This window comes from Mesorhizobium sp. CCNWLY176 (assembly GCF_037153935.1).
Classification (GTDB): Bacteria; Pseudomonadota; Alphaproteobacteria; order Rhizobiales; family Rhizobiaceae; genus Mesorhizobium_M; species Mesorhizobium_M zhangyense.
In genome coordinates this window covers 218,713-658,669 of sequence record NZ_JBBBDZ010000001.1, presented here as the reverse complement: position 1 = coordinate 658,669, position 439,957 = coordinate 218,713, and the positions used below count along the sequence as shown (strand labels likewise).

The following is a 439,957-nucleotide window of genomic DNA, read 5'->3' as shown; positions in this document are numbered from 1 at the left end:
CCACATGGCGCAATCGGACACAAGGTCCCGATCTCGTTGATTAATCCCGATGGCGCCACCAGCCCGCCATCGGGATATAGCCGGGAAACTCCACCTTCCGGCGGTCCAAAGAATGGTATCGGATCAAAACGGCCGAGGCTCTAATCGCCGCTGGATGAAAGTTCAGTGGCAGGTCAGTATGGTCATTGATCTCTACGGAACCACTCCGGTATTCCTGTTGGCCGCAGTCATATTAATGGCCCTAGGCTTTATCCTCCTGTGGTTCATGCCTGCGGAATTGAAAACGGATAATCGGTGTAAGCCGCGCTGACTGTGACGATACTGCCTCACATTCTTGGCTCGATCTGATAGTGCAGACCAACGACCTCAACCGGTGTGGAGTCATGCTGAGATGCGACTTGCGGTCGGTTCAAGCTAGCCGGCATGCCTCATCTGGGCGAGCAGTTTCTTTCGAAAGACCTCCGCTGGCGTTCGGTAGCCGAGGCATTTGCGCGGCGTCGCATTCAGCCGATTGCAGATCTCGATCAGGTCGGCATCGGTTACAGATAATGGATCGACCTCTCTCGAAAGCCATTTCCGCACCCGGCCGTTGGTGTTTTCGACGGTGCCTTTCTGCCAGGGAGACTGCGGGTCGCAGAACCACGTTTGGGTGCCTATGCTTGCCTGAAGGTACGGCCAGTCGGTGAACTCCGTGCCACGGTCGAATGTGATCGAACGGCGGGCGAGGTGGGGGAGAGCCTGCAGCGCCTGTATGACGCCATCCATCACGGGCCGGGACTGGCGATCATTGTTGCGCAGGAAGATGGCGAAGCGACTGACCCGTTCGACCAGCGATGTGACGTTGGCCTTGCCAAACTTCTTGCGGAACTGAATTAGGTCGCATTCCCAGTGTCCGAACTGCTTACGGTCGGCAACGACGTCCGGGCGGTGCAGGATGTTCAGTTCCGGGCTGAAGCGCCGGCCATGTCTGCGCCTTGCATGCCGGGGGCGGCGCCTGGCCCGATGCTCCGGCAGATGCTGCCACAGCTTGATGGCTTGGCCATCGGCCGAATATGCAAACTTGTAGATCGTCTCGTGGCTGACCGATATCGGATGACGCTCCAGGCGCATACGACCGGCGATCTGCTGTGGTGACCAGCCGTGCATGATCCGGTCGACAACGGACTGCCGGACGTGTGAGAAACGCGCCAGCTTGCGCAGCTTGGCGCGGCGCTCGCAAGCCATGCCGTGGGCCGTCACGCAATAGTAGCCTTTGAGATCCGGAACGACCTTGTCGACGAACATATTGCGCTTGATCTCGCGAAAGATCGTCGAGCGATGCCGTCCAAGCTTTTCTGCGATGATCTCGATGCTCAGGCCGGCCATCCGCCAGCGAGCAATCTTACGACGTTCATCCAGGCCGATATGGGAGTAGGTGCGTCTCATTGCATCTTCCTTGCGTATGATAACTCATTGGTATCATTCGCAAGTCGCGCTTCATCCTTGAACCCACCCGGCTACAGGCAGAAGTCAGATAATAAACATTATGGAACTAAATATGAGTGGTGCAGCGGGTACGCGCCAGACTTAAGGGCGGAACTCTGCTGAGATAGGTCAGTTATGAGAACAGAACCCACGGGCCGCGTGGTGTGATCAATCGCTTCGTACCTGTCGCTTGCTCCACTGGAGGGCAGCGCGTTGAAAATACGCGCTAAACAATTCCAGTCATTCGTAGCACTCCTTCAAACCTGACGTTCGCTACGGATGCTGGCGACCTTGAGCCGACTGTCGGCCGCCCGGATTCGCTTAGTCTCAGATATGAACGAGGCAGGCGTGGGCAGCAAGCCTTTGGGGCTCGACCTTGGGCGAGGTAGGATTTGCCAGCTCTTCCCAGCACATAGGTTATCTCTGTTCGGCCCGCGCCGCGTGCAACGTTGCGCCGCGATGTTGACGATGAGTTGGCCTTCGACGCAAACCTTGTTTGTGCGCCCTTCTCCGGAGCCCAGTGCCGTGCATACGGCACGCCCTAGTTCGACTTGCCGAGAGCTTTCAGGATAAAGCGAATCTGCTCGCGCAGGGTTGCTTCGGTGTCTTCGTCGTGTTGAACGCAGTGTTCGATCAGAATCGGATGGAAGAACGGCATGAACGCGGTCTTGACCGCACGCGCCGCTTCTGCCGGATCTCCGACCTTGAGTTCGCCCGCGTCGATGCCTTCGCGGATGATCGCCTCGAAGATCGTCACCATCCACTCGATATGCGTCTTGATGATCGTCCGGTTCTTCTGCAAGGCGGCGACGATCATGTCGTGCATGTGCCTTTCCTTGATCAGTTTCGTCTTGTTGTGCCGGTGAATAGCGGTCAGGAGCCAGTCGATTTTCTGCGAGGCTGTTGCGTTCGTGCGAGCGATCGCAGAGGCAATGTCAGCGACCTCATTCACGATCCGCTCGCAGATGGACTCGTTAATAGCATCCCTGGAGGGGAAGAAGCGGTAGACGTTCGCCGGGCTCATGCCTAGCTCGGAGGCGATGTCGGCCACCGACGTCTTATGGTAGCCGATCCGGCGAAAGTGCTCCTCCGCCACCTCCAGGATGCGTGCGCGTGTCTCGTCGGGATCAGTCGGCGTTCGGACCGGACGATTCATGATGTCTCCAGAACTGATGATTTGGATCTGCCGGGCTTGCCTTGAACGATCATCTGCAAGCGGTGAACCGTCTTCTCCGACAAAAAGCCCCTTATTCGGCTGCCATTGCTGCTCGCGGTTCCGGCTCCTCGGTCGAGACTTCATGGGTCTGATCCGCAGTCGGCTTGATCCGGAACCACGCGGCATAGAGCGCGGGAAGGAAGAGCAGGATCAGCACCGTGCCGACCGCCGTGCCGCCGATCAGCGTGTAGGCCATCGATCCCCAGAAGACGGAGTGCGTGAGGGGGATGAAGGCGAGCACTGCGGCAAGTGCGGTCAGGATCACTGGTCGCGTGCGTTGCACCGTGGCCTCGATGACGGCGTGGTAGGGGTCGAGACCGCCGGCACGGTTCTCCTTGATCTGTTCGGTCAGGATCAGCGTGTTGCGCATCAGGATGCCGGCCAGCCCGATCAAGCCCAGGATAGCGTTGAATCCGAAGGGCTGGTTGAAGGCGAGCAATGTCGGCACGGCACCGACAAGCCCAAGCGGCGCCGTCAGCAGCACCATGGCCATCATTGAGAAGGATCGAACCTGGAGCATGACGACGATCAGCGTGACGGCGATCATGAGCGGGAAGACCTTGCCCAAGGCCGCGTTGGCCTTGCCCGCCTCCTCGATCGAACCGCCGAGCTCGATGCGATAGCCGGCCGGAAGCGAGGCGATCAGAGGCTGGAGGGCCGTCATGACCTGCTTGGAGACCTCGGGAGGTTGGGTCGCCTCATTGATGTCCGAGCGGATCGTGACGACGGGTGTACGGTCGCGGCGCTTCAGGATCGGCTCCTCCAGACGGATTTCGGAATGACCGATCTGATCGAGCGGGATTTGGCGGCCGTCACGGCTCATCAGCGAGAAATCCGCCAGGCGCGTCGGATCCAGCCGCTCAGCTCCGGCGCTGCGCGCCACGATGGGAACATTGCGGATGTCCTCGCGAACCTGTGTGACGGGGACGCCGGTGAGGAGGAATTGGAGCTGCTGGCCTACCTCCGCCGAAGACAGTCCGAGGAGACTCAGCCGATCCTGATCCGGGACGAAACGAAGCACGGGGGTGCGACTACCCCAATCGCGATTGGCCTGCCGCACGTCCGGGACGCCCCGCATGATTTCGAGGGCTTTTTCAGAAATGTTGTAGAGTTGCGCGGGATCAGGTCCCAAGATCCGGAATTCAACCGGGAACGGCGTGTAAGGGCCGAATACGAGCTGGGTGACGCGGACATAGGCCTCGGGTGCAAGCCCCTGTGCGATCGCCTCCCGGAGCCGGTGCTTCAGCACCTCGCGCGCCTCGGCGTCAGGGGTCAGCACGACGATCTTGGCGAAGGCCGGGTCGGGCAGCTCCGGCGCCATCGCGAAGAAGAAGCGCGGAGCTCCCTGACCTACATAGCTCGTGACAAGCTTGGCCTCGGGCTGGCTGTCCAGCCAATGTTCGAGCTTCTCAACGGCAGCGGTCGTAGTCTCAATGCTGGTGCCTTCCGGCAGGCGAATTTCCACCAGCACTTCTGGCCGGTCTGATGTTGGGAAGAACTGCTGTTTCACGGCGCCCATGCCGACGCCTGAGAGTACGAAAGCGATGCCCACGACAGCACAAGTGACGAACTTGTGACGCACAGCAAAGGCGATGAGTCGCCGCAGACGCTGATAGTTCGGCGTGCCGTAGATCGCGTGATGACCACCCGGTATCGGTTTGATCGCGGGTAGCATCTTGACACCGAGATAGGGTGTGAAAACCACCGCGACGATCCAGGAGACGATCAGGGCGAACCCCACGACCCAGAAGATGTTGCCGGCGTATTCACCGGCCGTCGAGCGCGCAAAACCCACCGGCAGGAAGCCGGCGATCGTTATGAGCGTGCCCGACAGCATGGGTGCTGCGGTGTGGCTCCACGCATAGGCCGCTGCCTTGATGCGGTCCATGCCCTCTTCCATCTTCACCACCATCACCTCTATGGCAATGATGGCGTCGTCCACCAGAAGACCGAGCGCCAGGATGAGGGCGCCCAGCGTGATCCGGTCGAAGAACCGGCCGGTCTCCAGCATGATGAGGAACACGACGGCAAGCGTCAGGGGGACGGCAGCCGCCACGACGATGCCGACGCGCCAGCCCATGCTGATCAGGCTGATCAGCAGCACGACGCCGAGCGCCATCGCAAACTTCAACATGAACTCGTCAACCGCCGAGGTGATGTTGACAGCCTGATCAGACACCTTGTCGAGCGTCATGCCGAGCGGCAGTGTTTGTGCGATCGCGGCAGTCTTGTCCTCCAGTGCCTTGCCGAGCGCGCGACCATCCCAGCCCGCCTGCATAACAGCCGCGAGCATGATGGTCGGCTCGCCCTGACGCCGGATGAGGTATGTCGGAGGGTCTTCGTAGCCGCGGCGGACTTCGGCGATATCGGAGAGCTTCAGCGTGCGCCCAGCAGCGACAATCGGCGTGTCGGCGATCGCCTGAACGCTGTCATAAGCGCCATCGACCCTAATGAAGACCCGCGGGCCCTGGGTGTCGATCGAACCCGCCGGCGTGACGGTGTTCTGCCGCTGCAAGGCGGCGACGATGTCTTGTGCCGACACGCCGAGAGTTGCCAGTTTGGCATAAGAGAACTCGACAAAAATCTGTTCGGGACGCTCACCGAGGATATTGATCTTCTTGACGCCGGGCACATGCAGGAGGTCTTGACGGATCACCTCGGCCTGCCTCGCCAGTTCACGCATCGGCATGCCCCCGGCCTTGAGTGCATAGAGGGCGAAGCTCACATCCGAATATTCGTCGTTGACGAAGGGGCCGTAGACGCCGGACGGCAGGTTGCGGGCTTCATCCCCGAGCTTCTTGCGGGCCTGATAGAATTCCTCCTGCACGAGGCCTGGCGGCGTGCTGTCCTTCAGCGTGACCGTCATAAACGCATAACCCGGCCGCGTGGTCGTCTCGACCCGATCGTACCAGGTCAGTTCCTGAAGGCGCTTTTCCAGCGGTTCGGCGACAAGGTCCTGCATCTCGCGTGCCGTCGCACCCGGCCAAGCCGTCGTGACCGTCAGGGTCTTGATGGTGAAGTTGGGATCCTCCGCCCGCCCGAGCATGACGAATGCGTAGGCCCCGGCTGCCACCAGCAGGAGGATGAAGAACAAGGTGACGGCGCGTTCACGAACGGCAATCGCGGAAAGATTGAAGCTCATCAGTTGCTCCTGCTTTCAGAAGCAGTCCTGACTCTAGCGCCCTCCTGCAGGAGATGAGCGCCGAGCGAAACAATGGGATCCCCGGAGTTCAGTCCGGAGACAACAGCGGTTTCGCTGGTTACACGCACAAGCTTTATCGGCTTAAATTTCACCGTCGAAGTGGCGCTATCCAAGATCCAGACGCCAGTCTTCTGGCCGTCGTCCAGCACGGCTGCGAGGGGGACTTCCACCTCAGGCTGGCTCGCCTGATTGACCAATCGAATGGTGACCGTCGCGCCAAGGGGTGCGCCCGCGGCCTCACCCTCGAGAACATAACGTGCCTCATACGTACGGGTCTGGGCATCGGCAGAGTCCGACAACTGCCGCAGATGTGCCGTATAACGATGCTCATCGCCACCATACACACTGGCCTCGGCCACCGAGCCAATTGACGGCCTGATCGTTTCGGGGAGCGCGACCACCGCTTCGCGGGGCCCGGCCTTGGCGATCCGGACCACTGGCTGGCCTGCGGAGACGACCTGCCCCGGCTCACCGAGCGTTTCGACCACTGTTCCATCCGCGTCTGCCAACAGGACTGCGTAGGCTGCCTCGTTCTCGGCGACCCGTGCCTCGGCCTCGGCGGCGGCGAGTTGCGCCTGGGCCGTATCGACCGCGGCCTTCGCCTGCTCGTAACGCTGTCGGGGGACCCATCCATCTTTGAGCAAACTGGCGTACCGCCGTTCATCCGGTTCCGTCTGAACGACCATTGCACGTGCTACGGCAACGGCGTTGCGCTTCGCCGTAAGCGAGAGGCGAAGGTCGGTATCGTCGATCCGCATCAACGGCTGACCGGCTTTGACCTGCTGACCGACATTTACAAGCCGTTCCACGATCTTTCCCGGTACGCGAAAGCCGAGATTGCTCTGCACCCTCGCGCCAATGATACCGGTGAATGCGCGGTCGGATCCGGTCACCCGCGCGGCTGTCGCCAATCTTACGATCGGCGGTTCCTGTCTCGGGTCACTCACGGCCGCCGCTTTCCGCGTGGGAATGGCAAGTATGGCGAATGCCGCCACCCCCAATCCCAGGATCAGGACACTCCCCAGCACAATAGCGGGTCTCTTTTTCACGCTCGTCGCCTCATCTCAAAATAGATTTCGTTCCGCCGCGGCACAGTCCTGAGCCCGGAACACGCGGCCAAGTGCGGTCTGCACGTCGGGTCAGTTCGTTGGCGCGTCGGCTCGCAGATGCTCGGTCGAGACCGTCACCTTCTCGCCGGACCTTGAGAACGCGTATAGCGAGTCCTGATAGCCCGGCATGGAAAAGGCCACGGAGTCGCCGTCGGCGAGACCCATGACGACGCGCTGCGGATAGCCCCCGTTCTTCGGTGCGGCGGTGGCGGTAACCTCCAGCAGGTCGCCGTTTACCGGGACGTAGTAGACGACCATGTCGAGGTTTCCTTCATGCAAGCTGCCGGCCTCGATCGGGCGGTCGATGGTCGCTTCCTCGGCAAACGCCGGGGTCGCAAGAAACAGTGTGGTCAGGAGCGTTGCGCTCAGGGTTCTGCGGGTCATCTCGTATCTCCTTTTTTAGATTACGTTCGAACTCTATATATGACATAGATTACGAATGCAATCTAAAATTTTGAAATATGACGATGCGTGCGTGACTCGCGTTCAGGCCGCTGAAACCGCAAAACCGTGAATCGCTGGTGCCGAAATACGAATTTGCCGAGCCGAGGCACGGGCGACCCGCCAGCCAGCGATGGCTACGGATAGCGCACCCGCGGTCAACGTGGTGGTCGGACGGCGTTTCTGCTAGCTGACAATTTGTTCGGCGACGGCTTCTTCGAGGCCTGCTGCCGCTTGGGCGGCAAGACCGCGGGCTGCTGCTTGAGAATCTTGAAATTCCTCGAGCGCATGGACCCTGCCCCACCGCAAGGTGAAAACGTGGAGACCACGATTGACGTACGAAGTGCCGTTCAGCAGCGTTCCGGCGCCGTCCCACTCGGCAAACACGGTGGTATGCCACGGCCAGCCCTTCACCCAGATGTGGTTGACCGTGATCTGGAGATTGGGCAGCACGCGGCCGAGGCGCTCAAACCAGCGCCGCGCGGCTTCTTTGTCGTGGCGCTCACCACCAAGCGCGTGGACGCCGGAAACGCGGTGACGGACATGCGGAACGAGTGCTTTCACCGCCGCATCCACGCGATGATTGTTGATGTCGTCGAAGCTCTGGCGGATCGATTTCTCGACAAAATAGCTATATATCATTTCTCTCTCCTCCAAACTTGTTCGATGGCGTGATCGAGAGCACCGTGTGGCGCTCCGTTCGAGTGTTTTTTTGGCGTTGCTCGCCGCCGTTGGGAAACCCTGGCGTATGCCTCACCCGGTGAAACCCGTGGTTTCTGTCTGGCAGTCGGAGCCCAGTTCACCACGTCGGATCAGAACGCTGGGTGGCAACAAGCACCGTTGCTGAAAGCGATGCGCGAGGGTTCTGCGGATCATCTCGTATCTCTTCTTGATAGATTGCGTTCGAACTCTATATCTGATAGATGTCGAGCGCAAGCTAATTAAGGAGATTGATGATGCGCGTAAGTCGCAGCCAGGCAGCGGAAAACCGCGAAACCGTTATCAACGTGGCAAGCCGCCTTTTTCGGGAGCATGGATTTGACGGCATCGGCGTGAAGGACCTGATGGAGGGTGCCGGGCTAACCCAAGGCGCATTTTACAAGCAGTTCGCATCCAAGGACGATTTGACGGTGCAGGCCTCCCGGCGGGCGTTGGAGAGCGCCATCCTGCGATGGTCCGCCACTGCCGAAGCCAATCCGCAGGACCCGCTTGGCGCAGTGGTCGCGTTCTACCTCAGTATGGACCATCGTGGGGAAAGGATGGACGGCTGCCCGGTTGTTGCGCTCGGCTCGGATGCTGCCAGACAGGGCGCCGACGTGAAGGCTTCATTCGAAGCCGGGATCCGGGAATACCTCGAGCTGCTCGGGAGCTGGATTGGCGAGGCCGACGGCGAGGAACCCGGTGGCAAGGCCATGGCCATTCTCTCGACGATGGTCGGTGCGGTGCTTCTTTCGCGCGTCGTCAAAGACGATCGGCTGTCGAAGCGGTTCCTGCAAGCGGCCGCCGAGAGCGTGCTGACGGGGGCTCCTGCTGGCGATGCAACGCTAGCTCCGCGCCAACCCTGATGTCCGAGCTTTCAATTGCAAGCCCCGCGCCGCCCGAGCGCCGCCTGACCGGCGAAACCTTATTCCTGCTCGCGGGTCTGGCAGCGCTCGGCGCGCTCGCCACCAACATCATCCTCCCTGCCTTTCCGCGGATTGGCACCGACCTCGGCGTTTCTTCGCAGGAACTTGGCCTGACATTGAGTAGCTTCTTCGTAGCGTTTGCGTTCGGGCAGCTTCTCGTCGGCCCACTTTCCGACCGCTTCGGCCGCAAATGGCTGGTACTGGGCGGCCTTGCAGTCTTTGCCGCAGGCAGCGTCCTTTGTGCCTTCGCCGACAGCTTGTCCTTCCTGGTCCTCGGCCGTGTCATCCAGGCGCTCGGGGCTTGCGCCGCCTCTGTCCTGTCGCGCGCCATCGCACGTGACCTGTTCGATGGCGAGGCGCTCGCACGGGCTCTGGCGCTGACAATGATTGCCGGGGCGGCTGCGCCGGGGTTTTCGCCTCTGCTCGGAAGTGCGCTTGACGGCCTGTTCGGCTGGCGGATCACCTTCCTTATCGTTGCGGTATTTGGCGCTGTAATCGCGCTGCATTATTCCAGGCGCGTCGGCGAAACGCATCCGGCGGACCGCAGAACCCCCCTGGCGCTTTCATCGGTGGCATCCACCTATGGCCGCTTGGCCGCCGATCCTCGCTTTTTGCTGCCCGCGCTTGCGGTGAGCCTCGTCATCGGCGGGCTTTACAGTTTCTTTGCGGCTGCCCCCGGCGTGCTGATGAGCGAACTGGGCCTTACCGCCTTCGAACTTGGACTATCCTTCGCAACGACGGTTCTGATCGTCGTCGCGGCGGGATTTCTCGCGCCGCGGCTGGCTCATCGCTGGGGTCAGCGCATTATCGGCATGGCCGGCATCTTCATCGCTCTCGCTGGCAGCCTCTTCATGTTCGCGTTCGCCGCAGAACCTACCTTCGTGACCTTCACCATTGCCATCGCGCTGTATTTGCTCGGCATGGGATTGATCAATCCGCTCGGCACTGCGATCGCGCTCCATCCTTTTGGACAGCAAGCCGGGCTGGCATCCGCGTTGCTCGGTTTTCTTCAGATGGGCTGTGCGACCATCGGCGCGTCGTTAGCAAGCGTTCTGCCTCTTCAGCCGTCTGCTTCCCTTGCGGTCGTCCTGACTACGGCTTCGGCACTTGCCCTTCTTGTCTTTCTCCCTGTCGCAATGCGCCACCCCAAAGCGGAGGCAGTAGTGTGAAAGATATCAGCGCGGCGCGCCGTATCGGCAGAAGTGGAGCAAGCGGCGGCGATCGCAACCGAGTGTCCACAGAATCACGCCGCTTGCGGGCGGGGCTGGTTACGTACTCAAATTGATAGGATAATGATGCGACGGATTGTTGTTACGGGCATGGGAGCGGTGACGCCCCTCGCCGCTGATGTTGAAGCGTCCTGGACGCGTCTCCTGGCCGGCCGTTCGGGTATCCGCAGGCTTCCGGACGACGTCGTGGGAGATCTGCCGGCGAAGATCGGCGGCATAGTTCCCTCGCTGGAGCAAGACTCGGAAGCCGGCTTCGATCCGGATGCCGTTCTGCCGCGGAAGGACCAGCGTAAGGTGGACCGGTTTATTCTCTTTGCGCTGGCGGCGGCAGAAGAGGCGCTCACGCAGGCGAACTGGAAGCCGGCCTCGGAAGCGGATCGTTTGCGGACGGCCACGATCATAGCCTCGGGCATCGGAGGCTTCCCCGCCATCACCGAGGCGGTGCGCACGGTCGATCAGCGCGGAGCCAGGCGTCTTTCGCCGTTCACGGTGCCATCCTTCCTGGTGAATCTCGCGGCCGGCCACATCTCGATCCGCCATGGCTTCAAGGGGCCGCTAGGCGCGCCGGTGACTGCGTGCGCGGCTGGCATCCAGGCGATCGGCGATGCGGCTCGTCTCATCCGTGCCAATGAAGCCGATATCGCTGTGTGCGGCGGCACCGAAGCATGCATGAATATCGTCAGTCTCGGTGGCTTTGCCGCTGCCCGGTCCCTTTCCACCGGCTTCAACTGGGCGCCGGCTCAAGCTTCGCGTCCCTTCGATGCGGCGCGAGACGGTTTCGTCATGGGCGAAGGAGCCGGCATGCTGATCATCGAGGAATTGAGCCATGCGCTGGCGCGCGGCGCAACGCCGCTAGCCGAGCTCGTCGGCTACGGGACGACCGCGGATGCTTATCACGTCACCTCCGGTCCCGAGGACGGCAACGGCGCGCGGCGAGCCATGGAGATCGCGATTGCCCAGGCAGGAATTTCGCCGCGCGAGGTTCGCCACCTCAATGCGCACGCGACCTCCACGCCGGTCGGCGACCTGGGGGAGATCGAAGCGATCAAGAGCGTATTCGGGCGCGATTTTGCAATAGCTGTCAGCGCAACGAAATCGGCCACCGGCCACCTGCTCGGCGCTGCCGGCGGGCTTGGCGCCATCTTCGCGATCCTCGCGCTCCGGGACCAGGTGGCGCCGCCTACGCTCAATCTGAACGCCCCCGATCCGGCCGGCGACGGGATCGACTTCATCGCAAAAGAAGCCCGGCCGATGGCGATGGACTACGCGATCTCTAATGGCTTCGGCTTCGGAGGAGTCAACGCCAGCGTGCTGTTCAGACGCTGGACGGACAAGTTGGCGGCGTGATCATTGGGGAGCCCGGCGACCGAACCCTTGCCTCTGATATCTCCTGTTTTCCAAATCCACCGGCCCTACGGTCGGCGCGTTCGTGCTGCCGTGACGCGATGTCAGTGTAGCCGCAGGCCGTGCTTTTCCAGTAGTTCCCAACCAGAAATAGTCAGTTCTCCAGGCCTTCGAGAAGCGTGAGGAGGGCGGCGTCCAGCGGATCGGGCCCCACCTTTTCAATCAGGAGCAAGCTCTCGATGGTCAGCATGGTGGCGCCATGCATTTGTGCCCAACAGGTTGCCGCCTGGCCCCGCACGTCACGCTTGCGCAGCACTCCCGCAGTCTGGCCCCGCACCAGTAATTCGGTTATTACGCCAAACACAGCGAGCGCTCTTTCGCTCAAATGCACGTCCACTGCCTTACCGGCCTCCGCGCTGAACATGAGCCGGTAGAGGCCCGGATTTGCCGTTCCAAATCGGACATAGGCCCGCCCGACGGCGAAAAATTCGTCCCGCAAGGAATTCGACTTTTTTGGCTTCACCGTCGTCAGCGCCTTATGCAGGCTGTCAAATCCCAGCAGCGCCATTTCGGCAAGCAGGGCGGCCTTATCAGGAAAGTGCTTGTAGGGAGCGGCATGGCTGACGCCGGCGCGGCGGGCAACCTCCCTTAAGGTGAACTGCCAGCCCTTATCCTCGTGCAGCATTGCCATGGCGGTTTCGATGATCGTGCGCCTCAGGTCGCCATGGTGATAGGGGCGGCTGGTCGGGTTCGGCATCTTTCCTCACGAAGTTGTCATTGAAAACATATGTTGACATTGCCTACTTCTGGACTTATGTCAATGCCCATAAGTTATCACTGTCAACATTGGAGCCTGTTATGAACACCGTTGCAAATGAAGTCGGAGCCCATCCAGTCCCTAACCATCAGCGCGTGCAATCGGCGCATCATGCCATCGCAGACCAGCCGAGATCGACAGCGTCCAAACGGAGCCTGGCGATGATCCACCTCATCGGTGGAGTGGTCACATTCGGCCTGGCCGCGTCTCCGGCGCATGCAGGCGAACTGTCAGCCATGGCGGGGGAGAGTATTCACATCGGCGGTTTGCATGGCGTCTTCTACTACATCGACGAAAATGACGGTTATCGTGTGGTCGCTACGATTGCGGAAGGAGAGGCCGGAGTGCCGGTACGCTTCGCGGCCACTCTCGCCGAAGGGCAGTCGGCTACGATATCCGTGCCGGGAAAATTCGGCGGGCCTGGCCAGAGCTTTGAGATGTCGCGCTCGGGCGACAAGCTTGTCGTCACCAGGGCGGGATCGGTGTCCAACCAGCCGAGTGGGGCCATTGGCGAGTAATGGCCTCATCGGGTTGCAGGGCGTGCGCTACATCTCCCTTTGCGCGCCCGAAGGCGGCAATCCAACATAAAGAAAGAAGTGATTTCCATGAACAAGACCAATTCAGGTGTCGCTCTGGTGACGGGAGCATCCTCCGGCATAGGGCGCGCAACGGCCAAGGCCCTACAGAAGGCTGGCTTTCGCGTGTTCGGAACCAGCCGTCGTGGATCCGCAGAAAGCTCTGACGGCATTACCATGCTGGCCTGCGACGTCACCGATGACGCGTCCGTGGCGAAACTCGTCGATGACGTGCTGGCCGAGGCCGGGCGCATTGACCTGCTTGTCAACAATGCCGGCATCGGCCTGTTCGGCGGCGCAGAGGAGTCCTCGACGGCCCAGGCCAAGTCGTTGTTCGACGTGAACGTCTTCGGCGTTTTCCGCATGACCAATGCGGTCCTCCCGACGATGCGCCGACAGGGAACGGGCCGAATCGTCAATTTGAGCTCGGTGCAGGGGTTCATCCCGGCTCCCTATTTCGCGCTCTATGCGTCGACCAAACATGCCGTTGAAGGCTATTCTGAATCGCTCGATCACGAGCTGCGCCCCTTCGGAATTCGCGTTGTCTTGGTCGAGCCCGCCTACACCCGCACGTCATTCGAAGATAATCTTGCCAGGCCGGATCAGTTGCTTGGTATCTATGACGCTGCACGCGCTGACATGACCGTAACCGTGCGGAAAGCGATGGAAAAAGGCGATGCACCCGAAGTGGTAGCCGAGACGGTTTTGAAAGCAGCAACCGATCCTGCGCCGAAGAGGCGGTATGCGGCGGGCAAAATGGCGCGCCAGGTCAGTTTCCTGCGCCGTTTCGTGCCCGAGTCCGCATTCGACAAAAGCCTGCGAAAGCAGAACGGGCTGCCGGTGTGACCAACACGGTTCCGTTCGACGGGCGCAGAGGACCGTAGCGATCTCTTACAACGCTGATGCCCACCCATGCGAAACTCGGTAATCGCGGTCGCGATCATGTCGGCCCGCTTGGCCGTGTCTGGAAGACACGCGGCTCATGGTCCGGGATTAAAGCCAGTTGGTTGTTTCTGCGCCTTGTGAGCAGATACGTGTACGCCGGGCCCGTTCAGCCCATTACCGGACTGCCGATCGCCTGCCTGATCTGACGAACGTCGCGCGCCGGCGGTGCACCGAACTGCCTGAGATATTCGCGGCTGAATTGCGAGGCGCTCTCATAACCGACCGCGAAGGCCACATCGGATGCCCTATGGTCTCCAGCAAGCAACAAATGCCGCGCCTCCTGCAGCCGGAGCTGTTTGTGATACTGCACCGGGCTTAGACCGGTTATCGCCAGAAAATGGCGATGCAGGCTGGCTCGGCTCATGCCGCTCACATCGCAGAGCGCCTCGATGCGTAAGTGCGTGTTGTGATTGTCTCTGATCCACGTCACCGCGCGCCGGATACGGCTCAGCGCACCCTCGGGTTGGGCGATCTGGCGCAACAGGCGGCCCTGCGGACCCTGCAGGAGACGATAAAGCAATTCACTCATCACCGGCGCCAGCCGCGGCCTCGGCCGTAACATGGCGCTGCATCTTGCTAAACGCGGAGTCCACATCATCGGCACCTACCGCAGCGGCGCGACGGAAGCCGAGGCCCTGCGCCAAGAGATCGAGGCGCTGGGCGGCAAGGCCGCCATGCTGGCGCTCGACGTTACCGATACGGCGAGCTTCCCGACATTTGCCGCGAAGGTCGCCGAAACACTGAAGAACACTTTCGACCGCGAGCGGTTCGATTTTCTCGTCAATAATGCCGGCAACGGACTTTTTGCCAACTTCGCTGAGGCGACCGAAGAGCAATTCGAATCGTTGGTCACGACGCACCTGCGCGGACCGGTCTTCCTAACCCAAAAGCTGTTGCCCCTCATCACGGACGGCGGGCGTATTCTGAACGTGTCGTCCGGCTTCGTGCGCTTCACGCTGCCCGGCTACAGCCTCTATGCGGCGATGAAGGCTGCAGTCGAGGTACTGACCCGGTACATGGCAGTCGAGCTTGGTGCGCGCCGTATCCGGGTGAACGCAATCGCGCCCGGCGCCATCGCGACCGACTTCGGCGGCGGCGCTGTGCGCGACAATGATGGTGTTAACGCCTATGTGGCGCAGGGCATTGCCCTCGGTCGTGTCGGGCTGCCGGACGATGTCGGCGGCGCTGTGGCCGCCATCTTGTCCGATGACATGGGTTGGGCGAACGGCACGACCTTCGACATCTCGGGCGGGCAACTGCTGTAGCACCGCCCCGACATCCCTGTTCCTTGCCCACCTCAAGAGATCATCATGCCCGAAACCAGCCTCACGCTCATCAGCCATCCACTTTGCCCGTTCGTTCAACGGGCAGCGATCATCCTTCTGGAAAAGGGCGTGCCGTTCGACAGGGTCGACGTACGGCAACGCGCGACTCGGGGATCTGCTCCGATACACACGCAATCCCTCTGTAGGTGCCCTGCTACGACCTGCCACCCGGCACGACCACGACGTCGGCAGCCTCCTTTACCGCCAATTCAGCCATAGCAAGTGCCGCATCGCGGGTCCTGGCGGCGGCGACGAAACGGCCATTGTGGCAGAAGCTCGCGCCCTCCACACCACATGCCGCCTCCAGATCGCTATTGCTCAGCCCAGCCCAGGCCGCAGGAAGATCGGCCCTCGCCTCAAACCCGTCGTCCCCCCGGCGGATCGTGGTCAGGCACCAATCCTTGTCGCGCGGGTGGACCACGAACAGCAGATGATCGGCGCCTGCTTTCGTGATGGCAGGCCGAAACGGCATGCCCATGGGAAGCTCGAGAACACGCCCCTGCCCCGCAGCGGCAATGGCTCGAGACACAACAGCTTCGGCCCGCAATTTTGCGGCACTGCGGGCGATGCTGGCCTCGACGAAACTGCGGGCGATCGACAGGGAAGCATGGAACGCGCGGTCTTCGGCCGCAGGATCAGTCTCGTCGAAATCCGGCTTCAAGGTTTCCAGCAGAGTTGGCAGCGTGAGCCCCGCCAGCGGCCCCGAGGGGCTGAGCGCACCATTGTCCACCAGATCGATTGGGAGCACAAAACTCGCATCGAACGAGGCGTGGACCGCTTCAATATCGGCTTCGGGAAGTTTCGAGGAGGCAAGATAATCACGGCCGTAATGCTTCCAGATCAATCCGAACGAGCTGTAGGGTTGGCCATCCTCGCGCAACGGTGCGCCGCGCTGATGGTGATCGTAGATCTGTGCTGCCGCGTCATAAAGGCCACCCACATCGTAGATGATGCGGTCCGAGCCAGCCGTGATCCATTCCGGCGCTCTGCTGCGGATCAGACGCGCCTGCGGAAAAAGCCGTGTCAGGATGACGCTGGACAGGAGCTCATCAGCATGGAAGCCACCGGAATGGGTGACGAGGAAATCTGGGATCATGCCGGGATGTGCCTTATGTTCGCGGAAAAATCCGCTTGCGGTTGGCCCCCTGATAGCTATTGCCAGATATCAGTTCAACCCGCATCCGCACATCGGGTGCGTCGGGATCCACGGGCAGCACGGCTGCGGAGGTTGTCGGTAACTTCACTTCCGGCGAATTATCCGCGAAGCTAGCGGTTCGTATCGCGGCGAGACCACGCCTCAGGAGATGGCCAGGATCTCAACCTCTCGGTCGCCCACGCTCACGACATCTCCAATAGCCTTGCCTATGAGAAGCCTCGCTAGGGGAGACACGTAGGAGATTGATCCGGCCTTTGGATCTGCTTCGTCCTCCCCCACGATGCGATATTTCTGCAGCCGCCCGTCCTCTCGACGGAAGCTCACAGTGCTGCCGAAGGCAACCTTCTCCGTCGAGGTCGGGGCAGGTACTAGTTGGGCTGTGCGAACGCGCTCGGCGAAGTAGCGCAGATCGCGCAACGGGATCGCCGCTTGCCGGCGCCGTTCATTGACATCTTCGATTTTACTGGCAGCCTCGTAGGCCTGCCGGGCTTGGTTGAGCTGCAAATCCAGAGCCTGCAGCCCCGCCTCCGTGACAAGGTTTAGTTCTGCGGAAATCGCACGAGCCGGCAGCATGGTTTCCGAAGCGGTTTCGGCACTGTCTTCTTTGATGAAAGCGACGCTCAATTTCAAAATCCCTTGGACGCAGTCAGAATTGTCCCGCATGGATGGGGCCAATACAGCAGTTTAGCCCCCCGGCAGGCGACTAGCATCCACGTCAACGGAGCGTCCATTGACGCTGGCGACATGGTCCGCAACCGTACGCCGTAACACGGCGTACATGTCCTGCTCGTTGCCTTCCCAAGGCTCTGCGGCATCGGCCAAAGGAACGCGGAAAGCGCGCTCATTCTCGATAGGCGAATACACATAACCCATACGCGCCTGAAGCAGGCATATGCCTACGACAGGGATGTCCGATACGTCAGGCGGCAGGACGCTCATCTGGAAATGGCCTTCCCCGCTATAGACCTCTTCGATCGACTGATGAGTTTCCTCACCCCATTTCAAATTCGGGAATTTGTAGGTGTACACACCGGTACTACCGAGATAGCGATGTTTTTGGGCAGTGGCTCCGAGGACGATCGGGAACCCACCAATATGCGGCCCGAGATCCTTGCTGGTCAGCATCCGGTCCATAAAGCAAGATCGTAGATCGCTTGCGAAGAGAGGTCCGTCGGCAACTGTCCTAGCCTTATCGATCAAGTCCCGAAATGGCTCGTCATCCCCAATCGCGCAAATGTCAGGCACATCCAAGGCCACGCCATTTCTTATACGCAAGAGGCTGGCCTCTGAGGCATGGCTTGCCACAAGATAGTCGGTCCCCCACCGGCCGAGGATTGCTTCAAAAGTTCGACAATTCCGGCCAGATCGCTATCGGCTGCCAATCGCCGAGCTTTCCGAATTTTCACCCCGGCAGGACCGGCAAGACCAGCAAACGCAACCGAAATACGGTTTCCTAGAGCTGCCAGCTTCAGTTGCCCTGGCATGTTATCAGGGCCTAGTTCCCCTGGATTGTCTATTTTTGTGTCGCTTAGCAGAAGGATTTCAGAGTCGCGGCGCTGCGCAATGATAATGGTCATGAGAATTCAGACGGCTCCGGAACGCGACAATAGTTTGAGCTCTTTGCAGTTGGGATACTCAGGAGGAATGACTTCGAGCTGTTCGCGCCGGCCCTAGCGCATTTGTGCGATCCATCGCAATACACCGAGCGCGGCTTGATAGGTGCGTTCGTCGCGGCAATAAATCAGTGGCGGACGCCCGTCGAGCTTGCCATCGACCGGTTGTCTGACCACCCGCGCTGCGCTGTCTCCGAAGAGCTTCCTGGCCTCCCCGTCGAGCTTTGATCGCCACTCGGTGGCCACGCGGTCCGTTCGGCGCGCCTGTGCGAAGTTTCTCAGGGCCTCTTCTGCCAACCCCTAACCTGTGATGTTTGCCTCGGCAAGATCGAGCGGGAGAATGCCGCCCTGTTCGGCAACCGGAGTTCGCAGGAAGTCGGGTAGATCCTGCTCATTCAAAGTCTGTTCCGAAAGCCTGATCATCGATTGCCGACGATCGTCTGCTTTATCCGCTTCCCGTTTCTCTTTGGCCTTCGCCTCGTTCGACAATGCCTCCTCGATCGCGCCTTCTGCAGGGAGGCCGTATAAGCCGCGGGGTGATGCGCTGGTTCGCAGGAGCAAGACGTCGAGGAGTTTCTCGAGGTCGTTGTCGATCGCATTATCGGCTACGAAGGTTTCTTTTCGTGCCATTCCGCTCTTTGTGTCGATCACCTGCCACCAGGATTCGACCGTCATGGACCCGCGAGCTTTTTCTGGAATGTTATCCAGTATTCGCGAGACAAGGCTTGAAATCTTGTCCGCCCTCTCGCGTTTGCTCCGCTCGGCAGCTTCCCAGCCGCGCCATCGATCTGCCAGGCTGGACGTCAACGCAAAGGAGAGATGTTGCTGTTCTGTGAGGCCCGCCTTGGTCAAAGCTTGGAGGAACCGGTGCACTGCTTCCCAGGGCGTGAGGAACTCCGGGTCGAGATTGCGCGCTGCATCAGCAAGCACTTTGGTGAGCTTAACAAAGTCGCTTTGGATATATCCCTCTTCAACAAGGCGGGAGACGATATGGTCAGTAGCAAGGAAGCGTTGGTGATGGAGCCTTGGCCGCAGAATTGTGGCAAGGACAACTGATCGCCAAGTCTCTGGGCGGACCGTGAAGCAGCCTGTACCGCCGATCTCGACTCCAAGGTGCTGGCGCAAGCCGAGGTAGCGTAGGGCGGGAAGATCCTTGATGCGCAGCTTCTGCTCGCCGGCGCTCCGGCGAGTTCGATCATATGCTTCCATTTTGCGCCGTGCGGCGGACGCCAATCGTCTGGCACAAGCTTCTGCGTCGCGTTGTTCACGGAGACGAAGGTCGTCTATCGCGCGTTCGATCCTGACATTGAACAGCCACTTTCGCGGCGCCGCCGACAGAACAGCTTGGCGCACTGCGTCGGGTGTCGCGTTCCTCGGCACTGAGGACATGTCAATCTCGACGGCCGCTGTTCCCAGCCTGCGCAGGCGCCCAATCTTTTCCTCTCCACACGGGTGGGTCACGGCGATCTCCACGAAGAGTTCCAGCGCACCAACCTGGAGGAGGAGATCCGGTATCACTTCGATGTGCTCGCGGTGTTCGAGCGTCGCACGATCGACTGCGATCTCGCGTTCTTCAGCAATCAGGAGTTCATATGTACCATGCGCAGCGAATTGGCGGGGAATCGTTAGCCGCAATTCGTTTCGTATTATCTCCTTGCAGAGAAGATGAAGCGCCGTCTCGGCCCCCCCCCCGCCGCAGGCAGGGCCCTGGTGAGCGAAATGCGCCGCTTTGAGATCATCTTTGAGGTTTGCTATGAGAGTTGCCTTGCAGTGGGGACAGATCAGCCCGCAGGCAAGGCCGCGACGAGCCACCGAAATATGGACCAGCCTCTCGTTTTCCCGATCCAAGCCGTAGACGAGGCGCGCACTATCGCTGCCGAACTTTTGGCGGACCTCAGGGTCATCGTGGCCGAGATGAATAGACATTGAGCCGGAACTCCCTCCGTGCCGGATCCAGTACATTGGCTGTTCGCGGCGCCGCTGGGGTCAAAACAATCCCTCCGCCTATGCAAGTTCGCTATAGAGCGGCACGGTCGGGGCGTGTGCGTCGATCACCTTGACGACAGTGGCGGCGAGGGGGAGATTTCTCTTCTCAGCCTCCCACGCTTGACGAAATCGTTGGACGGTTTCGGCGGCGGTATCGAGGACGAGCTTTTCCGATAGCAACGCCTTGGCCGCCATATGCCGAAGCTCATCAGCGTCGAGCTCGGCCATCTTCTTTGTTCGCGAGAAATTGAGGGCGGCCGTATCCTCGCCCTCCATATAAGGAACGGTCGACACTAGGTCGTAGGCTGGCGAGAGCGCAGCCGTTCGTCGGTCCGGATAGATCAGCGACCAGTTCTTGAGGTGCATATCGCCATTGCCAATCAGCGCACTGAACACGAGGCGCCGGATAAACTCGGCGGCGCCGGCATCTCCAGCCTCTGTGCCGATGACGCGTGCGATGTTTGCGTAGCTCGCGCGCTTGTATTTGTTGTCCGGAAAGACGCCGAAAACCTGCGCAAAGTCCTCGGTGTGGACAGGGCCGTCGACGGTTCGGTCGAAGCGGCTGACAGCAAGCGCCTGTCCCTTTAACTCGCCGATGCCGTCTGGAATGCCGGCGATCGCATCCAGATCGATCAGGTTGATGATCGGCACCTCCATGCCGATCATCCCGGCGATCATCATCATCGAAAACTCGTTTTCTGGAACGCCGGCGAACTGCTGAGACGGCAGCTTCACGATCCAGGAACCACCAACTCCTTCGGCGGGAATGGTCAGGCCCCCGCCCTTGCCGGCGTTCTGGAACGCAGAGAACTTGAGTTGCACACCAGCGAGCGAAAAGCGCAGCGCATTAGGTTTGGCATTCTCCGGTAAATCCTCGTCGGCGCGACGTGGAAGGGCGTCACCGGCCGCGGGATGAATAGACAGCGCTCCCGGCAGATCTAGGCCAAGCACCCATAGCAGGAAGAATTCGCGTTGCTGGTTGACCCCGGCCCGCTCGGCGAGATAACGCCGCAGCCCTCCCTCGGGTAGCAGGTTCGAGAAAAATGGTGGCACAACCCGCTGTGTCGGGCGAATTTTGGTAATGAGGCCACCCAGATCGTCTTTGAACGAAAGGCTGAGGGTCGGCCGATCCGGGTTTTCGACATAGTCTTCGTTGAAGGCAAATATCGTCCGGTCGCCCTGCAAATGGGTTAGCGTGCCGATGGGCTCACCGTAGAGTCGCACATCGAGAACCGAGACGTCAGGCATCGTCGTCACCTTCGTCGAGCGAGTAGGCAGCCCGTGGTTCGGCTGAACCGCCATGGGCGATCGAATTGCGTAAACGCTGCAGGTTCTGCGCGATGTCACGGACTATGGGTGCCGCTTGGTCGCTCGCCTGATAGCGCTCTAGCCGAGCGATCAGTTCGCGCACGAGCTGCATCTCTTGATCGTTGAGATTCACCCGCCGCAGGAAACGCAGCGTATCCTCGACGCGGTCGAGGTCGGCCGAGCTTCCGTAGAGTTCCTTCATCTTCTTGACCAGCCGTTCAGCGCGGGCGAAGCGTTTGTCGTTGGGCTGACCCGCATGAATATGCATGTTGGGCGTTGCCTGCGCCTTGACCAGGCCTAGGACCGCGGGCACCAGTTTCTTCGGCACGAGCATGAGCTCGAGATCGAGCGCGCGGGTTATGTCGATGAAACTTGATAGCCCAGGCTCCATCTTACCGCTCTCAATTTGGGAAATATGGCTCTGCGTCAGCCCGGCTCGCTTACTGAGGGCGCGCTGACTAACGCCTGAGGCCTCGCGGACCTCGCGTGTTTGCGCGATCAGCCTTTCGCTCTGGTACGCCATGATACATAGTCCTAGATCAAATGGTCCCAACGATCAGGATAATGTATCTACCTTGACATGCCACCGCCGTCAACGACGTTGATTTAGGATAGTGATCATCAAACGTCCTCCGATATAGGATCATGCATCACTCAACATTTCCTCGTTCGCAATGAGTGACACTCTTCGGACGGGTGGACGCATCGCCGCCAAGCCGACAAGTCAGTTGCGATCCTCGATAGAGCGCCGCTACCGTTTGAAACGCGGCATAGTTCCAGAGCAAATCGTTTATGGTTTTTTGTGGCTGCCGGTCGTGTCATCCAGGAAGGCCTCCTGCCACATCTCGATACGCGACCGGAATTGGGCTTCGACTTGGATCTCCACCGAGCGCCTCCCCGTAGTCATAGGACGCCCCAACCTCGATAACGTCCCCTCCCCGTCATCTCCCGCACTCCAAGGTCAACCACAAGATTGAGCGCCCCGCGCGGAGTTACCTTTGCTGCCTTCGCGATCATTGCCGCGGAAACGACTGGACGAGACAGGACAAGCTCAAGAACATCAGGAAGGCTACTCGATGACCGACGATACCTCAGGCGACGCTCCATCTGATCCTTCGCTTGGCCGAGCCGATCGAGCTCTTTCATCCCGGCGTCGGCGGCGCTCGACAGTGCGTCAAGAAACGCGATGAGTCTGGTGGTGTGCACAGGCGAACGCCGCGGTTCTGTCGCAAACTGAATCGCAACTTGTTTCCAGCATGAGAGCTCGTCGATTATCCGGGAGTTCTCGATGTTCAAGGGGCGTCATTTCGATCGATCAGTGATCCTGCTGTGCGTACGCTGGTGCCTGACTTACAATCTGAGCCTACGCGATCTGGAGGAGATGATGGCCGAACGCGGCCTGAACGTCGATCATTCGACCGTGCACCGCTGGGTCGTTCACTTCTCGCCTCAGCTTCTGGAGCGCTTCAACCGGCACAAGCGGAGCGTCGGTAGCAAGTGGCATATGGACGAAACCTACATCGAGGTACGCGGTCAGTGGACGTATCTTTACCGTGCCATCGACGGTGTCGGCGACACGGTCGAGTTCTTGTTCAGCGAAAATCGTGACCTGCTGGCAGCCAAACGCTTTTTCCGGAAGGCATTCGCGCGCCACGGCCGACCGGAGCGCATCGTCATCGACGGCAGCCAGACCAATCATGAGGCGATCATTTCTTGCGATGCCGAAAACCGTCTGCGGGATCGATCGCGACGTTCACTAAAGCCGATCCGCATTCGACGGAGCAGGTATCTCAACAATCGGATCGAACAGGATCACAGGCGCATCAAGCGCCGAGATCATTCTCTCGGGCATCGAGATGGTGCACATGATGCGCAAACGACAGGCGAGGTTTGCCCGCAATCCACGTCCGTCAATCGCCGAGCAATTCGACATCCTCACCGCCTGACCCTGCGGACATAGCTCCTCTCGTGACCACCAGCAGGATTTGCGACAGAACCGTCGAAGGCTGGCGCTTTTCCTGATATCGGGGCACCGGCGATGGTGGTCACGGCAAAATGTAGGCGGCGGCTGTTCGGCCGGCTTTCGATTGATGTCAGGATTGAGATTCTTGGTCGGCAGCATGCGTGGCAAGCGCGATAGAAATGGTTCTCATTGCCTACTCCTTTGGTTCACGACGCCGTTCAAATTTGCGGCGTCAACCAATTGGATGCTGGATTTCGGCAAAGGTTCCCTTCTCGCTTGAAGATTTCCGGTGCCTAGTGTTCGGTTTTCCGACGAATGTTGTGATGTTGGTAAGTTGCGGCCTATCTTTGCAGAATTTGCCAATCCGACGCTGACGAAAGTGACGTCGCCGAAGCGGTATGGCTGGCCGCAAACGACACCCCGAACCGGCAGCGCTATCCGGCAGGTTCGGACGCCGTTGCCTTGCGCAGGTCGCCGAGCCGCCACTGGATCAGGAAACGTCAGGGCTGGAAGCGGACGAGCGAGAAGATGAACGGGCCGGCCAGGATCACGGCGACGGCGGCGAGAAAGAGAAGCTGCCAGACGTAGATGTTTAACCGTCGCCACAAGGGCTGCGCCTCGATGTAGCGCCACCATTCTTCCCGTTCGTCATTGCCGCAAGGCACCCTTCGTCACCTTTCGGTTGCGACGGAAACGAAGATTTCCAAGGGGGTGGATTTGGGTGGGACAAAAACAGGCAAAAACTCCAATAAAATCAGAGGCTGAAGTTGGTGCCTCAATTCTGACAGCCTAGCGTTGTCGGTTGCGGTAGAGGGACATTGCCGAGATTCGGGCTGAAGTGATGGAAGGTTACAATGGGAAGAGTTTACACTGATTACTCGTTCGATTCCGTGAATGGCTATCTCACTATAAATACAGATGTTAGCGATTACTACGATGACAGTTATGTTGAGGCATATTGGGAAGACAACAGTTACTTTCACGAAAGCTTCTACGATTCCACTTCATTCTCATTTGAATTCGATGTTTGGGATGGAGGTGTATTTGCGCACGACATCTCCGTCGAGAACGATTTCACTGGTGAAATTGAGACATACTCCGAAGACTACCACGTATACGTGTATGCCTCAGCAGGACAGTCGATCAATGGCAGCGGCATCCGGGACATCGCGTTTGGAAGTGATTTCAACGACGTGATTTCGCTCGGCGCGGCAAATGACGACGCCTTCGGAGGTGCCGGCAACGATTACATCGACGGCGGCAGCGGTGCCGACGTTATGCAGGGCCAAACCGGCAACGACATTTATATCGTCTCGTCCACGAGCGACCGGACGATCGAGTATGCTGGCCAGGGCACGGACATCGTCCGAGCCTTCACGCATTGGACACTGAGTGCGAATATCGAGCGGCTGGAGTTGCAGGGAACTGCTAACCTTGTCGGAACAGGCAACAGCCTGAACAACACGATCGTCGGCAACAGCGGTGCAAACACGCTACGGGGTGCAGCGGGCCACGATTACTTGACCGGTGGTGTCGGAGCCGACACCGCGTATGGCGGGACAGGCAATGACACATATGTCGTCACCTCCACCAGCGACCGAACCATCGAACTCGCCGGTGAAGGTTCGGACGTGGTCAGATCCTCTGTCAATTGGACATTGGCCGCGAATACTGAACGTCTCGAGCTGCAGGGCACGACAAATCTGGTCGGAAATGGCAACAGTTCGAACAACGCGCTCATCGGCAACGGCGGAACCAACGTCCTACGCGGCGCTGCTGGTAACGACTATATCGTCGGCGGTGCGGGTAAGGACACATTGGTAGGTGGATCTGGCAACGACACCTTCTTTTTCAACGCTGCTTTCAGTGTAAACAACATCGACAAAATCACGGATTACAATCCGGCACAGGACACGCTCCAGGTCGAAAATGCAATTTTCACCGGCCTGGCGGCAGGTTGGCTGGCGGCAGCGGCATTCCACATTGGCAACGCTGCGCATGATGCCAACGATCGCATCATCTACAACAGTTCGAACGGAGACCTGCTCTTTGACCGAGACGGCACTGGGAGTGCGGCTGCGATGAAGTTTGCGACTCTCTCACCAGGACTTGCGGTGTCGGCCGGAGACTTTTTCGTCGTCTGATCTTATTGGCGAGGCTTATAGACGCACACTTCTGACGCCGGCTTTCCAGGTCAGCTTTGCGTGGCCTGGGCATCGCGACCGCAGGCGACCATTTTGCCGTTGGCGCGTGCTTTCGCTGGACGTGGATGCTGGCCCGGAAGCTAACGTCAATAATGGAACAGGCAATGCCCTCGACAACGTGTTGGAGGGGAATTCCGGGAACAACATCCTTGATGGCAAGGCCGGCAACGACACATATGTTGTGTCGACGGTGATCGAACAATCGAACTTTCCGGTGAAGGCACCGACACGGTGCGTTCCGAAGTCTACTGGATTATTGCAGCCAATGTCGAGCGGCTGGAGCTTCTTGGCCCGGCCGATCTCACCGGCAACGGCAACACGCTCAACAACACGCTTGTCGGCAATGACGGCAAGAACATCCTGCGTGGCGGGGCCTGCAACGACACGCTGAACGGCGGCAATACTCGCCTTACGCACATCATGGGAAGACCGGCTGTTGCCGGTCATGGAGGTGATGATTGGCGTCGACGCGCACGTCGAGGACGGAACGCGATCTTTCCTCGACGGTTTCGATCTGGTCCCCATTGATCGCATAGTTGCAGAGGGAGCGGTAGCAATCCGGAGGAAGCATCGCATCAAACTGCCTGATGCGATTATTTGGGCATCCGCTGAGACGAATTCGATGGTGCTGGTCACCCGAAACTCGAAGGACTTCCCGGAAGCCTCTCCGAGTGTGCGTATCCCTTACAAGTTGTAGCCCGGTGGGTTCAAGGATGAAGTGCGATTTGCGATGGATGCACAAAAGCGTGGGTGGCAAATTCAGGCGTAAGCAGATTCGCCAGACGCTACGGAGTGTTGAGATACGGCGTCGAAAACGATTCTCTGACACAATCCTCCTCCATCCCGGTTTTGCAGGGTCACGGCGCCGCCGTAGCGCTCGATGATTTCCTTGGCGATGGCAAGGCCGAGGCCGGCGCCCGGCACGGACTGCCTGCGTCCGGGATCAACCCGAAAGAATGGCTCGAACGCCTTGTCCAGCAATTCCGGCGGAATGCCTGGCCCCCGGTCGGTCAGGCCTAGCATTGCTTTCCCGTTCGAGGCGGTAAGCGCAACGCTGCAGCCGGCTCCATGGGTGGCAGCGTTGATCATAAGGTTGCGGATAGCGCGCCGCAGGCCAAGAGCGCCGGCCCGCACCGAAACCGCCTCAAGGCGTTCGACCGTGACGTGATGTCCGAGCGTTTCCATTTCAGCAACAATGTCACGGACCAGTTTCTCAAGCTGGACGGTTTCGACATCGTCCTGATCGACTTCCTCGCGCACCAGCCGGATAGCGCTGTCGGCAATACGGTCGAGTTCATCGAGATCGTTGAGCCATTTTTCGCGTTCATCTTCGTCGAGGAATTCAACGCGCAGGCGCATCCGCGTCATGGGCGTGCGCAGGTCGTGACCGGCGGCAGCGACCAGCCGCATACGGCTTTCCATAGCTGTCTTCAGTCTGGCAGAGAGCTGATTGAGTGCGCGTGCCGTTGCTCTGACCTCGCCTGAGCCATCCTCCGGCAGTGGGGCGAGAACGCCATCCGGTCCGATCTTGGCGACAGCCGCCTCCAGCATCTCCAATGGCCGGGTCAGCACGGCGGTGAAATAGAGGGATACGGCGGTCGCCCCCAATACGATCAAGGTGATCCAGCCCGCGAGCACGATCCAGCCACGTTGAGGGGGCGAGAAATCGGGAATGTTGACGAGCATCCAGCGGTCGTCGGGCAGCCTGACGGAAGCCACCATGCGACGCTTGCCGACGACACGCGTCACGACAGCCGGAAGCTCCAGGCCGTCATTATGCAGGATCTCGTTGAGCACACGGGTATGCTTTGGATCTTCAATGCCGCCGGCGGGATGATCCGAGAGATCGATCTGGACCCGCTTGAGGCCCGGCAACTCGCCAGGAACAAGTTGCACCAGAAGCCGTATCTGGCGGGCGACAGGTTCCATGATCACTTCAGGACGTGGCCCGCCCATGACACTGATGGCAGCAGCCGTCGCCAGGCCGACAACACCGACGATGGATGCGACGAGAAGCAGGATGAGCCGCCGGCGCAGCGAGGTCATAGCGGCTGCTCCGACGTTTCCACGCGGGCGGTGATTTGGTATCCACCATTGCGCACGGTCTTGAACAAGGGCGCATCTGCGGTTTCGCCAAGCTTGCGGCGCAACCTGCTCATCAGCACATCGACGGAACGATCGAGCGGATCGCGCTCGCGACCCTGGGTCAGGTCGAGCAACTGGTCCCGCGACAGCAGACGGCCCGGCCGCTCCAGAAACACCAGCAGCAGATCGAATTCTGCACCGGTAAGGTCCACGGTCGCGCCTTGCGCGTCACTCACCTTGCGGGTGTCCGGCTCCAGTGTGTGGTTGGCAAACCGGTAGATGAGCGCACTCGGCGCAACGGCTTCGTCCGATCCCGAGCGACGCAGTACCGCCCGGATGCGGGCGGTCAGTTCGCGCGGGTTGAAGGGCTTGCCGAGATAGTCATCGGCGCCGAGCTCCAACCCGATGATGCGATCCACATCCTCCTTGAGCGCGGTCAGCAGAATGACGGGGATATGTGGCTTGCGGTCACGCAGGCCACGGCAGATATCGAGCCCCGAACCGTCGGGCAGCATGACGTCGAGAACGATCAGGTCGAACTGGCCGGCGCCGAGCTTCTGTTCGCATTCGCGCCGGTCTGCCGCCGTCGAGACGCGAAAACCCTGACCATCGAGATAGCGCCCGAGAAGCGTCCGGATCTCGCGATCATCATCAACGACAAGGATGTGAGGTAGTGACTGCATGATATGCCCAGCGCCGTTTGGTGTTTCAGTGCTGATTATAGGAGAGCAGACGGCGAGAGGGACGAAAATTTGCAACTAAGTGTTTCCGGCCGGGATGCGGAAACCTTCGGAAACAAATCTCCCCTTTGCAGAAATCTTCGGCAACACGCCGACGCATAATGGAAAAAACTACTTCCTATCCTCCTGTCATCCGAAGCACGCAGGAAAGGATTACATCATGCGAAACACGCTTTTTGCACTCGGTCTCTTCTCGGTCGCGGTCATTCACCCTGCATTGGCGCAGCAGGCCGATTTTGGGCAGACACCTGACGGTGACTTGCCGGTCGTTGCGCTTCAAGGTGGCCCGGACAATTCTCCCATGCATCCGCCTGCTCCAGGGCGGCCGATGAGGCATGGGCCGGACGATGCCGACGGTTGGCGCGGCCCGGGAAATGCTCATTTCGGCCCCATGCGTATGGGACCACCGCGTGAGTTCATGCTGGCGACAAGGCTTTCGGCAATCGAGACCCGTATAGGCATCCGAGCAGAACAGCTTGATGCGTGGCGTGATTACACCAGCGCGCTGCAAGCTGTTTTGGCTCCGCCGCGCCCCGGCGATTTCGTTCGCGGCCCCCAATCGGGAGCGGACGTCCGGAAGGATCCCTTCGCCCGTGACGAAAGGCTGGCCGACGAAATCGGCAAGCGTGCCGCCGCAGCCGAAAAGCTCAAGGCAGCAATCGCGACGCTGCGCACCACATTGATGCCTGAACAGCTCGAACAGCTTGCCTCGGCGAACCGCATGGACCGGCCGCATGGTCCGCGTGGCGGTTTTCCCGAGGGAGCAGCAGGTCGACCGGATGATGGCGGGCGCTCCCCAAGCCCAGTCCCGCCCATCGACGGTCAGCCCTGACCTGCTGCACCGGCCGGCTCGCGGGGCCGTTGGCGGGCCGGCCGGTTTCAAATGAATGGAACAATTTCAGCTCCACAATCGGCCATATGAGAGAGGAAACTTCCCATGTGGGAAATGTTCTTGACGCTGCGACTGCTTATGGCGGTCGCGCCGGGCTCGCCTCGTCGTGGTACCGCCAAGACAATCCAGCCCGTGCAGGCCTTTACCGGCGCAACAAGACTGGCCTTCGGCGCGTGGCGACTTTCACTCGACATATCCGATCATCAACAGCTCCATCCGGCGGACGGCGACAAGATCCATGACCATAAGATCATCGCATAAAAGATATCTGGCGCTGGCCGCTGTCGTCCTTGCAGTCGCAATCGTCGCCCTTATCAAGGCTTACGGCCGTGGCAATGCCGATGTGACCGAGGCCGCAGCGCCTGTTACAGCGCAGGCCGCATCTCTGACCGTCGCGGTTGAAACGGTGAGCAGGGACAAGATCGCCTCGTCCATAACCGCCACCGGCACCGTACAGGCCTGGCAGGAAAGCATCGTCGGCTCACCGGCCAGCGGCCTGCAATTGGTGGAAGTTCCGGTCAGCGAAGGCGACCGGGTCACCGAGGACCAAGTCGTTGCGAAACTGGACGATGCCCTGCTCAAGGCTCAACTTGCCGAGCAAGAAGCTGCTGTTCAGCAGGCACATGCGACGCTGGAAGCGGCCGAGAACGCCGCGGCGCGTGGGCAGAAGCTGCTTGCCAGCAAAGCGATCAGCGCCGAGACCGCAGAGGAACGCGCCACCACCGTCAAGACGGCCACCGCCCAACTCGCACAGGCGCAAGCCGCAGCCAACCGTATTGCCGTCTCTCTCGCGCAAACGGAAATCCGCGCGCCTTTTGACGGCGCGGTTTCTACGAGGCCGGCGGTCGTCGGCTCCATTGTCCAGTCCGGCACGGAATTGATGAGGATCATACGCGACGGCAAGGCCGAGATCGCGGTCCAGGTTCCCGACAAGGACCTGTCCCGGATAGCGGTGAACAATGAAGCGACCATAACGGACGCCTCGGGAAATACCCTGTCGGGCAAGGTTTCGTCCATTGCCGAGAAGATCGACGCAACCACACGGTTGGGTCTCGTCTATGTCTCGCCCGAAGACAATTCCGGCCTCAAGTCCGGCATGTTCGCCCGCGTATCGATCACCACCTCTTCCACCGATAGCCTGAATGTTGCTGAAAGCGCCCTGATCTGGCGTGACGGCAAGCCGAACGTCTTCATCGTTGGTGAAGACGGCAAGGTGACCGCACTAAGCATCGAGACCGGAAACCACCGGGATGGCCGTGTGGCTGTAACCAACGGTTTGGCCGGCGGAGAAAGCGTCGTCGTCTCGGGTGCGGGTTTCCTCAACGACGGCAATCTTGTACGCGTCGCTGTCATTGACGGTGAACAGACTGCATCCAACACCGGAACAGCCCAATGAACGCCATCTCTTCCTGGTCGATCCGCAATCCGGTGCCGACCATCGTCCTGTTCCTGTCGCTGACGATCGCCGGGCTCTATGGTTTCATGCAGCTTCGCACAAACAATATGCCCGACATCGACCTGCCGACCGTCACCGTGACAGTGTCGCAGTCTGGAGCGGCGCCGAGCGAGATGGAGGTGCAGGTCGCGCGCGTCATCGAGAATACGGTGGCGAGCCTCGAAGGCGTGGACGATGTCTCGACCTCGATCAGCGAGGGCTCCTCCACGACGACCATCCAGTTCACCCTCGACACAGATCCCGAGACGGCCACCAACGACGTTCGCAACGCCGTTTCGACCGTGCAGTCCAGCCTCCCGGCGGGCGCGACGGAGCCGGTCGTGTCGAAGGTCAACGCCAGCGGCAGTTCGGTGCTGACCTTCGTGGTCGATGCCCCCGCAATGTCGCCCGACGCGCTGAGCTGGTATGTCGACAACGATGTCGCCAAGGTATTGCTCGGTGTCGACGGCGTCTCCAAGATCACGCGTTCCGGCGGCGTCGACCGTGTCATCCGCGTCGAACTCGATCCCGACCGGTTGGCCGCCCTCGGCATCAGCGCCGGCGATGTCAGCCAGACACTGGCCTCAATCAACGTCAATCAGCCGGGCGGCCGCACCAGCATCGGCAGCCAGGAGCAGTCGGTGCGCACCCTGGGCAGCGTCTCGACTGTCGAGGCACTGGCCGACACCCGCATTCCGCTCACTACGGGCGGCAACGTCCGGCTGGCCGATCTCGGCAAGGTGACCGACAGCTGGGAGAAACCACGCCAGGCAGCCTATCTCGACGGCAAGGAGGTCGTCGCCTTCAATATCTACCGGTCTGTCGGTTCGAGCGAGGTCGATGTGGTCAAGGCCGCGCGCGCTTCGATCGCCGAGATAGGCAGCACGAACCCGTCCGTGAAATTCACCGAGGTCACATCCTCCTCCGATTTCGTGCTGGAAAGCTACGATGCCGCGTTTGAGGCATTATGGCTCGGCGCGCTGCTGGCGGTGGGCGTGGTCTGGCTGTTCCTGCGCGATATCCGCGCGACGCTGGTTTCAGCCGTCGCCATGCCGCTGTCACTGATCCCGACTTTCGCCGTCATGGCGCTGTTCGACATTTCGCTCAACAACATCACGCTGCTCGCACTTTCGCTGGTGGTCGGCATTCTGGTCGACGATGCCATCGTCGAGATCGAAAACATCGTCCGCCACATGCGAGAGACCGGTCAGAGCGCCTATCAGGCAGCACTTGAGGCCGCCGACGAGATCGGTCTTGCGGTGGTGGCAACCACGGCCACCATCGTTGCCGTATTCCTGCCTGTGGCCTTCATGCCCGGCATCCCCGGCAAGATATTCTTCAGCTTCGCGGTTGCGGTTTGCGTTTCGGTGCTGTTTTCCCTGCTCGTCGCGCGCACGCTGACGCCGCTGATGGGCGCCTATCTGGTGCGCGCCGGTGGCCATAGCGAAGACGATACGCCAGCCTGGGTGCCGACCTATATCTGGCTTCTGCGTGCAGCGCTCAGCCATCGCTGGATCACACTTATCGCCGGCGTCGCCTTCTTCGTCGGGTCTATGTCGCTGGCGACGCAACTGCCGACGGAATTCATGGCGGCGACCGATCGTGGCCGTTCGATGATTTCGGTCGAATTGCAGCCGGGATCTACGATCGAGCAGACCATTGCCGTGGTGAAGGAGATCACCACGCGCCTTGAGAGCGATCCGGTAATCGAAAGCATCTTCGCCACCGTCGGCACTGCTGCCCAGTCCGGTGGTGGACCGAACCGCGGCTCGTCCTCGGCGGAGGTACGCAGCGCCAATGTGACCGTCAATCTGAAGCCGCGGGACGAACGGAGCGTTTCCCAGCAGCAATTCGAAGCGGAAGCCTCGCCTAAGCTCAACGATATTCCCGGCGCGCGGATACAGTTCAGTGCCGACGGCTCTTCGGGCGCCAAGGTGTCGATCACGCTGGTCGGTGACAATGGCGACGTGCTGCAGAAGACCAGCGATACGCTGATCGAGCAGATGAAGTCGGTCCCCGGCCTGATGAACCCGACCTCGACAGCTGCCGCGACCAAGCCCGAGCTGATCGTTCGGCCCGACGACGCCCGCGCCGCCGAACTCGGCATCACGGCGACCGAGATTGCGCAGACCGTGAAGATCGCCACGATCGGCGATACCGACACAAGCTTGCCGAAATTCAATCTCGGCGACCGGCAGGTCTCGATCGTGGTCACCTTGCCGGACGGCGCGATAGACGATCCCGCCAAACTTGCCATGTTGCCGCTGACCGGCACGAAAGGCACCGTGCCGCTAGGCTCGGTGGCCGACATCAGCTTCGACGCCGGCCCCAACGGCATCACGCGGGTGGACCGCAGCCGCAGTGCCACTATCGAAGCCGACCTCTCCGGCATCACGCTCGGCGAAGCCACATCCGCCATCCGCGCACTGCCGGTGATACAGAGCCTGCCCGATGGCGTTCACGAACTGGCGCGAGGCGACGCGGCCCGCATGCAGGAATTGTTCACCGGCTTTGCCACGGCGATCATTGCCGGCATCCTGCTGATGTATCTGACGCTGGTGCTGCTTTTCCGCAGTTTCGTGCAGCCGGTAACAATCCTTGTTGCCCTGCCGTTGTCGGTTGGCGGCGCGCTCGGCTTCCTGCTGATCGCCGGCAAGGCACTCGGCCTGTCGGCCCTCATCGGTCTGCTGATGCTGATGGGCATTGCCGCCAAGAACTCGATCCTGCTCGTCGAATACGCGCTGATCGCCGAGAAGGAACGCGGCATGAGTCGCATCGAAGCGCTGCTCGATGCGGCCAGAAAGCGCGCACGGCCGATCGTCATGACGTCGATCGCTATGGGCGCCGGAATGCTACCGATCGCGCTCGGCATCGGCGCCGATGCCGAGACGCGCGCGCCGATGGCTATCGCGGTCGTTGGCGGATTGCTGTCCTCTACCGTGCTCAGCCTCGTCTACGTTCCGGTGGTCTACACCTTAATGGACGATATTCAGCGCTTCCTAGGCCGACATCTTGGCAAGCTGCTGGTGGAGAAACCCAATGGCGAGACCGTTGAGGGACACGGCTAAAAGGACAACGGTCGGCGCGATCCCCTGCCCTGCTGGTGTACCCTCAGGAAAGCAGCATCCTTGCCGCCGTGATCGCCAGGAAGAAGGCGAAGGCAAGCTTCAGGTAGCGCGGGTTTAGCGCATGGGCGAGGCGCGCGCCCAGCGGAGCAAACAGAAAGCTGACCGGTGCGATGATGGCGACCGCCGGCAGGCTGACATAGCCGAGGCTGAGCGGCGGGCGCCCTGCAATCTCGAGACCGGCCCAGATGAAGCCCGCGACACCCGGAAGAGCAATCAGCAATCCAAGCGCCGATGACGTGCCGACGGCGCGGTGGACCGGAAAGGAAAAGCTGGAGAGTGTCGGCACGGAGAGCGTGCCGCCGCCGATGCCCATCAGCGATGAGATAAACCCGATGACGGTAGCGATCGCCCGGTTGATCCAGCCGCTCCTGGGAAGATGATCCGAGATCACCAGGGTCTTCGGGATCGCCATGTTGATGGCGACCAATATGCCGACGACGCCGAAGACGAAGCGCAGCCCGGAACCGGGAATATACTTCGACATGATGCCGCCTATCAGCGCGCCGATGAAGATGGTCGGCCCCCAGAGCTTCAGCAGCGATCTGTCGACATTGCCGCGCTTGTTGTGCGCCCGCATCGAAGAGATCGAAGTCGGAATGATGACGGCCAACGATGTGCCGACCGCAAGGTGACTGATGACGGCCGGGGAAAACCCGAAAAGCGTCAGGCCCCAAAACAGCACCGGCACAATCACAATGCCACCACCGACGCCGAGCAGTCCGGCCAATATGCCCGAAATCACGCCGGTTGCGGCAAGGCCGGCAATCAGCGCAGCAATGGTCTGGCCGTCGAGCAGCGACGGATCGAGTCCTGTTCCCAAAATGATGTTCCCTAGGCTAGCCGACCGATCTGGACCCTGAAGGCAATAAGCAGATGCCGGGAGATTGGCAACTGCAGTGATGGATTAAGCAGTTCATGCAGAACATGAACTGCGTGGGCGCGTGATCGCAAAAATCGCAATCGACTTCCCGAAACGATTCAGCGCCGCCAACGTGGGAAGACGCCCAGCCTGACGCTAGTGCCGTATCATGCCGGCATCGACGTTCAGCGTCTGGCCGGTGATCCAGCGCGCATCGTCGGAAGCCAGGAACGCCACGACATCGGCGATGTGCTCCGGCTGGCCCTTGCCCTTCATGGCCTGAAGCATCTCGACAAAGCCAAAGGCCTCGTTATGCGGGCTGGCCTTGACGCCGTCGCTCTCGATCAGGCCCGGTGTCACCGCATTGGCAGTGATGTTGTATTTGCCGAGCTCTGTTGCGAGCGCCCGGGTGAAGCCGATGACGCCACCCTTGGCAGCGACATAGGCGGCCATGTTCGGCGTGCCGGCAAAGAAGGTGTTGGACGAGATGCTGATCACCCTGCCCGCCTTCTCCACGGCGCGCATCTGGTCGGTGGCGGCCCGCGTGACGATGAAGGTGCCGGTCAGATTGACGTCGATGATCTTGCGCCAGTGATCGAGGTCGACATCGTCCCAGGCAACGAAGGGAACGATACTCGCATTGTTGACAAGGATATCGACGCCGCCGAGCTTTTCGATCTCGGCAAACAGCGCTTTCACCGACGCCGGATCCGACACGTCGGCAGCGACCGCCTTCGCCTTTCCGCCGATCGCGGCAGCTGCCGTGTTGGCGCCTTCGCCATTGATATCGCTGACGACAACTGTGGCGCCATCGGCGGCCAGCCGCGTCGCGATGGCCTTGCCGATACCTTGCGCGGCTCCGGTAACCAGAGCGATCTTTCCTGCGAGCCGTTCAGTCATCGACATGTCCCCTTTGGTCTTTTGTTTGTGGAATTCATTTCAGGCATCAGCATCGATCACGGCGAGTGCTGCCTCGACGCCTTTGCCGACCTGAAGCTTCTGGCCGGCTGCGTTCATGGCACCGCCCAAAGCAGTAAGTGCTGCAATCGCATAGATTGGCTGAGCTGTCGGCCCCATATGGCCGATGCGCGTCAGCTTGCCGAGCGTCTCGCCCCGGCCCGAAGAAAACACCACGCCGTAGCGTTCGCGCGCGGCTTGCCGCAGCGCCTTTTCATCGACGCCTTCCGGCGTGCGGATGGCGGTCGTGGTCGGCGAAGCGATCTTTTCATTCGCAGCCCAGATCGACAGGCCCATAGCCTTCGCACCCGCGCGTGTCGCTTTGGCGGTTAAAGCATGACGCGCCCACACCGCTTCCGGCCCCTCGTTGAGATAAAGATCGAGCGCGACGTCCAGGCCATTCATCTCGGCAACGGAAGGCGTAAACGGAAACGGCTTTTCCTTCGACCAGGCATGCTCCCAATCGAGAATGCTCAGAACCGAGGCCCGAGGCGCCGCCCCATTGGCTTTCATCCTTTCCCAGGCCCGGTCGCTCACGCTCATCAGCGTCAGTCCGGGAGGCGCGCCGAGGCATTTGTTGGGGCCGGTCACATAGATGTCGGCCTTGCAATCCTCAGGATGCGTTTTCATGCCGCCGAAGGACGACACCGCATCGACGATCAGATAGCCGCCATGTGCCGCGACGATCGCTCCGATCTCGTCGATCGGGTTGATCGTGCCCGATGGCGTATCGTGATGGCAGACCGAGACGATGGTGATCTCGGGATGCGCCTTCAGCATGTCCGCGACCGACTGCGGATCGATCGCCTCATTGTAAGGCACCTCGATCTCCAGCAGGTTCGGCGAATAGCGCTTGGCCCAATAGCCGAACCCCTTGCCATAGACGCCGGACGCCAGATTGAGCACCACATCGTCCTTGGAGATGAGCGATGCGGCGGCAGCCTCCAGCCCCATCACCGGCTCGCCATGCAGCACGACCGGCTTGTTCGACAGACGCATGGCCTTCTGCGCCTTGCCTATGACCTTTTCGTAGAAGAGCTGGAACGCCGGATCGTAGTCGTAAAGCACCGTGCGCCCGAGCCCCCGCAGCACGTCGGGATAGGCGTTGACGGGACCGGCGGTGAGTGTGATCACCGGTTCTGCGTGGTCGGGATATCGCATGATCTGCCTCCGAAATGCCGGCCGTCAGCCGTAGAACTGCGTGCCGGTCCTGTAGGTTTTGAAGTTTTCCATGTCGTGGGAGTACATCAGTTCGGCCTCGTTCTCCTCGGCCAGCTTCTGCACCCGGCGCATCGAGCTCACGCCCGCCACCGGGTCGATATGGAAGGCTGCCTGACACAGTGTCTCAAGGCTTTTTTGTGTGTAGGCAGCGTCGATCGTGAAAAGGATTGGCTTGCGCTTGGGGAAATTGACCATCAGGCTGTAATGGCCGATGGAATGGCCGGGCGTGGAGATCAGCCTGACGCCCTTGGCGAGTTCGATATCGCCGTCGATCCCCTCGAAGGTCGAGTTCGCACGCGTGGTGCCGTCGAGCAGTTGCGCCGTTGCGCCGCGCGCTTCAGCGGCCTCTGCCGAGAAGCTGAGATCCGAATAGCCGAGATGCTCGAAGGGTTGCGGATTGCAGGCCTGCGGCACTTCGGTTTTGTGGCAGATCTTCTTGGCGTGCGGGAAATATTTGTTGCCGCCGCAATGGTCGAAATGGAAATGCGAATTGACGACGACATCAATGTCTTTCGGCTCCAGGCCCAGAAGCGCCAGCGCGCCGGGTATCGTCTGGTTCTTGCTCTGGATCGGCTTTTCGAAAGGCAGCACCTTCATGACATGGTCGTAGTCATAGCCGGTGTCGATCAGGAAACGGCCTTCGGCATGCTCGATCAGGATCGAATAGACGGGAAAGCGCACCTCGCCGCCAGGACCACGGTTCCAGAACACATGATAGCCATCGAGAACGAGCGAGCCGCCGTCGAGCAGATAGACCTTTGTGTCCGACATCTTTACCTCCTGTTGTCGCGGCTCCCCATTTGCCGCCTTGATTATTCTTCCAGCGTCAGCGGGCGCCGCGCTCATATGGAATGCCCAATGCTGCCGGCAGGCTGGCACGACGGCCGAACAGAACGAGCATGATCATCACCGCCAGGAACGGCAGCATCTGGATGACATCGGTCGGGATGTTGATGCCGGCGACCTGCATGGCCGTGGTCAGCGACAGGCAGACGCCGAACAGGAGCGCGCCAAACAGCACCCAGACCGGCCGGCCCCGCGCTAGCATCGCCAGCACGATACCGAGGAAGCCGGCGCCATTGGTGATGAACGGGATGAAGATGCCAGCCCCGACATTGGCGAGATAGGCACCGCCGAGACCGGCCAGCGCGCCGGTCGTCAGGACTGCGATCGTGCGGGTCCGCACGACATCGATACCGGCCACGTCGAGCGCTGCGGGCTTGTCGCCGGCGGCCTGAAGATTGAGGCCAAGCTGCGTGCGGCGATAGATGTAGCCCATCACGAAAACCAGCGCGATGGCCATATAGACGATCAGGTGCTGACGAAAAAGCGCAGGCCCCAGAATGGGGATATCCGCGAGAAATGGGATCACGGTCCTGTCCGCCGCCGGCAGGCGCGGATAGCTGCGCGAAAACTGGAAATGATGAAGCAGCGCTGTCAGCCCCTCGAGCCCGAGCGTCAGGCCGATGCCGATGACGATCTGGTTGAGACCCAGCCGTACACATAGCAGTGCCATGAGAAGCGCCACCACCATGCCGCCCAGCGCGCCGGTGAGAAAGCCGAGCCACAACGACCCCGAATAGAACGCACCGACGAAACCGAGATAGGCGCCGAAGATCATCATGCCTTCGATGCCGATATTGAGCACGCCGGCCTTTTCCGACATCTGCTCGCCCAGCCCGGCAAGAAGCAGCGGGATGGCGGCGGTGACGGCGCCGAACAGGAGTGCGCCGAGGAAGACTTCGCTGAACAGGCCCGTCATGACGTCACGTCTTTCGCGACTGGTTGTAGCGGTGGTCGATATATTCGGCGAGCGCCAGCATGATCAGAACGATGGAGACAAGCACGAGCGTGAAGTGATGCGGCACGCCGAGCCGCCGCGCGGCACTCTCGCCGCCAATCGACAGAACAGACAGCATGAACACGAAGCCGATTGCCGCGATGCCGTTCATGCGGGCGAGGAAAACGACCGGAATGACCGCCATCGCATAGGCCGGATTCCAGTCGGCCCTCACATTGCCCTGAACGCCGATGATATCGACGGCACCGGCCAGACCTGCCAACCCTGCCGAGATCGCGAACACCGCAATTGTGAGCTTCGGCACGCCGAGGCCGGCATGGACGGCGGCGCGCGGATTGGCACCGACGATCTGCAATTTCAGGCCGAATGCGGTACGCGTCATGACGAAATGCACTATGAGGATGGCGGCCAGACCAAGCAGGAGCCCGCTGGTAATCGTCGTATCAAACAGGCGCGGCAGGCGATCCTCGACCGGCAAAGTCCGTGTCTGCGGCACAGTGGTTGAAGGGTCGAGGAAAACGAGCTTCACCAGGACATTGGCGAGCGACGTGCCGAGAAATGTCATCATCAGCGTGGTGATGATCTCGTTGACGCCCTGATAGGCGCGCAGCAAGGCCGGCACGAGTGACCACAGCATGGCAATTGCGGTTGCCAGCAGGAAGGCGCAGAACAGGGCCAGCCATGCCGGCAGCACCTGAACGAGCAGCGGCCCGCTGGCAGCGGCAGTGACCGCGCCAAGCAGGAACTGGCCGTCGCCGCCGAGATTCCACATGCCGGCGCGAAACGCGACGATGAGGCCGGCTGCGAGGAAGAGCAGAGGCGCCATGCGCGTCAGCGTCTGCTGGACGCCGAGCGGCGACAGCAGCCCGCGTTCGAGAACAAAACCATAATAGGTCAATGGGTTGACGCCGACGGCCAGCAGGATGCAACCGGCTATTATCAGAGCGGCCAGGATAGGACCGAGCGTCATGATAATGCGGCGCTGGATATCGCGCCGTGCAGGCGTGCCATTCGATGTATCGAGAGCGGTCGCACTCATGGCCTGTGTCTCCGCGCTCATGCCGCCAGCCCGATCATCAGACGGCCAACCCGTGTGCGGGCGTCACCCGTGTTTTCGACCGTACCGACCAACCGGCCGCTCGAAATCACGGCAATCCGGTCGCACATGCTCAGCAGTTCCTCGAGGTCTGTGGAGATGAGAAGGACAGCCAGACCCCGCGCCGCGATTTCCCGAATGCGCTGGCGTGTTGCCAAGGTGTTGGCGAGATCGAGCCCATAGGTCGGCTTGTTGAAGATAACGGCCTTGGCGCCTTCGGCCAGTTCGCGCGCCAGCAGCACCTTCTGGATGTTGCCGCCGGACAGGCGGCCCACCGGTGTCTTCAGGCTCGGCGTGCGCACATCGTATTCGCGAACCAGTTCGCCCGCGCGTTTGTCGATCTCGGCGCGCTGCTCGATGCCCGAGCGCCAGAAGGGAGCAGCGCCCACCTGTTTCAGGAAGAAATTGATCGACACGGGGAATGACCCCACGGTGCCCTCGCCCAGCCTGTCGTCGGTCAAATAGCGCAGCCCGCTCTCACGGCGTTCGCCGACGCTCAACCCGTCGAGCCGTTTTCCTTCCAAAGCAATCGTACCGCCAGAGGTCGGAAGCTGCCCGGCCAAGGCCTCGGCGAGTTGCTTCTGGCCGTTGCCGTCGATGCCGGCAATGCCGAGCAGTTCGCCCGGGCGAATGTCGAAGGATATCGCAGAGAGGCCCGGCGTATTTGCAGTTGCGGGCACTTCGATGTCGCGCACCTCCAGCAGAGGTGCCGCGCTTGCAGGCAGCACACGCGGTGCCTTTTCCTCCGCTTCGGGGTCATCCTTGCGCTTGCCGAACATCAGCTCGACGATTTCCGAGATGATCTCGTCCTCGCCGAGCGCGCGAAAACGTTCCGGCGGAATCTCGCCGACCTTGCGGCCAAGCTTCAGAACCGAAATGCGGTCGCCAAAGGCCGCCGCCTCCTTGAGCTTGTGAGTGATGAAAACAATAGCCAGGCCCTGTTCGACAAGACGGCGCATCAGCGCGCCCAGTTCGTCGATGCCTTTCGGCGTCAGCATGGAAGTCGATTCATCGAGGATCAGCAGCCGGCTGTTGCGCACCAGCGCGCGCAGGATTTCGACCTGCTGCTGCTCGCCCAGCGAAAGCTCGGATATCCTGGCATGGAGATTGATCGTGATGCCCAGCGTGCGGCTGATCTCGGTAACGCGCGCTTCCAGCTCCTCGGTCTTGGGGCGTTGCCACCACGACCCGCCAAGCAGAAGATTTTCCGCCACCGTCAGCGTCGGCACCAGCATCATGTGCTGGAAGACCGTGCCGATGCCGAGCGAAAGCGCATGGCGCGGCGACGTGATCGGCGTTGGGGTGCCATCGACCAGAATACGCCCTTCGTCCGGCTGCTGAAGGCCTGACAGCATGCCGATCAAGGTTGATTTGCCGGCGCCGTTTTCGCCCAGCAACACGTGAACTTCGCCGGGCCGGATCGCCAGGTCGACGCTGTCATTGGCGACGATACCGGGGAACCGCTTTGTTACCCGATCGAGCACGACGATGTCCGGCGTTGCCGCCGGTGATATTGAAACATTGGTCATGATACGCCCAGCGTCAGAGCATGAAATCAAACTGGAGGGGCAGCACATTGGGCCCCTCCAGCCTATGGCGCTCGTGGCTATTCGCTCACATTCGTCATCAGGGCACGCACGGCCGTCGCTTCGAACACCGGCTCGACCTTGATCTTGCCGGAGATGACATCCTCGCGCAGCGCCTGGACTTCGGTCCAGACATTGTCCGGGATCGCCGCCGTCTTGAGCAGCTTGACGGAATCATCCTTCAGGCCGATCGAGTAGCTCTTGGTGCCGAAGGTATCGGCCTTCAGGTCGTTGATCATCGCCGTGTAGACGGGCGTGATGTTCCAGACCACCGAAGAGAGCAGGAAGCCCTTGTCGATGGGCGTCTTATCGCCGATCACATCGATGAAATAGACCTTGCCGCCATCGGCAGCCTTGGTCGTTTCGACCGCCTGCAGCATGCCGAAGCTGGAGCCGTTGCCCTGACCGAAGATGATGTCGGCACCAGACGCGATCACGCTTTCGGTGACGCGCTTGCCGCCGGCAGCGTCGCTATAGGCGGCGGGTCCGATAACGGCATAGGTGACCTTCACATCCGGGTTCTCGGCCTTGACGCCCTGAGCGAACCCTGCCGACTGCGAGTTCCATGACGGCGGCTCGCCGGAAACGACGATGCCGACGGCCTTGGAGCGCGTCATCTTGGCGGCAAGACGGCCGGCAAGATAGGCGCCTTCATGGCCGCTCAGCGTGTAGTCCGCGACGAGGCCCTTCTTGAGCGCCGACGGCGTGTCGACGATCGCCACCGGAACCTTGAGCTCGTTGGCGATTTCAGGCGCCGACGTGTTGTAGCCGCTGGCATGGGCGATCAGCAGGCTTGCGCCCTCTTCCGCCAGTTCGCGAAGCGTCGGGCGAACGTCGCCATAGCCGAGACCCTGGGCGACCACGACCTCGACACCAGTCGCGGCAGCCGCTGCCTTGGCGGCATCGACGCCCTGCTGGTTCCAGCCGTAGTCGGTGCCTTCTTCAGGCGTCAGGATGGCAATTGATTTCACATCTGCGGCAATAGCTCCGCTCAACATGAAACCAGTCAATAGAATTACACTTACACTGCTCTTCAGTACGCGTAACATTTTACCCTCCGTTGGTTTATACTTTCCAATCACATCAACAATTATTCTTATTATTGTTGCGCATAAGCGATATATACTTATAACTCTCCTTGTTGATGGAGAGAGACAAGATTCATGTTGAAAGTTTTTCTGCCCCTGATGCTGACGCTGGCCACTTCGGCCCAGGCGACCGAGTTGCGGCACATCACCGTCAGAACAGGCACGGACGGGCTCTCGCCAGTTTCCTTGACTGTCGCCAATGCTGGCAAGGAACCCCTCGCCTGCAACGCCGACATCGCCCATTGGTATTCTGTCGAACTCACAGCCGTCGCACCCGGCAAAGCCGCCCAAATCGAACTCTGGTTCGACCCCAAGAGCGGGACATATGCGGCGCTCAACGACAAGCGCGAGAACCTGCCGGTCGAGCGCCTGTGGTGCGGGATCGAAGGCCGTGCATATGCGACACGCTCACAGATCGCGCTCGACCATGGCGCGGCACCCGCTGCCCTGCAGCTGACCTGCTCGGACAAAACCGGACGCCTGGTCTGCGAGTGAGCGGTGGCGCGTTTCATTTCGCCACCTTCGCATCCACCAGCGTCTTGAGGCGCTGATACTCTTCCTTCACGGCCGGATTGGCATCGACAAGCGTTCCGGCGAGCGTATGGAATTCGCCTTCCATCTTCGCCTGGTCTTCGTCGGACAGCTTGTTGATCACGCCGCCATTGTCGGCCCAGACCTGATAGGTCTTCTGGACATTGTCGACACCCCATTGAAACACCGAAGTCTCGGCGGCGCGGCCCGCATCGACGATAGCCTTCTTGACCTCGTCGGTCTGCGACTGGAACCAGTCCTCGTTGACGACGGTGACGGAGACGATCTCGGCAAAGCGCAGATCGGTGATGTTCTTGCCGACATCGTAATATTTGAACGCCGTCAGGATCGGCATGCCGACCAGCATGCCGTCGAGGCCGCCAGCTTCGAGCTGCGGGATGACTTCGGTCAATGCCAGCGGCAGCGGCGTGGCGCCGACCAGTTCCATCGGCTTGATCTGCATTGGCGACGCAAACGTCCGGATCTTCAGGCCCTTCAGCCCATCGAGAGTAGTAACCGGCTTCATCGTGAAAACGACGGTGGGGCTGTTGTAGATCGCGCCGATGACCCGAAGACCCTTGTCGAGGAACATTTCTTCGAGACGCGCGCGGTACTCGGGGTCATGAATTGCGTTGTCGACATCCTGCGGCGTCTTGAACAGGCCCGGAACATCGAAAGCCTGGAAGCGCGGATCGACATTGGTCATGAAGGAGGTCGGTGTGGTGAATGCTTCGATGGTGCCGAGCAGCACGCCCTCGGCCATGCGCGGGATCGCGCCGAGCTGGCTTGCCGGGTAGATTTCGGTCTTTACCGCATCGCCGACGCGGGTTTTCAATTCCTCGGCGAAAACCTTCTGCCATTCATGCTGGACGTCATTGATCGTCGCCGATGCCAGCTTCATCGTGCTTTGTGCGGCAGCCGGCTGGGATGCCATTGCCAGTGGCAGCATGACCAAAGCCGTGGAAAAAGCGGCGGCCTTGAGAAGTTTCGAAAGCATCACGTTCCCCATTTTCTTTTTTAAAGCGACTGGCCGAGCATCAAGGAAAGCGCCGGCACATAGGTGATGATCAGAAGTGCAGCGACCTGCACGGCAACGAAAGGCAGAACTCCCTTGTAGAGCGAGTGAGCAGGCAACCCGGTGACGGACTGGGCGACGAAGATGTTCAGACCGAAGGGCGGCGTGAACATGCCTATCGCCAGATTGACGGTCATGATGATGCCGAAATGGATCGGGTCGATGCCCAGCGAAATCGCAATCGGTACCAGCAGCGGCGCGAACACCAGGATGGCGGAAGTCGGGTCGAGGAAGCAGCCGATGATCAGCAGCACGACATTGACCGCCAGCAAGAAAGTCATCGCGTTCATGTCGAGCGCCTGAATCCAGGCGACGATCGCCTGCGGCACACCCTGTGTCGTCAGCACCCACGTCACGACACCAGCGGTGGCAACGATGATGAGAATCTGCGCCGACAGCATCGCCGAGTTTCCGGCAGCGCGGATGATATCGGCCCAGTTCATGGTGCGATAGACGAAGCGTGCGACGACGATGGCATAGAGACAGGCAAAGCCACCGGCTTCAGTCGGCGAAAACCAGCCATTGTAGATACCGCCGAGGACGAAGACGGGCATCAGAAGCGCTGCAATCGCGTTCTTCGTCGCGAGCCAGGCTTCCCTGGGATCGAATCGCCCGACTACGGGGATTCTCAGAACGATGGCGACGACTATGACGAATATGCACATCATCAGCGCCATCAGCAGCCCGGGGATAACACCCGCCATGAACAGCCGCGGTATCGATTGCTCGGCGGCAAGGCCGTAGAGGATCATGGCGATGCTGGGTGGTATGACGATGTCGATCGCGCCACTGGATGCGAGCAGTCCGGCAGAGCGTTCCTTGCCGTAACCCGAGCTTACCAGCTTGGGATAAAGCGTCTTGCTGAGGGCTGCGACCGCCGCGACACTGGAGCCGGAAATGGCGCCGATGACAGTCGAGGCGCCGACCGTGGAAACCGCAAGGCTACCGGGCAGACGTCCGACCAGTGCCAGCACCCAGGTGATCAGCCGCGAGGCGATGCCGCTCGTTCCCATCAATTCGCCTGCAAAGACGAAGAAGGGGATCGCAAGCAGCGCGTAGTTGTCGAACCCACCGAACAGAACCTGATGCAAGGCAACCGGCGGCGTCGGCAGCACGAAGAAAAAAGTGACTGCAACGGCTGCGAGAAAGACCAGGAATACCGGCGTGCCGAGCGCCAATAGAAGAACCGGAAGGATGGCCAGGGAAGCGGTCATGCGCCCGGCTCCTCATGCGAATCGTTGCGCACAAATGCATTGAGATCGCGCGCGAGCATGATCGCCGCAGTCACCGTCAGCCCGGCAAAACCGACAAGCAGCGCGGCATGCGGGATGGTCATGGGAATGCCGAGTCCCATGCTCGTGGTTCCGAGCCGTCCGATCTTCGTGACGAAACCGTAGGAGGCATAGGTCGCATAAGCGCAGGCCAATACGCCGGCAAGGTCATGGATGATGTGCAGCAGATGCCTGAAGCGGCCCTTCGCATAGGACGGCAGGAGATTGACGCTGATGTGGTCGCGGTTCGCCAGCGACAGGATCGCGCCGGCCATCACCACCCAGATGATGGTGTAGACCATCAGCTCGTCGGTGCCGGTCATCGAGAAGCCGAACAAATAACGCCCTGTCGCGTTGACGACATTGATGCCGACGACAATCAAAAGGGCAACACCCAGAATCCAGTGAAGGGCCTTGCCTGTGCGTTCCGCAACCTGCGGCAGGCTCTCCCCCAATCTGCTACGGCCTTGTGTCTCCCTCACAGCCGATTGCATCGATCACTCCCGGCCTTCGAGGATGCGCCGCACGGCGACCAGTTTTTTCGCTCTTTCGCCCTGCAACGCCGTGATTTTCTCAGGCGTGTAGGAGAACATGCCCTCGCCCGACTTGATGCCGAGCTTGGAGGCGCTGGTTCTTTCCAGGACGATCGGCGCGACATCGTCGCGGTTGGAAAGATCGGCGTTGAGGAAAGACGAAACTGATTTGTAGATATCGAGGCCCGCCATATCGAGCAGCGCCATTGGCCCGATCACCGCAATTTTGTAGCCGATACCCCAGGAAACGCAGGTGTCGAGATCTTCCGGCTCGATAACACCACGCTCAACCAGGTCGACCGCCTCGCGCAACAGCGCATAGAGCACGCGGTTCTCGACGAAGCCGGGAACGTCCTTCTTCACCACCACCGGAAGGAGGCCGATTGAACGTATCAGATCGCGGATGGTCGCGACCGTTTCGGGAGCGGTCTTCTCGCCGCCGATCACTTCGATCATCGGCACGATATGCGGCGGGTTCGACCAATGCATGCCGACCATGCGCTCAGGATGCGAGATATGCGCCTGGAGCTTGGTGATCGGAATACCTGATGTGTCGGACGCGACAATCACCGAAGGCCCGATCAGCGGATCGATAGCGCGATAGGTCTCGGCCTTGATATCGATGTTTTCCGGCACGTTCTCGATGACGAGATCTGCACTTTCTACGGCCTCGGCAATGCTGCGCACGAAGCGCACCGCACCGGCACCTTCGGCAGGTGCCTGTATGTCGAGACGGTCGAGAACGCCTCCGGCAATATCGAACATGCCGCGGGCACGCTCGATGGCGGCTTCCGAAATATCATACGCCGCAACCTCCAGCCCACCACGCGAAAGTCGCGCGGCGATGCCGGGGCCCATCGTTCCCAATCCGATGAGGGCGACGCGCTTGATCATCATGCAGCCTTCGTCGACTGTGCCGCACCCGTAGCGACGAGGAACGCAGGACGCTTGGCGATGGCAGCAACCCAGCGCTCGAGGTTCGGCAATGAGGGCCGCTCAATCTTGAAGTCGACGCAGCGCTTGAGGATCGGCGCGCAGGCGATATCGGCGAGGGTCAGCTTGTCGAGCGCCAGGAAATCCTTGCCATCAAGATGACCGTCGACAATCTTGAGCTGGGCGACAAGGTCGCGAACCTGCTCCTTGTACTCGGCCGTCTGCTCTTCCGGCGGAAGCTTCGCGCCTTTGAACGCCGCGAGATAGCCCGGATTGACCGCGGCCAGCAGGAAGTCCATCCAGCGTTCGACTTCGGTCTTTTCGGCAGGCGCAGCACCAGTCAGATGCTCGCCGCCGAAAGCCGCGAGGTAGCGCAGGATCGTGTTCGATTCCCAGATCACCGCATCGCCATCGACCAGCGTCGGCACCTTCGATGTCGGATTGAGCGATTTGTATTCGGCGGTCTGGGTGTTCTCGAACTGCCGGCCATAGTCCTCGCGCTTGTAGCGCGCGCCGAGCTCTTCCAGCATGAAGAGCACTTTTTGAACGTTGCCCGAAGTCTGGCGGCCTAGAAGCTTATACATATCCTGCGTCTCCTCGATGGTTTGTCTGGCTTACGCCTTGCCCGCCGCGAGCGGTTTGTAGACGATGGCGTCCATTTCGATCTTGGTGTTGATGACGGCTCTTGCCTCGACAGTCGTACGGGCGAGCACGGCGTCGCCGATGCCTTCGAGGAAGGCCCTGTTGTAGCGGCCGAAGTCGCGCGTATCCTCGAGATAGGTTGTGATCCGCACGACATCCGAAAGCGTTGCGCCCTCATGCGCGATCACCCGCTCGATCGTCTTCAGCGTCGCCAGCGTCTCTTCCTCGATCGTGCCCGAGATCATGTTGTTGTTCTCGTCCTTCGGCACCTGACCGGAAACGAATATGTAGTCGCCGGCGCGCACCGCCGGATGAAACGGCAGGTTCGGGTTTTTCTTGCCGATGGCGTAGTGGGTGGCGGATTTTCTCGTGCTGTCGGACATGGCCGAACTCCTAGAGAACGCTTGTTTCGATGATGTCGACGCCACGGATGCGGTCGATGAGATAGACGATGCCGCGATCGTCTATCGTCACGTCGTTGGACGAAGCGCGATCCGCGCCCGCAGGTGCATCCGGCATGAAATGCCCGACCTCCTTCGGCGCGAACGGGTCGGCGATATCGACCAGCCGCAGCCCCTGCGCAAACCAAGCAAACGGGATGATGGAGCCCGTGAAGCGTTCCGAGGGCTGGTGGCAACCCGTCATCGGCGGCTGCGGTGCGCCGTCCGGATCGAGGCCGGGAACCTGGAAGGTCGAAATCGGCAGCGGGTTGGTCTCGTCGGTTATGTCGTAGATCCAGCTGAAGGACGGCGGCGAGGGTCGCAGCTTCGCCACGTCCTCATCCGCCACCACCATGATGTTGCGGCCCTTCAACGGCTGCGGGATGGGCAGGCAGGTATGGGTCGGGTGCGGAAAGCTCGGGCTCGAATTCACATGGCTAATAAGCGTCGGGCGGCTCATATCCGAGATATCGAGAATGAACATGCCGTGATGCCAGTAGCTGACATAGAGCCGGTCGCCCATGCGGATCGGATGATGGCAGCGCGGCGTAACATAGTCGTGCCACGGATATTCTTCACCGCCGCCGGTCCATTGTCCCGGTATCCACCAGCGCCCGACCTCGACCGGGTTCACCGGGTCGATCAGATCGAGGATCATCACGATATTGCCGACATAGCCTTCGGCGGTCGGCGAGATATAGGCATAGCGGCCGTCATAATCGTAACGGTGGACGCCCTTGCCGCCGGTGATCCATTTGGAGATCAGCTTCGGCTGTTCCGGCTTGGTCGTATCGTAGATCGCCAAACCACCACCGAAATCGGCCGGTCCTTCACTGCCGAAGCGCTCGTGATTGATGATCATCAAGCCGTCCTTGGCGCGCACCTTGTGCGAATGCCAGCCCGGCGGTACATCGACGGTTGCGATCTTCTTCGGATTGCGCGGATCGGAAATGTCGACCAGCGTCGTGCCGCTCGGCGGCCGCATGTGGCCGATGTAAAGGATGTTGCCGTCGACCCAGACCTGGCCGCCGCCGGGGCAATCCACATGGCCGATATGCTTTGTGTTGAACGCGGATACCAAATGCGTACGCCTTCTTGCTGGTGCGTCACTTAAGTGCCGGCGCGGCAGGACCGCGCGCGGCTATGCTTACGGGATCAAACGAGGCGCAGCAGATCGCCGGCCTGGTTGCGACCCCAACGCTTGTAGAGAAGCAGCGCCTTCTGGGTCGGAGCATCCGTTGCACCGAAGAAGATCACCGGTTCGGTCGAGGAACCGTTGACGTGCTCCACCCACGAACCGCCGGGGATGGCGATCGTATCGAACTGGTTCCAGTCGTAGCGCTTGCCGTCGATGATCGAATGGCCGTTGCCGCGGAACGGCGACAGAAGCAGGCTGGCCGTCTCGCGCTGCGGCAGCGTCTTTTCGCCGGGACGAAGCATCTGGACGTAGAAGTTGATCGTGTGAAAGACAGGGCCTCCGGTCGTCGGATCGACATAGTCGATCACGATGCCTTCATGCGGATCGCCATCCCAATCCTTGTGGGCGTCGAGGATGGCTTCCATCTTTTCCCAGCGGTAGACATACATTGGTGAAGACAGTCCGCCGCCGCGCTTGTGGTCGACGAAGCGCGGCATCAAGCCGCCTTCACCATAGATGCGCTGGGAATAATCGCTCGGGAAGCGCGCGGTCTGTACCTTCTTCTCGACTTCATTACCGTCCACCATCTCGGTGTATTTGTGATCGAAATGAACGGCATGCAGCGTTTCGACAAGCGGCAGGTCCAGAATGGAAAGATTGACCGCCTGCTCACCGCCAACCGTGCCGTGATTGTGCCAGGCATCGTTCGGGGTCAGAACCATGTCGCCAGGGCCGAATACTACGTCCTCGCCTTCGACGCCGGTGAAGTTACCCTTGCCGGTGAGGCCGAAGCGGATGGCGCTCGGCGAATGCTTGTGCGGCGGCATGATCTCGTCTGGATCGTTCAGGCGGTAGGCCGTGTACATGGTGCTAACCGAGGCGCGCTTGGGCGCAAGGCCTGGATTGACGAGGATCAAAGAGCGGCGCTCGCTGTCGTCCATGGTGACGAGTTCGGCGGCGCGCTGCAGCAGCGGTTCGATATCCGTGTAGGACCAGACGAACGGAACGGCCTTCGACGTCGCCATGAGTTGCTTGATCTCGTCATGATCGACACCTTCGCTGGTCGCCCAGAAGGGGAACATGTTCTTCGAGTAGAGGTCGTCGTAAAGGCCTTTGAGGGCGGCCTTCTTGTTGGTGATGGTATCGTTTGCTGGTTGCGCCACGGACATTTCAGACACCTCGGAACTGGAGGACAGATCGTTTAACCAACTCAACCGTATTAGGATTGGTTTTCGTCCACAATCCCTTATTTAGCAATTTTTGGATTTTTTGGTTGAGCCAGACTTTAGTCAGAAAGTCGCCCAAATTACATGCACGGCGATCAAAAATTTAGCCATTTGTACCAATACTTGGTGTTTTTTCGAGAAAATGCGTGAATCAACGCGTACGCATCGGGGCGCCCCGATGTGTCAACCAAAAACTCCTAAAATTTCAACCAAAAGCATTTTTTGGTTGAAAACCGATTGTCAACCGCTAGGCGGCGACACTCTGCTCGACCCGTTGTCGGATCAAATCCGACGCCTTTTCGGCGATCATGATGACCGCCGCATTGATGTTGCCGCAAACGAGATCCGGCATGACCGATGCATCGACCACGCGCAGCCCGCCGACGCCGCGAACGCGCAATTCCGGATCGACGACCGACTGTCGGTCGACGCCCATGCGGCAGGTGCCGGCGGGGTGATGGACGGTGATCGACGTCTTGCGAATGTGTTCGTCGATCTCGTCATCGCTCTGGCAGTTGGGCCCGGGAAAGAACTCCGCTTCGATGTACGGCTTCATGGAGGGCTGAGCCGCGAGGTCGCGCGCGACACGAAAACCGGCGCGCAACGATTCCCAATCACGCGGCGAAGACAGGAAATTCTGGTAGATCAGAGGCGCGGCCAACGGGTCAGCCGAAGCGAGCTTGACGCTGCCACGGCTTTCCGGCTGCACGGCCACGATGCGCGTCGCGAAACCATCGGCAAAAGGCGCTTTGAACGGCGGCATGTAAGGCCAGGCCGCAAGCGGTGCCGCGGTGAAAAGCAACTGCACGTCGGGCAAGGGCCGGCTGGCGTCGCTTTTCAGGAAAGCGACCACCCCGCCTGGCACATCTCCGGAAAAGCCGCGTCCCGTCAGATAGGTTTTCACGAAATCAAGGCCGATCCTGTCGGCGCGCATCATCTTGAGGAACGGACCCGGCTCCTTGCGGCGATACATCAGGATGACGGAGACATGATCCTGCAGATTCTTGCCAACTCCCGGCAGGTCGACCTTGGTTTCGATGCCGAATGAGGAAAGCTCCTCACCGCCGCCAATACCAGATAGCATAAGGAGTTGCGGCGTGTTGATGACGCCACCGGCCAGCAAAACCTCGCGTCGCGCAAAGGCCTGGAAAGGCGCGCCGTCACGGCTATAGGCAATGCCTGCCGCCCTGCCGTCCTTCAGCAGGATTTTCGTCGCCATCGCCTTGGTCAGCACGGTGACATTGCCCCGGCGCATGGCCGGGCGCAGATAGGCCGAAGCCGTCGAGCAACGGCGGCCGTTCTCGATCGTCATCTGCAGGCGGCCGAAACCCTCCTGGGTAGCGCCATTGTAATCGTCGGTCTGGGGATAGCCCGCTTCGCGGCTGGCCGTTGCGAAAGCTTCGATCAAACCGTCCTTGTAGCGGCAGAACTGGGTGCTTAGCGGACCGTCACCGCCGCGGTAGTCGTCCGCGCCGCGCTCCCAGCTTTCCTGTTTCTTGAAGTAGGGCAGAACCCGTTCATAGGACCAGTCGAGCAGGCCATTCGCAGCCCAGCGATCATAGTCGCCGCGATTGCCGCGCACATAGGCCATGGCATTTGTGGATGAAGAACCGCCAATGACCTTGCCGCGCGCGCATTCGACCTTGCGGCCGCCGACATTGGCTTCGGGTTCGCAGAAATACATCCAGTCATGCCGGCGCTCGGTAAGGATCTTGCCCCAGCCGAGCGGGATATGGATCATCGGATCGCGATCCCAGTCCCCCGCCTCCAGCAGCAAGACAGAAACCGACGGATCTTCGCTCAGGCGGTTGGCCAGCACGCAACCTGCCGACCCCGCTCCCACGATGACATAGTCATAGGTCTCGCCTGCTTGCATGCTTGTTCCCCGGGATGATTGATCGCCCTCTTAGCGGGGCTCGTCGGCCATTTCCCGACCACCTCAGTCAACCACTGCTCAACTGAGGTTGTCAACCACAAGATATCCAGCTAATTTGGTTGAATTGGTTGAACATGGGTTTCCTTCATGTGCCGCGTTATATTATAACTGAAGCACCTCTTCGCTGGCGGTCGTCCGCACAAACGGATTCAGGAGATTTTGTTTTGACTGCATTCAAGCCAACCATCGTCCCGTCCGAGGTCGACGACGTCATCTCGGCCATTCGGCAGATTCAGGAAGAAAGCGGCAAACTGCCTTCGGAGCGCGATCTCGCCGACCTCCTGAACGTCAAGCGCCACCAGCTACGCAAGGCGCTCGATGCCATGCGGCGTGCCGGCGACCTGGGACCAGTGCGCGCCAGAAGAGCGCCGACCGCAATGCCGAAATATGGCGAGGAGCTGGTCAGGGTGACCAATCCGATCGAGGTCCTGGAGTTGCGCCTGATCATGGAGCCCGGGCTGGCGCGTCTGGCATCGCTGCGCGCTTCCGCTTTCGAGATCGCGCGCATCATGGAAGCGGCCACCACGCCGGAGAATGCTTCGTCCGGCCAGATCGACCTGGCGTTCCACCTTGCGATCGTCGGGGCCGCGCGAAATCATCTGGCCAGCGAATTCTACAAGATGCTCAGGCAGGTTGGCGTCGACGCCCGCATGAAGATCGCCCGCACCGCCGAGCCCACCTGCCCCAAGCGTATCGCCCAGCGCGATGCCGAACACCGGTTGATTGCCGAGGCGATCTCCCAGCGCGACCCGGAAGCGGCGGAGGCCGCCATGCGCGCGCATCTGCTTTCCGTGCAGAAACAGATCACCGAACGTTCGAACGCCGGCGCTTTCGCCGCCTGACCTCATCTCAAACCTGAAATAGCGATCCGGCTTCGCGCGGAAGGGGAACTCGTGGCTCGACATTTCGATGTTTTGGTTATCGGCGCCGGTTCGGCTGGCTCGGTGATCGCCAGCCGGCTGAGCGAAGACGAAACCTGCAATGTCGGCCTGATCGAGGCAGGCCAGATGCCTTCCGATCCCGATATTGCCGATCCGCTGAAGTGGACGATACTACAAGGCCGTGACTATGACTGGGCCTATCGCACTGTTCCGCAGCCATATACCGCGAACCGAATTCACGAATGGCCGAGAGGACGGATCGTCGGCGGGTCGAGCTGTCTCCATGCCATGGCCTATGTGCGGGGACACCCCGCCGATTTTGACGCGTGGAAGGAGGCCGGCGGCGAGCGCTGGTCCTATCAAGGCTTGCTCCCCGGTTTCATGTGCAGCGAAGCTTTTATCACGTTCGACGCACCGACACGCGGTCGCTCGGGTCCGCTCGATGTCCAACTGCCCGACGAAGAAGTCAGCCCCGTCGTTCGTGCCTATATAGCGGCAGGCAATTCGCTTGGTATCCCCACGCTTACCGACCACAACAGCGGCGAACTGATCGGCACGACGCCCAATTCCCTCAACATCCGCAACGGTCGTCGGCTCAGCGTCGCAGACGCCTATCTGACAGCCGATGTCCTTGCCCGCAAAAATCTGACACTGCTCACCGGCTATGAGGTCGAGCATCTGGTCATAGAAAGCGACCAGGCGGCGGCGGTCATCTGCGTCATCGATGGCGTGACGGAAAGAATATCGGCGGATCGGATCGTGGTTTGTGCTGGCGCAGTCTCAACGCCGCTCATCCTGATGCGATCGGGCATCGGTGACCCCGCAGTTCTGAAACAGGCGGGCATCGAATGCATTAGCGAACGAAGGGAAATCGGAGCCAACCTGCAAGATCATCTCCTGGCGCTTGGCAATGTCTATCGCTCGAAGAAACCCGTTCCACCTTCACGCCTTCAGCATTCGGAATCGCTGATGTATCTGAACAGCGAGAACCTCTCTGGTTCAACAGGCGTGCCGGACATCGTTCTCGGCTGCGTCGTAGCACCTTCAGCGGCAGAGGGCCTGAACGCGCCCGCTTACGGCACCGCATATACAATCCTGTGTGGGGTAACCCATCCGACAAGCCGTGGCCACATTCTGCCCGGTGGACCAAACCGTACCGACCGTCCAATCATCGATCCGCATTATCTCGAGACGGAACATGACCGCCTCACCTTCCGTAAAGCACTGAAGATCGCGCGCGAGGTCGGCAGTCAGCCTGCTCTCGACGAATGGCGCGACACAGAAGTGCTCCCCGGTCTGGTCGTGCGATCGGATGCCGAACTCGACGCCTTCATCGCCAGAGCCGCCTCCACCCATCATCATCCCGCCGGCACCTGCCGAATGGGCATGGATCAGCATGCCGTCGTGAATCCTGATCTTCGGCTGAACGGCATCGACAACGTATACATTGTCGATGCCTCCGTCATACCGGCAATCCCGAGCGGGCCCATCAATGCGGCCGTGGTTGCGATTGCAGAGACGTGGGCGGCACTCGATCTAGCCTGACCCAAAGCGAGAGACCCGAAGATGCAAGACTCTGGTTGCTCGAGCAGCTGAAAAACTCTGCCGTTCCTTGCCAGAACGACAGAGCCTCCCTGCTTTCACGCAAGAAAACCGGCGGATTCCCGCACCTCGATCACAGTTGGCCGATCCGCTGCAAGGGCTGCGGTCACAGCCTGTTCCAGCGCCTCGATGGACTGCGGAGACGCTGTGCGGCAGCCATAGGCTTCGGCCAGCTTGATGAAATCGGGGTTATGCTGGTTGACGCCGATCGTCGGGATCTTGCGTGAAATCATGCCGTCCCGGATTTGTGCGAGGCTGTCATTGTTCCACAGGATGATTGCCATCGGCAGCTTCTGCTCGACCGCAGTGCCAAGCTCCTGCAGTGTGAACTGGAAACCGCCGTCACCCACGACGACCATGACCGGCCGCTCGGGGGCTGCGATCTTGCCGCCGATCCCTGCCGGCAACGCATAGCCGAGCGTGCCGTAGCCGGCCGGGAATATCCACTGGCGCGGACCAGCGCAGGGATAGAAGGCATATCCGGTGTAAGCGAGCTGCGTCATATCGGAATAGACAACGCCATCGTCCGGCATGGCGCGCCGAAGCGCGTCCAGCACTTTCACATGCTTGCGCTCCAGTGGCGTCAAGGCTTCGCGTTCCGCCGCGCGTATGCGCGCAACCTGATTGTGACTTTCCTTGCTTGGTATGCTCGCGGGCAGCGCGGCAAGAATATCGGCAAGCGCCAGAGCTGCATCCGCCTCGATAGCGACCGCCGCATCGTAATCGCGAACCAGCACCTCGGGGTCTATATCGATGCGGATCATCTTGCCGTTCATCGGCAGCGGGCCGTCGAGCCAGATGTCGGGTTCGGCAAGCTCCGTACCGATGCAAAGGACGACGTCGGCCTCGGCGATCATTGCCTGTGTGGCCGGGCGATCGAGCGTCGCCTCCAGCGCGAGCGGATGGGAGTCTGCGATGACACCTTTGCCGGCGATGGTCGGAACCACCGCCGCGCCCAGTCTCTCGGCCAATGCGACGAGCTGGGACGAAGCCCGGACACTGCCGCCGCCGGCTATGATCACGGGACGCTTTGCTTCCGCAAGAAGTTTGGTGGCATCCGCAATTCCGGCGCTGGCCGGCGCGCGGCTGCCTCGCGCGGCGCGGCGCGTGACCGGCTTGTCGTCAATCGCAGTCAACACGTCGAGCGGGATCGAGATGTGAACGGGACGCGAGCGACCGGACTCGAACAGCGCAAAAGCTCGAGCCACATATTCGCGAACCTGATCCGGGCTGGTGGCAATCGCAGAGAAAGCCGTCAGCGGCGCAGTCACCTGCGATTGGTCGGTAATTTCGTGCAGCCGACCGCGGCCCATGCCAAGATCCTTGGTGGCTGCCACGCTCGAAATCATCAGCATTGGAATGCTGTCGGAATAGGCCTGGCCGAGAGGCGTCGCGGCGTTGGTGACGCCAGGGCCGGAGATCAGCAGGCAGACGCCTGGCTTGCCCGACATGCGGGCATAACCGTCAGCCATGAAGCCCGCGCCCTGTTCGTGACGCACGCCGATATGGCGCATGCCGGCGTCGTCCATGCCACGATAGGCTTCGAGCGTATGGACGCCGGGCATGCCGAAAAGCGTGTCGACACCGTAGGCACGCAGCAACTGCATGAGCCGGCTGCCGCAGGAGATTTTGTCTGTCATTTCAGGTGCTTCCTTGCATTACTTCAGCGGGCGGCGTCCATCAAACCCGACATGATTGAACCGAATTCATCAGCGACGACGAGCAATGATGCGCCCAATTCCGCAGCATGAGTCCGCTCGGCACGCGTCCAGGCCGGCATGATCCACGGCTTACCGGCAGCTTTCGCCGCCGCAGCGATGCGCCGGATATCGGCCTTGTCCTCGTCGGTGTTACGGTATGCGCCACGACCACTGTCGAGCGACAGATCGCTCGGGCCCACGAAGACGCCGTCGACTGTCGGCAGCGCCAGAATGGCTTCGATATCGCGAAGGGCAGCTGCCGATTCCACCATCGGATAACAGCGGGTGTTTGCGTTCTCGCGCTCGTAATAGTCCGGCGAGACGACATTGTAGCGTGCCGGCCGCGTGCCCGAGAAACTGCGGTTTCCCAGCGGCGGGTACTTCGCTGACAGGGTCACGCGGCGTGCATGTTCGAGATCGCCGATATGCGGAATGATGACGCTGTCGCAGCCCATATCCAGCGCCTGCTGGATCGGGATCGCTTCCGGCCCGAGCACCTTGGCGTGCATCTTCATGCCCAGCGCCTTGCCGAGCGCGACGATGCGGTCCGTCGCCTCGAGGTCGAACAGCCCGTGTTCGATATCCATCACGATATGCCGGTAACCGATATCGTGAGCAATCTCCAGCATCGCCTGATGCGGGGTCGAAAGCCAGACCATGAAGTTTTCTATTGTATCAGCCATGGGAAATCTGGTCCTGCTTGTTACGCTCAGCGATCATTGCGGCGACATCGACGAGATCCTGAAGCCGTTCGCCAGCCTCGATGCGCTTGATCCAGCCGCCCTCGTCCTCCTGGTCCGCAAGTGCGACATCGGTCATGCCCGCCACCTGATCGGGCGGCAGCACGAGCACGCCGCAATCGTCGGCAAGCACGGCGTCACCGGGGTTGACCGCAACACCCCCGCAAGCGACCGGAATGTTGAAACCGCCGCCGAAATTCAGGAGCTTAGTGGTGATAGGCGACACACCCCGTGCCCATGTCGGCACGCCGGCGGCGCGGATGGCTGCCGGGTCGGTGATCATACCATCGACGATGACGCCGGCCAGCCCGCGCACCTTCGCGACGGCCGCCATGAAGCCGCCCCACGGGGCATGGCGCTTGTCGCCGCAGCGGTCGATGACCAGCACGTCGCCGGGCCTCACGCGATCCATCGCATAATAGAGCAGCGTCGAGTCCGGACCGGCGATGGAGACGGTTACGGCAGTGCCGGCTATCCGCACGCCATCGATCAGCGGCCGTATGTCAGTGCGCATGAAGCGGTCATGCAGATAGTGGCCGACGGTCGCGGCCTCGACCTTTGCGAAGCGCGCCAGAAGTGCGGGATCGAGCTGATCGCAAACGTCGCCGATGCGGTAGGAGGTTATGCTCATTTTTTGTCCTGATCTGATAGAAGATGGATGGCTGAAGAAGGGCAGAACAAGCTGACCTTCTCGCCGATGCGCAGCACGCTGTCGGCCCGGCTGTTGCGGACCCTCACCGTCATTGCCTCGCCCGTTTGAAGACGAATATTGTAGAGGCGGTCCGTACCGACATAGACGGCGCTTTCCACCTTGCCGGCAAAGGCTGCATCGTCGGCGCTATCGCGCATGAAGGTCAGTGCTTCCGGACGCATGGCGATCGTGCAGTCCTTGCCTGCCGGCAGCTCAGCGTTGGTTTTCAGTTTCAAGCGCGTGTCGGCGGCCAGGACTTCGACGACACCATCCTGCCGCTCCAGAACTGTCGCAGACAGCATGTTCATGTCGCCGATGAAGCCAGCAGTGAAGCGATCGGTAGGGCGCTCGTAGATGCCGACGGGGTCGTCAATCTGCCGAACCACGCCTGTGCTCATCACGGCGATGCGGTCCGACATCGTCAGCGCTTCTTCCTGATCGTGCGTGACGAAGATGAAGGTGATGCCGAGCCTGCGCTGCATCTCCTTGACCTCGATCTGCATCTCGCGCCGAAGCTTGAGATCAAGAGCGCCGAAGGGCTCATCCAGCAGGAGAACGGAGGGCTCGTTGACCAGTGCCCGCGCCAACGCGATACGCTGCTGCTGGCCGCCGGAAAGTTCCGATGGTTTCCTGCCGGCGGCGTGGCGCATGCGCACCAGATCCAGCGCTGCCGCGACCCGGTCGCCGCGTTCGCTGCGCGGCACCCGTTTCACGGCGAGCCCGAAGGCAACATTGTCTTCAACAGACAGGTGCGGAAACAGTGCGTAGCTCTGAAAGACCGTATTGGTGTTTCGCATATGCGCCGGCAGCCCCGAAACGTCGTGGCCTTCCAGCAGGATTTTCCCCGCAGTCGGGCTTTCAAATCCTGCGATCATCCGCAGCGTCGTGGTCTTGCCGCAACCCGAGGGGCCGAGAAAGGTGAAGAACTCGCCTGAAGCTATTTTCAGGCTGAGATGATCGACGGCATAGGCGGGAGGCGTGGCCGAGGTGTCGAACACCTTGCAGACGTCGACCAGTTCCACGGCTGGGCGCCCGGTTTTGTCCGGTTCGCTCTTTTTGTCGTTAGGCATTGGGAATGTTGTCCCCGATGGCGGGTCAAAGTAAATCCGTGACAGACCAGCTAGTGGCCGACCTGTCACGGAGCAAATTCAAGAGCTTACTGGGCAGTCTTCACCTTCGTCCAGCCGTCCTGGTAGAGCTTCATCGCATCGCCGACATCGAGGATGAAATCGACCTTCTTCAGCTTGTCCGCTGGCGGATAGATGGCCTGGTTTTCAGCGACTTCCTTCGGCAGCAGCGCCTTGGCGGCATCGACGACGGTGGCGGACTTACTGAGGTTCGCGGCCTTGGCGGCCACCTCGGGCTTCATGATGTAGTCGATGAATTTGTATGCGGCATCGACATTCTTGGCGTTCTTCGGAATCGCGAAGCCATCGATCCACATCGAACCGCCTTCCTCGGGAATGACGTAGTGGACCTTAGGATTCTCATCGAGAATCTGGGTGACGTTGGAATTCCATGCCTGCACGATGCAGGCCTCACCGGAGGCGACGAGTTCACCGAAGTTGCTGCTGTTGTATCCGCCGAGAATCTTCTTCTGCTCGATCAGCGACTGGGTCGCCTTCTCGATCTCCTCGGGATTGGCGGTGCCGGCATGCAGACCGTTGACCTGCAGGCCGGCGATATAGGCCGCCAGCATGTTGTCGAGCATATAGACGCGGCCCTCATATTGCGGGTCCCACATCGCCTTCCAACTGGTTATCGGCTGCTTGACGCAATCCTCGTTATAGGCAAGCCCGGTGGTGCCCCAGATATAAGGCACGCTGAACTTCTGGCCGGGATCGTATGAGACGTCCTTGAAGGCAGCACCCAGATTGGAGAGGTTCGGCAGCTTGGCATGGTCGAGTTCCGTCAGCAGACCCTGCTTGACCAGGACCTGCACCGTGTACTGGCTGGGTTCAACGAGATCGTAGCCGGAAGCGCCCGCCGACAGCTTCGCCATCATCGTCTCGTTGGAATCGTAGGTGTCCATCGTGACGTTGATGCCGGTTTCCTTGGCAAAGTCGTCGACGATCTCCTGAGGCAATTCGCTTGCCCAGGCATAGATATGAAGCTCTTCGGCCGATGCGGTAAGCGCAGTTCCGGCAAGAAGCAGGCTCGTCGTTGCAAGAAGCATTCCGTATTTCAGCATTGCAGTTCCCCTTTTCTTATTAAGGTTTCTTCATTGTCCGGTGCCCCGGACGGTCTTCAGGTAGCGTCCCATCACCAGCAGGATGGCCAGCACGTTGACGCCGATAAGCATCGTTCCGAGCGCATTGATCTTCGGCGTGAGCCCGGTCTTCAGCATTGCGTAGATCTGGATCGGCAGCGGCGTCGTGCCGACTCCGGAAACGAAGGTCGACATCACGAAGTTGTCGAAAGAGATGATCGCGGAAAGAAGCGTTGCCGACAGGATCGCCGGCAAAAGCAGGGGCAGCGTCACGCGCATGAATATCTGTCCGCCATGCGCTCCCAGATCTGCCGCGGCTTCATCGAGCCGTGGGTCGAGCGTTGCGGCTGCCGCGCGCACGATCAGGAATGTGAACGGTACGGAGACAAGTACATGGCCGGCCACCAGCGTGAGATATCCAAGCGCGAGGCCCGACCACACCGTCGCCACCAGCATCCCGACCGCCAGCACGATTTCGGGAAGCACCAGCGGTGCGATCAGAAGCGTGGAGAACAGGTTCTTGGCCGGAAACGGGCGCTTGATTACGGCAAGTGCTGCACTCGTTCCTATCGCCGTACTGATGATCGCCGAAAGTACGGCAACGATGGCGCTGACCTGAAGGCCGCGCTGCAGACCCCGGTCGTTCAGGGCTTGCACATACCAGTCCATCGAGAAGCCAGTCCAGACGACGGTCGAGCGGCCGGCATTGAAGGAATAGATGACGAGCACGACGAGCGGCGCAAACAGGAAGACGTAGCCAAGGATGGTGACGATCGGAACGTAGAGGCCGGCAATACGGGAAAGCTTCACGCGTGCGCCTCCTCGAGACGGCGCAGCATGCGCATGTAGAAGACGATGATGACGGACGACAGCACGAGCATGACGACGGAGACCGCAGCCCCCAGCGGGATGTTTCGGAAATCCAGGAAGAGCTGAACAATGAGGTTGCCGAGGATGATGCTCTTGCCACCGCCGAGCAGCACGGGGATAGCGTAGACGCCCATGGCTGGCACGAACACGAACAGCATCGCTGCCATCACGCCCGGAAGCGACAGCGGGAACGTCACGCGCCAGAAGGCCTCGACCGGCCCCGCGCCGAGATCGTCGGCGGCTTCCAGCAGGCGCCTGTTGATGCCGGAGAGCGCGGCGTAGATCGGCAGTACGGTCGTCGGCAGGAAGGCATAGAGCATGCCGACCATGACGGCGGGATAGGTGCCGATCATCCTGATCGGCTCATCGATGATCCCAGCACCGGTGAGCGCGCCGTTGATCGTGCCGTTGCGGCCCATCAGGACCATCCAGCTCGACATGCGGATCATGAAGTCGATCCAAAACGGAATGAGCAGCAGGGCAAGCAGCAATCCCGAATGCTTGCCGGCGCGGAAGGCTATGAAATAGGCGATGGGATAACCGATGAGAACGCAGACTGCCGTCGACATTGCTGCGATCTTCAAAGAGTTGACGAAGATCGGCAGATAGGCCGGCTGGAACAATTCGACGTAGCTTTCCAGCGTGAAGCCGGTCACCACTCCGCCATAGGAATCGCGCCCGGCAAAGCTGTAGGCAATTACCACCAGAAGCGGAATGGCCAGCAGAAGGATAGCCATCACCAGAGACGGAGCCAGCAGCAAAAGCGTAATCACATTCTGCCGCCGGTTCCTCATCTCACAGGCCCGCCGTTTTGGAGGAAGGCACGCCCGCCGGCCGAACCATTTGCACGACGCTTACCGTCAGATGATCACGCATCGCGATCTCGGCGCGATCGGGATCGCGCGCCGCGAGCGCATCGCGTATCGCCTCGAAATTCTCAAGTTCGTCGAAAATGAGAGTGACCGGCACACGCGCGACGTAAAGACTGCGCACTGAAAGCGCGTAGAGCCTGTTCAGGGACTGGGCCAGGTATGGATTGCCGCTCGCTCGGGCGACCAGCCGATGCATCCGCTCATCGACGCCGAGATGCCATTCGATCTCCATGCGACGCTCGGCTATGCCTGCACGCGCCTCTTCCATCAACGCATCGAATTCCGAGAGCTGAGCATCGTCGATCCGCATCGCAGCCATGCGGGCCGCCAGCGCTTCGGAATGAAGACGGAATTCATTGAGATGGAAAAAATCGGCCGCTGAGGTCGAAGAAACGAAGTAGCCACGCTGGGGCACGGCAAGCAGCAAATCTTCCTGCGCAAGCCGCTGCAACGCTTCGCGCAGCGGCGTTCGGCCCACCCCGAGCATTTCCATGCATTGACGTTCGTCAATCGCCGCACCGGGCATCAGCTCAGCCTTGATGATGGCGGCTCTGAGGCCGTCATAGGCGGTATCGCTTTGCCGTCTCTTCGGTTCGCCAAGGGGCATTTCACGCTCATATACGAGAAATATATTTTTAATATTTATCGTCCGGATGCGTGAGTCAAGCGTCAATCCATCGCAGAAACGAAAGATGTCAAATGGCTATGAGCCGGGCTGGGACGGCAATCGACCCAGCCCGGCACTGATGCATATCGGTGAAGAGTTCACATACAGCGGCTTCGTTTTGCAGCATGACGGCCGACAGCCCTGCCGAGCGGGCAAGAGTGTTCGATCGCTTGAGAAAATCGAACACTTTCGTTTGCGAGCCTTCTAAGTTCGGAAAGTTCGCGCCTGTGTTTTCAGATCGTCGCCGGAAGGTTGGACGCGGCCGTTGCCTATCAGCCGCCGCGTCGGAATTCGCTATTTCTGGTCCACGCTTTCCAGGAAACGGGCGAAGATAGGATCGAATTTTTCCTGCGCATCCCAGAACGGCGCGTGGCCGGAATTGTCGATCAGATGGGTCTCGTTTTCCCACAGATTGGCGTATTTGACCTTGGAAACGAAGTCTGTGTTCACGAACGGTTCGTCTATGCCGTTGACGACGGCCAGCGGCACGGTCGCGGTCGCAGCAATAACGCTTTGGTCCTTGCCGGTTCCGGCCGAGAACTTCTCGAACATCAGGCGCCGCGCCCTGCCGTCAGTGCGCGCAACTGTGTCGAGCATGAAGGGCTCGAACGGCTCGCCGCAGGTGCTGTGCGCATAGTTCTCGACGTCCTCGTCCGTAAAGTCCTGCTTGGCGGCGAGGCCCATATGCGGGCTCGGCTTGAACCCGTCGCCGACCTCTGCGGGCGAAACCGGCGGCGTGCCGGTGATCATCAGGCCAAGCATGCCGGGAAAACGGTCGATCATTTCCAGCCCGATATGCCCGCCGAGCGACCAGCCGAAGACGATCGCCTTCTCCACGCCGAGCAGTCCCAGCACTTCGGTCATCGCGTCGGCATAGCCTTCCATGCTGTAGCTGCGATCAGGGTCAATAGCATCGCCGGATTGGCCGTGACCGGGCAGATCGGGCGCGATCATCCGATAGCGCTCGCCAAGGGGTCCTTCCATCTGATTGCGGAAGACCGCGCTCGAGCTGGAGTTACCGTGAATGAAAAGCACAGGCGTTCCGGTGCCGGAAGTCTCGCGGACATTGATAGGGCCGTGGCTGGTTTCGATCGTCTTCGTCGTCAAAGTCATTTCATTCCCCTGATTCTCGCGCTGCGAAAAATGGCAGTTGCACAAAGGACTGTGACTTCTGCCTGTGCGCCAATGAAAATCGCTTTCCGCAGCATTTCCTGATGAAATTATCTTTTCAAAGAAGATCGCATATGCATAAATTGTCAATCAACAAACGCCGGCGAGCCGGAACAAGAAACAGGGGTTGGCAGTATGAATTCGAGTTTCGTGACGAGTAAGCGCCTCCGTGGCGCATTGATGGCGACGGCTTTGACCGCCCTTGCGATGTCGCCTGTTCCGGCATTCGCCGACGTCGTCAAGATCGGTCTTTTGGCGCCGCTCACCGGCCCCGCAGCGGCTGACGGGCAGGAATATCAGCGCGGCGCCCAGATGGCGATCGACGAGATGAATGCTGCCGGCGGCGTCGGCGGCCATACGTTCGAACTCGTCACCGGCGACGTGAAGGACATGTCGTCCGGCAACGTCACCAGCGCGGTAGAGCGCCTCATCGGCGACCCGGATGTGCATTTCATGCTGACCGGCTATGCCAGCCTGACCAATTTCGAGATCGACAACATGGCCGAGGCGGAGATGCCCTACATGCTGGCCGCGACCTCGCAGCAGACCAGGGACATCATCGCGCCCGAGCCCGACAAGTATAATTGCTGCTGGTCGTGGACGCCGTCCTTCGACGCCTACAACACCGACGTCACATCCTTTGTCGAAAAGCTGGCTGCCGACGGCAAGGTCACGCTGCCGAACAAGAAGGTCGCTATCGTCTCCTCCGACAACGCCTACTCGAAGACCATCTCTGAAGGCATGAAGAAGACGTTCACCGAAAAGGGCTGGACCATCACCGTCGACGAAATCGTGCCATTCGGCGAAGTCACCGACTGGCGCTCGATCCTCGCCAAGGTGCGCGCCGACGTTCCGGATGTGGTCATCAACACCGACTACCTGCCCGGCAATTCGGCTTCCTTCCTCAACCAGTTCCTCGAACAGCCGACGAAGAGCCTGGTCTTCCTGCAATACGCCCCGAGCGTGCCGGAATTCATCCAGCTGACGAAGGAAAAGTCGAACGGCGTCATCTACAACCTGCTTGGTGGTCCGCTGGTTTCGCCGAAAAATCCGCGCGCCGAGGAAGTCGGCAACAAGTTCAAGGAAAAATATGGCGTGGAAAGCGGCACTTACGGCGTTGCGCTCTACGAGATCATGAACGTCTATTTTGACGCGCTGAAGAAGGTCGGCGATCCGAGCGATCACGCCGCAATCATGAAAGCGCTGGGCGAGACCGACAAGCAGACGGTTGCCGGCCGCCTCAAGTTCGATCCTGCAACCCATCTCGCCATGCAGGGCGAAGACTACATTCCGATCACCTTCTTCCAGATCTGGGATGGTGAACGCACGCTGATCTCGCCGGAGAAATACGCGACCGGCGAATTCAAGCTCCAGCCCTGGATGCAGTAGGGCATGGCCCTTCTCGAAGTCGAGGACGTATCGAAGGCCTTCGGTTCGCTGAAGGCCGTCGATGGCGTTTCTTTCAAGGTCGAGGCCGGTGAGATCTTTGGCGTCGCCGGCCCCAACGGCAGCGGCAAGAGCACGCTGTTCAACGTCATCACCGGCATCCCGTTCGGGCCTGATCGCGGACGCGTAAAACTCGGCGGCGTCGAGATACAGGGCAAGTCGGGCAACGAGATCGCTCGGCTCGGCCTTGCCCGTACCTTCCAGCGTGAAACGAGCTTCGATGGGCTGACGGTCTTCGAAAACGCGCTGATGGGCGCAGGCTATGGCAAGCCCGGCCGGGCTGAAAGCGAGGTGCGTGAGCGCGCTGCCGAAGCGCTTGAATTCGTCGGCCTCACCTCGGTGGGTTTTGGCCGCCTTGCCGGCGAACTCTCCGTCTTCGACCGCAAATGCCTGATGCTGGCGACGGCGATTGCCATGGAGCCGCGCGTGCTTCTGCTCGACGAGCCGGCCTCCAGCCTGACCAAGCCCGAAATCGAAACCTCGATCGGCCTGATCCGCCGCACCGCCGAGCGCGGCATCACAATCGTGCTGATCGAGCATGTGCTGACCTTCCTGATGAGCCTGTCGCAGCATCTGATGGTTTTGAATCAGGGTCGCGTCCTGGCTGCCGGCGAGCCGAAAACGGTGATCGCCGATGAACGCGTCGTGGAAGCCTATCTCGGAACGCGGAGGCCGGCGGCGTGAGCGTCATACTGACTGTCGAGGGCCTGACCGCCGGTTATGGCCGCGTCACCGTTTTGCACGACCTGTCCATGGAGGCCGGGCGCTTCGGCAATGTCGGCCTGTTCGGGCCGAACGGGCACGGCAAGTCCACGCTGCTGCGCACCGTCTCCGGCCTGCTGAAGGCGAAGAGCGGCAGCATCACCTTCGATGGCGAGGACATCACGCGCGAAAGCCCGCGCGCCATTGTCGGGCGCGGGCTTATCCATGTTCCGCAAGGCAATCGCCTGTTCCCCGATCTCAGCATCGCCGACTGCATGTCGCTCGGCGCCTTCTCGCCCCGCGCCCGGCCGCATGAGGCCGAGAACCGCGAGAAGGTGGTGAAGATCTTTCCGAAACTCGCCGAGCGCTGGCGCCAGCGCGTGCGCACTCTTTCCGGCGGCGAGCGCCAGATGGTGTCGATCGCCACGGCTCTGATGAGCCACCCGCGCCTGCTGATCCTCGACGAGCCGACGCTCGGCCTCGCCCCCAAGATCAAGGACGAGCTCTGCGCCTCGGTGCAGGAAATTTCCAAGGGCGGCGTGCCGCTGATCGTGGTCGAGCAGGACATCGAGTTCCTGCTCGAGCTCTGCCCGCAACTCTATCTCGTCAATCACGGCACCGTCGAAACCGAGATCAAGCCCGGCCAATCGATCGAGCATAGCGAGATCATGTCGATGTATTTCGGACATTAGGATTATTTGAGATGGGCGCATTCGCGGAAATCATGTTCGGCGGCCTGTTCCAGGGCTCGCTCTACGCCATGATGGCGGTGGGGCTGGCACTGGTCTGGACGACGATCGGCGTGTTCAACTTCGCCCACGGCGTCTTCATGATGCTCGGCGCCTATGTTGCCTGGCAGTTCGTGTCGCTCGGCCTGCCGATCGCGGTTGCGCTGCCGGTGGCGGTCGTCGTCATGGCTGGCGTCGGCTGGATCCTTCAGGCCAGCGTCGTGCGGCCGCTGATCGGCCGGCCAAACATCGTTCTCGTCGTCGTCATCACGACACTCGCCGCCGGCTCGTTGATCGAAAACGGCGTGCTGACACTGTGGGGCCCGCGCTCCAAGCAGCTTCCCAGCCTGCTCGAAGGCAACACGGTAATCGGCGGCGTCGGCGTGTCTCTGCACCAGATCGCCATCATCATCATCACGCCACTCATCCTGGCAGCACTCTGGGCCTTTCTTAACCACACGCGGCTTGGGCTTGCCTTGCGCGCGGTTGCCCAGAACGAGGATGCCAGCCAGCTTGTCGGGCTCAACGTCACAGCACTTTATGGCCTGGCCTTCGCCATCGCAGCTTCGCTTGCCGGTCTCGCCGGCATCTTCATGGGCGGCTATCGGTTCATGACGCCGGTGATGGGCAGTGACCCGCTTCTGAAGGCGCTGATCGTCGTCGTCTTCGGCGGCATTTCCAGCATTTCAGGGCCAATCTTCGCTGCCTATCTGATCGGCTTTTTCGAGGCCGCCTGCAGCTATTATTTCGGCCTCTACTGGACGCCGGCGCTGCTGTTTGCCGTGCTTATCCTGACGCTGATGGTGCGTCCCGAAGGCATCTTCGCCAATCAGTCGAGGGGCCTCGCATGACCAGCTTGCCGTCTCCCGTCATCGGCGCGCCGGGCCGCCCTTCCTGGAAAAGCGAGGCGGTCGGCGTTGCGCTCGCCTTCCTGCTGATGGCGCTTCTGCCGCTGGTTTTCGGCGACACCTACACGCGCCACATACTGATCATGGTGTTCATCTACGCCATCGTCGCGTCTAACTGGGACCTCAGCCTTGGCTATGGCGGTGTCTTCAATTTCGGCCACCTCGCGCTGTTCGGCATTGGCGTTTACGCCTATGGCTTGCTGACCAAGGCGGCAGGTGTCGACCCCTGGGTATCGCTGGTCGCCAGCGGGGTCGTCGCGACGGTTGCCGCCGTGCTCGTCACCATTCCGATCCTGCGGCTCAAGGGCATCTACATCATCCTCGTCACCTTCGGCTTCGCGCAACTGGTCATGCAGGTCATCCTCAGCCAGTCGGACGTCACCGGCGGCACGCAGGGCATGGTGCGCATTCCCGGCCTCTATCTGTTCGATCACAACATGATCCGCGACGGGAAGATCGGCTATTTCTACATAGCGTTGGCGCTGCTCTTCCTCAGCACCGTGTTCCTGCGCGTCATCGTTCGTTCGCGCACCGGCGCAAGCATCGTGGCGCTGCGCGACAACGAGGAATACGCCATCAGCCGCGGCATCTCGCTGGCGCGCCAGCGCATCATCACACTGGCAGCGAGCGCCTTCTTCACCGGCATAGCCGGCGCCTTCTATGCCGCCTATCAACGCAATGCCTCGATCGATGTCTTCGGCATGAGCCTTGCGACGATCATTCTGTCGATGGTTCTGCTTGGCGGCACCAGCACGATCTACGGCGCGATCGTCGCATCCTTCGTGCTGACGATCTTTTCGGAAGCCATGGCCGATTTCGGCCCATGGCGACCGATTATTACGGCAGTGCTGATCATCGTCGTGATGCTCGCCTATCCGAGCGGCCTGTCAGGGATGATCCGCTCGATCTGGAACGCATTGGCTGGCCGACTGAAGCGGCCCGATGCTGCGCTTGCCGGCAAGACGGAAGAGCGGACCGCAGCCTAGCGATCATCGCCCTGCCGGTGACCGGCAGGGCGGAATTAGGAAGCGCCTCAGCGCACGCCGCACCAGTCGATGACGGACGCCGCAATGACCTTCGTGGTCTCGACCAGCGACTCGATGTCGACATATTCATCTACACCGTGAAAACCGTCGCCCGACGGGCCGAAGATCACGCCATCAACGCCGGCGCCCGCATAATGCGCGGCGTCACAGACGGCGACGAACCCCTTGATTTCGGGAGCTTTTCCGAGGCTGGTCTTGTGCGAGACGAGCGACTTAACCAGCGGGTGGTCGACGGAAGTGTTCATCGGCGGGAAATGCAATCCGCCGAGTTCCCACTGGATCGTCGGCGGATGGTCTCGTAGCCAGGCGTCGGTCTGGGCGAAGTGATGCACGAAGGCTTCGAAGTCGCGGCGATATTGCGCTGAATTCTCGTTCGGCAGGAACTTCATGTCGAGATCGATGACGGCCACGTCGGGGATGATTGCCGGATTGCTCATCACCATCGGCAAGCCGTTCTCGCCCAGACCCGCGCCGCCATGGACGACGCCGATGTTGATCGTGTTCATGCCGACCGGTAGCAGCGGATGCGACTGTGCCCGCGTCCGGTCGAGTTCGTAAAGCCGAAGGGCGGCAATGAAACGGCTGGCGATCTCTATGGCGTTGACGCCCGGCTCCAGCCGGCCGGCTTCGTGTCGTTGCGGATAAATCTCATTGTAGCGCCAGGCCGAATGTGCGGCGCGTCCGCGAATGGTCACGCGCGCCCATTCAAGCCCGCCTTCGGCCGGCAGCACATCGCCCCAGGTCGGCTCGGCCACCAGCACTGCCTTGGCGAGCTTGCCGCGCTTGACGGCGTCCATAGCGCCAAAGCCGCCGGACTCTTCATCGACCACTGAGTGGATCGCCAGCCGCCCGACAAGATCGATGCCGGCCTTGCGAATGGCGCGTGAAGCGGCAATGCAGGCAGCGACGCCACTCTTCATGTCGATAGCGCCACGGCCATAAATCCGGCCGTTCTTGATCTCGCCGCCAAACGGATCGATCGACCAGTCCTTGCGCGCGCCGACCGGCACCACGTCGATATGACCGCACAGGATCAGGCTGCGGACTTCATCTCCGGCCTTTTCACCAACCAGATTTGGCCGTCCGGGAAGCGCGTCCCATTGCTCGGTGGCAAAACCCTCTTCCTTCAGCACCGGCTCCAGCATCGCCTGCAAATCGGCTTCGCGGTTAATCGTCGCCCCAGTCTCGAATTTAGGATTGACGGTCGGTATCTGAACCATCTTCTGCGTCAGTTCGACAACCCAGTCCCGGTCTGCCTCGATAGCGGATGTTACTGCGGCGATTGCCGCGGCATTTTCAGACATTTCCTGCTTCTCCATTCCAGAGCCGCTGGTGTGCTGCGGCCAAACCTTCTGAAAAAATTGTGGCGGCTCGAAGCGGCCGTTGGCTATGACGAGGTCTTGCCGCCTTTCGGCTCGAGCGTGTCCAACGTGACGGTGTTCTTCGCGCGTATTTGCTCGATCTCCTCGATACGCTTGCGCGCACCGGGGCCATGTTCGGGAAGCGCCTGCGCGACCACGGCTTCCATCTGCGCGACCGCGGTCGCCAGCGTGTCGAAAGGGGAATCGGCATCGATCGCCGCCGCCATGGAAAGTTCCGCGAACTCCGCGATCGGCGACAGCCACGTATCGGTGAAGAGCAGGATCGGCACACCCCGTTCGGAGGCTTGCCGGGCGAAACTGACGACGTCGGACTGGTACCGCCGATAGTCGAAAACGATGAGAAGATCGCGTTTGCCAAGGTCGATCAGAAGGTCGAAATCCACCGGTGTCAGCGAGCCTACATCGCGAATGCCGGAGCGGAACTGCACGAGATAGCCGGTGAACATCGAGGCTATATGCCGGCTAAAGCGCCCGCCGACCAGCACCACCTGCCCCTTGGTTTCCCAGATCAGCTTTGCGGCGCGGCTGTAGGTCTGCGACGGCACCGACGTTCTGGTGTTCTCCATGCTGTTCGAAACGGAATGGAAATAAGCCATCGCCGCGCTGGTGTCGGAACCGCCGGGGCGTTTTGCCTCCATCATCAGCAACGGCGAGTGAAGCCGTGCCTCGACTTCGGCCAGAAGCTTGGTCTGGAAGTCGGCGAAGCCGTCATAGCCGAGCTTGATCATCAGGCGCATGACGGTGGGATCGCTGACCCCTGCCCGGCGCGCCAGCCGCGTCGCCGTGCCCAGGCCCGACATCGGATAGTCAGCCAACAATGCCTGGATGATCTTGGCCTCGGCCGAGGTCAACGCGATGTTGGTATTGGCCAGGTTCTCGCGGATCGACATCGGTTCGCTTTGCCTCCTCCTTTAATGGCAAAATACTTACAAGAATGAACTCTGATGTCAAATTTGAAAATCAGATTACAGAATCGCCTGCGTGCGTGGCATTCCGTTTACCGGACATGGCGAGGAAGCGCGGGGGCGGCCGAACGAATGAACCTCAGGAGACACGCCTGAGGAAGGATGGCGACAGCTCGGCCAGGTCACGGACACCGAGCAGAGCCATGTCACGATCGATCTCGTCAACCAGCAGATTGGCGGCGTGTATGACGCCGGCTTCCCCGAAGACTGCGGCTGCATAAAGGAAGGGCCGGCCGACAAAAACGAAACGGGCTCCGAGCGCGAGTGCCTTCAGAACGTCGGTTCCACGCCGAACGCCGCTGTCGAGCATTACAGGCATCTCGCCGGACCGTTCCACGATCTCGGCAAGCATTCTCAGCGGAGATATCGCGCCGTCGAGCTGGCGGCCGCCATGGTTCGATACGATAATACCGTCGACGCCTGCCTCGCGCGCCAGATGCGCATCTTCCGGTGACAAAATCCCTTTCAGTACGAGCCTGCCTTTCCAGCGTGCTCGTATCCTGTCGACATGCTCCCAACCGAGTTGGTCGCGCTTGCCGAGCGCCCGCACCAGATTGCGCGACAGGATCGGCGGCCCACGGCCGGCGTCCATATTCTCGAAATGTGGCATGCCGTGACGTAGCAACGTGCGAAGCGCAGTTCCAACAAGCCAGCGCGGATGGGTGAGGCCCTGCCACGCCAGTCCCAGGGAGGGCTGCAACGGAGCGTTGAAGCCGTTGCGGACGTTGTTCTCCCGATTTGCAGCAACCGGCACATCGACGGTCAGGACAAAGGTCTCGAACCCCGCTGCAGCGACCCGGTCGACCATAGCGTCGATGCGATCGGCCTCGCCCGGCAGATAGGCCTGAAACCAGCGGCTGCCCCCTTCCCTTGCAACTCGTTCAAGCTTGGTCAGTGAAGTAGCACTCAGGATGGAAGGTATCCTCATCGTGCCGGCAGTGCGCGCCAAGGCCACATCCCCGTCAAAGGCCGCGAGAGCACTCAGGCCCATCGGGGAAATGCCGAAAGGATGCGCGTAAGAGACATCGAACAATGAAGTCGCCTGCGAGCGGTTACCGACATTCCGCAGGATGCGCGGCACGAAACTATCATCGGCGAAGGCCTTGCGGTTATCCAGAAACGACGCGCCGGTTTCGCTGGCGCCGGACACATAGCCGAAGACCGGCCGAGGCAGATACCGGCGTGCGGCCGCTTCAAAATCGTCCAGGGCCAGCATCTGACGCATGGCGGCGGGAACATGCTTGGCGGCACGCTTTTCCACTGTAACGATGGCAGATGAAGCAACGGCTCGATCGGTCTGCACGGTGCTTCTCCTATCTCCACAGCGATAAGCGTCCGTGGGCATCACCACCGAAAAGTCCGCCGCGCGGCTCGAATAGTTCAGGCGGCACTTATAAGCACGGTGCTTTCCGGCGACCAGTGCAGCACCACGTCGTTGCCTTCTTCGATTTTTGTGGCGCCGCTGTTCTGGACGTGAACCTTGATGACCTCACCCATGCGATCGACGAAATAGGTGCTGCTGTTGCCGGCAAAAATGCGCTTGGACACCCGGCCTCTGAGCATGTTGCCTTCCGCCGCCAACGGCGATGCCGTGGCCGTGGCGATTTTGATCCGTTCAGGCCGCACAGCACAGCTCGCCTTGCCGCCTGTGGCATTGGCCACGCCACCGGACGCGACGATCGCGGTGCCGTCCGACAGGCGAATGCCGTCACCGGTGGCGTCGCCGCGCAGGATATTGGCGTCGCCGAGGAATGTCGCTGAGAACTCGCTTTTCGGGCTGTTGTAGATGTCTTCAGGCGGGCCCTCTTCTACCAGCCGGCCATCGCGCAGGATGCCGATCCGGTCACTCATCGTCAGTGCTTCTTCCTGATCATGGGTGACGAAAATAGTGGTGATGCCGATTTCGCGCTGGATACGCTTCAGTTCCACCTGCATATCCACCCGCAGCGCCTTGTCGAGTGCGGAAAGCGGCTCGTCGAGCAACAGCACGCGCGGCTTGGTGACGATAGCCCGGGCGAGTGCGACGCGCTGGCGCTGGCCGCCGGACAGTTGGTGCGGCCGGCGTTCACCGAGCTTGCCCAACTGCACAAGATCGAGAGCCTGCCGCACTTCCCTCGCAATGCTCGCTTTGGATTCGCCACGAACCGAAAGACCGAAGGCGACGTTGTCGGCAACGCTCATATTCGGAAACAGCGCATAGTTCTGGAAGACCATGCCAATGCGGCGTTTCTCGACGGGAACGCGCTCGACACCCTCCCTGCCAATAATGATCCGGCCGCTGTCGGGGAAATCGAACCCAGCGATCAACCGCAGCAAAGTAGTCTTTCCACTGCCCGAGGGGCCGAGCAGCGCATAGAACCCTCCGTCCGGAAAGGCGATCGAGACGTCGTCGAGTGCCTTGTGCGCGCCGAAGCTGCGGGAGACACTTTCGACCTGAACATCGGCCATTACTTTTCCCCTCCGAACCTGAAGAAGCGTGCAGTGATGAGCATCAGTCCCATCGAGACGGCTATGATGATAGTGGAGACCGCGTTGATTTCCGGGGTGAAGCCTTTGCGGATCGCGGCGTAGATCTCGACCGGAAGTGTCGCCTGGCCCGGAGTGGACAGGAAATACGATACGACGAACTGGTCGAAAGACACTGCGAAGGCAAACAGCGCACCTGCGATCACACCCGGCATGATCCACGGCAGCGTGACGCGCATTGTCACCTGCCATTGGTTGGCTCCGAGCGAACGGGCCGCTTCCTCCAGCTCAGGCGCGAAGGTCTGCAGGCGTGCGGAAACGACGACGATCACATACGGCAAAGCCAGCGCCACATGGCCAAGCAGAATGGCATGCAGCCCGCGCCCTATGCCGATGCCAAAGAAGAAGATCAGCATCGCCGTGCCCGTTATCAGCCACGGGATGGCAATTGGAGGAAACAACAGCGCCTGGAGGAATTTCTTGCCGCGAAACTCATATCGGAACAACGCAAGGGAGGCTGCCGTACCAAGCAGTGTCGAAATGACGGTCGTGATCACCGCAATCTCAAGGCTGTTCCATGTTGCCGCGAGCAATTGTGTATTGCGCGACAGATCCTCATACCATTTCGTCGTCCATTCGAACGGCAGCTGATAGAACGGCGAGGCATTGAACGACATCAGCCCCATGATGACGATCGGCAAATAGAGGAAGGCCAGCAGCAGACCGATATAGAAGCGCCCAAGCCCTTCGAGGATGCGGGTTGCCGACATCATGTAGCTCTCCTGAGAACCGGCGATGCTGCAGCCAGGATGACCAGAACGACAGCTAGCAGGATGAAGGAAAGGGCTGCTCCCAAAGGCCAGTTGAAGACGGCGACGAATTGATCTTCGATGACCGTGCCATAGAACGTTCCGGTGCGGCCACCAAGGATGCGGGGCTCCATGAACGAACCGACGACGGGAACGAATATGAGCACGGCACCGGCAATAAGACCCGGCATTGCAAGCGGGATGATCAACCGGCGCAACACCTGGAGCCGTGAGGCCCCAAGTGAACGGGCCGCCTCGATCAGCGAGTCGTCGATCGCCTGCAGCGTCAGGTAGCAGGTCAGCACCATGTAGGGCACATAGGAATGGACCAGCCCGATTATGACCGCCGGATAAGAGTACATGAGATCGACGCTGATCTTGAACGGCAGTATCGCGTTCAGCACCACGTCAAGAATACCGCCTTCCCTCAGCACCATCGCCCATGAGAAGATGCGCACCAGCCCATTGCTCCAGAACGGCAGGATGACGAGCAGGAATATTGCCTCACGGCTCCTGCCCTTCAGCACCTTGGCGAGCACGTAAGCTGCGGGAAATCCGATCAGCGCGCACCACAGCGTCACCTCCAACCCCAGCCGCAATGAGGACCAAAGCAGTGTCACATAGAGCCCGCTGGAAAAGAACGCGGCATAGTTTCGGATCGTGAACGACCAGTCCTTCCCCGACAGCGGCAGGTCGGTCATGAAGGAGAAGAAGGCCATGGCCGAAAGCGGCAGGAAGATCGCCAGCGTAAGCCAGAGATAGGCTGGCGCCAGAAGCGGCAGCGCAGGCCTTATTCCGCTTAGCGGTCCAGCCGCGATGTTTCCTGCCATGACCTTCCTCCCTGGACGGGGCGTTACTTCACGTTGACCTTAAGTTCCTGCCACAGCGCCAGATATTTCTCGCGCTGCTCATCCGTGATCGGCGCCTGGAACTGTATGCGCTTGGCGACTTCGGGATCGCCCATCACCTTGCGGTTGAAGGACTCTTCGGGAAGTGCAGCTACTGCCTTTTCATTCGCCGAAACCGGCGCGCCCACCTTGGTTACCCACTCGACGTAAAACTTCGGATCAATCATGTAGTTGATGAAGGCTTCGGCCCCCGCAACATTCTTGGAGCCTACCGGAATGGAAAAAGCGTCCAGCCACGCCACAGAACCTTCCTGCGGGATGACCAGCGAGACGGGCAGCTTGAACTGCGTCTTGGCGCGGTCGGCCGAACCGCTCCAGTAAGTGCCGACATCAATCTGGTTCGAGGCAACCATCTGGTTCCAGTCGTTCTCGGAGCTCCAGAATGTCCTGATCTGCGGCATAAGCGATGTCAGCTTCGCCTTGACCGCATCCATATCCTTGATGTCGTTTATGTTCTGTCCGGTGGCGATGGCTCCGAACTGGATCGCCTCTACGGCGTCGTCACGGATAACGACACGCCCCTTGCGGGCTTCGTCCCACATCACAGAAATGCTGGCCGGCGGGGTGTCGAACGACTTGTCGTTTATGGCGAGAGCCGTCAGTCCCCAGACCCATGGCACGCCGTAGGCCTTGCCGTCGTGATTGAGCATCGGCGAACTCGCCTTGTCAGGGCTGATGTCGGCGGCATTCGGAATCTTGGACAGGTCGATCGGCTGGATCAGCTTCTCCGACATGGCCTGGTCATTGAAGGCCGCGTTGATCATGACGACGTCGTAGAGCCCGGGATTGGTCCTGAGCTTGGTCAGCATCTCCTGTTCGGAGTTGAAGAAATCATTGACGACCTTGTTGCCCGTGGCTTTCTCGAAAGCTTCGACGGCCCAAGGCTCGTCGGCGCCGTACCCCTTCCAGTTCAGCACGTGCACTTCATCCGCCTGGGCGGCAAACACGAGTATCGAAGCAAAGACGGTCGTTGCCGTCAGGGTTGCGATCAATCTGGTCATGCGGATGTTCCTCTCTGTTGACGTTGTCAGTCGTTGATCTTTTCTGCTTCCCGCTCAGGTGCTTCTGAGGCCCTCTCAGCGAGGAAGCCTTGAATTTCGGAATGGGTCGGCGCCGATGAACCACCGTGCCGGGTGACGGATATCGCAGCAGCGGCATTGGCGTAGCGAACGGCATCGAACGGCGGCACGGCCCGCGCCAGAGCGCTGACGAACGCGCCGATATGCGTATCGCCTGCGCCATTGGTGTCGATGGCATTTACCGCGAAACCGGGAACGTCTTGGGACGTGCCGTCGCGCAGACGTAGAAACGCTCCTGCCGAGCCGGATCGGATAACAACGCCTGCTGCATCCGGGCAGAAGTCGCTCAACAGGCGCTCGGCATTCGTCGCGATCTCTGCTGACCCCGCAATCGCGGTTGCTTCAGTCGTATTGCAGCTCAGCCATGTCGTACGGGACAGGATGCGCGAGAGGATCGCGATAGGAATTTCGGAAACAACCGGCGTCGGATCGAAGACAAAGGGGATCGTTACCGGCAGCGCCGCGATCCAGTCGGCAAGGGCTTCACGACTGCCGGGATAGCTCAGCGTGTAGCCGGAACCGAACACCCAGTCATCGCCCTTGAGCGCGATGGGCTTCATCGCATTTGCATCCAGCCGTCCCTCCGCTCCCGGCCATGAGACGAAAGTGCGCTCGGCATCGTTGGTGATGATCACCACGCAGTTGCCCGTATCCAGTTCGGCCGCGCGCGGTGCCAGCGTCTCGATGCCCTCCGCCGCAAACGCCGCACGCAGGTAATCGCCGTTGGGGCCAGTGCCGTGCTGTCCGGCGAAGACGACGTTCATGCCTGTCCGGGCGGCAGCCACCATCATGTTGAAGCCGCCACCGGCGACGCGGGCATAGCTTGACGCAACCTTCTCCGCGCCGGGCAGCGGAAGCGTGTCAATGCGATAGACATAATCGACCACCGCACTCCCGGCGTGAACGAGGCGGGTCATTCGGCCACGTCCTTTCCGCGCGAAATCCGTCCGCGTGCTGCCACCAGATCAGTTGCGAGCGAGCGCACCTCATCGAGGTCGATGCCTTTCAACCCGGCAATGTGATTTGCAGGCAGCCGCGCCATGCCTGCGTGCGCCCCGGCCATGCCAGCGGCAATCGCGCCGATTGTATCGGTATCGCCACCGAGATTGGCGCTGATCACTGCGGCTTGCCACGGGTCGCCCTGAGCGACTTCCAGAACGGCAAAAGCGGCCGGCACCGATTCTTGTGAGGCAACACTGGTGCCGACAAGATCGACGATCATCCGGATCGCCTCGGCCTGGGCTTTGCCGCGAACCAGATCGCAAGCCCATTCGATCCGCGCCGCGATGTCGGCTCCGACGATCCAATGACCTTGCCGGGCGCCGAGACGCGCCGCCGTTACGGCTCTTGCGCACGCATCGCGCCAGTCCCCGCCTTCGACACCGTTGCTGACAGCCGCCGCTACGGCCGCGGCAGAGGCAATGGCAATCGAGGTGTTGTGGGTTGCCCGGCAGGTTTCGGCGACCTTGGCGACGAGTGCCTCGACCGGCTGCGTCGGCATCAGGATGCCGACGGGCGCGATGCGCATGGCCGCACCATTCGTGTCGCCGCTGCGACCCGCTTCCTCCGGCGGCTCGCCATTGTTGATCGCATCGATCGCACGTTTGGTCGAGGGTCCGAGTAGGTCGTAGCTGCCGCGCGCCTTGACGTCCTTCTCCCAGTCGACCAGCGCGTTCACCCAGCGCCTGTGATCGAACTCACCTCCGGATTCGAGCAGGATGCGGCCAAGCAGAAGTGTCTGTTCCGTATCGTCGGTAATGGTGCCGGCAGGCAGGCCCTTCGACACCGGATGGTTCTCTGAAGGAGAGACAAAGCCATCGACGAAACCGTACGATGCCGCGATCTGGGACGTCGACAAAAGCTGCGTCGGCATGCCAAGCGCGTCGCCGAGTGCGCCCCCTATAAGGGCGCTCATCGCCCGGTCCAGTTCTTGCGCCATTCCCCTCCCCGGCATGGCTCAGAACTCCAGATGCAGCGCGAAGTGTGCGGGGTTGAGCAGGCTGGTTACATATTCGATCAGCCGCCCGTCGCTGGCACGCGTCAAACGGCGTGTGCGCAGGAAGGGCGTACCAGTGGGGCAATTCAGAATGGCTGCGTCCTGCGCACTCAGCATTTCGATATCGGCCCACTCCTCGCCATGGTCCGGCACCAACCCCGCACCCCGAAGCGTTTCGTGCAGCGAGCCCTCCCGCAAGCCCTTCAAGGGCACTTCCTCAAGTTCGGGAGACAGCGGTAGCCGGCTGCGTTCGATGGAGATAGCATGGCCATCACTCGCGCTGGTGCGGACACGGTCCACCGCTATGAAAGCCGGACTTTCAACTCCAAGCATTGCAGCAAGCCCGGGATCTTCCATGACCTCCAGCCGCAATGTGCGCGTGGTAACATTTGCGCCGGCATTGGCGAGCGCACGCGACCAGCCGATGGCATCATCCACCGTCTTGCCGTCGAAGGTCACGAAGGAGCCGATGCCGACCTTGGTGGTTATCAGTCCGCGATTTGAAAGCTCTTCCAGGCCCTTGCGTACGGTATTGCGGCTAACGGAAAATCGCTGAACGAGTTCGTTTTCACTTTGAAGCCGGTCGCCAAAGCCAAGCAGGCCGGAGCGGATTTCCTTCTCCAGAACCGTGGCGATCTGCTCTGGCTTGCCTGCTCCAGGCGCCAGACTACTGGCCGGCTTCATCATGTCATACCTGTTCAGTATACCTGTCTAATCCTGTTCAATAGCCGTGATGGTTACGTGAGTCAACAATGCATGCTGCACGCGGGTTGAAGCCCGGCGGAACGCGGATGCATACGCATCCTGGTGACCTACTTTGCGTGTGAGGACCGTCTAGCCTCGGATGGCCCTGCCGGCGGCCTGGAGGAGTTCGAAAGCCTCGAACCGCCTTGCATGCCAGTCAGCCAATGCCGGCTCGGGATGATACAACTCACCGAGTTCCGACATCGCCGACATTGCCGCAAGGGTGTCCTGGTAGTGGCCGGCGGCAACAGCTCCAAGGATGGCCGATCCCAGCAACACCGGCTCCTGCGACGTCGAAGCCGCGACAACCATCCCGGTCGTGTCGGCAAGCAACTGACGAACCAACGGGCTTTGCCCGGCGCCACCGCTGACGACGATGGTGTCGATCGGCACGTTCTTCTCATGCAGGGCCCGCACGATCTGGCGCGCGCCATATCCAAGCCCGCAAACACCGGCCAGATAGAGGCCGAGCAGGCTGTCGAAGTCGAGTTCCATGCCGAGCCCGGCAATCAGCCCGCGTGCATCCGGGTCCGCGAACGGCGCGCGGTTACCGAGGAATTCGGGAACGACATGCACATCGCCGATGAGCTTCGGCGCCTCCGCCGCGCCACCGAGCCTTTCGGCTTCCAGCGACAGCCAGCTGCTGAGGCTTTGCCCCTTTTCGCGGGCGGTTCCTGCTGCCTGCTCGGCGGCCGGGTGCATGCGGACCAGATGATCGATGGCAGCACCGGCAGCCGATTGTCCGCCCTCGTTGAGCCAAAGGCCCGGGACCATGGCTGAAAAATACGGCCCCCACACACCTTGCACGAAGGCCGGTTTTGCCGTCGTCGACATGGTGCAGGCCGACGTGCCGAACACATAGGCCATGCGCGAATTCACACTGCCGACGCCGCCGCGCGCACCGACGGTTCCGATGCCGCCGGCATGGGCATCGATCAGGCCGGTTGCGACAGGCGTTCCCACTGTCAATCCAAGGTCCGCCGCCGCTCTTGCGGTCAGACCGCTGCCTAGCGGCGTTCCACCGGGAAAGACCTCCGTGCCGATGCGCCGGAAAGATTCATCGGCAAGCGCTCCCAGCCCGATCGTCCTGAAATAGCTCTCGTCCCAGCGGTTTTCATGCGCGAGATAGGTCCATTTGCACGCCACCGTGCAGACGGAGCGGGCGAGGCTGTCCGTGCACCGCCAGGTCAGGAAGTCGGTGAGGTCCATGAATTGCCATGCCCCGGCGAAGGTTTTGGGCATGTTCTCGGCAAGCCAGAGAAGCTTGGGCGTCTCCATCTCCGGTGAGATGGAACCGCCGACATAGCGCAGCACATTGTGACCCGTCTGGTTGATCCGGCGGGCCTGTTCCGTGGCGCGATGGTCCATCCACACGATGATGTTGCGCTCAGGGTCGCCCGAGTTGCTGACGGGCAGCGGTTGGCCATTCTCGCCGATCACCACGAGCGAACACGTGGCGTCGAAGCCGATGCCCGCGACCGAGGAAGGAACGACCCCGGATTGCGTGACCGCCTCCCGGACACTGGTGCAAACTGCCCGCCAGATGTCGTTGCTCGACTGCTCGACGATGTCGCTGGCCTCGCGCCACACGGCAATGTCGGTCTTGACGGATGCCAGCAGGACGCCCGTCTGGTCGAAGACGCCGGCGCGGGCGCTGCCGGTGCCGACATCGATGCCGAGATAGTGGTTTGGCATGGCTATTCAGTCACTCCGCAATATGTTTCCAGCACCGCTTCTGACGGCGCCGCGCATCCAGTGCCGATGGGATAGGTCCTCAGAGATCGTTGCTCTGCGGCAGGATGACGAGATCCCGGATCGTCACGTTGCGAGGCCTGGTGAGCATGAACAGCACGGCCGCCGCCACCTCCACCGGCTCGATCAGGTCGCCGGCCGCCAGCGCCTTTTCGAGCTTCTCCTTGGGCCAGTCGCTGATCAGTGCGGTCACGACGGGGCCGGGAGCGATGGCGCCGACGCGCAGCCCATGTTTGGCAACCTGGCGCCGGACGGTGTGGACGAAAGCCTGCACGGCGTGTTTCGAAGCGGTGTAGATCGGCTCCCAGACGACCGGTACGACACCCGCAACCGAACTGGTGACGATGATGTCGCCGGTCTTGCGCTCGACCATATGTGGCAGAACCGCGTGGATGGAGCGGAACACGGCGTTGATGTTGAGGTTCAGCATGCGGTCCCAGGCGTCGGGATCGCCGTCGACCACGTCGCCGCCGATGTAGGAGCCGGCATTGGCGTGGAAGATGTCCAGTTTGCCGGCCTTCTCCAGAATCTGCGGCATCATGGTGGCCACGCTGGCGGGATCGATCAGGTCGATGACCACCGGGATCGCCTTGGGGCCGAGTTCGGAGCAAAGCTTCTTCAGCGCCTCCTCGGCACGGTCGACAAGCACGACGCTGGCGCCTGCCGCGAGAAGGCTTCTGGCGCATTCGAGGCCGATGCCCGACGCGGCACCCGTGATCGCCGCGACCTTGTCGGATAGATCCTGATCCATTTTCTGCCTTTTCCTGTCGATTGATTAAGCGCGGCCGTGGGAGACACGCGAACGGCGCGCGAGCGAGTCGACGATGACTGCGATGGCCAATACGGCGCCGGTGATCATGTAGCGAAGCGACGATGACAGATCGAGCAGCGTCAGCCCGCTGGCAATCGACTGGATGACGATGATGCCCAGCAACGCCGAATAGGCGCTGCCCCGGCCGCCGAACAGGCTGGTGCCGCCGATCACTGCCGCAGCGATCGCATTGAGATTGACGTCGCCTGTGCCGGCCTGCTGGCTTGCAGATGCAAGGCGTGAGGCGGCAAGGATGCCGCCGGCGGCGGCGAGCACTGAGCACATGACGAAGGCGCTGGTGTAGGTAAGCCGCACATTGATGCCGGCGCGGCGCGCTGCCTCGCGGTTGCCGCCGACGGCGTTCATCGAGCGGCCCCATTTGGTCCTCGTCAGCAAGTAGTTCATCGTCACGACCAGCCCGACGAAGAGGCCGAACATCCAGGGAATGCCACGATCCTGATTGAGGTAGAAGACAATCAGTTCCAGCACGACGGTGATGAGGATCGCGCGAAGGAGCAGGCTGCCGAGCGATTGCGAGGACAGGCCGGCTTCCTTGCGGCGAGCCGCCGTGCGGAAGCCCGTAATAAACGTCACGATGCCGGCGATGGCTGCCAGCGCGTAGGCGATGGCATGCGGCATGACCAGCGTCTGGCCGAAATTCACAACAGGTGAGCCGTAGGGCAGGTTGATCGAGCCGGTCGAGCCGAGGATATAGAGTTGCAGGCCAAGTATGGCGAGCAGTCCCGCCAGCGTCGAGACGAAGCTCGGCATTCCAAAGCGGTTGAAAAGCATGGCATAGAGCGAGCCGATCGCCGCGCCGACGGCCAGTGCTGCGAGAATGGCGAGCCATACCGGCCAACCCTGGTTGACCCAGAGCACCCCGACCATGGCGGAAGCGAAACCGCTGACCGAGCCGACGGACAGGTCGATCTCGCCGACCATCAGGATGCAGACGATTCCGAGTGCGATGACGCCCACCGTCGAGCAGTCGAAGAGCAGGTTGACGAGGTTGTTGCTCGACAGGAAGATCGGATTGAGGCTCTGGAACACCGTCCAGATGATCACCAGCCCAACGATGACAGGCAGCGATCCAAGATCGCCCGACTGGACGCGGTCGAGAAAAGATCGGATCGCGCCCCCAAAGCCGGCCGCGTGTTTCACCCGCTCGTCGCTGCGGTCAAGCAGTGGTACGGCCGGAGCACCGTTTTCGATATCTTTGGTCATGGCTGCGTCTCCTGCCCTTGTTCGCGTTGGGCCTGGCGTCGTTCGGCGCGGCGGGAAACGGAATTGTTCGACGCGCCGGTAATGGCGCTGACCAGATCCTGGTTGGATGCGTCGGGATAGAAAATGCCGTTGTTGCGTCCCAGCCGCAGCACGACGATGCGGTCGGCCACGGCGCGCACGTCTTCCATGTTGTGGCTGATCATGACCACGCCGAGCCCGCGGTCGCGCACCCGCTCGATCAGGTCCAGCACCTCGGCGGTCTGCGCTACACCAAGTGCGGCTGTCGGTTCGTCGAGAAGGATAAGCTTAGGGTCGAGCAGCAGCGACCGCGCGATGGCCACGGTCTGGCGCTGGCCGCCGGAAAGTGAGGCCACCGGCTCGCGCACGCTGGGGATGCGGGCCGAAAGCTCGTTGAGCAGCGTCCAGGCCTTGATTTCCATGGACACCTCGTCGAGCCGTAGCGGATTGAGCTCCTTGCCGAGGAAGATGTTGGCGACCACGTCGAGGTTCTCGCACAGGGCCAGATCCTGGAAGACGGTGGCGATTCCGAGCTTCAGCGCAGCGCTCGGGTCAGGAAGTGTCACCTCCTTGCCGCGAAACGCGATCGTTCCAGAGCTGGGCTGATGCACGCCGGCGAGCACCTTGACCAAGGTGGACTTGCCGGCGCCGTTGTCGCCGACAAGCGCGACGACCTCGCCCGCGTGAACGTCAAGATCGATGTCGGTCAGGGCCGACACAGCACCGAAATTCTTGGAAATACCGCGCAGGCTGAGCACCAGTTCGCTCGTAGAGGTTCCGTCAGATGGGTCCGTCATGCGGGCAAGCCTTTTTGAGTGAACCGGGCGTCTGGCCGCCTTGGGCGGCCAGACGATGGCAGAAAGGAACGATCAGTTTCCGATGCCGAGCTTCTTACAACCCTCGGCGTAGCGGCCCGAGCAAAGCTCTTCGGCGGTCGCGATCTTCTTGTCGACGATCTCGGCCTTCAGGTTTTCAGCGGTGACCACCGCCGGAACGAAAAGCTGGGACGGGGTATCGTACAACGTCGTTTCGGCCTTGGGCGTCTCGCCGGCAAGCAGCTGCACGGCGATGTTTGCCGCCGCCGCCGCCACGATCTCACTCGGCTTGGAAATGGTGTTGTACTGGTCGCCCGCGATGATGAGCTGCAATGCCGCAAGCGTCGCATCATTGCCGGTCACCGGCGGCACCGGGTCGACGCCGGCCGCCTTGAAGGCTGCGACGGCACCGCCGCCGGTGCCGTCATTGGCGGCAACCACGCCGAGAATCTTCTTGCCGAAGCGGGTGATCTGGCCGCCGGCCCATTGCTGCGCCTTCGGCGGCGCCCATTCCGGCGTGTCGTACTCTGCCAGGATCGGATAGCCGCTATTGTCCAGCCCGGCGTGAATGCCCTTCTTGATAAGGCCGGCTGCAGCATCGGTAGGCGAGCCGTTGATCTGGAGCACGCCGCCGTCACCTGCCTCGATGTTCTTGGATTTCAGGTGAGCCACCAGCGATTCCGCGATGGCCTTGCCGATCCCTTCATTGTCGAAGGAGACGTAGAAGTCGGCAGGCGTGGATGGAATGGGCCGGTCATAGGCGATGACCTTGATGCCCTGGCTCTGGGCCGCCTTGACGAGCGAGGCTGCCGCCGTCGAGTCGACCGGGTCGAGAACGATCACCTTCGCGCCCTGCGAGATCACCGAGTTGAACTGCTGCTGCTGCCGCGAGGCATCGGCATCGGCGTTCTGGTACAGGACCTTGCAGGTGGAACACAGCTTGGTCATCTCGGCGACGAAGCCGGGATGGTCGTGCTGCTCGTAACGCGTTGATGCCTGGTCGGGCATCAGGAACGCAACCGTGGCGTCAGAAACCTTCGCGTTTTGTGCAACGGCGGCTGACCCGCTCAACAACGCCAATGCCAGCGCAGCCAAGCCAGCGGACTTCCATGAATATGTCGTCATTTGATCTCCTCCATTCGAGATATTGTTGTAATGCTGCCTCAGACTCGCGTGTCGCCTGCCGGCTATTGCAATTCCTCGGCCTTGCCGCGGATTTGCGGCGGCAGATTCAAGACAAAAGGTTCCTCTTCGCAGACCGCATAATGCGTGTCCGCGTTCCATTGTCGGCCTGCGATGTTCCTCCCCTATCCTCCGTTCTATGCGGCTTTGGCCGCGTTGATATTGTCTGCCAATAACCGTCTGAACCGGGATGGCGGCATGCCCTTCTCCGCCAGGAATTGCCGGTTGAAATTCGAGAGATTGTTGAACCCGACGCCGAAACAAATGTCGGTGATCGATGCCTGCTCGTCGCTCATCAGAAGCTGACAGGCCAGGTTGATGCGCAACCGCTTGACATATTGCACCAGCGACATGCCGGTATGACGGCGGAAGGCTCGCGAGAACGCGCTGGTCGATTGTCCGGCAATCGCCGCAAGATCTGCCTCGCCGAACGGCCGGGTGAGGTTCTCACGGATATAGGCCAGGGCCTTGTTGGTACCGGCGGACATATAGCCCGATGGATCAGGCAGATAGCTGGCGCTGGCAAGCACCTGCGCTCCCTGCGCGCGACTGAGCAAACCAGCGATCATCATGAACAGTTCGATGCGCCGCACCCCTTGGGCTTGCATCATCTCATCCATCATCGGCGACAATTGTCTGCTGGTTTCGCTGCTGAACAGCACCCCGCGCCGGGAGGATTCCAGAACTGGGCCCACGCCTGCGAGTTCAGGCAGAACCTTCATGGCATCAGCGATGAAACTCTCGCTGAACTGGATGATGCGTCCGCGCAGCGGGATGCTGGAGCCTTTGGGAATATCGCTCACCCAATTGTGCGGCAGATTGGGGCCGGTGAGAACCAGATTGCCAGGCTCGAACTCACCTATGAAATCGCCGACGAAATAGCGACCGCTGGTGGAGACGACCTGGTGGATTTCATATTCCGGATGAAAGTGCCAGCGCACCGTATGATACGGATAGCCGTGGGACCACGCCTTGAAGGATTCACCTCGTCGAATCTGGACGACTTCCAGGTCCGGTTCCATGTCGTTTCCTCCGGGCGAACGCGGCCATTGCCGCAATACGCCCCTGCTCCCGGTCGGCCGAATTCGATCCGGCTCTGCACTTGGAGGTAACGGTAGCCCTTCGCCACATCGAGCGCCACCACGTTTCAAAGAAGACTATGATACTTTTTTGACCGTGTAAGCGCCTAGATCTGCGGTATTCGAAATGCGTTCAGCGCTGCCGGAGATGGAACGTAGTGTTTTCCCCGCTTATCGGCGGGCCTTCCAGGCCTCGAACTTCGCCACGGCTTCACTGGTAGTCGGCGGATAAAGGCCGAGAATGGTATGTCCGGCCAAGACCTGCTCCTGGACGAAATCCTCAAACATCGTCATGCGAACCGCCTCGTCGGCAATCTCGTCTGCAAGATGGGCCGGAATAACCACCACGCCTTCTCCATCGCCAACGATGATATCGCCGGGATAGATCGGCACGTCGCCGCAACCGATCGGATTGTTGATATCGAGTGCGTGATGAAGCGTTAGGTTGGTCGGTGCCGAGGGCCGGTTGTGATAGGCGGGCATTTGAAGCTGCGCTATTTCAGGCGAGTCGCGAAAGCCGCCGTCCGTCACCACGCCGGCCACGCCGCGCATCATCATGCGCGAGACGAGTATGCCCCCGGCTGAGGCGGCGCGCGCGTCCTTGCGGCTGTCGATCACCATGACGGCACCGGGTGGACATTCCTCCACGGCCTTGCGTTGGGGATGCTCGCGATCTTCAAAAACCTGAATGCCATCAAGGTCTTCGCGCGCCGGGATGTAGCGAAGCGTGAAGGCCTCGCCGACCATGTTGGGCAGACCCGGATTGAGCGGTCGCACATCCTGAATGAACTGGTTGCGGAAATTGCGCTTGAACAGAGCCGTCGTCAGCGTCGCGGTGCTGACGCCCTTCAACTTCTCGCGTGTGGCTTCGCTAAGCATTCGGGTCTCCTGTGGAACTGGTTTGGGAAGATTCAAGCTGAGAGGCAGCGATCCGCATCGATCCCGAGAGACTCTCTCCAGCTTCGAGCACGGTCAGATCGCCGAACCGGGCAAAGGCCGGTGTGTTGCAGACATTCGGAACATGGCTGACCGGCTCGATGCAGACCACCGCGCGATCGTCCGGCGCAAAGACCTGCAGATTGCCGAGGCAACCAGATGCCGACAGCGTGATCCTGACGGCCATTTCGGGCAAATCCAGCACAGCCGTTCTGGGCGACCAGTTTGCAAAATGCGCGTCCAGCCAGCCCAACGAACCAAGCGCTACCGGCACGGAGAAGTCGCATATCCCAGCTGAATCGCAGGCAGCTTCCGGCAGCCCACGCGCGCTGCGCGTAAAGCTCGTGTCGGCGTGAAAGCTCAGCCTCGCCTTCGGCGTCCGCGTGAACCACGGGTGGTAGCCGAGTCCGAACGGAAGCCTTTTCGCACTGCGATTGGTGATGACCAGCGAAAAGCCCACGCCCTCGGTATCGATCTCGACAGTCTGCGTCAGGTCGTAGTCATAGCCCGAAGCGGCATCGCGGCATTCGTCGCGCGTCGACAGGCGGGAGGCCGTTCTTTCCGTAAACGTCCACTTACGGTCTCGAGACAAGCCGTGAATTGCATTGTTTTCGGCGGGTCGGTTGAGCGGAAAGCGGATGGTGCGCCCGTCGAAAGAGAACGAACCGTCTGCGATGCGGTTCGCGAAGGGGGCCATGACGAAGCAGCCGGCCTTGAACGGAACGCCGTCTGCAACTGAAGGCACGAGCAGAGCATGGGAACGTCCGTCCGGTGCGGTCCAGTCGAGTGAAAGCAGCGAGGAGCCGAGCGCGACATCCATGGCGAGGGCATAGTCGCCGTACCGCAGCAGGACCGGATCGAGGTCGACGGAACTCATGGCGTATCCCGTGAGAAACCCTGCGCGCAAAACACGCCGCCCTGATAACGCTCGGTGATCGCATCGTCGGTTCGAATGGAGGCGATTTTTTCGGCGAAATCCTCGGCATTGTCCTGCGGTGCATAGCCGATGCGTTCGCGGTCGTCGGCTTCCCACCAAGAGCACGTGTTGGCAGACGCTCCCCAGACGATGGCATGACCCGTCACGGGAGCATCGACGGCAGAGCAGACGAAACGAAAGAGATCGTCGTGGGAAAGCCAGGTCGAGAGGTTGCGCGCCTCGACCGGCTCCGGAAGGCATGAACCGATGCGGATATGCACGCTTTCCACGCCATGCTTGTCGAAAAACATCCTGCCGAGGAGTTCGCCATAGGCCTTCGACAGGCCGTAATAGCCGTCGGGCCGATAAGGCATGTCGGTGTCCAGCATCGTTCCGCGTTCATAAAAGCCGATCGTGTGGTTGGAGCTGGCGAAGACGACGCGCGCCTTCTGCCGACGCGCGGCTTCGAACAGATTGGTGATGCCGACGATGTTGGCGGCCAGAATCTCGTCGAACGGCTTTTCCAAGCTGACACCGCCGAAATGCAGGACACAGCCGATCCCGTCCATGATACCGGCGACGGCTTGGGCATCGGACAGGTCAGCCTGCACGAAAGTAGCGCCCTGCGGCACCGGATCCGGGAACGGTACGATGTCGGAAAGGCGCAAGGCATAGCCGGCAGCGGCCAGCCGCGGGGCCAGCATGCGGCCGAGCGCACCGGAAGCGCCGGTCAGCAGGACGTTCTTCTGCGCATTGTCTGTCATTTCAGACGCCTTTCATGCGGAACACCGGCGTGCCGGCAACCGCAGAGCGGGCCGCGAACACACTGCCAGATTGGGGAAACCGGTCCAACAATTGCGGGTCGACCGCGCGATGGGAGGTGATGGCCAGCATCCTTAGGTCCGGGCCGCAGAAGCATGGCATGGTCGGGGCCGGAACGGGCACCGCATGGCGCTCGACGATGTTTCCGTCACGGTCGAAGCGGTTAAGCATGCCGGCGGAAACGCCGGCGCTCCAGTAGCAGCCCTCCGCATCGCAGGCACCGCCATCGGGCCGGCCCGTTGCCTCGTCGAGATCGGCAAAGCGCTGCCGCTTGCCGAGCGCGCCGGTGCCGGGGTCGAAATCGTAGCGGTCGATGGAAGGGCCGCGGGAGTCGGAATGATAAAGTGTGCAGCCATCGGGCGACCAGGCAAGCCCGTTGGAGACCTTGAACCCCTCCGCCATGACCGCATGGTTGCCTTCGGCATCGATCCTATAGAGGCGGCCCACCGCTTCCTTTTGCGGTCGGTCGTCCATGCTGCCGACCCAGAAACAGCCGTCCGGTCCGACCTTGCCGTCGTTGAGCCGGTTGGTTTCTGGCTCGGGGCCGGGTGCGCAAAGCACTTCCCGGTTGCCGGTTTCGGGATCGAAAAGGATCACCTCTCGCGCCAGCGCAATCACCAGCCTGCCGCTTTCGCAAAGGCCGAGCGAGGCGACTTCGGCCTCGAAATGCCATTGCCGCGACACGCCCTTTTCCAGGTCGATTTCATAGACCATGCGGTCGAGAATATCACAGCAGAACAGCATGCCGCGCCGGTCGTCCCAGACCGGGCTTTCCGTCAGCGAACCGCGGATGTCGGCGATACATTCGAATTGCATCAGGCTTGCTTCGCGTCCGTCTTGCGACGGATCACGTCCTTGTGCTTGAGCACGAATTCGCTTAGTTCCAGCCCCAGTCCGGCGCCCGCGAAGGGATAGATCAGGCCGTTTTCGATACGCGGCATGACGGTGACGAGATCGCGATACCAGGAGGTGTAGTAGGCGCGAACCGATTCCTGGAACACGGCGTTCGGCACGTTCAGCGAGAGGTGGATGGAGGCGGCGAAGACCACCGGCCCGGTGCAATCGTGCGGGGCGACCGGCCGCTGAAAGGTCTCGGCCAGCGTGGCGATCTTCTTGGCTTCGCTCAATCCGCCGCACCAGGAAATATCGAGCATGACATAGTCGACCGCCTGCTGCCGCAGCACCTCGAGGTACTGCGAGCGCGTGGCCAGCGTCTCACTGGCACAGACCGGCACGCCGGAGCGCTCGGCAAATGTCGCCAACGCTGCCGGGTCCTGCATCTTCATCGGGTCTTCCAGCCAGAAGGGGCGGAACTGCTTCAGCTCGCGGGCTATCGCCAGCGCCGACGGCAGGTCCCACATCGAGTGCATCTCGACCATCACCTCCATCCTGTCGCCGACGGCGTCGCGGATCTGGCGGAAGGCGTTGAGCCCCTTGTCGAGATCGCTGCGGTGGATGAAGTTGCCGCCGCTCGCCACCGCATAGGGATCGAGCGGCCAGATCTTCATCGAGGTAATGCCTTCCGAAAGCAGGCTTTCGGCCAGCGCTCCGGCATCCTTGTGAAAGGCGATCTGGTCTTCGTATGGCCCCTCGGTGACGTCGTTGTCGCCGACGTAGCGGCGTGCGCCCTGCTTGTTGTAGGTGTAGCCGGCGCAGGTGTTGTAGGTGCGGATCGACTGCCGCGACAGGCCGCCCAGAAGCTGGTGGATCGGCTGGTTGGTGACCTTGCCGAAGATATCCCACAGCGCGATGTCTATTGCCGACGCCGCCCGTATCTCCACGCCCGAGGAGCGGAACCCGACATAGGGTTCGGTCAGCAGCTTGGAGATGCGGTCGATCTCCAGCGGATTGGCGCCGACGAGCAGGTTGGCGACGTCGGAATGCAGATAGGCGGCAACGGCATTGGTGCCGCGAAAGGTCTCGCCGAGGCCGGTGATGCCTTCGTCGGTGTGAACCAGCACCCACAATATATTGTTCAGGTGTGGAAGCTGGACGGTTTCGATCGCTGTGATTTTCATGTCGGTATGCCTGCGAAAGGAATACCCGGCGCCATGCGCCGGGCTTTGTTCAATGCGATATCTGCTTGGGCCGAGCGACGATCTGCGTCGGGTTGACGAAGCGTAGCGCCACGAGCAGCCAGACCAGCGTGGTCACCATGTAGATCACCGCCATGGCGTCGATCGACTGAACGGCGCGCACGCCGGCTGCGAAGACGGAATAGTAGAGCGCGACCACCAGCGTCTGGCTCGTCGGGCCAGCCGTCAGGAAGGTCAGCTCGAACATCGCCACGGTGCGCACCAGCACCAGAAGCAGCGAGGCGAGAATGCCGGGCAGAAGCATCGGCAACAGCACATGAATGAACAGCCGGAAAGTTCCTGCGCCGAAGACGCGCGCGGCGGCCTCCACCTTGGGGTCGATCTGCTCGATGAAGGGGATCATCACCAGGATGACGAACGGCACGGTGGGCACGAGATTGGCCAGCACAACGCCCCAGAAGGTGCCGCCGACGCCGAATTTGTAGAGCACGGTGGCAAGCGGAATGCCGAAGGTGATGGGCGGCACCAGAAGCGGCAGCAGGAAGATGAACATCACCAGCCTCTTGCCCGGAAAATTGCGCCGCGCGATGGCGTAGGCCGCCGTGACGCCCAGCAGTCCCGACAGGATCACCACCATGAAGACGATCTGGAACGTCACCAGAAGGACGTGGCTGAGCTGAAACTCTTGCCAGGCGGCCAGATACCAGCGCGTGGTGAAGGCCTCGGGCAGCCATGTGCCCAGCCAGCGCGTGCCGACCGACGACAGGATGACGGTGGCGATCATCGCCAGGACGTTGATGACGAAGAAGCCGACCACTGCCCAGACGGCAGTGATCCAAAGCTTCGCGCCAAGGGATGTATCGCGGATCATCAGCCCTACCCTTTTCCGCCGGCGGTCGAACCGCGATAGAACATGTTTCGGATCGCTAGAACGCCAAGCACCACAAGAAGCTGGACGGCGGCCATGATCATGGCGATGGAGGAGGCCATCGAGTCGTCATACTGCTCGAAGGCTGCCTGTGCGGCTGCGATTGAGATCACGCGCGTCGGGCCGGAAGGCGCACCCAGCAGCACCGCCGAGGGAAAGACGGCAAACGCCTGCACGAAAGTCAGGCAGAAGGCGACCGCCAGCCCCGGCACCAGAAGCGGCAGCATGACATGCCGGAAACGCTGCCAGCTGCTTGCACCATGGGTAGCGGCTGCCTGTTCCAGAGCCGGATCGATGCCGGTGATGTAGGACAGCGTCAGCAGGAAGGTGAACGGGAACACCGTGATGACTAGCGAGACGAAGACGCCCCAGTAATTGTTGGTGAGCTTCAGCGGGCTGTCGACCATGCCGATGAACATCAGCGTCCGGCTGAACCAGCCCTGCGGACCGAGGTAGTTGAGCAACCCTTCGGCCACCAGAACGGTGCCGAGCGTCACCGGCAACACGAGGATGGTGGTGAGCAACCTTTGCCGCTGCAAAAGCCTGACACGCAGCGCGATCGGTATGGCGAAGATCAGGCTTATTATCGACACCGGCACGGCGAGCCGCAGCGTGGCGGCGATGGTGTTGTAGAGGAACGGATCGGAGAAGAATTTTTTGTAGTTGGCGAGCGCGCCACCGCCTTCCAGCGGCTGGAACGACAGTACGAGCCCATAGAGGAAGGGATAGACAAACACCCCCAGGACGAACAGCAGGGCCGGCAGCAGCATGAGCGTGACACCGTCGATGCCATGCAAGGCAAGGCGCTGCCGGAGCGAATTTTTGTGGCGGTCGGGGTCGGTCATGGCCGTCTCACGCCGCAAAGACCAGCGCGCGGTCGGCGTTCACCGAAAGCGAAATGCGGCTGCCGATCTCGGTCAATGTCGGCGAATGGAAAATGAGTTCGAGACCGTCCGCCGTGCGCGCCGTGCCAACGAATTCGCGGCCGCGATATTCGATGGTCTCGACGGTGGCGGCCAATGTCTGCGGGCCGGCTTTCGCAGCCGCGATGTCATCGCCGCGCGCCATCAGGATCGCATCGTCGCCCGGTTTCACGTCCTCGCTCGCCATGCCGGCGATCGTCGAACCGGCGACCGAAAGCGTGACGCGGTCGCCTGTGCGGCCCGTTACCTTTCCCGGCATATGGTTGCGGAAGCCCATGAACTCAGCAACGTCGATATGGGCCGGCTTTTCATAAAGCTCGTGCGGCACGCCGACCTGACGGATGCTGCCTTCGCGCAGCACGACCACCCGGTCGGCCAGCGAAAGCGCTTCATCCTGATCGTGCGTTACATAGATGGTGGTTGCACCCAGCTGATTGTGGATGCGCCGGATTTCGGTACGCATTTCCAGCCGCAGCTTGGCGTCGAGATTGGACAGCGGCTCATCCATGAGCACCAGTGGCGGCTCGATGACGATGGCGCGCGCGATGGCGACGCGCTGCTGCTGGCCGCCCGAAAGCTGACCGGGAAGCTTGTGCCCCTGCCCCTGCAGCCGGACCAGCGCCAGAGCGTTCTCCACCTTCTGCGCGATCTCGGCCTTGGGAACGTTGCGCATCCTCAAGCCAAAGCCGACATTCTGGTTGACCGTCATATGCGGAAACAGCGCATAGTTCTGGAACACCATGCCGAAGCCGCGATCCTCGGGCTTGAGCTGGTCGATGCGCTTTTCGTCGATGTAGATGCCGCCATCAGTCGTGGCGAGCAGGCCGGCAATGCAGTTCAACGCGGTCGACTTGCCGCAGCCCGAAGGCCCAAGGAGCGCGATGAACTCGCCCTTGCGAATGGAGAGCGAGACGTCGTGCAGCGCATTGAACGCGCCAAAAGTCCGGCTCATCCTGTCCAGGCGAAGCTCTTTGAAAGGGTGTGATGCAAGCTGCATGATGGTTATCCCGTCGGACGGCCCGCGCGAGCGGACCGCCTATCGATGCTGTTTATCGGTCGGGTGGGGAAAGCGCCGTCAGCCTGCGGCAACTTCCTCGTCCCAACGACGGAAGGCGGCCACGAGTGCTGCCGGTTCGAGCGGCAGTTCGATCGGATTGTTGGCGATCCAGTCCGCATATTCGGGACGTCCGTATTCGGCAATAACGTCCTGGCTTTCCTTCGGCGCCATCTCGAGCGTCACATCCTTCACCGCCGGGCCGGGATAGAAATAGCCCTTGTCATAGGTGTAGGCCTGCTGCTCGGGCTGCAGCGCGAACTTGATCAGGTCGAGCATGACCGCGATCTTTTCGTCGGACACGCCCTTGGGAATGCTAAGGTAGTGAGCATCGCAGACCCAGTGGAAGCCTTTCAGCATGCCGACCTTGGCCTCCTTCGGCACCACGCCGAGCGCGCGGGGATTGATGTCCCATCCCGTCGTGGTGACGGTCATGTCGCGGGTGCCTTCGCCGAATTCCTTCATCAGCGCACCGGTGCCTGCCGGGTAGTATTCGATGTTCTTGTGCATTTCCTTCAGATAGGCCCAGGTCTTTTCCCAGCCATTCGTCGGGTCCGTGGGGTCCTTGTCGCCAAGCAGATAAGGCAGGCCCATCAGGAAGGTGCGTCCCGGGCCGGAATTGGCCGGGCGCGCATAGATGAATTTCTGAGGGTTCTCCTTGGTCCAGGCCAGGAGTTCTTCAGCCGTGGTCGGAGCCGTCTTCACCTTTTCCGGCATATAGGAGATCAGTGGGCCGGACGGATAGTAGGTGACGGTAACGCCCCTGCCCTTCGACAGGCCCTGCATGCGATAGGCCGGCTCCTGATAGATTTCCTTGAAATCGGGAAGGCCGGTATCGGTCATCGAGCCGATGTCGACCCAGATGTCGTCGGCAAGCCCGGCTGAAAGCGCGTCCGGGCCGATGATGACCATGTCGATGTCGACGCGGTTGGCACGCTGCTGCGCCTTGATCTTGCCCGGCAGTTCCGGCGACGGCGCCTTGTTGAAGATGATGGTCGACACCAGTTCGGGATGCTTGGCCAGGTAATTGTCGAAGATCGGCTGGGTCAGCGCCAGATTGCCGGCGGCATCGATGATGTTGAGGGTGACGGGAGACGACGGCAGCTTGAGGCCCTGCGCAAAAGCGCCTTTGCCCAATACGGACATGCCGGCAACGGTGGCGGCGCCACCGAGAAAATGACGCCGTGAGATCGGGAATTTCATGTGTTCCTCCACAGTTTCGTTGTTCAAAATCCGACGAAAGTCCTCCCTTCCGCCGGCTCTCCTCCTGGTACTTATGCTTCAGGATGCCTTCCGCTCCTCCCAGCCGGCAAGGATCGCCGTGAGATGCGATCGATCGGCAGGATCGAGAGCGACAAGCCCCGGCAGGCGTACCTGACCGACCGGGAAATTCCGGATTTGCAGCGCTTCCTTCACCACCGTGACGTTGGCGCCATTGTTGTATTTGGTCCTGAGCTTCTCGAATTCGGCGATGGTGGCCACGAGCGCCCGCGCCATCGGATAATCGCCCGCCTCGAGCGCGCGCCAGATGGCCAGTGAACGATAGGGATCGACATTGACCAGACCCGAGGTGAAGCCACGGCCGCCGAGCGCATAAAAAGGTGCTGCCCATCCTTCGGCCAATCCACAAATCCAGATCGCCTCAGTGCCCTCGGTCGCGCGCACGCACTCGGAGAACAGCTGGGTGTTTCCGGACGCGAACTTGACGCCGGCGATGTTCTCATGCGTCGCCATGCGGACGAGGTCGGCAAGCGGGATGGCGTCAGAGCGCACATAGGCGACGACCGGCAGATCGATGGCCTCGGCAATCGAGATGAAGTAATTCGCCTGCGCGTGGGGGGCTGCGAAGGGGTCGAGCGGATGGTGAACCATCACGCCATCGGCTCCCGCCTTCTTGGCCAGCGATGCGGTGGCGATGGCCTCACGAATGGAGCGGCCCGCTGCAGCAGTCACAGCTGCCTTTCCATCCACTGCCTGGATGGCAGTGGCCTGAAGCCGCACCACTTCATCGAAGGTCAGGCTGTAGAACTCGCCCGTGTTGCCGCCCGAGACGATGTTGTGAATGCCGGCAGCCGCAATGTTGGCGACGATGCGGCTCGTCAGCGCCTGATCGATCTCACCGGCTGTGTCGTAGGCCGTCACATGAACGCCGGAGATGCCCTGCAGCGCCCGACGGTATTCACTTAGGTTCATTTGCGTTTCTCCGCAGGGGTATAGCTGAAGACAGTGATCAGATGCTTCTCGCCGGCGAGCATGACGTGTTCGCGCATGAGGCGTTCGGCTTCGTCTTCATTGCGTTCGGCGATGGCCAGCATGATCGCCTCATGCTCGGCAAAGGAGCGCACCCGCTCGGTCTCGTCAGCCAGCACGGTCACGCGCGCGGCGTGATCATACATGCGCTGGCCGTTCTGCAACCGGCGCAGATATTCGCAGCTCGACGCATCGTGGATGGTGTCGTGGAAATACTCGTTCAACTCGATCAGGCGGGCGATATCGGCCTCCTGCAGGGCTGCGCGCATCTGCTCGATATGCGTCTTCATCAAGGCGATCTGTGCGTCCGTCGCGTGCCTTGCGGCCTGCTGCGCCATCACGCTTTCGAGGGCAGCGCGGGCAAGCATCATTTCCTCGGCCTGGCGTGCATTGAAGGTGACGTAGCTGCCGCGGCGGGCCTCGGTACGGACCAGCCCCTCTGTCTCGAGCTGGCGCAGCGCCTCCTTCAGCGGCGTTGTGCTGATGCCCAGCTCGGCAGCGAGCTGGCGCTCGTTGAGCTTTTCGTCGGTGCGGAAACGCCCGGATATGATCGCCTCGCGCAGCGTATCGTGAACGTGATCACGCAGGCTTTTCAGATGGATAGGCTCGAGCCGCCTTACGATGCTCACGCTTTTTGCCTCCCCGCTGGCCCCGAAAACGACTTGACTTCTATCAGTTGAAATTTGATATATCAAGCTGTGAAATATCAGATTTCAGGGAGGAAATCATGACGGGCAGGCGTGACCCAAAGACGCTGCGCAGCTATCGCTGGCTGGGCGTCGACGATCTGCGAGCCTTTGGCCACAGGTCGCGCATGCGCCAGATGGGTTTCGATGCCCAGGACTGGGACCAGAAGCCGGTCATCGCGATCATCAACACATGGTCGGAGATAAACCCGTGCCATTCGCACTTCCCCGAACGGGTGAAATGGATCCGCAAGGGCATCGAACAGGCGGGCGGCCTTCCCATCGAGTTGCCGGCGCTCAGCCTGTCGGAGCCCTTCGTCAAGCCGACCACCATGCTCTACCGCAACCTCCTCGCCATGGAGTGCGAGGAACTGATCCGCAGCCATCCCATCGACGGCGTCGTGCTGCTCGGCGGCTGCGACAAGACCACGCCGGCCCTGATCATGGGCGGCGTCTCTGCCGGCCTGCCGATGATCTATGTTCCGGCCGGGCCGATGCTGCGCGGAAACTGGCGCGGGCAGACGCTGGGTTCCGGTTCCGACACCTGGAAATACTGGGACGACCGGCGCGCCGGCGTCATCACCGATCGCGACTGGGCCGAGATCGAGAACGGCATCGCGCGTTCGCCCGGTCATTGCATGACCATGGGCACGGCGAGCACGATGACCGCGTTTGCCGAGGCGCTGGGTCTCTCGCTTCCGGGCGCAAGCTCCATTCCCGCCGCCGACGCCAACCATGCCCGTATGGCATCGCAATCGGGGCGGCGCATCGTCGAGATGGTCTGGGAAGACGTCACGCCGGACAAGATCATGACGAAGGCGGCTTTCGAGAATGCACTGATGGTGCAGATGGCGATCGGCGGCTCCACCAACGCCATCGTCCACGCGCTTGCCATGGCGCGCCGCGCCAATGTCGACATGACGCTCGACGACATCGACGCGATCTCGCGCAAGGTTCCGGTCATCGCCAATATCCGGCCGTCCGGAAAAACCTACCTGATGGAGGATTTCTACTATGCCGGCGGGATCATGGGTGTCTACAGCCGCCTGAGCGGCGTGCTGCACCCGGAGCCGGTGAATGTCGGCGGCGAAACCATGGGTGAGATCGCAGCGCGCGGCGGCGTCTATGAGGACGACGTCATCCGGCCGCTCGACAATCCCGTCTACAAGGAAGGCGCCACCGTCGTGCTGCGCGGCAACCTGGCCCCCGATGGCTGCGTCATGAAGCCGGCGGCATCGGAGCAGCGGTTCCTGAAGCATACGGGCCGTGCCCTTGTCTTCGACAGCTACCCGGAAATGAAGAAGGAGATCGAGCGCGACGACCTCGACGTGACCGTCGACGACATCATCATTCTGCGCAATGCCGGCCCGCAGGGCGGACCCGGCATGCCCGAATGGGGCATGCTGCCGATCCCGAAGAAGCTGGTGAAGCAGGGCGTGCGTGACATGCTGCGCATCTCGGATGCCCGCATGTCGGGAACCAGCTACGGCGCCTGCATCCTCCACGTCGCGCCGGAAGCCTATATCGGCGGGCCGCTGGCGCTCGTGCGAACCGGCGACACGATCAGCATCGACGTCTCCGAAAGAACCATCCACCTGAATGTGTCGGATGACGAACTGGCCTCACGCCGTGCAGAGTGGAAAGCTCCGCCGCCGCGCTATGAACGTGGCTTCGGCTGGCTTTCCGCCGGGCATATCACCCAGGCAGACAAGGGCTGCGATTTCGATTTCCTCGAAACGCAATTCGGCAAAGCCGTGCCGGAACCCGATATCTATTGAAGCAGGCGGAACAGTGCGGTGTCGAGCTTGCGCTCGGACGGTGTTCGTTCCGCTCCTGGTTGAGAACAATCTGTGCAGGGACGCCTGAGCGACCCGCACTTCCGAGCAAGATGCGACAGGCAAAGAAAAACCCGGGGCAAAATACCCCGGGTCGAGAAAATGCGTCTTGGGAGCACTATCTATTGGGTCTTGGAAACGCCCCATGCGCGGGGACGGTCGAGCGGCCAGGATTCGTAGCCTGTGGTCTTGGTGGAAACGGCCTCAATGACAGGGAAGTAATAGAGACCCAGCATCGGCACCTCTTCGGCCATCAGGTTCTGCAGATCCTTCAGCACGGCTTTGCGCGCATCGAAATCGGCTGTGTCGACCGCCTTGAGGTAGAGTTCCAGCGCCTTCGGATCGCCGAATTGATAGTTTGGTGTCTCGGCCTTGTCGCCGGTGAACATGCCGTAGATCACCATCGGATCGGGACGCGACGAGTAGCCGAAGGACTGCATCTGGAATTTGCCGGCAAAGAAGTTGTCGAGCTGAGCCGCCCAATCAAGCACTTCGAGTTCGACATTGATACCGGCGGCAGTCAGCATCGCCTGGATGACGACGGCGTTGTCATACATGCCGATGTAACGCTTGTTGGTCTGAAGCTTGATCGGCTCACCTTTGTAACCTGCCTCCTCGAGCAGTTGCCTGGTCTTTTCGAGATCATAGGCAGGCCAGCTGTCGACGAAGGACTGATCGAAATAGGCGCTCGATTGCGGCACGCCGGACGGGTTGAATTCCGACATTCCGGCAGTCTGCGCCGTGGCGATCTGCTTGAAGTCCAGCGCATGGGCGATGGCCTGACGCATCTTCACATTGGACAGCAGCGGATCGTTGGTCTGGATCAGCATTGCCGTCAGCGACAGACCCGGCGATGAAAGGATAGTGGCGCCGTTGGCCTTGAGGTCTTCCATGCGCGACGGTTGGATGGTCGAGACGACATCGACCTGACCGGCAAAAAGGGCAGTCTCAGCTGCCGTCTTGTCAGGGATGATCATGAAACGCGCCTCGTCGACGAACGCCGTGCGGTCGCCACTCTGGCCGTCCCGCTTGCCTTTGCTTGGCACATAGCCATCAAAACGGGCGAGCGAGATATATTGCTCGTTCTTCCATTCCTTGAGCTGGAACGGGCCGCTGCCGATTGCCGAACCAGCGACCCACTTGCCGTCAGCCCCGACATTTTTCGGGCTGGCGATCCAGATGTTGCAGATCGGGTCGGCGAGACGCACCAGGAACAGGGTGCTCGGCGCGTCTAGAGTCATGACCAGCGTTCCGTCGTCCGGCGCTTCGACGCTCGCGACTTTCAGGCCGCGCGAACCATCGAAGGTCGGGATGCAGAGCCAGGGTGCGTCGGTGCCTTCCTTTGAGGCCATGCGGCGTTCCCAGAGCCACTTGAAGTCGCTGGCAACGACCTTGTCGCCATTGTGATAGGTCACACCCTGCTTCAACTTGAACGTATAGGTCCTGCCGTCTGCCGACACCTCCCAGCTATCCGCAAGCGCGGGACCGGCGGTCAGGTCGTTCTTGAAGGCAACCAGCGGATCGTAGATGTGGTAAAGGACCGAGTCCGTATTGTTGTCGGTTTTGCTTGCGTCCAGGCTGCGGATGTCGGCGCCGAGCACGATGTTGAGCGTGCCGCCCTTCTGTGGGGCCTGTGCATAGGCAGCCCCACAGGCAAGCATTGCTGCGCCCAGCAGGGCTGATAACAGTCTTGATCTCATCGTTTTTTCTCCGAGTGTTCCTTCCGCATTTCTCTTTGTGATGGAGCGTGCGGAGTTCGCCCAAATTTGTTTCTCCCGGTGGTCTTTGCTTTTAGCCGCGGAGCTGAAGAGCCCGTGCCGGGTTATGTCGCCGATATTGTTTTCATCATTGCTATGACGCACTGATCGAGTTTGTCATCGATGGGGGTGGTCTCCGAGGACTGTCGAACGATGACCGTTTCCGACGTCCGGTCGATCCAGACGCACTGCCCAAAGATACCCATGCCTGCGAGTGCGCCCGTGCCGGTTTCATACCAATAGGCGTGGTAGCTCCCGCAGGGATAAAGCAGTCGCTGGTCGCCCTGCGACCAGACCTTGCGATCACCGCCCGCCCACAGTTTCTCGACAAAGGCTGCCGGCACGATGCCCTTTCCGCCCTCGCGCACGAGATCGCCAAGCCGCGCAAGGTCTCGCGCTGTGACCGAGATGCCGCCTGACGAGCGTGGATTGCCGGCGCGATCGACGGTGATGAACGCGTCCGTATGCGCGCCCATTGGCTGCCACAGCGCATTGCTCAGAAACTCGGCATAGCGCTGGCCTGAAGCAGCTTCCACGACAAGACCCGCCATGTCCGCATTGGGCGAACGGTAGGCGTGCTTCGTTCCATGTGGATGCGACGCGCGCGGCAAGGAGCACATGAGCTGGCGAAGCGTCGGCGTCGGATCGTCGGCGCGTTCCGGGTTCCACAGCATGGCGCGACGATAGCGATCGAAATCGCCGTTCTTGTCGAGATATATTTCCTCGAAATCGATAGCGACCGTCATGTTGAACAGGTCATGCACGGTCAGATCGTCATAAGCTGAACCAGCGGCATCAGGGATGTACTTCGTAACGAGATCGTCGAAGGAGAGCTTTCCTTCGGCTTCGAGTATGCCTGCCAGCAGCCCGGTGAAGGATTTGGAGATCGAAAAGACGATATGAGGCCGCAAAGGGTCTGTGTGCGGCGCGTGCCACTCGGCGATGACTTCGCCGCCACGCATGATAACCAGGGAGTCGCTGTTGCTGTCGCTCAGGAAATCGTGAAGAGCGAGCTCCGTTCCGTCGACATTTGTCACTTTCACATCGGCGAACTTGCCCAGCGGTAGCGTGGCTGCCTCTTCCAGACGTGCGCTTCTTATCTGAGCCGAAGGGACAAATTCCGCCACGCTCTGGAAAGTCCAGGTCGAATAGGGCCTTTCACGCCAGTTGGTCAGGTTGATGTCGGAACGCTTGAAGCCGCTGGCACTCATATGTGTCTCATATCCTTCATCGCCGGAACAACAATCCTCCAATGGTTATATTGCGATCGCAGATCGCGCAATATCAAAGCTGCTTATGTAGCCGATTTTTACCATAGCGCTTGTACTGGAACGATAATTCCGACAAAAATCGAAAGACAAGGCTTTCAAAACTGCCTGATTTGATATCAGATAAAGCCACTTATTTACGCAGACAATCATTCGAGGAACGAACAAATGCTCGACCAGCCGCTGAACCCGCGCGACCCGTCGAACCCTGGCGCGCCGATCATTCCGCGCGACACCTGGGATAATCCGCCTCACCATCGCTGGACCTTCCAGCACATTCGGGAAATGACCGCGACCGCACAGATATGGCGAGGCCCCGGACCGGTGCGCGCACTGCCCGCTGCGACACAGGATCTCGGCGCGATCACCTTCGACATCGGCGGCGAAAAGCGCAGCGTCGCACAGTTCCTCGACGGCTCCTTCACCGACGGCTTCCTCGTCCTGCATAGGGGGAAGATCATCGCGGAGGAGTATCGGAATGGCATGAAGCCGCATGGCCAGCACCTCGCTATGTCGGTCACCAAATCCATTACCGGCATCGTGACGGGCATTCTTGCAGGCCGCGGCGTGATCGATGTGAACGCGCCGCTCACTGAATATCTGCCCGAGCTTGCAGCCACTGGCTACAAGGGCGCGACGGTCCAGCACATCCTCGACATGACGAGCGGTGTCGTCTTCGACGAATCCTATACGACACCCGGCTCGCATATGCAGAAGATAGGTCAGGCCTGCGGCTGGGCCGTCTATGAACGGACGGACTGGCCGCGCACCATGTGGCACCTCATCCTGTCGCTTGACGAAAAGGAACGAGAGCACGGTGCGCTGTTCAAATACCGGTCCATTGAAACGGACATCCTCGGCTTCGTCCTGGAACGTGCCACGGCGACTTCGCTCGCCGAACTCATCAGCCGCGAACTCTGGTCACCGATGGGTGCGGCGGAAGACGCCTATATCACCGTCGATGACGGTGGCGCAGCACTTGCCGACGGTGGGCTTTGCGCAACGCTGCGTGACTATGGCCGTTTCGCGCAGTTGCTGCTTGACGGCGGTGCGCGCGACGGGAGGCAGATTGTGCCGGCGGCCTGGATCGAGGCGACACGCAACGGCAACGGCGATCTCTATCAGGGCATCTATCGCACGGTTCTTCCGGGCGGGGCCTATTCCAACAAATTCTGGATCGAGGACACCAAGCGTCGTGCCATGTGGGCGCGTGGCGTCTTCGGGCAGTCGATCTATATCGATCCGGATTCGGATTTCGCAGTGGTGAAGCTCTCCACCTGGCCGGAGCATTCCAGCCCGGATCGTTCGCTGGAATTGTTGGCAGCGATGCGCGCCATCCGCAGCGCGCTCGGAGCGGACTGAGACGAAAGGTGCCGGAGACATCTCCGGCACCTTTGATCTTTCAAAGCGCGATTTCAGCCTGCGCGGCGCAGATCTGCCTCGGCGCTGTCCAGCGCTTTGGCCAGGCGATCACAGGCCATGTCGACATGCTCCCGTGTCCAGATCAGCGGCGGTGCCATGATGATGGTGTCGCCGACAGAGCGCACCATGAAGCCGTTTGCTATGGACAGATCGCGAATCTTGTCGCCGGACGCGCCGCCGGCAAAGCGCTCGCGCGTACCCCTGTCCTTGACGATTTCGATCGCACCCATCAGGCCGATCGCGCGGGTCTCGCCGATCAGATCATGCGTGCCGATACGCTCGGCAAGTGCTGCGGCGAAATAGGGACCGGTGTCGTTCTTCACCCGGTCGATCAGGCCTTCACGGTCTATGATTTCGAGGTTCTTGAGTGCGACAGCGCATGCGACTGGGTGTCCGGAATAGGTGTAGCCGTGGTAAAATTCTCCACCCTTGTCGACCAGGGTCGAGGCGATGCGGTCGCCCACCAGAAGCGCTGACAAAGGTTGATAGCCCGAGGTCAGCGCCTTTGCGGTCGTGATGGTGTCGGCCTTGATCCCATAGGTTTCGGAGGCGAACCAGGCACCGGTGCGGCCATAGCCGGTGATGACCTCGTCGATCATCAGAAGCACATCGTATTTGTCGCAGATTCGCTGAATTTCTGGCCAGTAGCTTGCCGGCGGAATCTTCACACCCCCTGCCCCGAGAATTGGCTCGCCGATGAAGGCCGCGACATTCTCCGCACCCGCATCGAGGATTGCCTGCTCGACGGCACGCGCAGCCCTGAGCCCGAAATCGTGATCGCTTTCGCCCGGTAAGGCCAGTTCGAAGGAATATGGCGGCATGACATGAACGATGTCGGGCACCGCGCCATAGAGCTGGCTGTGCATGCCATCCATGCCGCCCAGCGATGCACCGGCAATGGACGAGCCGTGATAGGCCGATTTGCGCGAGATCACGATGCGCTTCGTCGGCTTTCCTTCCAGTGCCCAATAGTGCCGCACCAGCCGCAGCGCCGTGTCGTTGGCCTCCGAACCGGACGATCCGTAAAAGACCTGATTGACATTGGCGGGAGCGAGTTCGGCGAGCTTCGCCGCAAGCAGCACAGGCGTCGGCGTGGTGCAACGGAAGAACGAGTTGTAGAAGGGTAGTTCCTTCATCTGGTCGTAGGCAGCCTTGGCGAGTTCCTCGCGGCCATATCCGACATTGACGCACCACAGGCCTGCCATTCCATCGAGGATCTGCGTGCCTTCGCTGTCATAGATGAATGGCCCTTCGGCCCGCGTAATCATGCGCGCACCTGCGCCACGGAGTTCCTTGTGGTCTGTGAAGGGATGGAGGTGATGCGCGGAATCGATCGCCTGAAGCTGTGCCCGGGAGAAATTCTGATAGGTCATTTTGCTTGTCCTTGTGCGTGAAACAGATGGAGTCTCAGGCAGGCCAAACAGGCGGCGAGTAGCCGATACGGGCGCAAAGCTGCAGAAGCTCAGCGCGACGCGTGCGCGACGATGGGGTGACCGCGCATAGCACGATCCCGCAGAAATTTGCGATTGCCGGCGGCCTAAGCACGGACCTTCCCGTGCCGCCAGTAGCCCATCATGGTCAGATGCCGACGGTCGATACGCTTCTCCTTGATGAAGAGCGTTCGGATGCGGCTGACAGCGGCGGTTTCGCCGGCAATCCAGCCGTAGAAAGCATTGTCGATAGTTTCGGCACGATCCCAGAGGATATCGTGATCGACATCGACTGCTTCGAGCTCCATCGCACCTGCACCAAGCACGGATGCCGGTATCTCGGCGGCTTCCGCCGCCGCAACCATCTGCGCGCCGAAAGCGTGATCGTGCTGCCCGCGTGGTAGCCACGTCAAACGCAGCCCGTCCCATCGCGGCAGATCGATCACATCGGCTTCACTCGGCACCTCGATGAAGGCCTGTGTCGCGGGCTTGGCTTTCCAGCCGGCAATCTCTTCCAGGATTCCGGCGGCGGCCGGCAACGCGGTCTCGTCTGCAATCAGCAGAAGCTGCGAGAGCCCTGCAGGCGGCTCCCAGTCGAAGCCTCCGATCACGCCATCGAAACGCCGGTTCGGCGCGGAGATCTGGATGCGATCGCCCGGCTCGGCATACATGGCCCAGCGCGAGGCCGGGCCGTTGTCGCCATGCATGACGAAATCGACGACCAGTTCCCGTGCGTCGGCGTCGAGCGAGCGGATCGTATAGGTCCGCATCGGCGCGCGCTCGGCAGGTGGGATGGATTTGTAGATTTCGTACCAGTCAGGACGATTGGGAATTGCGGGCGGCGTCCCGTCATCCATGGGAAAGAACAACTTAATGCGCTGGTCCGGCGCGCGCGTCGTCATGTCGGCGATGTGCTCGCCGTCGAAAGTCAGCCTCGCCATATGCGGCGTCAACATCTGTTTGGAGACAAGAAAAGCCTCGAATATCCGATAGGGACGCTCGCTCATGCCGCGACTCCCGTTCGCCCGAGATCGGCGGCGATGCGATGGATTTCCGCCACCCGTTCTTCGTTGGAGGCGGCGATTCCGCCATCTGCATTCCAGAGGCTGTTTTCAAAACCGACGCGAACCTTGCCGCCAGCCCGGAGTGCGGCTTCGAGACATGCGGTCTCGCCACGGCCGAATGCGCAGACCATCCAGTCCGGCGCTTCGGACAGGTCCGCCGCCGCCGCAAGAAATGGCGCGAGGTCATCCGGCGTGCTCTCCTGGTTCACCGAATAGCGCCCGAGCACATAGATCACCGATGGTGCGCCCACCGGAACAACGCCACGCGCGATCAGATCGCCGAGCCGCCCGACGTCGGCGTCGTCGTAGAGGATGTGCTGAACGTCGATGCCTTCGCACGCGCACCAGGCGTAGAACGCCTCTGCCGCCGCCTCGTCGGCCTGGGCTGGGCAGAGTTCGCGCAACGCAACCGAGATTGCTTTCGGTCTGAGTGTTCGCACCAATTGCATCTGCTCGGGCGCCGAATAAAGCCCGACCGCTTCCGTTGAGATCTGCACCGCCATGTCCGGCACTTTCTCGGCGAGGCGCTTGAGAAGTGCTGCGTAAAGCCCGGCGTCGAGTATATGGCCGCCATCGGCGCCACGCACATGGGCGTGGATCGCGCCGGCTCCGGCGCGGCGGCAGGCCAATGCAGTCTGCGCTATTTCGTCGATCGTCATCGGCAGGGCGGGATGATCAGCTTTGGTGCGGCGGGCGCCGTTCGGCGCGACCATGATGAGTGGAAGAGCCATGGATCACCCATCCTCCCGGCTGTCGTCGGCGAGCGCTTTCAACACGGCGATCATCAGTCGGTCGCGACGCGACTTGAGTTTGTCGATGGAACGTCCATCCGCCTCATCCGCGACACCTTCGATGAGCTTTGCGCGGGTCGCCGCATCCAGCCTTGGCGTGCCCAGCGTTGCCCAGCGCGCTTCCTGCGCCGGCCCGAGATGGTTCAGATAGGCTTCGATGCCGCCGTCCCCGCCGCCAAGATGGTAAAGCATATGCGGCCCGTCGATCGCCCAGCGCAGGCCCGGCCCGAAGCGTATCGCGCGGTCGACATCCTCGACAGAGGCGATACCTTCCGCGACGATGTGCACGGCTTCGCGCCAGAGCGCGGCACTCATGCGGTTGGCGAGATGTCCCACGGCCTCCTTCGTGACCCGAACCGGTGCCTTGCCGATCCGCTCGAAGAAGCGATAGGCCGCATCCTGAGCCGCGATGTCGGTGCACTCTCCACGCACGATCTCGACAAGTGGCACCAGATGCGGCGGGTTGAACGGGTGTGCGACGACGATGCGCTGCGGATGCGAACAGCTGGCCTGCAATTCGCTGGCCGGAAAGGATGAGGTGCTTGACCCGATCACCACATCGGAAGGAGCGACGGCGTCGATTTCGCCCAGCAGTGCCTGCTTCAGCTCGATCTTCTCGGGCGCATTCTCCTGAACATAATCCGCGCCGGCAACAGCCTCGCCAAGTGTCGGGAAATAAGCCAGCGCGCCAGCGCCGACCTTGGATCCTCCACCGAGCAGTTCGAGATCGGCAAGTGCCTCACGGACGATCTTGCGCAGCCGCGCTTCGCCATCGGGAAGCGGATCATAGGCTCTGACTGCCAGCCCCCGGCTCAGGAAATATGCCGCCCATGCGCCGCCGATCAGGCCGCAGCCGATAATAGCGACGGTCCGGATTTCTTCGCTGCGATAGGCAATCGGCGCTGTGCTCATTCGTTCAGATCAGCCCTTCACTGCGGAGTTCCTGCGTCACATCTTCGATCGCATTGCGTAAGCCCGTGGCGATGAGCGCGATCTCTTCCTCGGTGACGATGAAGGGTGGCGACAGAGCGATGATGTCGGAGTTCGGTAGGCCACGCACCAGAACGCCATGCCGCCGGGCGGCCGTCGCAACGCGACCCGCGATCTTGGCCGTAGCCGGCAGCTTGGCTTTGGTGTCTCGGTCGGCAACGAGTTCTACGCCCATCATCAGGCCGGCGCTGCGGATTTCGCCGACAATCGCACAGCCGCCGATCGCGGCATCGAAGGCAGCACGGAAATCGCCCGCGATCGCGGCAACATGCTCGACCAGGCCCTCCCGTTCGATGATTTCAAGATTGGCGAGTGCGGCAGCCGCGCAGGTCGGGTGACCCGAATAGGTGAAGCCGTGAGCAAAGACGCGCCCGTCCTTCGATGCCTCCTCGAAGACCGACCAGATTTGATCGCCGACAAACACTGCCGACAATGGCAGGTAGCCGCTGGTCAGCCCCTTGGCGGTCAGGATCAGGTCAGGTTTCATGCCGCAGGCTTCCGAGGCGAACCATGTGCCGGTGCGCCCATAGCCGGTGATCACCTCGTCGGCGACGAGCCGCACGTCGTACAGGTTGAGAACTTTCTGGATTTCCTGGAAATAACCGCGCGGCGGCGGCAGCACGCCACCCGTTCCCATGACCGGTTCGGCCACGAAACCAGCGACCGTGTCTGCGCCTTCGGCGCGGATCATCTGGTCCAGTTCGTTGGCGAGATAGGCCGAATAGGCTTCCTCGGTGTGACATTGGCGCAATGGGGCATCGCGATAGAGATCAGGCCGCGAAACATGCCGTGCGAAATCGAGAGGAATGCCGAAATTCTGATGCACCATCGGAATGCCGGATAAACTGCCCGAGGCGACGGATACGCCGTGATAGGCGTAGTCGCGCGAGATGATCTTGCGCTTTTCCGGTTTGCCCCGGCAGATGTTGTAGTACCAGAGCATCTTGACGGCCGTGTCGTTGGCATCGGACCCGGACGAGCCATAGAACACCCGCCGCATGGATTTCGGCGCCAGCGAAAGCAGCTTCTCCGACAGGCGGATGCTCGGCTCATTGCTGATGCCGTTGAAGGAATGGAAATATGGCAGCTTCTGCGACTGCGCGGCGATCGCGTCGCTGATTTCGCGGCGGCCGTAGCCGACATTCACGCACCACAGACCGGCCGCGGCATCGATGAATTCCTTGCCGCTCGCGTCAATGATGCGCGAGCCCTTCGCCTCGACCATGACCAGTGCGCCATTCGCCTGCTGATCGGCGATCGCGGTGAACGGGTGGAAGAATGAGCCGCGGTCGGAAGAGACCAGAGCTGCGTTGTCGAATTCCTGCCCGACATGTTCATTCATGCGCTCAGCGCCTCCCTGATCGTAAAACCCTGCTGCGTGATCATTTTGTCATTTCGATATTGCGATCGCAGATCGCATAATGTATTTCAGAAAAATGCCTTTTCTGCCAACAAGAAATTTGATTTCCAACGATAAATTTTTTCGGCAGGCCGAGGCAGAGGGATATAAACTGCAGTTTTGACAAGCAGTCGTAGGGTAATGCCTGCGCCACGCCTGGGCTAGCTACCACTAATGGGAGAAACAATTGGGATCGACCCAACCAATAGATGACGCACTGGCGTGGCTTGCGAAGCATCCCGAGATCGACAGCCTTCGGGTTGCCGTCTGCGATCTGAACGGCGTGCTGCGGGGCAAGCGCATCGCTTCCGATCAGGCCCGCAAAGCGCTCGAGGGCGGGATGCGCATGCCTTACTCCCTTGTCGGCCTCGATATCTGGGGCGAGGACATCGAGGGCAATGCGCTCGTCTTCAGCAATGGCGATGCTGACGCGATCTGCCACTGGACCGGCAGGGACATTCTCCCGATCGACTGGACGTCGCATCCGACCGCGCTGGTGCCGCTTTCTCTGGCACATGACGATGGTTCGCCCTTCCTCGGCGATCCACGCCAGGCGCTGGCCGCGATCCTTAAGCGCTATGCCGGGCATGGGCTGACGCCGGTCGTGGCGACGGAGCTCGAATTCTACCTCTTCGATCCAACGTCGAATAAGCCGGTCGGTCCGGTTTCTCCCGTGACGGGCAAGCGGCTGGATTCTGATGCAGCTCTCTCCATCGACGAGATCGACGCTTTCGAATCTTTCATCCACGACGTCTACGCCTCGTGCCGGGCGCAGGGTATTCCCGTCGATACCGCTATTGCCGAGAATGGCGTCGGTCAGTTCGAGATCAATCTCAACCACCTGCCGGATGCCTTGCGGGCCGCTGACGACGCGGTCCTGTTCAAGCGCACCGTCAAGGGCATCGCCCGCAAGCATGGCTTTGCCGCTAGCTTCATGGCCAAGCCTTATGGCGACCGTGCCGGCAACGGACTGCATGTCCATTTCAGCCTGCTCGACCGCGACGGCAACAACATCTTCAACGACGGAACCGACAAGGGGTCGGATGCAATGCGCCACGCGGTCGGCGGGCTGCTCTCCGGCATGGCCGAGAGCACACTGATCTTTGCGCCGCACTTCAATTCCTACCGCCGGCTGCGGCCGAACTCCTATGCGCCAACGGTGGTCGCCTGGGGCTATGAGAACCGCATGGTGGCAATCCGTATTCCGGGCGGCCCGAACAAGGCGCGCCGCATCGAGCATCGCGTCGCCGGCGCCGATGCCAATCCATACCTCGTGCTGGCCACGGTGCTGGGGGCGGCTCTGATCGGCATCGAGCGCAGGCTGGAACCCGGCGAACCGATCGTCAGCGATGTCGGCTCTCACAGCCTGCCCAACCTGCCGCCGGACTGGGTATCCGGCATCAACGCCTTCGAGGCCGGCCCGCTGATGGCCGAACTCTTCTCGGCCGATCTGCGAGACGCTTTCGTCGCTTGCAAACGTCAGGAACTCAACACTTTTGCCAAAGAAGTGAGCGACTTCGAAATCGAAACCTATCTCGAAAGCGTGTAGCCGTGCGGCCCGTCGATCCTGAGTTATCGCTGCTTTGACGGCTCATTCATGCAGCAGGCCGGCATTTCAAAGCATCAGACGAGGCCTTCCGTGTCGTCTGCCAGGAAATGAGGACTGCGCTGGCTCAGCTACGCTGCAGCGGATGCGTCGTGAAAACGGGCCTTGCCGAGAAGATGGGCTGCCCCCTCGCGCAAATCACGCACGATTGCATCGCGGGCACGCGCGGCATCCTTGGCCTCAAGCGCTGCCAGAGCATCCTCGTGATAGTCTATCTCAAGGATGCCCAAAAGCGCCCCTTCGAACACACCGGCGTAGCTGCGGAGGAACGGCCCGACCTGCATCCACAAGGTTTCGATCAGAAAGATCATCTGATCGTTGCCACAGTGGCGGTAGATGGAGAATTTGAACTCGTAGTTGCTGCGCAGATAAAGCCCGATATCGCCTGCTCGTGCCGCATCGGTAAGGTCACTGGAGTTGCGCCTGACGGTTCGCAGATTGTTGCCGTTTATCAGGCCTGCGGCCGCCTCCGTTGCCGCACCTTCAAGCACGATACGCGCCTCCATCAACTGGCGGAAGCGCTCTGCGGTCATGAGCGGCACTTCCATGCTGCCATTGGGCAACGCACTCAGTGCGCGCAGCGACTGCAGCCGCGACAGCGCACTGCGCACCGGCATGTCGCTGGTTCCGAGTTCGGCGGCTAGCTTGCGCGACGTCAGCTTTTGACCCGGCGCGAAATGCCCCGACATCAACGCCTTGACGAGTTCGAGGTAAACTCTTTCATGCAGCGGCACAGCGTCGATGGAAGAGAGGCCAAAGCCAGGTTTATCGGTCATAACCAGTCCCGTCATGCCGCCGGCTGTGCGGCCGCGCCATCGAATTTTCTGTCCAGCAGCATCGCCGCATCAAGCAGGCGGCGCGTATAGGGATGCTGCGGACGATCGAATATGTCGTCGCGATTGCCCACCTCGACGATCTTGCCGTTTTCCATCACCGCCACGCGGTCCGACACCTGCTCGACGGCGCCAAGATCATGCGACACAAACAGGCAGGCAAAGCCATAGCGTTCCTGCAGCGTGCGGATCAGTTCGAGGATCTGCTTCTGCACCGTCATGTCGAGCGCCGAAACTGGTTCATCTGCAACCACGAAGGCCGGTCGCCGAATGATGGCGCGGGCTATGGCAACACGCTGGCGCTGGCCGCCGGAAAGCTGGTGCGGCAGCCGCCGCAGGAATTCAGGGCCGAGCCCAACCTCTGAAAACACCTCGCGCACGCGCCTGTCGCGTTCGGCCTTCGAGATCGACGGGTCGAGCTTCAGCGGTTCGCCGACGATATCTTCCACCCGCTGGCGTGGATCGAGCGAGGAATAGGGATCCTGGAAGATGATCTGGATGTCGGCGCGATGGACCTTCGCCGTTTCGCTGCGTCCGAATTCAAGCGGCTTGCCGCGGAAACTGATCGAGCCGGAAGTCGTTTGCACCAGACCGACGATTGCACGGCCGAGCGTCGTCTTGCCCGAGCCCGATGCACCGACAAGAGCCACAGTCTCGCCGCGACCGACAACCAGGTCGACCGTATCGACCGCGCGCTTTGGCTGGCTGGTCCGGAAGAGATGGCTGCGGCCGGGGTAATCGATGACGATATCGCGCATTTCGAGCAGCGGCTCCGCACGCGTCGAATTGCGCGCACCCCCCGCCTGCCGCTTCGGCAGCGCATCGACGAGGCGCTTGGTGTAGTCGTGCTTCGGAGCGGTGAGTACGTCGTTGCTGAGCCCCTGTTCCACCGCCTTTCCCTTGTGCATCACCACGACATCGCGCGCATAATGCGAGACCATGCCGAGATCATGGCTGATCAGAAGGACCGCCGTCCCATTCTCTTGCGTCAGCTCCATCATCAGGTCGAGCACATCGCGCTGAACCAGCGTGTCCAGCGCCGTCGTTGGCTCGTCGGCGATCAGCAGTTCCGGTTTCAGCAGCATGACCGAGGCCAGCATGATGCGCTGGCGCATGCCGCCGGAGAATTCATGCGGATAGGCGGAAAGGCAACGGGCCGGATCCTTGATCTGGATTCGCTCCAGCATGGCCAGCGAGCGGTCGCGTATCTCGCTCTTGCCGAGCTTCTGGTGAAGCGTCAGCCCTTCGGCCATCTGCTCGCCGATCGTCATGGACGGGTTGAGCGAGACCATCGGCTCCTGGAAAACCATGCCGATGCGCGCGCCGCGAATACCACGCATCGCTTTTGGCGGCAGGCCGACCAGCTCGGTATTGTTGAAGCGGATGCTGCTGCCCGGCGCAACGATCAGCGGCGTCGGCAGCAGGCCGAGCACGGCACGCGCCGCCATGGTCTTGCCGGAGCCGGATTCGCCGACCAGCGCCAGCATCCCGCCGGAATTGATTGTGAAGTTCAGCCCGTCGACGATCTTCGGGCCAACCGGTCCGATCGTGACGGTCAGGTCCTTGGCCGTGACGACTGGTGCTGTGCTGCTCGTGCCTTTGGTCATGTGCTCAGCCCTGCATCTTCGGGTCGAACCAGTCGCGGATCGCATCGCCCAGCATGTTGATCCCCAGTAATGTGACCGAGATGCACAGGCCCGGCAGGATGATCAGATGTGGCGCCTGGGTGATGAAAGGCCGGCCAGTCGCCAGCATGTTGCCCCAGGTCGGCGCCGGTGGGGGAACACCGAGACCGAGAAAGGAGAGCGCACTCTCTGACAGGATCACCCAACCGAACATGGTTGTCGCCAGCACCGTCATCGGGGCGATGCAGTTGGGCAGGACGTGGCGCAGCATCGTTATCAGTTCGCTGTTGCCCATCACCCGCGATGCCTCGATATATTCGCGTTCGCGGATCGACATCACGCTGGCACGCGCGACGCGCACCACGGCGGGTGTATAGGCCAGCCCAAGTGCAACCACGATAGCGTCGCGGCTGGCGCCGGCGATTGCCATGATGCCGAGCGCCAGAAGCAGGCCAGGGAAGGCCAGCAGCGCATCGTTGAAGGTCATGATGATGCGGTCGGTCCAGCCGCGCAGAAAGCCTGCGAGCACCCCGAAGAAGAGCCCGAACACCATGGCGAAGGCGACAGTGGCGAACGAGATCCAGACGCTGGTGCGTGCGCCGTGAATGAGTCTGCTCAGTATATCGCGGCCGAATTCGTCGGTGCCGAGCCAATGGGTCGCGCTCAACCCCTTCATGCGCGACAGGAGGTCGAGCGCCAATGGGTCGTATGGTGCGATCTGGGGGCCCAGCACGGCCAGCACGACTAAGCTGATGACAATAGCGCCGCCAATGGTTGCATTGGCGCTGCGTCGCGGCAGAGCAAGGGAAAGGACACTCATTGCGTGATCCTGGGGTCGAAGAGCGGATAGAGCAGGTCCACGACCAGATTGACCAGAACGTAGATGACCGCGACGAAGAGGATGCAGCCCTGTACGACCGGATAGTCGCGCGCATAGATCGCGTCCACCAGCAGCCGTCCGAGACCAGGGATCGTGAAGACAGTCTCGATGACGGCGATGCCACCGAGCAGGCTGCCGAGGATCAGGCCGATCAGCGTCCAGGTCGGCGCGAATGCGTTCTTGAAGGCGTGCCGCCACATTACCGCCGATTCCGACAAGCCCTTGGCTCGCGCATGGGTGATATATTCGAGCCTTGCTACCTCGATCGTGCTTGCCCGCGCCATGCGCACGATCGAGCCAATCTCGACCAGCACCAGCGTCAGCACCGGCATGGCGATAAATGACAATGCCTTCAGGAAATCATCATCAAAGGAGACGAAGCCGACTATCGGGAACCAGTTGAGCTTCAGGCCCAGGAACAGCAGGATCATCAGGCCGAGCCAGAAACTCGGGATCGACAGGAGCAGGGTCGACAGTGCCACGACGCTGAGGTCGGTCAGGCTGTTTTGCCGCCAGGCCGCGAACATGCCCGCCGGCACGGCAATCATCGCCGCTATTCCCACGGCCACGACCACGATTGTCGCCGAGACCGAAAATCGCTCCAGCATCAGCGGCAGCACCTGCTGTGCCGAGGTGATGGAGCTGCCGAAGTCGCCGCGAAAAATATTGCCGAGCCAGAGGAAGTATTGCGTGACGATCGGCTGGTCGAGCCCCATGCGGTGTCGCAGCGCCTCGACCTGGTCCGGGCGGGCGAGGTCGCCCAGCATGAGCTTGGCCGGATCGCCAGGAATCAGCCGCACCATGACGAAAACCGCAATGGTGACGATGATCAGTGTCGGTATCGCGGAAGCCAGTCGGCCGAGCAGGAACTTTCTCATCGCCGTCCCGCCTCACTTTGCGAACTGGCTGGTGACTCGCGATGAGCGTTTGGACAAAAGGGCTGATGTAAATGCCGTTGCCTTGCGGTCACGCGCGATGTTCCCCTTCGTCGCGATTATGATTTTCCTATTTATTATAGTGCGATCGACGATCGCGCAATTGTAAATATCGACAGGGCGTTTTTATCTCTATCAACTTGAAATCAATAAGGGTTCTTTCTCGCCATCCCACGAGAAACTCAAATCCAGATAAAGTAAGTTGCTTCCATGGTTGCTGTTTTTTTAGGCATGAAAGCCTAAGCGGCAAGCGTAACAGACCAATGCCGCCCTACGTGCGAGACGCTCACAGCCTGCCATCGATTGCAGCATCAAGAATCGTGCGGAGGTTTTTCGGGTCGAGCGGAATCGGATTGCCGCCGGCCGATGGATCGACCGCGCCCATTTCGCAGACTCGCTCACGGTCGATATTCGCCAGACCCATTTCAGGCAACGTGGCCGGTAGGCCTATCGTCTGGCGAAGCTTGCATATCCATTCGATCACGGCTTCGGCATCGTGTTTCGGCAGATCGAGGAAGCGTGCCAGAACGGTAAGCTTGTCTTCGATTGCCGGTATGTTGAAGCGGACCACATAAGGCATCAGCACCGCATTCAGAAGGCCGTGATGTGCATCGTGAAGCGCTCCCAGTGGATGAGCGAGCGCATGGATCGCGCCGAGCCCTTTCTGCAGGGCAACACAGCCCATACCGGACGCGGCGAGCATCTGGGATCTGGCCTCCAGATCGGAGCCGTCGGCAACAGCCCGGGGCAGCCACTGCTTGACGAGACGGAGTGCGTTGAGGGAAATGCCTTCCGCCATCGGATGATAGGTCGGGGCGCAATAGGCTTCGAGCGCATGCGACAGCGCATCCATGCCGGTCGCGGCTGTAATGTGCGCAGGAAGGCCCGCGGTCAAAGCCGGGTCCATGACGACCACCTCAGGCATCATGTGCGGATGGAAGACAATGACCTTGCGGGCTTCATCTTCGTTGGTGATGACGGAGGAGCGTCCGAGCTCGGAGCCGGTACCGGCGGTGGTCGGAATGGCAATGACGGGCAACAGCGCAGAGGTGTCGACGCGTGTCCAGTTATCGCCAACATCCTCGAAATCCCACATCGGGCGCGACTGCGTTGCCATCAATGCGATGGCCTTGGCTGCATCGAGGCCACTGCCGCCACCGATTGCGACCACCAGATCGTGACGGCCTGCCTTCAGCGCCTTGACGCCATCCATCACGTTTGTTCCGGTCGGGTTCGGCTTGACCCCGTGGAACAGTTCCGGCTCTATGCCCCCTGCCCGCAACGCCTCAAGCGCGCGCCGCACCGGCGGCAGATCCTTGAGGCCGCTGTCGGTAATCACGATGGGCCGGCTTGCACCCAGCTCTCGCACGATGGAAGCAAGCTCGCCAATTCGATCGACGCCGAAACGGACCGATGTCGGGAAACTCCAGTTGGCGGTGATAGTCTGCGCATTCGGCGTCATAGATGCATGTCCTTCATTCACGATATGATGGCCGTTCAGGCCACTTCCAGATAGCGCCGCAACTCCCATTCGCTGACATGCCGGCGATATTCCGCATCCTCGAAGCGGCGGCCGGCGACATGGCTATCAACGAAGATATCCCCGAAGATCGCGCGTGCAGCCGCGCTGGCGTCGAGCCGGTCAGCGGCGCGGCCGAGATCGGTCGGGAAGGTGAAAAGCGGGTCATGGCGGGCTGCGTAGAAATTCTCCGCGCTGCCTTGCGGAGGTTCAATGCCGTTTCGGATGCCGTACAGGCCGGCGCCAAGACACATCGCCAGCGAAAGGTAGGGATTGGTGTCCGCAGACGGCACCCGGAATTCCAGGCGCGTCGCTTCAGGCGTGTCATTGATGACCCGGACTGCTGCGGTGCGATTCTGGACGCCCCAGGTCGCGGCGGTCGGCGCCCAGGCTCCGGGAACCATGCGCTTGTAGGCGTTGACGGTATGGCTGCAAAGGGCGAGCAGTTCCGGCATCAGCGTGACAAGACCGCCGAGAAAATGACGCGCCGTCCGGCTAATGCCATCCGGTTCCGATGACGCCGCAAAGGCTGGAGCACCATCGCGGTCCGACAGCGAAATATGAAAATGCCCCGACTGACCCGAAAGGTCGGGCGAAAGTTTTGACATGAAGGCCGCGGTCAACCCATTGCGCAGGAAAAAAGCCCTGGCGAAGTTCTTGAACAACAGCGCGTCATCCGCAGCCTTGATGTCTTTGGCATGTGTCAGCGGCGCTTCGAAACAACCGGGTCCGAGTTCAGTGTGCAAGGCATCGATGCCGACCCCAATCGTGGCCATCGTATCTTTCAGGCCGTTGAGCAGATCGCCATGCAGGGCAGCGGTCTGAAGGGAATAGGTGCGATTTCCCTGCGCGAAGTGGGTCAGGTCGCGATAGTTCTTGGCGCGCAGCGTCTCCGGTGTTTCTGCGAAGACGAAAAACTCGAATTCGAAAGCGGAGTGAACGCTGTAGCCAAGCTGCGCTGCCTCATCCAGCAGGCGCAGGCACAGATTGCGCGCCGAGCGTTGGCCGAACTCGCCCGAGAAGTCGGCAAGGCAAAGTGCGGTGTCCGGCGAGAAGGGATAGCGGCGGAGCGTGTCCGCATGAATATCCGCCGGCCGATCGATATAGGCGCCATCCTGGAAGGTTTTCTCGGCGATATCCCAGAAATACAGGACCTCGCAGAAAGGATAGCCGTGTTTGGCCAGCTTGACCGCCTTTTCGGCTGAAACCAGCTTGTCGCGGAAGCCGCCGTCGGGATCGACCATGCCGATATGAACCGACTTCGCATCAAGCTTGCGAAGCCCTACCTCCAGCCGTGCTGCGGCTTCAGTCTTGTCTTGCATAGGTATCCAGCCTCCGGATTTTGTCAGAGGCTAGGCTTCGCGTTATAGGAAACGAATATCCCTTTCGGGATAGACGCGCGAATAAAGTGGCGCGGCACATGATCGGGGCAGTCTCATTTGCGGTATGGTTTTGAACAATGGAACCGGAGCCTGGCACGTGCAATTGCAGGCGTTCGATCGCCGGATTTCCTGTCCTCGCTCGAAGCAGCCCTGGCAACCCTTATCGAGTTCGACATATTGATGGTCTTTGCCTATTCGGGCCCGGCAAAGCCCGCGTCTCTCTACCACAACATGACACGGGAACGGGCTGCGACGGTGATCGCCGATTATTCCAAGGGACCCTATCTGCTCGACCCCTTCTACAACGCCACCGTCAATCTGAAGGACACCGGCGTAAGGCGGCTTCGTGATCTCGCACCCGATCAGTTCTACAGTTCGGAATATTTCAAGCAGCACTATGTCCGCACGCGCATCCGCGACGAGATCGGTTTCTTCGTTCGGCCGAGAGCCGACATGAGCGTGGTTGTCAGCATCACACGGTCGATCGAGGAGCCGCTGTTTTCAGCGACGGAACTGCGGACGATACGCGCGGCCGAGGCGGTCATATCCACGCTTGTCGAAAGCCACTGGAAGGACGCCGGCGACAGGGAGGCATCGGGCAATGAGCGTCACCACCCCGATCCGATAAATGCAGCGCTGGATCAGATGGCCCGCAACGTCCTGACCGCACGTGAAATCGAGATAACGTCGCTGATATTGCGCGGCCATTCCAGCGCATCCATCGCAGCACTTCTCAAGATCGTCGAGGGCACCGTCAAGATACACCGCAAGAACATCTACCAGAAGCTGTCGATATCGAGCCAGTCAGCACTCTTCTCGCTGTTCATCAGCCATTTGCAGAAATACTGATTTCGGCAAGCGCTCCGGGAGCCGGCACCGATATGTCTGTGCCGGCGATACATCGCCATCCGGTCAAGCCTGTATAAAGCGCTCAAGCACCTTGTTGAAGGTGTCCGGCGCCTCGAGGAAGGGGAAATGCGCCCCGCCCTCATGTTCCTCGAAGATGACAAGCTCTGAATTCTTCATCTGGGCGTGAATCCACTCCTGCGACCGTGGATCTACGTGGCTGACCCGGCCGCCGATGATGAGAGTGGGCTGGTCGATCCGGGCGAAGATTTCGCTCCAGTCGATCGTGCAATGATTGACGAACAGGGCCGCGACATCCTTGGGAGCGACGCGGAGATTTTCAGCCAGAAGCCATGCCTTCAGGTCTTGCGGGATGTTTTTCGTGACCATGGAGTCGAGGAATGCGCCTCGTGCCGCATGACCATTGGAGCCGATGATTTCGGCCGCTATCGACAGCATCGTAGCGCCGTCGAAAAGCGCGCCTGCGTTGATCACCTCCTGGTCCGACATGCCCGGCTGACGCATGACGGACGCCGGTTCGTCCACGAAAATCAACCTGTTCAAGCGCCCCGTGCCGAAGAGATCGATGTATGCCCACAGGACCGAAGTGCCCATCGACCACCCCAGCATATCAGCCCGCTTGATGTTTTCGCGGTCCATCAGTTCCGCGACATCGGCAGCCAGACGATAAATCCTGTAGCCTTGGCCGGCATCAGGCGAGGCTCCATGCCCGCGGAAGTCCATGGCGATGACGCGCCTGTTCTTGCTGAAATGCTCGATCTGATGACGGAACATCGCCGCTGATTGTGACCAGCCATGCAGAAGGATCAATACATTGCCCGATCCCTCATCCGTGTAAGAAAGCGTCGTCCCGTCCGTCGTCTTGAATGTCTTATTCATTGCGCTTCTCCTCCACTTGTAAAATTACAGTTTCGAGATGGTGTCCGACGAGGGAAGCACGACAACCCTCGCCTCAGTCTTCGACGATCAGCAATTCAAAGGTAACGCAGACGGTATTTGCGCCACGGGCAATCTCACCCTCGAAGATGTTTCCGTCGATGTCGACGATGGCGATATCCAGCCTGCTTACAGGCTTGCCTTCAACGTTTTGCAGCGTCCCATTGCGGATGAAGAGCTCGGAGGCGATGGAGGCCATATGCTGACCATCGACAAAATCGCAGCCGACGAGGCTGCCGATGCCGTGGAGCGTTGCTCTTTCGATACCGTGCTCGGCTGCCGTGCGCTCGATTGCGGCGTTGATCTCCTCGTTCGGCTGAACGCGGCACAGCACGGCACGCTGCCCGGCACCGGCTTGCGCTGGTGCAAGCCCGACCGGTGTGAAGAGTTTGAAATTGGTTTCAGAATCTTCAAGCTGGTCCAGAATCGCGCCCGAGATCGCCCAGACATCGGCCTCCACCGGCTCCGCGAACTGCGCGTCATGCGGCATCAGATGGCCGGCGCCACGAAAGCCGTCGGCGTGCCGCCATATGCCATGGCAATGGAGAAACGGCTCGCCGTCGCGGCGACCGAAAGTCAGCACCAGCTCTTCAATCTCGGCTCGGCCAGCGGGGGAATGCGTGTCGCTATACCAGGCGGCATGGGTGCCATCGTTGGAGAGGGCTGGCATGACATAGACGAGCGGCAGAAATGCCCCGCGCTTGATGTGCACCACCGCGCTTTCGTAGCCGCGATCGCGCAGCGCCTCCTCGACAGCCGCCAGGACACTGACGCCCGACCGCAAGATCAGGCGCATTTTCTCCGCCCGGCAGGGAAGCGAGATCACACGTGGATCGAGTGCGGCTCCCGGATGCTTGATCGTACGCATGATCAGCCTTTCAAAGCCAGGCCGGCATGCACGAAGCCACCATCGACGGCCAGCACCTGTCCGTTGATGTAGCTTGCCTCGTCGGAAACGAGGAAGGCGACAGCGGAGGCGATTTCCCGAGAGGTGCCGTAACGCTGTTGCGGTATGCGCTTGTGCCATTGGGCGCGGACGTCGTCGGTGTGAACCGCGCGCGACATTGGCGTGTCGACCGCACCCGGTGCGACGGCGTTGACGCGGATGTTGTCGGGGCCAAGTTCGGTGGACAGGATATGCGTCAGCAGATTGACCCCGCCTTTCGAGGAGCCATAGGCGCTCCTTCCCTTGTTGCCGATCATGCCGGAGACAGAGGAGATGTTGACGATCGCGCCGGGCGTTTTCGTTGCCAGCCAGTGTCGGGCAGCGGCGCGGGCGACGATGAACGTGCCCGTCAGATTGACGTCGATGATACGGCGAAATTCCTCGACGCTGGTCTCGACTGCCGGCTTGTCCATGCCGATACCCGCCGAATTGACGACGGCAGCAAGTGCACCGGCTCGCGCAGCCTTGGCAATGGCTGCCTCGACTTCGGCCTCGTCGGTGACGCTGCAGGCAATGCCGTGCGAAGTATCGATGGACAGCGTCTTGCAGGCTTCCGCCAGCGCCTCTGCGTTGCGGTCGAGAAGGAATACGGCCCAGCCGCGTTCCTGCAAAAGGCTCGCGATCTCAAAGCCTATCCCCGATGCACCGCCTGTTATGACGGCGCATTTGTTTTCGTCGGTCAAAACCATGTCTCCTATGCGCTCAGTTTCTGGCCGGTCCCGTCGATCTCGCCGCGGCGCTCGAGCTCTTCCCGGATGAGTTTCTTGGCGATCTTGCCGTAGGCCGATTTCGGCATTTCCTCCCAGAACAGGATTTTCTTGGGGAGCTTGTAGCGGGAGACCTTGCCGTCCAGCCAGGACCGCAGTTCCGCGCCGTCCAATCGTGCGTCGGGCTGCAGGACGCATATGGCGATGCCGACCTCGCCCCAGACAGGGTCCGGTACGCCGACGATCGCCACCTCGCTGACGGCGGGATGCATGAGGAGCTTTTCCTCGATCTCGCGTGGATAGACGTTGGAGCCGCCGGATATGTACATGTCGGAGGCACGGCCGGTGATGTAGAGGAAGCCCTGCTCGTCGACATGGCCGAGATCGCCGGTGCGGAACCAGCCGTCGCGGAACGACTTCGCATTGGCCTCGGCGTTCTGATAATAGCCGGCGAACACGGCGGGGCCGATCACACAGATCTCGCCGGTCTCTCCTGGTGCGATCTCGTCGCCCGCGTCATCCTGGATTTGAACCTGCATGCCGGTGCGCTCGAAACCGCAGGTGCCGATCCGCGCCTGCGGGCCATCCTCGAGGCTGTGGAGGATCGGCGGCAGAACGGTGATGGCGCCCGTCACCTCGCCCAGCCCGAAATACTGCACCATGACGGCGCCGAGCTTTTGCAAGGCCTTTATCTGGTCGGCCCGGTACATCGGCGCGCCGGCGTAAATGACGTAGCGCAGCGAGGAATGATCGTAGTCGTCGACCGACGGGTCTTCGATCAGCATTTTGACGATGGTCGGCACGGTGAAGAGGTTGGTCACCTTCCACTCTTCGACCAACGACCAGAATCTGCCGATCTCCAGCTTGTCGGACGGCATCAGTATGGTGGTCACACCATGCGCGACCTGGCAAAGCTGGTGAACGCCGGCGCCATGCGACAGCGGCGCGACGACGATCGAGCGATCTCGTTGGGTCGTGCCCGGAAAGAGGTCGCCGTGATGGTTGTTGATGACGAAAGCCATCTGGCCATGGGTCAGAACCGCAGCCTTCGGTCGGCCGGTGGTGCCGGAGGTGAAGAAGTACCAGCAGGGATCGTCGCGGTCGACGGCTTCCGGCTTGAAGACCTTGCCGAGATTGCGCGCGACGGTCGCGTCGTAGTCCTCGCCGATTTCCGATGCGCCAATCGAGATGAACTTGCGAGGTCCCGCACTCAGTGCGCTGCATTCGCGGGCGTGATCAGCGAAGGGAGCCTGGCAGATCATCAGCGTCGCGCCGCTCGCCTCGGCGAGATAGGCAACCTCGCCCGGCGTCTGGCGGAAATTCGTCGGAACCCAGACCGCGCCAACGCGGAAGGTCGCGAACATGGATTCGAACATCTCATTGCAGTTCGCCGACTGCACGAGAATACGATCGCCTTTTTTGACGCCGAACTCGTTCGCCAGCGCATACGCCATGGCGTTGACCCGGGCTTCCATCTCGCTCCAGCGCCATTGTTTCTCGCCCCAAACCAGAGCGAACTCTTCGGGATACCGCCGCGCCGCTTGCGTGAGAAAGTTCGACAGGTTCATCACCCGCGTGGAACAGGGTGCCACGCCGCCCTTGGGACTGGCGGCATTGCTCATTTCGCGCGCTCCATGATGGAGACGTAGTTGGCGACGGCAGCGCCGCCCATGTTGAAGACGCCCGCAAGATTGGCGCCTTGTATCTGCATGTCGCCGGCCTCTCCGGTGAGCTGCATGGCTGAGATGACATGCATCGACACGCCTGTCGCACCGATCGGGTGGCCCTTGGATTTCAACCCACCGGAAGGATTGACGGGAAGTTTCCCGGTTTTCGTTGCCGTGCCGTCGCGCACGACCTTGTAGCCCTCGCCGGGTTTGGCAAGCCCCATCGCCTCATATTCGATCATCTCGGCCACGGTGAAGCAGTCATGGGTTTCGACGAAGGAGAGGTCGTCCAGCGTCACGCCGGCTTCCGCAAGCGCGGCGCTCCAGGCGCGGCGCGGACCGTCGAACGCGACCATGTCGCGGCGGCTGAGGGCAAACACGTCGTTGACGTGCTGGCGCGCGCGGAAGGCGATCGCCCGCTGCAGGCTGGCTGCGGTTTCGGCATCGGCAAGCACCAGTGCGGCTGCACCATCCGACACGAGCGAGCAGTCGGTGCGGCGCAGGGGTGCTGCAACCAGCGGGTTCTTCTCCGAAACCGTGTTGCAGAAATCGAAACCGAAATCCTTGCGCATATGGGCGTAGGGATTTGCCACGCCGTTGGCATGGTTCTTGGCGGCGATCATCGCCAGTTCTTCGGAACGGTCGCCATAGCGCTGGAAATAATGCTGGGCGATGCGGCCGAAAATGCCGGCGAAGCCGCCTTCGACATCGGCCTCTTCCCTGCGGTAGCTGCCGCCGAGCAGGATGTCGCCAACCTGAGCGGTGGGAACAGCAGTCATCTTCTCGGCACCGACGACCAGCGCGATGCGGCCGCGCCCGGATTCGATGAAATCCATTGCCGTGTAGATCGCGGCCGAACCGGTCGCGCAGGCGTTTTCGAGACGCACCGAAGGCGTCTGCGCCAGGTCGCTGCTGCCCATGCTGACCAGCGCGCCCTGGAATTCCTGCTTGGAAAAGCCGCCATTCATGACACCGACGAAAATGCCATCGACGTCCTTTGCCTCCACGCCGGCATGCTCGAGTGCCGGCATGGCCACGGCTGCCATCAACTGCTCGGTGTCTTCATATTCGGTCTTGCCGAACTGCGAGTGGGCCCAGCCCACGATCTGTGCTTTTGTCATCTGGACGATCTCCTGCTGCTTGGCCCCAGAATTGCTGCTTCGCGGGCCTTACCTTTTTCGGCAAACATATCGACGAGCTTGGCCTCGACCTTGGCCGCCTCTTCGCGAAGGATTTTTGCGAGTTCGACCTGCCGGGCTTCCTGCATGCGGCTGTCGATCGCGGCGATGCTGAGCGCGCCGGCGAGCTTGCCATCCGCGAAACGTATGACGATGCCCAGGCCCCAGGAGCTGGCGTAGATCAGGCCGGGATTGACGGAGTAGCCGCGCTCACGGGTAGCAGCCACCTCTCTGCGCAATTGCTCAGGCTGAAGCAGCGGAAACTTTTCCTGCAGCACCGCAGCGTTCTGTTCCAGAACCACTTCGATCTCATCGTCCGGCAGCGCCGACAGCATGGCGAGCGAACCCGCGCCGACGCCAAGCGGATGCTCGAACCCCGCCTGAAGCGCATGGGTGCGGATGGGGAAGGTGCCTTCCTCACGGTAAAGACAAACGGAATAGGTGTCGCGGCGAACCGAGAGAAAGCTCGAATCTTCGGTCTTGCGCGAGATGCGGATCAGGCTTTCCATCGAAAGCTGCAGCAGGCCGTAGCGGCGCGAGGCGAGCGAACCGAGCACATAGGCTTCCTCGCCGATATAGTACCGGCGTTCGACGGGATCCTGCTCGACCAGTCCCGCGCGGATCAGCGCGAGCAGCAGGCGCCGGGTCGTCGGCTTGTTGAAGCCGCTCTGCTCGACGATCTCGCTGAGCGGCATTCCCCGTTCGGCCTGGCGGCCGACAAGCGACAGCAGCTTGAGTGCGCGATCGACACTCTGCGCGCCTGTCAGATCCTTGTCAGGTTCCGCCGCCACGGTCATGCTCAGCGCGGTCCCATCACTGTGCGGCTCTGGCCGCCATCGACCGGCAGGCAGACGCCGGTGACGAACTTGGCTTCGTCGGAAGCCAGAAACAGCGCGGCATAGGCGATATCCCAGGCGTCGCCCATCTTGCCGCCGGGGATGGCCGCGTTGCGCGCTGCCACCATCTCTTCGGTCGAGGCATATTGGGACGATATCTGCTTGTAGATCAAAGGCGTGTCGATCATGCCGGGCATGACGCAATTCGCGCGGATGCCCTGCCGAGCATATTGCATGGCGATCGCAACGGTCGCCTGGTTCACCGCAGCCTTGGTCGCGTAATAGGCAAAATAGGGATAGCCGGTCCAGCGGATGCCGGCGAGCGACGAGATGTTGACGATCGCGCCGCTGCCTGCCTTGAGCATATGCGGGATGACGGATTTGGAAGTGCGATAGACCGATCCGATGTTGAGATCGATGGATTGCTGGAACTGCGCCTCATCGAGCTCGACCGGCCCGCCCATATGCGTGACGCCGACATTGTTGTGCAGGACCCCGATCGGGCCGAAGGCGTCAACCGTCTTGCCGACCGCGGCATTGATCGAGTCCAGCTTGGTGACGTCCGCCGAGACGGCAATGGCCTCGCCACCTTCCTCGGTGATGATATGCGCGGTTTCTTCGGCGGCTTCCGCGCTGAGATCGATGCAGGCGACCTTGGCGCCCTCGCGTGCATAGAGGACAGCGGCAGCCTTGCCGTTTCCCCAGCCGGGGCCGGACGATCCGGCGCCGAAGACGATTGCGGTTTTGCCCTTAAGACGTTCTGGCACTTTCACCTCGGATGCATTCGGAAGGCCGCCGGTTCGCGACGGCCTTCATTCGGATTTGCGAACCTTGAAGCCGCGTGGCCTCAGGTCAGGCTGGTGCCGACGGCCTTTTCAAGAATGCCCCAGGCCTCGTCACCGAACTTGCCCTTCCATTCATTGTAGAAGCCCGCCTGCTTCAGCACTTCGCGGAAAGCTGCCTTGTCCGGATCGGTAAAGGTCATGCCATCCTTGGTCAGCTGTTCGCGGACGGTGTCGTTCAGCTTCACAGTGTCTGCCCGCTGCGCGATGGCCGATTCATTGAGGTGCTTTGCGGTAATCGCGCGAATATCCTCGGGCAGCGCCTCCCACGCGCGCTTGTTGGCAAGCGGCCAGAAGCCGTCCCACATGTGGTTGGTCATGGCGCAATGCTTCTGCACTTCGTAGAGCTTGGCGGTCGATGCGATTGCCAGCGGATTTTCCTGGCCATCGACGATGCCAGTGCTCAGGGCCGTATAGACTTCGGCAAAGTTGATCGTGGTCGGAGCCGAGCCGAAGGCGGTGAACATCGACTGCCACAGCGGGCTCGGCGGGACACGGATCTTGAAGCCCTTCAGGTCTTCCGGCGAAGCGATCGGCTTTTCCGAGCTGGTGATCTGGCGGAAGCCGTTGTCCCAGATCTTTTCCATGGGCACGAGGCCCTTCTTCTCGATTTCGCCGCGCGCATAAGCGCCAAGCTCGCCGTCCATTGCCTTCCACACCGCATCGTAATCCGGGAACGCAAAGCCGATCCCGCTGATGGCGGCGTTGGGCACCAGCGTCGACAGGATCAACGGCGACAGCGTGAAGAACTCGGTCGCGCCGCTGCGCAGCTGCGACAGCGTTTCGGTGTCGTTGCCGAGCTGGCTGCTCGGGAAGATGTTGATCTGGAGACGGCCGCCCGTCTCCTCGAGAATCCTGTCGGCGGCTTCCTTCAGGCGAATGTTCAGCGGGTGCGTGGTCTGCAAATTGTTCGCAAACTTGTAGGTGAAATCCGCAGCATGGGCTTTCGTCCGGATCGTCGCGCCGAGCGCAAGCGCTCCGGTGCCAAGCAACATTGTACGACGGCTGATATTCATTGTTCCAAGTCTCCTCCAGGTTATTTTGAACAAGCGGTTTTGGTTGGGCTAAAGAAGCGCGGTCGAGAACCACGGCACGGCGGCGATAGCCAGCAGGCCGAGGACCATGGCGCCGATATAGGGCCAGATGGCGCCCATCGCCTCGTCGGGCGACACGTTGCCGATCTTGCAGGCAATGTAGAAGCCGACGCCGATCGGCGGCGCCATCAGGCCGATATTCATCGCCGTGACGATGACCATCGAATAGTGGATGTCGTTGATGCCCATGGCGTGCGCGATGGGAAACATGATCGGCGCCAGCAGCACGATGGCCGGCAGGCCTTCGAGCACGCAGCCGAGCAGCATGAAGAGCACGATGGACACCAGCATGAAGGTGAACCACCCACCGGGCAATCCGCTCAGCATGTCGCGAAGCTGGAAGGCAAAACCCGTCTGCGTCAGCGCCCAAGCCATGGCTGCCGCCGTGCCGAGGATGAGCAGGATGGCGCCACTCATCGCCGCGGTCTCGACCAGCATGCGATAAATCCGGGGCAGGCCGATGCCGCCATAGAGCACCACGCCAATGATGAAGGCGTAAAGGACGGCGATGGTGGAAACTTCCGTTGCCGTGGCAGCACCGCTGGCAACCGCGCTGCGGATGATGAAAGGCAGGACGAGCGCTGGCGCTGCGATCAGGGCGGTCTTGCCGATCAGCTTGAGCGAAGGGCGCCGGAAGCCATCGACGTTTTCGCGCGATGCCTTGATGCGGGCGAGAATGGCCAGTGCAATGAGCAGCACCATGGCGATCGCGAAGCCGCTGGTGAAAAGCGATGCGATCGATACGCCGGCAACCGAGCCCAGCACGATCAGGACGATGCTCGGCGGAACCGTGTCCGCCATCGCGGCACCCGTTGCCAGAAGCGCGATCATCTCCTTGGGCTTGTGGCCACGGCGCTTCATTTCCGGGAACAGTGCCGGTGCAACAGTGGCCATGTCGGACACTTTGGAACCGGAGATGCCCGATACCAGAAACAGCGATCCCAGCAGCACGTAGGACATGCCCGCCTTCACGTGCCCCAGCATTGAAGCCAGAAAATCGACGATCGCCTTGCCCATGCCGGTGGCGTCGAGAATGCAGCCGAGCAACACGAAAACCGGGACGGAAAGCAGGATAAGGCTCGACATACCTTCGTCCATGCGGCTGACCACGACCACCAGCGGCATCGTGGTGGTGAAGCCGAGGAAAAGCAGCGTCGCGATGCCGAAGCAGAACGCGATCGGCACACCGAGTGCGAGGCATATCGCGGTGGCGCCGACAAGAAAGATCAGGATATTGGCATTGCCGAACGATTTCAGGACAGGCGTCAGGAACCAGAGCGCAGCCAGGACCACTAGGACGATTGCTGCCGCGACAATGAAATCGCGCAGCTTTGCCGTCTTGAACAATTGGGTGACGACAAGGCCAAGCATCAGGACCATGCCGATCGCGATGGCTGAAACGCGGTAGCCGACGGGAATGTTCAGAGCGGACGACGTGATGTCCATTTCGCCCACTGCATATTCATAGGCCGCCGGCAATACAACGAGCAGGAAAGCGCCCATCAGGATGAGGCCGAATGTTTCGGCGAATTCCCGCTTTCGCTCGCCAAGCGTATTCAGAAAAACCGTCAGGCGCAGATGTTCGCTGCGGTCAATCGCGATCGCCGTCCCGAGCATCGCCAGCCAGAGAAATGCGATTGAAGACGCCTCGTCGATCCATACGATCGGCCTGGAAAAGATGTAGCGCGACACCACGCCGGCAAGCAGCATGCCGATGATCGACAGAAGCAATATTGCCGATATGACCTCGACAGGCCGCATCCAGCTCGAACCTGGCTTCGCCTCGAGCGTCTCGGCCGGAACCACGAATTCATGGGCCTCGTCGGTGGCAAGGGTCATGCGCTATCCTCCCATTTTCGGTCGGCTCATCGTTTGACATTGGCTTTGGGTGCCAGGCTTCCAGAACCTACGGGCCCCTGCTGCCTTGGCCCGAAACAGCCGCCGATCCACAAGGATCATCCGGCCTGCCATCGCTCAAACGTGAGTTCCTCCGAAACTCCTCCAAAATCACCACGAAATATCCTGGCCCTCCAGCCGAAGCGAATTCCGCAGCGTCCTTCACCTACAGGTAACTCTCGAAATCCTGCAGGTTTCTAGCTCCATAATATGGAACTGTTTTAACAACTTCCTATTCTGTTACACAGCTATGCATCGTTATCAACAAAAAATTCGCACACAACGATCCATATCATGGACCTAACGTATTTCAAGTCCTGAACAACGTCCCTACAAAACCGATTTTCTTAGATCAGGCGAGCGCCATCGATCTCCAAACGCCTGAATGGAGTTCGTGCAGGATGTCAGGACAATTGCGGGAATCAATTTGGGCAGTGGCCACCCCAGAGCGGCCGTCTGCCCGGATTCTGTCGTCGTAGGTTTAACCCCGGAGCGCTAGGCGGTCTTCAATTTGCCAAGTTCGGCAAGCAACGCGCAGCCGGTCCTGATACCATCGATAAAGCGCTCGATCTCGAGGTTCTCATTGGGCGCGTGGTTCGCTTCGTCGGCATTGGCGTAGGGAACTACGAAGGCGGGCAATCCGAGAATCTTGGTGAAGACATAGTCAGGCAGACTGCCGCCGACCGTCGGGTAGAGAAGCGGCTCGACGCCGCGCGCGGCGACAACCGCCCTGCGGATAGGCTCGGCGAAGGGAGAGTCCATCGATGTCTTCGACGGCAGCATGCCGTTCAGCGGCACGAATTCGACATCAGGTGCATGGCGCGCGACGTGAGCGGCGACCTTTTCGAACACATAGGCAGGCGTCAGCGGCTCGACGAGGCGAATGTCGCATTTGACGAAGGCCTCACACGGCAGCACCGTTTTCATGCCCGGCCCGCCATAACCGCCGTGGAAGCCATTCACCGTAAGCGTGGGATGGAACATGAGCCGGTCGAAATAGCCACGGTCTTTGGGCGCATCGAGTTCGGCCAGGCCCAGGTCGGCCTTGATCGCATCGAGGTCGAGCGGGAGCTTCGCCACCGCATCGCGTTCGCGATTGGTGGCGGGTATGACCGGCTCGGTCAGCCCTTCGATGGTGATCTCGCCCTCCGGGTTCTTCATGGTCGCGAGGAGATGGACGAGTTTCCAGATCGCGTTGGGAACCACGCCGCCGAAATTGCCGGAATGCACGTCGCGGCTGGCCGTCCGTGACCGCAGCTCGAAACCGGCAACGCCGCGCACGCCGAAGGTAACGACCGGCAGGCCGGATTCATGCAGTGGCCCGTCCGAGGTCACGACGAGGTCGGCCTTCAGCCTATCGGCGTGTTCGCGCACGAACTCGGCGATGTGCGGACTGCCAATCTCCTCCTCGCCTTCGAGCAGGAAGATGATGTTGCAGGGCAGTTCGCCATGGACCCTGAGATGCGACTCGATCGCCAGCAGTTGCGCGAAATGCTGCCCCTTGTTGTCGCCGACGCCACGGGCATAGATGCGCCCGTTGCGAATGGTCGGCTCGAAGGGCGGGCTCTCCCACAGTTCGAGCGGGTCCGGCGGCTGCACGTCATAATGGCCGTAGAGAAGAACGGTCGGCTTGTCGGGCGAGACATCGCGTCGGCCGAGCACCATCGGATGGTTCTTCGTCGGCACGGTCTCGGCATCCATGCCGAGCCCCTTCAGCATCTCCACCAGCATGGCCGCGACTTCGCCGATACCCTGATTGTGGGCGCTGATGCTGGGATGGCGGACATAGTCCATCAGCCGGGCGATGAAGGCATCGCGGTTTTCCTCGACATGCGCGAAAATCGGGGCGAGGTCGTTTTGGCCAGCGCTCATTGGGCCACTCCTTCGTGGCGGGTGAGGATGATGGCGCCGGATTCATGCACGCTGCCGCGCCAGCCGGGCGGCACGAGCGTCGTGGTGTCGAGCTGGGTCAGGATCGCGGGACCTTCGAACACAACGCCGCTTCCGAGCCCGGCACGATCGACAAGCGGCACATCCAGTGTCTCGTCAGCGAAATGCACCGGCGTGCTGTCATAGGGTTCGAAGGCGCTGGACGCCTCGAGCCGGATGCTCGGCGGCTGTGCGGTCATGCCTGTGGCCTCGACGCGAAGCGTGACCAGTTCGATCGACGCATCGAGCGTGAAGCCGTAAAGCGCCTGATGCTCGGCGGCGAAGGCCTGCTCCACCGCTTCCCGGGTACCCGCCCAGGCAATGGCGATCTCGCCACCCTGCCCGTGATAACGCAGCAGCGCGACGCGGGCCTTGCGGCGCTTCTGCTCGGCAACGCCTTCTACGACGAGCCACGCTTCGGCTTGCGCTTCGAGTTCGGCGAAAATCGCATCGGCTGCCTCAACGTCGATAGCACCCGCTTTGGGAAGCGTGCGGCTGAACTCAGCCTTCAGGTCCGCCGCAAGCAAACCATCCGCGCACAGCACGCCCGGCGCAGGCGGGATCATGATGCTCGATATGCCAAGGAGATCGGCCAGTGCGCAGCCGTGAAGCGGGCCTGCCCCCCCGAATGGCACGAGCGTGAACTGGCGCGGATCGTGCCCACGCTCCACCGAAACGACGCGCACGGCGCCGACCATGTGATTGTCCACGATCGCCAGCACCCCGCGCGCCGCAGCCTCGAGAGAGAGCCCAAGCGGTGCTGCCACGCGATCTTTGATGACCCGGCGCGCCGCGCCGACGTCGAGACCCATGCGCCCGCCGAGAAGCTTTGACGGCAGATGGCCGAGAACGACATGCGCGTCGGTGACGGTCGCCTCGCGGCCGCCATGCCCGTAAGCGGCAGGCCCTGGACGGGCGCCCGCGCTGCGCGGCCCGACCGTCAGCGTCGCCTCTTCGACGTTGGCGATGGAACCGCCGCCCGCGCCGATGGTGACCATGTCCACCATCGGCAGCGGCAACGGCCATTCGCCGACCTTGCCATGCTGCGTCAGGCCGATCTTGCCGTCCTTGATGAGGCAGATATCGGCGCTGGTGCCGCCGATGTCGACGGTGATGAGATCGTGAATGCCGCAGGCCGCCGCGATCGCGCGAGCGCCAACGACGCCCGCGGCAGGTCCTGAAAGCGCAGTCAGCGCAGGCGCTTGCCGGATCGCCGCCGCACCGGCAACCCCGCCATTCGATTGCATCAAAAGAAGCGGGGCGGTGACTTTCTCAGCTTCGAGACGCTGTTCGAGGCGACCCACATAGGTGGTCACGCCGGGCATCACCGTGGCGTTCAGCACCGTGGTCAGCGTGCGCTCATATTCGCGCACCACCGGCAGCACGTCGGTCGAGATGGTGACCGCGATGCCGGGAAGTGCCTCGCGGAGAATTTCAGCTACGCGCCGCTCGTGGGCGGGATTGGCGAAGGCATGCAAGAGGCAGATGCCGACAGCTTCGATATCCATCTGCCGGATCGCCTCGGCTGCCCTGAAGACGCTTTCCTCGTCCAGCGGCGAAAGCACAGCCCCGCCGGCTGCCACACGCTCGTCGACCTCGACGATGCGGGATGCGGGCACCGGACGTGCCGGCTTGACCCAGGTGTAGAGATTGGCCTTGCGCGGAATGTCCTGCCGGCCGATTTCCAGCACGTGGCGAAAACCCCGCGTCGTCACCAGCGCAGCGCGCGCACCCTTGCCCTCCAGGATCATGTTGGTGGCGACGGTCGTGCCGTGCAGCACCTGTCCCAGCGCCGATGCCGGTGCGCCGGCATCGGCGAGCGCGAGCTTGATCCCGGCAAGGAACGCTTCGGAAGGATCGGAGGGCACACTCGGCGTCTTGGCGCGCCAGACCTGCCCGCTGGCACGGTCGAGCAGCGAGATGTCGGTGAAGGTCCCGCCGATATCGACGGCGATCGAGAGAGCGGAATCAAGCGAGGACATCGACATACTCCTGACGATGGAAACGGCGGACGGACGGCCGCGCGGCGCGCGCCCTGGCGGTGGCGGCTTCGTCGAGACGGTTTCCGGCGAGCACGACACCATAGAGGCGCTCGGCAGCTTCGCGGCTGACATAGCCGCCAAGTACGTCCTCAACGACGGCTTCCGGCGAACGGTCGAAGGGATGGCCATGGCCGCCACCTCCTCCGGTTTCGATCCGCAGGATATCGCCGCGCACGAGGCGGTTGCCGTCCGACAGCGGCGCCAGCAGGCGTTCGCGCTCGGTGCCGGGATTGACCACGGCGCGGCCGGTGCCGCCGGACATGCCGCCGTCGATGCCCCATGGCGGGTTCTTCACGCTGTCGATGCGCACGGCAAGGATCGCGTCCTCGGCCATGACTTCGTATTCGCGGATGATCCCGCAGCCGCCGCGGAAACGGCCGGCTCCACCGGAATCCTCGACAACGCCATAGTGCCTCAGGCGAACCGGATAACCGACTTCGAGGAACTCGACCGGATAGTTCTCCTGCGCCACGAAATAGACCGCGTCGATGCCGTCGGAATCCGGCCGCGCGCCATAGCCGACACCGATACCGTCGGCGAGCAGGAAGCGCTCGAGATCGCCAGCCTCGTTGCGGAAATTGCCGCGCATGATGCTGATGACATAGGCGGAATTGGCCGCCGGCGCGCCGCCGCCGGCAACATTGACCAGACCGTTCATGGCCGAGATGACGCGCATCGTGGTCAGGCCGCGCATGCCGAGCGGCGCGGGAAAACGCGGCGCCAGGAATGAGCCCTCGCGCAGGCGCACTTCATCGATGGCGTTGGGGCCGCCGGCATTGCAGACCTGCCCCGGGTCGCCGCCGAGATAATAAAGCCCCAACGCCATGCCGGGCACGCCCGGATTCATCAGATAGTTTACCGGTCCCGGCGCCTGGTCGTCGCTTTCCGTGGCGTCGAAAATGAAGCGATCCTCGCTATCTTCGCCCGCCTCGCGCGTCAGCGCGAAGCGCATCTTGAACGGGCCGTTGCCGTGACCGTCGCCGTCGATCGCGTCGGTGAAGCGGTGGGTGCCGTAGTCGAAGGTTTCGGCCAGCTTGGAGCGGACGAGACGGCGTGTGCGGGCTAGCAGTTGCGAGAAGGCGTCGGAGACGACTTCCGCGCTGAACCTGTCCAGGATTTCGCCGACACGCTTCACGCCGAGATCGACGCTTGCCATCAGCGCGCGCATGTCGCCATTGCTCTGCGCGGGAAAGCGCGAATTGCGATGGAAGATCGCGAGCGTCGCCTCATTGGTCTTGCCCTCGTCGACCAGCTTGGTGACGGGAATGATGATGCCTTCCTGGAAGATTTCGGTGGCGTCCGGGCTGATCGAACCCGGCCGGATGCCGCCGATGTCGGCAAAATGCGCCCAGCTCATGACGAAGGCGCAGCGCTTGCCGTCCTTGAAGACGGGCGCCAGCAGTACCTGGTCGTTGGAATGCGAAACCGCGCCGCGCGAGCCGTAGCAGTCATTGTACCAGTAGAGATCGCCAGGCTTCATCGTGTCGGCGGGAAAGCTTTCGAAGACCGGGCTCGTCATGTCGCCGAAGATCGGCACCATCGAGCCGACTGCCATCACACCGTTCTCGTCAAAGAGCGCGGTATAAAAATCCTTCTTCTCGCGGATGAACGCCGAAATGGCCGTGCGCTCCAGAAGCGCCTCCATCTCCGATTGCGCCGCAGCGATCGCGCCTCTGATGATTTCCAGCGAAACCGGATCGCAGAGCGGCTCTTCGGCGGCTCCCGAAGGAGGAGCGTTGGTGATGGATTGAAGCATGGATTCTCTCTTGAAAATACTCATTTGCGGTCTTGGGCTAGATGGTGACGACGACGTTGCCGATGCTGCCGCGCTCGACATGCTCATGCGCGCTGGCGATATCGGCGAGCGCGTAAGCTCCAGCGATGGCGACCGAAAGCCGGCCGGCTGCCGCCAATTCGGCCAACATGGTCTCGCCGGACCGGCGCGCCTCGGCCGGGATGCAGAAGCCCTGTATGAACCGCAGGTTCGCACCCTTGTTGGCGAAGGCGTAGTAGGGAAGAACCGGCTCGGGATCGCTGCTGGAAGAATAGGAGGCGATGGTGCCGTTGAGCTTCAGCATGGCGATGTCGCTCTTATGGTTGGCGCCGAAATCGACTTCGACGATGCGATCGACGCCGGTGCCACCAGTCAATTCCAGCACACGCGCAACGACATCCTCGGCCTTGCGGTCGATCGTAGCAAAAGCGCCGGCCGTACTCGCATGGGCAGCCGCCGCTGCGTTGCCGACCGTGCCGATGACACGCGCGCCGCCGGCGACGGCGAGTTGCACGGCGAAATGGCCGACAGCACCTGCCGCGCCATTGACCAGGATCGTCTGTTCCTCGACCGGACCGTCCGAGAAGATCGCCCGGTGCGCGGTCATCGCCGGCACACCCAGGCAAGCGCCCGCTTCAAAGGACAGCGCATCGTCAAGCCTGACGGCCTGTCCGGCGGGGATGGCGACCAGTTCGGCAGCCGTCCCAAAAGCGCGGCCGGCAGTGCCGTAGCCGCCTTGCGCATTGTAGAGCCATACGCGTTCACTGATGCGCGATCGGGCAACGCCTTCGCCGACCTCGACGATCTCGCCCGCACCATCGGTGTGAGGTACGACGAGCGGGTGCTCCATCATCATGCCGCGCCAGCCCGCCCGCCGCTTGACGTCGGCAGGATTGATACCGGAGGCGCGAACCCGCACCAGAACCTCACCGGCGGCGGGGTGTGGATAGGGTTGGTCACCGGTTGCGAGAACGTCTCGCGCGGGTCCGGTACGGGTATAGAAGGCGGCAAGCATTGTGTTCGTCCTTGGGCCTCAGGCTGAGCGCCCGTTCAAAAGAGATGGCAGGCGACCTTGCGCGTTCCTATCTGCCGCAATTGCGGCACCTCGCTGGCGCAGCGATCGAAGGCGCGCGGACAGCGATCGCGGAAGACGCAGCCGGACGGCGGATTGCGCGGGTCGGGCGCGCCCCGGCCGATCGGCAGCGGATCGTGGCTCTGGTCGGGATGCGGCACCGGCACGGCGGCAACGAGCGCCTTGGCGTAGGGGTGAAGCGGCTCATGCACGATGTCCTCGGTCGGGCCATCTTCCATGATGCGTCCGAGATACATGACGATGGTGCGCTCGCAGACATAGCGGACCAGCGCCAGATCGTGGCTGATATAGATAGCCGTCAGCCCGAGCCGGTCGCGCACGTCGCGGAAGACGTTGAGCACGCCGGCGCGCACCGACACATCGAGCATCGATACCGGTTCGTCGGCCACCACGAAATCCGGCTGGAGGATCAACGCGCGCGCCATGACGACGCGCTGCAACTGTCCGCCCGACAGCTGGTGCGGATAACGGTCGAGGAATTGCGCCGGCTGCGGCAGCCGCACCAGCTCCAGCGCCGCGATGATCCGCGCCTCACGTTCGCCGGCGGGAATGCCGGCATTCTCCAGCGGCTCGGCCAGCGTGGCGCGAATGGTGAAGCGCGGGTTCACCGCATCGAACGGGTTCTGGAAGATGAGCTGGGCCTTGGCCCGGTAGCACTTCAGCGCGGCTCCCCTGAGGCCCGAGATGGGCTCGCCGGCAAAAACGATCTCGCCGCCGGTCGCATCTTCCAGTTTCATCAGCAGCCGCCCTATCGAGCTCTTGCCGCAACCGGACTCGCCGAGCAGCCCGACGCTCTCGCCGCGGTGTATGTCGAAGGAAACGCCATCGACCGCCTTGACCACGGAGGAACGGCCGCGCAATGCCGACAGCGCACCGCCAACACGGTAGTGGAGCTCGGCGCTGCGCAGCGAAACCAGCGGTTCGTTCGAATATGTCACGGCGGACCTCATGCGTGTGCCAGCCATGTTTCGGTCCGGGCAGCGATTTCGCGCAGGACTGGTGCCTCACTGGCGCGATGGCAGGCGACGCGATGGTCCGGCACAATCTCCGCCAATGGCGGCGATTCTGTCGAGCATACCTCGATCGAAAACGGACAACGCGGTGCGAAACGGCAGCCGGGCGGCGGCTCGGCAAGATTTGGCGGCGCGCCGTCGATGGGGGTCAGCGTGCCCGAGGCAGCACCCGCCAGATCGGGGAAGGCGTTGCGCAGGCCCATCGTATAGGGATGGGCGGGCCGTGTGAGCACACCCGCCATCGGGCCGGCCTCGGCGACGCGCCCTGCATACATGACGACGGTGCGGTCGCAGATATAGGCGACGACGGAAATGTCGTGCGTGACCAGGATGACCGAGATGCCGAGCATCGTCTGCAATTCGCGCAGCTGGTCGAGGATCTGCCGCTGCACGATCACGTCGAGTGCTGTGACTGGCTCATCGGCAATCACCAGCTTGGGGTTGAGCGCCAGTGCCAGCGCTATCGCCACGCGCTGACGCATACCGCCGGAAAACTGATGCGGATAATCGCGCAGCCGCCCTTTTTCGATGCCGACCATTTCAAACAAGGACTCGCAGCGCATGCGCGCTTCGCGTGCACTCAGACCGCCGCGGCGGCGGAGCACTTCGTTGAGTTGGTATTCGACGGTGTAGACCGGATCGAGCGAGTTCATCGCACTTTGCGGGATGAAAGCGATATCGCGCCAGCGCAGAGCGTTCATCTGCCGCTCGGGGATGGCAGCGATATCTTTGCCGTCGAAAAGGATCTGGCCGCCGGTGATCCTCGCATTGTCGGCGATCACCCGCGTCAGGGCACGCGCCACGGTGGTCTTGCCGCAGCCGGATTCGCCCACAAGCCCGACGATGGAACCACGCGGAACGTCGAAGCTTGCGCCGTCGACGGCATCGATATGGCCGTTGCCGACCCTGTAGCTGACCTTGAGGTCGCGCACGGAAAGCAGGTTGGCAGTCATCGACCCAACTTCGGAAAAAGGAGGTTTTCATAACCCCGCGTGATGAAGAACCCGGCGGAGACGACGAGGATGATGCAGATGCCCGGCGGCACGAACCAGTAGTAGGCCTGCTTGGCGAGAGCCTGGCTGGCGAAGGCATCCTGCAGCATATAGCCCCAGCTTATCGACTGCGGATCGCCAAAGCCGAGAAAGGAGATCGACGCCTCGGTCAGGATCGCCCAGCCGATCGCGATCGATCCATAGAGGAAAGACAGCGGCAGGATGTTGGGTGCGATATGGCGCAGGATGATCTTGAGATCAGACGATCCGCACACACGCGCCGCATCAACATAGCCGCGCGAGCGCAGTGTCAGCACCTGGCTTCGGATCACGCGTCCCGTGTCGCGCCAGAGCACCAGCGCCATCGCCAGCACCACGTTCCAGATCGAGGGCTCCAGAAACGCCGCCAGCACAATGACGAACGGCAAAAAGGGAATGCCGAAGGCAATATCCGCCAGCCGCATCAGCACCGCATCGACCCAGCCGCCGAAATAACCCGAGACCAGCCCGACGACCGAGCCGATCAAAGCGACCATGAAAGCCGCCGTGATGCCGATGATGAGTGCCGAGCGCGTGCCATAGACGATCTGCGAGAAGATATCGCGGCCGAGGCTCGTCGTGCCGAGAATAAAGCCCTGCTCGCCGGGACGCAGGTCGGAGGCAAGCTCATATTCGGGCGTGTAGAGTATCTCCGTCGGGTCGTATGGTGCGATCGCGTCGGCAAAGATCGCGGTCAGGAGGAAGGTCGCGTAGACGGCCAGACCGAAGACGGCAAAGGGGTCGCTGAGCGGCAGCTTGAGACTGCGAAACATGCGGCCGACGAGGCCGGGTTTCTGAAGTGCGAGATCATGCATGGCTGATCCTCGGGTCAAGCAGGGCGTAAAGCATATCGGCGATGAGGTTCATCAAGATCACGACGACGGCGATCATCAGGAACGCACCCTGGGCGAGCGGGTAGTCTGAAGCCGAGACGGCATTGACCAGTTCACGGCCCAGCCCCGGCCAGGAAAAAATCGACTCTACAACGACATTGCCCTGCAGCTGATAGCCGACCGCAATCGCGAATGAGGTCATGACCGGCAAGAGCGCATTGCGCGCGGCATGGCGCACAACCACGGTCCAGTTGGACAGGCCCTTGATGCGTGCCATGGTGACGAAGTCCTCCTTCATCACATCGAGCATGTTGGAGCGCATCAGCAGCAGCGGAAGGCCCTGGCTGTATATCGCCAGCGTCAGCGCTGGCAGTGCAAGGTAGCTCAGGAAATCGCGCGAGGTGTAAAGCGCCCAGAGGCTGTCATAATCGGCGCCGGCCGGCCGCGTGCCGCCCGCCGGAAACCAACCGAGCCAGAAGGAAAAGACCGCGAGCAACACCATGCCCAGCCAGAATTCAGGCATGGCGCGCGTCATCAACACCAGCGGTATGGCCGCGTTTTCCACCGCGCTTCCGCGCCGCCAAGCAAGATAGGCTCCGGCAAGGATGCCAAACGCATAGGCAACGAAGAGCGACGAGAAAGTGAGAATGAGCGTGTTGGGCAGCAGCGCAAAAATGCGCTCGGCAACCGGCTCGCGGTAGCGAAAACTCTGGCCCAGCTCTCCCTGCAGGAGATTGCCGAGATAGATGAAATACTGTTCCCACAAAGGCTTATCCAGTCCGAACTGGGCCATCAGCGCCTGCTGCTGCTCGACGGTGAAAGTCGGGTCGATATAGGCCGCCATGGGGTTGCCCGGCATCAGGCGGAACATCAGGAAAAGTATCGTGACGACCGCCCACAGCACCAGGGCAAGCTGAAGCGTTCGGCTGGCCACCGCCTTCAGATGGGACATGAATTCATATTCCTTGACCTGACATGAAACGGGATGAACTGCATTCCATGTCAGGTTCTTCAAATGAGTCCGGGAAGGGCGGCGCGGCGCATATCCGGCGCGCCGCTCTGCAACCTATTTCGCCAGCGTTTCCTTGGTGTCGCCGGGATAGTGCAGCTTTCCGCCATCAAGCGTGTAGCCTGCTTCCTCGAGCATCCCGGCTGCAACATCGTGGCCGGTCTTAAGTTCGGCCAATGTCTTGGGATCGTACCAGAATTCGAGCGATGGCGAGATGACCGAGTTTGACGGCACGGCAAAGCCGCGATAGGCGGCATTGACGATCAGCCGGCGATCGACGGCAGCCGACAGGGCACGGCGGAACGCCACATCGTTGAACGGGGGACGGCGTTCGTTGAAGGCGACATAGCGGAAGCCCATCTCGACGGTCGACACGACCTCGAGGTCGCCATCCTGCTTGGCCGCATCAATCAGGACTTTAGGATCACCCGAGAACTCGCCGAGAAAGTTAAGTTCGCCAGAACGCAGCATGCCGAGGGCTGCCTCGACATTCGGCACGATGCGCAGGATCCAACGGTCGGCCTTGGGCGCATTGAAATGCTCCTTGTTGGCGCTGAGCACGATCTCCTCATTGGTCAGCCAACGTTCGAACTTGTACGGGCCGGAACCGATCGGCGTCTTTTCCTGATAGCTTTCGGCGTTCGCCTCCTTGGTCTTCAGGTCCTCGATGATCGGCTCCCAAACATGCTTGGGTATGAGGTTGACCTTGGCAAGGCTGGAGGTGACGAAGGATGCGGCCGGTTTCTTGAGCGTGAAGGTGATGACCTGCCCATCGATCGCGATGCTTTCGATGTTGCTGCCGAACGGCGCATACATCGGCGCCTCACCACTGACGATCGCCTCGAATGAGAATTTCACGTCCTCGGGCGTGACCGGCTTGCCGTCATGCCACTTCATGCCTTCGCGCAGCTTGACCGCGACGGTCTTGTCGCCCTTCCATTCGTAGCTTTCGGCTGCCCATGCCTTCGGCAGGCCATCCGGCCCGACGCGAATGAGCCGGTCATAGACCAGTTCGAACACCCAGCTGTCGACACCGCCGGAGATATAGAGCGGGTTGATGGCCTTAACATTGTCGCTCGAGTTGAGGACGATGTCCTTCTTTTCGCCCAGAGGTTCAAGCGCCATGAAGGTCCAGGTGTTGCGGATGCCGATGCCGCTCTGGTCGACGATGGACTCCGGCTTCCACACGGTCTTGTCGAAGGCAAAGGTCTGCTTGGGGTGGACCAGCATCATGTTGGGCTGGTCGCGGGCAAGCAGTTCCTGCGCCTCGAACACCATCGCCTTGCGCTTTTCCGGATCGATCTCACCGCGCTGCGCCTCGGCCACCGCATCATACTCCGGGTTCTGGTAGCCGATGAAGTTGTAGCCCTTCTCTGCCGTCGAGGAATGGAACAGGTTGTAGATGATCTCATCGGGATCAGAACGCTCCGGACGGCCAACCATCTGCCAGGCGGTCGAGTCCCAGTCCGCGCGCTGGTACCAGACGACATCCGACATCTGCTCCCACGGCATGACCCGGACGTTTACAGTGAGACCAAGCTTGCGCCATTCCTGGGCAATGAGCTGGATTGACTGGAATTCCTGCGGCTGGGATGCCTGCGGACGGCTTAATATTTCAATGGTTCGGATGGGATCACCGGCCATCGCCGGCGAAGCGGCGGCGGCAAGCGCCAGAAACGCAGTCGCCATGACCGCCCTACAGGTGGATTTCATGCTTATTCTCCTCTGGAGTGGTTTCTTGTTTTCTAGTTGGCGCCCGGCTCACGCCACGCGCATTGCCTCGAAAGACTGGCCAGCCAGCATTTTCGCAGGTGTGGGGAAAGCGGTTTTCGAATGGGAAAGCCCCATCGAAACCAGCATCTCAGCTTGTTTGAGCGCGGCCTTGCCGGCATTGACGGCAGGCGCCCCGACGGCTGCCGAAATCTCATCCGCAAGATCGAGAAAGGACATCGTCATGCAGCCGAAAAGAAAAGCGTCCGCGCGGTCCTGCTTCACGCACAGCTCAGCTACCGCGATGAGGCGTGCTTTCGTCTTCTCCGGATCCTTCATCAGCTCCAGCACGGGAATCCCGGTGGCGCGGACGGAGGCTAGCTTGTCACGGACGCCGGCCTTGTAGGCGAGCAGTTCCTGCCCGGCGATCAGACTGTCGAAAACGGTCAGGACGGAGAATTTGTGCCCAAGGCTCGCCGCGAGAAGGAGCGAGCTCTCGCACGGCCCAACGACGGGCATCGTCACGAGTTCGCGCGCCGCCTCAAGGCCCGGATCGCCGAAGCAACCGATGATGGCGGCGTCGAAGCCTTCCCGTTCGCACTTCATGATGAGGTCGATGGTTGCCGGAACGCAGAGCGCTTCCTCGTAGGCCGACTCGATCGATGCAGGTCCGTTTGGCACATCGACGACAGAGACCTCGGTTCCAGTGAAAGCCCAGGAGTTCAGCAGCGCCTCGCGCCTTCGCATCTCCTTGAGGCCCATCGGACCTTTCGACATCGGACCAGGAACCACATAAGCGATGCGCATTGACGACCCCTCATTGTTTTATTAGATGAAACACTGTTTCCGTTTCTAAATTGAGTAAATCACAAATCTGCAATATTGCAACAGCCGAACAGACAACGATAATCAACCAGGAGGATCGCCATCGATGAATGACACCAGTACCAACGACTACAAGATCGCGGCAGTCGACCGGGCGCTGCTCGTTCTGGAAGCGCTGGCCGACAAGCCGGGCCAGGGGGTCACCTCCTTGTCGAAGTCGCTGGGATTGACCAAATCGATCGTTTTTCGCCTCCTGCAGACGCTGGAAGACCGCGGCTTCGTCTTTCGTGACCCCGAACATGCCGTCTATTCTCTCGGCTATCGCATAGGTGTTCTCGGCGAGCGGGTAGGCCGCGATGGCAGCCTGCTCTTTGCCGCACGCCCGGTTATGGACACGCTGCGGGACCGCACATCCGAGAACGTCAACCTGGTCGTGCGCGAGGGGCTGCGCTCGCTTGTCCTGGCCACACGCGCCGGCCATCATTCGATAAGGCTCTTCGCCCAGGCCGGTCGGAACGGGCCTCTGCATGCCGGGGGCGGATCGCTCTGCCTGCTCGCCTATTGTGACGAATCCGTTATCAACGCGGTGCTTGCCAATCCGCTCGAAGCCTTCACACCCTATACGATCACCGACCCCGAAAAACTGCTCCAGACCCTGAACCGCATTCGCGCCAATGGCCACAACATTGCAACGAACGATCTCGACGACGGTGCCTTTTCGGTGGCAGCACCAATCGTCGGCGCGAATGGCGAAGTGATCGCGGCGATCTCAGTGGCCGGCGCGATGGTGCGCTTTGATGAGGAACGACGCGGGACCTATATCCGGGCGGCCATGGATGCAGCCGCTGAAATATCTTCCAAGCTGTCGCTGCATCGCACTGAAACAGCGGCACTGCCCGCCGCTTCCTGAAGGCAGCATCGAAGCTACCCCTCGCCTTCATTTTCGGCTGAAAAATCCGCGCAATCGATGGGTCACGGCTCTGCCGTACCCAGCGGCGTCGCGCACCTGCGAGCACGATCTCTGATCATGCCTCCAGAGCCTTGACGGCTGCCTCTGCTGCTTCGATGCGATGGCGGCTTGCGAGGCGCAATCTCCTCTGTTAGCTTTCAATTTCGTTATGAAACAGTGTTTCATTCAGGAAAACACAATGGGAGCCAGCCGATGAACAAACTCGAAACCGAAATTCTCGCAGCCGTCTCGCTCGACGAGCCCTGGGCTCTCGTCGAAAGCTTCTCGACCTTCAAGCGCGAACACCCGACTGATGTGAACCGCGGCATGGACGAGGTGGTGTCGCGTCTCAGGAAGCACGGCGTCGAAGTTACGGTTCACGAGCCGAGCCTTTATCTCAGCCTGCCCGGACTGGCCCGCGTCGAAGCGGGCGGCAAGACGTTCCGCGCCAAGCCGCCGGCATACAGCCTCGATGCCCGCAACGGCCTAGAGGGCCAGATCGTCTATGTCGGCGCGCGTCACAACGCGATGATCACCGACATGTTCGAGCAGAAGGTGGAGTCGACCCAGGAGCTGGCCGACCTCGTTCGCGGCAAGATCGTGATGTCCGAAGGCTTCGCCAGCCCCGGCCTGATCTCGCAATATGAAGAACTCGGCGCCATCGGCGTCATCGGCATCAATCCCGGCATCGACGTTCACTGGGGCATCTGCACCACGGTCTGGGGCACGCCCGATCTGGACGATCTGCCACGCAAGCCCAATATCCCGGCGGTGGCCGTCAACAAGCCCACAGGCGAAGCGCTGATCGAGATCGCCAATGCCGGCGGCAAGGTCACGATCTTCACCGAGATGGAAGAAGGCTGGTTCACCTCCAAGCTGCCGGAAGTCTTCATCAAGGGCACGGAAGAGCCAGAAAAATACGTCTTCCTGCACGGGCATCTGGACAGCTGGGATGTCGGCGTCGGCGACAACGCGACAGGTGACGCGACGATGCTGGAGATCGCGCGCGTGCTCTGGGAAAACCGCGGCAGCCTGAAGCGCTCCGTGCGCATCTGCTGGTGGCCGGGCCACTCGACGGGCCGCTATGCCGGCTCGACCTGGTTCTCGGACGCCTTTGCGCTCGATCTGGAAGAAAACGCGGTCTCGCAGGTCAATTGCGACAGCCCCGGCTGCCGCTGGGCAAGCGAGTTCATCAATCTGTGCCGGATGAGCGAAACCGAGGATTTCCTCGCCGACGTCATTCAGGAAGTGGCTGGCAAGGTTATCGAAGGCGAACGCCCGCACCGCGCCGGTGACTATTCCTTCAACAACATCGGCATCTCGAGCTACCTGATGCTGTCGTCGACCATGCCGGACGTCCTGCGCGAAGAGAAGGGCTACTACACAGTCGGCGGTTGCGGCGGCAACATCGCCTGGCACACGGAGAACGACATCCTCGAAATCGCCGACAAGGATATTCTTCTGCGCGATATCAAGGTCTATCTTCTGGCCGTGCTGCGCAACGCCAACGCGGAGTATCTGCCCTTCGACTGGCGGGCGACAGCGCGTGAATTCGCAGCCACCGTTGCCGGGTATCAGGCCAAGGCCGGCGACCGGTTCGACCTGTCGGCGTCCCGCAAGGCTGTTGCCGAACTGTCCGAGGCACTCGAAGCCTTCTACGCCCGCGTCGCAGACAAGAGCATCGAACCGAAAGCGGCCAATACCGTCATTCAGGACCTTGCGCGCATCCTCGTGCCGATCAACTTCACGCGTGTAAACCGCTTCCGCCACGACCCGGCACTGACGATCCCGCCGCTGCCTTCCATCGCAGCCGCTGCCGATCTCGACAGCCATGACGAGGTGACGCTCGGCTTCGCCAAGACCCAGCTGGTGCGCGGCCAGAACCGCCTGATATCGGCCTTGCGACAGGCACGCCGCCACATCGAACTCGTGGCAGGTTGATATGCCAGTGGCCCGCCCGAATTGCCGGGCGGGCCACTGATCTCTTCAGAATGATTTCTATCTATCGCCCTTTAAAAACGGGCGACTGCTTAGCCCGAAACGACGAGACGCCTGTTCGATAATCTTCAGTCTGGCCCGCCTCGCCTTGAAGCTGCGCTTCCAGATCGAGCTGCTGGTCAAATGTTTGAACCGCCGACTGCAGGAAGGCCTTCTTCATCAACGCGAAGCTGCGGGTCGGCTGGCTGGCCAGATGCGCGCTGAGTTTTCGTGCTTCCACATGCAGAAGATCGTCATCGACCGCTTTCCAGATCATGCCCCATTCGGCGGCAAGCTCGGCATAGATCGGCTCGGCCAGGAAAGCCAGCGCCCGCGCCCGCGCGTCGCCAATCAGTCGCGGCAAGGTCCAGGTTCCGCCCGAATCGGGAACAAGGCCGATCTTCGAGAACGACTGAATGAAGCGAGCAGACCGCGCAGCGATAACGATATCGCAGGCAAGCGCGATGTTCGCTCCAGCTCCGGCGGCCACGCCGTTAACTGCCGCCAGCACCGGCTTTTCAAGCTCCCGGATTATCCGCACCAGCGGATTGTAGTTTTTCTTGAGACTTTCGGAGAGATCGGGCGCGACGCCTTCCTCGAAGACACGCTCGGAAAGATCCTGCCCTGCCGAGAAGGCGCGCCCTGCCCCGGTCAGCATGACCGCGCGGCATTCCGGATCCTCGCCTGCCTTCGTCAGTGCAGCAAGCAGTCGCCGATGCATCTCGCCATTGAACGAATTGAGCTTGTCTGGCCGATTGAGCGTAATGACGACAACGCCCGCGTCCTGCTCAACCAGAATCGGATCCCGTTCTGTCGTTGCCATCACCGCTCCTCATTTCCGGCGAACGCCAAGATGACAATCAGTCCTGCCGCTCGACATGGGCGCGTATGGCGTTGCTGTCCGCGTCGAGCCAGCCGTGTTTTGCGGCGGCGGCCACCATCTCGTCAAATCGGGTACGCCATTGCTCATTCGCCATGGTGCCGGCCAGCGCCGGAACCATGCCCATCCCAACCAAGGCATTGTCGTCATCGACAAAGGTCAAGCCGTCGATGTAGGGCCGCGTTGTGCCGAAAGCGCCTTTCAGCAGAACCTTGAACTTGCGGAAATCTTCCGCTTCCGTCAGGCGCAATCCGCCCCCACTGGAATATTCGACGATCATTCAGCTGCCCCCTGAAGTTCCTCTTCCGCGATTTCGCTAGCGTCTCCGGCATTGCCGAAAGACGTCCAGCCACCGTCGACATAGAGGATCGAGCCATTGATGTAGGACGCTTCGTCCGAGGCCAGGAAATAGGCGGCCTCGGCGATATCTTCCGGCCGGCCCATATCGCCGAGAGGAATGCGCCGGCGGATTGCTTTCGTGTCGATCTTGCCGGCGGCTTCGAGTGCCGCAACCCCGGGCGTGCGAATATAGCCCGGCGCGATCGTCGCGGTGCGAATGCCGGCAGGGCCAAGCTCGGCTGCCATGCACCGTGTCAGTATGTCGATTGCCGCCTTCGACGCGCCATAGGCGTGGCGTGGCGCAAAGGGCAGGAAGGTGTTGATCGAACCGAGATTGAGGATGACGCCGCCGGCATCTCCCATCAGCCGCACCGCCTCGCGCGCGCACAAAAAGGCGCCCGTGACGTTCACATCCAGCACCTTTTCGAGATCAGCCGACATCTGGTCGAGGGCAGGCAGAAAGCCATCGGCAATTGCGGCATTGTTGACCAGTATGTCGAGCCTGCCGAACCGCTGCTTTATTGTAGCGAACAGGTCCAGAACCGCCTCTTCGGAGGCGATGTCGAGAGCATGGGAAAGATGCTTCGGCCCAAGAGAACGAGCAACACGTGCTGCACCTTCGGCATCCTTGTCGGCAATGACAATGGTGTCGCCCGAGACCGCGAACCTTCGCGCCAATGCCTCGCCTATGCCCTTGGCACCGCCCGTCACCAGCACGACGCGCTCACGCCGTTCAACCGCGGGCTTCGCAAGTTCGGTCTCGGGCGTGCCGCTGACGGGAGGATGCGCGTCGCCAGGCTGATTGAAGGATAGCCAGCCGCCGTCGACCGACAGGATCGAGCCGGTCACATAGCGCGCAGCCGGTGATGCAAGAAAACGAGCGGCGGAAGCAATCTCGTCCGGGCGCGCCATGCGCCCCATCGGCACGCGGCGACGAACGAGATCCAGGTTGGTCTTGCCGGTTCGCTCCAGTTCAGCAACCATCGGCGTGCGCACATAGCCCGGCGCCACCGCTGAGACCCGGATGCCGCGCCCGGCCCATTCGCAGGCCAGCGACCGTGTCACCGAAATCAGGCCCGCCTTGGAGGCTGCATAGGCGTTGCGCTTGGGATTGCCGAGCACGCCGGCAAGCGAAGCTATGTTGACGATAACCCCACCGCCGGTCATACGCCTTGCGGCCTCTCGCGCCAGCACGAAGGGTCCGAGAAGATTGATGCGCAGCGCCTTGCGGAATGATGTCACATCGGTGTCCACAGTCGCGGCCATGGTCGGCCCGAGTGCTGCATTGTTGACCAATGCGTCTATTCTGCCGAAGCGGGCTTCGATCTCCGCGAAAAGCGCGATGATCTCCGCTTCCGACGAGACGTCGCAGTGAAAGCCGGCATGCCTTGCATCAAGCGCGTTTGCGAGATCGGCTACATTCGTTCCAGCAAGATCGACCGCCGCGATCGTGTCGCCGTCACGGTGAAATGCGTCGAGCAGCGCCTTGCCGATACCGCCGGCAGCACCTGTGATGACTACGACGCGCCCTGAATTCTCCATCGATTTACTCCTTCCGGAAATCTGCTTGGCCTTGGCTTCAGGACGTCAAGTGAGCCGGCTCAACCAACTGTTGCGAGGCGGCGGAACGAACCGTCACGGTAGAGAAGTGCATCCTGGTCCAACGACGTTACCGCCAGCACGCGGCCGATATAAATATGGTGCGTACCGGACAGGATACGGTCCTCCACGCGGCAATCGAAGCTCGCAACGGCACCGTCGAGTACCGGCGCGCCGGTAATCATGCTCAACCATTTTCCCTCGCGAAAGCGCTCTTCCGAGCCCAGCTTTGAAGTCGAGAACAGCCGGGCAATGCCATGCTGCTCCTCGGTAAGGAAATTGATGGCAAAGCTGCCGCTGTCGGCAATGATCTTTTCAGCTGTGGCGCTGCGGTTGACACAAACCAACATCGTCGGCGGCTCGGCCGACACAGAACAGACGGCGGTCGCCGTCAGGCCGTTGCGCAGCTTGCCCGAACGCGCCGTGATAACCGCAACAGACGAGACGACCTGCCGCATGACGGTCTTGAATTCCGCATCGCTGACAATCCCGTTCTCTCTCATGTCGGCCACCTCCGCGGATGCCTCAATCGTGTGGGGCATGGCGCTGGACATCCGTGACTGCGAAAGTTCCGGCGCGTGAGCGTTGTGAGCGGCCATGATTTTCGGTCTCCATATCGGCGCTGTCGTTTTGTGCACCGGTTGTGGAGATCATTGTGATGCAACGCTTTCCTCGTTCAACCCCTTCACTTGTGTGAAGGAGAGTTTCACATTCATGAAGCATTGGAACGACCGAGAAGCTCGTAGATCGGGTCGGCGGGGAACTTCGCACCGACAGGCTGCCGGACTCCGAAACGGGCCTCCTCGGAGCCTTCCGGCACCGGCTGCTCTTCGACCCAATCATAGGCGACGACACGTTGCTTGACGCGCCACTCCCCATCACGCTTCTCGAACAGATCGGCGTAACGGCCAGCAAGCAGGAACTGGCGTGTGACGCCATCTCGCCCCGCACCACGCTGAAGTGCATTGAAGTAAGTCTCCACCACGGCGGATGCTTCGTCCTTGAACTCGATCAGGATGTTACTGACCTGATGGATGTTGCGCGGATTGGTCTTGAAGGCTTCCAGCACCCATTGGAAGAAGCCCTCCACAGGCCCCGAATAGGCGCCGTGCCGATCGGTCGCATCCGGCCAGTAGGAACTGCGCAGCGACGCCTCGTCGGCACGATCGATGCCGCGGCAATAGCGATAGATACAGTCGCGGATGGCCTCGCGGTCGAGGAGTTCGGTCAGCCTTTTGTCTTCGTTCGCCATCGTCTTTCCCTAATCTTTCCGCAACACCAGAAGCGCATCGAGCAGCGCCACGCCCTTGCCTTCCGGCAGCACCAGTACCGGATTGAGATCGATGCTTTCAATCATGTCGGCATTCGCCGCTGCGAAACGCGACAGCGTGGAAAGCATCTCGGCCAGCGCATCAATATCGGCGGGCGGCGCACCGCGCACGCCTTCCAGCATGGCAAAACCGCGGATCTCTCGGATCATGCGGTGTGCCTCGGTCCTGTCGAACGGCGCGACGCGGAAGGTAACGTCCTTCAGCACTTCGACGAAGACACCGCCGAGCCCGAACATCACCATAGGGCCGAAGACGGGATCGCGGACAACGCCGGCAATGGTCTCGACGCCGCCGGTGATCATCGGTGACACGATCAATCCTTCGATCAATGCGTCCGGGCGTTTTTCACGAACCCGGTCGAGAATCGTCCGGGCCGCGTGCCGTGCCTCGTCCTCATCCTTCACGCCGACGATGACGCCGCCAATCTCTGTCTTGTGGGCGATGTCGGGCGAGGAAATTTTCAGCACAACCGGAAAACCGATCGTAGCGGCGGCGGCACCGGCATCCTCATCCGGCCGTACCAGCGCCTCCCTGGGAAAGGCGATGCCCGCCTTCGCCAACACCGACTTTGCGCCATATTCGCTAAAGGTATCACCATCCAGCGAAAGGCGCGGTGCCTCTTCAAGGGTTTCGGTTGCACGCTTCACCGCATCGAAGCTTTTGCGGAAATGGGCCAGCGCACCGAGCGCGTTGACCAGCGCGGAACCATCCTCGAAGACCAGAAACCCTTTTTCCTCGTAGGAGCGGACGATCTCGGACGACGCCGACATGGTGAGCGAGAGGATGCGGCCTCCCTGCCCGGCCGTTGCGCCCTCCAGGGCCTGGCGCAGGGAAACGGCGAAGGTCGGGCTAGCCGGTCCGCTGCCGAAAATACCGGCGAACATGTCGTAGCCGCCCTTTTCCAGCATGGCGCGGATATAGCTCGTCATCAGCGGCAGGTCGGTCAGCGCCTGCGCGGTCGCATCGACCGGATTGCGCGGCGAGGCATAAGGCAGCATCGCCTTCAGCTCTTCCTGCGCCGCATCGGGCATGGGCGAGACGTCAAGCCCTGCAAGTGCGGCATCGTCCGCCATCTGGATGCCGAAGCCGCCGGAAAGCGTGAAGATGCCGAGCCTGTCTCCAGCCGGATAGATGCCGCGCGAACAGGCGTAAGCCACGTCAAGCTGCTCGGCCGTCGTGCGCGCACGATAGACGCCATATTGGCGGAAGACGGCATCGAAGACGGCATCGGAGCCGGCAAGGGCAGCCGTATGCGAACTCACCGCATGCGCGCCGACCTCAGAGCGACCGACCTTCATGAAGACGATCGCCTTTTCCTTCGCCCGCGCGGTGTCCAGCGCTTCGAGGAAGACGTCGCGGTTGCGAATGCCCTCGGCATAGGCGATCACGACATTGGTATCGGGTTGGCCGACCACCCATTGCAGCGCTTCGGCAACGTCGATGTCGCACTCATTGCCGGTGGTGATCCAGTGGCTAATGCCAAGACCGCGCTGGCGCGCAAGATGAGCGATGTGGGAGCCATAGGCGCCGCTCTGCGAGATGATGGCAACCGGGCCCGGCTTGACGAATTCGGTGTCGAGGATCGCAGAGAACGTACCGTAATAGCCGGTAGCCGCATTGAACACGCCAAGACAATTTGGACCGAGCACGCGCATGCCGCTTTCGCGCGCGATGCCGGCAATCTCGTCCTGCATGGCGCGGCCTTCATCGCCGGTTTCGGCAAAGCCCGCCGAAAAGATGATTGCCGCCTTCACGTGACGCTCGGCGCATTCTCTGAGCGCCTGGATTGTGCCACTGGACGGAACGGCAAGGATCGCCACATCCGGCGTTTCCGGCAGAACTCCGACGGAGGCGTAGGACTTGAAACCCTGCACCGTCTCACGGTTGGGGTTGACCGGATAGACCGCGCCCTTGAACCCTGCTTCGCGCAGATAGCGCAACGGTCGCCCGCCGATGCGCGCGACGTTTTCGGAGGCGCCGATGAGCGCGATGGAGCGCGGCGCAAGAAGCGGGGAAAGAGAGCTGTTACGATGAAGCATCATTGTACTTTCGTGTCCGGTCGAGCAGCGGCTTCGCCGAAGCGCGCTTCGGGAAGACCCGAAACGCCAAGGCCTTCGATGGCGAAAAGATATCCCCCGTCCGGATGGCGCGAGATGGCACGGCCGGAACCGGAATCCTTGATCGATGTCACATAGAGCGTCGACATGTCGGCACCTCCGAACGCCACGGATGAAGGCATGTCGGTCGGCGCATCGATCAAGCGGTCAAGCTCGCCTTGCGGCGTGAAACGGGCGATCTTGCCGACCTGTACGAGCGCCACCCACAGGCAGCCGTCGGCATCGACTGTGGCGCCGTCCGGGCCGGAATTGTAGGGTTCGGTATCAACGAGGATACGCGCCTCGCTGACGGCGTCATCGCCGGCGTCGTAGCGATAGGCGCGGATGGCGCGATCCAGGCTGTCGGCGAAATACATCGTTTCGCCGTCTGGGCTAAAGCAGAGCGTGTTTGAAATGCGGATGCCATTGGCAAGAATGGCATTGGAGCCATCGGCCCCGACACGGAAAAGCTGCCCCAGCGGGTCGGCATGAACGCCCATGCTGCCGCATAGAAATCGGCCTTGACGATCTGTCTTGCCGTCATTGAAGCGGATACGCGGATCGGCCGGTTCCGGCTTGAATACCGGCACCACTTCACCGGTGGTCAGGTCGAGCAAATAGATGCCGTCAGTGAGCCCCGCGACCAATGTGTCCCCTTTGCCCAACGCAATGGAGCCCACCATGGATGGGAGGGTCCATTCGTCAAAGGCGCCTGTCGACGGATCGTAGCTGCGGACAAGCCGCGAAACACCGTCCACCCAATAGAGGCGCTGGCGCTGCCAATCCCAGACCGGGCTTTCGCCAAGCTGATCGGGCCTTGTCGATATTCGGCTCACACGCAGCGACATCGATTGTCCTTGAGGGCGGCTTTAGGTTGGCGTGACGCCAAGTGGTGCGGCGGAATGGATATCTCCGCCGCATCCTTGGGATGGGTTACTGCGACTTCAGGAGATCACAGGAGCTTTCCGAAACCGGCCGCCACGCATCTTCGGCGGCAACGGTCTCGGTGATCTCATAGTAGTCATAAGGATATTTCGACTCGTCCGGCGACTTGATGCGGACGGCATAGAGCGGCCGCATTACCTGCCCGTCGGCCCGGATCTTCACATCCTTCATCTCGAAATCATTGACCGGGATTTCCTTCATCTTGGCCATCACGGCGACGCCCTCGTCGGTGCCTGCCGCTGCAATCGCCTTGAGGTAGTGGTTGACCGCACTGTAGGTTGCAGCCTGCGCCTCATTGGGGATGCGGTCGTTGTAGACTGCCTGAAAACGCTTGGCGAAACCGCGGGTCTCGTCAGTACGATCCCAGTAGAATGGTGTCGTCAGCCGCACGTTCTGCAGGATCTGCAATCCGATGCCGTGGGTCTGGTTGATGAACAGGCCGAGCGGCGCAAGCTTCTGGCCGCCTTCCGACAGGCCGAACTCCTGCGCCTGCTTCATGGCATTGGCAAAGTCGGCACCCGAGTTGGCGAAAGCGACGACCTTCGCGCCGCTCGCCTGCGCCTGCAACAGATAGGACGAGAAGTCGGTCGAGTTCAGCGGATGCAGGACAGAGCCGAGAACCTTGCCGCCGCCCTGCTCGATGAACTTCGTCGTATCAGCCTGCCAGGCTTTGCCGAAGGTGTAATCGACGGTCAGGAAATACCAGGTGTCGAGGCCTTGCCCGAGAAGCGACTTCACAGTCGCCTTGGGAAGCGCATAAGTATCCTGGACCCATTGCGTTGCCATTGGTGAGCAGGCGCTGTCGGTCAAAGCCGATGCGGCGGTAGCGACGAGCATATAGGGTTTCTTGCGTTCCTTCATGATGTCCTGGATGGCGAGCGCGATGGACGAGGCAGAGCCGCCAAAGATGGCGTCGACACCCTCTTCATCGACCCATTTAAGTGCCGCAGCGACACCGACATCGGGCTTGTTCTGGTCGTCGGCAACGACGATCTCGATCTTCTTGCCGTTGACCGTACCGCCGGCATCCTCGATCGCCAGGCGCGCGGCAGCCACGGCACCCGGACCGGCATTGTCGGCATACGGCCCCGACTGGTCGTTCATGATGCCGATTTTGATGACGTCGCCGGAAATGCCGTCCGCATGCGCTGTCACTGCGGCGAACATCGTCGTTGCCGCAAGAAACGCTGCATAGGCTGTACGCTTTGTCGATATGACCATGTCTATTCTCCTCCCATTTTTAGCTCCGATGATCCTCCGCGGACCCTCTTCACGGAGCCATTCCTCCCGAATGGCATTCGCGCCGGCTGCAGTTACGAAAATGCGTAGGTGATGCCTCCATCGACGAAGAGCATGTCGCCGGTGACGAAGCTGGACTCCTCGCTGGCGAGGAACACGGCGGCGTTGGCTATGTCCTTGGGCTGGCCGAGCCGGCCGATCGGGACGCGGGCACGCCGACGCTCCCAGGCTTCTTCGCTAACGACCAAATTAGCGCCATCCGTTGGCGTCGGGCCAGGCGCGATGGCGTTGACGCGAATGTTGCGCGGCCCGAATTCCGCAGCCCCCGACCGGGTGACGCCGAGCACGCCGGCCTTGACGCCGCTGTACATGATGCCGTGGTTCATCGCGAGGACCGCGGAGGGCGAAGCAATGTTGACGATCGCACCACCCCCGGCCTCGGTCATGCCGTCTAGCACGGCCTGATAACCCCAGATCACGCCCTTGAAACCGACGTCAATCATGCGGCCGATCATCTCTTCCGTCTGATCTTGAAGAGGGCCGTAGCGATTCCACATCGCATTGTTAACAAGGATCGTCACCGGGCCGAAATGATCCCGCAGTTTGGCGACTGCATCGAAAACCTCGGCGCGCTTGGCGGCATTGCCGACGAGGCCGACGGCTCGTCCGCCGGTCTCGTTGATGGCATTTGCGGCCTCTTCGGCGATTTCCGCCTTCAGGTCGAATATGCCGACAGATGCGCCCTCCCGGGCAAAAGCCTCGGAGATGGCGCGGCCAATGCCGCGCCCTCCACCGGTCACGAGCGCGACGCGCCCTTCAAGTCTTCGCATTGTAATCCTCCCGACAACAATCGCTCAGCCGACCTTCGCCGCCTTGGCGAAGGTGGCACGCGACGCCATGGGGATGGCACCGCCACGGGTCGGGTCGGCGTAGACGCCGCCGGCCGTCGCGTAGTCCTTGCCGGCGCGACGCTCCAGCACGATGCCGATCGATTCGACGTTGGGGATCTCTTCTTCGGTGAGTTCGGCCATGCGCGGCTTGCGGGCAAGGGCTGCCTCGACGAAGGGAGCCAGTTCCTCTTCCTTCTTCTTGACGCGCTCGTCCTCGCGCTCCTTCAACTCAGGCATCACTTCGCTGGCGAAAAGCTCCATCGCCTCGCAGATATGCTCGTGCTTGTTCATGCCGGATTGCTGAATGAATATCATCTGGTCGACACCGACGTCCGCGTAGGTTTTCAGATGCTCGCGCACGCTTTTCGGCGTGCCGATGCTGCCGGAACCCGGCGTCTCCTTCATGTCATCCTTGATCGTCTGGAACCGCCTCCAGAGATCGGTGCGACCCGGACGATGCTCGCCGTAAACGGCGTAGTGGGCGATCGAATAGCCAAAGAAACGGAACCCATCGAGGCCGCGTCGCACTGCTTCGTCATGGTTTTCATGAACCATCATGCCGTTCAGCGTGGCGAAATTGGCGTTCACCGTATGGCCGATCGGCACGCATTCGTCGGACTTGATGATGGCGTAATATTCGTCGCGCCATGCCTTGGCCTGCGAGGCTTCGACGAAGCCGAACACCAGCGCGCCGACGCCATTGCGGGCGGCACGCAGGATGCTCTCGCGGCGCGAGCAGGCCATCCAGATCGGTGGATGCAGCTTCTGAACCGGCTTCGGCACGATGTTGCGGACCGGCATGGAGAAGAACTGCCCCTCGTAACCGGGATAGGGGTTCATCGTCATCATGTTGGCCGTCTGCTCGACGCCTTCGCGCCACATCGCGGTCTTCTGTTCGGGCTCGATGCCAAAGCCGTGCATCTCGATCAGCGAACCGGATTCGCCCGTGCCCCATTCGAGGCGGCCACCCGACAGGATATCGAGCGTCGCCAGACGCTCGGCGACCCGTGCGGGATGATTGTAGTTCGGCGAGGACAGACAAATGCCGTGGCCAATGCGTATGTTCTTGGTCCGCTGCGTCACCGCGCCGAGGAAAACCTCCGGCGCCGATGAGTGCGAGTATTCCTCGAGGAAATGGTGCTCGACTTCCCACATATGGTCAAAGCCGAGACGGTCGGCCAGTTCGATCTGATCGAGCGCATCGTTGAACAACTTCTGCTCGCTGCCCTCTTTCCAGGGACGCGGCAACTGATGTTCGTAAAAGACTCCAAGCTTCATGAATTTCCTCCTGCAACGCCGGTAGCCGACTAAAGCTCCGCGTCTTCTTTGCCGTGCTTGAGAACCACATCGGCCTTGACTGGAGGCACCATGTCATGCGCAGTTGGAGCGCGCCAAATACATTTCGTACGTGCTGTACAGTTTCACATCCGTGAATAATGGCGATGCTCTGGGAGGAGCTTAGATGCAGTTGTCACAGGTCAAGTCGGCGACGCGCGCCGTCGAAATTCTTGAATTTTTCAAAAGGGTTAGGCAGCCGCGTGCGATGTCCGAGATTGCGCTGTCGCTAGGCTATCCGCAGTCAAGCACGACCGTTCTTCTCAAGACACTGATCGCACTCGGCTACCTGAATTTCGACCGCCGCGAACGGCTCTACTTTCCGACACCGAAAGTGACTTCCCTAGGCGACTGGATCCCCCGCGCACTGTTCGGCACGAGCCGCATTCTGGAGACCATGCACGATGTTCATGCCGCGACCGGCGAGACGGTTTCGATCGGCACCAAGAACGACGTCTATCTGCAATATGTCCAGATCATCCAGTCGGTCCACGCACTGCGTTTTCATGTCGACGAGGGCACGCTGCGTCCCCTCACCCAATCGGCGCTCGGCTGGCTTCTGATGTCGACCATGCCCGACGACAAGATCGACAACATTGTCCGGCGCGCCAATATCGCGACCGAAAAGAACTCGGAACGCGTCAAGATTCCCGAAATGATGGAACACATCCGCCAGATCCGCGGCAAAGGTTATTGTTCGGCCGAGGGCGTTCCCTTCCTGGGCGGTGGAACCATCTGCATTCTGTTGCCCGTCACTATTCAGAACCAACCGGTTGTGCTGGGACTTGGAGGTGCCGCCGAGCGCATCCGCCAAAACCATGATCGCTACCTAACCGTCCTCCAGCGAGCCGTGAAAGCGGTGAAACCTGATAATCCATTCGACCAGCCGATCGACATCGAGTTCTGAGATAAAGCTTGTCGCCCAAAAGTGCGTAGCGGTTTTGGGATAACGACATGCGGTAGAACAAGACTAAAGCTGCCGCACGGCGTGACAGCTTTAGTCGGTTTCGCCCTCATCCTGCCGGCTGAGGGCGAACTTCTAGCGCGACTGCTCGACTACCGGCTTTGCGGTGACCAGTGCTGCCGACGGTTTTTTCCCGCGCCGCGCAAGATATTTCATGAGAGCGCCAATCTCGCCGACAAAGCCACGCCTGAAGAAGACGATGACTACCAGCAGGATGACGCCCTGTCCGATCAATGCCCATTCGCCAAACCCGGCCAGATGATCGTTCATCAGGATGATGATTGCAGCGCCGAACATCGGACCTGTGAGTGTTCCCAACCCGCCGAGCAGCGTCATGAGAATGACCTCGCCGGAAACCGGCCACGACAGGTCGGTCAAGGTCGCGAACTGGAAAACCGTCGCCTTCATCGCCCCGGCGAGACCAGCCATGGTGGCCGACAGGGTGAAGGCGACGAGCTTGAATTTTTCCGGATCGAAGCCGAGCGATTCCACACGCGCCTCGTTGTCGCGGATAGCCTTCAGTACCTCGCCGAAGGGCGAGTGCACGATCCTGTAGAAGGCAAAGACCGCGACTGCTGAAAGTGCCAGGATAACATAGTAGAAGCTGAAGCTGTCGCGCACTTCGACGAGTCCGAAAAGCGGATTGCGCGGAATGCCCTGCATGCCGTTTTCGCCGCCGGTGAACTCCATCTGCAGCAGGACGAAATAGACGAGCTGCGAGAAGGCGAGCGTGATCATCGCAAACTGGATGCCCTGCCGGCGGATCGAAAGCTGGCCGATGACCAGACCGAGCAGGCCGGCTGCCAGCGCGCCACACAGTATGGCGACCTCCACCGAGATACTGGTTGTCTTGAGTATCTGCCCGGTGATGTAGGCCGCCCCGCCGAAGAACATGGCATGACCGAAACAGAGCAGCCCCGTATAACCAAGGAGCAGGTTGAACGAACAGGCGAAGATGACGAAACAAAGGATCGTCATCAAAAGAACCGGATAGACGAAGAATGGTGCAGCGATCGCAAGCGCCGCCGCAACAAGAATGATGATCAGCTTCGGGTTCATCGCGCGCCCTCACTGCGGCCGGAGAAGATGCCTGAGGGCCGCATGAACAGCGCGACGATCATGAACAGAAAGATCACCACGCTGGCAGCCTCGGGATAGAGAACCTTGGTCAGCCCTTCGACGATGCCCAGCATGTAGCCGGTGGCCATGGCGCCGACGATCGAGCCCATGCCGCCGATGACGACGACGGCGAAGACGACGATCATCACATTCGATCCCATCGAAGGCGACACCTGGTAGATCGGCGCAGCAAGTACGCCGCTAAGTGCCGCAAGGCCAACGCCGAAGCCGTAGGTCAGCGTCACCATCTTGGGGACGTTGATGCCGAAAGCCTCGACGATGTTCGGGTTTTCGTTGGCCGCCCGCAGATAGGCGCCGAGCTTGGTGTGTTCGATCAGCAACCAGGTTCCGATGCAGGTGACGAGTGAGAACACCACCACCCAAACGCGGTAGTAAGGCAGGAACATGAAACCGAGATTCATGCCGCCAGGCATGGGATTGTCATAGGGAATACCTGTAGAGCCATAGCGCTGGCGTATCAGGCCTTCAACGATCAGCGATACGGCATAGGTGGCAAGCAGGCCGTAGAGATGATCGAGGTTCTGCAACCTCCTGAGCAGCAGCCGTTCCATCAGCATGCCGAGAAGCGCCACTGCGATCGGCGCGATGACCAGCGCGCCCCAATAGGGCACGCCGAGAAAGGTCAGCAGCAGCCAGGCGACGAAGGCACCAAGCATGTATTGCGCGCCATGGGCGAAGTTCACGACATTCATCAGCCCGAAGATGATCGCCAGGCCCATGCTGAGCATGGCGTAGAAGGAACCGTTGATGAGCCCGAGCAGTATCTGGCCAAAGAGAAGCTGCGATGTGATGTTCTCGAACATAATGCCTCACACGCCCAGATAGGATTGAACACGGTCCATGCCGCTTTCGAGATCGGCGGCGGTCAGCACGTCGGCCACCTTGCCGTTCTCGACGACGACGTGACGATCCGCGACTTTTTTGGCGAAGCGCAGATTCTGTTCGACAAGCACGATGGTGAAACCCTGCTGCTTGAGACGCAGGATGAGTTCGCCGATCTCTTTCACGACCACTGGCGCCAGCCCCTCGCTCGGTTCGTCGAGCAGCAGCAGGCGCGAGCCCGTGCGAAGGATGCGCGCGATCGCAAGCATCTGCTGCTCGCCGCCGGAAAGTTTCGTGCCCTGGCTTGCCGCTCGCGCCTGGAGATTGGGGAACGCCTTGAAGAGCCCTTCGTTCGACATACCGCCCGATCGCAGCACCGGCGGCAGCAGAAGGTTCTCGCGCACCGAGAGCGAGGCGAAGATAGCCCTCTCCTCCGGACAATAGGCGATGCCCTTGCGCGCGATTTCATAGGTTCGCTTGCCGATTAATTCCTCTGCGCCAAGCCGAATGGACCCGGTGCGCTTGCGCACCACGCCCATGATGGAGCGCAGCGTGGTGGTCTTGCCGGCGCCGTTGCGGCCGATCAAGGTCAGTACCTCGCCCTCACGGACATCGAACGACATGCCGTGCAGAACGCGGGACTCGGCATACCAGGCACTGAGGTTCTCGATGGACAGCATCGCCGACGCCAGCCGGCTGTCTTCCGCCGCGACGACACGACTATTCATCGATGCCTCCCATATAGGCCGAGATCACCGCCGGATTGCCCGACACCTCGGCGTAAGAGCCCTCGGCGAGAGTCTGGCCGTGCTGCAACACGGTGATGCGATCGCAAAGGTTGGAGACGACCGAGAGATTATGCTCGACCAACAGCACCGTGCGCCCCACGGCTGCGGCTTTGATCAGCCTGGTGATAGGCTCGATGTCCTCATGGCCCATGCCGGCCGTCGGCTCGTCCAGCAGCAACACGATCGGTTCGAGCGCCAGCGTGGTGGCGATCTCCAGCGCGCGCTTCTTGCCGTAGGAAAGTTCCGCAGCAGCGACGTTGCGGCTGTCGGCCAATCCGACCTGTTCGAGCAGTTCTTGAGCACGTTTGTTCAACGGCGCAACGGCGGTGAGCGACCGCCAGAAGTGATAGGCCGCACCAAAGCGCGACTGCAACGCGACACGCACATTTTCCAGCGCGGTCAGGTTCGGAAAAGTCGCCGAAATCTGAAAGGACCGCACCAGCCCGCGCCGCGCCACCTGCGAGGAACGCAGCGCAGAAATGTCATCGCCATCGAACAGGATGCGCCCGCTGCTCGGCGACAGCGTCTTGGTCAGAAGATTGAAGCACGTCGTCTTGCCTGCGCCGTTCGGCCCGATCAGCGCGTGGATGGAGCCCCGCCGCACCGACAGGTTCACATCCTTCACCGCGGCAAAACCGGCAAAGAACTTCGTCAACCCCTCGGCAACCAGGACGTTGTCCGACTGCTCAAAGTTTGCAACGTCGGGCGCTCTTATCGCCTCGGCGTGTATGGACATCCAACTCCTCCCCTTCGGACGCAACCCCTCACTCCCGGTGATTGCGTCTTGCGACCTTTGCCCTTGTCAGCCCGGCAATTCCAGCACCGCTTTCGCCAGAATATTCTTCTGGATCTCGTTCGATCCGCCGAAGATGGCCGGCGCGCGCGAATCCAGGAACAGGTTCATGGCATCGACCTGACCGTTTCCGGCATCGAGATCGTCGGCGAAACGCGCTTCCTCTCCCGCCACCAGAAGCATCTCCTCGGTGATGCGCTGATAGAGCTCCGTGGTGAAGATCTTCAGCATGGAGACGTCAGCCCCAAGTTCGCCGCCGGAACGCAGCACCTTGGCGAAGCGCTCGAAGCTCGAACCGAGATCGTAGAGGTCCAACCGAAGCTTCGCATAGCGCGAGACGAATGCCGGATCGTCGAAGGCGCCGCGCGCTTCCGCCAGCCGCTCCAGCCGGCCCAGCGCATATTCCGGGCGTGTCGGCGCGCCGAGAAAGATGCGCTCGTGGCCGAGCACCGATTTGGCGACCGTCCAGCCTTCATTGACCTTGCCGACAAGGTTCTTCGCCGGCACTCGAACATTGTCGAAAAACACTTCGCAGAAATCCGCCTCGCCGCGCAGATTGGTTATCGGCCGCACGCGCACGCCGGGCGACGTCAGGTCGGCCAGCAGAACGGTGATGCCCCTCTGCGGCTTGGCTTCCTTGTCGGTACGCACCAGGACGAAAATCCAGTTGGCGCAATGGGCAAGCGTCGTCCAGATTTTCTGACCGTTGATGACGAATTCGTCGCCGTCGAGCACGGCTTGCGTCCGCAGGCTTGCCAGATCCGAGCCTGCGTTTGGTTCCGAATAGCCCTGGCACCAGACATGCTCGCCCGAGAGGATGCGCGGCAGGTAATGCGCCTTCTGCTCCTGCGTGCCGTATTGAATGAGCAGCGGGCCGACGAGACCGATGCCGTGATCCGGAATGCGCGGACAGCCGAGCCGACCCCATTCCTCGACATAGATCATGTGCTTGGCCGGGCTGAGCCCCATGCCGCCATGCTCCTGCGGCCATGTCGGCGCCAGCCAGCCCTTGGCCGCCAGCGCGTGATACCACTCTGCCACCTCGTCGAAGAGCGGACGCTGCTTGCGCATGTAGCGCAGATGCGGCGGGCAGTTCTCGTCGACCCAGCTGCGGAAGACTTTTCGGAATTCCTCGTCGGGTAGCTCGTTCCAGTCAGCCGCCATCACAGGCTATCCTTGAAGACCGGCTCGCGCTTTTCGAGGAAGGCGCGCATGGCTTCCTTGGAATCTTCGTGCTGGGTCATCTCGACAGTCAGGTTCTGCTCGAAACGATAGCCGTCCTTCAGGCTCATCGTCTCGACAGTGTTGATGGCGCGCTTGGCGAGCCTGAGTGCCGCCGGGCTCTTCCTGGCGATCTCATTGGCGATCTTCATCGCCTCGTCCATCAGCTGCTCGAGTGGCACGCAGGCCTCGATGATGCCGCGCCGATAAAGTTCAGCCGCCGGCACGCGGTAGCCGGAAAGCACCATGCGCCGCGTAAGCGAATGCGGGATGAGCCGCATCGTGTGGCGCACGCCGCCCATCAGGCCGATATCGATTTCCGGCAGGCCGAAGACGGCGTTGTCGGAAGCAAGAATGATATCCGAGCAGATAGCGAGCCCCATGCCGGCGCCAAGCGCGGGTCCGTTGACCGCAGCAATCACCGGCTTGTTCGATTCCATAATGCAGAAGCCGACTTCGCGGGTACGGCGCAGATGCCGATAGGTGTCGCCGGGAACAGCCCCAACCTTGCCGCGCGACTTGATGTCGGCCCCGGCCGAAAAGATCTTACCGCGGCCGGTGAGCACGATGACACGGACGGTCGGCGTTTCATTCAGTTCATCAAAGACCGAGATGAATTCCTCGACGAACTCCCGCGACTGGGCATTCACCGGCGGCGCGTCCATCGTCACGATGGCGACGTGATCCTTGATTTCGGTCTTGATCAGATTGTTTTCCATGTATTCCTCCCAGTCGCTCAGGCTGCGCGCTCGAGCTCGACGAATTGCAGCCGCAGCGCTTCGGACTGGCCAAGCGTGGCATTGAGATTGATGGCGCGCTTCAGGTAGAGGCCGATGTCGCACTCGTCGGTGAAGCCCATCGCGCCATGAAGATGCAGAGTCCGGCGGCAGATCGAAACGGCGGCGTCGCCGGCCCGCGCCTTGGCTGCAAGCACGGCGAGCCGCGCGGCTCGAACATCGCCGGCATCGAGTGTTTCCACCGCGTTGACGACGGCAGCGCAGGCAAATTCCGCATCAGACCACATGTCGACCAGCCGGTGCTGGATCGCCTGGAAACTGGCGATCGGCTTGCCGAACTGCACGCGGTCCTTGGTGTAGCCGATGGTGATTTCCAGCGCGCGCGAGGCGATGCCCGCAAGTTCGGCTGCCAGTGCAAGGCGCGCGTGAAGGATGGGAGATTCGAGCAATGCATCGGCACTTTCGGCGCGTGCAAGCACCAGGCTTTCCGGCACCTCGCATCCAGCAAAAGTCAGGCTCGCAATCATCGCGCCGTCGATACCCGGCCGCTCGTTAATGGTCACGCCGGCGCTTGCCGCCGGCACGCTGAGCAACAGACAGCCTTCGGAACAATCCGCCACGACCAGAAAATCCGTCGCCGAACGCGCGGCATCGACGAAATGCTTTTCGCCGGTCAGCGCAAAACCGCCCGCTGTCGCCGTGGCGACAACCGGCCTCGCATGGCTTGATTTCGATGGGTTCTGCCATGCAGGCACTGCGATGACGCTGCTGTCGGCAATGCCGGCGCAAAGCCGTGTGCGCTCTTCGGATACGGAAACATTGGCGAGGAGAGCGCCTGAGAACACCGCCGCCATAGCTACGGGTTCGGCAATCAGCGCCCGGCCGAGCGCTTCGCTGAGCACAGCCTGCTCGCGCATGCCGAGCCCTGCCCCACCGAGACCCTCGGGCAATAGCAACCCGGTCCAGCCGGCCTCGGCCATCGCCTTCCACGCTTGCTTGTCGAGATCGCCAGCACTTGCCCGCTTGTCACGGAGCGACTTGGTGCCGGAATGCTGTGCAGTGAAACCTGCAGCACTTTCGCGCAGCATCGCCAGCATGCCGTCCGGATCGTCAAACATTGCCTGCGGCATCATTCCTCCCTTGATGCAGAGCCGTGACGCTAGGCGATCCCGCCAAGGCACACAATCTCTGCATAACCGTGCTGTTGATATTCACAGATGTGAAGTCTGCTTCACGCTGGCAGCGCGTGATCCCTGAACTGCTCGCGCAGTTTCGTCTTCTGCAGCTTGCCGGTGGCGGTATGCGGCAGTTCCTCGACAAAGGTCACATCGTCCGGCAGCCACCATTTGGCGACCCGCGTGGACAGGAAGTCCAGCAGCTCCTGCCGCGACGGATCGGTGCCCGGCTTCTTCACCACGATCAGCAGCGGCCGCTCCTGCCATTTGGGGTGCGGCAGGCCAATGACCGCCGCTTCCTGAACGGAGGGATGCGCGACCGCGACATTTTCGAGATCGATCGAGCTGATCCACTCGCCGCCCGATTTGATGACATCTTTGGAGCGGTCGGTGATCTGGATGTAACCGTCGGCGTCGATCATCGCCACATCGCCTGTCGCGAACCAGCCATCCGCATCGAGAACATCGCCGCCTTCGCCCCTGAAGTAGCCGGAACTGACCCACGGTCCGCGCACCATCAGGTCGCCGGCGATAGATCCGTCATGGGGCAGCGATTTTCCATCCTCGCCGGCGATCCTGAGTTCGACACCATAGATCGCCCTGCCCTGCTTGGCCTGGATCGTCACCTGCTCGTCAAGCGGCAGGTTGCGATGCTTGGGCAGGAGATTACCGATGGAGCCAAGCGGGCTTGTCTCGCTCATGCCCCAAGCATGGATGACGAAAGCACCGAATTTTTCGTGGAATTTTTCGATGATGGCGCGTGGTGCCGCCGACCCGCCGACGACCACGCGCTCCAGCTTGATCTGCGAAAGATCGAGATCAGGATTCTCGTCAATATGCTTGAAGAAGCCCAGCCAGACCGTCGGTACGCCGAGTGAAAAATTGCACTCTTCGCGCACGGCAAGCTCATAGATGCTTTTGCCATCGAGCCATGGCCCCGGCAGCACCAGCTTGGCGCCGCACATCGCCGCCGCATAGGGAATGCCCCACGCATTCACATGGAACAACGGCACCACCAATAGCACGCTGTCTGCACTCGAAAGCTTCAGCCCGTCACTGGAACAGGCCGTGAAGGAGTGCAGCACCGTGGAACGATGGCTATAGAGGACGCCTTTCGGATTACCGGTGGTGCCGGATGTATAGCACAGCGACGAAGCAGTTCTTTCGTCGAACAGCGGCCATTCGAAATCTTCATCTTCCGCTTCGACCAACGTCTCGTAGCAAAGGCAATCGCCAACATTGCCCGGCACATGCGCTGCGTCGGTCATGGCCACGAATTTTTCGACGCTCGCCAGCTTTGGCTGCAACTTCGCCACCAGATCGGCGAATGTGATGTCGAAGAACAGCACGCTGCCTTCGGCGTGATTGACGATGTAGTCGATCTGCTCGGGGAAAAGCCTGGGGTTCACCGTATGCAGCACGGCGCCGAGACCGGAGACGGCGAAGTAAAGCTCCATATGGCGATGCGTGTTCCACGCCAGCGTCGCGACGCGGTCGCCCGGCTTCACGCCAAGCCGCACCAGCGCCTTGGCAAGCTTGGCAGCGCGCGACCTGATACCGGCATAGTTGGTGCGGTGTTCCGGCCCCTCGCAGGTCTTGCTGACGATTTCGACACCTGCGTGATAGCGCGCCGCATGCTCGACAAGGGTCGAGATCAGCAGTGGGCGGTCCTGCATCAAACCGAGCATAGGCATCTCCTCCAGCGCAACCGCGCTTGCCCGGTCTCCTCCGGCAGCGGTGCTCTGTAGAGTTCTCGACCGCCGGGCCTCCTGTCAAACAAAACGCAATTGCGAAGGGAAGTTTCACATCCATGAAACTGGCAGGCATTACCTAAGCTCTTGAAAGCTTCCCACGACCCTCAGAGGAGCGATGATGGTTCGGCAATCCTCACGATCGATTTGCCGGTGTTCTCTCCACCGAGCAGACCCAGAAATGCCGGAACGATATTGTCGAAACCTTCGGACAGATGTTCGCGGCTGACGACCAGGCCTTCATCTAGCCATTTCGTCATTTCGCCTTCGAAGTCGGGGAAGTTGGGTGCGATGTCATAGACGATGAACCCGCGGATCGTTATCCGGCGAACCAGTATCCAGCGCATCAGTTCGGCCAATGCGCGAGGGTCTCCAGCCTTCTGGCCGTCATATTGCGAGATCAGCCCGCACAGTGGCACGCGCGCGAAGTTGTTGACCAGCGGCAGGACTGCTTCCGTCACCGGCCCGCCGACATTGTCGAAATAGATATCGACGCCTTTCGGGCACGCATCCTTCAGCGCGCTTGCAAAATCCGGCGCGCGATAATTCACGCAGGCGTCGAATTTCAGCTCTTCGGTCACGAAGCGGCACTTTTCCTGCGAACCAGCGATACCGACCACGCGGCAACCTTTTACCTTTCCGATCTGGCCGACAAGCCCGCCGACCGCACCGGCGGCGGCAGACACGACCAGCGTCTCGCCCGGCTTCGGCTTGCCGATTTGCAGCAGGCCGGCATAGGCGGTCTCTCCGGTCATGCCGAGCGGTCCGAGATAGGCGGTCGGGTGAGGTGTGCGAAGCGGGATCAGCTTGGCCGCCTTCGCCGGCACGGCGGCGAAATCCTGCCAGCCGCCGGAAACCGCAACCAGATCGCCTTTTGAGAACCCGTGTGCGCGGGCCTCAATCACCTCGGCCACGCTTCGGCCCGGGATCGTCTCGCCGATCTGCAGAGGCGGCGTATAGCTCTCTCGATCATGCATCTTCAGCCGCAGATAAGGATCCACCGAGAGCCATAGATTGCGGCACAGGATTTCGCCCGCTTCGGGCACGGGCATCGGCGCTTCGCGCATGATGAATGTCTCGGCCGCCGGTCGTCCTTCCGGCCTCGCCGCAAAGGCGATTTGTCGGTTCGCTATCAATGCATCCTCCCGCTAAGCGACATAAACGCAATCTGCAGTCGCCATCTTCGGACAATTTGATCGAGCTGCAGAGAACGGTCAAAGCGATAAGCTGTCGTCGGCCCTGTTTCACGCTTGTGAAACTCTTCGGAACCTCTGGGCATGATCTTCGGCAATTCACATCCGTGAAACTGATGCTGCCTCCCTTCAGGAGGATTGCGGGGTGGCCTCGTTCACCCATTATGCCGAACTCTGAAAGTTGCCGAAAAAGGGCCGGGAAACGCATCATGAGCCAATTGTTCGGCGAGGGCAGAATTGGCGGTCTTCAGGTTGAAAACCGCATCGTCGTCTCACCGATGTGCCAATACAGTGCCGTCGAAGGCACGGCGCAACCGTGGCATCTGATCCACATCGGCAATCTCATGATGTCGGGGGCAGGCCTGGTCATCATGGAGGCGACAGCAGTCGAGGATATCGGCCGCGGCACGCTCGGCTGCCTGGGAATCTGCAGCGACGAGAACGAGAGGGCCCTGGCAGAACTCGTCGTGACGGCAAAGAAACTGTCGACCGCCAAGCTGGGCCTTCAGCTAACCCATGCCGGCCGCAAGGCGGCAACAAGAACGATCCCGGATCGCTGGCGCGGCGAACCGCTTCCGCTGGACGAAGGCGCCTGGAAGCCGGTTGCCCCATCGGCCATCTGCTTTGACAAGCACTGGCAAGTGCCCGAAGAACTCGATGAAGAGGGAATCCTGCGCATCATCGACGCCTTTGCCTGCTCCGCGCAACGCGCCGATCGCGCCGGCTTCGATCTTATCGAGATCCACGGCGCACATGGATATCTGATCCACAACTTCCTTTCGCCACTCTCCAACAGACGTTCCGACAAATGGGGCGGCTCGCTTGAAAACCGCATGCGCTTTGCGCTGGAAATCGTCGGCGCTGTGCGCAGCGTCTGGCCAAAGGAGAAGGCATTCGGCTTCCGCGTCAACAGCACCGACTGGCATCCCGAGGGCTTCAGTCTCGATGATGCAGTCATCTTTGCGCAAGCGCTGGAGCAGGCCGGTCTGGACTATGTCGTCATGTCTGCCGGCAATATCGCACCCGGCATATCCATCCCTCCCGCGACGCCCGGCCATCAGGTACCGTTCGCCACTTCGATCAAGGAGAATACCGGCCTGACAGCAATGGCTGTCGGCATGATCGGGCGCTTTGAACAGGCCGAAGCCATCATCGCCAATGACGAGGCCGATTTTGTCGCCCTGGCCCGGCCGATGCTGGACAATCCGCGATGGGGCATCCATGCCGCCGCCGCACTCGGCGCCGACATAGCCTATCCGCCGCAATATATGCGCGCACGGCCCAACAACTGGCTTGGTTTCACCTATGTCCATCCGGAAGCCAAGCCGCCGGCATCCACGTTACAACTCGACCGGCCACCCAGTGTCGCATGGGACAGGCCGAGGGACGCTTAGATAGGCGATTGAAATCTGACGGGCACGCCATATGGCGCGCCCGTCGACAAGATTTTGAGTTTTCGATGCCTCAAACAAACAGGAAATCGCTGAGCGAAAGCGTAGAGACGTGCGTGGTGTCGCTGGCTAGGGTCACGATAAGCTCGGCGTCATAATTGTTGCCCGTCCCGTCGCGATCAAACCAGAGCCGCCCATTGTCCGTTTCGAACAGGAACTGCGGACCGGTTCCCGAAGCCTGCGGATCGGCACCTACCACGAACCCGGGATTGCCGCTGGCAGCCATCCCGAAGTCCGAGCGGTCAATGACGAGCTTGTCCTGGCCGCGCGTAAAATCGACGATCTGGTCACCTGTTCCGAAACCATCGGTGTGGAAGACAAACTGATCCTTGCCGGCGCCGCCCTGAAGCAGGTCACCGCCCGCTCCACCTTCCAGAACATCGTCGCCCGCACCGCCGAAAAGGAAATCGTCGCTGTCGCCGCCGAAGAACTTCTCATTGGCGGACGTCCCGCGAATGTCGTCGTCCAGCGCGCTGCCATAGACGATCTCAATTCCCGTGACCGTCAGGCCTTTGGCCATGCCGGCATTGTTGGCGTTGTTGGCCAGATCCAGGATGACCGACTTCTCCGACGAGAAACCGAACTTCAGCGTGTCCGAACCCGAGCCGCCGTCAAAGACGTCGACACCGTTGCCGTTGGTGCGGATAAGGATGTCATTGCCCGCATCGCCGTAGAGCTTGTCGTTGCCCGCGCCATCCTCGAGGCTGTCGTTACCGGCTCCACCGCGCAGCGTATCATTGCCATTGTTGCCCACGAGCACGTCGTTGAGTGCGCTGGCCGTAACCGTGTCATTGCCGCTGGTTCCGTAGAATTCGAGGCTTTCAGCGGCCGTGAACTTGGTTACCGAATTGACCGCGACGGTCCCGTTCGAGAAGGTGAAGCTTACACCGGTGGCCTGATTGGAAAGATCGACGTAAACGCGGTCGCTGCCCGTGCCACCGTCGGCGAAATCGCCATGGTTGATGCGCAGCTTGTCGTCTCCGGCGCCGCCGTAAAGCTTGTCTGCCCCCGTGTCGAACTGAGTGTTGTAGGTCGCATGGAGTACGTCGTTTCCGTCACCGCCCTCGAGCCGGTCGGCACCTGATCCGCCATATAGACTGTCGTTACCGGCAAGTCCTTTCAGCGTATCGTTGCCCGCCCCACCATGGAACGTGTCATTGAGCGCTCCGCCGGTGAGATTGTCGGCACCTGAGCCGGACCACATCTGGACCGCCTCTATGTTCTTCAACGTCACGTCGCCGTTTGTCAGCGTCGCATTGGGCGAAAGGACGAAGGTCAGGTTTTTGGTCGCTTGCGATCGGCTGACCGAAGCGATGTCCGTACCCGTACCACCATCGACAGTGAACTTTCCAGCGGTGCTGCCGCCGGCATAGTTGATCCTGACGGCATCATTGCCCGTGCCCAACAGGATCGTGTTAGCGCCGGTGCCTGCGCTTATGTCGATCGAGACACTGTCGTTGCCGTTGCCGGTATTGATAGAGTTGGCGCCACCGCTGTCATAGACCACATCGTTGCCGTCCCCACCGTTGATGGTATCGTTGCCGGCACCGCCATCAAGGGTATCATTGCCAGCACCGCCGATCAGCTTGTCGTTGCCGCCATAGCCATAGAATTTGACCGAAAGGGCAGATCCGGCAGTCAGGGTGTCGCTGCCCGATCCGGCGTGGATCGTGTAGTGCTCGGCATCCGTGACGACGGTGCCATCGCTGAGTTTTCCTGTGTTCCCGGTGATCGAGAAGGTCAACGCGCCTGCAACGTCCTTGCGGAGGATCGTGACCGAATCGATGCCCGCGCCGGCGCGGACGGTGTCCTTGCCCCCATTGCCCACTGAGATCGTGTCGTTACCGTCGCCACCGCTTACAGTGTCGATGCCGGTGCCGGCGTCGAGAGTGTCGTTGCCTTTGCCGCCCGAGAGCGTGTCGTTGCCGCCCCAACTCGTCATCGTGTCGTTGCCGTCCCAGCCTGTCCACCTGTCGGCGCTGGTGGAACCCGCGCCACTGTCCAGCTGGTAGGATTCGATGCCAATGAAGGTGGACCCGTCCGAGAGCGTGTTGGTGACGGTAGGGGCCTTGGCGGTGAAGGCGCCGGCCAGCTTGTTGATCACCAGCACGTCCGCGCCGGTGCCGCCATCGATCGTATCCTTGCCCTCGCCGATCACGATACTGATGATGTCGTTTCCAGCACCAGCCTTGATGGTGTCGATGCCTGCATTGCCGGCGAGGATGTCATTGCCGTTGCCGCCATCGATTGTATCGTTTCCAGCGTCGCCCTGTATGATGTCGTTGCCTTCTCCGCTGGTCAGAGCGTCGTTGCCGTCGCCACCCATCAGGAGATCGTCACCATAATCGCCGTAGATCTTATCGTTGCCGGCGTCGCCCATGAGTATGTCGCCGCCGTAACCGCCCTTGAGCGTGTCCTGACCTAGACCGCCCATGATGTAGTCAACACCATTGCCGCCATCGACGATATCGTCGCCCTCACCGCCGGTGAGGAAGTCGTTGCCGATGCCGCCATTGAGGGTATCGTTGCCGGCGCCACCATCGAGGGTGTCGTTCCAGCGACCACCGGTGAGAGTGTCGCCGAAATCGCTGCCCGTTATCTGGTATTGCTCGACATTGACGACGCTGATGCCTCCCAACAAGGTCGACTGCGCGATCGGATCTTTCGCAGTGAAGGTGACCCCCGCTGCCTGGCTTGCGTAGTTGATCATCAACGTATCGAAGCCGAGACCGCCATTGACTATGTCACCGTTGCCATTCGCCAGGTCGAAGACCATGATCCTGTCATCACCGGTACCGGCATTGATCCTGTCGGCTCCCGCGCCACCATCGATCATGTCGCTGCCGGAATTGCCGTTGAGCACGTCGGCGCCGTCATCCCCGGAGATGTAATCGTCCTGGAACCCGCCCGACACTGTGTCATTTCCCGAGGACGCCAGAATGGTGTCATCGCTCAAGCCGCCGGTGATAACATCCGCATCGCCGGTCCCGAATAGTGTATCGGCCGCATCTGTTCCTGGTATATTTGCCATCGTCAGTTACCTCCTTGATGACGCAGAAGTGCGTAGCCGCCTCGCATATGCGAGGCAGTCTGGTTCAACTCGTTTTCGTGCCAGCTAAACCGCCGTCCTGATCTGGACGCGGTTGCGGCCCCCTCGATCAAAGGACACCCAGCCCTGCCGCAGCCTGGAACATCCCTCGAAAGGCTGAATGGCTCTTAGCCCTCAGCCTGATAATTTCTTTCGGCTTGCACCGCGCCATTCGGTGCCTATGGCGCCACATGACCCGATTGAAAGCCATCACGAAATCACATCGTAGCTTTCGCGATATTTCGTATTTCTTCGATTCTCCGCCTGAATCCGCAACAGGAATGCCATTTAGTGACTGATACGAAGCTTGTGAAATTCAATAATCGTATGGTTTCCATCCACGGAACAAATACAGTTCTCTCAACGCAAATACAGTTCGCCCTGCACAAATACAGTGCGTCGACAGACCCTTCCTCCGCGGTTCAGCCTTGCGAACCAATTAGCCAAGCATCTCGTAAGCTTCCGACGAAGGACGGGTTTGTCTTCTGGCCTACTCAAATACCACTGGGATTGTCGCGCAATTGCCACAATTGTTCGTAGCTTCGATAAACGACTGCCCTTCAGGCAGTTTGCATTAGGGCGGGCGCCAATGCAGCAGTGATCCTGTTACTTCTTCTTCTGCGCATCATTTCTTTCGCTGTTTTGGCAGTTTTTTCCTTCACCATTCGAGGAAAAACGATCATTTGTCTTGAGGGGGCACGTGAATGAACTTCAATGGATTCGACCTGAATCTGCTCAGGGTTTTCGACGCGCTGATGCGCGAACGCAGCGTCACGCGCGCTGGCGACCAGATCGGATTGAGCCAGCCGGCTGTGAGCGCCGCACTCAAGCGGCTGCGCGAGATTCTGGACGATCAGCTCTTCATTCGCCGCGGCAATGACATGATACCCACCCCCCGCGCGCTGGAACTCGGTTCATCCGTTCGCGAGGCGCTGGGCACGATCGAGTTCGCCTTGCGCAAGCGAAAGCAGTTCGATCCGGCGACCATCCAGCGGCGGTTCACGCTTCTCGGCTCGGACGTATTCTCCTTGATGATGATGCCCGCGCTTTCCAGCCGCTTCGCGGATGAAGCGCCGGGCGTTTCGCTCCAGCTTGTCGACAATGCCTGGGGCGGCATCGAGCGGCTGCTTCAGGAAGATGCGGTCGACATTGCGATCGATGCCGAATTCGAGGCTCCAGACTGGACATCCAGTGCACACTTGCTGCACGCGCCCTACGTCGTCGTGGCCTCATCTCACCATCCGCGGATTGCAGGTGCTGGGATCGCGCCGCGCGAAATGCTCCCCCTCGATCTGTTTTGCCAGCTTCATCATGCGGTGAGATCGCTCGACGGCAAGGTGAAATGCATAGTGGACCCCGCACTCGCCAAGGTCGGGCGCAGGCGGCATGTGGCGCTTGTTTTGCCGCATACGCTAGGGGTTGCGCTGGCGACCGCCCGTTCGCACCACGTGGCCACGGTCCCGCTCCAGTTCGCGGAGCTGGTGGCTGCCAACCTCGGATTGCAGATCTATGAATCGCCTGTGCCGCTTCCGGCAAGCGACATCAAGATGTTCTGGCACGCCCGACACGACGGCGACACCGGCCACCAATGGTTGCGCCAGCAAATCGTGCAGGTTCGTGACGAATTTGAACAAAAAATGCGCCATAGATTCGATACCGTCAGACAGCGGCGCATTGCCTGATTCAGATCGTGGCCCAGCCCGAAACTTCTGTCACGCTGCTACTTCGGAAGGGGCTTCAATCCATCATTGTTATCGGGAACGGTCGAAGGGGCATCGTCCTTCGCCAGGATGCCGGCGACTTGCGCGAAATTCAGAAAATCGTTTCGGGCTTGTTCAGCCGTCGCCTCATCGACCTTGGCTGCGAAGCACGAGCTCATGGCGGTCTGGTAGACCGGGCCAAGCCGCCCGGTCTCCCAATTCTGAAGAAATGTCAGGGCATCGTCGACATCGTAGATTTCCGAAACATGCGCGGTGGGGTCGGCCTTGATCCGTACCGGAACTGTGAACTGCAGCTTATCCATCTGCATTCTCCCTTGGTCCGACTAGTGTTTCACTGCCGGCTCCAGGAATATCTGCTCCGGCGTACGGCCCATTTCAAGAAGATCGAGCTGGCGATTGTCGACATCGTAATATTCCCCGTCGACCAGGACGCGCGTCGTCACCTGTCCGCCAGCGAACTTCTTGGCGACAATAACAACTTTATGGCGATCAAGGACACGCTTGACGGCGTGTCGGGACGCCAGATGCCTGCCAGTATCAAACCGCTGCTTCGGCATGGTCTCAGCCCGGATGTTATCCTTGTGCGATGTAAACGCAGAACACGAGAGGAGGTTGCCTGCGACTACAAAAAACGAGCACTGCGCAGAGCGCCCGCTTGTTCGATAAATGTGCAGGGCCGTCGCCCAAATGATCGAGCAGCGTCAGTTCAACCCGAACGATTGTTCGCCGGAGAATTCCATGCGCTCAGTCGGCGGAAGCTGGAGAGCATTCAGGATGGCTGTGCGGCTCTCGCGGACCAGCACCTCACCGTGGGTATGCACCAATAAGGTGTAGTCGCCATGATCCTTGAGCGAAACGAGATGTTTGGCTTCGAAGGCAATCTTTTCGCCGTCGCCGCCGGTGAGTTGTATCCACATGATGAACTCCGATCGGCGGCCAATGTGCGCCCTCAGTTCCAGCGCCACAACTACCTCTTTCGACGGAGCCCACGCCTGCTAGGCAGGAGCTGAGTTTCGTAAAAAAGCTCCAGATCCGCCTGCTTTGGCGAGAAGATCGGCTCCATTGAAGGTGATGTGGAAAACCCGCCCGTCGAACAGGCTCTTGAGAATGTTCGACGGCTCGCGGGTCGCCTCGCGGATATCCGAGGACAGAGCCTTATCCATCGTCGCAAGGTCCGGATAACGGGTCGCCAGCACGAGCGCATAGGCTGGCGCTCCGTCATCGGCAGCTGCCGGCCGCAGAACGCTGACGTCCTCGGCACCCGGAAACTGTCGCCATAGAGGGATCAGCGTATCTTCGACAAGACTTTCGAACGCGGCTTCACTGCCGGGACGAACCACCCCCTCGAAGAATGCCGTGCGGACGATCAATTGATCATCCCCATCTGCCGCGGCAGCCAGAGGGAGATTTCCGGGACCAGCGACAGCACGATCAGAGACACAGCCAGTACCGCCATGTATTTCATCATCGGACGTGCAACGTTGTGCATCTTGGTTCCGGTCATGGCGTTGGTGACGAACAGGCCGACACCGATCGGCGGCGCGAACAGGCCGAAGCCCATGGCCACGACCATGACGACGCCGAACTGCAGCGGATCGATGCCGAACTGCACGGCGATGGGCGTGAGCAGCGGCCCGAACAGGATCATCGCCGGCGCGCCTTCCAGCACCATGCCGAAGAAGATCATGATGCCGACGCAGATGAGCATCAGGCTGATCGCCCCATAGTTATGGCCGAAGTCGACCATGACGGTGGAGATCTGGTCGGGAATACGTTCGATCGTCAGCGCATAGGAGAGGCTCGACGCGGCAGCGACGATGAAGAGAATACTGCCGGTCATGGCGGCTGCCCGCATGAAAAGGCCGACGACCGCCCGCCACGACAATTCGCGGAAGAAAACCGCACCGATGACGAAGGCGTAGACGACGGCGAAAGCCGAAATCTCGGTCGACGTCGCGATACCCGTGGCAACCCCGCGCCCGATCATGATGATCATGGCCAGCGTCAGGCCGGCGCCGCCGATCAGCGGCAGGAGCGGACGGCGCGGCGTGTCGACGAACACCTTCTCCAAGTCGACCTTCTTGCCGTAGATGATCGCCATGACGACGAGCGCCGCCGCCATCAGGATCGAAGGCACAATGCCTGCCATGAAAAGGCCGGCGATCGAAATATTCGAGACGAAGCCGAATATGATCAGGTTGACGCAGGGCGGAATGGCCTCTGCCATCACCGCGGTGCAGGCGAGCAGCCCGGCGGTTTCGTTCTCGTCGCTCTCGGTCTTGCGCACCGCCGGCATGATGACGCCGCCGACGGCCGCGATGTCGGCGAATTTCGAACCCGAGACACCTGAAAACAGTGCTGTCGCCATGATGACGATGACGTTCAGCCCGCCGCGAAGATGCCCGAAGCAGCGCAGCAGCAGTTCGATCAACCGGGAGGACATGCCGTTGATCTCCATCGCAAGGCCTGCGAGCACAAAGAACGGAATAGCCAGAAGCACGAAATGATCGGCCCCGGACGTGACCTGCTGGGCCCAGACATAGATCGGCAGCGACGGATCGAGCATGAAATAGATCAGCGCCCCAAATGCCAGAGCAAATGCGATCGGCGTTCCGAGCACGATGCCGAAAACCGCGCCGACCGAAAGCATCGCCAGCGGCGACAGGCCATCCTCCAGATTCTCGTTGAGATAATAGGCGACCACAGCCACAGCCAGGCAGCTTGCCAGCGCAGAGAATGCCAACGGCGCCGGAGAGCGCAGCGCATGCAGGATCGAAAGCAGCGCCATGCAGAAGGTGCCGATGAAGACCGGCGCCAGGAACCACCAGCGCGGCAGGCCGGTGGACGTCGTCTGGCCCTGCGTGTCCAAAAGAAGCGTGTAGACGCCATAGCAGAGCGCGACCGAAATCAGCACGGTCAGCCACGAACCGATCGATTCGAGAAAGGGCTGCCACCGCTTCGGAAACAGCGCCACGATGATATCGATGCCGATATGGTTGGAGCGGCCGATGGCCGAGGCCGCTCCAAGAAAGATCATGGTCGACATCAGGCCACTTGCCACTTCCTCCGCCCAGTCGAACGGCTCGTGGAAGAAGTAGCGCGCGACGACCGACGCGAAGACGATGGCGACGTCAATCGCCAGGATTGCACCACCCGCATACTCGATCAGAGCAAGTAGTCTCTCGGTGAATTTTTCCGACGAGAAAGCCGGATTCTCCGAAACCGGTATGGCGGAAGACACAAGTTTCATGACGTCACCTCAGGTCCTGCGTCTGCTCAGAGCGACGTCGAAAGCTGCATGATCTGATTGAACATGGGCTCCGTCGACGGGTACTGCTTGAGGAACGACGGATAAAGCTCCGTTTCCATGCGCTTGTGCAGGTCGGCCATTTCGGCCGCCGGCACTTCGGTGTATTCGAGCCCCTCGCCCTTCAGCCTGTCCATCGCCTCGGCCTCTACCTTCGGAACCTCCGCGCGGATGGCCTGCGTTGCAACGGCCGCGGCTTCCAGGAAGTCCTTTTTCAGGTCGTCAGGAATCTTGGACATGCCGAGCTTGCCGATATAGGCCAGAAGCGGCGTGTAGATGTGGCGCGTCAGGAAGCCATATTTCACCACCTCGTCCCACTTGTAGGCGAGAACCGTGCCCGGATCATGCTCCATGCCGTCGACCACGCCGGTCTGGGCTGCCGTGTAGCACTCGTTGATCGGGATCGGGGTCGGGGTGGCGCCGATGATGTTGAAGGTCTCGATGAAGGTCTTGGTCGGCAACACGCGCAACTTCACGCCATGCAATTCCTCGATCGAGGTGATCTTCTTCTTGGTGTAGATGCTGCGCGAGCCGGCCTGAAAGCCCCAGCCCAGAATACTCACGCCGGTGCGCTCCTGCAGAAGCTTGTCATAGGCGTCGCCGACGCCGGCATCCAGCGCCTTGGCGCAGTGGTCGTAGCTGCGGAACAGGAAGCCCAGGTCGAGCATACCGAATTCCGGCACCAGATTGGCCCAGATCGACGTGCCGGTGATGATCATGTCGACCGAACCGGCACGAACCTGGTTCACCACATCGGCTTCCTTGCCGAGCTGGGCGTTGGGGAAATATTCGAGCACGATCTTGTCGCCAACCCGGCGTGCGAGTTCGTCCTGGAACGGCTTGAACCAGAGGTAATGCGAGCCGAAACGCTCCGGCGGGGCTGAAGACGAAACGCGAAGCTTGATCGCGCGCGCTGCAATTGCCGGTGTCGACAGGGCGCCTGCAGCGAAGGCCGCGGCCGTGCCCTTCACAAAGGTGCGGCGTGAAATGGATTGGATGGCAGACATGGTTCCTCCCGTTCGTCTGAATGTGTTTGCGGTTCGGTGAATTCTCAATTTTCCGGGCTTCCGCCCGATCGGAGTTCCGGAATGATCTTGCCCGGATTCAGAATGTCCTTTGGATCAAGCGCCTTCTTGATCGCGCGCATCACCTCGACGCCACGCCCATGCTCGAGCTGCATATACTTCATCTTGCCGGTGCCCACCCCGTGCTCACCCGTGCAGGTACCGCCAAGCGCGATGGCACGCTTCACCAAGCGGCTGTTCAGCGCCTCGGCCTCGGCCAGTTCATCGGGGTTGTTCGGGTCGATCACCAGACCGAGATGAAAGTTTCCGTCGCCGACATGCCCCACGGTGGAAATGAAAAACGATGCGGAGGCGATATCCTTTTGAGTCTCGGCAATACAGGGGCCAAGGCTCGAAATCGGAACGCAGACATCGGTGCTCCACACCTTTGCCTGCGGGCGCATTGCCTGAACAGCGTAGTGAACATTGTGCCGGGCATTCCAGAGAACAGCGCGCTTATCCGGATCGTCCGCGCTCTCGAAATCGAGCGCACCGTTCTGTTCGGCAAGCTCCCTTGTGAGCGCGACCTGCTCGGCCACCCCGGCGGTCGAGCCATGAAATTCCATAAACAGTGTCGGCGTCTCTTTGTAGCTGAGCCCCGAGTAGCGGTTCGTCGCCTGAATGGTCCGCGCGTCCATCAGTTCGACACGCGCGATCGGAATGCCGCACTGGATGATGCCGACGACCGTGGCGATTGCTTCGTCAACAGTGGTAAAAGGGCAGATCGCCGCCGAGACCTTTTCCGGGATGCCATAGAGACGCAGCGTCAGCTCGGTGATGATGCCGAGCGTGCCTTCGGAACCTACAATGAGGCGGGTCAGATCGTAGCCCGCCGATGATTTGCGCGCGCGGCCGCCGGTCACCACCACGCTTCCGTCCGCCATCACCGCAGTCAGCGAGACGACATTCTCACGCATCGTGCCATAGCGCACCGCATTGGTACCGGAGGCGCGCGTTGCGGCCATGCCGCCAAGTGTGCTTGCGCCCCCCGGATCGACAGGGAAGAACAGTCCCGTGTCGCGCAGATGGTTGTTCAGCTGATGCCGGGTAACGCCCGCCTCGATTGTCACATCGAGATCTTCCGGACGAACGGCAACAATGCGGGTCATGCGGCTCAGGTCGAGGCTGACGCCGCCCCGCAGCGCGCTGACATGACCTTCCAGCGACGTCCCCGCCCCAAAGGGAATCACCGCGACCCCATGATCCGCGCATATGCGCACGATCCTGGAAACCTCCTCCGTCGTCTCTGCATAGCAGACGGCGTCGGGAGCCTGCACGGCATGGTAGGATTCGCCGCGACCGTGATGTTCGCGATCTGACAGGCTGAGCGTAAATCTCGGGCCGAGGAATGCGGCCAGCAAATCGGCAACTGCCTGAGGCAGGCCGACCGACCCGCTGCCATTGCTCGACGCGTGAAAACCCATGAATTGTCCTCCCAGGCGGCATCGATAACGATCGATCGCCGCAAGCTGCGGGTCCACTAGCATCAAACCTGAAGCGGCGCAATACACTGTACCTTGGATACCGTGCACGGAATGCTCCGACATAATTTGTCTTGGTCAAAGCGTTGATTTTCTTGTAGGTGGAAGTGGATGATGGGCGTTCGCTTCGCGGTCGAATCGCGGGGAACACATTTCTGTCGAATACAACCAGGTTACCGCAGCATGCTCCCCGATCTTCAGATCGATCTCCCGAAATCGCTGTCCTCGATCGTCGAGGACCGCATTCGCAATGCCATCATCAATGCCGAACTCGCTTTCGGGCAGGCCTTGCCGGAAGACAGCATGGGCCTGTCGATGGGGGTCAGCCGGACACCGATGAGAGAGGCGCTGACACGCCTGCAGACGCAGGGGCTGGTGGTTATCGTGCCGAAGAAAGGTACCTTCGTCTTCAAGCCTACGCTTGCGGACGCCGAACAGCTGGCCTCATTCCGCCTGACGCTGGAGATGGAAGCCGTACGCCGCTGCCACACGCATGCTCCTGAAGCCACTGTGCAATCCATGAAGGCGACAGTGGAGGCGATGCGCGCCGCGCGAGCGGCAGGAGACGGAAAGGCCTATGCGCGCGCCGATACCGAGTTTCACGAGAGCTTTTTCGCCAACTGCAACAACGCTTACCTGGCGAACGCCTATCATACGGTTTCGGGCCGGATCGCCGCCCTGCGCGCGCATCTCTCGGCTTCCCATGCCAATGAGCAGGCGACCTCATTTGACGAGCACCTGCAGATGGTCGCGGCCTTCTCGGAGGGAAAGCTCGCCCAGATGAACAAGACGCTCAGGCAGCACATATTGCGTGCGGCATCGGCCTATGAGAATGCCCTGCGCGAGATGGGCGTCGACGAAGCCTGACCGCAGACCAAAGCTGCGGCGTCAGTTGGCAATTGCTAGCCGCCGCCGGAGTCGTGCGGTGCGGCCATTGCCTCGATCAGCAGAAAACTGCTCGAAGGCATTGATGTAATTGTCCTTTGTCCGCAGGATGTGAGCCTGCAGCATCGTGGCCAGTTCATCGCGCTTTTCGTCCGTCAGCAGTTCGATCATGGTCGCATGATCCTTGAACGAGCGGTCAGGTTCACCTTCGGCCTTCATGGCCAGATGCGTCCGAAGCGCTGCGACGCGCCCGAGAATCATATTGTACGCCTGCTGCAGATAGCGGTTGCCGCAGCTGTGAAAGAAAGCGAGATGGAATTCAGTATCGGCGCGCCCGTATGCCTGCATGTCCTCCGAGGACACCGCATCGGTCATCATCGCCAGCTGCTTTTGCAAATGGACGATCGTCTCCGCGATGTCCGCCGCTGGCGTCAGGGCGATGGCCTGCTGCTCCAGCCCGGTACGGTAGTCGCAAAGCTCGGCGATATCCTCCAGCGTCGGCGTGAAAACGTAAGTTCCCGATTTCGGAACGATATTCACGAGCCCTTCTACCTGCAGCAGGTTGAGCGCTTCGCGAACCGGGGTGCGGCTTACCTCGAAGGCAGTGGCCAGCGTGTCCTCTGACAGGTTCTCGCCAAACTCGAATTCCGCGTCGACGATGGCAACGCGGATCTTGTCGGCTATCGTGACCGCCAGGCCCGGTTCGGATTTCGCAGTCGGTCTTCGCATTCCGTTCCCGCTCGATCGCTTGTTTATAAGAGTGGTGGCAGCGACCTGTCGTAGCCGCTGCCACGGGCAATCGTCTAGTCCCGCCGCGCCTTCAGGCTCATGCAAACGAAGAAGCCGATGATCGGGAACACCGATAGCGTCAGCAGAGCCAGCGAGAAGCTGTCGGTTGACGTCTTCACCCAGCCGACGATGTACGGGCCGGTGAAGCCGCCGATCTGCGCGAAGCCGTTGATCGCAGCCAGCCCACCTGCTGCCGCTGCACCGCTCAGGAACTGGGTCGGCAGCGTCCAGAAGACACCGAGATAAGACCACAGGAAGAACGCGCAGGCGCAGAGCAGAAGAAGGCCAATATAGGCGTTCGGCGCCAGCGCAGAGGCCGCCAGGAACAGGCCGCCGAAGAGCCCGGCGATGGCGGTGTGGATCTTGCGTTCGCCGGTGCGGTCGGAGTTTCGCGAAATGACGACGAGGCCAAGTGCTGCGAACACAAACGGGATCGCAGAGACAAAACCCGCCTGGATGGTGGTCAGGTCGCCGATGCTCTTGACGATCTGCGGCAGCCACATGATCACGCCATACACGGCGATGCCGTTGAACATATAGACGATGGTCAGCAGCCAGACACGGTAGTCGCTGAAAATCTCACGCAGGCTGTGACGTGTGTCTGCTGGCGCATTCTTCTGATCAGCCGCAAGCTCGCGCAGCAGCCAGGCCTTCTCGTCTTCAGCCAGCCACTTGCTGTCCTTTTGCGGAGAATCGACCAGATAGAAGAAGGTGACGATGCCAAGCAGCACCGCAGGCAGGCCTTCGAGGATGAACATCGCCTGCCAGCCGTGAAGACCGAAAAGCCCCTCGCCGGCCTCGATCAACCAACCCGAGATCGGCGCGCCGATAACGATGGAAAGCACCGTGGCCGCCATGAAAAGCGCTGTTGCACGTCCCCTCTCCTTCGCCGGATACCAGTAGGTCAGGTACAGGAGCACACCAGGCGCAAAACCCGCCTCGGCGACACCGAGCAGAAACCGCAGGATGTAGAAGGAGGTTGGCCCCTGAACGAAGGCCATGGCGCAGGAAACGATGCCCCATGTCACCATGATGCGGGCAATCCAGATGCGCGGCCCGACCTTGTGCAGGATCATGTTGCTGGGAATTTCAAAGGCCATATAGCCGATGAAGAAAATGCCGGCGCCAAGACCGAACATATAGGGCGTCAGCCCGATATCCGCGTTCATGTGAAGCGCGGCGAAGCCGATATTCACGCGATCGAGATAGTTGACGATGAAGCAGATGAAACAGAAGAGCACGATCCGAAGGTTCAACTTCTTGATGGTGCGATCGCGAAGACTGGTATCGATTGACGTGCTTGTGGCGTGAATGGCGTCGGCCATTGGCAACCTCCCTTAAAAAACAAACGGGCCTGCCCGGCAGACCTCTCCCGGTGCCCGCTATAGGTCCAAAAATTGAAACGCACAAGTGGGGTACATAAACTAGAACCCTAGTTGACATTTGACAGGCGCTGACGTTTGGTGCGGCGAAATTTCGTCAAACCACTAGGCATAGGGAGAAGCCAATGCAGCATCTGCAGCCGCATGCAGTGCAATCTGCATTCTTCAGGGATCGCATAGCGTTGGTGACCGGCGGTGCGTCCGGCATAGGGTATGCGGTTGCCGGCAAGCTTGTCGGCCTGGGCGCCAAAGTTGCCATCTGGGATATCCAGAAAGAGCGCCTCGATGAATGCCAGGAACGCTATGGCGACCGTGTCTTGACGCGATCGGTCAATGTTTCCGACAAGGCCGCCGTCTCGAAAGCCATGGACGAACTCACCCGTGCCTGGGGCGGCGTCGATCATCTGCTGAACAATGCCGGCATCATCGGTCAGCGCATGACTGTCCAGGATTTCGACGGCGACGAGCTGGATCGTGTTCTTGCGGTCAATCTAAAGAGCATGTTCTACGTTTCCAGCGCCTTCATCCGCGCATCGGGCGCAGAGTCCAGCCGCTCGATCGTCAACCTGTCCTCGATCGCCGCCCGCACGGGCGGCATGGTCGGAAACATAGCCTATGCCACGACAAAGGGAGCAGCGGCGTCCTTTACCTACGCACTGGCAAAGGAACTCGCCCCCCATGTCCGCGTCAACGCGCTGGCGCCGGGCGTCATCAACACGGAAATCCAGAAGGATGTGTTCGCCGATACGGCCAGCATCGAGGCCATGGCCAACCTCATTCCACTGAAGCGGCTGGGAACAGCCGAGGAAGTCGCCGATGCCGCCGTCTGGCTGCTGTCCGATGCCGCCGCCTACATCACCGGCGTGGTGCTGGATGTTTCGGGCGGTCGATAAAGAAAACCCAGGGGAGAGAACCTGATCATGAGCAAGGCCCTCAAACTCAAAGCCCTCATCGACAGCGGCACCATCATTCAGGCTCCGGGCGCGCCCGACCCGCTCGTTGCCCGGATGGTGCAGCGCGCCGGCTTCCCCGCCGTCTACATGACCGGCTTCGGCGCCACCGCTTCCCGGCTCGGATTGCCGGACATCGGCCTGCTCAGCCAGACGGAAATGACCACCCATGCGCGCGATATGGCCCGTGCAGTCGACATTCCGATCATCGCCGACGCCGATACCGGCTATGGCGGCCCGGCAAACATCATGCGCACGGTCGAGGAGTACATCCAGGCCGGCGTCGCCGCGATCCATCTCGAAGACCAGCAGCTTCCCAAGCGCTGCGGCCAGCGCGCTGGCGTTCGCGTCATTTCGGCCGAGGAGAATGTCCGCCGGCTTCAGTGCTCCGTCGAATCGCGAAAGCAGAACCCGCTTCTGATCATCGCGCGCACCGACGCGATCCAGAGCGAAGGCATAGACGAGGCCATCCGCCGCGCCAAGCTCTACCAGGATGCCGGCGCAGATCTCGTCTTTGTCGACGGCATCAAGAAGATCGCTGACGTCGAAGCCGTCGCAAAGCATGTTTCCGGCCCGAAGGTCGTCAGCATCGTCGACGGCAACGAAACCATCGCACTCACCGCTGCCGATCTGCAGGAAATGGGCTTCAACGTTGTCTTTTATGCACTCTCTGCCCTGTTCAGCGCCGTCAAGGCGGTGGAAGACACGCTTGCCGCCATGAAGCGCGACGGCACGCCCAAGAACCGTCAAAGCGACATGGTCACCTATGCGCAGTTCAGCGACCTGACCGGGCTTTCGGCCTATGACGCGCTTGATGATCGCTACGGCTGGTCGACACAACGATAAGCTCTCAAGCGGCGACGACTTTGAAAGGTCTATCGTCGCCTATTCCCTGGCTCAGCGGCTGGATGTTCAACGATGGTCGCTGTAACCGAGAGCAATGCCGATGGTTCGGGCAGCCTCCATCACATCGACGGAGTACTGCTTGAGCTGTTTGCGCTTGATGCGTGAATCGGGGCCGGACATGCCGATCGCACCGATGAGCTCTCCCGAACGGCCAAGGACGGCGCATGCAACGGCTGCGATGCCATCGCGCCATTCGCCGTGAAGAACTGCCGCATAGCCTTGCTGGCGCACAAGCTCGATATCCTGCTTCAACTCTTCTACAGTCGTGCGGGTCGTGTCCGTATAGTGCTTCAGATGCGGCTGGAAGCGCTCGAGATAACTGTCGGGCATCTGGGCAAGCATTGCCTTGCCCGTGGCGACGGTGAAGGCCGGGGCGCGCGATCCGACACTGGTGTGGGCGCGGATATGATGGGCGCTCTCGATCTTGTCGAGGTAGATCACGTCGATATCATCCAGCACCGACAGATGCACGGTCTCGCCGGTGATCTCGGCAAGCTTGGTCATTGCCGGGCGCGCGACCTTGGTCAGGTCCATGCGCCGAACCACATGATTGCCCAGTTCCCACATCTTCGTGGTCAGCTCGTAGGTGCTGTAGGGCGGGAGCTGGCGCACGTAACCTTGCTCCTGCAGCGTCACGAGCAGGCGGTGAACGTTGCTCTTGGTGAATTTGAGTTCAGTCGCAAGATCGGTCACGCCGCGAGGTGCCTCGCTGACCGCAAGGGTCTCCAGCAGCCGTAGTCCCTTGATGAAGGCTTTGTCCATTCCGTAACCGTTGAGTAACTCTTCCCGCTTCGCTCTATCACGGTGGTCGAATGGTTCCAACCGCAGTGGCCGCAGCAATGTTCCTGCTGCGGCCACTGGTTTTCAGGTCTTATTGAGCAAGAAGTTCGTTCAGCTTTTCCTGGCCGTATTCCTCATTGGTCGATTTGCCATCGGGTGAAGGGGCGCCCCAATAGTCCGGGCTCCACTCGATAGCCTTGGCGACGTTCTCCGGATTATTGGCCCAGTAAAGACTGACTTTCGGATCAGCGGCTGCGAAAACGAGCGGCGAAGGAACGGCCACGGGATAGAGCGTGGTGAGTTCGGCCGCGCGTTCGGCATCAAGGCGGTAGGACAGCAGCTTCAGCGCGTTATCGTAGTGCGGCGAACCCTTCGGGATCGAGAAGAAGTCGTAATAGACGAAGCCCTCGTTCCAGGTCATGTTGACCGGAGCGCCCTCGACAACGATGAGGTTGTTGATGCGGCCGGCGTAGGCCATGCACATGTCGGCTTCACCATCGAGCAGCAGCTGCGGTGCCTGGGCGGCGGTCGTCCACCACTTCGAGACATGCGGCTTGATCTCGGCGATCTTCTTCAGCGCGCGTTCCATGTCGATCGGATAGAGCTTTTCCTTCTCGACGCCATCGGCCATCAAGGCCGCCTCGAACACGAATCGCGGCCATGCCGGCAGGCAGCGCTTGCCGGGAAACTTTTCGACATTCCAAAAGTCGGCCCAGTTCTGCGGCGTTTCGGCCGAATATTTCTCGGTCTGATAGGCTAGCGTGACGCCGATGACCTGGAGTGCAACACCCTTCGGACGCTTCAGATTGTCAGGCATGGAAGCGAGCGTCTTTTGCGCGCCCTCGGAAAGCTTGGAATAGTCGATGTCGGCCAGACAGCAATCGCCGAGCAGCTTCGTCTCCTGGTCGAAGATGAAGGTCAGGTCCCACTCGGTCTTGCCGGCTTCGACCTGCGCCTTGATGCGCGGCCCGCTTCTGGCTTCCTGCACGGTGACGACCTTGATGCCGGTCTCTTTCTCGAACGGGTCATACATGACCTGGCGCAAGGCTTCGCCATAAGCGCCGCCCGGGTCCTGCATGATGACGACATTGTCCTGCGCGAAGGCAGCACTGGCTGCCATGGTCAAAAGCGCAGTGCCGGCAATGCCGGATGCGAGGCGCTTCCATCTGCTTGTAAAAGTCATGCTTCATTTCCCTCCGATTGAAATCTGTTCTCTCAAATCGCCCCGCGAGACCGTGCCAGCACGGGTCGCGCCAGGGCGATTCCACCCACCACCAGCAACACCTCGAGCGTCGAGACGACGGCCAGAACGGGGTTGAGCTGATAATTCACATCCGCCCACAGCCTGAGCGGCAACGTCTTGAGCTGCGCGCTCGACAGGAAGAGCGAGAGCACGAGTTCGTCAAACGAATGCAGGAACGCAAAGAAGGCGGCCGCGGCCACGCCCGGCGCGATCGCCGGCAGCGTGACCGTGCGAAACACCCTCAATGGCGAAGCGCCGTGAACCGCGGCAGCCTGCTCGAGCTTCGGGTCGACGCCCTGCAGAGACGCGGCGATGATCACCACCACAAGCGGAATGCCTCCAATTGCATGGGCAGCGGCCAGGCCCCAGGTGGTGCCGACCATGTCGAAGCGCAGGAACAGGCTGTAGAGCGACAGGCCGAGCACCACCGGTGGTACGATCACCGGGCTGACCAGAAGCAGCATGACGGCCGTCTTGCCCTTGAAGGTGCCGCGAACGACGCCCATCGCCGCCGCGGTTCCAAGCGTCACGGCAAGTGCGGAAGACATCAGCGCGATCGTCAGGGAGTTGAAGAACGCGGCCATCCATTCGGGATCCGAGAAGAATTTTTCGTACCAGCGCAGGGAGAAACCGGGCGGCGGGAAGGTGAGAAAACTCGCCTTGCTGAAGGAAATGATCATGACCACGATGATCGGCACCATCAGCGCCAGGACGACGAAGCCGCCCATAAGACGCACGGTCCACGTGCCGAAGCTTGCCGGAAGCCGCCCAACGAGGCGCAACAGCGGCCAGCCGATCGCGTCGGCGAAGAATGTGCCGATGGTGCGCTGGCGGGCGCTCTTGTCACGCCCGCGGGTTTCGGATGGTGTGGGCGTCGCCTCAACGAGCTTGCCGCCTCCCCAGATGAACTCGTAGCCGAGGAATTTTCCGGCAACCGCCACTACGCCGAGCGTGATCGTGAGAAGCACGACGGCTAGTGCCTGCAGGAAGCCTTCGCTCGTTGCGAAGTCGGCCTGCTGTGTGATGTGCATGGCAAACATCTGATCCGCAGGACCGCCGAGAAGGGTCGGCGTGATGAAGAAACCGAGTGCGGTGACGAATACGATAAGCACCCCTGCGCCGATGCCCGGAAGCGTGAGCGGCAGCAGGACGCGCCAGAACACCGCCAGCGGGCCGGCGCCGCTTGCAAGGGCTGCGCGCGTGAGACCCGGATCGAGGCGCGAGACGCTCGAATAGATGCTGAGGACCATCAAGGGCAGCAGGACCGCGGTCATGCCAAGGAGAACGCTCCCGCGGTTGAACAAGAGCTGTGCGGGCTCGTCGAGAATCCCGAGCCAGATCGCGAGCTTGTTGATCGGTCCGTTGCGGCCGAGCAGCACCATCCAGGCATAGGTGCGAATGAGGATGGCGATGAAATAGGGCAGCACAATCGCCGTTGCGATCAGCACCTGCGCGATGCCCTTGCTGCGATGGATCAGCAGCGCCGTGGGATATCCGAAGAGAAGGCACAGGAAGGCGACCGTCGCCGATATCTTGATCGTGCGGACGAGAGAGTCCCAATAAAGCGAGACCGCGAAGACGCGCTCGAAATGCGTCGCCCAGCTCGATCCGCTGAGGCTGATCCGGACGAGATCGAACAGCGGCAGCAGGTAAATGAAGGCAAGAAAACATGCAGCCGGCACAAGCAGCCACACCGGCTTCCTGAGCTGTTCCGAAAAGGACGCCACGCGCGCGCCGCGCAACGAACCCGCGACCGACATACTCATGCGAGCACCCAGCAGTCTTCCGCACCCCAGCTGACATGAATGGTGTCGCCCGGCGAAGGCATGGCGCGGCCGGCGATGTCCGAGCAACGGATGAGCAGCGTCTCGCCGCTTTCCATCTTCGCTTCGATACGAAGGATTTCGCCCAGGAAGATGGCCGATGTAACAGTCGCTTGCGTGGTGTTGGACGCAGGCTCGTTTGAGATGGCGATCCGTTCCGGCCGGACCAGAACCGTGGCGCGGCCGACGTCGATCGCATTGCGGCTTTCGGCATTGAAGACGTAGCCGGCCTTGTTCTTCAAGGTCATGGTCGAGCCGCGCTTCTGGACGATCTCCGCTTCGATCAGGTTCGATTCGCCGACGAAAGACGCAACGAAGCGCGTTTCCGGGTGGCGATAGAGTTCCACTGGAGTTGCGACCTGAACGATCTTTCCGGCGTCGAGCACAGCGATGCGGTCGCTCATGGTCAGCGCCTCGCCCTGATCGTGGGTAACGAAGAGAATGGTGCTGCCGATCGTCTGGTGGAGTTCGCGAATTTCGATCTGGATGGATTCGCGCAGCCGCCGGTCGAGCGCGCTGAGCGGCTCGTCCATGAGTACCACCTTGGGGCGCATCACGATGGCGCGTGCAATGGCGACACGCTGCTGCTGACCGCCACTCATCTGCGAGGGCGTCTTCAGGGCATGTTCTGAAAGGCGCATGATCTCGAGCGTCTCGGCGACGCGGCGGTCCGTCGTCTCACGGTCCATGCCGGCCATACGGAGCGGGAAGCCGACATTCTGTGACACCGTCATGTTGGGAAAGAGAGCATAGCTCTGGAAGACCATCCCGAATCCACGCCTGTGGGTCGGAACGTGATGGATCGGCTTGCCGTCGACCAGAATCTCGCCGCTGTCGAGCTTCTGGAAACCGGCGATCAGGTTCAGCAGCGTGGTCTTGCCGCTGCCGCTGGGCCCCAGAAGGGTGATGAATTCACCGGGTTGTATCGTCAGGCTGATGTCGTCGGCGGCACAGAAAGGTCCGTAACGCTTGGTGACGTTCGCAACTTCGATGCTACTGCCTATTGCCTGGAAGACACGTCCAGAAGAGTTGCCAGCCTGTTCGGCAATATGCTGCCGGCGCTCTGCGCGCCCCGCCAATCCGTCCGTCATCTTTTCTCCTCCCAGCGTTCTATAATATAGAACACAGTTCCGCATTTATCTTCGGGGCGGACGATCAGCTTGTCAAGCACGGTCTGCAATCCAGCGAATTCGAGGGAATTATTCAATCGAAACAACGGCATTCGTTGCGGCTCCATCGAAGACCGTGTTTACGGCCCCGATTGCCCGATTGACAGAAAGCAAATGCTACGGCTATGCTATTTTTCAGAATTGCGTTCTATATTGTAGAACAAATTTGATGACAGGCTCGGATGAGCCGCGGTGAGCCTTTAAGGCTCGGGAGGAAATAGTGCACACTGACCTGGAGGCTTTGGCCAGGCAGATCGAGCCTGGAATGCGCATCGCGCTGCCGGTGGATTATGCCGGCGTCTCGATGGCGATGACCAAGCCGATCATAGATCATGGCGCGGGCGATCTCGATCTCGTCTGCGTGCCGACCGGCGGCCTGCAGGTCGATATGCTGGTCGGCGCCGGCCTGGTGCGTTCGGTGGAGACGAGTGCGGTATCGCTTGGTGAGGCCGGAGGCGCGCCGCGTTTCAATCAGGCGGTGAAGGACGGGGCCATAGGCCTGCGCGATGCGACCTGCCCCGCCATCCATGCCGGCCTGATGGCGGCGCAGAAAGGCAGTCCGTTTACGGCCATGCGCGGGTTGATCGGCACGGATGTGCTCAAGAACCGCGATGACTGGCGCGTCATCGACAATCCCTTTGCCGAAAGCGGCGATCCGATCGTGCTGATCCCGGCAATCCACCCCGACATCGCCATCTTTCATGCCCCAATGGCCGATCGCTTCGGAAATGTCTGGATCGGCCGGCGCCGAGAACTCGCCGCCATGGCATATGCCTCGAAAATGACATTCGTGACCGTGGAGCGCATCGTCGACGAAAGCCTGCTCGCCAGCGAGACATTGGCGGCGGGCGCCCTTCCCGCGCTTTATGTGAGCGAGATCGCCGTCGCGCCGCGCGGGGCCTGGCCTTACGGCCTGTGGGGCGAATACCAGACCGACACGGCTGAACTCCTGCGCTACGCCAAGGCCGCGCGCACTGTCGAGGGGTTTGCTGCCTATATGAGCGGTGCGATCACGGAGCCTGCCCAATGACGGCGCCCGTTTCTCCGCGCGAAATCCTGATCTGCTCGATCGCCAAATTGCTGGACGGCAGCCGGCACGTCGCGGTCGGCGCATCCTCCCCCATACCGGCCGCCGGTGCGATGTTGCTTCGCGCACTCAAGGACGAGATGCGCGCCGAAAAGGTGCGTATCTCGATCCTGGGCTCGGTCGAGCACAATTTCTTCACCAACGGCTCGGCGGAACTGTTCGACTGCGCTGGACAAGGGCGTATCGACGCCTTTTTCCTTGGTGGCGGGCAGATCGACGGCGTGGGCAACATCAACCTCGTCGGCGTCGGCGATTACCCCCGATCAAGCGTGCGCTGGCCAGGTTCCTTCGGATCGGCCTATCTCTACTTCGTCGTGCCGCGCGTGATCCTGTTTCGCGAGGAGCACACGCCCCGTGTTTTCGTCGACCGCGTCGACTTCATCAGTGCGCCCGGCGTCAGTGAGCCTGGCGTCTACCGCACCGGCGGGCCCTACGCGCTTTTGACGGGCAAGGGGCTGTTTCGTTTCGATCGCGCCCGCCCCGGTTTCAGCCTGGAAAGCGTCCACCCCGGCCACTCCCTTGAAGAGATCAAGGAAGCGACCGGGTTCGGCTTTACCCATGACGACGATCCGTCGATCACCCCTACCCCGGATGCTGCTGTGCTAAAACTGTTGCGCGGCCGGGTTCTGGACGAGCTTCACGAAACCTATCCGGATTTCGCCGCGCAGATGCGCCGCGAAATCGCGGTTGGGACCACCTCCGCCTGATGACTGGAATGCATGCATATGACGCCTAACCATGGTTCACTAGCCAATCTCAAGGTGATCGATGCCAGCCGTGTGCTGGGCGGTCCCTATGCCGGGCAGGTCCTGGCCGACCACGGCGCCGATGTCATCAAGATCGAACCGCCGGCAGGCGACGAGACGCGAGGCTGGGGGCCGCCCTTTCTCGACGAGACGGCAAGCTATTTTCTCGGCCTGAACCGCAACAAGCGCGGCATGGCGCTCGACATGTCGCAGCCGGCGGGCCTCGAACTTCTAACGCGCATGCTCGAAGGTGCGGATGTCTTCATCGAGAACTTCAAGACCGGCACGCTTGAGCGCTGGGGCCTTGGTCGCGAGGAGATCGAGCGTCGCTTTCCGCGCCTCATTCACTGCCGCGTCTCCGGTTTCGGCGCAGACGGGCCTCTCGGCGGCCTGCCCGGCTATGATGCCGCCATCCAGGCCTCCTGCGGCATCATGAGCGTGAATGGCGAACTCGGCGGCACCCCGCTCCGCGTTGGCCTGCCGGTGGTAGACATGGTGACAGGCCTCAACGCCGTCATCGGTATCCTGATGGCGCTCAATGAGCGCGCGACCAGCGGCAAGGGCCAGTTCGTCGAAACCACGCTCTACGATTGCGGCGTGTCGCTGCTGCATCCCCATCTGCCCAACTACTATCTGTCGGGCAAGGTCGCAGCACCTTCCGGCAATGCGCATCCCAACATCTGTCCTTATGATACCTTCGCCACGGGCACGGACCCGATCTTCCTGGCCGTCGGCAACAACCGGCAGTTCTCGACCTTGTGCCGCACCATCGGGCGTGAGGATCTGCCTGAAGACCCCCGATTTGCCTCGAACGGCGAGCGCAATGTCAATCGCGATGCCCTCAAGATCGAGTTGGAGAACGCACTTGCTGCGCATGAATGCGATGTTCTAGCCGATACGCTGATCAAGGCCGGCGTGCCCTGTGGCGCGGTGCGCAGCATCGATCAGGTCGTCGCCGACCCACATACGAAGCACCGTGAAATGGTCGTCGACATCGGCGCCTATCGCGGCACCGGCAGTCCAATCAAGCTGTCACGCACCCCGGCAAGTTACCGTATGGCACCGCCGCGCTTTGCAGAGCATACCGGTGAGATTCTCGATGCACTTGCCATCGACCACGACCGCTACAGCGAGGTCCTTCCGGGTCATGACCCGGTCAAGCCGGCCCGCGCCAAGACTGCCTGAGGAAGAGAGATGGCGAGCGAAACCCTAACCATCGGCACCATCGGCGACGGCTTCATGCAGCCACGCTTTTTCGAGGAAGCGCTGCAGCGACGCCTCGGCGACCGGTCCGTGACCTACAAGAACATGATCCTCGACTGGCCGCTCAAGGTGCAGTCGACCAAGCGCGATCCCGTGCTGCCGGTGGCCGAGTTCGTCGGACGTCCCGAGCACTATTTCGAGTTTCTCTCCGATCTCGATATTCTCGTCACGCATCTGGCACCGGTTACGTCGGATAGCCTGCGCCATGCGCCGAAGCTGAAGATCATTGCGGTGTCGCGCGGCGGGCCGGTGAACATCGAGATGCCGGCAGCGCGCGAGCGCGGCGTCACCGTCATCAACACGCCCGGCCGCAACGCCTCGGCGGTTGCCGAGTTCACCGTCGCATCACTGCTTGCCGAAACGCGCAATCTCATTCGCGGCCATCTGTCGGTGGCAAGCGGCGAGTTCAAGCGTGACTTTTATCATTTCGACCATACCGGCCCGGAACTGTGCGAGCTTACCGTGGGCATCGTCGGTTATGGCGACATCGGCACGCGGGTCGCGCGCCTGCTTCGCCCGTTCGGCTGCAGGATACTGGTGTCCGATCCATTCAAGCAGCTCACCGACGAAGACCGCGCCGCTGGCATTGAGAAGGTAGAACTCGACGATCTGTTGCGCAGCGCCGACGTCGTCACGCTTCACCCGCGCGTCACGCCCGAGACGAAGGGCATGATCGGCAGGGCACGGATCGAGATGATGAAGCCCGGCTCCTACATCGTGAACACGACGCGCGGGCAGGTGCTGGATTACGCAGCCCTTTATGATGCCCTCGTTTCCGGCCATCTCAAGGGAGCAGCGCTCGACACTTTCGATCCCGAGCCGCCGCCCGCCGATTTGCCGCTGCTGAAGCTGCCGAATGTGACGCTGTCGCCGCACATCGCCGGCGCGTCACGCTACTCCATCATCAAGGCCGCCGACATGATCGCCGAAGATATCGGGCGCATCCTCGACGGCCAACCTCCCCTCTACCCGACCAAGTGAGCAAAGCCATGAGCGAAGAACTTTCCCTGCGCACGGAGCTGATCGAAGCCTGCCGCAGCATGAACCGTCTGGGCATCAACAAGGGCACGGCGGGTAATATCAGCGTGCGCCATGGCAATGGCTTCCTGATCTCGCCGACCGGCATTCCCTATGAGAAGCTGACGCCGGATCATGTCGTCGCCATGAACTGGGATGCGACCTATGAGGGCGATGTCCTACCTTCCAGCGAATGGCGGTTCCACCGCGACATCCTCAAGGCACGGCCGGACCTGAATGCGGTGGTTCACACGCATTCGGTCTATGCGACCAGCGTCTCCATTCTGCGCAAGGACATCCCGGCCATCCACTATTCCATTGCGGCTGCCGGCGGTCCGACGATCCGGTGTGCGCCTTACGAAATCTTCGGATCGCAGGAACTGGCCGATCAGGTCGTGAAGGCGCTCGAAGGCCGCAAGGCCTGCCTGATGGCGCATCATGGCGTGATCACAGCACATGTCTCCATCGCCCGCGCCCTCGCGCTGGCGGTGACCGTCGAGCAGCTGGCGCAGGAATATCTGCTCTGCCTGCCGCTCGGCGAGCCGCCGGTCCTGTCCGACGCCGAGATCGCAGACGTGCTGGAGAAGTTCAAGACCTATGGCCAGCAAAGCACGAAAGCGCTTGAGGGACTGCGTCAGGCCTCCTAAGCGAGGATAAAGCAAGCGATTCGAGGGCCATCCGTGCTGATCTGTCTCGATTCCGGAACGACCGCGGTCAAGGCTGGCGCCTTCGACCGGGGAGGCCGTCTTGTCGCGACGGTGCAGCGCGACAATTCCGCGCTTCGCCGCGACGGCAGCCGCGTCGAGCAGGACATGCTTGCGACGCGCGAGGATGCTTTTGCTGCGATCGAAGAATGCGCCGCAAAGGCCGGAGGCAAGATCGAGGCGCTGATCCTCACCGGGCAAGGCGATGGCCTCTGGCCGATAGGCGCTGATGGTCTACCGGTTGGAAACGCCATTACCTGGCTCGACGGCCGCGCCCGTTCGCTCGCATCCGAGCGCAGGCGCGACGGCAGCCTCGACGCCGTCGAAGCCGTCACCTTTTCGCAGCCGACCGCAGCCTCGCAAAGCCTGCATCTTCTATGGCTGCAGCAGAACGATCCCGAAAGGCTGCGCCGCATAAGCCATGCGCTGCGCCTAAAGGAATGGCTCTTCCTGTGTCTCACCGGCGCCTTAAAGGCCGAGCCAAGCGCCGTCCTGCCGGTCTGGGGCGATTGGCGGACGGGCAAACTCACGCGCATTGCGCAAGAGACACTGGGGCTCGAGCTCGGCATCGAGCTTCTTCCGGAGCTTGAAGAGGTCGGTAAATGCTCTGCCGCCCTGGCAGATAATGTCGCCGCGGCGTTGGGCCTGCCAGCGGGCCTGCCAGTTTTTCTTGGCCCCGGCGACGTGCAGGCGACACTGATCGGCCTTGGCCTTGGCACACGCCCGGGCGTTGCCCGCGCTTCGATCTTCGGTACGAGCGCAATTCACGCGCGCCACCTCCTGGACCCGCTGGAGATGCCGGAAAAGCCGGCCGGCGCGATGGTCCAGAAATTCGTCCTCGGCGAAGGCTTTCTGTGCTTCCATCCCAGCTTCAATGGCGCGACGCTCTTTCGCCATGTCGCCGGTCTCGTCGGTCAGCAGGCCGCCGGGAGCGGCAAGCCAGCCTATTCAAATGTAGTGCTTCACCCCTTTTTCGAGCCCGGCGGCGAACGCGCACCCTACACGTCGCCGCATGCAAGCGGCGCTGCCTTCGGCCTGTCCGCCGCCACGCGTCCGGAGGAACTCGCTTGGGCGGCCCGGGAGGCTCTCGCCTTCGTTGCGCGCAAGAGCCATGACATGATGGGACATGCGGACGGTGAGCTGGCGCTCGGCGGCGGGCTTGCCGCCGATCCCGACTTCGGCAGGTTTCTGGCCACGACCATGAAAGCACCCGTGCAATCGATGGCCGGCGCTCATGCCGGTCTTCGCGGTCTCGGCGCGATTGCGGCGGTTACCCTCGGCTGGGCAACTTCCAGCGAACTCGCATCGCACTGGATCGGTGCGCCGGACGCACGGATCGAGCCTGACACCGGTCAGGTCGCGGACTATGCGGCACAAAAATTTGACATCTTCTCGCGCCTTGTCGACGCCGTGTCTCCCTTGTGGGAAGAGCTGGGCGTTCTCGGCGACCGGGCAATGGAACTTCGAAAGGAATGCGCCTGATGAACGGTGCCGATCTTCTGTGCGAGACGTTGCTCGCCAACGACATCGATGTCTGCTTCGCCAATCCCGGCACTTCGGAGATGCATTTCGTGGCCGCCCTCGACAGGCAGCCACGGATGCGCTGCGTGCTCGGCCTTTTCGAAGGTGTTGTGACCGGGGCGGCCGACGGTTATGCGCGCATGGCGGATAAGCCCGCGGCGACGCTACTGCATCTCGGGCCGGGCCTCGCCAACGGCCTTGCCAACCTGCACAATGCCAGGCGCGCGCGCACGCCGATGGTCAATGTGGTCGGCGAGCATGCCACCTATCATTTGAGATACGATGCGCCGCTGACCTCCGATATTGAGTCGCTGGCGCGGCCGATGTCGCACTGGGTTGGACGCGCTACGGATGCGGATTCGGTCGGCAAGGTGACCGAGGATGCCATCCGCGCGGCCCGCAAGCTCCCCGGCGGCATCGCAACGATGATCCTGCCTGCCGACGCTGCCTGGACCGATACGACCTCTTCGGACTTGCCGAGCGTGATCGTGCCGGAAGGCTCACAGCCTCTCGATCAGGCGCAAATTCGGGCCGCGGCGGAAGCTTTGCGCAATGCGCGCAACCCGACCATCCTGGTAACCGGGGCCGCCTTGCGGGACGCGCCGCTGCGCACGCTTGACAGGATTGCGCAGATAACGAATGCCCGCCTGATGGCGCAGCAGTCCAACGGCCGTATGGAACGCGGCGCGGGACGGGTGCAGGTCGACCGCGTGCCCTATGTGGTGGAACACGCTGTCGCTGCATTCGCCGAAACCGATCTCGTCGTGCTGGTCGGGGCCAAGGCACCAGTCGGCTTCTTCGCCTATCCGGGCAAGCCGAGCAGCATGCTGCCGGACGATTGCCAGGTTATCGACCTCGCCGAACAGGGCGCGGACATCGTCGCGGCAATCGACGCCCTTGCCGACGAAACCGGGACCAGCGTAACCATCGAAGCACGGCTGGCGGAACGCTGGAAGCCGGAACCCATTCGCGGCAAGCTAACGCCCGAGGCCATCGCCGTCGCGCTGGCACATCATATGCCGGCAAATGCGATCATCTGCGATGAATCTGTTTCTTCCGGCCGCGACTTTTTCCGCAGCACCCATGGCGCGGAGCCGCATGATTTCCTGCAACTCACCGGCGGTGCGATCGGCATCGGCCTTCCGCTTGCCACGGGCGCGGCCATCGCCTGCCCCGACCGCAAGGTGATCACCCTTCAGGCGGACGGCAGCGGCATGTATACGGTCCAGGCCCTCTGGACGCAGGCGCGCGAGCGGCTTGACACGCTGACGATCGTTTTTGCCAATCGCCGCTATGCGATCCTGCACGGCGAACTGCGCCAGGTTGGCGCCGGCACGCCAGGCCGAAACGCCAGCCGCATGCTGGACCTCGACGACCCTCATCTCGACTGGGTAAAGATGGCGGGGAGCATGGGCGTTGAGGCTGCGCGCGCGGAAACAGCCGAGGCCTTCGCCGACCTCCTGAAGACGGCCTGCGCAAAGCGCGGACCATTCCTGATCGAGGCTGTCCTTTGAACCGCGGCTCACCATCCACGAGGGTGAAATGACCACAATTCGACGCGTCCCGCATTGCAGCCATTGGGGTGCCTACACGATCCTCGTCGATGGAAACCGGATCGTCGGCGTGGAGCCCTTCGAGCATGATCCTGCGCCCTCCCCGATCATTCATTCCGTTGCCGAGTGGGCCAATCCCGAACGGCGCGTGCTGCAGCCGATGGTACGCTCCGGCTGGCTGGAAAAGCGCGAGGCTAGTGACGGGCGCGGACGCGGGAATGAAAAATTTGTGCCGGTCAGCTGGGAGGAAGCATTTTCGCTCGTCGCCGGCGAGATCAGCCGGGTGAGCCAGGCCTACGGCAATGCATCGATCTTCGCGGGTTCCTATGGCTGGACGAGCTGCGGCCGGTTTCACCATGCATCGTCGCTGCTCAAGCGGACCCTCAATCTCGTCGGCGGCTTCACCGGCCATGTCGACACCTACAGCATCGCCGCTGGACCTGTCATTCTCAGGCATACGCTCGGCAGCGAAGCGGCTTGCGGCGGGCAGGCGAACACGCTCGATTCCATCGCCGAACACACCGAAACGCTGGTCGTCTTCGGCGCGCTTTCGCCAAGGACAGCGCAGACAGAAGCGGGTGGCATAGGCTCTCATTCACTCGAAACGCATCTACGCCGCATCGTCGAACGCAAGGTGCGGGTCATCCTCGTATCACCGCTGAAGGACGATCTGCCGGAGTGGGTCGGCGCCGAATGGTGGCCGATACGCCCCAACACCGACACGGCACTCATGCTCGGCCTCGCCGGCGAGATCGTCAAAGCCGGCAGGCACGACGCGGATTTTCTGGTGCGATGCTGCAGTGGTTCCGAAGAGTTCCTCAGTTATCTCCGAGGCGAGAACGACGGCGCGCCAAAGGACGCTGCATGGTCAGCGAAGATTTCGGGTCTGGACGCATACAAGATTGCTGAACTCTCGCGGATGCTCGTCGCGACACGCAGCATGATCACCGTGAGCTGGAGCCTTCAGCGGGCGCATCATGGCGAACAGCCGTTTTGGGCTGCGCTCGGCCTCGCCGCAGTCACCGGCCAGATCGGCCTGCCGGGCGGCGGCGTCGGTTACGGCTACGGTTCGCTTGGCGGCGTCGGTGCACCCTACAATATCGGGAAATCACCGGCGATCTCGCAGCTCGCGAAACCGATCGACAGCTTCATCCCCGTCGCCCGCATCACCGACATGCTGCTCAATCCGGGCAAGCCCTTCACCTATCAGGGCGAGACCCGAACCTACCCGGATGCCCGTCTCGTCTACTGGGCCGGCGGCAACCCCTATCACCATCATCAGGACATCAACCGCCTGTCGGAAGCCTGGACGCGGCCTGAAACGATCATCGTGCAGGATCCGATGTGGACAGCAAGCGCGCAGCGCGCCGACATCGTTTTGCCGGCGAGCACTTCGATCGAGCGCAACGACCTTGCCGGAAACCGCCGCTCGGATTTCATCCTGGCCATGCACAAGGCGATCGAGCCGCTGGGCGAGGCACGCTCCGACTTCGACATCTTCCACGGCATTGCGCAGGAGCTGGGCGTAGGCGACGCGTTCAGTGAAGGGCGCGACGAGATGGGCTGGCTGCGCTATCTCTATGACGCGAGCCGCGAAGACGCGGCTGAGCGCTTCGGCTTCGACATGCCGGATTTCGAGACCTTCTGGGCGGCCGGCTATGCGCGCGTTCCCGTAAAGACGCATCACACCTATCTCGCCGAATATCGCGAGGACCCGGCCGCAAACGCGCTGGCGACCGAAAGCGGCCGCATCGTGCTTGGCAGCGAGACGCTGGCGCGGCTTGGCTATCAGGATTGCCTCAGCCATCCCGCCTGGATCGAGCCGGCCGAGTGGCTTGGGAACTGTTCACCCGATGAGCTGCATCTCGTCTCGCACCAGCCGGAGGGCCGACTGCACAGTCAGCTCGAGACCGCCGTTGCGAGCCGCGCGCATAAGCGCAACGGACGCGAGCAGGCAAAGCTGAATTCGCGCGATGCCGGCCGGCTCGGTATAGCGGACGGCGACACGATTCGCCTGTGGAACGAGCGGGGAGCCTGCCTGGCAACGGCAACGCTGACCGACGCAGTCAGGACTGGCGTCATCGTCCTTCCAACCGGCGCATGGCTCACGCCCGTCGGCAACAGCGGCCTCGACATTGCTGGCAACCCGAACGTGCTGACGCTCGACGTTCCAACATCGAGCTTCGGTCAGGGCTGCTCGGCCCACACCTGTCTGGTTCACGTCGAACCCTATGGCGGCGACGTCGAAGACGCGCACCGCACCTATCAGAACGCGCTCGAAGCGCTTGATGCAGTTTGATACGATATTTGGAGGACACCATGAACGCACCCGCCATAAGCCGCTTCCCCATCCCGGAGATCAAGGATCTTCCCGAGGATATCCGCGACCGCATTCTGGCGGTTCAGGAGAAGTCGGGCTTCGTCCCGAATGTCTTTCTGACGCTTGCCCACCGGCCGGAGGAATTCCGGGCATTCTTCGCCTATCACGATGCGCTCATGGACAAGCCCGGTCCGATCACCAAGGCCGAGCGCGAGATGATCGTGGTGGCGACGAGCAACGCCAACCAATGCCAGTATTGCGTCGTAGCCCACGGGGCCATCCTGCGTATCCGGGCCAAGAACCCGCTCATCGCCGATCAGGTCGCAGTCAACTACCGCAAGGCAGACATCACGCCGCGCCAGATGGCAATGCTCGATTTTGCCATGAAGGTTTCGACGCGCGCCTATGAGGTTGGCGACGCCGATGTCGAGTTGCTTAAAGAACACGGCTTCACCGCAGAAGACGCCTGGGACATCACCGCGATCACTGCCTTCTTCGGCATGTCGAACCGGCTCGCCAATGTGACGAGCATGCGCCCCAATGACGAATTTTATGCGATGGGGCGCTGAGCTTATGGCCAAAGGTTACAAGGACATGCTGTCGGAAGCGGATGCTATTGTTCAATCCGTCAGCACCGGCGACATGGCTCCACTTGCCGCCGATGGCCAATACACGCTCGTAGATATCCGCGACGTGCGCGAACTGGAGCGCGACGGCACGATCCCCGGATCGATGCATGCGCCGCGCGGTATGCTGGAATTCTGGATCGATCCGGAAAGCCCATATCACAAGCCCGCTTTCGCCGAAGACAAGACCTTCGTGTTCTTCTGCGCCTCGGGCTGGAGATCACTTCTGGCGGCCAAGGTCGCGCAGGAGATGGGCCTGAAGAGCATGAGCATGCGCGGCGGTTTTTCCGAGTGGAAGAAGGCCGGTCATCCTGTCGCCGAGCGCGAAAAGCGCGACACGAAAGGCTGACGCGGCAGCCATTTCCATATTGGTTGCGGGAGGGAAAATGCTGGAGCGTCCTTCGCTGGCTGTCCTCGACGCTTTTACGGCGATCGTCGGGCCGGCCTATGCCCTGCGTGAAACGGATGCGGTTACGCCCTATGTGACCGACCCGCGCGGCCTTTTTTCGGGGCGTACGCCGCTCGTGCTTCGGCCCGGCAGCGTCGAGGAGGTCTCCCGCATACTGCGCCTCGCTACCGAGATGAAAATCTCCGTCGTGCCGCAGGGCGGCAATACGGGTCTCGTCGGCGGGCAGCATCCCGATGCCGGCGGGACAGAAATTGTCCTCTCGCTGGGTCGGCTTGACCGCATCCGCGAGCTCGACTTGCGTTCGGGCGTCGTCGTTGCCGAGGCCGGCATTATCCTGCAGCGGTTGCGTGATATCGCTGACGCGCAGGACAAGCTGTTTCCGCTGTCGCTCGGCTCGCAGGGCTCCTGCCAGATCGGCGGTAACCTGTCCTCTAACGCCGGCGGCACCTCTGTCCTCGCTTACGGAAACGCCCGCGATCTCTGCCTCGGTCTTGAAGTCGTGCTGCCGACCGGCGAAGTGTTCGACGACCTGCGCAAACTGCGCAAGGACAATACCGGATACGACCTCAAGAACCTCTTCATCGGCGCCGAAGGAACGCTCGGCGTCATCACCGCCGCAGTTCTCAAACTCTTTCCCAAGCCCCGCGGACGTGAAACGATCTGGCTTGGCGTCGCCTCGCCGGGGGACGCGCTCGCGCTGTTCGAGATTGCGTCCGCGACCGCCGCCGGCGCGCTCACCGGTTTCGAGCTGATGCAGGAATGCGTCGTGGATTTCGTCATCAAGCATATGCATGGCCATCGTCCGCCGCTTGCGTCGGCTGCTCCATGGCACATCCTTGTCGAGATATCCTCCGGCCGGTCGGCCGACGATGCGCGCGGACTTGCCGAGGAAATCGTCGCTGCCGGTTTCGAGCGCGGCCTCATCCTCGACGGCACGATGGCGGAAAGCCTTGCCCAGACCGCCGAATTCTGGCGCATGCGGGAAAGCATGACCGAAGCGCAGCGGCCGGAAGGCGCCTCGATCAAGCATGACATCTCCGTGCCTGTCGCAGATATTCCGCGCTTCATCGAGGAAGCCGCCCGCGCGGTCGCCTCGGTCTGTCCGGATGCGCGCGTGGTTTGTTTCGGGCACATGGGCGACGGCAATCTGCACTACAACGCGACCCAGCCTGCCGGCGCGTTCGATGCTTCATTCCTCGACCTTTATCCGGCCATGAACAAGGCTGTTCACGATGTCGTCCGCTCGCTTTCAGGGTCGATATCGGCCGAGCATGGCATCGGCCGCATGAAGCGTCAGGAGTTGCTCGACACCGCTCCACCGGTTGCGATCGATCTCATGCGGCAGTTGAAGGCCGTCGTGGACCCGGCGGGCATCATGAACCCCGGCAAGGTCGTTTGATCATGCCCTTCGTCAGTGCGAGTCACGCTCCACATGCGATCCCCGGCTCCCCCGCAGGAAGTCGAAATCTGCTCCCGTATCTGCTTGCATCACGCGATCGACATAGAGCATAGCGTAGCCGGACTCGGGCTTATCAAAAGGCGGGCTCCATGCGGCAAGACGCTCGGCGATTTCTGCGTCCGATATGTCGAGATGCAATGTCCGCGCCGGAACATCCACCTCGATCATGTCGCCGTTGCGCACGATGGCGAGCGGTCCGCCGGCAGCGGCCTCGGGCGCGGTATGCAGGATGACGGTGCCATAGGCCGTGCCGGACATGCGCGCATCGGAAATGCGGATCATGTCGGTTACGCCTTTCTTCAGCACCTTTGCCGGAAGCCCCATATTTCCGACCTCAGCCATGCCGGGATAGCCCTTCGGACCGCAGTATTTGAGAACCATTATGCAGTTCTCGTCTATGTCGAGCGCATCGTCGTTGATGCGGGCATGGTAGTCCTCGATGCTCTCGAAAACGACCGCGCGGCCGCGATGGCGCATGAGATGCTCGGAGGCGGCTGACGGCTTCAGGACTGCTCCGCCGGGCGCGAGATTGCCCCGCAGCACCGCAATGCCGCCCGAGCGCGTCAGCGCCTTCTCAACCGGCAGGATGACATCGTGATCGTAGTTCTCGACCGCCTTCACGCCATCCCAGATCGTCTCGCCTGTCACCGCAAGAGCATCTTTGTGCAGGAGCCCGAGTTCGCCGACGGCGCGCATGACGGCGGGAAGGCCGCCGGCATAATAGAACTCTTCCATCAGGAACTTGCCGGAAGGCTGGAGGTTGACGATGGTCGGCACGTCGCGGCCCAGCCTGTCCCAGTCGTCGAGCGAAAGATCGATCCCGATACGCCCGGCCAGCGCCAGAAGGTGCAGCACCGCATTGGTAGAACCGCCAATGGCACCATTCACACGGATCGCATTCTCGAAGGCTTCGCGCGTCATCACATCAGAAGGCTTAAGGTCGTCCTTGACCATGTCGACGATGCGCCGGCCCGACATTTGCGCCAGGACACGGCGCCGGGCGTCCACGGCAGGAATGGCGGCATTGCCTGGTAGTGTCATGCCAAGCGCTTCCGCCATCGAGGCCATCGTTGAGGCGGTGCCCATGGTCATGCAGCTGCCGGCTGAGCGCGCCATGCCCTGCTCGGCATCCATGAATTCCTCCAGCGTCATCTCGCCGGATTTCACCATTTCCGAGAATTGCCAGATGGCGGTGCCTGAGCCGACGTCCTTGCCGCGCCACTTGCCGTTCAGCATCGGGCCGCCGGATACGACGATTGCCGGAATGTCGACGCTTGCAGCACCCATCATCAGCGAAGGCGTGGTCTTGTCGCAACCGGCGAGAAGCACCACGCCGTCGATCGGATTGCCGCGTATCGCCTCTTCGGCGTCCATCGCGCCGAGATTGCGGAACATCATGGCAGTCGGGCGCAGCGTGCTCTCGCCGCAGGAGAAAACCGGGAACTCGACCGGAAAGCCGCCGGCCTCATAGACGCCACGCTTCACGCGCTCGGCGATATCGCGCAGATGCGCATTGCAAGGCGTCAGTTCGGACCATGTATTGCAGATGCCGATGATCGGCCGGCCGTCGAATGTGTCGGCCGGCAGGCCCTGATTCTTCATCCAGGAGCGATGCATGATCGCGTTCTTGCCGGTTCCGCCGAACCATTCCTGCGAACGTAGCCTGCGTGGCCATTCGGCCTTTTTGAATGTCATTACCGTCTCATTTCCAACAACCAAAGATGACGAAATTCCGCCCCCGCACCTGCTGTCCGGCCGGCACGGTAACGCTTAATCAACCCGTTCCACGCCGTCGCGCGGACGCTTCTCTTTGCCGATAACAATGCGAATGCGCTCGATGCCTTCATTGATGACCGCGCGCATGGCCGCGCTGGCAGCTTCTTCCTGCGAATTCTCGATGGCGAGCGCGATGTGGCGATGCTTTTCAACGGTCTGGGCGTGACGTTCGGAGTTCGGGATCGGTGAGCTGATGGTGAATGTCGTCGCCAGCGCCACCTCCACCAGCGTACTGATCGAGCGCATGAACGGATTTGCCGACGCCTCGGCGACCGTGATGTGAAACTGAAGATCGCTCTCGACGAATGAGGCAGCGACAGTATCCGCCATCTGGTCCACCCAGTGGTGCAGCCTGGCGATCTGATCTTTGGTCCGGCGCTGGGCAGCCAGCCGCGCGGCTTCGGGCTCGAGAGCCAGCCGCATCTCCTGCAGCGACATCAGGAATGCGCTGTCGACCCCTGTCTCGACATACCAATGAAGGATGTCCGGGTCGAACATGTTCCAGTTGCGCCGCTCCAGAACGCGCGTGCCGATCTTCGCCTTGGGCTGCACGACGCCTTTTGCGGCCAGAGTCTTGAAGGCTTCCCTCAGCACGGTGCGCGACACACCATACTGCTGCTGCAATTCAACGTCGCCCGGCATGATCGTGTTTTCGGCATAGCGGCCGCTGACGATGCCCATGCCGAGATCCCGGATGACATGGCCATGTTGGGTCCGGGGCCTGGGGGTGCTCATCATCGGCGGGATGGTTTTCCTGTTCGACGGCATTCAATGCTCCCCTGCCAAAGCCCTGCGACTCGACAAGTACACAAGAAGTCGCTGCAGAGCGATAAAGGCAAAGAGCAGAAAGCCGACGACGATCTTGGTCCACCAGGAGGACAGGGTGCCGTCGAAGACGATGTAGGTCTGGATAATCCCCTGGATTATGACGCCGACGAAGGTGCCGGCAACAAGGCCGACGCCGCCTGTCAGCAGCGTCCCGCCGATCACTACCGCCGCGATCGTGTCCAGTTCGACACCCACCGCGGACAGCGAATATCCTGCCGAGGTGTAGAGCGAAAACACGATGCCGGAGAGGCCGGAGAGGAACCCTGACAAGGCATAGATGGCTATGGTGGTGCGGCCGACGGGAACGCCCATAAGTTCCGCCGATGTGCGGTTTCCGCCGATTGCGTAGACATACGAGCCGAACTTGGTGAAGTGCGCCACCACGATGCCGGCGAGGAAGACCAGCACCATGACCCCACCGACGAAATTCAATCGGCCACCGCCGGGCATGCGATAATAAAGGCCCTGCAGCGCGGTATAGAACTCGTGGTTGATGGGGATCGATTCCGTGGTGATGACGAACGACATGCCTCGCGCCAGGAACATCCCCGCCAGCGTGACGATGAAGGCCGGCACGTCGAGATAGTGGATGATTGCACCCATGCCGGCACCGAACGCCGTGGCGATCGTCAATGCGATGACGAAGGCGATCAGGGGGTGAACGCCGTACCAGCCGACCAGAACGGCGATAAGCACGCCGGTGAAGGCGATTACCGAGCCAACCGACAGGTCGATGCCGCCTGACAGGATGACGAAGGTCATCCCAACGGCTGCAATGCCAAGAAAGGCATTGTCGGTAAGCAGATTGCCGAGCACGCGCGTCGAAAGCATGTTCGGAAACTGAAACACGCAGATGGTATAAGCCAGCACGCAGATGATCAGGGTCGCATAGAATGGCAGCAGGCGATTGCTCATGAGGCGTCTGCCTTCTTGGCCGCGGAGGGCGCGCGAACGAACAGGCCGCCGATGCCGGCGAAAGACGCCGACTGGGCGAGCAGGATCATGATGATGACCGCGGCCTTGACGATGAGGTTGTATTCCGGCGGAAAGCCGGAGATCAGGATTCCGGTGTTCATCGCCTGGATGATGATAGCACCGAGCACCGACATCAGGATGGAAAAGCGGCCGCCGAGCAGCGACGTGCCGCCAATGACCACGGCCAGGATCGCATCGAGTTCCAGCCACAAGCCCGCATTGTTGGCGTCGGCACCGCGAATGTCTGCGGCAGCGATAATTCCGGCAAGTGCGGCGCAAAACCCCGATAGCGTGTAGACGAAAATCAGGAGCAGCTTGCTGTTGATGCCGGCGTAGCTGCTGGCACTGCGGTTTACACCGACGGCCTCGATCAGCAGCCCAAGCGCGGTTCGGCGCATCAGCAGCATGACGGCGATGGCGAGCAAAGCTGCAATGACGATCGGCATCGGCAGGCCGATGACAGAACCCGTCCCGAAGAACATGAGTCCGGGGTCATTGAAGGTAACGATAACGCCTTCCGTGATGAGCTGGGCGATGCCGCGTCCGGCCACCATGAGGATGAGCGTGGCGACGATCGGCTGCAGGTCGAAGACCGCGACCAGAAGCCCGTTGAGCAAGCCGCAGGCTATGCCGACCGAAAGTGCGGTCAGAATGACCGCCATCAGCGGATATCCGGCCACGGTCATCGTCGCGGCCACCGCGCCCGCTATGGCCATGACAGCGCCGACAGAGAGGTCGACGCCCTTGCTGGCAATGACCGCAGTCATGCCGATGGCCAGGATCATGACCGGCGCGCCGCGGTTGAGCACATCGATCACGCTGCCGAACAGACGGCCGTCCTGAATGCGCAGGTCGAAGAAGCCTGGAAAGGCCAGCCAGTTCAGGAACAGAATGACGGCCAGCGATATCAGCTGGGGCGTCGCACGGCGAAGACCGCTTGCAATGCTGCTGTTCATGCGGTCGCTCCCGTCTGAGCGGCAATCGCACGCATGATACCGTCGGTCGAAATCTCGTCGCCCGTCAAATCCTGGCAATGCACGCGGTCGCGCAGAACCCGCACGCGCGTCGAGTAGGCCACGATTTCCTCCAGTTCCGACGAAATGACCAGCAGCGCCATGCCCTCATGGCAGAGCCGCTTGATCAACTCGATGATCTCGGCGTGAGCGCCGACATCGATGCCCCGCGTAGGCTCGTCAAGGATAAGGAACCGCGGGCCTGTTGCCAGCCACCGCGCGAGGATCACCTTCTGCTGGTTGCCGCCGGAGAGAAGCTTTACCGGCTTTTCGATATCCGTGGTGCGAATGTCGAGCGCCTTGACGAAGCGGTCGGCAAGTTCTGCCTGCTCACGGCTCGACATGCGCCGCAGCCAACCGCGCCGGGCCTGCAGCGCGAGCGCGATGTTTTCGCGCACGGAGAGATCGCCGATGATCCCGTCGATCTTGCGATCCTCCGGGCAGAGGCCGAAACCAAGCCTGATCGCGTCGCGAGGCGAAGCAATCCGAACGGCTTTTCCGTCCAAGGTTGCGCTACCCTTTTCCGGAAGATCGACCCCGAACAGGAGGCGCGCCGTCTCGGTGCGGCCAGACCCCAGAAGACCGGCGACGCCGACCACCTCGCCTGCCGCGATGTCGAGATCGAACGGTGCGATCGAGCGGCTGCGGCCATAATTGGAGAACGACACGAGCGGCTGGCGCCTTACTGTCTCCGGCTGCTTTTCGCGTTCCGTCGATGCGGCCAGCGTTCGTCCCAGCATCATGGAAACGAGATCAACCTTGCTCAAGGCTGCGGTCGGCGATGTTCCCATGAGGCGCCCGTTGCGCAGCACGGTGATGCGGTCGCTGACCTCGTACACCTGATCCAGAAAATGCGTGATGAAGACGATGCCAAGACCGCGGTCGCGCAGTTTGCGCATGACACTGAAGAGAAGCTCCACTTCATGACGGTCTAGGCTCGCGGTCGGCTCATCCAGGATAAGCACCGATCCGGAAAGGTCGACGGCGCGTGCGATCGCCACGAGTTGCTGGATGGCCACAGAATATCGCGCAAGATCTGCGGACACATCGATATGAATGTCATACTGCGCGAGCAGCGCCTTGGCGCGCTCGCCCATCGTCTTGCGGTCCACCAAGCCAAATCGTCTCGGCTGGCGGCCGATGAACAGGTTTTCCGCCACGGTCAGGTTGGGCAGCAAGTTGACTTCCTGATAGACCGTGCCGATGCCAAGCTGCTGGGCATGCAGCGTATCGCGCACGACAACGGTCTCGCCGCCAACGCGGACGATGCCTGAATCCGGGCGATGGACACCCGTCAGTATCTTGATCAGGGTCGATTTTCCGGCGCCGTTCTCGCCAAGCAAGGCATGAATCTCACCCGGCCGCACGGAGAAATCCACCCCGTCCAGGACCGTGTAACCGAGAAACGCTTTTTTGATATCGCGCGCGCTGACCAACTCGTTGGTGGAATTCATGCGCTGCCTCCGCCTTCGCCATCGAACCGCGCGTCAAGCGCGGTTCGATACTGTAAATCATCCAGCGGGATTTGCTGCGCCCATTGGGCGAAGCCATCCCGCCGGCTTGGGAGGATCAGTAGCCGAGGCCCTTCTTTTCTTCGTAGACCTTCATCGGTTCATCGGCTGGCGTATAGAGCTTCGATTCCGTGATGATCTGCTTTGGCGGAACGGTGCCGTCCTTCTTGAAGGCTTCAAGCGCGTCGAATGCCGGTCCGGCCATATTAGGCGTCAGTTCGACAGTCGCATTCGCCTCACCGTCGGCCATGGCCTTGAAGATATCCGGAACGGCGTCGATCGACACGACCTTGATGTCTGTGCCCGGCTTCAGGCCGGCTTCCTTGATGGCCTGGATCGCACCGACGGCCATGTCGTCATTGTGGGCATAGAGCGCGCAGATGTTCTTGCCGCCACCTTCCGCCTTCAGGAAACCTTCCATGACTTCCTTGCCTTTGGCACGGGTGAAGTCGCCGGTCTGGCTGCGGGTGATCTTGATGTTGGCTGCGCCGGCAATCGCTTCTTCAAAGCCCTTCTTGCGATTGATGGCGGGCGAAGAACCTGTGGTTCCCTGAAGCTCGACCACATTGCAATCCTTGCCTGCGGCGTCCTTTACAAGCCATTCGCCGGCGACCTTGCCTTCCAGAACCTGATCAGAAGCGACCATGGTCATGTAAAGGTCGGGCGAACCGTCGATGCCACGATCGAGCAGGATGACGGGGATGTCGGCGTCCTTGGCTTCGCCGAGCACGGTTTCCCAGCCGGTGGCCACGACCGGCGCCACGAGGATGGCGTCAACGCCCTGCGCGATGAACCCGCGGATCGCCTTGATCTGGTTTTCCTGCTTCTGTTGCGCATCGGCGAATTTGAGGTCGATGCCGCGTTTTTCAGCCTGCTGCTTCGTCACGCTGGTTTCAGCCGCGCGCCAGCCCGATTCCGATCCGATCTGAGAAAAGCCAACCGTAAGTCCGGCCGCATTCGCGGAGCCGGCGAGCGCCATTCCGAACGCGGTTCCGATGAGCAAACGTGTCACGAATTTCATTTCAACTTCCTCCCTTGGGAACGGTCGCGGGCTCCTCCCAGCGACCGTCAAAAGTGTTACTATCATATAGTATTACTTTTGAGCAAGAGACGAACGTTGCCTCGAATGACGACACGAAAGGGCATGCCGGTGACTAGAGTTCTGATCGACTCCGAACGGCTGGCTATTCGGGTTGTCAGGTTGTGGCTGTCGTGCAGTCCCCACTCATCGCCCGCGCTACATAGGAAAGCGCTTCCAGGCGCCGTTGAAGGTCCGGCGCCTCAAAAGCTTCATCGAGTACGGAGGCAAAGTTCTCCAGTCTGGAGAGCTGTTGCTCGGCAGTATCTGCATGCAAGGGCTCTTCACAGTAGGCGTCGGCAAATTCCTGGGCTGCCTTGCCGAGCAGGAAATAACCGGCCGCCCGCTCCATATCTTTCGTCGCCTGTTGCCGGGCAGTCCTGGCTGCCTCGCGATAGCCCGGAATTGCATTGCCCTTGTCGCGGATGATGTTGGTGATCGCTGCTAACATGGGACCGGTTTCCTTTGCTTATTGGGCCCGCTCTTGTGCGGAGTGATGAGGAATTCGTAGAGTACAGAGGTGGCGATCTCGAAGTCGCTGATCTCCATTGCCTCGTGGGGGTTATGCGAGCCGTTGCGGTTGCGGATGAAGATCATCCCGGTGGGAATTCCGGCCTGCGAAAAAACCGCCGCATCATGTCCACCACCGGAAGCAACCACTGCCGGCTCGAGGCCGAGCGCCTCCGCCGAGCGGGTCAACTCGGTGATGATTTGCCCGCTGCAAAGCGCAGGCTCGGTCCAAAGCACGTCCCCGAAATCGAACCGTACATTGCGTTCACGCTCGATGCGCTCTGCATGCCGGCGCACAAGATCGTGCATGTTCCGCAGCATCCCGGCATCCTGACTGCGTATATCGAGGCTGAACTCGACGCTTTCGGGAATTCTGGAAAGCGCATGCTTCTCCCGGTCGGTGGAAACCATGCCGCTGGTGACAACGAGATCCCTGCCATCAGCGACGTGGTCATGCCACGCGACATCGAGACCATTCAGGAGTTCCGCCATGGCGAGCACCGGATCGTGCCGGTAGGCGAGCGGCACTGCACCCGAATGGCCAGCCTCGCCAATGCAGGCGATCTTCTTGTAGCGGAAGTTGCCGCGAATGCCTGAGACGATGGCAGCGGGCAGGTTCCGTTCGACCAGCACCGGCCCTTGTTCTATGTGCACTTCGAGATAGGCCGTAACCGCCTTTCGATCCAGAAGCGGCCTGGAGGCCCGGACGCTCGTCATGTCGATGCCGACCGCTTCCATATGGGTGTCGAGGGTTCGGCCGTCTTCCTTATGCCGGGCCGCCAGTTCCGTTTCGGAAAGAACGCCGAGCAGCGCCTTCGACCCGATATAGCAAGGCCCGAACCAGGCGCTCTCTTCGCCACGCATGGCGATGACCTTCACAGGTTGAGCAAAACGCACGCCTTCCCGCCTTGCCCTGACGAGGCACATCAGCCCGGCCAGAACGCCTGCGAGGCCATCGAAATTGCCGCCACGCGGCACGCTGTCCACATGCGAGCCGACAAGGATATAGCGCTCCGTGCGCTCATGCTCGGGCAGCGAAAAGACGACATTGCGGCCGGCATCCCAATCAGCGGCAAGCCCTTCCGAACGGGCAAAATCCAGCAGAAATCGAAGCGTCTCGGTCTCGACCGCCGAGAAGGCCGGACGGCTGACGCCTTCGATATCGGCAGTTCGCTCGGCAACCTCGTTGAAAAGCCGCGCTGCGAGTGCGCCGAGGCCGGAGGATGAGGGTCTATCGAGCAGCATGGCACCCATCACGCATATTCCGTGACCGCAACGGCCTCGTCGGTGACGTCGACCGTGCCGATCAGCGCATCGACGGATGGGAGGCCGCGTGCGTCGAGCGTCTCGTCGAGTTCCCGGATAAGACGCGGCATCGTGGATGGGCTGATGAAGGTGGCCGTGCCGACCTGGACGGCGCGGGCGCCGGCGACCAGATATTCGATCACATCGTCCACGGTAGAAATACCGCCGCAGCCGATTACCGGAATGGAAACGGCACGCGCACATTGATAGGTCATGCGCAGGGTGATCGGCTTGAGCGCCGGCCCGGAAAGCCCGCCCATGATGTTGCCGAGCCTGGCACGGCCGGTGCGGCTGTCGATGGCCATGGCGAGCATGGTGTTGGCAGTGACGAGCGCGTCGGCTCCGGCTTCCTCGGCCGCAAGCGCCACCTCCACCACCTCGCCGGTGTTGGGCGACAGCTTGGCCCAGAGCGGAAGGCCTGTGGCGGAGCGCATGCGGCGGATGACATCACCGGTTGCGCCGGGCTTCATGGCAAAGGCCTTTCCGTCATCCTCGATGTTCGGGCAGGAGATATTCACTTCGATCGCGGCCACGCCCGGTACGCTGACTTCCTCGGCGAAGCGCGCGAATTCATCAGCGGTATTGGCTGAAATGCTGATGACCAGCGGTGCTGTGTAATCATGGTAAAACGGCAAGGTGTTCTGAAGGAACGACGCCGCGCCCTTGCTGGGAATGCCGATCGAATTCAGCATGGCGCCGTTGACCTCGCAGACGCGCGGGACGGGATTGCCGGAGCGTTTTCCCCTCGTGATGGTCTTGGTGACAAGCGCGCCGAGACAGTCGAGGTCGAAGACTTCCGCGAGTTCCTCCGAAAAAGTACCGGAAGCCGGCATGATCGGATTGTTGAGAGTGAGGCCGCCAATGGTCGTCCTGAGGTCCGCCATCACAGCACCTCGTGGAGATCGAAGACCGGGCCTTCGCGGCAGACGCGCAGATTGACCGCTTCGCCATCGCGAAGAAGGGGCCGCACGCAGGCCTGACACATGCCGATACCGCAGGCCATGTGCTGTTCAACCGCCACCTGCCCGCCGATACCGTGCCGTGCGCCGATCTCCTGCAGCATGCGCAGGAGGCGCGTGGAGCCACAGGTGAAGAACGCGTCGATGCCGCGCGTGTGGATTAATCCCTCGATCAGCGTTGTCAGGCTTTCGACATCCGAATTACACTCGGCATCCGTGACGGCGATCACCTCGGCGCCAAAGGAGCGGAAGAGGTCGGTCGACATCACCAGATCGGGCGAACGTGCACTGCAGATAGCCGTCAGCGGCCGGCCGAGACGGGCGCATTCACTTGCAAGAGGCGCCAGCGTCGCGAGCCCGACGCCGCGGGCAACGAGAAGCGGCCGCCGCCATTCGCGCCTGATCTCGAAACCCTGTCCGAGTGGGCCGACGACGTTGAGGTGTTCGCCCGGCTGGAGGCTGGCCAGCGCTCCGGTGCCGGTGCCCGCGACCTTGTAGAGGAAGGAGAGTTCTCCCCGGGCACGATCATAGGAATAGATGCTCATCGGCCGGCGCAGATAGGGCTGGAAGCCCGCAGTCTGGGGGCAAAGGAGATGGAAGAACTGTCCCGGCTCGCAATCGAGGATGGAACGCGGCGCCGCCAGCACAAGCAGCCGGTATTCGCCATTCACCCGCGCGTGGGTTTTAATCCGGCATTCGACCTCATGGATGGAATACGGGAGGGGAACGGAATCGGGAACGGCGCAAGGGCTTGCTGGCATGACGGTTTCCGGAATCAGGAAAAAACAGGTCCATCGGCGGTTGACCGCCGGGCAGACGAGATTGTTGGTGGGATGGCGACTTCGGGCTTCAGCACATCGCCCAGGCCGTCGCGCGGCGCCCTTCGCTTGAGATCAGCGTCGGAGAGAGTGGCGATCGGACGTCATAGGGTGCTCCCTGCATTCGGGGTCCAAAAACAGAGCCTATTGTGGAAACGTCAAAGCTGTCAAGACGATTCTCAAAAATGAGATTTTTCGCATAGAAATTATCTTCATTGCGATTTTTCCCTTTTTTGTTTATTGAGTCGAAGATTTAGCAACAGAATGACGGGAGGAATCGCCTTGGACTTCATGAGTTCCACAGCGGATGTCGGGCGACGCCTTCGCGCATTCCGCATGGGCGCAGGGCTTACTCCTGAGGATCTCGCCGCCAAGGCCGGCGTCTCACGCGCCGCCATCTATCGTTATGAATCCGGCAAGCCGCCCAAGGTCGATACACTGGGCAAGATCGCCGACCTGCTCGGCGTTTCGCTGCCGACATTGCTCGGCGTCGGCATCGAATACGTCGCATCGGCCGTGAGCTTCTTCGAACGCATGCGCCAGTTGGAAGAGGATGTCGACCAGATCACGGTGATGTTCGGGCCGATCTCCTATCTGCTCACCACTGACCGCTATGACGCGTTGCTGCCGAAGGTACTGGACGAGAGCATTCCCGAAGATGTCGGCGACCGGAAGGCCGCGATCCGCGAGATCGGGGCCCTCATGGAAATCCTCAAGACCCGCAAGGAAACCTTCCGGCGCCGCACGCCCAGCATCGTCAGCCTGGTTTCCGCCGCCGAATTGGACGAGTTCGGCCGCGTCGGCTTCGTCGGCGCGCACAATCATCCATCGGTCAATCTCGCAGAGCGTCAGAGGGCCGCGCGCGACGAGATCGAGAACATCGTGCATATGCTGCGCGAGCAACCGATCGGCGTGCAGATCGGCGTGGTGATCGATTCCATGCCGGGCGCGAGCTTCCAGATCTTCAAGCGAGCCGACAAGGCGCAGGTTGCCGTCAGCCCCTTCCGCCTCGGATCGTTCGCCAATATCCGCGTCGGTGTCGCGACCATCACTTCGGCAGCAGAGGCGGTGCAGCTTTACGGCGGCATGACCGACAGGCTATGGCGGAAAAGCCTCAAAGGCGATCAGGCCGCCGACTTCATCGAAAAGACCGTGCTCGGGAAACGGGACGCTGCCTGACTGCCATCAGAACGCAAAACCTGAATACGGAAGCAATTTTGATACAAATCTCATCTTTGAGATTTTGGTTGCGTCCGTGAAAGTTTTGTGAAAGCTTGGCTCCTTTCCGGGGTTGGACGGGTAATCGGGGAGGCTATTGACCTCGCGATGACCAATTGCTCCCCGCTGGTAAGGCATGGAGTTTTTGGTGTCGCAATCGGAGCGGATGATCGATATCGCGGGTGTCCACAAGACATTCGTAGCTGACCACGGGACGGTAACCGCGCTGGAGCCGGTCAGCGTCACCATCAGGGAAGGCGAGTTCATCTCGATCGTCGGTCCTTCCGGCTGCGGAAAGTCCACCCTTCTCAGGCTGATCTCCGGTCTCGACCAGGCGAGCGGTGGTTCGATAACGCTCGATGTTTCCGGCCGCAAGCGCCCTGTCGGCTTCGTGTTCCAGGAGCCGGTTCTTCTGCCCTGGAAGACCGTCATCGACAACGTCCGTTTCCCGCTCGATACCTCGGGCGTCAGCCGCGCCCAGGGTGACAAGACCGCGCTCGACCTCATCAAGATGGTTGGCCTCGCCGGTTTCGAGAAGGCGTTGCCGCGCCAGCTTTCCGGCGGCATGCGCCAGCGCGCGGCGATTGCCCGCGCGCTGTCCGACGATCCGCCGATCCTGCTGATGGACGAGCCGTTTTCGGCTGTCGACCTGCTCACCCGCGACAATCTCAACGACGAACTGCTGCGCATCTGGCAGTCGACCGGCAAGACGATCCTGCTCGTCACGCACAGCGTTGAAGAGGCCGCCTATCTCGCCGACCGCGTGATGGTCATGACGGCGCGTCCCGGCAAGCTGAAATGCATCCATAATGTCGAACTTCCCCGTCCGCGCGGCGAGGAGACCAAGCTCGATCCCGCCTATCACGCTCTTGTCGCTCAACTTCGCCGTGACCTCCGGACGCCTGCCGGTGAGGCGCATTGATGAGCGGGCGTTTTTCCGCGGCGGTCGATTATACGCTGGCGCTCGCCGTACTCTTGTTTGCCTGGTGGTTCGCGACCGGGCCTATGGGGTTGCCGACCTACCTCCTGCCCTCGCCGCTTCGCACATGGAATGCGCTGGTGACGATTGCGCTCACCGGCGAGCTCTGGCGGCATCTCGGCTTCACGCTGCAGAACATCGTGCTCGGCCTCATCCTCGGCTGCATCGCCGGCATTGCGATCGCCTATGTCATGACGCGGTTTCCCAAGCTTGCGGTCTGGCTCGACGGCCCGCTTGTGATCCTGCAGACGGCCCCGAAGATCGCGCTCGCGCCGCTCTTCATCGTCTGGTTCGGCTTCGGCGTCTTGTCGAAAATCGTCCTGATCTTCTCGCTCGTCTTCTTCCCGGTCTTTGTCGGCGCAGTCGCCGGCTTCCGGGCGCTCGACCCGAAGATGAAGGATCTTTCCAAGCTTCTCGGTCTCAGCTCCATCCAGCGGTTCCGGCAGATCGAGCTGCCAGCGGCCATGCCGGAAATCTTCGTCGGCCTGAAGATCGGCGCGGTGCAGGCGCTGGTTGGCGCTGTGCTCGCAGAATGGATGTCCGGCAAGGTCGGTCTTGGTTACCTGATGACCTTCGCATCGGCCACCTACAAGACGCCGCTTCTGTTTGCCGCCGTCCTTCTGACCGTGGTCCTCGGCCTTCTCCTGCATGTCGCGCTGACCATCCTCGAACGCCGGCTGCTGTCCTGGAAGGGCGCGGCCCGTGGCTAAAACCAGCGCAGCATTCCCCTGGAAGAACGGCCGCCCCCCGCATCTGCCATGCGGCCCCGGTGACATTGCCGAAAACGTCCTGACACCGGGGGACCCGGATCGCGTGCGGCTGCTCGCCGACATGATGGAGGACGTAACGGATTTCGGCCGCAAGCGCGAGTTCGCCGTCATCACCGGCACCTATGAAGGCAAGCGGCTGACCATCTGCTCGACCGGTATCGGCGGTCCGTCAACGGAAATCGCGCTGGTAGAACTCGCCATGCTCGGCGCCAAACGTGTCGTGCGCATCGGCGGCATGTCTTCGCTCGTTGCCGACTATGCGGTCGGCACCTTCATCACCGTCGACAGCGCCATCGGCGATACGGGAACCGCCCTTACCTACCGCGCCGCCGGCGGCAAGGCGAAGGCTTCGCCACAGATAACGCAGGGCCTCGTCAATGCAGCGGCCGAGCTTGGCCTCGCCTGCAGCCCCGGCATGGTCGCCTCGACCGACAGCTATTATTTCGGCCAGGACCGCCGCTTTCGTTCGATCGAAGGCAGCGACGATGCCTATGGCAATTTCATCGATCGCTTCCAGGCTCAGGGCGCCGTCGGCGTCGAGATGGAGAGCGAGATCATCTTGACCGTCGGCGGGGCGATCGGCCTCCAGACCGGCTGCTTACTTGGTGTCCATGGAAATCGCGCCACCGATGAATGGCTCGACGACTATGAGACGACCCAGCGAAACCTTCTGCGCATCGCAGGAAGGGCATTTTCCTCCACAGATTGGGAACTCAGGAGCCAACCATGATCCAGTTTCGCGTGACAACCACGGCAAGCCTGCTCGCCTTGCTTGCCTCACCCCTTTTCGCATCCTTCGCTGACGCAGCCGATAAGGTCGTGATGCAGATCGACGGCGCGGCCGCCCCCTTCTACGCGCCGCTTTATGCCGGCGTCGAAAACGGCGTCTTCGAGAAGAACGGCATCGAGGTCGAGTTCATCTATGCCGCCGCAGCGGACATCCTGACCAACATCGCTGCCGGCAATGTCGATTTCGGCTTCCCGAACGGTGACGCCGTGGTCGCCGCCGCCGCCAATGGCCTGCCGGTCAAGGTGGTCCACACGACCTATCAGCGCGGCATCGGTGCACTGCTTGCCAAGGCAGACAGCGGCATTGCCGGCTACAAGGACCTGAAGGGCAAGAAGATCGCCGTCACCAGCCTCGCCAGCCCGAACTATCTCCAGCTCCAGGTCGGCCTGAAGCTGGCCGGCCTGTCGCTCGACGACGTCAGCGTCGAGGTCGTCCAAACGGGTGCCATCGTCCAGTCGCTGCAGGCGGGCCAGGTCGACGCAATCGTCTTCTCCGAGCTTCGCAAGTACAACCTCGAAGTTGACGGCACCAAGGTCACGATGGTTCTTTCCAACGACTTCCTGCCGTCCTTCGGCAACGTCGTCGTCACCAACGCCGCCAAGCTCTCCGAGAACCCAGATCTGGTAAAGCGCTTCACCACTGCCGTCACGCAGTCCTACGAATGGGTCATCGACGGCCATGTCAACGAAGCGCTGGATATCGCGCTCGACAAATACGCACCGACCTGGCCGAAGGATCAGAAGGGCATTCTGACGACTGCCTTCGAGCAGACCTTCGTACCAACCGTCTGGCAGAGCCCGCTCACCAAGGAAAAGGGCCTGGGTGCGGCCAACTTCGCCGGCTGGCAGAAGAACGCCGACATCCTGGCCGAATACAAGGTCATCGACGACGCACCCAAGGCGGAAGACTTCGTCGTCGATCCGTCCACGATCGGTCAGTAAAACATGTTGCTGCGTGGCATAGCGGGTCTGATCGCGACCCTCGTCCTGTGGACGGCGATTGTTTTCATTTTCCAGGTCCCTAGCTTTCTGTTGCCGGGACCGATGGAAGTGCTGAACCGTCTCGTCTTCCTCTTCGAGAACGCCAAGCTGCTTCGGCATATTGGCGTGACGCTCACGGAGATCGTCGCTGGCTTCGTGCTCGGAACGGTGATCGGCATCCTTGCCGGCGTCGTTTTCGCACGCTTGCCGCGCGTCGAACGCTTTGCCACGCCGCTGATCCTGCTGCTGCAGACCGCACCGAAAATCGCGATCGCGCCCCTGCTGCTTCTGTGGCTGGGGATCGGGCCGACGCCCAAGATCGTGCTGATCGCGATCGTCACCTTCTTCCCCGTGATGTCCGGCATGGTCACCGGCCTGCGTTACGGGGAAGGCAGTTTCCGCGATCTCGCAGCCGTGCTGAAGCTCAGCCCCTGGCAGAGTTTCTGGCATATCGAACTGCCTTCGGCACTGCCGGCAGTACTCGCCGGCATGGCAGTTGCCACCACGCTTGCCATGACCGCAGCGGTCATCGGCGAACTCATGGGTGCCAATGAGGGCATCGGCTATCTCCTGTCTTCCGGCCAGGAAAACAGCGATACTTCCGTCGTCATCGGCATGGTCCTGTTGCTTTCTTTGATCGGCTGGGCCTTTTATGAGATCATCGAATTGATCCGCCGCCGATCGCTCGGCCGCTTCCAACTCTCTTGAGCCGGTGACAATGGCGCGTGTTTTCCTCTGTGTCCTCGATTCCGTCGGATGCGGCGGCGCGCCGGATGCGGCACGCTACGGCGACGAGGGGTCGAACACCTTGCTCCATATCGCCGAAGCCTGCGCTGCCGGCAATGCCGAGGACGGCCGAAGCGGGCCGCTGAGGGTTCCCAATCTTGACGCCTTGGGTCTTGGTGCTGCGATCCGGCTTGCATCCGGCAAGGCAGCTCCGGGTCTCGGCGCCGTGCCGACCGGCAGTTGGGGAGCAGCCGAGGAAATCTCCGCCGGCAAGGATACCCAGTCGGGCCATTGGGAACTGGCAGGCGTGCCCGTGACCCGAGACTGGCACTATTTTCCGCGCACCATCCCGGCTTTCCCCACCGACTTAATGGCAGAGTTGATCGCCCGCTCCGGTATTTCGGGCACGCTTGCCAATTGCCACGCTTCGGGCACGGAAGTGCTCGACCAGTTCGGTGCTGAACACATCACGACCGGCAAGCCGATTGTCTATACATCGGCCGACAGTGTCGTGCAGATTGCCGCGCATGAGGAGCACTTCGGGCTCGAACGATTGCTCGAAGTCTGTCGGATTGCTGCAGAGATCTTTCATCCCTTGAATGTCGGGCGCATCATTGCGCGTCCATTCGTCGGCGAAGCGCCGGGGGCCTTTGTCCGCACCGCAAACCGCAAGGATTACGCGATCGCTCCGCCCGACGGTACGATCTGCGACCGGGTCGTCGCGGCCGGCGGCGCAGTCCATGCCGTGGGCAAGATCGGCGATATTTTTGCGTACAAGAGCATCACCGATGTCTCCAAGGGCAAGGACGACATGGCCCTCTTCGACCGGATGCTTTCCTGGTGCGACCGTGCTGTGTCAGGCGATCTGGTTTTCGCAAACTTCGTCGAGTTCGACAGTCTCTGGGGCCACCGGCGCAATGTTTCGGGTTATGCCCGCGCGCTCGAAACCTTCGACGCACGACTGCCGGAACTGACGAGCCGTCTGCATGACGGCGATCTGCTCATCATCACCGCAGACCACGGCAACGACCCTACCTGGAATGGAACCGATCATACGCGTGAGCGCGTGCCGGTGCTGGTAACCGGGTCTGGCGTCGCGGGGCATGAGCTCGGGATCATCCCGTTCGCAAAGGTTGCCGAGCTGATCGCCTCGCATCTGAAGATCGGATTATGACTTAGCGCCGCCGGCTGCTGTTGAGGGGCGACATAATGCATCAGTTCCATGAATCGGTCCGAGTGGATCGATTCATGGAACTCGTTGGACGCGGCTTTCGCGAAACGCGAAAATCCGTCCATGGCGAAAGAACAAGCCGGACCGCTTCATCTACGCCGCGTCGACCCGACCCGGAATATGCGCCGCTTCTATACGCTCACCATCCAGCCGACACTGTTCGGCGGCTCATCGCTCATGCGCCACTGGGGCCGCATCGGCACCAATGGCCAATCGATGATGGAGACCTTTGACGCACCGGAAGAAGCGGACGGCGCCCTCGCCCGTCTTGAACGGACAAAGCGGCGAAAGGGCTATCTTGATGCAAGGTCTAGTGGAACCGGCTGACTTCGGTAACGCCCTGAGACGAGTGATGAGATACCTGTGCTACACGACGAGGTTCCCCGCGCAAAGCTACGGCACCAGCAAGCAAAGCCCTCCGCAGTCCTCTTATCGTGAAATATATTTCAGTATATGAATTTTATTGACATATTTTGGAGAGGCTGCAATGTAGCCGAAGTCGGGCTTCGGGAGGAAGTTCGACATTAATCAATCCATACGGCGGCGCTTCTGGAGCGCTCGCGGCGGTCATTGAGAATGGCTTCGGCCAAGGGAGGAAACTTGCGCAAATTTCTGAGAACGCTCGCAATCGCAGCGACTGCATCGACCTGCTTGGGTTCGATGCAGGCGCTTGCCGAAACCCCCAACCCGTTCAAATGCGAGCCGGGTGAAAAATACGTCATGAACGTGATGGTTTCGGGCGTCGAATACTGGTTCCCGGTCTATGAAATGTTCAAGCAGGCCGGCCAGCAGTTCGGCTGCGAGACCGCCTATACCGGCACGCCCGAATACGACGTCAACAAGCAGATCGCCACCTTCGACCAGGCGCTGGCGCAGAAGCCTGCCGGCATACTGGTCCACCCGATGAACTCCGATCCGTTCATCGAGCCGATCAATCGCGCCATCGAGCAGGGCACCGCGGTGGTCACCTTCGCGGCGGACTCGCCCAATTCCAAGCGCGTCTCCTACATCACCTCTGATAACAATGCCGAAGGCACTTATGCCGCAGACGCCGTTGCCAAGGCGATGGACGGCAAGGGCGAATATGCCGTGCTGGAAAACCCCGGCCAGGACAACCACGACAAGCGCGTCAATGCCTTCGTCGCCCGCATGGAAGCGAAATGGCCCGACATGAAGCTCGTCGGCCGCGCCGCTTCGAACCAGGATCCGACCAAGGCCTATCAGGCGGTTCTCAGCCTGGCGCAGGCGCATCCCGATCTCGGCGCGGTATTCATGCCAGAAGCCAACTCGGCGATCGGCGCTGCCCAGGCAGCCAAGGAAGGCGGTGGCAAGATCAAGGTCATGCTCGCCGACGTCAACGCCAAGATCCTCGACATGATCAAGGCCGGCGAGATCTTCGGCTCGGTCAACCCGAACCAGGGCATGCAGGGCTATATGGGCTTCATGCTGCTCTGGATGGCCAAGCATCCCGACCTGATCGACCCGATGAACGACGCCAGGCGCTCGGGCTCCAATGCCATGAGCGTGCCTTTCGTCGACAACGGTTTCTCGATCGTCACTGCGGACAATGCCGACGATTTCTACTGGGATACCTACCTCAAGCGTCGCGGCACCAAGGGCATCGAGGAATAATCTCGACACCCCAAGATTGTCAGGACAAACCAAGTCGGAAGGGGGCTGTAGCCCCCTTCCCCTCACAGCGCCCATCGCAGGAGCATGGCGTGACCCAGGCGCCCATTCTTGAAATCCACGGCCTGTCCAAGGCGTTCGGCCCGGTCAAGGCGCTGAGCGACGTGCAGTTCGAGCTCAAGCGCGGTGAAATCCACGCGCTGTGCGGCGAAAATGGTGCGGGCAAGTCGACGCTGATGAACATGATCGCCGGCGTGCTGCAGCCTGACCAGGGCGACATACTGATCGATGGAACGCGTGTTTCGATCCCCTCGCCCGCGGCAGCGCAGCGTCTCGGCATAGCGCTTGTCCATCAGGAGATCGCGCTCTGCCAGGACGCGACGGTGGCCGAAAATATCTACATGGCCGCGATCAACGCCCGTCGCATGCTGCTGATGAATTTCCAGAAGCTTTATGCCGACGCACAGAAGGTGATGGACCTTCTCGCACCCATTCCGGTGCGCACCAAGGTCGCCGACCTTTCCATTTCCAACCAGCAGCTCGTCGAGATCGCCAAGGCACTGACGCTGGACTGCAAGGTGCTGATGCTCGACGAGCCGACCGCGGCACTGACTGAAAGCGAGGCGCAACGCCTGTTTTCGATCGTGCGCGGGCTGAAAGAACGCGGCATTTCGGTTGTCTATATCAGCCATCGCATGGCTGAGATTTTTTCGCTGTGCGACCGTGTCACCGTCTTCCGCGACGGCCACTACGTTGCGACCGATCCAATCGCGGAAGTCTCGCCCGACGACGTGGTTCGCAAGATGGTTGGTCGCGAGATCACCCAGCTCTATCCCGACAAGCTGGCGCCCAAGGAACCCGGACGTATGCTGTTGTCTGTCGAAGGCCTTTCCGACGGCAGCCGTTTCACTGACGTGAACCTGCAGCTTCGCGCCGGCGAAATTCTGGGCATCGGCGGCCTCATCGGCGCCGGCCGCAGCGAAATCGCTCAGACCATCTGCGGGCTGAGGCTGGCGACTGCGGGAACCGTTGCCCTCGACGGCCAAAGCCTACGCATCCGCAACTATAGCGATGCGGTCAAGGCAGGGCTCGTCTACCTCTCCGAGGATCGCAAGGGCTCCGGCGTGTTTCTCGATATGCCGATCGCGGCAAACATCTCGGCTCTCGACCTTGGCAAGCTGACCGGGACACTCGGGCTGCTCGACCGCAAGGCGGAGGACCGACAGGCAGCCGATCTGACCAGGCGTCTCGGCGTGCGCATGGCCGGCATTGGGGCAGCCGTATCGACGCTCAGCGGCGGCAACCAGCAGAAGGTGGCCATCGCCAAGCAACTGTCGATCGAGCCCAAGGTCATCATCATGGACGAGCCGACGCGCGGCATCGATGTCGGCGCCAAGGTCGAGATCCACCGGTTGCTGCGCCAGCTGGCAGGCAAGGGCGTCGGCATCGTCGTCATCTCGTCGGAGCTGCCGGAACTCATCGGCCTGTGCGACCGCGTGATGGTCGTGCGCGAAGGCAGGATCGCCGGCGAACTCGCTGCCGACGAGCTCGGCGAAGAAGCCATCATCATGCTCGCCTCGGGCGTCCAGAACAGTTCAAATCAACAAAAGCAGGCCCAGAATGTCGCCTAGGGAAGCGGGAGAAACCCTTATGCACGCCGATATCAAGGCCCCCGGCGAAGGGCGGCGCATCGACTTTGCCCGTCTCGCCTCGATGCGCGAGGCAGGGCTGGTCATCATCATCCTGGCGCTGTGCATTGCCATGAGTTTTGCCTCCCCTCATTTCCTGACATGGGGCAACTTCCGCGCCATGCTGATGAGCTTCTCCATCGAAGGCATCGTCGTGGTCGGCATGACCATTCTGCTCATCGTCGGCGGCATCGACCTGTCGGTCGGCTCGGTCGTCTGTTTCTCGATGGTCGTTTCGGGTGCGCTGTTCCTGGCTGGTCTCGACCCCTGGACGGCGAGCCTGATCGGCATCGGTGTCAGCGCGCTGATCGGCGCAGCAATGGGATTCTTCGTCACCGTGGTCGGGTTGAACCACTTCATCACCTCTCTTGCGGCGATGGTCATCGTGCGCGGCATGTGCCTTGTCATCACCAAGGGCACGCCGCTGTCGCTGTTCACGCTGCCGCCGGCGTTCAAGGCGATCGGCCAGGGCAGCTTCCACGGCCTGCCCTATGTCATCATCATCTTTGTCGTGGTGGTGGCGATCTTCGATTTCCTGCTTCGCCGCGCCACCGCCTTCCGCAAGGTTTTCTACACCGGCTCCAACGAGAAGGCCGCGCAGTTCTCGGGCATCAAGACAAGGCAGGTGAAGTTCTGGGTCACGGTCCTGTGCTCCAGCCTGGCCGGTCTCGCAGGCGTCATCTACATGGCCCGCTTCGGCGCTGCTACCCCGACCTTCGGTGCCGGCATGGAACTCAACATCATCGCCGCGGCGGTGATCGGCGGCGCCTCCCTGAATGGCGGCTCGGGAACAATCTTCGGAGCGATCCTCGGCATGGCTCTTCTGTCCGTCGTGACGAGTTCGCTCATCCTGCTCGACGTGTCCGTCTATTGGCAGGACATGATCAAGGGGTGCATCCTGCTTGCAGCAGTGTCGATCGACCACTTCCTGCATCGCAAGAAGTCCTGAATTCAAGAAGCGCATCGAAACAAGATCATGGCCCCCAACAACACACGCGACGACATCTCGACAGTCCGCCAGATGCACCAGGCGCTTGTCCTGCACTATGTCGAAGGCAAGACCCAGGCAGAGATCGCCAGGGAACTCGGCATCTCGCACGCCACGGTCAATCGGCTGATCAAGCGCGGCCATCAACTCGGCCTTGTCGAGATCAAGATCAAATCGCCGATCGACCATCTGATCGACATCGAGGCACAGCTTGTGGCGCTGGGCGGTATCGAACGCGCCGTCGTCGTGCCGTCGGTTTCCGAAAACCCGCAGACCGCCCTGCAGCGTGTCGGCGAGGCGGCGGCTCGCCTGCTGCTCGACACTATTAAGGACGGCGACACCATATCCATCACCGGCGGCAAGGGCGTCAGCGCGCTGGTTGCTGGGCTGCAACCCGGCCGTCGCTATGATGTCGAGGTCATTCCCGCCACGGGCCTCGTCCAGGGCAAGCACTACACCGACGTCAATCACGTCGCGTCGCTGATGGCCGACAAGCTTGGCGGCCGTGCCTATCAGGTCCATGCGCCGCTTTTTGCGGACTCGCCAGAGCAGCGCGGAATGCTGATGGGCGTGCGTTCCGTCGCCGACGTGTTCCGCAAGGCGCGCGAAGCCGACGTTGCTGTCATCGGCATCGGTTCGATCTTGAGCGACGATTCGAGCTATTACGACCTTCATCCATCATCGAGCGCCGACCGTCAGGCCATTGAACAGTCGGGGGCTTCGGGCGAATTGCTTGCCCACCTCATCGACCGCGATGGCCGGCTCTGCGACTACACCCTCAACCGGTCTCTGGTGTCGCTGACACTCGACGAGTTCGCAACGATCCCGCGATCGATCGGCATAGCCAGCGGCGCAAGCAAGGTCTCACCCATCCTCAGCGCCATGCGCGGCAACCATCTCGACACCATCGTCACCGACGAGGCCACCGGCCTTCAGATCCTCGACCTTGCCAAGCAGGAGGCAGCATGAGCTCCCGACAAATCCAACGCCGTATCGGCAGGTCCAACGTCTCAGCATCGGCGGTCGGCCTCGGCACCTGGGCGATAGGCGGCTGGATGTGGGGCGGCACCGACGAGCAGGCGTCGATCCGCGCCATTGAAGCCTCCATAGACGCTGGTATCAGCCTGATTGATACCGCGCCTGCCTACGGTCTCGGCCGTAGCGAGGAGATCGTCGGGAAGGCCATCAAGGGCAAGCGCGACAAGGTCGTCATCGCCACCAAATGCGGACTGAACTGGCATTCCGGCAAGGGCAACCATTTCTTCGATCAGGACGGCAAGCCGGTCCATCGCTATCTCGGCGCCGACGGGATCGCCTATGAGATCGAGCAGAGCCTGCGCCGTCTCGGGACCGATCATATCGACCTCTACATCACCCATTGGCAGGACCCAACCACGCCGATCGCCGAGACGGTTGCCGCACTCGAAAAGCTCAAGGCGCAGGGCAAGATCCGCGCCATCGGCGCCTCTAACGTCAGCGCCGAGGACCTCGAGCACTATGTCGATGCCGGGCAGCTCGACGCCATACAGGAGCGCTATTCGATGATCGATCGGGAGATCGAAGAAAGCCTGCTGCCGATCACCCGCCGAAACGACATCGCCACGCTGAGCTACTCGTCGCTTGCGCTCGGCCTGCTCACCGGCGCGATCGACCCGGCGCGCGAATTCACCGGCGACGACCAGCGCAAGGGCAATCCCCGCTTCTCGGCCGCCAACCGGCAGAAAGTGGCACGGCTTAAGCAAGCCATCGCTCCGATTGCCGAACAACACAGCGCCTCGATGGCACAGATCGTCATCGCCTGGACGCTGGCGCAGCGCGGCATCACCTTCGCGCTGTGCGGTGCGCGCAACGCCGAACAGGCGCTCGAAAATGCGCGGGCTGGCGAGATCACGCTCGAAGCCGGCGAGCTTGCCGCCATCGATGCCGCCATCGCCGCGCACCTCGTGGCCATGGATGCCTGAGCGAAAGGCATAGTCCAGATGAACCGTAACGAAACACTCGCCGCTCTGCGCGAGCGGCCCGATATTGGCGTGCTCGTGATCGGCGGCGGCATCAACGGCATCAGCGTCTTTCGCGAGCTTGCCTTGCAGGGCGTTGATGTCGTGCTGGCGGACAAGGGCGACTATTGCAGCGGTGCAAGCGCGGCGCTGTCGCGCATGGTGCATGGCGGCCTGCGCTATCTGGAAAACGGCGAGTTCAAGCTGGTGCGCGAGTCGCTGGTCGAACGCGACCGGCTGCTGAAGAACGCCCCGCACTATGTGGCGCCGCTGCCCACGACGGTGCCGATTTTCGACACGTTCTCGGGCGTCGCAAATGGCGCGGTGCGCTTTCTAGGCCTGACGCGCCGGCCGAGCCGGCGTGGCGCGCTGGTGATAAAGGCCGGGCTCACCATGTACGATCTGTTCACAGCAGCCCGGCGATTGATGCCGACGCACCAATTCCGGGCGCGCACAGAGACCCTGAAAACCTGGCCCGCAATCAACCCCGCAATTCGCAGCTCCGCCACCTATTACGACGCCTGGGTCAGTCGGCCCGAGCGCCTTGGACTTGAAATGCTGTTCGATACAATCGCGGCAGCATCGTCGGCGCGCGCCTTGAACTACGCGGCAGTGACTTCAAACGATGCGGGCCTCGCACTCGTCGACACCTTGACCGGCGAGACGCTAACGATCCGTCCCAGGCTGATCATCAACGCTACCGGTGGTTGGATCGACCTGACCAACAATGCCATCGGCGCTACCGCCCAAAAGATGATGGGTGGCACCAAGGGCTCGCACCTGATCGTCGACAATGCCGAGCTCTACGACGCACTAGGCGGCCACATGGTCTACTATGAGAATGAAGACGGGCGCATTTGCATCCTGTTTCCCTATCTCAGCAAGGTGCTGATCGGCTCGACCGACATTCGCGTCGACAACCCGGACGAGGTGCGCTGCGAGGACGACGAGCGGAGCTACATCCTCCAGTCGCTCGCATTCGTGTTCCCCTCGATCGCGATCGCCGACGACGAGATCGTCTTCCGTTTCGCGGGAGTGCGCCCCCTGCCCGCCAGCGAGGACAGCTTCACCGGGCGTATCCCGCGCGACCATTTCTGCGAGTTTATCGAGCCGAGCGGACATCTGCCGGCAACGCTCTGCATGATCGGCGGCAAGTGGACGACGTTCCGCTCCTTCGGCGAAATGGCTGCCGACATGGCACTGGAACGGCTCGGCCTGAAGCGCAGCAAAGGCACCGAGGACCTCGCCATCGGCGGTGGCCGGAATTTCCCGGCCGATCCGGAAAAATGGTGCGTCTCATTGGCAGCGCAGCACAGCCTGTCCTTCGAACGCTCGCACATGCTTCTGGAGCGCTACGGCACCTCGGCCGAGGATTTCGCCGCACAACTCGCGGCGGACCAGATGCTGCCACGGTCGGATTATTCGGTTGGTGAGGTCCGGCTTATCATCGAGCGCGAGCAAGTCGAATGCCTGGCCGACATATTTCTGCGCCGCACCACGATCGCCGTCTCAGGCGGCCTCAGTCTCGCTCTCGTTGACGCAGTGCTCGACATTCTGGCCACACACAAAGGGTGGGATGTCGACCAGGCAACAGCCGAGCGGACCGCCTTCCTCGCCTTGCTGGCCCACCAGCATGGCGTCGACCTATCAGACCTCTCTCAGACGAACGACAAAAGGAGCGCCCTATGCGCGTGAACAAGAAAGTCCGCATGAACCGGCTGTTCGGCGGTGGACGCTGTCTCGATGTCGCCATCGACCACGGCGTCTGCAACGAGCCGAGCTTTCTGGCGGGACTGGAGGACATGGCCAATGTAGTAGGCCAGCTGGTCAAGGCCGGCCCTGATGCCATCCAGATGAATTACGGCCAGGCCGACCTGCTGCAGGCGGTGCCGGGCAAGGACAAACCGGCGCTTGTCATGCGTATCGACATGGGCAATCCCTACAACAAGATACGCCACCGCGCGATGTGGGCGGTTCTGCAGAACGAAGCAGAGCCGCTGCTTGGCGCGATCGAGATGGATGCGGCCTGCGTCGTCGTCAATTTGTTCATGCTGCCCGACGAGCCGGACCTTTTCCGCCAATGCGTCCAGAACATCGCCCGCGTGCGTGCCGACTGCGAGAAATACGGGCTGCCGCTGATGATCGAACCGCTGGCCATGTTGCCGGTTTCCGAACATGGCGGTTACATGGTCGACGGAGATGCCGAAAAGATCGTCACGCTGACGCGCCTCGCCCGCGAAATGGGCGCCGACATCATCAAGGCCGATCCGACGAGCGACGCTAACGACTTCCACCGCGTTGTCGAGGCAGCGCGGTGCCCGGTTCTGGTGCGCGGCGGCGGCAAGGAGGATTTGCGCGCCGTGTTCGACAAGTCGGCTGCCCTTGTGGCGCAGGGAGCGCTGGGCATGGTCTATGGCCGCAACATCTACCAACACGCCAATCCCAGCGCGGTCGTGCGCGGATTGATGGCGATCATTCATGACGACGCGGATGGCGCTGCCGCCTGGGACCTGTACAAGCAGGCATAGGTTGCGGCATCGGGAGGAGCCAATGGGAAATTACATTCTTGGCCTCGATGCGGGTAACACCGTCATCAAGGCAATCATTTTCGACATGTCCGGGCGCGAACTCGCGCTCGCTGCCTGCGACGGCCGCTCATCCATGCCCAAGCCAGGTCATGTCGAGCGCGACCTCAATGAGCTTTGGCGCAACGCGGTCTCGGTCATAGGGCAATGCATCGAACAGGCAGGCATCGATCCGGGCGAGATCGTCGCAATCGGCTGTGCCGGTCACGGCAACGGTCTTTATGCGCTCGACCGTGACGGCGCACCGCTGATCGGCATCCAGTCGCTCGACACAAGAGCCGTCGGCATCGTTGCCGAATGGGCTGAACAGAACGTCGGCGACCGCACCTATGCGCATTGCCTGCAAAAGCCATGGGCTGCGCAGACGCCGACGCTTCTTGCCTGGCTCAAGCGCTTTTCGCCCGAATTGTTCGCCAGGATCGGCACCGTGTTCCTGTGCAAGGATTTTGTCGTCAACCGACTGACCGGCGCGCGTTCGACCGACACTTCGGACATGTCGGGCTGCGGCCTGCTGCAAATTCCCGACCGCCGCTACGATGAGGATTTGCTTGCAGCATACGGGCTGGCAGATTGCATGGCATTGCTGCCGCCAGTGCTGGAATCGGCCGACATCGCCGGCCACATCACCGCCGAGGTGGCGGCGATGACCGGCCTTCGTGCCGGCACCCCCGTCGTCGCCGGGCTGTTCGACGTGGTCGCAAGTGCTGTCGGCTCGGGCGTCACCCGCACCAGTGCCGCCTCGATCATCGCCGGCACCTGGAGCATCAATCAGGTCATCACCGACGAGCCGATCCACGACCCCTCGATATTCATGGTCTCGACCTTCGATCGCAAACGCTATCTGGCCATCGAATCGAGCGCCACGTCAGCGGCCAATCTCGAATGGATCGTCCGCGAATTCATCGAACACGGCCACGAGCCGGGGAAGTCGCCATTCGAACTGTGCAGCGAACTCGTCGCTTCGGTCGATCCCGACAGCGACATCCCGATCTACCATCCCTTCCTCTATGGCTCGCAGCAGAACGGCCGCGCACGCGCCGGCTTCTACGGCATAGCCGGCTGGCACACCCGCGCCCACATGCTGCGCGCACTGTTCGAGGGCATTGCCTTCGAACACAGGCGTCACGTCGAGACGTTGCACAAGGCCGGAGCCATCTTCGACGAGGCAGTATTGTCAGGCGGTGGCTCGCGCAGTGAAATATGGCCGCAAATCTTTGCCGATGTACTCGGCGTTCCCGTCACCGTGGCACGCAGCCGCGAGACAGGTGCGCTTGGCGCGGCAATCGCAGCGGGCACCGGCGTCGGTATCTTCGACGACTACAGCGCAGGTGCGGCAGCGATGACATCCGCCGCCCGGCACTACACGCCCAACAATGCGATTGCGCCTGCTTACGCGCAGCGCTATCGCCTTTATGGCGAGATCAATCAGGCGATGAACCCTATGTGGGAGCGCATCGCCATCCAGCAGGCGCGCACGTGACTGAAAATTCATCCTCCTCGTTTGGCGAATACGACTATGTCATCGTCGGTGCCGGTTCGGCTGGCTGCGTGCTCGCCAACCGGCTTTCCGCCGATCCGCGCAACCGGGTGCTGCTGCTCGAGGCCGGCGGCAGCGACCGTTATCACTGGGTCGATATCCCGATAGGCTATCTCTTCTGCATGGGCAATCCGCGCACCGACTGGCTCATGAAAACCGAGCCGGAAGCCGGGCTCAACGGGCGCAGCCTCAATTATCCGCGCGGCAAGGTTCTGGGCGGGTGCTCGTCGATTAACGGCATGATCTACATGCGTGGACAGGCCGCCGACTATGATGGCTGGCGACAGTCCGGCAATGTGGGTTGGGGATGGGACGACGTCCTGCCCTATTTCCGCAAGTCGGAAGATTATCACGGCGGCAAAAGCGCCATGCATGGTGCCGGCGGCGAATGGCGCATCGAAAGACAGCGCGTGTCGTGGCCGATCCTCGACGCCTTCCGCGATGCCGCCGAAGAACTCGGCATCCCGCGCACGGACGACTTCAATGCCGGCACCAATGAGGGCTCCGGCTATTTCGAGGTCAACCAGAAAAAGGGTGTGCGCTGGAACACCTCAAAGGCGTTCCTGCGTGGCATAAAGGACCGCAAGAACCTGCGCGTCGTCACCGGGGCCGAGACCGAACGGCTCGAATTCGACGGCCGCCGTGTCACCGGGCTCGTCTTCCGGAAGGACGGCCGCCTGCATCACGTCAAGGCGGGACAGACTATACTCGCAGCCGGCACCATCAACTCGCCGAAGATCCTCGAACTCTCAGGCGTCGGCCAGCCGGACCTGCTCTCGCGCCTAGGCATCGAAGTGCGCCATGGCTTGCCCGGTGTAGGCGAGAACCTGCAGGACCATTTGCAAATCCGCACCGTCTTCAAGGTGACGGGTGCGGCGACGCTCAACCAGCGCTACCACAATCTGATCAGCCGCGCCGCCATGGGTCTCGAATACGCCGCCCGCCGTAGCGGCCCGCTGTCGATGGCGCCGAGCCAGCTCGGCGTCTTCGCCAAGAGCGATCCGCGCCTCGAAACGCCAGATCTCGAATACCACGTGCAGCCGCTGAGCACCGACCGGCTCGGCGAGCCACTGCATCGTTTTCCGGCGGTAACGGTGTCGGTGTGCAATCTTAGACCCGAAAGCCGGGGAACCGTGCATATGGGCTCGATCGACCCGCGCGAGGCGGCGAAGATCAGGCCGAACTACCTTTCAACCGAGGGCGACCGCAGCATTGCTGTTGCCTCGCTGCGCCATGCCCGCCGCCTGATGAAGGCTAAGGCCGTGGCCCGTTTTGCACCGGAAGAGATGCTGCCCGGCATCGAATATGAAAGCGACGCCGACCTCATCCGCAAGGCCGGCGACATCGGCACGACGATCTTCCATCCGGTCGGCACCTGCAAGATGGGCTCGGACACGATGGCCGTGGTTGACGACCGCCTGCGCGTCCACGGGCTTGATGGCCTGCGCGTGGTAGACGCCTCCATCATGCCGACCATCGTCTCCGGCAACACCAACTCGCCGGTCATCATGATCGCCGAGAAGGCTGCCGAGATGATCCTGCAGGATTCTCGCCAATAGCGTTCAAGTCATCGCGGGGGTCAACGACTGCCGGCCGCAATCAGCAACAGTACATAGGCGATTACCATGACGATCAGCCCGCGAAATGCCAGGTTGACGAAGTGGTATTTCGCCTTCGCGATGATCGACAGCGTATCGATATTGCCGAGATATTCCTGGTAGAGAAAACCCGGATCGTTGCGCTCGCCGGCGGCGAGCAACGCGGTGCGGTTTGCATCCCATCCGCCCCAGAACAGCGACGTTGAGCGCAACCCGCGCCGAGGCAGGACGACGAGAATTGCCGCGACAAGTGAGAAGGTGGCAGCCACTGCCATGCAGGCAGAGAAAATCACCAGCGGAAACTGCGCCTCGATGTAGCGTTGCCACTGGAAGGCGCTGCGTCCTTCCGCCGATGTGATCATGAAGGCCAGCATGAAAGTGAAGATGTAGGCGGCCTTCTGGTCGGCGATCTTTATCTGGTCGTAGAAGACGTCGTTTATCTTCTTCAGATGTTCCAGATAGTCCTTCCCGGGAAGGGTAGATGAAATTTCGGTATTTCCCTTGGAAGAATCGAATTTGAGCGAACTTGCCATTTCCCCCAGCCTTCATGCGATTCACTGTAAAGCCCGAGTAACGAATGCAGCATTTCATATGTTAGTGCAAAGGGATTATTGACAGTTCTATCCTGCTCCGGTCATAACGCCCCTTCGGCTTGAGGGGGCATCAATAAAAACTATGCGGCGCTATCTGGCGGTTTCTTTGATGCTGTCGGCTATCATCGGCACGCAGCAGGTTGCGGCCGAGCCGGTCACGCGCGCGCAGCCCGCGGCCGGTTCCGTGATCGCGCGCAAGTCCGGCGAGGAGGTTCGCTTCGTCGATGTGTCGGACTGGCGCTTCGTCGACCTGCGCCAGGATGTCGTGGCCGGCGATTATCTCCGCACCAATGCGACCGGCAATCTGGCCGTGCTGTTTTCCGACCGCACCCAGATGCGCCTTGGACGCAACACGACGCTTCTGGTCAAGAATGTCGGACCATCGACAGATGCGGCCTTCACGCTGGAAAGCGGCACGATCTGGGCGCGCGCAGAACGCGGCGGATTGGGGCTGACCGTCGAGACGCCGGCCGCAGCTGCGGCCATTCGGGGCACCGACTGGACGATGACGGTGGAAGGCAATGGCCGCACCTCCTTGACCGTGCTGGAAGGCAAGGTCGAACTCGCCAACCAGTTCGGCTCGGTGACGGTCTCGCAAGGCGAGGGCGCGGTCGCCAATATCGGCTCGGCACCGACCAAGATCGTCAACGTCAATCCCGACGATCGCGAGCAGATGCTGTTCTTCCTGTCGCTGCGCAATTCCTTCAACATGCTGCCGGCATCGCCGCTTTCCAGCCCGGATATGCGCAGGGCACGTGGCGAGATCACCGCGAAGGCGCCATCGGCGCGCTCGGGTGAGGATTGGCTGACGCTGGCCGAAGTGAATCTCACTTATGAAGGCCGTGGTGCCGCGCGAGAAGCCGCTGCTCAGGCACGTCAATTCAGGCTTTCACGCGCACAGACGGCCCGTCTCGACCTCATCGACGCGATGGTTGCCGGTGCCGAGAAACGTTACGCCGAATCGGCCCGCCTTTTCGAAAAAGCGGGGCGGCATCTCGACCCACGCCGCCGCGCCATGGCGACCTATGGTGGCTATTATGCGCGCGCGCTGGCTGATCCGAACCGCACTGAGGCACCGCCCAAACCCAAAGCGGACGGCCCCTACGCGGCGATGGCCGAGGCACTGACGGTTGCCTTCCTGGTTGATTTCGAGGCGTCGATTGCAGTCCTGAAGAAGGCGGAAGAACGCTATCCCAACGATCCGAGCTTGCCAGCAATGCGCGCACAACTGGCGATGGTGCTGGACGATCGCAACCAGATGGAGGAAGCGATCAATCGGTCGTTGTCGCTCGATCCGGATGATCCGAACGCGCTGGAAGCACGCGCCAATTTCCGCGCCGGCTTCAAGAGCGATCTGGAGGGCGCCTATGCCGATCTAACCCGTGCGCTGGAAATCGCACCCGGGTCGACGACGATCTGGAATGGGCTCGGCCTCGTACAGAATGCCCGTGGTGCATCCCGAGAATCGGAAGCCGCACTGAAGCAGGCGATCGCCCTCGATCCGCAAGACCCCGTCTCGCATATCAATCTCGCGGTGCTTTACCTGGATCAGGACCGCGTCGTGGAAGCGCGCGCCGAGATCGACAAGGCGCTCGAGGTCGATCCTACGTTTGACATGGCATTGCTCATTCGCGGCCGCTATTACATGCAGACGGGCGAACTGGACAAGGCGCGCGACGACCTTCTCGCAGGCACGACGGCAAATCCCGCCGACGCCCAGGGCCTGCTGCTGCTCGGCGCTTCCTACTATGAAAGCGGCGAGCGCGAACCGGCTGCGCAGGCCATAGAGAATGCCGACAGGCTTGATGCCAATGATCCGGTCGTGTCGTCATTCAGGACCGCAATTGCCATCGACGAATATGAAGCCGATGAGGCTATCAGAAGCGCCCAGGAAGCCTTGAAGCGAGCCCGCGCTCGCGGCGGCGACTACGCGCCGCTCAGCGCCAGCCGCGATCAGGGTTCGACGCTGAACGATGCCTATCGCCTGCAGGGGCTGGACGCCTGGGGGCGTTATTATGGTGCTGCCGTGTTCGACCCGTTCGGCGCGGCGGGCTATGTCGACCAGACGGTTTCTGGCAGCCCAAATCCGTTCGTGAATGACCTCAATTATGGTGGAACGGTTGTCGATCCCGGCACGAACGGGGCAGGCTTTTCGTCGTTCTTTCAGGGCTTGATGCTTGACCCGGCCATGATCTCAGGCCGTTCCACGAGCGCCAATCTCTTCAGGCGGCCATTTCTGGAAATGAGCCTTGGGGGTGGCTTCACCAGCACCAGCGACAACACCGGCTGGACAAGCGAAGCCGAGGTTCAGGGCTTCGTGAACAATCCCATACCGTGGAGTTTCTACGGTAAGCTTGATATGCAGCGCTCCGGGGATCACAGGGAAAGCACTGCGCCTGGATTCCCGATACCGAACATCAGTTTTGATCTGCAGGACAAGCTTGTGAGTGGGACGGGCTTCGTGACAGCTCGTCCAACACCCAACGATCGCTTGGTCGCATATGCGGATTTGCGCAGTAACAAGGATGATCTTCACAACGGCTTGATAATCCCGATTCCTTCAATACCACCATTCATCGGTGGAACCTATGATAGAACCCTCAACGACCAAACTGGCTCGATGGGCGTAGGTTGGAGCCACACATTCGGCTATCGCAACGTCACGAATGCGGCCGTGTTTGCTTCAGGTTTGGACCGAAAGAGCGATGAAAGCGGCCTTGTCTTGTTCGATTTTGGCGCTGGTGCGGTGGGGGGCATCCAGCGGTTCGAGGGTTCTACCAAGACGCAATCCTACATCGCCGCGGTAAACCACGTTTATGGATATGACGACATCACCTTCCGATACGGTGTGGAAGGTGGCGTTGTCGATCAAAAGACATCGCAGATATCTACGACAGTGATTCTGGGTGGAGCGACTACGGTCGACATCACGGAGGAAGACTTTGATCTGAGTCTTGGACGAGCTTACGTAGACGCGGTCTATGAAATCACGCCGGAATTAAAGGCGGAAGCAGGTCTTTTCGGGACTTATCTTACCGGCGATTCGACCGGCGTGCCATTCGAGCTAGGCAAGCTGGAGCCGCGGGTTGGCGCCGCCTGGGCACCTGTCGAAGGCCACTGGCTCCGCACAGCCTTCATGCGCGAGACGGCCGCAGTCAATGCCTCGACACTGGCGCCGATCGGCATCCTCGGCCTGCAATCCAATCAGGCGCCGATTGGCTTGGGGGGATATTCAGACACGTTTGCGGCGCGGTGGGACGCGGAATGGAACAGCCGCCTTTTCACGACGCTCGACTACCAGCATCAGGAACTCTCCGGCCTTTCCATAGACATCCCGGGAGCCTTTGATTCAACCGACCTGACTGAAGGCCGCATCGATCGTCTTGCGGCAACGACCAATGTCTGGCTAGGCGGAGGCTTTGGCGCGTTTGCGACCTATGCCTACACCGACTCCGAAAACAAGGACCCGACCAGTTTGGGCTTTGGCGAGGCGCTGCCATATGTGCCCGAACACTCGGCGCGGCTTGGCGTCACTTGGGTCAACCCGGCCAATTTCAAGGTGACGCTGGCCGCCACTTACGTTGGTGAACGAGCCGGTGATGTGTCGGGCGATCCGATCGATCCGTACTGGACTGCCGATGCCTTCGCCACCTGGGAGCCGTTCGACAAGCGTTTTGAACTGGAACTCGCAGCCTACAATCTGTTCGACGAGAAATTCAACGTGGCTACGAGCGTGCCGGGTTGGGGACGTAGTTTTGTCGGATCGCTCAAGGTTCGCTTCTGATGCTTCTCGCCGGGCCGTGGTGGAAGGGTCTTGGCGCTTCGGCCTCAGTGACCGCCAGAAGGCGCAACGGCGTTGTGATGGTGACAGTGCTCGCCGCGCTACTTGCGGCAATGCTGTCTTTGCTGACGCCGTGGAAACTGCTTGAAGCACGCGCCTTCGACTATTTTTCAACGACCGGCGCCCCAGTCCGACCAGCAAATGGGCCGGTCATCGTTGCCATAGACGAACCTTCTCTTGCAGAGGTTGGCCTTCAATGGCCGTGGCCGCGCGACCTGCACGCAAAACTGATCGAGGCGTTGCGCAAGGCCGGCGCGAAGGCGATCGGCCTCGATATCATCTTTGCCGAGCCTTCCAATCCGGCCGCCGACGAGGCGCTTGTCAAAAGCCTTGGGCCTGATGTCGTGTTGGCAGGCGACGAAACCTTCATCGAGACGCCGCAGGCTGCCCAGCATATTCGGGTCGAGCCTCTGGCGATCTTCACGGATGCAGGAGCACGATCCGGCATTGCGTCGATTGCCTTCGACGGCGACGGCATATTGCGCCGCGTGCCGGGCTATGGCGACGGCTTTGCCGCGCGATTGCTGGAGGCTGCGGGCCAAATGGCGGAGGTGCCGCGCAACGCCCTGCTACAAACCTTCGGGCCGTCGCGCACCTATGAAACCGTATCCTACTATCAGGCGCTCGATGCCGATCAGTTTTTGCCCGAGGGTTTTTTCCGCGATCGCGTCGTCATGGTGGGCCTCAGCGTCCAGAACGCGCCGACGATCGCCGAGGGCGGGGCGGACGTTCATGCCACGCCCTTCACCGTTCGCACCGGTCGGCTGGTTGCGGGCGTCGAAATACACGCAACGATCTTCGACAATCTTGCGTCCGGCCTCTCCATCAATCGCGCGCCTGCATGGATTTCTCTGCTGTCGGTCGCGGTCGGAGCAGGGCTCGCAGCCCTGCTTATCCGCCGCCGCACCGGCTGGAAAACGGTGGCGGGCAGTGCTGTCGCAGTGCTGGCCATGCTCGCCGGCAGCTATCTCTGCCTGCGCTTCGGCCGCGTCTTCGTACCGCCCTTTGCGCCGTCGCTGGCCTTCGTGCTGGCGGCAAGCGCACAGGGCGCGCTGGATTTCGCCTCCGAACGGCGGCTGCGGCGAGGCATCACCCGTGCCTTCTCGCAATATCTGTCGCCACCACTGGTCGAGCGCCTGGCGCGCGACCCGTCGCAGCTTCGGCTCGGCGGCGAGGTGCGCACGCTGACCATACTTTTCTGCGACATTCGCGGCTTCACCACCATATCCGAGACCATGAAGGATGATCCGGAAGGCCTGACGCGCCTGATCAACCGGTTGCTGACGCCGCTTTCGGAGGTCGTGCTGTCCACCGGCGGAACCATCGACAAATATATCGGCGATTGCATCATGGCATTCTGGAACGCGCCGCTGGACGATCCGGATCACGCCGTTCACGCGGTGCGTGCCGCGCTCGGCATGTTCGATGCGCTGAACGCGCTCAACGCCGAGTTCGTCGCGGAGACGGAAGCGACTAGCAGACCCGCGCTCAAGCTCGGTATCGGCATAGGCGTGAACACAGGCGAATGCGTCGTCGGCAATATGGGCTCGACCAGTCGCTTCGATTATTCGGCGCTGGGAGATTCGGTCAATCTTGCCGCGCGGCTCGAAAGCGCATCCAAGGATGTCGGCGCGCCACTGCTCATCGGCGAAACGACTGCCGCCTTGGTGCGAGACAGCTTTCCTGTGTTCGAACTGGACCGGCTGACGGTGAAGGGCAAGACGACCGCGGTCGTTGTTTCTACGGTGTTGCCGAATGCCACCGCCGAACAGGTGACGTTGCATGCGAAGGCTGTCGATGCACGCAATGCTGGAGATACATGGTCAGGCGAGGACATTGAGAAACTAACAGCGGCACTGCCGGTTCTGGCGCCTTTCTATTCGCGTATGTCAAAAGGGTATTCGCGAGATTAGGCCCCAGCCCTCTGTTGACCTCGCCCAAGAAGCCTGTGCCTTTTCCAACCAGCCTCAAACCTGATAGATAGCGACATCGAAGGCCTTCTGGCCTTGCCATCGCCAAGGAAATCATCGACCGCTATTGTAGCAATATGACGCTGAAGAACCGCGACATGGCAAATACCTCAGCGCTGCTGATATTGATTGAACAAAGGGAATAGACAGATGGACAACACGAAGACGACCGTCGACGTGAAAACGGAAACCGCTGCGCTTCTTGGGAAGCTCGGTGTTGCGCGCACGGCCTGGAGCGACGGCGACATGCCCTCCTATTCCCCCGTAAGCGGTGAGGAGATCGCAAAACTCATCTCCATTACGCCGAACAAGGCTACTGCAGTCATCGATGCCGCCCATGAAGCCTTCAAGGAATGGCGTGTGGTGCCGGCGCCTCGTCGTGGCGAGCTGGTCCGCCTGCTGGGCGAGGAACTGCGCGCGCACAAGACCGATCTCGGTCGGCTGGTCTCCATCGAGGCCGGCAAGATCACGTCCGAGGGTCTGGGCGAGGTCCAGGAAATGATCGACATTTGCGATTTCGCCGTCGGTCTGTCGCGTCAGCTCTATGGTCTCACCATTGCAACCGAGCGTCCGGGTCACCGGATGATGGAAACCTGGCATCCTCTGGGTGTTGTCGGCATTATCTCGGCCTTCAACTTCCCAGTTGCTGTCTGGTCCTGGAATGCGGCTCTCGCCCTCGTCTGCGGCAACTCCGTCGTCTGGAAGCCTTCCGAAAAAACGCCGCTCACCGCTCTTGCCTGCCAGGCAATCCTTGAGCGTGCCATCGCCCGCTTCGGCGGCGCGCCGGATAATCTCAGCCAGGTTCTCATAGGCGACCGTGCGATTGGCGAGGTGCTGGTAGATCACCCGAAGGTACCACTCGTCTCGGCCACCGGATCGACACGCATGGGCAAGGATGTCGGTCCGCGTCTGGCCAAGCGCTTCGCCCGCGCAATCCTGGAACTCGGCGGCAACAATGCCGGCATCGTCTGCCCATCGGCCGATCTCGACATGGCACTGCGTGCGATTGCCTTTGGCGCGATGGGTACCGCCGGTCAGCGCTGTACGACATTGCGACGTCTGTTTGTCCATGAGAGCGTTTACGATCAACTCGTCCCCCGCCTCAAGAAAGCCTATCAGAGCGTTTCCGTCGGCAACCCACTCGAGACCACCGCTCTTGTCGGCCCACTGATCGACAAGGCGGCCTTCGACGGCATGGAGAAGGCGATCGCAGCAGCCAGGAAAGAAGGTGGCGTCGTCACAGGCGGCGAGCGCATCACCGAGGCTGGCAAGGAGAGCGCCTACTACGTGAAGCCTGCCCTGGTAGAGATGCCCGAGCAGGCAGGCCCGGTTCTTGAGGAGACATTCGCTCCGATCCTTTATGTAATGAAGTACAGCGATTTTTCAGCTGCCCTCAAAGATCACAACGCGGTCGGCGCAGGACTTTCATCCTCTATCTTCACACTCGATATGCAGGAGTCCGAACTCTTCCTGTCAGCAGAGGGCTCCGACTGTGGTATTGCCAACGTCAATATCGGCACTTCAGGTGCAGAGATCGGCGGCGCGTTCGGCGGCGAGAAAGAAACGGGCGGCGGCCGTGAATCCGGCTCGGATGCATGGCGCGCTTATATGCGGCGCGCAACCAACACCATCAACTACTCCAAGGCGCTGCCACTAGCGCAGGGCGTTTCGTTCGACATCGCGTAGGCGACACGGCAAAAATGGATGAAGGTGTCTGTAGCGGCTGTCGTTCAATGAAGCCAACATGATGCTCGAGTGACAGGACTACAGCTCCTTGTTGAGCCGTGCAGGATGGATGGAAACGCTGACTATTCTTCATGGAAAGCGTCCAGCTAAGGGAAACGCTGTTTACTTAAACTTCAAAGGCTTATGTTACCCGATTGACTCAAATGCGCATCTTCTTAAAGTTGAGCATTAGAACGGGCACTAAAGTATCAAGGAGAAAATAAAATGCCGGACGTCAAGGAAGCTGGAGAGGCTGTCTCTACTGGGCAGGAGAAGCCAAAGACTGCGGAAAAATCTCCGAAGGCCACCAAGCCGAAGACTCGCGCGCCAAATGCCGCCCGGGCAAAAGCTGCCAAGCCGGCAAAGGCGTCAGCTACTGCGGCGGCGGCAGTCGCCACACCGGTAATCTCCGCATCGACCCGCAAAAGATACTCCGAAAAGGAAAGGGGCCAAAAGCTTGGCGAGATTCAGAATCTCATCAAGGCAGGGGAAAGCGTTCGGGGCGCCACCAAGAAAGCCGGCATCTCCGAGCAGACCTACTATCAGTGGAAGAAGCCGACAGCGAAGGCATCGCAGTCGGACGAACTTAAGGATCTCGTGAAACTCGAGTCTGAGAATGCGCGGCTGAAGAAGCTTCTGGCAGAAAGGCTTCGAAAGGAAAACGCAGACCTCAAGAAAAAGCTTGGAATCTCCTGATCCCAGGTCACGGTGCCGGACGATCTCTGCCGGCGCCTGAGGCGAGGTAGCTGCGCGCTCATGTAGAGTCTACGCAACTCTCTCCAGGCGCCATCGTCGATCGCAGGCGACGTCTTTTTCATGCCAGGGCCGAACAGCGCTCGGTCCTGGCATGCTGCATGAACGATGGATTTAAATGAGGCTGGCCTTGGCCAGATCCCGCATGAGATGGCTTGCGCCATAGGTCCACGGCGCGCACTCGGTCGAAAGCCTGACGCGATTTGTCAGTGTGCCGATCTCCTCGGTCGAGATCGCCACGATGTCCCCTGCCCGATGGGTGAAACCCTTGCCCTTCTCACCCCGGTCCTTTGACGGCACGAACATAGTGCCGAGATAGAGTGCCATGCCATCGGGGTATTGATGATGCGGTCCCATGGCGGCAGCAACCAGTTCTTCCGGTGAACGGCTGATCTCGGCCATGGAACTAGAACCTTCCAGCGAGAAGCCGTCCTCGCCTTCGACCGTAAGGTTCACCTTCGCCCGCTTCACGGCATCGAGTGTAAAATCCTCATCGAACAGCCTTATGAATGGCCCGAGTGCAGCCGAGGCGTTGTTGTCCTTGGCCTTGCCGAGCAGCAGTGCCGAACGGCCCTCGACATCACGCAAATTGACGTCGTTGCCCAAGGTGGCGCCACCGATGCGGCCCTTGCTCGAGGCAATGACGGCGATTTCCGGCTCCGGATTGTTCCAGGTCGATATCGGGTGAAGACCGACATCAGCGCCGAAGCCGACCGACGCCATGGGCTGGCATTTGCTGAAGATCTCGGCGTCCGGTCCGATGCCGACTTCCAGATATTGCGACCATACCCCGCGCTCTATCAGTTTCTGCTTGCACGCCATCGCCTCGGGCGAACCCGGCTTCAACTTCGAAAGATCATCGCCGATCAGGGATGCGATGTCCGCACGAACGGCGTCAGCTTTTTCCGGTGCGCCGCGCGCCTGTTCCTCGATGACGCGCTCCAGAAGGCTGACGACGAAGGTGACCCCCGAGGCCTTCACAGCCTGAAGGTCCACAGGAGAGAGGAGGAATGGCTTGCCCGGATCGCGCGTTGCCTCAAAGCTGTTTTGCGCGATCTCACTGAGACTGCCGATCGCCCTACCCTCTGCCGAACGGATATAGGCGGACGGGTTGTCCATCTCGCAAATGTCGCGCGATGTCGGCGCCGTCTTTGAGGTTATGTCCACGACACTTCCATCGCGCACTGTGACCATCAGCGGATGTGCGATGCCCGGCACGCTTGCACGGCCGAGAAAAACGCCCTTGCCTGGCAGGCGCATAGAATTCGTCATAGTTTTTCCATCCCTTTGCGGCGTCGCGCATAAGGAAACTGTTTGAGCGATCTCGCTCGCTGGCGCAAGCGGGTTTTCAAGTCTCGTGAGGCGGCCGACAAAACGCCAACGAATCAATCAGCCGCGCCGTTGAAAATGTTTAGTAATTGTCTCGTAGCCACCGCATGACAGGGATCGCCGAAGCTTCGACGAAACCCAAGGCATCCCATGACGGTTGCTTTCCATGCTGCAACGCAGCAACGAATCCATTTGCATTGTTTAGTAATATCTGCATCACTAAACAAATTACTAAACATCCGATCTGCCCGAAGAGCAGCCGATGTTTAGACCCCGGAGGAGGGGTTAGAGGGTTCTTGGGAGCGCCATCCGGGCGTGTCCCGCATATGGGAGGAAGGCATGAAACCGTTATCGAAGATGACGCTTGGACTGGCCTCGGCGCTGTTGGCCTCGACCGCCATTTCCAACGTCGCACAGGCAGAAGATCTGACGCTTTGCTGGGCAGCCTGGGACCCGGCCAATGCGCTTGTGGAGCTGTCCAAGGACTTCACCAAGGAGAGCGGCATCGGCATGAAATTCGAGTTCGTGCCATGGACGAACTATGCCGACCGCTTTCTCAACGAGCTGAATTCGAAAGGCAAGCTTTGCGACCTGATCATCGGCGACAGCCAGTGGATCGGCGGTTCGGCTGAGAACGGCCACTACGTCAAGCTGAACGACTTCTTCGACAAGGAGAAGATCAGCATGGACGACTTCGTGCCGGCAACCGTCGTCGGCTATTCCGAATGGCCGAAGAATACGCCGAATTACTGGGCGCTGCCGGCGATGGGCGATGTCGTCGGCTGGACCTATCGCAAGGACTGGTTCGAGAAGCCTGAACTGCAGAAGGAGTTCAAGGAGAAATACGGCTGGGATCTCGCGCCGCCGACTACCTTCGACCAGTTGAAGCAGGTCGCGGAGTTCTTCCAGAAACGTGAGATCGACGGCAAGACGGTCTACGGCGCCTCGATCTACACCGAGCGTGGTTCCGAAGGCGTCACGATGGGCGTCATGGACGTTCTCTACAGCTTCGGCTTCAAATACGAGAACCCGGACAAGCCTTACGAAATGGAGGGCTTCGTCAATTCCGAAGGTGCGGTGAAGGGGCTCGAATTCTACAAGGCGCTTTACGACTGCTGCACCCCGCCCGGCTCGTCCAACAGCTATATGGGCGAAGGTGTCGACGCTTTCAAATCCGGTCAGGTCGCGATGCACATGAACTTCGCCTTCACCTGGCCCGGCCTCTACAAGGACGAGGCTGTCGGCGGCGATAAGATCGGCTTCTTCGTCAATCCGAAAGAGACCGCGCAGTTCGCCCAGCTTGGCGGCCAGGGCATCTCGGTCGTCTCCTATTCGGAGCATCAGGAAGCGGCGCTCAAATACATCAAATGGTTCGCCAACAAGGATGTCCAGGCCAAATGGTGGTCGCTTGGGGGATATTCCTGTCTCAAGGCGGTCGTTGAAGATCCGGGTTTCCCGGCCAGCCAGCCCTATGCGCAGACCTTCCTCGACTCCATGGCCATCGTGAAGGATTTCTGGGCCGAGCCGAGCTATGCGTCCCTGCTTCAGGCGTCCCAAAAGCGTTTCCATGACTATGTCGTTGCCGGCAATGGCACTGCCAAGGACGCCCTCGACGGCCTCGTCAAGGACTGGACCGAAGTATTCCAGGACGACGGCAAGATGTGATCCCTCCCGGGGCTCGGTCGTGATTTGACGACCTCAAAAACTGTCCCGTGCCGCCCTTGGCACGGGACAGGGTTCAGCTAAATTCAACCGGCAGGGATAAGCAGTGACCGAGACGAGACTGACCATGCTCAATCGGACGGCGGATGGCGTTGCCCGGGCGACCCCGGAGCCGCTGGCCCGCAGGGTTCGCGGCATCAGCGACAAGGGCCTCGCCTGGCTCTTCATTTCACCGACGATATTGCTGCTGCTCGCCATCAACATCTTCCCGCTGATCTGGGCGATCCAGCTCTCCTTTACCAACTATCGCGCCAATCGCCCCAATGAACTCGTCAAGAATGTCGGCCTTTCCAACTATCAGCGTATCCTCAACGACCCTGACATCTGGATCGCCATGCAGACGACCGCGCATTTCGTCTTCTGGACCATCGTTCTGCAGACCCTGATCGGTTTCTCTCTCGCCTACCTCATCGACCGAAAGTTTCGCGGCCATGCCTTCTGGACGACGATCATCCTGGTTCCGATGATGCTGTCGCCGGCGGTGGTCGGCAATTTCTGGCGCTTCCTCTATCAGCCGCAGATCGGGTTGTTCGCCTATGCCGTCTCGTTCGTCACCGGCATTCCGCCGACGCAGATCGAAATGCTTTCCAACGTTTCGCTGGCGCCATGGTCGATCATCATCGTCGATACCTGGATGTGGACGCCTTACGTGATGCTGATCTGCCTGGCCGGACTGCGTTCCATTCCCGAATATATCTATGAAGCTGCCGAGGTCGACCGCGCTTCGAACTGGCGTCAGTTCTGGTCGATCACGCTGCCGATGGCCCTGCCCTTCATCATGCTGGCGGTGCTGTTTCGCGGCATCGAGAATTTCAAGATGTTCGACATGGTCAATCTGCTCACCGGCGGAGGGCCGGGCTCGACCACGGAAGTCGCCTCGATCACGCTGAAGCGACAGGCCTTCGAAAGCTGGCGCACAGGCTATTCCTCGGCCTTCGCCATCATACTCTTCGTCGCGGTGTTCGGGCTGGCAAACATCTACGTCAAGGCGCTCAACAAGGTGAAGCAGAGATGAGCCTTACCACCGCCCATTCAGTTGTCGCGCCTACCGCCACGTCCAAGCGCATCGCCGGTACGATCGTTGTCGTCTATGCCTTGATCTCGATGGTGCCGCTTCTGTGGATATTCGCCACCAGCTTTAAGACGCCGCCGGATTCGATTGCATATCCCCCGAAAATCCTGTTCCAGCCGAGCGTCGAGGGCTATTGCAACCTGTTCACGACGCGGACGCGGCAGACGCCGGACTACATCAACTCACTGGGACCGGCAACGACCTTCTGCGACGAGACCACGCGCAAGCGCAACATGGTCATTGCCGGGCCGTCCAACTTCCTGCCGCGCTTCGTCAATTCGCTGATCATTGCCTTCGGCTCCACCTTCTGCGCCGTATTTCTAGGCACTCTCGCAGCCTATGGCTTCTCACGCTTCAAGGTGCCGCTGGCCGACGATCTTTTGTTTTTCATCCTGTCGACGCGGATGATGCCGCCGATCGCCGTCGCTATCCCCATCTACCTGATGTACCGCGAGCTCGGCCTCTCCGACACCGCGCTCGGCATGATCCTGCTCTACACGGCGGTCAACGTATCGCTCGCCGTCTGGCTTCTGAAAGGCTTCATCGACGAGATCCCTCGCGAATACGAGGAGGCTGCGATGATCGACGGCTATACGCGGCTTCAGGCATTCTGGAAAACCGTGCTTCCGCAGGCGACCACCGGCATTGCCGCGACCGCTATCTTCTGCCTGATCTTCGCGTGGAACGAATATGCATTCGCCGCACTCCTGACCTCCGGCACCGCACAAACCGCACCGCCCTTCATCCCAACCATCATCGGCGAAGGCGGGCAGGATTGGCCGGCAGTCGCCGCCGGAACCACGATCTTCCTGGTTCCGATACTGGTGTTCACCATACTGCTCAGGAAACAACTCCTGCGCGGCATCACCTTCGGCGCGGTGCGCAAATGAGCATGACCCAGCCCGGCAAACGCAAATCCAGATGGCCCGTATGGCTGAGGCGCGGCCTTTTGGAAAACGTCGCCACGGTTGTCATCGGTCTCGGTTTCCTGATGCTGTTCCAGCCTTTCGCGCTGTCGCTCTACACCTGGTCGTTCAACACCATGCTTTTCGGAACCATCATGTTCATCGTCGTTTCGAAGTTTCCGGAGTAAGGGCCATGGCGGAAATCCGGGTCGAGAATCTCAGGAAAGAATTCGGCGCCTTCACCGCGGTCGAGGACTCGAACTTCGTCGTCGAGGACGGCGAGTTCTTCGTCATGCTCGGACCGTCCGGCTGCGGCAAGACGACGACGCTGCGCATGATCGCCGGCCTCGAATTGCCCACGAGCGGACAAATTCTGCTCGGCGGCGAGAACGTGACCATGCGGCGCGCCCGCGAACGCGACATAGCCTTCGTCTTCCAGCTCTTCGCACTCTACCCGCATATGAATGTGCGCAAGAACATCGGCTTCCCGCTGCTCGCGCAGGGAATGCCTGCTTCCAAAATCCGTCAACGCGTAGAAGAGACGGCGAAGCTGCTGCGCATCGATCATCTGCTCAACAAATCCGTATCCGGCCTTGCCGGCGGCGACCGCCAGCGCGTCGCACTCGGCCGCGCCATCGTGCGCCGGCCGAAATGCTTCCTCATGGACGAGCCACTCGGCACGCTCGACACGGAGTTCCGCGACCTGATGGTTCATGAGTTGCGCGAACTTCACAACCGCATCCACGCCACCACCGTCTATGTAACCCATGACCAGATGGAGGCCATGTCGATGGCCGACAAGATCGCGGTCATGAACCACGGCATAATCGAGCAGTTCGGCACGCCGCGTGAGATCTACGATCGCCCGGCAACCATGTTCGTCGCCGACTTCATCGGCTCGCCGCCGATGAACTTTCTGGGCTTTGGCGGCGGGCTTGCCAGAGGCGCCAAGGAAATTACCGTGCAGGGTGCCAGGGTTGCCGTGCCGGAGGTTCGCGAGGATGTTGCGCTGGCCGATATGGCGCTAGGTATCAGGCCGGAACATATCCGCTTCGATGACAAGTCCGGCCTACGCGGCGCCATCTACGGCACCGAGTATCTCGGCACCACGCAGATTGCGGCGGTGGAAACGGCCGACGGGATCATCAAGGCGCGAGTGCCTGCCGAGGTAAAACTCAATCCGGGTGATCAGGTCGGTCTTTCATTTAACAGCGCAAGGCTTTCGCTATTCGACAAGAAGTCCGGACGCGCAGTCCGCACCTCCATTCATGACCTCGCCTCCCAAGGGAGAGTGCATCATGGCTGAGGTGCGCATCAGCGGTGTAACCAAATCCTTCGGCGAGCGGGCAGCCGTCAGCAATCTCGACCTGCACATTGCCGATGGCGAATTCGTCGTCCTGCTCGGCCCGACCGGTGCGGGCAAGACCACGACGCTTAGACTGATCGCAGGGCTGGAGAAACCGGAGACAGGAAAGATCCACATCGGCGGCCGCGACGCCACCGGCCTCGAACCGGCAGCGCGCGATACCGCGTTCGTCTTCCAGCAATATTCGCTCTACCCGCATCTCTCGGTATTCGACAATCTCGCCTTTCCGCTGCGCTCGCCGGCGCGACGGTTTAGCGAGGATGCGGTGCGACGCCGCGTCGAAGATGTCGCGAAAATGGTGCGCATCGATCACAAGCTTTCTAGCCGCGCGACGAAACTCTCCGGCGGCGAGATGCAGCGCGTCGCCATCGGTCGCGCACTTGTGCGCAAGCCGGCGATCTATCTGATGGACGAGCCGCTTTCGTCGCTCGACGCCAAACTGCGTGCCGATCTGCGTCTGGAACTGAAGCGCATCCAGGCCGAGCTCGGCGCAACGATGCTCTATGTCACGCATGATCAGATCGAGGCGATGACCATGGCCGACCGCATCGGCATTCTGACAGACGGCGTCCTGGTGCAGATCGGCACACCGAAAACGATCTACACCGAACCGGCAAACCTGCACGTTGCCGCGCGACTCGGCCAGCCTGCCATCAACCTTTTACCGACCGGACTTCTGCCAGACGCAGACGCGCCAACGGGAACGAAAACGATCGGCGCACGCACCGAGCATCTCACCATCGAGAAAGCGGTGAACGGGCATGCCGACGGCACTGTCGACTGGGTCGAGCATCTCGGCGACCAGAACCATCTGCACGTGACGGTAGGGTCCAAAAAGCTGGTGACGCTGACCGATCCCGACACGGACCTGGCGAAGGGCGACAGGATCATGATCCGCTATCGCGCACCGCTTTTCTTCGACGCGGCAGGAGACAGGATCGCAAACCGATGAGCGCGGAGACGATGACGAAACTTGACCTGAAGGCGCTGATAACAGCCGTTGCCGACAAGGTGGCAGCGCATGCGGAAGAACTCACTGCTCTCGATCAGGCCATCGGCGACGGCGATCATGGCCTCAACATGAAGCGCGGCTTCGAGGCCGTGCGAGCGGACGCAGATCAAATCGCCGCGAAGCCATTGCCCGAGGCGCTGAAGGCAATCGGCACCAAGCTGGTGATGACAGTGGGCGGCGCGTCCGGTCCACTGTTCGGCACTATGTTCTTGGCACTCGGCAAGGAGCTTCCAGCGGAGTTGGATCGCGCCGGATTCGCGACTGCCTTTGGTAAGGCGATAGAAGCAGTCGCCGCACGTGGCAAATCGGAGGTGGGCCAGAAAACCATGCTCGACGTGCTCTATCCCGTACAGGCAACGATGGCTGCCGGTGCATCCGGCGTCGAGATCGTCGCGGCGGCCGATGCAGCCGCCGAAAAAACCGTTCCAATGAAAGCCAGTCGCGGCCGTGCCTCGTTCCTGGGAGATCGCTCGATCGACCATATGGACCCAGGCGCACGCTCGGTCGCGTTGCTGGTTCGCGCCGTCGTGGAGACTGCTGGAGAAGACGCATGAGCAATGTCGGGATCGTCATCGTTTCGCATTCCCCGCTGGTGGCGGAAGGCACAGCCGACATGGTGCGCCAGATGGTGGGCGATGAGGTGCCGCTTGCATGGTGCGGCGGAAACGGCCATGGCGGTCTCGGCACCAATGTCGAGGCGATCATGGGCGCAATCGACAAGGCGTGGTCGGAAGCGGGCGTTGCAATTCTCGTTGATCTCGGCGGCGCCGAAACCAACAGCGAAATGGCCGTTGAAATGATCGGCGAACCACGCGCGGCCAAGATCGTTATCTGCAATGCGCCGATCGTCGAGGGCGCCGTGATGGCGGCGACCGAGGCTTCGGGCGGCGCTTCGCTGAGGGAAGTGGTGGCGACGGCGCATGAGCTGTCGCCAGCGTGAATGAACAGGAATTGAGAATGTCCGCAACTGCCGAGGCCACTGTTCTGATAACCCACGAGGTGGGGCTTCACGCCCGGCCCTCGGTCAAGTTCACCAAGCTCGCGAAGAGCTTTTCCGCACAGGTGGAAATAGCGCTTGCCGCGAGCGGCCCCTGGTTCGACGCCAAGAGCATCGTCAAGGTCATGGCCGCGAAGGCGCCGAAAGGCACGTTGCTGCATCTCAGGGCAACGGGAGACGAAGCGAAAGAGGCTGTGGGCGCTTTGGTGGATCTGGTGCAGCGGGATTTTGACGAAGGCGCGGACCATGCCCGCTCCGCTTAGGCTCAAGGGCATACCCGCTTCGGCCGGTTACGCCGAAGGACCGCTCCACAGCCTGGAACAGGTCTGCGCGGGCTATTCCCCCAGCGGCTTGCCGGATCTGGAAAAAGCAACTCTGGAAGCCGCGGTAGGCGCGGCCATCGAAAGCCTCGCCGCCCTGATAGAGACAAGCGAAGGCGACGCGGCGGAAATCCTCGAGTTCCAGATCGCAATGCTCGAAGACGACGCCCTGACGGGCCCTGCCTTTGCCGCCATTGCGCAAGGCTCGGCTGCTGACGAGGCATGGCAGCAGGCACTGAACGTCGAGATTTCCGGCTACGAAAATTCCGATCAGGATTATTTTCGGGCGCGTGCCGCAGACATAAGAGACATTCGGGACCGGGTATTGCGCGCGCTTTCTCTGGAAAGCGGTTTCACCGCCCCCGTCGGTGCGATCCTTTACGGCGACGATATCGCGCCAACACGCTTTCTCGAAACCGATTGGAGCAAAGGCGGCGGCATCGCGCTCAGGCGCGGCAGCACGGCCAGCCATGTCGCCATGCTCGCCCGCGCGCGTGGCGTTCCCATGGTAGTGGGCTTGTGCTCCGGAGACGCAGCAATAACAGGTCTTGCCCTCCTTGATGCCGAGCATGGTGGTATCGTGCTCGCGCCTTCGGCGGTCGAGATCGAGGAATTTCGAAAATTCTCTTCATCCTTCGCCGCGCGGCAAGACAAGGCCCGAGCCTATCTCGCCGGCCCGGCGCTCACGAAACTTGGCACGCCGGTGCGCGTTCAGATCAACATCGCCGATCCATCCGATGTCGATGCTGTCGATGTCGCTAACTGCGACGGTGTCGGCCTGATGCGGACGGAATTCCTGTTCGGCCACGCCTCAGGCCTTCCTGACGAGGAAACGCAGTACCGTGCCTACGCACATGTGCTCGAATGGGCTGGCGAAAAACCTGTGACGATCCGCACCGTCGATGCCGGCGGCGACAAGCCGGTTCCCGGCTTCACGGTCGAGGAAAGCAATCCGTTTCTCGGCCTGCGCGGCATTCGCTTGTCTCTGGCGCACCCGGAAATTTTTCGCGTTCAGATAAGAGCGCTGCTGCGCGCCGGTGTTCACGGCAATCTCAAGGTCATGTTCCCGATGATCGCGGTGCCGGAAGAATATGAACGCGCTTGTGTATTGTTCGCTGAGGAGCGTGCAAAGCTGGAGGCCGTTGGCTTGCCGCACAAGTTGCCGCCGCTCGGCATCATGGTCGAAGTGCCGTCCGTGGCGATTGCACCCGAAGCTTTCGCAGATGTTGCGTTCTTTTCGATCGGTTCCAACGACCTGACGCAATATGTCATGGCGGCTGCCCGTGACAATGGCGCGGTGGCCGCCCTCAACGCGGTCCGCAACCCGGCGGTGTTGCGTTTGATTTCGCAAGTAGCGGCATACGGTGCGGCAAACGGCATTCTCGTCAGCCTCTGCGGCGACGCCGGGGGCGACCCGGCGACGATCCCTGCCCTGCTAGAAGCCGGCCTGCGCGATCTTTCCGTCGTTCCAGCACAACTCGCAATGGCCAAGGCAGCCATTGCCGAAGTTTCGGTGTAGGTACCGACACATGGCCGATATGAAAAAACTGAACGATACCGGATCGGAAGAAGCGATCCGCGCCTACAAGACGATCCTGTCGAATGTCATCGATCAGCGCCCTTCCGGAATGCGCCAGCGCCTCGCCGACGCTCTCGGCAAGCACCGCAGCTTCGTAACGCAGATATCAAGCCCGGCCTATTCGACCCCGATCCCGTCGAGGCATCTTACGGCGATCGTTTCGGTCTGCCACTTCAGCCCCGCCGAGCGCGAACAGTTCCTCGAAGCCTATCGCAAGGCGCATCCGGGCAAGATTTCGCCGGCCGCAGGCGTTAAGAAAACGCGGCACATCTCGCTGACGGTCCCCGATCTGGGTGACCACAAGCAGAACGCAGCGCTCGACCGCGCCATCAATGAATTCATCCAGCGCATCACCAGCATTACGGGCAAAGGCGGAACCTGACCTTTCGCGCTTGCCCGGCCAATTCGGGAGGACGGCCGTGAAGAAGTTTCTCAATTCGATAGATACCGTGCTGACCGAGAGCCTCGGCGGCCTCGTCGCGGCTCACTCCGACATATTGGCGCTGGGCGACGAGCACAAATTCGTCCGCCGCAAGATCCTGAAGCCGGGCAAGGTAGCGCTCATTTCCGGCGGCGGCTCCGGCCATGAACCGTTGCATGGCGGGCTGGTCGGCCACGGCATGCTGGATGCGGCCTGCCCCGGCCAGGTCTTCACGTCGCCGACGCCCGACCAGATGATGGCGGCTGCCGAAGACGTCAACACCGGCGCAGGCTGTCTCTTCATCGTCAAGAACTACGAAGGCGATGTGATGAACTTCGACATGGCGGCAGAAATGTCTGAAGGCGTCATGCAGGTCGTCACCAATGACGATGTGGCTGTCGAGGATTCGCTTTACACCACCGGTCGGCGAGGCGTCGCTGGAACGCTGATTGTCGAGAAGATTGTCGGTGCGGCTGCCGAGCAGGGCATGGGCTTGAAGGAACTGAAGACGCTGGGCAGGCGCGTCAACGCCGCAACGCGCTCCATGGGCGTGGCACTGACCAGTTGCACCGTTCCGGCGGCCGGCAAACCGACATTCGACATCGGCGACAGGGAGATGGAGTTCGGAGTCGGCATCCATGGCGAGCCCGGCCGCCGCCGGGAACGCCTGAAAAGCGCTGACGAAATCGCCGAGGAGATATGTTCAACGATTGTCACTGATCTGGGCGACGCAGCGAGAGGCCCTGCCCTGCTCTTCGTCAACGGTTTCGGCGGCACGCCGCTGATGGAACTCTATTTGATGTACAACAGCGCCAGACAGATCTTCGAGAAGCATGGCGTTTCGATAGCGCGCTCGCTTGTCGGGTCCTATGTCACGTCGCTCGACATGGCGGGCTGCTCGATCACGCTGAGCAGGCTCGACGACGAGTTGGTCGGATATTGGGACGCTCCAGTTCATACGGCAGCGCTCCGATGGGGCATGTGATCGGCGAATTAGCCGCCTCTGCGCGCTCGGCAAAATTCCTAACATATGATGCAAATATATGCATGAAATAATATTGCCTATTTTGTAATCAATTTTTGCTGCAGTGCGCATAAAACCTGCAACACCTCACGGGTCTGCATCGCTCGCCACCGCCAACCGAGCGGGCAGAGCCGGATAAGTAATTGAAAAGACTTCCCTCGAACGAATCCTAGACCATCGCTTCCTGACTGGCACGGCGGTTGCTTCTGTTATTGCGGTGCAACAACCAGTTGGGAGTGTCATATGAGGGGAAGTTTTTCAGTCATTGGTAAAATAGTTGCGGCGGGTGCAATTGCCGCGAGCCTGATCTCGTCCTTGCCAGCGCGCGCGCAGGAAGAAACCATCAAAGTTGGCGTTCTTCATTCGCTATCCGGCACGATGGCGATTTCGGAGACCACGCTTAAAGACACCATGCTCTTCCTCATAGACGAGCAGAACAAGAAAGGGGGCCTTCTTGGCAAGAAGCTCGAGGCAGTGGTCGTGGACCCGGCTTCCGACTGGCCGCTGTTCGCTGAAAAGGCGCGCGAGCTGATCGAAAAGGACAAGGTGGCAGCGGTGTTCGGCTGCTGGACCTCCGTGTCGCGCAAATCCGTTCTGCCGGTGTTCGAGGAACTCAATAATCTGCTCTTCTATCCAGTCCAGTATGAGGGCGAGGAAAGCCAGCGCAACGTGTTCTACACGGGTGCCGCCCCGAACCAGCAGGCCATTCCGGCCGTCGACTATCTGATGAGCGAAGAAGGCGGTTCGGTGAAGCGCTGGGTGCTTGCCGGCACCGACTACGTCTATCCGCGAACGACCAACAAGATCCTCGAAGCCTATCTCCAGGCCAAGGGCGTTGCGCCTGAGGATATCATGATCAACTACACGCCGTTCGGTCATTCCGACTGGCAGACGATCGTCTCCGACATCAAGAAATTCGGCTCGGCTGGCAAGAAGACTGCCGTCGTCTCCACCATCAATGGCGACGCCAATGTCCCCTTCTACAAGGAACTCGGCAACCAGGGCATCAAGGCCGAAGACATTCCGGTCGTGGCCTTCTCGGTCGGCGAGGAAGAACTCGCGGGCCTCGACACCGCGCCGCTGGTCGGCCACCTCACCGCCTGGAACTACTTCCAGTCGGTTGATACGCCCGAGAACGCCGACTTCATCGCCAAGTGGAAGGAGTACACCAAGAACCCGAAGCGGGTGACCAACGATCCGATGGAAGCCCATGTCATCGGCTTCAACATGTGGGTCAAGGCGGTTGAAAAGGCCGGCACCACCGATCCCGACGCCGTCATCGATGCCATCGTCGGCGTGTCCGTGCCGAACCTGTCGGGCGGCTTCTCTACGATGATGCCGAACCACCACATCACCAAGCCGGTGCTGATCGGTGAAATCCAGGCCGACGGCCAGATGGAGACGGTGTGGCAGACCTCCGGCCTTGTGGTCGGCGACGAGTGGTCCGACTACCTGCCGGATTCCAAGGACCTGATCGCCGATTGGCGCAAGCCGATGTCGTGCGGCAACTTCAACGTTGCCAGCGGCAAGTGCGGCGGCAAGGGCACGAACTGACGCTCTTGGGGTGCGCGGCCCACGGCCGCGCATACTCCGGGCGGGTCTTCTCTCCGCCCGCCCGGAGTTCGGTTTCAAACAGGTTCATGGGATGGCGCCGACTGATGAGAATCCTTCACACTCTTGGCCTGACATTCCTGCTGACGCTGATGTTCGCGGCTGCGTCTTCAGCCGATGAAGCGGCACTTCGTCAGACCGTCACCAAATTCGCCGCCGCCAAGGGTTTCCCGGCCATCGAGGCCGTGGTGCGCGAACTCGGTGCTACAGGCGACCCGGCAGTGGAAAAAGTGCTCAACGCACTTTCCGAAGGAAATCTCTATGTCCGCAAATCCGACGATGGCGTCTTCATCGGCAAGGAAAGCGGCGCGACCGCCAGTCTTCTGGACCCGCTGAGCGGCGAACCCGCCGGTGAGTCACTGAAGGCCGAGATCACCAAGATCAGGGTCAACAACGGCCTGCGTGGCACCATCCGCGATGTGTTGGGAACGCTCACCCTGGGTTCCGATGACCCGAAGGTGCGCCTGGCGGCCGCAACCACGATGTTCAAGAACCCCGATGCGGATGCAATTCCAGCTTTGGACGCAGCAATCGCCAAGGAAACGGCAGCAGCTGTGAAGGCGCGAATGCAGGACGCGCGCGCTTCCGCCGTGCTGGTTTCGGATTTGCCCGAGGCCGAAAAGCTTGCGGCCATAGAACTGCTCGGCAAACGCGGCGACCGCGACACGCTATCCTTGCTCACGGGCTTCCAAGCCAACGCCCAAGGTGCGCTGAAGGATGCCGCAGGTGCAGCTGTAGGGCACATCAATTCCACGCTCGCTCTCTGGCAGACGGGCCAGAACGTCTGGTACGGCATCTCGCTCGGCTCGGTGCTGCTGCTGGCGGCAATTGGCCTCGCCATCACCTTCGGCGTCATGGGCGTCATCAACATGGCCCATGGCGAGATGGTCATGCTCGGTGCCTACACGACCTTCGTCGTGCAGGAGGTCATCCGCACCCACGCGCCCGCACTGTTCGACTGGTCGCTGGCAATCGCACTACCGCTCGCCTTTCTCGTTGCCGGCGGCGTCGGGCTTGCCATCGAGCGCGGCATCATCCGCTTTCTCTATGGCCGTCCGCTGGAAACGCTGCTTGCCACATGGGGCGTTTCGCTGATCCTGCAGCAGGCCGTGCGCACCATATTCGGCCCGACCAATCGCGAAGTCGGGAACCCCTCATGGATGTCGGGCGCCTTCGATCTCGGCCAGCTTGCGATCACGTGGAACCGGCTGTGGATCCTCGTCTTCGCGCTCTGCGTCTTTGCGGTGCTGCTCTATGTCATGAAGCGCACGTCCTGGGGCCTGCAGATGCGCGCGGTGACGGCCAACAGGCGCATGGCCGCCTCGATGGGCATCCGCACGCCATGGGTCGATGCGCTCACCTTCGCGCTAGGCTCGGGCATTGCCGGCATTGCCGGCGTGGCACTCAGCCAGATCGACAATGTCTCGCCCAATCTCGGCCAAGGTTACATCATTGACAGCTTCATGGTCGTGGTCTTCGGCGGCGTCGGCAATCTGTGGGGCACGCTGGTTGGCGCCATGTCGCTCGGCATCCTCAACAAATTTCTCGAACCCTATGCCGGTGCAGTGCTCGGCAAGATCCTCGTACTCGTCCTCATCATCCTGTTCATCCAGAAGCGCCCGCGCGGCCTGTTCGCGCTCAAGGGCCGGGCGGTGGAAGCATGATGACGGGACGCTTCTTCGCAGCCGGCGCGGATCGCCGCATCGCCATCACCATCGCGATCCTGCTTGCGGTGGCGATCGTTGTGCCGATCCTCAATATCGCAGTGCCGCCGGCCAGCGCCTTCCATGTACCGGCCTACATCGTGGCGCTGGTCGGCAAATACCTCTGCTATGCGCTGCTGGCGCTCGCGCTTGACCTTGTGTGGGGCTATTGCGGCATTCTCTCGCTCGGCCATGGCGCATTCTTCGCGCTCGGCGGCTACGCGATGGGCATGTATCTGATGCGCCAGATCGGCGAGCGTGGCGTCTACGGCAACCCGCTGCTGCCCGACTTCATGGTCTTCCTCAACTGGAAGGAACTGCCCTGGTTCTGGCATGGCTTCGACCACTTCTGGTTCGCCGCCCTTATGGTGATGCTGGTGCCCGGCCTGCTCGCCTTCATCTTTGGCTGGTTCGCCTTCCGCTCGCGCGTCACCGGAGTCTATCTCTCGATCATCACCCAGGCGATGACCTACGCGCTGCTGCTCGCTTTCTTCCGCAATGACATGGGCTTTGGCGGCAACAACGGCCTGACCGATTTCAAGGATATCCTTGGCTTCAATGTCCAGGCCAACACGACCCGCTCGGCGCTGTTTGCCGCCAGCGCCATCGCACTCGCGCTCGGCGTCTTCATCACATGGCGCATCATCGGCTCGAAATATGGCAAGCTGCTGATGGCAGTGCGCGATGCTGAAAGCCGCACGCGCTTTCTTGGCTGGAGAGCGGAGAACGTGAAGCTCTTTGCCTTTACCGTTTCCGCCGTCATGGCGGGCGTCGCCGGCGCGCTCTATGTGCCGCAGGTCGGCATCATCAACCCCGGCGAATTCGATCCCGCGAACTCCATCGAGGTCGTCGTCTGGACGGCGGTCGGCGGGCGCGGCACGCTGGTCGGCCCGATCATCGGCGCATTGCTGGTCAATGGCGGCAAAAGCTGGTTCACCGGCGCATTCCCCGAATTCTGGCTGTTTGCGCTCGGCGGACTGTTCGTTGCCGTCACCCTGTTTCTGCCGAAGGGCATCGTCGGCATGTGGGACCAATGGCAAAATTCCCGCCGCGAGCGCCGCGCCGCCTCCACGCCGGAACAAGGCATTCCGCCGATCATGGAGGTCGTCATGCCCGTCAAGCCGAAACCGCCCGCCAAATCCAGCCCGGCCCCGCTCGACGGTGCCGAACCGCAACCGGCGGAGTAGCGGCCATGTCGAAGAGCAACACCATCCTCTATCTCGACGGCGTCTCGGTTTCCTTCGACGGTTTCCGCGCCATCAACAATCTGTCGCTGGTGCTCGACAAGGGCGAGATGCGGGCCATCATCGGCCCCAACGGCGCCGGCAAGACGACGATGATGGACATCGTCACCGGCAAGACGCGGCCGGATAGCGGCGAGGTCTTCTTCGATGGCGAGATCGACCTGACGCGCCACGACGAGGCGGAGATCGCCATGATGGGCATCGGCCGGAAATTCCAGAAGCCTACCGTCTTCGAAAGCCATTCGGTCGAGGACAATCTGGTTCTTTCCCTGAAAGGGCCGCGCTCGATTTTTCCAGCATTGTTTCATCGTCGCTCATTCGAAGAGACAAGGCGTATCGACGAAATCCTCGCCACCACCAGGCTCGAGGCGAAACGCCATGACCTCGCAGCCAACCTGTCGCACGGCCAGAAGCAGTGGCTCGAAATCGGCATGCTTTTGGCGCAGGACCCGAAGCTTCTTCTGGTCGATGAGCCCGTCGCCGGCATGACGGACGCCGAAACCGAAGAGACGGCGCGCCTGCTCAAGGAAATCGCCAAGACCCGCTCCGTAGTCGTGGTCGAGCACGACATGCATTTCGTGCGCGAACTTGGCGTCAAGGTGACCTGCCTGCACGAGGGCTCCGTGCTGTCCGAAGGCTCGCTCGACTTCGTCAGCGCCGATGAGCGCGTGGTCGAGGTCTATCTCGGGAGATGATGATGTATTGGCGTGTTCCCTTCACCCGTTTCGACATCACGTTCTGGCGACGTTGGAAGGGCTGGCGATAATGCTGACCGTCGAGAATGCCGTCCTCCACTACGGAGCCGCGGAGGCGTTGCGCGGCGTGTCGATGACGGCGGGCGCGGGCAAGATTACCTGCGTGCTCGGCCGCAACGGTGTTGGCAAGACCAGCCTGATGCGCGCCATCGTCGGCCACCACAAATTGACAAGCGGTGCGATTGGGTTCGAAGGTGCAGCTCTCGACGGGCGAGCACCTTATGACCGCGCCCGCTCCGGCATCGCCTTCGTGCCGCAGGGACGCGAAATCTTCCCGCTACTGACGGTTCAGGAAAATCTCGAATCCGGCTTCGCGCCGCTCAAGCGTGCGGAGCGCGAAATCCCAGGACATGTGTTCGAGCTGTTCCCGGTGCTGAAGCAGATGCTCGGCCGGCGCGGCGGCGATCTCTCCGGCGGCCAGCAGCAGCAACTCGCCATCGGCCGCGCGCTCGTCATGCGGCCGAAACTGCTCGTGCTGGACGAGCCTACCGAAGGCATCCAGCCGTCGATCATCAAGGATATCGGCCGCGCCATCCGCTATCTGCGCGACCAGGCCGGCATCGCCATTCTTCTGGTCGAGCAGTATCTCGACTTCTGCCGGGAACTTGCCGACGAGGTCAACATCATGGACCGGGGACGCATTGTTCACACCGGTCCGGCGGAAGACCTCGATAAGCCCGAGGTGCGGAAGTACCTCACCGTGTGATGACCATCGCCTGTCACGCCAGAACCTGACGATCAAGTGCCGCCTTAGATATGAGACTCACCAGCGGTACTTCAGCGATGCGGTAATGTTCCGGCCCTGGCCGAGATAGCAATACCCATCGTTGCATACCGTTGCGCGGTCGTCGGCAATGTTGCGGACTGCGAACGCGGCAGTGACACCTTCATATTTCTTGTCGATGGCGCCGAAGTCATAGGACGCTGAGGCATCGAGATAGACCGCCGCGTCGTTCTTGCTGGTATTGGCCGTGCTCGTGTAGGTTTCGCTGAGAAAGCGCACGCCTGCACCCAAAGACAGGCCTGAAACAGCCGTGCTCTCGTCGAATTTGTAGTTCGCCCAGAGGGTTGCCACGTGTTCGGGCGTGACGACCGGAACCTTTCCTATCTCCGTCGGAGCACCCGCAGTGATTTCCGCTTGATTGTATGTATAGGCGGCCACCACATCCAGCCCATCCATAAGAGAGGCTCGTGCCTCCAGCTCCAAGCCTTTGCTGGTCACTTCCCCAAGCGAACGGTAAGTCCCCAAGTCGGGATTGACGACGGTGGGTCTATTCTTTTCGACGAGATGATAGGCGACCGCCGAAAGCAAGATGTCGGTTCCCGGCGGCTGATACTTCACACCAAGTTCGAACTGCTCACCCTCGGTTGGATCAAGAATGCTATCCGAGGTCGACCGGTTCGTAATAGGCTCGAACGATGTCGCATAGCTCGCGAAGGGCGCGACGCCATTTTCGAAAAGATAGAGCGCGCCAGCCTGAACGCTGAAAGCATCCTTCCTTACATTTTCCAACGAATTTACACCGGTATCCAGACGCTTTGTATCACGGTTCTGCTCGACCCACGTCTGGCGGCCTCCAAGGGTGAAGCGCCACTTGTCCATTTCGATCTGGTCCAGCGCGTAAATGCCGGTCTGGCGCATATCCGCTTCAGCAATCGAAAAATTGTAATCCGGCGTAGGGCCGGAAACGCCGTAAGTCGGGTTGCTGATATCGAAGTCGTAGGCAGGATCGATGGGGCCAAACCCGAGGCCGAACGACGAGTTCACCTTCGTGTAATCCACGCCGAATAGCATCGTATGAGCGAGCGGGCCGGTGTCGAACTTGGCTTCGAGCTGGTTGTCGACCTGGAAAACATTCATCTCGTCGCGAATCGCGACCGCGCCGCGTTGGGCGACAGTCGTCCCAGGCTTCCAGCCGTAAATGCTGAGGTAACGAGACCTCAAATCCAGATGGGAATAGCGAAGATTCTGACGCGCGGTAAGGCCGTTGCCAAAATCGTGCTCGAACTTGTAGCCGACCTGCTGCTGCCGAACCTTCTGATAATCATAATCCGGGTCGCTCGCTCGCAGAGGAAGAAGTTTGCCTGAAGGATCAGTCAATGCTGCGACGCCGGCATCGGTCTCTTCGGATTGCACCAGCCCGTATATGGTGAATGACGTGGCAGCATCCGGGTTCCAGGTAAATGATGGCTGCAGGAAATAGCGGTCATCGGCAATGTCGAAATTCGTTTCGCCGTTTCGCGCAAGACCGACAACCCTGTAGAGGAATTCGTCGCTGCCTTCGGTAATCGGACCGCTGAAATCGAATGCCGCCTGCGCCCGGTTCTGCGTGCCATACAGCAGTTCGACTTCCCGGATTTTTTCTTCCGTCGGGAGCTTTGATACCTTGTTGATGATCCCGGCCGGGGTGCCCGCACCGTAAAGGACGGATACCGGACCCTTGATGATCTCTACGCGCTCGAGCGAGTAAGGGTCGGTACGGAAGGTGCCATAGTTCATGTAAGGCTGGCGAAGACCGTCCTTGTAGTCGCCAATCGTTGTCGCGCTGAAACCGCGAATGTAGATCTGATCAAAGCGCGGGTCGAAACCATACGCTCCAGTCGTCACGCCTGCGGAGTACCGAACTGCCTCGATAATGTCCTGTGCGCCGCGCTGCTCGAGCTCCTTGCGCGTCACCACCGAGACGGAACGTGGCGTCTCGATCAGCGGCGTATCCGTCTTCGTTGCGCCTGAGCTGCGCTTTGCAGCCACCGTCTTGTTGTCTTCCTGGGAATTGTCTTGGCCTGACCCGCCGCTGATCGTGATCTGCTTGAGGACCGTGGTTTCCTCTGACGTTTGCACGCTGTTTTCCTGCGCAAGGGCATAGCCTGTGCACAAAATCGTCGACAGGAACGTCGTCGCTATCAGCCTGCGCCGATACGACACCTCGTCACGAGCGGTTACGCTGCGACCATCAAAAAAAGCCATTTGGTATGCCTGCTGTTCCAAAATTCGCTATGCACCGCAATCCCCTTGCGGTAGCAGCTAGATTGTTGACTTCATAAGTCATGTTCAATGTTGACTAAGAGAGTCATGTTTCATAGTCAACCGCATATCGCATGTGCGAAGGGAGATTCATTTTTCCTGTTGCACCAGCGTCCCACGAGCCGTCGCGCAAAGGTCAAAACCGTGTCCCAGATCGAAGTCTCAACCGCCTTCAAGATCGATGATGTCAGCTTCGCGGTCGGCGATCGCAGGCTGCTTGGCCCGGTATCGCTGGAACTAGAGCGCTCGCGCGTCTACGGCCTGATCGGTCATAACGGCTCGGGAAAAACGACGCTCATCAAGCTCCTGGCGCGCCAGCAGGCGGTCACCTCGGGCGCCATCACATTTGCCGAGCGCCCGCTCGAACGCTGGGGTTCACGGGAACTGGCGCGTGCGCTGGCCTATTTGCCCCAGACGACGCCCGCAGCAACGGGCCTGACGGTACGCGAACTCGCGGCCCTCGGCCGCTACCCCTGGCACGGTGCGCTCGGCCGTTTTGGCGCGGAAGACCGCCAGCATGTCGAGGAAGCGTTAAAGCTGACCGACATGGAAGGCTTCGCCGACCGGCTTGTCGACGAGCTTTCCGGTGGCGAGCGCCAGCGCGCATGGCTTGCCATGCTGGTTGCGCAGAACGCCGGCGTGATGCTGCTGGACGAACCGATCTCGGCGCTCGACATCGCCCATCAGGTCGAGGTGCTCGGACTGGTGCAGGAGCTAAGCCGCAAGCGCGATCTCTGCGTCATCATTGTCCTGCACGATCCCAACATGGCGGCGCGCTATTGCGACGAGTTGATTGCGCTCAAGGACGGCCGCCTGCTGACGCGCGGCACGCCCGCCGAGATGATGAAGAGCGACGTGCTGAAGGGTATTTTCGGCGTCGATATGGGCGTGTTTCCTCATCCCGTCACCGGCCAGCCCATCGGCTACGTTCAGTGACACGGTTCGAGCCTTTGCGTCTTCAGGACCAGCCTTGTCGCGGCCTGAGCCGGCGCGCAGCACTCGGGCTTTTGGCGCTTCCGTTCATCGGCACGTTGCCGGCGCACGCGGAGCAGCCGCCGCAGCGCATCGCCTGCCTGGATCATGGACTGACGGAAACGCTTCTCATGCTTGGCGTCAGGCCGATCGCAGTGCCCAACCGGGAATCCTGGGAGGCTTGGGTGGTGGAGCCACCACTGCCGCCGGAAATAGCCGACATCGGCACGCTTCTGGAACCGAATCTCGAATTCCTCCAGCAGCTTCGCCCGGACATCATCCTGAGCATTCCATTTCTCGACGGCATCAAGCCGCTGCTGGAACGCATTGCGCCGGTCACGTCGATCAGCATCTACGCCGAAGACGGTCAGCCCTACGAGCGTTCCGTCGCAGCCACCCGGCAGCTTGCCCAACTGGTCGGCAAGGTCGAGGAAGGCGAAGCGCTGATCCGTGAGACAGACGCCAAATTCGCCGAGATACGCCTGCGCCTGGAACCGCTTTCCGAACGGCCGATCTACGTCGTCAGTTTCCTCGATCCACGCAACGTTCGCGTCTATGGCCGCAAGAGCCTGTTCCAGGAAGTTTTCGACCGTATCGGCATCCGCAATGCCTGGACGGCAGAGACCAACTACTGGGGCTTTTCGACGGTCGGCATCGATGGACTTGCGGGATCGAGCAATGCGCAGCTTGCCTATCTCGATCCGCTGCCGACGGGAGCAGCCGGGACGCTGACCGAAAGCCCGGTCTGGAACGCGATGCCGTTTGTTCGCAGCCGCTCGATGCTGCATCTGCCGCCAGTTCTCATGTTCGGAGCGCTTCCCTCCGCGACCCGCTTCGCAGAGGTTCTTGCCGACGCACTGACGGCGGAGAGCGCCAATGGCTGAGCAGGCGGCAACGATAGGCAATGCCACGTCCGGAGTTGGCAGTTCGTCACCCAGGCTTTCCTTCTTCGGCAATGTACCTCTTGGCGCGCTGTTGCTTTGTGCCGTGCTGATCGCGGCGGCCACAGCTGCGACCATCTCCAATCTAACCGTGCAGCTTCCTTCCGCACTATGGGTCGACGCACTTACAGCGCCAGATATCGACGACATGCGGCAGGTGCTGGTTCACTACGCCTATCTGCCGCGGCTTGCAGTCAGTCTGCTCTGCGGCGCGGCTCTCGGCCTCGCCGGAACGGTTTTGCAGCAGGTTCTTCGGAACCCCCTCGCCGCCCCCGAAACCGTCGGCGTCTCCGCCGGTGCCTATCTGGCACTGGCCTTGGTGACGCTTCTGGCGCCGTCGCTGCTGGCCTATGGCCGTGAGTGGGTGGCGCTTGCCGGCGCGCTCCTGGCGATCGCTGCGGTTTTCGGCCTGTCGTGGCACAAGGGCCTGTCGCCGCTTTCGGTGGTGCTCGCAGGGCTCGTCGTCAGCCTCTATGCCGGCTCCATCGGCGCTGCGCTGATCGTGCTGAAGCATGAATGGCTGGCCGGCCTGTTCATCTGGGGCGCCGGAACACTCGGCCAGCAGGATTGGACGACGACGCTTTGGCTTATTCCGCGTCTTGGCATAGCGGCCCTGGCGATCGGCCTCATGGTGCGGCCGCTGACCTTGCTTGGCCTCGATGACGAAGGCGCGCGCAGCCTCGGCGTTCCGCTCGGTGTCTACCGCTTCGCCGCCCTGGGCGCTGCGGTGGCTCTGATTTCGTTTGTCGTAGCAGCAGTCGGCGTCATCGGCTTCATCGGCCTGGCTGCGGCAGCGCTCGCGCGCATCGGCGGCGCGCGCCGCTTTGGCCAGAGGCTCATCATGGCGCCGCTGATAGGCGCTGCCCTTTTGTGGGCTGCGGATCAGGGCGTGCAGCTATTGACCGGCCCACAAGGCGATCTGCTGCCGACCGGCGCAATCACCGCGCTGCTCGGCGCGCCGCTGCTTCTATGGCTGCTGCCACGCCTCAAGCTTGGCTCGGAAACTCCGGCACTGACTGCCGATCGCCTGTCGCGGGCATTGCACCCCGGCCTGCTTCTGATCGGGATCGCCATCCTCCTGGCAGCAGTGCTTTTCTTCGCATTGTTCTATGGCCCCGGACCGGCGGGCTGGAATTTCGCCTTCGGCGATCAGCTGCAGTCGATCCTGTCATGGCGGCTGCCGCGCGTCCTTGCTGCCCTTTCGGCGGGTGCTATGCTGGCGCTTGCCGGATTGATGATACAAAGGCTGACCGGCAATCCCATGGCCAGCCCTGAAGTGCTCGGTGTCAGCGCAGGTGCAGCGCTGGGCATGATCGTGGCGCTGTTCGTGTTCGTCGACGCAAGCCGTCCCACCCAGACGATTGCCGCGACCGTCGGCGCCTTTGCCGCGCTGTCGGTAATGCTCGCGCTTGGACGGCGCGCCGCCTTCGCGCCGGAGCGGCTTCTGCTTGCCGGCATAGCGCTGACGGCGCTGTTCGACGCCTTGATCCTCATACTGACCGCAACCGGCGATCCGCGCGCGATGCTGCTCCTGAACTGGTTCACAGGATCGACTTATGGCGTTGATATCAATGCGGCAATACTCACCGCGGGGCTCGCCGCGTTTCTGGTTGTGTTGACGCCTTTGTTCCTGCGCTGGCTCGACATATTACCGCTCGGGCCAACGGCCGCACATGGGCTTGGCCTCAATCTCACCACGACTCGCCTTCTCATCCTGCTGATGACCGCAGCGCTGACGGCAGCATCAACGCTGATTGTCGGGCCACTCACCTTCATCGGCTTGATGGCACCGCATCTTGCCCGCCGTCTCGGCCTTGCGCGTGCCATGCCGCAGGCAGTGGGTGCGGTGCTTGCCGGTGCGCTGATCATGGTTGCCGCCGACTGGATCGGCCGCACGGCGATCTTCCCACGCCAGATTCCGGCAGGTCTCGTTGCCACCCTTATCGGCGGGCCGATCCTGATGTGGCTGCTGCGCCGTCGCTAACTTTACCAAGCTTTGCCGAGAGACAATTCATGCCAGAGCGCGCCACCCCGAGACCTGCCCTTGTCGCCAACACGACCGTCCAGGATTTCGTTCCCGCCAGAGGCGGCGAGCCCTACCGCATCTTTACCTACATACCGGCAGCACCCGAGCCTGAAACCGGCTGGCCGGTGCTCTACATGACAGACGGCAACGCCGTGATCGCAACCGCCGTCGACGCGGTTCGCGCCCAAGCGAACTACCCGCTCGGTACGGGTATCCAGGAAGGCGTGATCGTGGCGATCGGCTATCCCGTCGAAGGCGCCTATGATCCGCTCCGGCGCTCTTGGGATCTCGGGCCACCGCCGGGGAAAACCTATCCGCCCTTCTACGAAAACACGCCCGACGTCCGCACCGGCGGCGCCGGAGAGTTCCTTGCCTTCATCGAAGACGAACTCAAGCCATGGATCGAAGGCCGCGTAAAAATCAACCGCAGCCGGCAGGCGCTCTACGGGCACTCTTTCGGCGGGCTCTTCGCGCTCTACGCGCTCTTCAACCGTCCCCTCGCCTTCCGGACATGGATTTCCGCCTCTCCGGCGATCTATTGGGAGGATCGCGTGGTCGACCGCTCTCTCGAAACGTTCGAAGCCAACTTACCTGAAGGCCTTGTAGCCGAGGTCATCCTGTCAGCGGGCGAATATGAAACCGAAAAGCTGGCGCCCTTCCAGATCGGCGCGGCTGACGAGGCAAAGCGGCTGGAGCAGAAGAAGGTCACTCGCACCGACGAATTCGCAAAAGACATGGCGGAGCGTCTGAACCGTCTTTCACCGGACAAGCTGAAAGCCAGCTTCGAGCTGCATCCGGGCGAGAACCACATGTCAATGCTGCCGGTCACGGTCAATCGAGCCGTTCAGGCAGCCTTTGCCGCCAAGCGCGGCGGTGTCTGACCGCCGCGCAGCCGGCTCAACTATTTCACGACGAAGGCGCTCCGCGGCAGTTCGGAAAGCACCTCGGCGCGATTGCCGCGCACGATAACGATTTCTTCCAGCCGCAGGCCGAACCTGCCCTGCAGATAGATGCCCGGCTCGATCGAGAAGACGTTGCCCTCTTCAAGGATCGTCTCGGATGTACCCGTGATGTAGGGCGGCTCGTGAATATCGATGCCGAGGCCGTGCCCCGTGCGATGCAGGAAGAACTCGCCGTAGCCGGCCGCGGTGATGACATCGCGAGCGGCCTTGTCGACTTCCTTGGCGGCAACGCCGGGCTTGGCCGCATCGACCGCCGCCTGCACGGCGCGCTCCAGCACGCCATGGACCTCATCGAAGCCCTCCGGCGTTTCGCCGAAAATACCGACGCGCGTCATGTCGCTGGGATAACCATCCTTGCGGCCGCCAATGTCGATCAGCGCAGCTTCATTTCGCTTCAGCCTGCGGTCGCCGGTGTGGTGATGCGGGAAGGCTCCATTCTCGCCAAAGCAGACGCTGACGAATTCCGGCTTGGCACCATTGGCGATGTAATAATCACGAATGGCCTGACCGACTTCCAGCTCGGTGATGCCTTCCCTTAGTGCGGCAAAGCCTGCACGCATGGCCCCATCATTGAGCACTGCGTTCATCTTGAGCAACGCGTATTCCGCCTCATCCTTGCGGGCGCGCAGAAAGCCGACCGTATCGTTGAGGAAGCCGCGCTTCGCCCCCGGCAGCGCATCGATCACCAGCAGCGCGAAGTCGGCACGCATGGTCTCGTCCAGCGCGATCTTCAGGCCAGGCCGGTCTGCACCGCTGTCGGCCAGCAATTTTGCCAGCGCTTTATCGGGACCGTCGGCGTCACTCCATGTGTAGAAGGGCATATTGGTGAATGGCCGCTGGCTATCCGCATTGAGCGACGGCATCAGGAAGCCGGCGTGATCCTTGGAGACGATCAGCAACACCGGGCGCTCGTCGCCATGCGGCGACATGCCTGCCTGCCAAACGAGATGCGAGGAAGGACCGACTACGACGAGATCGGTCCCGGTTGCCGTCATGCGCTCGCGCAGGCGAGCCATCCGCTGTTCATGCATATCTTTAAGTTCTTCTGTTGTTGAATGAGGAGGAGCCGCCAAGCGGCGGCTCCGAGGGACAAAAGACCTGCTATTTCTTGGTGACGAGACGGTAGTAAACGAAGTCCGACGTCGCCCCGTTGACGTAGCCCTCGACATTCTTGGCCAGCGCGACCTGTGTCGCCGCCTGAAACATGATGACGATCGGCGAATTGGCCTGCACCTTCTTCTGCAGATCGACATACATTTCATTGCGCTTTGCAGGGTCGGCTTCGGCGCGCGCTGCTTTGGTCTCGGCGTTCAGCTCGGCCGGCACGGCCCAGCCATTGCGCCAGGTCGTGGTCGACTGGTAGTTGCCGTCCGAATTGTCCTCGTTATAGGCAAAAGCCTTGGCGTTGGAATCCGGGTCCATGAAGTCCGGGCCCCAGTAGAGCAGCATCGCTTCATGCGTGCGGGCGCGATACTTGGTGATGACCTGCGAGCCGGTGCCGGGAATGATCTCGAATTTGATGCCGGCCTCGGCAAAGCCCGCCTGCAGCGACTGCGCCATGTCGGTGAACGGCGTCGAGTTGATGACGTCGAGCGTCACCTTCAGCGGCGTCTTCACGCCTGCGTCGGCCAGTATCTTCTTGGCCTTTTCAGGATCGTGGCTGTAGGGCGTTTCATCCAGAGAGCCCGGGAAGCCCGATGGCCAGAACGCCTGATGGATTTGCATCTGGCCCTTCAGGAAGCTGTCGGTCATGCCCTTGTAGTCGACGAGATAGCGTGCGGCCTCCCAGATCGCAGGGTTCGTGAGAGCCTCGTCCTTCTGGTTGAAGGAGAGAAAGTGCACGGCTGCCTGCGGATAGGTTTCGACCTTGACGGTATCCTTGCCGGCCAGCGTATTGATCTGGTCCGGCGTCAGGTTCTTGGCCATATCGACGTCACCGGATTCAAGCAGCAACTGCTGGGTGGCGGCTTCAGCAACGTGGCGGATGATGACCGTCTTCATCGCCGGCGCACCGCCGAAATAATCCGGGTTTGCCGTGAGATTGATGATCTCGGCGGGGCGGAAAGCCTTCAGCACGAAGGGGCCTGTGCCAGCAGAATTCGCCTTGAGCCAGGCGTTGCCCATGTCGCCATTGGCCTCGTTGGCCTGCACGGTGACCGCATCGACCACTGAGCCCGGACGGGCGGCAAGCACGTTGAGCACGAAGGCCGAGGAAAAATTGCCGTCATATTTGACGACAACCTTGTTGCCGTCGGCCTTGACCATCGTGTCGATGTTTTCAGGGGTCCAGCCGAGCTGGGTGAGAATGAAGGCCGGCGCCTTGTTGAGCGTCAGCACTCGCTTGAAGGAATAGACTACGTCCTCGGCACGAAGCGGGTTGCCCGAGGTGAACTTCACACCGTCGCGCAAGGTGAAGGTGATCGTCTTGTTGGCGTCGTCAGCAGTCCATTCGGTGGCGAGGCCGGGCGCAAGCGTCTTCACATCCGGCGCGTCGTACTGCACCAGCCGGTCATAGGTCTGGCTCACATATTCGCCCGACGAAAACTCATAAGCCTCGGCCGGGTCGATGCTGACGATATCGTCGATATTCTGCGCCACCACCAGCGCGGTCTCCGGCGTCGCCGCATAGGTCGCGCCCGCCGTAATCGGCAGCGCCAAGGCGGCCGCGAGCAACGCGGCCTTGAACAACTTCATCATGGTTTCTCCTTTTTAAGCTTTGTTCCCGTGATTTTCTCGTCGGCCCTTGAACTGCGCAGGGCCGGGCGCTCGGCGCGTGACCTGAACATCGGCAAGGTGCCAGTCCAGAGCAGGCGCGCAGTCTCTTTGGTATCGTTTGACCAGGAATGCGGACGGTTGCCGCGAAAATGTAGGCTGTCGCCGGGAAACAGAACCATCTCTTCGTCATCGAGGCGTTGGGTGATCGAGCCTTCGAGAAGGTAGAGAATTTCCTCGCCTTCGTGGCTCACCGTCTCCGACCGATAGCCGGGCGGTACATGAAGGACGAAGGAAGAAAGCACATTGCCGGTGAAGTCGGCGGCGATGCGCTCATAGACGATCGAGGAGCCGTCGACGGAAAATCTGTTGCGTTCCCCGGCGCGGGTCAGTCCATCCTCCATGCTGGGCGTAGCAATGAAATAATCGACCCCGACATCGAGGCTGCGCGCGATCTGCGCGAGCGTGCCGAGAGACGGCGTGGCATGGTCGCGCTCGACCTGGCTGAGATAGCCGACGGAGATGCCGGCGGCATCGCAAAGTTCCTGCAAGGTCATCTGCAATTGCCGCCGCCGGGCGCGGATGAGCGCGCCGACTTTTGGCTGCGCCGACGCCGCAGACTTGCCGGGTGCAGATGACACCGCGATTTCTCTCCCATCAAAATTTTTTTGATCTAAGCAAAATTCTCTGTATAGTCCAAGCGGAATTTTCAGATGCCTGCATGGCAAGGCGAACAGCACCTTGCAACGTCGCGGGCATTTTTGCTTGCAGTCGAGACCGCCGGCGGATCATGCTTCCACAGCCATGATCCGTCGACAGAAATGGGAAACCGCTGAGCGTGGCATTCGAACCCGATACCGCGGCAGGTACGGCAGTTGTCGTCCGGTCGAAAACATTTGGCAAAAGCCGGGGCGCGCATCTTCTGCTGGGTCTTGCCGGCTTCGTCGTCACGGTTGCGCTGACCTTTCTCGGCCTCCTCGCCATCACCTTCTTCATCGGCCGCGTGGTCCCGATCGATCCGGTTCTAGCTGTTGTCGGCGATCGCGCGCCGCGCGCTGTCTACGAGGCCGCACGCCTGCAGATGGGGCTCGACCAGCCGCTGGTGGTGCAGTTCTTCCACTACGTCGCCAATGTGCTGACCGGCGATCTCGGCACATCGGTTTCAACCGGCAAGCTTGTCGCCGACGATTTGAAGCGCGTCTTTCCCGCGACGCTGGAGATGGCGACGCTCGGCATCATCATCGGCGTGCTACTCGGCGTGCCGATGGGTGTCTATGCCGCGAGCCGGCAAGGAAGTGCCGTCGACCAGATCATCCGCGTCGTCGGCCTGCTAGGCTATGCTATCCCCGCCTTCTGGCTCGGGCTGGTCGGCCTGGCGCTGTTCTATGCGCGGCTGAAATGGGTCGGCGGTCCCGGTCGCCTCGACATCTTTTATGACGGGCTGGTGCCGCCGGTAACCGGCCTGCTGCTTATCGACAGCCTGATCGCTGGCGAAACCGAAATCTTCTTCAATGCCATCTGGCATCTGGCGCTGCCGGCGTCCGTACTCGGCTTCTTCAGTCTCGCCTATATCGCGCGCATGACGCGTTCCTTCATGCTTGATCAGCTGGCGCAGGAATATGTGACGACGGCGCGGGTGAAGGGCGTATCGGAACGGCTCGTTATCTGGCGGCACGCCTTCCGGCCGATTCTCGTGCCGCTGATCACGGTCATCGGCCTGTCTTATGCCGGGCTGCTCGAAGGTTCGGTGATGATCGAAACCATCTTTTCGTGGCCCGGCATCGGCAACTATCTCACCACCGCCCTGCTCAACGCCGACATGAATGCGGTCCTCGGTGCCACCTTGGTCATCGGCGCGGTGTTCATCGGCATCAACAAGATTTCGGACGTGCTCTACCGCGTCCTCGATCCCCGCGCGCGCTAGGAGGCCCGGCGATGACCACCACTGTCCGCGCCTGGCTGATAGACGACAGCCCCTCGTCGCGTCTGCAGGCCCGGCTCGGCCGTGCCTGGCGCATCGCCGGCGCGCTCACCCGCAATCCGCTGGCAGTAGTCGGCGCTGCCATCATTCTCGTGCTGATCCTCACCGCGATCTTCGCGCCCTTCATAGCCACGCATGATCCGCTCAAGCAGGATCTGACGCAGCGTCTGCTAGCGCCGGGTGCCGCCAACTGGATGGGCACAGACGAACTCGGCCGCGATATCTGGTCGCGCGTTGTCTATGGTGCGCGCATCACGCTCGTCATCGTCGCCATGGTCGCGGTGCTGGCGGCCCCGGCCGGGCTGATCATCGGCGCGGTGGCCGGTTACTTCGGCGGCTGGATCGACCGCATCCTGATGGGCATCACCGATGTGTTCCTGTCCATGCCGAAGCTCATCCTGGCGCTGGCGCTGGTTGCAGCACTTGGGCCTGGCATCGAAAACGCAATCATAGCGATCGCCATCACCTCATGGCCCGGCTACGCCCGCATCGCGCGCGCAGAGACGCTGACCTTCAAGAACTCCGAATTCATCGCAGCCATAAGATTGCAGGGCGCGTCGGCCATGAGGGTCATCCTCGGCCATGTGCTGCCGCTCTGCACCTCCTCGATGATCGTGCGCGTCACGCTCGACATGGCCGGCATCATCCTGACAGCCGCCGGCCTCGGCTTCATCGGCCTCGGCGCGCAGCCGCCTTTGCCCGAATGGGGCGCGATGATCGCGCGCGGGCGCTCCTTCATTCTCGACCAGTGGTGGGTCGCCACCATGCCGGGTTTTGCCATCATCATCGTCAGCCTCGGCTTCTGTTTCCTCGGCGACGGGTTGCGCGATGTTCTCGACCCCAAGAGCGGAGAGCAGCATTGAATACGCCGCTTCTTGAAGTTGACAACCTGCGCGTCACCTTCCCAACGCCGCGCGGAGACATCGACGTCGTGCGCAGCGTTTCCTTCACGCTCGGCCGCGAGCGGCTGGGCATCGTCGGGGAAAGCGGTTCCGGCAAGTCGATGACCGGCCGTTCGATCCTGAAGCTCATCCGCGCGCCCGGGACCGTCAGCGCCGACAGGCTCGCATTCGACGGCATCGATCTGCTTGCCCAATCGGAAAAGCAGATGCGCGCTATTCGTGGCGCGCGCATTTCCATGGTTATGCAGGACCCGAAATTCTCGCTCAACCCGGTCATGACCATCGGCGAACAGATCGCCGAGGCGCTACTGACCCACCAGCGACTGCCGCGCCGCGAGGTCGGCCAGCGCGTGAAAGCCATGCTGGAATCGGTGCGCATCGACGATCCCGAACGCGTCGCGAAGCTCTATCCGCACGAGGTTTCCGGCGGCATGGGCCAGCGCGTCATGATTGCCATAATGCTGATCCCCGAGCCCGATCTGCTGATCGCCGACGAGCCGACCTCGGCGCTCGACGTTTCCGTGCAGGCGCAGGTGCTCGACATCATCGACGAACTGGTGAAGCGCAAGGGCATGGGGCTGATCTTCATCAGCCACGACCTCAACCTCGTCTCCAGCTATTGCGACCGCATCCTGGTAATGAACACCGGCCGCGTGGTCGAGGAATGCGAGGCCGGCGAATTGCGCAACGCCACGCATCCCTATACGCGCGGACTGCTCGCCGCTATCCCCCGCCTTGACGAAACACGCGACGAGCTGCCCGTGCTCGACCGCAGCGCATGGGCCAATTCATGACCGCGCTTTCCCTGAACAACCTCGACATCTCCTATGGTGAGACGCCCATCACACATGGCGTCAGCCTCGACATTGCGGAAGGCGAGAGCTTTGCGCTGGTCGGCGAAAGCGGCTCGGGCAAGTCGACGATCTTGAAAGCAATTGCTGGACTTGCACCCGAATGGACAGGCTCGATCACCGCTTTCGGCAAGTCGCGCAGCCATGGCATCGACCGGCATTTCGCGCGGCTCTGCCAGATGGTGTTCCAGGACCCCTATGGCTCGCTGCATCCACGCAAGACGATCGATGCGACGCTGAGCGAGCCGCTCGCCATCCACGGCATCGGCAACCAGAATGAGCGCGTCGAAGCGGTCATGGCCTCCGTCGGGCTCGACCGGAAATTCCGCTTCCGCTTTCCGCACCAGCTTTCCGGCGGTCAGCGCCAGCGCGTGGCGATTGCGCGTGCTTTGATGCTGGAACCAAAGATCCTGCTGCTCGACGAGCCGACCTCGGCGCTCGACGTTTCAGTACAGGCCGAAATCCTGAACCTGCTCAAGCGGCTGCGCCGCGAGCAGAACCTTACCTTCCTGATGGTCACCCACAATCTGCCCGTAGTCTCCTTTCTCTGCGACCGGCTGGCCGTGATGCGCCAGGGCCGAATCGTCGAAATCGCAGACGTCGTCGACCTCAGGCAAGGCGCGCTCAAGCAACCCTATTCGCGTGAGCTGATGGAAATCAGTGCCACCCACGCCGCCTGACCCCTCCCCAACTGCAAGGACTTTGACATGACGAACGAAGAAATCATGGCGGCGTTCGCCGAATTCGACGCGGCTATTGCCGGCGGCAAGGCACCGGATGCACCATGGGTGGCGCTTCAGGCATTGTCGCGGAAGATCGTCGGCGCCAAGCTATTTACTGTCATGACTGTGGACATGAAGAACGAGTTGGCGCGCCGCGCATACACGTCGGACCCGAAGAGCTATCCCGCCTCGGGCACCAAGCCAGTCCAGTACAATCGCTGGTTCGATGTCGTCCACAAGGCGCGCGAAACCTTCGTCGCCAACACCATCGCCGACATCGCGACGGTTTTTCCCGATCACGAGACCATCTGGTCGCTGGGCTGCGGATCGGTCATCAACATGCCGGTGGTGATTGCCGGCGAACTGCTCGGCACGGTCAATTGTCTCGATGTCGAACACCACTACACGCCCGAGCGCCTCGAACGCTCCAGGCTCCTGGCCACTCCCGCCAAGCTTGCGTTCTTGGCAGCAGCCCGCGCCAGCGCGGCCTGATCGCTGTCGCGAGGTCGGAAAACTATCCTTCCGGGAGCCTCTTTCCGCAAGGTTTCTACCAGATTGCGCGCGTTTGAAGCCCTTTTCGGAAAGGGGTTTCGCATTCCGCTTCATTTTTGAAATAATTTAACTCTATAGATTTTCTAGAATACTTAGCATGACCTCTCCTCCTGCGTGACGGGAGCCGGAACGCGCCTGGAAAAGGCGATATCGAGAGGGGTTCATGATGGCCATCACAAGACGCCTATTCGGCGCGGCACTCCTTGCCGCAAGTGCGTTCGCCGCATTCGGCGCATCGGCTGCCGAGCTGAAGGAACTCAAGATCGGCTACCAGAAGACCGGCCTGCCGGTGATCGCGCGGCAGCAAGGTCTTATCGAAAAGGCGCTTGAGCCGAAAGGCATCAGCGTTTCGTGGGTCGAATTCACCGCCGGGCCGCCACTTGTCGAAGCCCTCAATGTCGGCTCGATCAATGTCGGCTGGGTCGGCGATGCACCGCCGATCTTTGGCCAGTCGGCAGGCTCTGCGATCGTCTACGCCGCCGCTCTTCCGTCCAACGGCAAGGGTGAGGCCATCTTCGTCAAACCGGATTCGCCGGTCCAGTCGATCGCCGATCTGAAGGGCAAGAAGGTCGGCGTAGGCAAAGGCACCAGCGCGCATAACCTGCTCGTTGCGGCACTCGAAAAGGAAGGCATCGCCTTCTCCAATATCGAGCCGATTTATCTGAGCCCCGCCGATGCGGCTGCGGCCTTTGCCAGCGACAAGATCGATGCATGGTCGGTATGGGATCCATTCTTCGCCATCGCCGAAACACGCTACCAGCCCCGCATCCTGGCGCGGTCGAGCGACGTGCTGAACGTGAATACCTATTTCATCGCCAACAAGACCTTCGCCGGCGAGCATCCCGATGTCGTCACGTCCACCATCGGCGCGCTCGAAGTGGCCGCCAAATGGGCGGACGGCAATCGCGACAAGGTGGCAGCCGCACTCCATGAAGTGACCGGTGTGCCGCTGGATGCCCAGACGCTTGCTGCAAACCGAAGCGAATTTGGCATCTTTCCGCTGAGCGACCAGATCATCGCCAATCAGCAGGCGACGGCCGATCGCTTCTTCAAACTCGGCCTCATACCGAATGCGATCAAGATCAGCGACGCGGTCTGGACGCCGCCGGCGAACTGAGGCGTCGAGCAGCAGCTTCGTCAATCAATTTGGACCTTCAAGAGGACAGTCAGATGCTCAAACGACGTCATTTCCTGTCAGGCCTGATGGGTGCTGCCTTGCTCACCGGAGCGCTCTCGCTCGGCAATGCTCGCGCCGAAGACGCCCCCGGCGAATTCAGGATCGGTTACCAGAAAAGCAGCAGCCTGCTCGTGGTCGCGCGCCAGAAACAGGTGTTCGAACAGCGGCTGAAGTCGCTTGGCGTCGATAGTGTGCGCTGGGTGGAGTTCCAGTTCGGGCCGCCGCTGCTGGAAGCACTTGGCGCCGGAGCCATTGATTTCGGTGTAACCGGCGATACGCCGCCAATTCTGGCCCAATCGGCCGGAGCCGGACTCGTCTATGCGGCAAGCTCGCCCGCCGTTCAAAATGCGATCCTTGTCCCGAAGGACTCGCCAATAAAATCGGTGGCAGATCTCAAGGGCAAGAAGGTTGCCTTCGGCAAGGGATCGAGCTCGCATAATTTCACCGTTCAGGCGCTGAAGAAAGGCGGGCTCGCCTATTCCGACATCGTACCCGCATTCCTGAGCCCTGCCGACGCGGTCGCAGCGTTCACGACCGGCAGCGTCGATGCGTGGGCGGTGTGGGATCCATATTTCGCCATCGCCGAGATCAAGCACAATGCGCACGCGCTCGTCACGACTGCGGACGGACTGGACAGCAACTCTTTCTATCTCGCCAACAAGGATTTTGCCGAGCGCCATCCCAATGTGCTGAAGGCAGCAGTCGAGGAATTGTCAGGCGTCGCCAAATGGGCGTCCGAAAATCGCCACGAGTTGGCGAAAATATCGGCTGAAGCGACAGGCATAGAGCTTGCCGCCCAGAAAGCTGCCACCGATCGCTACAAGATAGAGGTTCGTGCCCTGTCCGATGAAGTGATTGCCCAACAGCAATCGATCGCCGACACGTTCTACGACCTCAAGCTGATCCCGAACGCGATCAAGGTTCGGGATATCGTTTGGTCCGCCCCGTCAAACTGACTGCGATGCCTATAGCGAGGAGATCAACCGATGACCGTCAATCCGATCATTTCCGAAAAGCCGCTTGATTTCTTCTGGTTCATTCCAACGCATGGCGACGGAAGTTACCTCGGTTCCGAGCAGCAGCAGCGGCCGCCGGAATTCGGGTATTTCAAGGAGATCGCGCAAGCGGTGGACCGCCTCGGCTTCCCCGGCGTGTTGCTGCCCACAGGCCAGAGCTGCGAGGATTCCTGGATAACCGCGACTGGCCTCGCCGCCCATACCGAGCGGCTGAAATATCTGGTCGCGCTGCGTCCGGGCGTGGTCTCGCCCGTCTTCGCCGCGCGCCAGACGGCAGCGCTGGACCGTCTCAGCAATGGGCGTTTGCTCCTCAACGTCGTGGTCGGCGGCAATCCGACCGAACTGGCCGGCGACGGCGTCTTCCTGCCGCATGACGAGCGCTATGCGCAGGCGGATGAATTCCTGAAGATATGGCGTGCGCTTGTCTCCGGCGAACAGGTCAATTTCGACGGCAAATATTACCGCGTCGAAAACGGCCGGCTCGACCTGTTGCCGGTACAGGAGCGGCCGCCGCTCTATTTCGGTGGTTCCTCCGACGCCGGCCAGGATCTGGCAGCCGAACAGGTCGATATGTATCTGACCTGGGGCGAACCGCCGGCGCTTGTCGCGGAAAAGATCGCAAGCGCGCGTCGCAAGGCAGCGCTGAAAGGGCGCAAGCTTCGTTTCGGCATCCGTCTGCATTTCATTGTCCGTGAAACCGAGGAAGAGGCGTGGGCGGCGGCCGATCGCCTGATCAGCCGCATTACCGATGCTCAGATCGAAAACGCTCAGGCCAGGTTCCTGAAGGAAATGGACTCCGTTGGGCAGCGGCGCATGGCCGAACTGCATGGCGGCAGGCGCGACCGCCTGCTTATCGGCCCAAATCTCTGGGCGGGCGTCGGGCTGGTGCGCGGCGGCGCCGGCACCGCACTCGTCGGCACGCCCGATCAGGTTGCCGACCGCATCCGCGAATATCAGGATGTCGGCATCGATACGGTCATCGGCTCCGGCTATCCGCATCTGGAGGAGGCCTATCGCGTCGCCGAACTGCTGTTCCCGAAATTCGGCATCGGTTCTCGCCGCATCAAGCCACGGGAAGACATCGCCAACGAGTTTTCGGTCGGCTTCCACGGCGCGGAACGCCTGCAGGCCTCCTCATGAGAAAGACACTCGCCAATATCGGCCACGAAAGCGCCGGCTGGATTCTGCCCGCAGTCATTCTGGTGGTCTGGGAACTGGCTTCGCGGGTGGGGCTCATCGCAACCAATGTCCTGCCAGCACCCAGCGCGGTAGCAGAAGCCTTCTGGCGGTTGCTCAAATCGGGAGAGCTTCTCGAAAATATCTGGGTTAGCACTGCTCGAGCCCTGAGTGGTTTTGTCGTCGGCGGCGCGATCGGCTTTGCGCTCGGGCTGGCTAACGGCCTGTCGGCACTCAGCCGCGGGCTGACCGACACGACGCTGCAGATGATCCGCAACGTGCCACATCTTGCACTGATCCCGCTGGTGATCCTGTGGTTCGGCATCGACGAGGAAGCAAAGCTGTTTCTCGTCGCGCTCGGCGTCTTCTTCCCGATCTACGTCAACACGCTGCTCGGCATTCAGACCGTCGATCCGCAGCTTGTCGAAATGGGCCGCATCTATGGCATGTCGCGCACGCAGCTTTTCCTGCGTGTCATCCTGCCGGGAGCGCTGCCGGCGATCTTCGTCGGCTTGCGCTACGCGCTCGGCATCATGTGGCTGACGCTGATCGTGGCGGAAACGATCTCGGCATCGTCCGGGCTAGGCTACATGGCCATGCAGGCGCGCGAATTCCTGCTGATCGATGTGGTGGTGCTTTCGATCCTGATCTACGCCCTTCTCGGCAAGCTCGCGGACAGTCTTGCACGCTTGCTGGAGCGGCTTTCCCTGCAGTGGCATCCCGCCTTCCAGAGAGCGTGAGGTGAGACAATGACCGCAGCAACGATTACTGCCTTCCGCGCTTTCGAGAGTATCCCGCTGGAGCGCTCTGCACCGCGATCACAAACACCGGTCGCCTTCTCGTTCAGGAACGTCGGCAAGAAGTTTGGCGACAAGACAGTTCTTGAAGGCATTGATCTCGAAGTGCGTGAGGGTCAATTCCTTGCTGTTATCGGCAAGAGCGGCTGCGGCAAGAGCACACTGCTCCGGCTGCTCGCCGGGTTGGATCGTCCGACGTCCGGCCAGTTGGCGCATGGCGCAGGCAAGACCGATCACAGCCGTACACGCATCATGTTCCAGGAGCCGCGGCTGCTGCCCTGGGCGCGCGTGGTGGACAATGTCGCGGTTGGCCTGACTGGCATTGCCAAAGGCAAGCAAGCGCGTGATCGCTCGCTGGAGATTCTAAGAGAGGTTGGCCTCGCCGATCGCGCCGGTGAATGGCCATCAGTTCTTTCAGGTGGTCAGAAGCAGCGCGTGGCGCTGGCACGCGCACTCGTCGGGCAGCCGCTCATCCTGGCGCTGGACGAGCCGCTGGGTGCGCTCGATGCCCTCACCCGCATCGAGATGCAGCAACTGCTGGAACGCATCTGGCTCAGCCAGAAATTTACCGCCGTTCTGGTGACGCATGATGTCGCCGAGGCAGTGGCGCTGGCCGACCGCGTGGTGGTCATAGACGAGGGCAGGATCGTGCTCGACCTCGACATTCCATTGCCACGGCCACGCCGCCACGCCACCGTCGAACTTGCCCGCCTCGAAGGACTGATCCTCGACCGCCTGTTCAACGGCGAGGCCAGGTAGAACTGGTCTCGCCTTACGACACCTGCACGAAATGGCCGGATGAAACCTCGTCGTACTTGCGTACCGGCGCCACGAAATCCGGCGCGCGCACCGGGCTCCTGATTTCGTCGTTCGAAATACGCCGGATCTGCCGCCGTGCGGGATCGGGCACCGGAACGGCTTCCATCAGCTTTTTCGTATAGGGATGCTGCGGATTCTCGAACACCGAGGCGCGCGATCCGATCTCGACGATCTCGCCCAGATACATCACCGCCACGCGATGGCTGATGCGCTCCACCACGGCCATGTCATGCGAGATGAAGAGATAGGCGAGCTTGAAACGCTCCTGAAGGTCGAGCATCAGATTGATGACCTGCGCCTTGACCGACACGTCGAGTGCCGAAACGGACTCGTCAGCGACGATGAACCTCGGCTCCAGTGCAAGCGCCCGCGCGATGCAGACGCGCTGACGCTGGCCGCCCGAAAACTCATGCGGGAAGCGATCGGCCATGCTCGGCGAAAGGCCGACGCGGATGAGAAGATCGGCCACGCGCTTGCGGACTTCGCCTCGCGCGGCGAGGCCGTGGGTGACGATCGGCTCGGCGATCGCCTCGCCCACGCGCATGCGCGGGTTGAGGCTTTCGAACGGGTCCTGAAAGATCATCTGCATATGCTTGCGGATGTCGAGCAGCGATGATTTTCCGGCGTGCCGCACATCCTTGCCACCGACCGTGATGGAGCCGCTTCTGGCTTCCGTCAGGCGCATGATGGAGCGGCCGGTGGTCGACTTGCCGCAGCCGGATTCGCCCACCAGCGAAAGCGTCTCGCCTTCGCGCAGATCAAACGAGACGTTCTCCACCGCATGCACACGGCCCGACACGCGACCGAAGAAACCGGACTTGATGTCGAAACGGGTGACGAGGTTCTTCACCTCCAGGATCGGTTCCTGGTCATGCTCGACCGTATCCGCAGTATCGGCCACGGATGCCGCCTCGCCCGTCTTCATGTCGACGATCGGAAAACGCTTTGGCTGGACCGTGCCGGCCATCGAACCGAGCTTCGGCACGGCCGAAAGAAGTGCCCGCGTATAAGGATGCTTGGCGTGCTGGAAGATCTCCTGCGTCGTGCCGGTCTCGACCGCTTCGCCGCGATACATGACCACGGTGCGGTCCGAAATTTCAGCCACGACGCCCATGTCATGGGTGATGAAGAGGACCGACATGCCCTCCTCTTCCTGCAGCACCTTGATCAGTTCGAGGATCTGCGCCTGGATCGTCACATCGAGCGCGGTCGTCGGCTCGTCGGCGATCAGAAGCTGCGGGCTGCATGCCAGCGCGATGGCGATGACGACGCGCTGGCGCATGCCGCCGGAGAAACTCAGCGGATATTCGTCCAGGCGCGATCTGGCGGCCGGAATACGCACCTTGTCGAGAAGCCGGATCGCCTCGGCCCTGGCGGTGGCTTGCGTCATGCCGCGATGGCGCACCAGCACTTCCGTTATCTGCTTGCCGATTTTCAGAACCGGGTTGAGGCTCGTCATCGGCTCCTGAAAGATCATGCCGATGCGGTTGCCGCGGACTTTCTGCATGTCCTGCTGGGAAATATCCAGCAGGTTCTGCCCTCCGAAATTGATCTCTCCCTTGAGACGGGCATTGTTTTCCGACAGGAGCCGCATGATCGACAGCGCGGTCACGCTCTTGCCCGAACCGGATTCGCCGACGACGGCAACCGTTTCCTTCGCACCGATGTCGAAGGACACGTCGCGCACGACATCCATCCATTTGCCGTCGACGAGGAAGGACGTGTTGAGGTTGGAAACAGAAAGAACCGGAGATGTCATGGCTCAGCCCTCCCGCCTGGGGTTGAGGATATCGCGCAGCGCGTCGCCGATCAGGTTGATGCCGACGATGAGCAGAAGCAGCGCTAGGCCGGGAAAGAAGCTGATCCAGTAATCGCCCGACAGAAGGTATTCGAAGCCGTTGGAGATCAGCAGGCCCAGCGAGGGCTCGGTGACCGGCAGCCCGATGCCGAGGAAGGACAGCGTCGCCTCCAGCATGATCGCATAGGCGACGCGCATGGTGGCCACCACGATCAGCGGCGGCAGGCAGTTGGGCAGAATATGCCTGAACAGGATGCTCCGGTCCGGCAGCGCCATCGAGCGTGCCGCATCGACATAGCTGCGCCGCCGCTCGACCAGCGCCGAGCCGCGAATGGTGCGGGCATAATAGGCCCACTGCGTGATCACCAGCGCCAGGATGATCTTGTCGACCCCCTGCCCCAGAATGGCGAGGAAGATCAGCGCGATCAGGATCGCCGGGAAGCTCAGCTGGATATCGACGATGCGCATCAGGATCGCGTCGGTCTTGCCGCCGGCGTAAGCGCTGAGCAGGCCGAGCGAGGCGCCGATCACCAGTGCGATGGCCGCACTCGATATGCCGACGATGATGGAGGTGCGCAGGCCGTAGAGGATGGCGCTGAACAGGTCGCGGCCCTGGTCATCGGTGCCGATCAGGTAGTACAGGCCGCTCATGCTTTCCGAGCCCGGCGGCAGGCGGTTGTCCATGATATCGAGCTGCGCCAGATCATAAGGGTTCTGCGGCGCGATCAGCGGCGCAAACAGCGCGGCCAGCACCAGCAGCGTCACGATGATGATGCCGGTCAGCGCTAGCCTGTCGCGCAACAGAGCGCCCAGTGTGGCGCGGAACGGAGAGCGGGATGCCCGTTCCGCGTCAGCGCCGTCTCGCGAATGGACGGAGTTGCCGGGATTCGCGTCGTTGCTCATCAGGAATCTCCCTCAAGGCGAACACGCGGATCGACGATCGAATAGAGGATGTCGACGGCGAGGTTGATGATGCTGAACATGACGACGGTGATCATCAGATAGGCGAGGATGACCGGGCGATCGAGAACGCTGATGGCATCGATGATAAGCTTGCCCATGCCGGGCCATGCAAAGATGGTTTCGGTAACGACGGCAAACGCGATCAGCGATCCAAGCTCCAGACCAATGACCGTGATGAGCGGGATCAGTGTGTTCTTCAAAACGTGAACCAGTACGATGCGCGTTTCGGAAAGGCCTTTGGCGCGGGCGAAGCGCACGAAATCGAGCTGAAGGCATTCCATGACGCCGGCGCGGGTGAGCCTGATGATCAGCGATATCTTGAACAAGGCGAGATTGAACGCCGGCAACGCAAGATGCGAAAGCCCATCAAGTGTCAGGAAACTCACCGGGACGCCGAAGAGATCGACGGTCTCACCGCGTCCGGACGCCGGCAGCCAACCGAGCTTGACGGAAAACACCAGGATCATCACCAGGCCGATCCAGAAGGTCGGCAGGCTGAAGCCGAGGATCGAGAAGGTCATGATCGACTTCGACACCAACGCCTTCGGCTTGAGCCCGGCATAGACGCCGAGCGGAATGCCGATGACCAGCGCCATTAACAGCGCGACGAAGGCCAGTTCGAGCGTCGCCGGCATGCGCTGCAGGATCAGCGTCAGCGCCGGCTGGTTGAAGACGAAGGAATTGCCGAGATCGCCGGAAAGAGCGTGGGTGAGAAAGGTCCAGTACTGCTCCCACACCGGTTGATCGAGACCGAAGGACTGGATGACCTGCAGCCGCTCGGCGGGCGTCGCCGTCGTGCTGAGGAGAAGGTCGACCGGATTGCCGATCTTATAGACGCCGACGAACACCAGGACCGACATGACGAGCAGTGTAAGGATGGTCTGAAGCGTTCGATTGAGAAGATAGGACGTCATCCGCTCACCTCTTTCAGCGCCCGTGCTCCATAGATGCTGAGGCGCTCCTCCAGCATCTCGAGGAAACGGGCCTCGTCGATACCGTTCATGACTGTGGCATTCATCGGAAGCCCGGTCTTGCCGTAAAAGTCTGCATAGGTATAGCCGGCGGTCTTGCCGGATACCTGTACGCCGACACTTGCCGCCCTGCCCTCGAATATTTCGGGCTCGAGCAGCCAGGCAATGGTGGTCGCATCGTGAATTGGGCCGCCCGGCCTGCCAAAACGCTGCATGTCGCTTCGGTCGAAAGTGCGTAGGAGCCCTGCAATCGCAGCGCCGGCGGCACCGGCGTTTTCACCGATGGCGGTGATGTTTTTCTCTGTAATCAGCGCCTGAAACGTCATGTCGAGAGGCATCACCACGACGGGAACGCCGGACGCGTAAACAATCTGCGCGGCGTGCGGATCGGCATAGATGTTGTATTCGGCCCATGGCGTCCTGTGGCCAAGGGCTGTGAATGCGCCACCCATCGACACGACCTGCCGAATGCCGCGCGCGACATCGGGATGCTGCACAAGCGCCAGCGCAAGATTGGTCATCGGGCCGATGGCGCAGATGACGATGGGATCGTTGTCGGCGGCGGCCTGCCGTGTCATGCGGACGAGAAAATCGACCGCATGCTCTTCCTGCGGGCGGACACTGGCCGGTGGCACTAGCGTGTCGCTGAAAGCACCTATGTGAGCGTACTTGCCATACACCTGTTCGCGAACCAGCGGCCCGGGCGCGCCGGCGTAGATCGGCACGTCAACACATCCCGACAAGGATATGATCTTGCAGGCGTTTGAGACCGTAGCTTCAAGCGGTACATTACCTGCAACGACCGAAATGCCCAGAAGTTCGATCTCGGGAGAGGCCAACGCAAGCAAGATCGCGATGGCGTCGTCTACGCCCGGATCGGTGTCGATGATGATGCGATGCGGGCTCAACGCACTTCCTCCAATGCGTAACGCGACAAGCGGTCGAGGAAGAGGTCGTAGACACCCTTAGCATCGACCTTGGTGACAATCTCGACATTGGGATTCTTGCCGGACTTGCCATACCAGTCGGCGATGGTCTGGCCCATGCAGAGCTCGCTTTCATGCTCCACGAAAACCCGCGCCGTCTGCGTTTCGAAGAGCTGCGGCGCCAGCACATAGGCGATGACCAGAGGGTCGTGCAGCGGACCGCCACGCGAGCCGTAGCGGCGCACGTCGTTGCGATCCCAGAAAGCCATCATCTCACTGAGCGGCTTGGCGAGGCGGCCGGCGGAGCCGCTGAATTTTTCCGCATGCTCCGGTGTCAGGATGACCTGATGCGTCGCATCGAGCGACAGTGCAACGATGGGAATATCGGTCGAGAACACGATATGGGCGGCGTGAGGGTCGGCGAGGATGTTGAATTCCGAAGTGATCGTCCGGTTTCCGGCTTCGCGAAAGGCACCGCCCATCATCACGATACGTTCGATGCCTTCGGCGATGGCCGGCTTCATCCTGAGCGCGACGGCGACATTCGTCAGCGGCCCGAGCGTGCACAGCGTGATCTTCCTGCCGCTTTTCGCCGCCGCTTCGCAGCTCTCGATCAGGAAATCAACCGCACTCTTTTCCTCGATCTTCTTGGCTGGCCCGGGCAGAACCGTGTTGCCGAGGCCGCTCTCGCCGTGAAACTGGCCGTAGATAGGATCGCGAAACAGCGGGCGGAAACAGCCGGCAAAAACGGGCACGTCCGCTCTGTGGCCGAGTTCGCAAATCTGGAGCGCATTCCTGACCGTGCGCTCAAGCGGCTGGTTGCCGCAAACCGGCGTGATGCCGAGTATTTCAAGCTCCGGCGAAACGAATGCCGTCAGGATCGCGATCGCGTCGTCGATACCGGGGTCGCAATCAATGATGATCGGAGTCGCCGTCATTTTGTCTGTACTTACCTTCGATTGGAGCGAAACGGGCTTTAGAGAGCGCCGACGCTTCGCAGCACCTCGGCCACTTCGGCACGGGCGCTTTCATTCAATGGGGCTTGCGGCGGGAGAGGATCACCCACGTCGAACCCCTGCAATTCCAGGGCAGCCTTGATGCAGGCGGCAATGGAGTATTTGGCGAAAATCTCGTTGACCCGCCACAGCGGGCGCTGCAACTCCATCGCCTTGGTCCAGTCGCCGGCGCGCGCCGCCCCGTAGAGCGCCAGACTCTGCTTCGGCACGATGCAGGCAGGCCCCGCCATCCAGCCGACGCCACCGATCATCATCACGGCTGCCGGGATGTGGGCGGAAGCGGCAAACACCTCCATCCGGCCGCGCGTGCGCTCGATGATCGACAGGAGCCGTCCGGTATTGGTCGAGGCGTCCTTGATATAACCGATGTTGTCGACCATGCTCAGCCGTTCGATCACCGGCAGGCTGAGGTCCGAGCGCTGGAACTGCGGATTGGTGTAGAGCACCACCGGCCTGCCCTTGGCGGCTGAAGCGATCGACCGGAAATAATGCTCGACGCCCTCATCCGAAATCGGGAAATAGGCTTCCAGTATCGCAAGGATGCCATCGACGCCGAGATCGACCATTTTCTCGGTCTGCTCCACGGCATCGCGAACCGTCGTCGAGGCAACGCCTGCCACCACCGGAACCCGGCGGCGATTGGCGGCGACCACCGTCTCCACAACTTCGAGGCGCTGCTCGCGCGACAGATAAGCGAATTCTCCCGTGCTGCCGAGCGGCGTCAGGCCGTGGACGCCGATCCCTACGAGGTGCTCCACGAGGTCGGACAGCACCTTCACCTTGATCTCGCCGGCCTGATCGACAGGCGAGACGAGATAGGGAAATACACCGCTGAAAGACATCATGGAGCCCTCGCGCTTGCCTTGGGAGGACAACCGGTTCAGTTCGCCTGCTTCACATAGTAAGGCAGCGTGTAGCCATCCGAGCGACCCTGGTAGGTGAACTCTTTCTTCGTCGCCCACGTATTGGCCAGGAAGAAAATCGGAATGACGCCATCGTCCTTCATGGCGATGTCCATCGCCGTCTGGAGCAGTTTTTCGCGTTTATCATTGTCCAGCGTCGAGCGGGCTTCGATCAGGGCCTTGTCGAACTCCGGGTTCGAATAACGCCCACGATTGCCCTGCCCCGCCTTCTCGCCATAGGTCTCGAGCAGCGGTCCGAGAACGCCCGAAGCTTCGCCGGTCTCGACAGCCGCGCCACCCATGATCAGGCTGAATTCCAGCGCCGAGGCGCGGGTGAAGTAGACGCTGCCCGGCAAAGTCGCCACTTCGGTCTTGATGCCGATGCGGCTGAACATCTGGCCGATAGCCTGGGCGATCTTGGAGTCGTTCGGGTAGCGGTCGTTGGTTGCGTGGAAGGTCAGCTTGAAGCCCTCCGGGTAACCGGCATCGGCAAGCATCTGCTTGGCCTTCGGTGCATCATAGGGATCGACGCTCAGATCGGGCGAATGGCCAAAGTAGCCCTCAGGCACCAATTGCCCGGCCGGCAGGCCCTGCCCGTCCATGATGCGATCGACAAGCGCCTCGCGGTTGATGGCGAGCGACATCGCCTTGCGGACTTCGACCTTCTGCAGCGGGTTCTTGCCATCGGCGCCGACCGCGAAGGGCGACACGTCGCGGCCTTGGTCCATATGCAGATACATGATGCGGTTGCCGGGAACCGAGATCACGCTCAGCTTGTCGGACTTTTCGAGATTGCGTGTATCGGCTGTCGGGATGCTTTCGATCAGGTCGACATCGCCCGACAGGATGGCTGCGACGCGGGCGCTGCTGTTCTTGAACACGCGGAAGGTAACCTTGTCCCAGGCAGCCTTCTCACCCCAATAGCCGTCAAAGCGTTCGAGCGTGACGTGGTCGTCCGGCGCCCAGGAGACAAATTTGAACGGGCCAGTGCCGATGACGCCCTTTCCGGAATTCAGATCCTGTGTCGGGGTCTTTTCCAGTTCTGCCGGCAGCATGGCGATGCGGCTGAGGTTGTTGGGCAGAAGCGGCGTCGGCGCTTTGGTGGTGATGCGCACGGTCATGGGGTCGACCGCTGTCACATCGACGATATCCTTGACATAGGCTTCGAACGAACTCGGGCTGTTCTGCGAGGCCAGCGCGACGCGCTTGATTGAAGCTATGACATCGTCGGCCGTGAAGTCGCTGCCATCATGAAATTTCACATTCGGCCGCAGCTTGAATTCCCAGGTCGTGTCATCAATGACCTTCCACGACTCGGCGAGCGCCGGCTGCACCTGCTGCTTGTCGTCCTGATTGACCAGACCGTCGAAGATGTTGCGCGCCATCGCGCTGTTCGGACCGTTGACGTAGAATTGCGGGTCCATGGATGTCGTCGAGGCAGCAAGCCCGACCTTGAGCTCTGCGCCATAGGCAACGGGCACAGCAGCCATCGTCGCCGCGACAAAAGTCGCGATAGTGGAAATCTTCATGTTGAACGCTTCTCCCGAATTCCTCCGAGGCAGTCAGCCGGCGCTCATCCAAGCGGCAGGCCTTGCCTATTTTTTGAGCCTAGCGACTCCCCTGATTGAAAGAAAATCGCATCTGATGTTAGTTGCATCACAAAATGTTATGCCCCCGGAGTTTCCGAAATGCGCATCAATCCACGGCAGGTCGAGGCTTTTCGCAATGTGATGCTGGCGGGCGGGATAACGTCGGCCGCAGAGCTCATGAACATCACGCAGCCGGCCGTGAGCCGGCTCATTCGCGATTTCGAATATGCAGTGAAGCTCAAACTTTTCGAGCGCGAGGGCAGCCGTTTCGCGCCGCGCGACGAGGCGGTCAAGCTCTATCGCGAGGTCGAGCGCCTTTATCTCGGCCTTGACCAGATCGGCCGCGCCGCCGACGACATCAAGACCGCCAAGGGCGGCTTCCTGCGCATCGGTTCGGTGCCGGCGCTTTCGCCGCTATGCGCCAATGAAATTCTTCCCGATTTGACCAGCGAGATGCCGGATATCTCGATCGTGTTCGACACCGAAAGCACCAATCACATCACCGATATGATCGCCAGCCACCAATATGATGTCGGCTTCGTCTTCGGTGGTGCCGAACGCAAGGGACCACCTGGCGAACTGATCGCGAAGACGACAGCCGTGGCCGTTCTTTCCCCCGATCACAGGCTGGCGCGAAACGAAGCCATCAGCGTGAAAGACATGGCGGATTGCCGGGCGATCATTCCGGGCCGCAAGACACCGTTGCGCATCAGCTTCGAGCAGATAGCCGGAAGGAACGCAGTCACTTTCAAATCCCCGATCGAGACGTCAATCGCCAATTGCTGCGCTTTAGCCGCGAAGGGCATGGGCGTCGGCATCGTCGACGAGATCAGTGCTTTGAGCTTCGGCGGCGAACTCACCATCCTGCCCTTCAAGCCGGACATAGTTGTTTCGTACCTGGCGATACGCCCGCCGCAGGCACCCAAAAGCCGCGTGGTGGAAATGTTTACGGAGCGTCTGAAGGAAGCCGTTTTGAAGACCCTCGGCGCGACGAACGCCGGCCGTCGAGACTCGAGCCCCGCTGCTGCAAAGCAATGAGTTGACAGCAAAACACCCCGGCATCTTTCTCGATGATGCCGGGGTGCTCAGTTACATTACTGGATATTGGTCGCTGCTAACGATCAAGCCGCGAAATGCGAGACGAATTTCGTCGTCAGATAGGCTTCGATCGCTTCCGAGCCGCCTTCAGTGCCGTAGCCTGAGTCCTTCGTGCCGCCGAAAGGCACTTCCGGCAGGGCGAGCCCGTTATGGTTGATCGTGGTCATGCCGGCTTCGACCTTCATGCCCAGCGCCTGGCTTGTCGCAGCCGATGTGGTGAAGGCGTAGGACGCCAGACCAAAAGGCAGCCGGTTGGCTTCGTCGATCGCTTCATCAAGCGTGGAGAAGCGGTTGACGATCGCGACCGGGCCGAAGGGTTCCTCGTTCATGATCCGCGCGCTCTTCGGAGCGTTGGCGATGACGGTCGGCTCGAAGAAATTGCCCTTGTTGCCGATGCGCCGTCCGCCGGTTTTCACTTCAGCGCCTTGCGCGACCGCGTCTGCAATCAAAGCTTCCAGCGCGGGAATACGGCGCTCATTCGCCAGCGGTCCCATCTGGGTGCCTTCTTCGAGGCCGTTGCCGACACGAATTGCCTTCGCAGCCTGCGTGATGCCTTCCAGGAACCCGTCATAGACGCCGTCCTGCACGAGGAAGCGCGTCGGAGACACGCAGACCTGGCCGGCATTGCGGAACTTCGACGTTGACAAGACCTTTACCGCTGCGCCGAGATCGGCATCTTCGAAGATGATCGCCGGTGCATGGCCGCCGAGTTCCATCGTCGCGCGCTTCATGTGCTGCCCGGCCAGTGCCGCCAGATGCTTGCCGATCGGCGTCGAGCCGGTGAACGAGATTTTGCGGATGACCGGATGGGGAATGAGGTATTCCGAGATTTTGGCTGGAACGCCGTAGACGAGATTGATGACGCCCTTCGGCACGCCTGCATCGGCGAAAGCGCGGATCAGCTCTGCCGGCGATGCAGGGGTTTCTTCCGGCGCCTTGACGATAATGGAGCAGCCGGCAGCGAGCGCACCAGAAAGCTTGCGCACGATCTGGTTGATCGGGAAGTTCCACGGCGTGAAGGCGGCGACAGGGCCGACCGGCAGCTTGATCGCCATCTGCGACACGCCAATGGTGCGCGCCGGAATGATCTGGCCATAGGTGCGGCGAGCTTCTTCCGCGAACCAGTCGATGGTGTCGGCGCCAGCAAGCACTTCGCCTTTGGCTTCGGCCAGCGGCTTTCCCTGCTCGCGCGTCATGATGCGGGCGATCTTGTCGGCCCGCTCGCGCAAAAGATCGGCCGCCTTGCGCATGATCTTGGAACGCTCGAATGCCGAAGTCGCGCTCCAAACTTTGAAACCGCGATCGACTGCAGCAAGGGCCGCGTCCAGATCGGCCTTCGTGGCATGCGCGATCTTCCCGATAACCTCGCCCGTAGCCGGGTCCAGGACGGGGATGGTCTTGCCTTCAACTCCGGATCGCCATTCGCCATCGATGAAAAGCTGCGTGTCGGGGTAACTGACGTCGGTATTGGCCACGGATGAGGTTCCTGTTCAATTTGACATGAGGACAGGATCGCTCACGAGGCGATCCCGTGCGAGTGGACGTAGTGCCGCAACACCCTGTTTGGCAAGCCCGCTGCGATAAAGAAAGGCTTTCCTTTCCAGATCGGCCGGCTGCTAACCCGCGTCGAATGACACTTCAAGGTAGATCGAACGAAGGGTCGAAACGCACGATGTCGGCCCGGGTCGGCAATCCGACCCGCCCTCCGGGCATCGCACATTTGAGTGCGGCAACGGTATTCGAGAAAGCAATAGCCTTCTCGATCGGCCAGCGATGTGACAACGCCAGCGCCAAGGCGCCATGAAACGCGTCTCCCGCTCCGACCGTATCGACCACATGCACCGATGGCGGCCGCGCGTTTGCCAGTTTGCCCTCGCAAAGCCAATAGAGACCACCTGCGCCATCGGTAACGCCTGTCAGCTTGTGCTGTAATCCGGCAACGAGCCTCAACCCGGCTTCGATGTCGTCCGTCCCGGAAAACTGCGCAAGACCTGGCCTCGAGAAGACGACATATTCTGCAATATCGACAAGCGGCGCGATTGCATCGCGACCGTGCCGCGAGATATCCGCGTCGAGCACTGTCGGAATGCCCTGCGACCGTGCTGCCTCGTATGTCTTGAGCGCACCTTTTGGCCACGACAGGTCGCAAAGGACGGCGCCGCCGAGGTTCTCTGGTTCCAGCCATTCGGCATCGTCGGGCAAATCGGGATCGGCATAGGCGACGATCAACCGCTCGCCCGAGCCATCGACCAGAATGACCGATCCCGGCGACCGGTGCCCGGCAAAATGCCTGAGCCAGCGTGTATCGACAGCCTCGCTGTTCAATTCCCGGTGAAGCGCGACGCCGGTAGTGTCTTCGCCCAGACGGCCGGCGAAGATCGCCTTTCCGCCAAGCCGCGCGATGGCGACGCTGGCATTGGCTGCCGGTCCACCGCCGACTTCGCGGCGCGACTTTGCGTAGATCTTCAGCGCCTGCGCCGGTATCTCGGCGACGCTCATGATGATGTCCTGGATCGCCAGGCCAAGACAAAACACTTCGCCCGCCCTGTACTCAGACAAGAGCCGCACCTGTGGTGGGATGAAACAGATGAATGCGATCAACGTCGAGGTGGAACCGACACTCCTTGTCGCCGACATGCACCGCGCCGGGCTTGACCCTCGCCATGATCTCGCGACCGCCGAGCAGGACGACTGCGATCGAATCCGCGCCGTGATCCTCGACGAGAACAATGTCGGATGAGAAGTCGAAAGCGCTTCCAGCGCCGCGCCTCTGTGACACAAGGGAGACGTGCTCCGAGCGCAACCCGACCTCGACGCGATCGACGGATTCCAAAGCCTTCATGCGGGCTGCCGGCAGCTTGACTTCCTGTCCTTTGCCGAAGACCAGCCAGGCCTCATCGCCTTCCCGGCGCAGTTCGGCAGGCAGCAGGCTCATCGGCGGCGAACCGATGAAAGTCCCGACGAAGCTGTTGGTCGGCCTTTCATAGATATCCATCGGCGTGCCGATCTGCTGCACTTCGCCGAGCTTCAGGACCACGATGCGATCGGCCATGGTCATGGCTTCGATCTGGTCGTGCGTGACGTAGATGCTGGTGGTGCGCAGCGCCATCTGCAGCTTGCGGATTTCCATGCGCATGCCGACACGCAGCTTCGCGTCGAGGTTCGACAAGGGTTCGTCGAACAGGAACACTTCCGGCTCCCGGATGAGGGCGCGGCCGAGCGCGACGCGCTGGCGCTGCCCGCCTGAAAGCGCCTTAGGCTTGCGTTCCAGAAGCGCATCCAGTTCGAGCATTTTGGCGACATCCGCAACGCTTTGCGCGATGTCACCAGCGGGCAGGTCGCGCATTTTCAGGGCAAAGCCAAGGTTCTCGGCGACCGTCATATGCGGGTAGAGCGCATAATCCTGAAACACCATCGCCATGTCGCGGTCGCGTGGCGCAACGGCGCTGATGTCGCGTCCGTCGAGCAGGATTTCACCGCCGGAGATTTCCTCCAGGCCGGCGATCATGCGCAACAATGTGCTTTTACCGCAGCCTGACGGCCCGACCAGAACGATGAACTCGCCGTCGGCCACTTCGAGGTCCACGGCTTTCACGGCCTCGACCGTTCCGAACCGCTTCTGGACGGAGCGCAGTGTCAACCCTGCCACTTTCTTCTCACTCCCGTGTTGACATTCGCTGTTTCTAAAGCACAATAATTACACAGTGTAAATATCATGGAAACTCGATGTCTGGACGCTTTGCACCAAGGAGCAGAAGGGAGACCAGAGCGGTCGTCCTCGAAAGCCTTTTGCGCAGCGGAGGAGCCTTCAGGCCGCTGATTGCAAGGGATGCGCAGCTTACGGAAGCAAGCATTTCCCGCATTCTGACGGAATTGCGGGGTGAAGACATCATTGAGGAGATTCGCCGTCCGGCGCCTTATGTCGGCGGTCCGACCGCTCTTGTTACACTAAGCAAGAATATAGCGGTCGCCGGCATTGAACTGTCGAATGACAGGCTTTCCTTCGGTATCGGCGATCTCGCCGGTACCATCGATTATGTCGAACGCATGCCAGCCTCGCCGCAACTGAAACAGTCGGAATTCGAGCGGCTGTTCGGCAATTGCCTTGCCACGATGACGCAATGGACCGGCAAGCGGGGCATTTCCATCCGGCAGGCGGCACTGTCCATTCCGGGTTACAGCAGCGCAAATACCAATCCGATTTTTACCTGGGACATGAAACGCCTGCGCGCCTTTCTGGCCGAGGTTCTGGAAGGCGTCCCGCTGTCGATCACCAACTCGGTCATCGCGCAAGCCGCCTTCCATCGATATTCCAGCACTGCCGCCTACCCGATCGAAGGCGATCACCTGTTCCTGTTCGTCGGCCATGGCGTGGCCGGCGTGGTCGTCAATGAAACGGCTCCTATCGACACTTTCTCGCCGTTCGAACTCGGGCACATGGTCATCGAGCGCAACGGGCATGCGTGCCGGTGCGGCCATAAGGGCTGTCTTGAAGCTTACACCTCCTTGAAAGCCGTCTCGAAGATCATTGGTATCGCCGAGAGCGAGGTGCTGCATCAAGGCGACGGGTTCATCGAAGCGCTTGATCTCGGAGACGACATCCGAACAAGCCTTCGCGAACGTCTCTTCCTGCTGGGTCTTGGTCTCGGCAACGCACTGAATTTGCATCCCGTCTCATCTGTTGTGATCAGTGGCTGGCCGTCGCTGATGCCGGTCGGAGACCGCGATGCAATCCTGGAAGGCCTCGACGAAAGCCTTCTTGGCGGCTTCGATCAGGATCGGCTCAAACTTTCTTTCATCGCACCGTCGATCGGCAACGACCCGCAGGCGGCGCTCTACTACGCAGCCTATTGTTTCGTGCGTGGCGGCGGGCTTGAGGCAAAAGCCGAGCCCCAGGCGGCGCTGGGGGAGAATGCCTGATGACGATCTTGCACCGGACCGGAAGCATCGTGGCCGGCAGCCGAAAAATAGGCGTCCTCTTCGTTGCTTCGGCTCTGTTTTCCGAAACTGCGGCCAAGGCGCTGATCAATCGCACGCAGGAACTTGCTGTCGACAAACGGCTGACGGGCCGGCTTCAGGTTGCGGAAAAACTTGCAAGGGATCGTGAAAGCTGCGCCGAGGCTCTGAAGGCGCTGGATCTCGACCAACTCGACGGTCTCGTCATCCAGCTTTCGACGTTTTGTACGGCCGAGCTTCTGCACGAGGTTCTCGACAAGATCGGAAACCGCCAGCTGCCCTTAGCACTTTGGGCACTGGAAGAATCCAATGAGATCGTGACGAACTCATTGTGCGGGGCGCAGCTCTGGGCATCGACGCTCAACCGCTTCGGCCGCCGTTTCACCCTGCTGCTTGGTAATCCCGGCGATGCCGCGATCGTCGATGAGCTTGCGGCTTTCAGTGCGGCCGCGCGTGCGAGAGCAAGCATTACCGGAGCACGCATTGCCCTGCTCGGTGCGCATGCCTACTGGTTCACAAATCTGGCGGCCGACCCCTGGGGGCTGAAGCAAGCGCTCGACGTAACCATCGAGCAGACGACCCTGGTCCGTTTCCTCCAAGACTGCAAAGCCGACGAGGCCTCAGAAAAGGTCGCGGCCAAACGCTGGTCCGACGCCCATTTCGAAGACGGCAACGCCGAGAACGGGCGGCTCACGCTCGGCCGCACCTATGCCCGCCTGGAGGCGGGTCTTGACCGGGTAAAGGCCGATGCCATCGCCATTCGCGATTGGCCCGAAATTCTCTATGCGGAAAATTTCCGCGGCACCTGGGCCGCACTCGGCGAATTGTCCGACCGTGCTGTGCCAATCGCCCCGGAAGGCGATGTGATGGGCGCGCTGACCGCCCTCGCCATCCGCGCTTTCGATCCCTCGTCGCTGCCGTTCCTGACCGATATTTCCGGCATCGACCGCGCCAACAACAGGCTGGTGCTCTGGCACTATGGCGTCAGCCCGCGCCTTTCGGACGGCCCCCGCTCGCTCGACCCGGTACTGAAACAGGAGAGCTTTCCGCTGCGCGCCGGCGCGATGACCTTGGTGCGCCTTTCCCTGCGAAATGACGGCGAGATCCGGATTTTCGTGGCTGAAGGCGAGATCGAGGCGGAGCGCTCCAAGGCCAACCGCGCCGCCGGCTATTTTCGTCCCGCGACGATGGAAGCGGAAGCATTCATCCGGAATTTCATCGAACAAGGCTACGAGCATCACGTCACCGCCGTTTACGGTCATTGGGGTAATGCAGTGCGCCACCTCGGGCGCCAGCTTGGGCTGAAGGTCGACCATGCTTGACACCGGACGCACGCCGTTTGCCGATCTGCTGCCGCGCGGTGCGGTCCATCGTCCCGTCTCGGTTGGCTGGCGCGCGGATGGGGGCTCTTGGACGACTGTGCCCTTCGGCGAAATGCCCGACGGAAAAGTCGACGTAAGCGCCGGTGACGACGGTCGAAGCATCTGCATCATCGCCTCAAAAGCGGACGCCTCGGCAATCGAGATTGCCTTCGCGGTCCCGAAAATCTTCCAGGCCTTCGGCGGCGGCGAAAGGTTCGAAACACTCGATCTGCGCGGCCAGTCGGTGCGCTACTACCTTGAGAATTTCGGGCTCGGCAACGGAACCTATCTGCCCAGCCCATGGATCGCGACGACACTTGGCTATGCAGTGTTCCTGCCCGAAGAAGCGCCGGCTGTTTTTCATGTCGCCCCTTCCTTCGATCCGAACGTGTTTCGCATCCAGGTCGAGGGCGATCGTCTCGATCTCGAGATTCATCTGGGCGATTTGTCCGAACTCTACACGCAGCTGATTGACCGTATCGGCCCGCCATTGATGCCGGAGGATAGCTTTTTCAGTCTTTGGAAGGCTGGCGACTGGCGGATCGAAAACGCAAAAACGGTTGCCGCTGACGTGGCAGGCCATGCCGGCCTGGGCTTGCCGATGGGCGTCAAGCTGATCGATGCCTATTGGTCGAGCGAGGTTCATTCCTTCGCCTTCGACACGCAGAAATATCCGGACGCCGATGGCATGATTGCCGACCTCGCTAGGGATGGCACCGACATCTATCTTTGGCTGTGCCCCTGGGTGGTGGTCGGTACGCGCTCTTTCGAATATGCCAAGGCACAAGGCTACGTGATCGTCGATGCCGCGGGCGAACTGATCACGCGGCGCCCCGGAGCCAACCCCAACATCATCGCTGCGCTCATCGACTTCTCCAACCCGAAAGCCCGCGCATGGTGGTCGAACAGCCTGCGCGGCCTACTGAAACAAGGCATAAAGGGCTTCAAGGCCGATTTCGGCGAGCAACTGCCCGAACATGCGGTTCTCATGTCGGGAGAAACCGGCGGCAGAGCGCACAACGCCTTCGTTCGCTACTATCTGGAAGCCACCATCGACGCCTTCGACGGCGGCACGCCGGCGATCATCAGCCGCTCGGGTTCGCCTCGCATTCGTGCGCCGATCTGGAGTGGCGACCAGACTTCGGATTTCTGCCCCAAGACCGGCCTGCCGTCGGCGATCCGCGCCGTCCAGAGCGCCAGTCTTTCAGGCTGGTCCTTTATCGGCAGCGACCTTGGCGGCTACTTCGGCACGCCGACCCCACAGGTCTTTGCACGCTGGGCGCAATTCGCCTGCTTCACGCCCCTGATGATGCTTCACGGTCTCGGCTGCCGGGAGCCGTGGGACATGGGCGACAGTTCGGCGCGCACATATAAGCGTTTCGCCGCACTTCATCTCGCACTGCTTCCCGTCTTCCAGCATTATGGCCGCCAGGCAGCCGACGGTGGGCTACCGCTCCTGCGCATGATGCCGCTGGCATTCCCTGAAATCGACTGGCGCGGCATCAATGACTGGGATCAGCAATTCATGCTGGGCGATAACATACTCGTCGCGCCTGTTGCCTTCTATGGCAACACGCGTGCGATCTATCTGCCTGCCGGCGACTGGTACGACGTATTGGCAGGAGAATGGGTCAATGGCCCTGCCTGGCGGGTTCATGACGTTCCGCTTGAGAACATGCCGATCTTCATTCGCTCAGGCGCAAGGCTGCCGCTTGCAACGGACGCCGCGTCACGCGGTGCTTCCATGCTGGTTTTCGTCAATCCCGACAGTGCCGATCGCCTTTCGATCGACCATGTGGAGCCTGGCTGGAATGTAGACCGTGTCGGGATAGTCGGGTCGAGCGGTCGCGGGCGCATCGTGGGGGGAGCAGAGCGGCAGCCGAACAGCCAGGATGCGGCGATCGAAGATTGGTTCGGCCCGGACATCATCTGGGCGACGCCGCTTCACGGCAAACCTATGGAAATCGTCCTGGATAGAACGACGGAGAAGTCGACACGACAGGATTGACGTCAACAGTGGAGGAGACGACATGACCGTACATAAATTTCTCAGAAAGAGCGCAGTATCCGCTGCCATCGCCATTGGCCTCGGCCTTTCGCCGGCCATGGCCGACAACATCGTATTCTGGGTCAATTCACCGCTTGCCTCAGGGCCTGACGCGCCGATCTACGCCGAGATCAAGGCCTTCGAGAAGGAAACCGGGCATACGGTCGAAGTCCAGCCGGTAGCGCATATGGAAATGGAGCGGAACCTCTTCGTTGCTCTGTCGGGCGGTGCAGGACCGGATGTGATGGCGCTCGACATCGCCTGGGTCGCGGGCCTGGCTGATGCAGGCCTGATTGCCGATCTCTCCGAAAAATCCAAACCGTTCGCGGCCGAATATCAGGCCGGACCGCTTGCCAGCGGACGCTTCGACCAGCGCCAATATGCGATGCCGCTCTACACCAACAATGTCGCGCTTTTCGTCAACGACCGGATGCTGAAGGAAGCGGGCATAGACAAGGCGCCAGCCAATTGGGACGAGTTCCACAAGGCCGCCGTTGCCATGACGAACAAGGATAAGGATACCTATGGTCTGACCTTCGGCGGCAGCCGCATGGGCGCGTTCCAGCTCTACAGCTTCATCTGGGAGAATGGCGGCGACATCATCGACGAAACCGGCAAGGTTCGCGTCGGTGAGCCGGGCGCCGTAGACGCGGTGGATTTTCTCGCCAAACTTTACACCGAAAATCACGCCATGCCGGAATCCGTGCTTACCGCAGGGTCCTGGGACGAGGTCAACGCGCCCTTCATCCAGGAGCGTGCCGGCATGCTGATCAGCGGTGACTGGGCGCTGTCGGCGCTTGAGAAGGGTAATCCCAAGCTCGAATTCTCCGTCCATCCTTTGCCAACCGGAAAGCAGGCTGCCACCGTTATCGGCGGCTACAATCTGGCGATCAACGCGAACTCCTCGGTTCAGGATGCAAGCTGGCAGCTGGCACGCTGGCTGACGGGTCCGCGCAGCGTGGAACTCATGCATAAATACAACCGGCTTTCAGCGACTGTTGCGGCAACCACGCCTGAAGCGATCGCTGCGCTGCCGGAAAAGCAGCGGCCATTCATGCAGCAGGCCGACGCAGGAAAGGCACGCCCGGTCGTCGCGGCGTGGAGTCAGATTCACAACGAGATCATCGCGAATGTGTGGGACTCCGTGCTTCGCGGCAAGCCGGCAAAGGACGCCATGGCCGAAGCCGCAACAGCCATCCAGGGCCTGCTGGGACAGTAGCGGCAAATGATGAAGCGCACCTCGCCCCGTCAGGAACTCAAGAAGACCTGGTCGTCCATGTTCGAGACCGGACGGGGTGCGCGCATCTATCCTTATCTTATGGTACTGCCGGCAGTGCTTGTCGTTGTTGGCGTCGTGGTTTACCCGCTGGTCTACGGCATCCTTTCTGCGTTCTACGACGTAACGCTGAGGACGCTCGGCAGCGGCAAGATGAACTTTGTCGGCCTGCGCAATTTCGAGCGCGTCTTCGCCGATCCCGTCTTTCTTCAGGCATCGTGGAACACACTGGTCTGGGTTGTCCTGAATATCGTCGCCCAGCTGGGTCTCGGCCTGGTGCTGGCACTACTGCTGCATCGGGCCATACCCGGCATCGGCTTCTTCCGCTCCGGCATTCTCGTGCCATGGGTCGTGCCGAGTGTCGTTGCGGTGCTGACCTGGCGCTGGATGTATGATCCGAGCGTCGGCATCGCCAACGAATTGCTGCTGCGGCTGGGTATCATCGACGATTACCATCCCTGGCTTGGCGATACGGCGACGTCGCTTTACGCAGTGACGATAGAGAGCATCTGGAAGGGTACGCCGTTCGTCATGCTGCTGCTTCTCGCAGCGCTGCAACTCGTCCCGCGCTCCATCCTTGAAGCCGCATCCATGGACGGCGCCTCCGGCTGGCGCAAGCTGTGGCATGTGATCCTGCCGCAGATACGCGTTTCCTTCGCCATTGCCGCAGTGTTGACCTTTATCCTCACGGTCAACAACTTCAATGCGATCTGGCTGATGACGGAAGGTGGGCCGCTGAACTCGTCCGAGATCCTGTTCACGCTGGCCTATAAATACGGCTTCAAGCGCTTCGATCTCGGCATGGCATCGGCGGTCGCGACCATGCTTTTCGTCGGTCTCGTCATCGCGACGACTATCTATCTCAAACTCATCCAGGCACGTGAGGGCGACTGACCATGCAGATCGCCTCCATTCACGAACGCCCGACGAAAAGAGTCGCAATGCCGCGCATTCGATCTGGCTTGAGCCTGCCCAAGCCACTGGGCAAGTTTCTCACCTATGCCACCTTGTGGGTAGCCTTCGTCTGGTCGGTGTTTCCGTTCTACTGGATGATCGCAACCTCGATACGCGGCAAGGACGAGATATTCCAGCGGCCGCCAAACCTCGTGCCGCATGCCATTACGTTCCAGAACTACATCGATCTTCTGGTCGGTGCGCAGTTCTGGCGCTTCGCCCTGAACAGCCTCATCCTGACGATCAGCGTCACGATCATCAGCGTCCTCATATCGGTGACGGCGGGATATGCCATGGCACGCCACCGCTTCAAGGGCTCGGTGATGCTGCCGTTGTTCATGCTCTATGGGCAGATGTTCCCGCCGGTGCTGCTGCTCATCCCCTTCTACGTCCAGCTTCGTTATCTCGGCTGGCTCGACAGTCTCTACGGCCTCATTCCGGTCTACCTCAGCTACATGCTGCCGCTCTGTGTCTGGTTGATGCGCGGGTTCTTCTCGCAGGTGCCGTTCTCTCTGGAAGACGCTGCCCGCATGGACGGCTGCACCCGCTGGCAGGCATTCTGGAAGGTCATCCTGCCGATGGCGCGCCCAGGCATCGTCGCGGTCGCCACCTGGGTGATGATCCACACCTGGAACGAGTTCCTCTATGCCAGCACCTTCATCCTCAGCGAGAAGAAACGCACCCTGCCCCTCGGGCTCAGCGGGTTGATCGGCCAGTACACCACGGACTGGGGCGTGCTGATGGCCGGCGGCGTCATCACAGCCGCGCCCATACTCATCGTCTTCTTCTTCCTGCAGAGACACCTCGTCTCGGGTGTCGGCGGTGGCGCGGTGAAGGGATGACCGAGGCACGACACGGAGCAAATGCATGAGCGGTCGCAGCGCCCGCTGGGCGGATCTGACACGTCATGACTTCGCGTCGCTCGACAGCGACCGGACGATCGCCGTCCTGCCAATCGGTGCGATCGAGCAGCATGGTCCGCATCTGCCGGTTTCTGTCGATGCGGATCTTGTCGATGCGGTCGTCGAGCGCGCGTTGCCGCTAATTCATTCCAACCTGACGGTTCTGTTCCTGCCGACCATGGTCTACGGCAAGAGCAACGAGCATGCGGCAATCGCCGGAACGCTCACGCTTTCTGCCGAAACGCTGATCCGGGTTCTCATGGAGATCGGCGAAAGCGTCGCATGCGCAGGCGTCCGCCGGCTCGTCTTTCTGAACGGGCACGGCGGCAATAGCCCGGTTCTCGACATCGTTGCCCGCGATCTCAAGGTCAAGTTCGGCCTGCAGACCGCAACCTGCCACTGGTACAATTTCAACGAGGCCGAAACGCTGAGGGACAAGACCGAGCAGGCATACGGCATCCATGCCGGACTGGTCGAAACCAGCGCCATGCTGGCGATCAAGCCCGAGCGCGTCGTCATGGAACGAGCGGCGGATTTCGGCAACGCCGCGCAGGGCTGGCAGGAGAGCTATCGGCATATCGGGCTTTCGGCAGGCCGTGCGAGACCAGCCTGGGAAATCGACGATCTCAACAAGGATGGAGCCTGCGGCAATGCCGCTGCCGCAACGGTCGAGATGGGCGAAAAGCTGCTTTCCACCACCGCCAGAAACTTCGCGGCATTCGTCTCCGAATTCGATCGCTTCTGCCGGGAAATGGATGTGGTCGGGCGGTCAGACGGGCAGGAAAAACGAGAGTCATGATGTCCATTTCAGGCAAATCGACGATCGATTGGCAGGCCTTCCGTCATGCGCTGGGCGCTGTCGACTCCTTCGACACGCCATCCATCGTTAAGAAGCGCTCCCGCGACTTCTTCTGGTACAGCCCGATCCTCAATCGCGAACTTGCCGGAAGTTTCGGCGATCTGGTTGTCGCACCAAAGAATATTTCCGAACTGGAAACCTGCATAGCCACAGCCGTCGAATGGAACGTGCCGACCGTCCTGCGCGGCGGCGGCACCGGCAATTACGGCCAGGCCGTGCCGATGGACGGCGGCCTCATCATAGACATGACTAGCATCAACCGTATCCTCGATATCGCCGAGACGACCGTGCACGTAGAGGCAGGCTGCAAGATCGGCGCGATCAATGAAGCTCTGCACGAGCAAGGCCGGGAACTGCCCATATTCCCTTCGACCGAAGCCATCGCCACGATCGGCGGCTTCATCGCCGGCGGTTCGGGCGGCATCGGATCGATCACCCACGGAATGCTGCGCGATGGCGGAAACATCGATTCGATCGAGGTCCTGTCGATGGAGAACCCGCCTCACCGGCATGTCTTCAAGGGCGACGATATCCGAGCGATCCATCACGCATGGGGGCTGAACGGTGTCATCACCGATCTGGTGTTGCGCACCGTTCCGGCGCGCAACTGGATCAACGTCATCGCTTCCTTCCCGACCTACTGCGAGGCCTTCGAGGCCGGCATCGCAGTGGGCAAGAGCCGGGGTTTCGAACTCAAGCTGCTGACGACGATCGATGCGCGAATAGCAGGCTCCATACGTCGCCTGGACGGGATCGGCGGCAAAGGTCGCGCACTGCTGCTGGCGCTGGTGGACGACGCCGGCCAGGGGGAGCTGGCGAAGCTGGCAGAGGCGCAAGGCGGCACGATTGAACTCGCACTGGACCGGGATGCGATGGAAAAGGCTGGCCTGCCAGGCATGTCCGAGTTTTCCTATAACCACACGACCTTGCAGATTCTGAAAAACGATCGCAACGTGACCTATCTGCAGGTGACATTCAAAGCCCCGCTCGACAGCTCAAAGATCGATACGCTGCAGGCGATATTCGGCGATGAGGTTCTGATGCATCACGAGTTCGCCTTGCTCAACGGTGAGCTCGTCGCCTTCGATCTGCCGGTCGTTCGCTACTCCAGCGACGAGCGTCTTTTCGAGCTGATGCGGATCTACGATGAACACGGTTGCCCGCCATCCAATCCGCATGTGCCCTATGTCGAAGGTGGCTCGATGAAGCCGGACTTCCGCCACTTGGCCTGGAAGAAAAGGCTCGATCCGCACGGACTGCTCAACTCGGCCAAGTCACGTTACTGGAACGATGTGAAACACCTTTCGCCGGAAGAGATCGAGAAGCTGCCAGCCCGTCCGGCAATCGCGAAGGCAAGCGCGCGCTGAACGTCTGGTGGCTGACATCCTGCTCAACCAAGCGTAAGTCCAGCCTTACGCGCCGCTTCGCGCAGGAACGGCAGCCCAACTTCGATGACATCATCGGGATTCTCGGCGACCGAGCCCCACACGTCTGATTTGCCCGCAACATCGGCGTCGACACGGTTCATGCTTTCGAGCGTGATCGGACCTTCATAGCCGACATCCGCCATGGCCTTGAACGCCGCGTCCCAATTCAGCATCCCTCTACCGGGCACACCCCGGTTGGCTTCCGAAACCTGGACATAGCCGAGATATGGGGCAGCGGTCTCCAAGACTGCGGCAAAGCTCTCTTCCTCGATATGCATGTGATAGGTGTCGAGATGGATGAAGATGTTTTCCGCGCCGATCCGCTCGATGATCCGCGCGGCATCGATGCCGCGATTGATCAGATGCGTCTCATAGCGATTGCGTGGCTCGATGCCGATTTTCACCCCATATGCTTTTGCAGTTTTTGCGGCCCGTTCCAGAAAACGACAGATGCTATCGATCTCCTTTTTCGTGCGGGCGCGGTCGGTTGTCTTGCCGATAGTTCCATAAGTTACGCCGCCTAACCCGAAGCTGCCGACTTCCGCACAAACGCGAAATGCCGACTCCAGGTATTCAAGCCCCTCTTCCGGCCGTTCGACAACATCCAGCGAAGCCGGCAGTCCGAGTGAGCAAAACAGCTCCACTCTGTAGTGCGCGGCGAAGGACCGCGTTCGCTTCGTGTCGATTTCCTCCGGTCTCAGCAGCGGGATTTCGAGCAGGCCGATGCCGTGCTCCTTGAGCCGATCCATCTGCGGGTCGATGCGGGCGATATCCCATACCGGTGCAACGGCGAAAGTGTGGAGCCCGAAAGTGCTCATGCGTCAGCCTCTTTGTTCGTGCGTCACGGCTGCACTTGTGTCACCGCCAACGGACGATGACTTGGTTCATATGTTAGCAGTCTTCAGATTGGCCTCCGCTCGGCCGATAGCATAAGGGGCCAAGACCCCAGATGGACCGCCGACAAACGCGATGAAAGCAATGCCGCAGCATCCATACCGCCAAGCAATGCGGTAGGCAAACTCCAAAAATCGGGATGGCGATCCTGATGCCCATCGTCTCATAGGGGTCGACACACCGACCACCCGCCGCAAGCTCAGCGGCGGCCTCAACGGTTTAGAGCCGCGTTCATATCGCCGTTTACGCTCAGCAGGGAATCGGCGCGACGATAGAGCGGAGCGGATCAATGAATAATCTGGTCAAGGAAATACGGGGCACGCTCGGGCTGCGGCGCCGTGAAGAATTGCTCCGGTTCCGCCTGCTCGATGGATGCCATTTGAACGGCTGGTTGGACATGCCGGCGGGCGCAGGCTTAAGCGGTCTTGGCTTGCTGCAGGCCGAGCTCGGCGATCATCGTCTCCCGCATCTTGAACTTCTGCGCCTTGCCGGTGACGGTCATCGGCAGTTCCGCGACGAAGCGCACATAGCGAGGCACCTTGTAGTGGGCGATCTGGCCGCGGCAGAAGGCACGCAGCTCTTCCTCCGTCGCGGTCTGGCCAGAGCGCAACACGACCCAGGCGCAGATTTCCTCGCCGTATTTTTCGTCGGGCACACCGAACACCTGAACCTGCTCGACCTTGGGATGGCGGTACAGATACTCCTCGACTTCGCGGGGATAAACATTCTCGCCGCCGCGGATGAGCATGTCCTTTACCCGACCGACGATGTTGCAAAACCCGTCGGCGTCGATGGTGGCAAGGTCGCCGGTATGCATCCAGCCGGCTGGATCGATCGATTGCTTGGTAAGTTCCTCGTCGTTCCAGTAGCCGCGCATGACCGAATAGCCACGTGTGCAGAGTTCGCCGGGGACGCCGACCGCAACGGTCGAGCCGGTTTCGTCGACCAGCTTGACCTCGACATGGGGATGGACGCGGCCAACGGTCGAGACGCGGCGGTCGAGCGGATCGTCGACATTGCTCTGGAACGACACCGGGCTGGTCTCGGTCATGCCGTAGGCGATCGTCACCTCGCTCATATGCATGTCGGAGACGACACGCTTCATCACTTCGATGGGACAAGGAGAACCGGCCATGATGCCGGTGCGCAAGCTGGACAGGTCGAATTCGAAGAAACGCGGATGCTCCAGCTGAGCGACGAACATCGTCGGCACGCCGTAAAGCGCGGTGCAGCGCTCGCTGCTGACGGCTTCGAGCACGCTGACAGGCTCAAAACCTTCCCCCGGGAAAATCATGGTCGCGCCGTAGCTCACCGCGCCCATCACGCCCATCACCATGCCGAAGCAGTGATAAAGCGGGACGGGAATGGCAAGGCGGTCCTGCTCGGTGAGGCGCATCGTGCCGGTGACGAAGCGGGCGTTGTTGACGATGTTGCGGTGGGTCAGCGTCGCGCCCTTCGGCGCGCCGGTGGTGCCGCTGGTGAACTGGATGTTGATCGGGTCGTTGACAGAGAGACTGGCGGTTATGCCGTCGAGCTTCAGCCGGTCGCGGGCGCCCCCCTTCTCCGACACCTCGTCGAAACCCAGCATGCCGGGCATCGGCTCGGAACCCATGGCAATGACGATGCGCAGGCTGGGCAGCCGCGCGGCATGCAGCTTGCCCGGGGCCGCATCGTCGAGTTCGGGCGCCAGTTGACGCAGCATGCCGACATAGTCGCTCGACTTGAATGTGGGAGCGAGGACCAGGGCGACGCAGCCGACCTTGTTCAGCGCATATTCGAGCTCGGTGACGCGGTAGGCCGGATTGATGTTGACGAGGATCGCGCCGATGCGGGCAGTGGCGAACTGCGTCAGAATCCATTCGGCGCGGTTCGGCGCCCAGATGCCGACGCGGTCGCCGGCCCTGATGCCGAGCGCCAAAAGCCCTGCCGCAAATGCGTCGACGCGCCGGTCCAGTTCCTGATAGGTCCAGCGCAGGCCCTGCTCGCGAAACACGGCTGCCTCTCGCTGGCCATGACGGGCGACCGTCTGCTTGAGAAGCTGCGGAATGGTCAGGTCCCAGAGCGGCGCTTCGGTGTCTCCGCTGACATGGGCTTGCCCGGCGGCAGGCTTGCGTCCGCTTTTTCTGCCTATACCAGCCGCGCCAGCGTCGTCGGCCAGGGCCCGCAGTGCCGAAATCGGCTGCTTAAGGTCGTTGATGGTGCGAGCCATGGTTTCCTCCCCAAAAGGCGATCGCTACATACTACGCCAATCGCCCGACTGTTCGAAAGCGTGGGCGGCACGATAGATGGTGCTTTCCTCGTAGAAGCGGCCAATTAGCATCATACCGACCGGCAAGCCATCGATCATGCCGCAAGGCACGCTCATCGCCGGATGGCCGGAAGCGTCGAAGGCGGACGTGTTGGGGATCATCTCGAAGGCGCGCTGTATCTGCAGCGCCAACGGCGCATCGGAGGGTGGCAGCGGTGGTGCTTTCATCGGCACGGTCGGCATCAGCAGCAGATCGTAGGATTTGAACGCCTCATCATAGGTCGCCCGCAGCAGGCGGCTGAGATTCTGCGCCTTGGCGTAGAAGCGGCCACGGTAATAGCTCTGCATGTATTCGCCGACGAACATCGAGATCTTCAGGGTCTTCGACAATTCGTCGGCGCGGGCTCGCCAGTTGGAATGGGCGTCGAGCAGGCTGGTGACGTAGAGCCCTTCCCAGTTCGTGCCGAAACCGTTGCCATGCATCATCAGATCGGTCAGGCCCTCGAGCGCGATCGGCGTCCAGATGACCTGACCGTCGCAATGCATGGGGATCGACGTTTCCTCGACCTGCGCGCCGAGGCTGCGCAGCCGGTCGGCGGCGACCCGCACCTTGCGGTCTACTTCGGCTTCGCTCGATGGCCAGCCGAAACCCTCGCGGACGATACCGATGCGCAGGCCCGAGACGCCGCGGCCGAGCGCCTGCGTGTATTTGTCGACGCGCGGCGCGTATTGACGGGGGTCGAGCCCGTCGGCCCCGGCGATGACTTCAAGCAACAGCGCATTGTCGGCGACATTGGCTGTGATCGGCCCGGCATGGTCGATGGTGATTTCGATCGGCATGATGCCGGAATAAGGCACGAGCCCGTGCGTCGCCTTCATGCCATAGGCGCCGCAGAAGGCCGCCGGCATGCGGATCGAGCCGCCCTGGTCGCAGCCGATCGCCATTTCGACCTCGCCCGCGCCGACAAGCGCGCCGGAACCGGACGACGAGCCGCCTGAGGTATGACCCATCCTGTGCGGATTGTGGACCGGCCCGGTCGCATTGGTATGGCTGCCCCCGGACAGGCAGAAATACTCGCAATGTGACTTGCCGACGATGGTACCGCCAGCGTCGAGGATGCGGGTTACGATGGTGGCGTCCAGATCGGGCGTATAGCCCTCCAGCGTCGAGGCACCGTTCATCATCGGCACGCCGGCAAGGCAGATATTATCCTTGAGCACGATCTTGCGGCCTTCGAGCGGACCGCTGACGGCGCCGCGCACCTCGCATTTGTAATACCACGCATTCATCGGGTTTTCGGCAGCCGAAGGACGGTAGCCGGGCGTGCGCGGATATTTCACCTTGGGCAGATAGTCGGGAAGCTGGTCGATCCGGTCATAGGCCTGGAACGAGCCTTCCATAAGCTGCATGTAGGCGATGATCTCCTCGTCGGAGAGATGCATGTGAAGTCCGCGAACGACATCCTTCATCTGGTCGAGTGTTGGGCGGCGGACGGTCATGTAGTTCTCCCTGTGAGCGGGCACCGCCATTGGCGCAGCGGCAGTCGATGGCATGTTCGGTTTGATCTGGGCCGGGACGGACTGCACGCCCGACACCGGCGAACCGGATTTTGGTGCAGACGCGCGGCCACGGCCGAAACCCATGAAACTTTCGATTTCAGTGCTGCTGGCGTCGTGGCCGGTTGGATCAGGGATTTCGCCGCGCTCCATCACGACGAGCCGGTCGCAGACGTCGACCAGGAATTCGAGGTTCTGCTCGACGACCAGGATGGTCAGCCCGGTCTGCTTGCGGATGCGGTTTAGCGTTTCGGCCATCTCCTGGATGATCGACGGCTGTATGCCCTCGGTCGGCTCGTCGAGCAGGACGACTGACGGTTCTGCCGCCAGGCATCGCGCGAGCGCCAGAAGCTGCTGTTCCCCGCCGGACAAGGCGCCACCCGGCCGATCTAGAAGCCGTTCGAGGCGCGAGAAATCGGCAACGGCATTGGCGACCGCCTCCTCCGCATCGCTCGACGCGCAATCCCGGTTCCAGGCGAGCCGGATGTTGTCGCGCACCGACAGATGCGGAAAGATGCCTCGGCCTTGCGGGACGTAGCCGATGCCTAGACGGCCGCGCTCGAATGGTGCGAGACGGGTGATGTCGTCGCCGTCGAAACTGACATGGCCGGCAGTAGCAGGCAGATAGCCCATGACGGTCTTCAAAAGCGTCGATTTGCCCATGCCGTTGTGGCCGAGCACGCCGACAGCTTCGCCCTCACTGAGCGTCAGCGAGACGCCGCGCAGGATCTGGATATCGCCATAGCCTCCGGTGAGGTCATCGACCGCCAACAGCGCGCTCATCGGCTTCTCCCGAGATAGACATCGCGCACCAGAGGGTCCTCCAGCACGTCCTCGACCGGGGCCTGCGCGATGACGCGGCCCTGGTGGAAGACGGTGACGGTCTCGGCGATCTGGCGGATGAAATGCATGTCGTGCTCGACGACGATCAGCGTGGCGTGCTCGACAAGGCCGCGCAGGATGCCGACCATGCGCTCGACTTCCTCGCCGGAGAGGCCGGCGGCCGGCTCGTCGAGCAGGATCAGCCAGGGTTTTGCAGCGAGCACGATGGCAAGCTCCACAAGCTGGCGCTGGCCGTGCGACAATTGCCCGACCATCTCGCGCCGAAGATCGGCGATGCCGACGGCCTCCAGTGCCTGGAGCGTCCCGGCGTTTGCATCGCCGCTCCTGCGCCGCGCCGCTAGCCAGACATTCTCATGCACGGAAAGCCCGTTCATGACGCTCGGCACCTGCGTCTTGATGCCGACGCCGAGACGTGCGAGCCGATGCGGCCCCAGTCCGGAAACGGGCTCACCACGCAGATAGACCTGGCCATCGCTTGGCTGCAGCATGCCGGTGAGGCATTTGAAGAAGGTGCTTTTCCCAGCTCCGTTCGGTCCGATCAGGCAACGCAGTTCGCGCTCGCGCAAGGCAAAGTCGACGCGGTCAACGGCAGTGACGCCGCCGAAGCGGACCGTCAGCCCGTTGGTTTCAAGCACGACCTCACCCGGCATTGGACACTGCACGCTTGCGCCGTCTTTGGCGGCGGGATTTCTTCGACGATGGCCGGCGCAAGCCAGCCTTCATTAAGCGCGCGACCGTCGGGACAAGTCCCTCCTGAAGGAACAGCACGACGACGATGAGCAGGATCCCCATGATGAAGGAATTGTCGACCGCCGACTGATGCCCGAGCACGAATTTGAGATAGCCCAGCAATGCCGCGCCGATCATCGGGCCGATCAGCGTTCCGAGGCCACCGACGATGACCCAGATGATGATCTCGGCGGACTGGCCGAGGCTGAACAGGCCGGGCGTGACGATTTCAGCCCAATTGGCGAATAGGCAGCCGGCAAGGCCGGCGAGACCGCCGCTGAGCGCAAAGGCTGCGGATTTGTAGAAGCGCACGTCATAGCCGAGAAGCTCGGTACGTTCCTCGTTTTCGCGCAACGACACAATGATCCGGCCGAAGGGCGAGAGCAGCGTCAGGCGAAGGCCGAGATAGACCAGCGCAAGCAGGGCAATCGTGAAATAGAACAGGCCGACGCCATAGATGTAGGTATCCGGGTCGCCGGGCACGGTCAGCGTGGGAAAGCCGGGTATGCCGTTGAAACCGCCAAGCCGGGCCTCGCCGATGCGATAGGTTGGCCCGGCGGTCGAATTGAAGAATTTGAACAGGATCAGCGTCACCACCAGCGTGACGACAGCGAGATAGACATCGCTCAGCCGGCCATAAAACATCAACGCACCGAGCAGTCCGGCGAACACTGCCGGCACCAGGATGGCGAGCGCGAAAGCAGCCCAGGCGCCATTAAAATTGATTGCCGCCAATGCATAAGTGTAGGCGCCGAGGCCATAGAATGCCGCCTGACCGAAGCACAATATGCCGCCGAACCCCCAGATGAAACCGAGGCTGAGCGCCAGCATCGCATAGATGGTGAGCAAGGTGGCGGTGTGGACGTCGACGATGAATGGCAGGACAAGCGCACAGACCAGCGTGCCGACCAGGACCCGCCCTGCCTCCATCATGAGGATGCGGGAATTCATCAGGTCCAGCCCTTGAAAAAACGGCCGGTGATGCCGACCGGCATGAGCCGAAGCAGCACCACCGCGGCGACGAGTAGGGCTATCTCGCCGCCTACCGAACTCGTGACAAGGGTGAATATCTGAGAGATCGAACCGAACAGCCCCGCGCTGGCGATCGTTCCGGTGACGACCGAGGCGCCGCCAGAAATGACGGTGATGAAGGCCTTGGCGATGTAGTTCGCGCCGCTGCCGGGGCTCAGCCCGACGAGCGGAGCAAGGAGCGCGCCAGCAAGTCCGCTAAGCGCCGCACCGGCAGCGAATGTCGTCATATAGACATGCGAGATGTTCAGCCCGAAGGCCTGTGCCATGTCGGGCCGCTGCATGGCCCCGCGCGCTATCAGCCCGGCGCGCGTGGCTTTCAGCACGATGTATATGACGAGCATGACAAGTGCCGCCGCGGCAATGAGGAACAGGCTATAGCCGCTGATCTGGTAATTGCCGACCGTCAGCCCACTGAGCGGGTTCGGGATGCCGGTCATGGTATTGCCGAAGATCATCGAGAACGCCCCGGTCATTGCCAGGCTGAGGCCCCAGGTCGCCAGCATGGTGTTGATGAGCCGGCCATAGAGCCAGCGCACCACCAGCCGCTCGACGATCAGACCCCAGAGCCCGACCACCACAGGGGCCAGAACCAGCATGCAGAAATAAAGGTTCAGTCCGCTGCGATGGCCGAGAATGGCGACATAGCCGCCAAGCGTCAGGAACTCGCCATGCGCCAGGTTGATGACGCGCATCATGCCGAAAATGACGGCGAGGCCGGAGCTGATGAGCACCAGCACTGCGATCGAATGCAGTATCTCGACGGTGACGACGACGGCGAAATCCATGTGATGCGCTGCTCAGATGTCGATTTCGTATTGCTTGTTGTCGTCGGGATTGGCCTTCAGGTCGCAGAATTTCTGGGTGTCGATCGGCTGACGCTGGCTGAAGCTTTTTATGACGGAAAGCGACTGGTCGCGGATTTCCATCAGCTGCATGTCGAGCACGGCGTGGTGGGTCTGCGGGTCGATTGCGATCTTTCCCGACGGGCCATCGATGCCGATGCCGCTTTCGAGCGCCTCGATGACCGGGTCATGATCGACGGTGTTGGCCTTCTTGACCGCCTCGGCCCACAAATGGATGCCCTGATAATTGTTGACGGCGAATTCGTTGATCGTCGCGACATCGCCGAAACGCGTCTTCCACTTGTCGAGAAAAGCCTTGTTGGCCGGGATGTCGATGCTGGGCGACCAGCTGTAGGCGACCATGATGCCGTTGCCCTCCTGCGGGGTCAGCACCAGATGCTCGTTACCGGATCCGAGCGTGGACGAGGCAAGCGGAATGCGGTCCTTCATGCCGGACGCGGCCCACTGGCGGTAGAAGGACAGATGCGCGCCGCCGACGAGTGCGGACAGAACGAGATCGGGTTTTGCTTCCTGGATCTTGGCAATCGTCGCGCCGAAGTCGGACACGTCGAGCGGGAAGAATTCGGTGGCGAGCACCTCGCCGCCATTCTCGCCGACATAATGGCTCATCCATTTCGCGGTGATCTGGCCGTAATTGTAGTCGGCGGCCAGCACGTAGACTTTCTTGCCAAACTTCTCGATCGCTGCCGGTATCAGCACTTCGATCTGCTGGGCGGGCGTGATGCCGGTGCAGACGATGTTGCGGTCGCAGACGCCGCCTTCGTAGAGCACGTTGTAGAAATAGGGAACGTTGGCCTTGCGCAGCGTCGGCCGGATCGCCTCTCGCGATGCCGAAAGAATGCCGCCATGGACGACATGCACCTTGTCGGAGCGGACAAGCTGCTGGGCGAACTGGGTATAGAGCGCCATGTCGGACTGGGTGTCGTAGGAAACCTTTTCGATCTGACGGCCGAGCAGGCCGCCGGCAGCGTTCAGCTCTTCGACGGCAAGCGTCGCGGCCATGTCCATCGGCTTGCCATAGGCGTCGAAGATGCCTGACACGTCGAGGATCGATCCCAGCTTGATCGGATCGCCGCTCTGCGCGCGCAAAATGGACGGTAGCGAAAGTGCGCCGGCCATAGCGGCGGTCGTAGCGAGAAAATGTCTGCGGTTGATCATGACGCCTGTTCCCTCTTGTTTGATTTCTGTCGGCGTGGACGCGCGGAGGCATCTCCCCCATCGCCGTTGCCCTGGTCGAGGTCGAGATTGAGGCCGATCGACTGGCCGAGCTTCTGCATAGCGGGAAGCTGCAAGGCGAGGTTGAGCACGCCATCGACGGCGCCGCCGATCGGCGATTGCGAACCGCCGGCGCCGTCGTGGCCGCCCCCACCCAGGCCGAGACCCGAAATATGGTTGATACGAATCGAGTCGATCTTCTCCAGCGGTTTCGCCATACGTTCGGCGAGGTCGGGAAGCCGGTCGATCTTGTGCATGTCGAGCTTCATGCGCATCAGCGCTTCGCTCTGCTGGTTCTCTGCCGCAAACAGCGCCCGCTGCGCTTCCGTTTCGGCCGCACTTTCATGGCGTCGCCCGGCGGCGCGCAGTTCGGCAGCTTCAGCTTCGCCGCGCGCCGTCTCCACCAGCGAGGCCGCGGTGCCTCGCGCTCGCTCGCCGGATGCCTCGGTCGCATGCCGGGCCCGAATGAGAGCTGCGGCCCCTTCGCGCTCCGCCACCAGCCGGTCGCGCTCGCCCTGCAGGCCTTCCTGCGCCTCGATCACCGCAACGCGCCCGCGTTCGGCTTCGGCCTGGACTGCGACTTCCTCGATGCGCTTGCGGGCAAGCGCGATCTCGCTGTCGATCTTGGCGGTCTCTGCGGCGAGCAGCGCCTCGACTTCGGACTGCCTTAGCTGCAGGTCACTGCCGATCTCGGCAAGGCGCAGATCGCGCGTGCGTTCGATACGGGCCTGCTCGGCGGCGCGTTGCGCGCCCTGGCGCACAGTTTCCGTCTGCGACTCCGTATCGGCCCGCAGCCGGTCGAGCGTCAGCCGCTGCGCGATCTCGGCCTCCTGCTGTTCGCGCTCGATATCGAGCCGGCGCTTGACCGCGGCAAGGTCGGTCTGGCGCACGGCAAGGTCGGCCTCAGCCTCGATCTCGGCGCGCCGCTTGCGGTTTTCGGTGATCACCTCGGCCAGCCTGCGCATACCGACGGCGTTGAAGGCGTTGTTCTGGTCGAGTGCGGCGAAGGCCGCTTGGTCGAGGCGGATCAGCGAGACGGATTCCAGATGGAGACCGTTCTGCTTCAGGTTTTCGGCCAGGGCATCCCGCACCGCCTTCACGAATGCGCCGCGCCGCTCGTGCAGCGCCTCCATCGTGTAGGCCGCAACGATCGCCTGGACGGCATCTATGAAGCGACCCTCGAAGAGATTGCCGATTTCGTCAGGCCGCAACGCTCGGGCGCCGAGCGCCTGCGCGGCCGTCGCGACACCGTCAACAGTGGGCTCGACGCGCAGGTAGAATGCCATTTCGACATCGACGCGCAGCCGGTCCTCGGTCATCAGTGACTTTTCGCCGGCCCGCTTGATCTCGATGCGCATGGTGCGCATCGGAATTTCTTCCATGCGGTGCAGGAAGGGCAGCGCGATGAAGCCGCCATCCATCACCACCTTCTGTCCACCAAGGCCGGTTCGCAGCAACGCCTTCTCGCGGGTTGCCTTGCGATAATAACGCTGCAGGAAAGCCACGACGATGATGATGGCGACGATGATGGCTATCAAGGAGAGCAAAAGCGTCATGCGGCATGTTTTCCTGCGCGGCGGCGGATGGCAGGAAACTAGGCCTGATTTATTTTCCTTGTCAAATATTTATTTTCCTAGGATACTAAATTGATGGTCGCCGGCGACCATGGCTCGACTTTCCGGTTGCCTGGCCGCGAACACGGGTCAAATGCCTAGAGTGAGTGTAACAAGAGTAAGTGTTCATTGCGTTGCATGGAGTGATTCATGCGGCAAGGACGTAGCCGACTTGCCGCATGAACCACGCAGGCAGAAGGAGCGCCTGATCTGCCGTACGCAACAATGTGCACCTCCTGCGCATCCAAGCGGGGGCAGTCTGCGATCCTAGGAAAAGCTCTCGATGATCCGGAAGTTGTAGCCGTGGGCCTCCGCCAGATAGGTCGGAGCGCGGCTTTCCTGGGCGAGATCGTAATAGCCGCCGCGCACGCCTTCACCGCCGATGGCGCGCGCCGGTCGCCGCCAGCCGCCGCCTTCGGACGACCGCGACAGCGTGTCGAGAAAGCGCATGCCTTCATAGAGGCCCTGGCCGATCGTGTTCAGCGTCGGCCCGCTCTCGCCGTAACGGCTGTAATAGCGTTCGCGGAAGGAATCGTTGCCACGATTTTCGAGCGCGCCGAAATAGCCCGAAGCAACGAAAAGCCTTTCAAGATTGGCATTGCCGATGGCCAACAGCATGTTTTCCTCGATGGCGCAGGAAAACCGTGCGATCGATGAGGACAGACCAGACGCGCCAAAGGCGCGGTTGAAATGGACCGCATCCTCGCCCACCACCGACAGCAGCACGGCGTCGGGTTTGAGCGATTTCAAACGTTCGAGAATGTTGCCGAAGCGGCTGGTGCCAAAGGGCACGTAGATTTCGTCCAGGATTTCATGGCCACGACGGCGAAAATGATGACGCACGATGCGGTGCGTGGTGCGCGGCCAGACATAGTCGTTGCCGATCAGCACCCAGCGCCGCGCATTCAAGTGCTCGGCCAGCCAGTCGATGCCCGGCAGCAACTGACGCGCCGGGGTCTCGCCTATGCAATAGACACCGCGCCCCACTTCGCCGCCTTCATAGAGCGGAGTGTAGACATAGGGAATGCGCCCGGCTATGCGATTTGCAACCGCGGTGCGCACGTCGGACGTATGCATGCCAACCAGCGCATCCAGTTCGCCGTTTTCGAGCATTTCCTGAGCGGACTCAGCAACCTCCTCGCCGGAACGCCCGGCATCGACGATCCTGAGCACGATCTCCCTGCCCTGCAGACCGCCAAAAGCATTGATCTCCGCTGCCGCCAGTTCGGCACAGGATCGGCATGACGGTCCCCAGATGCCAGCCGCGCCGCTGACCGGGATGAAAAGTCCGACGTCTATCTGATTGCGTCGGCGCGAATTTATGACGCGATCGCCCTGCTTCCAGGAGCGGCTCATGCGCGTCGACTCCTCTCGAGGCGATGCTTCGTGGCATTGCCCTCTTCGGTTCCAGCCTGCGTTCCCTACAAACCGGATACCTTGCCAATTCCCCGCCTAAGAATGACGCGGTTCCGCGACCAGCGCAATATGGATGATTGCCGAGGAAACAAAAAAGTTCTATTCTGGTTAGACATTCATCAAAGCGCATACGTAAAGTCATGTCCAACGCTGCCAATACCCTTAAGTTGCCTGATCTCCTCGCTCGGGTTCACCGGGAGATTTATATCGATCTCAGCCGGATACTGTCCGAGGATGACGGGCTGCCGGTCGAGCAGTGGCGGGTTCTCTCGATCCTTGCCGAAGAAGACGGCCTGTCGATGAGCGATCTTTCCGAGCGGGCGTTCATGACAATTTCGGCCCTGTCGAAGAATATCGACCGCATGGTGTTTCGCGCCCTGGTGCATCGCCGGCAGGACAGCGGCGACCAGCGCCGCGTCCTGACCCACATCACGTCTTTCGGCCGCGAGATGCTGCGCAACCGCACACCTGCCGTCGAACGCTTCTGCAATGACCTTTCCGAAGCGCTCGGGCCGCGGGATTCGCAGCAACTTGAGACGCTGCTGCGCGCCGTTCTTGCCGTTCGCGGAAACTGAAAAGCCTAGCCAACCATTCTCCGTGCTGACAGCGCTGACCCGGTAATCTCATCCGGCGCAAGAGATCCAGGAATCGCGTGCTGATGACGCTACATCAGTAATAACTCCTTAAGCATATCCTTATGAAACAGCCGCCGCCAAAATGGCGGCCGTTAAGACGATAGCCCGGCAAGGCATTGTTTTCCCTTAGAGTTATCGGGCGGCTTTGTTCGATCAAGCAATCATTGACAGGAATCGGGTTCTGGGCAATTATTTGCCTAGGAAAATGTTTTTGTTTTCCCAGCTTCTCTGCAAATTCATCACTCCTTAGGAGGAAGGCATGCGACCGGGTTTCGAAAAGGAAGTCCCTTATGTTCGCAATGTTTCGGCCAACCCATGGCTGCCCGACTATCCAAATCCGCCGGATCTGCGCTTCAACTATTACAAGCTGCTGAACGACTCCTGGACCAACCGCAAGGCGATCGGCACGGCGCCCGCAAACAAGACGGTCGCGATCATCGGCGGCGGCGCGGCGGGCATGACGACGGCACGCGAATTGTGGCGATCAGGCTATACGGTCCGGATGTTCGAGGCGAGCCCGCGCGTCGGCGGGCGGCTTTACACACAACGCAAATCCTTTGGCATGACGGCGTTCGAATTCGGCGCCATGCGCATGCCGTTCTTCAATGATCAGGCGAACGACGAGGCACCCCAGCAATCGACCAACTGCCTCCTGTCCTACTATCTGAACCAGGACCAGAAATGGAGCGGCAATCCCAGCCCGACCTATGGCATCCTGAGCGACTTTCCCAATCCCGGTCAGACCAAGGGCGGCACCGGCATCTACATGAACAACGGCTACGGGCCGAACGACTGCTATTCGAGCCCGACGATGATCGACTGGCCTTATCAAGGCCAGCCCGATAATCCGGACCTGCAAACGGTGGCCGCGAAGGTCAACGCGCTGATCGAGCTTTTCACGAAGAATATCGCACCGGTCTACACGCAGGACAGCAGTGCCTGGGACGTGATGTGGCAGCAGATCGCGCAGAACTACGACAAGATGTCGTTCGGTGACCTGGTCTTCACCGAGCCGGTGACAACCTACAACAATGACGGCTGGTTCGGCGGCTTCGGCATGACGTCCTACGAGTCCGATCTGTTCTACACGATCGGCACTGGCGACGGCAGTTGGGGCGCCTTCTATGGCATCAGCGCGATGTGGTTCATCCGCTGCGTGATGTTCGGCTACAATTCCGATCTCCAGACGGTCAGCGGGCTGAACAACGCCAGCTACCTGCCTCAGTACAATTCGATGCCTTATGACAGCGGCGGCCAGCCGATGGAGCCGCCCTTCTATCGCGGCATCCAGTCGCTGGTCGAACTGCTGTTCTATCTTCGCGCGCCTGGTACTGCGAAGTCGCTTTATTCGGCGTGCCGCGACGGCAATGACACGAGTGCAGCGCTTTACGTCAATTCGGCAGTGAGCAAGCTGCAACGCAATTCCGACGGCTCGATCAATGTCTTCGTGAACAACGGCAGTTCCGTCATCAAGGCCGACTACGTCGTCATCACGTCCCCGATATGGTCGACGCAACTGTCGATCGATTTCGAGGGCTTCGATAATCAGACAATGCTGCCGTGGCGGGTTCCGGCCGCGTTGCAGCAGCAGCATCTGATCGCCAGCGCCAAGGTGTTTTTCCCGCTCTACAAGGCTTATTGGAACGCGCCTGACTCCATTCCGCAGCTCATCGTCACCGATACGTTCGTTCAGGACGCCTATGGCGTGCAGTGGAGCCAGGACAACAACGATGCCGCGCTGCTTGCCAGCTATACCTGGGAAGACGATGCGGTGAAGCTGTTGGCCGTCGACAACAGCACGTTGCAGAAAATGGTGGCAACTGAGCTGGAGCGCATCACCACGACGACGCTGGGAAAGAGCATCCTGCCCTATATCAACACCAACGCGGGCGTTGTCTTCCAGTGGACGCTGCAGCCGACCTATCATGGCTGCGCCAAGCTCTACCGCCAACGCGCCTGGGAGCAGTGCTACGATCTCCTAGCCTACAACCAGGTCTATTCGGGAACGTCCCGCCTCTATTTCGCCGGCGAATCCTACGGCGTCGAGGGAGGGTGGACCGAGCCCGCGCTGCGCACGGCGCTCGATGCGGTGATCCATCTCATCAACAATTCGAACGGCACCTTCAACAACGGCTTCCAGTTCTACAACTACCCTCTCTACGATACGACGTTCCAGCCGAACGAAGTCTATCCGCAAACCTCGGCAGCGGCAGAATGAGACGCCGTGGCAAATCCGGTGCGGGAGCGGTGACATGAACGCCGCTCCTGCACTCCGCTTGCGCGAGGCCGTGTCTCCGCGACCCAATTGCGCCATCCATTTCATCCCGGAGGCCTATGAAGGCGACAAGAGGCTGGTGGTCGGACGCCAGTCGGCCGGCGCTGGCTTTCTCGACGCGCTGGTCGAGCATGGCGGGGTCGACAAGCTTTACTGCCTGACCGACAGGCCGCAGATCTACGACGCGTTTCGTGAACGCGTAGCCCTCGGCGAGCGCACCCTGCCCTCCGAGTGGATCACGCCGTTCGATGGCGATCTCCTGGAAGAAGCCGGCTGCGTTTTCATGCCGGGGCCGGTCATATCCGAAGGCGCGTGGATGCGCCGTTATATCGGCGAGCGGCGCTACAGCGTTTGCGGCATCACGCATTCGGTGGCGACCGAGCGCGTCATCCGCAGCATCCGCGATTTCATGGTATCGCCGACACAACCGTGGGATGCTCTGATATGCACCTCGCTCTCGGCGCGGCAGGCGATCGAGCATATATTCGAAACCTGGGGAGAGTATCTGGCCTCGCGCGGCTTCACCGTCGGCAAGACGCCGGTGCAGTTTCCGATCATTCCGCTCGGTGTCCATCTCGACCGCTTCACGCGTACTGAAGCCAGAATCGCGGCCGGCAAGGAGCTCCGCGCCAAACTCATGCTCGAACCGGACGACATACTGGTGCTGAATTTCGGGCGGCTCGACTACCGCTCAAAGTCGCACCCGGTACCGCTTTTCCGGGCGCTGGAGATCGCATCGCGCCGCATGCGCAAGGGCCGCCTGCATCTCGCCATGGTCGGACAGTTCAACGACCCGCTGAACGAGCATGAGTTCCGGGCCGCGCGCCAGCTGTTCTGTCCAACAGTGCCGGTGCACTGGATCGACGGCGCCGACACGCAGACCGCGCGTGATTCATGGTTTGCGGCCGATATGTTCGTCTCGCTGCCCGACAACGTCCAGGAAAGCTTCGGATTGACGCCAGTCGAGGCGATGGCAGCGTCCCTGCCTTGCATCGTAAGCGACTGGAACGGCTACAAGGAAACGGTGGTCGACGGAGAAACGGGCTTTCGGATTCCGACGATCATGGCGCCATCCGGTGCCGGGATCGAACTTGCGGACGACCACGCCCGTTCGGTGTTCGATCATTTCACGCTGATCTCCTTCACCGCGCAGTGCACGGCAGTCGACATAGACGCCTGCGCGGAAGCGATCGCACGGCTGGCAACGGATGGAGAGTTGCGCCAGCGCATGGGCCAGGCCGGGCGCAAGCGCACTGAGGCACTTTATGACTGGCGCAGCATCATCGCCCAATATCAGGACCTGTGGGCAGATCTTGGCGCGCTTCGCCGTAGCGCCCGCACAGTGGGTGGACGCGATCCTTCCAGGCAGACCGTTCATCCCGACTATCCCGATCTTTTCACCATGTTTGGCGGGCATTCGTCGCAACCGCTGGAACTGGCGATGATCGCAACCGTCGTGGACCCGGACCCGGAATACACGCTCCGCCAGATGAGGACCTTGCGGATGAACACCGTGGCGCGACCGATCATGCTCGATGATTTCGAGATCGACCGGATCGTCAAACGGCTGGGCGAAGCGCCCGAGAGCGTGGCCACGCTGCTTTCCGGGCTGCCCGAGGCCAACCGGGCCAGGGGAATGCGCAGCCTGATGTGGCTGTGCAAGTTCGGCATCATTTCACTGTCGACACTGCAGCACGACGAAAGCCCGCCTGCATGAGGGGCGCCGTCTGCTATCTGCTGTCCGGCTACAAAAGCCACAAGCGCGCCGGCCTCGACTACCGGCGCGCGCTGGAGGGGGCGGGCGTAGAGATTACCGACAGCCCGGCAGAGGCAGATATAGTTGTTCTCCACAATGAACCTTGGAGTTATCCCGGCTATTTCCGCGCCTATCCCGAACTCAAGCAGCGCCATGTCATCGCCTACGCCGTGTGGGAACCGGATCGGCTTTCGCCCAACGTGACACGCTGGCTTGGGCTAGTCGATGAGATCTGGACCAGTTCAACTTATTGCCACGACATCATGCTGGCGGCGGGAAAGCCGGTGACGATCGTTCAGCATATCGTGACGCCGCCCTCGCCTGACCTAGCCGAGCAAGGCACGTTGCGCGCGCGGTTCGGCCTGACGGACACGACATTCGTCTTCTATACGATCGCGAGGCTCGAAGAGCGCAAGAATATCGAAGCTGGCATTCGCGCTTTTGCCAAGGCATTTCCGGACGGCGGACCGGTCTTTATCGTCAAGACGCCTGAGCAATTGCCTCTCTCGATGCGCGCCAAGGGTGTCATTGCCTGGGGCGGCGATGCCACGGATGACGAAATCGCAGCGCTGCATGGCATCGGGCAGTGCTGCGTCAGTTCCCATTGCGCCGAAGGCTGGGGCCTTTGCATCTCCGATGCAATGGCGCATGGCAATCTTGTCGCAGCGACCGGCTTCAGCGGCAACATGGACTACATGACCCAGCAGAATTCACTGCCCGTGGCTTTTTCCGTCGAACCCATCCGCAAGGCCGACACGCGCATGAGCTTCGGCTTCGAGAGCTCGAACGCCGCAGCTGCCTGGGCCTATGTCGACGAAGCCGATCTCGGCACCAAACTGCGGACTGCTCACGATGAGTGGGCAGGCCTTGCCGGTATGCGCACTGCGGCACAAACCGCGATGGCATCCTATGGCATCGACGCCGTCGCTCCCACGATGCTGTCGAGAATTGACGATCTTCATCCGAGGCCTCGATTGTTAAGCCAAGCCGGACCGCATCGCTTGCGGCCAAAGCTAACCCCTTTGATTAAAGCTTAGACCTGCAACTGTCTGATTTCTGCCTGTCCGGCACGGACCACTCCAATCACCCAAGCAAGTTGAGCAACGCCCTGACCACGCCGAACACGCCAAGTCCAATCAAGGCAATACCGGCAACTCTGGTCGTCAACTGCCAACTGTAGAGCTTGTTGTCTGGCAGTCGCATTGCCTTTCTCAACTCGCAGCAAGGCTGTTTTGGTTTGCAGCACCTTTTGACAGATCCCCCACCACGGCCTGAGCAATCCGCAACAACTCGGGAAGAGCGATCACAAGGGTCGCCGTGTTGCGACCCGTGCCGCAAACGACCTCTTCCAACTCAAGGACGTTGCGGTCGATAAACACACGGGCGCCGTTGATCGGCAGCGGAACGACGCCGCCGATCTCCATGTCGAGCCTGTCCCGGACGTATTCCTCCTCGGCCATGCGAAGGTCTGCCCGCCGCTCTCCTAACGCGTCTGCGATCCTCTTGTAGTCGGCGCGTTCGGCTGCCCGGATGGCGATGATCGCAAGACTGTTGTCCGCGCAACGAAACACCAGGCCCTTGACCATGTTTCGAGGATCGTGCGGCAGTATCTCCTTTGCATCGTCGAACGAGATCAACGGCCTATGCGTCACCACGGAGAACACCGTGCCCCGCTCTTCGAGGTATCGTTTGACCAGCGGGCTCATGCGCTGACCAGTTCCTTGTTCGATGCTGCCGGCGCCGTATCTGCCCACCGAAACCGCGCCGTGAAATGCCGCAAGATCGGTGGCTCATATTCGAAGTCGAGCCCTTTGATGCTCTCCGCGCGAGCGGCAACGGCGATCAGCGCATCGGCGATATAGTCCATATGATCATTGGTGTAGACGCGGCGCGGGATCGTCAGGCGCAGCAATTCAAGCGGTGACACTTCCTGCTCGCCGGTTTTCGGATCGCGCCCCAGCATGAGCGAACCAATCTCCACCGCACGCACGCCGGACTCGATGTAGAGTTCGCACGCGAGAGCATGCGCTGGAAACTGCTCGGGTCTAACATGCGGCAGGATAGCGGCAGCGTCCACGAACACGGCATGTCCACCCGTCGGATACTGGATCGGAACGCCGGCGTTTCTCAGTCTTTCGCCAAGATAGGCCACCTGCCCGATGCGATAGGCGAGATAGTCGCTTTCGACCGCCTCTTCGAGCCCGATCGCGACCGCCTCCATGTCGCGCCCCGCCAACCCGCCATAGGTGATGAAGCCCTCCATGGGTACGCATCTGGTCTGGACGGCGCGAAACAGATCCTCGTCCTGACGGAACGCGCAAAAGCCGCCAATGTTCACCAGGCCATCCTTCTTCGCGGACAAGGTCAGCATGTCGCCGTAGCACATCATCTCCCGCACGATGTCGCGGATCGAGCGCTCGGCGTAACCCACTTCCCGCTGTTTGATGAACCAGGCGTTTTCGGCAAAACGCGTCGCGTCGATAATCATCGGGATGCCCATCTCCCGGGCATATCCGGAAACGGTTCGCAGGTTGGCCATCGACATCGGCTGGCCGCCGGCACTGTTGCAGGTGATGGTTGCGATGATGCCGGCGACGTTTTGGCGACCGTGAATTTCTATCGCATGAAGCAGTTCCGCCAGGTCGAAGTTTCCCTTCCAGTCGTCGTGCTTGGCGGTATCGAGAGCGGACTTGGTCAGGACGTTGATCGCCTTTGCGCCGGCGATTTCGACATGAGCCTTCGTCGTGTCGAAATGGTAGTTGGACAGGAAGACCGGCGTGGCCGATCCACGCCTCTTGACCATTTCCGGGAACAGGATTTGTTCGGCGCCCCGGCCCTGATGGGTCGGTATTGTATAGGGGTACCCGAAAAGCCGCTCGATGGTATCGGCCAGCCGATAATAGTTGCGGCTGCCCGCATAGGCTTCATCGCCGAGCATCATGCCAGCCCATTGGCGATCGCTCATCGCGCCGGTGCCGCTGTCGGTCAGGAGATCGATATAGACATCCTCGCTTCGCAGAAGGAATGGATTAAACCCAGCTTCCCTCAATGCGACTTCACGGTACGGCTGTTCGGTCATGCGAATTGGCTCGACCATCTTGATCCTGAATGGCTCAGGGATACGTTTCATTTTGGCATGCTCCTGCATTGCGGCGCGTTTCGGCGCCGACTGGTTGAGTTTCTGAACGTTGAGGAAAACGAGGCGGGCGAACCCGGCAAAGCCGCTACATGGCGAATGCGGCCTGATAGGCTCCCGGGGTCACGCCGATGCGTGCCTTGAAGGTGCGAATGAGGTGAGCCTGGTCGGCAAAACCGGATGCAGCCGCGACGTCAACCGGATCATGGCCGCGTCGCAACATTGCCTTTGCAGCATCCACACGCCGGTTGATCAGATAGGCATGCGGCGTGAAGCCGGTGTCCCGGTGGAATGCTTCGATCAGGCGCTGCCGCGGCAACCTGGCTTCCTTGACCAGTTCGGCAAGGGTCAGTTTTTCATCGAACCGCTCGCACATAACCGCAGCCGCTCGTGCGACCGGCCCTTCTTCCGCGCCAGTCGGCTTTAGAGCAACCCGGGCGTGTCTGGACAGGCAATGGCGGTAGCTGCGCAGCATCAGCTCTTCGGCTTCCAACGGGCACTGATTGTCTTCCCAGGCGCGATGAGCCTCGAAAAAGAGCGCGCAGCCTCGCACATCCCTGACGACCGGCTCCGGAAACGACGGAGTTCCGAGAATTCCACTCCCCGACATTTCCGATGCGATTTCGACTATGAGATCCGCCTCGGGGTAACTCACCCGGTAGCTGTAACCGTCCATCATCGGGATGCCGTCATGAACGTCATGCGGATTGTAGAGGGTCAGGTCGCCTGCCCCTGCGAAAAGCTGGACGCCGCGGATGAAGACGCTGGCCTTGCCGCTCATCAGCGCCCCGATCACATAGGTCTCATGCGCATGAGGGGCGTAGTGATGTTGGCTGAACGATGCCGTCAGGCACTCGACGCCGGTGGTCGGCGCCGTGAAATACCGGGCATGCTCTTTTGCGTTTCTAACGCCCACCGCTTCGCTCCATGAACGAAATTACTCAGGCCAAATTAGCACATGCAGGGGCAGCCGGATTGAAGAAAAGTATTTGTACGTCAACTCCCGGTGCGACGCCAATTATCAGCCCAACTGCGGCACAAGCCGTGAGCGCTACCGCCGTTTCGCCATCAGAAACATGAAATATGGTCCGCCCACCAGGGCAGCGATAAGTCCGGCCGGGATCTGCCATGGGAAGATCAGCATGCGGCCGGCCCAGTCCGCGCAAACGAGTATCAAGCCGCCGAGAATCGCAGAGGCGAAAAGCTGCGGCAGGGCGCGCTGAAAGCCGAGCATGCGCGCAAGATACGGCGCCATCAGTCCGACGAAGCTCAACGGGCCGATGACGAGGGTTGCTACCGCCGTCGGTATCGACACCAGAACCAGAAGAATGACGCGGACGCGGTCAAGCCGGAGACCCAGCCCGGACGCGGCGGCATCACCGAGCGGCAGAATCTCCAGCCAGCGGGCGGTGAACGGCACGATCATCAGCAGGACGATAGCCGTCGTTGCCGCGACAAGGGCGTCGGCGGTGGTGGCACGATACGTAGAGCCCGACAGCCACGCCAGCAGCGTGTCGAGGCGCGGGTCGCCGCTGGCAAGCACTACCGCTGAGAAGGCGGAAGCCATCGTCGCCATCGCGACACCGGCGAGCAACAACCTATCGGGCGCAAGCGCCCGGCGGTTGCCGATCGGCGCCACTATCGCCAGGCTTGCCAAGGCACCCGCAAAAGCAGCCGCGAGCATGGCCGAGCGGTCAAGGCTCGAACTCAGGACGAAAAAAACCAGCACGCCGAGTGAAGCACCGCCGGAAATGCCCAGCACCTCCGGTGCCGCCATCGGATTGCCGGTCATGCGCTGCATCAGCGTGCCCGCAATCGCCAGCATAACACCGGCGGCAAGCGAAACCGCGACGCGTGGAGCCCGCAGCGGCAATAATTCGGACAGTCCCGCTCCTGAAGCCCAGCGCCATCCGCTGCCGTCATATCCCACGGCCAGCACGGCCCAGACGAGCACGGCCATTGCCGTCAACGCCGGCAGCAGAAACAGCCATGCGTTTCGCCTGTGCAGGGATGGCACGGGCTCTTGCCGCTCCGGTATGGTTCGCATTTTCCGCAGCAGCAGAATGAGCAGCGGCGCTCCAAGAAACGCTGTCGCCGTACCGGCGGGAATTTCCGACGCAAACGGCAGGATCTGTACCATCCTGTCGGTCAGCCACAGCATCGAAGCCCCTGCGAGCGGCGCCCATATCATGCGCTGCCGAAACGTGCGCGCGCCGGCCAGCTTGACCAGTGCCGGCGCTGCCAGCGCCACGAAACTGACGACCCCGACAGCCGCAACGACAGCCGCACTCAACACCACGGCAACGCCGGTTCCCGCAAGCCGCATCGTGACCGGGCTGGCCCCAAGGCTCGTCGTGCTCTCGTCGCTCAGATCGAGCAGCCGCAACGGGCGGGTCAGAAACAAAGCAGCGATGCCGCTCAGTACGAGCCAGGGAAGCAGCCTGAACGTTGCGGTATCGCCATTCTGGATGAGAGAGCCGGTCTGCCAGATGAACAGTTCCTGCGTATATTCGCGGTCGATCGCCATCAACAGCGCACCCGCAGAATTGCATGTAAGACTGATCACCAACCCGGCAATGATGATGGCGATCGGTGAAAAGCGACGGCCTCTCGACAATCCGAAGACGGCGAGCGTGGCAACGGCTCCTCCCGCCAGCGCCACCCATTCCCGGCCGTGTTCCAGCGTCCAGGGCGCATAGAGGGTGGCGACGGTCAGGGCGATGCTGGCGCCGGCATTCGTGCCTATGGTCGTCGGTTCGGCGAGCGGATTGCGCAATACCTGTTGCAGAAGCGTGCCCGCCAAGCCGAGCGCGGCACCCGCGAGCAGGCTGATTGCTATACGCGGCAGGGCCGCGTGGCGATAGAGCAACTGGCGCGGATCGGTGAGATCGGGAGCGCCGATGGCATGCCACCAGAGTTCTGCGGGCAGAAGGCGCAGTAGGCCGGTAAGAGTGAAGCATGCGGCCAGCAGCGCTGGCACGCAAACCAGCAGAAGCAGGGGCCAGTCCCTCCTGCCGGGCATCGTCGTCTTGCCTGCGGCCTGCATGACGGTCATGCCTGAGCAAGCAACGTGGCGAAGCGAGCGGCCGACGCCAATCCGCCGAACGGCCAGACGGGCGGGATCGTCGTCACATTGCCTGCCTTGACGCAGGGAAGGTTCGCCCACAGCGTGCTTTGCTCGATCCGGATGCGAATATGCGGCGGGATCGGATCGAGCGAAACCAGCCGCGCTTCGCCAATCGCCACCAGTTCTTCGATGCCCATCGTCGAAAAGCCCCAGCTATCGGTTTTTCCCGTCCAGGCATTGGTAATCCCGACCCTGTCGAATACGTCCTGCAGCAAGCTGCCACGGCCATAGACGCGGACATGGCGATCGTCGAACATGCTGACCACGGCGAGCGGTCGCCCTTCCTTGCCGGCAAGCCTCACCCTGGCCTCGGAAATAGCGGTCGCAGTCTGACGGATCAGCTCTTCCGCCTCGGCTTCGCGTCCAAGTTTCTCGCCGAGTTTCCGTGTCTCGGTCTCGGCCTGCCGGTAAGGCGTGTCGGTGCCGTCATAGAAGGGAACGGTATGGAGCGGCGCTATTCGTGCAAACGGACCCTGATCGAGCCCGTAGCCGTAAGCGCCGATGATCAGATCGGGCTTGAGTTCCAGGAGCAATTCAAGATTGGGCTCACCGCGCGAGCCGAGGTCCAGGCATCCTGCCGAGAGGCCGGGGCCAACCACCCAGTCGCGATATCCCTTTGTATCGGCGACCGCGAGCGGCTCGATGCCGAGCGAAATGATCATCTCGGCCGCGGTCCATTCGAGACAGGCCACCCGCGGCTGAGATGCGCCGCGGGCCGGTAAGGTCGCGGCGCCGAGCCAGGCCCCGGCGAGGCCGGCAACACACTGCCGCCTCGTGAGCAGGCCAAAAGGCGCGCGCGATTCCGTATTTCTCACCAACGATACTTTACCGAGCCGGTGATCTTGCGGCCCTCTCCGTAAAAGCAGCCCGAACTGCGGCTGTAACAGGAGGTGACATACTGCTTGTCGAACAGGTTGCTGGCGTTGAGCTGGAACTTCATGTTCTTCCAGTCGTAGTGGACAGCCGCATCGACCAGCGTCGCCGCGGGCACCTCGAAGGAGTTGGCGTCATCGCCAAAGCTCGAACCGATATAGCGCAGGCCGGCACCACCGCCGAAGCCCTCCAACATTCCGCTCCGGAATGTGTAGTCACCCCAAAGCGACAGTCGATGTTGCGGCACGCCATAAGGCGTGTTGCCGCCGGTGCCATCGCCGTCATCGACTATCTTCATGTCGATATAGGCGTAGGCAAGCTTGATGTCCCAGCCTGAATCGAGGCTCGCAACGCCCTCCAGCTCGATGCCGCGCGAGCGGATCTTGCCGGTCTGGAAAGTGTCGTTGCCGTAACTGCGCGTGACATTCTCCCGCGTCAGGTCGAAGGCCGAGACGGTGACGAAACTGTTCCAGCCTACCGGCTGGTATTTCACGCCGATCTCATACTGCTCGCCGGTTTCCGGCTTGAACGCTTCGCCTTCATTGTTGGTACCGATCTCCGGCATAAATGACGTCGAATAGCTGACATACGGCGCCAGCCCGATGTCGGAGAGGTAGACCAGACCGACACGACCGGTGAAGGCGCTGTCCGACTGCTCGCTCTCGCCACCCTCAAGCTTGTCGAATGACTTGCTTTGGGTCCAATCTTGGCGGCCGCCGAAACTCAGCACCCAGTTTTCGTATTTGATCTGGTCCTGTGCGTAGAGACCGACCTGCCACTGCCGGGCGTCGACATCCATGTAGGGCGTCAGCTCGCCTATCGGCGCGCCGTAGACCGGATTGAAGATATCGTCCAGCGGAGCAATGTCGCCGCCCGCACCCCAGTCGCTGTAGTCGGTATACTGGTAATCGAGGCCCATCAGCAGCGTATGGGCAAGCGGTCCCGTATCGAATGTCGCCTGGGCCTGGTTGTCGATCGCGAAATTGCCGAACTTCGAGCGGCCGGCATCGACATAACGATGATAGGTATGGCCATCAGGATCGAGGCCAGGTTCCAGATCGGGATTGGGATTGGCGCCGCCACCGAACACGCCGAACTGTTCACCGTTATAGAGGTAGGAATAACGGGCGTTCTGCCGCACCTGCCAGGTCTCGTTGACCCGGTGCTCAAACTCGTAGCCGAGCATTGCGAATGTCGGATTGAACTCGTCGAATGCCGGCTCGCCAACGAAAATGTTGTTCGGCAGGCGTTTCCCGCCCAGGCCGGGGAACACGGTTCCCTCAGCCGGCAGAAACTGGATGCCCCAGCCGCCCTTGTTGCGCTGATAAGTTCCCAAGACCGTCAGGCTCGTGTCCTCATCGGGCTGCCATTTGAGCGATGGCGCGATGAAAATGCGGTCGTCATTGACGAAGTCGACATCGATGTTGCCGTCGCGCAAAAGGCCTGTCAGCCGGTAGCTGAGCACGCCGGCCTCATCGATCTTGCCGCCCATGTCGAACTGTGTCTGATAGCGGTCAAAGCTGCCCGCGCTGACTTCAATCTCGCGGAACGTCTCGCCAGTCGGGCGCTTGCTGACATAGTTGATGATGCCGCCGGGGCTGTTCTGGCCATAGAGCACCGATGCAGGCCCGTGCAGGATTTCGATCCGCTCGGCGCCATAAGGTTCGAGCGACAGGAAGCTCACAAACGCCGAGCCCTTGAGGCGCAGACCATCCTTGAAGAAGATCTCGTCCCACGCATCGAAGCCGCGGACCTGCAGGCCGGAACCGCGGGTGTCGTTACCCCACATTTCGCCCGATACGCCGGGAGTATAACGCAAGGCGTTGCCGAGGCTTTCCACACGCTGAGCTTCCATCTGGTCGGCGGTGACGACCGAGATCGATTGTGGCGTCTCGATCAAAGGCGTGTCGGTCTTGGAACCGGTGGCGCTGCGGCTGGCGACATAGCCGTCGACCGGTCCCCAGGCGTTCTCGACCCGCGACTCAATGGTGACCTGATCGAGGACGATCGCACCGCCTGATGCGGCACCATTGCCGGAATTCTGATCGCCGTTTGCCGAGGATGCTTGCTGAGCGAATGCTGCCGGGCTTGTCAGAACTCCCAATCCCAGCACGGTGGAAACCAACAAGCGATGAAACCGCCGCTTCAAAAGCCCATATTGCCTCGGAACCGAACGGTCCCTAGTATCTTGCCCATATCCATTGAAATCCGCGAAACCACTCACGCAACGCCCCCAATTCCGATTTGTATCATGGTATCATGCCGTCCCAAGCCGATAATGCTGACTACCGGAGTCATGTTTTTCAGTCAAGCCAGCCAAGACGCTTGATTCAACCAGGGCGCTAATGACAACGAGCACAATCTCGAGCCCGTCCGCGGCGGAGCCAGGCCCATTTTTGCAGACGCGCTATCCGCAAAGGTCGGATGCGCAAGTGCCGCGCCGAACCGAGGGCTATCCCAAGCATATAGGAATTTAGGAGCTGCCAACTTGGTTCGCATTCTCGCAGTCCATGCGCATCCGGACGACATCGAGTTTCTGGCTGCCGGCACTTTGGCGCTTTTGGCCGATACCGGACAGCATCACATTATCTTCTCGACGCTGACCAGTGGCGACAAGGGATCTCGCGATCTGTCAGCCTCGGAGATTTCCGAATTACGTCGCAAGGAAGCAGCCTCTGCGGCCGCGATCATCGGCGCGGACTATGTGCCCGGGGATTTTCTGGACCAGGAAATCTTCTCGGATAACGCGTCGCGGCACGCGGTGGTGGAACTGCTGCGCAAGACGCGCCCCGATGTCGTCCTGACGGCATCGCCCGTGGACTATTCCCCGGACCATGAGGCAACGAGCCTGCTCGTGCGCGACGCCTGCTTTGCGGCCGGGTTGCCCAACTACAAAACTCACTCGCCTTCTATCGGCGAAATCCCCGAGCTCTATCTGATGGATCCTCTAGGGGGCACCGACCGCAACGGCGATACGATCGACCCGGATTTTATCGTCGACATTACCGACAAGATCGCAGTCAAACGCGCCATGCTGGAGAAACATCAATCGCAGCGCGCTTGGCTGAAAGCCCACCATCATATGGAAAACTACGTGGAGCAGATGGAAATCTGGTCCGGCGAGCGCGGTAAGTGCATCGGCGTTCCGTTTGGCGAAGGATTCCGACGTTATCGCGGGCACCCCTTTCCTCAGAACCGCTGCCTTGAGCTGCTCCTTCAGGAGCATATTACCAAGCGGACCTAACTTGCCAAACAGGCAGTTATGTCGGCTTGGCGGCAAGTCGACGGCCGAGGCGCTGCCTTGTCAGCCAAAGGCATAGCCACGCCGAACTTTTCTACGGGCGCGTATAATTTTCTGTGTGTTGGCTACCATAGCTTCTCTCACAGGCTTCAACTCAAAAGATGTCGCAATGTCTTTAAGGTGCCAAGCTCGAGAAAACGCAATCCTTCCCATGAGCGCGACGCAGTGACTTTGGCCAAGTTGAAGAGCAGGCAGATAACCGGATAGAGAAACTTTAAGGCCAATTTGCTCCTTGAGTTTTTCTGCCATGTGATTACACGTAGCGCACCAGGCCGGGCCCCTCTGGCAGTTCCAATGAACTGTGATGTCGGACTGGAAGTCCAATTGGGTGGCCTGGTGTTCGTGGAAATCAATCGACCGTAGTAGTCCGACAGCAAGCGCGTTCGGCACGGCAGTGCCGTTTGCGTTACACTTTGCGATAAACAGGTCCCACGGCATGCGGGTGCCCACACACAACATGGGTGCCATATGAGCGAATTCTTAACCCCTGAAGCCCTTTCTGCCTTGCTTCAGGTTATCATGATCGACCTGGTTCTGGCGGGCGACAACGCGATCGTCATCGGCCTTGCTGCCGCCGGCCTGCCAAAAGACCAGCGAGCCAAAGCCATTCTCATCGGAATCATCGCTGCGACGGTGCTGCGCATCGGCTTTGCCGCAGCAACGACCCAGCTTTTGCAGATCGTCGGGCTTCTGCTTGCCGGCGGTGTTCTGCTGCTATGGGTGTGCTGGAAAATGTGGCGCGAGTTGCGTGCCAACCATGCCGAGGAAACCGAGGCGAACGAGGCACTGCAGGACCGCGATATCAACCTTGACGGCAAAATTGCCGGCAAGGCCCCCCGCAAGACGTTTGCGCAGGCAGCATGGCAGATCGTCATCGCCGACGTATCCATGTCGCTCGACAACGTGCTCGCTGTGGCAGGTGCAGCCCGCGAACATCCGGGTGTGCTGGTGTTCGGCCTGATCCTGTCCATCGCGCTCATGGGCCTGGCTGCGAGCTTCATCGCCCGCCTGCTCCAGCGCCATCGCTGGATCGCTTACGTCGGCCTGGCAGTCATCCTGTATGTTTCGGTGGAGATGATCTACCGCGGGATCAATGAAGTCCTGCCTTATCTGAATCCCTGAAATCCTCTTTCGGCTGGCGCAACGATGTTTGGTTGCGCCAGTTCTGTTGCGAGAACTCACAATTGTCTCGCGCATTCATTCTAGATGCCCAGTCGAATCTTATTCGACTGGGCAGACGCTTGCGTCAAAAATCAACGTCGATGGCGACGCCATTTTCAATGGCGAGTTTCACGATCGAGGACGCGACGGCAAGATCCTGAAGACCGACGCCGGTGCCGTCGAACAGAGTGATGTAATCATTCGAAACGCGTCCGGCATCCGTACCGTTCACGACTGCGCCAAGTTCGCGGATGTCTGCTTCGGCAACGGTCCCTGCTGCAATGGCGTGCTGGCACTCGCCGATGCTTATCGACTGCGCGACCTCGTCCGTAAACAGCCGCGCGCGTGCGACCAGCGCCACGTCGACTTCCTGCTTGCCCTTGGTGTCGGTGCCCATGCAGGCAATGTGCGTTCCCGGCCTCACCCCATCGGACATCAGCAATGGCTTGAAGCTCGAGGTGATCGTCACGATGACGTCGGACCGAGCGGCGAGATCGTCCAGCGAAACGCTCTCGAACGGCAGGCCGAGTTCTTCAGCCACCTTTGCCAGGCTGTCGAGTTTCTCGGCAGAGCGGTTCCAGGCCACGACACGCTCGAACTTGCGCTGCCTTGCTACCGCACGCAGTTGAAACGCCGCCTGGTGACCCGCGCCGACGATGCCCAGAACCTTTGCGTCCTGCCGCGCGAGATGGGCAACCGAAACCGCGGCTGCAGCGGCCGTGCGCAATGCAGTCAACAAATTCCCGCCAACGATCGCCCGGCACTTTCCGGTGTCGGCTTCGAACAGAAAGATCGTCGATTGATGGTTGGTCAAGCCTTTTGCGGCGTTGCCCGGCCAGTAGCCGCCGGACTTCAGGCCGAGATCGAGCGTGGCCTTGTCGAAACCGGACTTGAACCCGTAAAGCGCCTCGGCATGTCCGATCGCTTCGCGCACGACCGGAAAGTTTTTTGCTTTCCCCGCCGCCATCGACGCAAAGACCTTTTCCACCGCTTCGAAAGCGGCCTCGCGCGTCATGAGGTTCGCGATTTCACGCTCGGGAACGATCAGCATCAGTAGGCCTTGCCGCGGGCGGACACAGGCCAGAGCGTCTCGACCTTGCCGTTACGGACACCGACATACCAGTCGTGGACATTGCAGGTCGGGTCACAGTGTCCCGGAACAAGCTTCAGTTTGTCGTTGATCTTCAAAACGCCGTTCGGATCGGAAATGACACCATGCTCGTCCGAGCATTTGACGTATTCCACATCCTTACGGCCATAGACGAACGGCAGCCCGCTATCGACCGACTGGGCCTTGAGGCCGGCATCGCAGATCGCCTTGTCGGCTTTTGCGTGAGACATGACAGAGGTCAGGATGAACAGCGCGTTCTCCCACTCGCCATCATCGATGCGCTTACCGTCCTTGTCGTGAATGCGTCCGTAGTCGGCGTCCATGAATGCGTAGGAGCCGCATTGCAGTTCGTTATAAACTCCGGACGTTCCTTCGAAATAATAGGACCCCGTGCCACCGCCGCCGACGATGTCGCATGCAAGGCCCTCTTTCTTCAGCGCTTCGACCGCATCGCTGACCTGCGCCACGGCGATATCGATCTTTGCCTTGCGATCCTCGAATTTGTCGAGATGCTGCATGGCGCCCTGATAGGCCTGGATGCCTGAGAATTTCAGGCCCTTTGCAGCGTGGACGGCCCTGGCGATTTCCACCACCGCTTCCGTCGTCACGACACCGCAACGGCCGGCGCCACAATCGATCTCGACCAGGCATTCGATCTCGGTGCCGTGTTTATGGGCAGCCCTGGAGAGATCGGCGACATTGGCCAGATCGTCGACGCAGACGATCGTGCGCGCGCCGAGTTTCGGCAACCGGGCCAGGCGGTCTATCTTGGCTGCGTCCCGCACCTGGTTGGACACCAATACGTCCTTGATGCCGCCGCGCGCGAAAACCTCGGCCTCCGAAACCTTCTGGCAGCACACGCCGCATGATCCGCCAAGCTTTTCCTGAAGTTTGGCAACATCGACCGATTTATGCATCTTGCCGTGGACGCGGTGCCTGACACCCATCTTCTTTGCAATGTCGCCCATCTTCCTGATGTTGCGCTCGAGCGCATCGAGGTCGAGCACAAGGCAGGGCGTCTGGATATCGGCCTCGTTCATGCCGGGGATGGCGGGAACGTCGAAGCCGACATCGAGGTTTTCGATCCTGGTCATATCGTTCATCAGATTTGCTCCTTCAGGCCTGCATCCAGGGCAGCTTGGCCAGATCGACATTGCCACCGGTGACGATGACACCAACGCGTTTGCCGCGGAAGGTGTCGGGGTTCTTCAAAATGGTTGCCAGCGGCACGGCGGAGCTCGGCTCCATGACGATCTTCATGCGCTGCCATATCAGCTTCATCGCATCGACGATCTCGGTCTCGCTGGCCGTCAGGACATCGGCGACGTAGGTTGAGACGAAATGCCAGGTAAGTTCCTTCAAAGGCACCTTCAGCCCGTCCGCTATCGTTTCCGGCGCGTCGTCTGCGATAATGCGGCCGGCGCGGAAGCTGCGTGCCGCATCGTCTGCCTGTTCAGGTTCGGCCGCAATGATCTTCACATCAGGGGCAATCGTCGCAAGCGTCAGGCATGTGCCGGAAATCATGCCGCCGCCGCCGATCGGCGCCACGACCATGTCCAGCCCGCCGCCGAAATCCTTCATCTGCTCCATCAGCTCCAGGCTGCATGTACCCTGCCCGGCGATCACCCTCGGATCGTTGTAGGGATGAACGAAGTCGGCGCCGGTTTCTGCATGCACCCGCGCGAAATACTCTTCGCGGCTCGAAGTGGATGGCTCGCATTCGGTGATGATGCCGCCATATCCACGCACCGCGTCCTTCTTCGCCTGTGGTGCGGTACGCGGCATGACGACATGGCATGGAATTCCCCGCCGCCCGGCCGCATAGCTGAGCGACAATGCGTGATTGCCCGAGGAATGCGTGGCGACACCTTTGCGCGCTTCTCCGTCGCTCAGGCCGAAGACGGCATTGGAGGCGCCGCGAACCTTGAAGGCGCCCGCCTTCTGGAAATTCTCGCATTTGAAGAAGAGTTCCGCGCCGGTAAGGCCATCGAGATAGCTCGACCGCAGGACCGGTGTGCGATGAATGTGCGGTTTGACCCGCTCATAAGCCGCCCTGACATCATCGAAAGTGGGGATGTACATCTCAGCCGCGTCCTTCATCAAGCTGCCGCCTTCGCGCGAACCTTGCCGCCCAGCCGGTAGACCTCCTGTGCCGCTGCAACCCCCGAGCCGAGCCTGATCGGCAGGCCGAGATCTACCATGACCATCTCGACGGTCGCCAACCCCGAAAGCATCATAGCATCCGTCAGACTGCCGAGGTGGCCAATGCGGAAGACCTTTCCCGCAACGTCGCCAAGCCCCACGCCAAAGGCCATGTCGTATTGGCTGGCGGCACGCGTGACGATCTCCGTCGCATTGAAGCCTTCCGGCGTCCGGATGGCGCTGACGGTATCTGAATAGAGGTCCGGCGACACGGCACAAAGCGGCATGTTCCAGGCGCGGGCCGCGGCACGGACACCTTCTGCTATTCGCGCATGACGGGCGAAGACATTCTCCAGCCCCTCGTCGAGCAGCATGGAAATCGACAGCCGCAGACCGTTCATCAGCCCGAACGGCGGGGTGTAGGGAAATGCGTTGCTGGCGTAGCTTTTGGCCATGTCGCGAACGTCAAAAAAGGCGCGCGGCAAGCCGGCGGTTTCGACAGCCTTCATCGCTTTCTTGGAAAAGCCGACGATCGCAAGCCCGGGCGGCAGCATGAAACCTTTCTGGGAACCGGTGACCGCCACGTCGACACCCCATTCGTCGAACCTGAAATCCATCGAGGCGATGGAACTGACCCCATCTACGAAGAGCATTGCGGGGTGGCCCGCTGCATCGATGGCACGGCGCACGGCTGCGATGTCGGATTTGACGCCGGTTGCCGTTTCGTTGTGGGTGGCGAGAACCACCTTGATGCGATGGTCGCGATCCGCCCTCAGCAACTCCTCGTAACGTTCCGTCGGTATGCCCTCGCCCCAAGGCGCCTGAACAACTTCCACGTCGAGGCCATGGCGCTGGCACATATCGATCCAGCGATGCGAGAACATGCCGTTACGGGCGGCGAGAACCTTGTCGCCGCCCGAAAGCGTATTCGTAATCGCCGTCTCCCAGCCGCCGGTTCCCGTGGACGGGAAGATGAAGATTTGCGCATCGCGCGACTTCAGGACCGTTCGCACGCCCTCGAGGCAAGGTGCGAGAATGCTTCCGAATACCGGCGAGCGGTGATCGATGGTTGGCATGGAGCAGGCGTTGCGGATGGCCTCCGGCATGTTGGTCGGGCCAGGGATGAAAACCGGATTCTGAAAGCTCATGGGACGCTCCATCGGACATATTTCGCCTACCTTAGGCATTTGCGATGGAATTATCTATTTTTTTGGAAAAGTTTTTCTTTTTGACTTGAAAAACTATTTATCCATGAATTTCAAAATGTTGACTTTTTCAAAAAGGATTGCGTTCTCGGTGAGGATAAAAAATTACGGCCTCTATGTTTCGGATTTGCTCTGTCTAAAGCAGCAACCGCGATCCCGTTCGCACCAACTTTCGTTCTTGCAACAGGATCCCGAAACCAGCTTTGATCCGGATCTGAACGTTCTTCAGGCCGATAGTGGTCAGAACCTCACGGCAAGGTCGAGCTTGAAGCTGTGATCCTGTGCCTGGCTGGCGACTTGGCCGGCATAGACGAAGCCGAGTGTGGCAGCCTTCGCAATCTGCAGGTCCAGTCCGGCTTCGATCGCGAGCGCGTCCTTGGCGATCGGCAGACCTTCGATCGCGAAAGGCGTGCCGCCGGCAAAGCTGAAGGTGGAGGTCGGCACGGTGTCGCCGAAGGCATGACGCCAGCCCAGCATGCCGCGGGCGGTTGCGGCGAGGCTGCCGATGTCGAAGTCGGTAGCGGCGTGTGCGCCGAGTGTTGTGAAGGTTACATCGGTGGTGGACGCTGCGGAAAAGAGACCCATCCCGCTGCCTTTTTCGGCAAAGCCGTCCGCCCTGACGCTTGCATATGCCAGTCCGGCAAAAGGTTCCAGGCGGAGATTGCCAGCCGTCATGCGATAGCCGAGTTCGCCGAAGACCTGTGCGGTGCCTGCGTCATAGTCTGCTGCCGGCTTGCCGTCGAAATCATAGAAATAGCTGCTGAACCGAGGCGCGCGCCGGGTTTCAATATCGTGCCATGTGTAGGCAGCACCCGTCCGCAGGGCGACCGCACCCCACTCGGTGCCGGCATAAAGGCCGAGGTGTATATTCTTGGAGGAGCCTGACGAGGATGTACGCGGGCTCTCGAATGTGGTCTGGCTGTAGCCGCCGAGCACGCCGACCCGCCAGGCGTCGCCCACAGCCGCGTCGCCGCCGAACAGCACGCCGCCGATGGAGTGGTCAAGGCCCGCCGCATTGTCCGTCCCATCGCGTTTTCCCCAAGCGCCGAGCGCCTGGCTCCAGACCGCGAAACGATCGGTCGTGGCGGGAGCGAGTTCCGGCCCGTCCGGGCCATAGGCCATGACCGGCAACGCCGGGGTGCCGACATCTGCAAAGGCAGTGCGAAGGCGTGATGAAGCCGCATCGCTGATGAGACTGGTTTGCGTGACCAGCGTGCCGGCAAGCGAGGGATGGATCTCGCCGGTAAGCTGGTTGAAGGCGACGGCTGCCCCATCCGCGTTCAGGGTCGTGACGATGCCGTAGAGCTGGTTGTCCAGGCCGAGGCTTTCGATGCCTCCCGCGACCCCTGCACCGTTGCGTGTGGTGGCGACGTCGGCGAAGGCGACGCTGTTGCGCGAGACGTCGAGATAGACATTCGTCGGATCATAGATGAGATCGAAATCGAGGAAGGCATAGCAGTTGCAGACATCCGCGAACTGTCCAGTGACGTCGCCATCTGCAGACAGGATCGTGTGGCGCGCATCGCCACCATAGGCGCCGGGCTCGAACGCGACATCGACCGACCCGCCCTCGATCGTGGCCGTGCCTGTGACGTCGAGACGGCTCGTGCCGTCTGGCGCGCCGAGTTCCACGACCAGCCAGGTGTTCTCGCGCTGGCGATAATTGCCGTCGATGGTCAGCGTGCCGCCGTCGCGATTCCAGCCGGCGTAGACCGCACCATTGTTGTCCACGTCGCCGAAGATCGTGCCGGTGCCGGCGAGCGTGCCGGCCGGATCAATGAGCGTATCGGATGTTATGCTGCCGTTAACGGCAAGCACGCCGCCGGCGATGCGGGTGTCGCCGAGATAGGCGCTGTCACCAGTCAGGACAAGCACGCCATTGCCCGACTTCATCAGCCCGCCATCGCCGGTGATGTCGTTTTCCCATACGCTTTTGCCTTCGTCGATCACGGCGTGGAAGTCGCTCCAGTCGAACTTGCCAGGTCCGAGCACTGCCTTGCCGGCATCGAGCAGGCCGTAACCGAAGATCTCGTCCACGCCCGGAGCGCCGACATCCCGGGCCGTCCCGAGCAGAACCTGGCGCACTTGCTCCATGGTCATGTAAGGAAACATTTGCGCAACCAGCGCGGCAGTGCCGGCTACAAACGGTGCAGCCAATGAGGTGCCCCATTCCTTGCTGTATCCGCCGCCTGCATTGGCAACCAAAATGTCGTCCCGGTCTCCTATCCAGACCCATTGTTTGCCGCCGTCGTCCCACTCCCAGACGTCGCCGCCGCCAGGTGCTGCCAGGCACCAGTTCATGGCGACGCCGCAACGATTCGACCATATCGGCATATCGCCGGGCGCAACCGCGGCGACCGCCAGCCAACCGGACTCCAGTTCCGGAAAATAGAAGGGAAGGCCCGCGTTTATGGCGGGTTGGCTCCATCCTTCATTTCCCGTGGCCCATATCAGAAGAGCTCCTTCGGCGACAGCGCGACGATAAACCGGAAGCTCCCGTTCAAAGCCGCTCTCCGCTTCTTCGAAGGTAAAATCCGTAGTCGGGCGTAAAAACCCATAGCTGTTGTTCAAGATGCGCACTCCACGCTCGACGAGCATCGAGATGCCATAAAGATCGCCGTATTCATCTCCGCCGTACCTGTTGGCAGAAACGATCATTGCTCCGGGAGCCACGCCATGCATGCCGACTCCATCGCGATTGGCGGCAATAATGGATGCAACTGAAGTGCCGTGGTTCTCCGCGTCCACGTTCCAGGGATACGATGGATCGAAAGTGACACCTTCGATATAGCGCCCCACAAATTCAGGATGATTTATGTCAAGACCACCATCGATCAGTCCCACCATGACCCCGCTGCCATCGAGCCCCTTCGCATAGGCATCGGCAGCATTGATGAAATCGAGCCCCCATTGCGCGCGGTATTCCGGGGTGCGCCAGCTTTCCGGATCAGTCGGGTCGCCGGAGGTCTGTGCACTGGCGGAGCCAGAGAAGCTACCGCAAAGCGCGGTCGACAAGAGAAGCGCTGCGACACGGCTTATAAACAATCTACCCGACATTTCAAAAAAGCCCCAAGCCATTACCCGCAGCAATAATGGAAAATAGCCCGAGAGGATCAATACGGCAGATGTCGTATTTCGATTGTAGGCGTAACGGGAGACCAGGTGCGCGGCACCTCACCGCGGACAGACATTGTGAAAATTCGAACCGCGTTTCATCTCCATTCCCGGAAACCTTTATTCCAGGTCGCCCAGCTCCTCATGGACACCGGAGATGATGTCGGCGCGCTGTGTGGCCGAGCGGCCGGCATGCGCGGCGTAGGTCAAGGCCAGGAACCGGATCGCGCTGACGATCGTAGTATGCGAGGGCTCGAGACCAAAGCTGGAGACATGGCAAGGCAACACGACCTTCGAATAACGCTGAGCCTGCGCAGCATAAATGCGGTCTGTGATCGTGACGACGCTCATCGGTGTCGCTTGTGCATAACTCAGCATCGAGGTAAGCAGCTTCGGCGCCGGCGGCAGCGTGATCAACAGCAACGCATCGCGCGGCCCGGTCATGGCGAGGTCTTCCGCCCATGATGCCTGATTGACCCCGAGGATCATGACGCTGTGGCGCAGCCGGGCGAACATCAGCCTTGCGTAGCGCGCCAATCCCTCCTCCATGCCTAGCCCGAGAACCCAGAGCCGCGGCGCCTCGTGGATATGCTCGGCGGCTTCTCGTACACGGTCTGAGCGCAATTCCTCGAAGGTCTTGGTAAGGTTCTTGAGCTCCAGTTCGAGATGCGTGCCAACGGTCTTGCCGAGCACGATCTGCTCGCATCCTCTCTCTGCTCGATGATAGGGAAAGTCTGCGAGTATCGTGGAATTTGTCGCGTCGCATGCTATCTAGGTAGAATGCGGATTTTTAGGAATTTGGGAACCTTCACGTGGCATTGAGCGTCAAAGACAAAGAGACCGAGCAACTGGCGAGCGCGCTGGAAGAGCGCCTACGTCGCGGCGGCTCCGACGCCCGCAAGGCCGTGTTGCTGGAAGACCTGGTTGCGAGCCGCCGGCACTGGGCGGCCTTGCCCGTGCTCGACGCGCGCAGCGTCGATGAGATCCTCGGCTACGACGAGAATGGACTGCCGAACTGATGGTCATCGACACCTCGGCGATCGTCGCTATCGCCCTTGATGAAACACTCGCCGATCACGCCCGCGACTACGTCGAGGCGGCGAGTTCAGCCAACACGCGCCGCGCCTACGCTGCCGACTGGAAGCATTTTACCACCTGGTGCCGGCGTCAGCACCTGGATGCCCTGCCACCGGACCCGCAGGTGGTTAGGCTTTACATCACTGCCTGTGCGTCCGGCAGTACAGTCGGTACGGCCAGCCGGGGCAAAAAGCCGAACTCAGTGTCGACGATCGAGCGCCGCCTTTCCTCTCTGTCTTGGAATTATGCCCAGCGCGGCCAATCATTTGACCGCAAGGACCGGCATATTGCCACTGTAATGGCTGGAATTCGTAATTCACACGCCACTCCACCCCGCCAGAAGGAAGCCATCCTGCCCGAGGATCTTACCGCCATGCTGGAAACGCTTGATCGTGGCACTTTGCGCGGCCTAAGAGATAGAGCCATGCTTTTGCTCGGCTTCGCCGGCGGCTTGCGGCGCTCGGAAATTGTCGGTCTCGACGTTGGCCGCGACCAGACCGAAGACGGCCGCGGCTGGATCGAGGTTCTCGACAAGGGCGTTCTAGTCAGATTGCGGGGAAAAACCGGCTGGCGCGAGGCTGAAATCAGCCGCGGCTCCTCCGATGCAACCTGCCCCGTTGTCGCGCTGCAGACCTGGCTGAAACTGGCAAAAATTGTCCATGGGCCGCTATTCCGGCGAGTCACAGGCCAGGGCAAGCAAGTCGGCGCCAACCGGCTGAACGATCAGGAAGTGGCGCGACTCGTCAAGAAAGCAATTCTTGCTGCCGGATTGCGTGGTGATTTGTCCAAAGACGAGCGCGTTCAAAAGTTTTCCGGCCATTCGCTGCGTGCCGGCCTCACCTCCTCGGCCAAGGTCGCCGAACGCCAGTCTATAAGCAGTTCGGTCATGTCTCGGCCGAAATGACTCGCCGTGACCGCTTCCGCGTCAATTTCACCAAGGCGTCCGGATCGTCGGAAGTGACCAAACCAAACCCTGACGCGGCCTGTCGTCAATGGACGGCTTGATCGCTGCCATCGCGATTGCACAGAATCTAGTCCTGGCGACGCCCAACACCAAGGATTTTGAGGGTTTCGGCATCGAGCTCTTCAACCCTTGGGACCGACGACAGCGCTCGTCTATTGAATCTCAAAGCCATGACGCCACAGATGTCGGTTGCTCCTAGCCCCCCGCAGCCTGAGCGGCTGTCTTGCGGGCTCGTGCTGTCGTGGAAGCTGCAGCAGCGGCGGCAGACTTCTCGTCGTTGCCCACTTGCACGGTGGGTTGGGCAAACTCGATCCCGTTGGCAAAGAACGTATCGCGGATCATGGTGTAGGCTCGCCGCCTCACGCCCGTTTGGTAGCCGGGTTTCGTCGTGATGGAGAAGCTCAGCTCCATGCCGAAATCCCCGAACTGCTCGACACCCTTCATCTTCACGGTTTCTATGATTTGAGGCGCTATTTCCGGATCTTCGAGCAACTCGGCGCCAACCACCTTCACCAGTTTCTTGACCTTCCTGATGTCGGTATCGAAGGGAACGCGGATCAGGAATTTGTCGATCGCCCAGTCCCGGCTCATATTTTCGACCGCGCCCAGTTCGCCGAAAGGAACGGTGAATACCGGACCACGATGGTGCCGCAACCTGACAGATCGCAGGCTGAAGGACTCCACGGTGCCCTTGTAGCTGCGGCTCTGAATGTATTCCCCGACGCGGAACGCGTCGTCCAGCATGTAGAAGACACCGCTGATCACGTCCTTGACCAGCGTCTGCGACCCAAACCCGATGGCGACGCCAAATATGCCGGCGCCCGCAATCAACGGAGCGATCTGCACGCCAAGCTCGGACAGCACCATGAGAACAGCCACCGCGGCAATCAAAACGGCCAGCATGTTGCGGAAGATCGGCAGCAGCGTGCGCAGACGCCCCCTGCGCGCTGCTTCAGCCGCATCGAGCGGGTCGGCGGATGAAGCGATCTCCAGTTTTCTGGCGATATAGGCTTTCGACAGCTGCCAGAGCAGATCGGCAACAAGCAGGGTTATGACGCCGCGCAACACCCCGCGCATAAGCTGGGTCGTGACGGCGTCGTTTTGCATGAGCGTGCCGGGGCTCAGTCGCAGGATCGCGCTAAGCCACAATACGGCAAGCAGAATGACCAGCGCCCGCGCGCCGCGAACGATCAGCACGGCACCATGCGTGACCCGTCTGCCGTTCTGTCGGCCTAATGCAGTCAGGCAGCGGCGATCGCTTCGATTTCGATCAACCAGGCGGGATCGTAGGGGCCGGCGATGACGGTCGAAAGCGCGACCATCCGGTCGCCCATGATCTCGATGCGGACCGCGGCGTTTTCATCGCGATACTCGTAGCCCGCCAGGAACACCGTCACCTTGACGAGATCGTCGAGGCTCATCCCAGCCGCTGCGAGCTGCCGTTCGACGTTTCTCCAGGCAAGCCGCGCCTGCGCCTTGAAGCCGCTCGGGCGGGCACCGTCCGCCTCCACAGGAATCTGCCCGCTGATATAAAGTGTATGGCTGACATTTCTGATCTCAATGCCCTGCGCATAGCGCCGATGCACCGTCTGCGGTGCATCGGGGGCGTTGATCTCGTGTCTGGAAAATTCCTGTTTCATCGGTCCTCGACGTCTCTCATGTAGCAGGCGCCCGGATGTGGCAGGCAGCCAGTCTCTCCGCGCCCACCGACATCAGCGGCGGCTGCGTCTCGTGGCATATGCTCTCGGCCAATGGGCAGCGGGTCACGAACTTGCAGCCCTTTGGCGGGTTGGCCGGGCTCGGCAGATCGCCTTTCAGCACGATGCGGCGGCGCTGGCGCTGCAGGACCGGGTCTGGTAGCGGCACCGCCGAAAGCAAAGCCTCCGTATAGGGATGTACCGGATTGGCGAAGACCGTGGTCGTCGGTCCGGTCTCCACCAGATGGCCGAGATACATCACAGCCACCTTGTCCGCGAAATGCCGCACGACCGACAGGTCATGGCTGATGAAGAGATAGGACAGCCCGAGCCTCTGTTGCAGTTCGAGCAGCAGGTTGAGTATCTGCGAGCGGATCGACACATCGAGCGCAGAGACCGGCTCGTCCAGTATGAGCAGCTTCGGGTTGAGCGCGAGCGCGCGGGCAATCACGATGCGCTGGCGCTGGCCGCCGGAAAAGGCATTGGGCTTGCGATCCGCATGCTGCGGATGCAGCCCCACCATCTTCAACAGTTCCGCCACACGCTCCTTCCGCTCGGCTGCTGAACCGACGTGCTGGATATGCAGTGGCTCTGCGATGCTCTCGCCGATGGTGAGCTTGGGGTTGAGAGCGGAAACGGGGTCCTGGAAAACGATCTGCACGTCGCGCGACAGCGAACGCCGCGTTGCCGCCAGCCCATGCACGATTGGCTTTCCTTCAAAGGTGATACTGCCGGCAGACGGCGTGATCATGCCGAGCACGGCCGCGCCCAGGGTGGACTTGCCGCAACCGGATTCGCCCACCAGCGCAACGCTTTCGCCGCGGCGGATGTCCAGATCGACGCCGTCGACTGCCTTGACCCAGCCCGCAGGCCGGCCAAGCAACCCGCCCCGGATGGGAAAATGGACCTTGAGATCCCTGACGGAAAGCAGGATGTCGCTCATGCGATCTCTCCCACACGGTCAGCGTGCCAGCAGGCGGCATTGCCCTGGTCGCTCCGTGCCGCAAGCGGCGGCTGGCTTTCCAGGCAGGGCTTGTCGGCCAGCGGGCAACGCGGATTGAAGCGGCAGCCTACAGGCCATTGGCCTATGTCGGGGACCAGTCCCTCGATGGTCGGCAGGATGCTTTTGGGTTCGTCGTCGAGCCGCGGGATGGTCGACAGGAGAAGCCGGGTATAGGGATGCTCCTGCCTGGCAAACAGCGCGTCCACCGGCGCCTCCTCGACAACGCGGCCGGCATACATCACCGCGACGCGGTCGGCCATGTCGGCAACCACGCCCATGTCGTGGGTAATCAGCAGGATCGCCGTGCCGGTCTCGTCACGCAGGCGCTTCATCAACTCCAGTATCTGCGCCTGGATGGTGACGTCGAGTGCGGTTGTCGGTTCGTCTGCGATGAGCAGTCTCGGCTGGCAGATCAGGGCCATGGCGATCATCGCACGCTGGCACATCCCGCCCGAAAGTTCGAAGGGATATTGTCCGAAGCGGATTTCCGGTTCCGGAATGCCAACTTCCTCCAGCATCGCGATTGCCGCCTTTCGGGCCGACTTGCCGTTCAGGCCGCGATGAACCACGAGGCTCTCCTCGATCTGATGCCCGATCTTCATCAGCGGATTGAGCGAGGCGACCGGCTCCTGAAAGATCATGGCGAACTCGTTGCCACGCATCCGCCGCCGCTCTCTTTCAGGGAGCGTCAGCATGTTCTTGCCGCCGAGATTGATCGAGCCACCCGCGACACGCGCCACCTTCGGCAAGAGCCCCATGACCGAAAATGCCGTCATGGACTTGCCACAACCGGACTCGCCGACGAGCGACAGGATTTCACCCTGGCTGACATGGAAACTGACGCCGTCGACCACCGGATTTCCGCCAATGGTCACCCGCAGGTCGTTCACCTGGAGAAGAGGTGCCGTCATGCGCCCTCCGCCCTCACCGCGGCCCAGGGATGGTTTGGATGGGCCATGCCGATATTCTCCGCTCCATCACGCAGCACTGCCGACGGCACGGCGAACTTCACCGGGTAGAGCGTGTCGGCCACTATTTCCACCGGGAACTCCTCGCCGAGCCGGGCGGCTACATCGGGACGTGCATTGTCATTCACCTTGATCTGAACGCCGCTGGCGTCGATGCGCGGGGCGTGCATGGCTTCCTCCAGCGACATGCCGAAGGCCGCGACATAGGAGAGGATTTGCGTCACTGCCGGCATGATCTGCCGTCCGCCGGCCGCCCCCAGAGCGAGTTTCGGCCGCCCGTCCTTGAGGACGACGATTGGGCACATATTGGCAAGCGGCTTCACGCCCGGCGCGATCGAGTTCGGCTGGCCCGGCCTTGGATCGAACCACATCATCCCGTTGTTCATCAGAAGGTCGAGCGACGGCAGCACTACTTTCGAGCCGAAGCGCGACAAAAGCGTGTTCGTCAGCGAAACCATGGTCCCGTTGCGATCGACCACGCTGACATGGGTGGTGCAGCTCTCGCCGCTGGCATGGCCAAGTGTCTTCAGTCTGCGTTCGGAAGCACGGCGGATGGCACGCGCAAAGGCAAGTGCGGTGCGACCCGACAGCGGCCCTTCGGCTGGGAGTGTCGCATCCAGTTCGCCCAGCGCCTCGACCATGGTCGGCCCGCCCGAAAGTCCTGGCATGGCGTTGACTTCCAGCCCGCGATACTCGGCCTTGAGTGGCGCGCACCATTCCGGTGCGTAAGCGGCGAGTTCCTTGCCGTCGATCGGGCAACCGCCGGCATGGAGTTCTGCGACCAATGTGCGAGCGACTTCGCCCTCGTATAAATCCCGCGCACCAGCCGCAGCCAGACGTTCCAGCATCGCTGCCTTGCGTGGCATGGGAATGGTCCGCACCGCGCCCAGTTCCTGCACGCGCGGTGCTCGACCGTCCTTGAGGAAAAGTGCTGCGGATCCTGGAAAACGCCCCAACCCCTCGGCGTCCATGGCCAGGCACAGAACCGTGTACCAGTCGAGCACAAGGCCATTTCGTGCATGTTCGATGGCCGGTTGAAGAGCATCAGCGAAGCTGATCGTGCCGAACCGCTGCAACGCTTCGGCGAGGCCGGCAACCGCACCGGGAATGCAGATCGAACCATAGCCAATAAGGTTGCGATCCTCCCGCACCTGCGGCCAGTCGAACCAGTCGCCGTCGCGTCCCGGAACGATCGGATAGTCGGCGGAATTTAGGTTACGGGAGGCGCGCACATTGAAATCGAGCGTGTCGACAGCGCCGGTAGCTCCGTCCGCATGCAACAGGAAGCCGCCGCCGCCGATGCCCGACAGCCATGGTTCCACCACGCTGAGGGTCAGCGCGGTGGTTACGGCAGCGTCCATCGCGTTACCGCCGCGAGCAAGCACAGCTGCGCCGGCCTCAGCCGCCAGCCAGTTCTGGCAGGCGACCAGCCCCGAAGCGGTGCGCAATTCGCGCTTGCGGACGTTCCAATGCTCACCCATGATCTTGTCCGAACCTCCGCTTTCCGATCGCTTGCGGAATGGCGCTTTCCACGGCGAAACGTCCCTGATTTGCTGAAGTGGCGTGGTGCTTCGCTATCTCCGCTGCGGTCGCCACCCAGGCTGACTGTTCAGCGACTATCGCCTCCAGCAGTTCTTCCAGAAGCGCGATGCGCTGTGCCCGGCCCGAAATCCAGTCATGCACGGTCAGCGTGAACAGTCCGCCGAAGCGATGCAGCATACGCCATTCACTGAGCCAGTCCTGCAGCACCGCCCGGCCCGACTGATATGGCCACTTGTCACGGCCACCGCCTTCGAACTTGAAGAAGATGGCATCGTCGATCGCCCATTGCACCGGAATCTCCAGCACGCCGTCGATCTCGTAAGGGTGGTCGAAGCCCGACAGCGAGGAATCATAGGCAAGACCGAGCCGCTTCACCTCGCGCAGCATATGCGGCGTCATCTCCCAGGCGGGCGAGCGGAAGCCTACCGGCCTGGCGCCCGTCTGCCGCACGAACAGCTCCATGCTTGCCTCAAGCGCGCCGGTGAACTCGTCGTCGGAGACTTCTGAAACGATCTCGTGAAAATAACCGTGCAGGCCTATCTCGTGGCCACCCTCGAGAATGGCCGGCAGGATTTCCGGGTTTGTCTCAGCAGTGAATGCGGGCACGTAGAAACTTGCCTTCACGCGATAGCGGGCGAACAGATCGAGCAGCCGGTAGAGCCCGGTGCGTGGGCCGAAGCGACGGATTTCCAGTGTTCCGAGCCGGTCGGGAACACCGTCGCGCTGCGCCCACATATAGGGCACCTGCGCATCGACATCGACCGACAGCAGCGTTGCCGAGGTCTTTCCACTCGGCCATTCATAAGCGGGCAATGGAGTTCGGGTTTGCGTCATTGTCGTCTCCTCACAAGGCCTTCTTCTTGGCCTGAAAGACGGCCTGCGATCCGATGGAGTTGCCGCCATCCACCGTCAGCGTAGCGCCGGTGACATATCCGGCCGCCTCCGAACTGACGTAGAGGACCGCCGACGCCACGTCTTGCCTGGAGGACGGGCGGCCAAGCGGGATCGAGCCCAGGACCGCATCGACATGCTCATCCGGCAGGCTGCTGACTTCACTGCCGGCAATGAAGCCGGGCTCAACCGCATTGACGCGGATGCCATATTCGGCGAGTTCGAGGGCAAAGCCCTTGGTCAGCCGGTCGAGCGCTGTCTTCGAGGTGCAATAGGGCACGACCGTTGTGCGCATCTTGCGGGCGGCACCCGATGAGACGTTGACGATGGAGCCGCCCTTGCCGGCATCGATCATCTGCCTTGCAAAGAGCTTGGAAAGCAGGAACGGCGCGCGCAGGTTCACGCCCATGATGGCATCCCAGTCTTCGATCGAAATGTCGAGCAGGAAGCCGGACGGATAGATGCCGGCATTGTTGACGAGAATGTCCGGTGCACCCCATTCATCGGCCACACGGCCGGCGAAGGCCGTCATCGAGGCCGCATCTGTCAAATCCGCAGCAAAAGCGAGATGTCCCGTGCCTGGCAGCTCATCGCGTATCGCCTTGATGCGGTTCTCATTGCGGTCGGTCAGGCAGAGCGTGGCGCCCTCGGCTGCGAAGGCCGCCGCGATCCAGCCGCCGATGATACCTGCAGCGCCCGTGACCACGACCTTCTTGCCGTTGAATTCAGTACCGAAATTCACAAAACGTCTCCTAACGCGAACGTGGATCGAGGCGGTCACGCATATGATCGCCGATGAGGTTGATGGCCAGAACGAGCAGGAACAGGGCAAAGCCGGGGAATGTGGCGATCCACCAGGCTGTGCCGACATAGTTGCGGCCGGTCGAAAGCATCGCGCCCCAGCTCGATGTCGGTGGCTGTACACCCAGCCCGAGGAAGGACAGGCCAGCCTCGAACAGCACCATCAGACCGAACTCCAGCGTGGCCACCACGATCAGCCCTCCGGCGATGTTGGGCAGGATGTGCCGCGAGAGCAGTCTGAACCAGCCTGCACCCATGAAACGGGAAAGCCTGACATAGGGCATGTTGGCAACGGAAAGCGTTTGGCCATAGGCCACGCGCGCATAACGCGGCCAACGCGTCAGCGCTAGCACGATGACCACGTTGGTCAGGCTCGGCCCCAATACCGCAACGGTGATGATGGCAAGCAGGATCGCCGGCACCGAAAGCACGATGTCGACCAGCCGCATCAGCACGGTCTCGACCCAGCCGCGATAGAAGGCGGCGACCATGCCGAGCGTGCTTCCGAAGATGCCCGACAGCGCAACGGAGGCGAAGGCGACGAGCAGCGACACGCGCGCGCCATAGATGATGCGGCTCAGCACGTCGCGGCCAAGCTCGTCGGTGCCGAGATAGTAGACGATGCCGCGGCTGGAAAAGCCGGGCGCCTTGAGCCGCGCGAGCAGGTTCTGAGCGTTGGGATCGACCGGCGAAACGAGCGGCGCGAAGATCGCCATGAGCACCAGTCCGGCCAGGATCGCCAGGATCGCCAGGAATGGCACCACGGTCCATGGAAGACGTCTCGCCTTTGCGGGCCGAGCCACGGCAACGGATGAGGAAACCATCAGGCGTTTCCTTCCAGCCGAATGCGCGGGTCGATGATGCTGTAGAGCAGGTCGGCGACCAGGTTGAGCACGATCGCGGTGACGGCGCCGAGCAGAACGACGCCCTGCACAAGCATGAAGTCGCGTGCGTTGATCGCCTGCACGGTCAATTGGCCAAGCCCCGGCCACGCGAAAACGGTCTCGACGATGACCGCCCCCGCCAGCAGATTGGCAATCTCCAGGGCAGCGACCGTTACGACAGGTATCGCTGCATTGCGCAGCAAGTGGCGCGCGACGATCCGGTGCATCGGCAAGCCCTTGGCATGGCCGGTGCGGACATAATCCTTCTCAAGCTCGTCAAGCACGGCCGTACGTGCAACCCGGGCGAAAGTCGCCATCGACAACAGGCCCAGCGCTATCGACGGCATGATGAGGCTCGACCAGCTTCTTGCCCCTGATGGCGGCAGCCAGCCAAGCCAGACCGCGAAGACAATGATCATGAGAATCGCGCTCCAGAAGGTCGGCATCGACTGGCCGGCAAGCACGAAGCCCATCATGGCCTTGGCTTCCGGCTTGCCGCGCCGGACAGCCATGGCCACACCAAGCGGAATGCCGATGCCGAAGGCGACGAGCAGCGCTCCTCCGGCGAGCATCAACGTGTAGGGAAGCCTGCTCAGGATCAGCGTCCAGACCGGCACGTTCTGGACATAGGAGCGACCGAAGTCGAACATAATCAGGCCGGAGAGATAATCGAAATACTGAACCGCCAGCGGCCTGTCGAAGCCCAGCGAGGTACGCATCGCTTCAATGTCGGCCTGGGTGGCGTTTTGCGGAACGAGCAGCAGCACGGGGTCGCCCGCCAGCCGCTGCAGAAAGAAGATCAGTGTGATCACGCCCAGCACGGCAACGAAGGCCTGCAGGGCGCGCTTGAGAAAGAATGCCGACAACGCTTGTTGTTCCCCTTGTTATCGTTGAGGCCGGCCGGCCGCCCTAAAGCGCGTCGCGATCTTTCAGATTCGCTTCCCGCGCTTTAAGTCTTTGTTTTTACGCATGTCGTTATCGCAAAACCGCTGCACACTTTTGCGCGACATGCTCTAGGTTGCCGTCAGTCCTGCCACTTCATGCGGTTCAGGAAGAGGCTCTCGTTGGCAGTAGGCCGCCACTCAAGGCTCTTGGCAGCGCCGTAGATGATCGCAGCCTGGTAGAGAGGCACCAGCGGCACTTCCTGCGCAACATGGGTGCTGACCTTGCGATAGGCTTCCAGCCGCACCTTCTCGTCCAGTGTATTGCGCGCTTCATCCAACAGCTTGTCGATCTCAGGGCTGGAACCCGAAGCCCAGGAACTCGACGAATGCAGCAGAGGAAAGAGCACGCCATCGACGTCCTGGCAGGCGCAGGACCAGCGGCCGAAGGAGATGGCGGCCTGGCTCGCCGGTGCACTCTGTGCACGCTTGAGATAGGTGGCCATATCCGTCATCTCGATATCGACCTTGAGCCCGGCGTCGGTGAGCATCTGGGCCACCGCCTGCACAATGCGCTGATCGAAAGCCGGCGCGGTGGCGAAGCCAACCTGCTTACCGGTGGCGCCGGCTTCGGTGATCAGTTTCTTGGCGTCTTCTAAATTGTAGTCGTAGTTCTTGATGCCTTCGACATAGCCGAAATGCGCGGGCATCGCCATTTGCGTTGCCGGCTTGTCGACGCCGCCGAGCAGACCGTCCACGATCGTCTGCTTGTCGATCGCTTCCGCCACGGCCTGTCGCACGCGCTTGTCGTCGAATGGCGGCAGGTTGGGGTTGAGCTTCACATAGCCGATCCGTTCGGTCAGGACCGACAGCGTCTTTGCACTGGCGGAACTTTCAAGCTGGGCGGCAAGATCGGTATCAAGCCCCACAGCGAGATCGGTGGTGCCGGCCTGAAGGTTGGCAACGCGCGTGGCGGCATCGGGGACAGCCCGGAATTCCACCGTCGGGAACACGCCCTTATCCCCCCAATAGTCGTCATTGCGCTCAAGCGCGACGGCAACACCCTTCTGCCAACTCACGAACTTGTAGGGGCCCGAACCGATAGGAGCGGCGTTGAAGGCATCGTCGCCCTTCGCCTCCACCACATGCTGCGGCACGATCGAAAGCTTCACGAGTTGCGCAAGGAGGACCGGGTAAGCGCCATCCGTCTTGATCGTCACCTCGTGATCGCCGGTAGCCTCGGCCGAGACGATCTTGTTGAACTGGCCGAGTTGCGGGCTGGCAAAGGCCGGGTTGATGATGCGGTTGACGCTGAAGGCGACATCCTTGGCAGTCAGTGGCGTGCCGTCGTGGAATTTCACATCGTCGCGGATATTGAACACCACCTCGGTGTCGGAGCGGTAGCTCCATTCGGTGGCAATCTGCGGCACGATCTTGCCCGCGTCGTCGCGCGTCAAAAGATTGTCGAAGATGTTGCGATAGACGTAGTAGCTGTCCGGGTTCCACTGCTTCTGGGGATCGAGCGAGGAAGGCTCGTTGGTCAGGTCGACCACGAACTGGTCCTTCGCCTGCGCCGGCTGAAGCGCCAGCGGAGAGCAGGCCAGGACCAGGCCTGCCAGAAGCGAGCGGAACGGACGGCTGACTGTTTTCATCCTCGCAAAGTCCTTGTCTTGTCGGTTGCGGATTTGTGTTGAGAGCCACTGGCCTTGCTCTTGCCGGAGGAACGGCGAGCGGATTTACCGCCCACCATGGCTTCCGACTCCAGGAAGCGGTCAAGCAGGTAGGTTTCCAGGGCGGTGTTGGCAGTGGCGAGATGCTCAAGTGCATCGGCCTTGCGCCCGTCGATGATCGCCTCCACCAGCCGCGAACGGTTGGCGGGGATAAGCCTGACGCGCCCGCTGGCCTCGAAGAAATTGACGAGACGGACTGCACGATCCCACAGATCGGAAAGCCAGCCGTGGACAATCGGCATTGCGAGTCGGCCCGCGAGCAGTTCAAGAATATCCCTCTCGCAGCGACGGATCGTCGGGACGATGTCGGTACCCAGCGCCTGGCGCTGGGTAAGCGCGATATGCATCTCGGCAAACCCCTTCAGCCGTTGCCGATCGGTGTCATCGAGCATCGCGGAGCAGATAAGCGGCTCCAGCTGGCGCCGTGCGGCGCTGAGCTCACGGATTTCACCGGCCGAGACTGGCGTGACCGACCACCCGCTGCGCGCGCTGGAGGAAACAAGGCCGCTCGCCTTGAGTTTCGCCAGCGCCGAGCGCACCGCGCCACGCCCCAATGCGAATTCCTCGGCAAGCGCTGCCTCCGAAAGGCGCTCACCAGGCGCCAGCACACAGGTCACGATTGCATTGCGCAATGCGGCTTCCGCAATCTCCGCTTTTCCGGCAGCGGGCAATGGAGATGCGTATGTATCGTTATCCAGCATGCGAATCTAACCTCTTAGTTTTTTATTTTGATATCTATACACGAAAAAGGAAGGGTTCATTTTCTCTCTTTCCATCCACCAGGAGAAATTTATCTCGCCATCCGACGCCGAGCGGAAAGAATGGCAAGGTATACGCCGGGATTGCGCCGATCCTGGCATTTCTTTCGCGGGTCGGAAAGGTCGGAATGGCTTTTCAATGTGGCTGCAAGTTTTAGAAAAACGGGCTGTTGCGCTGTCATGTAGCGCATGTCAGGATCATGACTTGATATTGCAATACAAGCATCTGAGATGTCAGATTGCAATATCAAATTTGAGCGGCATGCTCGCTCCGGAAGGTGATCAACTTTTAAAGTCGGGGGAACCGACGCGTCTGTTGAAAGAAAGATGAACCGATGCGCCTGAAGAATCTCATACTCGCCGCGATGCTCGCGGCTTCATCGCTCACAGCATCACCATCCCTGGCCGCGGCCAAGGATCTGCTGGTGGTGGATTTCATTGCCGAGCCGAGTTCGCTCGACCCGCACGTGCAGTGGAACACCGATAGTTTCAATGTCTACCGCAATATCTTCGACAATCTGCTGACGCGCGACGATCAGGGTCAGATCGCGCCGCAGATCGCAACCGAGTGGAAATACCTCTCCGACACCGAGGTCGAGTTCAAGATCCGCGATGGTGTGAAATTCCACGACGGCAAGCCGCTTACGGCCGAGGACGTCGCGTTCAGCATCAAGCGTATTACCGACCCGGCCTTCGCAAGTCCCCAGCTCGGCCAGTTCAACCAGATCGCCGACGCGGTTGCGAAGGATCCCACCACGGTGGTGGTGACGACCAAGGGGCCTTACCCCGTTCTACTCGCACAGCTGACCAAGCTGTCGATCGTGCCCAAGCACGTGGTAGAGTCCGTCAGCAAGGACGAGTTCAATCTCAAGCCGGTTGGCAGCGGTCCTTACAAGTTCGAAAGCTGGAACCGCGGCGTCGAAGTGGTGGTAGCCCGCAATGACGACTACTGGGGTCAGAAAGGCGCATTCCCGAAGGTGGCCTTCCGCGCAGTGCCCGACGGCTCGACCCGTATCGCCAACCTGCAGTCCGGCACCACCGACCTTGCCAGCAACTTCAACAATGACCTCGCTGCACAGCTGGAATCGTCCGGCCAGGGCAAGGTGTTGCCGGTCAAGGGCGAACGCATCGCCTATTTCTCGCTCAACGTGAACAAGCCGCCGCTCAACGACAAGCGGGTCCGCCTTGCCATCGCACATGCCATCGACAAGCAGGGTATCACCGAAGGCATTCTCGGCGGTTTCGACACACCGCTGGACGAACTGACTTCGCCGGTTTCTTTCGGTTTCGTCGAAGGCATCAAGGCGCCTGAATACAACCCCGAAAAGGCCAAGGAAATCCTGGCCGAGGTCGGCGACGCGGCCAAGGCCGAGATCACGCTCCTGACCACCCCGGTCTATGACCAGCGCGTGGTTCAGGCGATCCAGCAGATGCTGACGGATGTCGGCCTCAATGTGAAGATCGAGTCTACGGACATGGGCAACTGGATGCAGCGCATGCAATCCGGCCCCGACACCATCCCCTCTTCCTCATTCGGCCGTTGGAGCTGCGGCTGCCAGGATGCCGACGGAATTCTCTATCCGCTTCTGCATTCGTCCAGCAACTGGGCAAGCATCAAGGACGAGCGGATCGACAAGGCGTTGGATGAGGCGCGTTCCACGATCGATCAAGCCAAGCGATTGGAACTCTACAAGACGGTCCACCAGATTGTCGCCGACGAGAACTATGTCATCCCGCTCTACCAGGCGTCAGTGATCTACGGCGCGGCAAAGGAAGTCGAGTTCTCACCCTTGCCGAACGAAAACCTGTTCCTGAACCGTATCGGCTGGTCGGGCAACTGAGGCATTCACAACACTTTCGAACCGGGCGCTCCAGCGCCCGGTTTTGCCGTTTGAGGAGGAGCGCAGATTTATGAAGGGCCAGTCCGTGATTACCGTCATTGAAAATGCCAACGTCGTCGATGTCAGCTCAGCTACCACTCTTCCCGACCGTCATGTCGTTGTGGAAGACGGGCTGATAAAGGCGATCGAGGAGGGCAAGGTGCCCGCCATCCCGGAGGCTCAACGCATTGCGGCCAATGGCGGCTTCGTCATTCCTGGTCTTATCGACGCCCATGTTCACGTGACCGCCTACACGGCCAATCTCGGCGAGTTACCGCAGCAGTCGCCGATGTACGTTGCTGCGCGCTCCGCGCAGGTGCTTCGCGGCATGCTGAAACGCGGCTTCACCACCGTGCGCGATGTCGGCGGGGCGGAATTCGGCATTGCTCGGGCTGTCGAGGAAGGATTGTTCGCGGGACCGCGCATCCTCTATGGCGGCAAGGCACTGTCCCCTAGCGGCGGCCATGGCGACCATCGCGCGATGGGCGTCGACCGCTTGGACGAGACCTATGCGCAGGTGAGCCTTGGCCGCCGCTGCGACGGCCTGGACGAAGTGCGCCGCGCTGCTCGCGACGAGATCCGCCGCGGCGCCCATCACATCAAGATCATGGCGAATGGCGGCATTTCCTCGCCCACGGATCGCATCACCTCCGATCAGTTCTCGGAAGACGAAATCGCAGCCATAGTCAACGAAGCGGCCATGGCTGACCTCTACGTCGTCTCGCACACCTACACAGCCCGTTCCGTGGCACGCGCGGTGCGCAACGGCGTGCGCTCTATCGAACACGGCAACCTGCTCGATGAAGAGACTGTCGCACTGATGAAAAAAGCCGGCAGCTTTCTGACGCCGACACTGTCCTGCTTTCGCGCCCTTGCGGAGGTCGGGGCCGAAAGCGGCTTCCCGAAGGACCGAATGGACAAGATCAGGCTCGTGCTGGACTCAGGCATTCGCGCGGTGGAACTCTCCTACCGCGCTGGCGTGCCGATGGCCTATGGCACGGACCTGATCGGTCCGATGCACGACCGCCAGCTTCACGAATTCCAACTGCGCTCGGATGTCGTGCCTCCGGCCAACCTGCTCCGGTCTGCAACAAGCACGGCGGCAGAGTTGGTCCGGCTGGAAAACGAGATCGGCCATGTACGGCCGGGCTATCGCGCCGACCTCAACCTTCTTGCGGCCAATCCACTCGACAAGGGCGTTCTGGAGAACTTCGCCTCGCATCTGCGCCATACCATCAAGGGTGGCGTGGTCCAGGATTGATACGGCCGAACGTCAGCTCCAGCGGAAGGCGATCTCGCATTCCGCCGCCACCTGCCGGTCCCATTCCGCCTTGTCGAGCTCTGCGAGTGGCAGGATCGTTGTGGCGCGCCGCGTAAAGGGAAAACGCCGCGCGTCCGTCGAGGCATAACCGCCGCTATCCACCACGAACACGCCCTGTTCAGCGAGCGGGGTGAACGACGTGCGGAAATGGTTGCTGGACTTCACATGGATGATCGCCTTGCTTTCCAGGTTGATGCCCTGGCTGCGGAAGGCCTGCGTATCGTAGGCCTGGATGCGTTCCGTGACGATCGCGATATGCCCCGCCTCGCCCACACGCAGCACAGCGCCCAGGCCGCCTTCAAGCAGTTCGCCATGGAGATTCGCGCCTTCGTTGCGGTAGCGAACGTCCTCGACGCGTTCCACCATGGCGTCGGCAACGAAAGGCCTGCCGTCTCGCATCGCACCCATCGGCACGCGGCCGCGATTGCCGACGCCAATTGCCCTGGCTGCCAATACGGCCTCGCCGTCGACCATGAAGCCAGCGGCAAACGGCAGCGCCTGCGCGGCGAGCGCGGCAAACACATCGGCGACATTGGCGACCCCGCCCGAGCCGGGATTATCGCCGGCATCACCGATGACGACGCGTCCCTGGGCAGCGCGGGCAAAAATCTCTACCGCCGCTTCTTCGAAGGAGGGCGCCGGCTTGGTTACGGCCTCTCGCCGCTGCCAGACCGCCTCTGCCATATCCCGATAAGCCTGTCGCATGGCGTCCTCGTCCGTCCCGGTCACCAGAACCGAACTGCCGACCTCGTCTGAATCGACATATGGAAAACCACCCATGACGACGACGTCGGCAAGGCCTGGACGCTGCTCGACATCATTCGACAACGCCACCAATTCGGAAAAGGGAAAGGCATCGCTGGTCTGGGCGCTCATCGGGGCCGCGACCGGCAACCGGAAACGCCGCGTGTGCCAGGGCGTGAGATCGAGCGTGAGCTGCATGAGCTTCTTGCCGCGCGCATGGGTGTCTGCGTGCGGATAAAGCTTCCCACCGATCACGACATCGACCACGTGAGGCAATTCCGGCTCGACATTGGCGTGGAAATCCAGCGGCACGGCAATGCGGACATGTGGCCCCACCACCGCCCGCACCTTCCGGGCCAGGTCGGTTTCCGGCGCAGCAACGCCCTCGACCACCAGCGCACCATGCAGAAGCAACGCCACCACGTCGACCGGACCGCTGGCCGCAATCTCCTCAAGCGAGGCTATGATTTCCTTCACCAGCCGATGGTAGCCCGCATTGTCCAGCGTCCCGCCCGGCAGGCAACCGGTGCAGACGCCGTAGGCAATATCGTAGCCCGCCTCGTCGAGCGCTTGCGTGACGCCGCCGAGCCAGTTGCTGGTGGAACCGAATTCGCGACGCACATCCTCGCCACGGAAATACTGCGCCGACAGGAAGCCTTCATACGATGCCTTGACCGGCGTGAATGCGTTGGCTTCATGGAAAAGCTGGATGACGGCAGCGCGGGGCATGGGCGGAGCTCTTTCTTGCAATACTCAGATTTCGCGGCTGTCCTGCCAGCGCAGATAGGGCAGGATAAGGCGTGCCGTGCGGCTGACAAAGGGATGGTACGGCACGGGCTTGAGCGGTGTTGGGCGTAATGCCAGCTGTTCATCGGGAACGTCGCAGACCGCATCCGCAAGCACTTCTGCCATGGCACAGGCAAGCGCAAGCCCTCTCCCATTGCAGCCGATCCACGTAGCGAGACCATCCGGCGTACGGTGCAGGTGCGGCAGGCGGTCGACCGTCATGGCGATGCGACCGCCCCAGAAGTCCGTCATGGTTGCTGCGGCAAGATCCGGCCTGAATGCGATCAGCTTCCGATGGATGAGGTGCGGCAGGCGTTTGCCGGCAGCAAACTGCAGGGCGAGCGCGCCACCGGAAACGATGCGACCCTCACGGTCCTTGCGCATGTAGCGCAAATCCTGCCGCGTATCGGAAAAGGCCTCATTGCCCGGAAGTACCGTCTCGGCCAGCTTGCCCAGCGGCGTGGTCGCTGCCTGGTAGGATGTGACCGGCACGATGGTCTGTGCGAGGCCGGGCCAAAGGTTGCCGGTATGTGCCGCGGTGGCGAGCGCTACGCGCGGCGCGCGCACCCGTTCGTTGGGTGTGGTGATGCTCCAGACTCCGCCCTCGCGGGAAAGGGCAAGAGCAGGGCTGCGTTCGTAAACCGCAACGCCTTCCCCGGCAGCGGCGCGCGCAAGGCCAAGCGTGAAGGCATAGGGATTGATGTGTCCGCCGCCGCGATGTTCCCAGCCACCGAAATAAGCTTGCGAGCCAATGCGCGCAGCCATAGCGTCCTTGTTAAGCGGACCCGCAAGGGCACCGACCACCGCCCATTGCTCGGCCATTTTGCGTGCGCGCAGCTCGCGCCCTGGCGAATGCGCCGGCTGCAGCCAGCCGGTTCGGCGCGCGTCGCATTCGATGCCATGCTTTTCGATCAGCCCGAAGAGGCGATCGGCCGCTCCCGCCAGCAGATCCAGGAATGGCTGCCCCAGCGTCTTGCGGATCGCGTCGGGTCCATGACGTGTCAGTGCAGCAATCACCTGTCCGTTGGCACGACCGGATGCGCCGGCGCCAATCGTGGCGGCCTCGAGCACCACGACCTTGCGGCCACGCCGCCTGAGCTCCAGCGCGGTCGTGAGCCCGGCAATGCCGCCGCCGATGACGACGACGTCGGCATCCCGCACACCTTCGAGCTTCGGCGCAGAAAAGCGCTCGGCCGAAAGACGCTGCCAGAGCGGTGATACCGGGTCTCGCGGCCAGGAATTCATGATGCCTGCGCTTCCTCGATCAGAACGCCCGTCACGTGATGGATAGCGGCCAGTGCGTCCCCCGGAACCGGGCGGTCGAAAGCAATCGTGATCCGGCCCGTTGGACCATCGGACACCGGCAAGGCAGGCCAGTTCCCGCCCGCGAACGGCTCAAGCGCGGTACCTTGCGGAACCATGGCAGCCGTGACGCGCCGTGCGCCATTTTCATGCTGCAAGGCATCCGGCGACCACAGCAGTTCCGGCGTATGGTGCTGGCAGTACAGGCACTGGAGACCGGGTGTCAGATCAGGCGAGAGACGAATTACCGAGAAGCCAAGCTCTCCCTCTGGAACATGACGGGAAAAGCGCCGCACCGGATCAGCCGCAAGACCGCGCTCGGAGAGTTGCGCTGCCGTTTGCTCGATGTCGCTCGTGCCGAGCGCCACACCTTTAAGCCCCGGCCCTGACCTGAGCAGCCTGCCCCATGCATTGCTGGCCGGCGTCTCGGCAACGATGCCCATCAGCTCGATATAGACTTGCGGCAGAACAATGCAGGTGTTGGCCGTGCCGGAAGCCGCGCTGTGGTGGGCAATCGGCGTTGCCGTAAAACCCGCATCAAGGCAGGCTTTACGCGCCGTTTCCAGGTCCGGGACGAGCACGACAAAATGATCGACGCCAAGCAGCATGCGTCCTTAACCCTTCAGGCTCGCGACGGTGCGAACGAAATCATCTCGCGCGTCAGCCTTCGCCTGCTCGTCCGCCGCTGCACGCGGGAACCCTTCCGGCAGCTGGCCGAGCGTTTTTGCGAAAATATCGCGGCGGTATCTTTGGCGGCGCGCAAGCGGAAGCGTCAGGAGATGTGCGTTGAGCGTATCCATCGCTCCGGCATCAAAGACTTCATCCCACGCTGCCCTCTCCGGGCCAAAATCAACCACCCGCTCTTCGCTTGTACATTTTGCACGCAAAACCAGTGTGGCCGCTTCATCGACGGCATCCGAAACGATCACCACGCCATAGCTCTGCCGCGCACCTTCGATCGTCACGAAGCCGTTGAGCACGTCCGACAGGACCGAGGCGGGATCGCGCTCACGCGGATCGCCCCAGCCGCCCGCGCCCGGTGTGCGGAAAGTAACGATGTCGCCTGCGCCAACGTCCAGCACGTCGATCTTGCCAAGCCAGCGTTCACCAGGTTCTCCTTCGTTGACGACCAGGCTACCGGGCAGGCCCGGCCGTCCGCCGTTCCGACCCCATGGACGGAAAAGCAGACGCTCCATGCCGCGGCCGAGAACATTGGTCCCGTCCTTCAGGATACGGAACGACAGTTCCATCCCGCAGCCGCCACGCCATTTACCGGCGCCGCCCGAGTCTGGACGCAGGCCATAGCGCAGGATCTCTATGGCGAGTTCGGCTTCCACGGTCTCGACCGGATTGTTGGCAAGATTGGAAATGCCGGAGTCGCGACCATCGATCCCGTCGACGCCCTCGCGCGCACCAGTTCCGCCGATCATCGGCTCTACTACCTGGACGTTGCGCCCGCCCCTGTCGTTCGGCTCGGCGACGACCACCGGAATGACCGTGCCGGAAGACGCAGCCGGCATCACTGCAGGCAAAGCCAGACCCAAGGCGCCGTTGAGCACGTCATTGACGCGAATGGCCGCGGCATGCCGCACACCTGTAGCGGCCGGCTCGTCCGGATTGACAATCGTCCCGGCCGGTGCGGTGATGCTGACGGGACGCAGAAGGCCGGCATTAAGGGGCGCCGTGGGATCCAGCGTATGGATCATCGCGAGAATCCGTAGCGTCAGCCAGGCATGCGGGCGCCCGCGCGACGGGATGTTCATCGCGGCGGCAACCTGCGGGTCCGACCCCGTGAAATCGAGATGGATCGTTCCGTCCCCTATCGTCAAAGCAAGCGAGAGCCGCACCGGCAGGGCACTGACGGCATCGTCGTCGAGGTAATCCACGAAGCGATAAGTTCCGGCAGGTATCCGGCCCAACACGTCGCGCGCTTTCTTCTCGGCATAGGCGGCCAATTCCGCCTGGGCGTCCAACAAGGTCTCAGCGCCATGCTGTGCGATTATCTGCCTGATACGACGGCTGCCGGTATCGAGCGCGGCAAGCATCGCACAGATATCGCCCATATTCGCGTCCGGAGTCCGGCTGTTGGCGTTGAGAAAGATGGCAACATCCCCATTCAACTCGCCTCGACGCATGAGCTTGACTGGAGGGATGCGCAGCCCTTCCTGATAAATCTCGTGGTTGGTGGGCGAGATCGACGACGGCACGCGGCCGCCGATATCGGAGCAGTGAACGAAGCACCAGCCATAGGCGACGATGCGGTCTTCGTGAAAATAGGGCGCGATCACCTGCAGATCGGGAAGGTGGGTAGCGAGGCCATGCGAATAATAGGGGTCGTTTGTCAGTATGACGTCGCCCGGTTCGAGATCGCCAACGACCTCGATGGTCGGTGCACATTCCAAACCGACAAAACCGGAAACGCCTATGGAACGCGGATAGGCGAAGAACCGACCATCCAACCCGGCAAGGGCGCAAGCGAAATCGGCAGTCTCCTTGACATAGAGCGTGCGACCGGTGCGTTGCAAGGTAACGCACATCTCCTCGGTGACGGCGGCAACCTTGTTGTTCAGTATCTCGAGTGTGACCGGATCGAGCGTCATCAACGCACCTTCTCAAGATGCAGGTTGCCAAGGGCATCCACACGACCCGACCAGCCGGGCAGAACGATCACCGTGGTATCCTCTTGCTCCACCACGGCCGGACCCGAAAAACGCAGATCTGCCTGAAGCGCGGCACGGTCGAGGACCGACGCTTCGATCCATGCACCTTTGTGGAAAACAGAACGGGTGCCCTTCACGGCAGCGGACGAGTCGGGCACGGCAATGAGCCGCTCGGGCAACGCTGGCGTGATGCCGATCGCGGCAAGCCTCACGGTGCCGAGTTCGATCGCAGCAGCGGCATCGCGAAAGCCGTATATACGCTCATGCTCTTCGTGGAATGCATCTGCAAGCCGGGTGGCATCAAGATCGGCACCGGGCAAACTGACCCGGAGCTCGTAAGCCTGTCCGGCGTAGCGCATGTCGGCTGAATGCTCGAAGTTGCGGGCTTGGCCTGCTCCTTCCGCGTCGAGCCAATCCATTCCGTCACGGGTCAGGGATTGAAATGTCTCCGCCAAGCGTAGCGATGCGATCCCTTCGAGCGGCAGCCGCAGGCTGCGGACGAAATCCCGCCTGAGGTCGGCAGCTGCGGCCCCTTGCGCACAGAATGTTCCTGCGGCCATGGGTATGACGATGTGGGAGAGGCCGATCTCTTCCGCCAGCAGGCTTGCATGCGTGGGTCCGGCACCGCCGAACGGCATCAGAACGAAGTCGCGTGGGTCCAGGCCTCGCTGCGCCAGAACCTTGTAGATGGAACTTGCCATTCCGGTCGTCGCCAGAGCGAGCGCGCCTTCCGCGGTCCTGGACGCGATCTCGGAAGGCGAGCCGTCAAAGCCGAGCCGGCGTCCCGTCTCGGCAAGTGCCGCCCGTGCCGCATCGGAATCAAGAGACATCCTGCCACCGAGAAAACCGGCAGGATTGATATAACCGAGTGCGACATAGCAGTCCGTCACCGTCGGTTCGGTACCGCCGAGCCCATAGGAAACCGGGCCGGGCTTTGCTCCGGCACTGCGCGGGCCGACCTTGATGATGCCGTGCGGATCGACCCAGATGACCGATCCTCCGCCAGCGCCGATGGCGCTGACATCCACGACGGGAAGCACCAGCGGCAATCCCCCGACATATGTCTGGGTGGCGAGGGCCGGCGAGCCGGCCTTGGCAACCGCGATGTCGGACGACGTGCCACCCATGTCGAAGGTGATGATATCGGTCAAACCGGCTGCCTGCGCGAGCCGGACAGCCGCCATCACCCCCGAGGCTGGACCCGAAAGGATCGTCTCGACCGGACGCTCCATTGCCGAGGCAACGTTGAGCGAGCCGCCATTGGAAGCCGTTACGACGATCGGCGCCGTTATGCCCTCGGTGGCGAGACCCTCGCGCAGATTTTCGAGATAGCGCTTGATGAGCGGCTGGACATAGGCATTCAGGCAGGCGACCAGCGTGCGTTCATACTCGCGGATTTCCGGCCAGATCGCTGCAGCAGAAGAGACCGGCACGCCGGCTGCGAGGGAAAGCCGTGCTGCGATATCCTCCTCGGCTTGCGGCGCGGTGTAGCCGTTGATCACGACAAGGGCTGCCGCCTCGACGTCGAGTGCCGAAAGCTGCGCCGCCACCTGTTCGATTTCCGCTTCGCTCGGCTCAAGCGTCATCTGCCCCTTCGAGGAGAACCGCGCCGCGATTTCGATTACCCGCGACCGCGGCACAAGCGGAACTTCCTTCGATGCGTGGAGATCGAAGGATGAAGGCATGCGTGAGCGCGCAATCTCCAGCACGTCGCGATAGCCTTGCGTGACAACAAGACCGATACGCGCGCCCTTGCGCTGTATGATCGCGTTCAGGCCGATCGTGGTGCCGTGCATCAGGACGGAAATGTCCTGGGGTTCCAAACCAGCCTGGTCGAGAAGTGCCTTCAGCCCGACGATGAATGCCCGTGACGGATCATCCGGCGTCGATGGTTCCTTGTAGAAGACAAGCCGTCCGTCCCGCGGATCCGACAGCACGAAATCGGTGAACGTGCCGCCGACGTCGATCCCTATCCGCACACCTGCCGACGATACCGGCGCGGCCAATGGATCACGCGTCGAATTCAACGGAGAGCTCCGACCGGACAACTGGCTTGCATTGTGAATCTTGCCTGCGAAGGGTTTTGCGGTGATTGTAGCGCTACAATAGTTCTGGCTTTCTAGAAGTCAACGCGCGGGAAAGATAGCCTCGCCTTTGCGAAAGACGGCCTGATTCTGGAAGAAACGCTCGCAATTGGAGGAGAAAAGAGAACATGACTTCCAGCGACGGCTTCCGGCGGATGACGACGATGCGCGAGGTGGCAGAGGCCGCGGATGTATCGCCGATGACGGTATCCAATACCTTCCGCTATCCGGACCGTGTGCAGGAGGACACCCGGCAGCGCGTTGAAGACGTAGCGAGACAGCTTGGCTATGTGCCCAACATGTCAGCCGGGCATCTGGCGGCGGGAAAGAGCCGCCTGATCGGCAGCACCATCCCTTCAGTAAAGAACTCCAGTTTCTATCAATATATCAGCGGCCTGGAGGAAGCGGCTGATGCCGCAGGCAAGAAGCTCGTCTTCATGCTGGCGGAATCGCCGGAGCAGGAATTCGAAGCGGTGCAAGCTTTCATCGGACTGCGCGTATCCGGCCTGATCCTGATCGGCAATGAACACACGCCGGCCACGGTCGATTTGCTGCGGCGGTCGGGCATCCCGCTGGTCGAGACCTGGCTGCTGCATGATCCGATCGACAAGGCAATCGGCTACGATATCGCGGCTGCGGTGCGAGCGGCTTGTCGGCATCATATCAAGGCCGGGCGACGGCGGATCGGTCTCGTCAGCCATGGCGATCCGGCCTCACGGCGGTTTCGCGAACGCCCGCCTGTCTTTCGCGCGGAAATGCGTGCTGCGGGATTGCGCGAGGACCTTATCGTGGACGTGGCCGAGCCGCATGGATTTGAGGCTGGAAGCGAAGCACTGGACAACCTTCTGAGCCTCGACCGCGAACTGGACGCGGTGATCTGTCCGACCGATATCGTCGCCGCCGGCATCATATTCGAATGCAACCGCCGCAATATCGCAGTACCTCAGAAAATCGGGGTAATCGGTTGGGGTGATTACGAAATTGCCTCGGCGATCGCACCGAAACTGACGACGGTGAAGCCCAATCCAAAGGAAATCGGCTCCGGTGCCGTCAAGTTGCTTTTCCAGCAAGATAATCAGTTGCCAGGATTGAGCGTAGACACAGGTTTTGACCTGATCGAGCGTGAAACCGCGTCTTAGGAACTCACCGCGATATCGAGATCAACGCCAACTCAGCGTCGTTGGCGTTGACCCCTGACACTTCAAAACGCGACGCCGAGCCTTGCCTTGAAGCCGTGCTCTTGTGCGCCTGAGCCATATTGCCCGGTGTAGGAGGCACTGATGCTGGCGGTGTCGGAAAGCTTGAGGTCGAGGCCGGCTTCGACGAGGGCTGCATTGCGCGCGATCGGGGTGCCGGCCACGGTGAAGGCATTGCTGCCGGCAAAGGCTGCCGTGGACAGCGGCGTGACATCGCCGAAGGCATGCCGCCAACCGAGCATGCCCTTTGCCGTCACCTCGACCGTGCCGAGGGTGAAGGCCGATGCAGCACGCAGGCCCAGCGTGGTGAAGGTAACGTCGGTGGTCTGGCTGGCACTGGCAAGCGCTGCGGCCCCGCCCTGTTCGGCAAAGCCACCTGTGCGTAGACTGACATAGGCGAGGTTAGCGAAGGGTTCGAAGCTGAACGCTCCCGCCTCGATGCCATAACCGAACTCGCCGAAGAGCTGCGTGGTGCCGGCGCGGTAATCGCCCTTGAGCTGGTCGCTGAAGCCCGGGAAGGCAACGTCGCGGCGGGTCTCGATGTCGTGCCAGCTATAGGCAAGGCCGGTGCGGAAGGCGAGCGCGCCCCACTGCGTGCCGCCATAAAGGCCGACATGGTAATTGTCGCTGTCGCCGGAAGAGGCGCGACCCTTCACGTCGAAGCTGGAGCGGCTGTAGCCGGCAAGCAGGCCGAGCCGCCAGTCGCCCAGCATAGCATCGCCGCCGACGAGCAGGCCGCCGGTCGAGTGGTCCAGCCGCGCGGCATTGCCGTCGCTGCCGACATGACCCCAGGAACCGAAGGCATTGCCCCAGACGGCAAGGCCATGGTCGGACGAGGCGGGTGCCAAGTGCTGACCGTCCGGCCCGTAGGCCAGAATCGGGACGGGTGCTGCACCCACACCCTCAAAGGCAGCGCGGATGCGGTCGTTGGCTGCATTGCGGATATGGGCGGTATCCTCGATCAGCGCGGTCTTGGCCGAAGCATGAACCTCGCCCGAGAGCCCGTCGAAAGCGGCACGGGCCTGCGCTGCGTCGAGCACCAGCAAGGTGTTGTAAAGCGCCAGCGACGCACCACTCTGTTCCAGCGTGTCGAGCGCCCCGGCGGTTGCGAGCTGGTTGCGGGTTTCGGCAACCGTCCCGAACAGTGGCGGCGTTTCCGGCTCTTCCGGTTCTTCAGGCTCTTCCGGATCAGGGCCCTTGATCTTGATGGTCAGATCGACCGACTTGGCCTTGTGATCGAGCGTCAGGTCGAGGAAGGCCGACTGGGTGAGCGGCGCGGCGAATGTTCCGCTGACACCGCCATCGGCATTCAGGATCCGATATGTCTGGCCGTTCTGGTAGCTGACCTTCGGGTCGAGCGCCATCACGGAGACATTGCTGCCCGACACTGTCGCCTTGCCGGTGACGTCGATGCGGTCGGAAGTGCCGGTGCCGGCGATCTCGACCCGATAAATGGAGCCCGCAGCCAAGGTTAGATCGCCATTGACCTTTAGCGTGCCGATCGAATTGCCCGGTGCGATGATGCCGCCGGATGCTACCGATGTCGTGCCGATCGTGCCCGAGCCGCCGAGAAAGCCGCCCGATGCAACCACCAGCGTGCCGCCAAGCGAGCCGAACCCGCCCACACCGACGCTGAGCCGCCCGCCCGAGACCGTGGTCAGGCCCTCAAATGCCGAACTGTCGCCGGTCAGGCGAAGATCGCCCGCGCCTGCCTTGATGAAGTCGCCCGCGCCCGAGATCACGCCGGCATAAGTGGCATTGGCCGCATCATCAAGGGTGAAGCGGGCTCCGATGCCGATAGCGGCATCGCCACCAAACCGCGACGCCGAGCTGACCAGCCCGCCCGTCTCGACCGACCAGTCGAGGCTCGATGCGCCCGCGAGCGTCAACGTGCCTGCTCCCCGCTTGATCATCGCACCATTGGTGCCGCCTAGACCGGCAATAGTGCCGGCAAAGGTGTTGTCCGCGCCCTGATCGAAGACCACGATCGCGGCATTGCCGATATTGCCCGAGATCGATGCCGTGTTGCCGGCCAGCGTTCCCTGCGCGACCAGCGTGTTGCCATAGGCATTGGCCCCGGTGAGCACCAGCGTGCCGGCGCCCGTCTTGTAAAGATCGCCCGCGCCGGTGATTGCGCCGCCGAGCCCGAGTTGGGTTGCGGCGGCAACATCGAAGCGGCCTGTCGTGTCGAGCGCAACAGCGCGCGCGCTGTCGAAGCTCGAAATTGTCGCCAGCGTGCCGCCGGTGAAGGCAAGCCCGCCCGCCACATTGCCGAGATTGGCATCCGAGGCGACCGACAGCGTGCCGCCGCGCAACTCGGTGCCGCCCGCATAGGTGTTAGCGCCTTCCAGCACCAGCGTGCCGAGATCGTCCTTGATCAGGCGTGCAGTGCCGGTCAGCGAGGAGGCGATGGTCGCTGTCGTCGCAGCACCGGCTGCAGTGCCGTCGCCAACCCGGATGATGCTCTCCCCGCCGATGCCTGCGAGCGCGATGCCATCGCCCTCGATCCGGTATCCGTCGGTGACAAACTGCATGCCCGTGGCAGCGACAGTACCGGACCCGTCATCCACTGTCACCGTTCCCGCCACGCCCTGGAACACGGCGAAAGCGGGGTCCGGCAGCATCGGCCCGTTGAGCGCGCCGTCGTCGCCGGTCCAGGTCGCGCCCGCAGCACTCCACACGCCGTCGCCGCCATTGATGATGCCGTCATTGATGCCGGCCGGATCGCCGCCATCCCAGAACCGGAGCTGCTGGCCTGCCGTATTGACCAGATTGACCTGTTGGGCGGCCGCGGTCTGGACGAACATTGTGGCCGCATCGACGCCGGTCGGTACCATGCCGATATCAAGCCCGTTATCGGTCAAGGCGCCACCATAGTCGAACAGGCGATAAACGCCGGCGCCGAACCCGCCCTGGTCGGTGATGTTGAGTGTGCCGTCGAGCGTCAGGTCGCCGTGGACGTCGAACAGCGCTGCCGTCGGCGCGCCGCCGAGCGCGACGTCTATCGACGAGGCCGCATCCAGCGCCAGGTCGCCGCCGATGGTCAGGGTCTGGCCCTGGGCCCCGGCAAGGACGCCGCCCGCCGAAAACCGCACATCGCCCGCGATGCTGCCCGTTCCCGACACGGTGCCGCTGCCCGAGACGTCGACATCGCCGGCAATGCTGCCACCCGCCCCGCCATCGCCGATCCGCAGCGTGCCGTTCGAGACGGTCGTGCCGCCGGTGTAGGTGCTGGCGCCGGTGAGCGTCAGCGTGCCGGTGCCGGTCTTGACGAGGGAGCCGCCGGTCCGACCGCATCCGCACGATGGATCGTCGTCGGCGATCTCGCCGGCGAATTCGGTCGAAGCACCGTTGCCGCCGACGACGAGACGGTTTTCGCCAAGGAAGAACGTGCCGGTGCTGGTGCCGGCGATCGACCCGGCGGTGACGAGGCCGTCGCCATCCGTGCCAAGTGTGTTGCTCAGGTCGAAGACGCTGCCATTGGCGACGAGAGCCGCCTTGCCGGCCGTGGAATAATCGGTGAAGTAGACATACGCATCTTCCGTCGCGGTTATGGTCGCGTTGTCGGCGCTGCTTTCGCCGTAAAAGATGAGCACGCCGGTGTTGGTGATGGTCGCCATGCCGGCGCTGGTCATGTCAGCGAAGACAACGCCGCCATCGTTGATGATGTCTGCCTCGCCGGCACTGCTCGTGTCGTCGAAGGCGAGAAGGCCGGTGTTGGTGATCGAGGTCGATCCCGCCGACATGTTGTTGTGGAAGACGGTGAAGCTTTTATTCCGGATCATCGTAACGTCCGTAAGATCGGCCTTGACGATCTCGAGGATGCCGCCATCATTGACGATCTCGCCGAGGATCGTTGTCGTCAGGCTGCCAGCGCCGCCGGCCTCGGTGCCGAGAACGAGCGTGCCCCCCGAGACGGCGGTGCCCCCCAGATAGCTGTTTGTGCCGGTGAGGACGAGAGTTCCGTCGCCCTCGATATCGAGGCCGCCGTCGCCGTCGATATCGCCGCCGAGCGTCAGAGACGTCCCGGAAACGGGGGCGAAGCTGCCCCCCGAAGTTCCCAGCGAGATGGCCCGGGTCATTTCGATGTCGGCGAGCGACTCCAACGTGCCGCCATCGAGCTTCAGTCGGCCCGTGGCCGCGCCGAGATTGGCGTCGTCGGAAATGGCCAGCGTTCCGTCCGAGACGGTAGTGCCGCCGCCATAGGTATTGGCGCCCGTAAGGGTCAGCGCACCGTCACCCTTCTTGGTGAGTGTGCCACTTGTTCCGCCATTGTCCCTGATTATGCCGCTCAGCGTCAGATCGGCAGTTGCATCGACCGTGAGACTCCCATTGGAAATACCGACGAGATCAATGTCGTTGGCCAGCGTCACTGTCTTGTTCGCACCCAGGATTGCGTTTGATCCGAAGACAGACAGTGTGCTGTCTGCAAGCGCGTTGTCATGCCCGACAATCAGCGTCGCATCGGCCAAGAACGTGCCGCCACCAGCGCCCCCGACATTGTAGGTGTTTGCGCTGTTCAGAACCAGCGTCCCGGCACTGATGCCCAGATGCCCACCGCGGATCACGCCATTCATGGTCAGGGTACCGGTGCCGTTCTTGTTCAGAGTTCCCAAACCGGTCACATCGCCGTCGAAAGCGGTGTCGGTAGTTTGGTCGACATTGAGCATGCCGCCATTCGAATTTATCGTTCCGCCGGTGCCCTGTAGGGAAGAAACGACCTGCGAGTAGTTGCCCAAGTCGAACGTGCCGCCGTCGACGGTCAGCCCACCGGTACCGGCCGCATTGAGCCGTCCCAAAGCCAGCGTCCCCTCCGAGACGGTCGTGCCGCCGGAATAGGTGTTGGCGCCCGTAAGCGTCAGCGTGCCCTCACCCTCCTTTGTAAAGGTGCCGGTTCCTGAGATCGTGTTGGCAACGGTGAAATCGTCCGAGCGGTTGTAGACAAGCGCGCTGTTGTTGACGATCGCGCCCGAGCCGAGCTGGCCCGTCGTTCCGCCATTGCCGACCTGCAGGATACCTGCCGTGATTGTCGTGGTGCCGCTGTAGGTGTTGGCGCCGGTCAGGATCTGCGTGCCAGAACCGGTCCTGGTCAGCGTGCCCGACCCTGAAATCGTATTGGCAACGGTGAAAGTGCCCGAGCGGTTGTAGACAAGCGCGCTGTTGTTGACGACCGCGCCCGAGCCGAGTTGACCCGTCGTTCCGCCATTGCCGACCTGCAGCACGCCTGCCGTGATTGTCGTGGTGCCGCTGTAGGTGTTGGCGCCCGTAAGCGTCAGTGTGCCAGCGCCGGTCTTGGTCAGCGTGCCCGACCCTGAAATCGTATTGGCAACCGTGGCACTGATAGCCTGATCGAAAGTGAGTCCGCCGGTCACGCCGATGCCGCCGTTCAGCGACCAGCCAGTGTTCAGGGTGAGAAAATTGTTGCCGCCGGTGAAGTCGATGGCGTTGGCCCGGCTGGTGCCGTCGCCACTGAACCCACCGGAAATGGCGCCGGAAAGCGACACAGTGAGCCCCGAGCCGGAGAGACCCACACCGCCTGCGCCGGCGAAGTCGAAACCGGTGGCGCTGGGCGCACCGCCATTGCCGCCGGTAATCGCGCCGCTGGCGTCAATGGTGATGGCAAGGTTGTCTCCGACGAGACCTGCGCCACCCGCACCACCTTTCGATCGGTATTGGTAGGGGACATTCACATGGGCTGCCCCGGCATTGCCGCCATTGCCACCTGTCACCCCGGCGCCGATGGTGACGGTCTTGCCGCCCGTGCCCGAAAACAGCAGGCCCACACCGCCGCTGCCGCCATTGCCGCCATAATCAATCTCTCTAGGTAGGCTGGTTGCACCACCTGCGCCACCCGCACCACCTTCCAGATTGGTCGAAAGCAAGCCCTTGTCGCCGTCTCCGATGACGACCGCGCCATAGCCGCCCGCGCCGCCGCCACCGCCATCGCCGTAGTTTCCATCGCCGCCCTTACCACCTTTGCCGCCGGTGGTTGTCGTGCCCGGAAGTGCAGTATCGACGGAGCCATGCGCGCCGCCGCCGCCACCGCCGCCACTGGCGTTGCTGCTACTGCCGCCGTCGGCACCCGCTTCGCCCGCGCTGGCCCCGCCATTGCCGCCGATGCTGTTGCCGCCGCTTGAACTGGTTGCTCCGTTTCCACCGGTCTTGCCGGCGCCGCCGCCACCGCCGGCGTAAGATGCTGCGACACCGTTCTCGCCGGTCCCTTCGGCACTGTCGACGCCGCCTCTACCGCCATAGAAACTTCCGGCACTTCCTGCGCCTCCATCGGCCCATGCCGGCTGGATCGAGACAGCCACGATCAGCGCAAGCGCCGATGTCGCAGTCAGGGCACGGCGCCAGGCGCGTGCGATAGATGGTGTGTTCAGCGGTGCAAGGTGTCGCCTGCCTGACGCATGCCCTTCGGCCGGCTGGGGACGAGGCCCCGAAAATCCCGGATTCCCTGCCATCCGCTGCCGCGGACGGCTCTCCCCCACAGATACCATCGAAAAAATCCCCTACACCCGTTTCAATCCATACAGTTGAATTGGCGTTCGGCACAGAGGAAAAATGCAACCTTTCCGCGATTACTGGGTATTGCCGGGAAATTGACCCTTTTGCGCGCAGACTGATCTTGCGTTACTCGCGAAATGCGGGCAATTCCACATTGCAGCATCGCAAGCCGGCCATTGGTGGTGGGCCGCGAGCATCGCGCCGAGCAATCACGAGTTGTTTTGCCGTTTTCGCTTCTCGCAAGTCAGGCAATTATTCGCCGGCTGGCAATCAACTGGTACTGAAAAAACCGATGCGCTCTGTGACTCACGCTTGAAGTGCTCGCAGTCGCGGATTTGCACTGGTGTTGCGATCAAGGTGGCAGTGAAAACTCACACAGACGCCGCTTTTACCAAAAGCCGTTGCGCCATCTCCAGGTGCAGGCGCTCGACCATTTTGCCCTCAAGAGAAATCACGCCCCTGCCCGCGTTGTCAGGATGATCAAACGCAGCGACGATTGCGCGGGCATTCTCGATGGCCTTCTGGCTCGGCGAAAAGACTTCGTTCGCTACATCTATCTGCGACGGGTGGATGAGCGTCTTGCCATCGAAACCGCGTTCAGCGCCCTCACGGCATTCGGCAGCAAAGCCATCGACATCTCTGAAGTCGTTGTAGACACCATCAAGAATGTCGATGAGAAATGCCTTGGCGTGGATCACCGCCGGGGCCAGCCATTCAACCATCGTCAGCCGCGCGCGCGAGCCCGCCAGCACCGTTTCCTTGGCCAGATCGTTGGTACCGGCGACAAGGCATTGCAGTCTTATGTCGCTTCGCGATCCAACCGCGCATATCTCCTTGATGTTGACGATCGCCAGGGGCGTTTCGATCATCGCCCACAGGCTGGCATCTGACGCACCGGCCTCGTCCAGCATGGCTCTGGCGGAACGCAGCTGATCGGCGGTCTCGACTTTCGGCAGAAGGACTGCATCGGGATGACAGGACGCAGCGGCTGCGAGATCGGCAGCGCCCCACCCCGTTTCCAGCGCGTTGACGCGGATCACCGTCTCCTTCTGGGAAGCAGGCGCATTTGCGAAATGCGCAACAAGCGCGTCACGCGCCTCCGCTTTTGCTTCCGGCGCGACCGAATCTTCGAGGTCGACGATCACCGTATCGCAAGCGAGCGTGCCCGCCTTGGCCAACGCCTTTGCGTTCGTGGCAGGAACATAAAGCACCGAGCGACGCGGCTTGTTCGTCATATCATCACCTGGAAAAGTCGTTGCTCAACGGCGCAATGCGAAGATGGTCCGGCCCTGATCATCGAGCCTTTCTTCGACGATGTTTCGGGCGACCAAGTAGTTGACGTGCGCCAATGTCTCGCCAAGCGCGAAGCCGATATTGTCCGGTCCCTCGATGTGCGGGAACATCTCTCGCGACAGTTCAAGCGCAGTGCTCGGATTGCTCAGGAAAGATGCAGTAGCATCGAGCCTTAGTCGATGATGATCGCGCAGTTCCGCGATGCGTTGATGAATGCCGCGATAGGGCAGGCCATGCGAGGGCAGGATGAGCGTATCTGCCGGAATTCCATCGAACTGCGGGAACGAATCCAGATAGTCGCCCAACGGGTCAGCTTTGGGCATCATTTCATAAACCGCGATCACCGGCGATATTCTGGGCAGTATATGGTCGCCTGCGATCAGGATGCCGCTTTCCTCGTTGAAGAAAGACGCATGCTCGAAGGCGTGGCCGCGCGTGACGATAACACGCCATTCCCGCCCGCCCAGCCGAACGGCATCACCACTACGAATCTCGGTGATCCACCCTGGAATCTGAGACGAGAGGTCGATGAAACGCCGCCGGCTTTGCACGAGCCTGCCTGCGTCTTCATCGTCGAAACCGTGGCGGACGAGGTAGGAATGATGCGTAGCGCTTGAGCCCGGCACATCGTGCATATGGCTAAGCCTCGCCCAGACCCATTCCGCAAAAGTGCCGATGAAATCGGCATTGAAACGTTGCACGAGCCAGCCCGTCAGCCCGATATGATCGACATGCCCGTGGGTTGCGACGACCCGGCGCACCGGCTTGCCACGCATCGGGCCGGCCAGAAGGCGTTCCCAAACGGCCAGTATCTCAGGCGTCGCGCAGCCTGTATCGATGACCGTCCAGCCGTCATCTTCCTCCAGAAGCCAGACATTCACGTGGTCGAGCCGGAATGGCAGCGGCAGCCTGGCCCACAGCAGGCCCTTTGCCACCTCCGTCACCTCACCGGCGGCCGGCGGCGCTTTCCACGGAAAATCGAGGCGCGATTTTTGCACGGTCATGCCTGGACTTCCCGCCTGGGCATCAACAGCCAATAATCGAGATCGAGCAGAACTACCGGCTCGCTTTCCGAGCCCGGTGCAGGAAATTCGCTGCAGGAAATGTCCTTCGTCGCGACGGTGCGGATGCGTAATGCCCCAATATCGCGCCGACCGTCGAACAGGTGTTTCTCCAACACTTCCGACCAGCAATAGACGGTGTCGCCGGCCGCCGCAGGATTGACGTGGCGTCCGCCATTGATTGCAGCGACGAACACACCGTTCGCAAGACCGTTGAACGACAGAGAACGCGCAAGGCTCATTATGTGCCCACCATAGACGATGCGCCTGCCGAAACGGCTTGCCTTCTGCTGGACAGCGTCGAAATGACCCTTCGCAGTATTCTGGTTAAGGCGCGTAGCGATCTGATGTTCGGCCTCTTCGATGGTCATGCCGTCGATATGATCGATCTTTTCGCCGACCTGATAATCATCGAAAAAATAAGGGCTTCCGCCCAGAACTGGATCGTATGCGCTTGCATCGAGCGCCGGCGGAACCACGAGATCGGCGCCCGCGACGGCAGTGTTCGTCTCCGGCACATGGCTTTCCGTCGCCTTGTTCACCGAAACGCGCTTGTTGACCATCACCCAGCGCACGAATTCGAGAACCTTCACGCTATCCTGATTGATGCCGCTTGAGCGAACATAGACGATGCCCGTTTTGCCGCTGGCGTTCTCGCGCAGGCCGATGACTTCGGACTTCGCAGTAAAACTGTCACCCGGCCATGCCGGTGCAAGGAACCGGCACTCGGCGTAACCCAGATTGGCGACCGCATTGAGCGAGATGTCCGGCACCGTTTTGCCGAAGATGACGTGGAACAGCAGCAGATTGTCGATCGGCGCGCGGGGCAGTCCCAACGACCGTGCAAATGCGTCCGAGGATTGCGGCGCGAAACGCATGCCGTAAAGCGCGGAGTAGAGAGCCACGTCACCTGTGGTGATCGTGCGTGGCACGGCATGGGCGATCTCTTGCCCGAGCCGGAAATCCTCGAAGAAATTACCGGATGTCGACTTGGCCATGTTCGGCTAAATCCCCACGGACGGCTTCATGCCGGCAAGTTCGGCGCGGTCGATGATGCGCTGCACCAGCCGAACGGTTGCGACGTCGACCATCTGTCCGTCGACCTGGATCGCGCCAAGCCCCTGCTCCTGCGCCTGCCTATAGGCAGACACCGCCTTGTAGGCGCGATCGACCTCCACTTGCGACGGGCTGAAAACGTCCTGGGCGATTTCGACCTGGCTGGGATGGATTGCCCATTTGCCTGCTGCGCCCAATTGCAGCGCGCGAACGCACTCGGTCCTGAACCAGTCGCCGTCGCGGAAATTGACGAAGGGGCCATCGACGGCATCGAGACCGTAGGTTTTTGCAGCAACGATCATCTTGTATCGCGCGTAGTGCCAGATGTCGCCCGGATAGCCGCTGTCGCCGGAAATGGCGCGGGGATCGATGCCTTGCGAGGCGGAATAATCCCCCATTCCGAAGATGAGGGCTTCCAGCCGGTCGGATGCACCGGCAATTTCCTCGACGCGCATGATGGCTTCCGCTTCCTCGATCAGCACTTCGATGCCGATGCGGCGCTGAAAACCCATCTTGGTCTCGATCTGCGTAAGAAGCCGGTCGACGAAGCGCACGTCGCAGGCGGATTTGACTTTGGGAACGAGGATGGTGTCGAGATTGGCGCCCGCCCCTTCCACCACGCTGATGATGTCCTCATAGGCATAATGCGTGTCGAGGTCGTTGATGCGAACGCACCGCACCGAGCTCCCGAAGTCGAGCGTATTCAGCGCGTTGATTATCTGCGCACGCGCAGGCACCTTGGCCGCCGGTGCAACGGCATCTTCCAGATCCAGAAAGATATGGTCGACCTCCATGCCGGCCGCCTTGACCATCATCTTGTCGCTTGAACCCGGCACGGCGAGCTGGCACCGGCGAAGCCTCTTGGGCTGTCCTGTCATATTCCGCTTCTCCTCCGAGGCTCGCCAACCAAATGGCTTGCCTGATCTCCATAATCTAACTATCGTTAGAATTCTGTGACGTAAAGCCCTAACCGTTATAAGGGTGAAGGTGGCACAGAGCGGGAGGTAAATCATGAAACTCGTTATCGAACACCAGAATACGATGAGCGCGGGACTTGATGTGCCGTTCGAGACTGCATTCGGTTCGAAGCCGCAGCCGGCCTATCCGCTCTTCGATTCTAACAATGAGTGGAAAGCCACGACGGCCCCCCTCGACAAGAGAAATCTTTCATTTTCAGTGACTTGACTAGCCTTTGCGGAAAATGGAAGCAAGTTGGTGACAAACTTTCGAACAACTGTTAGACTTTTTAAAAATCCCGGGTGGAGGAAGCGCTACGGGATAGGGAGGATCGATCCGATGAAAATTTCAGGTTTCCTGACACGATTTCGTGCGCCTATCGTTCAGCAGGCCGGCTGAAATGTTGGACGTCGAAAATATCCAGCTCACCTTCGGAGGCGTGAAAGCCCTCGCTGGTGTCAGTGTTCATGCCGCAACCGGCAAGATCACCGCTGTCATCGGTCCGAACGGTGCAGGCAAAACCAGCTTGTTCAATGTCATTTCTGGTTTCTACAAACCCAATAGCGGGCAAGTTCGGCTTGCCGGCGAAGACATTTCAGCACTTGGGCCTCATGCGCGCGCCTATCGCGGCATGTCCCGCACCTTCCAGAACATCGCCCTTTTCCACGGCATGACCGTGCTGGACAACATCAAGCTCGGCGCCCACACCAATCTCAAGAGCGGCGTGTTGTCGGCCGGCTTCCGACTTCCATCGACACGTCGCGAGGAAGACCGGCTCGACCGCGAAATCCAGCGCGACGTCATCGGCCTTCTGGAGCTGGACCACGTTCAGCACCATCAGGTCGAAGATCTCGCCTACGGACTGCAGAAGCGCGTCGAACTTGCCCGCGCGCTGGTCATGAAACCCAAGATACTGCTCCTCGACGAGCCGGTTGCAGGTATGAACCGCGAGGAAAAGCGGGAAATGAGCCGTTTCGTCACCGATGTCCGCAACAACTGGAACACCACCGTTCTGCTCATCGAGCACGACATGAGCATGGTCATGGGGATTTCGGATCACGTCGTGGTGCTCTCCTTCGGAAAGCCGATCGCATCGGGAACTCCTGACGAGGTCCGCGCGAACCCCGATGTCATCAAGGCCTATCTCGGCGGCGCCGAAGAACCGGCCGCGAACGCGGCATAGGAGAACGGTCCCATGAACTTCTTCATCGAATATTCGATCGTCGGCATCGCTTCGGGCGGCATCTACGCACTGATCGCGCTCGGCATCATCGTCATCTTCAAGTCGTCGAAGACCTTCAATTTCGCCATGGGCGAGATGATGATGCTGTCGGCGTATTTCTTCTACGCGGCAACCGTGACCTATTCCCTCGGCCTCGTCGCCGGATTCTGCGTCGCGCTGGCGGGTTCCATCGCAATTGCCCTTCTCATCGAACGGGTCGCGATCCGACCCATGCTGGGCCGACCGTTCATTGCCGTGGTCATGGTAACATTCGGCATCGGATCGATCATCCGTGGCGTTGTCGGCATGGTCTGGGGCCCGAACGACCTTCAGATCCCCGCAATCCTTTCGCGTAGTCCCGTCATGCTCGGCGACATATTCATTCCGGGAAAGACGGCGCGCGCCTTCGCCATCGCGGTCGTCATCGTCGTCGGGCTTATCGCCTATCTGCGCTATTCGCGGGCCGGCGTTGCCCTGCGAGCCGCGGCAGCAGATGCCATTACCGCCTACTCCATGGGCATCGACGTGCGGCGCATCATCGCCTTCACCTGGATCATCGCGGCGATCACCGGCTGCATCAGCGGCGTTCTGATGGCCAACGTCAACACGCTCACGCCGCACCTTGGCATGGTCGCGCTCAATGTCCTGGCAGTCGTCATCCTGGGCGGCATGAACTCGATCGGCGGCGTTCTGATAGCGGGCTTCATAATTGGCTGGCTCGAAGCAGTAACCGGCCTGATGCTTGGCACCGAGTACCGCGAAATCACCCCTTACATCCTGGCTCTGATGGTCCTGCTGGTCCGTCCCACCGGTCTGTTCGGCACCAAGGAAATCGAGAGAATCTGATGGTCAGTTACGTGGAAACAACAGCTCTCCGTTCCCCCGCGATGTGGTTCACCGCCAACCGGCTGACAACCGGCCTGCTGCTGGTAATTCTTCTGATCCTGCCATTCGTGGCGCCGCGTTACTGGATCTATTTCGCCGGCCTGCTCGGCATCAACATCATCGCCACGCACGGCCTCAACATCATGATGGGCTACACCGGCTTGCTGTCACTCGGCCATGCCGCCTTCATAGGTGTGGGTGCCTACACGGCAGCACTTGCGCAGATCCACCTTGGCCTGCCTTTCTGGATCGCGATCCCGCTTGCCGGTGTCATGGCGGCAGTGATCGGCGTCGGCTTCGGCCTGCCGTCCCTGCGCATCCGCGGGCTGTATCTCGTCATCGCGACGCTGGCGGCGCAGTTCATTCTAAACTTCGTCTTCGTGCACTGGCAAAGCGTGACGAATGGCGATGTGGGCCTTACCGTCCAGCCTGCGACCATCTTCGGCGTCTCGCTCAACAACGAAACCCGTATCTACTATCTGATCCTGTTTGCCGTCGTGTTCATGACCTGGTTCGTGGTGAATGTGATCCGCTCCCGCGTCGGCCGTGCTCTCATCGCCGTGCGCGAACGCGACCTCACCGCACAGGTTCTCGGCGTGGAAATCGTCAAATACAAGCTCATCGCCTTTGCGCTCGGTTCCTTCTATGCCGGCGTTGCAGGCGGGTTGCTTGCCTATTTCAACCGCTTCGTGAACCCCGAGCAGTTCGGCCTTCTTTTGTCGGTTTTCTTTCTCTCCGCCGTCATCGTCGGCGGCATGGGCTCGACACTCGGCGCCATACTTGGAGCGGTGTTCATGACGCTCCTGCCCGAGCTTCTGCGCGAAGGCGCGCTGCAGGTGGGCGATACTTTCGGTTTCGACATCGCGCTCATCCTCGTGCCGCTCCGTGAAACGGTGTTCGGCTTGCTGATGGTCAGCTTCCTGATCCTGGAGCCACGAGGACTGGCTCAGTTGTGGAAGCGCGCGAAACAAAAGTTTGAACGCCGCTGACAACGACGCGGCGGCGGCATCAAAGAATTTAAGCGATCGAAAGATCACGCAATGTGGAGGAAGGCATGTATAGCAGACGCAGTTTTCTAAAAACGGCAGGTGCGGCAGCAGCCGTATCGACCTTCGGCATTCGCACCGCCCAATCGGCGGACGACCTCAACTGGAGCATCCACTGTGACCTGACCGGACCGGCCGCGGAAGGTGGAAAGTTCCAGGGTGACGGCTTCACCGCCTATGCGAACTGGATCAACGCCAAGGGCGGCATTCGCGGACGCAAGGTAAATGCCACTATCAACGATTCCACCTTCAAGGTGGATGTGGCCGTTGCCAACGTCAAGAAAGCCCTTGCGCAGGGCCGCGTGGACTATCTGTTCGGCGAAAGCACGGGCATGATCCAGGCGATCTCGCCCGAGAACAATTCCACCAACAAGATCTTCATGACGTCGGGGTCCTTCGCTTCGGAACTGGCCGATGAAAAAGCCTACCCGTATCACTTCGTGCCTGGTGCCACCTATGGCGCGCAGCTCAAGATGCTGGTGCAATACATCAAGGACTCCTCGGGCTCCAATCCGGCCAAGCTCGTCATAGTCCACTCCAGCACCGGCATGGGCCGCGACGGAATCGAAGCCGCCGTGGCATTCGCCAAGGAACTCGGCATCGAAGTCGCTATGGTGCAGCAGACCAAGTTCGTCGAGACCGACGTCAGCTCGTTCGCACTTGCCATACGCCAGGCACAGCCAACCCATGTCATCCACCACGGCTATTCTTTTGCTGTCTGGCCCGAGGTTATTCGGCTGGTGCGTGACTACGGCATGGAAGACGTCGTCTTCATGGGCACCGTCTGGCAGAGCGAGCGTGCCAAACTCTTCGACCTGCGTGATGTCACTCCCGGACTGGTCGGGATCAAGGTCTGGAATGACGACACCGTCAAGCCGGCCGGCGAAACGATGCAGATCATCGGCGACATCCTGAAGAAGCAGAACCCGAACTTCAGCGGCTATGCGCGTCTCGGCTTCCTCGATGCATGGATCAGCAGCATGATGGCGACGAAGGCCTTCGAAATCGTGCTCGATGCCGGCCAGGAGGTGAACGGCGACAATCTGGCCGCGGCCATGCGCACGGTGAAGGATTGGGACACTGGCGGCCTGATCGGCGCGCCGGTCACCATCAGCGATCAGCAGATCGGGCTCGGGCGTGTCATCCGCTTTACCGAAGCGGAAAATCTCGAACCCGAGCTTCTGACCGAATGGGTCAAGGTAGGCTGAAATGGCAGCCGTTCTCGAAATCAGAGACCTAGAAGTCCGCTATCAGGGTGTCATCCAGGCGCTTTCCAGCCTGAGCTTACGGGTCTCCGAAGGAAGCATCGTCGCGCTTCTTGGCGCCAATGGTGCGGGCAAGACGACGACGCTCAAAGCCATATCCGGCTTTCTTCCGCTCGAGAACGGCCGTGTCACCCGCGGCTCGATAACGATCGGCGGAGAAGATGTGCTCAAACTTGCGCCGCACAAGATCGTGCGGCGCGGCATCTTCCACGTTCGCGAAGGCCGTCATGTCTTTTCGGAAATGACCGTCGAGGAAAACCTGATCGCCTCGACTTTCGCGCAGCGCTCACCGCGCTCGCGAAAGGACGCGTTCGAAGAAGTCTATAACTACTTCCCGATCCTTTCGCAGCGTCGAAACCAGGCCGCCGGTTATCTGTCCGGCGGCGAACAGCAGATGCTGGCAATCGGCCGCGCGATCGTCGCCGATCCCGAAATGATCCTGCTCGACGAACCCTCGCTCGGACTGGCGCCGCTGATCGTTTCCGAGATTTTCGAGATCATCGCGCGCATCAATCGCGAGAAGCGAGTGTCGATGCTGCTGGTTGAACAGAATGCTGTGATCGCACTCAAATATGCGTCCTATGGCTATGTCATCGAAAATGGCCGCAGCGTTCTCGAGGGACCGACGGAAGATCTTGCCAACAATCAGGACATCCAGAAATTTTATCTCGGCGTTGAAACGGACGAAGCGGCCTGAAAACTACTAGACCGCACAGAAACAAAAAAAGGGGCGGCGCCATGGCACCGCCCCTTTTTTGTTATGGCGAATACAACAACGTCAGTAGATGGAAATGCCCATCGAACGGCCGCCATCGAGCGTCAGTATCTGGCCGGTGACGTTTCTGGTGCGCGGGCTTGCGAAGAAGGCGATGCCATTCGCGATGTCTTCCGGCTGGCCGACTTCCTTCGTGGGTTGCTTGGCGATCAGTTCCTGCTGGCGTTCCGGCGTCAGCGAGCGGAACATATCGGTCTCGATCAGACCCGGCGCTATCGCGTTTACGAAAATGCCGCGTTCGGCCAGATCGAACGCCATGCCGCGCGTCAGGCCGACAGCGCCAGCCTTCGAGGTGATGTAGGGGGAATGGGCGTAGCCGGCGAGATAGGCGCGAGACGCGACATTGACGATCCGCGCGCCGCGTTTCATCACCTTGATGGCTTCCTGAGCCATGACGAAGGCACCGATGACGTTGACTTCATACATCTTCTTGAAATCGTCTTCGCAGACATCATCGAACTTGCCATCCCAGAAAACCGCAGCGTTGTTCACCAGGACGTCCAGCCTCGGCAGCGAAGCAATCAAAGCCGAGACCGCTGCACGGTCGGTAATGGAAATCGCGTGATGTTCCACCGAGCCGCCTGCTTCGAGCAGCGCGGCCGCATTGGTGGCCAGAGGCTCCGCGTTGAGATCGACCATGACGACGTGAAAACCGTCATCCAGCAGGCGCTGCGTCGTGGCAAGCCCGATGCCGCGACCGGCACCCGTTACAAGCGCTACTTCTTTGTTCATCGCATTCCCCTCACACCGCATCGACCGGCAGCACAAACGTTTCCGTCATGCCGCCATCGACCACCAGCACATGGCCGTTCATGTAGCTGGACGCCTTCGACGCCATGAAGGCGATAACCCCGCCGGCCTCTTCCGGGTCGCCCCAGCGGCCAAGCGGGATTCGGCTGGAAACGCCCTTTTCGTAGCCAGGCCTTGCCAGAATGGTGGTGTTGATCTCGGTGAGGAAATAGCCCGGCGCCATCATGTTGCAGGTTACGCCCTTGGGGCCCAGCTCCGCGGCCAGCGCTTTGGTCATGCCGGCAAGGCCATGTTTGCTGGCGACATAAGCCGTCACCTTTTCGCGGCCAGTCACCGCCAGCGCCGAGCCGACATTGATGATGCGCCCCCAGCCATTGGGCACCATCAGCCGTGCGGCCTCGCGACAAAGCAGATAAGGCGCCCGCACATTGGTGCCCATCACGCGGTCCCAGGTTGCAGTCGTGGCCTCCGCCAGCGGCTCCCAGGCATTGATGCCGGCATTGTTGACCAGTATGTCCAGACGCCCTTCCGCAGCACCGATTTCCCGGATCGCATCCACGCAGGCCTGACCGTCTGCCAGATCGAAAGCGCGTGTCCTGACATCGAGGCCTTCAGCCCTGAGGCTTTCCGCCGATGCCTCCAGCTGCTCCTGCCCACGCGCAGTCATCCAGACCCGTGCACCGGATTCGCCAAGCGCCTTTGCCATCTCGAAACCCAGGCCGCGCGATGAGCCGGTGACGACAGCGACACGACCCTTCAGGGAAAAACGTTCGGTCATGATGTCCTCTCAGGCTGCGAGCTGGAAGGTGAATGTGGCACTCAGGCCACCGTCGACATGGATCACCTGCCCCGTGACGAAGCTCGACGCATCCGACGCAAGATAGACGAGCGTGCCGACGAGTTCTTCCGGACGACCCCATCGCTCCATGGGCGTGACGCCGCTCACGGCTTCGACATAGCCTGCGCGCGAAGTGATGCTCGTGTTGATGTCGGTGACGAAATAGCCCGGCGCGATGACATTGGCCGTAATGTTGTCGCGTCCAAGTTCAGCAGCGAGGGAACGTGTCAGACCGACGATTGCGGCCTTGGATGTGCAGTAGCCGTGTAGCTTGGCCCGGCCGATTGTCGACAGCACGGATCCGGTGTTGACGATGCGGCCACCACGCCCACCGGCCTTCATGACCGCAGCACATTCCTGCGCCATGATGAATGTCGCCCTCACATTCGTATCCATGATCTGCTCGAGATCGCCGAGGTCGCTTTCGAGGACGGGCTGCCAGTTGATGATGCCGGCATTGTTCACGCAGATATCGATGTGCCCGAGATCGCCGGCAACCTTGCGGATGCCTGTCCTGATCTCGTCTTCATTCGCAAGATCGAGCGGCAGCACTGTCGCCTGCCTGCCTTCGTCCGCGATTTCGGCGGCGACGGATTCGAGCTTCTGACGGTCGCGAGCGATGAGAACAACATGCGCTCCGGCAGCCGCCAGGCCCTTTGCCATCGGCTTTCCCAGGCCCCGGCTCGCACCAGTAATGACGGCGACCTTACCTTTCAACGAAAACAGTTCGAGCATGTTTCCTCCCTTGCCCGGTCGGGGCGCATCATTGTCGTAAATCTTGTGCGTAGAGGCTGCGCAGCCTCACCTTGTCGACTTTTCCGCTCGGCAGCTTGGCGATCTCGTCGACGAAGACGACATGGCGCGGCTTCTTGTAGCTTGCGATGAGCGCCCGGCAGTGTTCGATCAATTGCTCGGCGGTAGCGCTATTGCCGGGCCGCAGCACGACGATGGCCATCACCGCCTCGCCCCACTTCGCGTCAGGCGCGCCGATCACGGCGACCTCCGAAACCGCGTCGTGTGTCACCACGGCTTCCTCGACCTCGCGCGAATAGATGTTTTCGCCGCCGGAAATGATCATGTCTTTCTTGCGGTCGACCAGATAGAGGAAGCCCTCGTCGTCGAGACGGCCCATGTCACCGGTATGCACCCAGCCGTCGCGCAGCGTTTCGAGCGTCGCCGCGGTGTTGTTCCAGTACCCCATCATCACGCCGGGGCTCGTCAGCAGAATCTCGCCGACCTCTCCGGTCGGCAAATCCTCGCCATGCTCGTCCACGACCCGCACATCGACGCGCGGCGAGGCTTGCCCGACCGAGGTCAGGATTTCCCGGTCACGATCCGTGCCATCGGGCCGATGCTGATGGGCAAGCAATGTCGTGCCGATTCCCTCGGTCTGCCCGAACTGCTGCTGAAAGACGGGACCGAACAGTTTCAGGCCGCGCTTGAGAACGGGGATCGGCATTGGTGCTGCCGCATAGACGATCATGCGCAGGCTCGATATGTCGGTGGTTCCGACTTCAGGCGAATCCAGCAGTGTCTGGATCATCGTCGGCGCCATGTGGGTCACCGTGATGCGCTCCCGTTCGATGCAGGTCAGCACCGCCTTGGGGTCGAAACCCTTCTGGACGACCACGGTGCCTGCCCGCCAATGCTGCGCGAGCTGGATGATCTTGGCACCGATATGGAACAGCGGCATCATGATCAGCAGGCGGTCGGCCGGCGAATTGCGCTGGTCCGAGCCCAGAACTTCTGCAGCGGCAACCTGACCGCCCTGCCCCAGCATCACGCCCTTTGGCCGTCCCGTGGTTCCGGATGTGTAGATCAGAAAGGCGATGTCCTCCGGCTTTGGCCGGAACGGGACGCCCGAGGCATCTCCGAAATTGAGCAGGTCCTCATAGTCCAGGGCAAAATCGGAGTTGCCGTCGAGGCAGATGAAGTGCTCGACCGTTTTCAGCTGATCCTTCATTGCAGCGATTGTCTCGGCGTAATCCGCCTCGAAAACCAGCACCTTCGGCGCACCGTCATTGATGATGTAGACCATCTCGGGGATCGCCAGCCGCCAGTTGACGGTCGCACAAACGAACCCGGAAATCTCACAGGCGCCGTAGACCTCCTGAAATTCCAGTCGGTTCTGGCTGAGGATGCCGACGCGGTCCTGGCGCTTCAGCCCCAATCCACGCAATGCACTGGCAAGGCGGCTGACACGCTCGTGAAACTGGGCGTGGGTTACCTGCCTCTCGCCCCAGACGAATGCGGTTTCGTCCGGATATTTCCAGGCATTGTTGTCGAGCATGTCGGCAAGCGTATTGGGCGCGCGCATCATCCTTCACCGCACCGCTATTGAACGGACGGATCGAAGTTCGGCTTGCGCTTTTCCCTAAACGCGGCAAGCCCTTCCTGAAAATCGTCGCTGGCGAAACAGACAGGCTGTGCGGTTGCCTCGAAATCGAGAACGGCAAAGGCATCGTCGGACAGTTCAAGCATGCGTTTGGTGAGAGACAGCGCCAAGGACGGGAACGCTGCCAGTTCGCGTGCCCGCTGCAGGGCAGTTTCGGCCACGGCGTCGTCCGCCACGATGTCGTCCGCTAAGCCTATGTTAAGTGCTTCAGCCCCTTTGTAGCTGCGGGAATAGAGAAGCGCCTGCCTCGCCTTGGCCAGTCCGATCCGCTTCGGCAGCGTGTATCCGATAGCAAAATCAGGGGCTAACCCAACGCGCGGAAACGGGAAGCCGATGCTGGCGGTTTCGCCCATTACGATCGTATCGCAGAACAGTACGAGACCGGCCCCTGCGCCAACCGCGTGGCCGCGCACCTCGGCGATCATCGGCTTTTCAGCGGCCAGCAGCACACGTGCAAGCTTGTGGGCGGATGCGATCCGCCGCCGTCCATTCTTCGGGTCCGACAGCGTATCCATGCGGGACAGGTCGCCACCGACGGAGAAATCCTTGAGCGCGGACGCCAGAACGATGACACGCGTTCCGGCGTCGTCAAAGAGACCTTGGAAAACACGCAGAAGCGCGTTGCGCAAATCCTCGCCCAGCGCGTTGCGCGCTGCAGCATGATTCATCACCACACGAGCGATTCCGCGCTCGTGCCGTTCGACAGTAACCAGTTCCACCGTTTTCCTCCCGGTAACCTTCAAGGTCGTAAGAAAGCTACACCAATCCAAAACCTAACACTAGTTAGAAAATAACAAATCTGCTCTTTGTTAGAAAAGTTTCCATCCTTGCGTGCAAAGTCGTACACTATCGGCGAGAGGACGAGGAGCAGGCCCAATATGACAAGAAAGCTGGCAAAGTCGGCAATTTCACAAAAGCGCGTTCTGGACGCCGCCGCGAAGATTTTTCGCGACTACGGTTACGCCGGAACGACCATGCGGACCATTGCCGACGAGGCTAACCTCAAGGCGGGCAGCATCTACTATCACTACAAGTCCAAGGACGAGCTTATCAGCGCGGTACTCGACATCGGCATGCATGCCGTTCTCGACACTGTGAATTCCGCACTCGCAGCTCTTCCTGCGGACGCAGATGTTCGCCAACGCATTGAAACCGCGATACGCGCCCACCTTTCGGCGATCATCGACATCGGCGACTATACGCTGGCGACCCGCCGCGTGATCGGGCAGGTGCCCGAAGCAATCCGGGCCCAGAACATGCGGCTGCGCGATTCCTATGCCTCGCTGTGGCAGACCATTCTGGTCGATGCGCAAAAGCGCGGTGAGTTCCGCGCCGACGCCAACATCACCCTGTCGCGCCTGTTCATTCTCGGCGCGCTGAACTGGACCGTCGAGTGGTTCAAGCCGGGCGGACGGACCATCGATGAAGTTGCCCACGAATTTGCGGCGGTGGTTCTCGACGGCCTGGGAAAGCCGGGAAACACGAAATCGGAGGCCGCTCCCGCCAAGGCAAGAGCGACACCCCGGATAACGGTTTAACAGGGAAATTCGCGGTCAGTCCCGGCCTAGTATATGGTCCGAGATGATCCGCATCTGGATTTCTGATGTGCCTTCGAAAATCTTGGTCAGGCGGGCGTCGCGCCAGTGGCGCTCGACCTGGTTCAGCGTGGTGTAACCCCCGCCTCCGTGAATCTGCAGCGCTTCGCTGGTGACGCGCTCGGACATTTCGGAGGCGAACAGCTTCACCATCGAGGCTTCCTTGTCGCAGCGCACGCCCTGGTCGATCTTTTCGCAGACCGAGTACATCAGCGCGCGCGCGGCCTCGATCTCGGTCGCCATGCTCGCGATTTTGAAGCGGATAGCCTGAAAGGCGGCAATCGGATTGCCGAACTGACGGCGCTCCTTTGCGTGGGCAACCGCATCGTCCAGCCCGGCCTGCGCAAGACCGATGGACCGCGCCGCAGTATGGGCGCGCGCCGTTTCCAGCCCTGCCGTCGCGAGATAGAAGCCCCGGCCCTCTTCGCCGATGAGATTGGCGGCAGGCACCCGGCATTTGTCGAAAGCCAGTTCCCAGGTCGTCCAGCCGAAATAGCCGATCTTCGGAATGACGGTTCCCGAGACGCCTTCCGGCAGCCGGCCGCGCGATTTCTCGACCATGAAGGCCGAGATTCCGCGATGCCGCGCTTTCGGATCGACCGACGGATCGGTGCGGGCAAAGACCATGATGAAATCCGCGCCGTCGGCGAAAGTGCACCAGTATTTGTTGCCCGTAATCTCCCATTCGTCGCCCACCCGCTTTGCGCGGCAGGAGATATTGGCGACGTCGGAACCGGCGTCCGGTTCGGAAAGCGAGAACGCTCCAAGAAACTCGCCCCGCGCCATGCGCGGCAGATAGATCTTCTTCTGTTCCGGCGTCATCGCCTTGAGCGACCCGATCAGCGCATTGCCGCGCGCGATCATCGAAGCAACGCTCATCCAGCCACGCGCAAGCTCTTCGGCGACCAGACAATATTCGAAGGCCCCCAGTCCAAGACCGCCATACTCCTCGGGAATAAGGATGCCGAAATAGCCGAGCTCGGCCATCTGGTCGATCAGTTCGCGCGGCATCTCGCCCTTGACAGGATCGAGCTTGTCGGCCAGCGGGCGAACCTGCGTGCGCGTGAATTCACGCGCCGATTCCTGGATCATGCGATGTTCGTCGGACAGTTCAGTCATAAACGGATTCCTCGGGCGGCAATTGGCCCTGGCCAAGTGAACGGCCGCCGTCGACCACCAGAACCTGGCCGGTGATGTAGCGGTTTTCGGGAGAGGCCAGGAATGAGACGGCGCGTGCAATATCCTCCGGCTGGCCGATACGGCCAAGCAGTTGAAGGGACAGCATCACCTGCTGACGCTCCGGCGTCATGTAGTGAAGCATATCGGTATCGACCACGCCGGGAGCGATGGCGTTGACGCGAATGTCGCGCGGCGACAGGTCGATCGCCATGGCGCGCGTCAACCCGACCACGGCTGTCTTGGAGGCAACATAGTGCGCCATTTGCGGAGCCCCGGCGAAGGATCGCGAGGCGATGTTGACGATGCGCCCGCCATTGCGCATGCGGCGCGCGCCCTCTTGCGCAACGATGAATGTCCCGACCGTGTTGATGTCGAAATTCTCGCGGAAATGATCTTCGGTCAGGTCTTCGAAACGGTGCGTACTTGTGATGGCGGCATTGTTGACGATGACATCGATAGGCGCGTAGCGAAGCATCAGCTCGGCAATCGCGGCACGGTCGCGGATGTCCAGAACCGCGGAATCGACATCAGCCCCGGAGCTTCGCAGGCCGGCTGCCAGATCATGAACTTCGTCGAGCCTGTCGATTGCAACTACGTGATAGCCTTCGCGGGCCAGATGCTCGACGATGCCTCGTCCGATACCCTTGGCGGCACCGGTAACGACAGCAGTCCCCAATTTCTTGCTCAATGCATTCCTCCCCGGGCAAGCGCCATAATGCCGCCGACCGTTTCTTCGCCGCCGAAATCAGTCAGCGCAGCGCGCAAAGCAGTGGCCCTTCCGCCGATAACCGGCACGACCAGCGCATCGAATTTCGCTGCAAGCTTCAGGCTCTGGCGCACCGGATCGGCGTCCGCCACGCCCGCGTCATGGATCGCGGACAGGCGTGTCCCATCCGCCGTTTTTATCGAAACCTCGGCCTTGGCTTCAGGAAGGGTTTCATCAAAGGAAATCGTCGCCATGTCGCGCAGCCGGACGAGTTCCGGCTCCTGCGTCAGCGCATCGGTGTAAGTGGCAATGCCAGACGTGTCCCGGCCGGCCAGCGCCATGGCGACGGTCAGGCGCAACGAAAACTTGGCCTCGAGACCTGTGGTGGGTACCGCAATGTTGCAAACCCGATCGGTAATCGGCGGCACGCGGATTTCAACGGCCTGAATTGCGTTCGAGGAAACAGCGTGCTTTTCGCGGATTGCCTTTCCGGCTTCGATCGCACCATGGGTAAGATAGCAGGAGGCGTGATATTTGAAGAGGTTGTTGGCGATGTGATGATCCAGCGCGGCTTCCTTCATCGCCTCTTCGGGATTGAAGTCAATGCTCTGGGTCGCAGCCAGTCCCTGCGCGCATTCCAGCGCATCCTGCCGGCTGGTGAAGCCGCGCTTGGCCAGCCGTGCAGCCTGAAGTCCGTTCTGGGCAGCGCGTCCGGCATGCAATGGCTTGCACATCGTGCCGAACATCGACTTCAGGCCGGATGCCATCGTGGCGGCGATGCCGTAGGCGGTTGCCGTGGTTTCGGCATCAAGCTTCAGGAGACGCGCGCAGGCGGCGGCGGCCCCGACGCTGCCGACCGTCGCGGTTGCATGAAAGCCGTGCTGGTAGTGACCCGGGCTCATCAACGCACCGGCGCGGCAGACGACATCATAACCGGCAACGAAAGCGGCCAAAACTTCGTCCTGCGACGCTGAAATTTCTTCTGCCAGGGCCAGAAGGCCGGGCAATATCGCGACGGTGGGATGGCCAAGTATCGCCATGTTCACATCGTCGAAGTCGATGGCATGCGACGCGGTGCCGTTGATCAACGCCGCGTTGGCTGCCGACGTTCTGTCCGACCGCCCAACCAGCGTTGCGACCGGCCGCGCGCCGTCGGAAAGCAGTTCGTCTGCCAGCAACGTCACCGCCGGTTCGGATGCCCCAGGCAGCGTGACCGCGAACCAGTCGAGAATGCATTGGCGCGCAATCGTGACAGCAGCGTCCGGCAGATCTTCGCGACGGATCGCGCAAGCCCGCTCGGCCAGCCAGCGTGTGACCGGTGGACGTGATAAGTCGCTGCTCATATCACGCCCCTGCCGCTGCGGGCGCGCCGTGTAACTGCCGCAGCACCACCTTGTTGACCTTGCCACTGGGCAGACGCGGCAGTTCATCGACGAAGACCACCGATTTCGGCTTCTTGTAGCTCGCGATCAGGCTCTTGCAATGCTCGATGAGTTCGGCTTCGCCCAGCGTCACGCCGGGATTGACGACGGCAACGGCGCGCACGGTCTCACCCCAATATTCATCCTTTACGCCGATCACAGCGACATCCTGAATGTCGGGATGGGCGGCAAGAGCCTCCTCGACCTCGCGCGAGTAGATGTTCTCGCCGCCGGAAATGATCATGTCCTTCTTGCGGTCGACCAGATAGAGGAACCCCTGTTCATCGAGATAGCCGAGATCACCGGTGTAGTACCAACCATCACGCAGGGCGGAGATGGTGGCGGCCGAATTGTTCCAATAGCCGAGCATCTGGCTGGTGGTCTTGATCAGGATCTCGCCGGGTTCTCCCACGGGCAGTTCTGTACCGGCTTCATCGATGATGCGAATGTCGACATTGGGCGCGGCCTGCCCGACCGAGCCGAGCAGCTTGATTTCCTCCGGTGTTCCGTCCGGCTTGTGCTGGCGCTTGTGAAGCGTCGTGCCGCCACCTTCGGTCATGCCGTAGAGTTGCAGGAAGACCGGGCCCAGCAGCTTCAGTCCGCGCTTCAGCAGCGGGACGGGCATTGGGGCGGCGGAATAGCAGATCGTGTGCAGCGAGGAGAGATCGGCTTCATCTATCCCCGCAACGCTCAACACCACCTGCACCATGGTCGGCGCCATATGCGTCATCGTCACACGCTCGCGAACGATAGTTTCAACGATTTCGGCAGGCTTGAATTCGCGATGAAGAACGACACTGCCGCCGCGTATATGAACGCCGATCTGCAGGAACCGCGCGCCGACATGGAAGATCGGCATCATCAACTGGAGCCGGTCCGACACGATCAGCCCGAGTTCGGTCGCCATCAGGATGCCGATCGCAATCTCCGCTCTGTGCGTGCGCATCACGCCCTTGGGACGGCCGGTCGTCCCGCTGGTGTAGATGAGATGCATGATGTCGTCGGGCGTCGGGCGTGACGGGGCGCCTTCCACGTCTCCCGCAGCAAGCACAGCCTCGTAGTCTTCGGCCCAGGCCGGTACCGCACCGCCGAAGCACAGATATGTCTCGATATGCGGGAGCCTGTCGCGGATCTGTTCGATGACGCCGGCATATTGCGCCTCGAATATCAGCACGCGTGGTGTGGAATCCGTCAGGATGTAGAGTATTTCCGGCGGCGCGAGACGCCAGTTGACGGTCGCCGCTATGTAACCGGCCAGTTCGCAGGCGCCGTAGGCTTCCATGAATTCAAGTGTGTTCTGCGCCAGGATCGACACACGGTCCTGCCGCCTTATGCCGCGTTTCCACAGGCCTGAGGCAAGCCGGTTGGCGCGCTCGGCATGCTGGGCGAACGTGACGTGGCGGCCCGAATAGGTATAGGCGTTCTCGTTCGGAAACTTGTAGGCGTTGTTGCGCAGCACGTCGCCAAGCGTGTCGATCATCTCAGTGCCTCCTCCCCAGAACCGTCAGGCTTTCGGCAAGCCCATGCGGTTCGCAATGTTGTTCTTCTGGATTGCCGTCGATCCTCCGATGATCGGCATCAGCAGCATGTCGCGAACGTGGCGTTCCATATCGAAGCCGCGCGCATAACCATAAGCACCCATGACCTTCTGGCAGGTCAGCACGATGTCCAAGCCCATCTCGCAGACATACATTTTCGCCATCGAGGTCTCGACGCTGCACGGCAGGTTGTTGTCCGCCAGCCAGCAGCCGCGATAGAGCATCAGGCGCGCAGCAGCCAGCTTGGTCTGCACATCGGCCAGCATGTGGCGGATCGACTGGTGCGAACATATGCGCTTGCCGAACTGGCTGCGCGTCTGCGAGTACTCCCACGCGTCGTCGACCGCTTGCGTGGCAATGCCCAAAGCCATAGCCGCGACCTCCAGTTTCTCGACCTCAAGGGCCGGACCGGCTAGTTTCGGCCAGCCCTGGTTCCACCCTTCCTCGCCACCGACCACGTCCTCAATGCCAATCTCGACATTGTCGAGCGTGACGTCGTTGGTGTTGAGACCACGCGCGCCCATCGCAGGAATGTGCGTGAGCGTTACGCCCTTGGCTGTCGGCGGGATCAGAACCAGCGACAGGTTTTTATAGCGTGCGTCGGGCTCGCCCGAGCGGACCAGAGCGTAGATGTAATCCGCACTCTCGGCCCCCGAACACCAGCGCTTGAAGCCGTTGATGACGACCTTGTCGCCCTTGCGCTCGGCACGTGTCTTGACGCTGGCAAGGTCGGAACCGACATCCGGCTCCGACAGGCCATAGGCAAACAGAAGCTCGCCATTGGCAAGCCTCGGCAATAGCCGTTGCTTCTGCTCCTCGCTGCCCGAGGCCAGGATGTTCATCGATCCGTAGCAGGAATTCATGAGATAGAGCGTCGCGATCACCATCGACCGCCGCGACAGCTCCTCGACCGTCACCATGGTGGCAAGGATATCGCGTCCGGTTCCGCCATACTCTTCCGGTATAGTCATGCCGCATACGCCAAGCTCGGTGATGTGCTGCATGAGCGCGCGCGGAACCTTGTCCTCCTCGTCCCACTTCGCCATCATTTCGCGTGGCGCATGACGTTCGAGCATACGCCGGATGCTTTCGCGCAACATCGTTACATGATCGGGTTCACCGAAATCCATTGCGTGCTCCTCCCGTGTACGAACCGAACCTCCCCGTCCGGTTCACTCAGAGACCATTGAATTTCGGCTTCCGCTTTTCAGAAAAAGCGTTGATCGCCTCGAGGTGATCCTGACTGCGATTGGTCAGCGCTTCATAGGCCATGCAGGTGTCCATCATGCTGTGGGCAAGCTGCTTCAGGCCGATATTGATCGCCGTCTTGGTGTATTTGATCGACTTCATCGCACCCGAGCCTATCTTTTTTGCGAAGGCATCGACGCGCGCATCCAGTTCGTCAGCTGGAACGGCATAGTTGATCAGCCCCATCGCCGCCGCGTCCTTGGCATTGATGAGATCACCGGTGAGCAGATATTCCTTGGCCCGCGCATAGCCGATCGCCTGCGGCCATATCACCGCACCGCCATCGCCTGCCGCCAGACCAACCCTGACATGCGGGTCGCCGATGCGAGCATGATCGGCAGCAAAGATGATGTCGCAGAACAAGGCCATCGTCGCGCCGAGGCCGACCGCATCGCCGTTCATCTTGCAGATGATAACCTTCTCGCAATCGAGAATGCCGAACACCACCTTCTTCGCCTCGTTGATCGAGCGATCGAACATTTCGGTGTCTTCGTACATCTTCTTCATGCCGACGATGTCACCGCCGGCGGAAAAGGCCTTGCCCGCACCGGTAAAGATGACGACGTCGATGGAATGATCCATTCCGAGATCGTAGAAGATGCGCGAAGATTCCTCGTGCATTTCGGCGGTCATGGCGTTCAATGCCTCCGGCCGGTTCATCGTCACCGTCATGGTGCGGCCGTCCTGCTCGAAGATGAAAAACTTGTAGCCAGAATAATCGACGGCCATTGAATCCTCCCGATTGACCAAGGGGCTCGCACCCCGAAATTTCATTTTCTAACGCTAGTTCGAAAGTTATCTCAATTCAAGTCCCGTCTTGGCACGACGAGCGCGTCGAGTGCGACGACTCCTTCGCCGACAGCCAGCACGACGACGGGATTGAGATCGATCGTCTCGATGTCATCGTGATGCGCGGCGGCAAATTCTGAAATCCGAACGAGCACATCGGCAAGGGCATCGACATCGGCAGGAGCCGACCCGCGTACGCCGGACAGCAGCGCCCGTCCGCGTATCGAATCGATCATGCGAACAGCTTCCGCGCGGCCAAACGGGGCAAGCCGAAAGACCACGTCCTTCAGCACCTCGACATGAACACCGCCTATGCCGAACATCACCACTGGGCCGAATACCGGATCACGGGATACGCCGATGATCGTTTCCACGCCCTTCCGCGCCATAGGCGCAATCAGCACGCCCTCTATCCGGGCGTCGGGCCGATGTTCGGCCGCACGTGCCATCAGCGTCTCGAAGCCGGCTTCCACGCCTGCCCGGTCTGCGACGCCGACCATGACCCCGCCGATCTCGGTTTTGTGCTCGATATCCGGCGAGACGATCTTCAATACCACCGGGTAGCCGATGGCATCTGCGTCCGCGCCGGCCTGCGCCGCAGAAGCTGCGACCCGCTCGTCAAGGAAGGGAATTCCCGCAGCGCCCAACAGCGCCTTGGCCGCACTTTCGGAAAGCGCTTCCGTACCTATCGACGCGGCGGGCTGGATACTCGGAGCATCATCGGACCTGTCGAAAGCTGCCGAAAACCCGACCAAAGCGGCGAGTGCCGCCACGGCGCGGTCGGAATCTTCGAACACCAGAAAACCGCTCGCTTCATAGGCAGCCACTACCTCAGGATCGCCGATCATCGACAATGCGATGAGGCGATCGGGAAAGCGCGAGCATCCCTTTGCGATTGCGTCCCGCAGCGGCCCGGACAGCGTCCTCGTATTCGGAACGGAGCTGAAGAAGCCTATCACTGCGTCATAGCCGCCTTCATCGAGGATGACCTCGATATTGCGGGCGAGCAGGTTCATGTCATTCAACGCCTGCGCCGTGGTATCGACCGGATTTTCAACGGACGCGAAGGGCAGCAGGTCCTTCAGCTTCTTTTGCGCGGTGGCCGGCATCGGCGCGACGTCCAGCCCATACCGCTCGGCAGCATCCGAGATCAGGACGCCGGCACCACCGGAAAGCGTGACCACGCCGAGCTTGTTCGACTTTGGAAACACCCCGCGCGCGCAGGCATAGGCAACGTCGATCTGTTCTTCCGTCGTGGTGGCACGGTGAACGCCATATTGCGCAAACACCGCATCGTAGATCGCGTCCGCCCCGGCCAGCGATGCCGTATGCGAAGATGCTGCCTTCGCCCCGATTTCGGAGCGCCCGACCTTCATCATCACGACCGGCTTGCGGTTCCGGCGGGCGAGCTCAAGCGCATTGCGGAAACGCGGACCGTCCCGAACGCCTTCGACATAGGCCATGATCACCTTGATGTCGGGTTGCACCGCCATCCATTCGAGGCTCTCGGCCACATCGATGTCGGCCTCGTTGCCGGTGGTGATCCAGTAGTTGATGCCGATGCCGCGCTTGCGGGCGAGATAGGCGATATGCGAGCCATAGGCGCCGCTCTGGCTGATGATGCCGAGCGGCCCCGGCCCCGGCATCTCCCGGTCGAGCGACTGCGTGAACGTGCCGAAGAAACCGATCTGTGGGTTGAAGATGCCAAGGCAATTGGGTCCCAGCAGACGCAGGCCGCCGGCGCGCGCGATATCGGCGATGCGTTTCTGGACTTCCAGACCCTCTTCGCCGCTTTCCGCATAGCCGGCCGAGAAGATGACAGCACCCTTTATGCCCTTGGCTATGCAATCGCGCACTGCCTGTTCCGTGAGACTGGCGGGCACCGCGAGCAAAGCCACGTCGGGCACGGCAGGCACGTCGGCCAGCGACTTGTAGGCTTTGACGCCCTGCACGGTTTCACGATTGGGATTGACCGGAAAGATGCCGCCCTTGAAACCGCCTTCCAGCAGATACCTTAGGGGCCTGCCGGAAATGCGCGTCGGATCGTCCGAGGCACCCAGTATGGCAACCGACGATGGACGAAACAGGGCATCGAGGCCCGCGGACGGTGTAACGTGCTTCATGTCGTTCCTCAGAAATTCACGCCCGCGCTCAGCAGATCGCGCGCGATGGTGCGACGCTGGATTTCGCTGGTGCCGTCGGGAATGCGCATCGAACGCGCAAATCTGTAGCCTGCTTCCAGCCTGAGCTCATTGGTCAGACCCATGCCGCCATGCACCTGCATGCAGCGGTCGAAAACACGGTTTGCCGCTTCGGTGCAGTGCAGCTTTACCATCGAGGTCTCGGCAAGGGCGCGCTGGCCGCGTTCGAGCTTGATGGCGCAATCCATCAGCATGGTCTCGGCGGCGTAAAGATCGGCGGCACTGTCGGCCAAAAGGATCTGCACCGCCTGGTGCTCGCCGATCGGCTGGCCAAAGGTCTTGCGAACCTTGGCGTATTCGACCGACTGAACCAGCGCCCAGCGGGCAAGGCCGATGCATGTCGCCGAGAGCCCCAGCCGACCATTGTTGACGCCGCGCAGCGCCACTTTCAGGCCCTGATCGACATCGCCGAGGCGATGGCTGTCCGGCACACGCATGCCGTCGAAGGCCAGGATGCCGATCTCCGCGCCCAGCTGTCCCATGATCGGGATGGTCGAGACGACCGAGAATCCAGCCCACGACGTATCGACGAAAAACCCAGTGATCCCACCTTTGCGGGCAGCGGCGAGTTCCGGATCGGTGACTGCAAAGATCATCGCATAGTCGGCATAAGGTCCGTTGGTGATCCACTGCTTCGAGCCGGTGATCACCCATTCGTCGCCGTCGCGGACGGCCCGCGTCTTCATCGCGAAAACGTCCGACCCCGCATCCGGCTCGCTGAGGCCGAAGCAAAGTGTCTTGTCGCCGCTTGCCAGTTGCGGCAGGTATTTTTCGCGCAACGGCTCAACGAGATTGGTCAGCACCGGCGACAGGCCATTGGTGAAAGGCGACGGGATCACCACCGGATGGATCAACGGGCGAGCTGGACCACAATGCGCCGAAAGAACGCCGTTGAGATAGACCGACGCCACCGGACCGAGCCCGCCGCCGCCGATCTCTTCCGGGCCGAACATCGTGTAAAAGCCCTGTTCGGCCGAAAGCATGCGCACCTTGCGCTTCAGCGCCTCCACCTCGGGCGTGAAGCGCCCCGCTTCGTCATAGATCGTCCGGTCGCTGGAAAGCAGCGCACGATTGGCGTTTTCGATGGGAACGACATCCTGCTCGACGAAGCGAATGAGACTTTCGCCGATCTGAAGGATATGTTCGGGAACATGAGTGGTGTTCATGTCAGTCCTTGTCGAGCGTGAATTTTGGCAAGGTCAGCTCCGGCGTGACGTCATCGAAGCTGACGGTCACGCGGTCGCCGATCCGCACCTGCTCGACATCCTTGGTGACGATATTGGTCAGCATGCGCGGCCCCTCATCAAGGGCGATCATGGCGATCACATAAGGAACGTCGGCGGCAAACACCGGGCCAGCAGGCTTGCGCGCGATGGTGTACGAATAGACTTCTCCTTTGCCGCTGACATCGGTCCATTCGAGATCGTCCGAATGGCAATGCGGGCATAGCTCGCGCGGATAGAAATGATGCTGGCCGCAAGCCCGGCATTTCGGCATCGACAGCCGATGCGCGCGCGCCGCATCCCAGAACGGCTTGGTGCCGGGATCGATGACGGGCTGCGGCTTTTCATATGTTGCGGTATCGCCCATGACGCATCCCCTCAGTTGTTCGCCAGGATAACGGTGGCGCCGGACGACAGCGTGCCTCCGGTGCCGTGAACGAGCGCGGTCTGGACATTATCAACCTGCCGGTCCCCCGCCTCGCCGCGCAGCTGCCGCACCGCCTCGACCAGCAGGAAGATGCCGTACATGCCCGGATGGCAATAAGATAGGCCGCCGCCATTGGTGTTGAGCGGGAACGCCCCTCCGGGTGCTGTCCGCTGGCCCGAGACGAATGCGCCGCCCTCTCCCGGCTTGCAGAAGCCGAGCGCTTCCAGCGTCATCAGAACCGTGATGGTGAAGCTGTCGTAGCACTCGACCAGGTCAATCGCGTCGTGGCTGACGCCGGCCATGTCAAAGGCGCGCTTGCTCGCCATTTCGGCAGCGGTCAGCCGCGCGAGATCCGGCATGGCCCCGATGGACCAATGCGTATGCGCCTCGCCATAACCGCGGATGTGGATCGGCCTGCTGCCATGGGCCTTTGCGTTCTCCGCCGTCGTCATGACGATGGCGCCGGCGCCATCGGTCACCAGACAGCAGTCGAGGAGCTTCAGCGGATCGGAAATCCTGGTCGATGCCATGACGTCATCGATGCTGATCGGATCGCGCATGGTCGCATCCGGATTGAGGCTGGCCCATTTCCGCGTCGCAACCGCGATCTCGGCCAATTGTTCTTCCGTGGTGCCGAATTCATGCATGTGGCGGCGCGCGGCCATCGCATAGCCGCCGACTGGCTGCGGGATGCCCCAGACATTCTCGAACTGCATGGTCAGGACAGGCGGACGGCCGCCCAGCGTTCGGCTACGTTCGCTTTTCTGCGTCGAGCCGTAGACGATGAGTGCTACGTCGCAATAGCCCTTTTCGATGGCCATTGCGGCATGCGCGACATGAGCCTCGAACGCCGACCCGCCGATGTTGGTGGTGTCTGCAAAGCGCGGGAATATGCCGAGATATTCACCGAGCGTGACGGATGGCAGCTGGCCCGGTCCCGGTACACCCCAAAGCCCCGCAACCAGCAACCCGTCGACATCGCGCATGGGGATGCCGGCATTGTCGAGAGCCGCCTTTGCCGCCCGCGCCTGCACCTGCAGGACAGACCCGCCGCCGACCACTTTTCCGTCCTTGAGCGGGACGTCGCCGACCCCCACGATCACCGCTTCACGCGCCATGACTGTTCTTCTCCACTTACTCTATCGGCTGTATTGCGTGGCCGGCGAGAATCTGCCGCACGCCCGCGCTGCATTGAAGCTTGATCCGCGCGCACCGCCTGCCGTCTCGTTCGACAATGTCTTCCACGGTCCCTGATACTTCGACGGTGTCGCCCGTATAGACCGGACCGACGAAAGCGACATCGATTTCGCCGGTTTCGTCGAATGCGCCTGCCGTCCACTCATTCAGCATCTGCGAGACGAAAGCGAGCGTCATCAGACCATGGGCGATCGTCCGGCCGAATGGGCCGGCAGCCGCAAATTCCGGATCGACATGGATGGGATTGAAATCTCCCGACGCTTCCGCATAGGCATTGATCATCCTCTGCGTCACGTGCCGCACCAATACCGGCGACGCTTCGCCAGGCGCGGAAAATTGGCGGGTCGAAAGGCTGGCGCTCATTGATCCTTCCCCCAGATGGAGGTTATCCGGCCGCTCGTGACCAGGGTGCCATCACTGCCTCGCGCCTCGAAATCAGCGACCATGTAAGGGCGCTCCTTGCGCATATATTTTTCGACCACGCACCCCCGCATGACCAACGTCTCGCCAACTGTGATTGCCCGGTGAAAACGGATGGCCTGCTTGGCATGAATGCCTCCGGGAGGACTGCGGCGCGCCATCAGAAGATCGATCAGATAGACCGAAGCGATCATCGACGGAGCGCGCCGTGTTTCTCCCGCGTCATAGAGCGCATCCTCATTGCCCGTGGCTGCGAGAAAACCATCCACGACCTTTTCGCTCACGGTGAAGCTCAGCGGTGCTTCCGGAAAGATGTCACCGACAGCGATTTCGTCATAACGGCGATATTCGGACATCGTCAGACCGGGGTCCAGGAAAACACGTCGCGCGACATATCAAGCGATATAAAGGACGGCTTCAATGTCGGCAGCATGTGGTCGCGAAGCGTTTCAGGCGTCCACCCTTCAGAACGGTGAACGGAGCGCAGCGGGCGAGGCTGGCTCATCAGGAATATCTCATTGCCGCGCACGGCAAAAATCTGGCCGTTGACCTCTCTGGCCGCATCGCTACCCAGGAACACCGCCACCGGGGCGATCTTGTCCGGCGTCAGCATGCGCAGGCCGTTCAGACGTTCCTCCTGGTCGGGCGTGTTGGGTATCGAGCCGACCATCCGGCTCCACGCAAAGGGCGAAATGCAGTTGGATCGCACGTTGAAGCGGGCCATATCCAGCGCGATCGACTTGGAAAGCCCGATGATGCCCATCTTGGCTGCCGAGTAATTCGCCTGCCCCGGATTGCCGACAAGACCGGAAGTCGAGGTCATGTGGACGAAGCAGCCCGACTCCTGCTTGCGGAAATGTTCGGCAGCCGCGCGGCTGACATTGAAGCTGCCATACAGATGAACCTTGATGACGGAATCCCAGTCCTCGTCCGTCATCTTATGGAAGATGATATCGCGCAGGATGCCGGCATTGTTGACGACGATGTCGATCTTGCCGAAGGTTTCGACGGCGCGGTTTACCATGGCGCGCGCGTCCTCGACCTCGGAGACGGAGCCGAAGTCGGCGACGGCCTCGCCGCCCGAAGCCTTGATGTCGCGCACGACCTCACGGGCGGGAACATCGGTCTCATCATTGCCCTGAAGCGAAACGCCGGGATCGTTGACGACGATCTTTGCACCGTGTGCCGCCATCATCAGAGCCATTTCGCGCCCGATGCCCCTGCCTGCACCGGTGATCAGCGCCACCTTGTTCTCGAGCATTCCAGCCATAGGCCCACCACCTCTTAGATATGTTGAATTCTAACTTTTGTTCGGTTTTTTCGCAGGCGAAAGCAGCATTACCGCCCTCAAACCATCCATCGGCCGCCGTCGACCACGACCGACTGTCCGGTCATGTAGCGGGCGTCATCGCTTGCCAGGAAAGCGGCGGCGGCGGCGATGTCTTCCGGTTCGGCAAAGAAGCCGAGGGGGATCGAGTCGCGAATTTTCTTCAGAATTTCTTCGGAAATACGGTCGATGACGCGGGTCTTGGTGACGCCGGGACAAACCGCGTTGACGTTCACCTTGAACGGCGCAAGCTCACGCGCAAGCGACCGGGTGAAACCGATCACGCCCATCTTGGCGGCCGCATATTCGCTGATGCCGATCTCGCCTGCCAGGCCGGCATTGGAGGCGACGTTGACGATCTTGCCCTTGCCGGCCTCGCGCATCACAGGAACGACCTGGCGCGAGGCAATCAGCGTGGACATGAGCGTCACGTCGATGACGAAGCGCCACACTTCAGGGCTCGACTTGTAGAACTCGGAGGCACGCTCACGCGCGCTCTGCCCGACATTGTTCATCAGGACGTCGACAAAACCGAAGCGGTCGTAAATCTTCTTGAACGCATCGACGATCACGGTTTCGCTGGTGCAGTCGCCGGCAATCGTCATGACTTCTGCGCCGCCTTTCCTGGCTTCCTCCGCGACCGTTTCAAGGCCATCGGCCTCAAGGTCGAGGATCGCGAGATTGGCGCCTTCCGATGCGAAACGCAGTGCTGACGCGCGACCGATGCCGTTTGCAGCGCCGGTAACGACGGCCAGCTTTCCTTCAAGACGACGCATTTCCGCTCCTCCCTTATCCATCGGAACGGCTGCGGGTCGCCTTCCGATGAAGCCGTTGACGGCTTGTCATTGTCTCATCCGGCAGGGCCGGATTTCATCCTCGTCAAAAACCTAACACTTGTTCGAAAGCGTCGCAAGCCGCGAAATTGTCATTGTCCGGTTTTCCTCGTCACGGATGCAAAAGCCGTTCCGGACGGGCCAAGCGCCTGATCGTGGAGATGGCAACGCCAGCCAGCACCACGATGACGCCGAGGGCCGATTGTGCGGTCATGGGTTCGCCGAGGAAGACGGTTCCGCACAGCACCGCGATGACCGGCACGAGATAGTTGTTATAGGAAGTGAAGGTCGCCCCGGCGCGCGGCACCAACGCAAACAGCATGAGGCTGGATAGCGCGGTGTTGAGCAGGCCGAGCACCAGCACCGCTCCTGTCACCCCGATCGAAGGCCAGGCCGGCGGTATTCCATCGACGATCAGCGCGGTGGGAATCATCCAGAGCGCCGCTGCCGTCAGCGATCCAACCGTGACCGTCAGCGGGTGGTGGTGACGGACGATCGCCATGACAAACAGAGCGGAAGAAAACACCAGCGCTGCGCCGACAGCGGCAATTGCGCCGCGCGCACTTTCGCTCGCATGGAGAAGCGCGTCGGGGCCGAACAAAAGGACGATCCCCACCAGGCCGACCAGAATCCCGGCTATGTTGCGCGGCTTGGGACGGTCACCGCCAAAGACGGCGAGCATCGCCGTAATCAAAGGAACGAGGGCCAAGGTTGTGGCGGTAACCGAGGAATTCACATGCGACACCGATATCGCGATCAGCGAAAGCGGCGCCGCGTTCGACATCAGCCCCACCAGAGCAAAGGCAGCCAGGTCTCGCCATGCGAGGCGTTTGAATGAACGCCTGAAGGCCACGATCAAAAGGAGAGCGATCGCGGCAACGAAACAGCGACAGGCGATGAGCGTGAACGGCTGCAACGTCCCGACAGCAATCTTCGTGAACATATAGGAGGTGCCCCAGGTCAGGCTGACGCCTGCGAGCAAGGCGTATTCGACCGGTCCCGGCATTGCCGAGCCTGCTTTACCGCTGGACATAAGTTGCGTTCCTCCACTAAAAACGAACATCTGTTAGAATTTTACTGCGGTCAAGCACGCACAGGCCACGCTTCGGGGAGGAAGACATGACGAGACGGATATTGGTCACCGGTGCGACCGGCACTGTCGGTGGAGCCGTGATCGACCTGCTTGCCGGCGCATCCGGTTTAAAAGAGATCCAGCCGCTGGGGGCAGCCAGAAGCGAAGACAGCGCAGAGCGCCTGCGCAAGCGCGGGCTGATGCCCGTGCATTTCGATTATGATTCACCCGACACGCTGCGTCCGGCTCTGAAGGGCGTCGATGCGCTATTTCTGGCTACCGGCTATTCGGTCGACATGCTGGTTCATTCCAAGCGTCTTCTGGATGCGGCGAAAGCCGAAGGTGTGCGCCATATCGTGCATCTTGGAGCACTCGCGGAAGAAGATACGCCTCACGCGCACTTCGCCTGGCACCAGATGGTCGAGCGCGTGATCGAAGCGATGGGATTTTCCTACACCCACCTGCGCCCGAATTTCTTCATCGACACAGTCTGGGCAGGGTTCCGCCAACGCCCCGACCGCGTCGTGCATTTTGTCGGTGACCGGAAAGTATCGTGGATCTCGTCCGACGACATGGCCGCAGTCGCCGTCGAGGCGCTCTTGCATCCCGAACGCCATGCAGGCGCGACCTACCCGCTTGCGGTCGAGGCCCTGAGCTTCGGCGAGATCGCCGAAGTGCTTTCCGAAATTACGGAAACGCCGGTCGCCTACAGGCCTCGCCCCGCCTCCGACCTGCTGCCGATCACATTGAAGCAAGGCATGGAGCAAACTTATGCAGCCAGCCTCTCCGAGGGCGTGACGGCAATCGAGGCCGGCAGGATGCCGATCTCCGGCGCCGTCTACGATACGGTCCAGACCGTGACCGGGCGCCAGCCGATCGGCTGGCGGGCGTTCGCCGAGAAGCGGAAGGGCGAACTCACTTCGGCCGCTACAGCGTCCGCCCGATGAGTTCCTTCATGATCTCGTTGGTACCTGCGTAAATCCGCTGCACGCGCGCGTCGGCGAAGGCGCGCGTGATCGGATATTCCCACATGAAGCCGTAGCCGCCGTGAAGTTGCAGGCAGGCGTCCAGCACCTTCCCCTGCATCTCGCTGGTCCATAGCTTGACCATGGCTGCGGTGGTCGTGTCGAGCTTGCCTTCCAGCACCAGTTCGAGACAACGATCGAGGAAGATGCGGCCGACCTGCACTTCGGTCTTCATCTCCGCAAGCTTGAAGCGCGAATTCTGGAAGTCGATGACCGCCTTACCGAAGGCCTTGCGGTTCCTCGTATAGTCTATCGTCCAGTCGAGTGCGGCCTCGCAGCAGGAAACAGCCTGGATGCCGACATGCATGCGCTCCCATGCCAGCTCGCGCATCATGTAGCCGAAGCCCTTGCCTTCCTCGCCTATCAGATTGGAAACGGGAACGCGCACCTCGTTGAAGAACAGCTCGGACGTGTCCTGCGCCTTGGTGCCCAGCTTCTTCAGCCGGCGGCCACGCTGAAACCCCGGACGATCTGCCTCGACGACGATCAGGCTGATGCCCTTGGCGCCTTCCGTACGATCCGTCTTGCAGGCAACCAGGAAAATATCCGCGGTCTGGCCGTTGGTGATGAAGGTCTTTTGACCGGTAATGACATAGTCGTCGCCATCCCTGACCGCGCTGGTGCGGATGGCTTGAAGATCGGAACCACCCCCGGGTTCTGTCATCGCAATGCCGGCGATGTAGTCGCCGCTCGCCATTTTCGGCAACCAGCGCAGCTTCTGCTCGGGCGTTCCATAGTGATCGAAATAGGGGGCGACGATGTCGGAATGCAGGGCAAACCCAAGCCCCGTGAGGTTCAGCCGCGCCTGCTCTTCCATCAGGATGATGGAGTATCGGCGGTCTGCGCCCACCCCGCCCCATTCTTCCGGGATCGCCGCACAGAGAAAACCTTGCTCGCCGGCCTTCTTCCAGGCCCAGCGCGGCACTTCGCCGTTTTCTTCCCACTCTTCGTGGTGCGGCGCCAGTTCGCGCTCCATGAAGCGGCGAACCTGCTCGCGAAACATCTCATGTTCGGACGAGAACAATGTCCGTTCAATCATACTCTTTCTCCTCCCGGCCTGCGCCTGAGCGCCGAACATATAACAGGAAATGCCAAAAGCCAGATAATTTTCTAACATATGTTTGAAAATAAAATGCCATTGGTTTAAGCATGGATCGACACGAACAGGGAGGTTCAACCGTGATCATCGAGAAGCGCACCTATACGTTTCATCCGGGCAAGGTTCAGGAGTTCCTGGCCTTGTACGAGGCCGAAGGGCTGGCGCTGCACACGAAATATCTGCCGATGATCGGATACTTCGTCTCCGACATCGGCACGCTCAACCAGGTCGTTACCATGTGGGGCTACAAGAGCATGGCCGAGCGCGACGAACTTCGGGCACAGCTTTACGCTGACCCCGCCTGGATCGCCTTCGGGCCGAAGACGACGCCCTTCATCCAGAAAATGGAGACGATGATCCTGAAGCCGACGAGCTTCTCGCCGATCCGCTGAAGGATCGTACGAGGCTGTCAGGCCACCACCTTTCGCGCTCTGAGATCGGCGATCTCGGCACTGCCCAGCCCCAGTCCGGACAGCATTGCGTCCGTGTCCTCACCAGTCAGCGGGGCGCGACGCGCAACCCCGCCCGGCGTCGCGGTCATGCGGATCGGGGTGGAGGCGATGGTTACCGGCGTGGCCGAGCCGGGATGCTCGACTTCCGCCAGCATCCCGCGTGCCAGGACGTGCGGATCGGCATAGATGTCGGCTGCAGTGTTGACCGGACCAAACGGCACCTTTCCGTCGAGCGCTGTCGAAATTTCGGCTTTGGTGTGGTTGCGCGTCCACTCTTCGACAATGGCGACGGTCTCGGTGGAATGGGCCAGGCGGTCATTGTTGGTCAGGAAACGCGGGTCTGTTGCGAGTTCGGGCCGGCCGATAATGGCGACCAGTTCGCGCCAGAACGAATCTCTCGGACAGCCCACCGTCACCTGCCCATCCTTTGCAGGAAAGGTCCCGAACGGGCACAAAATGGGATGCTGATTGCCTTCGGGAACCGGCGATTTTCCGGTGTAGGAGTATTGATAGACAATGCGCTCGCACATGGCGAGTACGCCATCATACATCGCGACATCGACGAACTGCCCCTGCCCGCTCTGGCGCGCATGGTGGACCGCCGCCATGATGCCAAAGGCCGCAAGGGTCGCCGGGAAGATATCGCCGACGCCGGGACCGATCTTCATCGGCGTCGCCGAGTCCGGACCCGTTATGCCCATTGCGCCGCCCATCGCCTGCGCAACGACGTCAAAGGCCGGACGGTCCGTATAGGGGCTGGCGCCGGTGCGCGGATCGCCGAAGCCGCGGATCGCGGCATAGACGAGCCGAGGATTTTCCGCGGCGAGGCTCTCGTAGCCGATACCCAGCCGATCCATGACGCCGGCGCGAAAATTCTCCACGACAATGTCCGCGTCGGCTGCCAGCCGGCGAAACAACGCCTTGCCTTCTTCAGACTTCAGGTCGAGTGCGACGCTCTTTTTGTTGCGGTTCGTGCTCTGGAAGTAAGCGCCGAAATGGTGCGCTTCATCGTCTGCGCGAAACGGACCGAACTGGCGCGTCGGATCGCCATCGATCGGCTCGATCTTGATCACATCGGCGCCCTGGTCCGCCAGCAGCATGGTGCAGTAGGGCCCAGCCAGCATCTGCGTCAGGTCGACGACTTTCAAACCCGCCAGCGCGCCCTTGACGAACCCGGCCATGTCAAAGCACCTCGACCGCCGAAGAACCCTCAACCCGCTCTGTGACCGGCTCGTAGATCCACACCATCCGTTCCGGCGAAAGCGCAGGTGAGAGCGGCATCGCCTCCGTGCCACTCGCCTGCTTGAGCGCGGCCAGCGTCTTCGACAGATCGTCTATCTCGATCTCATAGACGGCCATGTATTTCCACTCGAACGGACCCGGCCGATGCTGGACATCTGAAAGTGCAAAACGCTGAGCCGCATTCACTCCCGGCAGCTTCAGAACGTCGCCGAGATGAACATTGGTGTACCAATCATTGAATTCATCTTCCCGTCCCGGAAGCGGGTTGGTGAGCGCGATCAGATTGTATTTCGGCATGGCATTCCTCCCGGCAGATCGTTTTCGATCTCGACAAAATCTAACGAATGTTCGAAAATAAGACAAGCACAAGTTTTATGCCGCGTCGCCGGTTAGGAGTGTTGAGATTCAGATCAGGACGAGTCGAAAATGGTGGTTTTCGAGAACCGGAGCGGAGTGGACATTTGGTCCATGAGCACCGGAAGCGCAGAAAAGTGTCATTTGCAGGCCGTCATGATTTGAATATCAACACTCCCTAGCGCGCAGTGTAGCCCCCATCGACAAGCATGTCGGCACCGGTCATGAAGCTCGACCGCTTCGAGCAAAGAAACCAGATCGCGTCAGCTATATCGGCGGGCTTTCCCATTCGCCCTATCGGGTGGAGAGGAAGCAGATAGTCCTGGGCCGCCTCTTCCGAACCAAACAATTCGAGCAGCCGGTCAGTGGCAATCCCTCCCGGTGAGACCGAGTTCACCCTTATACCCTGTTCTGCAACATCGAGCGCCAAGCTTCGCGTAAAGGCGAGCATCGCGCCCTTTGTCGTCGAATAAGCGACACGGCCCGGCGACCCGACATGCGCGAAGGTCGACGAAAGATTGACGATCCTGCCCCCGTATCCCATCAAAGGCAGCACGGAACGCGTGACGCAGAATGCCCCGGTGAGGTTCACGGACAAGGTTCTGTTCCACTCATCCAGGCCGAGTTCAGTGATGGGCGCAGCGCGCGTCACGGCAGCGGCATTATTGATCAGAACGTCGACTTTCCCGCCAAACGTTCCGACAACATCCTCGACCGCCTGAAGGTCGGTAATATCGCAATCGTGCCGCAAGAGACCGGCCTTTCGAATTACATCGGAATGCGAAATATCCAAAGAATGAACGATCGCGCCCTCGGCCAGGAACATTTTCACGACTTCCAGGCCGATGCCGCGGCCGCCACCTGTGACTAAGCAAACCTGTTCAGAAAACTCGCCCACAACGGCCCCTCCACGATACGGACACTGCGGCTCATCATAAGCCATATTATTCTAACAAATGTTAGATAAATTTCCTGGCACAGGTTTCGGTTTGATCGAGCCGGCAGAGATTCATGCCCGATTTTGCGAAGACGCCCGTCTGGGCGAAGGCCACCCATTATCGCGCAACGGCTTAACGCAGGCCTCTCACCTTGATCAGAATATCTTCTGAAAGAGCCGAGACGAGGGCCCGATCGGCACCCTTGCTCGGAATGAGGACGAACTCCACATCTTCCAGCTGTGGCAGATGCTCGAAAGATATCTCCTTCAGGCCCAAGGGAGACATGCTCTGCGGCTGCACCAGAACCCCCATGCCGGCGCGGGCTGCGGCCGTCAGCCCGCTGAGGCTTCCGCATGTGCACACGATACGCCATGGCATGCGGTGCCGCTCCAGCACCTCCAGCGAGATGCTCCGCGTGACGCTCGGTGCGGGGAAGGCGATCAGCGGCAAGGTCGCAAGCGACAGGACACGGCCCGGGTCGCGGGCAAGCCAGACAAGCGGCTCCCGATAGACGAGCCGGCCGCGGGTGTCGCCGAGCCGGCGCTTTGCCAGCACAAGGTCGAGTTCGCCATTGTCCTGCATCTGGTAGAGCGCACCGCTGAGCGCGACGGTGAGTTCAAGATCAACGGAAGAGTGAGACTGGACGAAGTCCTCCAGCACCGCCGGCAGGCGGCTAGTCACGAAGTCTTCCGACACGCCGAGCCTCAAGGTGCCGCGCAGCTTCTGCGCCGTAAAGAGCGCCTGCACCTGCCCCTCTATCGACAGCATGGTCCTGGCGTGACCGAGCAGGGCTTCGCCGTCGGGCGTCAGCACCACCTTGTGCGTATCCCGCGCCAGCAGTTGCCTGCCGATCGCCGTCTCCAGCTTGCGGATGTGCTGGCTGACGGTGGATTGCCCGAGCCCCAGCCTCTCTGCCGCGAAGGTGAAGCTTCCCATCTGCTGGACGGTGACGAAGCTGCGAAGTTGGGCAAGGTCGAGCATGGATATCCCAATTTGCGATAACTGTTATTCCTTGTATCCCATTTTGCGATAGGCGAAAAGACGCCCATCGCAGCCTTTGAGGACATGTCATGCGCCGCTTTCTGCCGGATACTTTTCTGATCCTGCTCCTGTGCACCGTCGGGCTCGCCTCGGTTGCACCGGCAAGCGGCCAGTTCGCAGCATGGTTTTCGATCGCGACCAACCTGGCCATAGCGCTTCTTTTCTTCCTTCATGGCGCCAGGCTCTCGCGGGATGTGGTTGTTGCCGGCCTGCTGCATTGGCGCCTGCATCTCGTCATTCTCCTGACGACCTTCGGCCTGTTTCCTTTGCTGGGCCTGGCGCTCGGCTATCTGCCCTCCTCGATCCTGCCGCAGCCGCTTTACTTTGGCATTCTGTTTCTCTGCGTTCTGCCATCGACGGTGCAATCCTCGATCGCATTTACTTCGATGGCCGGCGGCAATGTCCCGGCAGCTATCTGCTCTGCATCGGCTTCCAACATCTTCGGCATGTTCCTGACACCGCTACTTGTCGGCCTGCTCTTCTCCTTCGGCGGACATGGCGGGTTCTCATGGGATGCGGTGAGCCAGATCCTGGTGCAACTGCTCCTGCCCTTTGTGCTCGGTCAGATTCTGGAACCGAAGATCGGCAACTGGATACGCTCAAAAAAGAAGCTGCTGATGCCAGTGGATCGTGGCTCTATCCTGATGGTCGTCTATCTCGCCTTCAGCACGGCAGTGGTCGAGGGGCTGTGGCACATGTTCTCGCTGCGAGACATCGCCGTGGTCGTTGTCGCCGACATGGTGCTGCTCGGCCTAGTGCTTCTGTGCACGACCTATGGCAGCAGGCTCCTCGGCTTCAACAAGGCGGACCAGATCACGATCACCTTCTGTGGCTCGAAAAAGAGCCTGGCCAGTGGCGTGCCGATGGCGAATGTCATCTTTGCCGGCCAGGGCGTAGGCGCGATCGTTCTGCCGCTGATGCTCTTCCATCAGATACAGCTCATGGCCTGCGCCATGATCGCCCAGAAATACGCCAAGGCCGCGCACCGATCCGCCCTGCTGCCGCAAGCCGAGCCGGCGACCGCAACGGTTTAGAGACCGATCACCGCGTCTCAGTGGCAACCGGGAAAAGCGGCCCGCCAGTCATCTTCTCGGGCTGTTCTATTCCCATCAGTGCGAGAATGGTCGGCGCGACGTCGGCAAGGATGCCTTCGTTCAAACGCGACACGTCGCTCCGGCCGAACAGAATGACGGGGACCGGATTGAGCGTGTGGGCCGTGTGGGGCGCGCCGTTTTCCGGATCGATCATCGTTTCGCAATTGCCGTGGTCAGCGATGGCCAGCAGGAATCCGCCCGCGCGCTCGACACTCTGGCAAATCACACCCAGAGCGGCGTCCACGGTCTCCACTGCCGTTATGGCCGCTTCGAGGCTGCCGGTGTGCCCAACCATGTCCGGATTGGCGAAGTTCACGACGATGAAGTCGTATTCGCCGCCGTCTATCGCCGCCACTACCTTTTCGGTGAGTTCCGGCGCGGACATCGACGGTTGCAGATCGTAGGTAGCGACCTTGGGCGACGGCACCATCAGGCGCTCCTCACCGGCATGAGGCGTCTCGCGCCCGCCGTTGAGGAAATAGGTGACATGCGGATACTTTTCCGTCTCCGCCATATGAAGCTGACTTCGGCCTGCCTTGGCGATCGTCTCGCTCAATCCGTCATCGAGCGATTGAGGCAGAAAAAGTGTGCGCATCACCGCATTGAGTTCAGTTCCATAGGACGCCATGCCGATTGCCATCGCGATACCGGGCTGCTTGTTCTTGCCCTGGAAGCCGCACGAGTCGGGGATGAGAAGTGCTGACAGGGTTTCACGAACCCGGTCGGACCGAAAATTGGCGCACAGGATCGCGTCCCCTTCGCCAAGGCCGGCATAATCGCCGATGACACTCGGCAGTATGAACTCGTCCGTTTCGCCACGCTGAGCGGCTATCTCGACTGCCTGCTGGGGGGAAGAAGCAGCGACGCCCTCACCGTCGACGATTGCCGCGTATGCGAGTGAAATTCGTTCCCAGCGATTGTCGCGGTCCATGGCGTAAAATCGGCCGCTGACGGTCGCAATCGAGGCATCTGCGGGAAGAGCCTCGGCGAGTTGCCGAAGGAAGTCACCTGCCTGTCCCGGCTGCGTGTCACGTCCGTCCGTCCAGGCGTGTATGACTGAACGTATTCCGAGACTGGAAAGTGCTCGGGCGAGTGCCGCGACATGACCCTGATGCGAGTGAACGCCGCCCGGGGAAACAAGCCCAAGGATATGGCAGGAGCCGCCCGTCCGTGCCAGGACTTCCGGCAGGCCAGTTTCGGCTATGAGTTTGCGCAAGGTGCCGTCCGCTACTGCGGCGTCGATGCGAGGCAGATCCTGCATCACGATACGCCCGGCACCGATGTTCAGGTGGCCGACCTCGGAATTGCCCATCTGCCCTTCCGGCAGGCCGACGGCAGGGCCATGCGTCGTCAGGAAAGAATGTGGATGACGTGACCACAAACCATCGAAATTTGGGGTCCTGGCTTGCAAGACGGCGTTGCCGTGCACTTCCTCGCGCCAGCCCCACCCGTCCATGATCATGAGAACAGTCGGTTTTTTGTTGGTCAATGTCTGTCTCTGCTGTTTGAAGCTTTCAATCCACGCCATGCGCAATACCCACCGCAACTGCGGTTGTCATCCATAAATGGGCCGGTGCGCCTCAACGAGCCTGTGTGATGACCGGCTGGCGCCACTGCGCGGCTTCATAAACGGGCTGGCACATCGAAACACTTCGGCCGGTTTCAGGCTGCCTCGCTCTCGTGGGGTGAAGTCGTGTTGAGATAAACGGCAAACAGCGTCCGTGTGGCGCAGATATAGAGCCTGTTGAAATTCGGGCCACCAAAACAGACATTGGCGACCGCTTCGGGAAGTTTGATCTTGCCGAGCAATGTGCCGTCCGCCGATAGGCAGTGCACGCCATCGCCGGCGCTGGTCCAGATATTTCCGTCGCGATCGACGCGGAAGCCGTCGTAAATCCCGATTTCACATTCGCGAAGAAGGCGACGATTGGTCAGCGACCGGCCCTCGACGACTTCGAATGCCAGGAGCTGGCCGGGCCTCGCTCCGCTATCGGCGATATACAGTACGCGCTCGTCGCGTGAAAAACACAGGCCATTTGGCTGCACGAAACCGTCGGCCACAAGACTGATCGACCCGTCGGCGTCGATCCGGTAGACATTGCTGCTGCCGATTTCGCTTTCGCTGCGACTTCCTTCGTATTCCGTCGCGATCCCATATGTCGGATCGGTGAACCAGATCGCGCCATCCCGGCCGACGACGACGTCGTTCGGCGAGTTCAGCCGCTTGCCATCGAAACGATCGGCGATCACCGTGATATCGCCGCTATGCTCGGTTCGTGTTACCCGGCGCATAAGATGTTCGCAGGAAACCACGCGGCCCTGAGCATCGAGCGTGTGCCCGTTGGAGAAATTCGAGGGCGACTGGAAAACCGAGATGTAATCGTCGCACTCGTTGTAGCGCATTACGCGATTGTTCGGAATGTCCGAGAAAAGCAGATGGCGCGATGCCGGAACATAAACGGGACCTTCCAGCCACCGGCCACCCGAGAAAAGGGTATCGACGTGCACATTCGACAGGATCAGGCGTTCGAAACGAGGATCGAATACCTCGAACCAAGCTGTGTACATATGCCCTCCTCCCCGGACAGTTCCCTGGCTAGGTTTTGTTCAGCCAGGTTAGTCCCGCGACCGTATCGCCCAGAGGACGATATTCACAGCCGACATATCCGCCGTAACCGAGCCTGTCGATCTCCGCGAAGATCATAGCATCGTTCAACTCACCCGTTCCCGGCTCATGCCGCAGAGGAACCGAGGCTATCTGGATGTGAGCAATGACCTGCATCATCTGGCCAAGACTCGTCAAGACATCGCCATGGATGATCTGGCGATGGTAAATGTCATACTGCAGTTTGACATTACGAGGACCAAACTCGTCGATCAGCGCGACAGCGCTATTGAAATCGTTGAGGAAATAGCCCGGCATATCGCGGCCGTTGATCGGTTCGATCACCAGGCCGATACCCTTTTCCGCAGTCTTCTCAGCGGCGAATGACAGAGCGTAGCGGTAGCTGGCCGCGGCGGCAGGGTCACGCGGATCGGCAAGCCCGGACATCATGTGCAACAGCGGCGTACCGATGATCGTGGCATAGTGCACCGCTTTGGCGACCGCCTCGCGAAACTCGTCACGCCGTTCCGGCAAGGCCGCAAGACCGCGCTCGCCCTTGGACCAGTCGCCAGCGGGCATGTTGAACAGTGCCTGACTGAGGCCGGCATTCGTCAGTTTTTCAGCAACCACCTCCGCGGGGAAATCGTAGGGAAAGAGATACTCTACCGCCTCGAAACCGGCGTCCGCCGCCGCCTGGAAGCGATCGAGAAAATCATGCTCGGTAAACATCATCGAGAGGTTTGCGGCAAAACGCGGCATATCAGTCTTCCTCGTCCATACCCGGCAATTTGAGCCCGGTAATCTGCGCCAGCAGGCGGGCGACCGACGAGTCATCGTCACCCCCCATGCCGGCTGCTTCAGTCATCACGAAAAGCTGCAGGGCGGCGCTGGCGATGGGCAGCGGAAACTTCAGCTTGCGCCCGATATCCGAAACGATGCCGAGATCCTTTGTGAAGATCGATACGGCGCTGTGCGGCGTATAGTCCCCCGCAATGACGTGCGGGACGCGGTTTTCGAACATCCAGCTATTGCCGGCCGATTTGGTGATCACCTCGTAGACCCGCGAGATGTCGAGGTCCAGGCTCCTGGCAAAGGTGATGGCCTCGCAGGCCGCCGCGATATGCACGCCGGCCAGCAGCTGGTTGACGATCTTGAAGGAGGAGCCGATGCCCACGGCATCCCCGAGTTCATAGACCGTACCGGCCATGGCATCGAGCGCCGGGCGGGCAGCGGCGAAGGTTTCGACGGGGCCGGAGGCCATGACCGTGAGCTCGCCAGCCTCGGCCTTGACCGAACCACCGCTGATCGGCGCATCGAGATAGAGCAGGCCCTTGTCTGCCGCGCGGGCGGCGAAGCCTTTCGCCTCCGCCGGCGCGACGGTCGCAGAGGAAATGATGACGGCGCCGGGCTTCATGGCGGCGACAGCACCTTTCTCACCGAAAAGCACGGTTTCCGTCTGGGCAGCGTTCACCACCACGACGACGACGATGTCAGCACCTTCGACAGCGGCGGCGGGGGTGGAGAAAGGTTTGCCGCCGCTCGCCTCGAAGCTCTCCCGTGCCTGTTCGCTGATATCGCAGCCGGCGACGCTGTGACCGGCACGGATAAGCGAGCGGGCCATGCCGAGGCCCATGGAACCGAGGCCAATGACGGCGATATGAGTTTGACCGGGCATTGGCGGTTCCTTTTGAATCTGTGGATCAGCAAGCACTAACAGTATTATCAGGCCGAAGACGATCTGCCTGAAGGCAAACCCAAAACGCTATCTCAGCGCTAACACAAAAATTGTAATCACAGCTCTGGCCTTCTTCAAGTGAAATATGTTAGCGCTGAGATATCAAAAATCCGAGGCGAGCGAAGAGCCCGCGCAAGACAGGGAGGAGCGCCGCAATGCAATATGAGATGCCGACGCTCACCCATGTCGCGCGGCTTGCCGGCGTCAGCGAAAACACGGTTTCGCGCGTCATCCGCAACAAGGGTCCGATTGCCGATGCGACCCGCGACCGTGTGGTTCTGGCCATCGAAAAGCTCGGCTATGTGCCGAATCGGGCGGCGGGATCGCTCGCCTCCTCCGGCTCCCTGCTGATCGGCGTACTGCTGCCGTCCCTGTCGAACATCGTTTATCCCGAGGTGTTGCAGGGTATCTATGCGGCGCTGGCTGCGACATCCTACCAGCCGATGATCGGCGTCACGGACTACGACCCGGTCAAGGAACAGAGCATCCTTTCATCACTGCTTGCCTGGCAACCGGCGGCGATCATCACGACTGGCTTTGACCACACCGACGCCACGCGCCGGATGCTGGATAACAGCCGCGTGCGCGTGGCCGAACTCATGGATATCGATGCCGAGCCGATCGATATTGCCGTCGGCCTTTCCCATCACCAGGCGGGCTATGCCGTCGGCCGGCATTTGATCGCGCGAGGCTATCGGCGTTTCGGCTATGTCGGCCACGACTGGATCGCCGACCGGCGCGCGCGCATGCGGTATGACGGTCTTGTTCAGGCGCTCGCCGAAACAGGCATGACCCTGGAAGGGGAACAGTGCTTCGATGGACCGAGCTCGACCATGGCCGGGCGCGACACGCTCGCAATTCTGCTTGAGCGCCTGCCGGGTCTTGATGCCGTGGTTTTTTCCAATGACGACATGGCGGTCGGCGGCTTTTTCCACTGCCTGGTCGCGGGCATTGCCGTTCGAGAGCGGCTGGCCCTGTTCGGTTTCAACGGTCTCGATATTGGCCAGGTTCTGCCCTTGCCGCTTTCGACCGTCCGTTCGAACCGCTTTCTGATCGGCAAGATAGCGGTGGAGAAGCTGTTGGAGAGCCCTGAACGGGCCCTCGACAAACTGGTGGTCGATACCGGCTACGACATCGTCGAAGGCGCAACTGCCTGAGCCAATCCCATGAATACCCGGAGTGAATGAACATGCTATTAGGTGCGGTTGCGGATGATCTGACGGGAGCGACAGATCTGGCGCTGACATTATCGCGGGAGGGGATGCGCACGGTGCAGACTGTTGGCGTTCCCGCGGACGATTTCGATTTCGGCGATGCCGAAGCCGTCGTCATCGCACTGAAATCGCGGACAATCCCTGCCGCTGAGGCAATCGCAATGTCGCTGGAAGCGGCACGCCTGCTGAAGGCCCACGGAGCCGAGCAGATCATCTTCAAATATTGCTCCACTTTCGATTCCACGCCGCAAGGCAATATCGGACCGGTGGCGGAAGCGTTGCTCGAGGAACTCGGCGGCAACCTGACACTGGCCTGCCCTGCCTTCCCGACCAACGGCCGAACGGTTTATCGCGGCCATCTGTTCGTCGGTGACCAGCTCCTGTCCGACAGCCCGATGAAGGATCACCCCCTGACGCCCATGACCGATTCCGATCTGGTTCGGGTTTTGCAGCAGCAGACAACACTACCAGTTGGCCTCGTCATCCACGATGCGGTCAGCAAGGGACACGAAGCCGTCGCAGCCGCCTTCAAGGCGGCCGCATCCAAGGGCGAGAAGGTCATCATCGTTGACGCGATCACCAACGACGACCTGCGCGCTATCGGCAAGGCCGCCGCCGATATGACCTTGATCACAGGCGGGTCCGGGATTGCCATCGGCCTACCGGAGAATTTTCGCCGGGCCGGGAAGTTGGCACCCAGACAGACAGCGGCAGCCTTTGCTGGACCGGCTGGCCCCGCCGTCATGCTGGCAGGCTCCTGTTCGACCGCGACGCGCCGACAGGTCGAGACTGCAATCGCGGCCGGTACGCCTGCAATGAAGCTCGACCCGCTCGCGATTGCCGATGGCCGGAACACGGCGGATGCCGTGATCGATTGGGTAAAGGCCAACAGCTCCGCTGCGATCCCGCTTGTCTATTCAAGTTCCGACCCCGAGGATGTTAAGAAGGCCCAGGATGTGCTAGGGCGCGACCGGGCGGGCGCGGTGGTCGAACATCTGCTGGCCGATGTGGCGATCGCGCTGCGCAATGACGGCTACCGCCGCTTCCTTGTGGCCGGCGGCGAAACCTCGGGCGCGGTCGTCAATGGTCTTGGCGTCGAAGCCCTGTTTATCGGCCCCGAAATCGATCCGGGCGTGCCGTGGACACTGAGCCTTGGTGACGAGGCGCCATTGGCGCTGGCCTTGAAGTCCGGCAATTTCGGCAGTGACGATTTCTTCCTCAAGGCATGGGAACTGATGCGATGACCGCCATCCTCTCGGAAGAAACCAAGCTTCGCGACGAAATCGCCGCCGTGGGCAAGTCGCTGTTCGATCGGGCACTAACCTTCGGCTCGACGGGCAACATCAGCGCGCGCCTGTCCAATGGCGACCTGCTGATGACCCCTACCAATGCCTCCCTCGGCAACCTCGACCCGGCGCGCCTGTCGCGCTTTACCGCCGAGGGCGTCCATGTCGACGGCGACAAGCCGACCAAGGAAGCCTTCCTGCACCAGTGCATGTATTGCCAGCAGAAACTTTCCGGTGCCGTCGTGCATCTGCATTCCACCTACGCGGTCGCGGTCAGCATTCTGGAAGACGTCGACCCGGATGATGTGCTGCCACCGCTGACGGCCTATTATGTGATGCGGGTCGGCTCCCTTCCGCTGGTGCCCTACTATCCGCCGGGCGATACCGCGCTTGCGAATGCGGTCGCCGAGAAGGCGAAGAACAGCCATGCCGTGCTTCTCGCCAATCACGGACCGGTGGTCGCCGGAAAGACCTTGCGGGATGCGCAATACGCGACCGAGGAACTCGAGGAAACCGCCAAACTCCATCTCCTGCTCGAAGGACGGCGGACACGTCCCCTCACCCCGCAGCAGCGCAATGCCCTCCTGAAGACCTTTTGAAGGGCTCCCCATGTTGCACGGGTCGGTGCTGTTACATTGTTCAGGAATGGGCGGCAGCTCGGCGATGTTGGTATCGCGCAGTCTCCGGCACAAAATCACTGAGGCCCAGGCCGTCGAGAATTCGACCGTCGGCTCTGCGTCCTCCACGAGCCTGCCAGGCGATATCAGTTAAGCGGCTATAAACGCTCGGCAAAATTCCACCCAAAAATAGTAATTTCCGGATAATTGACCACAATTTTTGCCGGTCATAAGGTCCGGCTCGTCGGCGCTTGGGGAATAGGCGAGCGGCACCGGAATTTTTGCAACTGATGTGAACTGCGACCGGCAGCATGGCTGTTTTCGGCGGCGGCGAAGCTTTGCGCGACGCCTGTTGCCGGTTTGCGTTTGCCAGAGGGAAGACCAAGTGAATAGCATTCGCCGCAGCCGACCGGACGCCGCCCAAAACGATAGCGTCCAGAGGTATCCTGCCGCTAGGAAGGCCGAAGCCCCGGCAAGCTCACCGTATGCACGCTACCGCGCGATCCTGCTTGCCGGCACTGCCCTGGTCGCGCCCTTTGGGCTGCTGACGACGAACCAGCCGGCGCTGGCCCAGTTCATCGGAAGCAATGGCGGGAGTGGTGGCAGCGCCGGCGGCAATGGTACCACTGCTGGCGGCGGCGGAGCCGGCGGCAGCTATGGAGATGGCAGCGCGACCGCACCTGGCGGCGGAGGCGGATCCACGGGCGGTCAAGGGTCCCGCGGCGGCGGCGGCGGCGGCTCGGATGGTGGCGGTGGTGGCGGTGGCGGCTATATAGTTGGCGCCGGCGGTGGCGGTGGTGGCGCCGGTGGCGCCGGACTGGTCCTCGGCAGCGATATGAACAACAGCAATGCCATCACCGGCGGCAATGGCGGCAACGGTGGTAGCGGAAGTTACGGTTCCGTCCCCGCCGGCTCCTATGGCGGCGGCGGCGGTGGTGGCGGTGGTGGTTCCGGCATAATCGCCACGACCGGCGCCAACCTCACCAATTCCGGCACGATCACCGGCGGCAATGGCGGCGGCGGCGGAAGCGTGAACGGCATCTACCCATTTACCAACCTGTCGGAGAACGGTGCGGGTGGCCGCGGTGGCAATGGCATCAGCGCCACGGGTTCCGCAGGGTTGACGATAACGAACACCGGCACGATCAAGGGCGGCGGCGGCGGCACCGATTTCCAGAATTTCCAGCCCTACCGGCCACAGCCCGGCGGCTTCGGCATTATCGGCCAGAACCTGACGATCATCAACAGCGGCACGATCGCCGGCGGCGTCCAGGGAGCCGCCGGCGGGTCGAACGGCGCAACCTCCACCGCCATCATCATCACCGGCGGCGTGAACAGTATCAAGGCGCTCGCCAGCAGCAACATCGGCGCGATCGAGCTTGGTGGCAATACGACGCTGGCGGGCGCGTTCAACAACACGATCCAGGTCAACGGCGGCGTCACGATGTCGGTGAGCGGCTCGACCACTGCCGATGATGTGTCCGGCATCACCACGCTGACGAATTATGGCACGACCGCGATCGCTGCCGGGCGCACGCTGAGCGCCCAGACGATCAACAATGGCGCCGGCACGATCAGTGTCGGCGCCGGCGCAACGCTGCGCGGCACAGGCAACACGCTGAACAACAATGCCACCATCAATGTCGATGCCGGCGGCAACCTCATCGATGCCGGCGCTATCAACAACCAGGGCGGCGGCACCATCAATTTCAACGGCCCTACCGGAACCGCGACGCTGTCCGCCGGTGCGAGCGGTATCTACAACGACGGACAGATAAAAGTGCTGGGCGGCGACGTGACCGTCACCGGCAACCTGAGCAACCAGAACAACGGCACGCTCTCGCTGACCGGCGGCAACATGACCGGCATAGGCACGCTGACCAACAGCGGCACTGCGACGTTGAATGTTGCTTCCGGATACAATCTTGGCGTCGACACCCTCTCGGTGACCGGCGGCAGCGTCACCGGCACAGGCATGATTACCGCCACGACGGCCTTCAACATCCAAGGCGGCTCGCTCGCTACAGCACTTGCCGGCAGCGGCGCCCTTAACAAAACCGGCAGCGGCACCGCAACACTGAGCGGCACCAACACCTATTCAGGCGGCACCAATATCAACGGCGGCACGCTTTCCGTCTCGGCAGGCGCCAATCTCGGCACCGGCGCGCTGAGCTTCAACGGCGGTACGCTGCGGGCAACCGCTTCCTTGACCACCAACCTCGATGCTACCCTCGACACAGGCGGCGGCACCCTGTCGGCGGCGTCAGGAATCACGCTTACCTACAACGGCCTTCTCAGCGGCGCGGGCGCGCTTTCCGTCACCGGCGGCGGCAAGGTCTCGCTCGACGGCGCAAACACCTATCTCGGCGGCACTACGCTGATCGGCGGCACGCTGTCAGTGCTCAACGATTCAAGCCTCGGCGACACGGCAGGTGCGCTGACGCTTCAGGGCGGCACGTTGGAGACCCGCAGTTCGTCGGCGGCGATGCGCGATGTCGTGCTGAACGGGACGGGCGGCGACTTGGCTCAGGCTGCGGGAGCAACCCTTATCCACTCCGGCCAGTTCACCGGAACCGGCGCGCTTACCGTGAGCGGACCCGGTACGCTGAAACTCACCAACAGCGCCAACAGCTATTCCGGCGGGACAACGCTGGCCGGCGGCACGCTCGAGGTCACCGGCGACGACACGCTGGGCAGTGGCGGGCTGATCTTTACGGGCGGCGCACTGGCCACCACGGACAGCTTCACCATGAACCGCGCGGTCACGCTGTCGAGCACGGGAACGATCGCCCCAGTCGAAGGCACGACGCTTTCCTATGCCGGTGCGATCAATGGCGTTGGCAGCCTCACCGTCGCCGGCGGCGGCACGCTCGCCCTACTCGCAACCAACGGCTATCAGGACGGCACCACGATTTCCGGCGATGCCACCCTTTCGGTGCTGTCCAACGACAACATGGGCGCGTCAAACGGGACCCTCAATTTCGACGGCGGTACGCTCAGTGTGGGATCGTCCTTCGACATGAACCGCAGCGGCACCATCGGCGCCGGTGGCGGCACCGTGGCACTCGACGGCACGACCTTGACCTCCCTGGCAGGGTTCAGCGGTTCGGGCGCCCTGACCGTGGAAGGCAGCGGCACACTGGTGCTGGCCGGCGCCAACACCTATAGCGGCGGCACGACCATCACCGATGCCACGCTGCAGATCGGCGATGGCGGTGCCGGCGGTTCGCTGGCAGGCACAGTGACCAACAACGGCAAGCTCGTCATCGACAGAACCGGATCCGTCACGCTCGGCGGGGCGATCGACGGCAGCGGCAGCCTTGAACAGATCGGGCCGGGCACTACCGTCCTTGCTGCGGACAACAGCTACAGCGGCGGCACCAAAATATCGGGCGGAACACTGCAGATCGGCAATGGCGGCACTGCCGGTTCGTTATCGGGTGATGTCGACAACAGCGGCGCACTTGCATTCGACCGCTTCAACGACAGCGCTTTCGACGGCGTCGTCAGCGGAACGGGCACGGTTTCCAAGGCCGGCGCAGGCAAGTTGACCCTGAGCGGCGCTAACACCTATTCCGGCACCACCACCATCAGCGGCGGCACGCTCGAGGTCGGCGATGGCACCACATCCGGCACGCTCGGCTCAGGCGACGTCAACAATGGCGGCACGCTTGCCTTCAACCGTTCCGACATCGTCACCGTCGACAATGAAATCACAGGCACCGGCAAGCTCAACCAGACAGGCACCGGCACGACCGTCCTGACCGGCGACAGCACCTATACCGGCGCGACGACCGTTTCCGCCGGCACCCTCCTCGTCAACGGTTCGATCGCCTCGTCTTCCGGCATCACCGTCGACGCCGGTGCCACCATCGGCGGCAGCGGCACACTTGCCTCCACCATCGTCAACGGCACGCTTGCCGCCGGCAACAGCCCCGGCACCCTCACCGTCGATGGCGACCTCGTGCTCAATTCCGGTTCGACCAGCGTCTTCGAGCTCGGCACGCAGGGTGTGGCCGGCGGCCCTACCAACGATCTTGTCGTCGTCGAGGGCGACCTGACACTGGGCGGCACACTGGAAACACCCAACGCGGTGACCGGCTACTACCGGCTGTTCAATGTTTCCGGAACGACCACCGGCTCATTCGACACGCTGCCCACCGACGCCATCATCAGCACCGCCGTCAACAACCAGGTCAACCTGCTGCTGCGCAATAACGGCCAGCTCTTGCAGTTCTGGGACGGCTCAGACATGACCGGCAACGGCACAGTAGACGGCGGCGTGGGTACATGGGACGCAGCCAACAGCAACTGGACCGGCGCGCCCGGCGAAGCCGGCATCAATGACAGCTGGCGCGGCGAGGTCGGCGTTTTTGCCGGCACCGCCGCCACGGTCAAGGTCGAAGGGACCCTGGCCTTCCAAGGCCTCCAGTTCTCAACGGACGGTTATGAGCTGGCCGGCGGAACTTTGGACCTGTCCGGTGACGCCTACGGCAATACGGACGCGAGCTTCGTCAACACCGACGTCGGCGTGACGGCCATCATCTCGTCGGTTCTGACCAGCACCGGCCATGGTCTTGACAAGCTAGGCCTTGGCACGCTGGTGCTGGCCGGCGACAACACCTATTCCGGCCTGACCACGATCAAGGCGGGCACGCTGCAACTCGGCAACGCCGGCACTGCCGGCTCGGTTGCCGGAGACATCGCCAACGAAGGCGTGCTGGCTTTCAACCGCACGGACGACGGCTTGACGTTGGGCGGCGAGATTTCGGGCACTGGGCGGGTAGAGCAGAACGGCACCGGCACGACCACACTGACTGGCGCCAACACCTATACCGGCGGCACCGAGATAAATGTCGGCACCTTGCAGATTGGCGATGGCGGAAGCTCCGGCTCGATCGTTGGCGACGTCGTCAACGACGGTGCGCTGGTCTTCAACCGGTCGGATTTTTACGGTTCTTTCGCCGGCGATGTTTCCGGCTCCGGAACTGTTACCGTCACCGGTGGCGGCATGCTGGTGGCGAGTGGCGACCTCAGCCATACGGGCGGAACGACGATCGACAGCGACAGTGTGCTGCTGGTCGGCGACGGAGCGACGAATGGCTCGCTGGCCGGCAATGTGGCGAATTCCGGCACCCTGGCGTTCGACCGATCGGACGACATCGCGTTTGACGGCGACATCAGCGGCTCGGGGATTTTGAACAAATATGGCGCCGGCGTGCTGGCAATGACGGGTGACAACAGCGGCTATGACGGCATAGTCAATGTGCAGGCCGGCACATTGCGGGTCGAGAACAGCTCGGCGATCGGCACCGGCTATCTCATGATGTACGATGGCGCGCTCGACTATGCGGCCGGTGTCGAGCTTACCAACATCCTGACCGTCCAGCAGGACAATACCGAACTCTGGGTCAAGCAGGGCACTGCCACGCAGACCGGGATCATCCTGACCGGCGGCGGGGTGCCGCGCGCCATCGAAAAGAAGGGTGCCGGTACGCTGGTCATCTACGGGATGGATCACGGCGGCGCGACGACCGTAAGCGAAGGCACGTTGAAAGCCGGCGCTTCGAGCGCATTCGATTCGCGAAGCGACGTGGCGGTGGCTTCGGGCGCCAAGCTCGATCTCGACGGCTTCGACCAGATCATCGGATCGCTGGCGGGAGCCGGCGATGTCACTCTCGGCGCAGGAACTCTGACCTCTGGCGGCAATGACGGTTCGACAACATTCTCCGGCAGGATTTCCGGCACCGGCGGTCTGACGAAGGATGGAACGGGCATCTTCACGCTCAGCGGCGCCAACAGCTATACCGGGGACACGTTCGTCGACGCCGGCACCCTCAAGGCGGGCGCGGCCAACAGTTTTGCGGCCGGCAGCGCCTTCAGCATCGAGTCGGGCGCAAAGCTCGACCTCGGCGGCTACAACCAGACCATCGGATCGCTCGCAGGTACGGGCGAAGTCGCCCTGGGCGCCGGCACGCTCACCACCGGCGGCAACAACACCTCAACTGCATATGCCGGCGACATCGGCGGCAGTGGCGGCCTGACCAAGTCCGGATCGGGCACGCTCACCCTGTCAGGCTCCAGCACCTATGCCGGCGCTACCAAAGTGGAAGCCGGGAAGCTGAAGGCAGGGGCGGAAGACACCTTTGCGGCAGGCAGTGCCTTCAGCGTCGCTTCGGGCGCGACCCTTGACCTCGACGGCTACGACCAGATCATCGGATCGCTTGCGGGCGCCGGCGGAGTGACGCTCGGTGCCGGCACGCTGACCGCCGGCAATGCCAGCGACACCAGCTTCTCCGGTGTCATCTCGGGCAATGGCGGACTGGTCAAGCAAGGCGTTGGCACGCTGACCGTATCGGGCAACAACACCTACAACGGCACGACCTCGGTCCAGGCCGGCCGGCTGCAGGTCAACGGCAAGCTGGGCAACACCGCCGTCACGGTCGAAAGCAGCGCGACGCTCAGCGGCTCAGGTTCCATCGACGGGGCCGTCACGATTTCCGATGGCGGCCATCTCGCGTCCGGATCGGGCCTCGGCCCGTTGACCCTGGGCTCGCTGTCTCTGGCGAGCGGTGCCTATCTCGACTACGAGCTTGGCCTGACTGGCGATCGCATCGATGTCGTCGGCGACCTTACACTCGACGGCACCATCAATGTCAGCGGCGGCAACGACTTTGGCGCAGGCATCTATCGCCTATTCAACTATGGCGGCGCGCTGACCGACAACGGGCTGGCCATCGGCACCGTTCCTGCCGCCTTCCTTGCCAGCGACTTGACCGTACAGACCGCAATCGCTTCGCAAATCAACATGGTCAACGCGGGCGGCACCACACTGTCGTTCTGGGACGGCGGCTCAGCCGCGAATTTCAACAACGGCACGGTTGATGGCGGCGACGGAGTGTGGAGCGCTACCGGTGGAAATTGGACCAAGCAGGACGGCGCTTTCAATGCACCGATGAAGCCGCAACCCGGCTACGCCATATTCCAGGGCCAGGCCGGCACCGTGACGGTCGACGGCAGCCTCGGCGGAATTGCCGTCACCGGCATGCAGTTTGCAAGCGACGGCTACAAGGTCGAGGGCGATGCCATCACGCTCGCGGATGCGGCAACAACCATTCGCGTCGGAGACGGGACGACCTCCAGCGCCGGGACCGAGGCCACGATCGCATCGGAACTCACCGGCGGCGGTACGCTCGTCAAGGATGATCACGGCACCCTCATACTGACCGGCAACAACAGCTACACCGGTGGCACGGTCATCAAGAGTGGCAAGCTCTCGGTTTCTTCCGACGCCAATCTCGGCGCGACCTCCGGCGGCCTTGCCTTTGCCGGCGGTACTCTTGGCAACACGGCTGCGATGACGACTGCGCGCGACATCGACCTACGCGCCGCGGGCGGCATGCTCGATACGCAGGCAGACCTCACGGCATCCGGCACCATTTCCGGCCAGGGCAAACTGACGAAGTCCGGCACCGCGACGCTGACGCTGACCGGCGTAAACACCTACACGGGCGGCACGACGGTAGCGTCGGGAACGCTTACCGGCACGGCATCGAGCTTCGGAACCGGAGCCATCCTCAACGAGGCTGAACTCGTCATCGACCAGAACGTCGACGCCAGCTTCGCCAACGCCATCGACGGCACCGGCGTCTTCACCAAGACGGGCAGCGCGACGCTGATGCTGACCGGCGCCAGCACCCACTCGGGTGGCACCAGGATCAAGGCAGGCACGCTTCAGCTCGGCAATGGCGGCACGACCGGCTCCATGGCCGGCAACGTCGACAATAGCGGCGTACTCGCCTTCAACCGATCCAACCTCATGACCTTTGCCGGTTCGATCTCGGGCAGCGGCGCGGTTCAGCAGGCCGGCTCGGGCAAGACCGTGCTCACCGGCACCAACACCTATACTGGCGGCACGACGATAGCGTCCGGAACGCTTGCCGGCACGGCATCGAGCTTCGGAACGGGAGCCGTCCTCAACAATGCAGCATTCGTCATCGACCACAACGTCGACGCCAGCTTCGCCAATGCCATCAACGGTACCGGCACCTTCGCCAAGACGGGCAGCGGCGCGCTGACATTGACGGGCACCAGCCTGCTCAGCGGGGAAACCACGATCAGTGCCGGTCGGCTTGCCGTCAACGGCTCGCTCGCGAACTCAAGCGTCACCGTGGAATCGGGTGCGATCCTCAGCGGTACGGGCACCGTCGGCAAGGTTACGGCGCTGTCCGGCTCGACGGTCGCGGCCGGCAATTCCATCGGCACGCTCGATGTCGCCGGCGACGCACGCTTCGCCGCCGGCTCCACCTTCCAGGTCGACGTCGATGCCACCGGCAAATCAGACCGGCTCGCCGTCTCGGGTAAGACGACGCTTTCAGGCGGTACCGTGCAGGTTCTTGCGGGGAGCGGTAACTATGGACAGTCGACGCAATACACCATCCTGACGGCCGCCTCAGGAATCTTCGGCCAGTTCGCCTCGGTCACCACCAACCTTGCGTTTCTGACGCCGACACTGTCCTACACAACCAACGCGATCGGACTGAAGCTCGATCGCAACGCCGTCTCATTCACCGACATCGCGCTTACCCGCAACCAGATCGCTACCGGTGGTGCGGCCGAAAAGCTGGGCAACCAGCATGCGCTCTACAAGGCCATCGTCAATCTCGATGAGGAAGCAGCCCGCAAGGCCTTCGACGCACTGTCTGGCGAGGTCCATGCCTCGGTCCAGGGCATGCTCGCCGAAGACAGCAATCTCCTCGCCAACGCCGCGAATGATCGGATAAGGGCTGCGTTCGGCGATGCCGCAAGCTCCCTGCCGGTGATGGCATACGGTCCGGACGGCCCCTTGCTCGCGGAAGCGACGACCGACCGCTTCGCCGTCTGGGGCCAGGCCTACGGTTCGTGGGACAAGACCCGCAGTGACGGCAACGCAGCGGCTTTCGACAGCAGCACCGGAGGATTCGTTGGCGGTGCCGACGCGAGCATTAGCGACAATTTCCGCCTCGGCATATTCGGCGGTTACAGCCACAGCTCCTTCGATGCGGACGGCCGGGCTTCATCGGGCAGCGCCAGCGCCTACAATTTCGGCGTGTTCGGCGGCGGCCAGTGGGGCAACCTCGGCCTGCGCGGCGGCGCCGCATACAGCTGGAACAACATCGAGATCAGCCGCGAGGTCGCCTTCCCCGGCTTTTCGGACAGTCTCAAGGCGCAGTACGATGCCGGCACGACACAGGTCTTCGGTGAAGTCGGCTACCGCCTGCATGCCGGCGGCTCGACATTCGAACCGTTCGCCGGTCTCAACTACGTTGCCGTCAGGACCGACGGCTTCGGCGAAAAGGGTGGCAAGGCAGCTTTGACGGGCTCCGGCTCGACCACCGAGACGACTTTCGCAACGCTCGGCGTGCGTGGCAGCACCGACATCATGATACAAGACTTCAACGCCACCCTGCACGGCACGGTCGGCTGGCGGCACGCCTTCGGCGATGTCACACCGCTGAGTTCGCTCGCCTTCACCGGCGGCAGTACCTTCACAGTCGCCGGCGTGCCGATCGCACGAAACAGCGCGATCGTCGAAGCCGGGCTCGATTTCACCCTGTCGCCTGCCGCCAAATTCGGTCTTTCCTATGCCGGCCAATTCGGCAGCGGGGCCATCGACCAAAGCTTCAAAGCCAATCTTGCAGTAAGCTTCTGAAGCACGCACGAACCAACAAGGACGTTACCGGTCTCCCGGTAATGTCTGGTTCTCCGCTTTCGACAACTCACCTTCCAGCACGTTCCGCGTCACGCCCCATCCGCTCAGATGATGCGCGCGCAGCACCTCGCGCAGGAGCGCCCCCTCGCGCTGCCTGAGCGCGTCGAGAATCTGCTCGTGCTCGAACACCGCCCGCGCCCAGCGTTCGGATCGGCGATTGCCGGCGTAGCGATATCTGCGGATGCGCGCGCTTTCTGCGGCATAGATGCGTGACAGCGTGGCATTGTGTGCGCAATCGACGATTCGCTGGTGAATTGTCTGGTTGATATGGAAATATTCCATGAGCTCACCGCGCTGATAGGCATCGACCATCTCAGCGTGCAACCGCTCGATCTCTGCGATCATCTGCGGTGTTGCCCGTTCGCAGGCGCGCGCCGCTGCCACGCTCTCCAGCCCGATCAGCACTTCGATGGCAGCCTCCACCTCTTCGGGGGAGATGCCGACCACCGTTGCTCCGCGGTTGGGATCGATGCGGACAAGGCCCTCCCCCTCGAGGATCTTGAAGGCTTCGCGCAGCGGAGTTCGTGAAACGCCCAGCTGCTCCGTCAGCACGCGCTCGTTGATCCTCGTTCCCGCTTCTATATCTCCCGCGACAATCATGTCGCGAACGCGCTGGGCCACGAAGGTAGAGCGCCGACCCCGCGGCCAAGTCGCTTCAAGTCCGGATTGGTCTGTCGTTTTTGAGGCATATTGCATGCAAACATCCTAGACACACCGCAAAAAAGGCACAAGCCCATTGACAGCTTGCCTATATTGCATGCAATGAGCTTTTAAAGCGGCCCTGATGCGCGACAACTGCGGTCCAAACAGGCCGCCTGAGTTTCGGCTGAGGCGTGATTGCATGCAGTGAGGTTGCGCGCGCGGGAAGGAGACGCGCGGGACGGGAACCACCGCCCGCTGGATACGAGTTCAATTCGAGGCCGTTCTGCGGCCCAGGACTATTTTCAGAAAGACAAAGAAATTTCTCGATGAATTATCACGCATACTTCAATGCCGGCGACCGTCTCATCGAGACCTGCGTTATCGGAACGGGTGGCTTCGGGCGAAGCTTCCTCGCGCAGGGCCTGCGGGTGCCGCTCATGCGCGCTCGCGTGGCTGTCGACGTCGATGCGCAAACTGCTTTACAGGCCATGTTGGCGGTTGGGATTGCACGCGAGGACATTCGCGTCTGCGATAACGCGGAGGCGGCGGAAAAAGCCTGGAATGAAGGTGCCTTCATCGCCGCCGGTGAGTTTGAGCATGTTGCCGGCCTGCCCGTGGACGTCGTTGTGGAAGCCACCGGTCACCCGGAGGCCGGAGCGCGACACGCACGGATGGCGATCGAGGCTGGACGGCATCTCGCACTGGTTTCGAAAGAAGTTGACAGCGTGGTCGGTCCCGGCCTTGCCGTTATGGCCAGATCGCGCGGCAAGGTTGTTACGCCGGTCGATGGTGATCAGCCTAGCCTGCTGATCGGACTTGTAAGCTGGGCCGAGACCCTGGGTTTCGAGATTATCGCGGCAGGCAAGTCGAGCGAATACGATTTCGTCTTCGACGCCGCTGCCGGGACGCTGACGAGCAACGGCAGGACCGTGTCGGCGCCGGAGTTTGGCCAATACGCGCGTCTCGACGGGCGTGACAGTTCGCTGGTGGCCGAGGCGCGGTCCAGGGCGGCGGCGGCCCTGCCGCAGCGCGCAGTGCCCGATTTGTGCGAACTTTCAGTCGTCGCCAACGCTGTCGGCTTCGCGCCCGATCGTCCGCAGCTTCATGCGCCGATAGCCCGGATCGACGAAGTGCCTACCATTCTGTGCGAGACCTCGGAGGGTGGTATCCTTTCCGGTCCGCGCAGGCTTGAGGTTTTCCATTGCCTGCGTGATCCCGGCGGCATCAGCTTTGCTGGCGGGGTCTTCGTGGTGGTGCGCTGCGAAGATCGCCCGACCTGGAAGATGCTCGAGGAGAAAGGGCATGTGGTGAGCCGGAACGGCAACGCCGCAATGGTCTATATTCCGCGCCATCTTCTTGGCCTCGAAGCCGCAACCAGCATCCTGGCGGCCGGAATGAACGGCGTTTCCACTGGCGCCACCGAGCCTTCCCACCACGTCGATCTTGTGGCCGTTGCCGATGTCGATCTGGCTGCCGGCACAACGCTTGCCATGGGCGGACATCACCATTCGATCGAGGGCGTTTCATCAATGATGCTGCCGGCCGGCCCGCTTGTGCCGGACGCACCGGCGCCATTCTACCTTGCCTCGAACAAACGCCTGTCACGTCCGGTCAGGCAAGGCGAGCCGATCAGAATGGCCGATCTCGAAATTCCGGAAGACAGCGAGCTTATGAAACTGCGCCGCCTTCAGGATGCTCATTTCTTCGCTGAAGGGCGAGCCTGAAACAGATAATACCAACACGAATCGACATGGGAGGAACCATGAAACTGAACCTCACCCGACGTACTTTCCTGGCTGGAGCCGGCACGACTGCGGCAATGCTGGCGATGCCTCATCTGGCGCGGGCGAGCGCCGCCAAGACGTTGCGCCTCGCCCATCCTCACCCCGACACGGACAGCTGGCAGGACGCCGGCCAGTGGATGGACGAGGCCCTGAAGGAGCGGACCAGCGGCGCGCTTGGCGTCCAGCTGTTTCCCAACGGCGTACTCGGCAGCGATTCCACCATGATCAATGCCGTGCGTGCAGGCACGCTCGACATGATGGTGACGGGAAATCCGTTCTTTACCGGCCTGGTGCCGAAACTGAACGTTCTCGATCTGCCCTTCATTTTCAAGGACCGCGGCCACGTCGCAGCCGTGCTTGACGGTGATATCGGAGACGAACTGCGCGCCGGCTTCTCGGATGCAGGGCTGGTTGCCCTGGCGACCTGGGAGACCGGCTGGCGCAATGTCACCAACAGCCGACGCCCGGTCAAAACGCCGGCGGACCTGCATGGCTTGAAGATCCGCACCACACCCAATCCCGCTCACATCAAGGCGTTCGAACTGCTCGGCGCAGCACCGACGCCGATGGCCTTTACCGAGCTTTTCACAGCGCTTGAAATGCGATCGATCGACGGGCAGGAGAACCCGACGACGCTGATTTTGAATTCGAAATTCTTCGAGGTTCAGCGCTATCTTTCGCTGACTCAGCATGCTTTTACCACGTCGCCGCTGGTGATGAACAAGGCCAAGTTCGAGGCCCTGGGTGAAGAGCTCGGCAACACACTGCTGGAGACAGCCAAGGAGGCTGCCAAGAGGCAGCGCCAGATGAATACCGAGCGTGAAGTCACCAGCCTCGAGGCGCTCAAGCAGGAAGGCATGGAGACCGTCGAGGATCCGGATCGCGAGGCGTTCCGGGCCATCGTGGCGGATACGGTTCGCGGGGACTTCGCCACCAAGTTTGGTCCGGACCTGCCTGAGCGCATCGCCGAACTGGCGGGTTAACGAAGGAATAGAGCTATGCGCATCGTCGATCTGAGCATGCCGGTGAGTGAGCATTTCCGGTGGCAGCCGGAGATAGCCGTCAAGGGCGACAAGTCCGCCGGAGACCAGTTTCGCGTGACACGGTTGGCTACCACCTGCCACGGCTTCACGCATGTCGATGCGCAGGCTCATTTCATCGATGGCGCACCCACCATCGAGGCGACGCCACTCGAACAGGTCGTCGGCCGCTGCCGCGTCTTCGACCTGTCGGCCGTGGAGGCAAACACCGCGATCGAGCCCGCCGCGCTTGCCGCTGCCGATCCCGGCGGTGAGGAGGGCGACATCCTGCTGCTGGCGACCCAATGGGATCTGAAGCGCGACTACCAGACGAGGCAATTCTGGACCGAGGCGCCCTGGCTGACGCGCGAGGCAGCACAGTGGCTGCTGGAACTCAAGCCCAGGGCGCTCGCCGTGGATTTTCCGCAGGATTATCCGATCCGGCTTCTGCTCGACAATGTGCGCGTTCCGGACGAGGAGCACGTGACGCACGACATTCTTCTGCGCGCCGGCGTGACGCTGATCGAATATGTCGTCAACACTGCTGCTTTGCGTGAGAAACGCCTGCTCCTTTGCGCAGCGCCGCTCAAGATAGTGAATGCCGATGGCGCGCCGGCACGCGTGTTCGCCATCGAGGGAGACGACCGATGACATCGAGATATGTCGGCGCCGCTCTGCTCAGAGCGGCCGACCTTGGTTTCCGCGCGCTGGAAGCCGCACTGGTGCTCGTGCTGGCTGCCATGGTGACGCTGGTCTTTGCCAATGTGGTCATGCGCTATGTCTTCGACAGCGGCATAACCGTCACCGACGAATTATCCCGGATGATGTTCGTCTGGATTTCCTTCCTGGGCGCGATTTTGGTTGCCCGCCGCAGCGAACATCTCGGCGTCGACCTGCTCACCGCGACCTTGTCGCCTGCCAGCAAGCGCATCTGCCGCATCCTTGCCGACATCGGCATCGTCATATGCAGTGCCATTCTGGCCAGCGGTGCCTTCAGCCAAACCGTGGCCAACATGTCCAATATCGCTCCGGTATCGGGGCTCCCGACCGGCCTCACCTATGCCGCGCCTTTCCTGGCCGGGCTTGCGATCGGCGTGATCGCTTTCGCCGATCTGCTGGGCGCGGTGCTGTCGCCTGGCACGGCCGAAACGGATGATCTTTCATGATCGTGCTTCTCATCTTCATCGGAGTCTTGCTGGCCACGATTCTGATCGGCGTTCCCATTGCCTTCGGCCTGCTGCTGAGCGGCGTCGCCATGATGTGGTATCTCGGCGCGCTCGACTGGCAGTCGATCGCGCTGCAGATGACCAATGGCGCCGACAGCTTTCCGCTGCTCGCCATTCCCTTCTTCCTGCTCGCAGGCGAGGCGATGAATGCGGGCGGGCTGTCGCGCCGTCTCGTCAATTTCGGGCTGGCGCTGGTCGGGCATCTGCGTGGTGGCCTGGGCTATGTCGCGATCGTCACTGCGATCCTGCTGGCCAGTCTTTCGGGCTCCGCGATCGCAGATACGGCCGTGCTTGCGGGGATGCTGATACCGATCATGCGCGAGGCCGGGTATCATATGGGCCGCTCGGGCGGCTTGATCGGCGCCGGCGGCATCATCGCGCCGGTCCTGCCGCCATCAATCGGCTACATCGTCTTCGGCGTTGCCGGCGGCGTTTCCATCACGCGGCTGTTTCTGGCCGGCATCGTTCCCGGCATCCTGATGGGGCTCGCGCTGGCGATCGCCTGGTGGTGGCTGAGCCGCCGCGAGGACACAGCAGTGTTTCCCCGCCGCTCCGGAAAGGAAATCGGCAAGGCAGCGCTCGATGCGGGCTTCGCGTTCATTCTTCCGCTGATCATCGTCGGCGGTTTGAAAGCCGGTGTTTTCACACCCACCGAGGCCGGCGTCGTCGCCTGCGTCTATGCGATCCTGACCGGTTTCTTCGTTTACCGGGAGCTTTCGCTTCAGCGCCTTTACGATTGCTTCACGGCCACCGTGCGCACCACGGCAGCCGTCATGTTCCTCGTCGCGGCGGCGAGCATCACGGCCTACATGATCGCCATTGCCAATGTGCCCGGCGAAATCGGCGCCTGGCTCGGGCCGTTGCGGGAAAGCCCACTGCTGCTGATGATCGTCATCACCCTTCTGGTGGTCGTGGTGGGAACGGCACTCGACTTCATCCCCACGATCCTGATCCTGACGCCGGTGCTGTTGCCGATCGTCAAGCAAGCCGGCATCGATCCCGTCTATTTCGGCGTGATCTTCATCATGACGGCAGCCATAGGGCTGATCACGCCGCCCGTTGGTGCGGTTCTGAACGTCGTCTGCGCAATCGCCAAGATCAGATACATCGAGGTGGTGAAAGGAGCTGCCCCTTTCATCCTCATCCAGTTGGTGCTTCTCGCTTTGCTGATACTGTTTCCGCAGATCGTGATGGCGCCTGCGAAATGGCTTTACTGAACCCCACGCGGTTGAACTGACGGGTTCCACCTTCACCGTTTGAGGAAGAACAGCAGTCATATTCGGGATGCCTACGAGCGATGGTCGTAACGAGATGCGTTCTAGGAACCCATCCTGGATTTCCCGGCTGCCCTATCGCTCATGTTCAAGCGCGTGCCACAATGGCGTTTTCACGCGAGCATTCAGCGGGACAGGTGCGCTCCAACGCCGTCGCAGCGGCATTATTTGCAGGTGAAGCCTCCATCGATCGCAGAGCGACGCCTGCCTTCAGCGCCGCTCCGGAATCGCCGAAATCATCAGGCGCGCCATTCTCCGCTTTGGGCTCGACAGCGAATGAACCCACGCCCGACGGGGTGGAAAAAACCGGTCGCCATTACCGGCACTCCTGCCAGCATGCTGCGCCTTGCCAAGGAGAGAACAAGCATCCGACAACTCCCCAGATTTTCGGGGAGATAGGCACGGGAAGCCAACGGCTCCGTCGCCCTTCCAGCGAACCGACTGTCGGGAACACTCGCGTTCTCACAATTACGTGCAGTCCGACAACCGTGACAACGGAAGTGCGAATTCCCATATCAGCCGGATTGCGGACATCACGCGGTCATCGTTTGCGTCTATGATCCGCATATCAAAATTTGGAGGTGCCGTATGGGACATGGACGCGAACCCACGCTCGATGAGATCTTGAACGAACCAATCATCCGAAAGGTTATGAAAAGGGACGGATACACCCCGGACGATATTCGCCTTCTGATGCGCCAGGCGAGTGTCAAGGCAAACAGAAACGGCGTGACATATCTGATGTTGCCTTCAGGCACCGATGATGCGGGACTTCAGCATATGCCCACTTCAAAGACGCTGAATGCCTGTTGCCAACAGCCTTCAGCCTGAGCCTCTTTTGGAGAACGGATTCCGGTTCAATTGACAGGCGTTTTGCCACAAGTTTGTGTGAGCAGTCACCCAGCGCCTCCTCAAGCAATGGCTCCTTGACGACATTTTCGGCATAGCCCTTTTAGGCTTGGAAAAGCTCGAATGAAAACCGGCCGTCGTAAAAACTATGGGTCGAGGGTTCGGTCCGTCAGCCGCCGCCGCGCGTGAATGATATGCAGTTCCATCGCCGCCCTCGCCCACACCGCGTCACGCTTGCGGATCGCCTCGACGATGTCGGTATGTTCGGAGACAACCTTGCGCGCGCGATCGGTCGATCCCGTGCGGGTTATCGACAGGGATATTCCCATGAAGTCGCTGAGTACGACGCCGTTGCCTTCCAGCGCGCCGCGAAAGAACTCGTTGCCAGTGGCGTCGAGTATGGCGAGGTGAAAGGTGCGGTCGCTTTCTGCGTCGAAGGTGCCATGCCCGATCTGCTGCGCAAAATGTTCGTGCGCCCGCACAATGTCGGACAAAGCTTTCTCGGTTCGGCGCTCGGCAGCCAATGCCGCAGCCTCGCCTTCGATTGAAAGTCGCAATTCCTGGTAACGAAGAAAGCGCGATACGTCGGTCAGGCTGGTGACATCGGTCAGATTGTCCGACGGACGGCTCAACACATAGGTGCCGCTACCGCGCCGCGCTTCCACCAGACCATCGACGCGCAGCCGCGCCAGCGCCTGGCGCACTACTGGCCGCGACACGCCAAAGGTTTCGCTCAGGTCATTCTCGCCGGGCAAGCGGCTACCCGGAGCGAACGCCCCACTCAGGATTTCGTCGAGGATGCGCCCGTAAACCTGGTCGGCAAAACTTGACGGCTTTGTCTCGAAAACCATCGAAATCATCTCACATTCTCGCCTCGCCGAATCTACCATCACGGATATCGAGCAGCATATTCAAACTCTAGCGATGGATCCGCAGCTTCTGCCGGCGCTCAAAACGGGTCTGGAAATATGGCACTTCGTGCGCGGTGCCAAGCGCGTAGGCGGTACCGTCGTCGGGGCTGATCTCGCGCACGTTGCGGCGGCTCGGATATTTGAGGATTTCCTCGATAACAATATCGACGCCGAGCCCCGGAGCGTCCGGCACCTTCATATGCCCGTCCACGACTTTCAGTGTGGGCGTGATGACATCGTCGCGGCCTTCCCAGTCGAATTCCAGGCGCTCGAGCATCAGCGCATTGGGGATCGTCGCCATCACGTGCAGTGCTGCAAATTCCGCGACAGGGCCCAGCGATCCAGAATGGGGCGCGAGCGTTATGTAGTGGCCTTCAGCCATCGCCGCCATCTTGCGCATCTGGGTGATGCCGCCGGCGCGGCCGGTGTCGGGCTGGATCACGTCGACCAGACCGCGCTCGATATAGGGCTGGATGCCCCAGATGGTGCTGACGCGCTCGCCTGCCGCAAGCGGAACGTTGACGGCGTCCCTGACGCGCGCCAGCGCATCGAGGTCTTCCGGCGCCACCGGGTCTTCGTAGAACAGGAGGTCCAGGCTTTCCAGTTCCCGGCCGACGGCAATCGCATCCTGCGTCGTCATCCACGAGGGGCCATGCGCGTCGACCATCAGATCGACCTTGGGCCCGATGTGGTCGCGGATGGAGGCGACGAGGTCCAGATCGACCGTGCCGGTGAAGCCGACCTTGATGCCGGTGTAGCCGAGCGCCAGCAGGCGATCCGCCTTGTTGGTGTCGTGGGCATGGCCGTAGACGCGCACCCGGTCGCGGAACTTGCCGCCGAGCAGGTTCCACACCGGCTGTCCAAGCGCCTTGCCCTTGATGTCCCAGAGCGCCATCTCGATGCCGGTCAGCGCGCCACCGCCGACCGTTCCCAGCATGCCGTGCCCCATCATGGAAGCCAGCAGCTTGTGCCAGAGGCGGTCGATATGCGCCGGGTCCTCACCGATGAGCAGCGGCGTGAGATCCTTGACCGCCGTCTCGATGACGCGCGGCCACCCGGAACACTCGCCTACACCGTGAATGCCCTCGTCGGTAAGGATGCGCACGAACAGCCAGTTGCGCGAGCCGCCGAAATTCCCGCCTTCATAATGTCCGGCCGACGCCGTGCTTTTCGCCTCCCCCGGCCCACCGACCTGCATCAGGTAGGTTTCGATGGCTGTGATCTTCATTTACGCGGCTCCGTTCATCGTAAGCGGCTCTTCCGTCGAGCCGCCATATTGCTGGCTCGCTTCCAGAAGCAGCCTGGAATAGGGGTGCTCAAGCGTGCCGGCGCGCAGCCTGTCTGCCTCGACCTCCTCGACGATCTGTCCGGCCTGCATCACGCCTACGCGGTCGCACATATGGGCGATCACTGCGAGGTCATGGCTGACCAGCAGATAGGTCAGCCCCCGCTTCTCGCGCAATTCGTTGAGCAGGTTCAGGATTTCCGCCTGAACCGACACGTCGAGGGCAGATGTGGGCTCGTCGAGCAGCAGCACCTGCGGCTCCAAAATGAGAGCCCGCGCAATGGCGACGCGCTGGCGCTGCCCGCCGGAGAGCTGATGCGGAAAACGGTAACGCAGCTCGGGATTGAGCCCGACAGATGTCAGCGCCTCGAACACCGCTTCACGCGATCGTGGCAGGCGCTGGTTGCGCAACGGCTCGAGCAACTGCGCGCCGATCGTCTTGCGCGGATGCAGCGAGCCGTATGGGTCCTGGAACACCATCTGCACCGAACGGTAGAATTCCTTGGGACGAACAGGGCTAAGAACCTTGCCGCCGATCTCGATCTCGCCGCGATAGTCGGGGTTGAGGCCGGAGATGGCGCGCAGCACCGTTGACTTGCCGCAGCCGGACTCGCCGACCAAACCGTAGCTGCCGCCGGTCTCGACCGAAAAGCTCACGCGTTTGACCACCGCTTGCGGCGGCGACCCGAGGCGGACAACGAGATTGCGGACGTCGATCATGAGTTCGTTTCCACCGCGTCGATCCATGAAGGATCGCGCTTCAGCGTCGGCAGGCGCGACACCTTGTGGTCGATGGATGGCAGCGATGCCAGCAGCCCCCGTGTATACGGGTGCCTCGCCTCTCCGAGCTGCGATGCCGCCAAGGTCTCGACGATGCGCCCGGCATACATGATGATGACACGATCGCAGAAACGGCGGACCAGATTGAGGTCGTGGCTGATCAGGATCAGGCCGAGATTGCGGCGCGTCACCAACTCGTCGAGAAGGCTCAGCACTTCGAGGCGCACGGTCACGTCGAGCGCGGAGGTCGGCTCATCCGCAATCATGACTTCGGGCTCGGCAATCAGCATCATGGCGATCATGACGCGCTGGCCCATGCCGCCGGAGATTTCGTGCGGATAGAGCCTGGCGACGCGTTCCGGGTCGCGGATCTTGACGGCGTTGAGCATTTCCAGAACCCGCGCCCGCGCCGCCGCCTTGCCCCCTGCTGCGGGATAGTGCTGGAGGTAAGTTTCGGCGATCTGCTCGCCGACGCGCATGACCGGATTGAGCGAATATTTCGGGTCCTGCAGGATCAGGCCGATGCGGCGGCCGCGCACATGCACCATGTCCCGGTTGCTGGCGGTCAAGAGATCGATCTCCTGAAAGCGCAAGCGGTCTGCGACGACGCGCGCGGTGGGCGGCAGCAGGCGCATGATGGCGCGCCCGACCGTCGATTTGCCCGAGCCGGATTCGCCGACGATGCCTAGCTTTTCGCGGCCGAGCGTGAAGCTAACGCTGCGAACGGCTTTTATCTTGCCGCCGCCGAAGCCCACTTCAAGGTTGGCGGCCTCAATCAGGGGCGCGGTCATTCGCCACCTCGCGCATCCAGCACATCACGCAGAGCATCGCCGAACAGGTTGAAGGCAAGGCTGACGAGAGCGATGGCAATGCCGGGGGCGGCAATGACCCACGGGCTTTCGATCATGAATTCGCGGCCGCTGGATGCCATGGCGCCCCATTCGGGCGAAGGCGGCACGGCACCGAGGCCGAGGAAACCGAGACCGGCAGCGGTCAGGATAACGCTCGCCATGTTGAGCGTGATGCGCACGATCACCGAAGGCACACACATCGGCAGGATATGCCGCAGGATGATGGACCAGGCCGAAGCGCCCTGCAGCCGGACGGCGGCGATGAAATCCGCCTTGCGCAAGCTGAGCGTCTCGGCGCGCGCCAGCCGCGCGATCGGCGGCCAGGCGGTGAGCGAAATAGCGATGATCGCATTGGTGATGCCGGGGCCGAGCGCTGCGGCAAAGCCGAGCGCCAGAACCAGACCGGGGAAGGACAGGAAGACGTCGGTGACGCGCATCAGAATCTCGTCCACCCAGCCGCCGAAATAGCCGGCGCAGGTGCCGATCAGCAGGCCGATGGGCGCTACGATCACGGCAACCAGCATGATGATGTAGAGCGTCGTGCGCGCGCCGTAGACGATGCGCGAAAAGACGTCACGGCCGAACTCGTCGGTACCCAGAAGATGTTCCCATGAGGGCGCCGCAAGCCGGTTCGCCATATTCTGCGCGATCGGGTCGTAGCTGGTCAGAAGCGGCGCACAGATGGCCACCACGATCAGCAGCACGATGATGGCCAGGCCGACAAGCCCGAGAGGATACCCGCAAAAGCGCTGCCAGTTCTTGTAGAGCTGCTGCGCGGTGGCCTGGGTGCGGCCGCGAGGGTTTGGCTGCAAGAGCCACCCGCGTATGCCGACCCGTCTTTCCAGTATCTGCTCGCTCATGACCTTACCGTGTCCGTGGATCGAGGATGCGATAGAGCGCATCGGAGACCAGATTGATGACCAGGAAGAGCACGCCGATCATCAGCACCGAGCCCATCACGATATTGATGTCGTTCATCTGGATGCCGCGTGTGAGATACTGACCCACCCCCGGCCAGGCGAAGACGGTTTCGATGAGGACCGCACCGTCGAGCAATCCGCCGAAAGTGAGCGCGATGATGGTGAGCAGCTGCACACGGATATTCTTGAAGGCATGGCGCCAGATCACTTGCCGCGGCAACAGGCCCTTGGCCTGCGCGGTGATGACATATTCCTGCGAGAGCTGTTCCAGCATGAAGCTGCGGGTCATGCGGCTGATATAGGCGACCGAATAGTAGCCCAGGATCGTTCCCGGCAGGACGATGTGGTTGAGCGCGTTCCAGAAAACGTCCCAGTTGCGGCTGAGTGCCGAATCCAGGAGCAGGAACCCCGTTACCGGTGTGACGAGCCCTTCGTAGAAGACATCGACGCGGCCGGAGGCAGCGAACCAGTCAAGCTTGGCATAGAAGAGAAGCAGCGCCATCAAGGCCAGCCAGAAGCTCGGAATGGAATGGCCGGCCAGGCCGATCAGGCGCGCGATAAGGTCGATGATTGTCCCGCGCTTAACCGCCGCGATGATGCCGAGCGGCACACCCAACCCAACACCAACCAGGAGCGCCACGATCGCGAGTTCGAACGTCGCTGGAAAGACCATCAGAAGGTCGGTGACGACCTTCTGGCCGGTGGTTGTGGAGACGCCGAAATCGCCGCGTAGCGCCTTGCCGACATAGGTCAGAAACTGCTCCCAGACCGGCCGGTCGAGGCCGAGTTCCAGGAACACCCGGTCATAGACTTCCTTGCTGACCTCCGGTCCGGTGATGGCGATCACCGGGTCGTTGGGAAGCAGGCGGCCCATGGCAAATGTCAGCCCCAGCAGGCCAAGCAGGGTCGTCGCAATGGCGAAGGCGCGGCCGGCGAAGCGCCGCACCAACTGGGCGCCGCGCGACGGCTCGGCGTCGTCGAAACCGTCATCGACATTGAGCGGTGCGTCCCGCCCGTCTGTGTTGGCGGCGATCATTCTTTGGTTACGTCGTGCCATCGGGTCGACCAGGTCGTATGACCGGCGTAACCCTTGACGTTCTTCAGCATCACATAGGGATCACTGCGCTGGAAGAAGATCACCAGGCCCGGGTCCATCTTGCTGTAGATGTCGTCCATCTGCTTGAAGATATCGGCCCGCTTCGTGGCATCGCCCTCGCGCATCGACTCGTCCACCAGCTTGTTGAGCTCCTCGTTCTGCTGGCCGACACGCCACAGATAGTAACTGCCTAGCCGTGCCTCGTCCCTGTTGTCGGGATTGTAGGCGTATTGCGTCGCAACCGCGAACGGGTCGGGCAGGCGGGCGCCGGAATTGCCGACCAGCACCTCGAACTTGCGTTCGCGGAAGGCCGGGGTGAACTCGCCAGGAACGAGATTCAAGTCGATGCCGGATTTACGGGCGCTGGCCTGCAGCGCCTCGGCGAACGGCCGAAGTGCGTCGCTGGACGGGTTGAGCGTCTTCTTCAATCCATTCGGATAACCCGCCCCAGCCAGCAGCTTTTTGGCCAACTCCGGATCATAGGTGTTGCGGCCAAGCGGATCGGCCGGGGCGCCTATCATGCCCTTGGGCACCATCGATTGCCAGGGATCGCCCAGATACTTCATGATGTTGCCCTGGATCGCCTTCCAGTCGAAGGCGTGCTGGAAGGCACGGCGCACTTCGGGCTTTTGGAGATCCGGATCCTTCGTGTTCAGGGCGATGTAGTAGAATCCCAGCCCAGGCACCTTGTCGATCACCACGTCAGGGCTCTTGGAGAGTGCCTCAAGATCGCCGCTGGACATGTAGTGTCCAACGTCGACATCTCCCTTTTCCATCTGCAGGCGCAGATTGCCGGATTCGGGAATGTGCATGACGGCAACGCGCTGCATCGCCGGTGCACCGCCCCAATAGTCCTTTCGGGCATCGAACATGGCAAGGTTGTTGGGGCGAAGCTGGCTCAGCACGAATGGCCCGCTGCCGGCGGTGTTGGCGGCAAGCCAGCCGGAGCCGAAGTCGCCATTCGCCTCATGTTCGAGCGCCGTCTTCTTGTCGACGATGCCGACGGAGGAACCGGCAAGTGAGGCGAGCACCAGGTCGGTGTTCACTTCGGTGGGCAGCTCGATGACGAGCGTGTGCGGATCGCTCACGCGAACCAGCTGGTCGACATTGTCCTTGGTGAAGCCCCACAGCGCCAGATCGGTGGACCCGACCTGTCCCATCTTGATGATACGCTGGATGGACCAGGCGGCGTCTTCGGCTGTCACCGGATTGCCGCTGGAGAAGGTTGCATCCGGGCGCAACTTCATGGTGATCGTCTTCTTGTCGTCGGAGACGGACCACTCCGTTGCCAGCATCGGCTCCAGCTTGTCGATGCTTGCAGGCTTCGTCTGCACGAGGTTGTCATAGGCGTTGGACATCAGCTCGGAGACCGTGCGCGCATTGTTCGCCGCCGGATCCAGCGTGCGGATACCGCCGAGATTGGTGCCTATCACCAGCATGTTCGGAGGCGACTTTGCGAGTGCATCGGCGCTTGCAAAAGCGGCTGCCGATGCAAGAAGTGCGGCGGCTATCATACGTCTCATCGTGCATCTTCCTCCCGTTAGGCGCCGACTTGCACGCCGGCATGATTGCTAAGAGCGTTCATGGATAGCCGAGCGAACCGTCCGGCTTCTGGGGCAGCTTTCGCTGCCAATGAAGGTAGTGGTCCTTCTCAAGATACTTCTCGTCGATCTCGACACCCCATCCGGCGCGGTCCGGCCGCAGTTCCAGATGGCCGTCCTTCGGCAGATACGGGTCCTTCACATAGGGCGCTTCCGTCGGCAGCCGGTATTCGAGGATCTTAAAGTTCGGGGTCGCTGCCGCGAAATGCAGGTTCACCGCGGTGGCGAGCGGTCCCATGGGATTGTGAGGGGCGATCGGTATAAAATGCGCTTCGGCGATTGCTGCGATCTTCCGCATTTCGAGCAGGCCGCCGACGACGCAGATGTCCGGCTGGGCGATGTCGCAGCCGCGCACCTGAAACAGCTTGAGGAATTCGTAGCGGCTGTAGAGGCTCTCGCCGGTGGCCAGCGGGCATTTGATCTTTGACCGGATTGCGCCCCAGGCCTCGAAATTCTCCGGCCTGATCGGCTCCTCGAAGAACAGCGGATCGTACGGGGCCAGCGCATCGCCGAGCTGAATCGCCTGCCAGGGCTCGAAGAGCTTGGCATGCGCGTCAAAGGCGAACTCGAAATTCGTGGGCGCCATTTCGCGCAGGCGGCGAAAATAGTCGGCGCTGGTGCGAACCACCTCGCCCCACCGCTCTGCATGAAAGTCGACCCGGTAAGGGCTAAGCTTGAAAGCCGTCAGGCCGTATTTCTCGTTCTCTGCGGTAACCGTATCGATCGCGATCGCCGGATCGGGTGCGGTGTAGACCCCGAGATAGACCCGCACGCGGTCGCGCACTTCGCCGCCCAAAAGCCGGTAGACCGGCACGTCGAGCGCCTTGGCGGAAATGTCCCACAGGCAATGGTCGATGGCCGAAAAGGCGGAAAGATGCATGGCGCCGCCAGGAAACCGCGCCTGCTGCTGAAGCTTCAGCATGAGGTATTCGATGCGCCGGGGATCCTCGCCGTTAATCTGCTCGAAGAAGTAATCGAGGATCGGGATCAGCCCCTTGTCGGGCCCGTGATTGTAGCACTCGCCCCAACCAGTGATGCCGGCATCCGTGTCGATCGCGACGACGACGCGAGGGCGATTGGCATCGCGCGCCATGAAGCTGCGCAATCGAACGATTTTCATGCCACACGATCCTCCCAGGTAGCGATTGAAGGCTAGCCATGCCCTTTCAAGTTGTCAATTATGTTTTCATCTTGCTTGACTGATTTAAAAGATGTTGTTCATATGATTGATAAATCGGCTCCATCGACCCACAGGTCGGCACCTGAATGGGTTTGAATATGTTCCTCACTGTCCGGTTTGAAGGAGACTCTGCATGAGCATCGAACGGGTTCGGGCATCGCTCGGCGGAATATCCGGCATCCATGTCACGCCCTATCAGGCGGACGGTTCGCTGAACGAGGCGTTGCTTGCAAGGCTGGTGCGACGCCAGACTAATGCCGGCATTCACAACATCGTTTCAGGCGGCAACACCGGCGAGTTTTTCAGCCTTACCTTCGACGAGGTCGTTCGCCTGCAGGCCGTCGCCTTCGCCGCCATGGAAGGATCGCAGTCGGTTCGCACCGCAGCTGTCGGCCGGTCTTTGCGCGAGGCCCTTGCAACGGCCAAGCTCGCCATCAATGCCGGTGCCGAGGCGCTGATGTCCCATCACCCGCTCGATCCCTTTGCGGCGCCGCAGGCGCAGGCAGACTATTTCATTGCCATTGCCGAAGAAGCAATCGTGCCGGTCGTCGCCTACCTGCGCTCCGACACTATGCCGGTCGGCGAAGTGGTGCGCATTGCCCGGCATCCGAACATCGCCGGGATCAAGTTCGCCACACCCAATCTGATGCATATGGCCGAATGCATCAGGGCAACGAGCGACTGCGCAGCGGTCTGGGTCTGCGGGCTGGCGGAGGGCTGGGCTCCGGCATTTTATGCCACCGGCGCAAAGGGCTTCACATCGGGCCTGGTCAATATCGATCCGGAAAGATCGCTGGCCATCTGGACCGCGCTGGAAGCCGGCCGTTATGACGATGCGCGCGGGCTGATTGCGCCGATTGCGCCATTCGAGGCAATGCGCACGAAGTTCAACAACGGCGCGAATGTGACAGTGGTCAAGGAGGCGCTGGCGCTGGGAGGATGGGACGTCGGCCCGGTTCGCCTGCCCGGTTTGCCAGAACTTTCGGCCAAGGATCGCGAGGAGCTTGGACGGATTCTTGCCAGCATCGGCCACCCGGTGCAAACGGCTCGTGCGGCCGAATAGTCAAAGGCATTGGAGACCGCCCGCGCTTGGCGCGAGCGGAACTTTGCCATGGCAGCCGGCGCGTGCCGTCATCAGGCAGGCGGCAAGGTCGCCTTCATCGACGGGCGCTCCGAAACCTTCGCAAACCATCGAGCAAGCTGCGGGCGGGAGCTTCTCCAGTCCTTGTCGGCAAAGCGGAAGTCGAGATAGCCCAGCGCACAGGCGGCCGCGATCGCGCCGGCGTGAAAATCACCTGAAACATCCGCAAACCATCTGCCTTCCAGCGCATCGAGCCCGGAATCCACCTTGTCCATCTGGCCTCGATACCAATCCTCCCAAAAGAGAGCCTCCGGACGCATCACTTTCTCGTACCGGCATAGCAGACAGGCATCAAGGACAGAGTCGGCCAAAGCCTCGAGTGTGAGCACCGCAAAGCGGCGCGCATCCTGCGGATAGAGCGCGCCCTCCGAGGAGGCGAGCGAGTCGACATAGGTGCAGATCACGCGGCTGTCGAAAAGTGGTGTATCGTCTGCAAGCAGTGCGCACGGCACCTTTCCGGATGCGTTGTGCTGGACGATGGTCTGGTCCCGATCGACCGGTCCCGCCGCCGACGGCAGTTTCTCGATCCGATCCGCCAACCCTTTTTCGTGGGCGCAAACCATGACTTTGCGCACATAGGGCGAAGCAGGCGAGAAGAAGAGTCTGATTGTCACGCGGTATTCCTCCGGTTCTGGTTTCGGGCCCGGGCCCGCTTGGGACGCGGGTCCACTGTCGGGACACGCAGGAAATCTCCGGGAAATTGCTCAAGCTGCGTATGCAGGTGTTCAAGGGCAAAGGTTATATGTTCGCGCATGATTGCGGCCGCGCGTTCGCCCTGCCCCAGCGACAGCGCACGTGCAATGCGATGGTGGTCGTCATGCGACCGCCGGATCACGTAAAAGTCCCGCCACATGATCACGCGGTCGGAGGCAAGCGGCACATTGTGCAGGCTCTCCACGAACGTCCTGATCCACGGGTTCGCCGCGAGGTTCATGATTGCGGTGTGGAAGCAGACGTTCATGCGCCGGTAAGGCACAAGGTTTTCCGGCGGCAGTGAGTCCGATGACAAAAGCCGGTCGCCCTCTTCGACGAGTTCGAAAAGGTTTCGCTCGGCAGCCTCCGACATGTTGGAGGCTGCAAGCCTGCACGCCGTCGCTTCCAACTCGGCCCGGACCTGAAACGCACCCGCGACATCGGCGAAGGAGAATTCGCGGACGTAAAAACCCCGGTTGCTTTC

380 protein-coding genes and 6 pseudogenes (1 of these 386 cut by a window edge) are annotated in these 439,957 nt (G+C 61.3%); 141 read left to right on the top strand and 245 right to left on the bottom strand.

All coding sequences use genetic code 11. The features are described from left to right. Window positions 1-414: 414 nt before the first annotated feature. From WBQ96_RS02945 to WBQ96_RS02920, 6 genes are all read right to left on the bottom strand, one after another. Window positions 415-1,425 (bottom strand): IS30 family transposase, encoded by a 1,011-nt coding sequence (locus WBQ96_RS02945; RefSeq protein WP_336546598.1) that lies wholly within the window; start codon window positions 1,423-1,425, stop codon window positions 415-417. A 580-nt stretch (window positions 1,426-2,005) separates the two neighbouring features. Continuing rightward, window positions 2,006-2,620 (bottom strand): TetR/AcrR family transcriptional regulator, encoded by a 615-nt coding sequence (locus WBQ96_RS02940; RefSeq protein ID WP_336546600.1) that lies wholly within the window; start codon window positions 2,618-2,620, stop codon window positions 2,006-2,008. Window positions 2,621-2,711: 91 nt separating this feature from the next. Continuing rightward, window positions 2,712-5,822 carry an efflux RND transporter permease subunit gene (locus tag WBQ96_RS02935; RefSeq protein ID WP_336546602.1) on the bottom strand — a complete coding sequence of 1,037 codons (3,111 nt, stop codon included), beginning with the start codon at window positions 5,820-5,822 and terminating at the stop codon, window positions 2,712-2,714. Continuing rightward, window positions 5,822-6,931 (bottom strand): efflux RND transporter periplasmic adaptor subunit, encoded by a 1,110-nt coding sequence (locus WBQ96_RS02930; protein ID WP_165121009.1) that lies wholly within the window; start codon window positions 6,929-6,931, stop codon window positions 5,822-5,824. The genes WBQ96_RS02935 and WBQ96_RS02930 overlap by 1 nt, the downstream gene beginning before the upstream one ends. Window positions 6,932-7,021: 90 nt before the next feature. Continuing rightward, window positions 7,022-7,375: a hypothetical protein gene (locus WBQ96_RS02925; protein WP_165121010.1), complete on the bottom strand. Its 354-nt coding sequence runs from the start codon at window positions 7,373-7,375 to the stop codon at window positions 7,022-7,024. A gap of 243 nt (window positions 7,376-7,618) precedes the next feature. Continuing rightward, a complete protein-coding gene (locus WBQ96_RS02920; protein WP_336546607.1) occupies window positions 7,619-8,074 on the bottom strand; it encodes a nuclear transport factor 2 family protein in 456 nt (151 codons plus the stop codon). A 314-nt stretch (window positions 8,075-8,388) separates the two neighbouring features. Here WBQ96_RS02920 and WBQ96_RS02915 point away from each other — a divergent pair, with 314 nt between their 5' ends. From WBQ96_RS02915 to fabF, 3 genes are all read left to right on the top strand, one after another. Then, complete coding sequence (locus tag WBQ96_RS02915) at window positions 8,389-8,997, top strand: TetR/AcrR family transcriptional regulator (protein WP_165121031.1); 609 nt, start codon at window positions 8,389-8,391, stop codon at window positions 8,995-8,997. Further along, window positions 8,997-10,226, top strand: a complete 1,230-nt coding sequence (locus tag WBQ96_RS02910; protein ID WP_336546609.1) for a multidrug effflux MFS transporter — start codon at window positions 8,997-8,999, stop codon at window positions 10,224-10,226. Before WBQ96_RS02915 ends, WBQ96_RS02910 begins: the two co-directional genes overlap by 1 nt. A gap of 126 nt (window positions 10,227-10,352) precedes the next feature. Further along, window positions 10,353-11,633, top strand: coding sequence for a beta-ketoacyl-ACP synthase II (gene fabF / locus WBQ96_RS02905; RefSeq protein ID WP_336547230.1), 1,281 nt, complete (start codon window positions 10,353-10,355; stop codon window positions 11,631-11,633). Window positions 11,634-11,784: 151 nt separating this feature from the next. Here fabF and WBQ96_RS02900 read toward each other — a convergent pair whose 3' ends face one another. Further along, entirely contained in the window at window positions 11,785-12,387 is a 603-nt protein-coding gene (locus WBQ96_RS02900; protein ID WP_165121013.1) for a TetR/AcrR family transcriptional regulator, read from the bottom strand. A 221-nt stretch (window positions 12,388-12,608) separates the two neighbouring features. On the opposite strand from WBQ96_RS02900, the gene WBQ96_RS02895 reads away from it, so the two are divergent. Beyond that, on the top strand, window positions 12,609-12,965 hold the full coding sequence (locus tag WBQ96_RS02895) for a hypothetical protein (protein WP_336546612.1): 357 nt from the start codon (window positions 12,609-12,611) through the stop codon (window positions 12,963-12,965). An 87-nt stretch (window positions 12,966-13,052) separates the two neighbouring features. Then, a complete protein-coding gene (locus tag WBQ96_RS02890; protein WP_336546613.1) occupies window positions 13,053-13,868 on the top strand; it encodes an oxidoreductase in 816 nt (271 codons plus the stop codon). 205 nt (window positions 13,869-14,073) lie between these two features. Here WBQ96_RS02890 and WBQ96_RS02885 read toward each other — a convergent pair. Then, window positions 14,074-14,514, bottom strand: a pseudogene (locus WBQ96_RS02885) (helix-turn-helix domain-containing protein); the annotation flags it as partial. Between the two features lie 13 nt (window positions 14,515-14,527). Between WBQ96_RS02885 and WBQ96_RS02880 the strand changes: the two are divergent. Together WBQ96_RS02880 and WBQ96_RS02875 are read left to right on the top strand one after the other, a co-directional pair. Beyond that, window positions 14,528-15,232, top strand: a complete 705-nt coding sequence (locus tag WBQ96_RS02880) for an SDR family NAD(P)-dependent oxidoreductase (RefSeq protein ID WP_336546614.1) — start codon at window positions 14,528-14,530, stop codon at window positions 15,230-15,232. A gap of 45 nt (window positions 15,233-15,277) precedes the next feature. Beyond that, window positions 15,278-15,385, top strand: a pseudogene (locus tag WBQ96_RS02875) (glutathione S-transferase N-terminal domain-containing protein); the annotation flags it as partial. Between the two features lie 61 nt (window positions 15,386-15,446). On the opposite strand, the gene WBQ96_RS02870 reads toward WBQ96_RS02875, so the two are convergent. The 8 genes from WBQ96_RS02870 to WBQ96_RS02835 form a co-directional block, all read right to left on the bottom strand. Beyond that, a complete protein-coding gene (locus tag WBQ96_RS02870; RefSeq protein ID WP_336546615.1) occupies window positions 15,447-16,388 on the bottom strand; it encodes an MYG1 family protein in 942 nt (313 codons plus the stop codon). A 201-nt stretch (window positions 16,389-16,589) separates the two neighbouring features. After that, entirely contained in the window at window positions 16,590-17,072 is a 483-nt protein-coding gene (gene greA, locus WBQ96_RS02865; RefSeq protein ID WP_165121018.1) for a transcription elongation factor GreA, read from the bottom strand. Between the two features lie 60 nt (window positions 17,073-17,132). Beyond that, window positions 17,133-17,582, bottom strand: coding sequence for a hypothetical protein (locus WBQ96_RS02860; protein ID WP_336546616.1), 450 nt, complete (start codon window positions 17,580-17,582; stop codon window positions 17,133-17,135). Window positions 17,583-17,713: 131 nt separating this feature from the next. Continuing rightward, window positions 17,714-18,025 carry a hypothetical protein gene (locus WBQ96_RS02855; RefSeq protein ID WP_165121020.1) on the bottom strand — a complete coding sequence of 104 codons (312 nt, stop codon included), beginning with the start codon at window positions 18,023-18,025 and terminating at the stop codon, window positions 17,714-17,716. 336 nt (window positions 18,026-18,361) lie between these two features. Beyond that, window positions 18,362-19,987 (bottom strand): hypothetical protein, encoded by a 1,626-nt coding sequence (locus tag WBQ96_RS02850; RefSeq protein ID WP_336546618.1) that lies wholly within the window; start codon window positions 19,985-19,987, stop codon window positions 18,362-18,364. A gap of 78 nt (window positions 19,988-20,065) precedes the next feature. Further along, entirely contained in the window at window positions 20,066-21,295 is a 1,230-nt protein-coding gene (locus tag WBQ96_RS02845; protein WP_336546619.1) for a type II toxin-antitoxin system HipA family toxin, read from the bottom strand. Next, entirely contained in the window at window positions 21,288-21,878 is a 591-nt protein-coding gene (locus WBQ96_RS02840; protein WP_165121023.1) for a helix-turn-helix domain-containing protein, read from the bottom strand. Before WBQ96_RS02840 ends, WBQ96_RS02845 begins: the two co-directional genes overlap by 8 nt. A 380-nt stretch (window positions 21,879-22,258) precedes the next feature. Further along, window positions 22,259-22,651, bottom strand: a complete 393-nt coding sequence (locus tag WBQ96_RS02835; RefSeq protein WP_336546620.1) for a helix-turn-helix domain-containing protein — start codon at window positions 22,649-22,651, stop codon at window positions 22,259-22,261. Between WBQ96_RS02835 and WBQ96_RS02830 the strand changes: the two are divergent. After that, a pseudogene (locus tag WBQ96_RS02830) lies at window positions 22,644-23,301 on the top strand (IS6 family transposase). The gene WBQ96_RS02835 and the pseudogene WBQ96_RS02830 sit on opposite strands and share 8 nt — an antisense overlap. A 517-nt stretch (window positions 23,302-23,818) precedes the next feature. Here the strand turns inward: WBQ96_RS02830 and WBQ96_RS02825 are convergent. Beyond that, complete coding sequence (locus WBQ96_RS02825; protein WP_336546621.1) at window positions 23,819-23,983, bottom strand: hypothetical protein; 165 nt, start codon at window positions 23,981-23,983, stop codon at window positions 23,819-23,821. Window positions 23,984-24,172: 189 nt separating this feature from the next. On the opposite strand from WBQ96_RS02825, the gene WBQ96_RS02820 reads away from it, so the two are divergent. The 3 genes from WBQ96_RS02820 (at window position 24,173) to WBQ96_RS02810 (ending at window position 26,219) form a co-directional block, all read left to right on the top strand. Next, window positions 24,173-25,462, top strand: a complete 1,290-nt coding sequence (locus WBQ96_RS02820) for a calcium-binding protein (RefSeq protein ID WP_336546622.1) — start codon at window positions 24,173-24,175, stop codon at window positions 25,460-25,462. Window positions 25,463-25,753: 291 nt separating this feature from the next. Next, the gene (locus WBQ96_RS28280) at window positions 25,754-26,050 is read left to right on the top strand and encodes a hypothetical protein (protein WP_165116865.1); all 297 of its coding nucleotides are present in this window, start codon (window positions 25,754-25,756) and stop codon (window positions 26,048-26,050) included. Continuing rightward, the gene (locus WBQ96_RS02810) at window positions 25,968-26,219 is read left to right on the top strand and encodes a PIN domain-containing protein (RefSeq protein WP_165116867.1); all 252 of its coding nucleotides are present in this window, start codon (window positions 25,968-25,970) and stop codon (window positions 26,217-26,219) included. The genes WBQ96_RS28280 and WBQ96_RS02810 overlap by 83 nt, the downstream gene beginning before the upstream one ends. A gap of 62 nt (window positions 26,220-26,281) precedes the next feature. Here the strand turns inward: WBQ96_RS02810 and WBQ96_RS02805 are convergent, their stop codons facing one another. Together WBQ96_RS02805 and WBQ96_RS02800 are read right to left on the bottom strand one after the other, a co-directional pair. After that, entirely contained in the window at window positions 26,282-27,568 is a 1,287-nt protein-coding gene (locus WBQ96_RS02805; RefSeq protein WP_165116869.1) for an ATP-binding protein, read from the bottom strand. Beyond that, window positions 27,565-28,290, bottom strand: coding sequence for a response regulator (locus WBQ96_RS02800; protein WP_165116871.1), 726 nt, complete (start codon window positions 28,288-28,290; stop codon window positions 27,565-27,567). Before WBQ96_RS02800 ends, WBQ96_RS02805 begins: the two co-directional genes overlap by 4 nt. 217 nt (window positions 28,291-28,507) lie before the next feature. Here WBQ96_RS02800 and WBQ96_RS02795 point away from each other — a divergent pair, with 217 nt between their 5' ends. The 4 genes from WBQ96_RS02795 to WBQ96_RS02780 all read left to right on the top strand — a co-directional run bounded on the left by WBQ96_RS02795 (window position 28,508) and on the right by WBQ96_RS02780 (window position 33,742). After that, window positions 28,508-29,179 carry a hypothetical protein gene (locus tag WBQ96_RS02795; protein WP_165116873.1) on the top strand — a complete coding sequence of 224 codons (672 nt, stop codon included), beginning with the start codon at window positions 28,508-28,510 and terminating at the stop codon, window positions 29,177-29,179. A gap of 105 nt (window positions 29,180-29,284) precedes the next feature. Continuing rightward, the gene (locus WBQ96_RS02790) at window positions 29,285-29,500 is read left to right on the top strand and encodes a hypothetical protein (RefSeq protein WP_165116875.1); all 216 of its coding nucleotides are present in this window, start codon (window positions 29,285-29,287) and stop codon (window positions 29,498-29,500) included. Continuing rightward, window positions 29,478-30,635 carry an efflux RND transporter periplasmic adaptor subunit gene (locus WBQ96_RS02785; RefSeq protein WP_165116877.1) on the top strand — a complete coding sequence of 386 codons (1,158 nt, stop codon included), beginning with the start codon at window positions 29,478-29,480 and terminating at the stop codon, window positions 30,633-30,635. The genes WBQ96_RS02790 and WBQ96_RS02785 overlap by 23 nt, the downstream gene beginning before the upstream one ends. After that, a complete protein-coding gene (locus tag WBQ96_RS02780) occupies window positions 30,632-33,742 on the top strand; it encodes an efflux RND transporter permease subunit (protein WP_336546623.1) in 3,111 nt (1,036 codons plus the stop codon). Before WBQ96_RS02785 ends, WBQ96_RS02780 begins: the two co-directional genes overlap by 4 nt. Before the next feature lie 43 nt (window positions 33,743-33,785). Here WBQ96_RS02780 and WBQ96_RS02775 read toward each other — a convergent pair whose 3' ends face one another. The 8 genes from WBQ96_RS02775 to WBQ96_RS02740 form a co-directional block, all read right to left on the bottom strand. Beyond that, on the bottom strand, window positions 33,786-34,628 hold the full coding sequence (locus WBQ96_RS02775) for a sulfite exporter TauE/SafE family protein (RefSeq protein ID WP_376767700.1): 843 nt from the start codon (window positions 34,626-34,628) through the stop codon (window positions 33,786-33,788). A 189-nt stretch (window positions 34,629-34,817) separates the two neighbouring features. Next, window positions 34,818-35,561: a pyridoxal 4-dehydrogenase, SDR-type gene (gene pldH, locus WBQ96_RS02770; RefSeq protein WP_165116883.1), complete on the bottom strand. Its 744-nt coding sequence runs from the start codon at window positions 35,559-35,561 to the stop codon at window positions 34,818-34,820. A gap of 39 nt (window positions 35,562-35,600) precedes the next feature. Then, window positions 35,601-36,779, bottom strand: a complete 1,179-nt coding sequence (gene ppaT / locus WBQ96_RS02765) for a pyridoxamine--pyruvate transaminase (RefSeq protein ID WP_165116884.1) — start codon at window positions 36,777-36,779, stop codon at window positions 35,601-35,603. A 24-nt stretch (window positions 36,780-36,803) separates the two neighbouring features. Continuing rightward, window positions 36,804-37,610: a 4-pyridoxolactonase gene (gene pldA, locus WBQ96_RS02760; protein ID WP_165116886.1), complete on the bottom strand. Its 807-nt coding sequence runs from the start codon at window positions 37,608-37,610 to the stop codon at window positions 36,804-36,806. A gap of 55 nt (window positions 37,611-37,665) precedes the next feature. After that, window positions 37,666-38,601 carry a putative B6 ABC transporter permease subunit 1 gene (locus WBQ96_RS02755; RefSeq protein ID WP_165116888.1) on the bottom strand — a complete coding sequence of 312 codons (936 nt, stop codon included), beginning with the start codon at window positions 38,599-38,601 and terminating at the stop codon, window positions 37,666-37,668. A gap of 4 nt (window positions 38,602-38,605) precedes the next feature. Then, window positions 38,606-39,679 carry a putative B6 ABC transporter permease subunit 2 gene (locus tag WBQ96_RS02750; protein ID WP_442920782.1) on the bottom strand — a complete coding sequence of 358 codons (1,074 nt, stop codon included), beginning with the start codon at window positions 39,677-39,679 and terminating at the stop codon, window positions 38,606-38,608. A gap of 17 nt (window positions 39,680-39,696) precedes the next feature. Next, on the bottom strand, window positions 39,697-41,265 hold the full coding sequence (locus WBQ96_RS02745) for a putative B6 ABC transporter ATP-binding protein (protein WP_165116892.1): 1,569 nt from the start codon (window positions 41,263-41,265) through the stop codon (window positions 39,697-39,699). 77 nt (window positions 41,266-41,342) lie between these two features. Then, window positions 41,343-42,293: a putative B6 ABC transporter substrate-binding protein gene (locus tag WBQ96_RS02740; RefSeq protein ID WP_442920783.1), complete on the bottom strand. Its 951-nt coding sequence runs from the start codon at window positions 42,291-42,293 to the stop codon at window positions 41,343-41,345. A 192-nt stretch (window positions 42,294-42,485) separates the two neighbouring features. Here WBQ96_RS02740 and WBQ96_RS02735 point away from each other — a divergent pair, with 192 nt between their 5' ends. Then, window positions 42,486-42,905, top strand: coding sequence for a hypothetical protein (locus WBQ96_RS02735; RefSeq protein ID WP_165116896.1), 420 nt, complete (start codon window positions 42,486-42,488; stop codon window positions 42,903-42,905). 13 nt (window positions 42,906-42,918) lie between these two features. On the opposite strand, the gene WBQ96_RS02730 is transcribed toward WBQ96_RS02735, so the two are convergent. From WBQ96_RS02730 to WBQ96_RS02690, 9 genes are all read right to left on the bottom strand, one after another. Next, on the bottom strand, window positions 42,919-43,938 hold the full coding sequence (locus WBQ96_RS02730) for a TRAP transporter substrate-binding protein (RefSeq protein ID WP_336546625.1): 1,020 nt from the start codon (window positions 43,936-43,938) through the stop codon (window positions 42,919-42,921). 20 nt (window positions 43,939-43,958) lie between these two features. Continuing rightward, window positions 43,959-45,230, bottom strand: coding sequence for a TRAP transporter large permease (locus WBQ96_RS02725; RefSeq protein WP_336546626.1), 1,272 nt, complete (start codon window positions 45,228-45,230; stop codon window positions 43,959-43,961). Further along, on the bottom strand, window positions 45,227-45,781 hold the full coding sequence (locus tag WBQ96_RS02720) for a TRAP transporter small permease (protein WP_336546627.1): 555 nt from the start codon (window positions 45,779-45,781) through the stop codon (window positions 45,227-45,229). The genes WBQ96_RS02725 and WBQ96_RS02720 overlap by 4 nt, the downstream gene beginning before the upstream one ends. 3 nt (window positions 45,782-45,784) lie before the next feature. Then, the gene (gene fhmpcd1, locus WBQ96_RS02715) at window positions 45,785-46,714 is read right to left on the bottom strand and encodes a 5-formyl-3-hydroxy-2-methylpyridine 4-carboxylate 5-dehydrogenase (protein WP_336547232.1); all 930 of its coding nucleotides are present in this window, start codon (window positions 46,712-46,714) and stop codon (window positions 45,785-45,787) included. Next, on the bottom strand, window positions 46,714-47,337 hold the full coding sequence (locus WBQ96_RS02710; protein ID WP_336546628.1) for a glutathione S-transferase family protein: 624 nt from the start codon (window positions 47,335-47,337) through the stop codon (window positions 46,714-46,716). Before WBQ96_RS02710 ends, fhmpcd1 begins: the two co-directional genes overlap by 1 nt. Window positions 47,338-47,367: 30 nt before the next feature. Then, a complete protein-coding gene (locus WBQ96_RS02705; protein WP_165116907.1) occupies window positions 47,368-47,778 on the bottom strand; it encodes a RidA family protein in 411 nt (136 codons plus the stop codon). A gap of 10 nt (window positions 47,779-47,788) precedes the next feature. Beyond that, window positions 47,789-48,916, bottom strand: a complete 1,128-nt coding sequence (locus WBQ96_RS02700) for an LVIVD repeat-containing protein (protein WP_336546629.1) — start codon at window positions 48,914-48,916, stop codon at window positions 47,789-47,791. Between the two features lie 74 nt (window positions 48,917-48,990). Further along, window positions 48,991-50,142 carry a cupin domain-containing protein gene (locus tag WBQ96_RS02695; protein WP_336546630.1) on the bottom strand — a complete coding sequence of 384 codons (1,152 nt, stop codon included), beginning with the start codon at window positions 50,140-50,142 and terminating at the stop codon, window positions 48,991-48,993. Window positions 50,143-50,446: 304 nt separating this feature from the next. Beyond that, window positions 50,447-52,075, bottom strand: a complete 1,629-nt coding sequence (locus WBQ96_RS02690) for a GMC family oxidoreductase (RefSeq protein WP_165116913.1) — start codon at window positions 52,073-52,075, stop codon at window positions 50,447-50,449. A 224-nt stretch (window positions 52,076-52,299) separates the two neighbouring features. Between WBQ96_RS02690 and WBQ96_RS02685 the strand changes: the two genes are divergently transcribed. Then, window positions 52,300-52,977 carry a FadR/GntR family transcriptional regulator gene (locus WBQ96_RS02685; RefSeq protein WP_165116915.1) on the top strand — a complete coding sequence of 226 codons (678 nt, stop codon included), beginning with the start codon at window positions 52,300-52,302 and terminating at the stop codon, window positions 52,975-52,977. A gap of 51 nt (window positions 52,978-53,028) precedes the next feature. Beyond that, window positions 53,029-54,561, top strand: coding sequence for a GMC family oxidoreductase N-terminal domain-containing protein (locus WBQ96_RS02680; RefSeq protein ID WP_165116917.1), 1,533 nt, complete (start codon window positions 53,029-53,031; stop codon window positions 54,559-54,561). A 95-nt stretch (window positions 54,562-54,656) separates the two neighbouring features. Here the strand turns inward: WBQ96_RS02680 and WBQ96_RS02675 are convergent, their stop codons facing one another. The 9 genes from WBQ96_RS02675 to WBQ96_RS02635 form a co-directional block, all read right to left on the bottom strand. Further along, window positions 54,657-56,258, bottom strand: a complete 1,602-nt coding sequence (locus WBQ96_RS02675; RefSeq protein ID WP_336546631.1) for a 5-guanidino-2-oxopentanoate decarboxylase — start codon at window positions 56,256-56,258, stop codon at window positions 54,657-54,659. 23 nt (window positions 56,259-56,281) lie between these two features. Beyond that, on the bottom strand, window positions 56,282-57,001 hold the full coding sequence (locus tag WBQ96_RS02670; RefSeq protein ID WP_165116921.1) for an HpcH/HpaI aldolase family protein: 720 nt from the start codon (window positions 56,999-57,001) through the stop codon (window positions 56,282-56,284). Next, window positions 56,994-57,689: an RraA family protein gene (locus WBQ96_RS02665; protein WP_165116923.1), complete on the bottom strand. Its 696-nt coding sequence runs from the start codon at window positions 57,687-57,689 to the stop codon at window positions 56,994-56,996. The genes WBQ96_RS02670 and WBQ96_RS02665 overlap by 8 nt, the downstream gene beginning before the upstream one ends. Further along, complete coding sequence (locus tag WBQ96_RS02660; protein WP_165116925.1) at window positions 57,686-58,819, bottom strand: ABC transporter ATP-binding protein; 1,134 nt, start codon at window positions 58,817-58,819, stop codon at window positions 57,686-57,688. The genes WBQ96_RS02665 and WBQ96_RS02660 overlap by 4 nt, the downstream gene beginning before the upstream one ends. Before the next feature lie 86 nt (window positions 58,820-58,905). Further along, window positions 58,906-59,940, bottom strand: coding sequence for an ABC transporter substrate-binding protein (locus WBQ96_RS02655; RefSeq protein ID WP_165116927.1), 1,035 nt, complete (start codon window positions 59,938-59,940; stop codon window positions 58,906-58,908). Between the two features lie 30 nt (window positions 59,941-59,970). Continuing rightward, a complete protein-coding gene (locus WBQ96_RS02650) occupies window positions 59,971-60,768 on the bottom strand; it encodes an ABC transporter permease (RefSeq protein ID WP_165116929.1) in 798 nt (265 codons plus the stop codon). Beyond that, complete coding sequence (locus WBQ96_RS02645; RefSeq protein WP_312857856.1) at window positions 60,765-61,601, bottom strand: ABC transporter permease; 837 nt, start codon at window positions 61,599-61,601, stop codon at window positions 60,765-60,767. The genes WBQ96_RS02650 and WBQ96_RS02645 overlap by 4 nt, the downstream gene beginning before the upstream one ends. Before the next feature lie 22 nt (window positions 61,602-61,623). Further along, window positions 61,624-62,307 (bottom strand): GntR family transcriptional regulator, encoded by a 684-nt coding sequence (locus tag WBQ96_RS02640; RefSeq protein WP_165116933.1) that lies wholly within the window; start codon window positions 62,305-62,307, stop codon window positions 61,624-61,626. Between the two features lie 354 nt (window positions 62,308-62,661). Then, window positions 62,662-63,480 (bottom strand): alpha/beta fold hydrolase, encoded by an 819-nt coding sequence (locus tag WBQ96_RS02635; protein WP_336546632.1) that lies wholly within the window; start codon window positions 63,478-63,480, stop codon window positions 62,662-62,664. A gap of 237 nt (window positions 63,481-63,717) precedes the next feature. On the opposite strand from WBQ96_RS02635, the gene WBQ96_RS02630 reads away from it, so the two are divergent. Genes WBQ96_RS02630 through WBQ96_RS02610 form a run of 5 tightly spaced genes read left to right on the top strand, consistent with a single transcriptional unit; the run spans window position 63,718 to window position 68,307 of the window. After that, a complete protein-coding gene (locus WBQ96_RS02630) occupies window positions 63,718-64,926 on the top strand; it encodes an ABC transporter substrate-binding protein (RefSeq protein ID WP_337035859.1) in 1,209 nt (402 codons plus the stop codon). 3 nt (window positions 64,927-64,929) lie between these two features. Further along, window positions 64,930-65,667 carry an ABC transporter ATP-binding protein gene (locus tag WBQ96_RS02625; protein WP_165116937.1) on the top strand — a complete coding sequence of 246 codons (738 nt, stop codon included), beginning with the start codon at window positions 64,930-64,932 and terminating at the stop codon, window positions 65,665-65,667. Continuing rightward, window positions 65,664-66,377, top strand: a complete 714-nt coding sequence (locus WBQ96_RS02620) for an ABC transporter ATP-binding protein (protein ID WP_165116938.1) — start codon at window positions 65,664-65,666, stop codon at window positions 66,375-66,377. The genes WBQ96_RS02625 and WBQ96_RS02620 overlap by 4 nt, the downstream gene beginning before the upstream one ends. A gap of 11 nt (window positions 66,378-66,388) precedes the next feature. After that, window positions 66,389-67,264 carry a branched-chain amino acid ABC transporter permease gene (locus WBQ96_RS02615; protein ID WP_336546633.1) on the top strand — a complete coding sequence of 292 codons (876 nt, stop codon included), beginning with the start codon at window positions 66,389-66,391 and terminating at the stop codon, window positions 67,262-67,264. Beyond that, the gene (locus tag WBQ96_RS02610; protein WP_336546634.1) at window positions 67,261-68,307 is read left to right on the top strand and encodes a branched-chain amino acid ABC transporter permease; all 1,047 of its coding nucleotides are present in this window, start codon (window positions 67,261-67,263) and stop codon (window positions 68,305-68,307) included. Before WBQ96_RS02615 ends, WBQ96_RS02610 begins: the two co-directional genes overlap by 4 nt. 47 nt (window positions 68,308-68,354) lie before the next feature. Here WBQ96_RS02610 and WBQ96_RS02605 read toward each other — a convergent pair whose 3' ends face one another. The 27 genes from WBQ96_RS02605 to WBQ96_RS02475 form a co-directional block, all read right to left on the bottom strand. After that, window positions 68,355-69,671 carry a M20 family metallopeptidase gene (locus tag WBQ96_RS02605; protein WP_336546635.1) on the bottom strand — a complete coding sequence of 439 codons (1,317 nt, stop codon included), beginning with the start codon at window positions 69,669-69,671 and terminating at the stop codon, window positions 68,355-68,357. A gap of 83 nt (window positions 69,672-69,754) precedes the next feature. Continuing rightward, window positions 69,755-70,639: a MurR/RpiR family transcriptional regulator gene (locus WBQ96_RS02600; RefSeq protein ID WP_336546636.1), complete on the bottom strand. Its 885-nt coding sequence runs from the start codon at window positions 70,637-70,639 to the stop codon at window positions 69,755-69,757. A 154-nt stretch (window positions 70,640-70,793) separates the two neighbouring features. After that, complete coding sequence (locus WBQ96_RS02595; protein ID WP_205826650.1) at window positions 70,794-71,939, bottom strand: alpha-hydroxy acid oxidase; 1,146 nt, start codon at window positions 71,937-71,939, stop codon at window positions 70,794-70,796. A gap of 155 nt (window positions 71,940-72,094) precedes the next feature. Further along, complete coding sequence (locus WBQ96_RS02590) at window positions 72,095-73,162, bottom strand: ABC transporter ATP-binding protein (RefSeq protein WP_165116944.1); 1,068 nt, start codon at window positions 73,160-73,162, stop codon at window positions 72,095-72,097. Continuing rightward, entirely contained in the window at window positions 73,162-73,950 is a 789-nt protein-coding gene (locus WBQ96_RS02585) for an ABC transporter permease (RefSeq protein ID WP_165117802.1), read from the bottom strand. The genes WBQ96_RS02590 and WBQ96_RS02585 overlap by 1 nt, the downstream gene beginning before the upstream one ends. Then, a complete protein-coding gene (locus WBQ96_RS02580; protein ID WP_165116945.1) occupies window positions 73,950-74,819 on the bottom strand; it encodes an ABC transporter permease in 870 nt (289 codons plus the stop codon). Before WBQ96_RS02580 ends, WBQ96_RS02585 begins: the two co-directional genes overlap by 1 nt. Window positions 74,820-74,842: 23 nt before the next feature. Beyond that, window positions 74,843-75,904: an ABC transporter substrate-binding protein gene (locus WBQ96_RS02575; RefSeq protein ID WP_165117804.1), complete on the bottom strand. Its 1,062-nt coding sequence runs from the start codon at window positions 75,902-75,904 to the stop codon at window positions 74,843-74,845. 20 nt (window positions 75,905-75,924) lie between these two features. Further along, window positions 75,925-76,893, bottom strand: coding sequence for a PfkB family carbohydrate kinase (locus tag WBQ96_RS02570; protein ID WP_165116946.1), 969 nt, complete (start codon window positions 76,891-76,893; stop codon window positions 75,925-75,927). Next, window positions 76,890-77,915: an ADP-ribosylglycohydrolase family protein gene (locus tag WBQ96_RS02565; protein WP_336546637.1), complete on the bottom strand. Its 1,026-nt coding sequence runs from the start codon at window positions 77,913-77,915 to the stop codon at window positions 76,890-76,892. The genes WBQ96_RS02570 and WBQ96_RS02565 overlap by 4 nt, the downstream gene beginning before the upstream one ends. An 18-nt stretch (window positions 77,916-77,933) precedes the next feature. Next, the gene (locus WBQ96_RS02560) at window positions 77,934-78,659 is read right to left on the bottom strand and encodes a GntR family transcriptional regulator (RefSeq protein WP_165116948.1); all 726 of its coding nucleotides are present in this window, start codon (window positions 78,657-78,659) and stop codon (window positions 77,934-77,936) included. Window positions 78,660-78,806: 147 nt separating this feature from the next. Next, window positions 78,807-80,411: an FGGY-family carbohydrate kinase gene (locus WBQ96_RS02555; RefSeq protein ID WP_336546638.1), complete on the bottom strand. Its 1,605-nt coding sequence runs from the start codon at window positions 80,409-80,411 to the stop codon at window positions 78,807-78,809. A gap of 79 nt (window positions 80,412-80,490) precedes the next feature. Continuing rightward, window positions 80,491-81,219, bottom strand: a complete 729-nt coding sequence (locus WBQ96_RS02550; RefSeq protein WP_165116950.1) for an SDR family oxidoreductase — start codon at window positions 81,217-81,219, stop codon at window positions 80,491-80,493. A gap of 24 nt (window positions 81,220-81,243) precedes the next feature. Continuing rightward, a complete protein-coding gene (locus tag WBQ96_RS02545) occupies window positions 81,244-82,503 on the bottom strand; it encodes a sugar ABC transporter permease (RefSeq protein ID WP_165116952.1) in 1,260 nt (419 codons plus the stop codon). Continuing rightward, window positions 82,500-83,318, bottom strand: a complete 819-nt coding sequence (locus WBQ96_RS02540) for an ATP-binding cassette domain-containing protein (protein ID WP_336546639.1) — start codon at window positions 83,316-83,318, stop codon at window positions 82,500-82,502. Before WBQ96_RS02540 ends, WBQ96_RS02545 begins: the two co-directional genes overlap by 4 nt. 72 nt (window positions 83,319-83,390) lie before the next feature. Further along, window positions 83,391-84,461 (bottom strand): ABC transporter substrate-binding protein, encoded by a 1,071-nt coding sequence (locus WBQ96_RS02535; RefSeq protein ID WP_165116956.1) that lies wholly within the window; start codon window positions 84,459-84,461, stop codon window positions 83,391-83,393. Between the two features lie 194 nt (window positions 84,462-84,655). Next, on the bottom strand, window positions 84,656-85,540 hold the full coding sequence (locus tag WBQ96_RS02530; RefSeq protein WP_165116958.1) for an AraC family transcriptional regulator: 885 nt from the start codon (window positions 85,538-85,540) through the stop codon (window positions 84,656-84,658). A gap of 228 nt (window positions 85,541-85,768) precedes the next feature. Continuing rightward, a complete protein-coding gene (locus tag WBQ96_RS02525) occupies window positions 85,769-86,476 on the bottom strand; it encodes a ribonuclease activity regulator RraA (protein WP_165116960.1) in 708 nt (235 codons plus the stop codon). Then, window positions 86,469-87,410: an aldose epimerase family protein gene (locus WBQ96_RS02520; protein ID WP_165116962.1), complete on the bottom strand. Its 942-nt coding sequence runs from the start codon at window positions 87,408-87,410 to the stop codon at window positions 86,469-86,471. Before WBQ96_RS02520 ends, WBQ96_RS02525 begins: the two co-directional genes overlap by 8 nt. Then, window positions 87,407-88,213, bottom strand: a complete 807-nt coding sequence (locus WBQ96_RS02515; protein ID WP_165116964.1) for an NAD-dependent epimerase/dehydratase family protein — start codon at window positions 88,211-88,213, stop codon at window positions 87,407-87,409. The genes WBQ96_RS02520 and WBQ96_RS02515 overlap by 4 nt, the downstream gene beginning before the upstream one ends. A 1-nt stretch (window position 88,214) precedes the next feature. Then, entirely contained in the window at window positions 88,215-89,087 is an 873-nt protein-coding gene (locus WBQ96_RS02510) for an SMP-30/gluconolactonase/LRE family protein (protein ID WP_336546640.1), read from the bottom strand. Then, window positions 89,087-90,289 (bottom strand): mandelate racemase/muconate lactonizing enzyme family protein, encoded by a 1,203-nt coding sequence (locus tag WBQ96_RS02505; protein WP_165116966.1) that lies wholly within the window; start codon window positions 90,287-90,289, stop codon window positions 89,087-89,089. Before WBQ96_RS02505 ends, WBQ96_RS02510 begins: the two co-directional genes overlap by 1 nt. 49 nt (window positions 90,290-90,338) lie before the next feature. Further along, complete coding sequence (locus WBQ96_RS02500) at window positions 90,339-91,178, bottom strand: ABC transporter permease (RefSeq protein ID WP_119921244.1); 840 nt, start codon at window positions 91,176-91,178, stop codon at window positions 90,339-90,341. Window positions 91,179-91,183: 5 nt separating this feature from the next. After that, the gene (locus tag WBQ96_RS02495; RefSeq protein WP_336546641.1) at window positions 91,184-92,080 is read right to left on the bottom strand and encodes an ABC transporter permease; all 897 of its coding nucleotides are present in this window, start codon (window positions 92,078-92,080) and stop codon (window positions 91,184-91,186) included. A 7-nt stretch (window positions 92,081-92,087) separates the two neighbouring features. After that, window positions 92,088-93,155, bottom strand: a complete 1,068-nt coding sequence (locus WBQ96_RS02490) for an ABC transporter ATP-binding protein (RefSeq protein WP_165116968.1) — start codon at window positions 93,153-93,155, stop codon at window positions 92,088-92,090. Window positions 93,156-93,233: 78 nt separating this feature from the next. Continuing rightward, window positions 93,234-94,415: an ABC transporter substrate-binding protein gene (locus tag WBQ96_RS02485; protein WP_165116969.1), complete on the bottom strand. Its 1,182-nt coding sequence runs from the start codon at window positions 94,413-94,415 to the stop codon at window positions 93,234-93,236. Between the two features lie 78 nt (window positions 94,416-94,493). Beyond that, window positions 94,494-95,405 carry a dihydrodipicolinate synthase family protein gene (locus tag WBQ96_RS02480; RefSeq protein WP_165116970.1) on the bottom strand — a complete coding sequence of 304 codons (912 nt, stop codon included), beginning with the start codon at window positions 95,403-95,405 and terminating at the stop codon, window positions 94,494-94,496. Beyond that, window positions 95,402-96,091, bottom strand: coding sequence for a GntR family transcriptional regulator (locus WBQ96_RS02475; protein WP_312857857.1), 690 nt, complete (start codon window positions 96,089-96,091; stop codon window positions 95,402-95,404). The genes WBQ96_RS02480 and WBQ96_RS02475 overlap by 4 nt, the downstream gene beginning before the upstream one ends. Before the next feature lie 98 nt (window positions 96,092-96,189). Here WBQ96_RS02475 and araD (WBQ96_RS02470) point away from each other — a divergent pair, with 98 nt between their 5' ends. After that, complete coding sequence (araD, locus tag WBQ96_RS02470; protein WP_165116971.1) at window positions 96,190-97,926, top strand: L-arabinonate dehydratase; 1,737 nt, start codon at window positions 96,190-96,192, stop codon at window positions 97,924-97,926. Window positions 97,927-98,105: 179 nt separating this feature from the next. Here the strand turns inward: araD (WBQ96_RS02470) and WBQ96_RS02465 are convergent, their stop codons facing one another. Beyond that, window positions 98,106-99,683, bottom strand: a complete 1,578-nt coding sequence (locus tag WBQ96_RS02465; RefSeq protein WP_165116973.1) for an ABC transporter substrate-binding protein — start codon at window positions 99,681-99,683, stop codon at window positions 98,106-98,108. Window positions 99,684-99,805: 122 nt separating this feature from the next. Then, window positions 99,806-100,951 carry a serine hydrolase domain-containing protein gene (locus tag WBQ96_RS02460; protein WP_336546642.1) on the bottom strand — a complete coding sequence of 382 codons (1,146 nt, stop codon included), beginning with the start codon at window positions 100,949-100,951 and terminating at the stop codon, window positions 99,806-99,808. A 225-nt stretch (window positions 100,952-101,176) separates the two neighbouring features. Here WBQ96_RS02460 and WBQ96_RS02455 point away from each other — a divergent pair, with 225 nt between their 5' ends. Continuing rightward, window positions 101,177-102,370, top strand: a complete 1,194-nt coding sequence (locus WBQ96_RS02455) for a serine hydrolase domain-containing protein (RefSeq protein ID WP_165116977.1) — start codon at window positions 101,177-101,179, stop codon at window positions 102,368-102,370. A 53-nt stretch (window positions 102,371-102,423) separates the two neighbouring features. Here the strand turns inward: WBQ96_RS02455 and WBQ96_RS02450 are convergent, their stop codons facing one another. The 5 genes from WBQ96_RS02450 to WBQ96_RS02430 all read right to left on the bottom strand — a co-directional run bounded on the left by WBQ96_RS02450 (window position 102,424) and on the right by WBQ96_RS02430 (window position 108,047). Further along, window positions 102,424-103,803, bottom strand: coding sequence for an aminotransferase (locus WBQ96_RS02450; protein WP_165116979.1), 1,380 nt, complete (start codon window positions 103,801-103,803; stop codon window positions 102,424-102,426). A 164-nt stretch (window positions 103,804-103,967) separates the two neighbouring features. Further along, window positions 103,968-104,867 (bottom strand): siderophore-interacting protein, encoded by a 900-nt coding sequence (locus WBQ96_RS02445; protein ID WP_165116981.1) that lies wholly within the window; start codon window positions 104,865-104,867, stop codon window positions 103,968-103,970. Then, window positions 104,864-105,655 carry a 3-keto-5-aminohexanoate cleavage protein gene (locus WBQ96_RS02440; RefSeq protein ID WP_205826621.1) on the bottom strand — a complete coding sequence of 264 codons (792 nt, stop codon included), beginning with the start codon at window positions 105,653-105,655 and terminating at the stop codon, window positions 104,864-104,866. Before WBQ96_RS02440 ends, WBQ96_RS02445 begins: the two co-directional genes overlap by 4 nt. A gap of 3 nt (window positions 105,656-105,658) precedes the next feature. Next, window positions 105,659-106,627: a 3-hydroxyacyl-CoA dehydrogenase NAD-binding domain-containing protein gene (locus WBQ96_RS02435; RefSeq protein ID WP_165116982.1), complete on the bottom strand. Its 969-nt coding sequence runs from the start codon at window positions 106,625-106,627 to the stop codon at window positions 105,659-105,661. Window positions 106,628-106,631: 4 nt separating this feature from the next. Further along, the gene (locus tag WBQ96_RS02430; protein WP_165116984.1) at window positions 106,632-108,047 is read right to left on the bottom strand and encodes an aminotransferase family protein; all 1,416 of its coding nucleotides are present in this window, start codon (window positions 108,045-108,047) and stop codon (window positions 106,632-106,634) included. A gap of 244 nt (window positions 108,048-108,291) precedes the next feature. On the opposite strand from WBQ96_RS02430, the gene WBQ96_RS02425 reads away from it, so the two are divergent. Further along, entirely contained in the window at window positions 108,292-109,653 is a 1,362-nt protein-coding gene (locus tag WBQ96_RS02425) for a glutamine synthetase family protein (protein ID WP_336546643.1), read from the top strand. A gap of 128 nt (window positions 109,654-109,781) precedes the next feature. On the opposite strand, the gene WBQ96_RS02420 is transcribed toward WBQ96_RS02425, so the two are convergent. From WBQ96_RS02420 to WBQ96_RS02395, 6 genes are all read right to left on the bottom strand, one after another. Then, a complete protein-coding gene (locus tag WBQ96_RS02420; protein WP_165116986.1) occupies window positions 109,782-110,486 on the bottom strand; it encodes a GntR family transcriptional regulator in 705 nt (234 codons plus the stop codon). An 11-nt stretch (window positions 110,487-110,497) separates the two neighbouring features. Further along, on the bottom strand, window positions 110,498-112,150 hold the full coding sequence (locus tag WBQ96_RS02415) for an ABC transporter ATP-binding protein (RefSeq protein ID WP_165116988.1): 1,653 nt from the start codon (window positions 112,148-112,150) through the stop codon (window positions 110,498-110,500). Between the two features lie 4 nt (window positions 112,151-112,154). Then, window positions 112,155-112,967 (bottom strand): ABC transporter permease, encoded by an 813-nt coding sequence (locus WBQ96_RS02410; RefSeq protein ID WP_376767701.1) that lies wholly within the window; start codon window positions 112,965-112,967, stop codon window positions 112,155-112,157. 17 nt (window positions 112,968-112,984) lie between these two features. Continuing rightward, window positions 112,985-113,926, bottom strand: coding sequence for an ABC transporter permease (locus WBQ96_RS02405; RefSeq protein ID WP_165116992.1), 942 nt, complete (start codon window positions 113,924-113,926; stop codon window positions 112,985-112,987). Between the two features lie 343 nt (window positions 113,927-114,269). Continuing rightward, the gene (locus WBQ96_RS02400; protein ID WP_165116994.1) at window positions 114,270-115,445 is read right to left on the bottom strand and encodes an iron-containing alcohol dehydrogenase; all 1,176 of its coding nucleotides are present in this window, start codon (window positions 115,443-115,445) and stop codon (window positions 114,270-114,272) included. Between the two features lie 35 nt (window positions 115,446-115,480). Then, window positions 115,481-116,824, bottom strand: coding sequence for a glutamine synthetase family protein (locus WBQ96_RS02395; RefSeq protein ID WP_165116996.1), 1,344 nt, complete (start codon window positions 116,822-116,824; stop codon window positions 115,481-115,483). A 117-nt stretch (window positions 116,825-116,941) separates the two neighbouring features. On the opposite strand from WBQ96_RS02395, the gene WBQ96_RS02390 reads away from it, so the two are divergent. After that, on the top strand, window positions 116,942-117,733 hold the full coding sequence (locus WBQ96_RS02390) for a helix-turn-helix transcriptional regulator (RefSeq protein WP_165116998.1): 792 nt from the start codon (window positions 116,942-116,944) through the stop codon (window positions 117,731-117,733). Between the two features lie 63 nt (window positions 117,734-117,796). On the opposite strand, the gene WBQ96_RS02385 is transcribed toward WBQ96_RS02390, so the two are convergent. The 19 genes from WBQ96_RS02385 to WBQ96_RS02295 form a co-directional block, all read right to left on the bottom strand. Next, window positions 117,797-118,630 carry an alpha/beta fold hydrolase gene (locus tag WBQ96_RS02385; protein ID WP_165117000.1) on the bottom strand — a complete coding sequence of 278 codons (834 nt, stop codon included), beginning with the start codon at window positions 118,628-118,630 and terminating at the stop codon, window positions 117,797-117,799. 73 nt (window positions 118,631-118,703) lie between these two features. Then, on the bottom strand, window positions 118,704-119,558 hold the full coding sequence (locus tag WBQ96_RS02380) for a PCC domain-containing protein (RefSeq protein ID WP_336547236.1): 855 nt from the start codon (window positions 119,556-119,558) through the stop codon (window positions 118,704-118,706). Continuing rightward, on the bottom strand, window positions 119,558-120,316 hold the full coding sequence (locus WBQ96_RS02375; RefSeq protein ID WP_337035858.1) for an SDR family NAD(P)-dependent oxidoreductase: 759 nt from the start codon (window positions 120,314-120,316) through the stop codon (window positions 119,558-119,560). Before WBQ96_RS02375 ends, WBQ96_RS02380 begins: the two co-directional genes overlap by 1 nt. Before the next feature lie 11 nt (window positions 120,317-120,327). Continuing rightward, a complete protein-coding gene (locus tag WBQ96_RS02370; protein ID WP_336546644.1) occupies window positions 120,328-121,962 on the bottom strand; it encodes an acyl-CoA synthetase in 1,635 nt (544 codons plus the stop codon). Then, window positions 121,959-123,128 (bottom strand): acetyl-CoA acetyltransferase, encoded by a 1,170-nt coding sequence (locus tag WBQ96_RS02365; protein WP_165117006.1) that lies wholly within the window; start codon window positions 123,126-123,128, stop codon window positions 121,959-121,961. Before WBQ96_RS02365 ends, WBQ96_RS02370 begins: the two co-directional genes overlap by 4 nt. Beyond that, window positions 123,125-123,976 (bottom strand): IclR family transcriptional regulator, encoded by an 852-nt coding sequence (locus WBQ96_RS02360; protein ID WP_376767702.1) that lies wholly within the window; start codon window positions 123,974-123,976, stop codon window positions 123,125-123,127. The genes WBQ96_RS02365 and WBQ96_RS02360 overlap by 4 nt, the downstream gene beginning before the upstream one ends. 8 nt (window positions 123,977-123,984) lie before the next feature. Beyond that, complete coding sequence (locus WBQ96_RS02355) at window positions 123,985-124,788, bottom strand: SDR family NAD(P)-dependent oxidoreductase (RefSeq protein ID WP_336546645.1); 804 nt, start codon at window positions 124,786-124,788, stop codon at window positions 123,985-123,987. Between the two features lie 80 nt (window positions 124,789-124,868). Then, complete coding sequence (locus WBQ96_RS02350; RefSeq protein WP_165117012.1) at window positions 124,869-125,879, bottom strand: TRAP transporter substrate-binding protein; 1,011 nt, start codon at window positions 125,877-125,879, stop codon at window positions 124,869-124,871. A 48-nt stretch (window positions 125,880-125,927) separates the two neighbouring features. Continuing rightward, the gene (locus WBQ96_RS02345) at window positions 125,928-127,796 is read right to left on the bottom strand and encodes a TRAP transporter large permease (protein WP_165117014.1); all 1,869 of its coding nucleotides are present in this window, start codon (window positions 127,794-127,796) and stop codon (window positions 125,928-125,930) included. A gap of 552 nt (window positions 127,797-128,348) precedes the next feature. After that, on the bottom strand, window positions 128,349-129,725 hold the full coding sequence (locus WBQ96_RS02340) for a M20/M25/M40 family metallo-hydrolase (protein ID WP_165117016.1): 1,377 nt from the start codon (window positions 129,723-129,725) through the stop codon (window positions 128,349-128,351). Beyond that, a complete protein-coding gene (locus WBQ96_RS02335; RefSeq protein WP_336546649.1) occupies window positions 129,722-131,764 on the bottom strand; it encodes a hydantoinase/oxoprolinase family protein in 2,043 nt (680 codons plus the stop codon). The genes WBQ96_RS02340 and WBQ96_RS02335 overlap by 4 nt, the downstream gene beginning before the upstream one ends. Further along, window positions 131,751-133,580 carry a hydantoinase B/oxoprolinase family protein gene (locus WBQ96_RS02330; protein WP_165117020.1) on the bottom strand — a complete coding sequence of 610 codons (1,830 nt, stop codon included), beginning with the start codon at window positions 133,578-133,580 and terminating at the stop codon, window positions 131,751-131,753. The genes WBQ96_RS02335 and WBQ96_RS02330 overlap by 14 nt, the downstream gene beginning before the upstream one ends. Window positions 133,581-133,617: 37 nt before the next feature. Next, complete coding sequence (locus WBQ96_RS02325; RefSeq protein WP_165117022.1) at window positions 133,618-134,613, bottom strand: NADPH:quinone reductase; 996 nt, start codon at window positions 134,611-134,613, stop codon at window positions 133,618-133,620. A 35-nt stretch (window positions 134,614-134,648) separates the two neighbouring features. Next, window positions 134,649-135,641: an ABC transporter ATP-binding protein gene (locus WBQ96_RS02320; RefSeq protein ID WP_165117814.1), complete on the bottom strand. Its 993-nt coding sequence runs from the start codon at window positions 135,639-135,641 to the stop codon at window positions 134,649-134,651. Next, the gene (locus tag WBQ96_RS02315; protein WP_165117024.1) at window positions 135,638-136,657 is read right to left on the bottom strand and encodes an ABC transporter ATP-binding protein; all 1,020 of its coding nucleotides are present in this window, start codon (window positions 136,655-136,657) and stop codon (window positions 135,638-135,640) included. Before WBQ96_RS02315 ends, WBQ96_RS02320 begins: the two co-directional genes overlap by 4 nt. Next, window positions 136,654-137,550 (bottom strand): ABC transporter permease, encoded by an 897-nt coding sequence (locus WBQ96_RS02310; RefSeq protein WP_119921206.1) that lies wholly within the window; start codon window positions 137,548-137,550, stop codon window positions 136,654-136,656. Before WBQ96_RS02310 ends, WBQ96_RS02315 begins: the two co-directional genes overlap by 4 nt. Next, window positions 137,543-138,520 carry an ABC transporter permease gene (locus tag WBQ96_RS02305; protein ID WP_091910599.1) on the bottom strand — a complete coding sequence of 326 codons (978 nt, stop codon included), beginning with the start codon at window positions 138,518-138,520 and terminating at the stop codon, window positions 137,543-137,545. Before WBQ96_RS02305 ends, WBQ96_RS02310 begins: the two co-directional genes overlap by 8 nt. A gap of 114 nt (window positions 138,521-138,634) precedes the next feature. Continuing rightward, entirely contained in the window at window positions 138,635-140,290 is a 1,656-nt protein-coding gene (locus WBQ96_RS02300; RefSeq protein ID WP_119921205.1) for an ABC transporter substrate-binding protein, read from the bottom strand. 48 nt (window positions 140,291-140,338) lie between these two features. Then, complete coding sequence (locus tag WBQ96_RS02295) at window positions 140,339-141,094, bottom strand: aspartate/glutamate racemase family protein (RefSeq protein WP_165117026.1); 756 nt, start codon at window positions 141,092-141,094, stop codon at window positions 140,339-140,341. A 124-nt stretch (window positions 141,095-141,218) separates the two neighbouring features. On the opposite strand from WBQ96_RS02295, the gene WBQ96_RS02290 reads away from it, so the two are divergent. Then, window positions 141,219-142,022 carry an IclR family transcriptional regulator gene (locus WBQ96_RS02290; RefSeq protein ID WP_165117028.1) on the top strand — a complete coding sequence of 268 codons (804 nt, stop codon included), beginning with the start codon at window positions 141,219-141,221 and terminating at the stop codon, window positions 142,020-142,022. A gap of 252 nt (window positions 142,023-142,274) precedes the next feature. Continuing rightward, window positions 142,275-144,002, top strand: coding sequence for a M28 family peptidase (locus tag WBQ96_RS02285; RefSeq protein ID WP_165117030.1), 1,728 nt, complete (start codon window positions 142,275-142,277; stop codon window positions 144,000-144,002). A gap of 61 nt (window positions 144,003-144,063) precedes the next feature. On the opposite strand, the gene paaG is transcribed toward WBQ96_RS02285, so the two are convergent. From paaG to WBQ96_RS02235, 10 genes are all read right to left on the bottom strand, one after another. After that, complete coding sequence (paaG, locus tag WBQ96_RS02280) at window positions 144,064-144,861, bottom strand: 2-(1,2-epoxy-1,2-dihydrophenyl)acetyl-CoA isomerase PaaG (RefSeq protein WP_165117032.1); 798 nt, start codon at window positions 144,859-144,861, stop codon at window positions 144,064-144,066. A 37-nt stretch (window positions 144,862-144,898) separates the two neighbouring features. Then, the gene (locus tag WBQ96_RS02275; protein WP_336546659.1) at window positions 144,899-145,198 is read right to left on the bottom strand and encodes a hypothetical protein; all 300 of its coding nucleotides are present in this window, start codon (window positions 145,196-145,198) and stop codon (window positions 144,899-144,901) included. After that, window positions 145,195-146,799, bottom strand: coding sequence for an SDR family oxidoreductase (locus tag WBQ96_RS02270; RefSeq protein WP_336546661.1), 1,605 nt, complete (start codon window positions 146,797-146,799; stop codon window positions 145,195-145,197). Before WBQ96_RS02270 ends, WBQ96_RS02275 begins: the two co-directional genes overlap by 4 nt. 59 nt (window positions 146,800-146,858) lie before the next feature. Further along, a complete protein-coding gene (locus tag WBQ96_RS02265) occupies window positions 146,859-147,455 on the bottom strand; it encodes a flavin reductase family protein (protein WP_205826625.1) in 597 nt (198 codons plus the stop codon). A gap of 113 nt (window positions 147,456-147,568) precedes the next feature. Further along, entirely contained in the window at window positions 147,569-148,108 is a 540-nt protein-coding gene (locus WBQ96_RS02260) for a nuclear transport factor 2 family protein (protein ID WP_165117038.1), read from the bottom strand. Between the two features lie 9 nt (window positions 148,109-148,117). Then, window positions 148,118-150,229, bottom strand: coding sequence for an acetate--CoA ligase family protein (locus WBQ96_RS02255; RefSeq protein ID WP_205826626.1), 2,112 nt, complete (start codon window positions 150,227-150,229; stop codon window positions 148,118-148,120). Continuing rightward, window positions 150,226-151,131 (bottom strand): SMP-30/gluconolactonase/LRE family protein, encoded by a 906-nt coding sequence (locus WBQ96_RS02250; RefSeq protein WP_165117040.1) that lies wholly within the window; start codon window positions 151,129-151,131, stop codon window positions 150,226-150,228. The genes WBQ96_RS02255 and WBQ96_RS02250 overlap by 4 nt, the downstream gene beginning before the upstream one ends. An 85-nt stretch (window positions 151,132-151,216) precedes the next feature. Further along, window positions 151,217-152,449, bottom strand: a complete 1,233-nt coding sequence (locus tag WBQ96_RS02245) for an ABC transporter substrate-binding protein (RefSeq protein ID WP_246245712.1) — start codon at window positions 152,447-152,449, stop codon at window positions 151,217-151,219. A gap of 92 nt (window positions 152,450-152,541) precedes the next feature. Then, on the bottom strand, window positions 152,542-153,297 hold the full coding sequence (locus WBQ96_RS02240; RefSeq protein ID WP_165117042.1) for an SDR family NAD(P)-dependent oxidoreductase: 756 nt from the start codon (window positions 153,295-153,297) through the stop codon (window positions 152,542-152,544). 24 nt (window positions 153,298-153,321) lie between these two features. Continuing rightward, window positions 153,322-154,635 carry an LLM class flavin-dependent oxidoreductase gene (locus WBQ96_RS02235; RefSeq protein WP_165117044.1) on the bottom strand — a complete coding sequence of 438 codons (1,314 nt, stop codon included), beginning with the start codon at window positions 154,633-154,635 and terminating at the stop codon, window positions 153,322-153,324. A 184-nt stretch (window positions 154,636-154,819) separates the two neighbouring features. Here WBQ96_RS02235 and WBQ96_RS02230 point away from each other — a divergent pair, with 184 nt between their 5' ends. Next, window positions 154,820-155,599, top strand: coding sequence for an IclR family transcriptional regulator (locus WBQ96_RS02230; protein ID WP_165117046.1), 780 nt, complete (start codon window positions 154,820-154,822; stop codon window positions 155,597-155,599). A 132-nt stretch (window positions 155,600-155,731) separates the two neighbouring features. Here WBQ96_RS02230 and WBQ96_RS02225 read toward each other — a convergent pair whose 3' ends face one another. The 9 genes from WBQ96_RS02225 to WBQ96_RS02185 all read right to left on the bottom strand — a co-directional run bounded on the left by WBQ96_RS02225 (window position 155,732) and on the right by WBQ96_RS02185 (window position 165,219). Continuing rightward, window positions 155,732-156,715, bottom strand: coding sequence for a branched-chain amino acid ABC transporter permease (locus WBQ96_RS02225; RefSeq protein WP_336546667.1), 984 nt, complete (start codon window positions 156,713-156,715; stop codon window positions 155,732-155,734). After that, window positions 156,712-157,599: a branched-chain amino acid ABC transporter permease gene (locus WBQ96_RS02220; RefSeq protein WP_165117050.1), complete on the bottom strand. Its 888-nt coding sequence runs from the start codon at window positions 157,597-157,599 to the stop codon at window positions 156,712-156,714. Before WBQ96_RS02220 ends, WBQ96_RS02225 begins: the two co-directional genes overlap by 4 nt. A gap of 6 nt (window positions 157,600-157,605) precedes the next feature. Then, on the bottom strand, window positions 157,606-158,346 hold the full coding sequence (locus WBQ96_RS02215) for an ABC transporter ATP-binding protein (protein WP_165117052.1): 741 nt from the start codon (window positions 158,344-158,346) through the stop codon (window positions 157,606-157,608). Further along, window positions 158,339-159,142, bottom strand: a complete 804-nt coding sequence (locus tag WBQ96_RS02210; RefSeq protein ID WP_165117054.1) for an ABC transporter ATP-binding protein — start codon at window positions 159,140-159,142, stop codon at window positions 158,339-158,341. The genes WBQ96_RS02215 and WBQ96_RS02210 overlap by 8 nt, the downstream gene beginning before the upstream one ends. Window positions 159,143-159,208: 66 nt before the next feature. Next, window positions 159,209-160,363 carry an acyl-CoA dehydrogenase family protein gene (locus tag WBQ96_RS02205; RefSeq protein ID WP_336546672.1) on the bottom strand — a complete coding sequence of 385 codons (1,155 nt, stop codon included), beginning with the start codon at window positions 160,361-160,363 and terminating at the stop codon, window positions 159,209-159,211. Next, window positions 160,363-161,139 (bottom strand): enoyl-CoA hydratase/isomerase family protein, encoded by a 777-nt coding sequence (locus WBQ96_RS02200; protein WP_336546675.1) that lies wholly within the window; start codon window positions 161,137-161,139, stop codon window positions 160,363-160,365. The genes WBQ96_RS02205 and WBQ96_RS02200 overlap by 1 nt, the downstream gene beginning before the upstream one ends. A 17-nt stretch (window positions 161,140-161,156) precedes the next feature. Next, window positions 161,157-162,290, bottom strand: a complete 1,134-nt coding sequence (locus WBQ96_RS02195) for an acyl-CoA dehydrogenase family protein (RefSeq protein ID WP_337035857.1) — start codon at window positions 162,288-162,290, stop codon at window positions 161,157-161,159. Window positions 162,291-162,388: 98 nt separating this feature from the next. Beyond that, window positions 162,389-164,020: a 3-(methylthio)propionyl-CoA ligase gene (locus tag WBQ96_RS02190; RefSeq protein ID WP_336546679.1), complete on the bottom strand. Its 1,632-nt coding sequence runs from the start codon at window positions 164,018-164,020 to the stop codon at window positions 162,389-162,391. Between the two features lie 170 nt (window positions 164,021-164,190). Then, window positions 164,191-165,219 carry an NADP-dependent oxidoreductase gene (locus WBQ96_RS02185; RefSeq protein WP_336546681.1) on the bottom strand — a complete coding sequence of 343 codons (1,029 nt, stop codon included), beginning with the start codon at window positions 165,217-165,219 and terminating at the stop codon, window positions 164,191-164,193. A 266-nt stretch (window positions 165,220-165,485) separates the two neighbouring features. Here WBQ96_RS02185 and WBQ96_RS02180 point away from each other — a divergent pair, with 266 nt between their 5' ends. Next, complete coding sequence (locus tag WBQ96_RS02180; RefSeq protein WP_336546683.1) at window positions 165,486-166,670, top strand: NADH:flavin oxidoreductase/NADH oxidase; 1,185 nt, start codon at window positions 165,486-165,488, stop codon at window positions 166,668-166,670. A gap of 70 nt (window positions 166,671-166,740) precedes the next feature. On the opposite strand, the gene WBQ96_RS02175 is transcribed toward WBQ96_RS02180, so the two are convergent. Then, complete coding sequence (locus tag WBQ96_RS02175) at window positions 166,741-169,758, bottom strand: calcium-binding protein (protein ID WP_336546686.1); 3,018 nt, start codon at window positions 169,756-169,758, stop codon at window positions 166,741-166,743. 761 nt (window positions 169,759-170,519) lie between these two features. On the opposite strand from WBQ96_RS02175, the gene WBQ96_RS02170 reads away from it, so the two are divergent. Then, window positions 170,520-171,497 carry a LysR family transcriptional regulator gene (locus tag WBQ96_RS02170; RefSeq protein WP_337035856.1) on the top strand — a complete coding sequence of 326 codons (978 nt, stop codon included), beginning with the start codon at window positions 170,520-170,522 and terminating at the stop codon, window positions 171,495-171,497. A gap of 38 nt (window positions 171,498-171,535) precedes the next feature. On the opposite strand, the gene WBQ96_RS02165 is transcribed toward WBQ96_RS02170, so the two are convergent. The 6 genes from WBQ96_RS02165 to WBQ96_RS02140 all read right to left on the bottom strand — a co-directional run bounded on the left by WBQ96_RS02165 (window position 171,536) and on the right by WBQ96_RS02140 (window position 177,331). Then, window positions 171,536-171,838 (bottom strand): DUF982 domain-containing protein, encoded by a 303-nt coding sequence (locus WBQ96_RS02165; protein ID WP_336546689.1) that lies wholly within the window; start codon window positions 171,836-171,838, stop codon window positions 171,536-171,538. A 399-nt stretch (window positions 171,839-172,237) separates the two neighbouring features. After that, entirely contained in the window at window positions 172,238-172,501 is a 264-nt protein-coding gene (locus tag WBQ96_RS02160) for a hypothetical protein (protein WP_336546691.1), read from the bottom strand. A 30-nt stretch (window positions 172,502-172,531) separates the two neighbouring features. After that, window positions 172,532-172,906, bottom strand: a complete 375-nt coding sequence (locus tag WBQ96_RS02155) for a hypothetical protein (protein ID WP_336546693.1) — start codon at window positions 172,904-172,906, stop codon at window positions 172,532-172,534. Next, window positions 172,903-174,786, bottom strand: a complete 1,884-nt coding sequence (locus WBQ96_RS02150) for a TRAP transporter large permease (RefSeq protein WP_336546694.1) — start codon at window positions 174,784-174,786, stop codon at window positions 172,903-172,905. The genes WBQ96_RS02155 and WBQ96_RS02150 overlap by 4 nt, the downstream gene beginning before the upstream one ends. Window positions 174,787-174,812: 26 nt before the next feature. Then, a complete protein-coding gene (locus tag WBQ96_RS02145) occupies window positions 174,813-175,850 on the bottom strand; it encodes a TRAP transporter substrate-binding protein (protein WP_336546696.1) in 1,038 nt (345 codons plus the stop codon). A gap of 44 nt (window positions 175,851-175,894) precedes the next feature. Next, entirely contained in the window at window positions 175,895-177,331 is a 1,437-nt protein-coding gene (locus WBQ96_RS02140; protein ID WP_337035864.1) for an FAD-binding oxidoreductase, read from the bottom strand. A gap of 240 nt (window positions 177,332-177,571) precedes the next feature. On the opposite strand from WBQ96_RS02140, the gene WBQ96_RS02135 reads away from it, so the two are divergent. Beyond that, window positions 177,572-178,255, top strand: coding sequence for a GntR family transcriptional regulator (locus WBQ96_RS02135; RefSeq protein WP_165117081.1), 684 nt, complete (start codon window positions 177,572-177,574; stop codon window positions 178,253-178,255). A 21-nt stretch (window positions 178,256-178,276) separates the two neighbouring features. On the opposite strand, the gene WBQ96_RS02130 is transcribed toward WBQ96_RS02135, so the two are convergent. Beyond that, entirely contained in the window at window positions 178,277-179,107 is an 831-nt protein-coding gene (locus tag WBQ96_RS02130; protein WP_337035855.1) for a GntR family transcriptional regulator, read from the bottom strand. Further along, window positions 179,077-180,387 (bottom strand): MFS transporter, encoded by a 1,311-nt coding sequence (locus WBQ96_RS02125; protein WP_336546703.1) that lies wholly within the window; start codon window positions 180,385-180,387, stop codon window positions 179,077-179,079. The genes WBQ96_RS02130 and WBQ96_RS02125 overlap by 31 nt, the downstream gene beginning before the upstream one ends. 182 nt (window positions 180,388-180,569) lie before the next feature. Between WBQ96_RS02125 and WBQ96_RS02120 the strand changes: the two genes are divergently transcribed. Beyond that, entirely contained in the window at window positions 180,570-181,337 is a 768-nt protein-coding gene (locus WBQ96_RS02120; protein ID WP_336546705.1) for an SDR family NAD(P)-dependent oxidoreductase, read from the top strand. A gap of 27 nt (window positions 181,338-181,364) precedes the next feature. Then, window positions 181,365-182,240 carry an isocitrate lyase/PEP mutase family protein gene (locus WBQ96_RS02115; RefSeq protein WP_336546707.1) on the top strand — a complete coding sequence of 292 codons (876 nt, stop codon included), beginning with the start codon at window positions 181,365-181,367 and terminating at the stop codon, window positions 182,238-182,240. Window positions 182,241-182,306: 66 nt separating this feature from the next. Here WBQ96_RS02115 and WBQ96_RS02110 read toward each other — a convergent pair whose 3' ends face one another. From WBQ96_RS02110 to WBQ96_RS02095, 4 genes are all read right to left on the bottom strand, one after another. Next, window positions 182,307-183,062 carry an IclR family transcriptional regulator gene (locus WBQ96_RS02110; protein WP_336546709.1) on the bottom strand — a complete coding sequence of 252 codons (756 nt, stop codon included), beginning with the start codon at window positions 183,060-183,062 and terminating at the stop codon, window positions 182,307-182,309. Window positions 183,063-183,171: 109 nt separating this feature from the next. Further along, window positions 183,172-184,263 carry an extracellular solute-binding protein gene (locus tag WBQ96_RS02105; protein ID WP_336546711.1) on the bottom strand — a complete coding sequence of 364 codons (1,092 nt, stop codon included), beginning with the start codon at window positions 184,261-184,263 and terminating at the stop codon, window positions 183,172-183,174. A 32-nt stretch (window positions 184,264-184,295) separates the two neighbouring features. Further along, on the bottom strand, window positions 184,296-186,089 hold the full coding sequence (locus tag WBQ96_RS02100) for an ABC transporter permease subunit (protein ID WP_336546713.1): 1,794 nt from the start codon (window positions 186,087-186,089) through the stop codon (window positions 184,296-184,298). Then, window positions 186,086-187,237 carry an ABC transporter ATP-binding protein gene (locus tag WBQ96_RS02095; RefSeq protein WP_336546716.1) on the bottom strand — a complete coding sequence of 384 codons (1,152 nt, stop codon included), beginning with the start codon at window positions 187,235-187,237 and terminating at the stop codon, window positions 186,086-186,088. The genes WBQ96_RS02100 and WBQ96_RS02095 overlap by 4 nt, the downstream gene beginning before the upstream one ends. Window positions 187,238-187,535: 298 nt before the next feature. Between WBQ96_RS02095 and WBQ96_RS02090 the strand changes: the two genes are divergently transcribed. Genes WBQ96_RS02090 through WBQ96_RS02040 form a run of 11 tightly spaced genes read left to right on the top strand, consistent with a single transcriptional unit; the run spans window position 187,536 to window position 199,960 of the window. Next, complete coding sequence (locus WBQ96_RS02090) at window positions 187,536-188,345, top strand: CoA transferase subunit A (RefSeq protein ID WP_442920784.1); 810 nt, start codon at window positions 187,536-187,538, stop codon at window positions 188,343-188,345. Beyond that, window positions 188,342-189,109, top strand: a complete 768-nt coding sequence (locus tag WBQ96_RS02085) for a CoA transferase (protein WP_336546717.1) — start codon at window positions 188,342-188,344, stop codon at window positions 189,107-189,109. Before WBQ96_RS02090 ends, WBQ96_RS02085 begins: the two co-directional genes overlap by 4 nt. An 18-nt stretch (window positions 189,110-189,127) precedes the next feature. Continuing rightward, complete coding sequence (locus tag WBQ96_RS02080) at window positions 189,128-190,333, top strand: CaiB/BaiF CoA transferase family protein (RefSeq protein WP_336546719.1); 1,206 nt, start codon at window positions 189,128-189,130, stop codon at window positions 190,331-190,333. A 9-nt stretch (window positions 190,334-190,342) separates the two neighbouring features. After that, window positions 190,343-191,392, top strand: coding sequence for a 2-hydroxyacid dehydrogenase (locus WBQ96_RS02075; RefSeq protein WP_336546721.1), 1,050 nt, complete (start codon window positions 190,343-190,345; stop codon window positions 191,390-191,392). 8 nt (window positions 191,393-191,400) lie between these two features. Next, window positions 191,401-192,075: an L-fuculose-phosphate aldolase gene (locus WBQ96_RS02070; protein WP_336546723.1), complete on the top strand. Its 675-nt coding sequence runs from the start codon at window positions 191,401-191,403 to the stop codon at window positions 192,073-192,075. Between the two features lie 33 nt (window positions 192,076-192,108). After that, on the top strand, window positions 192,109-193,614 hold the full coding sequence (locus WBQ96_RS02065; RefSeq protein ID WP_336546725.1) for an FGGY family carbohydrate kinase: 1,506 nt from the start codon (window positions 192,109-192,111) through the stop codon (window positions 193,612-193,614). After that, window positions 193,614-195,167, top strand: a complete 1,554-nt coding sequence (locus WBQ96_RS02060) for an acetolactate synthase large subunit (protein WP_336546727.1) — start codon at window positions 193,614-193,616, stop codon at window positions 195,165-195,167. Before WBQ96_RS02065 ends, WBQ96_RS02060 begins: the two co-directional genes overlap by 1 nt. Before the next feature lie 28 nt (window positions 195,168-195,195). Continuing rightward, entirely contained in the window at window positions 195,196-197,505 is a 2,310-nt protein-coding gene (locus tag WBQ96_RS02055) for a molybdopterin-dependent oxidoreductase (RefSeq protein WP_336546729.1), read from the top strand. 20 nt (window positions 197,506-197,525) lie between these two features. After that, the gene (locus WBQ96_RS02050) at window positions 197,526-198,095 is read left to right on the top strand and encodes a peroxidase-related enzyme (protein ID WP_336546731.1); all 570 of its coding nucleotides are present in this window, start codon (window positions 197,526-197,528) and stop codon (window positions 198,093-198,095) included. Between the two features lie 4 nt (window positions 198,096-198,099). After that, window positions 198,100-198,501 (top strand): rhodanese-like domain-containing protein, encoded by a 402-nt coding sequence (locus WBQ96_RS02045; RefSeq protein WP_336546733.1) that lies wholly within the window; start codon window positions 198,100-198,102, stop codon window positions 198,499-198,501. A gap of 37 nt (window positions 198,502-198,538) precedes the next feature. Then, window positions 198,539-199,960 (top strand): FAD-binding oxidoreductase, encoded by a 1,422-nt coding sequence (locus WBQ96_RS02040; RefSeq protein WP_336546736.1) that lies wholly within the window; start codon window positions 198,539-198,541, stop codon window positions 199,958-199,960. Window positions 199,961-199,972: 12 nt separating this feature from the next. On the opposite strand, the gene araD (WBQ96_RS02035) is transcribed toward WBQ96_RS02040, so the two are convergent. The 10 genes from araD (WBQ96_RS02035) to WBQ96_RS01990 all read right to left on the bottom strand — a co-directional run bounded on the left by araD (WBQ96_RS02035) (window position 199,973) and on the right by WBQ96_RS01990 (window position 210,736). Beyond that, complete coding sequence (gene araD / locus WBQ96_RS02035) at window positions 199,973-201,715, bottom strand: L-arabinonate dehydratase (RefSeq protein WP_336546738.1); 1,743 nt, start codon at window positions 201,713-201,715, stop codon at window positions 199,973-199,975. Window positions 201,716-201,790: 75 nt separating this feature from the next. Further along, the gene (locus WBQ96_RS02030) at window positions 201,791-202,564 is read right to left on the bottom strand and encodes a FadR/GntR family transcriptional regulator (protein WP_336546740.1); all 774 of its coding nucleotides are present in this window, start codon (window positions 202,562-202,564) and stop codon (window positions 201,791-201,793) included. Further along, window positions 202,565-203,539, bottom strand: coding sequence for a galactofuranose ABC transporter, permease protein YjfF (yjfF, locus tag WBQ96_RS02025; RefSeq protein WP_336546742.1), 975 nt, complete (start codon window positions 203,537-203,539; stop codon window positions 202,565-202,567). Continuing rightward, window positions 203,536-204,555, bottom strand: a complete 1,020-nt coding sequence (locus tag WBQ96_RS02020; RefSeq protein ID WP_336546743.1) for an ABC transporter permease — start codon at window positions 204,553-204,555, stop codon at window positions 203,536-203,538. The genes yjfF and WBQ96_RS02020 overlap by 4 nt, the downstream gene beginning before the upstream one ends. Next, window positions 204,552-206,066, bottom strand: a complete 1,515-nt coding sequence (locus WBQ96_RS02015) for a sugar ABC transporter ATP-binding protein (RefSeq protein ID WP_336546744.1) — start codon at window positions 206,064-206,066, stop codon at window positions 204,552-204,554. Before WBQ96_RS02015 ends, WBQ96_RS02020 begins: the two co-directional genes overlap by 4 nt. Before the next feature lie 115 nt (window positions 206,067-206,181). Continuing rightward, entirely contained in the window at window positions 206,182-207,144 is a 963-nt protein-coding gene (ytfQ, locus tag WBQ96_RS02010) for a galactofuranose ABC transporter, galactofuranose-binding protein YtfQ (RefSeq protein ID WP_336546746.1), read from the bottom strand. Between the two features lie 175 nt (window positions 207,145-207,319). Then, window positions 207,320-207,652, bottom strand: a complete 333-nt coding sequence (locus tag WBQ96_RS02005; RefSeq protein ID WP_336546749.1) for a hypothetical protein — start codon at window positions 207,650-207,652, stop codon at window positions 207,320-207,322. Next, a complete protein-coding gene (locus WBQ96_RS02000; protein ID WP_336546751.1) occupies window positions 207,646-208,965 on the bottom strand; it encodes a hydantoinase/carbamoylase family amidase in 1,320 nt (439 codons plus the stop codon). Before WBQ96_RS02000 ends, WBQ96_RS02005 begins: the two co-directional genes overlap by 7 nt. Further along, entirely contained in the window at window positions 208,965-209,900 is a 936-nt protein-coding gene (locus WBQ96_RS01995) for a dihydroorotate dehydrogenase (RefSeq protein WP_336546753.1), read from the bottom strand. Before WBQ96_RS01995 ends, WBQ96_RS02000 begins: the two co-directional genes overlap by 1 nt. Then, window positions 209,900-210,736, bottom strand: a complete 837-nt coding sequence (locus WBQ96_RS01990) for a dihydroorotate dehydrogenase electron transfer subunit (protein WP_336546754.1) — start codon at window positions 210,734-210,736, stop codon at window positions 209,900-209,902. The genes WBQ96_RS01995 and WBQ96_RS01990 overlap by 1 nt, the downstream gene beginning before the upstream one ends. Before the next feature lie 348 nt (window positions 210,737-211,084). On the opposite strand from WBQ96_RS01990, the gene WBQ96_RS01985 reads away from it, so the two are divergent. The 17 genes from WBQ96_RS01985 (at window position 211,085) to WBQ96_RS01905 (ending at window position 229,470) form a co-directional block, all read left to right on the top strand. Beyond that, complete coding sequence (locus WBQ96_RS01985; RefSeq protein ID WP_336546755.1) at window positions 211,085-211,972, top strand: helix-turn-helix domain-containing protein; 888 nt, start codon at window positions 211,085-211,087, stop codon at window positions 211,970-211,972. Window positions 211,973-212,159: 187 nt separating this feature from the next. Further along, window positions 212,160-212,933, top strand: a complete 774-nt coding sequence (locus tag WBQ96_RS01980) for an ABC transporter ATP-binding protein (RefSeq protein WP_336546756.1) — start codon at window positions 212,160-212,162, stop codon at window positions 212,931-212,933. Next, window positions 212,933-213,700, top strand: a complete 768-nt coding sequence (locus tag WBQ96_RS01975; RefSeq protein ID WP_165117129.1) for an ABC transporter permease — start codon at window positions 212,933-212,935, stop codon at window positions 213,698-213,700. The genes WBQ96_RS01980 and WBQ96_RS01975 overlap by 1 nt, the downstream gene beginning before the upstream one ends. Continuing rightward, on the top strand, window positions 213,693-214,490 hold the full coding sequence (locus tag WBQ96_RS01970) for a nucleoside phosphorylase (RefSeq protein WP_336546757.1): 798 nt from the start codon (window positions 213,693-213,695) through the stop codon (window positions 214,488-214,490). The genes WBQ96_RS01975 and WBQ96_RS01970 overlap by 8 nt, the downstream gene beginning before the upstream one ends. Next, the gene (locus WBQ96_RS01965) at window positions 214,487-215,491 is read left to right on the top strand and encodes an ABC transporter substrate-binding protein (RefSeq protein WP_336546758.1); all 1,005 of its coding nucleotides are present in this window, start codon (window positions 214,487-214,489) and stop codon (window positions 215,489-215,491) included. The genes WBQ96_RS01970 and WBQ96_RS01965 overlap by 4 nt, the downstream gene beginning before the upstream one ends. A 102-nt stretch (window positions 215,492-215,593) precedes the next feature. Beyond that, window positions 215,594-216,238, top strand: coding sequence for an ABC transporter permease (locus WBQ96_RS01960; RefSeq protein ID WP_337035854.1), 645 nt, complete (start codon window positions 215,594-215,596; stop codon window positions 216,236-216,238). Between the two features lie 10 nt (window positions 216,239-216,248). Beyond that, the gene (locus tag WBQ96_RS01955; RefSeq protein WP_336546761.1) at window positions 216,249-217,430 is read left to right on the top strand and encodes a phosphopentomutase; all 1,182 of its coding nucleotides are present in this window, start codon (window positions 216,249-216,251) and stop codon (window positions 217,428-217,430) included. 120 nt (window positions 217,431-217,550) lie between these two features. Next, window positions 217,551-217,814 carry a WGR domain-containing protein gene (locus tag WBQ96_RS01950; protein ID WP_336546763.1) on the top strand — a complete coding sequence of 88 codons (264 nt, stop codon included), beginning with the start codon at window positions 217,551-217,553 and terminating at the stop codon, window positions 217,812-217,814. Between the two features lie 273 nt (window positions 217,815-218,087). Continuing rightward, entirely contained in the window at window positions 218,088-219,119 is a 1,032-nt protein-coding gene (locus WBQ96_RS01945) for a substrate-binding domain-containing protein (protein ID WP_336546766.1), read from the top strand. Between the two features lie 89 nt (window positions 219,120-219,208). Then, entirely contained in the window at window positions 219,209-220,747 is a 1,539-nt protein-coding gene (locus WBQ96_RS01940) for a sugar ABC transporter ATP-binding protein (protein WP_336546768.1), read from the top strand. 19 nt (window positions 220,748-220,766) lie between these two features. Next, window positions 220,767-221,753, top strand: coding sequence for an ABC transporter permease (locus WBQ96_RS01935; RefSeq protein ID WP_336546770.1), 987 nt, complete (start codon window positions 220,767-220,769; stop codon window positions 221,751-221,753). Between the two features lie 27 nt (window positions 221,754-221,780). Continuing rightward, window positions 221,781-222,761 carry a sugar-binding transcriptional regulator gene (locus tag WBQ96_RS01930; protein ID WP_336546772.1) on the top strand — a complete coding sequence of 327 codons (981 nt, stop codon included), beginning with the start codon at window positions 221,781-221,783 and terminating at the stop codon, window positions 222,759-222,761. After that, the gene (locus WBQ96_RS01925; RefSeq protein WP_336546774.1) at window positions 222,758-223,753 is read left to right on the top strand and encodes an aldo/keto reductase; all 996 of its coding nucleotides are present in this window, start codon (window positions 222,758-222,760) and stop codon (window positions 223,751-223,753) included. Before WBQ96_RS01930 ends, WBQ96_RS01925 begins: the two co-directional genes overlap by 4 nt. An 18-nt stretch (window positions 223,754-223,771) precedes the next feature. Beyond that, window positions 223,772-225,484, top strand: coding sequence for a glycerol-3-phosphate dehydrogenase/oxidase (locus tag WBQ96_RS01920; protein WP_336546775.1), 1,713 nt, complete (start codon window positions 223,772-223,774; stop codon window positions 225,482-225,484). Further along, entirely contained in the window at window positions 225,475-226,317 is an 843-nt protein-coding gene (locus WBQ96_RS01915) for a class I fructose-bisphosphate aldolase (protein WP_165117153.1), read from the top strand. The genes WBQ96_RS01920 and WBQ96_RS01915 overlap by 10 nt, the downstream gene beginning before the upstream one ends. Window positions 226,318-226,339: 22 nt before the next feature. Beyond that, a complete protein-coding gene (locus WBQ96_RS01910; RefSeq protein ID WP_165117155.1) occupies window positions 226,340-227,854 on the top strand; it encodes an FGGY-family carbohydrate kinase in 1,515 nt (504 codons plus the stop codon). After that, the gene (locus WBQ96_RS01905) at window positions 227,851-229,470 is read left to right on the top strand and encodes a GMC family oxidoreductase (RefSeq protein WP_336546779.1); all 1,620 of its coding nucleotides are present in this window, start codon (window positions 227,851-227,853) and stop codon (window positions 229,468-229,470) included. Before WBQ96_RS01910 ends, WBQ96_RS01905 begins: the two co-directional genes overlap by 4 nt. A gap of 20 nt (window positions 229,471-229,490) precedes the next feature. Here WBQ96_RS01905 and WBQ96_RS01900 read toward each other — a convergent pair whose 3' ends face one another. Further along, window positions 229,491-230,042, bottom strand: coding sequence for a Pycsar system effector family protein (locus tag WBQ96_RS01900; protein ID WP_246245719.1), 552 nt, complete (start codon window positions 230,040-230,042; stop codon window positions 229,491-229,493). A gap of 169 nt (window positions 230,043-230,211) precedes the next feature. Here WBQ96_RS01900 and WBQ96_RS01895 point away from each other — a divergent pair, with 169 nt between their 5' ends. The 4 genes from WBQ96_RS01895 (at window position 230,212) to WBQ96_RS01880 (ending at window position 238,334) form a co-directional block, all read left to right on the top strand. Further along, entirely contained in the window at window positions 230,212-233,886 is a 3,675-nt protein-coding gene (locus WBQ96_RS01895; protein WP_336546782.1) for a FecR domain-containing protein, read from the top strand. After that, complete coding sequence (locus WBQ96_RS01890) at window positions 233,886-235,856, top strand: CHASE2 domain-containing protein (RefSeq protein ID WP_442920785.1); 1,971 nt, start codon at window positions 233,886-233,888, stop codon at window positions 235,854-235,856. The genes WBQ96_RS01895 and WBQ96_RS01890 overlap by 1 nt, the downstream gene beginning before the upstream one ends. Window positions 235,857-236,063: 207 nt before the next feature. Beyond that, a complete protein-coding gene (amaB, locus tag WBQ96_RS01885) occupies window positions 236,064-237,599 on the top strand; it encodes an L-piperidine-6-carboxylate dehydrogenase (RefSeq protein WP_336546784.1) in 1,536 nt (511 codons plus the stop codon). A gap of 264 nt (window positions 237,600-237,863) precedes the next feature. Next, window positions 237,864-238,334: a transposase gene (locus tag WBQ96_RS01880; RefSeq protein ID WP_336546786.1), complete on the top strand. Its 471-nt coding sequence runs from the start codon at window positions 237,864-237,866 to the stop codon at window positions 238,332-238,334. Window positions 238,335-238,505: 171 nt separating this feature from the next. Here the strand turns inward: WBQ96_RS01880 and WBQ96_RS01875 are convergent, their stop codons facing one another. Beyond that, window positions 238,506-239,663: a fumarylacetoacetate hydrolase family protein gene (locus WBQ96_RS01875; protein WP_336546788.1), complete on the bottom strand. Its 1,158-nt coding sequence runs from the start codon at window positions 239,661-239,663 to the stop codon at window positions 238,506-238,508. A 396-nt stretch (window positions 239,664-240,059) separates the two neighbouring features. Between WBQ96_RS01875 and WBQ96_RS01870 the strand changes: the two genes are divergently transcribed. From WBQ96_RS01870 to urtE, 17 genes are all read left to right on the top strand, one after another. Further along, the gene (locus WBQ96_RS01870; protein WP_336546790.1) at window positions 240,060-241,385 is read left to right on the top strand and encodes an ABC transporter substrate-binding protein; all 1,326 of its coding nucleotides are present in this window, start codon (window positions 240,060-240,062) and stop codon (window positions 241,383-241,385) included. A 124-nt stretch (window positions 241,386-241,509) separates the two neighbouring features. Further along, window positions 241,510-242,457 carry a carbohydrate ABC transporter permease gene (locus WBQ96_RS01865; protein WP_336547241.1) on the top strand — a complete coding sequence of 316 codons (948 nt, stop codon included), beginning with the start codon at window positions 241,510-241,512 and terminating at the stop codon, window positions 242,455-242,457. Next, entirely contained in the window at window positions 242,454-243,404 is a 951-nt protein-coding gene (locus WBQ96_RS01860) for a carbohydrate ABC transporter permease (protein ID WP_336546792.1), read from the top strand. Before WBQ96_RS01865 ends, WBQ96_RS01860 begins: the two co-directional genes overlap by 4 nt. After that, the gene (locus WBQ96_RS01855; RefSeq protein ID WP_336546795.1) at window positions 243,401-243,607 is read left to right on the top strand and encodes a hypothetical protein; all 207 of its coding nucleotides are present in this window, start codon (window positions 243,401-243,403) and stop codon (window positions 243,605-243,607) included. The genes WBQ96_RS01860 and WBQ96_RS01855 overlap by 4 nt, the downstream gene beginning before the upstream one ends. A 5-nt stretch (window positions 243,608-243,612) precedes the next feature. Then, window positions 243,613-244,725, top strand: a complete 1,113-nt coding sequence (locus tag WBQ96_RS01850) for an ABC transporter ATP-binding protein (protein WP_336546797.1) — start codon at window positions 243,613-243,615, stop codon at window positions 244,723-244,725. After that, window positions 244,718-245,737, top strand: coding sequence for an ABC transporter ATP-binding protein (locus tag WBQ96_RS01845; protein ID WP_336546799.1), 1,020 nt, complete (start codon window positions 244,718-244,720; stop codon window positions 245,735-245,737). Before WBQ96_RS01850 ends, WBQ96_RS01845 begins: the two co-directional genes overlap by 8 nt. 11 nt (window positions 245,738-245,748) lie before the next feature. Beyond that, window positions 245,749-246,351: a dihydroxyacetone kinase subunit DhaL gene (gene dhaL / locus WBQ96_RS01840; RefSeq protein WP_165117178.1), complete on the top strand. Its 603-nt coding sequence runs from the start codon at window positions 245,749-245,751 to the stop codon at window positions 246,349-246,351. After that, entirely contained in the window at window positions 246,348-246,737 is a 390-nt protein-coding gene (gene dhaM, locus WBQ96_RS01835) for a dihydroxyacetone kinase phosphoryl donor subunit DhaM (protein WP_165117180.1), read from the top strand. Before dhaL ends, dhaM begins: the two co-directional genes overlap by 4 nt. A gap of 17 nt (window positions 246,738-246,754) precedes the next feature. Next, window positions 246,755-247,057 carry an HPr family phosphocarrier protein gene (locus WBQ96_RS01830; protein WP_165117182.1) on the top strand — a complete coding sequence of 101 codons (303 nt, stop codon included), beginning with the start codon at window positions 246,755-246,757 and terminating at the stop codon, window positions 247,055-247,057. Then, window positions 247,041-248,633, top strand: a complete 1,593-nt coding sequence (gene ptsP, locus WBQ96_RS01825; protein WP_165117184.1) for a phosphoenolpyruvate--protein phosphotransferase — start codon at window positions 247,041-247,043, stop codon at window positions 248,631-248,633. Before WBQ96_RS01830 ends, ptsP begins: the two co-directional genes overlap by 17 nt. A gap of 10 nt (window positions 248,634-248,643) precedes the next feature. After that, window positions 248,644-249,075 (top strand): hypothetical protein, encoded by a 432-nt coding sequence (locus tag WBQ96_RS01820; protein WP_205826630.1) that lies wholly within the window; start codon window positions 248,644-248,646, stop codon window positions 249,073-249,075. A gap of 37 nt (window positions 249,076-249,112) precedes the next feature. After that, the gene (dhaK, locus tag WBQ96_RS01815) at window positions 249,113-250,099 is read left to right on the top strand and encodes a dihydroxyacetone kinase subunit DhaK (protein WP_336546804.1); all 987 of its coding nucleotides are present in this window, start codon (window positions 249,113-249,115) and stop codon (window positions 250,097-250,099) included. Between the two features lie 282 nt (window positions 250,100-250,381). Next, window positions 250,382-251,692: an urea ABC transporter substrate-binding protein gene (gene urtA, locus WBQ96_RS01810; protein WP_336546806.1), complete on the top strand. Its 1,311-nt coding sequence runs from the start codon at window positions 250,382-250,384 to the stop codon at window positions 251,690-251,692. A gap of 104 nt (window positions 251,693-251,796) precedes the next feature. Next, entirely contained in the window at window positions 251,797-253,413 is a 1,617-nt protein-coding gene (urtB, locus tag WBQ96_RS01805) for an urea ABC transporter permease subunit UrtB (RefSeq protein ID WP_336546808.1), read from the top strand. Next, window positions 253,410-254,639 (top strand): urea ABC transporter permease subunit UrtC, encoded by a 1,230-nt coding sequence (gene urtC / locus WBQ96_RS01800; RefSeq protein WP_336546809.1) that lies wholly within the window; start codon window positions 253,410-253,412, stop codon window positions 254,637-254,639. The genes urtB and urtC overlap by 4 nt, the downstream gene beginning before the upstream one ends. A gap of 5 nt (window positions 254,640-254,644) precedes the next feature. Beyond that, window positions 254,645-255,391, top strand: coding sequence for an urea ABC transporter ATP-binding protein UrtD (gene urtD / locus WBQ96_RS01795; protein WP_336546812.1), 747 nt, complete (start codon window positions 254,645-254,647; stop codon window positions 255,389-255,391). A 70-nt stretch (window positions 255,392-255,461) separates the two neighbouring features. Further along, entirely contained in the window at window positions 255,462-256,157 is a 696-nt protein-coding gene (gene urtE / locus WBQ96_RS01790) for an urea ABC transporter ATP-binding subunit UrtE (protein WP_336547243.1), read from the top strand. A 57-nt stretch (window positions 256,158-256,214) separates the two neighbouring features. On the opposite strand, the gene WBQ96_RS01785 is transcribed toward urtE, so the two are convergent. Further along, complete coding sequence (locus WBQ96_RS01785; RefSeq protein WP_336546814.1) at window positions 256,215-258,419, bottom strand: TonB-dependent siderophore receptor; 2,205 nt, start codon at window positions 258,417-258,419, stop codon at window positions 256,215-256,217. Between the two features lie 201 nt (window positions 258,420-258,620). Between WBQ96_RS01785 and WBQ96_RS01780 the strand changes: the two genes are divergently transcribed. The 4 genes from WBQ96_RS01780 to WBQ96_RS01765 are packed head-to-tail and all read left to right on the top strand — an operon-like array spanning window position 258,621 to window position 263,296. After that, window positions 258,621-259,412, top strand: a complete 792-nt coding sequence (locus WBQ96_RS01780) for an ATP-binding cassette domain-containing protein (RefSeq protein WP_336546816.1) — start codon at window positions 258,621-258,623, stop codon at window positions 259,410-259,412. Beyond that, a complete protein-coding gene (locus WBQ96_RS01775) occupies window positions 259,409-260,332 on the top strand; it encodes an ABC transporter substrate-binding protein (protein ID WP_336546818.1) in 924 nt (307 codons plus the stop codon). Before WBQ96_RS01780 ends, WBQ96_RS01775 begins: the two co-directional genes overlap by 4 nt. After that, entirely contained in the window at window positions 260,325-262,373 is a 2,049-nt protein-coding gene (gene fhuB / locus WBQ96_RS01770) for a Fe(3+)-hydroxamate ABC transporter permease FhuB (protein ID WP_336546819.1), read from the top strand. Before WBQ96_RS01775 ends, fhuB (WBQ96_RS01770) begins: the two co-directional genes overlap by 8 nt. 29 nt (window positions 262,374-262,402) lie before the next feature. Beyond that, the gene (locus WBQ96_RS01765) at window positions 262,403-263,296 is read left to right on the top strand and encodes an alpha/beta hydrolase (RefSeq protein WP_336546820.1); all 894 of its coding nucleotides are present in this window, start codon (window positions 262,403-262,405) and stop codon (window positions 263,294-263,296) included. A 20-nt stretch (window positions 263,297-263,316) separates the two neighbouring features. Here the strand turns inward: WBQ96_RS01765 and WBQ96_RS01760 are convergent, their stop codons facing one another. The 3 genes from WBQ96_RS01760 to WBQ96_RS01750 all read right to left on the bottom strand — a co-directional run bounded on the left by WBQ96_RS01760 (window position 263,317) and on the right by WBQ96_RS01750 (window position 266,730). Beyond that, window positions 263,317-264,393, bottom strand: a complete 1,077-nt coding sequence (locus WBQ96_RS01760; RefSeq protein WP_336546821.1) for a M24 family metallopeptidase — start codon at window positions 264,391-264,393, stop codon at window positions 263,317-263,319. Window positions 264,394-264,478: 85 nt separating this feature from the next. Continuing rightward, on the bottom strand, window positions 264,479-266,071 hold the full coding sequence (locus tag WBQ96_RS01755; RefSeq protein ID WP_336547245.1) for an ABC transporter substrate-binding protein: 1,593 nt from the start codon (window positions 266,069-266,071) through the stop codon (window positions 264,479-264,481). Continuing rightward, window positions 266,071-266,730: a helix-turn-helix domain-containing protein gene (locus WBQ96_RS01750; RefSeq protein ID WP_336547247.1), complete on the bottom strand. Its 660-nt coding sequence runs from the start codon at window positions 266,728-266,730 to the stop codon at window positions 266,071-266,073. Before WBQ96_RS01750 ends, WBQ96_RS01755 begins: the two co-directional genes overlap by 1 nt. A 197-nt stretch (window positions 266,731-266,927) precedes the next feature. Between WBQ96_RS01750 and WBQ96_RS01745 the strand changes: the two genes are divergently transcribed. The 10 genes from WBQ96_RS01745 (at window position 266,928) to WBQ96_RS01700 (ending at window position 276,022) form a co-directional block, all read left to right on the top strand. Further along, complete coding sequence (locus tag WBQ96_RS01745) at window positions 266,928-268,013, top strand: ABC transporter permease (RefSeq protein ID WP_442920786.1); 1,086 nt, start codon at window positions 266,928-266,930, stop codon at window positions 268,011-268,013. An 11-nt stretch (window positions 268,014-268,024) separates the two neighbouring features. Continuing rightward, a complete protein-coding gene (locus WBQ96_RS01740; RefSeq protein WP_336546822.1) occupies window positions 268,025-268,933 on the top strand; it encodes an ABC transporter permease in 909 nt (302 codons plus the stop codon). Beyond that, a complete protein-coding gene (locus WBQ96_RS01735; protein ID WP_336546823.1) occupies window positions 268,930-269,766 on the top strand; it encodes an ABC transporter ATP-binding protein in 837 nt (278 codons plus the stop codon). Before WBQ96_RS01740 ends, WBQ96_RS01735 begins: the two co-directional genes overlap by 4 nt. After that, window positions 269,763-270,503 carry an ABC transporter ATP-binding protein gene (locus tag WBQ96_RS01730; RefSeq protein WP_336546825.1) on the top strand — a complete coding sequence of 247 codons (741 nt, stop codon included), beginning with the start codon at window positions 269,763-269,765 and terminating at the stop codon, window positions 270,501-270,503. The genes WBQ96_RS01735 and WBQ96_RS01730 overlap by 4 nt, the downstream gene beginning before the upstream one ends. 27 nt (window positions 270,504-270,530) lie before the next feature. Then, complete coding sequence (locus WBQ96_RS01725) at window positions 270,531-271,037, top strand: GAF domain-containing protein (RefSeq protein ID WP_336546827.1); 507 nt, start codon at window positions 270,531-270,533, stop codon at window positions 271,035-271,037. 223 nt (window positions 271,038-271,260) lie between these two features. Then, complete coding sequence (locus WBQ96_RS01720) at window positions 271,261-272,214, top strand: aliphatic sulfonate ABC transporter substrate-binding protein (protein WP_336546828.1); 954 nt, start codon at window positions 271,261-271,263, stop codon at window positions 272,212-272,214. Window positions 272,215-272,267: 53 nt separating this feature from the next. Then, on the top strand, window positions 272,268-273,230 hold the full coding sequence (locus tag WBQ96_RS01715; RefSeq protein WP_165117220.1) for an aliphatic sulfonate ABC transporter substrate-binding protein: 963 nt from the start codon (window positions 272,268-272,270) through the stop codon (window positions 273,228-273,230). A 30-nt stretch (window positions 273,231-273,260) separates the two neighbouring features. Further along, window positions 273,261-274,430, top strand: coding sequence for an FMNH2-dependent alkanesulfonate monooxygenase (gene ssuD, locus WBQ96_RS01710; RefSeq protein WP_336546830.1), 1,170 nt, complete (start codon window positions 273,261-273,263; stop codon window positions 274,428-274,430). After that, window positions 274,427-275,206: an ABC transporter permease subunit gene (locus WBQ96_RS01705; RefSeq protein WP_336546833.1), complete on the top strand. Its 780-nt coding sequence runs from the start codon at window positions 274,427-274,429 to the stop codon at window positions 275,204-275,206. The genes ssuD and WBQ96_RS01705 overlap by 4 nt, the downstream gene beginning before the upstream one ends. Before the next feature lie 9 nt (window positions 275,207-275,215). After that, window positions 275,216-276,022 (top strand): ATP-binding cassette domain-containing protein, encoded by an 807-nt coding sequence (locus tag WBQ96_RS01700; protein ID WP_336546835.1) that lies wholly within the window; start codon window positions 275,216-275,218, stop codon window positions 276,020-276,022. A gap of 13 nt (window positions 276,023-276,035) precedes the next feature. Here the strand turns inward: WBQ96_RS01700 and WBQ96_RS01695 are convergent, their stop codons facing one another. Genes WBQ96_RS01695 through WBQ96_RS01665 form a run of 7 tightly spaced genes read right to left on the bottom strand, consistent with a single transcriptional unit; the run spans window position 276,036 to window position 284,187 of the window. After that, window positions 276,036-277,841, bottom strand: coding sequence for an ABC transporter ATP-binding protein (locus tag WBQ96_RS01695; RefSeq protein WP_336546836.1), 1,806 nt, complete (start codon window positions 277,839-277,841; stop codon window positions 276,036-276,038). A 3-nt stretch (window positions 277,842-277,844) separates the two neighbouring features. Then, window positions 277,845-278,783 (bottom strand): ABC transporter permease, encoded by a 939-nt coding sequence (locus tag WBQ96_RS01690; RefSeq protein WP_165117230.1) that lies wholly within the window; start codon window positions 278,781-278,783, stop codon window positions 277,845-277,847. Continuing rightward, window positions 278,783-279,757 carry an ABC transporter permease gene (locus tag WBQ96_RS01685; protein WP_336546839.1) on the bottom strand — a complete coding sequence of 325 codons (975 nt, stop codon included), beginning with the start codon at window positions 279,755-279,757 and terminating at the stop codon, window positions 278,783-278,785. The genes WBQ96_RS01690 and WBQ96_RS01685 overlap by 1 nt, the downstream gene beginning before the upstream one ends. Next, window positions 279,754-280,722: a nucleoside hydrolase gene (locus tag WBQ96_RS01680; RefSeq protein ID WP_336546840.1), complete on the bottom strand. Its 969-nt coding sequence runs from the start codon at window positions 280,720-280,722 to the stop codon at window positions 279,754-279,756. The genes WBQ96_RS01685 and WBQ96_RS01680 overlap by 4 nt, the downstream gene beginning before the upstream one ends. Continuing rightward, a complete protein-coding gene (locus WBQ96_RS01675; protein ID WP_336546841.1) occupies window positions 280,719-281,678 on the bottom strand; it encodes a nucleoside hydrolase in 960 nt (319 codons plus the stop codon). The genes WBQ96_RS01680 and WBQ96_RS01675 overlap by 4 nt, the downstream gene beginning before the upstream one ends. A gap of 38 nt (window positions 281,679-281,716) precedes the next feature. After that, window positions 281,717-282,598 carry a dihydrodipicolinate synthase family protein gene (locus WBQ96_RS01670; RefSeq protein ID WP_336547251.1) on the bottom strand — a complete coding sequence of 294 codons (882 nt, stop codon included), beginning with the start codon at window positions 282,596-282,598 and terminating at the stop codon, window positions 281,717-281,719. A 38-nt stretch (window positions 282,599-282,636) separates the two neighbouring features. Further along, window positions 282,637-284,187: an ABC transporter substrate-binding protein gene (locus WBQ96_RS01665; RefSeq protein ID WP_336546843.1), complete on the bottom strand. Its 1,551-nt coding sequence runs from the start codon at window positions 284,185-284,187 to the stop codon at window positions 282,637-282,639. A gap of 159 nt (window positions 284,188-284,346) precedes the next feature. Here WBQ96_RS01665 and WBQ96_RS01660 point away from each other — a divergent pair, with 159 nt between their 5' ends. Continuing rightward, on the top strand, window positions 284,347-285,285 hold the full coding sequence (locus WBQ96_RS01660) for a LysR substrate-binding domain-containing protein (RefSeq protein ID WP_336546845.1): 939 nt from the start codon (window positions 284,347-284,349) through the stop codon (window positions 285,283-285,285). 83 nt (window positions 285,286-285,368) lie between these two features. Here the strand turns inward: WBQ96_RS01660 and WBQ96_RS01655 are convergent, their stop codons facing one another. The 3 genes from WBQ96_RS01655 to WBQ96_RS01645 form a co-directional block, all read right to left on the bottom strand. Next, on the bottom strand, window positions 285,369-286,820 hold the full coding sequence (locus WBQ96_RS01655; RefSeq protein WP_336546848.1) for an NAD-dependent succinate-semialdehyde dehydrogenase: 1,452 nt from the start codon (window positions 286,818-286,820) through the stop codon (window positions 285,369-285,371). A gap of 163 nt (window positions 286,821-286,983) precedes the next feature. After that, on the bottom strand, window positions 286,984-287,904 hold the full coding sequence (locus tag WBQ96_RS01650) for a PfkB family carbohydrate kinase (RefSeq protein WP_336546850.1): 921 nt from the start codon (window positions 287,902-287,904) through the stop codon (window positions 286,984-286,986). Beyond that, on the bottom strand, window positions 287,897-288,994 hold the full coding sequence (locus tag WBQ96_RS01645) for an ABC transporter ATP-binding protein (protein ID WP_336546852.1): 1,098 nt from the start codon (window positions 288,992-288,994) through the stop codon (window positions 287,897-287,899). The genes WBQ96_RS01650 and WBQ96_RS01645 overlap by 8 nt, the downstream gene beginning before the upstream one ends. A 77-nt stretch (window positions 288,995-289,071) precedes the next feature. On the opposite strand from WBQ96_RS01645, the gene WBQ96_RS01640 reads away from it, so the two are divergent. The 8 genes from WBQ96_RS01640 to WBQ96_RS01605 are packed head-to-tail and all read left to right on the top strand — an operon-like array spanning window position 289,072 to window position 299,067. After that, window positions 289,072-290,265 carry an ROK family protein gene (locus tag WBQ96_RS01640; RefSeq protein ID WP_336546854.1) on the top strand — a complete coding sequence of 398 codons (1,194 nt, stop codon included), beginning with the start codon at window positions 289,072-289,074 and terminating at the stop codon, window positions 290,263-290,265. Then, a complete protein-coding gene (locus tag WBQ96_RS01635) occupies window positions 290,265-291,623 on the top strand; it encodes a hypothetical protein (protein ID WP_336546856.1) in 1,359 nt (452 codons plus the stop codon). The genes WBQ96_RS01640 and WBQ96_RS01635 overlap by 1 nt, the downstream gene beginning before the upstream one ends. After that, the gene (locus WBQ96_RS01630; protein WP_336546858.1) at window positions 291,616-293,670 is read left to right on the top strand and encodes a TIM-barrel domain-containing protein; all 2,055 of its coding nucleotides are present in this window, start codon (window positions 291,616-291,618) and stop codon (window positions 293,668-293,670) included. Before WBQ96_RS01635 ends, WBQ96_RS01630 begins: the two co-directional genes overlap by 8 nt. A 22-nt stretch (window positions 293,671-293,692) precedes the next feature. Continuing rightward, on the top strand, window positions 293,693-294,928 hold the full coding sequence (locus WBQ96_RS01625) for an ABC transporter substrate-binding protein (RefSeq protein ID WP_165117252.1): 1,236 nt from the start codon (window positions 293,693-293,695) through the stop codon (window positions 294,926-294,928). Between the two features lie 6 nt (window positions 294,929-294,934). Beyond that, the gene (locus tag WBQ96_RS01620; RefSeq protein WP_336546860.1) at window positions 294,935-295,879 is read left to right on the top strand and encodes a carbohydrate ABC transporter permease; all 945 of its coding nucleotides are present in this window, start codon (window positions 294,935-294,937) and stop codon (window positions 295,877-295,879) included. A 47-nt stretch (window positions 295,880-295,926) separates the two neighbouring features. Beyond that, a complete protein-coding gene (locus WBQ96_RS01615) occupies window positions 295,927-296,781 on the top strand; it encodes a carbohydrate ABC transporter permease (protein WP_165117256.1) in 855 nt (284 codons plus the stop codon). Window positions 296,782-296,806: 25 nt separating this feature from the next. Next, window positions 296,807-297,640, top strand: coding sequence for a creatininase family protein (locus WBQ96_RS01610; protein WP_336546862.1), 834 nt, complete (start codon window positions 296,807-296,809; stop codon window positions 297,638-297,640). Further along, window positions 297,637-299,067, top strand: a complete 1,431-nt coding sequence (locus WBQ96_RS01605; RefSeq protein WP_336546864.1) for an FAD-binding oxidoreductase — start codon at window positions 297,637-297,639, stop codon at window positions 299,065-299,067. The genes WBQ96_RS01610 and WBQ96_RS01605 overlap by 4 nt, the downstream gene beginning before the upstream one ends. 23 nt (window positions 299,068-299,090) lie before the next feature. Here the strand turns inward: WBQ96_RS01605 and WBQ96_RS01600 are convergent, their stop codons facing one another. The 9 genes from WBQ96_RS01600 to WBQ96_RS01560 form a co-directional block, all read right to left on the bottom strand. Next, entirely contained in the window at window positions 299,091-299,945 is an 855-nt protein-coding gene (locus tag WBQ96_RS01600) for a sugar phosphate isomerase/epimerase family protein (RefSeq protein WP_336546866.1), read from the bottom strand. 491 nt (window positions 299,946-300,436) lie between these two features. Further along, window positions 300,437-302,230 carry an AMP-binding protein gene (locus WBQ96_RS01595; protein ID WP_336546868.1) on the bottom strand — a complete coding sequence of 598 codons (1,794 nt, stop codon included), beginning with the start codon at window positions 302,228-302,230 and terminating at the stop codon, window positions 300,437-300,439. Window positions 302,231-302,254: 24 nt separating this feature from the next. Continuing rightward, window positions 302,255-304,609, bottom strand: coding sequence for an amidase (locus tag WBQ96_RS01590; RefSeq protein WP_336546870.1), 2,355 nt, complete (start codon window positions 304,607-304,609; stop codon window positions 302,255-302,257). Then, window positions 304,606-305,319 (bottom strand): ABC transporter ATP-binding protein, encoded by a 714-nt coding sequence (locus WBQ96_RS01585; protein ID WP_336546872.1) that lies wholly within the window; start codon window positions 305,317-305,319, stop codon window positions 304,606-304,608. Before WBQ96_RS01585 ends, WBQ96_RS01590 begins: the two co-directional genes overlap by 4 nt. Then, window positions 305,309-306,349: a branched-chain amino acid ABC transporter permease gene (locus tag WBQ96_RS01580; RefSeq protein ID WP_336546874.1), complete on the bottom strand. Its 1,041-nt coding sequence runs from the start codon at window positions 306,347-306,349 to the stop codon at window positions 305,309-305,311. The genes WBQ96_RS01585 and WBQ96_RS01580 overlap by 11 nt, the downstream gene beginning before the upstream one ends. Next, window positions 306,349-307,215, bottom strand: coding sequence for an ABC transporter permease subunit (locus tag WBQ96_RS01575; RefSeq protein WP_336546877.1), 867 nt, complete (start codon window positions 307,213-307,215; stop codon window positions 306,349-306,351). Before WBQ96_RS01575 ends, WBQ96_RS01580 begins: the two co-directional genes overlap by 1 nt. A gap of 12 nt (window positions 307,216-307,227) precedes the next feature. Beyond that, window positions 307,228-308,451 (bottom strand): ABC transporter substrate-binding protein, encoded by a 1,224-nt coding sequence (locus tag WBQ96_RS01570; protein ID WP_165117272.1) that lies wholly within the window; start codon window positions 308,449-308,451, stop codon window positions 307,228-307,230. Then, window positions 308,448-310,064, bottom strand: coding sequence for a flotillin family protein (locus tag WBQ96_RS01565; protein WP_336546880.1), 1,617 nt, complete (start codon window positions 310,062-310,064; stop codon window positions 308,448-308,450). The genes WBQ96_RS01570 and WBQ96_RS01565 overlap by 4 nt, the downstream gene beginning before the upstream one ends. Window positions 310,065-310,388: 324 nt before the next feature. Then, window positions 310,389-311,477 carry a substrate-binding domain-containing protein gene (locus WBQ96_RS01560; RefSeq protein WP_336546882.1) on the bottom strand — a complete coding sequence of 363 codons (1,089 nt, stop codon included), beginning with the start codon at window positions 311,475-311,477 and terminating at the stop codon, window positions 310,389-310,391. A 200-nt stretch (window positions 311,478-311,677) separates the two neighbouring features. Here WBQ96_RS01560 and WBQ96_RS01555 point away from each other — a divergent pair, with 200 nt between their 5' ends. The 4 genes from WBQ96_RS01555 (at window position 311,678) to WBQ96_RS01540 (ending at window position 317,240) form a co-directional block, all read left to right on the top strand. Then, entirely contained in the window at window positions 311,678-312,112 is a 435-nt protein-coding gene (locus tag WBQ96_RS01555) for a MarR family winged helix-turn-helix transcriptional regulator (protein WP_336546884.1), read from the top strand. Window positions 312,113-312,431: 319 nt separating this feature from the next. Next, a complete protein-coding gene (locus tag WBQ96_RS01550) occupies window positions 312,432-314,390 on the top strand; it encodes a flavin monoamine oxidase family protein (protein WP_336546886.1) in 1,959 nt (652 codons plus the stop codon). Window positions 314,391-314,424: 34 nt separating this feature from the next. Further along, the gene (locus WBQ96_RS01545; RefSeq protein WP_336546888.1) at window positions 314,425-316,164 is read left to right on the top strand and encodes a glycosyltransferase family 4 protein; all 1,740 of its coding nucleotides are present in this window, start codon (window positions 314,425-314,427) and stop codon (window positions 316,162-316,164) included. Further along, window positions 316,161-317,240, top strand: a complete 1,080-nt coding sequence (locus WBQ96_RS01540; RefSeq protein WP_336546890.1) for a hypothetical protein — start codon at window positions 316,161-316,163, stop codon at window positions 317,238-317,240. The genes WBQ96_RS01545 and WBQ96_RS01540 overlap by 4 nt, the downstream gene beginning before the upstream one ends. Window positions 317,241-317,414: 174 nt before the next feature. Here the strand turns inward: WBQ96_RS01540 and WBQ96_RS01535 are convergent, their stop codons facing one another. The 6 genes from WBQ96_RS01535 to WBQ96_RS01510 form a co-directional block, all read right to left on the bottom strand. After that, entirely contained in the window at window positions 317,415-317,909 is a 495-nt protein-coding gene (locus tag WBQ96_RS01535) for an aminoacyl-tRNA deacylase (RefSeq protein ID WP_165117286.1), read from the bottom strand. After that, the gene (locus tag WBQ96_RS01530) at window positions 317,906-319,333 is read right to left on the bottom strand and encodes a tryptophanase (RefSeq protein WP_165117288.1); all 1,428 of its coding nucleotides are present in this window, start codon (window positions 319,331-319,333) and stop codon (window positions 317,906-317,908) included. Before WBQ96_RS01530 ends, WBQ96_RS01535 begins: the two co-directional genes overlap by 4 nt. Window positions 319,334-319,427: 94 nt before the next feature. Next, window positions 319,428-320,255, bottom strand: coding sequence for an AraC family transcriptional regulator (locus tag WBQ96_RS01525; RefSeq protein ID WP_336546894.1), 828 nt, complete (start codon window positions 320,253-320,255; stop codon window positions 319,428-319,430). 135 nt (window positions 320,256-320,390) lie between these two features. Then, complete coding sequence (gene fhuB, locus WBQ96_RS01520) at window positions 320,391-322,394, bottom strand: Fe(3+)-hydroxamate ABC transporter permease FhuB (RefSeq protein ID WP_336546897.1); 2,004 nt, start codon at window positions 322,392-322,394, stop codon at window positions 320,391-320,393. After that, a complete protein-coding gene (locus WBQ96_RS01515) occupies window positions 322,391-323,281 on the bottom strand; it encodes an ABC transporter substrate-binding protein (protein ID WP_312857863.1) in 891 nt (296 codons plus the stop codon). Before WBQ96_RS01515 ends, fhuB (WBQ96_RS01520) begins: the two co-directional genes overlap by 4 nt. Further along, window positions 323,278-325,467, bottom strand: a complete 2,190-nt coding sequence (locus WBQ96_RS01510) for a TonB-dependent siderophore receptor (protein WP_165117292.1) — start codon at window positions 325,465-325,467, stop codon at window positions 323,278-323,280. The genes WBQ96_RS01515 and WBQ96_RS01510 overlap by 4 nt, the downstream gene beginning before the upstream one ends. A 360-nt stretch (window positions 325,468-325,827) precedes the next feature. Between WBQ96_RS01510 and WBQ96_RS01505 the strand changes: the two genes are divergently transcribed. Then, complete coding sequence (locus WBQ96_RS01505) at window positions 325,828-326,583, top strand: PIG-L deacetylase family protein (RefSeq protein ID WP_165117294.1); 756 nt, start codon at window positions 325,828-325,830, stop codon at window positions 326,581-326,583. Window positions 326,584-326,643: 60 nt separating this feature from the next. On the opposite strand, the gene WBQ96_RS01500 is transcribed toward WBQ96_RS01505, so the two are convergent. After that, window positions 326,644-326,889, bottom strand: a complete 246-nt coding sequence (locus tag WBQ96_RS01500; protein WP_165117296.1) for a hypothetical protein — start codon at window positions 326,887-326,889, stop codon at window positions 326,644-326,646. Between the two features lie 219 nt (window positions 326,890-327,108). Between WBQ96_RS01500 and WBQ96_RS01495 the strand changes: the two genes are divergently transcribed. Beyond that, a complete protein-coding gene (locus WBQ96_RS01495; RefSeq protein WP_165117298.1) occupies window positions 327,109-327,762 on the top strand; it encodes a TerC family protein in 654 nt (217 codons plus the stop codon). Window positions 327,763-327,886: 124 nt separating this feature from the next. On the opposite strand, the gene bhcD is transcribed toward WBQ96_RS01495, so the two are convergent. Genes bhcD through bhcA form a run of 4 tightly spaced genes read right to left on the bottom strand, consistent with a single transcriptional unit; the run spans window position 327,887 to window position 332,202 of the window. After that, window positions 327,887-328,852, bottom strand: a complete 966-nt coding sequence (gene bhcD / locus WBQ96_RS01490; protein WP_336546903.1) for an iminosuccinate reductase BhcD — start codon at window positions 328,850-328,852, stop codon at window positions 327,887-327,889. Beyond that, entirely contained in the window at window positions 328,852-330,015 is a 1,164-nt protein-coding gene (gene bhcC, locus WBQ96_RS01485; protein WP_165117302.1) for a 3-hydroxy-D-aspartate aldolase BhcC, read from the bottom strand. The genes bhcD and bhcC overlap by 1 nt, the downstream gene beginning before the upstream one ends. Before the next feature lie 13 nt (window positions 330,016-330,028). Then, the gene (gene bhcB / locus WBQ96_RS01480) at window positions 330,029-330,994 is read right to left on the bottom strand and encodes a beta-hydroxyaspartate dehydratase BhcB (RefSeq protein WP_336547254.1); all 966 of its coding nucleotides are present in this window, start codon (window positions 330,992-330,994) and stop codon (window positions 330,029-330,031) included. Between the two features lie 17 nt (window positions 330,995-331,011). After that, entirely contained in the window at window positions 331,012-332,202 is a 1,191-nt protein-coding gene (bhcA, locus tag WBQ96_RS01475; RefSeq protein ID WP_165117305.1) for an L-aspartate--glyoxylate aminotransferase BhcA, read from the bottom strand. On the opposite strand from bhcA, the gene WBQ96_RS01470 reads away from it, so the two are divergent. After that, complete coding sequence (locus tag WBQ96_RS01470) at window positions 332,201-332,536, top strand: hypothetical protein (protein ID WP_165117306.1); 336 nt, start codon at window positions 332,201-332,203, stop codon at window positions 332,534-332,536. The two genes, bhcA and WBQ96_RS01470, sit on opposite strands and share 2 nt — an antisense overlap. Here WBQ96_RS01470 and WBQ96_RS01465 read toward each other — a convergent pair. Together WBQ96_RS01465 and WBQ96_RS01460 are read right to left on the bottom strand one after the other, a co-directional pair. Further along, window positions 332,500-335,316, bottom strand: coding sequence for an autotransporter domain-containing protein (locus WBQ96_RS01465; protein WP_336546906.1), 2,817 nt, complete (start codon window positions 335,314-335,316; stop codon window positions 332,500-332,502). The two genes, WBQ96_RS01470 and WBQ96_RS01465, sit on opposite strands and share 37 nt — an antisense overlap. 177 nt (window positions 335,317-335,493) lie before the next feature. After that, the gene (locus WBQ96_RS01460; protein WP_336546908.1) at window positions 335,494-336,066 is read right to left on the bottom strand and encodes a MurR/RpiR family transcriptional regulator; all 573 of its coding nucleotides are present in this window, start codon (window positions 336,064-336,066) and stop codon (window positions 335,494-335,496) included. Window positions 336,067-336,185: 119 nt separating this feature from the next. On the opposite strand from WBQ96_RS01460, the gene WBQ96_RS01455 reads away from it, so the two are divergent. From WBQ96_RS01455 to WBQ96_RS01445, 3 genes and pseudogenes are all read left to right on the top strand, one after another. Next, window positions 336,186-336,392 carry a type II toxin-antitoxin system VapB family antitoxin gene (locus WBQ96_RS01455; RefSeq protein WP_336546910.1) on the top strand — a complete coding sequence of 69 codons (207 nt, stop codon included), beginning with the start codon at window positions 336,186-336,188 and terminating at the stop codon, window positions 336,390-336,392. Then, a pseudogene (locus WBQ96_RS01450) lies at window positions 336,392-337,455 on the top strand (tyrosine-type recombinase/integrase). Before WBQ96_RS01455 ends, WBQ96_RS01450 begins: the two are co-directional and overlap by 1 nt. Continuing rightward, window positions 337,428-337,613: pseudogene (locus tag WBQ96_RS01445) on the top strand (hypothetical protein); the annotation flags it as partial. The pseudogenes WBQ96_RS01450 and WBQ96_RS01445, both read left to right, overlap by 28 nt. Here WBQ96_RS01445 and WBQ96_RS01440 read toward each other — a convergent pair. The 11 genes and pseudogenes from WBQ96_RS01440 to WBQ96_RS01390 all read right to left on the bottom strand — a co-directional run. Further along, window positions 337,610-338,611: pseudogene (locus WBQ96_RS01440) on the bottom strand (mechanosensitive ion channel family protein); the annotation flags it as partial. The pseudogenes WBQ96_RS01445 and WBQ96_RS01440 sit on opposite strands and share 4 nt — an antisense overlap. A gap of 44 nt (window positions 338,612-338,655) precedes the next feature. After that, a complete protein-coding gene (locus WBQ96_RS01435) occupies window positions 338,656-339,054 on the bottom strand; it encodes a RidA family protein (RefSeq protein WP_336546912.1) in 399 nt (132 codons plus the stop codon). 16 nt (window positions 339,055-339,070) lie between these two features. Then, on the bottom strand, window positions 339,071-340,054 hold the full coding sequence (locus tag WBQ96_RS01430) for an ABC transporter ATP-binding protein (protein ID WP_165117311.1): 984 nt from the start codon (window positions 340,052-340,054) through the stop codon (window positions 339,071-339,073). Then, window positions 340,051-341,025, bottom strand: a complete 975-nt coding sequence (locus WBQ96_RS01425) for an ABC transporter ATP-binding protein (protein WP_165117313.1) — start codon at window positions 341,023-341,025, stop codon at window positions 340,051-340,053. The genes WBQ96_RS01430 and WBQ96_RS01425 overlap by 4 nt, the downstream gene beginning before the upstream one ends. After that, a complete protein-coding gene (locus WBQ96_RS01420; protein WP_336546916.1) occupies window positions 341,022-342,563 on the bottom strand; it encodes a gamma-glutamyltransferase family protein in 1,542 nt (513 codons plus the stop codon). Before WBQ96_RS01420 ends, WBQ96_RS01425 begins: the two co-directional genes overlap by 4 nt. After that, window positions 342,556-343,458 (bottom strand): polysaccharide deacetylase family protein, encoded by a 903-nt coding sequence (locus WBQ96_RS01415; RefSeq protein WP_336546917.1) that lies wholly within the window; start codon window positions 343,456-343,458, stop codon window positions 342,556-342,558. The genes WBQ96_RS01420 and WBQ96_RS01415 overlap by 8 nt, the downstream gene beginning before the upstream one ends. A gap of 10 nt (window positions 343,459-343,468) precedes the next feature. Next, window positions 343,469-344,257, bottom strand: a complete 789-nt coding sequence (locus tag WBQ96_RS01410; RefSeq protein ID WP_336546919.1) for an SDR family NAD(P)-dependent oxidoreductase — start codon at window positions 344,255-344,257, stop codon at window positions 343,469-343,471. Between the two features lie 10 nt (window positions 344,258-344,267). Next, a complete protein-coding gene (locus WBQ96_RS01405; protein ID WP_336546921.1) occupies window positions 344,268-345,140 on the bottom strand; it encodes an ABC transporter permease in 873 nt (290 codons plus the stop codon). Next, window positions 345,140-346,066 carry an ABC transporter permease gene (locus WBQ96_RS01400; protein WP_165117323.1) on the bottom strand — a complete coding sequence of 309 codons (927 nt, stop codon included), beginning with the start codon at window positions 346,064-346,066 and terminating at the stop codon, window positions 345,140-345,142. Before WBQ96_RS01400 ends, WBQ96_RS01405 begins: the two co-directional genes overlap by 1 nt. A gap of 158 nt (window positions 346,067-346,224) precedes the next feature. Next, window positions 346,225-347,733 carry an ABC transporter substrate-binding protein gene (locus WBQ96_RS01395; protein WP_336546924.1) on the bottom strand — a complete coding sequence of 503 codons (1,509 nt, stop codon included), beginning with the start codon at window positions 347,731-347,733 and terminating at the stop codon, window positions 346,225-346,227. Further along, on the bottom strand, window positions 347,730-348,443 hold the full coding sequence (locus WBQ96_RS01390) for a GntR family transcriptional regulator (protein WP_337035853.1): 714 nt from the start codon (window positions 348,441-348,443) through the stop codon (window positions 347,730-347,732). Before WBQ96_RS01390 ends, WBQ96_RS01395 begins: the two co-directional genes overlap by 4 nt. Window positions 348,444-348,904: 461 nt before the next feature. On the opposite strand from WBQ96_RS01390, the gene WBQ96_RS01385 reads away from it, so the two are divergent. Further along, window positions 348,905-350,410 carry an ABC transporter substrate-binding protein gene (locus tag WBQ96_RS01385; protein ID WP_165117327.1) on the top strand — a complete coding sequence of 502 codons (1,506 nt, stop codon included), beginning with the start codon at window positions 348,905-348,907 and terminating at the stop codon, window positions 350,408-350,410. A gap of 70 nt (window positions 350,411-350,480) precedes the next feature. Next, on the top strand, window positions 350,481-351,710 hold the full coding sequence (locus WBQ96_RS01380; protein WP_336546929.1) for a metal-dependent hydrolase family protein: 1,230 nt from the start codon (window positions 350,481-350,483) through the stop codon (window positions 351,708-351,710). 12 nt (window positions 351,711-351,722) lie between these two features. On the opposite strand, the gene WBQ96_RS01375 is transcribed toward WBQ96_RS01380, so the two are convergent. From WBQ96_RS01375 to WBQ96_RS01355, 5 genes are read right to left on the bottom strand one after another with little or no spacing between them, the layout of a single operon-like run. After that, entirely contained in the window at window positions 351,723-353,243 is a 1,521-nt protein-coding gene (locus tag WBQ96_RS01375) for a M81 family metallopeptidase (RefSeq protein WP_336546931.1), read from the bottom strand. A 24-nt stretch (window positions 353,244-353,267) separates the two neighbouring features. Further along, window positions 353,268-354,545 carry an NAD(P)/FAD-dependent oxidoreductase gene (locus WBQ96_RS01370; protein WP_336546934.1) on the bottom strand — a complete coding sequence of 426 codons (1,278 nt, stop codon included), beginning with the start codon at window positions 354,543-354,545 and terminating at the stop codon, window positions 353,268-353,270. Continuing rightward, complete coding sequence (locus tag WBQ96_RS01365) at window positions 354,542-355,210, bottom strand: VOC family protein (protein ID WP_336546936.1); 669 nt, start codon at window positions 355,208-355,210, stop codon at window positions 354,542-354,544. Before WBQ96_RS01365 ends, WBQ96_RS01370 begins: the two co-directional genes overlap by 4 nt. A 6-nt stretch (window positions 355,211-355,216) precedes the next feature. After that, window positions 355,217-357,202: a hydantoinase B/oxoprolinase family protein gene (locus WBQ96_RS01360; protein WP_336546938.1), complete on the bottom strand. Its 1,986-nt coding sequence runs from the start codon at window positions 357,200-357,202 to the stop codon at window positions 355,217-355,219. Beyond that, window positions 357,202-359,289: a hydantoinase/oxoprolinase family protein gene (locus WBQ96_RS01355; protein WP_336546940.1), complete on the bottom strand. Its 2,088-nt coding sequence runs from the start codon at window positions 359,287-359,289 to the stop codon at window positions 357,202-357,204. The genes WBQ96_RS01360 and WBQ96_RS01355 overlap by 1 nt, the downstream gene beginning before the upstream one ends. Before the next feature lie 185 nt (window positions 359,290-359,474). Between WBQ96_RS01355 and WBQ96_RS01350 the strand changes: the two genes are divergently transcribed. Then, window positions 359,475-360,485 (top strand): LacI family DNA-binding transcriptional regulator, encoded by a 1,011-nt coding sequence (locus WBQ96_RS01350; RefSeq protein WP_165117334.1) that lies wholly within the window; start codon window positions 359,475-359,477, stop codon window positions 360,483-360,485. Window positions 360,486-360,547: 62 nt separating this feature from the next. Here WBQ96_RS01350 and WBQ96_RS01345 read toward each other — a convergent pair whose 3' ends face one another. The 5 genes from WBQ96_RS01345 to WBQ96_RS01325 all read right to left on the bottom strand — a co-directional run bounded on the left by WBQ96_RS01345 (window position 360,548) and on the right by WBQ96_RS01325 (window position 371,337). Further along, window positions 360,548-366,856 carry an autotransporter-associated beta strand repeat-containing protein gene (locus WBQ96_RS01345; RefSeq protein ID WP_336546942.1) on the bottom strand — a complete coding sequence of 2,103 codons (6,309 nt, stop codon included), beginning with the start codon at window positions 366,854-366,856 and terminating at the stop codon, window positions 360,548-360,550. Window positions 366,857-367,420: 564 nt separating this feature from the next. Further along, on the bottom strand, window positions 367,421-368,284 hold the full coding sequence (locus WBQ96_RS01340; RefSeq protein ID WP_165117338.1) for an HpcH/HpaI aldolase/citrate lyase family protein: 864 nt from the start codon (window positions 368,282-368,284) through the stop codon (window positions 367,421-367,423). A 24-nt stretch (window positions 368,285-368,308) separates the two neighbouring features. Then, entirely contained in the window at window positions 368,309-369,346 is a 1,038-nt protein-coding gene (locus tag WBQ96_RS01335) for an MBL fold metallo-hydrolase (RefSeq protein WP_336546944.1), read from the bottom strand. Continuing rightward, window positions 369,343-370,401, bottom strand: coding sequence for a MaoC family dehydratase (locus WBQ96_RS01330; RefSeq protein WP_336546946.1), 1,059 nt, complete (start codon window positions 370,399-370,401; stop codon window positions 369,343-369,345). The genes WBQ96_RS01335 and WBQ96_RS01330 overlap by 4 nt, the downstream gene beginning before the upstream one ends. A 6-nt stretch (window positions 370,402-370,407) precedes the next feature. Next, window positions 370,408-371,337, bottom strand: a complete 930-nt coding sequence (locus WBQ96_RS01325; protein WP_336546948.1) for an HpcH/HpaI aldolase/citrate lyase family protein — start codon at window positions 371,335-371,337, stop codon at window positions 370,408-370,410. Between the two features lie 133 nt (window positions 371,338-371,470). On the opposite strand from WBQ96_RS01325, the gene WBQ96_RS01320 reads away from it, so the two are divergent. The 6 genes from WBQ96_RS01320 to WBQ96_RS01295 all read left to right on the top strand — a co-directional run bounded on the left by WBQ96_RS01320 (window position 371,471) and on the right by WBQ96_RS01295 (window position 376,531). Continuing rightward, window positions 371,471-371,644 (top strand): hypothetical protein, encoded by a 174-nt coding sequence (locus WBQ96_RS01320; RefSeq protein WP_336546950.1) that lies wholly within the window; start codon window positions 371,471-371,473, stop codon window positions 371,642-371,644. A 172-nt stretch (window positions 371,645-371,816) separates the two neighbouring features. Continuing rightward, entirely contained in the window at window positions 371,817-372,599 is a 783-nt protein-coding gene (locus WBQ96_RS01315; protein WP_165117348.1) for an ABC transporter ATP-binding protein, read from the top strand. Between the two features lie 12 nt (window positions 372,600-372,611). Further along, entirely contained in the window at window positions 372,612-373,484 is an 873-nt protein-coding gene (locus WBQ96_RS01310; protein WP_165117350.1) for a branched-chain amino acid ABC transporter permease, read from the top strand. Further along, window positions 373,484-374,512 (top strand): branched-chain amino acid ABC transporter permease, encoded by a 1,029-nt coding sequence (locus tag WBQ96_RS01305; protein WP_165117352.1) that lies wholly within the window; start codon window positions 373,484-373,486, stop codon window positions 374,510-374,512. The genes WBQ96_RS01310 and WBQ96_RS01305 overlap by 1 nt, the downstream gene beginning before the upstream one ends. 65 nt (window positions 374,513-374,577) lie before the next feature. Continuing rightward, window positions 374,578-375,777 carry a substrate-binding domain-containing protein gene (locus tag WBQ96_RS01300; protein WP_336546954.1) on the top strand — a complete coding sequence of 400 codons (1,200 nt, stop codon included), beginning with the start codon at window positions 374,578-374,580 and terminating at the stop codon, window positions 375,775-375,777. Between the two features lies 1 nt (window position 375,778). Continuing rightward, window positions 375,779-376,531 carry an ABC transporter ATP-binding protein gene (locus WBQ96_RS01295; RefSeq protein WP_336546956.1) on the top strand — a complete coding sequence of 251 codons (753 nt, stop codon included), beginning with the start codon at window positions 375,779-375,781 and terminating at the stop codon, window positions 376,529-376,531. 81 nt (window positions 376,532-376,612) lie between these two features. Here WBQ96_RS01295 and WBQ96_RS01290 read toward each other — a convergent pair whose 3' ends face one another. The 5 genes from WBQ96_RS01290 to WBQ96_RS01270 are packed head-to-tail and all read right to left on the bottom strand — an operon-like array spanning window position 376,613 to window position 381,311. Beyond that, window positions 376,613-377,341, bottom strand: coding sequence for an SDR family NAD(P)-dependent oxidoreductase (locus WBQ96_RS01290; RefSeq protein ID WP_165117356.1), 729 nt, complete (start codon window positions 377,339-377,341; stop codon window positions 376,613-376,615). 10 nt (window positions 377,342-377,351) lie between these two features. Continuing rightward, window positions 377,352-378,137 carry an SDR family NAD(P)-dependent oxidoreductase gene (locus tag WBQ96_RS01285; protein ID WP_336546958.1) on the bottom strand — a complete coding sequence of 262 codons (786 nt, stop codon included), beginning with the start codon at window positions 378,135-378,137 and terminating at the stop codon, window positions 377,352-377,354. 9 nt (window positions 378,138-378,146) lie between these two features. Continuing rightward, on the bottom strand, window positions 378,147-378,932 hold the full coding sequence (locus WBQ96_RS01280; RefSeq protein ID WP_336546959.1) for an SDR family NAD(P)-dependent oxidoreductase: 786 nt from the start codon (window positions 378,930-378,932) through the stop codon (window positions 378,147-378,149). A 28-nt stretch (window positions 378,933-378,960) separates the two neighbouring features. Continuing rightward, the gene (locus WBQ96_RS01275) at window positions 378,961-380,514 is read right to left on the bottom strand and encodes an acyl-CoA synthetase (protein WP_336546961.1); all 1,554 of its coding nucleotides are present in this window, start codon (window positions 380,512-380,514) and stop codon (window positions 378,961-378,963) included. Between the two features lie 17 nt (window positions 380,515-380,531). Further along, on the bottom strand, window positions 380,532-381,311 hold the full coding sequence (locus WBQ96_RS01270) for an enoyl-CoA hydratase/isomerase family protein (RefSeq protein WP_336546963.1): 780 nt from the start codon (window positions 381,309-381,311) through the stop codon (window positions 380,532-380,534). A 159-nt stretch (window positions 381,312-381,470) separates the two neighbouring features. Between WBQ96_RS01270 and WBQ96_RS01265 the strand changes: the two genes are divergently transcribed. Then, window positions 381,471-382,130, top strand: coding sequence for a TetR/AcrR family transcriptional regulator (locus tag WBQ96_RS01265; protein WP_165117366.1), 660 nt, complete (start codon window positions 381,471-381,473; stop codon window positions 382,128-382,130). A 15-nt stretch (window positions 382,131-382,145) separates the two neighbouring features. On the opposite strand, the gene WBQ96_RS01260 is transcribed toward WBQ96_RS01265, so the two are convergent. The 15 genes from WBQ96_RS01260 to WBQ96_RS01190 all read right to left on the bottom strand — a co-directional run bounded on the left by WBQ96_RS01260 (window position 382,146) and on the right by WBQ96_RS01190 (window position 397,729). Beyond that, complete coding sequence (locus tag WBQ96_RS01260) at window positions 382,146-383,306, bottom strand: acyl-CoA dehydrogenase family protein (protein ID WP_336546966.1); 1,161 nt, start codon at window positions 383,304-383,306, stop codon at window positions 382,146-382,148. Beyond that, complete coding sequence (locus tag WBQ96_RS01255) at window positions 383,299-384,054, bottom strand: SDR family NAD(P)-dependent oxidoreductase (protein ID WP_336546968.1); 756 nt, start codon at window positions 384,052-384,054, stop codon at window positions 383,299-383,301. The genes WBQ96_RS01260 and WBQ96_RS01255 overlap by 8 nt, the downstream gene beginning before the upstream one ends. Next, window positions 384,051-385,415 (bottom strand): MmgE/PrpD family protein, encoded by a 1,365-nt coding sequence (locus WBQ96_RS01250; protein ID WP_336546969.1) that lies wholly within the window; start codon window positions 385,413-385,415, stop codon window positions 384,051-384,053. Before WBQ96_RS01250 ends, WBQ96_RS01255 begins: the two co-directional genes overlap by 4 nt. 1 nt (window position 385,416) lies before the next feature. Beyond that, a complete protein-coding gene (locus WBQ96_RS01245) occupies window positions 385,417-386,973 on the bottom strand; it encodes a long-chain-fatty-acid--CoA ligase (RefSeq protein WP_336546971.1) in 1,557 nt (518 codons plus the stop codon). Window positions 386,974-386,997: 24 nt separating this feature from the next. After that, entirely contained in the window at window positions 386,998-388,161 is a 1,164-nt protein-coding gene (locus WBQ96_RS01240) for an acyl-CoA dehydrogenase family protein (RefSeq protein WP_165117376.1), read from the bottom strand. A gap of 46 nt (window positions 388,162-388,207) precedes the next feature. After that, window positions 388,208-389,008 carry an enoyl-CoA hydratase/isomerase family protein gene (locus WBQ96_RS01235; RefSeq protein ID WP_165117378.1) on the bottom strand — a complete coding sequence of 267 codons (801 nt, stop codon included), beginning with the start codon at window positions 389,006-389,008 and terminating at the stop codon, window positions 388,208-388,210. Window positions 389,009-389,079: 71 nt separating this feature from the next. After that, on the bottom strand, window positions 389,080-391,191 hold the full coding sequence (locus WBQ96_RS01230; RefSeq protein WP_165117380.1) for an acetate--CoA ligase family protein: 2,112 nt from the start codon (window positions 391,189-391,191) through the stop codon (window positions 389,080-389,082). 8 nt (window positions 391,192-391,199) lie between these two features. Beyond that, complete coding sequence (locus tag WBQ96_RS01225) at window positions 391,200-392,435, bottom strand: acyl-CoA dehydrogenase family protein (RefSeq protein WP_336546974.1); 1,236 nt, start codon at window positions 392,433-392,435, stop codon at window positions 391,200-391,202. 1 nt (window position 392,436) lies between these two features. Then, the gene (locus WBQ96_RS01220) at window positions 392,437-392,859 is read right to left on the bottom strand and encodes a Zn-ribbon domain-containing OB-fold protein (RefSeq protein ID WP_336546976.1); all 423 of its coding nucleotides are present in this window, start codon (window positions 392,857-392,859) and stop codon (window positions 392,437-392,439) included. A gap of 11 nt (window positions 392,860-392,870) precedes the next feature. Continuing rightward, window positions 392,871-394,037, bottom strand: coding sequence for an acetyl-CoA acetyltransferase (locus WBQ96_RS01215; protein WP_165117386.1), 1,167 nt, complete (start codon window positions 394,035-394,037; stop codon window positions 392,871-392,873). A 16-nt stretch (window positions 394,038-394,053) separates the two neighbouring features. After that, entirely contained in the window at window positions 394,054-394,479 is a 426-nt protein-coding gene (locus WBQ96_RS01210) for a MaoC family dehydratase (protein ID WP_336546979.1), read from the bottom strand. Next, a complete protein-coding gene (locus WBQ96_RS01205; protein WP_336546981.1) occupies window positions 394,476-394,892 on the bottom strand; it encodes a hypothetical protein in 417 nt (138 codons plus the stop codon). The genes WBQ96_RS01210 and WBQ96_RS01205 overlap by 4 nt, the downstream gene beginning before the upstream one ends. Before the next feature lie 2 nt (window positions 394,893-394,894). Beyond that, entirely contained in the window at window positions 394,895-395,806 is a 912-nt protein-coding gene (locus WBQ96_RS01200; protein ID WP_336546983.1) for an SDR family oxidoreductase, read from the bottom strand. Between the two features lie 77 nt (window positions 395,807-395,883). Continuing rightward, window positions 395,884-396,639, bottom strand: a complete 756-nt coding sequence (locus tag WBQ96_RS01195) for an SDR family NAD(P)-dependent oxidoreductase (protein ID WP_165117394.1) — start codon at window positions 396,637-396,639, stop codon at window positions 395,884-395,886. A gap of 169 nt (window positions 396,640-396,808) precedes the next feature. Next, window positions 396,809-397,729 carry a DMT family transporter gene (locus WBQ96_RS01190; RefSeq protein WP_165117396.1) on the bottom strand — a complete coding sequence of 307 codons (921 nt, stop codon included), beginning with the start codon at window positions 397,727-397,729 and terminating at the stop codon, window positions 396,809-396,811. An 86-nt stretch (window positions 397,730-397,815) separates the two neighbouring features. On the opposite strand from WBQ96_RS01190, the gene WBQ96_RS01185 reads away from it, so the two are divergent. Continuing rightward, entirely contained in the window at window positions 397,816-398,715 is a 900-nt protein-coding gene (locus WBQ96_RS01185; protein WP_165117398.1) for an NmrA family NAD(P)-binding protein, read from the top strand. Here WBQ96_RS01185 and WBQ96_RS01180 read toward each other — a convergent pair. After that, window positions 398,696-399,832, bottom strand: coding sequence for an acyl-CoA dehydrogenase family protein (locus tag WBQ96_RS01180; RefSeq protein ID WP_165117400.1), 1,137 nt, complete (start codon window positions 399,830-399,832; stop codon window positions 398,696-398,698). The two genes, WBQ96_RS01185 and WBQ96_RS01180, sit on opposite strands and share 20 nt — an antisense overlap. A 140-nt stretch (window positions 399,833-399,972) precedes the next feature. On the opposite strand from WBQ96_RS01180, the gene WBQ96_RS01175 reads away from it, so the two are divergent. Continuing rightward, window positions 399,973-400,284: an NIPSNAP family protein gene (locus tag WBQ96_RS01175; RefSeq protein ID WP_205826637.1), complete on the top strand. Its 312-nt coding sequence runs from the start codon at window positions 399,973-399,975 to the stop codon at window positions 400,282-400,284. A gap of 17 nt (window positions 400,285-400,301) precedes the next feature. Here WBQ96_RS01175 and WBQ96_RS01170 read toward each other — a convergent pair whose 3' ends face one another. The 4 genes from WBQ96_RS01170 to WBQ96_RS01155 form a co-directional block, all read right to left on the bottom strand. Then, window positions 400,302-401,525 (bottom strand): CaiB/BaiF CoA transferase family protein, encoded by a 1,224-nt coding sequence (locus tag WBQ96_RS01170; protein WP_165117404.1) that lies wholly within the window; start codon window positions 401,523-401,525, stop codon window positions 400,302-400,304. A 1-nt stretch (window position 401,526) separates the two neighbouring features. After that, window positions 401,527-401,883: a DUF4286 family protein gene (locus WBQ96_RS01165; RefSeq protein WP_165117406.1), complete on the bottom strand. Its 357-nt coding sequence runs from the start codon at window positions 401,881-401,883 to the stop codon at window positions 401,527-401,529. A 235-nt stretch (window positions 401,884-402,118) separates the two neighbouring features. Then, window positions 402,119-402,883 carry an SDR family NAD(P)-dependent oxidoreductase gene (locus WBQ96_RS01160; RefSeq protein WP_165117408.1) on the bottom strand — a complete coding sequence of 255 codons (765 nt, stop codon included), beginning with the start codon at window positions 402,881-402,883 and terminating at the stop codon, window positions 402,119-402,121. Between the two features lie 127 nt (window positions 402,884-403,010). Beyond that, window positions 403,011-403,859 carry a LysR family transcriptional regulator gene (locus WBQ96_RS01155; protein WP_165117410.1) on the bottom strand — a complete coding sequence of 283 codons (849 nt, stop codon included), beginning with the start codon at window positions 403,857-403,859 and terminating at the stop codon, window positions 403,011-403,013. Window positions 403,860-403,948: 89 nt separating this feature from the next. Here WBQ96_RS01155 and WBQ96_RS01150 point away from each other — a divergent pair, with 89 nt between their 5' ends. Further along, entirely contained in the window at window positions 403,949-404,953 is a 1,005-nt protein-coding gene (locus WBQ96_RS01150) for a bile acid:sodium symporter family protein (protein ID WP_165117412.1), read from the top strand. 7 nt (window positions 404,954-404,960) lie between these two features. On the opposite strand, the gene gpmI is transcribed toward WBQ96_RS01150, so the two are convergent. The 4 genes from gpmI to ltnD form a co-directional block, all read right to left on the bottom strand. After that, complete coding sequence (gene gpmI, locus WBQ96_RS01145) at window positions 404,961-406,502, bottom strand: 2,3-bisphosphoglycerate-independent phosphoglycerate mutase (RefSeq protein ID WP_165117414.1); 1,542 nt, start codon at window positions 406,500-406,502, stop codon at window positions 404,961-404,963. Window positions 406,503-406,675: 173 nt separating this feature from the next. Then, a complete protein-coding gene (locus WBQ96_RS01140) occupies window positions 406,676-407,581 on the bottom strand; it encodes an SMP-30/gluconolactonase/LRE family protein (protein ID WP_336546998.1) in 906 nt (301 codons plus the stop codon). Window positions 407,582-407,609: 28 nt separating this feature from the next. Then, window positions 407,610-408,377, bottom strand: coding sequence for a 2-oxo-tetronate isomerase (otnI, locus tag WBQ96_RS01135; RefSeq protein ID WP_165117418.1), 768 nt, complete (start codon window positions 408,375-408,377; stop codon window positions 407,610-407,612). A 1-nt stretch (window position 408,378) separates the two neighbouring features. Further along, a complete protein-coding gene (ltnD, locus tag WBQ96_RS01130) occupies window positions 408,379-409,293 on the bottom strand; it encodes an L-threonate dehydrogenase (protein WP_336547002.1) in 915 nt (304 codons plus the stop codon). Between the two features lie 215 nt (window positions 409,294-409,508). Here ltnD and WBQ96_RS01125 point away from each other — a divergent pair, with 215 nt between their 5' ends. The 4 genes from WBQ96_RS01125 to WBQ96_RS01110 all read left to right on the top strand — a co-directional run bounded on the left by WBQ96_RS01125 (window position 409,509) and on the right by WBQ96_RS01110 (window position 422,161). Beyond that, the gene (locus WBQ96_RS01125; RefSeq protein WP_165117420.1) at window positions 409,509-410,510 is read left to right on the top strand and encodes a LacI family DNA-binding transcriptional regulator; all 1,002 of its coding nucleotides are present in this window, start codon (window positions 409,509-409,511) and stop codon (window positions 410,508-410,510) included. A 26-nt stretch (window positions 410,511-410,536) separates the two neighbouring features. Beyond that, the gene (gene otnK, locus WBQ96_RS01120) at window positions 410,537-411,811 is read left to right on the top strand and encodes a 3-oxo-tetronate kinase (RefSeq protein WP_165117422.1); all 1,275 of its coding nucleotides are present in this window, start codon (window positions 410,537-410,539) and stop codon (window positions 411,809-411,811) included. Continuing rightward, window positions 411,808-412,452: a 3-oxo-tetronate 4-phosphate decarboxylase gene (gene otnC, locus WBQ96_RS01115; RefSeq protein WP_165117424.1), complete on the top strand. Its 645-nt coding sequence runs from the start codon at window positions 411,808-411,810 to the stop codon at window positions 412,450-412,452. Before otnK ends, otnC begins: the two co-directional genes overlap by 4 nt. A 403-nt stretch (window positions 412,453-412,855) precedes the next feature. Next, entirely contained in the window at window positions 412,856-422,161 is a 9,306-nt protein-coding gene (locus WBQ96_RS01110; RefSeq protein ID WP_336547006.1) for an autotransporter-associated beta strand repeat-containing protein, read from the top strand. Window positions 422,162-422,185: 24 nt separating this feature from the next. Here WBQ96_RS01110 and WBQ96_RS01105 read toward each other — a convergent pair whose 3' ends face one another. Beyond that, window positions 422,186-422,917, bottom strand: a complete 732-nt coding sequence (locus tag WBQ96_RS01105; RefSeq protein WP_165117428.1) for a GntR family transcriptional regulator — start codon at window positions 422,915-422,917, stop codon at window positions 422,186-422,188. A gap of 272 nt (window positions 422,918-423,189) precedes the next feature. Here WBQ96_RS01105 and WBQ96_RS01100 point away from each other — a divergent pair, with 272 nt between their 5' ends. The 6 genes from WBQ96_RS01100 (at window position 423,190) to WBQ96_RS01075 (ending at window position 428,997) form a co-directional block, all read left to right on the top strand. Then, the gene (locus tag WBQ96_RS01100) at window positions 423,190-424,587 is read left to right on the top strand and encodes an NAD(P)H-dependent oxidoreductase (RefSeq protein ID WP_336547008.1); all 1,398 of its coding nucleotides are present in this window, start codon (window positions 423,190-423,192) and stop codon (window positions 424,585-424,587) included. Window positions 424,588-424,625: 38 nt separating this feature from the next. Continuing rightward, a complete protein-coding gene (locus WBQ96_RS01095) occupies window positions 424,626-425,630 on the top strand; it encodes a TRAP transporter substrate-binding protein (RefSeq protein WP_336547010.1) in 1,005 nt (334 codons plus the stop codon). A 15-nt stretch (window positions 425,631-425,645) separates the two neighbouring features. Then, window positions 425,646-426,317, top strand: a complete 672-nt coding sequence (locus tag WBQ96_RS01090) for a cyclase family protein (RefSeq protein WP_336547012.1) — start codon at window positions 425,646-425,648, stop codon at window positions 426,315-426,317. Then, complete coding sequence (locus WBQ96_RS01085) at window positions 426,314-426,832, top strand: TRAP transporter small permease (RefSeq protein WP_165117436.1); 519 nt, start codon at window positions 426,314-426,316, stop codon at window positions 426,830-426,832. Before WBQ96_RS01090 ends, WBQ96_RS01085 begins: the two co-directional genes overlap by 4 nt. Then, window positions 426,832-428,109 (top strand): TRAP transporter large permease, encoded by a 1,278-nt coding sequence (locus tag WBQ96_RS01080; RefSeq protein ID WP_336547255.1) that lies wholly within the window; start codon window positions 426,832-426,834, stop codon window positions 428,107-428,109. The genes WBQ96_RS01085 and WBQ96_RS01080 overlap by 1 nt, the downstream gene beginning before the upstream one ends. 645 nt (window positions 428,110-428,754) lie before the next feature. Further along, window positions 428,755-428,997: a hypothetical protein gene (locus WBQ96_RS01075; RefSeq protein ID WP_165116863.1), complete on the top strand. Its 243-nt coding sequence runs from the start codon at window positions 428,755-428,757 to the stop codon at window positions 428,995-428,997. A gap of 164 nt (window positions 428,998-429,161) precedes the next feature. Here WBQ96_RS01075 and WBQ96_RS01070 read toward each other — a convergent pair whose 3' ends face one another. The 8 genes from WBQ96_RS01070 to WBQ96_RS01035 form a co-directional block, all read right to left on the bottom strand. Further along, entirely contained in the window at window positions 429,162-429,866 is a 705-nt protein-coding gene (locus tag WBQ96_RS01070) for a FadR/GntR family transcriptional regulator (protein WP_246245726.1), read from the bottom strand. Window positions 429,867-429,933: 67 nt separating this feature from the next. Then, window positions 429,934-431,154 (bottom strand): mandelate racemase/muconate lactonizing enzyme family protein, encoded by a 1,221-nt coding sequence (locus WBQ96_RS01065; protein ID WP_336547014.1) that lies wholly within the window; start codon window positions 431,152-431,154, stop codon window positions 429,934-429,936. Beyond that, complete coding sequence (locus WBQ96_RS01060) at window positions 431,155-431,931, bottom strand: ABC transporter ATP-binding protein (protein ID WP_165117442.1); 777 nt, start codon at window positions 431,929-431,931, stop codon at window positions 431,155-431,157. It lies immediately after the preceding gene. Continuing rightward, on the bottom strand, window positions 431,928-432,782 hold the full coding sequence (locus WBQ96_RS01055; protein WP_165117444.1) for an ABC transporter ATP-binding protein: 855 nt from the start codon (window positions 432,780-432,782) through the stop codon (window positions 431,928-431,930). Before WBQ96_RS01055 ends, WBQ96_RS01060 begins: the two co-directional genes overlap by 4 nt. Then, window positions 432,779-433,702, bottom strand: coding sequence for a nickel transporter permease (gene nikC, locus WBQ96_RS01050; RefSeq protein WP_336547015.1), 924 nt, complete (start codon window positions 433,700-433,702; stop codon window positions 432,779-432,781). The genes WBQ96_RS01055 and nikC overlap by 4 nt, the downstream gene beginning before the upstream one ends. A 4-nt stretch (window positions 433,703-433,706) precedes the next feature. Then, a complete protein-coding gene (locus WBQ96_RS01045; protein WP_336547017.1) occupies window positions 433,707-434,798 on the bottom strand; it encodes an ABC transporter permease in 1,092 nt (363 codons plus the stop codon). After that, the gene (locus WBQ96_RS01040) at window positions 434,795-436,372 is read right to left on the bottom strand and encodes an ABC transporter substrate-binding protein (RefSeq protein ID WP_442920790.1); all 1,578 of its coding nucleotides are present in this window, start codon (window positions 436,370-436,372) and stop codon (window positions 434,795-434,797) included. The genes WBQ96_RS01045 and WBQ96_RS01040 overlap by 4 nt, the downstream gene beginning before the upstream one ends. 67 nt (window positions 436,373-436,439) lie before the next feature. Continuing rightward, window positions 436,440-437,579, bottom strand: a complete 1,140-nt coding sequence (locus WBQ96_RS01035) for a mandelate racemase/muconate lactonizing enzyme family protein (protein WP_336547021.1) — start codon at window positions 437,577-437,579, stop codon at window positions 436,440-436,442. Window positions 437,580-437,772: 193 nt separating this feature from the next. Here WBQ96_RS01035 and WBQ96_RS01030 point away from each other — a divergent pair, with 193 nt between their 5' ends. After that, window positions 437,773-438,702 carry a dihydrodipicolinate synthase family protein gene (locus WBQ96_RS01030; RefSeq protein WP_336547023.1) on the top strand — a complete coding sequence of 310 codons (930 nt, stop codon included), beginning with the start codon at window positions 437,773-437,775 and terminating at the stop codon, window positions 438,700-438,702. Window positions 438,703-438,773: 71 nt separating this feature from the next. Here the strand turns inward: WBQ96_RS01030 and WBQ96_RS01025 are convergent, their stop codons facing one another. Both WBQ96_RS01025 and WBQ96_RS01020 read right to left on the bottom strand, forming a co-directional pair. After that, window positions 438,774-439,388, bottom strand: a complete 615-nt coding sequence (locus tag WBQ96_RS01025) for a glutathione S-transferase (protein WP_336547257.1) — start codon at window positions 439,386-439,388, stop codon at window positions 438,774-438,776. Between the two features lie 2 nt (window positions 439,389-439,390). Continuing rightward, on the bottom strand, window positions 439,391-439,957 hold the 3' portion of the coding sequence (locus WBQ96_RS01020) for a GntR family transcriptional regulator (protein WP_246245727.1). Its footprint extends 183 nt past the window's final position; the window shows 567 of its 750 coding nt (coding positions 184-750); its start codon lies beyond the right edge, outside the window; it ends in the stop codon at window positions 439,391-439,393.

Bases quoted from the DNA above. Each gene is read 5' to 3' on its own strand.
- WBQ96_RS02945 (WP_336546598.1), bottom strand. From the start codon at position 1,425: ATGAGACGCACCTACTCCCATATCGGCCTGGATGAACGTCGTAAGATT.
- WBQ96_RS02940 (WP_336546600.1), bottom strand. From the start codon at position 2,620: ATGAATCGTCCGGTCCGAACGCCGACTGATCCCGACGAGACACGCGCA.
- WBQ96_RS02935 (WP_336546602.1), bottom strand. From the start codon at position 5,822: ATGAGCTTCAATCTTTCCGCGATTGCCGTTCGTGAACGCGCCGTCACC.
- WBQ96_RS02925 (WP_165121010.1), bottom strand. From the start codon at position 7,375: ATGACCCGCAGAACCCTGAGCGCAACGCTCCTGACCACACTGTTTCTT.
- WBQ96_RS02920 (WP_336546607.1), bottom strand. From the start codon at position 8,074: ATGATATATAGCTATTTTGTCGAGAAATCGATCCGCCAGAGCTTCGAC.
- WBQ96_RS02915 (WP_165121031.1), top strand. From the start codon at position 8,389: ATGCGCGTAAGTCGCAGCCAGGCAGCGGAAAACCGCGAAACCGTTATC.
- WBQ96_RS02910 (WP_336546609.1), top strand. From the start codon at position 8,997: ATGTCCGAGCTTTCAATTGCAAGCCCCGCGCCGCCCGAGCGCCGCCTG.
- fabF (WP_336547230.1), top strand. From the start codon at position 10,353: ATGCGACGGATTGTTGTTACGGGCATGGGAGCGGTGACGCCCCTCGCC.
- WBQ96_RS02900 (WP_165121013.1), bottom strand. From the start codon at position 12,387: ATGCCGAACCCGACCAGCCGCCCCTATCACCATGGCGACCTGAGGCGC.
- WBQ96_RS02895 (WP_336546612.1), top strand. From the start codon at position 12,609: ATGATCCACCTCATCGGTGGAGTGGTCACATTCGGCCTGGCCGCGTCT.
- WBQ96_RS02890 (WP_336546613.1), top strand. From the start codon at position 13,053: ATGAACAAGACCAATTCAGGTGTCGCTCTGGTGACGGGAGCATCCTCC.
- WBQ96_RS02880 (WP_336546614.1), top strand. From the start codon at position 14,528: ATGGCGCTGCATCTTGCTAAACGCGGAGTCCACATCATCGGCACCTAC.
- WBQ96_RS02870 (WP_336546615.1), bottom strand. From the start codon at position 16,388: ATGATCCCAGATTTCCTCGTCACCCATTCCGGTGGCTTCCATGCTGAT.
- WBQ96_RS02860 (WP_336546616.1), bottom strand. From the start codon at position 17,582: ATGGACCGGATGCTGACCAGCAAGGATCTCGGGCCGCATATTGGTGGG.
- WBQ96_RS02855 (WP_165121020.1), bottom strand. From the start codon at position 18,025: ATGACCATTATCATTGCGCAGCGCCGCGACTCTGAAATCCTTCTGCTA.
- WBQ96_RS02850 (WP_336546618.1), bottom strand. From the start codon at position 19,987: ATGTCTATTCATCTCGGCCACGATGACCCTGAGGTCCGCCAAAAGTTC.
- WBQ96_RS02845 (WP_336546619.1), bottom strand. From the start codon at position 21,295: ATGCCTGACGTCTCGGTTCTCGATGTGCGACTCTACGGTGAGCCCATC.
- WBQ96_RS02840 (WP_165121023.1), bottom strand. From the start codon at position 21,878: ATGGCGTACCAGAGCGAAAGGCTGATCGCGCAAACACGCGAGGTCCGC.
- WBQ96_RS02820 (WP_336546622.1), top strand. From the start codon at position 24,173: ATGGGAAGAGTTTACACTGATTACTCGTTCGATTCCGTGAATGGCTAT.
- WBQ96_RS02810 (WP_165116867.1), top strand. From the start codon at position 25,968: ATGGAGGTGATGATTGGCGTCGACGCGCACGTCGAGGACGGAACGCGA.
- WBQ96_RS02805 (WP_165116869.1), bottom strand. From the start codon at position 27,568: ATGACCTCGCTGCGCCGGCGGCTCATCCTGCTTCTCGTCGCATCCATC.
- WBQ96_RS02800 (WP_165116871.1), bottom strand. From the start codon at position 28,290: ATGCAGTCACTACCTCACATCCTTGTCGTTGATGATGATCGCGAGATC.
- WBQ96_RS02795 (WP_165116873.1), top strand. From the start codon at position 28,508: ATGCGAAACACGCTTTTTGCACTCGGTCTCTTCTCGGTCGCGGTCATT.
- WBQ96_RS02790 (WP_165116875.1), top strand. From the start codon at position 29,285: ATGTGGGAAATGTTCTTGACGCTGCGACTGCTTATGGCGGTCGCGCCG.
- WBQ96_RS02785 (WP_165116877.1), top strand. From the start codon at position 29,478: ATGACCATAAGATCATCGCATAAAAGATATCTGGCGCTGGCCGCTGTC.
- WBQ96_RS02780 (WP_336546623.1), top strand. From the start codon at position 30,632: ATGAACGCCATCTCTTCCTGGTCGATCCGCAATCCGGTGCCGACCATC.
- pldH (WP_165116883.1), bottom strand. From the start codon at position 35,561: ATGACTGAACGGCTCGCAGGAAAGATCGCTCTGGTTACCGGAGCCGCG.
- ppaT (WP_165116884.1), bottom strand. From the start codon at position 36,779: ATGCGATATCCCGACCACGCAGAACCGGTGATCACACTCACCGCCGGT.
- pldA (WP_165116886.1), bottom strand. From the start codon at position 37,610: ATGTCGGACACAAAGGTCTATCTGCTCGACGGCGGCTCGCTCGTTCTC.
- WBQ96_RS02755 (WP_165116888.1), bottom strand. From the start codon at position 38,601: ATGACGGGCCTGTTCAGCGAAGTCTTCCTCGGCGCACTCCTGTTCGGC.
- WBQ96_RS02750 (WP_442920782.1), bottom strand. From the start codon at position 39,679: ATGAGTGCGACCGCTCTCGATACATCGAATGGCACGCCTGCACGGCGC.
- WBQ96_RS02745 (WP_165116892.1), bottom strand. From the start codon at position 41,265: ATGACCAATGTTTCAATATCACCGGCGGCAACGCCGGACATCGTCGTG.
- WBQ96_RS02735 (WP_165116896.1), top strand. From the start codon at position 42,486: ATGTTGAAAGTTTTTCTGCCCCTGATGCTGACGCTGGCCACTTCGGCC.
- WBQ96_RS02730 (WP_336546625.1), bottom strand. From the start codon at position 43,938: ATGCTTTCGAAACTTCTCAAGGCCGCCGCTTTTTCCACGGCTTTGGTC.
- WBQ96_RS02725 (WP_336546626.1), bottom strand. From the start codon at position 45,230: ATGACCGCTTCCCTGGCCATCCTTCCGGTTCTTCTATTGGCGCTCGGC.
- WBQ96_RS02720 (WP_336546627.1), bottom strand. From the start codon at position 45,781: ATGCAATCGGCTGTGAGGGAGACACAAGGCCGTAGCAGATTGGGGGAG.
- fhmpcd1 (WP_336547232.1), bottom strand. From the start codon at position 46,714: ATGATCAAGCGCGTCGCCCTCATCGGATTGGGAACGATGGGCCCCGGC.
- WBQ96_RS02710 (WP_336546628.1), bottom strand. From the start codon at position 47,337: ATGTATAAGCTTCTAGGCCGCCAGACTTCGGGCAACGTTCAAAAAGTG.
- WBQ96_RS02705 (WP_165116907.1), bottom strand. From the start codon at position 47,778: ATGTCCGACAGCACGAGAAAATCCGCCACCCACTACGCCATCGGCAAG.
- WBQ96_RS02695 (WP_336546630.1), bottom strand. From the start codon at position 50,142: ATGTCCGTGGCGCAACCAGCAAACGATACCATCACCAACAAGAAGGCC.
- WBQ96_RS02690 (WP_165116913.1), bottom strand. From the start codon at position 52,075: ATGCAAGCAGGCGAGACCTATGACTATGTCATCGTGGGAGCGGGGTCG.
- WBQ96_RS02675 (WP_336546631.1), bottom strand. From the start codon at position 56,258: ATGACAGACAAAATCTCCTGCGGCAGCCGGCTCATGCAGTTGCTGCGT.
- WBQ96_RS02670 (WP_165116921.1), bottom strand. From the start codon at position 57,001: ATGGCTGATACAATAGAAAACTTCATGGTCTGGCTTTCGACCCCGCAT.
- WBQ96_RS02665 (WP_165116923.1), bottom strand. From the start codon at position 57,689: ATGAGCATAACCTCCTACCGCATCGGCGACGTTTGCGATCAGCTCGAT.
- WBQ96_RS02660 (WP_165116925.1), bottom strand. From the start codon at position 58,819: ATGCCTAACGACAAAAAGAGCGAACCGGACAAAACCGGGCGCCCAGCC.
- WBQ96_RS02655 (WP_165116927.1), bottom strand. From the start codon at position 59,940: ATGCTGAAATACGGAATGCTTCTTGCAACGACGAGCCTGCTTCTTGCC.
- WBQ96_RS02640 (WP_165116933.1), bottom strand. From the start codon at position 62,307: ATGCCCCTTGGCGAACCGAAGAGACGGCAAAGCGATACCGCCTATGAC.
- WBQ96_RS02635 (WP_336546632.1), bottom strand. From the start codon at position 63,480: ATGACTTTGACGACGAAGACGATCGAAACCAGCCACGGCCCTATCAAT.
- WBQ96_RS02630 (WP_337035859.1), top strand. From the start codon at position 63,718: ATGGCGACGGCTTTGACCGCCCTTGCGATGTCGCCTGTTCCGGCATTC.
- WBQ96_RS02625 (WP_165116937.1), top strand. From the start codon at position 64,930: ATGGCCCTTCTCGAAGTCGAGGACGTATCGAAGGCCTTCGGTTCGCTG.
- WBQ96_RS02615 (WP_336546633.1), top strand. From the start codon at position 66,389: ATGGGCGCATTCGCGGAAATCATGTTCGGCGGCCTGTTCCAGGGCTCG.
- WBQ96_RS02610 (WP_336546634.1), top strand. From the start codon at position 67,261: ATGACCAGCTTGCCGTCTCCCGTCATCGGCGCGCCGGGCCGCCCTTCC.
- WBQ96_RS02605 (WP_336546635.1), bottom strand. From the start codon at position 69,671: ATGTCTGAAAATGCCGCGGCAATCGCCGCAGTAACATCCGCTATCGAG.
- WBQ96_RS02600 (WP_336546636.1), bottom strand. From the start codon at position 70,639: ATGTCGATCCGCGAGAACCTGGCCAATACCAACATCGCGTTGACCTCG.
- WBQ96_RS02595 (WP_205826650.1), bottom strand. From the start codon at position 71,939: ATGCGTCAGATGCTGGCCCTGGACGATTTTGAAGCGGCCGCACGCCGG.
- WBQ96_RS02590 (WP_165116944.1), bottom strand. From the start codon at position 73,162: ATGGCCGATGTTCAGGTCGAAAGTGTCTCCCGCAGCTTCGGCGCGCAC.
- WBQ96_RS02585 (WP_165117802.1), bottom strand. From the start codon at position 73,950: ATGTCGGCAACCCGCATCCTCGAAGGGCTTGGGCGCTTCTATATCGGT.
- WBQ96_RS02580 (WP_165116945.1), bottom strand. From the start codon at position 74,819: ATGGCAGGAAACATCGCGGCTGGACCGCTAAGCGGAATAAGGCCTGCG.
- WBQ96_RS02570 (WP_165116946.1), bottom strand. From the start codon at position 76,893: ATGACCCGCCTCGTTCACGCCGGGAGTGCGGTGGTCGATTATGTCTAT.
- WBQ96_RS02565 (WP_336546637.1), bottom strand. From the start codon at position 77,915: ATGGCGCAAGAACTGGACCGGGCGATGAGCGCCCTTATAGGGGGCGCA.
- WBQ96_RS02560 (WP_165116948.1), bottom strand. From the start codon at position 78,659: ATGATGAAGCCGGCCAGTAGTCTGGCGCCTGGAGCAGGCAAGCCAGAG.
- WBQ96_RS02555 (WP_336546638.1), bottom strand. From the start codon at position 80,411: ATGCCAAACCACTATCTCGGCATCGATGTCGGCACCGGCAGCGCCCGC.
- WBQ96_RS02550 (WP_165116950.1), bottom strand. From the start codon at position 81,219: ATGGATCAGGATCTATCCGACAAGGTCGCGGCGATCACGGGTGCCGCG.
- WBQ96_RS02545 (WP_165116952.1), bottom strand. From the start codon at position 82,503: ATGACCAAAGATATCGAAAACGGTGCTCCGGCCGTACCACTGCTTGAC.
- WBQ96_RS02540 (WP_336546639.1), bottom strand. From the start codon at position 83,318: ATGACGGACCCATCTGACGGAACCTCTACGAGCGAACTGGTGCTCAGC.
- WBQ96_RS02535 (WP_165116956.1), bottom strand. From the start codon at position 84,461: ATGACGACATATTCATGGAAGTCCGCTGGCTTGGCTGCGCTGGCATTG.
- WBQ96_RS02530 (WP_165116958.1), bottom strand. From the start codon at position 85,540: ATGGAACCGGACCTGGAAGTCGTCCAGATTCGACGAGGTGAATCCTTC.
- WBQ96_RS02525 (WP_165116960.1), bottom strand. From the start codon at position 86,476: ATGCTTAGCGAAGCCACACGCGAGAAGTTGAAGGGCGTCAGCACCGCG.
- WBQ96_RS02520 (WP_165116962.1), bottom strand. From the start codon at position 87,410: ATGAGTTCCGTCGACCTCGATCCGGTCCTGCTGCGGTACGGCGACTAT.
- WBQ96_RS02515 (WP_165116964.1), bottom strand. From the start codon at position 88,213: ATGACAGACAATGCGCAGAAGAACGTCCTGCTGACCGGCGCTTCCGGT.
- WBQ96_RS02510 (WP_336546640.1), bottom strand. From the start codon at position 89,087: ATGCAATTCGAATGTATCGCCGACATCCGCGGTTCGCTGACGGAAAGC.
- WBQ96_RS02505 (WP_165116966.1), bottom strand. From the start codon at position 90,289: ATGAAAATCACAGCGATCGAAACCGTCCAGCTTCCACACCTGAACAAT.
- WBQ96_RS02500 (WP_119921244.1), bottom strand. From the start codon at position 91,178: ATGATCCGCGATACATCCCTTGGCGCGAAGCTTTGGATCACTGCCGTC.
- WBQ96_RS02495 (WP_336546641.1), bottom strand. From the start codon at position 92,080: ATGACCGACCCCGACCGCCACAAAAATTCGCTCCGGCAGCGCCTTGCC.
- WBQ96_RS02490 (WP_165116968.1), bottom strand. From the start codon at position 93,155: ATGCAGCTTGCATCACACCCTTTCAAAGAGCTTCGCCTGGACAGGATG.
- WBQ96_RS02485 (WP_165116969.1), bottom strand. From the start codon at position 94,415: ATGAAATTCCCGATCTCACGGCGTCATTTTCTCGGTGGCGCCGCCACC.
- WBQ96_RS02480 (WP_165116970.1), bottom strand. From the start codon at position 95,405: ATGAACCTAAGTGAATACCGTCGGGCGCTGCAGGGCATCTCCGGCGTT.
- araD (WP_165116971.1), top strand. From the start codon at position 96,190: ATGACGGGCAGGCGTGACCCAAAGACGCTGCGCAGCTATCGCTGGCTG.
- WBQ96_RS02465 (WP_165116973.1), bottom strand. From the start codon at position 99,683: ATGAGATCAAGACTGTTATCAGCCCTGCTGGGCGCAGCAATGCTTGCC.
- WBQ96_RS02460 (WP_336546642.1), bottom strand. From the start codon at position 100,951: ATGAGTGCCAGCGGCTTCAAGCGTTCCGACATCAACCTGACCAACTGG.
- WBQ96_RS02455 (WP_165116977.1), top strand. From the start codon at position 101,177: ATGCTCGACCAGCCGCTGAACCCGCGCGACCCGTCGAACCCTGGCGCG.
- WBQ96_RS02450 (WP_165116979.1), bottom strand. From the start codon at position 103,803: ATGACCTATCAGAATTTCTCCCGGGCACAGCTTCAGGCGATCGATTCC.
- WBQ96_RS02445 (WP_165116981.1), bottom strand. From the start codon at position 104,867: ATGAGCGAGCGTCCCTATCGGATATTCGAGGCTTTTCTTGTCTCCAAA.
- WBQ96_RS02440 (WP_205826621.1), bottom strand. From the start codon at position 105,655: ATGGCTCTTCCACTCATCATGGTCGCGCCGAACGGCGCCCGCCGCACC.
- WBQ96_RS02435 (WP_165116982.1), bottom strand. From the start codon at position 106,627: ATGAGCACAGCGCCGATTGCCTATCGCAGCGAAGAAATCCGGACCGTC.
- WBQ96_RS02430 (WP_165116984.1), bottom strand. From the start codon at position 108,047: ATGAATGAACATGTCGGGCAGGAATTCGACAACGCAGCTCTGGTCTCT.
- WBQ96_RS02420 (WP_165116986.1), bottom strand. From the start codon at position 110,486: ATGACCGATAAACCTGGCTTTGGCCTCTCTTCCATCGACGCTGTGCCG.
- WBQ96_RS02415 (WP_165116988.1), bottom strand. From the start codon at position 112,150: ATGACCAAAGGCACGAGCAGCACAGCACCAGTCGTCACGGCCAAGGAC.
- WBQ96_RS02405 (WP_165116992.1), bottom strand. From the start codon at position 113,926: ATGAGAAAGTTCCTGCTCGGCCGACTGGCTTCCGCGATACCGACACTG.
- WBQ96_RS02400 (WP_165116994.1), bottom strand. From the start codon at position 115,445: ATGACGCCGAATGCGCAGACTATCACCGCCAACTGGAGTTTCCCGACA.
- WBQ96_RS02395 (WP_165116996.1), bottom strand. From the start codon at position 116,824: ATGCAAGACAAGACTGAAGCCGCAGCACGGCTGGAGGTAGGGCTTCGC.
- WBQ96_RS02385 (WP_165117000.1), bottom strand. From the start codon at position 118,630: ATGAATAAGACATTCAAGACGACGGACGGGACGACGCTTTCTTACACG.
- WBQ96_RS02370 (WP_336546644.1), bottom strand. From the start codon at position 121,962: ATGAGCAATGCCGCCAGTCCCAAGGGCGGCGTGGCACCCTGTTCCACG.
- WBQ96_RS02365 (WP_165117006.1), bottom strand. From the start codon at position 123,128: ATGACAAAAGCACAGATCGTGGGCTGGGCCCACTCGCAGTTCGGCAAG.
- WBQ96_RS02350 (WP_165117012.1), bottom strand. From the start codon at position 125,879: ATGAATATCAGCCGTCGTACAATGTTGCTTGGCACCGGAGCGCTTGCG.
- WBQ96_RS02345 (WP_165117014.1), bottom strand. From the start codon at position 127,796: ATGACCCTTGCCACCGACGAGGCCCATGAATTCGTGGTTCCGGCCGAG.
- WBQ96_RS02340 (WP_165117016.1), bottom strand. From the start codon at position 129,725: ATGAGCGCTGGCCAAAACGACCTCGCCCCGATTTTCGCGCATGTCGAG.
- WBQ96_RS02335 (WP_336546649.1), bottom strand. From the start codon at position 131,764: ATGTCCTCGCTTGATTCCGCTCTCTCGATCGCCGTCGATATCGGCGGG.
- WBQ96_RS02330 (WP_165117020.1), bottom strand. From the start codon at position 133,580: ATGCTTCAATCCATCACCAACGCTCCTCCTTCGGGAGCCGCCGAAGAG.
- WBQ96_RS02325 (WP_165117022.1), bottom strand. From the start codon at position 134,613: ATGCTTGCCGCCTTCTATACCCGTACCGGACCCGCGCGAGACGTTCTC.
- WBQ96_RS02320 (WP_165117814.1), bottom strand. From the start codon at position 135,641: ATGAGGTCCGCCGTGACATATTCGAACGAACCGCTGGTTTCGCTGCGC.
- WBQ96_RS02315 (WP_165117024.1), bottom strand. From the start codon at position 136,657: ATGACTGCCAACCTGCTTTCCGTGCGCGACCTCAAGGTCAGCTACAGG.
- WBQ96_RS02310 (WP_119921206.1), bottom strand. From the start codon at position 137,550: ATGCATGATCTCGCACTTCAGAAACCCGGCCTCGTCGGCCGCATGTTT.
- WBQ96_RS02305 (WP_091910599.1), bottom strand. From the start codon at position 138,520: ATGTCCCATCTGAAGGCGGTGGCCAGCCGAACGCTTCAGCTTGCCCTG.
- WBQ96_RS02300 (WP_119921205.1), bottom strand. From the start codon at position 140,290: ATGAAATCCACCTGTAGGGCGGTCATGGCGACTGCGTTTCTGGCGCTT.
- WBQ96_RS02295 (WP_165117026.1), bottom strand. From the start codon at position 141,094: ATGCGCATCGCTTATGTGGTTCCTGGTCCGATGTCGAAAGGTCCGATG.
- WBQ96_RS02290 (WP_165117028.1), top strand. From the start codon at position 141,219: ATGAATGACACCAGTACCAACGACTACAAGATCGCGGCAGTCGACCGG.
- WBQ96_RS02285 (WP_165117030.1), top strand. From the start codon at position 142,275: ATGAACAAACTCGAAACCGAAATTCTCGCAGCCGTCTCGCTCGACGAG.
- paaG (WP_165117032.1), bottom strand. From the start codon at position 144,861: ATGGCAACGACAGAACGGGATCCGATTCTGGTTGAGCAGGACGCGGGC.
- WBQ96_RS02275 (WP_336546659.1), bottom strand. From the start codon at position 145,198: ATGATCGTCGAATATTCCAGTGGGGGCGGATTGCGCCTGACGGAAGCG.
- WBQ96_RS02270 (WP_336546661.1), bottom strand. From the start codon at position 146,799: ATGGAGAATTCAGGGCGCGTCGTAGTCATCACAGGTGCTGCCGGCGGT.
- WBQ96_RS02265 (WP_205826625.1), bottom strand. From the start codon at position 147,455: ATGGCCGCTCACAACGCTCACGCGCCGGAACTTTCGCAGTCACGGATG.
- WBQ96_RS02260 (WP_165117038.1), bottom strand. From the start codon at position 148,108: ATGGCGAACGAAGACAAAAGGCTGACCGAACTCCTCGACCGCGAGGCC.
- WBQ96_RS02255 (WP_205826626.1), bottom strand. From the start codon at position 150,229: ATGATGCTTCATCGTAACAGCTCTCTTTCCCCGCTTCTTGCGCCGCGC.
- WBQ96_RS02250 (WP_165117040.1), bottom strand. From the start codon at position 151,131: ATGTCGCTGCGTGTGAGCCGAATATCGACAAGGCCCGATCAGCTTGGC.
- WBQ96_RS02245 (WP_246245712.1), bottom strand. From the start codon at position 152,449: ATGGTCATATCGACAAAGCGTACAGCCTATGCAGCGTTTCTTGCGGCA.
- WBQ96_RS02240 (WP_165117042.1), bottom strand. From the start codon at position 153,297: ATGCGAAGACTTGAAGGGCGCGTCGCGCTCGTGACCGGTGGAGGGCGC.
- WBQ96_RS02235 (WP_165117044.1), bottom strand. From the start codon at position 154,635: ATGAAGCTTGGAGTCTTTTACGAACATCAGTTGCCGCGTCCCTGGAAA.
- WBQ96_RS02230 (WP_165117046.1), top strand. From the start codon at position 154,820: ATGCAGTTGTCACAGGTCAAGTCGGCGACGCGCGCCGTCGAAATTCTT.
- WBQ96_RS02225 (WP_336546667.1), bottom strand. From the start codon at position 156,715: ATGAACCCGAAGCTGATCATCATTCTTGTTGCGGCGGCGCTTGCGATC.
- WBQ96_RS02220 (WP_165117050.1), bottom strand. From the start codon at position 157,599: ATGTTCGAGAACATCACATCGCAGCTTCTCTTTGGCCAGATACTGCTC.
- WBQ96_RS02215 (WP_165117052.1), bottom strand. From the start codon at position 158,346: ATGAATAGTCGTGTCGTCGCGGCGGAAGACAGCCGGCTGGCGTCGGCG.
- WBQ96_RS02210 (WP_165117054.1), bottom strand. From the start codon at position 159,142: ATGTCCATACACGCCGAGGCGATAAGAGCGCCCGACGTTGCAAACTTT.
- WBQ96_RS02205 (WP_336546672.1), bottom strand. From the start codon at position 160,363: ATGGCGGCTGACTGGAACGAGCTACCCGACGAGGAATTCCGAAAAGTC.
- WBQ96_RS02200 (WP_336546675.1), bottom strand. From the start codon at position 161,139: ATGGAAAACAATCTGATCAAGACCGAAATCAAGGATCACGTCGCCATC.
- WBQ96_RS02195 (WP_337035857.1), bottom strand. From the start codon at position 162,290: ATGATGCCGCAGGCAATGTTTGACGATCCGGACGGCATGCTGGCGATG.
- WBQ96_RS02190 (WP_336546679.1), bottom strand. From the start codon at position 164,020: ATGCTCGGTTTGATGCAGGACCGCCCACTGCTGATCTCGACCCTTGTC.
- WBQ96_RS02180 (WP_336546683.1), top strand. From the start codon at position 165,486: ATGAGCCAATTGTTCGGCGAGGGCAGAATTGGCGGTCTTCAGGTTGAA.
- WBQ96_RS02175 (WP_336546686.1), bottom strand. From the start codon at position 169,758: ATGGCAAATATACCAGGAACAGATGCGGCCGATACACTATTCGGGACC.
- WBQ96_RS02170 (WP_337035856.1), top strand. From the start codon at position 170,520: ATGAACTTCAATGGATTCGACCTGAATCTGCTCAGGGTTTTCGACGCG.
- WBQ96_RS02165 (WP_336546689.1), bottom strand. From the start codon at position 171,838: ATGGATAAGCTGCAGTTCACAGTTCCGGTACGGATCAAGGCCGACCCC.
- WBQ96_RS02150 (WP_336546694.1), bottom strand. From the start codon at position 174,786: ATGAAACTTGTGTCTTCCGCCATACCGGTTTCGGAGAATCCGGCTTTC.
- WBQ96_RS02145 (WP_336546696.1), bottom strand. From the start codon at position 175,850: ATGTCTGCCATCCAATCCATTTCACGCCGCACCTTTGTGAAGGGCACG.
- WBQ96_RS02140 (WP_337035864.1), bottom strand. From the start codon at position 177,331: ATGGGTTTTCACGCGTCGAGCAATGGCAGCGGGTCGGTCGGCCTGCCT.
- WBQ96_RS02135 (WP_165117081.1), top strand. From the start codon at position 177,572: ATGCTCCCCGATCTTCAGATCGATCTCCCGAAATCGCTGTCCTCGATC.
- WBQ96_RS02125 (WP_336546703.1), bottom strand. From the start codon at position 180,387: ATGGCCGACGCCATTCACGCCACAAGCACGTCAATCGATACCAGTCTT.
- WBQ96_RS02120 (WP_336546705.1), top strand. From the start codon at position 180,570: ATGCAGCATCTGCAGCCGCATGCAGTGCAATCTGCATTCTTCAGGGAT.
- WBQ96_RS02115 (WP_336546707.1), top strand. From the start codon at position 181,365: ATGAGCAAGGCCCTCAAACTCAAAGCCCTCATCGACAGCGGCACCATC.
- WBQ96_RS02110 (WP_336546709.1), bottom strand. From the start codon at position 183,062: ATGGACAAAGCCTTCATCAAGGGACTACGGCTGCTGGAGACCCTTGCG.
- WBQ96_RS02105 (WP_336546711.1), bottom strand. From the start codon at position 184,263: ATGACTTTTACAAGCAGATGGAAGCGCCTCGCATCCGGCATTGCCGGC.
- WBQ96_RS02100 (WP_336546713.1), bottom strand. From the start codon at position 186,089: ATGAGTATGTCGGTCGCGGGTTCGTTGCGCGGCGCGCGCGTGGCGTCC.
- WBQ96_RS02095 (WP_336546716.1), bottom strand. From the start codon at position 187,237: ATGACGGACGGATTGGCGGGGCGCGCAGAGCGCCGGCAGCATATTGCC.
- WBQ96_RS02085 (WP_336546717.1), top strand. From the start codon at position 188,342: ATGACGGCGCCCGTTTCTCCGCGCGAAATCCTGATCTGCTCGATCGCC.
- WBQ96_RS02080 (WP_336546719.1), top strand. From the start codon at position 189,128: ATGACGCCTAACCATGGTTCACTAGCCAATCTCAAGGTGATCGATGCC.
- WBQ96_RS02075 (WP_336546721.1), top strand. From the start codon at position 190,343: ATGGCGAGCGAAACCCTAACCATCGGCACCATCGGCGACGGCTTCATG.
- WBQ96_RS02070 (WP_336546723.1), top strand. From the start codon at position 191,401: ATGAGCGAAGAACTTTCCCTGCGCACGGAGCTGATCGAAGCCTGCCGC.
- WBQ96_RS02060 (WP_336546727.1), top strand. From the start codon at position 193,614: ATGAACGGTGCCGATCTTCTGTGCGAGACGTTGCTCGCCAACGACATC.
- WBQ96_RS02055 (WP_336546729.1), top strand. From the start codon at position 195,196: ATGACCACAATTCGACGCGTCCCGCATTGCAGCCATTGGGGTGCCTAC.
- WBQ96_RS02050 (WP_336546731.1), top strand. From the start codon at position 197,526: ATGAACGCACCCGCCATAAGCCGCTTCCCCATCCCGGAGATCAAGGAT.
- WBQ96_RS02045 (WP_336546733.1), top strand. From the start codon at position 198,100: ATGGCCAAAGGTTACAAGGACATGCTGTCGGAAGCGGATGCTATTGTT.
- WBQ96_RS02040 (WP_336546736.1), top strand. From the start codon at position 198,539: ATGCTGGAGCGTCCTTCGCTGGCTGTCCTCGACGCTTTTACGGCGATC.
- araD (WP_336546738.1), bottom strand. From the start codon at position 201,715: ATGACATTCAAAAAGGCCGAATGGCCACGCAGGCTACGTTCGCAGGAA.
- WBQ96_RS02030 (WP_336546740.1), bottom strand. From the start codon at position 202,564: ATGCCGTCGAACAGGAAAACCATCCCGCCGATGATGAGCACCCCCAGG.
- yjfF (WP_336546742.1), bottom strand. From the start codon at position 203,539: ATGAGCAATCGCCTGCTGCCATTCTATGCGACCCTGATCATCTGCGTG.
- WBQ96_RS02020 (WP_336546743.1), bottom strand. From the start codon at position 204,555: ATGAACAGCAGCATTGCAAGCGGTCTTCGCCGTGCGACGCCCCAGCTG.
- WBQ96_RS02015 (WP_336546744.1), bottom strand. From the start codon at position 206,066: ATGAATTCCACCAACGAGTTGGTCAGCGCGCGCGATATCAAAAAAGCG.
- ytfQ (WP_336546746.1), bottom strand. From the start codon at position 207,144: ATGAAATTCGTGACACGTTTGCTCATCGGAACCGCGTTCGGAATGGCG.
- WBQ96_RS02005 (WP_336546749.1), bottom strand. From the start codon at position 207,652: ATGTTAGCAGCGATCACCAACATCATCCGCGACAAGGGCAATGCAATT.
- WBQ96_RS02000 (WP_336546751.1), bottom strand. From the start codon at position 208,965: ATGGGTGCCATGCTGCTCGATAGACCCTCATCCTCCGGCCTCGGCGCA.
- WBQ96_RS01995 (WP_336546753.1), bottom strand. From the start codon at position 209,900: ATGGCGGACCTCAGGACGACCATTGGCGGCCTCACTCTCAACAATCCG.
- WBQ96_RS01990 (WP_336546754.1), bottom strand. From the start codon at position 210,736: ATGCCAGCAAGCCCTTGCGCCGTTCCCGATTCCGTTCCCCTCCCGTAT.
- WBQ96_RS01985 (WP_336546755.1), top strand. From the start codon at position 211,085: ATGAGTTCCACAGCGGATGTCGGGCGACGCCTTCGCGCATTCCGCATG.
- WBQ96_RS01975 (WP_165117129.1), top strand. From the start codon at position 212,933: ATGAGCGGGCGTTTTTCCGCGGCGGTCGATTATACGCTGGCGCTCGCC.
- WBQ96_RS01965 (WP_336546758.1), top strand. From the start codon at position 214,487: ATGATCCAGTTTCGCGTGACAACCACGGCAAGCCTGCTCGCCTTGCTT.
- WBQ96_RS01960 (WP_337035854.1), top strand. From the start codon at position 215,594: ATGGAAGTGCTGAACCGTCTCGTCTTCCTCTTCGAGAACGCCAAGCTG.
- WBQ96_RS01955 (WP_336546761.1), top strand. From the start codon at position 216,249: ATGGCGCGTGTTTTCCTCTGTGTCCTCGATTCCGTCGGATGCGGCGGC.
- WBQ96_RS01950 (WP_336546763.1), top strand. From the start codon at position 217,551: ATGGCGAAAGAACAAGCCGGACCGCTTCATCTACGCCGCGTCGACCCG.
- WBQ96_RS01935 (WP_336546770.1), top strand. From the start codon at position 220,767: ATGCACGCCGATATCAAGGCCCCCGGCGAAGGGCGGCGCATCGACTTT.
- WBQ96_RS01930 (WP_336546772.1), top strand. From the start codon at position 221,781: ATGGCCCCCAACAACACACGCGACGACATCTCGACAGTCCGCCAGATG.
- WBQ96_RS01925 (WP_336546774.1), top strand. From the start codon at position 222,758: ATGAGCTCCCGACAAATCCAACGCCGTATCGGCAGGTCCAACGTCTCA.
- WBQ96_RS01920 (WP_336546775.1), top strand. From the start codon at position 223,772: ATGAACCGTAACGAAACACTCGCCGCTCTGCGCGAGCGGCCCGATATT.
- WBQ96_RS01915 (WP_165117153.1), top strand. From the start codon at position 225,475: ATGCGCGTGAACAAGAAAGTCCGCATGAACCGGCTGTTCGGCGGTGGA.
- WBQ96_RS01910 (WP_165117155.1), top strand. From the start codon at position 226,340: ATGGGAAATTACATTCTTGGCCTCGATGCGGGTAACACCGTCATCAAG.
- WBQ96_RS01900 (WP_246245719.1), bottom strand. From the start codon at position 230,042: ATGGCAAGTTCGCTCAAATTCGATTCTTCCAAGGGAAATACCGAAATT.
- WBQ96_RS01895 (WP_336546782.1), top strand. From the start codon at position 230,212: ATGCTGTCGGCTATCATCGGCACGCAGCAGGTTGCGGCCGAGCCGGTC.
- WBQ96_RS01890 (WP_442920785.1), top strand. From the start codon at position 233,886: ATGCTTCTCGCCGGGCCGTGGTGGAAGGGTCTTGGCGCTTCGGCCTCA.
- amaB (WP_336546784.1), top strand. From the start codon at position 236,064: ATGGACAACACGAAGACGACCGTCGACGTGAAAACGGAAACCGCTGCG.
- WBQ96_RS01880 (WP_336546786.1), top strand. From the start codon at position 237,864: ATGCCGGACGTCAAGGAAGCTGGAGAGGCTGTCTCTACTGGGCAGGAG.
- WBQ96_RS01875 (WP_336546788.1), bottom strand. From the start codon at position 239,663: ATGACGAATTCTATGCGCCTGCCAGGCAAGGGCGTTTTTCTCGGCCGT.
- WBQ96_RS01870 (WP_336546790.1), top strand. From the start codon at position 240,060: ATGAAACCGTTATCGAAGATGACGCTTGGACTGGCCTCGGCGCTGTTG.
- WBQ96_RS01865 (WP_336547241.1), top strand. From the start codon at position 241,510: ATGCTCAATCGGACGGCGGATGGCGTTGCCCGGGCGACCCCGGAGCCG.
- WBQ96_RS01860 (WP_336546792.1), top strand. From the start codon at position 242,454: ATGAGCCTTACCACCGCCCATTCAGTTGTCGCGCCTACCGCCACGTCC.
- WBQ96_RS01855 (WP_336546795.1), top strand. From the start codon at position 243,401: ATGAGCATGACCCAGCCCGGCAAACGCAAATCCAGATGGCCCGTATGG.
- WBQ96_RS01850 (WP_336546797.1), top strand. From the start codon at position 243,613: ATGGCGGAAATCCGGGTCGAGAATCTCAGGAAAGAATTCGGCGCCTTC.
- WBQ96_RS01845 (WP_336546799.1), top strand. From the start codon at position 244,718: ATGGCTGAGGTGCGCATCAGCGGTGTAACCAAATCCTTCGGCGAGCGG.
- dhaL (WP_165117178.1), top strand. From the start codon at position 245,749: ATGACGAAACTTGACCTGAAGGCGCTGATAACAGCCGTTGCCGACAAG.
- dhaM (WP_165117180.1), top strand. From the start codon at position 246,348: ATGAGCAATGTCGGGATCGTCATCGTTTCGCATTCCCCGCTGGTGGCG.
- WBQ96_RS01830 (WP_165117182.1), top strand. From the start codon at position 246,755: ATGTCCGCAACTGCCGAGGCCACTGTTCTGATAACCCACGAGGTGGGG.
- ptsP (WP_165117184.1), top strand. From the start codon at position 247,041: ATGCCCGCTCCGCTTAGGCTCAAGGGCATACCCGCTTCGGCCGGTTAC.
- WBQ96_RS01820 (WP_205826630.1), top strand. From the start codon at position 248,644: ATGGCCGATATGAAAAAACTGAACGATACCGGATCGGAAGAAGCGATC.
- urtA (WP_336546806.1), top strand. From the start codon at position 250,382: ATGAGGGGAAGTTTTTCAGTCATTGGTAAAATAGTTGCGGCGGGTGCA.
- urtB (WP_336546808.1), top strand. From the start codon at position 251,797: ATGAGAATCCTTCACACTCTTGGCCTGACATTCCTGCTGACGCTGATG.
- urtC (WP_336546809.1), top strand. From the start codon at position 253,410: ATGATGACGGGACGCTTCTTCGCAGCCGGCGCGGATCGCCGCATCGCC.
- urtD (WP_336546812.1), top strand. From the start codon at position 254,645: ATGTCGAAGAGCAACACCATCCTCTATCTCGACGGCGTCTCGGTTTCC.
- urtE (WP_336547243.1), top strand. From the start codon at position 255,462: ATGCTGACCGTCGAGAATGCCGTCCTCCACTACGGAGCCGCGGAGGCG.
- WBQ96_RS01785 (WP_336546814.1), bottom strand. From the start codon at position 258,419: ATGGCTTTTTTTGATGGTCGCAGCGTAACCGCTCGTGACGAGGTGTCG.
- fhuB (WP_336546819.1), top strand. From the start codon at position 260,325: ATGGCTGAGCAGGCGGCAACGATAGGCAATGCCACGTCCGGAGTTGGC.
- WBQ96_RS01765 (WP_336546820.1), top strand. From the start codon at position 262,403: ATGCCAGAGCGCGCCACCCCGAGACCTGCCCTTGTCGCCAACACGACC.
- WBQ96_RS01760 (WP_336546821.1), bottom strand. From the start codon at position 264,393: ATGGCTCGCCTGCGCGAGCGCATGACGGCAACCGGGACCGATCTCGTC.
- WBQ96_RS01755 (WP_336547245.1), bottom strand. From the start codon at position 266,071: ATGAAGTTGTTCAAGGCCGCGTTGCTCGCGGCCGCCTTGGCGCTGCCG.
- WBQ96_RS01740 (WP_336546822.1), top strand. From the start codon at position 268,025: ATGACCACCACTGTCCGCGCCTGGCTGATAGACGACAGCCCCTCGTCG.
- WBQ96_RS01730 (WP_336546825.1), top strand. From the start codon at position 269,763: ATGACCGCGCTTTCCCTGAACAACCTCGACATCTCCTATGGTGAGACG.
- WBQ96_RS01725 (WP_336546827.1), top strand. From the start codon at position 270,531: ATGACGAACGAAGAAATCATGGCGGCGTTCGCCGAATTCGACGCGGCT.
- WBQ96_RS01720 (WP_336546828.1), top strand. From the start codon at position 271,261: ATGATGGCCATCACAAGACGCCTATTCGGCGCGGCACTCCTTGCCGCA.
- WBQ96_RS01715 (WP_165117220.1), top strand. From the start codon at position 272,268: ATGCTCAAACGACGTCATTTCCTGTCAGGCCTGATGGGTGCTGCCTTG.
- ssuD (WP_336546830.1), top strand. From the start codon at position 273,261: ATGACCGTCAATCCGATCATTTCCGAAAAGCCGCTTGATTTCTTCTGG.
- WBQ96_RS01705 (WP_336546833.1), top strand. From the start codon at position 274,427: ATGAGAAAGACACTCGCCAATATCGGCCACGAAAGCGCCGGCTGGATT.
- WBQ96_RS01700 (WP_336546835.1), top strand. From the start codon at position 275,216: ATGACCGCAGCAACGATTACTGCCTTCCGCGCTTTCGAGAGTATCCCG.
- WBQ96_RS01695 (WP_336546836.1), bottom strand. From the start codon at position 277,841: ATGACATCTCCGGTTCTTTCTGTTTCCAACCTCAACACGTCCTTCCTC.
- WBQ96_RS01690 (WP_165117230.1), bottom strand. From the start codon at position 278,783: ATGAGCAACGACGCGAATCCCGGCAACTCCGTCCATTCGCGAGACGGC.
- WBQ96_RS01685 (WP_336546839.1), bottom strand. From the start codon at position 279,757: ATGACGTCCTATCTTCTCAATCGAACGCTTCAGACCATCCTTACACTG.
- WBQ96_RS01675 (WP_336546841.1), bottom strand. From the start codon at position 281,678: ATGACGGCGACTCCGATCATCATTGATTGCGACCCCGGTATCGACGAC.
- WBQ96_RS01670 (WP_336547251.1), bottom strand. From the start codon at position 282,598: ATGTCTTTCAGCGGTGTATTTCCCTATCTCGTCTCGCCTGTCGATCAG.
- WBQ96_RS01665 (WP_336546843.1), bottom strand. From the start codon at position 284,187: ATGAAGATTTCCACTATCGCGACTTTTGTCGCGGCGACGATGGCTGCT.
- WBQ96_RS01660 (WP_336546845.1), top strand. From the start codon at position 284,347: ATGCGCATCAATCCACGGCAGGTCGAGGCTTTTCGCAATGTGATGCTG.
- WBQ96_RS01640 (WP_336546854.1), top strand. From the start codon at position 289,072: ATGTCTGGACGCTTTGCACCAAGGAGCAGAAGGGAGACCAGAGCGGTC.
- WBQ96_RS01635 (WP_336546856.1), top strand. From the start codon at position 290,265: ATGACGATCTTGCACCGGACCGGAAGCATCGTGGCCGGCAGCCGAAAA.
- WBQ96_RS01630 (WP_336546858.1), top strand. From the start codon at position 291,616: ATGCTTGACACCGGACGCACGCCGTTTGCCGATCTGCTGCCGCGCGGT.
- WBQ96_RS01625 (WP_165117252.1), top strand. From the start codon at position 293,693: ATGACCGTACATAAATTTCTCAGAAAGAGCGCAGTATCCGCTGCCATC.
- WBQ96_RS01620 (WP_336546860.1), top strand. From the start codon at position 294,935: ATGATGAAGCGCACCTCGCCCCGTCAGGAACTCAAGAAGACCTGGTCG.
- WBQ96_RS01615 (WP_165117256.1), top strand. From the start codon at position 295,927: ATGCCGCGCATTCGATCTGGCTTGAGCCTGCCCAAGCCACTGGGCAAG.
- WBQ96_RS01610 (WP_336546862.1), top strand. From the start codon at position 296,807: ATGAGCGGTCGCAGCGCCCGCTGGGCGGATCTGACACGTCATGACTTC.
- WBQ96_RS01605 (WP_336546864.1), top strand. From the start codon at position 297,637: ATGATGTCCATTTCAGGCAAATCGACGATCGATTGGCAGGCCTTCCGT.
- WBQ96_RS01600 (WP_336546866.1), bottom strand. From the start codon at position 299,945: ATGAGCACTTTCGGGCTCCACACTTTCGCCGTTGCACCGGTATGGGAT.
- WBQ96_RS01595 (WP_336546868.1), bottom strand. From the start codon at position 302,230: ATGGCTCGCACCATCAACGACCTTAAGCAGCCGATTTCGGCACTGCGG.
- WBQ96_RS01590 (WP_336546870.1), bottom strand. From the start codon at position 304,609: ATGAGCGCGCTGTTGGCGGTCGATGACCTCACCGGAGGCTATGGCGAT.
- WBQ96_RS01585 (WP_336546872.1), bottom strand. From the start codon at position 305,319: ATGCCGGGTGAGGTCGTGCTTGAAACCAACGGGCTGACGGTCCGCTTC.
- WBQ96_RS01580 (WP_336546874.1), bottom strand. From the start codon at position 306,349: ATGAATTCCCGCATCCTCATGATGGAGGCAGGGCGGGTCCTGGTCGGC.
- WBQ96_RS01575 (WP_336546877.1), bottom strand. From the start codon at position 307,215: ATGGATTTCGCCGTCGTCGTCACCGTCGAGATACTGCATTCGATCGCA.
- WBQ96_RS01570 (WP_165117272.1), bottom strand. From the start codon at position 308,451: ATGATCAACCGCAGACATTTTCTCGCTACGACCGCCGCTATGGCCGGC.
- WBQ96_RS01565 (WP_336546880.1), bottom strand. From the start codon at position 310,064: ATGACGCTTTTGCTCTCCTTGATAGCCATCATCGTCGCCATCATCATC.
- WBQ96_RS01560 (WP_336546882.1), bottom strand. From the start codon at position 311,477: ATGAGCCGCTCCTGGAAGCAGGGCGATCGCGTCATAAATTCGCGCCGA.
- WBQ96_RS01555 (WP_336546884.1), top strand. From the start codon at position 311,678: ATGTCCAACGCTGCCAATACCCTTAAGTTGCCTGATCTCCTCGCTCGG.
- WBQ96_RS01550 (WP_336546886.1), top strand. From the start codon at position 312,432: ATGCGACCGGGTTTCGAAAAGGAAGTCCCTTATGTTCGCAATGTTTCG.
- WBQ96_RS01545 (WP_336546888.1), top strand. From the start codon at position 314,425: ATGAACGCCGCTCCTGCACTCCGCTTGCGCGAGGCCGTGTCTCCGCGA.
- WBQ96_RS01540 (WP_336546890.1), top strand. From the start codon at position 316,161: ATGAGGGGCGCCGTCTGCTATCTGCTGTCCGGCTACAAAAGCCACAAG.
- WBQ96_RS01535 (WP_165117286.1), bottom strand. From the start codon at position 317,909: ATGAGCCCGCTGGTCAAACGATACCTCGAAGAGCGGGGCACGGTGTTC.
- WBQ96_RS01530 (WP_165117288.1), bottom strand. From the start codon at position 319,333: ATGAAACGTATCCCTGAGCCATTCAGGATCAAGATGGTCGAGCCAATT.
- fhuB (WP_336546897.1), bottom strand. From the start codon at position 322,394: ATGACCGTCATGCAGGCCGCAGGCAAGACGACGATGCCCGGCAGGAGG.
- WBQ96_RS01500 (WP_165117296.1), bottom strand. From the start codon at position 326,889: ATGGCAGAAAAACTCAAGGAGCAAATTGGCCTTAAAGTTTCTCTATCC.
- WBQ96_RS01495 (WP_165117298.1), top strand. From the start codon at position 327,109: ATGAGCGAATTCTTAACCCCTGAAGCCCTTTCTGCCTTGCTTCAGGTT.
- bhcD (WP_336546903.1), bottom strand. From the start codon at position 328,852: ATGCTGATCGTTCCCGAGCGTGAAATCGCGAACCTCATGACGCGCGAG.
- bhcC (WP_165117302.1), bottom strand. From the start codon at position 330,015: ATGAACGATATGACCAGGATCGAAAACCTCGATGTCGGCTTCGACGTT.
- bhcB (WP_336547254.1), bottom strand. From the start codon at position 330,994: ATGTACATCCCCACTTTCGATGATGTCAGGGCGGCTTATGAGCGGGTC.
- WBQ96_RS01470 (WP_165117306.1), top strand. From the start codon at position 332,201: ATGGGACGCTCCATCGGACATATTTCGCCTACCTTAGGCATTTGCGAT.
- bhcA (WP_165117305.1), bottom strand. From the start codon at position 332,202: ATGAGCTTTCAGAATCCGGTTTTCATCCCTGGCCCGACCAACATGCCG.
- WBQ96_RS01465 (WP_336546906.1), bottom strand. From the start codon at position 335,316: ATGTCGGGTAGATTGTTTATAAGCCGTGTCGCAGCGCTTCTCTTGTCG.
- WBQ96_RS01435 (WP_336546912.1), bottom strand. From the start codon at position 339,054: ATGAAACAGGAATTTTCCAGACACGAGATCAACGCCCCCGATGCACCG.
- WBQ96_RS01430 (WP_165117311.1), bottom strand. From the start codon at position 340,054: ATGAGCGACATCCTGCTTTCCGTCAGGGATCTCAAGGTCCATTTTCCC.
- WBQ96_RS01425 (WP_165117313.1), bottom strand. From the start codon at position 341,025: ATGACGGCACCTCTTCTCCAGGTGAACGACCTGCGGGTGACCATTGGC.
- WBQ96_RS01420 (WP_336546916.1), bottom strand. From the start codon at position 342,563: ATGGGTGAGCATTGGAACGTCCGCAAGCGCGAATTGCGCACCGCTTCG.
- WBQ96_RS01415 (WP_336546917.1), bottom strand. From the start codon at position 343,458: ATGACGCAAACCCGAACTCCATTGCCCGCTTATGAATGGCCGAGTGGA.
- WBQ96_RS01405 (WP_336546921.1), bottom strand. From the start codon at position 345,140: ATGGTTTCCTCATCCGTTGCCGTGGCTCGGCCCGCAAAGGCGAGACGT.
- WBQ96_RS01395 (WP_336546924.1), bottom strand. From the start codon at position 347,733: ATGAAAACAGTCAGCCGTCCGTTCCGCTCGCTTCTGGCAGGCCTGGTC.
- WBQ96_RS01385 (WP_165117327.1), top strand. From the start codon at position 348,905: ATGCGCCTGAAGAATCTCATACTCGCCGCGATGCTCGCGGCTTCATCG.
- WBQ96_RS01380 (WP_336546929.1), top strand. From the start codon at position 350,481: ATGAAGGGCCAGTCCGTGATTACCGTCATTGAAAATGCCAACGTCGTC.
- WBQ96_RS01375 (WP_336546931.1), bottom strand. From the start codon at position 353,243: ATGCCCCGCGCTGCCGTCATCCAGCTTTTCCATGAAGCCAACGCATTC.
- WBQ96_RS01370 (WP_336546934.1), bottom strand. From the start codon at position 354,545: ATGAATTCCTGGCCGCGAGACCCGGTATCACCGCTCTGGCAGCGTCTT.
- WBQ96_RS01365 (WP_336546936.1), bottom strand. From the start codon at position 355,210: ATGCTGCTTGGCGTCGATCATTTTGTCGTGCTCGTCCCGGACCTGGAA.
- WBQ96_RS01360 (WP_336546938.1), bottom strand. From the start codon at position 357,202: ATGACGCTCGATCCGGTCACACTCGAGATACTGAACAACAAGGTTGCC.
- WBQ96_RS01350 (WP_165117334.1), top strand. From the start codon at position 359,475: ATGACTTCCAGCGACGGCTTCCGGCGGATGACGACGATGCGCGAGGTG.
- WBQ96_RS01340 (WP_165117338.1), bottom strand. From the start codon at position 368,284: ATGACGAACAAGCCGCGTCGCTCGGTGCTTTATGTTCCTGCCACGAAC.
- WBQ96_RS01335 (WP_336546944.1), bottom strand. From the start codon at position 369,346: ATGACCGTGCAAAAATCGCGCCTCGATTTTCCGTGGAAAGCGCCGCCG.
- WBQ96_RS01330 (WP_336546946.1), bottom strand. From the start codon at position 370,401: ATGGCCAAGTCGACATCCGGTAATTTCTTCGAGGATTTCCGGCTCGGG.
- WBQ96_RS01325 (WP_336546948.1), bottom strand. From the start codon at position 371,337: ATGACAGGACAGCCCAAGAGGCTTCGCCGGTGCCAGCTCGCCGTGCCG.
- WBQ96_RS01320 (WP_336546950.1), top strand. From the start codon at position 371,471: ATGAAACTCGTTATCGAACACCAGAATACGATGAGCGCGGGACTTGAT.
- WBQ96_RS01315 (WP_165117348.1), top strand. From the start codon at position 371,817: ATGTTGGACGTCGAAAATATCCAGCTCACCTTCGGAGGCGTGAAAGCC.
- WBQ96_RS01310 (WP_165117350.1), top strand. From the start codon at position 372,612: ATGAACTTCTTCATCGAATATTCGATCGTCGGCATCGCTTCGGGCGGC.
- WBQ96_RS01305 (WP_165117352.1), top strand. From the start codon at position 373,484: ATGGTCAGTTACGTGGAAACAACAGCTCTCCGTTCCCCCGCGATGTGG.
- WBQ96_RS01300 (WP_336546954.1), top strand. From the start codon at position 374,578: ATGTATAGCAGACGCAGTTTTCTAAAAACGGCAGGTGCGGCAGCAGCC.
- WBQ96_RS01295 (WP_336546956.1), top strand. From the start codon at position 375,779: ATGGCAGCCGTTCTCGAAATCAGAGACCTAGAAGTCCGCTATCAGGGT.
- WBQ96_RS01290 (WP_165117356.1), bottom strand. From the start codon at position 377,341: ATGAACAAAGAAGTAGCGCTTGTAACGGGTGCCGGTCGCGGCATCGGG.
- WBQ96_RS01285 (WP_336546958.1), bottom strand. From the start codon at position 378,137: ATGACCGAACGTTTTTCCCTGAAGGGTCGTGTCGCTGTCGTCACCGGC.
- WBQ96_RS01280 (WP_336546959.1), bottom strand. From the start codon at position 378,932: ATGCTCGAACTGTTTTCGTTGAAAGGTAAGGTCGCCGTCATTACTGGT.
- WBQ96_RS01275 (WP_336546961.1), bottom strand. From the start codon at position 380,514: ATGCGCGCGCCCAATACGCTTGCCGACATGCTCGACAACAATGCCTGG.
- WBQ96_RS01265 (WP_165117366.1), top strand. From the start codon at position 381,471: ATGACAAGAAAGCTGGCAAAGTCGGCAATTTCACAAAAGCGCGTTCTG.
- WBQ96_RS01260 (WP_336546966.1), bottom strand. From the start codon at position 383,306: ATGACTGAACTGTCCGACGAACATCGCATGATCCAGGAATCGGCGCGT.
- WBQ96_RS01250 (WP_336546969.1), bottom strand. From the start codon at position 385,415: ATGAGCAGCGACTTATCACGTCCACCGGTCACACGCTGGCTGGCCGAG.
- WBQ96_RS01245 (WP_336546971.1), bottom strand. From the start codon at position 386,973: ATGATCGACACGCTTGGCGACGTGCTGCGCAACAACGCCTACAAGTTT.
- WBQ96_RS01240 (WP_165117376.1), bottom strand. From the start codon at position 388,161: ATGGATTTCGGTGAACCCGATCATGTAACGATGTTGCGCGAAAGCATC.
- WBQ96_RS01235 (WP_165117378.1), bottom strand. From the start codon at position 389,008: ATGGCCGTCGATTATTCTGGCTACAAGTTTTTCATCTTCGAGCAGGAC.
- WBQ96_RS01230 (WP_165117380.1), bottom strand. From the start codon at position 391,191: ATGAAGCACGTTACACCGTCCGCGGGCCTCGATGCCCTGTTTCGTCCA.
- WBQ96_RS01225 (WP_336546974.1), bottom strand. From the start codon at position 392,435: ATGAACACCACTCATGTTCCCGAACATATCCTTCAGATCGGCGAAAGT.
- WBQ96_RS01220 (WP_336546976.1), bottom strand. From the start codon at position 392,859: ATGGGCGATACCGCAACATATGAAAAGCCGCAGCCCGTCATCGATCCC.
- WBQ96_RS01215 (WP_165117386.1), bottom strand. From the start codon at position 394,037: ATGGCGCGTGAAGCGGTGATCGTGGGGGTCGGCGACGTCCCGCTCAAG.
- WBQ96_RS01210 (WP_336546979.1), bottom strand. From the start codon at position 394,479: ATGAGCGCCAGCCTTTCGACCCGCCAATTTTCCGCGCCTGGCGAAGCG.
- WBQ96_RS01205 (WP_336546981.1), bottom strand. From the start codon at position 394,892: ATGTCCGAATATCGCCGTTATGACGAAATCGCTGTCGGTGACATCTTT.
- WBQ96_RS01200 (WP_336546983.1), bottom strand. From the start codon at position 395,806: ATGGCTGGAATGCTCGAGAACAAGGTGGCGCTGATCACCGGTGCAGGC.
- WBQ96_RS01195 (WP_165117394.1), bottom strand. From the start codon at position 396,639: ATGCGTCGTCTTGAAGGAAAGCTGGCCGTCGTTACCGGCGCTGCAAAC.
- WBQ96_RS01190 (WP_165117396.1), bottom strand. From the start codon at position 397,729: ATGTCCAGCGGTAAAGCAGGCTCGGCAATGCCGGGACCGGTCGAATAC.
- WBQ96_RS01185 (WP_165117398.1), top strand. From the start codon at position 397,816: ATGACGAGACGGATATTGGTCACCGGTGCGACCGGCACTGTCGGTGGA.
- WBQ96_RS01180 (WP_165117400.1), bottom strand. From the start codon at position 399,832: ATGATTGAACGGACATTGTTCTCGTCCGAACATGAGATGTTTCGCGAG.
- WBQ96_RS01170 (WP_165117404.1), bottom strand. From the start codon at position 401,525: ATGGCCGGGTTCGTCAAGGGCGCGCTGGCGGGTTTGAAAGTCGTCGAC.
- WBQ96_RS01165 (WP_165117406.1), bottom strand. From the start codon at position 401,883: ATGCCGAAATACAATCTGATCGCGCTCACCAACCCGCTTCCGGGACGG.
- WBQ96_RS01160 (WP_165117408.1), bottom strand. From the start codon at position 402,883: ATGGCTTATGATGAGCCGCAGTGTCCGTATCGTGGAGGGGCCGTTGTG.
- WBQ96_RS01155 (WP_165117410.1), bottom strand. From the start codon at position 403,859: ATGCTCGACCTTGCCCAACTTCGCAGCTTCGTCACCGTCCAGCAGATG.
- WBQ96_RS01150 (WP_165117412.1), top strand. From the start codon at position 403,949: ATGCGCCGCTTTCTGCCGGATACTTTTCTGATCCTGCTCCTGTGCACC.
- WBQ96_RS01140 (WP_336546998.1), bottom strand. From the start codon at position 407,581: ATGTACACAGCTTGGTTCGAGGTATTCGATCCTCGTTTCGAACGCCTG.
- otnI (WP_165117418.1), bottom strand. From the start codon at position 408,377: ATGCCGCGTTTTGCCGCAAACCTCTCGATGATGTTTACCGAGCATGAT.
- ltnD (WP_336547002.1), bottom strand. From the start codon at position 409,293: ATGCCCGGTCAAACTCATATCGCCGTCATTGGCCTCGGTTCCATGGGC.
- WBQ96_RS01125 (WP_165117420.1), top strand. From the start codon at position 409,509: ATGCAATATGAGATGCCGACGCTCACCCATGTCGCGCGGCTTGCCGGC.
- otnK (WP_165117422.1), top strand. From the start codon at position 410,537: ATGAACATGCTATTAGGTGCGGTTGCGGATGATCTGACGGGAGCGACA.
- otnC (WP_165117424.1), top strand. From the start codon at position 411,808: ATGACCGCCATCCTCTCGGAAGAAACCAAGCTTCGCGACGAAATCGCC.
- WBQ96_RS01105 (WP_165117428.1), bottom strand. From the start codon at position 422,917: ATGCAATATGCCTCAAAAACGACAGACCAATCCGGACTTGAAGCGACT.
- WBQ96_RS01100 (WP_336547008.1), top strand. From the start codon at position 423,190: ATGAATTATCACGCATACTTCAATGCCGGCGACCGTCTCATCGAGACC.
- WBQ96_RS01095 (WP_336547010.1), top strand. From the start codon at position 424,626: ATGAAACTGAACCTCACCCGACGTACTTTCCTGGCTGGAGCCGGCACG.
- WBQ96_RS01090 (WP_336547012.1), top strand. From the start codon at position 425,646: ATGCGCATCGTCGATCTGAGCATGCCGGTGAGTGAGCATTTCCGGTGG.
- WBQ96_RS01085 (WP_165117436.1), top strand. From the start codon at position 426,314: ATGACATCGAGATATGTCGGCGCCGCTCTGCTCAGAGCGGCCGACCTT.
- WBQ96_RS01075 (WP_165116863.1), top strand. From the start codon at position 428,755: ATGGGACATGGACGCGAACCCACGCTCGATGAGATCTTGAACGAACCA.
- WBQ96_RS01070 (WP_246245726.1), bottom strand. From the start codon at position 429,866: ATGGTTTTCGAGACAAAGCCGTCAAGTTTTGCCGACCAGGTTTACGGG.
- WBQ96_RS01065 (WP_336547014.1), bottom strand. From the start codon at position 431,154: ATGAAGATCACAGCCATCGAAACCTACCTGATGCAGGTCGGTGGGCCG.
- WBQ96_RS01060 (WP_165117442.1), bottom strand. From the start codon at position 431,931: ATGATCGACGTCCGCAATCTCGTTGTCCGCCTCGGGTCGCCGCCGCAA.
- WBQ96_RS01055 (WP_165117444.1), bottom strand. From the start codon at position 432,782: ATGACCGCGCCCCTGATTGAGGCCGCCAACCTTGAAGTGGGCTTCGGC.
- nikC (WP_336547015.1), bottom strand. From the start codon at position 433,702: ATGAGCGAGCAGATACTGGAAAGACGGGTCGGCATACGCGGGTGGCTC.
- WBQ96_RS01045 (WP_336547017.1), bottom strand. From the start codon at position 434,798: ATGATCGCCGCCAACACAGACGGGCGGGACGCACCGCTCAATGTCGAT.
- WBQ96_RS01040 (WP_442920790.1), bottom strand. From the start codon at position 436,372: ATGATAGCCGCCGCACTTCTTGCATCGGCAGCCGCTTTTGCAAGCGCC.
- WBQ96_RS01035 (WP_336547021.1), bottom strand. From the start codon at position 437,579: ATGAAAATCGTTCGATTGCGCAGCTTCATGGCGCGCGATGCCAATCGC.
- WBQ96_RS01030 (WP_336547023.1), top strand. From the start codon at position 437,773: ATGAGCATCGAACGGGTTCGGGCATCGCTCGGCGGAATATCCGGCATC.